Source organism: Sorangium sp. So ce1153 (assembly GCF_051521595.1).
In the GTDB taxonomy this organism is placed as follows: Bacteria; Myxococcota_A; Polyangia; order Polyangiales; family Polyangiaceae; genus Sorangium.
Genome location: NZ_CP150361.1, coordinates 1557133 through 2018505, shown reverse-complemented (window position 1 = coordinate 2018505; position 461373 = coordinate 1557133). Strand labels below are relative to the sequence as shown.

The window sequence follows — 461373 nt, the reverse complement described above, 5'->3', positions numbered from 1 at the left end:
CTGCGCCATCATGCTGGTCGGCGTCGCCATCGGGCGCACCGAGGCGGTCGGAAGATCGGCCAGGAAGCGGCTCGGCAGGCAGTACCGCGTCTGGCCGAAGATCGCCCGCCGCGCCGCGTGCGTGATCCAGAGCCGCTCCCGCGCCCGCGTGATCGCCACGTAGGCCAGCCGGCGCTCCTCCTCGATGTCACCCTTGCGGTTCGGATCCTGGCTCCGGAACGGGAACAGATCCTCCTCCATGCCGGTCAGGAACACGGCGTGAAACTCCAGCCCCTTCGCGGCGTGGATCGTCATCATCGCGACCTTCGGCATGTCCACGAGCATGTCGGCGTCCGACACGAGGCTCACCCGCTCGAGGTAGCCCGCCAAGGTCGCCTCGTCGCCGGCCGCGACCGCCTCCTGCTCGTAGTCCACGAGCGCCTGCACGAGCTCGCGCAAGTTCTGGAGCCGCGCCTCCGACTCGACGCTCTCCTCCTGCTCGAGCATCCGCGCGTAGCCCGACCTCGCGAGGACCTCCTCCGCGAGCTCGCTCGGCGACATGCGCCCCACCTCCTTCATGAGCCCCTGCATCAGATCGCGAAAGCCGAGCAGGCTGCGCTTCGCCGCCGTGGCGAGCGGCTCGAGCTTGCCCCCCGGGATCGCCGACGGCGGCACCCTCCCCTCCACGAGCGGCTCGATCGCCTCGTACATCGACACGCCGAGCGCGTCCGCCGCCTGGATGAGCTTGTCCACCGTGCTCTGGCCGATCTTGCGCGCCGGCACGTTGATGATGCGGTTGAGATCCACGTCGCTGCGGGGATTGACCACGACGCGCAGGTACGAGAGCAGGTTCTTCACCTCCGCCCGCTCGAAGAACCGCGTGCCGCCGATGATCTGGTACGGGATGCGCGCGTCGCGCAGCACCTCCTCGAGCACGCGCGACTGCGCGTGGATCCGGTAGAACACCGCGATCTCGTTCGGCGAGACGCCCTGCGCGATGAGCTCCTTGATGCACTCGACCACCCACGCCGCCTCGTCGTGCTCGCTGTCCGCGGCGACCACGTCGATCGGCGCGCCGTCCTTGTTCGACGTCCAGAGCTCCTTCGGCTCGCGATCCGACGCGTGGCGGATCACGCCGAGCGCGCCGCGCACGACGTGCCCGATCGATCGGTAGTTCTGCTCCAGCTTCACCACCGTCGCGTGCGGGAAATCGCGCCGGAAGCCGCGGACGATCCGGACGTCCGCGCCGCGCCAGCGGTAGATGCTCTGGTCGTCGTCGCCGACGACGCAGAGGTTGTCGTGGCTCTTGCAGAACGCCCGCACGAGCCGGTACTGCACCTGGTTCACGTCCTGGAACTCGTCGACGAGCACGTGGCGGAAGCGCCCCCGCAGGTCCTCGCCGGCGAGGCTCGCCGGGTCCTCCGCGAGGCGGAGCACCGAGAGCAGCAGGTCGTCGAAATCCACCGCGTTCGCCGCCTTGAGGTGCCGCTCGTACGCCGCGAAGCACCGCGCGATCGCGTCGTCGAAGTAGCCGTTCCGCTCGAACTCGCCGGGCCCCCGCCCCTCCTGCTTCTCGGCGTGGATGCGCGAGAGCACCTGGCGGGGCGGATAGCGCCGGTCGTCGAGGTTGAGCTCCTTCAGCACACGGTTCATGACCGCGCGCTGGTCGTCGTCGTCGTAGATGACGAAGCTCTTCTCGAGCCCGGCCGCTTCGTGGTGCCGGCGCAGGAGGCGCGCGCACACCGCGTGGAAGGTGCCCACCCAGAGGTCCTTCACGATGTCCGCCCCGATGATCCCCTCCAGCCGGCGCTTCATCTCGGACGCCGCCTTGTTCGTGAACGTCACCGCGAGGATGCGGTAGGGCGGGACACGGTGCGTCACGATGAGGTTCGCGATCCGGTACACGATGACGCGCGTCTTGCCGCTGCCCGCGCCGGCGAAGATGAGGAGCGGCCCCTCGGCGTGGCGCGCCGCGCGCGCCTGCGGCTCGTTCAGCTCCTCGTAAGGGAGGTCTGGCTCGGGCGGCGGGGGGAAGTCGGCGTCGGGTACGGCGAAACGATCCACACGGGGTCGCTAGCACGGCCTCCGCGGGAGCGGGAGCCCGGCCAGCCCCGGAGATCGCCGTGACGCTTCCCCGCTTTTTCCGCCGCAAACCCGGCGCGCTGGCCGTAACCTCCCACGCGCATGCGCCTCCGGCAGAGCACCGGGAGACGCGGCCCGGACGAGCGGCACAGGAGAGACCATGCGTATCGCGCTCACGCACAACCTGAAGATCACGGGATCCGCCGATGAGGCAGAGTTCGACAGCCCGGAGACGATCGCCGCCATCGCCGGCGCGCTCGAGCGGGCCGGGCACGAGGTGGAGCGGATCGAGGTGAGCGGGCCGGCCTCCCGGGTCCTCGCGCGGCTCGAGGCGATCCAGCCGGACCTCATCTTCAACACGGCCGAGGGCCACAAGGGCAAGACGCGCGAGGCGTTCTACCCGTCGCTCTTCGACGAGCTCGGCATCCCGTACACCGGGTCCGACGCCTACGCGCTGAACGTCGCGCTCGACAAGTCGCTCACGAAGCGCGTCCTCGCGAGCTACGGCGTCACCACGCCGCGCGCCCGCCTCGTCAACCGGACCACGCTGGAGAGCGGCGCGCTCGATGACGTGAGCTTCCCGGTCATCGTGAAGCCGAACTTCGAGGGCTCGTCGAAGGGGATCTTCCGGGAGTGGAGCGTCTGCGAGGACGCGTACCACCTCGCCGAGGTGGTCGAGCGGCAGCTCGCGCGCTTCGAGGCGGGGCTGCTCGTCGAGCACTACGTCGCCGGCATCGACGTCGCGTGCTCCTTCATCGACGGGCTCAAGGAGGCGAGCGGCGCGCGCACGAACGGCACGGCCACGCCCGAGGGGGTCCTCGCCCCGATCGAGTTCGTGATCGATCCCCAGGTGCCCGGCAGCTACAACGTGTACGACTTCAACCTGAAGCACGCGAAGCCCGAGCACGTCACGCGCCGGCCCGCGCAGCTGCCCGCGCAGACCATCGAGCGCATCCGGTCGCTCACCGCGCGCATCGTGCGCGCCCTCGACCTCAAGGACCACGCCCGCTGCGAGTTCCGGGTCACGCCGTCGACCTCGCGCAACCAGGGCCACGACGTGCACTTCCTCGAGGTCGACGGGCTGCCGACGCTCCAGCCGGGCGCGAGCGTCTTCGTGGCCGCGGCCCAGCGCGGCGTCGATTTCGACGGCGTGATCCGGGCCATCGTGCGGAGCGCCTGCCAGCGGCGGGGGCTCTTGCCGCTGCTGGAGAGCAACGCGCCGCGCCGGGCGAAGCGGAGCGCGCTCCGCGTCGGCTTCACCTACAACATGAAGCGGGGCGAGCCGGCCGCGGCCGACGGCGGCGCGGCCGGCAAGGCGGGCTCCGGCGCAGCGTACGACTCCGAGGCCGAGTTCGACTCGCCGCGCACCATCCAGGCGATCGCGAGCGCCATCGAGAGCTACGGCCACACGGTGGTCCCGCTCGAGGCGACCCCGGACCTGCCGCGCGCGCTCACCGCCGCCGGGGTCGACGTCGTCTTCAACATCGCCGAGGGGCTCCGCGGCCGCGGCCGCGAGGCGCAGGTGCCGGCGCTCTGCGAGCTGCTCGGCATCCCCTACAGCGGCTCGGACGCGACGACGCTCTCGCTCGCCCTCGACAAGGGCCTCACCAAGCAGATCCTGCGGGCCGCCGGCATCGAGACGGCCGAGTGGCAGGTGGTGACGACCGGGCGCGAGAAGCTGAAGCCGTTCCGCTATCCGGTGATCGTGAAGCCGAATGCCGAGGGGACCTCGAAGGGGATCACCTCCGCGTCCGTCGTCAAGGACGAGACCGCGGCGCGCGCGGCGGCGAAGCAGCTGGTCGATCGCTACCACCAGCCGGCCCTCATCGAGGAGTACATCACGGGGCGCGAGTTCACCGTGGGCCTGCTCGGCGAGCGGCGGCCGAAGGTGCTGCCGCCCATGGAGGTCGTGTTCGTCGACCCGCCGGCCCACCCCGTGTACGGCTACGAGGAGAAGCAGACGGACACGCCGCGGGTGCGCTTCGAGTGCCCCGCGCAGCTCACGCCGTCCGAGCTCCGCCGCATCGAGAAGGTCGTGCGCGACACATTCGCGGCCCTCGCGTGCCGAGACGTGGCCAGGGTCGACCTGCGCATGACAAAGGATGGCAGGGTGTACGTGATCGAGATCAACCCGCTGCCCGGCCTGACGCCCGACTTCAGCGACCTCTGCGTCATCGCGAAGGTGGCGGGGATGGATTATCGGTCGCTGATCGGCGAGATCATGGCCGGCTGCCTCAAGCGTCACCGCGAGACCCGCGCCAGCTCGCCGCAGCCCGCCGCGGCTGCGGCGCCCGCGGCCGGCGCCGCAGCCGCGGCGGCGCCTCAGGCGGGCGCCGCTCCGGCGGCCGAGCCGGGCTCGCAGCCCGCGCCCGGGCCTGCGCTCGCCGGGTCCTCGCCGCTCGCGGCCGAGCCCGCGCCGCAGCCGACCGCCAGCCCTGAGGTCGCGGGCCCGTGAGCGCGCCGCCGACCCCGCTCAAGCGCCCCCGGCTGCGCGAGCTCGGCGTCGCGATCGGTCGGTTTCCGACCGGCCCCGAGAACGCGATCACCGACGTCACCGGGGTGCGGGTCCACCATGTGACCAAGATCGAGGGCGGGGGCGAGCTCATCCCCGGCATCGGCCCGGTCCGCACGGGCGTGACCGCGGTCATGCCGGCCGACGGCGACATCTTCCTCGATCGGGTGTTCACCGCGAGCTACGTGCTGAACGGCGCCGGCGAGGTGACCGGCCTCTCGCAGATCGATGAGTGGGGCCTCTGCGAGACCCCGATCCTGCTCTGCAGCACGCTCTGCGTCGGCCGCGTCCTCGACGCGACGGTCGCGTGGCTCTCGCGCCGCCACCCGAAGATCGGCAAGGAGTTCGACGTCGTGATCCCGGTCGTCGCCGAGTGCGACGACAGCTACCTCAACGACGCTGTCGGGCGCCACGTGACGCAGGCGGACGTCGAGGAGGCGATCGACAACGTGCGGAGCGGCCCTGTCGGAGAGGGGTGCGTCGGCGCCGGCACGGGCATGCAGACGTTCCATTTCGCGGGCGGGATCGGCACCTCGAGCCGCAGCGTCCCGGTCGGCGGGGTCGACGCGATGGTGGGCGCGCTCGTGCTCTCGAACTTCGGCGACCGCGAGTTGCTCCGCATCGACGGCGTCCCCGTCGGCAGGCTCATCAGCGAGCGCTTCGCCCACGTCCCGCGGCGGGGCCCTGCCGGCTCGATCATCGTGCTCGTCGCCACCGACGCGCCCCTCATCCACCGCCAGCTGGCGCGCCTGTCGCGGCGCGCCGCGCTCGCGATCGGCCGGACGGGCGGGTACGCGGCCAACAACTCGGGCGAGATCGTCCTCTCGTGGAGCACCGCGAACCGCGTGCCTCGCGTCGCCACCGAGCAGTGGAGCGCCCCTCGGTCGAGCCGCTCGCTCAGCGTGCACCCCCTCGCGCCCGGGCGGCACATGGCCGAGCTGGTCCTCGACACCGAGCTCGACGCGCTCTACGAGGCGACCGTCGACGTGGTGGAGGAGGCGATCCTGAACGCCATGTGCGCGGGCGTCGACATGACTGGCCACAGCGGGCACCACGCGCCCGCCCTGCCGCTCGACGCCGTGGCCGAGCAGCTCCGGCGCTACCGCCCCCCCCACCCCTGCGATCCGGACCCGCTGTTCTAGCGGGTGCTCCCCCCGGCCCCTCCCAAACGCTCACCGAGCGGCGGTCCCCCGCACAGGAGACGGGCCCACATCGGCGTTTTCGGCGCGGAGGCGCCCCCGCCCCGGCTAAACGCTCACCGAGCGGCGGTCCCCCGCACAGGAGACGGGCCCACATCGGCGTTTTCGGCGCGGAGGCGCACTCCGGTGCGCTGAGCACCGAAAACGTCGAGGTGGGCCCGTATCCGAAGCGGGCGCCCGCCGCTCATTCCGGATCGCCGTGGAGGAGCCACTCGTGGGCCGCGTCCTCGTCCCAGAAGCGGCGGAGGACCTTGTCCGTGCCGCTCTCGCGCGCGACGCGGTTCAGCTGGAGCGCGACGATGTCGCTCTCGATGATCTCGGCGACGCGCATCACCCCGAGCTCCAGACCGAACTCCTGGACGGCGCGGATCTTCTCCGCCACCTCGGGGGCCATCGGCCTGAAGCCGCGGACGTCGGCCTTGATCTTGATCCCCCGGCCCTGGAGGCTCTCGCACGCCTTCCGCAGCTCGCTGACAAAGTTCTCCATCTCCTCGAGGCGGACGCGCCCCTCGAGGACGAAATCCACCATGGCGTGGACCCGGTCGATTTTGATCTCGAACACGTTGAGAGACCTCCTGCCAGTTCCCGAAGGGGCGGGATGGGGCCGCGGAATCATACTCCGGATCGCGGGGCGCGAGCCCCGGGATCGCGACGCCGGAGCCGCCGCGATGCCGGCCGTCGGCCATGGGAGGCGCGCGCGGGGAAGCGGGGAGCGGCGGCGCCCCGGCGCGGAGCGGACGGCGTGTTTCCTCGTGGTTCTCCGGGAAATCCGCCGCGCCGCCCGCGCGCTCTCGGCTGATTCGGCTCAGGCGTGGCCGGCGCGGCCGGCGCGCTGGGGCGCCCGGGCTCGCGCGCTCTCTCGCCCGCGGCCCTTCACGCCGTCCGCGCCTCGCCGACCGGCGACGTGCCCTGTCCGCGCCGCGCGGCGATCGCCTTCTCGTAGATGGTCGTGTACTGCGAGAGCAGCGTGGGCCACTGGCGCTCCTTGAGGATCCACGCCCGCGCGTTCTTGCCGACCTGCTCGAGGCGCTCCGGGTCCTTCAGGGCCTCGACGCACCGCTTCGTCAGATCGGCGCTGTCGCCCGCCTTGAAGACGAACCCCGTCTCCCCATAGCGCACGAGCTCTCCCATCGCCGGGACATCGCTCACCATCACGGGGCGGGCCATGGCCATCGCCTCGAGGGGCTTCAGCGGCGTCGTGAGCGCGGTCGTCCGGGTCCGGATGCGCGGATACACGAGCAGGCTCGCCATCGCGTAGATGTTGAACACCTCGTCGTGCGGCACCCGCCCGGTGAACGTCACCTTGGACTCCACCCCTCGTTCGCGGGCGAACGCCTTGAGCTCCATCTCCTGGCCGCCGGCCCCCGTGATCACGACGTGCGCGTCCGGGATCTCCCGCGCGATGTCGCCGATCGCCGCGATGAGGGTCTGGAGCCCCTCGTACGGCTGGAACGTGCCGACATACCCGATGAGCCTCTTCCCGGCGAGCCCGAAGCGCTCCCAGGCGCCGGCCGGCGCCTCCCGCGGCGAGAACTTGTCGGAGTCGACGCCGTTGCCCACGACGTAGAGCGCGTCCCTGCTGCGCACCCGCGGCGCGACCGCGTTCTTCAGGGCCTCGCAGATCGTCACCGTGGCGTCAGCGTACTTGTAGACGATGCTCTCGAGGCCAGCCGCGATCTTGTAAGGCACCGAGTCCTCGGCGAATTTGCCCCGGTCGACGGAGGCGTTCTCCCAGAGATCGCGCACCTCGTAGACGAGCGGAAGCCGGAAGCGGCGCGCCGCCGCGAGCGCCGGCAGCCCGACCAGCATGGGCGAGTGCGCGTGGATGAGATCAGGCTGGAACTCCCGGATCGCGTCCTCGACCCGCGCCTCCAGCGCCCGCACCAGCGAGAGCTCCCGGACCACCGGCAGCTTCTTTCCGGAAGGCTCGCGCGTCCGCCAGTAGGAGATGCCGCCGATCTCCTCCTTCAGCGCGTCCCCGGAGCCCTGCTGCGCCGAGGTCACCACGGCCGGACGCATCCCGTGCTCGGCCTGATGCTTGATGATGTAGTCGCTGCGGATCGTGTAGCCCGCAATGACAGGCAGCGACGTATGAAGAACATGGAGCACGCGCACGGATCACCGCCCTTCCTTGTGATGATGCGCCGCGGAGCCTACCCGAGGCCGCCGCGATCGTCATCAAGCTCGTCCGACCCCAGCGCCTCGTCGCGACCGAGCGAGAGCCTAGCTCTCGGCTGCCCCGTTGCGGTACGCTCCGCCGCCCCATGACCCTCAAAATCGCGATCGTCGGCTGCGGCAAGATCGCCGACGGCCACATCGAAGAGATCCAGAAGATGCCGGAGCGGGCCCGGGTCGTCGCCGTATGCGACCTAGAGCTCCTGATGGCCGAGCAGATCGCGGTGCGCTACGGCGTCCCGAGCCACTACGACTCGTTCGACCGGATGCTCGACGTCGAGAAGCCCGACGTCGTTCACATCACCACCCCTCCGCAGTCGCACCTGTTCCTCGCGCGGCGCGCCATCGAGGCGGGCGCCCACGTCTACGTGGAGAAGCCCATCGCGCTGAACCTCGCGGACGTGCGCCGGCTCATCGAGCTCTGCACCGCGGCCGGGAAGAAGATGACGGTCGGCTGGGAGTACAACTTCGATCCGCCGGCCGTCGAGATGCGGAGGCTCATCGGCGAGGGCGTGCTCGGCGACCCCGTCCACGTCGAGAGCTGCTTCGGCTACAACCTCTCCGGCCCCTTCGGCACGGCGCTCCTCGGCGACGGCTCGCACTGGGTCCATCGCCTCCCGGGCAAGCTGTTCCACAACAACATCGACCACCTGCTCAACAAGGTCGTCGAGTTCGTGGACGACGAGCAGCCGAAGGTCACCGCGACGGCCTACGCGCTCCGGGAGAAGCGCTTCGGCGACGCGCGCGACGACATGCTCGACGAGCTCCGCGTCACGGTGCAGGGCGCGCGCGTCAGCGCCTACGGGACCTTCTCGTCGCACGCGCGGCCGCCCGGGCACTTCCTCCGCGTCTACGGCACGAAGAACACGCTCCACGTCGACTACACGAGCCGCACGGTCACGCTCGACGCGTCGCCGCGGCTGCCGAGCGCCATCGGCCGCGTCGTGCCCGCCTTCGATCAGGCCCTCTCGTACCTGCGCGAAGGCGGCAGGAACGTGGTCAGGTTCGCCCGCAGCGACTTCCACTTCTTCTCGGGGATGAACCGCCTGATCGGGCTCTTCTACGACAGCATCACGCGGGGCGCGGAGCTGCCCATCTCGTACCGGGACATGATCCGGGTCGCGTGGATGATGGATGAGATCTTCCGGCAGGTCCCGCAGGAGAAGGCGCGCACATGAAAGTCCTTGTCACCGGCTCGAACGGCTTCCTCGGCTCGGCGCTCGTCGACCGGCTGCTCGCCCACGGCGAGACCGACATCCGCTGCCTCGTCCGCCCGGCGAGCAACCGCTCGCGGCTCGAGGAGATCGAGCAGCGGCGCGGCGTCCCCCTCGAGCTCGCGGTGGGCTCCCTCGCGACGAAGGAGGCCGCCGAGCGCGCGGTCGAGGGCGTGGACGTCGTCTACCACGTGGCCGCGGCCATGGGCGGCGCGCCCGCGGACATGTTCCTGAACACCGTGGTCGCCTCGAAGAACCTGCTCGAGGCGCTGGTCCACACCGGCCGCTCGCCCCGGGTGATCCTCATCAGCTCCTTCGGCGTCTACGGCGTGGCCGACCTCCCGCGGGGGTACGTCGTCGACGAGAACACCCCGCTCGAGTCGCGGCCCGCGCAGCGGGACCTCTACTCGCAGGCGAAGCTCCGGCAGGAGAAGCTCTTCTGGGAGTACCAGGCGCGCTACGGCTTCCCGCTGACGGTGATCCGCCCCGGCGTCATCTACGGCCCGGGCGGCAACGCCTTCTCCGGCCGCGTCGGCATGAGCCTGTTCGGCGTCTTCCTCCACCTCGGCGGGCGCAACCTCCTCCCGCTGACGTACGTCGACAACTGCGCCGAGGCGATCGCCGTCGCCGGCCGGAGCGAGGTCTCGAAGGGGCAGGTCTACAACGTCCACGACGACGACCTGCCCACGGCCGACGCCTACCTCGCTCGCTACAAGCGCGAGGTGAAGCCGCTCCGCTCGATCTCGGTGCCCTACGTCGCCCTCACCGGGATATCGAAGCTCGTGGAGCGCTACCACGCCTACTCGAAGGGGCAGCTGCCGGCCGTCTTCACGCCGTACAAGACCGCGACCTCCTGGAAGGGGAACCGGTTCGACAACACCAAGCTGAAGGCGCTCGGCTGGAAGCAGCTCGTCTCCACGGAGGAGGGGCTCCAGCGGACGTTCGCGTACCTCAAGGAACGCGCGACATGACGCGGCGGCCGTCGCGCGCGCCGCTCGCGATGGCGCTCGGCCTCGCGGGTCTCGTCGCCGGCTGCGACCGGCGGCAGATCCCGGGGCCCCCGGCGGTCCACAGCGGCGCGGACGCGCAGCCCGGCGTCGCAGCCCTCGCGCTCGGCGCGCCGGGCGCGCCGGGCGCTGAAGGCCCGGCCGAGGCGCGCTTCGAGGGGCCGCCCGCGCCGCCGGCCACGCCGGTCAAGGGGCACCCGCGGCTCTGGGTGCGCGAGGCCGACCTGCCGAAGCTCCGGGCGCGCGCCACGCCGGCGAACCCGCTGTTCAAGGAGCTCGCCGCCGTCACGGCGGAGGCCGTGGCGGCGATGGACAAGGGCAAGATCCCCTCCGAGGGCGACTGCGCCGAGAGCCGCATCTACTGCGAGGCGCACGCCGAGCTGTTCGCCTTCATGTCGCTCATCTCGAGCGAGGAGGCGGCCCGCAACGACTACGCCGCGCGCGCGCGGAAGATCCTGCTCTACATCGTCGACCGCGCGAACAAGGGAGATGCGCAGGACCCCTTCGTCCGCAACTTCTCCACCGGGGACCGCGCCCGCTGGGCCGGCGAGTCGTTCGGCCTCACGGTCGACTGGATCTACGGGTACCTCACGGCCAACGACAAGGCGGCGATACGCCCCGTCTTCCTGCGCTGGGCGGAAGCTCAGCTGAAGTCCTCGACGACGAGCCACGACCACCCCGAGCCGATCGGCAAGCTGAACGACCCGGTGATGCTGAAGGAGCCGAGGAAGCGCCGGTACGCCGTGAACAACTACTTCACGTCGCACATGCGCAACCTCGCGCTCCTGTCGCTCGCGTTCGACGAGGCCGACGACCCGCCGGATCCGAAGCCGAGCGGCACCTACCCGCGGCTCAGGGACTACTTCGCCAACGTCGCCGGGGCGTGGCTCTACATGACCGACAGCGTCCTCCGGAACGACGCGCGCGGCGGCTCGCCGCCCGAGGGCTTCCAGTACGGGCCCGCGACGCTGGCCTACGTGAGCGAGACGCTCCTCGCCATCCAGACGGCGGGCGAGGCCGATCCGGCGAAGTGGGGACCGCAGGTGCACCTCGACGGCAACCCCTTCTGGCACGAGTTCATCCCGGCCCACCTCCACAGCCTGAGCCCCGCCGCGCCCGCGGGCCGGATCGGGCCGACCCACGAGGCCGCGTGGACGGGCGACGGCCAGCGCTACGAGTACACCGATCACATCGACCCGTTCGCGGCGCTCGGCCTCCACGCCCAGAACAGCGGCAACGCCGAGCGCCTGAACGCGCTCCGCTGGATGGCGATCCACGCGGGCCCGGGCGGGGCCGCGGCCCTCGCGAAGCGCGCCCGCTCCCAGCTCGGCCAGGTCCACAAGCGCCACTCGATCATGTACTTCCTGCTGATCGATCCGGCGGTCACCCCGACCGATCCGCGCCCCGCCACCCCGCTCACGCACTACGGCCCCGGCCTCGGCCAGGTCTTCGCGCGGACGAGCTGGGGGCCCGAGGCGACGTGGCTCCAGTTCCAGCTCGGCTGGGAGCACATCGACCACCAGCACGGCGACGGCCTGAGCTTCGGCTTCTACCGCGGCGGCGAGTGGCTCACGAAGGAGCGCATCGGCTACGGCGCCTTCTTCGGGAACTCGGAGCAGCACAACACGCTCGCCGTCGAGAACGACAGGAACCGCCGTTACGACGATCCGAACCGCGGCGAGCTCTGGCGGCGCGGGTCCCAGTGGCCGCTGGTGCACACGAACGATCCCCGGGTGCTCGCGAAGAGCTTCGCGCAGGACTACGTCTACGTGCTCGGGGACGCGACCCCGCTCTACAACTCCGAGTACGAGAACATCGGCGACGTGAAGCACGTCAGCCGCTCGCTCGTGTGGCTCAAGCCGGACCACCTCGTGCTCTACGACCGCGCCGCGACGGGCAAGGAGGGGCGCTTCAAGCGCTTCTTCCTGCAGACGCCGAGCGTCGCGCAGGTCGCCGGGAAGCTCGCGACGGTCACGACGCAGAAGGGGCAGAAGCTCTTCGTGACCGCGCTGCAGCCCGAGAGCGCGGTCGTCGTGGCCGAGCCGTACAAGCCGACCGGCACCTGGGACACGAAGCCGGCCGAGTTCGAGCCGATGCTGGCGACGCTGCGGACCGAGCCGCCGGCCCCGATGCCGAAGGAAGCGCGCTTCCTCCACGTGCTCCAGGGGGCCGCCGGCAACGCCGCGGCGGACGCGGCGACCCTCGTGCGCACGAAGCAGGGGACGCCGTTCGCGGGCGCGGCGGTGAAGGGCACGCTGGTCCTCTTCCCGGTCGAGCTCGGCGCCGTGTCCCAGGTGCAGTTCACCGCGCCTGCCGGCGTGACGAGGGTCCTCGTCACCGGGCTCACCCCGGGCGCCTCGTACGACGTGATCAGGAAGCCCGCCGGCGGCGGAGAGGAGATCACCGTCCGCGCCGGCTCGGGCACCAAGGCCGACGAGGGCGGCGTCCTCTCCTTCTGAGCGAGCCGCCGCCTGGGTTCGCGGGGCGGCCGCTCGCTGCTGCTCCCCGAGAGCCGCGGCGGCGGGAACGTACCGCCGATCCGTCCCCTAGCGCCACGGCCGTCACGCCGTCACGCCGTCACGCCGTCACGCCGTCACGCCGTCACGCCACGCGCGCGCGCCCGTCTCGCGTGGACATGCGCGCCCTGCCCCGGTCGGCTTGTCCTCGGCGCGGCGCGCTGCGATAATTTATCGTCCCCTGCCACGTCTTCTACGGAGATGTCATGAGCAAGAAGCACCTCGTCTCTGCCGGCGCGTTCTTCGTCGCGCTGGGCGCCCTGTTCATCCCTGTCGAGGGCAGCGCCCCTGCCGCGACGGGACCCATCGCGAAGGCCGGCGCGCTCGATCTGTCCGGCTTCTCGGGCGCGCGGCCCGACGCCCCGCTGGATCTCCTGTTCATCCACCACTCGTGCGGTGGCCAGATGCTCACGGATCCAGGCCCCGAGAAGGAGAAGGCGTCGTGCGTCTACGAGGCGCACCCGAACGGGGGCGGGCTCAAGAAGAAGCTCACGGCGCAGGGCTACCGCGTCCACGAGGCCTCCTACGGCAGCGAGATCGGCGAGAACACCGACCTCTTCGACTGGGCGCCCAAGTTCCGCGACAAGATGGACAAGGTGCTCCGGGTCGCGCTGAACGACCAGATGCACCCGGACGGCGTGGTGAACCGGATCGTCGTCTTCAAGTCCTGTTATCCAAACAACCGCTTCGTCGGCGAGGGCGCCGCCCCTGGCAATCCGGCCGGTCCGGAGCTCACGGTCTGGAACGCGAAGGCCACGCTCGCCTCGCTCCTGCCCGAGTTCGCGAAGCGGAAGGACACGCTGTTCGTCTACGTCACCGCCCCCGCCAACATCCTCAAGCGCTCGAAGGAGCCCATCTGGAAGTGGACCGCGAAGCAGCTCCTCGGCAAGCCCTCCGAGGCCCAGGTCGCGCAGCGCCAGGCCGACCTCGCCCGCTCGTTCAACAACTGGGTCAAGTCGCCCGACGGCTGGCTCAGCGGTTATGCGGACAAGAACGTCGTCGTCTTCGACTACTACGACGCGCTCACGAACAAGGGCGAGTCGAACTTCTCCCTGTACGGCTCGGAGGGGAACACCGACCACCACCCCTCGCGCGAGGGGAACGAGAAGGCCGCGGACGAGTTCGTGCCGTTCTTGAACCAGGCCGTGCGCCGCATGGGCCTCAGCACGTGAAGCGCGCGACGACGCGCGCCAGCCCAGCCGCCGGGGGGATCGAGCGCAACTTGCTTGACGCGGCCCGCGATTCTCCGGAACGTCCCCCTCCACCCGAACCGCGTCTTCGCTGAGGACCCTCGCCATGCTCGCGCTCCCCGGGGTCATCCTTCTCATCATCTTCATCTACGGCAGGCCTCAGGAGTGGGACGAGCGGTTCGAGAACCTGCCGTTCCTCTACCTGTGGCTCGGCCTCGCGTTCATGGGCATGGGCCTCGATCTCGCCCTGGGCAAGACCAGGCTGAGGACGACCCCGCAGCTCCGGTGGGCCATCGTCACCTACCTCTGGTGCGTGCTCACGCTCGGCGTGCGAAACCCGGCCGAGTTCTCCGAGGGCTTCGTCTCGATCAGCGTGACGTTCGTCCTCTTCTTCCTGATCGCGCACAGCCCCGAGGGCTTCAAGGGCTTCCAGAAGCTCGCCGGCACGGTGCTCGTGATGGGGCTCTTCGTCGCGGCCGTCGCCGTCCACCAGGGGTTCTCCTCGTGGCAGTGCCTGGCGATGACCCAGACCATCGGCGGCTCTCGCGGCGAGGCGGGCATCCCCGACGGCCGCTCCTGCGAGGCCCGCGTGGACTGCCGCGAGGGGCCCGGCGCCGATCCCGACACCGAGTACCTGTGCGAGCGCGTCGGCCTCTTCAAGACCTCGACGATCAACGGCCGCGTGCGCTGGCGCGGCGTGCTCCAGGATCCCAACGAGCTCGCGCTCACGTCGGGCATCGTGCTGCCGTTCAGCTTCGCCCTGTTCGAGCAGAAGCGCTCGTTCACGCGCGCGCTCCTGGTCCTCGCGTCGCTGCTCGTGATCGCGACCGCGATCATCCTCACGCAGTCGCGCGGCGGCCAGCTCGTCTTCGCGACGGTGCTCGGCGTCTACTTCGTCAAGAAGTACGGCATCCGCGGCGCGATCTTCGGCGCGGTCTTCGCGGCGCCGCTCATGCTCCTCGGCGGGCGAGGCGGCGGCGAGGCGGAGGAGTCGGCGAACGAGCGCACGGAGATCCTGGCCGAGGGCCTCATCATCTACCGGATGTTCCCGCTGATGGGCGCCGGCTTCCGCCAGTTCACCGAGCACCACTGGCTCACCGCGCACAACGCGTACCTCCTCGCGCTCTCGGAGCTCGGTCCGCTCGGGATGTTCGCGTGGTCGGCGATGATCTACCTCACGCTCAAGATCTCGCTGGTCGCGCTCAAGCGGTACGAGTACGGCGCCCAGTTCGCGATGATCCGCGCCTGGTCGATGGCGATCATGGCCGGGTTCTGCGGGATGATGGTCGGGATCTTCTTCCTCTCGTTCACCTACCACTACGTGCTCTGGATCTACTTCGGCCTCGCGGGAGCGCTGTACTGCGCCATCAAGAGCGTCGACCCGCACTTCTCGGTCAAGCTCGAGAAGCGCGACGTGTACCGGCTCATCCTGGCCGACCTCGGCTTGATCGGCGCGATCTTCTTGCTCAGCAAGAGAGCGTAGGGCGGTGGAGGTCGCGCGCGGCGCGGTCGGCGCGGTCGGCGACCAGGCCCGGCGCCCGGGGCCGTGAAGGCCGCGCGCGCCCCGCGCTCCCGGCCTCAGCCGTGGAGGCCGCGCGCTCCGCGCCGCCGGCCTCTCGGCTCAGCGCCCGAGGCCGAGGACCATCACGAGCGGGGTCTTCAGGATGATCGAGAGCTCCATCGGCAGGAACGTCGAGAGCTTCTCGAGCGACGCGGCGTACGCGAGGTCGAAGAGCAGCTTCATCCTCATGTCGTCGGCCTCGGCGCCCTCCGCCTCCTCGAGGCCGAACGGGTTGGTCAGCGTCGCCTCGAAGGCGGCGACCTCGCTCTCCGCCGGCGCGCGCCCGGTGTACCCGAGCGAGACCTGCGCGAGCCCGGTGATGCCCGGCTTGATGTCGCGCATCCGCTCCTCGAAGAAGGGAATGGCGAGCGCCAGGTTGACGAGGAGCTCGGGGCGCTCGGGGCGCGGCCCCACGATGCTCATGTCGCCCATGAGCACGCTCCAGAACTGCGGGAGCTCGTCGAGGCGCGTCTTGCGCAGGAAGCGACCGACGCGCGTGATGCGCGGATCGTCCTGCTGAGCGAGCACCGGCCCCGTCATCTTCTCGGCGTCCACGCGCATGGAACGGAACTTGCGCATGTGGAACTCGACGAACCGCGGGTAGGCGACGCCGTCCCGCACTTCCGTGCCGATGAGCATCCCGGCACGGCGCTGCATGTAGAAGATCGGCCCGGGCGACTCGAGGTAGATGGCCGCGCCGATGAAGGGGTAGAGCGGGAGGGTCAGCGTGAGACCCACGAGCGAGCCCGCGATGTCGATCGCACGTTTCGCTACACGAACGCCAGGTGTCACTGTTTACCTTGTGGCTCCCATAGTTCAGAACGTGGTAGGGTACAAGCTCGGATGGAGGTTTGGGCGTGATCCGACTCCGCGTACCAGGTTCGTTGACCTATCGCCACCTCGCCCTCCGCGTGGTGGCGGCCGCATGCAAGATGGCCGTGCCTGGGAGGGTCGAAGGCGGGTCGCCCGGCATGAGCCAGGAGGATTTCGAGGCCCAGACCGTCTCGGCGTTCGGCGAGGCGTTCAACAACATCGCGATTCATGGATACCGTGCTGGCCCCCCGGGCGACGTCGACATCGAGATCGAGTCCGACGCGGACGGCATCATCATCCGCCTGATGGACACGGGGTGCAGCTTCGATCCCGCGGCCATCGAGAACCCTCCCATCGACGACCTCCCTGAGTCCGGAATGGGGCTTTTCATCATCAAATCGTTCATGGATGAGGTCGACTACTGTCCCGGCAGCCCGAATGTCCTCCGCCTGGTGAAGCGGCGGGAGGGCACCTCGTGCATCGCCGGCGACGGCAGCGAAGGCAGCAGTGAACAAGAGAATTCCGATGCCGACTTCAACGGGTCGACGGGGCATCGGACGAGCAGTTTTCGAATGCGGAGCGTCTCCCGCTCGGGCGCAGCCCGCGCCGCAGGGGGAATCAAGATCCAATGAGCTATACGCGGACCGATAACGGCAATGAGACGGTCGTGCAGTTCGAGGGGACCCTCGACGCGGTGACCGCCCCGGAGTTCAGGACGTTGGTGGACGAGCTGGTGGCCGAGAACCGGCAGAACATCACGCTCGAGCTCTCGTCCCTCCGGCTGATCGACAGCTCTGGCGTCGGCGTCATCGTCTCGCTGTTCAAGCGGGTACGAGCGAACGGCGGCCAGGTGCGCATCGTGGGACTGCGGGATCAGCCGCGCGCCATCTTCCGCCTCCTGCGCCTCGACCGGGTGTTCCCCACGTGACGCCGCGGGCGGCGTGCGCGCCGCCGGCCTGGCGACAGCGGCAGCGCTGGCCGCGACGCGCCAAGCACGTCAAGGCGCGCGTCGCCGAGCACGTCGCGGCGCGTCCCGCGTCGGCGACGTATCTGGCACGCCGCGCGCGCCGCGGCCACGCCGCCCTCTCGCACGGCTCGCCCGCGGCGGACCTGGGGTGAGCGGCGAGACGGCGAGGCGGTACCGCGTGCAACAAGCTGGCGCTCGGGCGGCACACGTCTACCATAGGCAGCCGTCCGCCGGACCGGGGTGTGCGTTCTCCGGGCCGCGCGGAGCAAGGCAACCTTCGAGGGAGCGGGGATTATGGACAACTGGAAGATGAACCAGCAGCCCGCCGGGCCTCCCCCGCCCCAGGAGCCGCTCGGGGCGCTTCCCGCCGATGCGACGGCGCGACCTGCGGGTCCGCAGCCGCCCAGCATCAGCGCGATGATCAACCGGACCCTGGCGCACTGGTACGTGGCGGTGCTCGTCGCGCTCGCGGGCGTCGGGTTCACGGTGCTCGTCGTGCAGTCGAGGAAGCCCGCGTACCGCTCCGAGACCGTGATCTTCTACCGTGAGGGCGTGAAGGCGACGTACCTCGGGCCGGACGGGCCCGACCCGCTCCGCACCCTCTCCGCGCGGCTGAAGGAGACGCTGCTCGCGCGCTCCAACCTCGAGAAGGTCGTCACGGAGTTCAACCTCTTCCCCGACGTCCTCGAGAAGCGGGGCATGGTCGACGCTGTCGATCGGCTCCGCATGAAGATCACCTTCAAGGCCCGCTCGACCGACACCTTCGCCATCTCGGCCGAAGGAGAGACGCGCGAGCAGGCGCAGGAGGTGACGCAGCGGCTCGCGGACATCCTCGTCGAGGAGACGACGCGCATGCGCAGGTCGCAGGCGAAGCTCACGAACGAGTTCCTCGACTCCGAGCTGAAGCGCGCCGAGCAGGACGTCGAGAAGGCCGAGACCGAGCTCGCGGCGTTCCTGGCCGAGCACCCCGAGTTCGCCGCCGAGCAGGCCGCGCCCGGCGGCGCGCAGACCGGCGCCGCCATCCGCGCGCAGGAGCGCCGCACCACCACCGCCGACCCCACGCTGGAGGCCCTCGAGCGGCAGGTGCCCCGCCTGCGGAGCCGGCTCACCGGCAAGCCCGAGCAGGTGATGGCGAGCGCCGGAGGGGGTCCCTCCCCCGCGCTCGTCCGGCAGCGGGACCAGGCCGAGCAGGAGCTCGCGACCGCGCGGCGGGACCTGGCGGACAAGCAGTCTCGCTTCACCGAGCAGCACCCCGACGTCCGGGCCGCCGCGGCCCGCGTGAGCAACGCCGAGGCGGCGCTGCGGCGCGCCGAGGAGGCGCTCATCCTGCCGCCGGCGCCGGAGCCGGTGGTGGAGGTCGCCGCGACCGACGAGGCCGAGAAGGCGAAGATCAAGGCCCAGCTCGCGACGCTCGAGCGGGAGATCGCCTCGCGCAGGAACGCGAAGAAGGGGAACGCGGCCGACGCGAGCGAGACGGCGAAGGCGATCATCAACACCGAGACCGAGTGGTCGCGGCTCAGCCGCGAGAAGGTGCGGGCGCAGCAGCGGCTCGCCGACCTCGAGGGCAAGTCGTTCCGCGCCGAGATGGCCGCGAGCTCGGAGCAGGGCGGCTACTCGGCGCAGATCGAGGTGCTCGACCCGGCGTACAGGCCGAGCGCGCCCTCGAGCCCGTCGCGGCTGATCCTCGCCATCGGCGGGCTCTTACTGTCCATCGCGGCCGGCATCGCGGCCGCGGCGGCGCGAGGCATCGTCCTCGATGATCGGGTTTACGACATGGAAGATATCGATCGAATGGCGCTCGCTCCGGTGCTCGTCGTCGTACCGGCCGCCGCGCGCGCGCCCCGAGGGCGCCGTGGCTGAGACAGGCGGTGCTGAGCCGGGAAAGCCCCCGCCGGTCGCTTCCCTGGAGCGGGCGCTCGATCAGGTCTGCGACTTCCTGAGTCGCGCGGAGCAGACCGCGCGGGTCCGCGCCCTCGTCATCGAGGCGCGCCGGCTCCGCAACGTGGTCGGCAACTGGCGCTCGATCGCGCCGGACCCGGACGTGCGCGAGGAGATGATCGCCCGCGTCTTGCGCCTCGCGAACGACGCCGAGGACGTCGTCTCGGCGGAGCGCCCGAGCTCCAGCCAGGAGGACCCGAACGCCGCCTACGACTCGCCGACCATCCGCCAGGATCTGCCGATCTCGGGGTCTCCGCAGGGGGTCGGGCTGCGTCTCGGCCCCGGCGGCCACCCCGCCATGTCGCCGGCGGTCGTCCGGGGGCACTCGCCCCCGACGACGCTGTTCCTGGCGGGGGGTCCGCCCGCGGATCACGGCGCGCATCCGGGCCAGATGGCGGCGCACGGCGTGCACGCGCCGGCGCTGCCGCCCGGCCCCGAGCGGCACGGCGCCGGTGGCCACGGGGTGACGCGCGTCGTCGATCTGAGCGCCACGCTGAGCAGCCCTGGGCTCGTGTCCAGCGGCTCGGGTGCGAGCCCGCCGGTGCCGATCGAGCGCGTCATCGCGCCGCCCGCGCGCGACGTCGGGGTCCGCGACGTTCCTGTTCATCCGGCGCACCCGGCGCACCCGGCGCACCCGGCGCAGCCCGGGGGCTCGCCGCCGATCGAGCGCTCCTTCAGCGGCACGTTCCACTCGCCCCCGTCCCTCGTCTTCGATCGCGTGGTGCCGCCCGCCTCGCGCGAGGTGACCGTGCGCGAGGTGCCGCCGGCGGCGGCGCCGCCGCCCGAGCGCCCCCTCGAGCGCTCGGCCACCAGCACCTTCTCCTCGCCGCCCTCGCTCATCTTCAACCGGGTGGTGTCCACCCCGGGGCACCCGGCGCACCAGGCCGTGGACGCGAAGCTGCAGTCGCTCGACCCGACGTTCGAGGAGCCGCCGTCGCTTCACATCGAGCACATGCGCTCCCTGCCCTCCGCGCCGGAGACGGCCGGGCTGCTCCCGGAGGAGTCCCTGGGCGGCCCGGGCGAGATCACCGTGCGCCCGTTGCCGATGCCGGACGCCGTGGATCCGAACATCGTGATGATCCACGCGCCGTACTCGCCGCAGGCGGACGCCTACCGCACGCTCCGGCGCAAGCTGCCGTCGGGCACCGGGACCACGATCGCCGTGACGAGCGCGTCGCCGGGCGAGGGCAAGACGTCGTGCGCCATCAACCTCGCGCTCGCGCTCCGCGAGACCGTCCGCGGCCGGATCCTCCTCGTCGAGGCGAACATCCGCAAGCCTGGCATCGCGAAGGCGCTGCGGTTCGAGCCCCCGAGCTGCTTCACCGAGCAGCTCCAGCGCCACGCCAACGATCGGTTCGCGCCCTGGGTCGTCGTCGAGCAGGCGGCGCCGGCCCCCGCCGTGGCGCCCAGCGACGACCACATCGACTCGTCGGACAGGAACGGGCCGTCGGGGGGCAGCAAGCCGCCCGACCAGAGGCTCTCGCTCCAGACGCCCGTCCACATCCTGGCCGTCGATCCGCGCACGGAGCGGCCGCCGATCCTCGACGCGGTGGCGTTCTCGAGCGCGATCGAGAGCCTCAAGCGCGCGGGCTACTCGTACATCATCATCGACACGCCCCCCGTGCTCGGCAGCATGGACATGAACGTGATCGCCGACTCGGTGAACGGCGTGGTCATGACGTCCCTGGTCAAGAGGTCGACCCGCAGGTCGATCCGCCAGGCCATCGAGCAGCTCCGGCCGGCGCCCATCCTCGGTGTCGTCCTGCTCGACGCCTGAGCCCCCGGCGCGCGGCCGGCGACTTCCCTCGTCGAAAGGTGGGGGAGGCGTAGCCGAGCGCCGGCTCCATTGTTACCTTGCGGCCCTCATGCGCTCCGGACGAGGTATTGCGGTCGCGGCCTTCGGCTGCGCGATCCTCACCCATCACGACGCTCGAGCGCAGGACGCGTATCTCCAGGGCGTCTTCACCGGGTCGCTCGGCGTCACCGACAACGTGAGCTCGGCGGCCGAGCCTCCGGCCGGGCCTGGCCCGGACGCCGACGGCTTCGGGACCGCGAGCCCCGGCCTGATCTTCACGTACACGACGCCGCGGACCTCGCAGACGCTGTCGTACACGTTCGCGGCGAGCTTCTTCTTCCTGCACTCGGAGGCGAACTCGTACTCGAACATGGCGATGTGGTCCGGCCGCTTCGTCACGTCGCCGAGGACGACGCTGACGCTCGGGGCGGCCGGGTCGCAGGGCCAGCTCAACACCTTCCAGCTCGAGCAGGCGCCGGGGACGACGACGCTCGCGGGCACCGCGGGCGGGACGACGAACTTCGTGCAGGCGTCGTTCAATGAGGGGTTCTCGTTCCAGCCCTCGCCGGTCTGGTCGCTCGGGCAGGGGGCGACGTTCCTCGTCTACAACCCGCTCCAGGACCGCCCGCAGCGCACGCTCAGCGTGGCGAACACGCTGAGCGCGCAGCGGATCTTCCGCCACGACATCGCGTCCCTCGCGCTCTCGGTCGGCTACACGCATTTCGACAACGCCCCGGTCACCGACACCGACCCCGCGACCGCGGACACGTACGAGTCGCGCGATCAGCTCCTCAGCACGCTCGTGGCCAGCTGGCAGCACGACCTCGGCCGGCGCTTCTCGAGCCAGATCGACGTTGGCGGGGTCGTCGCGACGGATCTGACCGGCGACGCCGAGTCGCTCGTGCGGCCGGCGGGGCTCGCGGCGCTGCGCTACACGCACGACCGGGGCGAGGCCGAGCTCGCGTACGCTTACGCGGCCACGCCAAACGTCTTCCTGCAGCAGATCCAGCTCTCCCATCAGCTGACGCTCCGCGCCGCTGCGCCCATCCTCCGCCCGGCCTGGCGCCTGTCGGTCGAGGGCTCGGCCGGCGTGCAGTTCGCGCAGCCTCTCGAGCGGAACGCGGCGGGGGAGCTCGACACGGGGCCGAACACGACCGCGGTGCTCACCGACGTCGCGCTGCTCTGGAGCCCGGTCGTCGTCATCCCCGACTTCGCGCTCGCGCTTCGCTACCAGCACACGAACCAGCACACCGAAGCGCGGACCGCGGCGCTCCCCGACACGCGGATCATCCGGAACGCGGTGCTCCTGTCCGTGTCGGGCGCGTTCCCGCGGCGGATGGAGGCCGGCTCGCGCATCTCGATGACCCAGCCCTTCGGCTCGGCGGGCCCCGTGGGTCCGCCTCACCGGGATCCGGAGCCGATCGAGCCGCCGGAGGGCACGGAGCCGGCGGCTGGGACCGACGCGACGCCCTGACCACGGTAGGCCCGCGGGGAGGGGGGTCGTCGCGCGGGGCGCGGGCGGGCTGATGTTTGAGCGCAAAATACGTCCAGTGTCCGGCGTGCGCAGCACGTCGGGCACTGGACGTCTCCCGCGAGTTCAGCCCGCCCGCGCCCCGCGCGACGACCCCCCTCCCCGCGGGCCGGTCGGCCTGGCGAGACCGCTCAGGTCCGCCGCGCGAGGAGGAACGCCCTGTCGTCCTCGGGCAGCTGGTCGCCGCGGAACTCCTCGAGCATCTGCGTGAGCTTGTCGGCGATCGACGCAACAGGGCGGCCGGCGCTGGTGGCGCACAGCTTGGCGAAGCCGGTGCCGAGCGCGTGCAGGCCGAGCATCTGCTTGGACGAGTTGCGCAGCTCGGTGAGCCCGTCGGTGTACATCGCGAGCACCTCGCCGGGCGCGAGCACGCTCTGGTGCGCCTCCATGGGCACGAGGCCGATCCCGAGCGCCGGGTTGACGGCCGCCTGGAGGTGCCGCAGGCCGCCCTCCGCGGTCGCCACGAGCGCCGGCGGGTGCCCTGCGTTGACGCACTCCATGCGGCCCGTCGCCGGGTCGAGGGCGACGGCCACCATCGTAACGAACGACTGCTCCGGCAGGTACTCGCAGAGGTAGGCGTTCAGCCGGTCCATCATGCCCGTGATCCCGCGGCCGGCGTCGACCGTCGCCCGCACCATCGTGTGCACGCTCGACCCGATGAGCGCCGCCTGGAGCCCCTTGCCGCAGACGTCCGCCACCGCGAGCAGGAGGCGGCCGTCCGGCATCGGCACGATGTCCACGTAGTCGCCGCCGACCCACCGGCACGGCTCGAAGCCGAGCGCCACGTCCAGCGCCTTGAACTCCAGCCGCTTCGGGACGAACGTCCGCTGGATCTGGTGCGCCATCTCGAGCTCGCGCTCGATCGCCGCGTGCGCCTGCGCGTGGCGCCGCGCCTCCCAGGCCGACTCGGCCTGCTGGTAGACCTCGGCCGCGAGCGCGATGAGCCCGAGCCACTCGACGCTGCCGAAGTCGGGCGGCAAGGTCACGTAGAGCAGGTTCATCAGCTGCTCCTCGACCCGCAGCGGGCACGCGACCACCCAGAGCGCCATGACGTCGCGCGACATCGTGAGCTCGACCGTGGCGCTGTCGCTCACCAGGTTGCCGGCGAGCACCGGCTCTCGCGTGTCCTGGACCGCCGCGAGCACGCGGCGCGAGATGTACGGGGGCGCGACGGAGTCCTCGCGCCGGAGCGACTGGAACGGGCGGTGCGGCCCGGACAGGATCGTCAGCGAGCCGTTCTGCCGGAGGCGCAACGCCAGCGCCATGCTGCCGTGGAAGTCCTCCCGGACCATCAGCTGGCAGAGCGCGTCGAACCGGTCCGTGGCGTCCTCGATGCTGAGGAGCCGCCGCGACAGGTCCATCAGGGTGAACAGGTGCTTCGCGGCGATCCGCGGCGGATCGAGCTCGCCGAGCTTGCGGATCGCGGTCGGCTTGTCCTCCTCGAAGTGGAGTCCGCCCGGGTCGAGCGGCACGCGTGGGGCCCGCGCCGTGAGCTGGAACTCGAGGATGTAGTCGCCGATGCCGATGCGATCGCCGGGCTTCAGCACCTTCTCGTTGATGCGCTCGTCGTTGACGAGCGTGCCGTTGGTGCTGCCGAGATCGCGGATCCACCACCGGCCGAAGGGGTCGCAGAAGAGCTCCGCGTGGCGCCGGGAGACCGTGTAGTGGTCGAGCGTGAGCTGCACGCCCGGCGCCCTTCCAATGACGATGTGAGACTCCGTCAGGGGCCGCCGCGTGCCCGGGAGATCGCCGAGCCGGATCTCCAGGTGGCCCTTCCAATCCGAGCTCGACGGCGCAGGGCCCAGGCTGTCATCTGCAGGCGACATCGTTCGACCTGGCCCGACCATGGGCGGCGGCGTGGACATGGACCGTCTTCGAGGGGTACCGAACCGGCGCCCTGACATCAAGGGGATGCTCGCGATTTCGCGAGCTCAGCGAGAGCCTCGCCCGTTCCTGCACCGGATTGCACCGGACCGCACCGCGACAGGGGCGCGCCGCGAGCAGCCCTGCGGCGCGCCGCCCACAGCGCGGGTGTTGAGCGACACTTCACGGCGCAGCGGATGAGGCAGGCGAGGGCGCACCCGGTGGGTGCGTGATCACCAGGGGACCGGGCACCAGGAGACCGGGCACCAGGGCGCCGCGCCCTCGACGCCGCGCCGCGCCGCGTCCTCGACGCCGCGCGCGGCGGTCGACAGCGCGCCGCGCTGGCCGTCGACAGCGCGCCGCGCTGTCGACCGCCGCGCGGGCGCCGTGGCTCAGGCCTTGATCACCTTCGGGTGCGCCGTGCGGTAGACGCCGCGGGCATCGACGATCAGGGCGGCGTGCTCGAGCACCTTGTCGTAGTCGACCACCGAGTGGTCGGTGACGATCATGACCGCGTCGTGGCTCTTGAGGGTGTCCTCGTTGAGCGGCAGGGACGAGAGCTCCGGCAGGTGCGGCCAGGTGCGCATGCGCGGCAGCTTGGGCACGTGCGGGTCGTGGTAGCTGAGCACGGCGCCGAGCCGGCGGAGGAGCTCGATGATCTCGAACGCCGGGCTCTCGCGCGGATCGTCGATGTCCTTCTTGTAGGCGACGCCGAGGAGCAGGACCTTCGTGCCCTTCAGCGCCTTGCCGCGGTCGTTCAGCCCGAGCTGGAGCTTGTTGACGACGTAGTGCGGCATCTCGACGTTCACCTCGCCCGCGAGCTCGATGAACTTGGTCGACACGCCGTACTCGCGCGCCTTCCAGGCGAGGTAGAACGGGTCGAGCGGGATGCAGTGACCGCCCCAGCCCGGCCCCGGGTTGAACCGCATGAAGCCGAACGGCTTGGTCGAGGCGGCGTCGAGCACCTCCCAGACGTCGATGCCCATGGCGTCGTAGACGACCTTGAGCTCGTTCACGAGGGCGATGTTGATCGCCCGGAAGATGTTCTCGGTCAGCTTCGCCGCCTCGGCCGCGCGCGCCGAGGAGACGCCGACGGTGCGGGCGATCGCCTGCGAGTAGAGCGCCACCGAGAGGTCCAGCGACGCCTTGTCGACGCCGCCGACGACCTTCGGGATCGTCGCGGTGCTGTGATCCCGGTTGCCCGGGTCCTCGCGCTCGGGCGAGAAGGCGAGATAGAAGTCCTTGCCCATGCGCAGGCCGGACTGCTCGAGGATGTTCTTGACCAGCTCGTCGGTCGTGCCGGGGTACGTGGTCGACTCGAGCACGATGAGCTGCCCCTTCCGCAGCCGCTCCTTGATCTTCTGCGCGGAGCCGACGACGTAGCTCATGTCGGGCTCCCGCTGGGCCGTGAGCGGGGTGGGGACACAGATGAGGATGGCGTCGGGCTCGTTGAGCCGCGAGAAGTCCGCCGTTGTCTCGAACCGACCTGTCTTGGATGCCGCCGCGACGCGCGAAGGATCGAGGTGCTTGATGTAGCTCTTCCCCTCGCTGAGCGCGGTGACCTTCTCGGGGTCAACGTCGAAGCCCAGCACGCGGAAGCCTTTCTCGATGAACGTGAGCGCCAGCGGCAGGCCGACATAACCCATGCCGATGATGCCCACCTGGGCTTCGCGTGAGGTGATCTTGGCCAGGAGGCTCTCGACCGCAGCGGGATGCGTCTCTGCCATTTCTGTTGTTCTCCAGTGGTGGAGGGGATCCGCCACGCGGATCCCGACCCATGTTCGAAGAGAGGGGCCCGACGCTACCACAGGCCCCCAAATTTCGCTCGATTGTCGAAGGGTATCCCCGCGACAGCCGGGGATACGGTCCTGGTGGTGAAGCGACGTCGGGCAACACCTTAGCGACGGCGGCGCACAGCTTCGCGGGCGAGCTGGAGGAAGTCGCGCGACGCCTGCTGCGCGATGACCAGCGCCGAGGCGACGAAGACAAGCCCGCCCGCGACCACCTCGGTCCCCAGGCGAACCCCGCGCGGCAGGGGCCCGAGCTGCCGCAGCCCGTAGCGCACCGCGAGCACGGCCACGACCATCGGCAGGCACGCGAGCAGCGGGCGGATCAGCGGGCGCAGCAGCCGCCCGTAGGGGACGCCGTCGGCGCGCTTGACCACCCAGAGGCTCGCCAGCGCGTGCACCCCGAACGCCACGCCGACGCCGGCGCACGCCCAGAGCACGCCGCCGATCGATCCGAGCAGCGCGATGCCGCCGATGATGGCGCCCACCTTGAGCCACTCCAGGATCATGATCGTCCGCGTGCGGCCGTAGACCTGCATGTAGGAGGACATGACCCAGCCGATCGGGCGGGTGACGCCGAGCGCCGACAGCGCGGCGAGCAGCGGGCCGGCCGGCTCCCAGGCCTCGTTGAAGAAGGTGTCGTTGAGGATCGTCGGGGCGACCGCGCCGAGGCCGACCGCGAGCGGGAAGATGAGGAGTGACAGCAGCGTGAGCGCGCGGACGAGCGCGGTCTTGCGCTGCTCCGGCTCGAGCTTCGAGAACGACGGGACGAGCACGTCGCCGATGCGCTCACCGACCTGGGAGGCCGGGATGTCGGCGAGGTTCCACGCGAGGTTGTAGAGCCCGCCGACGTGCTCTCCGAAGAGCCGGATCATGACGAGGTTGTCCCACTTGGAAGCCCCGAAGTTCGCCAGCGAGCCGAAGTTGAGCGGGATGCCGAAGGCGAACAGCTCGCGCGCCTTGTCGCGCGACAGCGGGCTCGGCGTGAGCCACTCCGCGAGCTTCACGGCCGGGACCGTGGTGACCACGCGCACGACGGCGCGCAGGAGCGTCGCGACGACGATGGCGTTCCCTCCCCAGCCGAGCACCGCGAGGGAGACCGACGCCGCGGTGTAGGTGAGCTCGCCGGCCGCGTTGCGGAGGCTGACGCTGCGGAACTGCATCTCGCGGATGAGCAGGCGATCGGGGACGTACCAGATCCGGTCGATGAGCATCGCGAGGATGAGCCCGGGCATGAACTCGAGCATCCCCGGCGCGCCCACGATGTTCACCGCGATCGGCTCCCGGAGCAGGTACACGGCGCCGATGGCGACGAGCCCCGCCACGTGGAAGTAGACGGTCGCGTTGAACGTCATCTGGCGGTCGAGGTTCGGCCGCGACGCGATGTACTGCCCGATCCCGAGGCTCGACAGGAAGTGCGCCGTCATGATGACGACGGAGGCTGCCGAGACCTCGCCGTACACATCCGGCGCGATGAACCGGGTGAGCACGAGGGTGCCTATCAGGCCGAGCACGCGCGAGCCGAGCCCGGTCGCGATCGTCCAGACCGCGCCGAGGACGGCCTTTCGGGCGAGCGCGGAGGAGCCGGCCACGATCAGGGCACGAAGACGGTGTCGCCCGCCTTGAGCACGAGGTCCTGCTCAGGCCGCTTCCGCGAGGCGATATCGTCGTAGTTGATGGGGATGTGCCGGAACTTGCCCGGGCTATCCATGCGGATGAGCAGGATCTGATCCGTCGAGGCGAACTGGTTCGGGCCGCCGGCCAGCGCCAGCGCCTCGGAGACGGAGACGAAGTAGTTGGAGGCGAAGATGCCGGCGCGCGCGACGTTGCCGCTGACGACGAACCGGTAGCTGTTGACCCCGGTCACGGCGACGGTGATCACGGCGGTCTCGTCCTTCACGAACTCGGAGAGCCGCTTCTTCAGCTCCTCGCGCACCTGGCTCGGCGTCCTGCCGACCACCTGGACGTCGCCGATGAGCGGCATCGTGATGACGCCGTCGGCCCTGACCAGCGCGTCGCTCGACAGGTCGGCCATCCGCCACACGTTGACCCGGAGCTGGTCGCCCACCCCGATCACGTACTCGTGCTTACGCGGATCGTACTCTTTCGGGTAGTTCGCCGGATTGTAGACGTACGTGGGCGCGCACCCGGCGGACAGCGCGGCGAGGGCGAGCCCTGCCGCGGTCGACAGCACTCCTCTCATGAAGGACCGTTTCGTGGGACGGATTGTGCCTTCCATGGGCGTCTGCATCGAGGAGGGAGTCAGGCGGTACAGGGTTGCGATCACGCGACGATCTCGGATCGCGCGGCTCAGCGAGCGGCGCCAGCATTGCAGGAAGGCCGTCCGCCGCCAAGGGGAAGTTTTCATCCTGCGGCAGAGCGCGGGATCCTCGCGCGGAACCAACTTGACGGGCTGATGCCCGCTCTCAAAGCTCGGCTTTGATGCTGCTTCATGTCCAACGGATCGCGGTCCCCTTCGAGTACCCCGTCTACTTCACAGAGGGCGTCTTTTCGCCCGGCAACGGCGATCTCGCGTCTGCCATCGCTGCAAAGGAGCCGCGCCGGCGGCACCGCCTGCTGCCGGTGATCGACGGCGGCGTCGCCGCGGCCTGGCCGTCGATCGCGGACGACATCGCGCGCTACGCGGACGCGCACGCGGAGCGGCTCTCGCTCGCGGCCGATCCCGTCGTGGTGCCCGGGGGCGAGGCGGCGAAGAACGACGGCGCGGCGACGGCGGCGCTGCAGGCGAGGCTCGACGCGCTCGGGATGGATCGGCAGTCGTTCGTGATGATCGTCGGCGGGGGCGCGGTGCTCGACATGGCGGGCTACGCCGCCGCGACGGTGCACCGGGGCGTGCGGGTCGTGCGGGTCCCGACGACGGTGCTCGCCCAGGCCGACTCCGGCGTCGGCGTGAAGAACGGCGTCAACGCGTTCGGGAAGAAGAACCTGCTGGGCACGTTCGCGCCGCCGTTCGCGGTGCTCATCGATCCGCGCTTTCTGGAGACGCTGTCCCTGCGCGACAAGGTGGCGGGGATGGCGGAGGCGGTGAAGGTCGCGCTCATCCGGGACGCGCGGCTGTTCTCGTGGCTCTCCGAGCGCGCGCCCGCGCTCGCGTCGGGCTCGCCCGCGCCGCTCGCGGAGCTGGTGCGTCGCTCGGCGGAGATCCACCTCCAGCACATCGCGACGGCGGGCGACCCGTTCGAGCTCGGGAGCGCGCGGCCGCTCGACTTCGGGCACTGGGCCGCGCACAAGCTGGAGTCGCTCACGAAGCACCGGCTCCGCCACGGCGAGGCGGTCGCGATCGGGATCGCGATCGACACGCTCTACGCCGAGCTGGCGGGCCTCTGTAGCGCGCCGACGGCGGCCGCGGTGCTCTCGACGCTGGAGGCGCTCGGCTTCGCGCTGTGGGACGACGCGCTCGATCTCGCGCGCGGCGAGCGCGGCGAGCGGCTCTGCGTGCTCGACGGGCTGGACGAGTTCCGCGAGCACCTCGGGGGCGAGCTCACGGTGACGTTGCTCGAGGACGTGGGGCGGGCGCGGGAGGTGCACGCGATGGACGAGCGGCACATCGTCGCGGCGATCGCGCGCCTGCGCGAGCGGGCCGGCAAGCGAGCGGCGCGCGCGGCGGGAGCGGCGCGGTCGTGAGGCTCGCGTGCGCGGGGGCGCCGCACCTCACGTACTGCACGAACATCCATCCGGGCGAGACGTGGGCCGAGGTGAAGCAGAGCCTGGAAACGCACCTGATCGAGATCTGGTCCCGCGCCGCCGGGCACCGAGAGGGCGCGCAGCTGGGCGACGGGGGCGCGGGCGGCGCGGGCGTTGAGCGCGCGGGCGGCGCACGAGGCGGAAGGGCGGCAGGCGCCGGAGGCGACGCGGCGGCGGGAGGTGTCGCGCCCGGCGAGCGCCCGCGCTGCGGCGTGGGGCTGCGGCTCTCGGCGAGGGCAGCCGCGGAGCTCGCCGCGCCCGCGGAGCTCGAGGCTTTTCGCGATTTCCTCGAGCGGAACGGCCTCTACGTGTTCACGCTGAACGGCTTCCCGTATGGCCGGTTCCACGGCGCGCCGGTGAAGGAGAGCGTGTATCTCCCCGACTGGCTCGGCGAGGAGCGCCTCGCGTACAGCGACCTCCTGGCGACGCTCCTCGCCGCGCTGCTGCCGGCCGAGGAGGGTCTGATGGGCAGCGTCAGCACCGTGCCTGGCGCGTTCAGGCCGCGGGTGCGCACGCCGGACGACGCGGAGGCGATCGGGCGGCGGCTGGTCAGGCACGCGGCGCACCTCGTCGACGTTCGCCGCCGCACGGGCAAGCGCATCGCGCTGGCGCTCGAGCCGGAGCCCTGCTGCTTCCTGGAGACGACGCCCGAGGCGATCGGCTTCTTCACGGAGCGCGTGTTCTCGCCGGCGCGCGCGCGGGAGCTCTCGAGCCTGGCCGGGATGAGCCTGTCGGACGCGGAGGAGGCGCTCCGGACGCACCTCGGCCTCTGCTTCGACGCGTGTCACATGGCGGTCGAGTTCGAGGACGCGCCCGCGTCGCTCGCCGCGCTCCGCGCGGCGGGCGTCGAGGTGCACAAGGTGCAGCTCAGCGCGGGGCTGCGCGCGAGCGTGGCGGAGCGCGATCCCGCGACGATGGCGAGGCTCCGCGCCTATGCGGAGGACGTCGTCTACCTGCACCAGGTGGTCGAGCGGCGCGGCGGCGCGGGCGGGGGCGAGCTCGTTCGCTACCTGGATCTGCCGGACGCGCTGGCGGCGCTCGAGGGCGCTCGGGGGGCGGGCGCGGACGGCGGGCCGGAGGGCAGGCCGGAGGAGTGGCGCGTCCACTTCCATGTGCCGATCTTCCGCGGGATCGAGGGCGCGCTCGGGACGACGCAGCCGGAGCTCGCGGCGCTGCTGTCGCACCTCCGCGATCGGCCCGCGACGCAGCACCTCGAGGTGGAGACGTACACCTGGGATGTCCTGCCCGAGGATCAGCGGCGCGGGGGCGTCGTCGAGGCGGTGGCGAGGGAGCTCCGCTGGGTGGAGGCGCAGATGGTGAGCGGCGGAGCGGGCGTGGGCGGCGGCGCTCGCGCGGTCAGCGGGGTCAGCGGAGAAGAAGCAGCTGGTGCGGGCGCCGGGGCCGGTGCGGCGAGCCGGGCCAGCGGGGTCAACGGAGAGGGAGCATGACGATGAGCTCACGCGCGCGGGTCTATCTGCGGCTCGGCCGCGTCTCGAACCTGCCCACGGTCTGGACCAACGTGCTTTGCGGCATGGCGCTGGCGAGGTCCGGCGTGCGGGCGCGCGAGGTGGCGCTCGTGGGGGTCGCTGTGTCGTTGATGTACGTAGGCGGCATGTTCCTGAACGACGCGTTCGATCGGGAGATCGACGCCCGCGAGCGCCCGGAACGGCCGATCCCGTCAGGGCTCGTGAGCGCCCGCGAGGTGTTCGCGGTGGGGTACGCCCTGCTCGGCGCGGGGGTGCTCTTCGTCGGAGGGCACGCGTACGCGGAGGGCCGGGGCGCGGCGCCGGCCCTGGCGAGCGCGCTGCTCGCGGGGTCGATCGTGCTGTACGACGCCTGGCACAAGGGCAATCCGCTGAGCCCGGCGCTCATGGGGCTGTGCCGGGTGCTCGTCTATGTGACGGCGGCGCTCGCGGCGGGCGGTCAGCTCGGGATCGCGGTGATCGGAGGGGGGCTGGCGCTGCTCTTTTACCTGATCGGACTGACGGCGATCGCGAAGCAGGAGAACCTGCTGGCGGTCCGCAGCCTGTGGGCGCTCGGCTTCATGGCGGTGCCGTTTCTCTATACGATGGGGACGCCGCTCACCGGGGTGATGGGGCTTGTCGCCTACGGGGCGCTCGCCGGCTGCGTGCTCCACGCGATCAGGCTGCTGCGGGGGACGCGGCGGGACCGGATCCCGCGCGCCGTGGTGACGCTGATCGCGGGGATCTCGCTGCTCGACGCGGTGCTCATCGCGAGGAGCGGCGCGCCGGGCGCGGCGGCGCTGGCGATGCTGGGCTTCCCGCTGACGCTGGCGATGCAGCGGGTGGTCAGGGGGACGTGAGAGAGAGGTGAGCAGGAGCGTCCGTATGCTCCCGCCCACGCTCCGCCTTGCCCGCGCGGTCGCGCCAGGCGTCAGTCGAACACGTGGCTCAAGATGAATTTCCCGACGTCGACGGCGTGAACGCCCTCACCCGACCCAGGTGAAGCACAGCTGGACATCAGGACTGGCCCCTGATCGAGGCGCTCGGTCAGCCGTCCATGAGATCCTTTCACCAGCGAAGCATCGAGCGGGATGACGTCCATCAGGTAACGAAACCCGAGCTTCTTCTTGAGCAGCCGCCAGGCGACGCTGGCCGGCAGGGCGCGCAGCGCCGGATCAGCGAACAGCTCTACCGGATCGTACCCGGGCTTTCGGTGGATATCGACGGTCCTGGCGAACTCTGGCGCCTTCTCGTCATCCAGCCAGTAGTAGTAGCTGAACCATCGATCTTCGCGAGAGACCGCGACGAGCTCTCCCGATCTCGCATGGTCCAGCCCGGCGGAGCGCTTGCCTTCCGCGTCAAGGACGAAGTCGACGCCAGGCAGGCCTTCGAGCAGGCGCTTCACCTCTGCGATACGCTCGGGACGACGCACGTAGACGTGCGCCACCTGATGGTCCGCCACGGCGAACGCCTCCGATGCGCCGGCGTCGAGCTTCTCGAGCCCACGCTCCACGCGAACGCGCAGGAGGCCCTGCTCCCGGAGAACTCGGTTGATGTGCACCACCCCGGATACCCGCGTGATGCCGTACTCGGACAGCACGATCACCCGCGCCCCGTCCTTCTGCACGTGCTCGATGAGCTCGCCGCACACGGCGTCCACGGCGCGGAGGTCGTCCGCGATCGCCGGATGATCCGGCCCTAGCCGTTGCAGGTTGTAGTCGAGGTGCGGGAGGTAGACCAACGTCAACGTGGGCTGTCGCGTGTCGTACACGTGGCGCGCGCACCGCGCGATCCACGCCGTCGAGCGGATATCCGCGTTCGGCCCCCAGAAGTTGAAGAGCGGGAACTCACCCAGCCGGAAGACGAGCTCGTCGCGCAGCGACGCCGGCTCCGTGTAGATGTCCGGCAGCTTGAGCCCATCCGCCCAGTAAATCGGCCTCGGCGTCACCGCATAATCTGCCGAGCTGTACATGTTGTACCACCAGAACAGCTTGGCACAGCTGAACGTCGGGTCGCGCCGGCGCGCCACGTCCCAGATCTTCTCCCCGGTGACAAGCTGGTTCGCCTGGCGCCACAGGTTCACCTCCGCGATGTCGCGGAAGTACCAGCCGTTCGCGACGCAGCCGTGTCCGCTCGGGAGGAGCCCGGTCGTGAAGGTCGACTGGACCGTGCAGGTGACCGCTGGCAGCACGGTCTGCAGAGGACGCATGACGCCCTCCCGAGCGAGCCGGTTCAGGTTCGGCGTGGCGTCGCCGAGCAGCTCGCCGGTGAGCCCGACCACGTTGAGGACGACGGTTCGGTGCATCGGTTTGCTCGCTCAGCGCTGCACGACGGGGGTCTGCCCGCGCAGGACCGAGTTGCCCTCGAACAGCGCGCGCTGGTCCACGGCGGGCGCCTCGCCGAACTCCGCGAGGTCGAGCCGGCCGCTCTGCGCGAAGAAAGCGAGCGGGTTCTTCCAGACAATCCGCTCGATCACCTCGTCCGCGATCCCGCTCTCGCGCATCCGCTCGGCCGTCTTCGGCACCTTCAGCGGATCGCTCACGCCCCAGTCCGCCGCGCTGTTGATCAGGATCCGCTCCGCGCCGTACTTCTTGACGAGCGCGACCATGCGGTCTTCGTCCATCTTCGTGTTCGGGTAGATGGAGTGACCGGCCCAGCAGCCGGTCGCGAGCACGAGCGGCAGCGTCTCCTCGTTGTTGTGATCGACGAGCACGCGCTCCTCCGGAAACCGGAGCTCCCGTACAAGCGCGAGCGTCCGCTCGGTGCCGCGCTTCTTGTCGCGGTGCGGCGTGTGCACGAGGATGGGGAGATCGTGCTCTCTCGCGAGCTCGACCTGCTGGACGAAGTACTTCTCTTCCTCGGGCGTCATGTCGTCAAACCCGATCTCGCCGACCGCGACGACGCCCTCCTTGTCGAGGTAGCGCGGCAAGAGCTCGATAACGCCCTGCGCCACGCGAGGGTTGTTGGCCTCCTTCGGGTTGAGCGCCAGCGTGCAGAGGTGGCGGATGCCGAACTGGCTGGCCCGGAAGCGCTCCCAGCCGAGCAGGGACGCGAAGTAGTCCTCGAACGTACCGACGTGCGTCCTCGGCTGGCCGAGCCAGAACGCGGGCTCCAGGACGGTGACGATGCCCGCCGCGGCCATCGCCTGATAGTCGTCCGTCGTTCGCGATGTCATGTGAATATGAGGATCGAATAGCTTCACTGGTCCCTCCGCCTCGCGCTCCCTCATTCCGGGATGCGCGTCGCGCGCTCGTGCTCGTGCTCGTTCTCGTGCGCTAGCGAGAGCAGGCCGATGTCGGCCGGGACGCTCCGGCCAGCCGCCCTCCGCTCGCTCGCGAAGTCCTCCGCCATCCTGGCGAGCTCGCCCGATCGTCGCCGGGCCAATCCGACGATCCGGACCAGCGCCACACCCAGGAACATGGCCTTGAGGACCATCTGGTTGAAATTGAGATCAGGAAAGTGGGCCGCCGGGTAAAGATTCTCGCAGGCGATCGCCTCGAAGACGGGCAGCTCGTTCGTGCGGCACGCATCGACCGCGAGAGGAACGAAGCGCTCCGCTTCACTCAAGAGCGGCAGAGTTCGCAAGATTGCCTGCCGCTCCCGGCCATCCCCCTGCTGATAGCAGACCCCGAGCAGCTGCTCGAGCTCTGGCCCGGGCAGGCGCCTGGAGACCAGCGCGAGCATTGTCACCCTACCGAGCTCATCCAACCGCCAGCCATCCATCGTGTTCACGACACCGGCGACTTGCAGGGCGTCCCGCTCTTCGGAGTGAAGGCCGAGCGGCGCCTTGCCGAGCAAGCGCGCCGCCGCAGTGAACGTGGCCAGGAAACGGTCACGATCGAACCAGGTAGAGGCCTTGCTCACCAATGCGACAGGCACGCCGCCAGGGCGCACACAAGTCCCGGTCACCTTTTCGACGCGCTCCAGCCAGGCGTCGGCCGCCGGCGGAATCCGGCGCAACAGGATTTCGAGCAACGGTAGGGAAGGGTCTTGCATTGTAGTCGCTCTCACCGGTCCGGGCTGACTGTGCCGGAGCCCGAGACGCGGCGCCAGGACGTGGAAATTTATACCAAGCAGCCCGCTGTTCGGATAGCTTCCTACGGCATGATGGACCAGAAGCGTTTCCTTTTGTCTTTCATGCCCCTCGCAGCCGCGCTCCTGGGGCTTGGCTTTACCCTCAATGGCTGCGGCGGCAGCGACAACGGAGCGGGAACAGGGGGCGGTGGAGGATCCGGCGCCGGCGGAACCGGTACGGGCGGAGACACCACCGGCACGACGGGCCCGGGCGCGCCCGCGACGAGCACTGGCGGCGGAGCCGGCCAGGGCACGACCGGAACCGGCGGAACGGGCCCCGGCCCCGCGACGACGGGCACGGGTGGTTCAGGAACGATCGAATGCGACGAGCCGGGCGGGACGGTGCCGCCGCTCAAGCTGACGGAGGTCGTGAGCGGCCTGGATCAACCCCTCTTCGTGACGAGCGAACCGGGGGACGCCAGCCGGCTCTACGTGCTGGAGCAGGAAGGGACGATCCGCCTCATCAGCGGGGGTGTGCTGCAGGGCACGGCCTTCCTCGACATCTCCGACGATGTTCAGGGGGTCGAGTGGGAAGGCGACGAGCGCGGGCTCCTGGGGCTCGCGTTTCATCCCGACTACGCGGCCAACGGCAGGTTCTTCGTCTATTTCAACACGACGAGCGACCGGCTGGTCCTTCGAGAGTACCGGCGCTCCGAGGCCAATCCGGATCAAGCCACGCCAGCGGAGCAGAAGGAGTTCTTCTCGATACCGGTGCTGAGGGGCAATCACAACGGCGGCATGCTCGCCTTCGGGCCCGACGGCATGCTCTACGTGGGCGTCGGCGACGGCGGCAGCGAGGGCGACACGCAGGACCCGGATGGCAACGGCCAGAACATCGACGTGAAGTACGGGAAGATCCTGCGGATCAATGTCGATACGTACCCGACCGCTCCCGCCGGAAACCTCGCTGGCGGAGACCCGGACATCTGGGACTACGGCCTCCGCAATCCGTGGCGGTTCAGCTTCGACAGCTGCAACGGCGACCTCTACATCGGTGATGTGGGCGCGAAGGCGGTCGAGGAGATCAACGTCGAGCCGCGCGGCCAGGGGAACAGGAACTACGGGTGGAGCATCTTCGAGGGGAATGGCTGCTATCCGCCGGGCCAGACGGGCTGCGAGCTGCCAGACTACACGCCGCCCGTCGCGGTGCACGGGCACGGAACGGGCGACGGGTCGATCACGGGCGGCTATGTGTACCGCGGCAGCAAGATCCCCGCGCTGCGCGGTACGTACATCTACGGTGACTTCTCGTCCAACCGCATCTATAGCTTCGTCTGGAAGAACGGCAGCCTCGTGAGCGAGACGCCTCTCACGGGGGATCTCGAGAGCACGGATACACTGCAAGCGCTCGCGTCCTTCGGAGAGGACGCCGCCGGGGACCTCTACGTGGTCGACTACGGAGTCAACGGCGGCGGGCGGCTGTTCCGGATCGATCCGGAATGAACGGGGAATGAGCGGGGGAAGGAGCGCCACGGCCGCGCCACGCAACAGCGAGGGCGCTGGCTGAGGCGCTTCGGTCACGGCGTGTCGAGCAGGGCAATCAGGTGAGAAAGAGGACGGGATCGATGCTGAGCATACGGGGGAAAACCACGGCCTGCGGGCTGCTTCTCGCGCTCGGGCTGCTGAACCGGGACGCCGCCGCTGGGATCGACGATCTCCAGGGGACCAAGCCTGGAGAGCTGCCGAACGGCGGGGAGTTCTTCTCCGCCGAGACGTGCAACGGCTGCCATCGAGCCTTGCCCAATACAGACCCGCCACAGTCCAAGGACTACATGCCCTCCGACACGTGGGCAGGTACCATGATGGCGAACGCGTGGCGCGATCCCGTCTTCACCGCTGCCCTCACCGTCGCCAACCAGGACTCGCCCGGCGTCGGCACGTTCTGCATACGTTGCCACTCCCCCGTCGCCTTCGTGCGGGGCCGCGCGACGCCTCCGGACGGGTCTGCGTTCGACCCTGATACGAGCCTCGAGGGCATCGTCGACGGGCAAGGGGTCGGCTGCGACGTGTGCCATCGCGCGACGACCTCCCCCGCCCCCAACGATCCGTACATCCTCGGCAACGCACAGCTCGTGTTTGGCTACGAGATCGATCCCGAGGAGCAAAAGCTGATCAAGTACGGCCCTTACGGGAACGTGATCTCCGAGCACCACGGTGGAAAGGAAGAGCCGAGCCTCGCCAACTCGCGCTTCTGTGGCCAGTGCCACCAGGTCACGAACCCGGAGGTGATGCTCCGGGACGCGAGCGGCGCTCCGACGACCATCGAGTTCCCGCTCGACACCACCTTCGAGGAGTGGGCCTCCAGCGACTTCCGCGACGGCGGCTCGAGCCCGAAGAGCTGCGTCGACTGCCACATGCGCAAGAAGGAGGGGGAGTGGTCGGTCGCCAAGTTCGGGCCTCCCCGCACCGATCCGCGCGACCACCTCATCGTCGGCGGCAACCACTGGGGCATCCAGGCGGTCATGGCAGCCGACAAGAACCACGCCGCGGAGCGCGCCAACGCCTTCCAGCAGGCGCTCGACCGCACCCTCGAGAGCCTCGCGTCGGCCGCCTCCGTCACGCTCGTCGAGGCCCCGCAGGAGGCGCTGCCCGGAGACGAGATCACCCTCACCGTGCGCGTCGAGAACCTCACCGGTCACAAGTTCCCGACGGGCTACGCCGAGAGCCGGCGCGCCTGGATCGCCGTGTTCCTCGTCGACGAGGCAGGGGTCGAGCGGCCGCTGCTCGGCGGCTACGACGCGGATACAGGCGAGATCCAGCGCGAGCCGCCCACCCACGAGTACCGCGCGGTGCACGGGCGCTGGGACGGCGACGCGGGCGCGGGCGAGAAGGAGGAGCACCTCGCGCTCCACGACATGGTCATCTCGGACACCCGTATCCCGCCGAAGGGCTTCGTCCCGTCGCAGACCACCCAGCCGACGCAGGAGATCGACTTCGGCGATGCGAACGGCGGATACCGCAACTACGACGAGGCGAGCTTCACCCTCACCGTGCCGGCCGACGCCTCGGGCGCTCAGACGCTGTCGGCGCGCGTCTACTACCAGTCGATGACCAGGGAATACATCGAGTTCCTGCGGTCCGCGAACGTCACGGACAACAAGGGCGAAGAGCTCATGGCCATCTATGAGGACACCGGCGAGGCGCCGCCCATCCTCGTCGCGAACGCTGACGCGCCGCTCGCGCTGGGAGACCCGCCCGACCCAACCGGCAGCGGCGGGAGCGGCGGCGATGGCGCCGGCGGCGGCGCAACCGGCGGCGCCGCGAGCGGCTCCAGGGAGGACGGCGGGTGCGGACTGCGGACGCCGGGGAGCGGCCACGACGGGTGGCTCCCCGCGGCCCTCGCCGGGCTCGCCCTCGCCTCCGCCGCTGCCCGGCGCCGGCGAGCGCACCAGCGCCGCTGAGCACCCGCCCGCAACGAGGCGCCTCGCCCGGGACGGGCGCTGCCCTGTCTGCGTCCGTCCTGCCCTCGCGCTCAACGCTTTTCGCTCGCCTCGCGGCCCGGTGACAGCATAGACACCTGCAGAGCGCCTCACGGCGAGCCTCGCCTTGCCCATCTCCCGCCTCGTCGATCCCGTCTTCCTGCTCCTCGTCGCCGTGGGGCTCGGCCTCGCGCTCTCCGGCGGCGACTGGACCTACCGCGCGCGCCGGGCGAAGGTCGGGCGGGCGCTCGCGTGGACCGCCTGGCTCGCGCTGTGGCTCCTCTCCATGCCCTGGGTCTCGAGCTCGCTCGCGCGTCGGATCAGCACGCAGCCGCGGGACCTCCGCGCAGACCTCGCCAAGGCCGCGCCCGAGCGGCGGGTCCTGATCATCCTCACCGCCGGCATCGACCCCGACGAGTTCGGCGTGCCCGCCATGGAAAGGCAGTCAGCGGAAGGCCTGGAGCGCGGCCTCGGCGCCGCGCGCGTCTACCGCGAGTACGGCTTCGGCCACGTCATCATCTCGGGGCGCGACGTCCGGCGCGCGCCCACCGACCTCGCCAGCAGCATGGCCGACCTGCTCGTCGCGCTGGGCGTCCCCAGGAAGAAGATCATCCTCGAGACCGAGTCGCGCGACACCCGAGAGAACGCCATCCACTCGGCGCGCATCGCCCGCGACCTCCCGGTCGACGCCGCGGTGGTCGTGACGAGCGCGGTCCACATGCCGCGCGCGATCCGCATGTTCGAGCGCGTGGGCCTCGAGGTCCTCCCCGCGCCCGTCAGGTTCCAGCCGCTGCCGCCCGACGGGCCGGAGCGGCTGATCCCGTCGTCGCTCGCCCTCAGGCGGTCGCAGAGCGTCGTTCACGAGCTCGTGGGCCTGCTCGAGCCGTGACCACGGCGATCAAGGCGCCGCGCCGGCGCCCCTCGGCGGCCTTTGTCGCCGTCTCTCCCGTGGCGGAGCCTCGCGTCGTCTCGCGTGACGCGGTCTCGCGTGACGCGGTCTCGCGTCGTCTCGCGTGACGCGGCCGCGCGCCGTCTCGCGTGACGCGGTCTCGCGCCGCTTCTGGCGGCGCGAGCTCGCGCCGCCCTCGCGCTACCACGTGACCTTCTGCGAACCGCGGAGGAAGCGCCACAGGCCGACGACGGCCGCCGCGTTGAGCACCACGAACGTGCGCGCGAGCGAGCCGAGCTTGCCCGCGGCGCCGCCGAGCACCGCGAGCAGGTAGAACGCCGCCTGCCCACCGAACAGCGCGCGGGTCGCGTAGAGCGCCCAGGAGACGTCGCCGCTGGCCTCGGCGCCGATCCACGCGACCGTCGACGTGATCAGCAGCGCGACGAGCGCCCAGGGGCACACGAGGCGGAGCAGCTTGTGCGAGAAGATCTCGAACCAGGACGGGTTCCTGAGCGGGTCGAGGAGCGCCGGCAGCAGCGAGAAGAGCTGGTAGTTGCCCGCCAGCGTGCGCACCTTGCGGCCGAACTCGCGCTCGTCGCCGAAAGCGTCGTCGTACGCGATCGCGTCCTGCGCGAAGAGGATCTCGCGCCCCTCGAGGCGGAGCCGCATCGGCACCCACATGTCATCGAGGATGACGCCCTCCGGGAGCTGGCTCATGTCCGCGCGCCGGATCGCATAGATGGGGCCGGTCACCCCCACCATGCTCCGGAATCGACCCTCCTGGAGGCGGATCCAGTTCTCGTAACGCCAGTAAGCCCCAGAGCCCGCCGAGCCCTTCAGGACCAGGTTGCCGGAGACGCACCCCGCGGTGGGATCGGACAGGAGCCGCACGAGCGCCCGCAGCGCCCCGGTCACGAGGGGCTGGCGGACGTCCGTCATCAGCAGCACCTCGCCCGTCGCGACCCCGAGCATCGTGTTCACGCCGATCGGCTTCCCGCGCCGCGCCTCGCTGACGATCACCTTCACCCGAGGATCGCGCTCGGCCAGCTGCCGGGCGACGTGCACCGTGTCGTCGGTCGAGCCGTCGGAGTAGAGCAGGACCTCCAGCTTGTCCCGTGGATAGTCGAGCGCGAAGAGGCTCTCGACCTTCGCCGGGAGGTACGACGCGGCGTTGAAGACGGGGATGCACGCCGTCACGGTCGGAAGGTAGCTCGGATCCTCCTTCCGCTGCGCCGGCCAGAGGCGCGCCAGGACGCCGATGACGACCGGGTACCCGAAGTAGGTGTAGACGAGCACCGCGACGGCCAAAAAGGACGCGATTACCACGCTAAACTGTAAAGCGCCGGTCGGGGGCGGTTGTCAATCGACATGGATGGGCCCCGCCGCGGCGAGCGGGTTGCGTCGCGCGCGCGCCACGCGGCGCACGCACGTCAGCGCACGCACGTCAGCGCACCACGCGGCGCGCGCCGCGCGCGAACGTCAACGCCCCTCACGACGTACGCAGCGCGCACGTCGCGCGGCGCACGCACGTCAGCGCACCACGCGGCGCGCGCCGCGCGCGATCAGTCCCGGACCTTCACGCTCCGGATGACATCCCCATCGACGAGCGCAGCCCATGGCCCAGCGGCGACGCCGACGGCCGCGTACTGGCCGTCGAGGTGCGGCGCGCGCGCGTGCATGACGAAGAGCTGGCTCGAGCCGGTGTCGCGGCCGGCGAGGGCGACGCCGACGCGGAGCGGCTCGAAGGGGACCGGCGACGTCTCACAGCGGAGCGCCGGCCTGCCGGGCGGACCACCGGCGCCGTCGCCGAACGGCGCGCCGAACTGGGTGACGAAGCCGGGCACGACGCGGTGGACGATCTTGCCGTCGTAGTAGCCCGAGCGCGCGAGGTCGACGAAGCGGGTCACCGCGACCGGCGCGAGCGCCGGGTCGAGCGTCATCGTGAGCTCGCCGGCGTCCGTGTCGAACGTCAGCACCGCCGGCTCGCGCACGAGCGCGGACGCCTCGGCCGGCAGCTCGCCCGCCGGGGGCGCGACGACCGGACGCCCCGCCGCGCCCGCGTCGCCCGGCAGCCCGGCGTCGCACGCGACCTTGCGGCCCCTGAGCACGCCGAGCGCCGTGCCCGCGTGCGCCCGCGTCGTCGGGTAGCTCGACCGGCAGAGCTCCTCCAGGCGGGGCTCGGCCGGCTTGAGCGCCAGCGCCCCCGCCGCGTCGATGACCGCGCCGATCAGCTCCGGGTCGTCGCGCGTGCCCGGGCGGTCGAGCAGCGAGAGCAGCGCCCCCTCGACCGCCGGCGACGTGACCACGGCGGCGGGAGCATCCTTGTCGTCGCGCTTCCGCTTGCGCTTCCGCTTCCCCTGCCCCGGCGCCTCCGACGCGCGCTGCGGCTGCCGCGCGATGACCTCCGCCGCGGCGGCGACGAGGCCCGGCTCCTCCGCGGCGAGCGCCTTCGCGAGCAGGTGGGGCGCGCCGGCGATCTCCTCGTGCGAGGCGATGAGCTCGATCGCGGCCTCCCTCGCGCGCAGATCGCCCGCCTCGGCGTAGGCGCGGAACGCGGCGAGCCGCGCCCCCGTGATCGCGCCGCGGCCGATCACCTCGACGACCGCCCGCGCGCCGATCGAGCCGCGCACCGGCGCGCCCGCGTCCGGCTTGCTCCCCGGATCGTCCGGCGCCGTGACGTCGCAGCCGAGGAGCAGCGGATCGCGGTGGTTCTCGCCCGCGAGGAGCCTGGCCGCGCCGCAGCGGAGCCACGCGACGCGGCGGAGGATCGCCGCGGGCGCGCTCGGCGGCGGCGGCAGCGCGGCGAGGTCGCGCAGCGGCTTGCGCGCGGCGCCCGCGGACGCGAGCGCGTCGAGCGCGGTGAGCAGCGCGCCGAAGTCCTCGCCCACGAGGCCCGTGAGCGCGATCGGGTCCGCGCTCGGGGCGAGCGAGGCGAGCGCGTCGGCGAGCGCGCGCTGGCCCGGCGCGCCGAGCCGCTTGAGCGCGCGCGCGGCCTCGGCGCGCTCGCTCGCGGCGAACACGCCGCGCGAGGTGAGCACGCGCGCGAGCTCGCCGACGGCCGCCTCCCCTGCCCGACCGAGCGCGCGCACCGCGAAGAGCCGCGCGCCGCCCGCCTCCGCGAGCCGCGCGGCCGCGACGTCGCGGATCCGCGGGATGACCGTGAGCGGGACGTGCTCGAGGCGGCCGATCGGGTAGAGCGCCTCCGGGACCGGCGGGCTGGCCGCGCTGCCCGAGGCGAGGTTGAGCAGCGCGACGAGCGTCTCCTCGCGCAGCTTGAGCTTGAGCGCGGCGAGGTCGCCGAGCGCGTACGCCGCGTGGATCGCGCGCTCGCGCGGCCCATCGAGCCACGCGACGAGCGTCGGCTCCGACGCCTCGGCGCCGCACCGCCCGATCGCGCGGGCGAGCGCGCCGCCCACGTCGAGCCGCGGCGCCCCCGCAGAGACGCCGCCGCCGCTCACCGCCGCGCCGGTGCTCACCGCCGCCGCGCTGGCGCTCACCGCCGCCGCGCCGCCGCTCACCGCCGCCGCGCCGCCGCCCGAACGGCCCGGGGCAGCGTCGCGGGCGAGGGCGCGCGCGACGAGCGCCGAGACCGTCTCGTTCTCGTGCTCCTTGCACGAGAACCCGAGGCCGTACGCGGCCCACGCGATCACCTCGTCGTCCTCGTCGGCGAGCGCCCGCACGAGCCCGGGCCGCGCCGCGTCGCCGCCGATGCGCGCGAGCGCCCGCGCGGCGGCGCGGCGCACGTCGACGTCGCGGCTCTGCTGATCGGCGGGGCTCACCTCGATGGCGGCGCGGCGCTGCTCGGCGGCGAGGAGGGCGCCGAGCCGCTCCTGCGCCCCGGCGCCCGCGGCCGGCGCCGCCGCGGCGCTGCCCGCGTCGGGCGCGGGGCCAGGCGCCGGCTGCCCGGTGCAGGCGGCGAGGGACAGGAGCAAAGCGAGGAGAGAGGAGCGCCTTCTCGGCATGATCACGTTTCACCCTGACGCGCTGTATCGAGCAGCCAGGCGGCGCTCTCGCTGAGGATCCGCCGGCGGCGCATCGCGCGCGCGTCGAGCCACGTCGAGACCACCTCGTGACCGCGCAGCCACGCGCGCGCAACCATCGGCGCGCTCACGTGCGGCGCCGGCAGCGCGCAGGCGTCGATCCCGACCTCGCGGAAGTTCTGGAGAGCGCGCGCCATGTGCCAGGGGCAGGTGACGATCGCCGCCCGCCGCGCGCCCATGCGGCGCAGGAGGGCCGCGCTGAAGATCGCGTTCTCGTGCGTCGTCAGCGACCAGAGGTCCTGGACGATCGCGCGCGACGGGACGCCGGCGCGCCGCAGCTCGGCCGAGAGCACGCGCGCCTCGATCTGCGCGCCCCAGCGGCGCCCGCCGCTGGCGATCACCCACGGCGCGACGCCCTCGCGGTAGGCCTGCGCCGCGGTCGCCGCGCGGCGCGCGCCGGGGGCAGCCGGGCGCCCGGACGGGAGCATCCTGCAGCCGAGGACGACGATGGCGTCCGCGTGGAGCGGCATGGGCCCGACCATAGCCCATCGGCCGCGGCCTTCGCCTGACTGCTGCGCCCCCGGGCCCCCCGGGCGCCGCCCCGCTGCCCCCGCCCCCGCGCCGCGTCCCGAGAGCCGTCGCGGCCCGCCGCGGGGCCGCAATTACCCTGCAACTACATTGGCGCCGTGCCCCTGCTCCCCCGGCCAGGTCTCCACGCCTGCGACCTTCCTTGCTCCCGGTGCACCAGGCGGCTTGACGCTGCCCGCGCTCGGAATCTAATAGCTCTACCTTGAAACGGGCGGGGTTCAGCGAGCGAGGCAGGATGCGGATCAAGATGTGGGGGGTTCGCGGAAGCATCCCCACGCCCGGTGCAGGCACGGTCGAAGTCGGCGGCAACACGAGCTGCTACGAGATTCGTGCCGGTGAGACGCTGGTCATCCTCGATGGCGGGACGGGGCTCCGTCTCCTCGGCCAGGATCTGGTCAAGGAGATGCCCTTCGAAGCCTGGATGTTCTTCAGTCACGTGCACTGGGATCACATCCAGGGCTTCCCCTTCTTCACGCCGGCGTTCGTGCGCGGCAACAAGATCCATCTCTACGGCGGCCTGAACGTCTCCCGGACGCTCGAGGAGACGCTCGCCGGGCAGATGGACTACCCGAGCTTTCCGGTGCACCTCACCGAGATGGGCGCGGCGATGACGTTCCGCGACCTCTACGAGGGCGAGGTCGTCACGATCGGCCCGAACGACGACGTCCGCGTGACGAACGCGCGGGGCAACCACCCGAACGGCGTGTACGCGTACCGCGTCGAGCACGAGGGCAAGGTCGTCGTGTACATCACCGACTCCGAGCACTACGCGATCGTGGATCCGAAGCTGAAGAAGCTCGCCATGGGCGCCGACGTGCTGATCTTCGACGCCATGTACACGCCCGAGGAGTACTCGGGCGAGGTGGGCGGCGGTCCGAAGACGGGCTGGGGTCACGCCACGTTCGTCGCGGGCTGCGAGCTCGCGAAGGCGTGCGGCGCCAAGCAGCTCGTCCTGCACCACCACGACCCCAACCAGACCGACGCGATGGTGCGCGAGAAGGAGATGCGCGCCCGCGAGCTCTTCCCGAACACCATCGCCGCCCGCGAAGGCACGGTCATCGAGATCTAGGCGCCCTCCGACGAGCGTCGCGCGTCACGCGGCCCCTGCGCAGCTCGCAGGGGCCCGGCCGCCGCCGTGTCACGCGCTCTTCGCCATCGGTTCCATCGGTTCCCGGCTCGGCTCCCGGGTGATCTCCTCGATGCGCGCGCGCATCCGCTTCTTCGCGCGCTCCTCGATCTGCCGCACGCGCTCCTTGCTGACGCCGAAGTCGGCGCCGAGCTGCTCCAGCGTCACGGGGCTGTCGGTCAGCCAGCGCTGGTTCATGATCCGGCGCTCGCGGGGCGACAGCTCGTTCACGACCTGGAGCAGCGCGCGCGAGAGCTGCGCGCGCTCGTCCGCGGCGCAGGCCTCGTCCTCGGGCGTCTCCGAGCTCGACGCGAGCCGGTCCACCGGGGCCACGCCGTCCTCGGTCGGAGGGCGCTCCAGGCTGACGTCGCGGGCCATGAGCAGCGGAAGCAGCTCGGTCGCCCGCTCCTCGGTCAGGCCGCTCAGCTCGGCCAGCACCGCCGGGTCCTTCTCGTGCGTCTTGCGGTAGATGCGCAGCGCGCGGCGCTCGCTCTTCGACGAGCCGAGGCGCACGATCCGGTACCCCCGCGCCACGTGCTCCCGGATCTCCGCCCGGATCCAGTAGGCCGCGTAGGTCGCCAGCCGGCAGCCGCGGTCCGGATCGAAGCGCTCCGCGGCCTTCAGGAGGCCGATGTTGCCCTCCTGCACGATGTCCTCCATCGGGAGCCCCCACCGGCGGTACTCGAGCGCGATCGTCATGACGAACGGCAAGCACGCCTCGATGAGGCGCCGGCCCGCGTCCCGGTCACCAGCGCGCCACCGGAGCGCGAGCTCCCGCTCGGCCTCCGGGCTCAGGGTGGCGTAGTTCGCGAGCTCTGTACGGTAAGCCGAGAATGCCGCACGATCCCAGGTGGTGCTCATGGTCTGTTCGCTCTCCGCCGCGCGCGCCGATCAAGGAGGACTGGGTTGGGAGACCCCTGCGAGCCGGTCGGCGGCACCAGGGCAGATGCAGGGGCGATGCCGGGATAAACCTTAGGAAATCGCCTTTTTTTGCGCTGGAATGCGCAACGTGTTCGGATCCCCTGAGGGACGCGAAAGCTTTGCGGGAAAGCGAAGGAGCACGAATGCGCGGCGCTGAGCCGAGATCCACGGCGCGCGAGCGGCGGAAGCCGAAGCAGAGAGCAGCGAGCCCACGGCGCGCGGGCGCCGGCGCCGGCGCCGCGCGACGAGCCCGGGCGCGCGCGCCGCGCGCCGCGGTCGCCCCTGCCCCCGTGCCCCGCATCGTGGTATTCGGAGAGCAGTGAGGACGCGCGTCGCGAGCTCGGTCGCGTGCGTCGCCGCAAGTCTGGCGACGCTCGCCTTGCTCTCGCGCGAGGCGGAGACGCCCCTCGCGAAGGCGCAGCGCGGGATCGCGCGGCCCCTGCTCCACGCCCTGTCGCCGGACGACGAGGAGATCGACGGCGTCGGCTGCGACCCGAACGCCCTCGACCGCGGCATCGCCGTGCCGACCGGGGCGCCCACCTCGCTCGGCTGCGATCAGGCGCGCGCCATCGTCGCGCAGGCCCGCACGACCCTGGCCGCCCCGCCGCTCCGCGTCGACCCCGCAAAGTTTGCCGAGGCGACGTCCGACTGGCTCGATCCACACGGGCTGTGGTCGGTCGCGCCCGACGCGCCCGTGGGCGCGTCGCTGCGGCGCGAGGCCGCCGCGCTCCTGGCCGAGCTGCAGGCGCCGGTGGGGAGCGGGCCGTGCCCGGCGGTGCTGCGCGTGGGAGAGGAGCTCGCCAGGTGGTCGCGCGAGCTCGATGGGCTCTTCGACGACGGCTACCGGCGCGGCCTCGCCAGCCCGCCCGCGACGCTCGCCGAGGCGTGGGAGCTGATGGCCGCGGCGCCGTTCGAGGACGGCGAGGTGACGCGGAGCGCCCGGGAGCTCGCGCGCGAGCTCGGCCGGGAGGTCGGCGGGCTGCGCGCGCGCTTCGGAGAGCCGCTCGCCCGGTACGCCGACGCCGTGCGCGAGCGCGCGGCGCCCTCGATGAGCGAGGAAGGCTGGTCGCGCGCGGTGATCGCGGCCGCGGTGCGCGCCTACGTGCCCCAGCTGGACGCGCACGGCGCCTGGGCGCCGCTCGAGGAGGAGGTCTCCATCTACGATCTCGATCTCGAGGCGCACCCGCCGGCCCGGCTCTGGCAGGAGATGACGCGCACCGCGATCGGCGTGCGCATCGACCGCGGCGCGCTCGCGCCGCTCGCGGACGGCGACGTGGTGATCCGGATCCAGGACCTGCCCATCTCCGGCATGAGCGTCGAGCAGGCCGAGCAGCTCGCCGTGCTGGCCGACGTGCGACCCGGGACGACCGCGCGCGTGGCGCTGCTCCGGCGCGGCGCCGCGGCGCCGCTGGAGCTGACCGTGGCGCCGCACGCGGTCGGGCCGCAGCCTCCGGAGGCCGCGCCGTCGGAGCTGCCGCTCGACCTGGTGCGGTTCGGAGACGGCAAGGTCGCGGTGATCACCGTCCCCGACGTGCCCGACGACCTCGGGGACCGGGTCGCGGCGGCGCTCCACCGCGCGCGCGCGCAAGGCGACACGCGGGGCGTGATGCTCGACGTGCGCGCGAACGGCGGCGGGTCGACCGACGGGGCGATCGCCGCGCTCGGGCTGTTCCTGCCGGGCGTCCCGCTGTTCCCGATGCGGCGCCGCGACGGCGGCGTCGAGGTGGAGCGATCGCCCGACGTCCCCGCGGAGCGCGGGTGGAGCGGGCCGCTCGCGGTGCTCGTCGACGGCGACTCCGCGAGCGCGGCGGAGATGATCGCCGGCGCGCTCGCCAGCTACCGGCGCGGCGTGGTGATCGGCGATCGCACCTACGGCAAGGGGTGCGCGCAGGAGTACCTCGACGACGACGCCCACGTCGGCGTGCTGCGGCTGACGACGCTGCTCTACGCGCTGCCCGACGGCGCGCCGGTGCAGAAGGTCGGCATCGTGCCGCAGGTGCAGCTCTCGCTGCCGGCGACGAACGAGCGAGAGGCGCGCGTCGACCGCGCGCTCGGCCCGTGGCGCGGCCCCGACGTGCGCGATCTCCACCGCGTGCACGAGGTGCCGTGGCCGGGGCACGCGGGGCGGGTCGGGCCCTGCCGCGAGGAGACCGTCTGCCGCGCGCTGCGGTCGCTCGGCGCGGCCCCCGCGGCGGCGCGCTGACGCTCGGGCGCGCGTCCCCACAGCGGCGCGCCGACGCTCGGGTCGCGCGTCCCCGCGCGGCGCTCGGAGCGGGCGATCAGCGCTTGAAGAGCTTGCCGAGCAGGCCGCCCGCCGGGGTCGGATCGGCGCTCGTCCGGCTGCGCATCTCCTGCACGCGCACCTCGCGGATCGCGTCGAGGTTCTTCGGGTTGATCTCGGCCGCCAGGCGGAAATCGCGGATCGCCTTGTCGACCCGACCCGAGCGCTTGAGGAGCATGCCGCGGTAGAAGAGCGCCCGCTCGTAGCGGGGCTCCTTCTGCAGGACGGCATCCAGCGTCTGGATCAGATCGTCGTAATGCGCGCTCGTGGCCCCCTCCGCGAACGCGGGCGGCTCGCCGCGGCGCTGCGCCTGGATCCACACGAGCAGCGTCATGTACTCCGGCTGCTCCGGGTCCTCGGCCAGCGCGCGCCGCGCGCGGATCTCGGCGCCCAGGAGGTCGTTCTTCTTGAGCAGCACCTCGGCCTTCTGGAACTCGAGCGCGGCGTCGACGACGCGGGCGATCTTCTCCTCGTCCTCCGCCGGCGACGCGGCCTCCTTCGGCGCCTGGAGGTACTCGGCGCGGCGCTTCGGGTCGCTCAGCGTCTGGTAGGCCTCGCTGACGCGGGCGAAGACGCGCGCGACGAGCGGCTTGACGTCCTGGAGCTCGGGCGGCGTCCGGTCGGGGTGCCACTGCTTGGCGAGCGCGAAGTAGGCGCTCTGCACGCGCTCCGGAGGGGCGTCCTCCGGGACGCCGAGCATCTCGAAGAAGGTCTCGCCGTCGATCGACACGGCGCGCGCCTCGATGTCGGCACGGCGCGCGGCGAGCTCGGGGCTCAGCGCGGCGCGCGGCAGCGGCGGGAGATCGGGCGCAGGCGCCGCGGCCGGCTGCGGCCTCGCGGGCTCCGCGGCGCGCGCTCCCCCGCGCGCGGCCCTGCCCTCCGGGCCGACGGCCGCCATCTTGACGGTCGGCGCCTGCTGCGGCTGCTGCTGAGCGCGGGCGCCGGGAGCGGCCTGCGCGGCGGGCGGCCGCTGCGCCTTGGGGTCCGCGCCGCGGGGTTCGCCGCCGAACGCGCGCGGCTCGAACGACGCCGCCGCCGCCGGGCCCGGCGCGCCGCGCGCCTCGGGCGCGGCGGACGGGGGCGGCGCGGTCGATCGGCGCGGCGCGACCGGCTCGGCGAACGGCGAGCCCGAGCGCCTGCTGGGCGGCGGCGCGGCTTCCTCGGGCTGCCTCGGCGAGGCGCGGCCCTCGGCCTCGCCGCGCGCCGGGCGCGGCGCGGGCACCGTCGAGCCCGAGGTGGTCCGCGGCGAGCGCGCCGCCGCGCCGGGCGGCTCGCGCTGGGGGGCCTGCCCCGCGTCGGCCGCGTGAGCGCCGGGCGCCCGCTCCCGCCCGAGCCCCACCGGACGCCGGCCCGGCGCGCCGAGATCGAGGTGCCGCGTGATCGCGAGCGCGTAGATCGTCAGCCGCACGACGCGCTCCTGCGCGACGCCCGCCCCGACGAGCTCGGCGAGCGTCATGCGCCGCATGCGCAGCAGGTCGACGACGGCCGCCTCGTCGCGGAGGAGCTGGAAGCGCTTCATCTCGGCCTCGACGTGGAGGCCGAGCTGCCGGCCCTGGATGCGCTCGAGGGTCGCGTCGATCAGCGGATCGTCGGCGTGGAGCCGGACCCCCGCCATGATCACCGCGAGCGGCTCGCAGCCGATGAGCTCCGGGCCGCCGTAGGACGACAGCAGGTTCTGGCCGTCGTAGTAGGCGTAACGCGTCTCGGGCGAGAGGTCGTAGAGCGCGACAAGCTTGCGCACGAGCTGCTGGCGCAGCACGCCGAAGACCGTCTCCCGGTCGAGCAGGCCGCGCGAGACGAGCAGCCGGCCGTGCAGCACCCTCCGCTTGGTGATGTCGCGGAGCGTCTCCCGGAGCGTCGCCTCGTCGAGGAGGCCGAGCTCGAGGATCACCCGGTCGAGCGGGGCGATGATCGTCCCGGTCCAGATCTTGGCCGGCACGCCGTCGCTGAAGAAGACGCCGTGGCGGACGCCGTCAGGGTCGACGAAGCACGTCGTGCCGGTGAGGCGCCGATCGAGCATGTAGACGAGCAGGTGCACGAGCGGCGTGCGCGCGAGCGTGCCCTCCGCGGTCGGCGGATCGCCCGGCAGCGACAGCACGGCGATCGGGCCGGCCATGGCCGAGGGGGGCAGCTCCGACTCCGGGCTCGGCTCGCGCCGCGGGGGCTGCTCTCCCCAGCCGCGGGTGCGCAGCGCCGACGACCGCGCGCTCTCCTCGAGGATCTCGTCCGGATCGCTGTCTGTCTGCACGGACCACGACTCCTCTCCCTGCGCGCCCGGCGGCGGCGCGTACGGGTCCGCCGCGGCGGGCCCCTGCTGCTGCGGTGGGTCAGGCCAGCGCGCCGTGGAGCGCCCTGGCCGCAACGTCGGCGAGCGCTTGCCGGACGGCGCCGGCGGAAGATCGGCGAGCATCCTGGCATCCGCGCCGCCGTCGTCGGGCGGCGGCGCCGGCGCGGCCTCGAACGGCGAGGCGGGCCCGCGGCCGGCGTCGCCGGACCGCGGCTGCGTCCTCCGCCCCGCCGGCGAGCTGGTCATCGGCAGCGTCGGCGACGAGGGCCGCGTGACCTGCTGCGGCGGCGGCATGCGCAGGTTGCCGAGGGGCGACGCCGGCGCGGGCGAGGACCGGATCGGCGGCGCGTCCGACGGGACCGGCGGCGAGCGCAGCGACACCTGCGGCGCCTCCTGGACCGCCGCGTAGGCCCGCATCGAGGCCACGGCCGGGTCGTCGCTCGTCGCGACGATCCGGCGGATGTGCCGCGTCGGCTCGCCCTGGCGAGGCCGCTCGGCGAGATCGACCTCGATCGCGCGCCCGATCGGGCCGCCCGAGGCGTCGAGGACGAGCCGGACGCGCGGCTGCGAGTAGCGGGCCGGGTGCGCCGGCGTCTGCACGACCAGCGCGACCTCCCCGGTGGAGAGCTCCACGAGCGTGCCCGTCGGAAAGATCCCGAGCGCGCCGACGAGCAGCCGCAGCACCGTGCGGTCCGCCGGATCGGCCGCCTCCTGCTCGAGCTTGGCGATCGCCTCGTCGGCGGAGAGCGGCGCCTCGCCCGGCGCGGCCGTCAAGAGGTCGTTGAAGGCGCGGGCCGTCGCGAGGATGCGCGCCTGCAGCGTCGGCTGCCGGAGCCCGCGGTAGACCGGGCCGAGCGCCGCCTGGCGCCGCACCCAGTGCGCCTCGTAAGCCACCACCGTGCGCATCACGCTGGGCTCGTTGACGAGGCCGAGCGCGGTCAGCACGGCCGCCGTGCCCGCCGGGACGTCCGCGTCCTGCTGCTCGCTCAGCTGCGGGACGAGCCCGCTCGACCCGCCCTTCGCGACGCCGGTGAGCCGCGGCCGCGCGATGTCGAAGAGCAGCGCCGCCATCGAGAGCCGCTGGAGGAGCACGACGTCGCCCGTGATCTGCCGGGCCATCGCGAGGCTCAGGATCGCGGTGTTCACCGCGCGCCCCGCGTCGTCGTGGTTCTGGTTGCGCAGCGCGGTGACGCCCAGGAAGGCCGGCGTCTCGTTCGCGGAGAGGTCGACGAGGCGCTGCGTGATGCGCTTGACGCCCTGCCGCAGGGTGTATCGGCCCTGCCGCAGGTCGTCGTAGAAGCGGCGGAAGATCACGATCGCCGTCGCGTAGGTCCGCACGATGGCCGCGGCCTCGTCGCCCTCGCGGTCGATCGCCACCTCGCGGCGGAGCACGGCCTCGTCCACCGCGCGCAGGCGGACGCGCGGCGCCGGGCGGTCCGCGAGCGCCGGCTTGCTGCTCCGGAGGGCCTCGGCGAGCGCGGAGGCGAGCGCGTAGAGATCGCTCGCGCGGACGTCCTTGGCGACCCCGATCTCGGAGTAGCCGCAGCGGCTCAGGATGTCCCCGAGCTCGAGCGCGCCCTCGTAGACGGCGCGGTTCGCCTTGAGGAGCTGCCCGGAGACGAAGACCGACCCGCGGGTGAACAGGATTGAGACGTTGTGGCCGGAGCGCTGGCCGAAGTCCTGGATCAGCGAGACCGTCTCCTCGACCTGCCGCACCATCGCCTGGTTGTCGATCGAGTGCAGCGTCGAGAGCTTCACCAGCCGGAAGAGCGCCTGCACCACGCTGGCGGCGAGGTCGCGCGCCTGCTCGCGCCGGATGTTCTCCGACACGTTCTGGGTGATCACGTCGACCTGGGGCGCCGTCACGGCAGCTCCCCGGCGGTCGAGATCCGCTTGCCGAGGCGCCCGGCGATCGCCTCGGCGGCGGCGCTCGCGGCGTCGCGCAGCGGCTGGCTGTTCCAGGGCCGCCGCTTCGCGGCCGCGAGCGCGGCGTCGAGCGCCTCCTGCGAGCGCGCCTCTCGGCCGAGCAGCTCCGCCGAGAGGCAGCGGGTCTGCTCCGCCGCTTCATCCGCGAGCAGGCCGTGCCGCTGGAGCAGCTCGACGGCGACCGACTCGCCGCGCGCCGGGTTCAGCGTGTAGAGCGCGCCGAGGAACTCGCGCCGCTCGTCGAGCGTGAGCTGGTGGAACGAGCTGTCCTGCACGCGGCGGACGAGCAGCGGGCCGGCGGCGCGCACCTGGTGGTGCGCCAGCGTGCGGAGCGCCGCGACGCGCACGTCGGGCGGCGCCGACTCGGCGAGCGAGAGCAGCTCGTCCCTGATCTGCTCGGGGCTCGTGGCGAGGTGGGCGATCGCCTCGCAGCGCAGCGCCGCGTTCGCGCACCCGGTGAGCCGCTTCAGCGCGCCGAGGGCGCCCGGCGTCCGCGACGCGGCGAACATCTTGAGGATCGGGCGGGTGACGTCGAGATCCAGCGTCATGAGCGCGTCGACGACCCCCTCCTCGTGCCCGGGCAGCGTCCGCTCGAGGTAGCCGAGGAGCGCGCGGCGCAGGGCCTCGTGGCCGACCTGCCCGACGACCTCCATCGCGACCGGCAGGTACTCGGCGCCGAGCTTCTGTAAAATTGGCGCGAGGCGCTGCGCGACGAGATCGAGGTCCACCGGCGCGGGCTGCGCGGCGGCGCCGGGCGTGCCCGTCACGAGCACGCGCGTCGCCTCGCGGAGGAGCAGCCGCACCGTGTCGGGCGGGAACATGCCGCGCGCGAGCTCGGTCGCGAGCGCGCCGCCCTGCTGCCTGGGCGCGAGTGCGTCGAGCGCCCGCTCGACCGCGTCGTGCATCGCGAAGAGCGTGTCAAACCGGCGCGCGAGGATGAGGTCACGGGCCGAGGCGGCCATCGGCTCCGTCACGAGCTCGACGTCCTGGTAGCGCTTCGCGTTCAGGAAGGCGTCCGCCACGACCTCGACGAAGCGCTCGCTCCAGCGATCCGGGCTGAGCACGAGCTGCGTGCCGAGCGCGCGCTGCGCCGCCGGGTCGAGCGCGAGGGCGCTCGCGGCGCGGCGCGCCGCCCGCAGCGCGGCCGCGTCGGTGTCGATCACCATCGCGGCCGCCTCGGCGCGGTTCGCCTTCTCCTCGGCGGCGCGCCGGGCCATGCCCTCGAGGTCGTCGGCCTCGTGCCAGAACTGCTCGCGGTCGGCCGCGTCCCCCTCGGCGAAGACGCTCACCACGTCGTAGCGCACGTGCTCGAGGCGGCGCTCCCACAGGGCGGCCGCGACGTCGTCCTCGGGGGCGAGGTCGCGCAGCGGATCGAGCAGCAGCACCTCGCAGAACGCGCGCAGCTCGTCCTCGGTGATGCCAGGGAGCAGCTGCACGCGCCGCACGCCGGCCGCGAAGAGGTTGTACGGCACCAGATCGAGCGGGTGCGACGGCTCCCACACCGTCCGCCGGCGGTGCTCGAAGGCGTACGGCGTCAGCGCCCAGTAGACGAGGCTCCCGTCGGCGCGCAGGGCCTCGACGATCGCCTGGAAGCTCGCGCGGAGCTTGTTGTCCGCGTCCGGGTGGCTCCAGCCGTAGTGGCGCACGGCCGGGAGCAGCCGCTCCACGCGGCGGAACACCTCCGCGAGCCGCGTGACCGCCGGGTCGTCCGCCTCCGCGTCGCCCGGCTCCTCCCGGGGCTCGGGCTCCTCGGGCGGCCGCACCCCGACGGCCGTGGGCGAGTCGTCCGGCGGGGGGCGCCGCGTGCTGTGCGGCGCGCTGCGGCGGGGGGCGGACGCGCCGACCTCCTCGAGGATGCGCAGCACCTCCTGCCGCATCTGCGCGGCCGACTCGTAGCGGTTGCGCCGATCCCAGGCGAGCGCCTTGTCGACGAGGCCGATGACGGAGGCGGGCAGCTCGGGCGCGATCCGCGCGAGCGACGGCGCCGGCGTCGTCGCGGCGAGGATGAACGCCTCGTTGTCGGAGCGCCCCTGGTGGAGCCGCTGGCCGCTGAGCACGGCGTACAGGGTCGCGCCGATCGAGAAGAGATCCGCCCGGCCGTCGACCCCCTCGGTCAGCCCCATCGCCTGCTCGGGCGCCATGAACGACGGGGTCCCGAGCGCCGTGCCGGCCTTGGTCTTGTCGCCAGGCGCGCCGCGCAGCCGCGCCACGCCGAAGTCGAGCAGCTTCACCGCGTTGTCCTTCGTGATGAAGATGTTCGCGGGCTTGAGGTCGCGGTGGACGATGCCCTCCGCGTGGAAGCTCTCCAGCGTGTTGAGCACCTCCGCCGCGATCCAGAGCGCCTCCGCGACGGGCAGCTTCCGGCTCTTGCGCTTCCAGAGCTGCTGCACGGTCTCCCCGTCGAGCAGCTCCATCACGAGGAACGGCTCGTCCTGCTCGGTGATGTCGTCGTCGAGGATCGCGACGCGGCCGGGGTGGTCGATCTTGTTGGCGACGTAGCCCTCGCGCAGGAACCGGTCGCGGATGCCGACGTCGCGCGCGAACTCGGCGTGCAGGATCTTCAGCGCGGCGCGCGAGCCGTTCCGGTGGGTGGCGGCGTACACGGACGCCATGCCGCCCACGCCGAGGAGGGAGTCGATCCGCCACTTGTTCTTGACGGTCATCCCGACGCGGGCGCGCGCCCGCTGCTTCTCGTCCGGCGCGTCCGTGACCTCCGAGGGCGGAGGGAGTACGGACTCGGGGATGACGCCACGTGAGGTCATTAGGCCACCGGAAGGCGGCAAATCGTATCACCTCCGCGCCCTCACCAGGCTCCGGATTTCACGTGGATTTCACGCGGCAGGGCGGCCGACCTCGCCGGACCGAGGCGCTCCCCTTCCCCAGACCTTCCCGGGACCTTCCCGGCACCGGCGCTCCCGGGGCGGGGAGTCGGTCAGGAAGGGCCCGGCGCGGCCACGATCGCGCGACAGCGCGCGTCATTGAGCACGAGGCGCACGCCGCGGTTCGACGGGAACAGCGCGTTGAGGCGCGCGGTGACCGCGGGATCGCCGGTGAAGACGTCGATCTGACGGCCGACGACCTTGATGCCCCGATCCTCGGCGACGAAGCAGCCGTCGTGGCGGCCCCCGCCCGGGAGCGGCAGCCCGGCGAGCTCGGGCACATAGAGCCACGTGCCGAGCGGAATGACGGTCGAGTCGACCGCGACCGTGCGCAGCGGGGTGATCGGGCGGCCGGTCGCGCCGCGGCCATACGGGAACCGGCGCGGGTCGAGCCGCTCGAAGCAGACCTGCTGGCCGGTGCGCGGGCAGACGTCGGCGCACGCGCAGCCGCGCCGCGCGAAGCTCACCGTCTCGCCCGAGGCGAGCCGGCCGCTCCCCTGGACGCATACCTGGTCGTGAAACGAGCGCGGGACGGTCGCGAGCGGCGCGCACGCGGCGTCGTAGATGACCGCGTCCTTCGGCCCGCCGCCCTCGCTCGGGAAGTCGTAGTAGGTGTTCCGGAACAGCCCGGGCGGGAGCGCCGGCGGCGCTTGCGCAGCAGCGCGCCCGACGTCCGGCGCGGCGCGCGCAGGCCGGCCGTGCTCGCGCACGAGGAGCGCGGGCTCGTCCTGCGCGAGACCAGCGTCGTCGGCGTGCCCCGCGCCGCGCCGGTCGTCGGGCGCTCCGGGCGGCGCGCCGGCGGCGCGACCCCCGGCCTCGCCGGCAGCGCCGGCGCGCCCTTCACGACCGCCGCGGCCGTCGTCCGGCGGGGGCTCGTGGAGCCAGCCGCCGCCTCCGCGCGCGATCTGCGGCTCGCTCGATCCATCGTGGATCCAGTCCGCGCCGCCCTTGGCCGCGCACCCCGCGGCGAGCGCGAGCAGGATCGCGTGGAGCCCGCGGACGGCGAGCGCGCCCGCGCGCGCCGCGCTCGTCAAAAGGCGCCTCCGAGGCGGATGAACTCCCGGATCGCGGCGGCGGAGACGTCGGCGCGCGCCCAGAGCGCGGCGGGCGCGGCGCCGGCCGCGGCGGGCGCCGCGCCGGCGGCGATCACAACGGGCGCCGGGTCGCCGGCGCCCGGCTGGCCGAGGCGGCGCGCGACGAGCCGCAGCGGATCGACCACCAGCGCGAAAGCGATGTCCGCGCCGAGCGGGGCGAGCGCTGCCTTCATGGCCGGCACGCCGCCGAGACCCTCGCCCTGGAGCGACGCGACGACGCTGCGGAGCCCCGCGCCCGGGTCGTTGCCGACCGACGCGAAGAGGCCGTCGTCGCGGACCAGGTAAAGCAGCTCGATCGCGGACGGCGGCAGCGACGCGCCCTTGCCGCCCGGCGGCTCTGCGCCCGGCGCGCCCTTGCGCGCGGTCGGCTGCCCGGCGCCAGCGCCAGGCTGGCCCGCCGCGGCGGTCTGCTCGAACCGCACCCGCCGCACCTCGCCCTCGAGCTGCGAGACCTCCGCCTTGCCCGTGGAGATCCGGAGCCCCTCCCGCTGCAGCGCGGCCTTCACCGGCTGGAGCTCCGCGGTCCCGAGCAGGTCCTGGACGGCGGCCTCTAGCTTGGCCCGGTCGCCCACGGCGGCGCGCACGAACGCCGTGGGGCCCGCGTCGTCGAACCGGAGCCCGCCGGCGAACCAGTCGCCGCGCGCGTCCGACGCCGCGCGGATCACGGCGCCGAGCCGCTCGCGCTCCGCGGGCGGGAGATCGCCCTCGACGAGCCCCGCGAGGGCGTCGACGAGCCTGGGCACGCCCTCGACGCGCGACGCGGCCCGGTCGCGGACCAGGATCCCGGCGAGCGTGTCGGCGGGCAGCTCGAGCAGCGGCTTCACGTCGCCGACCGCGAGGTCGGTCGACGCCTTCGACGCCGGCCCGCCCCCGGCCTTCGGCGTCCCCGAGACGCGCAGGTGCGCGCTCTCGTCGAGCACCAGCGTGAGCCGCGCGCGCTCGAGATCGCCGAGCATCGCGAGCGCGCCCTCGATCATCGGCGCGAGCGGGACCGCGGTGGCGGGCGGCGCGCCGTCGGGACCGCGGGCATTGTCCCAGGCGCCCCGCGCCGCCCTGAGCACCGGGCCCTCGATCGCGGGCCGCGGGAGCTCGACCGCGAGGTCCTCCTTCGGCACCTGCGCCTGCGGCATCGTCCGCGCGACGTACGGGCCCACGGCGGTCAGGTCGGCCGCGCTCTCCGCGACGAGCAGGTAGTTGCCGAGGACGCCGAGGGCCACCGGGCTCGTCCCCTGCAGCGGCTCGAGCAGCGCGATCGAGGTCGCCGCGTCGGGCGTCGACCGGAAGCGCGCGCCCTCCCCGCGCGTGAGCTGATCGATCAGGCGCCCGCCGTCCTTCACATGGATGCCGAGCGCGCCCCGGGGGCGCGGCCGGTCGGGGGCCTCCACGGCCGCGCCGAGCACCGGCACGCCGCCGTCGATCTCGGACGCGACGGTGATCGGCAGGCCGAGCAGCGACGCGGCGAGGGCGCCGGCGCTGCCGGGGAGGAGCGCCGCCGAGCCGCCGACGAGGGCGCGCGCCTTGGCCCACGTGGCGTCCGGCGTCGGCAGGAACGCCTCGGCGATGAGCCCAGCGGGCGCGGGCACGGGGCTCAGGCCCGCGACGCCGGCGTCGGCCGACGCGCCCGGCGATTTGCAGCCCACCGCGCCCGCGCTCAGGCCGAGGACGACGGCGAGGAGCGCGGCGGCGCGGCGGCGCATGAAGGAGGAGGATCGCGCGATCACGATCGAACCGTAGCGCCTTCCTGCCGCCGTCGACCACGAACCTGCGAAATCGCCGGGCGCGCAGCGGCGCCGCTGCGCGTCAGGGCCGCGAGGCGCGGCGGGCGGCGGGGATCGCCGCGGACTCCCCGAGGCAGATGCGCGCGAGCGACAGGAGCATCGCGTTCTCGCGGACGCGGTGCAGGAAGCTCTCGCGCAGGGCGGGCTCCGGGATCGCGGCGGCGCGCGCGAGGAGCCGGTCGCGGGCCCGAGCGGCGGCGGCGCGGGCGACCTCGTGGTCCCCCGCGGAGCGCGCCGCCTCGACGAAGGCGACGAGGACCAGCGACTCGAACTCCTCGATGCCGCCGTAGCGCGCGAGGAGCTCGGAGGCTTCGCGCGCCGCCGCCAGCGCCTCGTCGGCGCGCCCCTGGGCGGTGAGGGCGCGCGCGAGCGCGGCGAGCGCGCCGGCGCGGGACGGCGGCGCCACCTGGAGGAGCTCGGCGGCGTCGCGGGCGTCGGCCTCGGCCGCGCCGAAGTCCCCGGCCGCGTGGGCGATGAGGGCGGCGTAGATGCGGGTGCCGCCCTCGAAGCGCAGGTTGCCGTGCCCGCGGCACTCCAGGATGACCTGCCGCGAGAGCGCGAGCGCCTCGTCGAGCTGGCCCTGGGCCGCGAGCGCGCGGCCGAGGTTCTGCCTGGCGCGCGTGGCGATGGTGCGCAGACCCATGCGCTCGGCGGCCGCGAGCGCGGCGGCGAGCTCCTCGCCGGCCCGCTCGACGTCGCCGAGCTCGAGGAGCGCGAAGCCGAGGCTGACCCGGGCGTTGCACGCGCCGCGCGCGTCGCCGGCGCGCTCGAACGCCTCGACCGCGGCCGCGTAGCCGGCCATGTCCCCCGCGGGATCGCCGAGGTGCCGCGCCCGCGCGCCGCGCAGCCGGTGCACCTCGGCGGCGGCGCGCGGCGGGAGGGACGCGAGATCCCCCGCGAGGGCGCGGATCCGCGCGATCAGCGCGTCCGCCTCGGCGTAGCGCCCCGCGGGGAAGAGCTGGCGCGCCGCCGAGCACAGCGCGATCACGCGCGCCGAAAGGAGGTCGGCCCCGACCCGCGCCGCGTCCGTGCGGCGCGCTTCCTCGTCGCCGGGGGCGCCCTCTGCCGCGGGCTCGCCGCACGCGGCGACCTCCTTCGCCCAGGCGGTCGCGAGCACGAAGTCGCCCCGCCGCCCGCTCGCCCCCATCAGCTCGTCGGCGGCGCGGAACCAGAGCGGCGTGCCGCGAGGCAGGCGGCGCGCCGCCTGGGCGGCGCAGCGCTGGGCCTGCTCGAACTCGCCTCGCCAGCGGTGGGCCTCCGCCTGGACCAGGCGCAGCGCGCTCAGCGTCTCGCCGCCGCCGCGCGCGCTGCGGGGGCCGGACGAGGCGCCGCGCTCCTCGTCGGGATCCGCGTCGGCGAGCCGGTCGCACAGGTCGCCGTGCCGCGCCCCGCGCTCCGCGTGCGCGATCGCCGCGGCGAGGTCGCCGCGCGCCAGCGCCTGCTCGGCGCCGCGCAGGAACCACCGCATCGCCCGGCCGTGCTCACCGCCGTGGTCGAAGTGCTCCGCGAGCGCGAGCGCGTCGCTCTCCCCCGCCTCCTCGAGCCACGCGCCCGCGAGCCGGTGACCGAGGAGCCTGTCACCTCGGCTGAGCGTCGCGTACGCGGCCTCGCGGAGGCGAGCGTGCCGGAACGCGTACTCCTCGTCGCCAGGGAACCGGCACGCGGGGCGCCGCTCGATCAACCCGCGCGCGACGAGCTCGGACAGCCACCTATCGAGGTCCGGGGCGCCCTGCGCGCCGCCGAGCAGGGCGGCCACGCCGCCGCGCCAGAACGCCTCGCCGAAGATGCTCGCCGCGCGGAGGATGCGCCGCACGGCGGGGTGCAGGTCGTCGAGGCGGGCGTGCGCCATCGCGAGCACCGTCTCCGGCGAGCCCTCGGCGTCGCCGCGCGCGACCGACCGGATCAGCTCCTCGAGGTAGAACGCGTGCACCGCGGCGCCGCCGTCGGTGCGCGCCCGCGCCGCGGCGTCCCGGCCGGGCGCCTCGCGCGCGGGCTGCCCGGGCGCGCCGGGAGAGAGCTCGCCGAGCCGGAGCTCGACGACGTTTCGGCCCGCCCCGAGCTCCGGGAAGAGGCGCTCGACCTCGGGGCGGCCGAGCGCGAGGAGGCCGGCCGTCACGTCGTCGACCAGGACGCCGCCGTGAGGCGGCGCGCCCGCGCCCCCGCTGGCGGCGGCGCGCTCGGGCTCCCCGCGCGCGCGGGCCTCGAGGAGCGCGGCGGCGCGCTCGATCACCTGCCGCGCGGGCCAGCGCCCCGAGGCGTGCTGGCCCGTCGCGAGCGCGATCGAGAAGCCCGCGGGCAGCAGCGCGCGCAGCGCGAGCGCGCAGCGCGCCGCGTGGGCCGCCTGGTCCGTCGGCGTCCTCGCCTGCGCGTCGGCTGAGCGCGCCGGCTCTGCCCGCGGCTCGCCCTCGCCAGCGCCGGCGAGCGTGACCACGAGCCACCTGGCCGCGAGCCGGTCGACGCGCCCGCCGAAGGGCGCGGCCGCCGCCCGGATCGCCGCCTCCGTCGCGGCCGCGTCGCCCGCGGGCGCGCCGTGGATGAGCGCCACGCTGATGAGCCGCGGCTCGCTCGCGGCGCTCTCGGCCAGCGCCCGCGAGGGCCTCGCGGAGCTCACCGGGGGCTCGGCGCCCGCGTCCCTCGCGTGCTCGCTGGCAGCGCGGAGCTCTGCCGCGCTCGCGAGGACCTCGTTGCCATCCCGCGGGCGGCCGTCCGGCTCCTTCTCGAGCATCCAGGCGACGAGGTCGTCGAGCGCGGCGGGCACGTCGGGCCGCAGCTCCGACAGCCGGGGCGGGCCCACGAGGGCGGCTTTCGCGAGGATCGCCATCACCTGGTCGCCCGCGAAGGGCGGCCGGCCGGTGAGGCAGTGCCAGATCACGCACCCGAGCGCGAACACGTCCGCGCGGGCGTCGACGCGCGCGTCGCCCCGCGCCTGCTCGGGCGCCATGTACCCCGGCGTCCCGAGCGTCACCCCGCTGCGCGCGCCCGCGCGCTCGCCCCGCGGGAGGGCGCCGGCGCCGCGCGGGCGCGCGGCCAGGTCAGCGCCAGCGCCAGCCAGGCCAGCGCCAGCCAGGTCAGCGCCAGATCGGGCGATGCCGAAGTCGACGATCTTGGCGCTCTCCACCGCGCCGCCCGGCAGGAAGATGTTGCCGGGCGTGACGTCGCGATGGACGATCCCCCGCTCGTGCACCGCGCCGAGCGCGCCCGCGAGGCGCCGCAGCAGCGCCACCGCGCCGTCCACGCCGAGGCGCGCGCGAGCGACGTGCGCGGCGAGGTCCTCGCCCTCGAGCCACTCGAGCGCGAGGTAGCGCTGCCGCTCCCCGGTGACCCCGTGCGCGACGTAGCGGACGATGCCCGGGTGCCGCAGCCCGGCGAGGAGGCGCGCCTCGCGCCCGAGCCGCTTCTCCAGGTGCTCGGCCCCGCGGTGCTGGATCTTCAGCGCGACCGGGCTGTTGTCGGTCAGGTCCGTGGCCCGGTACACCGAGCCCATCCCGCCCGATCCCGCCAGGCCCTCGATCCTGAAACGGTCCGCGACCGTGACTCCCGGGCGCATCAACCGGGCGATTATACGTCGGGCCGCGGTCTCTGACAGGGAAAGCCCGCGGCCGGAGGCGCCTCGCGGCGTACGCCCTCGTCGCTCAGCGCTCGTCCCGCTCGTCCGAGGCGGCGTCAACGGAAAGCTGCGGAGCAGGCGCACTGCTGCGGTAAGCTCCGGCCGATGCCTCGCCCCGGCTACGACAGCGTGGTGCTCATCACCGGCTTCCCCTCGTTCATCGCGAGGAAGATGCTGCACCACATCCTCGCGTCGGAGCCCCGCACGCTCGTCTACGCCGTGGTGCTCGCGAAGTCGTCGCTGCAGGCGAGCGCGGAGCGCGACGCGCTCCCCGCGGCCGACCGGGAGCGGCTCGTGCTGCTCGAGGGGGACGTCGCGGCCATGGACCTCGGGCTGTCCGGCGTCGAGTTCCGGCAGCTCGCCCGGGAGCTCGACCGGATCCACCACCTCGCGTACGTGAGCCACGCCGGCGCCGAGCGGAGCGCCGCGCACGCCCTCAACGTCGTCGGCACCGCGGAGGTGCTCGAGCTCGCCCGCGCCTGCGGCTCACTCCAGTGCCTCGTCCACCAGTCCACGGCGTTCGTCGCGGGCGATCGCACCGGTACAGTGTACGAGGATGATCTCGAGGCGGGTCAGGCGTTCCGCAATCCTGTGGAGGAGACGCGGATGCGCGCGGAGGTGCTCGTGCGGCGGGCGATGCGCCACGTGCCGGTGGCGGTCGTGCGGCCGACCACGGTGGTGGGCGACTCGACCACCGGGGAGATCGACCGGCTCGACGGCCTGTACCTCCTGGTGCTGCTCATCATGGCGGCGCCGGCCGACATCGCGATCCCGATGCCCGGCCGCGGCGACGTGCCGCTCAACATCGTCCCGATCGACTTCGTGGTCCGCGCGACGCACGCCATCGGGCTGCACCGGCTCGCGCCGCGGCGCACGTTCCACGTCGCCGACCCGCACCCGCTCTCGGCGCGGCGGGTCTTCGACCTCGTCGCCCGCGCGAGCGGCCGCCGCGCCGCGCGCGGTCACATCCCGTCGAACCTGGCCAAGGCGCTGCTCCGCACGCCCGGGCTCGAGCGCTTCGTCCGCAGCCCGCGCGCGTTCGTCGAGCAGCTGATGACGCCGGTGCGCTACGACGCCCGGAACGCGGACCTCGTGCTCGACGGCGCCGGGATCGCCTGCCCTCCCTTCGAGTCGTACGTCGACGTGCTCGTCGGCGCCGTGCAGGACCGCGTCCGCGAGCGGCGCGAGCGCCAGGAGCTCGAGGCGAACGCGGACGCCGAGCTCGACGTCGAGGATCCGCTGTCGTGAGCGGCGCCCCCTGCTCCGCGGCGCGCGCGGAGGTCCCGGAGCGCAGCGCGGCTCCCCCGCGCGCCCCGCGGCGCCTCGCCGCGGCCCTGCTCGCGGCGGCGGCGCTCGGCTGCAGCTCGACCCGCGAGCACGTCGCGCCGCCGACGCCCGAGGTGGGCTCCGCGCCGCCCGCGCCCGCGGCGCTCCCGGGGCGCCGGACGGCGGTGGACGCCCCGGAGGCGACCGCGACGCGCCCGGCGGAGGCCGCGCCGGCGCGCCCGCCGGAGCTCGACCTCATGCGCCCCGAGGACGGGACCTACGCCCACTTCTTCGCGGCGCTCCGCGCGCTCGAGCAGGGGCGCCGCAAGGACCACGTGCGCGTCGCCTGGCTCGGCGACTCGCACGCCGCCGCGGATTTCTGGAGCGGCGCGGTCCGCACGGCGCTGCAGCGGCGCTTCGGCGACGGCGGGCTCGGCTTCGTGCACCTCGGCTACGCCGCCTACCGCCACGACGGCGCGCGGATCACGGCCGACGGCAAGTGGCGGACGCGCCCGAAGACGCCGGGCGGCTCGCAGCCGATCGACGACGGCGTCTTCGGGCTCGGGGGGATCCTCTTCAGCGCGCACAAGGGCCCGGTGCGCGCCGAGATCACGGTCACCGGCGCGGGGCCTTCCAGCCGGCTGCTCTGGGACGTGTGCTTCCGCTCCAGCGCGCCGACCGACGAGCTCGCGGTGACGATCGAGGGCGGCCCGAGCCAGGTCCTCCGCGCGGCCCCGGGCGACACCGTGGGCGCGCTGCAGCACGCGAAGCTCTCGAGCGTCGGCGCGACGAAGCTCGGCGTCGTGCCGTCGGGCGCGCCCGAGCTCTGCGGCTTGGTCGTCGAGGCGGATCCCGAGGTCAGGCCCGGGGTGGTCGTCGACACGCTCGGCATCAACGGCGCGCGCCTCGCGACGCCGCTGCGGTGGCAGGAGCTCAGCTGGGCCGCGGAGCTCGCGCGGCGCTCGCCGGAGCTCGTGGTGCTGGAGTACGGCACGAACGAGGCGGGCGACGTCACCACCGATCCGTCGCTCTACGCCAGGCAGCTGGCCGAGCTACTCGAGCGGACGCGCCGGGTCGAGCCCGACATCGACTGCCTTGTCCTCGCGCCGACGGACCGGAAGGACACGCCGGAGCGGACGCCTGTCGTCCGGGACGTGCTGCGCGACGCGGCCCGGGAGGGCGGCTGCGCGTTCTGGGACACCTACGAGGCGATGGGCGGGAGGGGCTCGATCGAGGCCTGGTACCGCGAGCGCCCGCCGCGCGCCTCGCGCGACGGCGTCCACCTCACCTTCCGCGGCTACCGGGAGCTCGGCGTGAAGCTCTCGAACGACATCCTCGAGCGCTACCGCCCCTGACGAGCGGATCCACCGCCGGGCTCCGTTCGACGGTGACGGCGGATCTCTGGCGGATCTCCGCGCCGATGGCCTTGCTCGTGCCTTTCGGGTCTCGGTGCTCGATCGGCGTGAAGGCTTCTCACGCGCGATGGGCGAGGGGGGCACATGCTGCATGCCGGAGACGTAGCAGGAGGTCGCTTCCGCCTGATTCGGCCGATCGGCTCGGGCGGGATGTCGAGCGTCTGGTGGGCGCGCCATGAGCTCATCGGCCGGGACGTCGCGCTCAAGCTGTCACCGGCGCTCCAGGACGAGCAGGTCGTCGGGCGGTTCGTCCGCGAGGCGAAGATCATCGGCAAGTTCCAGCACCGGAACATCGTCGGCGTGGTCGACGCCGGAGAGCTCCAGGACGAGGGTTACCTCTTCCTGGCCCTGGAGCTCCTGCGGGGCTCGCCGTTCGCCGACCGCCTGATCCCGAACCGGCCGCTGCCGCCCGAGGAGGTCGTGCCGATCCTCATCGAGGTGTGCAGCGGGCTCTCGGCCGCGCACGCCGAGGGCGTCGTGCACCGCGACATCAAGCCGGAGAACATCATGATGGCCCTGGTCCCCGGCGAGGGCGTCGTCCCGAAGATCGTCGACTTCGGCATCAGCCAGCTCACGGGCGCGAGCGACGCGCTCACCATCGAGGGACAGCTGCTCGGGACGCCCTCGTACATGAGCCCGGAGCAGGCCCTGGGCAAGCGCACCATCGACGCGCGCGCCGACCTCTGGGCCGTCGGCGTCATGCTGTACGAGGCGCTCAGCGGCGCGCAGCCGTTCCGGGGGGGCAACCACCACGCGGTCCTCCGGCGCATCCTCGACACCGAGCCGGCGCCGCTCCCGCACTCGGTGCCGCAGCGCCTCCGGAAGATCGTCGGCCGCTGCCTCGAGAAGGACCCGGCGCGGCGCTACCCGGACGCGGCCGCGCTGCGCGCGGAGCTCCAGGCCGCGCTCGAGGACCTCGGCGCGAGCGCGCCCGCGCCGCTCGTGATCCTCGCGCCGCGGGACCCGGGCTCGCGGTCGCTCGAGACGACGCGCCCCCGCGGCGCGCTCGCCGCGCCGCCGAAGCTCGCCCTCCGCGCCCTCGGGCGGATCTGGGCCTCGCGGGCGCGGGCGCACCGGTGGCGCGCGGCGACGACGCTCGACCGCACGCTGGACGTCGCGCCCCCGCGGGACACCCGGCGGCGCGCGGGCGCTGGCGTGGCGCTCCGGCTCGCGGGCGGCGCGGCGCTCGCGGCGGCGCTCGTGTCGGCCGCGCTGCGGGAGCCGGCGGACGCGGGGCCCGAGCGCGCGGCGCGCGAGAGCCTCCGCCCCGTGCTCGCCGCGGCCTTCGCCGAGAGCGGCGCCGCGTCCAGGCGCGTCGCCGGCGCGCCAGGGAGCGCTGGTGCCGGCGCGCCGGGCTCGGAGGCGGCGAGCTGCGACGGCGCGCCGGGCTCGCCCCAGCTCGCCTCGGCGGACCCGGGAAGCGCCGGGATCTCGGCGGCCTCGGAGGACAAGGCCCCGCGCTCGCAGGCGCCGCGCGGGTCCTCGAGATCCCGCATCACGAGCCCCGGGTTCTGATGATCAACGCCGCACCGACCTCCGCTCTGCGCAGGCGATCCCGCGGGCGCGCCGCCGCGCTCGTCCTCGTCTGCTGGGCGCTGCTCTCGCCCTCCTGGCTGCGCGCGCAGGACAACGTCGCGACGCGCGCGCAGGACAACGTCGCGACGCGCGCGCAGGACAACGTCGCGACGCGCGCGCAGGACAACGTCGCGATGCGCGCGCACGACGGCGTCGCGACGCGCGCGCACGACGACGTCGCGACGCGCGCGCTGCGGCTCCAGTTCGCGCGGGGGCTGACCCTCGAGATCGCCGGACGCTGGGCTGACGCGCTCGATCGGTTCGAGGCGGTCGCGCGCCGCCGTCCGACGGCGAACGTGACGTTCCACATCGGCCTCTGCCATGAGCGGCTCGGCCGGCTGCGCAAGGCCGAGCGGACGTACCAGGACGCGCGCGCGGCCGCGCGGACCACGACGCCGGCGGTGCTCGCCGAGATCGACGCGCGCCTCCAGGACCTCGAGGGGCGGATGCCGAAGATCGTGCTGAACGTCGCCGGCGCGACCGAGGGCGTGACCGTGCTGCTCGACGGCGAGGAGGCGCCGCCGTCGAGGGCGATCCGGGTCGATCCGGGCCCGCACGTTGCCGTGGCGCTCCGGCACGGGATCCCGGTCGCCGCGAGCGCTTTCTCGAGCCACGAGCGCCGTACCAGGTTCGTGACCCTGACCGTTCATCCCGTCCCGAGCCGCGGCTCGGGCCCCTGAGCTCGCCGCTCTGGGGTCCTGAGGCGGCATGACGGACCGCGCGCGCCGCGAAAATGTCGCTGCTGGGCTCGATCCGCCCACGCGCGGCGCCAGCGGGAACGGCGCGCGCTGAGCTCCCCACACCCGAGCACCTGTGCGAGCAGAGGAGTCCGCGACCCTCGCCGCGGGCGAGATCGCCGCAGCTATGCCCGTTTTTCGCGGCGATCTCGCCGTCTGGCCTGGAGCTCCTCGCGCGCGTGTGTCAAGCCGCCGGAGGGGCGGCGAGGCGCTGGTGAGCGCTCGCCGCGGGCGTTTCCGCGCGCGCGGCGCTGACGCGGCGCTGACTACCAGAGCGCGCGATGAATGCCCGCGCGGATCGCGGCGAGCGCTGCGTACGAAGCTCGCCTGACAGGGCGCTCCGGACACGACCAAGCTCGCCGCATGATCGGCCGCGAACGCTGGATCCAGCTTCTGACGTCCTGATAGCATGCAAGTCCCATGGCGCTCGACAGGCCGCCCGGTGCGGGCTCTGCTTCGCGACTCGGCAATTATGAGCTGCTGAAAGAGCTGTCCGGCGGCGGCATCGGGTCCACGTGGCTCGCGCGGGCGTCCTCCGAGGGCGAGGTGAACGGCGCGGCGCCTGTCACCATCCTGCGCATCTACCGGCACCTCACGAAGAAGGCCGAGACGACGGACAGCATCCTCCGCGAGGCCGGGATGGCGCAGCAGGTCCGCTTCCCCAGCGTGCTCTCGGTGCTCGACGCCCGCATCGCCGACGGGGAGGTCTTCATCGTCTCGGAGTACGTGGAGGGCGAGCCGCTGGGCGCGCTCGTGTCAGCCGCTGGCGCCGAGGGGCTGCCGCTCCCGATCGCCCTGCGCATCGTGGCCGACGTGCTGCGCGCGCTCGCGTCCGCGCACGCGGCGGAGCCGCCGCTCGTGCACGGCGAGCTGAACCCGACCCACGTCTCCGTCGGCATCGACGGCGTCACGAGGGTGAGCGGGCTGGGCGTCGCGCGGGCGATCGCGGGGCTCGCGCCCATGGGGACGAGGAACCCCGATCGGCTCGCGTATGCCGCGCCGGAGCGGGTCAAGGCGATGGCGGCGCACACGGCAGCCCCGCTCGACGCGCGCGCCGATCTCTTCTCGGTCGGCGTGATCCTCTGGGAGCTGCTCTCCCGACAGCGGCTGTTCTCGTCGAAGCTGGAGACGGCGGTCATCCAGAAGGTGCTGACGGCGCCCATCCCGCCGCTCGCGGGCGGCGCCGTGCCGGCCGAAGTGGTCGAGGTCGTCCGGACCGCGCTCGAGCGCGAGCCCGCGCGCCGCTTCGAGAGCGCGTCGGCGATGCTGGCGGCGCTGGATGCCGCGGCCGCCGGGCGGATCGCCGGGACCGAGGACGTGGCCGCGACGGTGAGCAGGCTGGCGGGCAGGGCGATCGAGCCGCGCAGGACCATGATCGCGGCCGCGATGGCGGGCACGTCCGGCGCGAGCGAGTCGCGGCCGTCTCCGCCGCCGCGCGCGCGCGGGGCGACGCTGGTGGGCCTGGCGATCCCCGAGGGCGCGCTGGCTCCACGCGGCGACGGCCCGCGGCACGCGATCACCGCGCCGTCGCCGCGCGCGCGCGCGGCGACGACGACGCCGGGTGCACCGCCGGTCGCCGCGGGGGGCGCGGTCAACGCGAGCCAGCTCCGCCCGTCGAGCGGCGCGACCGCGCTGAAGAACGGCGTGGTGGCCAGGCCAGCGGGCGGCGGCGCCTCGAACGGCGCCGCGCCGGCGGGCGCCGGGGCGGCGCACGCGGACATCGACACCGAGTGGGGCTCGGCGCATGACGGCACGGCCCGCGGCCTCCCCCCGCCGCGGCCTCCGGCAGCGACCCTGCCGCGGATCGAGCCGTCGAGCGAGAGGACGGAGAACGGCGCCGCCGCGGCGCGGGCCGAGGGCCTCGCGGCGACACCGGCGCCTGCGACGGCCGCGCTGAAGGAGCAGCCGCCTGCGCGCGCGGCCGTGCCGCGGCCGACCGATCCGGGCGACATCGACGTGGCGGTGCGGCTGACGCCGACGCCGGCCGAGGGCACGTTGCCGAGGCGGCCGACGCCCATCCCGCCGGGGCCCCCGAGGCCGCCGCGCCCGCCGGGAGCTCGGGCGGCATCGCCGGCGCACGCCGAGGTCCCCGGCAAGAGCTCCGCCGCAGCGCCAGCGGCTGTCGCGCCTGCGATCTCGCCGAGCCCGGTGACGCCTCGCGTCCCCGGGGTGCCTGCGGTGCCTCCGGCGCCTGCCGCGCCCCGCGTGTCCGTGGTACCCGCCGTGCCGCCGGCGCCGCGCACAGCCGCCGCACCGACAATGCCGGCCACGCCTCGCGCGCCCGTGGCGCCAGCGGTGCCGCTGGCGCCTGCCGCGCAGCGTGCTCCCGCGGCGACTGCAGTGCCCGCGGTGGCCGCGGTTCCCTCGGCGCCTGTGATGCCCGCAGCGCCTGTGATGCCCGCAGCGCCCGCGGTTCCAGCAGCGCCTGTGATGCCCGCAGCGCCCGCGATCCCCGCAGCAGCGGCAGCGCCCGCCGCTGCCACGTCGCCTGCAGTGCCCACGCCTGCCGCGGCGGCTGCGTCTCCGCAGGCGCCGATCTCCTCGGCCCCCGCGTCGGCCACCTCGCCTGCGATCCCTTCCGCGCTGAGAGCGCCGTCGTCCGCGTCGCCTGTCGCCCCGGCGGGCGGGGCGCCTGCGTCGGCGGCAGCCGTGACGCCGGAGAGCGCGCGCGGCGCCGAGCCGTCACCGAACTCCGGCAGGACGCTCAACACGCCGACCGGGTCGCAGGGCCCGACGAAGCTGTGGGGCCGCGCGGCTTCCGCCGTGGATCGGCTGGGCCCGGGGAGCACCCTCGGCCGCTACGAGATCCTCATGCCGGTCGCCAAGGGAGGCATGGCGGCCGTCTGGGCCGCGCGCCTCCAGGGCACCCGCGGCTTCCGGAAGATCGTCGCCATCAAGACGATGCTCCCCGACGTCTCCGACGACCCCGACTTCGAGTCGATGTTCCTCGACGAGGCGCGGGTCGCGGCGCGCGTCCGCCACCCCAACGTGGTCGAGATCCTCGACCTCGGCGAGGAGGACGACGTCCTCTACATCGTCATGGAGTGGGTCGACGGCGAGACGGCGAGCACGCTCCAGAAGGCCGCCAAGCGGCTCGGCGGCATCCCGCAGCGGATCGTGCTCCGCATCGCCTCGCAGATCTGCGCGGGCCTGCACAACGCGCACGAGCTCCGCGACGACAGCGGCGCGCTGCTCGACCTGGTCCACCGCGACATCTCGCCGGCGAACGTGCTCATCTCGACCGCCGGGTTCGTGAAGATCGTCGACTTCGGCGTGGCGAAGTCGAAGGGGCGCCTGCACGTCACGCGCGCCGGCGGCATCATCAAGGGCAAGACCCCGTACCTCTCGCCAGAGCAGCTCGGCGGGCTGCCCATCGATCGCCGGAGCGACATCTTCTCGCTCGGGGCGCTGCTGTACGTGCTCACGACGGGGATGCACCCGTTCCGCGCCGAGACCGAGCTCTCGACCGTCGAGAACATCACCATCAAGAACCCGCTCCCCCCGCGCGAGCTGAACGGCGCGATCCACCCCGAGCTCGAGAGGATCATCCTCAAGGCGCTCGAGAAGGATCGCGAGAACCGCTTCTCGACGTGCGCCGAGATGCAGCGGGCCGTCGATCAGGTGGCGTCGACCCTCGGCGAGCCCACGACCGACGAGGACGTGGCCGCGTTCGTGCGGCAGGCGATCGGCGAGACCCAGGCGCGGCGCGCGCAGGAGCTCCGCGACGCGATCGCGGCGGTCGACGCCGGCGCGGCCCAGAACTCGGAGCCCCGCTCCGGCGCCTCTCCGGAGCTCCAGGCCCCGCCGGCCGACGTCGGCCCGGGCTCGCGCGACATCGCGCCCGCCGTCGCCGGCGCGGCGATGGCAGCCGCGACGGCCGCGTCGGTCGCAGCGACGGCGCCGGCCGCAGCGACGAGGGGCGCGACGGCGGCGCAAGCCGGCGGAAGCCTTGCCTCGAGCGCAGCGGGGGCGTCCTCGGCAGCAGCGCAGGAAGAGGAGAGCCCCGTCAGCCTGGAGCCGATCTCGTTCGAGGAGATCGCCGCGCCGGCGCAGCCTCCCCAGACCCCGCCGCGGCTCATCATCGCGCCCTCGCTGCAGGCCGACATCCAGCCCGACGCGCCGGCGGTGCCGGTGAGCTCGCCGCCCTCGCCGCGCGAGGGCAAGCCGCTCGGCGCCTCCGTCCCGCGGGTCCTCCCGGCGGCCGGCATGCCGGCCACCAAGGTGCTCGCGGCGGCAGACCCGCGGGGGGCGAGGGCCGCGCTCAGCGCTCGCTTCGGGCGGGGCGGCTCGCGGAGCCTGGCCCACGACGTCGGCGAGGTCACGGCGGTCGACCGATCGTACGAGACGGCGCAGCGGCACAAGCGGCTCCAGCTGATCGTGGCCGGGGCGGCGATGTTCTGCGTGGCGATCGGCGTCATCGCGCTGGTCACGCGCGGCGGCGACGAGCGCCACGCCCCGGACGTCGGCAAGGCGCGCGTCGATGCGCCGCCCGCGCCCGCGACGGGGAACACCGCCGCGCCCGCGGTCACCGGCGCGGCCGAGGCCGCCCCATCGGCGGAGGCCGCGGCGCCGATCCCGGCGCCCGTGGAGCCGTCGCAGGCCGCGCCGCCGCCTCCTGCCGAAGAGCCGAAGCCGTCGCCTCCTGCCGAGGCAGCAGCGACGGCCTCGCCGGCGGCGCAGGCGCCTGCCGCGGCGAAACCGCAGCCCGCTGCGGCCCAGCCGGCGCCGCGCGCGACGTCGACCTCGCGCCCCCGGGCGACCTCCACGCCGACGAAGCCTGCGGCCAAGCCAGCGGCGACCGGCAAACCGACCACCAAGAAGAAGTACAACCCATCGGGTATCTGAACATCGTGCGACCTCGACCCTGGCTCCGTGCGCTGCTCTTCGGTGCTGCCTCTTGCCTCTGCCTGTGCGCGCTCCCCGGGCCCGCGGCGGGCGCGGACGACGCCGCGGCGACGCCGTCGCCGGACGCGGTCGAGAAGGCGCAGAGCCTGTTCAAGAAGGGCGCCGCCCTCTACGAGAGCAAGCGCTACGCGCTCGCGCTCGAGCAGTTCCGGGCCTCGTACGCCGCCGTGGCGAGCCCGAACTCTCGCCTCTACATCGCGCGCTGCCTCGCCGAGCTGGGCGAGCACCCCGAGGCGTACCTCGAGTTCGAGCTGGTCGCGGCGGAGGCCGCGGCCCGGGCGAAGACCGAGCCGCGCTACGCCCAGACGGAGCAGACGGCGCAGCTGGAGCGAGACGACCTCGCGCGCAAGCTCGCGCTGGTGACCGTCACGGTGGCGCACCCGGACGCCGCGAGCTCGCTCGCGATCGCCGGCAAGGAAGTCCCGCGCGAGCGGTGGGGCAAGCCGTACCCGGTGAAGCCTGGCAAGACCGAGATCGTCCTGCGCACCAGGGCGACCTCGATCCCGCAGACCCTCGATCTCTCGGCCGGCCAGGCGAAGACGATCCCGCTCGACGCCGCGCCGATCGAGCCATCCGGGGCCGCAGACGGCTCTCCGACGCTCCTCGACGAGGGTCCTGTCGGTCCCGTATCGGAGGCGCCTTCGCCGAGGGCGTACCTCCGCCCGTACGCCTATGTCGCCGGCGGCGTCGGGGTCGCGGGGCTCGGCGTGTTCACGGTGGCCGGGCTGATGGCGAACAGCAGCTACAGCGATCTCGCCGAGACCTGCGGAGGTCCCTGCCCCATCAGCCGCAAGGACGACGTCGACGCGGGCAAGACCCAGAAGACGGTCGCGAACGTCGGCCTCGTGGTCGGCGCGCTCGGGCTCGTCACCGGCACGACGCTGTTCATCCTGAGCTTCACCGGCGGCGGCGTCGGCGAGCCGCAGCGCGCCGACGCCTCGCCGCAGCTCCTCGTCGCGCCCGGCTTCATCGGCGTGCGCGGCGCGTTCTGAAGCGGCGCTCGGCGCCGTCCGGCACGGCGCCCCGGTCGGGGGCCGCGCGGGGCGCCGCGCGCTCCAGGTCAGCGGAGCGCCTGCGCTGAGCTCGCGCGGGGCCCCGCGCGCTCCACGTCAGCGGAGCGCCTGCGCTGAGCTCCAAAGCGAACGGGCGGGACCGCCGTTGCGATCCCGCCCGCTTACCGTCGATGCTCTCGCGCTTATCGCGGGGAGATCAGCGACCGCCGCCAGGGCCGCCCTTGGCGACCTTGGACTTCTTGTCCCCGGAGTGACCGTGGAACGTGCGCGTCGGGGCGAACTCACCCAGCTTGTGGCCGACCATGTTCTCCGTCACGAACACGGGGACGAACTTCCTCCCGTTGTGCACGGCGAACGTCAGGCCGACCGACTCGGGCAGGATCGTCGAGCGGCGCGACCACGTCTTGATCACCTTCTTGGCGTTGGTCGCCTGGGCTGCCTGGATCTTCTCCAGCAGGTGACCGTCGATGAAGGGCCCCTTCTTAATGCTCCTCGGCATGACTAACCCTTGGTCCCGCGCCGCCGGACGATCATCCCGTCGGTGCGCTTGTTGTTCCGCGTCTTGAGGCCCTTGGCGAGCTGACCCCACGGCGAGCACGGGTGACGCCCGCCGCTCGTCCGGCCCTCACCGCCGCCCATCGGGTGATCGACGGGGTTCATCGTGACACCGCGGTTGTGCGGCCGGCGCCCGAGCCAGCGCGAGCGCCCGGCCTTGCCGAGGCTGATGTTCGCGTGATCGGAGTTCGACACCTGCCCGATCGTGGCGCGGCAATCGAGGTGCACCTTGCGGATCTCACCGCTCGGGAGGCGGATCTGCGCGTAGTCGCCGTCCTTCGCCATGAGCTGCGCAGCGACGCCGGCCGAGCGCACAAGCTGACCGCCCTTGCCCTTCTTGACCTCGACGTTGTGGATCGAGGTGCCCGGCGGGATGAAGCGGAGCGTCAGGCTGTTGCCAGGCTTGATGTCCGCGTTCCGGCTCGCGAGCAGGGTCGCCCCGACCGCGAGGCCGTCGGGCGCCAGGATGTAGCGCTTCTCGCCGTCCACGTAGTGCAGGAGCGCGATCCGGGCCGTCCGGTTCGGGTCGTACTCGATCGCGGCGACCTTCGCCGGGACGCCGATCTTGTCGCGCCGGAAATCAATGATCCGGTAGCGCTGCTTGTGACCACCGCCGCGGAACCGCGACGTGATCCGGCCGTTGTTGTTCCGGCCGCCGGTGGACGTCTGCTGCTCCAGCAGAGACCGCTCGGGCTCGACCTTCGTGATCTCCTTGAAGTCGCTGACCGAGTAGTAACGCCGCGCCGGCGAGGTCGGCTTGAAGGATCTGATTCCCATGGCTATTCCGCCTTCTCGTCGAAGAACTGGATCTCGTCGCCTTCCTTGAGGGTGACGATCGCCTTCTTCCAATTGCGCAGCTTCGCATAGCCGCGCCCCATGCGCTTTTCCTTGCCGCGCATGATCATGGTGTTGACGTCCACCACGCCCACCTTGAAGAGCGTCTGGATGGCGTCCTTGATCTGGATCTTGTTCGCCTCGCGGCGGACCTCAAAGATGACCTTGTTGCCTTGGTCGCGGAGCCGGCTCGACTTCTCCGTGAGGATGATGGGCCGGCGGATGATCTGCTCGGGCTGCATGGCGGACTCCCCTGACTAGCGAAGGCAACGCGCCTCGAGCGCCTTGGCGGCGTCCCTCGAGACGATGAGGTGGTCGTGCCTGAGGAGATCGTAGACGTTGACCCCCTCCGGCGGCAGGTACTGGTGGTTCTCCAGGTTGCGGAGGCTCTTCACCAGCTTCTCGTTCCCGGCCGTGTCGACGACCAGGGACTTCTTGTCCGCCTGCAGCGTCGTCAGCGTGGCGGCGATCGCCTTGGTCTTGACCTCGGCGACCTCCAGGCTGTCGAGCACGATGAGCCGGCCCTCCTTCGCGAAGAGGGAGAGAGCGCTCTTCAGCGCGCCGATGCGCACCTTGCGGGGCGGCCGGTACGACCAGTCCTTCGGCTCGAGGGCGTGCGCCATGCCGCCGCCGGCGTGGTGCGGCGCGCGGATCGAGCCCTGGCGCGCGCGGCCAGTGCCCTTCTGGCGATAGAGCTTCTTCGTGGAGCCGGCGACCGCGCTCCGCTCCTTGGTGGCCTTGGTGCCGGAGCGGCGAGACGCGAGCTGCGCCTTCACGACCTCGTAAAAGAGGTGCTCTTTCACCTCGGTCCCGAAGACCTCGTCCGAGAGGTCGAGCTCGCCGACCTGCTCCCGCTTGAGGTTGTAAACGGTAACCTTCATGGTACCTGGACTCCTAGCTCTTGATCTCGACGTCGACGCCGGCCGAAAGGTCGAGCTTCATCAGCGCGTCGAGGGTTTGCTGAGTCGGCTCGATGATGTCGAGAAGACGCTTGTGAGTCCGGATCTCGAACTGCTCGCGCGACTTCTTGTCGACGTGGGGCCCCCGCAGCACCGTGTAGCGACGGATCTCGGTGGGCAGCGGGATGGGTCCCGCGACATGGGCGCCGGTCCGCTTCGCCGTCTCGACGATGTCGCTCGTCGACTTGTCGAGCAGCTGGTGATCGAAGGCTTTGAGGCGAATCCGGATCTTCGTTGTATCAGGCATGGTGCTCTTCCTACGCGAGGATCTTGGTGACGACGCCGGCGCCCACCGTCTTGCCGCCCTCGCGGATGGCGAAGCGCATCTGCTCCTCCAGCGCGACCGGGGCGATGAGCTCGATCGTCATCGTGATGTTGTCGCCCGGCATCACCATCTTCACCCCCTCGGGGAGGTTCACCGTGCCGGTCACGTCCGTCGTGCGGATGTAGAACTGCGGCCGGTAGTTGGTGAAGAACGGCGTGTGGCGCCCGCCCTCCTCCTTCTTGAGGACGTACACCTCACCGGTGAACTTCGTGTGCGGCGTGATCGACCCGGGCTTCGCGAGCACCTGGCCGCGCTCGATCTCTTCCTTCTCCACGCCGCGGAGGAGGCAGCCGACGTTGTCGCCCGCCTGCCCCTGATCGAGCAGCTTCCGGAACATCTCGACGCCGGTGACGACCGACTTCTTCGTGTCCTTGAAGCCGATGATCTGGACCTCGTCGCCGACCTTGATGATGCCGCGCTCGATGCGGCCCGTGGCCACGGTGCCGCGGCCCTTGATCGAGAACACGTCCTCGATCGCCATCAGGAACGGCTTGTCGATGTCGCGCACCGGCTCGGGGATGTAGCTGTCGAGCGCGTTGAGGAGCTGCTGGATCGTCTCCTCCCACTTCGGGTCGCCCTGCAGCGCGGGCAGCGACGCGCCCCGGACCACCGGCGCGTTGTCGCCGTCGAACTTGTACTTCGACAGGAGCTCGCGGACCTCCATCTCGACCAGGTCGAGCATCTCCGGGTCGTCCACGGCGTCGCACTTGTTGAGGAACACGACGATGTGGTTCAGGCCGACCTGGCGGGCGAGGAGCACGTGCTCGCGCGTCTGCGGCATCACGCTGTCGAGCGACGACACGACGAGGATCGCCCCGTCCATCTGCGCCGCGCCGGTGATCATGTTCTTGATGTAGTCGGCGTGCCCGGGACAGTCGACGTGGGCGTAGTGGCGGTTGACCGACTCGTACTCCACGTGCGCCGCCGCGATGGTCACCGTCTTGGTCTCGTCACGGACCGTCCCGCCCTTCGCGATGTCGGCGTACGAGATCGCCTTCGCCAGCTGGCGCTTCGACTGCACCTTGACGAGCGCCGCGGTGAGCGTGGTCTTGCCGTGGTCGATGTGACCGATGGTGCCCACGTTCACGTGCGGCTTCGTACGAGTGAATTTCTCCTTGGCCATGGCGTCTTTTTAACCTCGCTGCTTGGCGACGATCTCTTCCTGGATCGCTGCTGGAACCGGTGCGTAATGAGAGAACTGCATCGAATGAGTCGCGCGGCCCTGCGTCTTTGAACGGACGTCGGTCGCGTAACCGAACATGGTGGCGAGCGGGACCTCCGCTCGGATCACCCGGGTGTTCGCGCGTTGCCCCATGTCGAGGATGCGGCCACGTCGCGAGTTGAGGTCTCCGATGACGTCCCCGAGGTAGTTCTCGGGAGACACGACCTCGACGGCCATCATCGGCTCGAGGAGCACGAGGCCCGCCCGCTTGGCGCCGTCCTGGAAGGCCATCGACGCGGCGACCTCGAACGCGGGCCCCGAGGAGTCGACCTCGTGGTAGCTGCCGAAGTGGAGCCGCACCTTGATGTCGACGACGGGGTAGCCCGCGAGAACGCCGCGGCCCATCGCGTCCCGGATGCCCTTCTCGATCGAGGGGATGAACTCCTTCGGGATGATGCCGCCGACGATATCGTTCTCGAAGATGAAGCCCCCGCCGCGCTCGGCCGGCTCGATGTCGATCCGGACGTGGCCGAACTGGCCGTGCCCGCCCGACTGCCGGACGAAGCGCCCCTCGACGTCCGTCGCCTTCTTCGCGATGGTCTCGCGGTAGGCGACCTCGGGCTTGCCGACGTTGGCGTCGACCTTGAACTCGCGCTTCAGGCGGTCGACGATGATCTCGAGGTGGAGCTCGCCCATCCCGGCGATGATCGTCTGCCCGGTGTCCTCGTTCGTGAAGGTGCGGAACGACGGGTCCTCGTAGGCGAGCTTCTGCAGGCTGAGCCCGAGCTTGTCGAGATCGACCTTGGTCTTCGGCTCGATCGCGATCGAGATCACGGGGTCGGGGAACTCCATGCGCTCGAGCACGATCGGGTGCTTCTCGTCACAGAGCGTGTCCCCGGTGCGGGTGTCGCGGAGCCCCACGGCAGCGTAGATGTTGCCGGCGTAGCAGACGTCGATCTCCTCGCGCTTGTTCGCGTGCATCCGGAGGATGCGCCCGAACCGCTCGCGCTTGCCGCGCGTCGAGTTGAGCACGCTGACGCCGCTCTTCGTCGTGCCGGAGTAGACGCGGAAGAACGTGAGGTTGCCGAACTGGTCGTTCATGATCTTGAACGCCAGCGCCGCGAACGGCTCGTCGTCGCTCGCCTTGCGCGCGACGACCTTGTCCTTCTTGTCCGGCAGCGTCCCCTCGACGGCCTTGATGTCGACCGGCGACGGCAGGTAGTTCACCACGCTGTCGAGCAGGAGCTGGACCCCCTTGTTCTTGAACGCCGAGCCGCAAAGGACCGGGACGATCTTGAAGCTGAGGGTGCCCGCGCGGATCGCCGCGTGGATCTCCTCCTCGGTGATCTTGTCGAGCTCGCCGGCGATGAACTTCTCCATCACCTTGTCGCTCGAGTCGGCGCACGCCTCGAGGAGCCTCTCCCGGAGCTCCTTGCACCGGGGAAGGAGGTCGCCCGGGATCTCCTGCCACTCGTAACGCTGGCCCTTCGTCTCCTCGTCGAAGACGGCGGCCCGGAGGGTCACGAGGTCGATCACGCCGCGGAAGGAGTCCTCGGAGCCGAGCGGGTAGTGGATCGCCACCGGGTTCGCGCCGAGGCGCTCGCGGATGGAGTCGACGCACATGTCGAAGTCGGCGCCGACCTTGTCCATCTTGTTGATGAACGCGATGCGCGGGACCTCGTACTTGTCCGCCTGCCGCCAGACGGTCTCGCTCTGCGGCTCGACGCCGTTGCCGCCGTCGAACACCGCCACCGCGCCGTCGAGCACCCGCAGGCTTCGCTCGACCTCGATGGTGAAGTCGACGTGGCCGGGGGTGTCGATGATGTTGATGCGGTGGGAGATGCCCTTGTGAGATCCCTGCTCCGGCGTCCAGAAGCAGTTCGTCGCGGCCGACGTGATCGTGATGCCGCGCTCCTGCTCCTGGACCATCCAGTCCATCGTGGCGGCGCCCTCGTGGACCTCGCCGATCTTGTAGTTGACACCCGAGTAATAAAGGATGCGCTCGGTGACCGTGGTCTTGCCCGCATCGATGTGGGCCATGATCCCGATGTTGCGCGTCCGTTCCAGGCTGTACTCGCGTGCCACTGTTCCTTCTCCGTCGTGTTGATGCGTGGGGTGAGTGTTCCGGACTCAGGATGCAAAACACCCTCTCCAGCCCGGCCCGCCGCCGTTGTGGCGGGCACTTGAACCTGGAGAGGGTGTCGGGGTACAGCAGCAGCTTTTCTAGGTCTCGCGATGGTCAGCGCTGTCGCGCTCCCTCGAGAAGACCGGCTCTGTAACCCGATCCTTATGTCGACTGTGCCATCTCGCTCTACGCGTCTCCTCGCCTGGTCGCCGGGACGTGAAATGGACGAACCAGCGCAGATCCTGGATCTGCGCTGGTGGTCTCGGTGCCTACCACCGATAGTGGGCGAACGCCTTGTTGGCCTCCGCCATCTTGTGCGTGTCGTCGCGCTTCTTGACCGCGTTGCCGCGGTTCTGCGCCGCGTCGACGAGCTCGGCGGCGAGCCGCTCGCGCATCGTCTTCTCGCCGCGGCCGCGCGAGTAGGTCACGAGCCAGCGCATCGCCAGCGCGACGCGGCGCTCGGGCCGGACCTCGACGGGGACCTGGTAGGTCGCGCCGCCGACGCGCCGGCTCTTCACCTCGAGCTTCGGCTTCACGTTGTCGAGCGCCTTGCGGAAGACGTCGATCGGCTCCTCCTTGAAGCGGTCGCGCACGATGTCGAACGCGCCGTAGAGGATCCCCTCGGCGGTCGCCTTCTTGCCCGACTGCATCAGGGAGTTCGTGAACTTGGCGACGAGCTTGTCCTTGTACTTCGGGTCCGGAATGATCTTCCGCTTCGGGACTTCGCGACGACGGGGCATCTTCGTTCCTCTGCTCGGCTATCGCCCGGTCAGGCCTTCGGGCGCTTCACGCCGTACTTCGAGCGCTTGCGGTTGCGGGTCGCTTTGTTGGTGGAGCTCGGCCCGGCGGCGCCGGACGCGTCGAGCGTGCCGCGGACGACGTGGTAACGCACGCCCGGCAGGTCCTTCACGCGGCCGCCTCGGATGAGGACGACCGAGTGCTCCTGCAGGTTGTGGCCTTCGCCCGGGATGTAGCTCGTTACTTCCATCTGATTGCTCAGCCTGACACGGCAGACCTTGCGGAGTGCCGAGTTGGGCTTCTTCGGCGTCGTGGTATAAACACGGACGCACACGCCTCGGCGCTGCGGGCAGGACTTGAGCGCAGGAGAGGCCGTCTTGTAGCGGGCGGCCTCGCGGCCTTGGCGGATGAGCTGGCTGATGGTCGGCATAGAGACGCGGATTTCCACCTGAGGGATGGGGACGCGCAGGATACCCAGCAGCAGAATCATGTCAAGGGTGACGTCACCCGTTCGTGTTGGATGCTTCCCCGCGCGGGCCTTCTGCGTTCCTGCCCGGCGCGGAGCGGGGTGCTGACGCGCCGCCACGCGCGGCGAGCGAGTGAGGCGCGTTCGCTTCGTGCCGCGCTGCGCCTGCGCGCGGCACGAAGCGAACGCGGATGCGCGCGAGCGGCTCTTGGCGGCCCGGCTGCTGTTCGGTACGGTCGCTGCGTGGCGAAGAAGCTTTCACGCGCACAGCGTAAAGAAAGCCGGCGGAAGGCGCCGCAAGACGGCGTCTCGTCAGCGGCTGCGTCCCGCGCGGACCTGGGGGTGGCGGCTCCCTCATCGCGCAGCGTCCCGGTCGACAAGGAGACGTCGCGAGGATCTGCCGGGGCGCGCAGCGAGGCCGCGACGAGCGGCCGGGGCGACGACGCGCTCCGCGCCTCGGCCCGCGGCGCCGCCTCGTCGAAGAGCGCGCAGCCTGCGCGAGCTCGAGACGCCGCCGCGTCGACGGGCGCGCAGCCCACGCGAGACGCGGGCGCGCGGGCTGCGCGAGCTCGAGACGCCGCTGCGGCGAAGGGCGCGCAGCCCGCGCAAGCGCGGGACGGGAGCACGCGGGCGAAGGCGGGGAGAGATCGCGTGCTCCTCGTCTTCCTGGGCGTCGTTGCGCTCGCCGCGGTGATCGTGTTCGCGGCGCAGTCCCCGCGCGCTCCGGAGCGCGCGACGGCGGAGCCCGCGAGCGCCGCTCCGACGCGGCAGGAGCGCGCCGCGGAGGAGCCCGCGAGCGCGGACCCCGCAGCGCCAGCGCGGGCGAGCGAGCTGCCGGCACGACCTCCCGTCGACTCGTCGCCCCCGACGATCGTCACGGCGGAAGCGGACGCGGGTGCGCCCGCGAGCGCCGCAGCCCAGCAGCGCGCGGCCGCCAGCGCCGCCCCGCGGGACACAGCCTCCAGCGCCGCGTCGGGGAGAGCTGCCGCCGAGACACCAAAGAAGCCTGCGCAGGCGGCGAAGCCAGCCAGAGCGACGCCGCAGCCTGGCGCGACGCCGCAGGCCGGAGTGACGCCGCAGCCTGCCGCGACGCCGCAGGCCGGAGTGACGCCGCAGCCTGGCGCGACGCCGCAGCCTGCCGCGACGCCGCAGGCCGGAGTGACGCCGCAGCCTGGCGCGACGCCGCAGCCTGCCGCGACGCCGCAGGCCGGAGTGACGCCGCAGCCTGGCGCGACGCCCCCGCCGGAGCCGGCGAAGAGGCCCGCCGAGACCCCTGTCGAATGATCGAAACCGCCGCGATGAAAGGACGCCCGAGATGCCTGGCTTGATTGCTTCGCCCGACGCCGCCCGAACGCCGCGCCGCTCGCCGCGCTCCGGCGGACCGGCGCTCGCCCTGCCGCTCGGCGTCGCGCTGTCCGGCCTGCTCGCCGCGACAACGGCGAGCGCGCAACCGGCGCCGCAACGACAGCCTCCTGCGGCGTCATCCGCGGCGCCGGCCTCCACGCTGCCCGCCGCCGCGCCGCCAGCCGCCGCGCCGCAGCCGGGCGGCGCTCCCCCGGCGCCGCCACCCGGCGCTACGACGCCGCCGCCCGGCCCGCCGGCTCCCGCCGCAGCGCCCTACCCCGCGCCGCCCTACCCCGCGCCGCCGCAGCAAGGCCCTCAGGCTGGACCAGGCGCGCCGCCGGGCTATCCACCGCCGGGCTATCCGCCGGCGGGGTATCCGGGCGGCTACGCCCCCTATGGCGGCGCCTACCCGCCGCCCCCGCTGGGCTATCCGCCTCCCGCGGCGGACCTCCCGCCCGCTCCGCCCCCGGTTCCCCTCCGGCGGAAGAGCCCGAGCCTGATGCTGGGCGGCATCGCGCTCACCGCCGGCGGCACCATCGCGTTCTTCGCCGGGACCGGCCTGCTTGCATCGGCGAGCGAGCGCTACGAGATCTACTGCGATTTCGGAGGCTCCACGGGCGTCTGCGACAGACGCACCGACGGTCCCCGTCAGATCGCCGGCGCGCTCATCTCGGTGGCAGGCGGCATCATGCTCGCCGTGGGTATCCCGCTCTGGATCATCGGCGGCAAGAAGGTGCCGGCCACTGGCGAAGCGCCCAGGGCGCCAGCCCAGACCACGCTCTCGCTCGGCCCGGGGTCCGCCGCGCTTCAGACGCGGTTCTGAGCCGTGCTCGACCCCGCGCTCCCGGCGCGCGGGCGCGGCCGCCGACGAGCCCCGCGCCCCCTCTCCGGCCCTCCGGGCGCGCGAGGCCGAACGTAGACCCGCGCGATCGCGATCAGGAGAGGCCCTTCTTCTTCTTCGCGGCCTTGCGGCGCGCGATCGCGATCAGGAGAGGCCCTTCTTCTTCTTCGCGGCCTTGCGGTGGCGCGACTCGCCGTCCGAGGCGCTCGTGGGCACGCGGAGGATGTGGAAGCGCCCGCCGCCGCGCGCGAGCGGATCGCTGAGCTTCACCCGCTCGCGCGCGAGCTCGATGAAGCGCTGCTGCGACCGCAGCGCCGGGGCGCCGGGGGGCACCTGGAGCTTGTGGTAGCTGCCGTCGCTCGCGAGCTCCCAGGTCTTCGCCGTGTCGGAGGTCGCGGTGCTCAGCATGTCCTCCACGCGCGCGCGGATCGTCGGCTCGATGATCGGGATCATCAGCTCGACGCGGCGGTGGAAGTTGCGCGGCATCCAGTCGGCGCTCGACATGTACACCTCCTCGTTGCCGCCGTTCGCGAACCGGAACAGGCGCTTGTGCTCGAGGAAGCGGTCGATGATCGCGCGCACCTGGATCCGCTCCGACAGCCCCGGGATGCCCGGCCGGAGGCAGCAGATGCCGCGCACCGCGAGCTTGACGTCGACCCCGGCCTGCGACGCCGCGTAGAGCGCGTCGATGACGTCGACGTCCACGAGGGCGTTCATCTGCGCCACGATCTCCGCCTTACGCCCCGCCCGCGCGTGGGCCGCCTCGCGCGCGATCATGCCGAGCACCGCCTCGTGCAGGCCGAGCGGCGCCACGAGGAGGCGATTCCACTTCGGCGGCGCGCTGTAGCCCGTCAGCAGGTTGAAGAGCGACGTCATGTCCTCGCCGATCTCCCGGTTCGCCGTGAACAGGCCGATGTCGGTGTAGAGCCGCGCCGTCTGCGGGTTGTAGTTGCCCGTCGAGAGGTGCACGTAGCGGCGCAGCTTGTCCTTCTCGCGCCGCACGACCAGCAGCGCCTTCGCGTGCGTCTTCAGCCCGAGCAGGCCGTAGATCACCTGCACGCCGCTCTGCTCGAGCGTCCGCGCCCACTGGATATTGCTCGCCTCGTCGAAGCGCGCCTTCAGCTCGACGATGGCCGTCACCTGCTTGCCGCTCTCGGCCGCGCGCGCGAGCGCCTTCAGGATCGGCGAGTCGCCGCCGGTCCGGTACAGCGTCTGCTTGATCGCGAGGACGTTCGGGTCGTCGGCCGCGCGCGAGACGAACTCGGCGACGGGGTCGAACGACTCGTAGGGGTGGTGCAGGAGCACGTCCTGCTCGCGGATGACCGCGAAGATGTCCTCCACGTCCCGGAAGAGCGGCGGCACCTGCGGCGAGAACGGCTCGTCGCGGTACTCGCGGCGCTCGTCGTCGGCGAGGATGCCCATGAGGTCGGCGATGTGGAGCGGCCCCGGCACCCGGTAGACCGCGAGCGACGAGTCGACCTTGAGCGCGCGGCAGAGCCGCTGGACCGAGGTCCCGGCGCCCTCGCCGATGCCGATCTCCAGGCGCACCGCGTTGCCGCGATCGCGCCGGCGGAGCTCGGCCTGGATCGTCTCCAGCAGGTCCTCGCCCTCCTCCTCGTCGATCTCGAGGTCCCAGTTCCGGGTGACGCGGAACGGGTAGGTGCCGCGCAGCCTGCCCGAGGGGAAGAAGTCCTTCACGTGCCGGGCGATCACGTCCTCGAGCAGGACGAACGCGCGCATCGTGCCTTCCACGCGCACCCGCATGAGCCGGCTCAGCATCGGCGGCACCTGGATGACCGCGAAGCCGGGCTCCTGCGCTTCGTGCTCGCGGGAGAACATGATCCCGAGGTTGATCATCTTGTTGCGCAGGTGCGGGAACGGGTGCCCCGGGTCGATCGCGATCGGCGTCAGGATCGGGAAGATGTCGGTGCGGAACCGGTCGTCGAGCGCGCTGAGCTCGGTCGGGTCGAGCTCGTCCGGCCGCACGATCACGATGCCGGCGCGCTGGAGCGCCGGGATCAGGTCGGCGTTCCAGAGCTGGTAGGCGTCGTCGACGAGCGCGTGGACCCGCGCGCTGATCGCCACGAGCTGCTCGTGGGGCGTGAGCCCGTCCGGGGGGACCTCCGCGATGGTGCGGAGCGTCTGCGCCTGGAGGCCGGCGACGCGCACCATGAAGAACTCGTCGAGGTTGGAGAAGAAGATGCTCAGGAACTTGAGGCGCTCGAACAGCGGCACCTCGTGCGCCCGCGCCTCCGACAGCACCCGCGCGTTGAACTCGAGCCACGAGAGCTCCCGGTTCAGGTAGTGCGCCGGGTCGCCCTCGATCGAGACCGGCCCCGAGGCGACCGGGATCGACACCGGGCCGCTCGCCGGGGCGGCGGTCCCTCCAGACCTCGCGCCGGCCGGGTCGCCCGAGCTCGCTCCGGGCCTGACGGCCTGAGCGGTATCTACATCATAGCCGGAATCCGGAGCGCCGGACGCGTCCGTCGTGGAGGGCAGGTCAACCATGGTCGAAGCTCCGATTTTATCGCAGGTCTGGTAGGGTCCGCTCATGGAATTCTGGCGACAACCGGACGAGCTCAGGCTCGCTTGCGAGCGGGCGCGCGCGGCGGGACGCCGCGTCGCCCTCGTCCCGACGATGGGCGCGCTCCACGCAGGCCATCTCGCGTTGATCGCAGAGGCGCGGCGGAGAGCGGATTTCGTGGCGGTGACCGTCTTCGTCAACCCGACGCAGTTCGGCGCGGGCGAGGATCTCGCGCGCTACCCGCGGACGCTCGAGCGCGACCGCGCCGCGTGCGCGGAGGCGGGCGCATCCGGGGTGTTCGCGCCGGACGTCGCGGCGATGTACCCGCCCGGCGAGGAGACGCGCGTGCGCGTCGGCGCGACGGCGGCCCCGCTCTGCGGCGTCTACCGGCCCGTGCACTTCGAGGGCGTCGCCACCGTGGTCACCAAGCTGTTCGCGCTCGCCGGCCGGTGCGTCGCCGTCTTCGGCCGCAAGGACTACCAGCAGCTCCAGGTGATCCGGCGGCTCGCCGCCGATCTGTTCCTGCCCGTCGAGGTCGTCGGGGCGACGACGGTGCGCGAGCCCGACGGCCTGGCCATGTCGTCCCGCAACGCCTATCTCTCGCCCGAGCAGCGGAGCGCGGCGCGCGCCATCCCGCTCGCCCTCACCGACGCGTGCCGCGCCTTCGCCCGCGGCGAGCGGCGCCCCACGGCGCTCCTCGAGCCCGCGCGCGCCCGGCTGTCGGCCGTCGCGACGAGCGTCGATTACGTGGACCTCGCCGACCCGGAGTCGCTGGCGATCTGGAGCGGTGAAGCGGCGGTCGGCGACCGGGCGCTGCTGGCGGTCGCCGTCCGCCTCGGGACCGCGCGCCTCATCGACAACGTCGTGCTCGGGGAAGACGCGCCGCCCATCGCGGGCGTGGGCGAGGAGGCCGGCTAGATGACGATGACGAGGACGACGAGCTCCGATCGGGAGGTCCCCGCGCCCTCCTCGCGCCCTCCGGCCGAGTCCCGGCGCGGCGTCTTCATCGTGTTCGAGGGCATCGACGGGGCCGGCACGAGCACGCAGGCCGAGCGCTACGCGGCGCACCTCGGGGCGGCGCGGCGCATGGTCCGCGTCACCCGCGAGCCGAGCAGCGGGCCCGTGGGCGCGCTCCTCCGGCTGATGCTGACCCACCGGGTCACGCTCCCCGGCGCCCGCCAGGCCGAGGTGATGGCGCTCCTCTTCTCCGCCGACCGCCTCGATCACCTCGGCGCCGAGGTCGAGCCGCTCCTCCACGACGGGTACGTCGTGATCTCCGACCGCTACGATCTGTCGAGCCTCGCATACCAGTCCACGACGGCGGCCGACGGCGGCAAGGACCAGGGCGCGATGCTCGCGTGGATCCGCGAGCTCAACCGCCCGGCGCGGAGGCCCGACGTCACGGTGGTGATCGACGTGGCGCCGGAGGTCGCCGAGCAGCGCCGCCGCGCCCGCGGGGGCGCAGAGGAGCTGTTCGAGCAGAGCGAGCTCCAGGCGCGGCTCGCCGCGGCGTACCGGCGGGCGGAGGAGCTCGTGCCGGGCGACCGCGTCATCCATGTCGACGGGGGTGGCTCGGTCGACGAGGTCTCCCGCGCGATCATCGCGGCGCTCGGGCCGATCGTGGAGCGGTGAGCCTGGCGTCGATGCGTTGAGCGCAGGCGAGGCGCGCTACGGGCAAGCGGCGTTCGCGATCTCCACGTCGTCGATGTTCCAGCCAGACACCGTGTCGACGAAGGAGTCCCGCCCGATGACGTAGCCGAAGCGGATCCGCAGGCTCGCGTTCTTGTGGGGGGTCAGGTCGTAGCGGATCTTCGTCCAGCCGCCGTCGCGGACGCCTGGGTAAGACCCCGACTCGAAGAGCACCTCCCACCGGACGCCGTCGAAGACCTCGACGCGATTCGTCATGTGCGGGGTCTCATCGCTGTTCAGGAAACGCCAGAACGTCAGGTACACGCCGCCCGCGACATCGGCGTCGATGGCGGGGCTCGTGAGATAGAAGTACGGGTGAACGCCGAGAGGGACGTTCCCTCCGATGATCACGCCGGCCACCCCGTTGTCCGAGGTGGCCGTGTGATCGAGCGCCGGATCCGCCTGCCCGTAGGTCTGCCCGAACGACGCGGTCGCCGCGCCGATCTGCCAGGTCGGACCGAGCTCCCACCCGGCCGCGTTGCTCTCGAACGTATCCCGGAAGTAGACCGTCGGCAGCGCCGCGGCGCTGCCGCCCTGGCAGACGCCGGCCAGGCAGGACTCCCCCACGGTGCACCAGTCGCTGTCGGCGCAGACGCCCCCGTCGGGGACCGAGCGCGCCGTGCACACCCCGGCGTCGCTGCAGACACCGCGAGTGCAGCCCACCGACTGTGAAGAGCACGACTCCCCGGGGGTGGGCCTGGAAATACAGGCGCCGCTCTCGTCACAGACACCACGGTTGCACTCGTCGGTGCCAGAGAGGCAGGCGCCGCCCGGCGCGATCGGCTCAGCATAGCAATTGCCAGAACCAGGGTCGCAGGCGCCATGGGTGCACCCGACGTCCATCGCGCTGCAGTCCCTGGGGACGCCGCCCTCGCAGCGGCCGCTCTGGCAGGCCTTGCCGACCATGCACAGGTCGCCGGAGTCAGCGCACGGCGCACCGTCGTTCCCCGGGACCGCCTCGCACGCACCCGTGGCCGGGTCGCACGCGCCGACATGACAGGAATCCGGAACGTGGAAGAAGAAACAATCCCGCTGGGTCCCGACGCAGGCGCCGTCCGCGCACGCCGCGTTCATGACGCAGCGGTCTTCCGTCGCGCACGGCGCCCCGTCCGGCTTCGGCTCCATCCCGCAGCGGGGAGCGCCGCTCGCGTCGGCGCACGTGACGATGTGGCAGTCGTCCGGCGCGAGGCCGCAGTCCTCCTGCGCGCCGCCCTGACAGAGGCCGTCCGCGCAGGTCTCGCCGACCGTGCAAGAGTCCCTGTCGTCGCAGGGCTCCCCACCCGCGCTGGAGACGAGCTCGCACTCCCGCGTGGCCTCGTTGCACACGGCCGTCATGCACTGCGGGGTCGGGACGAGCGAGCAGTCGATCTGGCACGGGGCGCCGGCCCCGCTCCCACCGCCGCCGCCGCTCGAGACGGCCGGCGCGACGGCGGCGCCGCCCTCCCCCGCCGCGCCAGAGCTCCCCGCGGACGTCGCGGTCGAACAGCCGAGTTCCGTCAGGGCGACAGCGGAGATTAACCATGGAGTCCACCTAGTCATGTTCGCCTCTTTCCAGCAAGCGTGACGCACCTCGTGGGAATTACGCGTTCTTCGCGGCTGCGCAAGGAAACATGATGTTCTGGAGCGGGAGCACCCGGAACGTTCGGCGCAGGCGGCGGCGAACGGCGATGGTCCGACGAGGGACGCGGACGAGCGCGCAATCACGCGTGAGGGCGTGAGGGCGTGAGGGCGTGAGGGCGTGAGGGCGCGAACACGCGGCGACGTGAGCACGCGAGCGCGACGAGGAAGAGAACGAGAGAGCGACGACAGCCAAGAGAGCGGCGAGAGGCGAGAGAAAAGACAGCACGATAAGAGGAGGCCCAACAAACCGGAGAGCCCCTATCGCCACTTCATCGAGAGTCGCGGTATGCTGACGAGAGCGTCTGGAGCTCGGCTTCCCTCGACAGACAGACCACTTCGCGCGTGGAGCCCTCGCGCTCGCGAGCCGCGTCGCATCAACTTCCAGAGGAGCAGAGAGATGTCCTGCCGACGTCAATTCGTGATCGCCCCTTTCCTCGCCGCCGCCTGGATCGCGGCTCAGGCCGCCGGCTGCGCGGCCACGGACGAGAGGAGGCCACCGGCGGTCGACCCGAAAGAGGAGCCCGCGAGCGGCGGAGGCGGCTCCTTCGCGCAGAGCAGCGCGACCGGGGACGCGCCGATCGGCGAAGGGGGGTTCGGCGCGCTCGGCGAGGGCGGCTTCGACGAGGGGGCCTCGTGCGCCCAGACGAGCGCGGAGGCCACGCTCCTGCCGCTCGACATGCTCATCCTCCTCGATCGCTCCGGCAGCATGCTCGGCTCGAAATGGAGCGGCGTCACGAGCGCGATATCGACCTTCGTGAACGACTCCGCCTCAGCCGGGATGAACGTGGGGCTGACCTACTTCCCGATGGGCACGAACGGACAGAACGACTGCGACCACACCACCTATGACGAGCTCGCCGTCGCCATCAGCGAGCTGCCGCTGAACACGCCGGACATCTCCGCCTCGATCCAGCGCACCGCGCCGGGCGGCGGGACGCCCATGCGCCCGGCCCTCCAGGGGGTGCTCGCGAACGCGACCGCCTACAAGGACGCGAACCCGTCCCACAAGGTCATCGTCGTGCTCGCGACCGACGGCGATCCGTCCGGCTGCGCCAGCAACACCGTCGCGGATACCGCGGAGATCGCGCAGCGGGCGCTCAACTACAACGGTGTCCAGACCTACGTCATCGCGGTCGAAGGCTCTACCCTATCCAACCTGGACCAGATCGCCGCCGCCGGCGGGACGACGCGCGCGTTCGACGTCACCTCGGACGTCGCCGCGTTCTCGACGAAGATGGCCGAGATCCGCGCCTCCGCCCTGCCGTGCGAGCTCCTCATCCCCGAGCCGCCGGAGGGCGCGACCCTGGACACGAGCCGGGTCGCGGTCAAGCTCGCGCCCGGGAGCTCGGGCGCGCTGGAGATCCCGAAGGCGGACGACGAGGCCGACTGCGGCGCTGGGCCCGGGTGGTATTACGATGACGAGCAGCTCCCGACGAAGATCATCCTCTGCCCTGCGTCCTGCGCGGCGGTCCAGCGCGAGGTCCACGCGGAGCTCAACGTGCTCTTCGGGTGCGAGCCGAAGCTGAACTGAGCCCCTCGCGGCGCACCGCGATCGCCCGCGCGGGCCTCATGGGCGCCTCGGCGCCTCGGTCTTCAGGGCGTCGAGCGCCGCCGAGAGCTCGGCCTCGGTGAACGGGAGCCGCGCGAGGGCGGCCTGCTCGTCGGCGAGCGCGAGCTCGATCTCGCGCTGCGCGTCGCGGGCCCGGAGCACCCACGCGGACGACTCGCCGGTGCGGTCCCCCATGCGGGCGGTGCCGGCGAGCATCTTCTGCCCCTTCTCCAGGAGCACGCGGTAGCGCAGGCGCATCGCCCCCTCGAAGAGCTGCTTCTTCCTCGGGGTGTCGGCGCTCCGCGGCGGCGGCACCTGCATCACGTCGCGGTGGAGCTCCTTGTAGAGCTGCCCGATGCGGTAGCCCGCCATCGCCGACCAGTGGGCGTCGAGGCTGCGCATCGCCTCGGTGTAGGCGCTCTGCGCGTCGAGCAGCCCCTGGCAGCGCCGCTCCAGCGCCTCGGCGAAGTCCGCGGGCACCGGCACGAAGGTGATCGCCTCGCTCCGGCGCCGCCGCACCTCGCCGAGGGCGAAGCTCACCTGCGCGAGCTCGATCGGCGGCTTGCCCGACTCGCCCAGCCGGTGCGCCTCGATGAGATCGCGCGCGACGGCGACCTGACGCGCCGCTTCATCCACGAGGTCCTGCTCGACGAGGCCGAGGGCGAGCGCGCCGCGCGCCTCGATCGCCTCGAGCACGGTCAGGTCGCCGAGGCGGAGCAGGCGGCGGGACACCTCGACGAGCTCGGGCCACCGCTCGAGGGCCGCCGCCGCGCGCGCGAGGCGGAAGAGGGCGCCGCGCGCGACCGGGTGGTCCGGGAAGCGCCGCGCGACCTCGCGGTAGCGCTCGGCGGCGAGCGCGCGATCGCCGAGCGCCTCGTGCGCCAGGCCGGCGTTGAACAGGCTTGGCGGCGCGACCTCGCCGTCGGGCGCGAGGCGGACGAGCCGGTCGAACAGGGGGGCCGCCTCGCGCGCCTTGTCGGCCAGGAGCAGCGCGCGCGCCCGCTCGAACTCCGCCGCGAGCTCGGCGTCGGAGTAGGGAGACACGACGACCGGCACGAGCTCGACCGGCCCCCGCGCCGCGGCGGGCTGCGGCGATCGCGCGCCGGCCGGCACCGTGGCCCCGGATGTGCATCCGCCCACGGCGACCGTGAGGGCCAGAAAAGCGACCGGAAAGAGGCAGGATCTCGCCATTACCGGGGAAGGATAGCCCCGCGCTCGAGGTTGTTCCGCTGGTGCATGGACGGAGATCCCAGCCTGGCCGTCCGGAACGAAGGTGGATTGCTGTGCGTGTACGGCGATTCCTGTATCCGGCGGCAGTTCTGCGAAGTCCGAAGAGGCGTCGCCCCGACAAAAGGTCTGCAACGTGCCGCCACGATGCGGTAATCTCGCATTCGTTCATCAGGCCGTTGTCTCGGCTCGTAGCTCGGCCAGCGGCGATCTCCTCTCCAGCGACGACAGAGCGAGGGCTTCTGTTGTGGGCCCTCGGAAGCATCACGGCCCTGTGAGGCCTTGGAGGTGGGTACATGAAGCATCAAATCGTCTCTCCCCGCACGATGATGGCAGTCGGCACGGAGCAGCGGCTGAGCCTGGCCGAAGCGCGTCATCGGGAGCTCGACTCGCGCCTCAGGCAGCTGGGTCGACGCGCTTTCTTGACACCCGGGGAGCGGATGGAGGCGGCCCAGCTCAAGAAACGCAAGCTCGCAGCGAAGGACGAGATCGAATCCCTGCGCCGACGGATGTCGTAGCGCACCCCAGCTGACCAGCGATCCCGAGCGCCGCGCACGGCGCCCACCCGTTCCTCTCCCCCGGTTCCAGTACAGCCATCCGACGCGCACACGCAGCGCGCAGGCTGCCAGCACGAGGCGCTCGCGCGGCGGCTCGCCCGCAGCGCGAAGCTCGCACCGCAACGCTCGCTGGCGCAGCAAGAGGCTCGCACCGCGACGCTCGCTTGCAGCAAGAGGCTCGCACCGCGACGCTCGCTGGCGCAGCAAGAGGCTCGCACCGCGAAGCTCGCTGGCGCAGCAAAGGCTCGCACCGCGAAGCTCGCTGGCGCAGCAAAGGCTCGCACCGCGAAGCTCGCAGCAAGAGGCTCGCTCGCGAAAGGGATGCTCGCGGCGCGCCGTGGCCTCGGTGCGCAGGTCGCGAGGGCCGCGGACGTCGGCGCGCGCAGGTCAGAGCGTGGGCGCCGGCGGCTCCGCCGCGTCCGCGGGCGCGGCGGGGGCGGCGGGCTGCGACGCACCGCCGGGCGCGGCGTCGCTCTCCGGCAGCGTCTCGGCGCCGCCGTACACGTCGCGGTTGAGGTCCGCGAGCGTCTCGGTGAGGCGATTTTTCTGCTCGCTGCTGATGCCCCCGGGCGTCTGCTTCTCGATCGCCGCGGCGAGCCCGAGCCAGTGACGCGCATTGTCGCGGTAGCCCTTGCGTGGATCGGCCACCCCGGTGCCCTGCGGCGCGAGATCGGCCAGGCGGTAGTCCGTCATGCCCCGGAGGTAGGCGTACTGCGCCTGCTCCGGGAGCGAGAACGAGTCCGTGTCGTGCTCGAGCACGCGGAACAGCGCCAGCGCCTGCTCGAACCGGTTCGCCTCGTAGTGGCTGCGGGCCCGATCGAGATCCTGCGTGTAGGTAGCGCACCCCGTAGTGGTGAGGGCGAGAGAGGAGAGGAAGAGGACGCACGAGACCAGGCGGCGCATGCGCGGAGGGTATCTCCCGCGTCGCGGCGCGATCAAGCGGGAAGGCGGCGGTCCACGCGCCGCCGCCCGCCGCGCCGCCGCCCGCCGCGCCGCCGCGCCGCCGCCCGCCGCGCTGGCACCCGCCGCGCTGGCACCCGCCGCCGGTCCCGCCGCGTCGACGGCCCGGTCGCGGCCATTGCGCAGCGCTCCGGCGGGGCGGCCATTGCGCAGCGCCACCGGAACGGCCGCCGCAGCCGGCCAAGCGCGAGGCGGCGCGCCCCCCGGCGGGCCCGGAGGGCCGGCGTTGCCCCGCGCGGGCAGCGGGCGTAGCGTGCGCGGCGTTACAGAGAAGCGAGCGCGGCGCAGGCCGGGCCGCCCCGAAGCGGCGCGAAAGACCGGCTCAGGCTCCGCGGCGTGCGGCGCGCGGCGCGCGTCGAGAGAAGAAGGAATCCGAGATGGAGCGTGGACCAGCAGAGCCATTGAAGGACGGCGAGAGCGCGCGGCCGCCCCATGAAGAGACGCTGCCGCGGCAATTCGGCAAGTACACGCTGATGCGCAGGCTCGCCGCGGGTGGAATGGCGGAGCTGTTCCTCGCCCTGCACCGGCCCTTCGCCGGCTTCGAGAAGCTCGTCGTCATCAAGCGGATCCTCCCCTCGATGAACAGCGACAAGGGCTTCATCGAGATGCTCCTGCACGAGGCCAGGATCGCCGCCACGCTCTCCCACCCCAACATCGTCCAGATCTTCGACGTCGGACAGGTCGACGGGAAGTTCTTCATCGCGATGGAGCACGTCCACGGCGAGGACATCCGCTCGATCGTCCGGGCGATGAAGAAGAAGAACATCGCCGAGCTCCCCCTCGAGCACACGCTCTCCATCGTGACGGGCATGTGCGCCGGGCTCGCCTACGCCCACGAGAAGCGCGATCTCGACGGGGCGCTGCTCCAGATCGTACACCGGGACATCTCGCCCCAGAACATCGTCGTCACCTTCACCGGCGACGTGAAGATCGTGGATTTCGGCGTCGCCAAGAGCTCGGTTCAGGGCCTCGAGGAGACGCGGGACGGGCGGGTGAAGGGCAAGCTCCCGTACATGTCGCCCGAGCAGGCGTCCGGCGAGCAGGTCGACTGGAGGACCGATATCTTCGCCGCCGGCGTGATCCTGTTCGAGCTGACGACCGGCAAGCGGCTCTTCAAAGGGGCGAACGACCGCGAGACGCTGGAGCTCATCTGCGAGCAGGACTATCCGCTCCCGAGCGAGGTGTGCCCGGGGTACTCCCCTGCCCTGGAGCGGATCGTGACGAAGGCCCTCGCGAAGGAGCGAGAGGCGCGGTACCAGAGCGCCCGCGCGATGCAGAGCGACCTCGAGAGGGTGATCCGGGAAGAGCAGATCCCGGCCTCGCAGGTGAGCCTCACGCACTGGATGCAATCGCTGTTCGAGGAGAAGCTGAGCCAGCAGAGCGAGGCGCTCCTCGAATGGAAGCAGCTCGCCGACGGGGTCGCCGCGCAGCAGCGGGCGAGCTCGGTGGGAGACGGGACGCTCACGAACGGGACGGGCATGGCGAGGGGCAGCCTCGTCACCGAGGCGCCCGCCCGGCCTGGCCTGCGGAGGCGCTGGGTCGCCGGCGCGGCGGTCGTGGCCGCGGGGGCTGGCGCCCTGCTCGCCATGAAGCTCCAGCCAGGGCAGCCAGCGGCTCGCCAGGAGGAGATCGCCGCCGTCGCCATGGCGCCCGAGCAGCGCGAGCCGGCGGCGGAGGCGAAGGGCTCGCTCGAGATCTCGTCGCAGCCGGCGGGGTGCGCGATCTGGATCGACGGCGATCTCCGGCGGGAGACGACGCCGGCCAGGATCGAGAACCTGCCGCTCGATCGGGAGATCCGGGTGAAGATCACCCGGGAGGGGCTCGAGCCGTACAGCGAGACGGTGACGCTCGACGGGGAGAGGCCCTCGAGGAGCGTTTCCGCGGCGATGAAGGCGGGCTCCGTGACCGTCGTGCTCAAGGTCGAGCCCGAGCCGGTCGTGTGGCTCGACGGCAAGCCGTGGAGCGGCGATCCGGGCAGGCTCGACAACCTCTCCGCGGGCGAGGAGCACACGCTGGTCCTGGCCGCGACCGGGTACACGACGAGGGCGGTGACGTTCGTGGCGGAGCCGGGCGAGACGAGGATCATCCGGGAGAAGCTCCGGAAGAGCGAGAAGACCGAGAAGAGCGAGAAGATCGAGAAGAGCGACCGAGCGGCGCCCGGCGGCGGGTCGGCCAGGGTGCGCGCCCTGGCGAAGGGCGGGTCGTGCCGCGTCATCGTCAACGGGGAGACGGTCGGAGCGACGCCGGTCGAGGCGCCCGTGCGCCCGGGGACGGTCAGGGTCAGCTGCGTGCCGCAGCGCGGGCCTTCGCAGTCGCGGGCGATCAAGGTGGCCGCCGGGGAGACGGCGAGGGTGTCGTTCAAGCTCGATTGAGGGGCGAGGGTCGGAAGGGAACGTCGCAGCGGAGCGACGAGATCGAGCCGGCGTAGACGGAAGCAGCGGAGTCAACGGCGAGTCGCCGGCCAGCGTGAATATGGTACGGTCGAGCCATGATCACGCGGTTGGAGGTCGACGGCTTCAAGTCGCTGCGGGAGTTCGCGGTCGACCTGGAACCGCTGACGGTGTTCGTCGGGCCGAACGGGGCGGGCAAGTCGAACCTGCTGGAGGCGCTCGGCTTGCTCGGACGCCTGGCATCCATGTCGCTGGAGGAAGCGTTCAGGCTCGGACGGGGTCGGATTGCCGATCAGTTCAGCCGCGCGGGAGGAGAGGCGGGGAGGACCATCCGGTTCGCCGTCGAGGTGTCGCTGCGAGGGCCGTTCGAAGCGCTCGGAAACGGCGCGTCAGCGCTGCCCGACCGCTATCGCTACGAGCTTGTCATCGAGCGTCGAGCGCGCCCATCAGGGACCGAGGAGCTGGCAGTCGCCGACGAGCACCTGTGCGTGCTCTGCGACAGCAAGGACAGCAAAGATCCGGTCAGGCAGAAGACTATTTTTAGACAGGAAGAGCGAAATCCACGGGAGCGGCGTGTGTCGATCGCGCCGGACGTAGAGGGTCGAGCGGAGAACAGCTTCAGGTGCCCGCACACGCATTCCGCACTTGGCTCGCGGTTCGCGAACGCCGAGCGTTTTTACCTGCAGTTCGGCCTCGATGAAGAGACGCGCGCGCGCATGGCTAGACTGAGGGAGCTCATCGACACGCAGACTGATCATTCCCTGCTCAAACAAGTACCCCTACTCAAACAAGTACTCGACATTGAAGATCAAAGACTAGGAATTGACACGTCGAAGACGCGAGAGACGGGATGGAGCGCCGTCATCACCACGCTCGGCGACGCGCTCTCTCATTTCCGCCTCCTGCAGCTCGACGCCGCGCGCCTCCGTGAACCGAGCGAGCGCGTCGCGTCGGACGTGCTGGCGCCCGACGCCTCGAACCTGCCCACCATCCTGGCAGATCTACCCGGGCCGACTCTCGGCGAGATCCGCGCCGATCTCGTTTCACTCATCCCGGGGCTTGCCGGCTTCGATGTCGTGCCCGACGAGGACAGCTTGCGCGTCGAGTTCAAGCTCTCCGGCGGCGATCGCCTCCCCGCTCGCCTCGCCTCGGACGGCACGCTGCGCGCTCTGGCGTTGCTCACGGCGCTCCACGTCGAGCCCCGACCCTCCGTCATCGGCATCGAGGAGCCGGAGAACGGCATCTATCCGGGTCGCCTGCGTATGCTGCTCTCGCTTCTTCGAGAGCTCGCGGCCCCGAACCACGAAGCGTCGCCTGGTTCCGCTCCGCAAGCCACGCAGTTGCTCCTCACCAGCCACTCGCCGATCGTCCTTGCCGCGTTCCGGGATACGCCAGAGCATCTACGCTTCATGGATCTGGTGCGCCGCGACGGCCAGCTCGCGACGCGCGCGCGTGCCGTGGGTGAGCTGAAAGAGCCGGGCGATGGCGCGCGCATCGTGTCGCTGCGCGAGGTCGATGCGCTCCTCCACGCCGCGGCCGGTGAGGCCGCAGAATGACCAGGAGGCGTCTTTACCTTCGCGCCGGCCTCTACGCCGAAGGCCCGAGCGACCACGACTTCCTCTTACCTCTCCTCGATCGCTTGCTGCCGTCGCTCGCGGCGTCGCTCTTTCCCGGCACATGCGAGATTGCGGAGAGCCTCGGGATCGATGCGCCGCCTCCGGCGCAAGGAGATCGTGCCGAGCGCATCGAGGCCGCCATCGCCGATCGCTGGGAGGAATGCACGCTGTTCGTCATCCATGCCGACGGCGCAGGGGATCCGGCATCGGCGCGGCGGAGCTGTGTTGACCCAGGCGTCGAGACCGCCCGGCGCGCGTACCCGAACACCATCACCGTCCCGTGCGTTCCAGTGCGCGAAACCGAGGCCTGGATGCTGGTCGATGTCGAGGTCTTCCGGACCGTGCTCGGCAGCGGAGCGCAGCCGGCGCTTCCCGCCGAGCCAGAGCGCGAGGCCGATCCCAAGCTGACGCTGGGGCGGCTCTTGCGAGAAGGAGGAATGAAGCGGAAGCCCGAGCGCCTCTATCGCCTGTTCGGCGAAGAGGTCAGCCTGGAGGCGCTGCGAACGCTGCCGGCATTCCGGCGCTTCGAAGCGGAGCTGAGCGAGGCCATACAGAACGCCGCTCGCTCAGCGCACCAGGGTGACGGCGCGCCGAGCGACTGCCCTCTTCGTCGGTCTCGTTCGTGGCCTCACCCGGTGAGCCGCCTCCCGATGAGCCGCGCCGCCAGCGCGCGCAGCCAGTCCGCCCGCCGCGCGTCGGGCGACACGAGCCGCCCCGTGCGCGCGGCCTCCAGGAGCGCGGCCGTCTCGGGCGTCGGATCCGCGCACTCCTGGAGCACCCGGAAGATCGTCGCGTCCTCGTGCGTGACGCCCGCCTCCGCCACCCAGGCGTCCACCGACGCCGCGAACGCAGGATCCCCGGGGAACGGCTGCTCGACCGCGTTGCTGGGGCCGAGCCCGTTGATGCCGGCGATCACGAGGTCCTTGCGGTCCTTGTAGGTCAGGCCCGCGAGCTCCTCGGGCAGGAGCGGGCGGCCGATCCAGATGTCCTGCACGCCCATGCCGAGCGGGAACTCGAGCCGCCGCTCGAGCGGCTCCGGCGGCAGCGCGCCGGAGAAGCGCACCGGCACCACCGGGACGCCCACCGCCAGCGCCATGTCGATGAACGCGCCGCTCATCTTGCGGACCGGGGTGCGGCACTCGAGCGACCGCGTGCCCTCGACGTGCACCATCACGCCCTTGCCCGCCCCCTGCATCTCGGCCCCGAGCTCCATGATGATGCCCCCGAGCGACGCCTTGTCCTCGCGATCGAAGTACGTGATCACCTTCGGATCGCGCGCGCCGGGGTACGCGAAGCAGTGCGCGAGCAGCGTGCCGAGCCACGTCGTCCGGTGCTCGGCCTTGGCCAGCGTGACCGTGGAGACCCCCGTGAGGCCCGACACCGCGATGCCGAACAGCAGCGACTCCACGCCGACCTGGTGGTTGCCCAGGTAAAGCAGGCTCCGGCCCTTCACGGCGCCGAACGCCGCGGGATCGACGACGTGAACCCGGCGGATGAACCGCTCGATCAGGCCGAAATACAGGTCCTCCGCGGGCCAGCGGCCGAGGCCCATGGTCGCGCCCCAGTAGCGGCGGACCGGATCGAGGTCGATCACGGGCGCGCCGGCGTCGCGGACCACGACCTCGGAGCCCTCGCGCGCCACCGCGAAAGGCCAGCGCGTCAGCGGCTGCGCCGAGGAGACCCCGGCGAGGGACACGGTCGACGGGTGCGCGCCCGCGCGCCGCGCGACGTGATCCTTCACGGCCGCCGCCTCGACGAGATCGCCCGACGCGTCGTAGAGCTGCGCCACCGTGCCCGGCATCCAGTCCATCGTGCGCACGTCCGCGGGGCCGCAGCGCGCCTCGCCCGTCGCCGGGTCGACGCGCGAGACGGCGAGGTCGACCGGCGCGCGGTCGCGCAGGAACGCCCGGCGGATCCCGGGCGGCGCGCCCCCGATGGGCCCCTGCGGGAGCAGCACCTCGACCAGCCGGAGCTCCAGCCAGACGCGCTCTCCCGCCGCATCCACGGCCCCGGCGGCGCCGTCCGCCCCGGAGGCCCCGGCCTGCGCGATGGCCTGGACCCGGAACGAGACGAAGCGATCCTCGCGCCCCTCGTAACGCACCTCGACGCGCACCGGACCCTCGGGCGTCGGGCCGAACAGGCGGAGCGACGGGATGCGCGACGGGAACGCGATGTGCGCGGCAGGGCTCGCGGGATCCCACAGGAACAGCCGGTCGTGCGGGATCGTGTGGGTCAGCGCGTCGAGCATGCCCTGGTGCAGCGTCCCCGGAGGCACCGTGCCCCTCCGGGGATCGAGCGTCGCCGACGAGCCGCGCGCGCCGAGCCGCAGCGCGGTCAGGTACTGGAACGCCGGGCCGTGGAACAGCGTGCCGGCCGCGTAGGGGTCGTCCGCCTCCGGCGCGTCGAGCGGCGGCTCCGGCGCCGGGGCGGGCGGGTACGCGAAAGCCACGCGCACGCGGCCGGTACACACGGGCTCGAACCGCGACAGCGCCGGGTTCGATGCCTCGCGCCACGCGAGGAGCCGGACGTCGAGGACATCGCCCGCGCCGCTGGCCTCGGCCCGGATGCGCACCGGCCCAGGCACCGTCAGCCAGCGCTGCACCACCACGTCCTCCACGGCCACGACCACGCTGCCCGGACGCGCCCGCAAGGCGGCGCCGGCCAGCCGGTCGACCATGCTCATCCCCGGGAGCGCCGGGAGCGTCCAGGTGGGGCGATGGTCCGCCACCCACCCGCCCGGATCCAGCACCTCCTCGGCGTCGTTCGCCTGCGGCGACGGCAGCGCGGCCCGCCCCGCGGGCGCCTCGGCCTGCGGCGACGGCAGCGCGGCCCGCCCCGCGGGCTCCCCGGGCCGGGAGCTCCGGTTCACGGCGCCCGGGAGCGACGCGAGGTGGCGCGCGCTCCCGCGCACATCGAAGCCGACGTCGCGCCGCGGGCGCGGTGAGGGGCCGTCGACGATCCGCACCCCGAGCGTCGCGCCGTAGATGCGGAGGCCGTCGACCCACAGGTACGACTCGGCGATGACGTAGGGCCCGCGATCGTCGCGCCCTACCTCGAGGATGTCGGCCTCGACCGTCACCCGGCGGCTGCCCGGCAGCACCTGGCCCCGGTACCGCCAGGAGTGCTCGTGCCCCGTCATCACCGGCTCGAACCGCGGGTCGCGGAGGCCCGCGTGGAGGTCATGGTGCAGCATCCAGAACTGGATCGTCTGCAGCATCGCCTCGATGCCGAGCGAGCCGGGCTGCACCGGATCGCCGAGGAAGTGCGCCTTGAAGAACCACTCCGACGCGTGCACGTCCCGCTGCGCGCGGAGTCGGCCGAGCCCCTTCCGGCCGCCGGCCTGCCACAGGCCGTCGACCCGGTCGATCATCAGCAGCGACGCCCGCGCGAGCCCGAGCTTGCCGCCGCAGTAGCGCGCGGGGCGCTCGCGCAGGTCGACCTCGAAGTCGGAGGGCGCCTCGAGCGCGGCGAGCTCCTCGGGCTTCGGCGGGAGCCCGATCTGCGTCGCGAGCGCGGCCTTCGGGAAGAAGCCGAACACCGTCTCGAGGTCGTACACCCGGGCGCCAGCGAGGCTGCACTCGACCCGGAACGACAGGATGATCATGCCGCTCGAGCGCGAGATGCTCGTCAGCTGCGACGTCGTGCGCAGCGCGCCGCCTGTCGGGGCCGGCAGGACCTCGGCGCGCAGCGTGCCCTTGCCGTCGAGGTTGCGGAAGTAGAGCGCGGACTCGCTCGAGAGCGCGCAGCCGACGTAGCTCGCGAGCCAGCCGCACGTCTGGAGCGCTGCCTCGAGCACCACCGCGAACGGCATCGTGAGGCTCGCGTTCTCGTCGAAGTACCAGGCGTCCTCCGGGACGTCGTACTCGACCTCGACCTTCGCGCCGGCCTTCATCGCCGCCATGGGGCTCGAGACCGAGAGGACCCGGCTCATGAAGTGGTACGGCGGCCCCGGGAGCCGGGCGACGTGCTGGCCCTCGTCGAACCTGCGGTACAGCGGGCCGAACGCGTCCGACGGCCGGCCCCACGCGCACGAGAGCAGGCTCCGGTAGTCGAACGGGAAGCCGCCGGCGCGCGAGGCGTCAGGAGCGCCGCCGTCCGGCGGCGACACGCCCAGCTCGGACCAGGGGACGCGCGCGACCGACTTCGGCTCGACATGGCCGTCGAGCAGCTCGGGGGAGCTCGTCAGCGGCCAGTCCGGAGACAGGCGCAGGCCCACGCGGCGGGCGTGGAACGCCTTGAGGCCGTCGACCGTGCAAAGGAAGTCGGCGTACACCGTCGGGCGCGGGCCGTCGTGCACCTCCTCGACGAACACCTCGTACGTGAGCAGCCGGCTCGACGGCACCACCTGGCCGCGGCAGCGGAGCAGGTAAGGGACCTCGGGCACGGGCTCGAAGCGGAAGCCGTCCCCGTCCACCGTGAAGCCCATCGCCGCCATGGTGAACGCGAGCGCCTGCAGGCAGCCCTCGAACATGAGCGTCCCCGGCATGCAGGGGTCGTCCTTGAAGTGGCCCTCGAAGAACCAGCCGTCCTTCGTGATCGGCAGCGTGGCCCGGAGGTAGCCGCGCTTCCACGGGCCCCCCGCCGGGTCGAACACGTCGACGCGGTCGAAGAACAGCATCGGCGGCGCGCTGATCCGCGGCGTCCTGACGTGGGTGCGCAGGCGCTCGAAGCCGGGGCCGAACGCCGCCGCGCCGTCGCCGCCCGCGAACGCGAGGATGTCGGCGCGATCGAACGCGGACTTCTGGCACGCGATCCGCGGCGGATCGAGGCGGGCCGTCGTGGCGTGCTCGGCGGTCTCCGCGTCCCAGAGGACGCCGCCGGAGCTCGCGAGCTCCTCGTCGGTGAAGAAGCCGGCCTGGCCCTTGCGCGTCTTCAGCCGGAGCTCGCCGTCGATCCGGCAGTCGTAGTGGAAGAAGAAAAGGCGGACGTCGCCGTGCTTCGCGTGCCCGTCGACGTGGATGTCGTAGACGAGCGTGTCGCCCGGGCGCGGCAGGCCGCCGTAGAAGGTGAGCTCGCAGCCGAGCAGCCGGTAGACGCGCTCGCCCCGGTTCTCGAAGTCCGCGCCGAGCCAGCTGATGAGCAGGAGGTCGGCCTGGCCGCTCTCGATCATGATGCCGGCCGGCATCGCGCCGTCGTGCAGGTACCAGGAGCCCCAGCGCACGTCGGTCTCGGTCCACATCGTGCCGAGCTTCATCGAGCCGGGCTCGGCGTCGATCCCGGTGACCCGATCGGCGAGCAGCAGCGGCGGCATGGGCATGCGCACCTGGCGGCGGTAGCCGTCCTGCTGGGCGAAGAGCGGGCCGAACACGTCGGAGATCCGGCCCGAGGCGAGCACCTCGAGCTGCTCGCGGCTGAACCGGGGGCCCCTGGGCGCGAGGGCAGCCGAGGCGGGGAGCTCGGGCTTCGTGGCAGGGCGCGGCGGGGGCTGCGGCGCGGCGGCGGGGCGCGGCGGCTCGGCAGCGCGCGGCGGCGCCTCGACGCGGGCGAGGCGCGGCGGCTCGACGGCGCGCGGCGCGGGCTGCGGCGACGTGGCGGGCCGCGCCGGCTCGACAGCGCGCGGCGCCTCGGCGCGGAGCGGCGCGACCCGAGAGACCTGCGCCGCGGGGGCCGACTGCACCGCCGCGACAGCGCCCGAGGACGCCTGGACGAGGGTGTCCAGCGCGCGCTGCCGCACCTGCAGGAAGCGGCGGTGGACCTGGGCCTGCTGCGCCACCCAGTCGCTGTGAATCTGCGCGAGCTGGACGGTGAACGCCGCCGCGCCGGCGATCACGTCGTCAGGAATGCCCGCGGCAGGCGACGCGACGACCGCCGGCGCGGCCCACGACACCTCGTCGACGACGCCCGCGACGACCGCCGGCGCAGCCCACGGCGGCTCGTCGACGACGCCCGCGACGACCGCCGGCGCAGCCCACGGCGGCTCGTCCACGACCAGCGAAGGAGCGTCGGCGGCAGAGAAGCCCGTGGGACCGGGGTAGAGCGGCGGCGAGTCGTCGAGGGCGGACGGCAGAGGCGGCGCAGGTTCCATGGAGTCTCCGGGAGATGAGCTGGAGGCCGCGCCGGGCACGACGATCGCCGGCGGGTGGGCGGGAAACGTGAGCTTCGGCCCGGCCAGAGGCCGCGGCGGCGGGAGGGGCGCGGCCGGACCGCCGGCCCCGATGCGGACCGACAGCGAGCCCCCGCCGAGGCCAGCGCAGCGGACCTCGGCGACGCGGACCTCGTCGGACCACGGCGTCCCGTCGAGCTTCCGAGCATGACGGCACGCGAGCACCGCGGCGGCGACGTGCAGCAGGCCGGAGGCGGCATGCGCGTGGCCGAACCGCGGCGCGAGGTCCGTGGCCGACAGCACGAGGCCCGGGTCGGCCGGCTCGTCCACGACCACGGCGAGCACCGGGTGCCGCTGGCGGACGGCATCGTCGAGGCGCTCGAGCACGAGCACGACCGCCGCGTCGCCCGGGGGCAGGCGGACGCCGAGCGCCTCGAGCGCGGCCACGTGGGCGGGCTCGCACGAGAGGTCCACCGCGCCGACGATCGCCGCGTCCACGGCGCCCGCGCGCAGGGCGCTCCCCGCGACGCGCAGCGCCCACGGCCCGGAGAGCTCCTCGGCCGCGACAGTGAACGACGGTCCGCCGACGTCGAGCTGGCTGTTCAGCCGGTTCGCCGGGATGTTCGGCATGTTCCCGACGACGCCCGCCGCCTGGAGCGCGGGGATCACCGCGTCCTGCAGCGCGCCGACGTCGACGGACGGCCCGAGCCGCGCCGGCGCCGTCTCGGCGAGCCGCCAGCGCGCCATGTACCGGCACACCTCGGTGTCGGCGCCCATGCCGATGAGCACCGCGGTGCGATCGCGCGGCAGCGCGAGGCCCTCCGTGGCCTCGATCGCCGCCTCGAGCAGCAGCGTCTGCTGGGCGAGCGCCTGCTGCAGGTCGCGCGGCGGGAACCGGAGCTGATCCGCAGGCAGCGCCACGGTGGCGCGGCGGGGATCCGCGCCGCCGCCCGAGAGGAGCGCCTCCGCGAACGCGGGGACGCCGCCGAGCTCGCCGACGCACAGCCCCATCGCCACCACGGCGAGGTGGCCGGCCGGGGCGGGCTCCGCGGCAGCGGCGTCCGACGCGCCGGGGCGTGGCGCGGCCACGGCGGCGGCGCGGGCCGACCGCGCGGCGGGCTCGTACGCCTCGACGAGCAGGTGCGCGTTGTTCCCGCCGAACCCGAACGCCGACAGGCCCGCGAGCCGCCGCCCCTCCCAGGGCTCGGCCCGCTGCAGCACCCGGAACGGGCTCGCGGCCACCGCGTCGCTCAGCGGATCGGCGTGCAGCGTCGGCGGGCGGACCCCCGCCGCCATGGCGCCGAGCAGCTTGAGGAGCCCGGCCGCGCCGGCCGTCGTGACGAGGTGGCCGAGGTTCGACTTGAGCGACCCGAGCGGGACCTCGCGGCGGCCGAAGACCTCGGTGAGCGTCGCGATCTCGGTCGCGTCGCCGAGGGGGGTGCCCGTCGCGTGGCACTCGAGCAGCGAGACCTCGCGGGGATCGAGGCCGGCCATGGCGTACGCGGACCGCATCGCGCGCAGCTGCCCCTCGACCGCCGGCGCGAGCAGGCCGCGGCCGCGGCCGTCGTTCGACAGGCCGACGCCGCGGATCACGCCGAGGATGGGCCTGCCCGCGGCCTCGGCGTCGGAGAGGCGCTCGAGGACCACGAACGCCGCGCCCTCCGCCGGGACCAGGCCGTCGGCCTCCGACGAGAACGGGCGGCTGCGCCCGGTGCGGCTCATGGCCGACAGCGCGCAGAACCCGATGTGGATGAAGAGATCGTCCGACCGGCACACGGCGCCGGCGAGCATCCGGTCGACCTCGCGGCGCTGCAGGCGCTCGCAGGCGAGCGCGATCGCGTAGAGCGACGACGCGCACGCGGCGTCGAGCGCGAACGCCCCGGCCCCGAGGCCGAGCACGTCGGCGAGCAGGTGGGCGGGCAGCCCCGACATGAACCGGTTGCGCGGATCGGGCCGCGGGACGCCGGCGAGATCGCCGAGCCACGTCGACTCGACCCACGCCGACATCGCCGACGAGGGGAACGAGAGGTTCCCGAGCACCGCGCCCGCGCGGTCGGACCGGCCCTCGTGGCCGGCCTCGCGCAGCGCCTCGCGGCCCGCGTAGAGCACCCACTGGAAGAGGGGGTCGAGCGCGAGCAGGGCCTCGGGCGGACCGGCGCGCCGCGGGAACGGGTCCCCGGCGAGCGCGCGGCGGAAGCGCTCGTCGAACCCGGTGACGTAGCCGCCGCGGTCGCTCCACGCGCGATCCTTCACGTCGCGCAGGTCGCGCAGGTCGCGCGGGCCGCGCGGCTCGGGGGCGAGCGCGCGATCGCGCGAGAGCCGCCAGCGGCCGTCAGGGGCGGCGGACAGGAGATCCCTGCCCGCGAGCACGTTGTCCCAGAGGTCCGCGGGGTGGAGCGCGCCCGGCAGGACGCACCCGCGGCCGACGATGGCGATGGGCTCGAACACGGCTCCCTCGATCACGCCTGGCCGCGCGCCGCGTCGGGGCGGAGGACGTACTGCACGTCGCGCAGCTCGGCGACGAGCGTGCCCTCGTCGTCGACGAACGCGATGTCCGCCTTCGTGCGGTCGCGGCCCATGATCTGCCCGCGCACGACCGCGCGCAGCGGGCCGTCGGACGGGCCCTCGGCGAAGGTGTGCAGCGCGCCCACGGACATCGGGAGCGCCGCGCCGCCGAGCACGTGCTGCGTCCACAGCGTCGCGAGCTGCAGCCCGCCGTCGAGCGCCGCCGGGTCGGTCTTCCACGGCTGGGTCACCCAGCCTGCCTCGCGCAGGCCGACGACCGTCCCCGCGATCCCCTCGCGGCTCACGCCGTCGAGCTGGCGGATTACCTGGAAGTCGCGCCCGTGGAAGAGCGTGTGGCCGTCGTACAGGTCGTCGCCGCCGCTCCACGGGCCGAGCGACGGCGCGGTGGGGCCGCGCGGCGCCACGCGCTCGGCGAGCGGCTTCATCTCGATGGTCGCCGCGTAGTGCAGCGCCCCCTGGGGCCCGCGCAGCTCGGCCGCGAGCACCGCGCCGTGGCCGTTGCTCACCTCGCGGCAGTCGACGCGGAACACCTCGCCGCCCGACTCGTACGCCGCGAGCTTGATCCCGCGCAGGACCCTCACGTCGCGGAACTGGGTCACCACGAGATCCGGCCGGCACGCGCGCGCGGCGCGGGCGAACCACTCGAGCGCGATCACCACCGGCACGACGGGGACGCCGTTGATGGCGTGATCGCCGAGGTAGGGGTGCGTCGCGCGGTCCGCGCGGACGGCCAGCGCGACGCGCCGGCCGTGGTCGGCGGCGTCGGGCGCCGCGAGGGTCTTCGGCTCCGCGCCGAGCACGACCTCGACCGCGCCGGGAGAGGCGGCGCCCGGCGCGCCCGCGCCGCTGTCGGCCGGGCCGTCGCACAGCTCGTCGATCAGCATCCTCGCCCCCGCCGCGAGCGGGATGAGCGGGACGCCGAGCTGCGCGAAGTGCGCCTCGAGCGCCGCGTTCACCATGCCACCCTGCCAGGGGCCCCAGCCGAGCGACTTCACCCGGCAGCCGGGGCGGCGGGCGGCCTCCGCGGCGGCGACCTTGTTCAGGACCTCGTTCGCCATCGCGTAGTCGCACTGCCCCTTGTTGCCGCTGCGCGCGGCGATCGAGCTGAAGAGGACGATCGCCTTGAGCGGGTCGCTCGCCGTCGCGCCGAGCAGGGCCCGGAGTCCGTCGACCTTCGTGTTGAACACGCGGTCGAGCTGCTCGACCGTCTTCTCGGCGATGAGCTTGTCGGCGAGCACGCCCGCGCCGTGGACCACCGCGGTGATGGGGCCGAGGGCGCTCCGCACGCCGTCGAGCGCCGCGGCCACCGCGCGCGCGTCGTTCACGTCGGCCGAGACGTACAGCGCGTCGCCGCCGGCCGCGCGGATCGCGTCGAGCGTCGCGCGGACCTCGCGGTTCGCGAGGACCTTCGCGACCTGCCGGCCGATGTCCGCCGGGGTCGCCTTCTGCCCCGCGGCGGCCGCCGCCTTGATCAGCGCCGCCTTGAGCGCGGCCTCGCCGTCGGCCCCGCGGCACGCGGCCGGATCGTCCTCGAGCGCGGTGCGGCCGAGCAGCGCGAACCGAGCGCGGCTGGCCCTGGCGAGCGCGATCAGCGTCGCCGCGGTGACGCCGCGGGCGCCGCCGCTCGCGACGACGACGTCGGAGGGCCCGAGGGGGAGCGGCCCGGGCTGCGGGTCCTGTCGGACGCTGAGCAGCGTGGTGCGCTGGCCGTCGGCGCGCAGGCCGATCTCGCGCTCGACGCCGCCGGAGAGGAGCTCCGTCGCGATCGCCTCGGCGATCTCGCCGGCGGTCCTGCCGCCGCGCTCGACGTCGATCGCGCGGCAGGACGCCTCGGCCCACTCCAGCGCCGCGGTCTTGGCGAGGCCCGGCAGCCCGCCCGCCCAGGCGCGGTCCGAGCCGGCGAGGCCGAAGTCGCCGCCGGTGTCCTGGACCGTGACGAACAGGGCCGGCTTCGCCGCGATCGCCTGGGCGGCGAGGAACGCCTCGCGGTGGACGGCGAGCGCCTCGTCGACCGTGGCGAAGTCGCGCAGGCCGCCGAGGAACACGGCGCCGCGGGCGCCGCGGGGCACGGCGGGCGCATATTCGGCCGCGATCCCGCGCGCCTCGAGGGCCGCGGCGAGCGCGGGGCCGATCGCGTCGTGGCCGGTCACCACCACGGTGCCGGCGTCGAAGAGGCCTGGCATCGCGAGGCCAGCGGCGGGCGCCGGGACCTCGGCGAGCGTCCACCGGCCGAGGCCCGCGGAGGCCGCTTCCTCGGCTTCCTCGGCAGGTTTCGCCGGGGTGGCGCTCCCGGCCGGACCGAGGTTCGCGCGGAGGTGGTCGACGACCTGGCCGAGCGTGCGCAGCTGCGCCAGCGCGGAGGCGTCCACCTCCGACAGCCCGGGCGTGCGGTCCCGGACCGCCGACAGGATCTCCACCCGCTTGATGCTGTCGATCCCGAGATCGCTCTCCAGCTCCATCTGCAGCCCGAGCATCTCGGCCGGGTACCCCGTCGTCTCCGCCACCACCGCCATCACCACCCGCTCGACCTCCGCGGACGCGACCGGCGCCGCGGCGGGAGCCACGGAGGCAGCGGCCGGCGCGGCGGCGGGCGAGGTGGCAGCGGCAGCTGCAGTGGGCGACGCGACAGCGCTTGCGGCCGGCGCTCCGGCGGGCAGCGAGGCGCGGAGGTGGTCGACGACCTGGCCGAGCGTGCGCAGCTGCGCCAGCGCGGAGGCGTCCACCTCCGACAGCCCAGGCGTGCGGTCCCGGACCGCCGACAGGATCTCCACCCGCTTGATGCTGTCGATCCCGAGATCGCTCTCCAGCTCCATCTGCAGCCCGAGCATCTCGGCCGGGTATCCCGTCGTCTCCGCCACCACCGCCATCACCACCCGCTCGACCTCCGCGGACGCGACCGGCGCCGCGGCGGGAGCCACGGATGCAGCGGCCGGCGCGGCGGCGGGCAGCGAGGCGCGGAGGTGGTCGACGACCTGGCCGAGCGTGCGCAGCTGCGCCAGCGCCGAGGCGTCCACCTCCGACAGCCCGGGCGTGCGGTCCCGGACCGCCGACAGGATCTCCACCCGCTTGATGCTGTCGATCCCGAGATCGCTCTCCAGCTCCATCTGCAGCCCGAGCATCTCGGCCGGGTACCCCGTCGTCTCCGCCACGACCGACATCACCACCCGCTCGACCTCCGCGGACGCGGCCGGCGCCGCGGCGGAAGCCACAGAGGCAGCGGCGGCGGGCGCGGCGATGGGCGCCGTCACGCCGACGGGAGCGGCGGCAGCCGGCCTGGCGGCGGCTGCGGGCGCTCCGGCGGGCAGCGAGGCGCGGAGGTGATCGACGACCTGACCGAGCGTGCGCAGCTGCGCCAGCGCCGAGGCGTCCACCTCCGACAGCCCGGGCGTGCGGTCCCGGACCGAGGACAGGATCTCCACCCGCTTGATGCTGTCGATCCCGAGATCGCTCTCCAGCTCCATCTGCAATCCGAGCATTGAGACGGGGTATCCCGTCTTGTCCGCGACCACATCGAGGACCATCCGCTCGAGATCGACCCCTGGCGCGGCGGCAGCCGCCGCCTGCGTCACCGCGGCGGGCGGCGCGACCGCTGCCTTCGCTGCCACGGCGGGCGCCGCAGCAACCCGCACCGGCGCCGCCGCGGCGGGCGCAGGCGATGCCGCGGCGGGCGCGGGCGCCACCACGGCGGGCGCAGGCGCAACGACCGCTGCTCTCGCCGCTGCCTCAGGCGCAACGACCGTTGCCTTTGCTGTCACGGCAGGCGCTGCAGGCGCCGCCGCGTGCACCGGAGCGAGGAGCACGGGCGCAGGCCGTACCTCGGGCGCCGTTGCGGCGGCGACCGTGTACGGAGCACCGGTCGCGAGCGCCGCCAGCCCTGCGAAGGAAGCCTCGGCCGCCTGCAGGAAGGCGATGTGGCTCTCGGCCATCGTGCGTTGGTAGACGCCGTGGGCTTCCGCCGTGGCGCGCTGCGCCTCCTGGTAGGCGGCCAGCCACGACGCGCTCGCCGCCGGCGCCCGCGCGCTCACCGCCGGCTGCGACGCGCTCACTGCCGGCGGTGGCGCGCTCACTGTCAGCTGCGACGCGCTCACTGTCAGCTGCGACGCGCTCACTGTCGGCTGCGACGCGCTCACTGTCGGCCGCGTCGCGCTCACCACCGGCGCAGCTGCGCTCACCACCGGCCGCGCCGCGCTCACCACCGGCCGCGCCGCGCTCACCACCGGCCGCGCCGCGCTCACCACCGGCCGCGCCGCGCTCACCACCGGCGCCGCCGCGCTCACCACCGGCCGCGCCGCGCCCCCCACCGCCGCGCCCGCCGCCCTCGCCGCCTCCGGCGCCGGCTTCTGCGCCGGCCGCGCCGCGCTCGCCTTCGGCAGCTCCTTCGCGCCGCCCTGCGGCGGGTACGGCTTGCCGTAGTTGCTGCCGTTGATCGGCAGCGCCAGCTTCGGCTTCGGCAGCGCCCGCGGATCCACGGGCGCCGCGAAGCCGTCCCACAGGACACGCGCGTCCAGCGGGACCCCGGCCACCGCGAGCCGCGCCACCGCCTCGAACAGGCTCGTCACCCCGTGCTTGCCCTTCCGGTCGAGCGCCACGGCGCGGTGCGGCCGGCCGCTCAGGATGTCGCCGACCAGGTTCGTCAGCACCGACCCCGGCCCTACCTCGACGAACGTGCGCACCCCGGCCGCGTACATCCGCTCGATCTGCTCGACGAACCGCACCGGCTCGGCCAGCTGCCGCGCCAGCCGGTCGCGCGCCGCGTCCCCGCCGCCCGGGTACGGCTCGACCTCCGCGTTGCTGTACACCGGCGCGCCCGGCGCCTCCACCGCGATGCCCCCCAGGAACTCGCGGAACGGCGCGCTCGCCTCCGACACGAGCGGCGAGTGGAACGCCGCGGCGACATCGAGCCGCCTCGCCTGGATCCCGAGGCCCCGGAGCCGCTCCTCCGCCGCCTCGATCGCCGCGACGGAGCCGGACAGCACCACCTGCTTCGGGCCGTTGTGGTTCGCGACCACCACGTCGCCGAGCCCGAGCGCCCGCACCTCGTCGATCGACCGCGGGACCGCGATCATCGCCCCCCGCTCGGACGACGCCTCTCCCATCAGCTCGCCGCGCCGCCGCGCGACGCGCAGGAGATCCGCCGCCGACAGCGCGCCGGCCGCGTGGAGCGCCGTGATCTCGCCGAAGCTGTGGCCCGCGAACGCGTCCGCCCGCACCCCGAGCGCCCCGAGCAGCGCGAGGTGCGAAAGGCTCGTCGCGCCGATCGCGGGCTGCGCCCACCGCGTCTCGCGGAGCCGCGCTTCCTGCGCCCTGCGGTCCTCGTCCGAGAACACCGGCCGCGGGAACACCACCTCCTGGAGCGGCGCGTCCCCGATCGCCACGCCCGCCGCCGCGTCCCACGCGGCGCGCGCCGCGTCGAACGTCATCAGCGCGTCGGCGCCCATGGCCACGTACTGGCTCCCCTGCCCCGGGAACAGGAACGCCACCTGCCCCGGCGCCTCGCCGCTCGCGCAGTGCACGAGCGGCGCGGCGAGCGCCTGCTCGGGCTTCGCCCCGAGGTGCGCCGCGACCTGCTCGAGCTTCCTCGCGAGATCCGCCTCGTCCGTCGCGCAGAGCCCGAGCCGCGCGGGCCGCGACGCGTCGAACGAGAGCACCGACTCCCGCGCCAGGAAGCGCAGGATCTCGGGCGTCTCCGCCGCCTTCGCCAGCGCCCGGGCGCGGTCGGCGAGCGCCGCCGGGGTGTCCGCCGACAGGAGCACGAGCTCCGCGGGCAGCGCCCGCACCCGCCACGCCCGCGGCGCCGGGCCCGTGTACTCCTCCAGCGCCACGTGGAAGTTCGAGCCGCCGAACCCGAACGAGCTCACCGACGCCCGCCGCGGGTGATCCGACGCGCGGATCCACGGCCGCGCCTCGGTGTTCAGATAGAAAGGAGTCTTTTCGATCTCGAGCTTGGGGTTCGGCTTGTCGACCTTGATGGTCGGCGGGAGCACCTTGTGGTGCAGGGCCATGACCGCCTTGAACAGGCCCGCCGCGCCCGCCGCCGCCTTGGTGTGGCCGATCTGCGACTTCACGCTGCCGAGCGCGCACCACTGCCGATCGGCGCGCCCCGACTCGTCGAACATGGCGCGCAGCCCCTCGAACTCGGCCGCGTCGCCGGCCTTGGTCCCGGTGCCGTGGGCCTCCATCAGCTCCACGGTGTCGGGGCCGTACCCCGCGGCGGCGTAGGTCCGGCGCAGCGCCTTCGCCTGCCCTTCCGGCACCGGCGCATAGACGCTCTTGCTCCGGCCGTCCGAGGACGAGCCGATCCCGCGGATCACCGCGTACACCCGATCCCCGTCGCGCTCGGCGTCGTCGAGCCGCTTGAGCGCGACCATCCCGATGCCCTCGCCGAGCAGCGTCCCGTCGGCCTTGTCGGAGAACGGGCGGCAGTCGCCCGACCTCGACAGGGCCGGCGTCTTGCTGAAGCACATGTACATGAAGGCGTCGTTCATCGTGTCGCAGCCGCCCGCGATCACGAGGTCGGACTGTCCGAGCGCGAGCTCGTTGATCGCCATCGACATCGCCGACAGCGACGAAGCGCACGCCGCGTCGGTCACGCAGTTCGTCCCGCCGAGGTCGAGCCGGTTCGCGATGCGCCCGGCCACCACGTTGCCGAGCAGCCCCGGGAAGCTCGACTCCTGCCATGGCACGTACTTCCCCGAGATCGCGTCACAGGCGCGCTTCACCTCTTCCTCGGGGTACCCGAGCTCCCGCAGCGCCCTCGACCAGACCGGCCGCTGGATCCGGCTCACCATCGAGGCGAGGAGCTCCTGCGCCGAGGTGACGCCGAGGATCACGCTCATCCGCTCGCGATCCATCGACTCGAACTGCCCCTGCGCCGCGTCCTCCAGCACCCGCTTCGCCACGATCAGCGAGAGCAGCTGCGTCGTGTCCGTGGCCGGCACGATCGAGGGCGGCACGCCCCACTCCAGCGGATCGAAAGGCACGTTCTTCAGGAAGGCGCCGCGCTTCGCGTAGGTCTTGTCGGGGGCGGACGGGTCGGGATCGTAGTAGTCCTCGATCAGCCAGTGCGTCTCCGGGACGTCCGTGATCAGGTCAGTTCCGGCCAGGATGTCGCGCCAGAAGCCGTGAGCGTCGAGCGAGCCGGGGAAGATGGCGCTCACGCCGACGACAGCGATGGACGGAATAGGCGAGGACGAGCGGTGCATGAAGAACCTCAGGAGATGATCTGGCGCTCAGGCGAGCGGGCGGGGAGTGAAGCAGAAGGCGGCGCTCGGCACGGGGACGCCGTACGTCCGGAGCTGCTGTGCGCGCGTGACGACGGCCGCGCCCTCGAGCAGGTTGCGCGCGACCTGGACCGCGGTGCGGCTCTGCGGGTCCTCGAGGAACGACCCCTTGACCCAGCGGTTGAAGGCGCCCATGGCCGGACCACACCAGATCTGGTAATCGGCGCGGCGCTTCGGGTCTCCGGCGATCGCCCACTTGCTGGACATGCCGAGATACCACCGGAAGATGAGCGCCATCTTGTGCTTCGGGTCGCGCGCGGCGCGCTCGAGCTCGGCCGGGTCGCGCTCGGCGAAGAACCGCTCGCAGCCCGACCACACCTCGTCGCACGACATCTGGAACATCTCCCGCTCGACGCGCGCGCGCACGTCCGCGGGCAGCGACTCGATGGCGTCGTGGGCGACGTAGAGGTCGTAGAGCCGCTGCGCGCGGACCCCGAACATCGTGCCGCGCTTGAGCACCTGGACCTGCACGCCGAGCTCGAACATGTCGGCTGCCGGCGTCATGACCACATCCGGGAGGTCGGCCTGGGCGAGCATCTTCTTGCCCTCGTCGGACAGGCCCGACTCGATGCATGACTGGTTGACCGAGCCCGTGAGCACGTACGCGGCCCCGAGCGCGAACGCGGCCGCCACGGTGGACGGCGTGGACAGGCCGCCGGCGGCGCCGACGCGGATCGGGCGGCGGTAGCCGTGCTTCGCCGCGAGCTCGTCGCGGACGCCGAGGATCACCGGGAACAGCGCGATGAGCGGCTGGTTGTCGGTGTGACCTCCGGAGTCCGCCTCGACGGTGATGTCCTCGGCGACGGGGAGGCTCCGCGCGAGCTCCGCCTCATCGCGTGTGAGCCACCCGTTGCGCACGCACGTGTCGAGGATCTCGGCGGGCGCCGGCGAAAGGAACCGCGCGGCGACCTCCGGCCGGGAGATCTTCGCGAACAGGTGGTTCTGTCGATCGACGCGGCCGTCGGGCAGGCGCCTGATGCCGCTGTAGGCGTACCGCACGACCATCGGGTTCAGGCCCATGTAGGCGGCGGCCTCGGCCCGGCGGACACCCTTTCTCAGGTAGAGCTCCACCGTGTCGCTCTCGAGCCGGGGCTGGTTCGGAGCGTGGATGAGGTTGCAGCCCCAGGTGGGGCCGTCCGTGCCGAGCGCGGCGATGATCTCGTCGACCGCCTGCTCGATCCGGTGGAGCCCGAGGCCGGCGGCGCCGAAGAACCCCAGCATCCCGGCCTTCGCCATGGCGATCGTGAGCCGCGTCGTGTGGATACCGTTCGCCATGGCGCCGGCCACGTAGGGGAAGCGCAGGCCGTGGACCTCGAGGAACGAGCGGTCGCCGAGCCACTCCGGGTACAGCGCGGGCAGCGTGCCGAGGAGCGGGAACGTGGGGACCCCGTTCACCTCATCTTCGCGGATGACCGCGCCGCCGCGCGAGACGCCGACGCGCCCCTCCGGCGTCTCGCGCACCACGTGCACCGGCTCGCGCACGCAGGAGACGGCCTCGTGCAAGTCCGTCGGGGTGAACGCGGGGAGCCACGGCCCGCTGCGCCAGATGCCGATCGGCTGAAGGCCGGCGCTGCGGAGGACGTGCGGATTCTCTATCATGCTGAGCTGCCTCCCAATGACAAGCTGGCGCTCTATAACACCCGTGGTGAACGCCCCGCGGTAATGGTTCGGTCACGGCGCCACGAGCGCGGCCCGGGCGCGTTCGACCCCAGGATCAGGCCATGAGAGCGATCTTTCCCGGGCGCGCGCGGTCACGCGCCGTCGTGACGCGCTGCGCCTCTGTTTCAGAGTTGCAACGCGCGCCGTGAGCCGGCGCGTGCGATGACGCTTCATTTTTCCGAGACCAACGGATCCGTGGACAGGAGGCTTCAGAGCCGATTGCCGGGAGCCGGGCAGCGTAGAAGCGCCTCGGTCGACGATGAAAGACGATGGATCCATCAGGACGCCAGGAGAGAGAGCCCTATCTCGGCATCTCTTCTACTGTCTTGTTCCTGGGTGTCTGACGGTCCGTATACGCTCGCCCGGAGGCTCGCCCATGCACCATCATGGAGAAGATTTTGAACCACAGAGGCGCAGAGGACACAGAGGAGAGATGGAGATAGAGAGTCTTTATTCTCTCCTCTGTGCCCTCTGTGCCTCTGTGGTTCCTTCTCTCATAAAACCATGGACGAGCCGGGCGACGAGGCGCTAGAGGGAATAACCGCCGTCGCTGACGACGAGCGCGCCCGTCATGGTGGCCGACGCGTCCGAGAGCAGGAAGGCGATGATCCCGGCGATCTCGTCGGCGGTCGCGTAGCGGCCGAGGGGCGTGGCCATCGCGGCCATCTGGTCGAACGCGGCGCGCTCGCTGCCGGCCGACGCCACGAGCGACCGGAAGAAGGGCGTCTGCGTCCAGATCGGCGTCTCGACGCCGCCGGGCAAGACGCCGTTCACGCGAATCCCGTCGGGCGCGCCCTCCTTCGCCGCGACGCGGACCAGCTGCGCCGCGCCCGCCTTGGAGGCCCCGTACGCGGCCACGCCCGGCTCGGCCTTGACGGCCGCGGCCGACGAGACGACGACCGCCGTCCCGCCGCGGCCCGTCTTCCTGAGGAGACGAAGGCCCGTCCGGAGCGTCAGAAAGACGCCATCGAGGTTCACGGAGAGGACGCGCCGCCAGTCGTCGAACGACGTCTCCGTGATCGGCGCGCCATGGGCCACGCCGGCGTTCGCGACGACATGGTCGAGCTTCCCGAAGCGGCGCTCGACGGCCCCCTCGAGCTCGGCCCACGGGGCCTCGCTGCCCACGTCGCCGTCGCGCAGCAAGAGCTCCGGCCCGCGGAGCTCCTCGGCCAGGGCGTCGAGCGCGTCGCGGCTCCGGTCGATCAGGACCAGGCCGCCCACGCTCTGCGACAGCTTTCGTGCGGTCGCCGCGCCGATGCCCGACGCCGCCCCGGTGACGAGCGCGACGCGATCCGACGTTTGCAGGGCCGACATGTTCCGGGCGCCTACCACGGCAGGGCCATCGCGTGAACGCGCAGCCCCCCGCGACAGGATCTCGCGGCCGCCTGGACCACCTGCCCACGGCGCCCGCCGCGCCCGCGCAGGGCGGCGCTGCCGGAGCTCCGATCCCACGTCGGTCGATCGGCGCGCGCGAGTCGACGGTCGCGCCGCGCGGTGGTGAGATTGTGTCCACTGCCGCACCGGCCTGCTCGCGCGCTGACGATGCTGCCGCGCGTGCTCGGCAGCGTCGCTCCCGGGCTGCGAAGGTGTTTGAGGTCGCGCGCGCTCGTCCTATGCTTGACCGGTAATCGGATGACTCGACGCCTCTACCGGCTCTCCGCCAAGGTCAGCAAGCTCGTCCCGGCCCATCGAAGACAGGCCAGAAAGGCACATACGCCCGGGACGGCGCCAGCTGCCGAGGCTCGGGCGGGCGACGCCATGGACCGCGGCGACCTGAGCCGGGCGGAGGTGCTCGAGCAGCAGCAAGCGGTGCTCAAGTACGTCATTGCCAACATCCCGCACGCCATCTTCTGGAAGGATCGGCAGGGCCGCTTTCTCGGCGGAAACCAGAACTTCCTCAACGACACGAACACGAAGGTCCTGGAGAACCTCGTCGGGAAGACCGACTTCGACGTGTGGGGCAGGCGCGAGGACGCGGAGTTCTTCGTGAGGGTCGACCGGGAGGTCATGGAGGGCGGCACGCCGATGCTCGACATCGAGGAGCCGCTGCTCCGCCCGGACGGGCAGCAGCGCTTCCTGCTCACCAGCAAGGTGCCCATCCGCGACGAGCGCGGCGAGGTGGCGGGGCTGCTCGGGATCTACGTCGACATCACCGAGCGCAAGCAGATGGAGATAGAGCTCCAGAGGGCGAAGGAAGCCGCGGACGCGGCCGCGCGCGCCAAGGGAGAGTTCCTCACGGTGATGAGCCACGAGCTCCGGACGCCGCTCTCGCTCATCCTCGGCCCGATCGATTCGCTCCTGTCGAGCGCGGACGAGCCGCTCTCGCCGCGGGCGCGGGCGGACCTCGAGCGCATCCAGCGCAGCGGGCGGCGGCTCCGCCGGCTCGTCGACGATGTCCTCGATTACCAGAAGATCGAGGCCGGCAAGATGCAGATCGACCTGGAAGCCGTCGACGTGGGAGCGCTCGTCACGGACATGGTGGAGGAGGCGCTGCCGGCGGCGGAGCGCGCCGGTATCCAGCTCTCGGTCCGGGTGGATCCGGCGCTGCGGGCTGTCCCCCTCGACCGGCGCAAGTTCGAGAAGATCGCGCTCAACCTGCTGGGGAATGCGCTGAAGTTCACCCCGCCGGGCGGCCGGGTCGCGGTCGGGCTGCTGGCGACGGACGGCCTCTTCGAGCTCTCCGTCGAGGACACCGGCCCAGGCATCCCGGCGGACCAGAGACACCTGCTCTTCCAGCACTTTCAGCAGCTCGACGCGTCGGCGACACGCAAGCACGAGGGGACCGGGATCGGGCTGGCGCTGGTCAAGGAGCTCACGGAGCTCCTGGGAGGCACGCTCGGCGTGGCGAGCGAGCCTGACGCCGGCTCCCGCTTCTTCGTGCGGCTCCCGCGCGCGCTGGACGGCGGCGGCCCGGCCCCGCAGCGGCCGCCCCGCGCGCCGGAGCCGCGCGAGGCGCGGGGCACGTCGCTGACGCCGCTCGCTGCGCAGGGCCCGGCGGTCAGCGCGGGCGACGGCGCGGCGCCCGCGCCGCGGGCCCGAGGCGACGGGCGCGCCGGCGACAGTGCTGACGGGCCGGCGGCGCGCGTGCTCGTGGTGGAGGACAACCCGGACATGGGGTCTTACTTGCGGGACCTCCTGTCGGCCGACCACGAGGTTTCGCTGGCGACGAACGGCCGGGAAGCGCTCGAGTCGATCGGTGCGAGGCGGCCCGATGTCATCGTGTCGGACGTGATGATGCCGGAGATGGACGGCTTCGAGCTGGTCGGCCGGCTGAAGGGGAATCCAGAGCTCCGGGACATCCCGATCCTGCTGCTGACCGCCAGGGCGAGCCGCGCGGAGGCCGCGGGGGGGCTGGAGGTCGGCGCCGACGATTACGTGAGCAAGCCGTTCGATCCGCGGGAGCTCAGGGCGCGGGTCCGCGCGGCCGAGCGGCTGCACCGCGCGTACCTGGAGCTCGCCGCGAAGAACCGCGAGCTCGCGGCGGCCCTGGAGCGGCTCTCGGAGACGCAGGAGGAGCTCCTCCAGGCGGGCAAGATGGCGGCGATAGGGACGCTCGTCGCGGGGCTGTCGCACGAGATGAACAACCCGGTGTCGGTCATCCTGATGAACGTCCAGGTCCTCTTGCGGCGCCACCGGCAGGGGCACGGCCTGCCCGACGAGGCCGCCATCCTGAAGGCGCTCGGCACGATCGAGCGGCAGGCGAACCGCTGCTCGGATCTCGTGAGGGCGCTGCTCGAGTACGCGCGCGGCAAGCCGATCGGCCGGGAGCCGTGCGACGTGCGCGAGGCGCTCCGCCGCGCGGTCGATCTCTCCGCACCGCGGGCGCGCGAGCGCAGGGTCCGCCTCGAGGCGAGCAACTCCGCCACCGCGCTCCCCGCGGTGCTCGCCAACGCGTCGCAGCTCGACTCCGCCTTGCTCAACGTGATCGGCAATGCGCTCGACGCCACCCCCCATGGCGGCGCCGTCGTCGTCGAGGCGCGCCCGCTCCCGCGCGGCGACATCCACGGCGTGGAGATCGGCGTGCGCGACACCGGCTGCGGCATCCGGGCCGAGGACCTGAGCCGCATCTTCGAGCCGTTCTTCACGACGAAGCCGCCCGGGCAAGGCACCGGCCTCGGGTTATCGCTGACGCACAGGTTCATCAAGGAGCTCAACGGCAGCATCCGTGTCGAGAGCGAGCCCGGCGAGGGCACCATGGTGCGCATGTGGCTGCCCGCCATGGCGGCGGAGCGGGCGGGGTGAATTAGCGCCCGATCCCGGTCGCCGGGCGCCTACAGCGGCGTGAGCATGGCGCTCTGGTGAGCGGGAATCACGCCGTTGCACGCCGCGTCGAGGTCCACGTGGACAGGCGCGTGACCGGCGGCCGTGGCGTCGAACGTCCCCTTTCCCGGGCTGCCATCACCCCAGGCACACGAGATGTCCCCGTCGGCAGCGCGCAAGGCGCCCGGGTACCGTGCAGATGGAAGCACGTCAGTGGCGTGAGCGGCCAAACACGTGCAGCTAACATTCACTTTTATAGTGTTTCAGGGAATTCCTGTTGCAAAGCTGCAACGAGCTACGTACCGTCGATATCAGAGGGGCATCTCCGCGCGCCTGTCCTCGCTCCCCAAGGGAGCTTCCGACGGCGCGCCTGGCCATGCCTCTTCCATTCATGGGGTCGCGGATGGCGTACGCTCTTGGATTCGACCGTTCCTTGCATCGGAGACAGAGACGGAGACGCTCCGCCGCGCCGAGCGCCTGATGCTGGGCTCCGCTCCTGTCCCCCCGCCATCGGCGCCTCACCGGCGGCGCGCCGGCGTTCATCTCGGAATCGGCATCAAGCTCGCGGCGGCGACTGTCGTGGTCCTCACCAGCGTCACCATCCTGGTCGCCAATCAGGTGATCCAGAAGACTCGAGACGATCTCGTGTCGGCCAAGGCCACCGCAGCGTCGATGATGGCCGACCTGCTCGCGGGGGCCCTCACCGCGCCGCTCGACTTCGGCGATCGGGACGCGGCGCAGAGCGATCTCGACGAGCTCCGCTCGAACCGCGCGCTGATCGGCGCCGTCGCGTGGGGCAGCGACGCCGAGCCCGTCGCCAAGGTCGGCCACCCGCCGGAGGGCCTGTCGGCGTTCACCGCGCGCGGCGCCGAGAACCAGGTCCTCGAGCGCGAGATCCGCGTCGCCCGCCCGGTCCTGCGCGACGACGGGCGGCGACTCGGGACCCTCGTCGTCGTCTTCTCCCTCGAGCCCGAGAACGCGGCGTTCGCCGCGGCCCGCCGCAACATCCTCGAATACGCGGGGCTCGTCGGCGCGATGACGGCCTTCCTGCTCCTCGCGTTCGCCCGGTGGCAGATCGTGCGCCCGCTCGCGCGGCTCGTCGACGCCGCGCGGCGCGTCGGCAAGGGGGAGCGCGCCGTCCGCGTGAACGTCGGCACGAGCGACGAGCTGGGCCGGCTGGCCGACGTCTTCAACGCGATGAGCGCCGCCATCCTCGAGCGCGAGGGGAAGCTGGAGATGGCCACGAAGAGCCTCCGCGAGCTCTTCGACAACATGCGAGAGGCCATCGTGGCGTTCGGCCCCGACGGCCGCCTCGGCAGCGAGGTGTCCAGGCAAGCCAGGCAGATCTTCGGCGAGCGCGCCGAGGCGGGGCACCACGTCGCGGAGCTCCTCTACCGCGGCGGGCCGCTCTGCGTCGAGAGCCAGGCGCTGAGGCAATGGGTCGACGTCGCGTTCGACGCGGAGCTCGACGTCTTCCCGGAGGTCGCCGAGCTCGCCCCGCGCGAGATCTGGTTCGAGCGAGCGCCGGGCGACCGCAGGTTCCTGCGGCTCGAGTTCTGCCCCGTCGTCTCCGGCCAGAAGCTCGCGCGCATCATGCTGCTCGCGACCGACGAGACCGAGCTCCGGCGCCTCGAGGAGAGCGTCAAGACCAAGGACGAGGAGCACGCGCGCCAGATCGCCGCCATGCGCCGCCTCGTCGCCGGCGGCGGCCAGGTCTTCGTCCGCTTCGTCGAGATCTCGCGCGAGCGCGTGGCCCGGTGCAGCGAGCTCCTGCAGAGCGGCGGGCAGCTGAGCCTGGCGGACATCGACGAGCTCCTGCAGCTCCTGCACACCATGAAGGGCGAGGCCCGGTCGTTCGACCTCGAGCGCCTCGCGGACGAGATCATGACGCTCGAGGACGAGCTCGCCGGCGTCCAGGCGCGCGCGCGCTCCGAGGACCGGATCTCCGTCGACGGGTACTCGGTGCCCTGGCGGTCGCGGCTCAAGCGCGTCGCGGACGAGCTCACGCGCGCGCAGGAGACGTTCGTCGACGCCTCGCCGGTGGGCCGGGTCATCCTCGACCAGATCACGGTCCGCCGCACCGACGTCGCGCGCCTCGCCGAGCTGATCGGCGCGCGGGACGGAGAGGCCGCCGAGATCGTCCGCCGCCTCGGGGCCCGGCCCTTCGGCGAGGTGCTCGCGTCCCTCGTCGAGCGCGTCCCCCGCTGGGCCGAGAACGAGGGCAAGCGCGCGCGCCTCGAGATCGACGGCCGCGAGGTCCCCCTCCCGTCCGACCTCGCCCGCGTGCTCCCGGGCGTGATCATCCACCTCGTCCGGAACGCGATCGCGCACGGCATCGAGCGCCCCGACGCGCGCGCCCGCGCGGGCAAGCCCGAGCTCGGCGTGATCCGCGCCATCTGCATCGAGGATCAGCCGCTGCCCACGATCGTCGTCGAGGACGACGGTCAGGGCATCGACCTCGACGCCCTCGCGACGAGCGCCGGCGTCGATCCCTCGGATCTGCGCCGGACGCGCGAGCTCCTGTTCACCCCCGGCGTGAGCACGAAGGGCGACGTCAGCGACATGGCCGGCCGCGGCGTCGGCCTCGCCGCGGTCCGCGCCGACCTCCTCTCGGTCGGCTGGCTCATCGAGGTGGACGCGTCGCGCCGGATCGGGGCGGCGTTCGTGATCCGCCCCCGCACCCAGGCTGCCCCTCGCAGCAACGGAGAATGACGCGATGTCGCAAGGTGGACGCATCCTGGTGGTGGACGACAGCGAGATCGTGCTGATGCGGATCCGCGTCGAGCTGTCGAGCGCGGGCTACGACGTCGTCACGACGACGCAGCTCATGGGCGCGGCCCGCCACCTGCGCGGCTGCGATCTGGTCATCGTCGACTTCTTCATGCCGGGCCTCGACGGCGGCGCCGTCCTGCGCTCGCTCAAGGCCGCGCTGTCCGCGGGCGAGCGGCCGCCCCTCTTCTATCTCTACACGACGGACGCCGGGGCCGGCGCGCGGTACGCCGAGCTCGGCTTCGACGGCGTCTTCAGCAGGAAGGGCGACCTCCTCGCGCTCACCCCGCAGGTGCAGGCGGCGCTCCGGATACGCAAGCTCTCCGGCCTGTCGCGCGCGCGCGACAAGGACCGCAAGCCGTGACGCTCCTCCGGCGCTCCTTCCTGCTCGGCGTCGCCGCCGCCGCCGCGAGCGCGCCGCGCCGCGCCCGGGCGGAGCCCGCGAGCGCGCCATTCCCCGTGCAGGCGGAGATCGTCACGCGCATCCTGCCCTACGACCGCGGCTTCCCGGAGAGGGCGAGGGGCCAGGTCGCCTTCCTGCTGCTCGCGAAGGCGGGCGACGCGGACTCGGCGAGCGCCGCGCAGCAGATGAAGAAGGCGCTGACCGACATCGGCAAGGTGCGCGACAAGCCGATCCGGGCCGAGAGCGCCGAGTACACGACGGCGCCCGAGCTCGCCGCGGCGTGCCGCGCGCGCGAGATCAACGTCCTCTATGTCTCCTCCGGGCTCGCGAAGGAGGTCGGCGCGATCCGCGGCGCGCTCGCGGACAGCGGCGTCCTGACCGTCGCGGCCGTGGAGCCGTACGTGCCGCTGGGCGTCGTGCTCGGCATCGACGTGGCGAACGGCAAGCCGCGCATGAGCATCAACCTCGCGCAGGCCCGGTCCCAGCGGATCGACTTCCCGTCGTCCATCCTCAAATTGGCAAGGATCTATTGACGTGAGCTCGACCCGTCTGGCCCTGCTCTCCGCCGCGTCGCTCGCGTGGCTGTGCTCCGCCCCGCGCGACGCGCGCGCGGACGACGTCGGCTCGCTCCTCGAGATCCTGGAGGAGAACGTCGTCTCCGGCGCCTCCCGCGCCGCCGAGCGCGCGAGCGACGCGCCCGCCATGTCGTCGGTGATCACCGGCGCGCAGCTCAAGCTGTTCGGGCTGCGGCGCCTCGAGGACGCCCTCAACTTCCTCTCCAACGGCGCCTTCGCGCACAGCCGCATGTCGGTCCCGGAGGTCGGCGCGCGCGGGGTCGCGCTGACCCGCGACGCGAACAGCCACGTGCTCGTCGTGCTCGACGGGGTGGTCGTGAACGAGCAGGGCGGCGGGGCCGTCTTCCTGCACGACGTCCCGCTCGACGTCGTCGACCACATCGAGGTGATCCTGGGCCCCGGCTCCGTGCTCTACGGCGCGCAGGCGATGCTGGGGGTCATCAACGTCATCACGAAGAAGGCCACGGATCACCCCGGACTCCACGCCTCCGTGATGCTCGGGGCGTCCCCGCCGCTCGACGAGTCGGGGGGCATCGAGGCCCCGACCGCCCACCGCGTCGGGCACGACAGCGCGCTGTCGCTGAGCTTCGGGCGCAGCTTCACGCTGCTCGGGGAGCCCGCCGGCGCGGTCGCGGCGCTCGAGGTCGACGATTTCGAAGGGCCCCACGTCAGCTTCCCGAAGCAACGGCTGCCGAGGGGGCAGGACGGCGGGCCGGGCATGGATCTCGGCCCGCACGCCGAGCCCGGCACCTGGGGCGGCCCGGTGGAAGAGCAGTGGTTCCGGCGCAAGGCAGGCGCCTACCTGCGCCTCGACGCCGGCGACCTGAGCGCCACCGCGCGGGCCACGCGCTCGTCGTGGGCGGTGCCGTACATGGACCTCTACGAGAATCGCGTCGGGTCCTACGACGACGCGCGCAACGACAACACGCAATCGCTCTTCCTGAGCAGCCTGCGCTACCGAGCCCGCCTGAGCGAGCGGCTCGAGGGCGTGGCGCGCGGGTACTTCGGGTACAGCCGCGTCCAGCGCTCGCGCTACGTGATCGGGCACGACCCGATCGTGCCCGGCGTGCCGCTGGGCGTCCTCTCCCCCGAGCAATGCCCGCGCGGCCCCTCGGGCCCCTGCCGGAAAGAGTCGCTGTTCCTCTCCCGCTGGGTCGGGCTGGAGCTCCAGGGGCTGGTTGACTGGCTGGGCGACGGAGCCTTCTCGACGATGGTGGGCGTCGACGGGCGGCTGCGCGCGGCCGCCTACGAGTTCGTCACGTTCGACGATCTCACGGGCAAGAGCTATGGCTCCGACCCGGGGCTCACGCACTGGCACGGCGGCGGAAACAGCCGCAAGGACGAGGCCGCGCTGGGGGCCTATGTGCAGCAGACGCTCCACCCCTTCCGGTACCTCTCGATCAACGCGGGGATCCGGGTGGACCTCGACTCGCGCATCCCCCTCGATCACGTGGCCAACGCGATCTCGCCGCGCGCCGCGCTGATCGTCACGCCGGACGAGCGCGTCTCGCTGAAGCTCATCTATTCGAGCGCGTTCCGCGCGCCGAGCTTCGTCGAGCTCTATACCGTGACCGGCCGGCTCCTGCCGAACCCGGACGGCCTCAAGCCGGAGAACGTCTCCTCGCTGGAGGCCGTCTCGTCGTTCCGCAGCGGCGCGCACGCCTTCACGGTCGGCGGCTTCTACTCGGACTGGCGGGACGTCATCGAGCTGCAGCTCGTGAAGGCCCAGGCGCCCAGCGTCTCGAAGTACAACAACGTGCCGGGCATCAAGAACTACGGCACGAACCTCGGATACGAGACGAGCTTCGTCGACCGGAAGCTGCGCCTCGGCGTGAACTCCACGTTCGCGCTGACGCGCCGCCGCATGTCGGACAAGCAGGTCACGAGGAACGCGCCGTTCGGCACCGGCGACGAGGTGCCCATCACCGTCGCGCCCCAGGTGTACGGCAATGCGCACATCTCGTACGAGCTCGCGTCAGGCGCCGTGTCCCTGGCCGCCGCTTACATGGGCCGGCGGATCGCCGATCAGGCGTACTATGGGGGCGATCCGTCGAACATCGACCCGCGGCCGGAGGTGCCGCCGCAGCTCGAGCTCCGCGCGGCGCTCACGGGCGAGCTCCCCGGGCTGAAGGGCGCCAGTTACACGCTCGGCGGTCAGTACGCGTTCTCGTCCCGTGAGCCCTATGTCGTCGGGCCCAACCAGGGGCTGCCGCGCTACCTCGTGGAGGAAGGCCCGACCGCGGACTTCGCGCTGGCGAACCGGCTCACGATCTTCGCGGGGATCGAGCTTCACCTCGACGACAACGAGCCTGCGGCGGGGCCGGCGCCGGCGGCCGTGCCCTCCTCGGGCGCGACCTTCGGAGCTTCACCTTGAAGAGCACACTCCTTCCCTCGCTCCTCGTCAGCTTGTCGGCCGCCTCTGGCCTCATGGCCTGGGGTTGCGTCGAGGTCGGCCACCCCGTCGAGGTGGGCTGCTTCATCGAGTACGACAACCCGAACTGCGACGAGTCGATCGGCGCGACGACCTCCTCTCACGCGAGCGGGACCACGTCGGCGAGCAGCGGCAGCGGCGGCGGTGGCGGCGCGGACAGCGCGGGTGGGGCAGGCGGCGAGGCCGGCTCAGGCGGTCAGGGCGGCTCGGGCGGCGAGGCCGGCTCAGGCGGTCAGGGCGGCGCCGGGGGAGCCGGCGGCGCCGCGGGTGGAAGCGGCGGATCGTGACGATGGGCGGGCTGGCGCGGGGGCTCTCGCTGCGTCGCGACGGGTCGAGTCAACCTGTCATGAAAATGGGGAAAAATGATATGCGCGGTGGCGCTGTCTCTGGGTGCATGTTGGTGGCGTTCGGGATGCTTGGCTACGTCATTGTCTGCTCCCCCACCAGGAGCACGCAAAGGCGTTGACAGCCGCTTTGCCTTCACATAATCGTAAAAATCAGCCTGGACTGTACTCGCCATGTCCTGGCCGTGAAAGGGGGATCATGCACCATCGATGTGCTCCTGGCGGCGCTCTCCTGACGACTTCCGTGCTCACCTGCCGGACGAGTCGAGTCGAGGACGTCCAGGCACCGCTGTCGCGCTGCGGTGTGCTGCCGTGATCTGACGAGGTGGTGTCGCGATGACGGAGACCAAGGCCAGCGAGGGGCACGAGGCGATCAGCGCGCGCGCCCAGCGCATGCTCGACGCGGTGCCGACGATGGTGTGTGTGCTGGACATCAAGGCAGCGCGGCTCACTGCCCACAACGCCGCGCTGGCTCGCGCGATCGGGTGTACGGGCGAGGAGCTGTCGGCGCGGGGCCTCGAGGCGCTCTCGTCTCGAATCCACCCGGACGACCTCGCGGGCATCGCCGCGCGCGCGGCGCGGCTCGCGTCGGCGCGGGACCTCGCGGTCATCGAAGGCGAGCTGCGCGCTCGCGGGCGCGAGGACGACGAGCGCGTCTTCGCGGCGCGCGCGGAGGTCTTCTCGCGGGGCGAGGACGGCTCCGCGCGCGAGGTGATCGTCTCCGCGGAGGACGTGACCGAGCAGAGGCGCGGCGAGCAGCGGCTCCGCGCGAGCGAGGCGCTGCTCGCGACGGTCTGCGAGCGCGCGCCGGTGCTCATCTATGCGAAGGACCGGGGCGGCGCGTACCTCGTGGCGAGCCGGTCGCTGGAGCAGCTCGTCGGCGTCGCGCCGGGCGGCATGCTCGGCAAGACCGACAGGGACTTCTTTCCGCCGGAGGTCGCGTCCATCTACAACGACGTCGACGATCACGTGCGCCAGGGCGGCGCGCCGCTCGACGCCGAGGAGACCGCCCCGCACGCCGACGGCGAGAAGACCTTTTACTCGGTCAAGTTCCCGCTCGAGGGCAAGGGCATCCCGGCGGGCTCGGTCGCGGGGATCTCCGTCGATATAACGCGCGTCAAGGCGGCGGAGCGCGAGCGCGAGGCGGCGCGGGACCAGCTCATCGCGGCGCAGCAGGACACGATCCGGGAGCTCGTGACGCCGCTGCTGCCGATCGCCGAGGGGGTGCTCGTCATGCCGCTCATCGGCCACTTCGACGGTCCGCGCGCGAGCCGCATCATCGAGACGCTGCTCCACGGCGTCGAGCGACACGCTGCCCGCATCGCGATCCTCGATATAACGGGCGTCAAGACGGTGGACGCGCACGTCGCGGAGATGCTGGTGCGGGCGGCGCGCGCGGCGGGGCTGCTCGGGGCGAAGGTCGTCCTCACCGGCATCCAGCCGGCGATCGCGCGGGCGATGATCGAGCTCGGCGTCGACCTGCGCGGCGTGGTCACGGCGGGGACCCTGCACGGCGGCATCGCGTATGCGGCCCCGGCCGGGCTGGCGCGAGCCGGCGACGAGCAGCGCCGCTCGCCCAGCGAATGAGGGACCTGCGCCGGGCGCGCACGGCCGCGCGCCGTGGTTCTCGTCACGATAGAACGCGTCGATTCATGTGAAAGAGGAGGGGATTCATGCACCATCGCGCCATCTCTGCGGGCATTCTCCTGTCGACCGGCCTGCTCGCCTGCGGCGAGAGCGACGTCACGACGGGCGCCCCGGTGACCATCGCTTACATCACGCACAACAAGTGCAATCGGTTCCACGATCTCGGCCGGGAGGGCGCGAGGCAGGCGCGGACGGAGCTGGCGACCACGAGCACGCGGCCGGTCGAGGTGCTGATCATCGATCCCGAGTGCCCGGAGCTCACGGCGGACGGCAAGCCGAAGGACGCGAACGATGCCTGCTATTTCTCCCGGCCGCAGATGACGGTGCTCCGGGAGGTCATCGACAGGAAGGTCGACGCGATCTCCATCGATGTCTTCGACGGGGTCTGCGAGAACGACATCATCAACGAGGCGGTGGACGCCGGCATCAAGGTCGTCACGTACGGCGGCGACGCCCCGGCCAGCAAGCGCCACACGTACTACGGCATGGACAACAAGGCCGCTGCCGCTTTCCTCATGGATGCCCTCGCGACCATCAACGGGAAGACCGGCAAGGTCGCCTTCCAGACGATGATGGAGGAGGACGGCGACGGGGGCTACACGCCCACCGCGGCGGGGACCTTCATCGACCGGACCGCCGGCTTCACCGAGGCGCTGGCGAAGTACCCGGACATGCAGCGCGCCGTGAGCCTCCCCTGCCTCTGCTGCGACTACAAGGACCCTTTCTGCACGAAGCAGGCCCAGGTGGCCCTGGAGGATGATCCGGAGATCAAGGGGTTCTTCTTCTCCTATAGCAAGCTCCTCGGCGAGCCGAACCTCGCGGCCAACGCGCCGCTGCTCGCCGAGCGGGCGGAGGCGAGGACCATCCACTCGGTGGCCTTCGACACGCTGCCGGAGTACCTGGAGCCGATGCGCGCGGGATACGTGGACGTGCTCCTCGGCCAGAAGCTGTTCGGCTGGGGCTACGACACCGTCCTGCTCGCGTACGACCTGGCCACCACCGACCGGCAAGTGAGCGCGTTCACCGACGCTGGCTGGTACGTCGTCTGTCCGAACAACCTGGACGAGTTCGAGCGCAACACCCAGGCGATGGATTACCGGACGCCCCTGTCGAAGTGCAGCCTTCTCCCCTGATCCGGGGGTGCCCGGCGCGGCAGGCCACGTTGCGTGGCCCGCGTCGCGGTCGCTGGAGACGCCCGGGGGTCGCCGCAGCGCTGCTGCCGCGCGGCCCGAGCTGCGGTATCGCGGGCCGGATCGGCGCTGTCGCCCGCGGCGGGCTCAAAGGCAGGTGCAGAGCGGATCCCCCGCGACGCACCCGCAGGGCGCCTTGGCGCCCGGCGCGACGCCGCGGCGCGGGGGCTCTGCCTTCGGGGCCGTCGCGGCGGGCTCGGCCGGCGCCTCCTCGAGCCCAGGCGGCTCCTCGGCTGCGGGCGCCGGCGCCTCCGGGGACGCGGGTCGGGCGACGATGCCCATCACGGTGCGGCCGCCGGCGCCGGGCTGGGGGACGCTCTGCGGCGGCACGAGGCCGATGTCGGGCGCCACGTCCCGGGGCGGCGGCTCCACGAGGCTGCCCATGACGACGCTCGATGAAGACGAAGAGGAAGCGGAGGCGAGCGCCATCCCCGCGGCGAGCAGGCCGCCTCCCACCGCCGCGGCGGCCATGTTGCGGATGCGGCGCCGGTTCATGCCGACGGGACAGTCGGCCGTGAGCACCGTCCCGTCGGCGCGCAGGTAGAGCCGCACGCACATGTCGCCGGCGGCCGCGCGGACCAGCCGCTCCGCCTCGTCGCGCGGCATCTCCGACAGGTTGTAGACGTTCTTCTCGCAGTGCTGGCAGAAGCGCACCCGATCGTCGCCGGCCATCTCGTCCCAGCTGGCGTTGCACGGGCTCGCGACGCGGAGGCTGTCGAGCAGCGGGAGGCCGCGGCGCGCCGTGATGCCGTCGAGCCGCTGGCGCACCGTCGAGAGCTCCCGCTCCAGGCGCTGCTGGGCCTGCTGCAGGGCCGAGAGCTCCCCCACCCTCTCGTTGATGGCCGCGAGCTCCTCGACGAGCTGGGCGTGGCGGGCTTTGAGGGCGTCGGCGTCGTCTCGGTAGGGGGTGGGCATGCGCCTTGGACGACGGGCGGCGGCAAAAGTTTGGCTCGAGCCCGCCCGGCGGCCGCCAGACCGGCCCGCCGCTAGCGCGGCTGCTGGATCGCGAACGCGATGCCGCTCTGGAGCGACCCCAGCGTGACGATGCCGCGCAGATCCACGCCGAGCCCCACGAGGACCTGCGCGATCTCCGGGCGAATGCCGGTGAGGACCATCTGCGCGCCGAGAAGGCGCACGGCCCGCGCCGTCTGGATGAGCGCGTCGGCGACCTGTGTGTCCACGTTGGATACGCCCGTGATGTCGAGGAGGACCACCCTCGCCTGTGCGGTGCTGACGCCCTGGAGCAGCCGCTCCAGGACGGCCGCGGCGCGGCCGGGGTCCATCGCGCCGACGAGCGGCATGAGGACGGCGCCTTCGCCGATCCGGAGCAGCGGGGTCGACAGCTCGCGCAGCGTGGCGGCCTGGACCCGGATCACCTCGTCCTTGAGGCGCACGCGCTCCTCCTCGGCGCGCTTGCGCTCGGTCAGGTCCGCCGTCACGGTCGCCAGCGCCATCGGCTGCCCGGAGTCTGGGTCCTTGATCAGGAACGAGTTGTAGAGGACCGGTATTGGAGCGCCTGTCTTGAAGTGCCGGAACCTGAACTCCCCGACCCAGCGGCCGTGCTTCACTGTCTCGGGGAGGATGTGCTCCACGGCGTAGGTCAGATCCTCCGGGAAGAAGAAGCTGCTGATCGTCACGCGCTCCAGCTCGTCTGCCTCCAGGCCGACGAGCTGCATTCCCGCCTCGTTGAGGAACTGAGCCTTTCCCTCCATCGACGCGATACCGATGAAATCAGAGCTGTTCTGCGGCAGGGCGGCGAGCCGCTTCCGCTCGTCCTCGACCCGGGCGAGCCGCGCCTCGCGCTCGTACAGGGCCTGGAGCTCCCGCCTGTGCTCGGCCAGCTCCTCGTCGCGCCGGGAAAGCTCCTGCTCCAGCCGCAGGACATCGTCGCGGAGCGACCGCACCTCGCCGCTCACAACGCCCGTGTCGAGTCGGACATCCGTGCCCATGGCGCATCCACCTCTCGCTCTCGTGCTCGCGCAGCGCCGCGGGCTCGTCCTCTGCAGTCGACCATCGGTATCCCGCGATCGCCGGCCGGGCTGCCAGCGTGACACGCCGTGCGCCCGGAGCTCGATGAGAGTGTATGCGATGTCTCGCCCGCCGATCTACCGAGAAAGCCGCGCCGACAGCGCTGATTTGAGGCCCGGTGCTCGCCTGGGCACACTCCGTGTGGGCGCTCACTGACAAGAGTCGCTCGTACAAGCTTTGATGAAGGCTGCGCTGTCCGTCGCCTCGGCGGACGTGCGGCCTCTTCGCAACACGCGCACGACACGCCCTCTCTCCTGCACACGCCAGCCGAGCTCGCCGCACCCACAGAGTCGCGCAGGAAGCGGGGAGAGAGGAGCAGCCGCCGCTCGCCCCGCGATCCGGCTCGCGCGGCACGCGCTGCTCGGTCCGCCCTGGCGCGCGGCGACGGCCTCCACCCTGCGCCGCGCGCCGCGCCTGCTCGACCGCCTGGGCGCCCTCCCGCTGTGGTAGCCTCGCCGCATGACCAGCGCGACCGTGACGCTGCTCGGCGCTGCCGAGACGTCGCGTCCCCGGGCCTTCCGGGCCCGCGCCATCGAGTTCCTGCTGGTGGGCGGCGCGACGCTCGTGCTCTTCCCCCTCGCGTGGCTCCTGCGCCGGGCCGTCGGGCTCGATCCGGCGGAGCTCGCTGTCGGCTTCTTGACGTTCCACGCGGCGTCCTTGATCAACGACCCGCACTTCGCGGTGACGTACCTGCTCTTTTACAAGGACGCGCGGAGCCGCGCCCTCGGCGGCGCGCTCGCCCCCGTGCAGCGCGCTCGCTACGTCGCCGCCGGGGTCCTGGTCCCGCTCGCGCTCCTCGCGTGGGCGGCCGCGGCGCTGGCGACCGGCTCCGCGCGGACCATGGGCTTCATGATCCAGCTCATGTTCTTCCTGGTGGGCTGGCACTACGTGAAGCAGGGCTTCGGCATCCTGACGGTGCTCTCGGCGCGCCGCGGCTTCCGCTTCAGCCCGGCCGAGCGCAGGGCCGTCCTCGCGCACTGCTTCGCCGGCTGGGCTCATGCATGGGCGAGCCCGGCCGACCCGGGCCGGGAGGTCGCCGAGAAGGGCGTGATCTACACGTCGATCGCGCACCCGCCGGGGCTCGAGCTCGCCACCGGGATCGCCTTCGGGCTGAGCGCGCTCGCGCTGCTCTGGGCGCTCGCGCGCAGGTGGCGCGCCGAGCGGCGACTGCCGCCGATCGGTCCGCTGACCGGGTTCCTCATCACGATCTGGCTCTGGACCGTGTACTCGAGCCTCGACCGGCTCATGGTGTACATGATCCCGGCGCTGCACTCGGTCCAGTATCTGTATTTCGTCTGGCTGCTGAAGCGGAACGAGGCGCGCGAGGCCGAGGGCCCGCCGTCCTTCGGGAGGCCGACCGGCGTGCGCCTCGCGGTCCTGGCGGCGTCCGCCGTCGGCCTCGGCTGGGTCCTCTTCCGCGGCGCGCCCGCGTTGCTCGACGGCGCGCTGGTGCTGGGCGCGAGCGCCGGTGAAGCGACGGCCGATCTGGGCGACACGCCGTACTTCGCCGCCATCTACGTGTTCGTGAACATCCACCATTACTTCATGGACAGCGTGATCTGGCGCCGCGAGAACCCGGACACCCGGTATCTGCTGCACCCGGGGTGAGCCAGGCAGCGCGAGCGCCCGCGAAGCGCGCGCCCCCGCGCGTCGCCCCCCGCGGGCCGCCTCACGCCCTCCGTGTCACGGCCGCGCGCGCCGCGAGCCACACGGCCCCCGCTGCGGCGCCGAGCGCGGCGGCCGCGACGAGGGACGCCCGGAGCAGCGCACGGGCGTCCTTCTCCGGCCGGTGATCGGGCACGTGGGCGCGGACGGCGCGCGGCAGCACCCACACCTCGCTCCCGGGGCCCTCGCCGCCGATCGCGCGCACGGCGCGGGCGAGCAGGCTGCGAGGGCTCGTGCGGCTCTGCACCCACGGGATGAACCGGTGCCTGGGCACGTGGCCGGCGGCCTGCCGCTCCATCCAGGCGACGGCGCGCTGGAGCTCGACGGCGGCCGCGCGAGCGCCGCCGTCGCCTTCGAGGCGGTGCCACTCCCCGTGGCCGGGCAGGAGCCACGTGAAGCGGAGGTGGCCAGCCTCCGCCAGGGCGGCCAGGCGGCGCACGGAGCGGGTCTGGCGCTCCCAGTCGTCCCAGCACTGGAGCCGGAACGCCGTGATGTGGCCGAGCCGGCGCGAGTACGCGAGGTGATCGCCCGTGAAGAGGAAGCGGCCCCGGTACAGGAGGCATATCGAGCCCGCTGTGTGGCCGGGCTGGGAGAACACGGCCAGCTCGGCGCCGGCGAGCTCGGCGTCGGCGAGCGGCGCGCCCTCCAGGGTCATGGGCCCGGGGCGGTCGCGGAGCTGGACCTCCACGTCGCCGGTGGCCTCGTTGTGCTCGTCGCCGCGCGGGTTCACGTCGGCGGCGCCGAGGATGCGTCGGCAGCCAGGGAAGCGGGCCGCGAACTCGGCGTGGTGGCGGACGCTATCGCGGTGGGTGAGGAAGATCCACCGCACGCCGCCGTGCTCCTCGAGGAAGCGGAAGACCGCCTCGCTCGGTCTGGGCAGGTCCACGAGCACGCCGCCGCCCGGGCGCTCGATGAAGTAGGCCGTGGCGTTGAAGTTCTTGTCCGAGGGGTGGCCGAGCGTCCACACGTCGTCCTCGATGCGGCGCGGCCAGGTGCGGAACGGAGCGCCGAGCGCGCCGGCGGGGCGGGCGCGCGCGGCGGGCGGGCTGAGGCGCAATGCGTGGACCGGGCAGGAGGCCACGGCGGCGCGCGCCGCCTCGAGGTCGGCCTGGCTCCGCGGCTGGCGCAGGACGCCCGTGAACGACCCCTCGTCGTAGGAGCCCTCGAGCACGGCGAGACCGCGGCGCTCGATGTCCCCTCGCTCGCCTCTCGCTGGCTCCCAGTGGGCCGGCGAGACCTCGGCCAGGAGCTCCGGCGCGAAGTTCCTGCAAACGCCCGCGCCACAGCAGGCGCGCGTGACGTGCAGTCGCCCCCAGTCTCCCTCATCGACTCGCTCTCTGACGATGTGATTCGGCATGTTATCCATAGGGGCGCGCAGACTACCACGCTGCTCGCGAACAGGCATGTGCGCTCGGCGACGTATCCGGAGTCCGGGCGCGCCGCGGCTCTCGGGGAACAGCGCGAGGAACAGCGCGCGCCGCCTCTCCGGCGCGGCGCGGCGGCGCGCATGTCGCCTCGCCCCCAAAGAGCCATCGGAGAATACCTTACGCAGACACGGACTCCGGCGTTCACCGGATGGAGCTAAGGATTCAACTGGCGGCGTCCCGGGGGTTCTACGATGAGCCGAGGAGCACCTGAGGCATCCCCTCGAACTCTTCGAGAAATTCACAGGGAGGCGGGGAGACGGGGAGGGAAATCTTCGAATACTCCCTGCCTCCCCGCATGCCTGTCCAATTTCCTCGCTGAAAAGGGCTACAAATGAGTGGATTCCTCGGGAGGAGGGCGCCAGCGGGCCCCCGCCGTCAGGGCGTGAACATGCCCGTATAGCTCTGTGCCTGGGCGAAGGTCGCTCCTCGGTACCTGAACGGCGCCTCTCGCGTGTGCGTGCCCAGGTACGCGGTGACCTGCGCGCTGTAGTACCGCCCGCTCTCGAGCACGCCCGCCGGCACCTTGACCGTGGTCTCCGTCGTGTCGACGCCGAGCACGCTGGTGCGCTGGCTCAGCACGAGGACGGCACCACTAGCATTGAAGACCGAGGAGTCCACGTGCGCATCGTCCCGGTAGACGAAAACGGGCGGAAGCAGCACAAGCAGAAAATTCCGTCCTGACGCGTTTTCGTCGATCTCGCTCGGACGTGCGATCTGCGGTAGCAGCCCTGTGCGGCGCGGAGGGCGCGCCTCGCACGGCGCGATCCCCGGGCAAAACACGCTTTGGTAAACCGGTTAATTCGCTCGCGCGCTGGCGGCGGCCGTCCGGGCGTGCGCTGCCCTGGTGGCCGCTCGACGCGCGCTCCGGGCGCACGGGCCTCCTTGAGGCCCTTGACGCCCCGTCCCATCGCGCCGATGAGCGATCGGGTGAGACCGGCGCGGAGCTGGCGGCGCCTCGCCCCAGGACGTGGCTGCCATGACTGAACCGATTAACTCGCCTGTCCTCGCTTCCCCCACTGGCATCGCTCGCAGGGAAGGACGCATGAAAGTCATCCAGATCACCCCTCGATTCTTCGCCGCGCTCCTGCTGTCCCTGACGGCCTCGTGCGGCTCATCGGACAACGGCACCCCGCCCGGCGACACGCCGCCCGGCGACACGCCCCCGGGCGATACGCCGCCCGGCGACACCCCGCCCGGCGACACGCCCCCGGGCGACACGCCGCCAGGCGACACGCCGCCCGGCGAGGAGCCGGACTTCCCGGACACGCCGCGGGGCAAGCTGCTCGAGGACCTCTGGACGTCGTCGCGGGCCGGCAAGTTCCGGTTCGGCTATGAGAACGCCATCGTGTGGGGGCTCTACGACGCGGACGCGATGAAGCTCGTCTCGACCAACGACTGGTTCGCGAGCATCGCGGGCGCAGCCAGCCGCGGCGAGCGGGGCTGGGCCTCGGACGCCGGCGCCACCGTCGGAGAGAACCCCGGGCTGCTCGGCCTCTCGCTCGACGCGATGGTCTTCGATCCGGTCGCCTGGAACCGGCGCGACGTCACCGCGGACGCCGCCGTGTACACGCTGGAGCAGCCGGGCGGCATGGTGGCCATGGACTGGCACACACCCCCGTGCAACTACGACATCACCACCTCCGACTTCGCGGCCGACATCGCGACGCCGCTCGCCACGATCACGGTCGATGGTCAGGAGATCCCGATCCACGCCCAGGGCGGCGGCACCCCGTTCTACGCCGAGACCTATTACGCGCAATCCCTCGCCTCCAGCGCCGACATCCCCGAGAACCTGAAGTGCATCTGCAAGATCGCCAATGACCTGCCGATCGCGGAAGGGACGTACGCCGGGGTCTCGGCGCGCGACTGGCTCGTGGCCCACGCGAAGTACGTGGCCCGGTTCTTCCGCGAGCAGGGGCTCGACGGCAAGCCGATCGTCCTCAGGCCGTTCCACGAGCACACCGGCGGGTGGTTCTGGTGGGGTCAGCCGTACTGGAACTGCCAGGGGCTGCTCGGCGACGATCAGGCCGTCACCGGCCCCGACGCGTACCGCGCCGCGTACCGCACCTTCGCCGAGGCGATCCGCAGCGAGCCCGGGATGGAGAACGTGATCTTCGCGTACTCCACCGACAAGCTGCGGAAGCTGAGCGACAGCTCGGTGACGCCCGCCGAGGCGAAGGTCCGAGATCCAGAGAGCCTGTCCCGCGACATGCTCCGGGCTCGCCTCGTCGAGGAGCTCTCCGACCTCGGGGCGGCCTACGAGAGCCCGCCCCAGCAGGCGATCGCCGCCCAGAGCGGCGAGCCGACCTCCGAGGCGCTGCAGGAGTACTACCTCGAGGCGTATCCCGGAGACGACCTCATCGATATCCTCGGGATCGACCTCTATTACGTGTACGAGCGGGCGGCGTCAGAGGCCGACCTCGAGGACATGAAGCGAATGGCCAGCGCCGTCGCGGACATCGGCGCGGCGAGGGGCAAGCCGCACGCGCTCACCGAGACGGGCACCTACCGGCTGCACCTCCTCCACCGCGTGAGCAAGCTCGCGGCGGGCGAGTCGCTCACGCTCTACCCTGCGGCCCACGTGAGCCGGTGGTACGAAACGCTGTTCGACCAGGGCCTGCAGGCGGAGTTCCTGGCCAACTACGGCCTCGGCGCGGCGTCCGATATCGTGCTCTCCTCGGCCGAGGTCGCGGGCCTGTTCCCGGGCGCGGGCCAGGGTGCCGTCACGGAGGACTGGTACAACGAGCACCTCCTCGATCTCGCGAAGAGCGCCGGCGTCTCGTACGTGCTGACGTGGCAGACCTACTACGACGGCAGCGACTTCGACGACAAGGCCGTTTACTACTACGTCCCGTTCCCGGGCCACCCCGAGGCGGAGAACTTCCGTCGCTTCGCGGAGGACCCCGCTGTCTGCTTCGACGCGATGGCCTGCAAGTAGCTGTCGCGGCAGCCGAGAGCGCGTGAGTTTGCGCGCGTGGCCCACGCGCGCCCCGCCCGCCCGCCCGCGCGGCCGCCCGGCCGCGCGGCGTCAGGGCTCGCCGGCGAGCTTCTTCACGGCGGCGAGCAACAGATCCGGCTTGAACGGCTTGATGATCCACCCCTTCGCGCCGGCCTTCCGGGCCTTCTCGATGAGCTCGGGCTGCCCCTCGGTGGTGAGCATGAGGATCGGCACGCCGGACGCGAGGTTCTTGTCCCGCAGGCCCTGGACCATCTCGATGCCGTTCATCACCGGCATGTTCACGTCCGCGATGATCATGGCCAGCCCTTCCTTCTGGGCGGCGACCGTGGCGATCGCGTCCCGGCCGTTGTCCGCCTCCAGGATGCCGTAGCCCGCCCCTGACAGGAGGATGCCGACCTGCTGGCGCACCGTGCTCGAATCCTCGACGAGAAGAATCTTCTTGGGCATCTATCGTGTCTCCTTGGGCGCGTGCGGCCCCGCGGCTCAGAACAGCAGCACTTCGCCTTCGCGCTGCGGATCGGACGGGCTCGCTTCCTCGAGCTGCAGCGCCGTGTCCGGGGCGATGGCGTCGAACAGCACGGCGAGCCGGTCGGCCCCGGCGTCGAACATGAGCCGCCGGAAGCCCTCGCCCTGCTCCTCCCTGGCGCGCAGGTGCTCGCCGATCGCCGCGCTCGGCGTCGAGAGCACGATCACGAGCCCGAGCGGCCGCAGCCGGTTCTTCACCCGCCCGAGGAGCTGGTTGGCGAGCTCGCTCGCCCAGTCGCACACCATGTCCTCGTCGAGCGCGCGCTGCTCTCGCAGCGGGTGGCTGCGCTTGATGAGCGTCACCGGGGCGACGAGGGTCAGGCTGCCGCGGAGGTGATCCCCCGTGAAGCCGATGAAGGAGACCACCGCGTTGCCCGGCGTCGGCTCCGACGGCGCCTCCTCCAGCAGCCGGATCTCGACGCCGTTGTCGCGAAACAGGTGGACGCACGACGCCGCAAGCTCGCTGTAGATGCGGAGCCAGCTCTCCGAATTCATTCCGCTCTCCTCGATCGATCGCTCTGCATAGTCGGTGCGCTCAACTGCGCCACCCGGTCCGGTTGGCCCGCGCTCGGCGCGCCGCCTGCGCCGCTCGGCGGCAGGCCGCCTGCGCCGCTCGGCGGCAGGCTCGGGCTCGATCCGACGCGCGGCGCGCCGACGAGGAGCGAGCCTCGCCGGCTCGACGGCGGCAGCGACGCGGAGGACGGCGCGCCCGCGGGCGGGACGGTCACCTCGTTCAGCTCCCGGGGGAACCGGAACCGGAAGGTCGTCCCCTGGCCGAGCTCCGTCTCGGTCTCCACCCGGCCGGAGAGCCGGCGGCACTCGTACAGCGCGACGCCGAGGCCGACGCCGCGGCCGGAGACGTCGGTGACCTGCTCGGCGGTGCTGAAGCCGGGGGCGAACAGCGCGGCCTCGAGATCGCGCCTCGTGGCGCTCGGCAGCCCCACGGCGGCGGCCTTGTCGCGCACGCGCTCCCAGTCGATGCCCGCGCCGTCGTCGCCGATCTCGATGAGGATCTCGTCCGCCGTCGCGCGCGAGCGGAGCGTGAGCGCGCCGTTCGGCGGCTTGCCCGCGCGCTCGCGCGCCTCCGGCCGCTCGATGCCGTGGTCCATCACGTTGCGCACGACGTGGCCCAGCGCCTGCCACATCGCGGCGAAGCGCGACGAGGGGAGCCGGACGCCGCCGGCGTCGATGCGCACGTCGGGCCTCGGCTTGCCGAGCCGCCGCGCCAGGGTCTCTGCCTGGTCCTTCATGCGGTTGAACCGCACCTCGGTCCGCTCGTTGCGGAGCGACTCGAGCGCCCGCTCCAGCTCGGCGTGCTCGCGGCGCTCGCGCGCCATCTCGAGCAGGGCGTCGATCTCCTCGTGGACGACGTCGACGCGCGTGGCCTGCGCCGCCCCGGCGAGCAGGCCGCTCACGCGCGCGACGAACGCGCACCACGCGCCCTTCAGCGCGTCGATCAGCTGGTCGGGCGGCAGCGAGCGCTCCTCGACGACGAAGCTCTCGATCTCGTGCGCCACCCTCGCCACGCTCGTCACGTCCCAGAGCCCCGCGTTCCCCTTGATCGTGTGCACGAGGCGCATCACGTGGTCCACCTCGGTGACGGTCCGCGAGCTCACGGCGTCGACGAGCTTGCTCGTGTCGCTCACGAACCCGAGCAGGCCGAGCCGGTCCTTCACGGCGCGCTCGAACACCTGGATGTACTCGCGCTGCTGCTCGTACTCCCGCAGGGAGTCCATCGTCGAGGTGACGTCCGTGATCACCATCAGCGCGCCGTTGAACTGGCCTTCGCCGGTCAGGATCGGCTTGAACCCGAGCGTGAGGTGGCGGCCGTCGCGGAGCAGGGCCCTGGGGAGCTGGTCGAGGACGACCTCGAGCGGGAGGAAGTCCTCGCAGGCGGCCTCCCACCCCATCCGGAGGAACGCGCGGGCGCGGGGGTCGTGGCCGGCGACCCGATCGGCGAAGTGCTCCTCGACGGTCGGGGCGCCGAACAGGCGCTCGAAGGCGGCGGAGTGCACGGGCTCCATCGTGCCGTCGCGGTGGATGGTGACGAGCGCCTGGTCGACGTTGTCGAGCACGAGGCGCATCTCGCGGTTGCGCTTCTCGAGCTCGCACGTCCGCTCGGCGACGGTCGCCTCGAGGTTCTGCCGGTGGCTCTCGAGGGCCTCGTCGCGCGCCTGGATGCCCGCCAGCATCTCGTTGAAGGCGTCGGTGAGCGCCCCGAACTCGTCGTCGGCGGTCTTGCGGGCGCGCGTCGTGTAGTCGCGCGTCCGCCGGACGTGGGCCGCGGCCTCGCCGAGGACCTCGAGCGACCGGGAGAGCCCCCGCACGAGCACGAACGCGAGCGCGCCCGACATGAGGAGCACGAACGCCGAGACGACGATGCCGTCGCGCACCGTGCGCCGCGTGCCCTCGACCTTGTCCGCCGCGGCGCGCCGCATGCCGGTGAGCGCCTCGCGCTCGATCGTGGCGAGCCGATCGACGCGCCATTGCTGCGCGTCGAACCACGCGTCGTGATCGACGTTCAGCGCCTCCTCCGTCGACGTGATCGCGGCGGCGCGGAGCGCGTCGGCGCGCAGCACGTGCGCGTCCGAGCTGGAGGCGTCGTAGAGCGCCCGCGCCGACTCCGACGCGTTGGCGAGGAAGACGTCGTGGTAGAGCTCCTCTTCCGTCATCAGCGTCACCAGCGTCTTGAAGGCGCCGGGCTCGAACTGCGTCGACGCGAAGGCGTGCGCGAGCAGCGCGTGCTGGCGGCTGGCGCGCTCGGCGAACTCGTCCACGGCGACGAGCGACTGGATGCTGCGCAGGAGCTCGCCGTCGTCGCTCAGCTCGGAGAGCCCGGCGTTCGCCCGGATCAGGCTGACATTGATGCTGCCGAAGGCCTTCAGCACGCTGTCGAGCGACGCCGCCTTCGCGTCGGCCTGGCTCCGGAAGGCGCCGAGCGCGCCCACGTGGGCCCGCGCGTCCGCGAGGTTGCGGGCCAGCCGGGCCGGCAGCCCGGAGAGGTCGCGCGCGGCCAGGAACGCGTCGAGCTCGGCGAGGCTCGCGTCGGTGGCCGCCCGCGCGGCCCGGAGCTGGTCGCTCGCGCGCCCGAGCGCCGCGGCGCGCTGGAACGGCGGCGCGGTGCCCCGCGCGCCCTCGGGGTCCGTCGCGTCCTGGGGCCGGACCTCCAGCCCTTCCACCAGCGCGGTCCACGCCCGCTCCTTCTGCAGGGCGTGCAGCGGCTGCGCCATGATCGACGAGAGCTCTGCGAGGTCCTCGATCGAGCCGATCCCCGCCGCCTTCGCCGCCTGCTGCTGCGCGTCGCCGACGATCATCGCCGCGAGCAGCAGGGCCCCGGCGACGGGCACGCCGGCGAGCGACCAGAGCTTCAGTCGGATCGAGGCGCTACGCAATCTCTGCCTCTGCATGCACGCCCGTCCCCCCGGCGTGGCTCGCGCGCCAGGGAGGCCGCTCGCCTTTCGTGTGCTCCTCGACAGCCCGCTCCGCGCGGACGCCCGATGCCCCGCGCCATGCTCTCCCCTGAAGCACCGGAGGAATCGAACACCGCAAGCGGCCAGAGAGGCAACTCAACACGGCTCGTCGCCCCTTCTCGCGCACCATGTACGCCTCTCTGACTCGGGCTCTTTCTTTTTGCGACGTTTCACTTGCCGTGGTGCACCGATCGGGGAGGGACGCGATGCTCTCCACCTTCTTCGATAGTTCCTGTGTATGCTACCCGCGAAGGTCGCGAGTCCGCAAGAGCGCGTGCGACAGCACGCCGATCGCAACCGAGCTCTGCGGACAAGGGAGAAAGCAATGGTGATGGGTCGGAGTTCACAGCGGCGGGCGCGAGCTGGGCGCCTCGCACGCGCTTCGAGCGCTGCCATCGGAGGAGTGCTCGCCACGGCGTCGCTCGCGCACGCGCAGAGCCCTGCCCCGGCCGTCGCCCCGGGGGCGGCAGCCACGGAGGCGGCCGCGACGGGCGCGGCCGGCGCTGCGCCCGCCGCGGCCGGAGCGACCGCTGCGCCGGCGACGGGGGCGGCCGCTGCGCCGGCGACGGGCGCAGCCGCTGGCGCGCCCGCCGCGGCCGGAGCCGCCCCGGCGGCGACGGGAGCGGCCGATTCCGCGCCCGCCGCGACCGGAGAGGCCGCGCTCGCGGCGCGGCTCGCCGAGGCGGAGAAGCGTTCGGCGGCGCTGGAGAAGCGCCTCTCGGCGCTCGAGGAGGCGCAAGCATCACCGGCGGCAGAGGACAACAGGGAACTCTTCCGGATCTACGGGTTCATCGACGTCGGCGTCCAGCGCATGTGGGTGCCGAAGAACTCGGGCCTCGCGGCCGCCCTCCCGCAGGCGAATGCCCTGAACTTCGTGGTGGGGAACTTGAACCTCTACCTCGACGCGCAGCCGAGCGACCACTTTCGCTTTCTCGGGGAGCTGCGGTTCACGACCGCGCCCGGCGGCGCCCCGGTCCCGGTGACGACGCCGCTGCCGCCCGACGTGGTGTACCGGGTGGGCACGGCGCCGTACGGCACCTTCGACTCGACCGCCGTCGCGCTCGGCTCGCCGACCCTGTATGGCGGGCTCGTCTCGATCGAGCGCGCCCACATCGACTGGACGCGCTTCAACCTCTTCAAGGTGCGCGTCGGGCAGTTCTTCACCCCGATCGGCATCTACAACGTGGACCATGGGAGCCCGGTGCTCATCACCGCCGCCATTCCCTACTTCATCTCATCGCGCATCTTCCCCACGCGGCAGACCGGGCTCATGCTCTACGGCAGCGCGTTCGCGGGCCCGTGGGAGCTCGGGTACAACGCCTATGTGAGCAACGGGCGCAACGAGGACGCGCCGTTCGCCTTCGACGACAACCGCGGGTTCGGCGGCCGCCTGCACGCGAGCTACGAGGACCCCGGCAAGCTGGCGTTGAAGCTCGGGACCTCGTTCATCGCGAGCAGGGCCAGCGACTGGGTAGTCGATTACAGGCTCACCTCGTTCGAGCCGGACATCCACGCGACGTGGTCGTTCCGGGAGTACATCGCGGCCGGAGACGTCTCGCTCGACGTCGGGACGACGCGCCTCCGGGCGGAAGCGGCGGTCGTCCGTCAGGTCTTCGACGAAGGGAAGCGCCAGGGGGGAGCTCCGGACGCCTGGAAGACCTCCGCGTATGCCGTGGCGGCGCACCGGCTGAGCTTCTTGAACATGGAGCCGTTCGCCACGGGCGCCGTCCTGCACGCGCCGTTCTTCGGGCACGACACCATGTTTCAGTTCGGCGGCGGTCTGAACTTCTACATCACTCCGGACGTCACGCTCCGGACCCAGGTGCTGCACACGCTCACCACGGTCCTGCGCTCCGACAATCCGTACACGGGACCGGACTTCAACACGACGAGCGCGCTCGCCCGCCTGATCCTGGCCTTCTGAGAGAGGTTCAACGCAACCATGAAGCGTTTATCCCTTCTGCTCCTCCTGGCCCTGCTCGGCATGACCCCGACCGCGTCGTCCTTCGCGGTGGAGGAAGAGATCGTCGTCATCGTCAACCAGGCCAACCCTGCGCAGGCGGCGGGGCGCGACACGCTCCGCCCGATCTTCCAGACGACGCGAACGGAGTGGTTCGGCAGGTCGGCGATGCCCGTGAACCTACCCGAGGACTCCTCGCTGCGGCAGCGCTTCGACCTGGCGGTGCTGGGCCTCGATCCCGACGCTGTCGCCCGCTACTGGATCGACCGCAAGATCCGCGGCGGCGAGCGCCCGCCGCGCAAGGTGGCGACTCCGAACGCCGTCGTCCGCGCCGTGGGCGAGGAGGTGGGCGGCATCGGGTATGTCGGCGCTGGCGACGTGAACCCCTCGGTCAAGGTGATCGCGCGCATCCGCGACGGCCAGGTCGTGCCGCCGTGAGAACGTGGAGAGAGGAACGAACGATGGTCATTCACCGATCTCGCCTGATGCCGCCCACCTTTCATGGGGCCCTGGTCGTCGCCGCTGGCGTCATCTCCGCAGCGTTGCTGGCGGGCTGCTGGGACTCGGACCCCTGCGATCCGGGCCAGATTGTCTTCATGAACGCGTGCGTCACGCCGCTCCCGCCGGCCCCCGCGGCGGGCAGCAGCACCGGCACCGGCCCCGCGACGGGCACCGGTGGAGCCACGGGCACCGGCACCGGCCCCGCGACGGGCACCGGTGGAGCCACGGGAGCCGGCGGTGACGGCGGCGGCACCGGTGGCACCGGCGGCACCGGTGGCACAGGCGGCGCTGCCGGCACAGGCGGCGCTGCCGGCACAGGCGGCGCTGCCGGCGCTGGCGCCACCGGCGGAGCCCCCGACGCAGGTGGCGCCTAGAGCGGCGCTCACCCGCACAGGAGACGGGCCCAGATCGGCGTTTTCGGCGCGGAGGCGTACTCCAGTACGCCGAGCACCGAAAGCGCCGAGGTGGGCCCGTATCCGAAGCGGGTGACCGCCGCTAAAAGAGGATTACTTTGCCGTCGAGGGGGAGCGGGGACGCGTTCGAGAACACAAGGGAGCTGTCGTCGAAGTCGCCGCTCATCGTGACGAAAACGTCGCCCTTCAGCGTCCGGAAAGAATAGCAGAACTGCTGCTTACAGCTCCGGCTCCGGCGGTCCACGTCGCCCGGGCTGCGCAGCTGCGGCAGCTCGGTGTTGAGCACGATCTGGAACCGGGCGAGTCGGCTCTTGATCTTCCCCATGAGCTGGTTGGCGACCTCACGCATCCAGTCGCCGAACCCCTCGGGCATGGGCGGCAGCCCGGTCATGGCGCGAAACACGGCAGGGTTCGCGGAGAGCGCCAGCACGCCGGAGAAGCCGCGCGCGCTGAACTCGATCATGCTCGCTGGATCGGCGTGGGCGCGCGCCTCCTCGCGGCACTCGCCGGGATCCGCCGGCGCGATGGCGACACCGTAAAAATGAAATAGCTCGACGGTCGCCCCCTGAACGAGGATGTCGATCGTGCGCACCTTGCGCGAGGGAGGCGGCCGGGACGTAGGCGAGGACTCGCTCGGCGGGCCGGGACGCATCGACGAGGACGACGGCGGCGCGGGTCGCAGCGAGGAGATCGGCTCACGGCGTTCGGTGCTCGGGCGCTCATGGCTGCCGGGCTCCTGCCGCTTGCCGGAGTGACCATCCTGTGGGGTGCCGCGCCGAGGCATCATGATAAAAGCACAGTATAGCGCACCTGGGCCCCCTCTAGCAATGGTGTCGAGGGATAGAACCGCAAGCGCGTGATTTTTCGCGTGTTTCGCGTGCCCGCGTGCCCCGCATCCTACTTCAGCCGACACGCGCTGGTTGCACCCGGCGATGACGCGGTGCTCTACCACCCCGCATCTGGCACCCGGCATCTGCCGCTCGGCATCTGGCACCCGGCATCTGGCACCCGGCATCTGGCACCCGGCATCCGGCATCGCGATGCGCAGAGGATTGCGTTATCACGCGACCCCGAGCGCCTCTGGCAGGCTCTGTCATCGCGCGCGCATCACGCGCGCAACCGCTCGGCGAACCGTCCAGGCCGGATGAGGATGGCCGCTGGCGGGGACAGGGAGGCGGCGCGCGGGCCGCGGCCGGCGCCCGCGGCTGACGCGCCGCGGGATGCCGGCCGCCGCGAGCCGCCGCTAGACGCCCTGCGCCGGCATCGCGGCCTCTTTCACCCAACCGGCGTCCTCCGGGCTGACCGCGGCGCCCACGTACAGGGCCTGCAGCTTGCTCGGCCCGTTGTTCTGGATGTACACGGTGTTGCCCGCGGGCTGGAAGGTGTCCGTGTGGCCAGGCGCGATCTGCCGCGACTGCGAGATCACGTTGACGATGGTGATCTCGTACCGCGTCACCGCGCCAGGGGGATTGTTGGTATCGTAAATGTGCAGCGCGGAGCTCACGCGACCGAGCCCGTAGATCTGACCGTTGGGGGGAATGTCGACGACCATGGTGAGCCTCCTTTTCAGCTGAAGATCGAGGTGATGGGAAGGACGATGACGCCGAGGATCTGCGGGTTGCCCGCCTTGCACGTGCTCGTGATCGTCACGTTGCCCGAGTCGTCGAAGGTCGCCTCGTTGCTCCAGCCGCCCTCGCCGTGCGCCTCGAAGAAGGGCCAGACGCCCGCGCTCACGGCGGCCTTGAACTCCTCCTGGCTGCCCTGGGCGATGCCGGCGCTCGACTTCATGGTCATGGTGATGCCGTCGACGATCACGAGGGCCGCGGCGTAGCGCTGGAGGTTGCCGTTCGCGCCGAAGGTGCTTTCCCACGTGATCGCGTCGCCCGACTTCCAGACCGTGTTGTCCTTGTTCGCGTACCCCTCCCCGAGCGCGCCCGAGTTGAACCACGGGGTGTAGTCCCGCAGCACGGCGTCGCTGCTCTTCTGCTTGAGCGGACCGGCCTCCAGGGTGACCAGCTTGTCGAAGCTCACCTCGATGGAGAGCCCGGCCTCGATCACCTGCGACGTCCACTGCTCGTAGCTCGCGTTGCCCTCGCCGGCGAAGATGTCGAAGAGCCCCGACGCCTCGGTCTTCGCCCAGGTGTGCGAGACGTCGGTCGACTCGGTCTCGCTGTTCATCGAGACCGTCTTCGGCTGCGCCTTGTTGAGCGCCTGCTGGAGCTGCTCGTACGTGGTCGTGTACACGTACACGGAGGGGTTCTTGGGGGCGAAGCTCACCTGGATGAGCGTGTCGGCCGCGGTGGCGATCGGGTCCTCGAGCATGGTGGCGAAGTCGCTGATCGCCCGCTGCACCATGCTCTGCGGCAGGTTGGCGCTCGCCCAGGACGAGAACGCCTTGTACCAGCCGGCGTTGTCCTGGGGCAGCGGGCTGATCGTCTTCTTGTAATCGTTCCACTGCGTGTAATAGTCGCCCATGTCGGCAGCGAGCTGCAGCTGCCCCTGGGCGAGCAGCGCGCTGATGACGCCGACGTAGTTCTGGCTGAAGCTGCTGATCTGCCCCGGCTCGTAGAACGTCGACACCGACCGCGGCGGGACGGCGTCGAACATGCTCCAGAGCTGCTCGGACGTCGTCCCCACAGGCATGTTGCCCTGCACCAGCTGGAAGGAGCTCGGGTCGAGCTGCGCCTGCTGGGTGAGCACGTTGTACCACTGGCTGTTGAGCGCGTTCATGGCGTCTTGAATGGCGGACATGGTTTCTCCTCCCGTGCGCTCGCACGACGGGAGCGAGCCTGTCGCTCTCGCCGCGCCGCGCGTCGTGCGAGGGAGGTTTAAGGCGCCCGGCGCGACAGGACCATTACAACGGTCTTACGCGCCTGCCCTCGGATCATCCATGGGCGCGATCGCGAGCCGCTCCGTGCCCACGCGGAGCTGGCGGCTGCCGCGGCGCCGCTCGATCACCGCGGCCGCGCTGGTGAGGCCGGCGGCGCTCATCTCCTGGCGCACGCGGTAGATCTCGACGTTGAGCTTGTTCTCATCCATCGACAGCATCCGGCAGAGCTCGTCGACGAAGACCCAGCCGCGCTGCGGCGGGGCGAGCGCCCCCGCGTCGCGATCGCGGAGGCGCGCCCGCGCCAGCGTGAGCAGCATGTAATGGTGCGATCGCGGCGCGAGAACGCGCGCCTCGCCTCGCCGCACCACGGTGAGCTCCACCGCCTCCTCGTCACGGCTGACGCGGAAGCGGAGCTCGGCCTCGTCGATCCCGCCCGCGCGCTCGTTGGCGTCGGCGGTCGCGGTGGGGGGCGTGGGCAGGTGGAGCATGAACGCCTCGCCCCCGAGCTGCAGGACCTCGCCGTCGTGGGCCGGGCGCGACTGTCCCTCGATCTCCGCGACGAACCGCCCGTCCTCCATCTCGACGACGCAGGCGCGCGGGTCGTCCGCCGAGGGCAACGCGAGCAGGGCGCCGGCGCCGGCGAGGAGCGCGTTGTCCGAGAGGCGGCGCGCCATCGGCACGGGCGGCGAGGCGTCGACGAGCGTCCACGTGGCCTCCGGATCGCCGAACGCGAGCAGATCGCCCGCGGCGAGCGCCCTCGCGCTCCCGGCGGCGAGGCGCTCGCCGTTGACGAACGTGCCGTTCTTGCTGCCGAGATCGCGCACCGACCAGGCGCCGTCGCGGTACGACAGCCGCGCGTGCTCCGCGGAGGCGAGCCGCACCTCGAGCTGCACCGCGCAGACCGACGACCGACCCACGAGCGCGTGCGCCGCGAGCGCGGCCCGGATCGCGCCGCCCTGCTGCGCCAGGATCGCCATTGCGCGAGGCTAACATCGCTGGTGGGGCAGCTCCAGCGCCTCGGGTGATCCACCTCGGGCTCCCGCACGCGTTCCGCGGCGCGGCTTCGCCTACCACAAAGTCTGGGACCCCGACCTGGGCGGCTGGTGGCCCTCGCAGCCGGGCGGCCGCCCTCTGCGGTGTCCTCGAGCCCCGGCCATCTCGACGTCGTCGCCCGCGGCACCGACGGGAGCCTGCTTTACAGGTCCTGGAGCTCAGGCTCCTGGTGGCCCTCGCAGACAGAGTGGGCGACGCTCGCCGTCGACATCGGAGGCATCCCATCATCGTCAGCTCGGCGCCGGGCGAGCTCGACGTTCTCGTCGTCGGCTGCGACGCCACGCTCTGGCACAGGTCGCGCTCGCTCTGACCGGAACCAGCGGCGAGTGGAACTACGTCATAGCGGGTTACCGGTGCCGTTCCGGTGGACGCGTCATACGCCGCCGTGATGACCACGCTCCCCTCCTTGCGCCCCGTGGCGACATGCCGTTGAGCCTCGACAGTCTGTTCCAACGGATAGCCACACCGGGTGCGGGCGCGGGCGGGTGCGGTGCCGTTCCGCTCGGCTCCCCCACGGGCGTATACACTCTTGACCTGGGCGGGTCCGATCAACGGTCCATCGAGGTATACTGCGACATGGAGACGGACGGCGGCGGCTGGGCGCTCGTCTACAACAGCGTCGGCTCGGAGGATGGCAGGACGCTCTCGTTCTGGAACATCCCGTATGCCGATCGGCTCCGGTCCAAGGGGGAGCCGTCGCTCGGCGACAACCATTACCAGGGTGCCCTGTACCTCACCGGCCAGGAGTACCGCGACGAGGTCGTGGATCTCGACGGGACTGTCGCGGAGATCATGCGCGCGACCGCCGATGGCATCAACCAGGAGGACATGCACCTCATCCATCCGGTACGTCTCGCCGAGGACAAAGAAGTCTTCGATTCGCAGTTCGGCTCCGGGTGGGCCTCCGCGGACTTCGACGCCGACACGCTCGATGGCAACTGCGCCGAGGCGTACGGCGTCACTCAGCACTATGGGGACTGCTTCGTCTACAACCTCGGCGCAGACGACCAGGGCGGCGTGTACTTAGCATGGCTCCCCGCGGGCGGCGCCGCGTGATCGAGGTTCGCTCTTGCGGTTCTCCGGGAGAAGGCCCACCGTGGTGGGATGATGAAGCTCTCGCGCCTTGTGGGCCTCGCCGCCTTGCTCGCGGCGCCGCTGCTCGCCGCTCCGGCGCGCGCGGACATCGCGCCGCCCGACACCTGCGACACGCCGGGATCGAGCTGTAGCAATGCTGGCCCCGCGGCCGACGCGCCCGGGACGTGCACGACGCAGAAGTGCCAGCGAGCGGTGCCGGACCCGGACGGCGGCGTCACGACGGTCGAATACGACTGCAATCGGTGCATCGCCGCGGGCGGGAGCTCGACGTCGACCGGCAGCGCAGGCACCGGCAGCGCAGGCACCGGCAGCGCGAGCACCGGCAGCGCGGGCACCGGCAACGCGAGCACCGGAAGCGCGGGAACGGACGCGGCGTCCTCGGACGACGCCGGCTGCGCCACGAGCAGCGCCGCCTCGGGCGGCGCGATGGCCGGGCTGATGCTGCTCTGCGGCGCGGCGGCGCTCGCGGCCGCCCGCCGGCGCCGCTGAGCCGAGCGCCCGCCCGTGCGTGCGCTCGGTCCTCAGCCCGCGCGTGTGGCCAGCCTGCTCGAGCGCGGCGCCGCGCCGCTCGACGGCGCGCGGCGGTATGTCTTCGGCCTGCTCCGGCGGAGCGAGCTCGCGCTCGCGGTCGTGGCGCGCCCCGACCGCAGGATCGCGGCCCTCGCCGCGGTGAACGCGCTCGGCGCCTTCACCATGGCGGTGCTCGCGCCGAGCGCGCTCCTCGTGCTCGGGCCCGTCCTGCTCGGCGTCCTCCACGTCGCGGCCGACGTGCGCTACCTCGTGCTGCGGCGCGGGCTGCCGCCGTGGTGGCGCAGCGTCGTCTGGGCGGCCTGCGCCGCCCTGATCGGGCTGCGGGCCGCCCAGGAGCTCTTCGGCTCGGCGGCGACGCTGCTCCGCGCCGAGCACGCGCTGCTCGCCGCCTGGCTCGGCGCCGCGGTCCTCGCCGGCGCGCTCGCGTCGCGCGCGTGGCGGCGCGCCGCGCTCGCCGCCGCCGCGGCCGTGGCGCTCTCGGCGGCGGCGCTCGCCGCGCCCCGCGGCTTCCGGCTCGGGCTCGCGCACGCGCACAACCTCGTCGCGATCGCGCTGTGGCTCGCGCTCTTCCGCCGCCAGGTGCGCGCGGTCGCCTTGCCCCTCGGCCTCGTCCTGGCCGGGACCGCGCTCCTCGCGAGCGGCGCCACGACCTCGCTCACGCTGCGCGCCGGGTGGCTGGACGCCTTCGGGCTGCACCTCTTCCTGGCGAGCGACTGGCTCGCGCCCGGGCTGCCGACCCGCGCGGCCGTGGCGCTCACCGCGAGCTACGCGTTCTTGCAATCGGTGCACTACGCGGTCTGGTTGCTGCTCATCCCGCAGGAAGATGGCCCGGGCCAGCGGACGACCACGTTCCGCATGTCGGCGCGCTCGCTCCGGCGGGACTTCGGCGACGCGGGGCTCGCCGCGGTCGCGGTCGCCGCCTTCCTCGTGCTGCTCGGCGCGACAGGCAGCGCGCTCGGAACGCGCAACGTGGTCCTGTCGCTCGCCTCGTTCCACGGGTACCTGGAGCTCGCGCTGCTCGCGTACTTCTATGTCCGCGGCGACGTCGGCCGGGGCGCCGCGCAGCCACGCGCGGAGCCGGTCGGGGCCGCGCGCGCGGCGGAGCGCGGGCGGCCCGGGGTCGCCGCGCCGCCGGCCGCGCCATGAGCCGGGTGTTCACCGATCCGCTGGTCGCCGCCTGGTCGCGCGCGTTCGCGGTGACGCTGCTCGTCGAGCTCGCCGTCGCCGCGCCGCTGCTCGGCCCGGCGGAGCCGTCGCGGTGCCGTCGCGCCGCGCTCGTGGCCATCGCCAACGTCGCGAGCCACCCGGCGGTGTGGTTCATCTTCCCCGCCCTCGCGCTCGGCGCCACGACGCGGCTCGCGCTCTCGGAGCTCTGGGCGGTGCTCCTCGAGGTCGGCGTCTACCGGCTCGCGCTGCGCGACCTGCCCGCCCTGCGCGCCCTCGCCGCCTCGGCGCTCGCGAACGGCGCGTCGCTCGGGCTGGGGCTGCTGCTGCGGAGCGCGACCGGCTGGGTGTGAGCGGCGCGCGCCGGGCTCCGTAACGCTCGATGATCCTGTCGAGGATGGCCTCGGAGTCCTTGACGCTCGTGGACGACGCTCGCGTCGAGCGCGTCAGTCGTACTCCTCGCTCGGGAGGGCCTCTATCGACGTGCGCATGTAGTTACGCGGCGAATGGTCGCCCCAGGAGAACGGCACCCGCACCCAGCTCAGGGGGACCACGTCCTGGGTGAACCAGGCCAGGGCCCCGACGACGTTGCTGAGCCCCAGCGTGATCACCTGACGCGTGGCTCGGTCTCTCTTGATCCAGCCGGCGTCCGATGACTCGTAGTGCTGACCGAAGTGCTCGAAGCGTCCCATGGCATAAGGCGGCATACGCGGGACAATGTCCTTGTCGTAGACGTGGCGGAAGACCTTCTTGCCGAGGTCCTCTTTCATGATCCGCGCGAACATCTTGTCACCCACCATGGGCTGTCCGTACGTGTAGACGCCCCGGAGCCAGTTTCTCACGGTGTGGCGATCCTTCTCGAAGAACTGAGCGTCTGCTTTCGCGTAGACGAGAGCCGCGGCGAGCGCCGCCAGCGCTCCCCCCAGGCTGTGGCCGGTGATGTAGAGCGCAGGAAGCAGGTTCTTCTCCTCCGGGATGGCGTCCGCCGCTGCATCTGCGGCCGCGTGCGCGGTGTCGCCAGGCCGGGGCACATCGCACATGGCGAGAAACTTCTGCTGCGATAGCGCCAGCTGATGGCAGATCGAACGGTTATCCAGGGCAGCCTTGAGTAGCTCCTGGAGCAACGGCCACGACGACCGGAGGGCGCGATGGAAGCCGCCGTGGACGTTTCCTCCGGATGTGAAGGGCTCCATCCCGGCGCTCACGTCGGTGAGCCAGTTGATCGCGTTCCTCGGCTGCGTCCCCCCGAAGCTCAGGATGGTCAGCTTCCTGCCGGGGCTCTGGACCAGGATGGCGGAGGTGTCGAAGAAGAGCGCGTCGTTCGCGGTGACCAGCTCTACACAGTCGCACCCCTCCAGCCCACGGCGGGACATCATGGAGGCGAAGGTCCCCAGGTTCGAGTACGACCACGATGAAACGAAGGAGAGGGTCCGAGCGTGAGCGCGATCGTAGACGCCCTCCTCGGTCCTCAAAAGGCGGAGTATGTTCTGCTTGGACTCCTCGGAGATCGGCGTCCCTGATTCCGCACCCGTGTAGCCCATGCCCATCGCATGGATGCTTCTGACGATCATGGATCTTGGCTCCTCCTGGATTCGTGGGTCTGGTCGTCGCTGGCACGGCCATGTGCCCCCAATCGACGCTCAGTGCGTCCACGCCGCCTCGGCAGCCGCCCGCCGCGCCACGAAAGACGCAGCGCGAAGCCCTGCTCTCTCGAACGTTACATACGCACCTCCGCCCCGAGGCGCTCGTTGCCCGAACACCAGGGCGTCAGTCCGACGCCTACCAGGCAAGGGGCCCATTTCAATCTCGGAGCCTGACGCAGAGCGCTTTTGAATGCGTTCCGGCGCAGGCGAACCCTCGCCGGGCTGCGTCGCCACACCGCCCCTTCCGGCCTGAGAGAGTTATTTCGATTCCAGCCAGGCCTCGATCGCGGGCACTGGATGGTTCATCACCCCGCGCATCGTGATCACCGCTGGCCACTGCATCTACAGCAACAGCGCCCTGGGCGGCACCAGATTCGCAAAGCACATCAAGATCTGTGATGCCTTTGGAAATGAGATCGCACACCCGACAGCAGCGTTCAGCCAAGACGAAACGATCCCGTACCCGTCAAACTTCTTCGTGAAGAAGTCGTGGTACGAAAAGCTCGATGCAGGAGCGAGCGAGTACGACTACGGCGCGATCCTGCTCAAGCCTGCCGATATCAGATCTGGCCAGCTTCAGCGGAGCACCATCCCCTATGCGTTCATCGAGGATGGTGAGCTCGACGAGGGTCAGGTCACCGTCACCGGATACGCCATCGCCGGGTATCCTGCGGCTCCTGACGACAACTTCCCGCCCGAGCGCAGGCGCATGTGCTCCGACACCAAAGCCCTCCTCGGACGCGAGGCCAATCTCCTGCTCTACAGGGCCAGCACCGTCCAGGGGCAGAGCGGCAGCCCGGTATGCCTGATCCGAGACGGCCAGCAGGTCTGCGGCATCGGGATCCACACCGGTTATTCCTCGAAGCTCGGCCGTCCTGATGCGCCCGACGCGAACGTGGCAGTCCGGATCTCGCGCGATATGAAGGCCGAGCTGAGCACGATGTTCGAGGCGGTCGAGAGCGGGAGCGGCGAGGAGTGGGTGAAGGAGCGCTGGGATGAAGCGTGACCGGCGCGATGCGTGGCAGGAGAATGCTTGATGACGAGCAGCGCGACGCCGCCGCGTTGCTCGTCCCCTCGCCGGCCGACGGGCCGTGGACCAACGAGGCGAGCGTGGTGGATTCGGCCTTGACACTCTCGACCCCTGCGCGTCCAGGGGCGGCGCACCGCCGGGCGGCTCGAGCACGCGTACCCGCGGGGCTTGACACCGGTGAAAGTTCTACGATCTCCTGAGCGCCCCCATGCTGAAGCGCAGAGATTTCCTTCGAGCCACCCTCGTCACGGCCGGCGCGCTGGTCGTCCCGGCCTGCGGCGACCCCGAGGCCGTCAACCCGGTCATCCCCGTCGACACCGAGCGCGAGCTCACCGACGGCTCCGAGTTCTTCCCGCAGTCGGTCGCCTCCGGCGATCCTCGCCCCGACAGCGTCGTCCTCTGGGCCCGCGTGCAGGACGGCGAGGAGGACCTCGAGCTCGAGGTCGAGGTCGCGACCGACGCCGAGTTCACGCAGCAGGTGGCGCTCGACGCCGGACAGGCGCGGGTGAAGGCGCTCGCGAGGCACGATCACTGCGTCAAGGTGAAGGTCCGCGGCCTCGCGGCGGGCACGGTCTACCACTACCGGTTCATCTACGTGAAGGGCGACAAGGGCTACGTGTCGCGCGTGGGGCGGACCAAGACCGCGCCGGCCGCGGAGGCCGACGTCAAGGTCCGCTTCGCCTACGTGTCCTGCCAGGACTATATCGGGCGCTTCTACAATACCCACCTCGCGCTCGCCGAGGAGGAGCTCGACTTCTTCGTGCACCTCGGCGACTACATCTACGAGACGACCGGCGACCCCAGCTTCCAGAACACCACCGGGCGCGGCGTCGACTTCACCGACGAGGAAGGCAGCATCTCGCTCGGCGAGGGGGCCTTCCGCGCGGCGAGGTCGCTGAGCAACTACAGGGAGCTCTACAGGACCTACCGCTCCGACGCGAACCTCCAGAAGGTCCACGAGAGCTTCCCGATGATCGCCATCTGGGACGACCACGAGTTCTCGGACGACTCTCACGGCGCCACGGCCACGTACTCCAACGGCCAGGAGGACGAGACCGACGTGGAGCGCCGCAAGGCCGCGAGCCAGGCGTGGTTCGAGTACCAGCCGGTCGATTACGGCGACGACTTCGAGTATGATCCCGGCGCCTCGTTCCCGGGCGATATCCGCATCTACCGCGACTTCGTGTTCGGCAAGCACGTGCACCTGGTGATGACGGATCTGCGCAGCTACCGGCCGGATCACCTGATCCCCGAGGGCGCCTTCCCGGGCAAGGTGGTGCTCGATCAGGCCAAGCTCGTCGAAGAGCTCGAGGACGTCCCCGCGTCCGCCATGCCCTACGTGGAGGACATCGAGACCTTCAGCGACGGGATCTATGCGTCGGTCCTCGCCGAGGCCGCGGAGGCGGTCGGCTACGACGCCGCCGAGGTGACGGGGAAGGTCAGCGTCCTCTACATCAACACGATCGTGGCCAGCGTGAACGAGGGCCTGCCGGAGGAGACGCAGATCCCGCTCATCGCGGAAGAGGAGCAGGCGTTCCTGGAGCGGGGCATCGCGTACGTGGATCTCGGCAAGATCGGCGCGCACACCTCGATCGGCTCTCGTTACTTCGCGGCCAAGGACGCCGTCGATGTCTACGCCGCCATCCGTTACAAGGAGACGCAGGGCGCGAGCGAGGACGTGATGGGGGCCGAGCAGGAGTCCTGGTTCCTCGACACCATGGAAGGGTCGAAGGCGACATGGAAGGTCTGGGGCAACGAGTACTGCCTCCTCCCGCTCGCCATCGATCTCACCCCCTACAGCATCCCCGACCAGTTCAAACGTCGGTTCTACATGAACCTCGACGCCTGGGATGGCTTCCGCAACAAGCGGGACGAGCTCCTGGCGCGGCTCGTCGACGTGGGCAACGTCGTGGCGATCACCGGCGACATCCATGCCTTCTTCGCGGGGACGGCCGGCCTCAACGATGATCCCACGAAGAAGATCGTCGAGTTCGTGGGCGGCGCCGTCTCGTCGGCGCCCTACCGCGAGCTCTTGACCAGCCAGGTGGCCAGCGATCCGGTGCTGAGTGCGATCCCGGGGGCCGCGCTGCTCGCCGCCGGCATCGACGATATCCTCATGTCGACCGAGACGAAGATCAACCCGCACGTCGCCTACACCAACAGCAGTGCCCACGGCTACGTGGTGGTCGAGGCGAGCGGGGACGAGCTCCTCGTCGACATGCGGAGCATCGCCGCCGCGGAGGTGCAGACCGACTACACGACGAAGCGCGGCGATCTGAAGGTCAAGAGGAAGCGGTTCCGGACCCTCGCCGGGGAGAGCGACATCTACCTGGACGACGGAGGCACCTGGAAGCGCTGGGATCCCTCCAGGCAGATGTGGATCTGATCGCGCCGGGCGCGCGCCGGCGCGGCGGGGACCCACGCCGCGAGGAGCACGGGCAGGGGCTCCGGGCTATGCTGCCGCGACGCCAGCACGAGCGCGCATGACCAGCCCCACGACCGCCTCAGCGCCGATGAGCCCCGGCGCGCCCGCCCTGCGCCCGTACCAGCGCGCCGCCGTCGATGCCGTCCTCGCGGCGCGCAGGCGCGGCGTCCGGCGCATGGTCGTGTGCCTCCCCACCGGCGCTGGCAAGACGGTCATCTTCTCCCATCTCGCCCGCCTCGCCAGGCGGCAGGTCCTCGTCCTCGCCCACCGCGAAGAGCTCCTCTTCCAGGCCAAGGACAAGATCGAGCGCGCCCTCGGCGGACAGGCCACGGTCGCCGTCGAGCAAGGCGAGCTCCGCGCCTCGTCGGAAGCGCGCGTCATCGTCTGTTCCATCCGCTCGCTCCACGAGAAGCGGCTGGAGCAGGTCACCGGCGGCCGCGATATAGGCCTCGTCATCTACGACGAGTGCCACCACGCCCCCGCCGAGGACAACCGCCGCGTGCTCCGCCAGCTCGGCGCCTTCGACCCCGCGTGGACTGGCACCCTCCTCGGGTTCACGGCCACGACGGCCCGCGGCGACGGCAAAGGCCTCGACGACGTCTTCGAGGCGATCGTCTACAGCCGCAGCCTCCCCGAGATGATCGCGGACGGCTACCTCGCCCCCCTCACCGGCTACCGCGTCGCCACCGCCACCGACCTCTCCCGCCTTGACGGCGGCGGCCTCGACTTCGCGGCGGACGAGCTCGAGGAGGCCGTCGACCTGGAGGAGCGCAACGCGCTCGTCGCCCGCTCGATTCAAGAGCTCGCCCGCGACCGCCGCACCATCGCCTTCTGCGTCACGGTCGCCCACGCCAGGAACCTCGCGAAGGCGCTCAACCACCTCGGCGTCCGGGCCGGCTACGTCCACGGCGACATGCCTTCCGACCTCCGCGGCCGGATCCTCGCTGATTTCCGGGAAGAGCGCGTCCAGGTCCTCACCAACGTCGCTGTCCTCACCGAGGGCTTCGACGACCCTGGCGTCTCCTGCGTCGCGATGGCCCGCCCCACGCGCTCGGAGGGGCTCTATGCCCAGTGCGTCGGGCGCGGCACCCGCCTCCATCCCGGCAAGAAGGACTGCCTCATCCTCGATTTCGTCGACCTCTCCTCGCTCCAGCTGTGCACGCTCCCCTCGCTCTTCGGCATGCCCCGCGACCTCGATCTCGAGGGCAGGGACGCCGCGGAGGCGGGCCGCTTCTATCGGCAGATCGCCTTCGACTACCCCGGCTTCGAGGTCGAGGCGGGCCGCATCACCCTGCGCGAGATCCAGGAGCGCGCCGCGCACTTCGATCCCCTGAGCCTGCGCGTCGACCCGGAGGTGCTGGCCATCTCGCGCAATGCGTGGGCCTCGCTCGGCCGCTTCGGCCTCGCGCTCCATTTCGAGAGGAAGCCCGGAGCGATCAGCGAGGTCGCCGTCCTCGCCCGCGGCGGTCGCGGGAAGCGGTGGCATGTCCTCCTGGATGGCAAGCTGGTCGAGCGCTTCTCCACCCTCGAGGAGGCGGTGGCCGCCGTCGATTACGAGGTCGCGCGCCGCGGCCCCGCGGCCGGGGCCTCGGCGCGGCACGACGCGCCATGGCGCCGGGGAAAGCCCCCCGTCCCCCTGCCGGCCGAGCCCCCGCGGGGCCATCCCCCGCCGCGCACGATGGAACAGGCCATGATCCTCGCGGTGTGGGCGAGGGTCACCGCGCCGCGGGTGGTGGCCGGATTTGAACATGAAGGCGGGAAGGCGGGAAGAAAAGATCAATGATCTTCCTGCCTTCCCGCCTTCATGTGAATCACTCCGGGGCAAATTGGGCCACCACCGCGCCGCGCGAGGGGGGGTGAGCCGATCACCCCCGGCGGCGGCCGCCCCGGCCACGCCGTCGCGGGCCGCCCCGGCCACGCCGCCGCAGGCCGCCTCGGCCGGCTGTTGGACGGCGCCGCGGTCAGGCCTGCTCCCCGAAGGCCACGGGGCGGTGCAGGGCCGCGAGCATGCACTTCCTGGCGTGGCCGGCCGGCTCGCCCGGCCGCTGCGGCTCTCCGGTCACCCACACCATCGTCACCTGCGACGAGACGAACTGCCACCCCTCGCGCTCCGCCTGCTGCACCAGCGCGGTCAGCTCCTCGGCGCTGCCCGCTTCCACGAACTTGGTCTCGTATGACATGTTCCTCCTTCACCGCGCCTGCACCGCGCCCGGCGGCGGACCGTACGCCGGAGCGCGACGGGTGGGAAGGAGCGCTGTGGCGGCCTACCGAGCTCTGCGCGGCGAGCTCCTGATGAGGCCGCCGAGCATCCACTCGGCAGAACGGCGGATCAGGAGGTGAGCAGGGAGCGAGGAGGGTAAGGCCGAGCCTGTCACGCTTGCGCCCCTCGCGCCGTGTCTCGCGAGGGCGGCACGCGCGCGCCGCGCGCTACGGGGCGAACGCGCCGATCGTGAGCTTCGCGCCGTCGCTGCGCGCCATGGCCTTCTGGTGCGGCGAGTACTGGTGCTCGACCGCCGGGAGGCCGTCGAGCGCCGCGCCGCCGCCGACAAGCGGGCCGCCGGTGGCCGGGAGGAAGTCGTGACCGTCCACCGAGGTGAACGGCGGGTCGAGGCCGATGATCTGGCTGTCCAGGCCGTCCACCTCCCCGATCACCTTCGGGCCCGGGACGGGATCGAACGCCGTCCACCCCTTCATCACCCAGTTCCCGGCGAGGAGGAGGGTCCCCGCGGCCACGTCGTCGCGGTCCCCCATGAAGGTGACCGCGCGGATCTCGGTCGGCTCCTGGCTGCTGGCGAACACGTTGTTCCGGGCGTCGATCCGCTCGTCGTTGGTCGAGGCCTCGAACACAGCGGAGCGCTCGTAATCCTGGTACGTCTCGTTCTGCACGAACACGGTGTTGGCGAAGAAATGGAGCGTGCCCTTCCTGTAATTCTCGGTCTGACCGCTGTCCCCGCCATAGTGGACCATCGACGGGCCGTAGCCGGTGCGCAGGAGCACGTTGCCGTAGATGAACGTCTCGTGGAACGACGGCAGCGCGACCGAGTCGGTCGCCTCCTGCGCGTCCACGAGGTCGATCAGGTGGGCGCCGTCCTCGATCCAGTTGTAACGGATGACCACGCCGGCGGAGCGCTCCTTGATGTTGTTGCCGTTGCCGCCGCGCGTGGGGCCGAAGCGATTGAACTGGTAGACGACGTTCGAGGCTTCGTTGTAGACGTTGTGCTCGTTGTAATCGCTGAGGCTGCCGTTGTCGTGGATGTAGTTGGACTCGATGAGCACGTCCTCGGTGAGGATCTCCGCGCCGCCCGTGCCGATGAAGAGGCCGTTGGCGTTCTCGTGCACCTCGCAGGCGCGGATCGTCACGTGGTTGCCGCGCTCGACGAAGATGCCGGCCGCGTTGTCCGCGTAGGAAGCCGCGGAGCCGGCCTTGTCGGTGAAGCGGAACGGGGGCGATGCGTTCTTGATCTCGAGCCCCTCGACGGTGATGTGGCTGGGCGCGAGATCGTAGGGGTCGTCGTGCTTGTGCCCGATGATCACGAGCCCCCTCACCTGGTGGCCGTCGAAGGGGAAATCGAGCTCGGGCCGCGTCGTGGCGCCCTCGCCGTCGATCACCGGCAGCTCGCCGCCAGGCCCCGGGACGCCGCAGACCCGGATCGGCTGCTCCGCGGTCCCCTGGCCGCCGAGCATGAGCTTCTCGTGGTACCCCTCGGCGCGCCAGAAGATGCGCACCGTGTCGCCCGCGACGAGCGACTCGAGCGGGACATCGCCGATCGACTCGAACTGCTTGCCAGGGCCGACCTGGTAGTCCGTGCCGCTCCCCACATGGGTGCACTGGACGTGGATCGGAGGGATGTTGACGGGCGGAGGCAGCGGCGCGTCCTCACCGGAACCGGCCGTGAGCCCACCGATCTCGCCGTTGCAGCCGGCGGCAAGGAGCAACCCCGTCATGCAGGCTAGAAATCTCACAGAGGCGACCTCCTGATCTATTGCAAAGCCCTACTGGATTTTTACACACGCGAAGCTACGCTGGACTTCTTCGCGCGGCGGCGTGGGCTCTCCGCAGCGGGGCAACATGACACAGTGAGGCTCTTTGTCATCCGGCCAGACCCTGCTGTAGTGCCGAGATCCGCAAATCAGGTAGCAGGATGTAGCGCAGCGGCGTCCGATCACGCCCTGTCCGAGGAACGTCGCGAGCGGGCTGATTTCCCGGCCATCTGGACAGTGAGGGCGCAATAGTTCAACCTGACTTGATCAACGGGCCGGGCAGCGCAGCGGCCCGTCAGACGGCCGCCGGACCGCGCGACGCCCCGGGCGGGAGCGTCGCGGGTTCCTGGGATTCTTCGATCAGCTCCCGCAGCTGAGCCAGCTCCTGATCGACCCACCCTCGCTGCTCGTCGAAGGCCGCCTCCGAGCACCCCGGCGGCCGCTGGATGGTGAAGAGGAGCAGGCTCCCTGGGCCATGGCGCGCGAGACGCATGGGCATCCGCAGCTCTCCGCTACCTGTGTCGACGCAGTGCCACACCACGCCCGCGGCGGGGTCTGCCTCGTAGCGCAGGCGCACATCTCCCTGGGGAGAGCTCACGACCCAGCGCTCCCCCTCCTCTCGCAACCCCTGACAGAAGCGCGTGGCCCAGCGGGACAGGAGACGGATATCCGCGGCCAGACGGAACGCCCTGTCCAGGGGAGCGCGCGTCAAGGCGAGCGCGGTGTAGTGGGCGTCCCCGGGCTCGTGGCCCGAGAAATAGACCACCTCCAGGTGCTCCAGCACGGCCCTCATCCGCGGAAACCAGACGGCGCCGTGAGGCGAGCCGCAGTGCGCGGCCAGCGCCTCCCCGTCTCGATAGCGGTCCAGGACCACATAGCGCCCGGGCGCGCCATCCTTGAACAGGTCGTAACTGAGCGTGCCCGGCTCCTGGGCACGCACCGCGGCGGCGTGGCTCCTGAACATCGCCTCGAATTCCGCCTCGAGACCCGCCTTGGCCCGCGCGCGCTTGATGCCACCGATCATGCGTCCTCCTCTCGACGCAGAAAAGGTTGAGAGGCGACGGGCACACGGGCTTGAAGGATCTTGCGCGCGGTCGGCTCTTCTCGGAGGCGCCGGAGCGCCGACGGGCTACACCCGAACTCCCGGCGGAACGTGTTCGTGAAGTGGCTGTGATCGGCGAAGCCGAGGTCCAGGGCCAGCGCCGTCAGGTTCCGAGACCCCCCAAGGAGGCGCCCGAGGGCCGTGCGCAGGCGCAGGCCCAGCACGTAGCGGTGGATGGGCAGACCCGTGGTGGCCCGGAAGACGCGGTGGAGGTGGAAGGGGGAGCAGTCCAGGGCCTGGCCCAGCTGGATCAGGTCCGGCGGGTCGGTCAGGTGGCGGGAGAGCAGCTCCGCCGCCCCGTGGACCAGGTCGCGATGGCGGCGCTGCGTGGCCGCGTCGCGGCGGCGGCAACGGGGCTCGCTCCCTGCCGCCCGCAGCGCCGCGTCCAGCAGGTCGAGGGTTCGCTCCTGGATCCGCAGCGGATCGCCGGGACCCTGCTCCAGCTCCGCCACGAGGAGGTGGTGGAGCAGGTAGGTGCGACTGTCGGCCGGAGCATCGGACCGGGTGAAAGGCCGCGCCGGCCGCTCCGCGTCGCCGGCGTTGTGCCAGGCCACCACCTGGCGCGTCAGATCCTCGGAGAGACAGAAGATGGTGCAGCGATCGCCGCCGTCCACGAGGTGACGCACCCGGCCGACCTCACCGGCGTTGTTGAAGAGCACCCGGTGGGGGTCCACCCACAAGCTGCGGCCCTCGGTCTCCTTGAGGAAGCTGCCCCGCCGGACAAACGCGAAGTCCGTGCTCGCGGACGCCTCTTCGGGCGCCGGGTGCTGCCGCCCGCAGGCGCATTCAAAGTCGAGCACGGTCAGCGCCGGAGAGGCATGGAGCGCGCGTACCTTCTGGGGGAGATCCACCGCCCGAGCGTACTCGAGGACGACCAGCGCGGGCCCGCGATCGGTCAGCGCCGCGCGCGCTCCGAGGGCGCCGCCGCCTCGAGAATCCGGGACGCCCCGGTGAAGGCGGGGTTGTCGCGCTTGAGGGGCATCCTGCTCATCGCCCGTTCGGCCATGGCGGTGATCGTGAGCGACGGGTTCACGCCGAGGTTCGAGGGCACCATCGAGCCGTCGACCACATAGAGGCCCTCGTGGCCGAACACCTGGTTCTGCTCGTCGATCACGCCGTGCTCCGGATCGCGGGCGATGGCGCAGCCGCCGAGGATATGCGCGGTGGTCGGCACGTTGAGCACGGCCTCGTTGATGGCGTTGCGCGGGGTGCCGTTCATCAGCGCGCCGAGCCGCTTGCCGACCTCGTTGGCGATGGGGATGTACGCCGGCGGCCTGGGCTGGTCGGGCGGACGGTGGGTGGTCATGCCGCCGCGCTTCCATACGAGCTGCATGTAATTGTCGACCGTCTGCATCACGAGGAGGATGGTGGACCGGCGCGCGAACTTGAAGGGCAGGAGCCCGAAGAGGAGGTCAATCGGGCGCAGGAGCCGCCGGCCGAGCCAGCGCAGCCAGCGCGGCAGGCCCGGCGTGTCGTCGGTGAGCACGGTGCCGAGGGCGCCCATCACGTCGGAGCCGGCGGGGTAGCGCACCGGCTCGATGTGCGTGCGCGCGTCAGGGTAGATGCCGCTCGTGATCGCGATGCCACGGGAGTAGTCGACGCGGTCATCCTTGGCGGTCACCCCGAGGATGACCTCGCTGTTCGTGCGCACGTAGTTGCCGAGCTGCCGGGAGAGGCGCGGCAGTCGGCCCTCGGCCCTGGCCTGGAGCAGGAGCTTCACCGTGCCGAGGACGCCGGCGCTGAGCACCACGCCGCGCGCCCGGAGCTTGCGGCGACGCTTGTTGAACACCGCGGTGGAGCGCTCCAGGGTGAGCTCGTAGCCGCCGCCCGGGAGCGCGTCGACGGCGGTGACCATCGTCTCGGGCTGGATGGTGCAGCCCTTCTTCTCGGCCAGGTAAAGGTAGTTGAGGTCGAGCGTGTTCTTGGCGCCGTAGCGACAGCCCACCATGCAACCGCCGCAGTGGACGCAGGTGGCGCGCTCGGGCCCCTCGCCGCCGAAGAACGGGTCGGGCACGCGCTGCCCCTCCTGCTCCCCTTCCCTCGCGAAGAGCACGGCCACGTTGGTGACGTGAAACGTGTCCCCGCGGCCCATCTCGTCGGCGATCTGCCGGAGCTGCCGGTCCGCCGGCCAGAGCTTCGGGTTCGCCGTCACGCCGAGCATGCGCTTCGCCGTCTCGTAGAAGGGCATCAGCTCGTCGCGCCAGCTCGTGCCCGCCGGCCAGCCCGGGTTGGTGAAGGCCTCGGGCGGGGGCACCAGCAGGGTGTTCGCGTACACCAGCGAGCCGCCGCCCACGCCCGCGCCCGAGAGGATGAGCGTGTCCCGGAGCAGGGTGAGCCGCTGGATCCCGTGACAGAGCAGCCTGGGCGCCCACAGGAACTTTCGTAGGTTCCAGTTCGTCCTGGGGAAGTCGTCCTTGCTCCAGCGCTTTCCGCACTCGAGGACGGTCACCCGATAACCCTTCTCGGTCAGGCGCAGCGCGGAGACGCTGCCCCCGAAGCCAGAGCCCACGATCGCGAAGTCGACGTCGAAGTCCATCCGCACCTGCTTCTCGGGGCGAAGTATCGTCCAGCTGGCCCCCGGCGCCTATGGCCGGATGCAGGCTGGCCGCCCGCTCGCCCGCTCGCCCGCTCGCCCGCTCGCCCGCGGGCGTGGTGCTCCCTGGCCAGCGCCGGTGCTGCCGGGCTGCTCCCTGCGCAGCAGCGTCGAAGCCGCGAGGCCTGGCGCGGCGCCTTCGCCCGAGGCGCCCGCCGCGGGTACGCCCCGTGCAGCGAGCGACCCGCCGCGGCGGCGCCGCCGGCCGGGAGACACGACGCATGGGCCATCCGACCATCTACCCCACCGGGGTCACCCTCTATGACCCTGACCGAAGCTGGAACGGCTACACCATCTTCCAGGCCCCGGGCCTCGGCGCGCTGCTCATCGACATGAACGGCCGCGAGGTGCAGCTCTGGAAAGGGCTGCACGGGTTCCCGAGCAAGCTCCTGCCCGGCGGACAGGTGTTCGGCAGCACCGGCGAGCGCAACCCGCAGCACGGGACGCAGGACCAGATCGACCTCGTGCAGGTCGACTGGGAAGGCAACGTGGTGTGGCGCTTCGACCGCCTCGAGTACATCGCCGATCCCGGCGAGACGCCGCACTGGTTCGCGCGCCAGCACCACGACTTCCAGCGGCAAGGCAACCCGGTCGGGTACCATGCACCTGGCCAGGAGCCGCTCGTCGACAGGGGGAGCACCTTCCTGCTCGTGCACGAGAACGTGCGGAACTACGCGATCTCCGAGCACCCGCTGCTCGACGACAAGATCATCGAGGTGGACTGGAAAGGGAACATCGTGTGGCAGTGGCGCGCCCACGAGCACTTCGAGGAGCTGGGGTTCGACGAGGAAGCGCGCGCCGCGCTGCGCCGCGACCCGAACCTGCGCGCGCCGGGCGCGGGCGCCCTCGGAGGCGCGAACGCCGCCGCGGCGGGGATCGGCGACTGGCTGCACATCAACTCGCTGTCGCTGCTCGGGCCGAACCGGTGGTACGACGCCGGCGACGAGCGCTTTCACCCCGACAACCTGATCTGGGACGCGCGCGAGGCGAACCTCATCGCCATCGTCGACAAGAAGACAGGGCGGATCGCGTGGAAGCTCGGCCCGCGGTACGACGGGAGCGAGGCCGAGCGCCGGCTCGGCTGGATCATCGGCCAGCACCACGCCCACCTCATCCCGCGCGGGCTGCCCGGCGAGGGCAACCTCCTCGTGTTCGACAACGGGGGCTGGGCCGGCTACGGCGCCCCCAACCCCGGCGCGCCCAGGGGGCTCAAGACCGCCCTGCGCGACCACTCGCGGGTGCTGGAGATCGACCCCATCACGCTGGAGATCCGCTGGCAGTACACGCCGAGGGAGGCGGGGTTCGTGATGCCCCTCGACGCGTCGCGCTTCTACAGCCCGTTCATCAGCAGCGCCCAGCGGCTGCCGAACGGCAACACGCTGATCACCGAGGGATCGGACGGCCGGATCTTCGAGGTCACCCCGACCCACGAGATCGTGTGGGAGTACATCAGCCCTTACTGGCGCAAGCCGCCGCTCAGCCTGAACCTGGTTTACCGCGCCTACCGCGCGCCGTACGGCTGGGTGCCGCAGCTGCCGGCGCCCCGGCAGACGCCGGTGCCGCGGCTCGATGTCGCCACCTTCCGCGTCCCGGGCGCGGCGCCCCTCGGCCGGGACCGCGTGGTCGAGCTCCGGGACGCGCAGGGGTACGCCGCCGACGGCGATTTCTGCGTGGCGACGGCCGACGAGAGCGGAGCGACACGCCCCTGAGTAGCCCATGATACAAGGGCGCGATGGCGTCCACCAAGCCGCGCTTGGCGTCGGCGATCGCGCCCGAGGATCGCGCTCGAGCGCTGCTCGATCGCGTGACGGTGGGGTTCGTCACGGCGCTTCCCAAGGAGTTCGCCGCGGCCAAGGCGATGCTGGAGGACCCCGTCGAGCACTCGGCCGGGGGTGACGGAGCGGGCCGGGACTACGTGCTCGGGGAGATCCCGGCGAGGGGCGGCGGGGCGCACGCGGTGGCGCTGGTGAGCACCGGAATGGGCAACAACCTCGCGTCGGTCCGCGTGACGCAGATGCTCGAGCACTTCCGGCAGATCCGCAGCGTGGTGATGGTGGGCATCGCGGGCGGCGTGCCGCACCCGGAGCGGCCCGCAGAGCACGTGCGGCTCGGCGACGTCGTGGTCGTCGATCGGCGCGGGGTGGTGCAGTACGATCTCGACAAGGAGACCGCCCGCGGCAGGACGCCCCGCCCCTCGCCGCGGGCGCCGGGCGCGTGGCTCCTCGAGGGCGTCGACGCGCTCGAGGTCCTGGCCTACGAGCGGAAGGTGCCGTGGGTGAAGCTGATCGACCGCGGGCGCAGGCTCGTGGGCGCAAAGCGGCCTCCCGACGCTGAAGACGTGCTGCACGATCCGGCGGACCCGTCAAAGGTCTGTCCCCACCCGGCGGATCCGCAGCGCAAGAAGGGGCAGCCGCGCGTGTTCCAGGGGCCGATCGGCTCCGGGAACACGCTCCTCAAGAACCCGCGCCGGCGCGACCAGCTCCGCGACGATCTCGGCATCAAGGCCGTGGAGATGGAAGGGTCCGGGCTCGCCGACGCCGCGTGGCAGCACGACGTCGGGTACCTCGTGGTGCGCGGCATCTGCGACTACTGCGATGAGCACAAGGGGGACGCGTGGCAGATGTACGCGGCCATCGTGGCGGCCGCCTACGCGCGCGCGGTGCTCGAGCGGATGCGGGCGAGCCGTCCGAGCGCGGAGGGCCCCTCGCCCGTCGCCGCGCGCGAGGGCCGATCGCGCGACAGGCACGAGCGCCGCGACCGCGATCGCCCGGCGGACGAGGAGCGCGGCGACGGTCTCCTCGATCATGTCCTGCGCGTCTGCCGGATGCGCGAGGAGGCGCGCGGCAAGCGCGTCACGGTCGCTTGGAGGGAGGCCCATCCCCCGTTCTCCGAGGTCGCCGAGATCGTCACGGCCGAGCCGCTGGGACATGCCTTGATGGGACCGGCGCTGACCTTCGCCGTGGGCGCCGTGGCCGGGCCTGTCACGCCTGCCCTGATCGAGCTCTTCCGGACCGAGGTGCACGCGCGCTACCAGCGGCGGAGCGCGGGGACGTTCTCGCAGCTCGTCTACGATGGCCCGCCGGCGCCCGACGCGCTGGTGCGGGAAGCGCACCGCAAGGGCGTATGGCTGGCCAGCATTGCCGAGTATCAGGGCCTGATCCACTTCGGGCCTTACGTGGAGCGGCTGGTTCACCGGCTGGAGCGCGACCCCATCTATCCGCCGAGGCTCTATGTCCCTCAGCGAGCGTCGCTGACGGCCGCGGGAGGCGCCCGGCAGGAGGTCGAGCACGCGCTCGAGGCGATCGACGATCTGCTCGCCTCGCCTGCGGCCCGGTTCGTCCTGGTCCTCGGGGATTTCGGGACCGGAAAGACGTTCCTGCTCCACGAGCTGGCGCGCCGCCTCGGGGCGCGGGACGGTCCGCCGTACCCGGTGCTCATCGAGATGCGGTCGCTCGAGAAAGCGCACTCGCTGGACGCGCTGGTCGCCAACCATCTCGCGCTGGCAGGTATGGAGCGGTTCGATCTGCCCAGCTTCCGGTACATGCTGGCGGAAGGCTTGATAGCGCTCCTCTTCGACGGCTTCGACGAGCTGGCGCTGCGCGTGCGCTATGGCCGCGCCGCCGATCATTTCGACGCGCTGATCCAGGCCGCGCAGGGCAAAGCCAAGGTCGTGCTCACCAGCCGGACGCAGCACTTCTACTCGGACGACCAGATCCGGACCAAGCTCGGCGAGCAGGCGGAGCGGATCCTGGGCCACCGCATCGTGACGCTCGCGACGTTCTCGCCGGTCCAGATACGGCACTTCCTCGTCAACCTGCTCGGCAGCACGGAGGCCGCCGAGGCCCGGGTGCGGCTGCTCGACGACGTGAAGGATCTGCTGCGCCTGTCGGAGAACCCCCGCCTGCTCAGCTTCATCTCCGAGATCCCCGAGCGAGAGCTGCTCGGGGCGCGGGACCGGACCGGGAAGATCACCGCGGCCGGGCTCTACCAGAGCCTGCTCGATCGGTGGTTCCGGGGCGAGGACGAGCGCGTGCACCTGAAGGGCGCGGCGTCGACGCTGGCCACCGAGGATCGGTGGAAGGCCGTGACGACGCTGGCGCTCCGGCTCTGGTCCAGGATGGAGCCGAGCATCCATGTTGACGAGCTTCCCGCCGAGGTGGCGAAGGCCATCATCGATCTGAGCACGCGGCAGATCGAGCTCGACGAGGCCGTCCATGCGGTCGGCTCCGGCACGCTCCTCGTGCGCGATCCGCAGGGCAACTTCTCGTTCCTCCACGCCTCGGTGCTCGAGTGGCTCGTCGCGCGGGCGGCGGCGGCGGAGCTCCGTCAGGGGGGCGAGGCCACGGTGCTCGGGTGGCGCGAGATGTCCGAGCTGATGCTCGAGTTCTTCACGGCGCTGGCGGACCGCGACGCGAGCGTCGCCTGGGCGAGGCAGGTGCTCGGCGGCGTGTCGGGGGAGGTCGCCAAGCGGAACGCCATCGGCGTGATGAAGCTGCTGAACGTCGAGGCCGAGGAGCGGGTGAACCTCGCCGGCCAGGACCTGCGAGGGCAGGATCTGTCGCGCCGGAACCTCCGCAACGCCGACCTGACCGGGGCGGATCTGCGCGAAGCGATCCTGGTCGAGGCCGACCTCGGCGGCGCGAAGCTCGCCGGGGCCGCGCTGGTGCGCGCGGATCTCTCGGGGGCGCGGCTCGCGGGCGCGGATCTGGAGGGCGCAGACGCGTCGTCCGCCCGGCTCCTCGGCGCCGATCTCCGCGGCGCGCGGCTCGCGTCGGCCCGGCTCCGCCATGCCCAGCTCGTCGGCGCGAGGCTGGACGACGGCGCGCTCGCCGGCCTGGACACGTTCGGGAGCGCGCCGCCCGGCGCCTCCCACGCCGACGTCATGACGACCGCCGTGCCGTCTCCCTGCATGGCGGTGGCGGTGAGCCCCGATGGACAGCTCATCGCCTCTGTGCACCGGAATGGCTCGGTGTGGCTGTGGGACGTGGCCACGGGGGTGGCGCGCCGCGCGCTGACAGCGCATGCCTCCTGGGTCAGGAGCGTCGCGTTCAGCCCGGATGGTACCTTGCTGGCCTCCGGCAGCAGCGACACGACGATCCGGCTCTGGGACGTGGCCACGGGCAAGGAGCTCCGCGTCCTGCGAGGCCACGTGGCCGCGGTCAGGAGCCTCGCGTTCAGCCCGGATGGCACCTTGCTGGCCTCGACCGGCAATGACAGCACGGTCCGGCTCTGGGAGGTCGCCGCAGCGGCCGAACCCCGCGTCCTGACAGGCCATACGGGCATCGTCCGGAGCATCGCCTTCAGGCCGGATGGCGCCGTGCTGGCGTCGGCTTCCGACGACCGGACCATCCGGCTCTGGGACGTGGCCAGGGCCGCCGAGCTCCGCGCCTTGAGGGACCACGCGACGATCGCCAGGAGCGTCGCCTTCAGCCCGGATGGCGCCTCGCTGGCCGCGGGCGCTCACGACAGCACCGTCTGGCTGTGGGACGTGATCACAGCGGCTGATCCTCGTGTCCTGATGGGCCATGAAGCCTCTGTGACGAGCGTTGCCTTCGACGCCAGCGGCGGTATCCTCGCGTCCACCAGCAACGACAACACCATCCGGCTGTGGGACGTGGCCACCGGCGCTCAGCGCGATGTCCTGAGGGGCCATACCGCGGCGGTGAGGAGCGTCGCCTTCAGCCCGGATGGCACCACCCTGGTCTCTGGCTCCACGGACAGCGGCGTTTTCCTGTGGGATGTGGCGACGAGCGCCAGGCGCCGCATCCTTCGAGGCAATGCGCCGCCCATCCGGAGCGTCGCCTTCAGCCCGGATGGCACCTCGCTCGCGGCGGCCTCGGAAGAGGGCGCCATTCGCCTCTGGGACGCGGGCACGGTGGCGGCGCGCGGCGTGCTCGAAGGGCACGTGGACCACGTGAGGAGCATCGCGTTCAGCTCGGATGGGGCCTCGCTCGCGAGCGCCTCTGCGGATGGCACCGTTTGCCTGTGGGATGTGAAGACGCGGGCCGGGCAGCGCATCATGAAGGATTACCCGCTGTCCGCGAGCACCATCGCCTTCAGTCCTGACGGCGCCTCCCTTGCCTGGGGCGGAAAGGACAGCACGGTCCGGCTGTGGGACGTGGCCAGAGGCGCACAGCATCGCGTCCTGAAGGGCCATTCGTCCCCGGTCCGGTGCATCGCCTTCAGCCCGGACGGGGCGTCGCTGGCGTCGGGCGCCGACGACGGGACCGTGTTTCTGTGGAGCGCGGCGGCGGGGTCCGTGCGTCTTGTGCTGAGGTGCCGCGCGGCGCTCGTCAGGAGCACCGCATTCAGCCCGGACAGCGCCTCGCTGGCCACGGGCGTGAGCAACGGCGCGGTTCATCTGTGGGACGTGGCCTCGGGCGCCGAGCGCCTTGTCCTGAAGGGCCACGCGTCGGCCGTCTCCAGCGTCGCCTTCAGCCCGGAGGGCGCCTTTGTGGCCTCTGGCGCCGAGGACAGCACCGTTCGTCTGTGGGACGCGCTCACCGGCGCCGAGCGCCGCGTCCTCCGGGCGCATGCGAGCGCTGTGCAGGGCGTCGCCTTCAGCCCGGATGGCGCCTGGCTCGCGAGCGCCTCGGACGACGGCACCGTCCGGATCTGGGACGTGGCCGCCGGCGTCTGCCGCGCCGTGCTCGTCTCCCGCGCCGAGGGCTGGGCGGCGTTCACGCCCGATGGCCGCCGCTACAAGCTGAGCGGCGCCGTCGCGGGCTCGTTCTGGTATGCGATCGGGCTCTGTCGGTTCGAGCCGGGTGAGCTCGACGCCTATCTGCCCGCCGTGGAGCGTGTCCCCGACGACGAGGCGCTCATCCTGACTCCGCGCCTCGTGGCCCCGGGGAGGCGCGAGACGCCCGACGGGCGGGGCGCGGAGGAGACCGTGAGGCGGTGATCGGTCAGGCAAGCGTCGGTCGGGACGCCGGCGCATGCTCGCTGGCGGCGCCATGCTGCGCCTGCGCATGGCCCGGATCTTCACTGGACCGGTCCAGCTTCGCGAGCTCGGAGAGAAGCCTCGCCTCCTCCGTGCGGTTGCCGGTCTGGCCCGCGATCTCGAGCGCACGCGAGCAGAGCGTGCGGGCGGCATCGTACCGGCCCTGGGCGGCGTAGGCCGTCCCGAGGCTCGCAAGCAGGAGCCCCTCGGTCCGGAGGTTGCCCGCCTCGCGCGCGGCGCGCAGCCCCTCTTCCCAGTACGTGCGCGCGTCGTCCGGCTGCTGCATCGCCCAGTGCGTGCGGCCGAGGCCGAGGAAGCCGAGCGCCTCGGACGCGCGGTCGCCGAGCTTCTGCGCGTCGGTGAGCACGAGGACGTGCTCCTGCCGCGCCTCCTCGTGCCTCTCCCTCGCCTCGAGCACATCGCGCGCGAACTCGTAGCGGACGGCGAGGCTGTCGCGCGTCGGCTCCGGTGACAGCTTGAAGTAGACACGGTAGAGCCGCGTCGCCTCCTGGTGGGCGTAGCGCGCGGCCGCCTTGCGCGCGCCCGCGAGGAAGTAGCGGCGCGCGTGGTCGACCTTGCCCGCGCGCCGCCAGTGCCGGCCGAGCGCAACGAGCTGGCCCTCGAGGTCGCCGTCGTACAGCCTCTCGATCGCCTCGGCGGCGAGCCGGTGGAGCTCCTGCAGCCGGGCGCGGGACTGCATGTCGTAGGCCGCGTTGCGGAGCAGCGCGTTGCTGAACTGGAAGCGCCGCTCCGTCATCTGCGACCAGATGCACTCCGTCTCACCGATGCGCAGGTGCTCCTCGAGCACCGGCGCGTCGGCGAGCATGAGCGCGAGCACGCGCAGATCGAATTCGCGCCCGAGCACCGCCGCGGCGACGACGGTTTGCTTCACCTTCGCGTCGAGCCGGCCGAGTCGGGAGATCAGCAGGCTGTTCACGTTCTTCGGCCGCGTGAACGTGTTCGTGATCGAGACGTCGTCACTCAGGTCCGCGCGGGGGCGCCCGTCCTCAAGCCAGTAGGCGAGGATCTCCTGCGCGAAGAACGGGTTGCCGCCCGCCACCTCGCAGAGGAGCGTCGCGAGCATGTCGGGCATCGAGCCGCCGAAGAGCGGGACCGCGAGCGCGAGGAGCTGCTCGGGCGGCAGCGGCTTCAGCTCGATCACCTTCTCGGAGATGCCCGGGTCGAGCGGGATGCGCACCGGGGTGCCGTCGTTCTTGCGCCGCGTCGTGCAGAGGATCGCGATGGGCAGCCCCCGGCACGCGTGCGCGATCACGCGCACCGCCTCGAGCGAATCCTCGTCGGCCCAGTGGGCGTCCTCAAGATGGAGGATCACCGGCTGGAGCGACGCCTCTGCGAGGAAAATGAGGCTCAGCGCCGAGAGCATGCTCGTGTGCCGGAGCTTCGGGTGCAGGCGCTCGTACGCCGAGTCTTCCCAGCGGATGCCGACGAGCGCGGCGAGCATCGAGCGCGCGCGGTCGAGCTCGCGCCGGAGTGCGTGCTGGCTCCCGGGAAACCGCTCGAGAAGGCGATCGAACGCGTCTTCGAAGCACGTGAACCTCTCTTCCTTGCCCAGCGTGGAGGACGTCCGGAAGTACTCCTGCAGCCCGAACTCGAACGCATTCAGCGAGCTCTGGAGGGTCTGATCGCAGCGGGCGTCAATCCACAGGAAGGGCCTGTTTCTGTGGGACGCCTCGCACCGTTCGCTGAAACGCTGCACGAGGTAGCTCTTCCCGATCCCCGGCTCGCCCTCAATGTAGATGAGCCCGGCCGGTTTGCCCTCGAAGATCGGCTCGACGTGGCGCGATAGCAGATCGAGCTCGGCCTCGCGACCGAGGAGGCCGAGCTCGTAGAACTCCTTCTGGACCGAGATGCGCCGCCGCTCGAGCGAGTAGACGAGGACGGGCAGACCGAAGCCCTCGAACCGGAAGATGTCCTCCGTCGTCCACTGGTATCCCGTCTCGCTGACGGAGAAGACCTGCGCGTCGGCCCAGATCGCCGACCAGGGAGCCTTCGCGACGAGGCGCGCGGCGAGGTTCGTCGCACGGCCGATGCACGCGAGCTCGTGCCGCTCGGTGCCGCCGCTCCAGCCGGCGTAGCGGACGTCGCGCGTGATCCCGGCGCGGAGGCGCATCTGCCGGAGGCCGCGCTTCTTCAGCTCCAGCGCGAAGTCGAGCGCGCGATCGTTGTCGTTCTCGTGCGTGATCGGCGCGCCGAAGTGGATCAGCGCGGCGATGCCGAGATCGCCCGCGTCGATGCCCGTGAACGTGCCGCCGTAGAGCTCCGAGAGCTCGTGCAAGAGGCGCGTGAGCTCCGCGAAGCTCGGGATCTGCTCGAACGAGAGGAAGACGCTCGTGACGTTGCGGAACTCGCCCTCCGGCGGTATGCCGGCGGCGCCGCTCGCCACGAACGCGGCGCCGTCGCCGCGGGACGGGGCCATCGGGACCTGCGGCAGCCCGGGCGCCGGTACATCGCCGAGCCTGTAGACGTCCTCGCTGTGGAGCTCCGCGCTCCCGGGCGGGATTCGCTCGTGCAGCGCGCTATCGAGGAGGATGTCCCCCGTCTGGGCCTGTCGCTCGATCGTGACGCACGCGGCGAGCGCCTGCCCATGGAAGTGGTAGTAAGCCCGCTCCGGCGAGATGCGCACGATTTCCCAGTCGACAGCGCCCCACGCGAGCGCCGTCGTGAAGGACAACGGGATGCTCCCGAATGCCGTCTGCCGCTCCGGGCGCTCGGCGAAGAGATGGCGTATCGAGAGCGCAGCAGCCAGCACGTGCTCCGCGACGTCACGCTCCGGGGTGTCCGGGAACATCGCAGTGAACCCGCCGCCCGCGAGGCGCGCGACGAAGCCACCGGCATGATGCACCGCCTGGATCAGCGGGCCGAAGTAGTCCCGGAGTGCGCGCGCGATCTCCTCGGCGCCCGCACTCCCATGCTGCATTAGCTTGTCGACGAGCTCGGTGAAGCCGGGGATGTCGATCCTTAGCACCGCCCCCGTGAAGCTTCCCTCCGTCTGACCGAGAGCGTCTTGCTGGAGGATGAAGTCGGGGACGAGCGGGTTCATTTCCTTGCTCCTCAAGCAAGTATGCCCCTGGGATCAACCACTAGACACGGGCTCCAGGGCCGCGAGGGCAGACTGTACTGTGGATAGGTAACCTACAGCAGCGCTCCGCCGACCGTCCACCCACGCTCGCCACGGCGACCTCGGCCGCAGGAAGCGACACACGCCGCGCGACTTCGGCGAAGATGGCGCCGATGGACTACCGGCTGGGGGAGGTGCTGTACACCGGCGCGGAGACGCGCGTCGTGGCGGGCGTTCACCGGAGCACCCAGGCGGCCGTCGTGCTGAAGATCCCCCGCCACGAGCCGCCGGACGAGCGGGTCGTGGCGCGGCTCCGCAGCGAGCACGCGCTGCTCCGCAAGATCGAGCTCCCCGGCGTCGTCCGCGCGCTGGACCTCGTGCCCCACGGCGCCGGGGTGGCCCTGGTGCTCGAGCGCTGGGGAGACGCCTCGCTCGACCGCGCCCTGGCGAGCGGGCCCCTCCCCGCCGAGGCAGCGCTGCGCCTGGGCGCCGCGCTCGCGCGGGTGCTCGGGCAGCTCCACCGCCGGGGCGTCATCCACCGCGACATCCAGCCGCAGAACATCCTCGTGAACGCCGCGCGCACCGAGGTGCAGATCATCGACTTCGGCCTGGCCACGCGGCGGACCGCGGCGGGGGACGCGGGCGGCGCGGAAGGGGCGGCGATCGGGACGCTCGCGTACATAGCGCCGGAGCAGACCGGCCGCATGCAGCGCAGCGTCGATGCGCGGGCGGACCTCTACGCGCTGGGCTGCACGCTCTACCAGATGCTGACCGGCAAGCCGCCGTTCGAGCTGACCGACGAGCTCTCGCTGATCCACGCGCACATCGCCCGGAGGCCGCCTCCGCCGCACGAGCGGGCGCCGGCGCTCCGGATCCCAGAGGCGGTCAGCGCCATCGTGATGCGGCTGCTGGAGAAGAGCCCGGAGCAGCGCTACCAGACCGGCGAGGGCGCGGCGCGCGACCTGGAGCGCGCGCTCGAGGCGCTGCGCGAGACCGGAGAGATCCGGCCCTTTCCGCTCGGCGCGCGCGACTGGGAGAACCGCGTCCGGAGGCCGTCGCGGCTCTTCGGCAGGGAGCGCGAGCAACAGGCGCTCCGGGAGGCCCTCGCGCGCGCGCGCCGCGGCGAGACGGAGCTCGCGCTGTTCTCCGGGCCGTCCGGCGTCGGCAAGTCGGCGCTCGTCGGGGCCCTGCGCGACGAGGCGCGCCTCGCCGGCTGCCTCTTCGCGGCCGGCAAGTTCGATCCGCTCCAGCGCGGCACCCCGTACGCGGCGCTCGCGCAGGCCTTCCGCGCCATCACGCGGCGGAGGCTCTCCGACAGCGCCGAGGCGCTCGAGCGCTGGGCGACGGCCGCCCGCGCCGCCCTCGGCGCCAACGCGCGCATCCTCGTCGACATGGCGCCGGAGCTCGCGCGCACCCTCGGCGAGCCGCCGGCGCTCCTGGAGGTGAGCCCGGCCGAGGCGAAGCACCGCTTCCAGCTCACCGTGCAGCGCTTCGTCCGCGCGACCGCGACCGCCGAGCACCCGCTCGTGCTGTTCATCGACGACCTCCAGTGGGCCGACGCGCCCTCGCTGGCCCTGATCGAGGCGATCGCGACCGACCCGGAGGTCGGGCACCTCCTCCTGCTCGGGGCTCACCGCGACGGCGAGGTGGACGGGGCGCCCCCGCTGCGCGCGCTGGTCGAGGCGACCCGGGCGAGCGGGCGGCGCGCGGAGGTGCGCGCGCTCGGGCCGCTCGACGAGCAGGCGCTCGTCGGGATGGTGGACGACATGCTGCGCGGCGCCGGCAACGAGGTGCGGGCCCTGTCCTCGCTCGTGAGGGCGAAGACCGACGGCAGCCCGTTCTTCGTCGAGCAGTTCCTGCGGGCGCTGCACGAGCAGCGGCTGCTCCTGCGCGACACCTACACGGGCAGGTGGTACTGGGAAGCGGAGCGCATCGAGCGGGCCGCCGTCACCGACAACGTCGTGGCGCTCCTGACGGAGAAGATGGGCCGCCTCCCCGAGGAGCCCCGGCGGATGCTCGTCGCGGGGGCGTGCGTGGGCGCGGACTTCGAGGCCTCGCTGGTGAGCGCCGCCGCGGGGCTGCCGCCGGAGGCGCTGCGGAGGGCTGCCGAGGCGCTGCTGCAGGAGGGGCTCCTCGTGGCCGCGGGCGAGGGAGAGGGCGAGGCGTACGCGTTCGTGCACGACCGGGTGCAGCAGGCCGCGTACGAGCTGCCCGGGGGCGACGAGCGCCCCGGCCTGCACCTGGCCCTCGCGCGCGCGCTCGACCGGCGCTGGTCGGCGCGCGGGGGAGACGCCGAGCTGTTCGCGCTCGTCCACCACTACGTCCGGGCCGCGGGGCACCTCCGCGAGGCGGCGGAGCGGCGCCGCGCGGCCGAGCGCTGCCTCGCCGCCGGGCTGCGGGCGAAGGCGGCCTCGGCCTACGCCGAGGCGGTGCGGTTCCTGCGGGCAGGGCGCGAGCTCCTCGGCGCCGACGGGGGCGCCGCCGCGGCCGGCGACGGGGGTGCGGCGACGGTCGCCGATGCTGGCGCGGCCGCGGTCCCCGACGCCGGCGCGGCCACGCTCCCCGACGGCGGCGCCGCGGCGGCGCTCGACTTCGAGATCCTGCTCGCGCTCGCGGAGACCGAGTGGCTCGCGGGGCAGCCCGAGGCGGGCGAGCGGCTGTTCGCGGCGTGCCGGGAGCGGACCCGGGACGCTGTCGGGCGGGGGCGCGTGGCGCTCGCGCAGGTGCCGCTGCTGACCGTCGCCGGGCGCTACCCCGAGGGCGTCGGCGTGGGGCTCGCCGCGCTGTCGGAGCTCGGCTGGTCGTTCCCGCGCGAGCCCGAGGCGCTGGCGGCCTTCTTCGCCGCCCAGACGGCGCGCATCGCGCCCCTCATCGCGGCGATGAGCCCGGACTCCTTCCGCGCCCTGCCCCGCTGCGCCGATCCGGTCGCGCGCGTCGCCGGCGAGCTGATCGGCGCGTCGATCACGGCGGCCGCGCTCAGCCAGCCGGACCTCGCGGCGAGCCTGATCTTCGCGATGCCCGAGATCGCCCTGGTGCACGGGCTGTACCCGCGCGCTGTCTACGGCCTGAGCATGAGCGCTGTCGTGCTCACCGGCGTGCTCCAGGACCTGCCCCTGGGCGCCCGGTGCGTCGAGCTCGTGTACGCCGCGCGCTCCACGGAGGGCCTGCTCCTCGCCGGCGCCCTCCACACAGGGAACCTCGCCGGCCAGCTCGTGCACCCGGACCTCGCGTTCGTGCACGCGCAGTGGCGCGACGTGCCCGAGATCGGCTTCCGTGAAGGCGCCATCACGCACAGCGAGGTCAGCCAGGTCGTCCTCCCCGCCGCCCGGATGGGCGCGGGGGCGCGGCTGTCGAGCTGCCCGATCCCCGCCGCGCCCTGGCGGGACAGCATCGCCGGCCAGAGCGCCCCGGCGTTCCGCGTCGTCCACCGCCTGCTCACCTGCGCCGACGAGGCCGACGCGACCGACGTGCGCGCCGCGATCCGCCGCGTCGCCGCGCTCCCGGCTTCCTCGCCGATGACGCGGGTCATCGTGCTGGGCTCCGCCGCGTTCGCCGCGGCGCACCTCGGCGAGGACGGCGAGGCGCTGCGGCTCGCGCTGGAGGTGAGCCCCCTGTGGACGGCCGGCTGGTGCAACCCGCCCGCCCTCTGGAGCCTCGAGATCCTGGCGAGCCTCGGCGCCGCGCTGCCGCCGTCCGGCGACCCGGCGGAGGACCGCGACCGCCGCGCCGCCCTCGCCGACCAGCGCGCGCGGCTCGAGAGGCTCGCGGCGTTCAACCCGGCGACCTTCCGCCACGCGCTCCTGCTCGCCGAGGCAGGGGAGGCGCGGGCGGCGGGGCGGCACGAGGAGGCGGAGCGCCTCCTCGACGAGGCCATCGAGCACGCCCACCGGCAGGGCTTCGTCCACGCCGAGGCCCTCGGCCTGCGCCTCGCGGGCGAGCACCTGCTCGCGCGCGGCCGGGCGCGGATGGCGCGCGCAACCCTGCGCGACGCGCACGGCGCTTACCTGCGCTGGGAGGCCACCGGCGCCGCCGCGGCCCTGCGCCGCAGGCACCCCGAGGTCTTCGCGGCGGTCGAGCCGGCCCTGGCCGAGCCGGCCGGCGCCGCGGCGCCGCCGGCCCCGGCGCTCAGGGCGGCGAGCGCGACCGCCCGCGCGGCCAGCCAGCTCGACGTCGTCTCGCTGCTCGAGGCCGCCCAGGCGCTGGCCAGCGACAGGGATCCGGACTCGCTCATCGCGCGCATGATGCGGCTCCTCGCCGAGAACGCCGGCGCCGAGCGCGCCGTGCTGGTGCTCGCGCGGGGCGATCACCTCGTCGTCCGCGCGGAGCTCACCGTGGAGCCCGAGCGGATGACGCTCCACCGCGACGAGCCGGCCCTGAGCTCGGCGCTCCTGCCCGCCACGGCGGTGCGCTACGTGGCGCGCAGCCGCGAGCCGCTGGTGCTCGGGCGCGACGGCGGCGACGGGCGCTTCGACGACGACCCCTACCTCCAGCCCCGCGGCCCGGCCTCGCTGCTGCTCGTGCCGCTGCTCCACCAGGGGCGGCTCCTCGGCGTGACGGTGCTGGAGCACGCGGGCGTCTCGGGGGCGTTCCCCGAGGCGCGGGTGCAGGTGGTCTCGCTGCTCGCCGCCCAGGCCGCGACCGCCGTCGAGAACGCCGCGCTGTACAGCGAGCTCTCGAGCTCGCACCAGCGCCTGGAGCAGCTGGTCGAGGAGCGCACCGCCGAGCTCAAGGCCGCGAAGGAGGCGGCCGACGCGGCGAGCCGCGCCAAGAGCGACTTCCTCGCGAGCATGAGCCACGAGCTGCGCACGCCGCTCAACGGGATCCTCGGCTACGCGCAGATCCTCGAGCGGCTGGAGGGGCTGTCGCCCAGGCACCTGCGCGCCGTGCAGATCATCCAGTCGTCCGGCGAGCACCTGCTGACGCTGATCAACGACGTGCTCGACCTCGCCAAGATCGAGGCCGGCAAGCTGACGCTCTCGCCCGACGAGGTGCACTTCCCGTCGTTCGTGCAGGCGGTGCTCGGCATCTGCCAGGTGCGCGCCGAGGCGAAGGGCCTGACCTTCCTGTTCGAGCAGGAGGGCGCCGCGCTCGGGGCGGTGATCGCCGACCAGAAGCGGCTCACGCAGGTGCTGCTCAACCTGCTGGGCAACGCGATCAAGTTCACCGAGCGCGGCCGCGTGGTGCTGCGCGTCGTGGCGAGCGAGGCGCCGCCTGCTGGAGGCCCGCTCTCGGGCGCGCCACGGCCGGTGCGCTTCCGCGTGGAGGACACGGGCCCCGGCATCGCGCCCGAGCACCTCGAGCGGATCTTCGAGCCGTTCGAGCAGGTGCCGACCGGGGGCGCGCCGGTCGAGGGGACGGGCCTCGGGCTCGCGATCACGCGGCGGATCGTGGATCACATGGGTGGCACCCTCCGGGTCGAGAGCCAGCCCGGGGAGGGCAGCGTGTTCGAGGTCGAGGTGCCGCTCGCGGACGCGAGCGCGGCCCCGGCCGCCGGCGCGCCGGCGCCCCAGGTCGCGGGGCGCTGGGCGCGCGTGACCGGCTACGCTGGACCTCGCCGCGCCGTCCTGGTCGTGGACGATCAGGCCGAGAACCGGGCCGTGCTGCGGGACATGCTCGCCCCGCTGGGCTTCGTCGTCGTCGAGGCCTCCGGCGGCGGCGAGGCGCTGGCGCTGGCGAGCGCCCGCCGGCCCGATCTCGTCGTGATGGACCTGGCGATGCCGGAGCTCGACGGCATCGAGACGACGCGGCGGCTGCGGAAGCTGCCCGGGCTCGCCTCGGTCCCGGTGATCGCGTCGTCGGCGAGCGCGTCCGAGGGCGACCGCGCGCGGGGCGCCGGCGTGGGGTGCACCGATTTCCTGCCCAAGCCCGTCCAGCTCGGGGCGCTCCTCGAGCAGCTGGAAGACCACCTCGACCTCGCGTGGACGCGCGCCGAGCCCCCGCCGCGCGCGGCGGCGCCCGCCCCCGCCGCGCCGGGTGCGCCCGCCCCCGCCGCGCCGGGCGCGTTGCCGTCGGCGGAGGTGATCGGTCGGCTGCTCGACCCCTGATTCTGCCGCTCGCACCGCCGGATCCGAAGCCCGCGGATCGTCCGACACTCGCCTGTTCGGCAGGTCGATCGCGATCGGTAATTTCCGCGGAAGCAGCGCCAATGACATCGCCGTCGGTGCGCCGTTGTCGCAGATCGGCAACGGCGCAGTGTACATCTACGAGTACGAGAGCCTGATCGCCGAGCCGCTGCTCTTCCATCGCAAGCAGACCCTCGTGCAGAACAACACGCCTGAATTGAACGACGGATTTGGCGAGTCGCTGGCCGTGGCCGATACCATCCAGTCCACGCCGCAGCACGAGCTCCTCGTTGGATCGCCCGGGGAGGATGGCCACGCAGGGGCCATCTCGCTCTTCCGGGGGAGAGCGACTGTCCAGGCGTTTTAGTTCTTGCAGCAGAGCAGCATCCCGGAGGAGACGAACCATGCCTTCGGCAGCTTCGGCAAAGCGTTGGCCGCCGGGAGCATCAACGGCCTTGGCGACAGCGGCGTGACCAGCGACGATTTCAAAGCCGTCGGGGGGCAGGGGATCCCCGACGTGGTGGTCGGCAGCCCGGGCGACTCCGGCTTCAGCCTCTTTCGGGGCTACACCATCCTCGGGTTGATCGGCCACGACAAGTTCTGACCGCGCGCTGGCGCGGCGAGGGCGCGAGTCGGCGCGACTGGCGAGCTCCGCAGCTCATGCCTTGAAGGGCGGACTGCGCGCCGGCTCGGGGCTCGGGACCTCGGCGCCGGGGCTCCCGGAGAGCAGGGCCATGCCCGGCGCGGGGGCGAGCGCGTCCCCGTCGCGGGCCGGCGGCGCGGGCCGCGCGGCGGGGCCGGCGTGCGGGCGGGGCGCGGTGGCGACGATGGTCACGCCGGCGAGGAGCACGAGGCCCGCGACGGCCGTGCGCGCGCCGAGGGCCTCGCCGAGCTGGGCCCAGGCGAGCAGCGCGGCCAGGGGCGGCCGCAGGAAGACGTAGATGGCCACGAGCGTCGGCGAGGCGCGCCGGAGCGCCCAGGCGTTCACGGCGTAGGCGAGGACCGTGGGCACGAGGACGCAGAAGGCGACGAGGAGGGCCGCCGGCAAGGACCACGAGGGCGCCTCGCGGACGAGGGCGACGCCGCCGACCGGCGCGAACAGGAGCGCACCCCAGCCGAACACCCAGGCCATGACCGTCACGGTCCCGAGGCGCTCGAGCGCCGACTTCGCATGAAGGACGTAGATGGCGGTCGAGAGGGCATAGACGAGCGCGAACGAGTCGCCCAGCCTGGGGACGGCGAAGCCGGTGAGCATGGCGGCCCCGAAGAGCGCGACCGCGGTGCCGGCGCCGGCGCGCTGCGAGAAGCGCTCGCGGCCGGTGAGGGCGGCGAGGGCGGCGGTGAAGACGGGGATCATCGCGATGAGAAGGGTCGCGGAGACCGCCGAGGTGATGCGCAGGCCGACGAGGAGGAGCGCCTGGTTGCAGACGACGCCGAAGAACGCGAGCACGGCGAGGTGGAGCGCGTCCGCGAGCTGCGTGACGCGCGGCGTCCGGAGCGCGAGGTGGGCGCCGGCGAAGACCACCGCCCCGCCGAGGAAGCGGGCCATGGCGAGCGCGGCGGGCGAGACGTCGTGAGGCGGGCTCATCGCGAGCTTGCCCTCCACGGAGAGCGACGCGAAGGCGAGTGTGGCGAAGAAGAGCGCTGCGTGGATGCCGGCGGAGGCGCGGCGCGCTCCAGGTGGCCTGGGCGAATCGTCGGTCGTCACGGAAAAGGCTCGCTCCTCGGCAGGGAGCTCCCGCGCCGCGAGCGCGGTAGGCGGCGGCAGCGCCGACCGCGCGCGGGCCGCGCCTGCCGCGGCGCGGGTCGTCTCCCCCGGCCGGAGACGGTACCATGAACGAACCGCGCGAGGACAGGACGCTCCGGGGCAGCGGCGGAGTCGACGCGGAGCTCATCTCGCGTGTGTGCACTATCGCTCCTTTCCACCGAGGAAGAGGCGGTGTGTGGTCAGCGGACCAGCGTCGGCGATTGGGGGCGGGGGCGTGGACGCCCGACAGATCGTGGAAGAGGAGAAGAACTTTAAACCGCCAAGAGCGCCAAGGACGCCAAGAGGAGAAAATTGAATTTCTCGGCTCTCTTGGCGTCCTTGGCGCTCCTGGCGGTTTTCTTCGTCCGGGTCGCTGTGTCGGGGAAGCGCGCGGCAATCGTGTGATCATCACGTGAACTTCGCGAGATGATCGCGCAGCGGCTCGGTCAGGTGGTCGCCGCGTCCCTGGGGACGCTCTGGCTGATGAGGCAGCCGGCGAGGACGACGAAGGAGGCGGCGTACTGGCCCGGGGTGAGCTTCTCGCCGAGGAACGACCGGCCGATGAGGAGGGAGAAGACAGGGATGAGGTTGATGAGGGGGGCGGCGTAGACAGCGGGGACCTTGCTCAGCGCGTAGTTGTAGAGGGCGTATGCGCCGAGCGACACGAACACGCCGAGATAGAGCACGGCCAGAACGGGCCTCTGGGTCAGGGAGAGATCCGCGACGGGCGGGCCGGGCGCGATCAGCATGAGCGGAAGGAAGAAGACCGCGCCGACGAGGGCCTGCACCGCGGTCAAGAAGAGCGGCGGATAGCGCGGGGCGAGCCGCCTGCTCGAGATCGTGTATCCGGTGGCGAAGGTCACGGCCACGAGCTCGAGGAAGTTGCCCAGGACGGGCTCGGGCGCGAGCCCGGTGGCCTCCCCCGCGGCCGAGAGCCAGGCCGCTCCGGTGATGGCCACCGCGAACCCCGGGAGCATGCGCGGGGGCAGCGTCTCCTTGAGGGTGAACCGCGCGGCCAGGGCGATCAGGAGCGGCATCATGGCCACGATCATCCCGGCCTGCGAGGCGCTCGTCTTCGTGAGCGCCCAGGCCTCGAAGATGAAATAGAGGCACGGCTCGAACAGCGCGAGGAGCAGCAGCTTCCACCAGTCGCCCGGGAAGTAATGCTGACGGATGCCCTTGAGCCTGCCGATCAGGAAGACGAAGCAGGCGCTGGCCACGGCCATGCGGCCGAAGTTCATCGCCATCGGCGAGAAGGTGAGCAACGCGTACTTCTGGGCCGCGAACGAGGAGCCCCAGAGGACCATCGACAGGATCAGGGCGGGGAGGGGTAGCCAGGCAGAGGGCATCGGAGGTCGCGGTCTTTCGTGCTCCCGGAGCGCCACGAGGCGGCAGGTACGATGAAGAGCCCGGGGCGAGGAAGCTACCTCGGCGGAGCGCGGAGGGCACGCCTGTAGGGCTTGCCGCTCGCCCGGCGCGCTTCCGCGATCCGCTCGCCGAGGCCGCCGCGGTTGACCTCGGCGTATCGGCGCGGCCGGAGATGCTGCGAGCGCCGGACATCGGCCCCGGTGCCAACTCGTCGCTTACTTGCGGGACGAGAAGGCCGTTGCGAAAAAGCAACGCGAGCTCTTTTTCCACCTCGCCGACACGGATGCTCGTAATTCGAACCCTGGGTGCCGCGGTGGCGTCCCGGCGCACCAACGCATGCGCAGCTTCGGATCCCGTCGATAGAATCTGGCTACAGCGATCGACGTCTGCTATCGCGCGACTCCATGGGTCAGCCGGACCAGTTCGCCAAAAGGACGTTCGCGGAGGAGACCGAGCGCATCACCGGCGGTGCGGCCAGATGGGAGGACCCACCCGAGATCAGGCTCGAGAAGGTCCAGTGCGATGGCTTTCTCGTGATCAGCCGCCCGGATCGTCTCGCACACCTCCCCGCGCCGTGGTCGGAGACACGGACCTGCGACGAGGTGGTCGTCGAGCTGAAGCTCGCGGGGGACCATGTCGACCGGCTCGCAGCGGAGCGAGCGCTGCTGCGGCGTCAAGCCAGGCAAGTGCAGCGCGCGGAGGAGCAGGGTCCGTCCTGGATGGGCGAGGAGCCGATCTGGATCGTCGCTCCGCATCTGCCCGTGTGGCTGGAGCAGGCCCGCAAGCCCGTTCGGTTCGCCCCCGGCTGTTACCGCGTCGAGCCGCTCGGGCACCTGTTCCTGTGGATTGCGGCCAACGAGCTCCCGCTGCGCGATGATCTCGTGCCGTTCCTGGTGGCCCGCTCGGGTCGAGCGCTCGACGAGTTCGCCCGATGGGTCGCGTCGCGAAGGTCGCCCCAGTGGGTGCTCGGCATGCTAAGATACCTCGCGATGTCGACGAGCGTGCGCAAGGAGCTTCTGTGGGGGTTTGAAAAGACCGATGATCCCGAGATCATGGCTCGGGATCAGGAAATTTTCGAGGTCCTGCTCGAGGCCAGACCTCAGCTCATGAAGCGCGTGCTCGAGGAGGGGCGCCTGGAGGGGCGCCGAGAGGGCCACCTGGAGGGGCGCCGAGAGGGCCACCTGGAGGGGCGCCGAGAGGGCCACCTGGAGGGGCGCCTGATCGAAGCGCGCAAGGCCCTGCGCCGTGTGCTCGCGCGACGGCAGCTCGAGCTCAGCCCCGAGGATGACGCGCGCATCGAGGCGTGCGGCGACCTGGCGACGATCGAACGGTGGCTCGATCACGCCGTCACCGCGACGAGCGCCTCCGAAGCGCTGCAGTAGCCCGGCACCGCCGGCGCTCGGCCGGCTGTGGGCCAGCGCCGCCAGGCCTGGAGGCCCCCGCCGCCGTGGAGCCTCCAGCAGAAGCGCCGTCCGGAGCCCCACGCAGCGCGAAAGCGCACCGGTGCCCTCTCAGGCCCTCACGCCCCGCTCCGGAACCTGTCGTCATAGGGATACCGGTCGTCGTGCTGCTTCGCCGTGGTGACGAAGCAGCGGTGGGTGAGCAGCTCGACCCGCGCCTCCCGCGTCAGGCCATCGTCATACTCGGCCGTTGGCTCCGGCACGCCCAGATCGTGCTTGCCATCGACGTTGTAGCACAGCACCTCTCCCACCCGGTAATCCCTCCGGAAAGAGGTGCGCCACTGGGAATTGCTGCCCCAGCCGTGGGAGCGATCGGTAGGGGGACGGTTCTTCCGCCAGTACGCCCAGTACAGCGTGGATGCTTCGGCGACGTCCTTGCGGACGTTCTCACTCCCACCGCGCACCCGCACGCCAGCCCGGGAGAAGAGCGTGTCGCCAAGCGCCTCGAGCCAGGGCGCGAGCACATCCGCATAGAGAGAGCCGCCCTCGTACGCGAGGAGCGACCCGTGGAGCTCACGGTAGATTGTCTGTGCAACATGCATTGTGTACCGCCGATGCACCTGCCGAATCCGTGACGCTGACGAACGTCGAGCCGTCGTCGCGAGGCGTGAAGAGCCACTCGACCGTCACCCTCGCGCGGCCCCGGCAGCTCACGCCACGCGAAGGGCGAGCTTGCCGAGGTAGTGAGCGCCGAGCGCGAGGTGGGCTTCGGCGGCCTCGGCCAGGGGAAACGTCCGGGCGATATGGACCTGGAACGGGCCGCGGGCGATCAGGCGGTTGAGCCGCGCGATGATGTCCGCGTCGGGCTCGCCATTGTAACTGCGGCGCTCGATGGCCGGGCGGGCCAGGGGCTCGGGCTGCACGCCGCCGGGATACGCGACGCGCCCGCCGTCGCGCACCGCGAGCAGCGCCTTCTCGGCCGCCGCGCCGCCGGCGGTGAGCAGGGCGGCGTCGAGCCCCCCGGGCGCGAACGCACGCGCGGCCGCGAGCACGTCGTCCTTGCGCCCGTCGACCGCGACATCGGCGCCCAGCCGCTCCGCCAGCGCCGTGCCGTCGTCGCCCGACGCCACCGCGAGCACCCGGGCGCCCATGCGCCTGGCGAGCTGAACCGCCATGTGCCCGACGCCGCCGCTGGCGCCGAAGATCATCACCGACTCGCCCTGCTTCAGCCCGAGCGTGTCGTCGAGGCCGCGCAGCGCGGTGATCCCCACCCCTCCCATCACCCCCGCCTGCTCGACCGTGAGGTCGCCGGGGAGCGACGAGACGAGATCGGAATGCACGGCGGCGTACTCGGCGTAGAGGCCACCTTTCGGGTTCAGGAAGCCGAGCGCGTATACCCGGTCGCCCTCGCGAAAGCGGCGGACCTGCTCGCCGACCGCCGCGACCGTCCCGGCGCCTTCCGAGCCGAGCACGTACGGAAATCGGGGCTCGCGCCCGAGCAGCTTGGCGTAGCCCCCCTCGCGCTCGAAGGGATCCCACTCGCCCACGCCCGCAACCGCGACGCGAATCAGGACCTCGTCCGGCCCGATGGCCGGCACGGGGAGCGCGCGTAACGAGAGCGTCTCGGGACCGCCAAACCGGTCGATCGCAATCGCTCGCATCGTGTCCCGCTTCGGTTGATCCATCGCTGACCTCTTGCTCGGGTTGACGGCGTTCTCGCTCGACGCAGTGACGGTCTGCCGCGAAGCGACGCGCCGTCGACAGCCGCGTCAGGCTACCCGATGCGCTCGCCCAGCACCACCGACGGCGAGATCTCCCACCTTCTGAATCATGTTATCCTGGAACCAGACGGTCGCGCCTCCCTCGAGGCCGCAGCGAGCGCAGCCGACCTCGACGAGCCCAGCGACGACGACATCGAACATTCCCCTCTCGCCTCGCGACCGCCGCCGCTGCCCCGAGAGGGCCTATCCGCTGTCCGCCGGCGCGCCGCCCGCGGCGCGCGGCCGCCGCCGGTAGCGCAGCCGGCTCACCGGCAGCCCGTCGGCGATCGCGTGGTGCTCGCGGGGGCTCCGGGCGCCGTAGGGGTTCTCGGCGAGGAGCGGCGAGCCGGGGGCGTCGCCGGCGGGCTCGAACGCCGGGTGCGCGCCGATCTGATCGGCGTACAGCGCGGCGCGCTCCTCGACGTCGGTCTGCACGTAGAGCTCGCCGCCGTCCACGAGCAGGCGCGCGAGGCTGTCGAGCAGCGCCGGGCCCATCACGAGGCGCTTCTCGTGCCGCTTCTTCCACCACGGATCCGGGAAGTGCAGGAAGAACCGCGCGATCGACGCGTCGGGCCGGAGCCGCGCGAGCGCCTCGCGCGCGTCGGCGTTGAGCGCCCGCACGCGGCCGCCGAGGCCGCCCTTCCGCAGGCGCTCGTCGACGATCGCCGACCACTTCAGCCGGATCTCCAGCCCGAGCAGCCGCGACCCGGGGCTCGCCGCCGCGCGCTCGAAGAGGAAGCCGCCGCGGCCGGGGCCGATCTCGATCTCGACGGGGCCGGCGCCGGGGAGCAGGTCGTCGATGGACACGTCGTCGCCATCGGGGAAGCGGGGCGCGTCGGCGTAGGGGTGGTTCGGGCGCGGCTGGAAGACCATGGAGCCCCGGCGCTCTACCAAATGCCGGCCGCCCGCGCGCGGGAAATCGAGGCCCCCGGGCGGCGTGGTGGTATTCGTCGGGCCCCATGGTGGAAGGCGATCACGGCGCAGTGCATCCAGCGTCGCAGCCCGGCGCCGCGGGCGCGGCTCTTCCAGCGTCGCGGCCCGGCGCCGCGGGGCCGCCGGCTGACCCGCCCGCGCCGCTCGCCTCGGCCGCGCCCGCGTCACTCGCCTCGGCCGCGCCCGCGTCACTCGCCTCGGCTCCCCCGGCACCGCTCGCCTCGGCTCACCCCGCGCCGCTCGGCTCCCCCCGCGCCGCGCCCTCCCCCGCCCCCTCGCCCCTGCGCGCCCTCGCCGCGCGCGCCGCCCCCTACGCGCCCGCGCTCGTCGCGAGCGGTTTCCTCGGCGCGCTCTGCATCCGGGCGGTCCTCGATCAGGCGGGGCGCCCGGCCCTGCCGCTCGACGACGCGTTCATCCACATGCAGTACGCCCGGCGGCTCGCGGAGGGCAGCTTCTTCAGCTTCGTCGCCGGCGACGGGTACTCGACCGGCGCCACCAGCCTGCTCTGGCCCGTGCTGCTCGCCCCCTTCTACGCGCTCGGCCTGCGCGATCTCTCGCTCGTCTACGCGATCTGGGCGCTCGGGCTCGTGTTCCATGCGGCGCTCGCCGTCGAGACAGCGCGTCTCGCCCGCCCCCTCGCCGGCCCCGCGGCGGCCGCCGGCGCGGGCGCGATGTGCGCCGGGTTCGCCGCGTTCGCCTGGTTCGCGTGGAGCGGCATGGAGACGGTCGCCTTCGCCTGGATCCTCACCCGCACGGCCCGCCTCGCGGCCTCTCTCTGCGAGCCAGCGCCGCCGGAGCCCGCCGGGGACGGCGCAGCGCCCGCGCACGACGGCAACGAGCCCGCCACCGCGCCGCCCCCCGCCGCCGCGCCGCCCACCCCCACCGCCTCGATCGCGCGCGCCCTCGCCCTCGCCGGCTTCGTGGCGCCCCTGCTCCGCCCCGAGGGCGCGCTCGCCTCCCTGCTCGCCGCGCTCGCCCTCGCCGCCGCGGCGCCGCGCCCCGCGCCCCTCCCGGCGCCCCCTCCAGCGCACCCCTTTCGCCGCCTCCGCGCCGCGGCCTCTCGCCTCCTCGCCGGGCGAAAGCTCGCCGTCGCGCCGCTCCTCGGCCCGCTCGTCGTCCCCGCGCTGAACCAGCTGCTCGCGGGCCACGCGACCTCCTCGACGACCGCCGTCAAATGGCTCGTCGGCAACCCGACCTACGACGGCCCGACGCTCCGCGCCGCGATCCTCGAGAACATCCGCCTGCTCGCGACCGACGTGATCAACGGCGGCCAGTGGACCGCGGTCTTCCTCCCCGAGGGCTCGGCCGCCGTCATCGCCCTCGGCGCCGTCGCGCTCGTCGTGGCGGCGCACCGCCGGGGCCGCCCCGCGCACGCCGCCGTCGTGGCCGCGCTCGCGCTCGGCACGCTGCTGCCCTGCACGTACCTGAGCTTCCTTTGGAACCGCGTGCGGTACGTCTGGCCCTTCGCCCCGGCGTGGATCGTCATGGCCGCGTGCCTCGCCCGCGAGCTCGGCGACGCCGCCCGGCGGCTCCGGCGCCCGATCCACCACGTGACGCCGCTCGTCGCCGGCGCGTTCGCGGGCGCCCTCAGCGCGCGGATCCCGTGGGCCGTCCACGACCTCGCCAACTCCGCGCGCGCCATCGATCGACAGCAGGTCTGGCTCGGCCGCTGGGCCGCGCTGCACCTGCCCGAGGACGCCAGGATCGGCGTGAACGACACCGGCGCGCTCGCGTACTTCAGCGGCCGCAGGACCTTCGACATCGTGGGCCTGACGACCGAGGGCGAGGCGCGTTACTGGGTCGCGGGCGCGGGCTCCAGGTTCGAGCACTACGAGAGGCTGCCCGCCGAGCGCCGGCCGACGCACTTCATCGTCTACCCGCACTGGATGGCGTGCCCGCCGGTCCTGGGCCGCGAGCTCGTCGACGCCACCGTCGAGGACCAGGCGATCCTCGGCGGCACGACCATGGTGGCCTACGAGGCGCGCTGGTCGCTCCTCGGCTCCGGGGCGCTGCCAATGCGGACCGTCCCCGGCGAGCGGATCCTCGACGAGATCGACGTCTCGGACCTCGAGTCCGAGGCAGCCCACGCCTACGCGCTCGAGCCGCTCGCGGACCAGCGCAACGTGGCGCTCGCGCTCCTCGCGCCCGAGAGCAGCGCGCCCGGCGAGCTCGACCCCTCGCGCCTGGAGATCGCCGACGGCGGGCGGTTCCACCGGACAGCCGACCGCTTCGTCGCCCACCTCGTCGCCCTCCCCTCCGAGGCCCGCCTCGTGCTCCGCGTGGCATCGGACGAGGGCGCCGAGCTCGCGGTCTCCGTGGCGGGCGAGGAGGTCGGGACCGTCGAGGTGCCGGGCGGCCCCTGGGTCGAGCGGGAAGTGCCCTTCCCCGCCGCGCGCCTGTCGGGCCCGACCCCGATCGCGATCACCTTGCGGCGCGGCTCCGGATTCAACGCCTTCCATTACTGGATCGCCGGACGGTGACGCAGGGCGCCGCGCCAACGGCCGCCGGAACACCACATCTCCTCACAGAAGCGCGTCGCGCCGCCCGGCACCATCTCTCCAGAACGCGCCCACGAGCGCTCGGGCTCTCTCACCCACGAGAAAAAGCAGAAATTTCACAGGGAGGCGGGGAGGCGGGGAGCGAGAGACGGCAAGAGAAAGAACCTCATTTTTTTCTTCCTCCCCGCCTCCCCGCCTCCCTGTGAAATTTCTCCGGTTTTCAACGTGATGGTGTTCCAGGGACAAGCATTGACGGAGCCTCGGGTTCGTGTAGCATCTGGATATTCATAAAACTTTGCAGTCACCATTACACTTCTTTGAGGGTGATCCGGGGAGAGAGGGCGGGCAGCGCCGGCGCATCGCGGCGCCTGCGAACCGTGGAGTGGTCAGCGGATCCGGGCGATTCCGGGGCTGAGGAAGCCGGCATGCCGGGTCGGCTCGTGGCGAGCATTCGCTGAGCTCGCCGTCCGGTGTTCGAATGAGAGGGGGAATTCATGCGGAGATCGGCGCTGCTCTTCTATCTGCTCCTTTCTCCGACATCGATGGTCAGCACATCGTGGGCACAGGAGCCTGCGCCTGTGACGGCCGCGCCCGCACCCACGCCCGCGCCCGCACCCGCGCCCGCCACGCCCACGCCCACGCCCACGCCCGCCGCTGCGCCCATCGCCGCGCCCCCGGCCGGCGACGGCACGGCCGCAGCCGCTGCGCCCATCGCCGCGCCGCCTCCGTCCGGCGACGGCAAGGCCGCAGCGGGCGCCGCTCCAGAGCCCTTCCCCTCGACCCCCGGCGCGCCCCAGGGCTCGGTCCTCCCCTACACCGGAGCGCCGCTGCGCCACGTCGAGGAGAGCAGCCAGGGACAGTTCCTCTCGCTGGAGCTCGAGGACCTGCTCAACGTGAAGGTCTCCTCCACCGGCTTCTTCGAGACCGAGAGCAAGACCACCACGGGCCAGGCCCGCATCTACGACGCGCGCCTCCTCAAGCTGTATGGCGTCCGCTCGCTCGACGATCTCCTGCAAGCCCACCAGCCCGGCGTCGTCATCGGCGAGCACGACCGCACCTCGCGCCTCATCGGCGTGCGCGGGGTCCTCATCGACAACAACGCCAAGACGCTCGTCCTGCACGACGGCGTGACGACGAACATGCGCGCCCACTTCGGCGCCATCGGGAGCACGCTCGCCGTGCCGCTCACCGGGGACATCGAGAAGGTCGAGGTCATCCTCGGCCCCGGCGCCATCGTCCACGGATCCGGCGCGATCAGCGGCTTCGTCAACGTGCTCCGGCCGACCGGCATCACCCGCCCCGGCCTCTGGGGCAAGGCCTCCTACGCGTCTGGCGACACCCGCACCCTCGAGGCCAGCTACGGCGGCCTGCTCAGCGAGAAGCACAACGCCGATTACTTCCTCTACTTCGGTTACGCCGACAACGAGGGAGAGGAGCCCCCCGCCCCCCGGACGAACACGGGCGACATCTACGGTCCGGGCTTCGCCGGCGTCACCACGTCTCCCTTCCTGCACCACACGCGCGTCAACGCCCTCGGAGAGCCCGTCTACAAGGGGTTCGGGCGCTTCCGCTACGGCTCCGAGCGCAGCCTGGTCAACGTCGATCTGCGGCTCGACTACGCGCAGACATCGATGATGGGCAACGCCCCGAACAGGAAGACGACCCTCGACGAGGCGAAGGGGCAATGGGCCGACAGCAACAACGGCCACGTGCGGACCCGGAGCGCCGCCGTCACCCCCGAGATCCATGTCCGCCTGTCCGAGGCGCACAAGATCGAGCTGACCCCGACCCTCTCGGCCTTCGAGACGACCCTCGTCCCGGCCGACTGGCTCGTCCGCGAGGTGGAGAGGCAGCCCGGCGCGGTCGACGGCGAGGGCTCGATCTCGACGGCCGGCTTCGGCGAGGAGCACCGGGACCTCAAGGTGGTCTACAAGACGACGGCCCTGCCGCACAGCCAGCTCGCGCTCGGCGCCTCCGCGAGCCACAAGCGATTCGATGGCCACAGGTCCCGCTGGGGGCGGCTCCACGGGATCGCCTTCGAGTCACCCGAGCGCTTCTCGTGGACCGAGCTCGCCGTCTTCGGCGAGAACACCGTCACTTTCCGCGATCTAACGCTCTCCGCCGGCCTGCGCTTCGATCACACGAGCTTCGGCGAGCTGCGCCTGCGCAGCAACAACGAGGACCTCTCGCGCGAGATCGAGCCCGTGAGCAGCCCCTCGTACCGCGTGGCGGCCGCCTACGCGATCAGCGACACGCAGAACGTCAAGCTGTCGTACCAGACGGGCTTCCGCTTCCCGGACGCCGCCTACTTCAACTGGCTCGAGCAGTACAACGCCGCCTTCGAGGACGAGCCGATCGCGCCGCTGCCCTCGCTCCGACCCGAGTCCTCTCGCCTCGCCGAGATCGACTATTTCATGGGCCTCTTCGACAGGCGCCTCGCCCTCGACGTCTCGGCCTTCTACGCCCGCTACGAGGACACCCTGGGCTGGGTGTCGTGGAGCGACGTGCGGCCGGACGACTACGAGGACCACGTCGCGGGCAACCCCAGGCACCCCTCCAGCGGCGACTGGTGGGGGAGCTTCACGAACAGCACCACCGACGTGAACGCCGTCGGCGGCGAGATCGGCGTGCTCGGCGACCTCGGCGGCGGGTTCGCGGGCGACGTCTGGTACAACGTGACGAAGCCGTTCGGCGCCGAGGGCCTCATCAACCTCCTGACCAGCTGGGACGCCGAGACCTGGGCCAACTACCCCATCCACCTCGTCAAAGGCCACCTGAGCTATACCGCGCTCCGGTTCACCGCGGGGGTCGCGGCGACCTTCCGGACCGGCATGAACAGCCACGGCACCAGGGAGGCGCCCGCGGACGACAGCGAGGACCTGTCGCCGAGAGACCGGCTGTACGCGCGCTCGGCGCTCAACCTCGACGCCTCGGTCTCCTTCTCGCCGCTCGAGCACGTCTGGGTCTCCGTGTTCGGCAAGAACCTGACGTTCAACAAGGTCCCTCCCCCTTCCTACGCGTCGCACCGGTTGATCCTCACGACAGGTCACCCCTACGTGGGCGCCTCGGCCGAGGTGGCCTATTGAAGCCCACCAGCGCGCCCGCGGCAGGAGCGCTGGCGCCGGATCGGGCATGAGCTGCGGGCATGTAGGCCGGCACTGTAGGCGCCTCTGGCGCAACGCAGCAACCGGCCCGCTCGAGCCCGGCCGAGTCGGAGCAGCGCGGCTGGTGCGGTGAGAGATCTCCGGATCTGCGCCGCCGGCAGCGAAAGCATCTCGTCGTCCTCAGCTATCGTGATAAATCCAGGCAACCTTGTCCGAAGCGCTCGATCAGGTTCAGGAGCTGCTCGACCTGCGCGGCGACGCCCCGGACAGAGGTCCGCGCGAGAGGGCCGTTCTCGACCTCCTGCTCTTCGAGCTCGGGGCGATGACCTTCGCGCTCCGCGCGCAGCAGGTGGAAGAGGTGATCGGGTGGCGCGCCCCCTCGCCGCTGCCGCGCGCCGATGCGCGGGTGATGGGCATCCTCCAGGACCGGGGGAGGATCATCGTGATCGTGCCGGCGCCGCTCGCGGAGCCGGCGGCCGCGCCGCTCCGGGTCGTCGTCTGCCGGACGCCGCGCGGCTACCTGGGATTGCCGGCGGGCAAGACGCGGTGTGTGGCCGCGGTCAAGGTGTACGGGGAGCTCTTGCCGAAAGCTGTGGTCGACACGAGCGAGGGGGTAGTAACCTTCCTCGATGTGACCCATCTGCTCGACGCTTCCGGGGGCGCGCCGCAGCCGGTCGCCGCGCCCCGTGAAGACGAGGGCGCGGGGCCGGGGCGATGAGCGATCAGCCGAGCTCCCGATCGCCCGCGTCGCCCGCGTCGCCCGCGCCGAAGGGCAAGCCGACGACCGATCCCCAGGTCGACGAGGCGGGAGGGCCGGTGAGCGCGGCGCCGCTGTCGCGGTCGCCGCTGAGCGCCTCGCCCGGCGCCGCGGCGAGCGCGCCTGTGCTGGTCATCGACGACAGCGAGATCGCCCGAGAAGAGGTGTCCCGCGTGCTGCGCTCGGCCGGCTTTCAGGTCGTCGCGCTCCCTTCCCCCATCGGGGCGACGCAGGCCATCGTGCGGCACCAGGCGCGCATCGTCGTCGTCGACATCTTCATGCCCACCATCCGCGGGGACCGGCTGCTCACCCTGTTCCGGAAGAACCAGCGGCTCGGGCACCTCAGCGTCATCCTGATGTCCGGTCACTCCGAGCAGGAGCTCGAGAAGCTCCAGCTCGAGGTCCAGGCGGACGCGGTCATCTCGAAGCGCCACCTCGACCGCCTGCCGGCCCTGATCAAGCGGCTCGCCGGCAAGGATCGGTGACATGGGGGCCGTGGTCGCCATGCTCCACGCAGGGCTGCGGTGCGCGTTTCCGGCGCGGCAGGTCCTCTCCGCGGAGGGCGGCCCCGCGCCCGAGTCCGCGGGAGGCTGCCCCGCGCCCGAGCGCGGCGCCCGCCTCTGGGAGGACGCCGGCCGCGATCGAGCGATGGCCGCGGCGCCCGAGCCGGCCGCGCGGTGCGTGCGCGTGGCGACCGGCGGCGGCCCGAGGGCGATCGCCTGCTCGCACCCGAGGCTCGCGGAGGTCGACCGGGAGCGCGTGTGGCCGCTGCCGGAGCTCCTCGCGGACGTCCTGCGGCTGCCGCACGTCGTCGGGCTGGCCGAGATCGACGGCGCGCTCCACTGGGTGATCGACGCCCGCCGCCTCCCCGCCGACAGCGCCTGATGCGGCGCCCGTCGAGGATGCGGTCGATGTCGTTCAAGGCTCGCCTGAGAAACATGGTGTCTCCGAGATCCTCGATTCGCGTGCTGATCGCCCTGGCGCTCCTCACCACGGTGAGCGCCGAGAGCCACTCTGCCCCTTCCGTTCCGTACGAGCTGCGAGGCGCGATCATCCTGCGGTCGCTCGGCTACGAGAGCGGGTTCGCGAGCCGGGCGGGCACGGCCGTGCTCGCGGTCGTCGGGGGCGAGTCGGGCGAGAGCGCGGAGGACGCGAGCGCGATGGCGGCCGTGCTCTCGAAGCTGGCGGCGAAGACCACCGTGGCCAGGCGGCAGGCGACCGTGCTGCGCGTGAAGTACAGCTCGAAGGCCCAGCTCGAGGAGGCGCTGCGCGCGGGCGGCGCCGAGGTCGTCTACGTGGCGCGCGGGCTGGCCGCCGCCATCCCGGAGATCCCGCCGCGGGAGGGCGCCGTGGTCCGCATCGTCGTGTGCGGCGACGGGGACGACGCGAAGCGCGGCTGCGACGTGGCCGTGGGGCTGGCCGGCGCCAAGCCCGAGCTCCTGCTCAACGTGAAGCACGCCAACGCCATGGGCCTCCGCTTCGACCCGCAGCTCCTCCGTCTCGCCCGCATCGTCGACTGACACCCTCGATCCGCCGGCCACCGCTCCTTCGCTCCCACATCGCACGTCGCGCCTCGGTCCACCTCGATAGCCGTCATCCCTCATCGTCGCCGTCATTCATCGTCACCGTCAGCCCGTCAGCCTGTCAGTTGATCATGCGCAATTTCCGCTCCATCCGCTGGAAGATCGCTGCCCTCGTCGCGTCGGTGGCCATCGTGCTGTCGGCGCTGGATCTGTGGCTGATCCCCGACCGCACCGCGCGGGCGAGCGAGGCCGAGCTGCGCGAGCGCGCCGGGATCCTGGCCACGATGCTCGAGGAGCCCATCGGCGTGGCCATGGACCTCGAGCAGCCGCCGGAGACCTTCCCCGACACCCTGCGCACCGCGATGACCGATCCGCTGGTGAGCTGGGTCGCGGTGTACGACGCGAAGGGCGAGCGCATCGCCGCGATCGGGGCCGCGCAGGCGCCCGGGACCGCGCGGGGGGTCCAGGGCGGGGGCGACGCGAGCGTCATCGCCAGCGAGGCCCCGATCCGCTCGCGGAGCAGCGATCGCCAGCTCGGGACGCTGGCCGTCGGGCTGCGGAGCGACCGCATCGCGCAGCGCCGCGCCGACTCGCGCCGGACCATGGCCCTTCAATCGGCGGGGGTCGTGCTGCTCGGACTCGGCCTCGCCTGGGTCGTCTCGGCGCGCATGACCCGCTCGATGGCGCACATCAAGGAGGCGGCGGATCGCATCGCCCGCGGCGACGTGTCGGCGCGGCTGTCCCTCAGGATCTCCGACGACGAGCTCGGGGACATGGCGAGCGCCTTCGAGCGGATGAACACCCAGCTGCGCGAGCTCCAGGAGACGGCCGCGCGCGTCGCGGGCGGCGACTTCACCTGCAAGATCACCGGCGACGGGGAGCTGTTCGCCGCGTTCCGGGCCATGGTCGCGAGCCTGCAGGAGCTCGCCACGCGCATCGGCAACACCTCGTCCGAGGTCGCGTCGGCCGCCGCCGGGATGTTCTCGTCGGTGCGCGAGCAGGAGACCACCGCCAACCAGCAGAACGCCGCGCTCGAGGAGATCCGGCGCACGGTGGAGGCGCTGACCGCCAGCGCGGATCACATCGCGAAGGACGCGGCCACCGTGCACGAGATGGCGCAGCGGAGCCTCGTCAGCGTCCAGCACACGGCGGAGCAGACGCGCCTCGTCAGCTCCCACTCGGGCCGGATCGGCGAGATCCTGTCGCTCATCCAGAGCATCGCCGACAAGTCGGACCTGCTCGCGCTGAACGCCGCGCTCGAGGGCACGAAGGCCGGCGAGGTGGGGCGCGGGTTCTCGCTGGTGGCGGCGGAGATGCGCCGGCTGTCCGAGCACGTCATGGACTCGGTGCGCGACATCCGCAAGCTGGTGGCCGACATGCACGCGGCCTCGCACGCGTCGGTGCTCGCGACCGAGGACGGCATCAAGCTGGCCCGCGACACGGCGGCCGCGGCCGCGAAGATCTCGGACGCCGTGGACCACCAGCGCGAGGGGACGGCGCAGGTGAAGACGGCGATCGTCGACATCGTCGGGGCGGTGAACGACACGCTCACGAGCAGCGCGGACGCGACCCGCTCGGCCGAGTCGCTGCTCCAGCTGTCGCACGCGCTCAAGACGACGGCGCGGGCGTTCCGCGTCAAGCCGGCCGGCGCGCGGGGCAGCGGCCCGGCGGCCGCGGAGGCGGATGAGGAGCCGGGCTGACCTCGTCGCCGCGTTCCACCGGGCCATGCCGGACCGCGTCGCCCAGGCGACCGACCTCTGGCTCGGCTACGAGCACGGCCAGGCCGGCAACCTCCCGGTGCTGCGCCGCCTCCTGCACACGCTGAAGGGCGAGGCGCACATGCTGGAGCTCCTCGAGTGCGGCGACCTGGCCGAGCTCGCGGAGAGCGTCATCGACGCGGCCCGGTCGAGCCGCGGCGGGCGCCCGACGCAGCTCACCGGCGACAGCATCCTCGGCGCCCTGGAGGCGCTCGGGCTCCTGTCCGCGAGCCCCGGCGAGGAGACCGCGCTCGACCTCGAGGGCGTCAAGGCGACGCTCCGGGCCGCGCACGCGGCGCTCGAGGGCGGGGACGCGCGCGGGCCGACGGCCGACGAGCTCGCGCCGCGGCGGCGCGACCAGGCCGCCGAGAGCGTCGCGCCGCCGCGGCTCGACCGGGCCGCCGAGAGCGTCGCGCCGCCGCGGCTCGACGCCGAGCTCCCCGCGCGCGGCGCGCCCCCGGACCAGGCCGCGCCCGCGGCGCTCGACGCGGCGGCCGTCGGGGCGCTCGTGCAGGAGCTCCAGCGGCTGCACGGCGAGCGGGAGGTCCTCCAGCGCCGGCTCCGGGAGGCCCAGCGCATGCTGCGCGCGCTGCTCGTGGAGATCGACCCCCGGGGGGCAGGCGTGGATCGCGTCGCGGAGCGCATCACGAAGACGCTCGGCTACGGCGCCGAGATCGAGCGCGCGCTCGGGGCCGTCCGCGCGGACTGGTCGAGCAACGAGTTCGCGGCCGGGCGCGCGCTCGGCGAGCTCGACGAGGTGGTCCGGAAGGCGTCGGTGGTGCGCACCGAGCGCCTGCTGAACCAGGTGTCGCTCGCCGCCCGGAGCGCGGCGCGCATGCTGGGCAAGGACGTCGAGGCGCGGGTCGAGGGGACGGGGCTCCTCGACGCGCAGGTGGAGCGCCGCCTCGAGCCGGCGCTGCTCCACCTCGTGCGCAACGCCATCGACCACGGCATCGAGCCGGCGGACGTCCGCGCGCGCCGCGGCAAGCCCGCGCGCGGGACCGTGGCGGTGACCGTGGTCCAGACCGACGCCGCCGTCCGGGTCGAGGTGAGGGACGACGGCGGCGGGGTCGACTTCACGCGCCTGCGCGAGGTGCTCGCGCCGTCGGTCCAGGACGTCGCGTCCCTCGAGGACGCCGAGCTCGTCCCGTACCTGTTCGCGCACGGGCTCACGACGAGCCGCAGCGTCGGCGCGATCTCTGGCCGGGGCGTCGGGCTCGACGTCGTGGCGCGCGAGATCGGCGCGCTCGGCGGGCAGGTCCGGGTCGAATCGCGGCCCGGGCTCGGGACGACGATCCTGCTCGTGGTGCCGAAGAGCCTCCACGGCGAGGAGGTGGTCCCCATCTCCGGCGGGCGCTTCCGGTGCGCGGTGCCGACGCACGCCGTGCGCTCGGTCGTGCTCCTCGACGAGGTGCTGCACACCTCGGACGGGCCGCGCTTGCGCCTCGCCGGCGAGGCCAGCGCGGAGCTCGTGCCGCTCTTCTCGCTCGCGGCGCTGCTCGGCGACGCGGGCCAGCCCGCGCCGGGGGACGCGGCGCTCGTGCTGCACCACGCCGCCGGCCTCTTCGCGGTGAGCGTGGGCGGCTACGAGAACCCGCGGCCTGTCTCGCTCGTGCGGTCGGAGGAGCTGCCGTTCACCTCGCCGCTGGTGCGCGGCGTGGCGCCGACGGCGGACGGCGAGGCGCTCCTGCTGCTCGACGTGGAGCGGCTCTTCGCGTGCGCCCGGCAGGCGCCCCGGGAGGCGCCCTCGGCCGCGGCCGCCGCGCCGCAGCGCGAGCCGCTCGCGCTCGTCGTCGAGGACGCGCCCGTCGCGCGCGAGCTGCTCTGCGGGATCCTCCGGGCGCTCGGGCTGCGCGTCGAGGAGGCGAGCGACGGGCGGGAGGGGCTGGCGCTGGCGCGGGCGACGCCGCCCGACGTGGTGCTGACCGACCTGGAGATGCCCTACATGGGCGGGCTGGAGATGGTGGCGGAGCTCAGGCGCTCGCCCGCGCTCGCCCGGGTGCCGGTCGTGGTGCTGACGACGGCGGCGGACGAGCCGAACGTGGCCGCGCTGCGCGGGCTCGGCGTGCGGGCGGTGCTGTCGAAGCAGCGGTTCGTCGAGGAGGAGCTGCGCCAGATCATCGCGACGAGCCTCGGGGGCGCGTGACGGCGCGGGTCTTCATCGCCGACGACTCGGACATCGCCGCGGCCCTGCTCGAGGCGATCCTGGAGGAGGACGCGGGGATCCGCGTGGTGGGCCGGGCGCGGACCGGGGCGGAGCTCCTTTCGCACCCGGCGGCGGCGATCGCCGACGTGGCGCTCGTGGACCTGCTGATGCCCGAGCTCGACGGGCTGTCGGTGATCCGGTCGGTGGCGGCGCGCGCGGCGGTCGTCGTGGTCAGCTCGCTGCCGCGCGGCTCGCCGGCCGTCCGCGAGGCGCTGGCGCAGGGCGCGAGCGACAGCCTCGAGAAGCGCGCCCTCGCGAGCGCCCCGGGCCGCGCGCGTCTGCGCGCCGCGGTGCTGCGCGCGGCCAGGCGGCCGGCGCCCGCGGGGCGGGGCGGGCCGGTGCTGCTCGTCGCGGGCTCGACGGGGGCGATCCCGGCGCTGGAGCAGCTGGCGCGGGGGCTCGGGCACGTCGACGTGCCGGTGCTGATCGTGCAGCACATGCCGGACGGGCGGGAGCGGGACCTGGCGCGCGCGCTCCGCGGCCTCGGGGCGCGGGCGCGGGCGGCGCGCGCCGGGGACGCGCTCTCGCCGGAGTTCCTGCTGGCGCCGTCGGGGAGCCACATGGCCATCGACGCGCGCGAGCGGATCCAGCTGACGGGCGACGGGCCCGTGAACGGGCACCGGCCGTCGGCGGAGGTCCTGCTCGCGTCGGCGGCGCCGCTCGCCCGGCGGGTCGTCGCGCTGGTGCTGTCGGGGCTCGGGAGCGACGGCGCGCGGGCGCTGCCGGAGCTCTCGGACCGGGGGGCCCGCTGCTTCGCGCAGGAGCCGTCGGAGTGCAGCGCGCCGGACATGCCGCGCGCGGCGCTCCTCGCGTCCCCGCGCGTGAGGCCGATCCGCATCGCGGATTTCGTCGAGCTCGCGCGGAGGTCGGCGCTCCGTGAGGGGTGATCCGCTGCTCGAGCGCGCGCTCGCGCGCCTCCTGTCGCCCAGGCTGGGCCACGCGCCGTCGCGGTGGCCCGAGACGCTCTACCTCCACCTGCGGGAGCGCGCGTCGGCCGCGGGGCAGAGCGAGGCGGCGTACGTGGAGCGCGTGGGCCAGGCCAGCGAGGCGGCCCCGCTGGCGATGCTGCTCGACGCCGCGACGATCGGGCACACGGCGGCTTACCGGCACCCGGAGCAGTTCGAGCGGCTGAAGCGCGCGATCACCGGCGCCGGCCTCGCGGGGCGGCGCCCGGGCCCGCTGCGGATCTGGTGCGCGGGGTGCTCCACGGGCGAGGAGGCCTACAGCGCGGCAGAGTGCGCGGAGGCGGCGGGGGTGGACGCGGCGGTGCTGGGCACCGACGTCAACCCGGTGGCGATCGCGGTGGCGCGGAGCGGCCTCTTGCCGCAGCGCAGCGCGGTGGGCGCGCCCTTGCCGGCGGCGTGGGCCGGGCGCGTGCCGGAGGCGCTGCGGCGGCGCGTGCGCTTCGAGGTCGCGTCGCTGACGGCCGCGCAGCCGGCGCTCGGCGCGGGGCCGTTCGACGTCATCTTCTGCCGCAACGTGCTGATCTACTTCGAGCGGGAGCAGGTCCCGCGCCTGCTCGCGCGGCTCGCCGCGGAGCTCGTCCCCGGCGGCCATCTCATCCTCTCGCCGGCGGAGGGGATCTTGCCGCTGCCTCCGGAGCTCGGCCGCGGTCCGGCGCCGGGGTGGCTGCAGCTCGCAGAGGGCGCCGACGCGCCGCCTCCGCCGAGCCGGAGGGCGCCGGGCGCCGCGGCCGCGGAGGGCGCGCCGCCGAGCCGGAGGGCGCCGGGCGCGGCCGTCGCGGAGGGCGCGCCGCCGAGCCGGAGAGCGCCGGGCGCGGCCGTCGCGGAGGGCGCGCCGGCGCAGGCGCCCGGCGTGGAGGAGGCCGCGCGGCTGCTGAGCGCCGGGCGCGCCGCGGACGCGGAGCAGGTGCTGTCGGGGCTGCTCAACGCGGATCCGGAGCACCTCGAGGGGTGGTTCCTGCTCGGGGAGGCGCTGCTGGCGAGGGGCGAGCGGGCGCAGGCGCGGGCGGCGTTCCTGCGGGTGCTCCGCTGCTCGACCGGGGGCGCGCGCGGCGTCGACGCGGAAGCGCTGCGGCGCGCGGCGGCCCGGCGCGCGGAGGCGCTGCGCGATCCTCGCTAGCTGCCGCGCCTGCGCGGAGCGAGCCCACAGGGAGGCGACAGCGCAAGCAGGGCGTCGCCCTGTCTCGCGCCCTCGCGCCCTCGCGCCCTCGCGCTCACGCCTTCCTGGTGAGGCCCGCCAACACCCGATCTCCGGCGTCGCGTCCCTGGCGCCCTCGCGTCGCCTCGGCGCTCGCTCGTCGTCCGCGTCGAACTCCCCCGGCTGCCGTCACTTCTCCGCGGGCGCGGCGCCCGGCAGCGCGATCGAGATCTCGACGCGCCCCGGCGGCAGCTTGCTCTCCGTGAGCGCGGCGCCCGCGGGGTCGTGCTCGGCGTGCCCGACCGCGTGCAGCCGGGCTCCTGGCACCGAGCACTTCGCCTCGACGGCCTGCGCGACGCTCGCGGCTCGGGCCGCGGAGAGCGCCCACGCCGTCGTATAGGCGCCCTGGAGGGCGGGCGGAACGGAGTCCGGAGGACCGCTGACCGCGCCGACGCGGATCGGCCCCTGGCCGGCCGTCGAGAGGGCGCCCGCGACCTGGCACAGGAGGCCTTGCCCTTGCAGGCTCACGTCGGTCTTGTTGGCGACGAACACCGCGCTCTCCGGGAGCGCGACGAACGCCTGTCCGTCCACGACCGCGAGCGCGGCGACCCCTTTCTTGATCTGCCTGTCGAGCTTCGCCGCGAGCTCGGTCTTGAGCTGCTCCACCCGTTCCAGGCCCGACTTCTTCACGGCCGCGGCCTGCTGCCGCTCCGCCTCGAGCTTCTCCACCTCGGCCGTCTTCGCCTGGAGCTCCCCGCGCACCTGGCTCAATGTCTGATCGAGCTCTTTGGCCTTCTGGTTCGACCTCTGTTGCTCCTGAATCAAGAGCAAGTGAGCGCGGCGAAGCGGAACATAATATGCCGCCACGAACGTCGCGCTCGCGACGAGGAGGATCGCCGGCGCCACCCGGACCCAGCGCGAGAAGCTGGAGGTTCCAGCGCTGGAGCCGGCCGCGCTCCCCTCACCCCTCGTGCTCATGAATGCCTCCATGTTCCGCTCCACCCGCGGGCGAGGATACCGACACAGCGCGGATCTCGCCAGCGCGACGGATCGCGCCTCATGCATTGCAAAAATCCGCACCGCCTCGAAAGCGCGCCGCGGCTCATGTCGGTGTGTACAGGTGCGCTCGTGTCGTGGCATCCTGCGCTCCGCAAGGGAGGATCTTCATGAAACCGCCGCCCCTTCCGGCCAGGCGCCCTGCGCCGCCCATCCCGGCGACCGACGAGCGCGAGACCCTCTGGCACGTCGCGATCGCGCCAGACGACATCAAGGTGCTCACGTTGGAAAAGCTCGACGATCTGTTTCGCCTCGACCTCATCGACGAGTCGACGAAGATCTGGCGCCCCGGGATGGCCACGTGGCAGCCGCTCGGCGTGGTGGCCGGGCTCGACGCGACGCCTCCGGAGCCGGCGCGGGCCCCGGCTCGTCCGGCCCCGGGTCGGCCGGCCCCGGGTCGGCCGGGCCCGGCGGTCCCTCCGGTGCCGCGGGCCATGGATTCCGATCATCCGACGCCGGTGGTGTCGAGCCTGTCGGCCAGCGCGCTGCTCGGGCCGATGGACGGCTTCACGAACATCGTGACGCGCACGGAGGTGGCCGCCCCGCCGGCGTCGATGCTCGCGGCGTCCCGGCCCACCCCGCCGCCGCCGATGGCGATGGATCCGCTGGCGATGATGTCGGCGGTGCCGGCGATGAATCCGATGGCCGCGATGTCGGCGACGGAGCCGCTGACCGCACAGTCGCTGAAGGACACGGTCCGCAGCGGCCCGCGCGCGCGCGACACGGGGCGAGCCCAGCGCCTCACGCTGGCGCTGACGATCGTCGCGGGGCTGATGGTGACGCTCTACCGCAATGACGTCCTCCTCGACGCGGCGCGCTCCGCCGGGCGAGAGAAGGTGTATCTGAAGGTCGAGTCCGCGCTCGGCGGGCCCGCGTTCGGGACGCCGCGCTCGCTGGAGAAGCTCGGCGTGGCGTCGGAAAAGGCGCGGTAGAAGGCGCCCGGCGTCTCCCCGCCTCCCCTGCCCTCACCACCGCTGCGATGCAGCGACCCGCGCCGCCCGCCGCGCGGCGCGGGGTGACAAGGCACCTCGCTGCTCGGCAGGTGCACCCGTTGCAAACCGTGTGTCGGTAGATGCACTGGTAACAGTCGCACGGGCCCCTTGAGGCTTCGCGGCGCGCTGGGCCGCTCCGCGAAGTCCGCGCCCGACGCCTCTCCGCCGCGCTCCTCCAGGGAGCTCCCGCTCTCGGGATGGCCGCTTCGCCGGCCGCACCGCGCGGCTTCAGCTTGAACACGAAGGTGCGCGCCGGCATCCCGATGAGCTCCGCCGCGCGCGTCTGCACCCCGCCCGTCGCCTCGAGCGGCTCCTGCATCCGCCGGGGCTCGAGCTCCTTCAGCTCCTCGGCGTTCGGCCGGAACCGCGGCGGCGCGGCCGGCGGCACCGCGGCGGCGCGGCCGGCGGCGACGACGGCGCGCCCTCGGCCACCTGCGCGCCCCCGGCCGACGGCGCGCCCCCGGCATACGCCGCGAGGGGTCGACAGCGCGCCTCGGAGAGCTCGACCGGCGCCTTGCCGCCCCGGGCGCGGGCCTCGGCAAGGAACAGGCGCGCCACGATCGGCACCTCGCGCGGCCGGTGCCGGAGCGGCGGCAGCTCGACCACCGCCGTGAGCTCCGCGCTCGCGGGTGCGACAGCGCTTCCGCCACCCGCTCCCGACGCGGGAACGCTTCGGCCGTGACGCTCGGCGGGCTGCCGCGAATGCCGCAATGTCTGTGCCACTGGGTCGGCTCGTCAGGACTGTGCTCCTCGCCGCGTTACAGCTTTCTCGCGCGTCGTCCGCAATACATCCTCCGTGCATCGATGGGCGTTCGCCCGAGGTGACTTGATCGCGCCGCGGCCGCCTCATTGGGATCTCCCTCGGGCGGTGCGGTGGCGCTCGTGCTGAAAGCTCCCACAGGGCTGCGATGAGCCATCGATTCCGCACGCGTCTCTCTGGGCATGGCGCATGACGCAACCGCAGCGTCATGCGCGCGCCGTGTCATTCCCCTGCTGCACAGATTGATGTTGACAAGCAGGGGGCACCTCTGACCTTCTATAATTAACACCTTATCCTAATCGGGGGACGACTTACCGGACGCCATGCGATCCCCGGTTTCACCTGGAATTTTTCTCATCGCGCCCGCCGCTCCCCGGAGCGGCGGAAACAGGTAAGCACCATTTCTTGAACGAAACAGTGAGGTAGTTGTATGTCGCTATTCATCACACGCGGCCCAGCTGTTTTCCTGGCTCAGGTTGGTTTGCTCACCACGGCTTCGTGGAGCTTCATCGGATGTGCCCCCGCGGATCCTCTGGATGGTCCGCTCGGAGCTGACGACCAGGCCGTCGTCAGTGAGCCCGACGACGACTGCGAGGAGGACGCCGCCGGCGAAGATGCCTTCGCTTCGCGCGAGATCACACGAGACCTCGCGTATCCCATGCGGCTCGTCTGGGGGCCTGACAATTTCCTGTGGTTGACCGAGCGCACCGGGAAGCGCGTCGTGCGCGTGAACCCGGCGGACGGCGCGCGAACGACCGCGATCACCATCGATGAAGTGTTCCAGTCGGGTGGACAGGACGGGCTCCTGGCCCTCGCCCTCCACCCGGATCTGCTCAGGGGGAAGGGGAAAGATTACGTGTACGTCTCCTTCACGTACGACGTCGATCCAGGTCCAGCGGTGGACCGCAGGACGAAGATCCGCCGCTACACGTACAATCCGGCGACCAAGACCCTGGGGAGCCCCTCCGATGTCATCACGGGCCTGCCGGGGAGCGACGATCACAACTCCGCGCGGCTGCTGTTCGGCCCCGATCGCAAGCTTTATTACACCATCGGGGATCAGGGGAACAACCAGTTCGCCAGGAAGTGCAACCCGATCCGCGCGCAGGAGCTGCCCACGGCGGCCCAGGTCGCGGCGCAGGACTGGTCGACGTACGTCGGCAAGGTCCTGCGGTTGAACCTCGACGGCTCCATCCCGCACGACAACCCGCGGATCGACGGCGTCCGCAGCCATGTCTACTCGTACGGCCACCGCAACCCGCAGGGCCTCACGTTCGGCAAGGACGGCAAGCTGTATTCGAACGAGCATGGGCCGAAGAGCGACGATGAGCTGAACCTCATCAAGCCCGGCAAGAACTACGGCTGGCCCCACGTGGCCGGCTATCAGGACGACCAGGCCTACACGTACGACAACTGGTCGGCCTCGAGCCCCACGCCGTGCGAGGAGCTCGTCTGGAACGACTACGAGGCGCCGCCCTCCGTCCCGCAGCAGGAGGAGAGCGCCTGGAGCCACCCCGACTTCAAGGAGCCGCTCCTCACCTTCTACACGGTCCCGGACGACTACGACTTCTTCAATCCGGCGTGCGGTTTCCTCCAGTACATCTGCTGGCCGACGATCGCGCCCTCCTCGCTCCATTACTACCCCACCGGGCGACACGGCATCCCCGGCTGGGGGAACTCTCTCCTGATGACCGCCCTCAAGAAGGGCGCCATCTACAAGGTGAAGCTGAGCGCGAACGGGAAGAGCGTGGTCGGCGAGCCCGTCGAGCTCTTCAAGAGCACCAACCGCTACCGCGACCTCGCGTGGAGCCCGGACCGCCGCACGCTCTACGTGATCACGGACACCGCGGGGAACACGAGCTCACCGGAGGGAGGGGCCACGACGGCCCTCGAGAACCCCGGAGCGATCCTCGAGTTCAAGTACACGGGATCGCACTGAGCCAGCATCGGCGTCGCGGAGCCTGCGTCGCCCCGGCGCAGCTCCGCGATCCCGCGCCGGGCCGGGGACCCAGGGCGCCGCTCGGGCGCGGCCCTCACCGCGGAGGGCCGCCAGGGGGCGGCGCGATCCCGGGCATCTGCAGCTTACCGGCCGTGATGGCCACGCTCGCCCCGCGCGAGAGCCCGAGCGTCACCTGGGCCCCCGCCGGCACGGTGGTGAGCGGGCGGTAGAGATACCCCATCTTCCCTCGGACATCGTGGCCGTCGACGGACACGATCACGTCGCCCACCTGGAGCCCGGCGAGCGCGGCGGGCCCGCGCGGGCGCACCTCGAGCACCTCGAAGGTCTGCGCGGCCAGGTCGACATCCGGCCCCCCGTTCTCCTTGATCGCGAACCCGAGATCGCCAGGCTCGTCCCCCAGCTTGATGCGGCGCTTCGGCAGGACGACGCGCCCCACGTCGGTCACCGCGCCCGGCTGCGCCTCCACCGGGAGCACCGCGGCGTCGTGGGGCGAGCTCATCGGATCGGACGGCATGCAGAGGAGCACGACAGGCCCCGAGGGGGTCTGCTTCACCTCGAAGCGCCCCGACGCGTCCGAGAGGTTGTCGTCCCGGAAGCCGCCGTGGCCCGGGGCGGCCATTCCCTTGCGGGGGACCACGTCGATGCGCACCCCGGCGACCGGCGCGCCGTCGTCGAGCGACACCACCTGCCCTTTCACCGAGGCGAGCGGGACGAGCGCGAGCACCACGCCGGTCCGCTGCTCCCCGGGCGCGAGCGAGATCTCCACGGTGGCCGTCCCCTCCGCCGTCGCGGTGGAGACCTCGTATCTCCCCTCCGGGAGATCGCCGATCGTGAACGAGCCTCCGGTGAAGGCGAAGGACTCGGAGCGGAAGAGCATCGACGCCTGGTCGGCCGCGAGGACGGTGAACTGCTCGGGCACCTTCCCGGACGCCACGGTGAGGGTGCCCGAGATCGCGCCGGCCGGCTTCAGGGTGACCGTCACGCTGTCGCCAGGGCTCACGTGCTCGACGAAGGCCTCGCCCCCGCCGTTGCGGTAGGCGTGGACCGTGTACGCGCCCTGGCGCAGGCTCCCGAGGGCGAACTTCCCCTCGGGATCGGTGAGCACCGCGGAGCGCGCGAAGGCGCCCCACCGCGCCCTGGCCGCGTTGCTCGCCCCGGGCGGGGCGGGGCCCTCCGCCTCTCGCTCCGCGTGGACGAAGGCGTCCGTCACCGGCTCGCCGATCTCGTCGACGACGCGCCCGTGGATCTCGCCGTTCCGGCGCGCCACGACCAGGGTGACGCGCGCGCTCTTCCCCGCCTCCACGCGCGCGTGGACCCCCGGAGACTCCGCGTCGAACGGGCCTGGCCCCCGGGGCCCCTCGCTGACGGAGACGCGGTAATCGCCCGGCGGGAGCCCCGCCTGCGCGAAGCTCCCGTCGTCGAGGGAGGTCGCCATCCGGATCGGAGGTGGTCGCATCATCATTCCCACCGCCGCGCCGGGCTGCGTCCCCATGATCGTGATCTCGACGCCCGCGACGAGCTTGCCGTCCGCGTCGGTGACGGTCCCCTCGATCGCGCCGCCGCGATCGACGACGATCGTCACCTCGGGGGCGTGATCGTCGCGGAGCTCGACCTCGACAGGCTCGGGCTCGGCCTGGCTGACCGGGCGCGCCATCACCATGTACTTCGCGGGCGAGAGCCCCTTCAGCGCGAAGGTCCCGTCGGCCTCGGTCGAGGCGAGCGCTCCGGGGGCCCCTCGGGATCCCATCATCGCGGGCGCGTACGCGTGGACGGCGGCGCGGACCGGGTTCTGGTCGCTGTCCACGACCCGGCCGCGGATCGTCAGCCCGGCGCGCACGGTCCACACGAGGTCCTCGACGTCCGCGTCCCCCACCTCCACGGCCGCGTAGCTCGGCTCGGACACGTGCTGCGCGCAGCCCACGAGCACCTCGTACGTGCCGCGGAGCAGGCCCTCGAAGAGCACCGTGCCGTCGGCCTCGATGGCGGCGACCTCGCCCCCGTCGTTCGCCTGGCTCAGCAGGCTGACGTGCCCGAGCGTGCACGGCGCGCCGTCCGGCGCGATCTCCACGCGGCCTGCGACGACACGCGCGGGGTGGACCTCGATCACCACCTCGCTCGAGGTCTGGCCCACCCCGAGGAGCACGCTCTCGCGCGCCTGGCCGATCTTGCCGAGCGCGCGGGCGGCCAGCTTGTAGCGCCCCGGCGGGAGCCGATCGAGGCGGAAGCGGCCCTCTGCGTCGCTGCGCGCGACGGGGACGCCGGGCGCGTCCCTCCCCCACCCCCCGCCGTCATCGAGGGTGACCTTCGCCCCCTCGACCGGCGTCCCGGTCCCTGCCTCGACGACCCGCCCGACGAGCGCGGACGCCGGCGTCAGCAGGAGCTTGAGCGGAGGCCCCGGCGCCACGCTCTGCGCTGCTCCCGCCGCGTACCCGTCGGCCTCGGCGCGCGCCCCGTAGGGCCCCTCGTCGATCCACGCGGCGTAGGCGCCCTGCGCGTCGGCCCTGGTCACCACCGCGCCCGGCCCTGACGCGAACGAGGTGATCGCGACGAGCGCTCCGGAGACGGCGCCGCCGCCGATGTCCTCGACGTGCCCCTTCACCTCCACCCCGCCGGCCGGGAGGACCAGGTCGACGCCGGTGCGCGCCTCGCCGGCGCCGAGCGCGACGAAGGGGGCGCGGGAGCCGTCGGGGGCGGCGTAGTACGCCGGCCGGTGACCCGGCGCCGAGGCGGAGAGCGTCCAGCGCGCGGGCGGGAGGCCGGAGAGCGTGTACCGCCCGTCCGCCGCGGCCTGCGCGCACACCGGCTCGCGCGTCTCGGCGAGCGACAGCGGGTCCGGCGGCAGGAGGGCGCACACCAGGGCGCCGGCGACGGGCGCGCCCGCGGGCTCGGCGACCCGCCCGGCGATGCTCCCGGGCTGGCGAGACCGCGGCTCCCGCGCGCGTTGGCGCGCCTTTCCTCCTCCTCCTCCGGCCGGCGCGGCGCTCGACGGCGGCGACGCGGCGCTGTCCGCCGGCTCCGCGGCGGGGCGGACCCACCAGGCTCGGACGAGGAGCACCAGCAAGGCGAGCCAGAGCACGCCGATCACCCCCACCGTCCTGGTCCACGGTCTCTTCATGACGCTCCCCCTGGTCCCCTCGCGCGAGGCCGCCACGATAGGGCACCTGGGGGGCGCTCGCAGGGCGAGGAGCACGCCGCCGTCGCCGCGGCGCTCCCGGCAAGCGTCGGTCGCCTTCCGTCCTTCGCCTCGCATCTTCCACGGTGGCCGCCGGGAGGCGGGGCGCGTTGCGATGTGCGCCCGCTCCGCACAGGAGGGTAGTGCTGTCATTTGAACATGAAGGCGGTAAGGCGGGAAGAAAATCTCAATGATCTTCCCGCCTTACCGCCTTCATGTGAACCCTCTCTGGGCAAATGACAGCACCACCCACAGGAGGGCCGCGGTCCCGGAGATCGAGGGTGTGCTGGCGTTCAGGCCTCCTGGCGCGCCCTCGTTCATGCTCTGATGGCAGGAAACGCAGGAAAGGTCTGGTGCAACGAGATGCGTGAGTCGTCCTCCATGCCCCTGGGGCGCCCGCTCCTGCGGCTTTCATGGCTCCTCCTGTCCGCGCTCGCGGGCGCTGCGTGCGCGACCGATCCGCCGCCGGGGGGCGTGGAGGATCACGCGTCCTCGACATCGTCATCGTCCGGCGCCCAGGGCGGCGGCGGGCAGGGAGGGGTCGCGGAAGGCGGCGGCGGCGCCGGTGGCGAGGGCGCCGGTGGCAGCGGTGGTGAGGGCGGCGCCGGTGGCGAGGGCGGCCCTGGCGGCGTCGGTGGCGGCACCAGCGGCGCCGGTGGCGAGGGCGGCTCTGGCGGCGCCGGTGGCGAGGGCGGCCCTGGCGGTGCCGGTGGCGGCACCAGCGGCGCCGGTGGCGAGGGCGGCTCTGGCGGCGCCGGTGGCGCAGGCGGCTCTGGCGGCTCTGGCGGCGCCGGTGGCAGCACCAGCGGCGCAGGCGGCGCCGGTGGCGCAGGCGGCTCTGGCGGCTCTGGCGGCGCCGGTGGCAGCACCAGCGGCGCAGGCGGCGCCGGTGGCGCAGGCGGCTCTGACGGCGCCGGCGGCACCGGCGGCTCTGACGGCGCCGGTGGCGGCGGCGAGCCGCCCTCGACGGTGCGCGTCCGGCTCATGGCCGCGAACCTCACGAGCGGCACCCGTCAGAGCTACGACCCCGGCCACGGCCAGCGCATCATGCAGGGCCTCGAGCCGGATATCGTCCTGATCCAGGAGTTCAACTACGGCGACAACCGCGCCGCCCAGATCCGCGACTTCGTCGACGAGACGTTCGGCGCCACGTTCAGCTACTACCGCGAGGATGGCGCGCAGATCCCGAACGGGATCGTGAGCCGGTATCCCATCCTCGAGTCCGGCGAGTGGGACGACAGCTCGGTGAGCAACCGGGACTTCGCCTGGGCGCGCATCGACATCCCCGGCCCGATCGACCTCTGGGCCATCAGCGTCCATCTCCTGACCTCCGGCTCGGGCGTGCGCCGGACCGAGGCGCAGCAGCTCGTCGCGGCCATCCAGGACACCTTCCCCGAGGGCGATTACCTCGTCATCGGCGGCGACTTCAACACCGACAACCGGAGCGAGCCCTGCATCTCGACCCTGTCGGAGGTCGTCGTCACGTCGAGCCCCTACCCCGCCGACAGGAACGGAAACACGGGCACCAACGCCAGCAGGGGCAAGCCGTACGACTGGGTGCTCGTCGACGACGATCTCGACCCGCTCGAGACGGCTGTCGTGATCGGCGGGAGCACCTTCCCGAGCGGCCTCGTGGCGGACACGCGCGTCTATTCGCCGATCGGCGAGCTCAGCCCCGCCCTCGCGACGGACAGCGGAGCCGACTCGATGCAGCACATGGGCGTCGTGCGCGACTTCCTGCTCCCGGCCGACCCGACGCCCCCGTAGACCCGGCGCGCGGACGGGCCGCCGCGCTGAGCCGCGGTGGTGCCGCCAAGGGCCCGCGCCCCGCGCTCACCCAGCAGCGCCACGGCCGGCGCGATTCACCACAAGCTGTCGAGCCCCGGCATGCCGCGGCTCTGCCCATCGAGGCAGTCGAGCAGGAAGCAGGCCAGCCCGGCGTCCCCGGTCCACAGGCTGTAGCGCCACTGTCCAGCGCGATGGAGCTCGGCCTCGGACTGCGCGAGGGCCCACATCGCGAGCTCGCGGGCGCGCTCGATCCAGAAAGCGTCCTGCGTGCGCCGGTACACCTCGAGCAGGGCGGCCCCGTTGCCGTCGGTGCCGTGGCACAGGCCCACCCCCTTCGCGAGCGGCCCGGCGGCCACGATCAGCCGCGCGCCCTGGAGCAACAGCGGCAGCGCCTCGGGCAGCTCCGCGTGGCGCAGCGACGTGATCATCCCCGGCGCGCCGTGGCACCACTGCACCAGCAGCTTCGGCGACAGCTCCGTCTGCGCGGGCCAGTTGGCCAGGTCCCCGTCGATCACCGCCAGGCGCTCGAGCCCTTGCAGCGTCCGCGCGCGCAGCTGGGCCTGCTGCTCCGGGCTCAGCAGGGCCCGGGCGCGCCAGAGCGGGTAGAGATTGCCCGCCCAGCCGTGGCCGGCGCCGAGATAGTGGACCCGGCGGCCGTACAGGTCCTGTTCCCACAGCCACGCGCCCCGGGCCTCGTCGTGAACCCAGCTCTCCCACAGCGCCGCCGCGCTGTCGCGGATCAGCTCCGCCCAGCGCTCGTCCCCGGTCGCCTCGTGCAGGAACAGCGCCCCGAGCATCGTCCCGGGCGCGCCCCACAGCGCCTCGCGCGTCGGGCTCGCGCGGTTCCCGCGGATCATCTCGGCCAGGCGATCGGCCCTTTGCGCGTCGGGTCGGGCGAGACAGCAGAAGGTCAGCAGCGCGCTCTCGCCGAGGAACCATGAAGGCACGCGCTCACCGGCCCCGGGTGAGCACGAGTGATGATCCTCCAGCACCTGCGCGAAGATCTCTGGCAGGCTCGCCGGCAGCCTGCAGAAGCCCGCCGCCGCGACGCGGGCGAGCGCGAGCCAGACGCCGCACGCGCCGAGGTACAGGCACTGGAGCAGCCCGGGCGGGTCCGATTCGTCGGAGTCGCTGGCGTCGCGCGGGTGCATCGGCCAGCCCTGCCGATCCCGGGCCGCCAGCGTCTCCGCGGCCCATCGCTCCAGCCAGGTGCGCACCCGCCCCGGGTCCCATGCCTCGGGCGGCAGCGCGACGTGCCGTGTCGGGGAGAAGAGGATCATGCCCGAGGGACCGGCTCGGACAGGCGCTTGCCTGGGCCCTTTCCGCGGGGGCGGCCCAGCAGACGCCTGGCCGTATCGAGGAGGTGCTGGCGCAGGGTGTCGTCGTCGATGCCCGCGTACTCGGGCGCGCCGCCGACCATCGCGATCCCCGTGAACACGACGTGCACCGTGATCGCGTCGGCGAGGCTCGGGTCCTTGCCGGCGAGGACCAGCCTCATCCTGGTCTTGATGTCCTCGCCTCGCGGCGACTGGAACGTCCTGTTGACGACCCGCTGGATCCCGGGGTCGCTGTTGTACAGGCCGAGCAACTGGCGCTGACGGATGATGACCTCGACGAACCCGGCCAGCGCGTGATCGATCTGCGCGCCCCGGCTCCGCCTCGCGCGCGCCGCTTCGATGACCTGGTCGAGCTCCTGTACCGCGGGCGCCGCGACCGCCTCCGCGATCTCGTCCTTGGTCTTGAAGTGGTAGTACACGGCGGCCTTGGTGACGCCGAGCTCGTCGGCGATCATCTGAAGCGACGTGCCCTCCACCCCGTGCTCGCTGAACAGCTTCAGCGCGGTGTCGAGCAGTCGCGATCTGGTGTCGTTGGCGGCGATGCCGGCAGTCATACGCCCTCCTCGCGGGACGCGAGACAGTACCCGCCCCTCGCCGTCCTGCACGCTCTCCGGCCGGCTGGCGGGGCAGACGCGACAGGCTAGCCGATCGGCCTGCGCGCGACTAGCCGATCGGCTCGTACGCTGCTAGCCGGTCGGCTTGCACGGCACTAGCCGGCCGGCTAGCCTGGAAGCGGCTCGCGGGAAGGACACCTTCCGCAAATTGCCGAAAAAAGGTGGAACCATGTCAGCCGATCCCATCCCGACGCTTCCCATGACCCGAACCTGTCCGTACGCGCCGCCTGCGGAGCATCGCCGGCTCCGCGAGGAGGCGCCCATCGCCAAGGTGAGGCTGCCCAACGGCAGGACGGTGTGGGTCGTTACCAGCCACAAGCACATCCGGACGATCCTGTCCGACCCCCGGTTCAGCTCCAACCGGCGCGACCCGAACTTCCCCACGCTGGCCGACGAGCGCCCGCCCTCGAGCGCCCTCAAGCCGCTGCTGATCGAGCTGGATCCGCCCGAGCACGGCCCTGCGCGCCGGGCCGTCCTCGGGGAGTTCACGGTCCAGCGGATCAACGCGCTCGGGCCGCGCATCCAGGAGATCGTGGACCAGCACATCGACGCCATGCTGGCCGGGCCGCGTCCTGTCGATCTCGTGCAGGCGCTCTCCCTGCCGGTGCCTTCTCTCGTGATCTGCGAGCTGCTCGGCGTGCCCTACGCCGACCACGAGTTCTTCCAGGCGCGCTCCGCGCAGATCGTGAGTCACAAGACGCCGGCCGATGAGGTCGCGCGCTCGGTCGGCGAGCTCATGTCGTATCTGGGCCAGCTCGTGGCGTCCCGGGTGGAGAAGCCAACCGACGACCTGATCGGCCGCCAGATCCAGAGGCAGCGCGAGGGCGGCGGCGTCGATTTCGAGGGCCTGATCGGCATGGGGTTCCTGCTCCTCATCGCCGGGCACGAGACCACCGCCAACATGATCTCGCTGAGCACGCTGGTGCTGCTGCAGCACCCGGAGAAGCTGGCCGCCCTCCGGCAGGATCCCTCGAAGACCCTGGGGGCCGTCGAGGAGCTGCTGCGGTACTTCACGATCGCGGAGTCCGCGCTCGGTCGGGTGGCCCTGGAGGACGTGGAGATCGGCGGTGTGCTCATCCGGGCCGGGGAGGGCGTCCTCGCGCTGGCCAACACGGCCAACCGTGATCCGGAGGTGTTCGAGCGCGCCGACGAGCTCGACCTCGATCGCGGCTCCCGGCAGCACCTCGCGTTCGGCTTCGGCGCGCACCAGTGCCTCGGCCAGAACCTCGCCCGGCTGGAGCTGCAGATCGTCATCGACACGCTGTTCCGGCGGATCCCCGGGCTGCGGCCCGCCGTGCCCGTGGAGGAGCTCTCGTTCAAGGACGACGCCACCGTGTACGGCATCCGCGAGTTCCCGGTCACCTGGTGAGAGCACGGCGGCGAGACCGAGCCGCTCGACGGAGCGGACCGAGCCGCTCGACGGAGCGGAATACGATGCCAATGGCCGTGGAACCAATGGCCATGGAAGGAGAGCGACGATGCGAGTGCGCGTGGACGAGATGAAGTGCTGTGGGGCCGGCCAGTGCGTGCTTGTCGCGCCCAGGGTGTTTGACCAGCGGGACGACGGCATCGTGGTCCTGCGCGACGAGGCGCCCCCGGAGGAGCTCCACGCCGCCGTCCGCGAGGCGGCCAGCGTGTGCCCCGGGGCCGCCATCCAGCTGGAAGAGCGCGAGTGAACGCCCCGGCGAGCGTGCTCGTCGTCGGCGCCTCCGCGGGCGGCCTCGCCGTCGCGGAGGCGCTGCGGCGCGAAGGGTACGCGGGCAGGCTGACGCTGCTCGGCGCGGAGCGGCACCTGCCCTACGACCGGCCGCCGCTGTCGAAGAAGGTGCTCGCCGGCGCCGTGCAGCCGGAGGCGGCCCTGCTCCGCCCCGCGGCGGCGCTCGCCAGCCTCGAGGCGGAGCTCGTCCTCGGCGACCCTGCGGTCCGCCTCGACGCCGGCGCGCGCGAGGTGGCGACGGCCTCGGGGCGCAGCCTGCGCGCGGAGGCGATCGTGCTGGCCACGGGGCTCGAGCCGCGCCGGCTGCCTGGACAGGAGCGATGGGCGGGCGTGCACGTGCTGCGCACGCTGGACGACGCGCTCGCGCTGCGCGCCGAGCTGCTCGCAGGGCCGCGGCTGGTCGTCGTGGGCGACGGCGTCCTCGGCACGGAGATCGCCGCGACAGCGCGCGGCATGGGCCTCGCTGTCACCCTGGTCGGCCCGCAAGCGGCGCCGCTCGCGAGCCAGCTCGGCCCGCAGATCGGCGGATATCTGGCCCGCTTGCACGCCGATCACGGCGTGGCGCTGCGCCTCGGCGTCGGGGTCGAAGCCCTGGTCGGCGCGGGTGGGCGGGCCTCCGGGGTACGTCTGGCCGATGGCGAGGTGCTGCCCGCGGACGCCGTCGTGGTGGCCATGGGCTCCCGCCCGGCCATCGGGTGGCTCGCGGGCAGCGGGCTCCAGCTGGGGGACGGGATCGTGTGCGACTCACGTTGCCGGGCTGCCGACGGCATCTACGCCGTCGGCGACGTGGCGTGGTGGCATCACGAGGGGCTGGGGACCGGGCTGCGCCTGGAGAACCGGACCAACGCCGTCGAGCAGGGCATGGCGGTGGCGGCGAACATCGTCGGCAAGGACCGGCCGTACACGCCGGTGCCGTATTACTGGACCGACCAGTTCGACATCAAGATCCAGGTCTACGGTCTCCTGCCTGCCGGCGCCGAGGTGGCGATCGTGGAAGGCGACCCCGCGCGCGGTCAGTTCGTCGCGCTCTACGGTAGCCGCGGCAAGGTCACCGGGGTGGTGGGGTGGAACATGGTGAAGCCCGCCCGCCTGCGCCGGCAGCACGTGATCGACGGGACGCCGTGGACCGAGGTGGCCTCTGGCTGAGACAGCACGGGGTCGGGGCCAGCGGATGCTCGTGCAAGGGCGGACGGGTGGGCGATAGGCTTCGCGCGCCGCCGCACCCGAGGCGGACCCGCAACGACGCCCGCGCCCGACGGCGGGGCGCGCAGCGCGCGGAGACCTCCGCAAAATAATTCGAAGGATCGCCCCCGCGGCGGCATCAAGCTCGTGAGCTGCCCGGATCCGGGCAGTGCGTGGTCGCGCGTGTGCTCCGGGTGGGGCGCGCTGCCTTGTGTCTGACGACGACCCACGGAGCGCCGCCTCATCCCTGTCGTCACGGCGCGACCACCTCGGATGTCGCGCGGCGCCGCCTCGACACGGGACAGGCCGCAACGGCGGCAGTGCGGCAGTTCGCGGTCGCACCTCGAAGCGTATTTCGTCTCGAGGCATGAACGATCCTCACGAGTCCGGGAACAGAGCCTTGAAACCCAGCGGCGCTCTCCTGTCGACGTGACGATGGCTGGTGGCGCGAGTCGCCGGCTCGCGGAGGTGATCGGAGACGGCCGCTCAACCATCAGGAGCTGATCTTGAAATCTCCACGCCATCCTTTCACTTCCCCGAGAACAAGGATCGCCGGCGCCGCGGCGACGAGCTTGCGAAGCGTCCTGGCGATCGTCCTCGTCTCGGCCCTGCTCGCGGGCTGCTCGGACGACGGCGGGCCGTCGGCGAGCACGGACGCCGGCAGCGGCGGTGGGGGTGGCGGCGTCAGCAGCGGCGGGGGCGACGGCGGCGGCGCGGATGAAGGCGGCGGCGGCGAGGGCGGCAGCGGGGGCGAAGACGCCGGCGGTGGCGGCGGCGGCGGCGCTCCTCCGGGAGAGTGCGCCGGGGGTTCCACGGAGGAGGCCAACACCGACCCCGACGACCCCGTGCAGCAGGCCGTGGACCACCTGGTGCGCGACGACAGGTTCCCGGCCGTCCTGGCCGCCGTCAGCGATCTCGACGGGCAGACGCGCCATTACATCGCCGGCGTCGCCGACCTGGAGACCGGGGCGAAGGTGCCGGTCGACGGGCAGGTGCGCATCGGGAGCAACAGCAAGCCTTTCACCGCCGTGGTCGTCTTGCAGCTCGCCGGCGAGGGCGAGGTCGAGCTCGACGCGCCGATCGAGACGTACCTGCCGGGCCTGGTCCGCGGCGAGGGTATCGACGGCCATGACATCACGGTGCGGCAGATCCTGCAGCAGAACAGCGGGCTGCCCGATTACGTGAACGAGCTCTTCAGCGGCGGCTTCGCCGAGGTCCGGCACAGCTATTTCGACCCCCGCACGCTGCTCGATCTGGCGCTGGCGCAGGAGGTGAGGTTCCCCCCCGGCGATCGGTGGGAGTACAGCAACACCAACTACATCGTCGCCGGCTTGCTCGTCGAGAGGGTCACCGGCCGCCCGCTGGCGGAGGAGATCACGAGGCGCGTCATCGACCGCATCGGGCTGCGCCACACCTACGTCCCCCGCGTCGGCGACGAGAGCATCCGGGAGTGCCATCCCAGGGGCTACCACGCGGACAGCTTCGGCGAGCCGCTGTACGACGTCACCGAGCTCGACACGTCGATCGCCGGGGCCTCCGGAAACATGATCTCCACCCCGAGCGACCTCAACCGCTTCTTCACCGCCCTGCTCGGCGGCGAGCTCCTCGAGCCGGCGCAGCTCGAGGAGATGCGCGCCACCATCGACGCTTCCAGCATGTGGCCTGGCACCGAGTACGGGCTCGGCCTGAGCAGCATCCCGCTGAGCTGCGGGGGGCTCGCCTGGGGACACGGCGGCGACATCTTCGGCTACGAGACCGCCGGCGGCGTCACCGACGACGGCCGCGCCGTCACCGTCGCCGTCACGGCGCTGCCGTCCGCCTTGCCCGGCGTGGAGACCCGCGAGCAGGCCTATGCCGCCTACGCCGACGTCCTCGCCCTCGTCGACACCGCCCTGTGCGAGTGAGCCCCGGGCGCCTCCTCGCGCCGGTGGTCACGACAGCCGCGGTATCACGATCCTGAAGAACCCCCTCGTTTTGCAGCCATTTTCAGCGAGAAAATTGAACAGGGAGGCGGGGAGACGGGGAGTATTTCGAAGAATTTTCTCCCCGTCTCCCCGCCTCCCTGTGAACTCTCCGAAGAGTTCGAGGCGATGCTTCAGGTCACGATCCACAGGAGGCGCTTCGAAGAGAAAATCGCCTCGATGCATGAACGAACCTCACGAGTCCGGGAACCCAGTCACGAAGCCGAGCGGCGCTCTCCAGTCCACGCGGCGATGCCTGACGGCCCCAGCCGCCGGCCCGCGGTGACCCGAGGACGCCCCCACACAATCAGGAGCCGATCATGAGATCTCTGCACCATCGTTTCACCTCTCCGAGAACACGGGCCGCCGGCGCCGCAGCGACGAGCTTGCGAAACGTCGTCTCGGTCGCCCTCGTCTCGGCGCTGCTCGGCTCGTCAGCCCTGCTCGCGGGCTGCTCCGACGACGGCGGGCCGTCGGCGAGCACGGACGGCGGCAGCGGCGGGGGCGACGGCGGCAGCGGCAGCGGCGTCGGCGTCGGGGGCGACGGCGGCAGCGGCGTCGGGGGCGATGGCGGCGGCGGCGTCGGAGGCGACGCCAGCAGCGGCGTCGGAGGCGATGGTGGCGGCGGGGGCGATGACACCCCGCCGGGAGCGTGCGTCGGGGGTTCCACGGAGGAGGCCAACACCGATCCTGACGACCCCGTGCAGCAGGTGGCCGACCAGCTGGTGCGCGACGACCGGTTCCCCGCCGTCCTGGCCGCCGTCCGTGATCCGGACGGGAAGACGCGCCACTACACGGCCGGCTTCGGCGACCTGGAGACCAAGGCGGCGGTGCCTGTCGACGGGATGGTGCGCATCGGGAGCAACAGCAAAGCCTTCACCGCCGTCGTCGTTCTCCAGCTCGTCGGCGAGGGCAAGGTCGAGCTCGACGCGCCCATCGAGACGTACCTGCCGAACCTGGTCCGGGGCGAGGGCATCGACGGACACGACATCACCGTGCGGCAGCTCCTGCAGCACCAGACCGGGCTGGCGGATTACGACGGCTTGATCCTGACGAAGGGATTCCACCCGATCCAGCACACCTACTTCAACCCGCGCGATCTGCTCGACATCGCGCTCGCGGAGGGGGAGCAGTTCCCCCCCGGCGATCAGTGGGACTACAGCAACACCAACTACACGCTCGCCGGCATGCTCATCGAGAAGGTCACCGGCCGCCCCCTGAACGAGGAGATCACGAGGCGCATCATCGATCGCCTCGGGCTGCGCCACACCTATATCCCCGACGTCGGCGAGGAGGGCATCCGGGAATGCCACCCCAGGGGCTATCACGCGGACGCGCCCGATCAGCCGATGTACGACGCCACCGAGCTGGACCCGTCCTGGGGATGGGCCGCCGGACAGATCATCGCGACCCCGACCGATCTCAACCGCTTCTTCCTCGCCCTCTTCGGCGGCGAGCTCCTCGAGCCGGCGCAGCTCGAGGAGATGCGCACCACCGTCGAGGCCCCCGGCATGTGGCCAGGCGCCGAGTACGGGCTCGGCCTGTTCACCACCCCGCTGAGCTGCGGCGGCCTCGTCTGGGGCCACGGCGGCGACATCTTCGGCTACCACACCCGCGGCGGCGTCTCCGACGACGGCCGGGCCGTCACCGTCGCCATCACCGTCCTGCCGGGCTTCATCCACGGCGAAGAGACGGTCGAGAAGGCGTACATGGACGTCCTCGATCTCGTCGACACCGCCCTGTGCCAGTGACCCCCGGGGGGCGCGCGTCAGCCGTCGCCGCTCGTCGCCGCGCTCACCCCTGCTTGATCAGCTGGATATCGAGGTGGATCGAGATCTCGTCGCCCACGAGGACACCGCCCGTCTCGAGGATGGCGTTGAAGTTCATCCCGAAATCGCTGCGGCGGATCTTCGTCGTCGCGGTCGCGCCCAGCCGGCGGTTGCCGTAAGGGTCGGTGTGCTCGCCCGAGAGCTCGCTGACCGCGAGCGTCACCTCGCGCGAGACGCCGCGGATCGTCAGGTCACCCGCGATGTCGAGCCCGTCGCCGCGACGTCGGACGCTCTTGGCGACGAAGGAGATCGTCGGGTACGTCGCGGCGTCGAAGAAATCGGCGCTCCGGAGGTGCTCGTCGCGCTTCTCCTCGCGCGTGTGGATCGACGCCACGTCGATGGTGGCGGAGATCTTCGCCGCCTCGGGGCGCCCCGGATCGTAGGTGACCTCGCCGGCGACGCGCTCGAACTCGCCGCGCACGTTCGAGATCATCATGTGACGTACGGAGAAAGAGACGCTCGAGTGCGCCGCGTCGATCGTCCACCGGGCAGCCTGGGAGGGGGTCGCGCTCGGGGCGGTGGTGCTGGTCGTGGTGTTCATGTGCGTTGTTCCTTCGTTGAAGAGGTGCGTGGCTCGCCGCATCCCCCCGGGTCATCCAGGAGCGCGCGGGGCCGTGCGTCACAGGAGAGACGATGCATCGTTCCTCGCAGACGCACTAGACAGGCGCCGGAGAACGGGCTGTTCTCCTGGGACGAACAATGGACCTCAACCGCATCGCTGTCTTCGTGCGCGTCGTCGACGAGCAGGGCTTCACCGCCGCGGCCAGGGTCCTCGGGCTGCCCAAGTCCTCGGTCAGCCGCTCGGTCGCGCTCCTCGAGGAGGCGCTCGGCGCGCGGCTCCTGCACCGCTCGACGCGCAGCGTGCGGCTCACGGAGGCCGGCGCGGCGTTCTATGAGCGGGCGTCGCGCGGCGTCGCGAGCCTCGAGGAGGCCGCCGCGATGGTGGCCGATCTCCAGGCCACGGTGCGCGGCCCCATCCGCATCACCGCGCCCGTCGACGCCGGCATCTCGCTGCTCGGGCCGCTGGTCGCGCGGTTCGTGCGGCGTCACCCGGCCGTCCGCATCGACGTCGTGCTCACCGGGCGCGTCGTGGATCTCGTGGAGGAGGGCTTCGACCTGGCGCTGCGGGCCGGGACGGTCCGCGACGGCTCGCTCATCGCGCGGAAGATCGGGCAGGTGGAGGACGCGCTCTACGCCTCGCCCCGGTACCTGGAGCGCGCCGGTGCCCCCGGGAGCCTCGGGGACCTGGCGGCGCACCGGTGCGTCCTCTTCCGCGCGACGCGCGGGCGCGCCGCGTGGACGCTGCAGGGACCCGCGGGGGACGAGACGGTGGAGGTCGAGGGGCCGGTCGCCGTCGACGATCTCAGCTTCGTGCGGCGCGCGTTGCTGGCGGGCGTCGGCATCGGCCTCCTCCCGGGCTTCCTGTGCGCCCGCGACGTCGCGCGAGGCCGCCTCGTGCGCGTGCTGCCGTCGCACGTGTCCACGGGGGCGCCCGTGAACCTCGTCTATCCCTCCGCGCGGTACCTGCCCCACCGCGTCGCGGCGTTCCGTGACTTCCTCGTCGAGGCGCTCCCGCGGCGGCTCCAGCGCTCGCGTTGATCGCGGGCGAGCGGGTAGTGCTGTCATTTGAACATGAAGGCGGTAAGGCGGGAAGAAAATCTCAATGATCTTCCCGCCTTACCGCCTTCATGTGAACCCTCTCTGGGCAAATGACAGCACCACCGGCGAGCGCGCTGCCAGCGGAGGCGCGCCGGACGCGCGAGCGAGCTACCGGTTGATCAGCGCCGGGTTCATCGGGTCCACGGCGTCGCCAGGAGGCGGCTTGCCGGCCGGGCGCGCGCGCTCGGCCGCGGGCGCCGCAGGGGCGTTGCCCTGGCGCGGCGGCGCGAGGTCCCGGGCGCGGGCGCTGGACGGCGCGCGCGCAGGCGGGGTCGACGACGGCGCCCCGGGTGCGGCCCCGGCGCTCCGCGAGGGCGGCGCGCCGCTCGCGGGCCCGGCGCCCTGCGGAGCGGGCGCGCCCGCCGAGGCCCCGGCGGCCGGCGAGGGCGCCGCGCTCGCCGCCGGCGAGGGCGCCGCGCTCGCCGCTGGCGAGGGCGCCGCGCTCGCCGCCGGCGAGGGCGCCGCTGCGCTGCCCGCGAGGGCCCCGCTCGGCGTCGCCTCCGGCAGCGCCGGCGCGGTCGAGGCAGGCGCCGCGGGCGCGCCGTCCGCGACCGCCGGAGCGCGCTGCGTGGCGAGCAGCGCGGCGCCGAGCGCGACCGCCGCGGCCACGCCGAGGACGAGCACCCCGCGCCGTGCCCCGGGGGCGGCCGGAGCGTTCCACGTGCGCGCGGTGGTCGCGCGGTCCGCGGCGGCGGCCTCCAGGCGCGCGGCCGGCTCGTCCGGGCGCGCGCCCGGCTCGTCCGCGGCCGCGGCGCCGGCCCCGGCCTCGGCCCTGGCGATGCGCGCGATGCGATCGATCGAGAGCCGGGACCCCTCCGGCGCGTACGGCCCGAGCGCCTGCGCGAGCTCGGCGACGCTCCGGAAGCGCCGCGCGGGGTCCTTCTCCAGGCAGCGGAGCACGACCGCCGCCAGGCCCTCCGGCGCCTCGGGGCAGCCGTCGCGGAGCCTGGCGGGGGCGCCGGCGGCGATCTTCGCGCCCATGGCCATGAAGCTGTCCGCCTCGAACGGCGGGCGGCCGGTGAGGAGCTCGTGCAGCACGACGCCGAGCGACCAGATGTCCGCGCGGGCGTCGACGCGCTTCGCGCTCTCGAGCTGCTCCGGCGACATGTACAGCGGCGAGCCCATGACCGCGTCGGGCGCGGTGATGCTCGCGTCGGCCGAGCGCGTCTCCGACGCCGCGAAGTCGCTCGCGCGCGAGATCTTCGAGATGCCGAAATCGAGCACCTTGACGAGCGGCGAGCCGTCCCGCCGGGCGGTGAGGAACAGGTTCGACGGCTTCAGATCCCGGTGAACGATGCCGAGCGCGTGCGCCTCGGCGATCGCCTCCCCCGCCTGGAGCACGTGGTCCACGGCCACCTCGACCGGCAGCCGCTCCCTGTCGTGCAGCACCTGCGCGAGGTCCTTGCCGCTCAGGAACTCCATCACGATGAACGGCGTGCCGCCGTCGAGCGTGCCGACGTCCATCACCCGCGCGACGTGCTCGCTCTCGAGGCGCGATGCAGCGCGCGCCTCGCGCAGGAAGCGCGCCACGTCCCCGCCGCTCTTCCTGCCGCGCAGGAGCTTGAGGGCCACGTTCCGATCGAGCGCCTCGTGCCGCGCGAGCAGCACGACGCCCATCCCGCCGCGGCCCAGCGCCCGGATCACCCGGTATTTGCCCGCGATCAGCGTCCCTGGCGCCGCGGCCTCCGCCGGGTCGCCGGCCGCCGCGGCCGGGGCGGCGCCGAGATCCCTGTCGGCGAGCAGCGCGGCGAGCTCGCGCGCGACCTCGGCGGCGCCCGCCGGGCGGCCCGCCGGGTCCTTGGACAGCATCCGCGCCACGAGCGCCTCGAGGGCCGGCGGGGCGAGCGGGCGGAGCTCCCGCACCGCGGGAGGCCGCTCGACGAGGATCTTGACCAGCACCGCCTCGGTGTCCGCGCCCGTGAACGGCGCCCGGCCCGTCAGGCACTCGAAGAGCACCGCGCCGAGCGCGAACAGGTCGGTGCGCGCGTCGGGGGTGCCCGCGCCGCGCACCTGCTCGGGGGCCATGTAGCTCGGCGTGCCGACGAGCGACCCGGCGCGCGTGACGGCGGGCGCGTCCTTGCCGCGCGCGAGCCCGAAATCGAGGAGCTTGACGCGCTCGACGCTGCCGTTCTCCAGGAAGATGTTGCTCGGCTTGATGTCCCGGTGGACGAGGCCCTTCTCGTGCGCGGCGGCGAGGGCCGCGGCGACGCCGTGCCCGACGCGCGCCGCGTCGCGGACGCCGAGCGGGCCCTCGGCGAGCGGGGCCGCGAGCGTCACGCCGACGAGCCGCTCCATCGCGAGGTACCGCTCGCCGAGCGCGGTGGTGCCGTGGGCGACATAGCCGACGATCCCCGGGTGGGAGAGGGCGGCGAGCGCCTCGGCCTCCCGGTCGAAGCGCGCGCTCGTCGCCTCGTCGACCTCGCGCAGCAGCTTGAGCGCGACGCTCCGGCGCGCCTCGCGGTCCCACGCCTCGAAGACGACGCCCATGCCGCCCTCGCCGAGCAGCGTGTCGATCTCGAACCTGTCCGCGACGACCTCGGGCTCCGCCGCGAGCGAGACGAGGCGACCGACCCCCGCGTCGTCGACGAAGGTCACCCGGCGCCCCCGAGCAGGGCGCGGGACTCGGCCTCGAACTCGGCCTCGGAGCCGGTGATCTCCCGGAGCTTCTCGAGGAGCAAGCGGCGGAACTCGCGCCGCGCGAAGGCGAGGTAATTGGTCACGTCGGTGACCTTGATCCCGAGCTCGGCGGCGAGCTCAGCATAGGTGGGGCGCTCCGCCGGTCCGTCGTCGAGCACGTAGCGCTCGAAGACACGGAAGGTGAGCTGCTTGCCGCCCTGCTCGCAGCGCTCGCGGAGCGCGTCGACCGCCATCCCGACGAGGTGCCGCGTCCACTCGCGATCGAAGTAGGTGTCGAGCGAGTCGGGCGCTGGCACGGCGAGCGCACCAATCTCCCGCTCGGCAGAGGTGAAGTCAAGGCTGAGCGTCACGGCATGTCCGCCGCGCTTCTGTCGCCCGCTGCTCTCGGCCTCCTTCATCACGAAGCGGTCGAGGCACATCTTCATATAGGTGCGGAAGAGGGCCCGCGAAGGGTCGTACGCGGAGAACGTGCGCTGCTCGAGCGCTCGAGCGAAGAAGCCCTGCGTGAGATCGGCGGCGCGCTCGTCGGGGAGGCGCCAGCGGACGCGGAGGTGCTTGTAGACCGGCTTCCAGTAGGCCCGCACCAGGACCTCGAACGAGCGCGCCCGCTCCGCCGGGTCGTCGCTGCCCACCGCGACGACGGCCGACCTGTGGGTCGTCGGAAACCTGCCTCGCCGGGCCCCGTCCGAGAAATCGTCCGCCATGTCTAAAGGAACGCGATCGGCTCGCGGAACAGGGGCATTGACGAGGCGAAGCTATCACAGGCCGCCCGCGGGCGGGAGCTCCGGCGGGCCGCCGGCCCAGGGCGCACCATCGCCCCTGCCGGCGGTCCGCGCCGCGGAGCGCTCGTCACGGGTACGCCGTGGCGCGGCGCGCGGCCTCGGGCATCGCCGGTGTCTGAACGAACCTCTCGTGGAGCGTGGAGTGGAGAAAAGAACATGAAAGGAGCCTCTCTCCCGGGTACTGGCAGCCTCACGGCGCGCACGGGCGCGCATCTGCCCCGGATCGAGGTCGACCTCGTCGACATCGAGCCGGAGACCGGCGCGCTGGTCTACCCTGTGCACTCATCGCCCATCCCGAGGACCACGTGACCCCCCTCCGCCCGCTTCGCCAGAACCTCTGCGCTCCCCTTGCGGGGGCGCTCCTCGGCGCGTCGGCGCTGCTCTCGGTCCAGCAGGTCGCCGCCGAGGAGAGCGCCGCAGAGAGGCTGTTTCGGGAGGGCCGCGCGCTCCTCGTCGAGCAGCGCTTCGCCGAGGCCTGCCCCAAGCTCGAGGAGAGCCAGCGGCTGGAGCCGAGCCTGGGGACGAAGCTCAACGTCGCCTTCTGCCACGAGCGGCTCGGCGAGGTGGCCACGGCCTGGGTCGGCTTCCAGGAGGCGTTGATCACGGCGCGGACGGCGGGCGACGCGGCGCGGGAGGCGTTTGCCAGGGCCCGGCTCGACGCGCTCGCGCCGCGCGTGCCCTGGCTCCGGGTGCGCGTCTCGACGGGGGGCGCCGGCGCGGACCAGGTGGCGATCCTGCTCGACGGGGCGGCGCTCGATCCGGTCGCGTGGGACAAGGAGCTGCCGGTGGATCCTGGCGAGCACGTCGTGGCCGCGGCGCACCAGGGCGAGGTCTTCTGGCAGACGACGGTGGCGCTGAGGGAGTCGGAGCGCGTGGACGTCGCCGTCCCGGCGCAGGCGGAGGCGGAGGAGGAGGCCGCGCCCGCGCCGGCCGAGCGAGCCCCGGCGGCCGCGTCGAGGCCGGCGCGGCCGCCCGCGGCGCGGCTGCCCAGAGCGCGGCTGCTGCCCGACGCGCCGCGCGATGGAGCGCGCGGGGAGGAGAGGAGCGTGCGGTCTGCCGCGCCGAGCGCAGCCGACCGCATGGTCTACGAGGTAGGCGGGTTCATGGGCTATCTCTGGCTGGAGGCGGACACGACGACTCAGTGCAGCGCCAGCTACGGGGAATGCTACCTGTCTCTCTCGGACGATAACTTCCTCGCAGGCGTGACGGGGTTCATCGGATACACGGCGATGGAGCGCCTGGACCTCGGCGTTCGCGCCCAGATCAGCCTTCACTCGAACGCTGGCGTCCTCATCGCGCTCGGCCCCTCGGTGTCGTACCCGCTCGGTGAGCAGTTCAGGGTAGGCTCGACGCTGCTCTTCGGCACGGCGACGCAAACCGGGAGGGTTTACGAGCAGGGCGACGGTTACTCCAGTGACCTCACGGTCGAGGCCAGCGTGCCGCTGGGGTTTTCGCTGGGTCTGGGCGCCGAGCTCGGCATGAAGCTCATGGACGGCCCGTCGGGCGCGCTCTTCTTGCAGACCACGCCGCTGTTCCTCGTCGGCGCGGACGGCGTGGCGGCGTCGCTGCCGCTCGGCATGGTCTACCGCTGGGATTGACCGCGCGCGGCCCCGGGCCGCGTCGCGGTGCTGCCGCGCAGCGGCTCTCGACGTGAGCAGCGCTGCTACCGCCGTCGAGCAGCGACGGTCACGGGGTCTTCTCGTGCGCGCCCATCCCGAGGGCCCGGGCCAGGTCGCCCGGGTCGACGTGGATCCAGCGCTCCACGATCAGGCCGTCACGGACCTTGTAGAAGCACCCGAGGGGCAGCTCGAAGGCCCCGGCGGGCCCCGGGCCGCCTGCACGGTAAAGCGTGGGGCTGGACACCCATCACGTGCAGCCACGGACACGCGCAGCGCGCGCCCAATCGCGCGCCCCCGCTCGGATCGGAAAAGGATCCACGCTACAATCGCTGAGCGCTCATGCTCGAGGTCCTGCGCAACGCTCATTTCGTCGTGACCGTCGATCACACGGCGAAGTTTGTGCGGGTCACGCGGACCGCAGAGCCATTCGATTCCCTCGAGCAGATCGAGCAGAAGAGCCTGGAGCTCATCGCGGCGCTCGCCCTGCTCGACCGGCGCACGCTGTCTCTGTTCCTGGACATTCGAGCAGGACCGGCGCGAAACGATCCAGAGTTCGAGCGAGCGACGATGCGGCTTCGGGTCGCGGCGGTGCGCGGCTTCGCGCGCATCGCCGTCCTCGTGCAGACCAGCGCCGGGGCGCTGCAGGTCCAGCGCCATGGCCGGGAGGACGGCATCGAGCGCCTGATCAGCGACAACGAGCACGAGCTGCTCGCCTACCTCGCCGCCACGCCGCCGCGCCGCCGCTGAGCGCGGCGAGAGGTCGTCGCCCCCGCGCTCCACGCCCGGACGGCACGCCTCGGCGGCAGGGCTCAGGGGCTCGATGCCTGGTTGTCGATCATCTTCTGGAGGGTCGCCGCGATCTCGACGAGATCCGCGTCCGCGCCGGCGGTATTCGCGGCGAGGACCGCCTCGCGCGCGGCCGCGAGCGCGCTCACGCGCCCTGGGGCGTCGAGATCGACGAGCTGCTTGAGGGCCTCGGCATAGGCGACGATCGCCGCCGCCTTCGTGAGGTTGCCGTCGTCGATCCCGAGCCCGCCGAGCGTGGTTTGCTGCACGGCCTCCCTCGCCTCGCCGGTCGCCGCGTCGCGCCAGGTGACCCGGACGCGGTAGGGGTCGTTCGCGCTCGGCAGCGCCGGGTCGCACGGGCGGAGGATCTGGTACAGCATCATCGAGTCGTTCGGGGCGAGGTGCTGAGTGCGCACCTTGGTCGGGTCAGGCGAATATTCCTCGCCATAGAACTTCTGGATCCCGAAGTACGGCGGCAGGGTCAGCTCGATCCGCACGTCGCGCGCGGCGACGAGGAGGGTCTCGGCGAAGCGGTCGACGAAGACGCGGTTCGCCTCGTCGGCGCTGTCGAGATAGACATACGCGCCGCGGCCGGCGTCGGTGACGACGTCCATGAGCGTGTCGTTCACGCCGTCGCCGACACCCACGCCGACGAGGTAGATCCCCTCGCCGTCCGCGTCATTGGCGTTCTCTCCGATGAGCTCCTCCTCGGTCACGCCGACGTTCGCGACTCCATCGCTGATCAGCACGACGCGGTTGATGCCGTCCTCGGTCCTGTGCTCGTTGGCGAGCGCGTACCCCGCGACGAGGCCGCTGTTCAGGTCGGTGCCGCCGTCGGCCTGGATCGCGCTCGCGAGCTCGAGCAGGACGGGGTCGTCGGGGCCCGAGACGACGTGGCCCTCGAGCGCCGGGCTCTGCTCCGTGTTCCACGTGACCGCGTTCACGACGTCGCCCGCGACGAGCGTGGACGCGATGGCCCGCACGGCCGCCCTCTCGAGCTCGATCGGCTGTCCGTCCATCGAGCCTGACGTGTCGAGCACGAGGGTGATCGTCATGGGTTTGCGCGCGGCGGGCGCCCGGCTCGACTGCACCGCGATCTGGAGCGCCAGATCGCCCGTGAGCACGCACGAGCCGAGCTGCGACACGATCGAGAGCTCTCCCTCGTCGGCCGGGGCGAACGAGTACCTGTAGTAGTTGAGGAACTCGTGGGTCCGGACGACGAACGGGTCGACCTGCGCCATGCCGAGCTCGATCTGGCGACGGACGATGACCGGCGAAGCCATCGAGTTCGAGTCGTCGGACGAGAGGTAGAGCGTGAGCGGCGTCGTGAGATCGACCCCCGGGCACGAGCTGGCGCTGGCCTGCGGCGCGAGCCGGGGCCCGGCCTCCCCCGAGCTCCTTGCGCCGCCGTCCGTCGTCACGCCGCCGCCAGCGCCGCCGCCGACCGAGCCGCTGCTGGCGCTCCCGGTACCGCAGCCACCTGCGCCGCCGCCGGCCCCGCCCGCGCCGCCCTCGGCGCCTTCGGCACACCCGCTCTCCTCGCCGCCGCTGCCCCCGGCGCCGCCGCTGCCCCCGGCGCCGCCGCTGCCCCCGGCGCCGCCGCTGCCCCCGGCACCGCCGCTGCCCCCGGCGCCGCCGCTGCCCTCCGCCACGGGCGGGCCGCCTCCGCCTTGGTCCCCGGGCGGCTCGCCGGAGGAGCCGCCGCCCGCGCCCGTGCCCACGCCCGCGCCGCCCACGGTCGCGCCCGTGCCCCAGCCATTATCGCCCTCCACGGGGCCCCGGCCCGAGCCGTCCCCCTCGCGTGTAGCGCCGCCGCCGCAGATGGCCGCCGGCGCCTCGCCCAGCTGGAGCGGCGCGTACGGCGGCGACGTGCCGCTCGGCGACGAGCAGGCGATCGACAGGGATGCGGGGATGATGAGAGCGAGCGCTGTACGCTGAACCTGTGCCATGAGCACCTCCACGGGCGCGCGCTCTCGCACAAGGGATGCCGGGAGAATCGTCAATTATTCCGGATGCTGGACACCTCCTTGTGCCGTGAACGGCGGCCCACCCCGGCGCACTGTGGTCCGTCCTGCGCCGGCGAGCGCTGGACCACGCGGGGGCGCGCCGGCGCTGGCGGGGCGCCGCTACGCCCTCACCGCGGCCGCTGCGGCGCCTCGGCTGCGCGCGGCGGGCGCCAGCGGGCGAGCAGGAGCAAGAGCCCCGCGCCCGCGAGCGCGCCCAGGGTGTCGGCCAGCAGATCCAGCCATTCCGCCGAGCGGTACGGCAGCGCGGCCTGCACCAGCTCGAGCAGCCCGCCGACGCCGGCGCTCGCCGCGACCGCCGCCCGGCGCCGCGGCGCGGCTGCGGTCTCGACGAGCGCGAGCTCGAGCAGCCACTCGAGCCCCAGGAAGGCCGCGAAGTGGGTGATCTTGTCGACCGGCACCTCCGACACCCTCGGCAGGCCGATGTCCGCGCAGCCTGCGTAGAAGAGCGCGATCGTGTAGAGCGCCGCCGGCGCCCGGCGCGCCCACGCCGGCCATGGAAGGATCGAGCTCACCTGGGATCTGTTGCCTCCTCGAGCCGAGAGACTACCTCAACGAGCAGAGGCGCCCAGATCGACCAACTTCAAAGGTCGAGTCAACCGCAAGGGACAGGACGTGGAGACGGCGGACCTGTTCACGGAAAGCTTCACCTTCGACGCCGCCAGGTGGCAGGACGGGGACATTCCCACCCTGGATTGAGGCCGTGCCCCGCCTCGGGCTGAGCGTCACCCGCGAGGGGAAGCCGATGACGATCGACGTCCATATCGACTGAGCCCGTCGCGGCGGGTCGAGAGCCATCGCAGCAGCACCTCTGCCGGGCCGCGGTGATCTGCGCGGCGCATCCCCTCGGCCAGCAGCATCGAGACGAGCCAGAGGGCGACGGCGACAGCGCAGCTGGCCGCGAAGCCCATGTCGTCCCTCAGGTCGAGGGTGAACGGGTAGAACAGCGCCACCCACACCGCCGACTGGAACAGGTAGAACGTCAGCGACCGCTGGCCCAGCGCGGCGAGGGCCATGGTGAGGCGCCCACGGTCGCTTCCGATCCTGATCGCGACGAGCCCCGCGGCGGCGGCCATGCCGAGCCCGCCGGCGTATCCGGCCAGCGCGTGCGCGCCGGCGACCGTCCAGGTCCAGGACGTCGTCCACGCGCCGGCCAGCAGCAGGGCCATGGGAAGCCTGCCGATGAAGGCCACCGCCATGCAGATCGAGGTCACGCGCAGCAGCCATGGCGCATGGCGCTCCGGTTCGTCGAGGATGCGGCGCCTGGCGGCCCAGAGGCCCGGCAGCATGCCCGGCACCACCACGATCGTGGAGACGGCCGTCTTCAACGGCCAGAACGGCAGGCCGGCGAGGACGTGGGCACCGTAATCGGGGGCCATGTCCTGCGCCAGGGTGATGGGATTGCCCGTGGCCGCGGCGGTCAGCGCCGTCACGCTCTGCCATGAGAGCAGGAGTGTCGCGGGGACGAGGGTCACGACGCTGATCCACCACAGGACCGAGTCCCGGGTCCGGACCAGCGGCGCGACCAGGAGCAGTGTCAGCCCGTAGACAGCGAGGATGTCGAGCGGCACGAGCAGGGCCGAGTGCGCGAGGCCGATGACGATCAGCCAGAGCCCCCGGCGGCGCAGCAGCCCGCGGATCGAGCTCCAGTCGCTGCCCCGCGCGAGCTCCCGCTGGGTCAGCTGCCCCAGCGCGTAGCCGAAGAGGAACACGAACAGGGCGCGGGCCTGGTTCTCGGCGAAGAGGGCTCTGACGAGCGCGGCGAAGGCGTTGAGCGCGGCTGGCCCGAGATCCCAGCGGCCGACGAACGCCGGCGCGTGCGCCACGGCGATCAGCAACAGCATGAAGCCACGGACCAGGTCGGGCGCCAGCGACCGATGGGTCACGTCGGCAGGAGGCTGGGGGCCGATGGCAAGGTCCATGAGCGTCGCCCGCGCGCTGGAGAGGTCCATGAAACTCGCCCGCGCGCGGGGCCTGGCTGCGCCGCCTCCGGGAGCGGCGAATCGCGCCGGCTCCGCGCCCTGGCCGTTCGAACGTTCACGAAAGCTACGTTGCGTTTCAGATACGGTCAACCGAATATCAATGAACCTGTCGCCCTGCACGGCGCATTCATGACAGATATTGCAATGACTTTGTCGACGAATGCAATGAAGAGGCATGCGGCCGTTGCAATGAGCTGATCGCGAATGCACACTGGACCGGACCATCGAAGGACGGAGGCGGGCGAGGATGCCGGGAGGCAGGCTGACCAGCGAGGACCGCCGGCACATCGCGTCAGGGCTGGCCGCGGGGCTCGGGTACGCGGAGATCGCGAGGCGCCTGGGCAGGCCGACGTCGACGATCAGCCGGGAGGTGGCCCGCAACGGCGGGTCCGGCGGCTACCGGGCGGACCGCGCCCACGAGGCCACCCGGGGGCGTGCCCGCCGGCGGCGGCCGGCTCTGCCCCCGGAACGACCGGCCGCCGCCGGTGCCGACGGGCGGGACCCCGAGGCGGTGCGCGGCTTCGTCGAGCAGTTCGCGGCGCTGATGGTCCAGACAGGGCTGCAACGGATGGCGGCCCGCGTGCTCGCCGCCCTGTTCACCACCGACGCGGGCGCCCTCACCGCCGCCGATCTGGTCGAGCGTTTGCGGGTCAGCCCCGCGTCGGTGTCCAAGGCCGTAGGCTATCTCCAGGGGCTCGAGCTGGTCCGGCGCGAGCGCGGCCCTCGGCGGGGCGAGCGCTACGTCATCGACGACGACGTCTGGATCCGGGCGTGGATGACGAGCGCCCGCGCGAACGCGATGTGGGCGGACGCCGCCCGGCAGGGCGCCGGGATCTTCGGTGCCGTCACCCCTGCCGGCGCCCGGCTGGAGCACATGGGCCGGTTCTTCGCGCGCCTCAGCGACGACATGGCCGGCGGCCCCACCGAGGCCGCCGTCGGTGACGCGCTGACGGTGCTCGCCGCGCTCGTGCACGCGGGCGCGCCGCTCACCGTGCAGCAGCTGGCAACCGCCCTGGGCTGGCCCCCGGACCGAGTCACGAGCGCCCTCCGCGACGCCGAGCGACACCCTGACGTCGCGGATCCCGTCGCGCTCCGGTGCCCCGCGCCCGGCACGTACACCGTCGTCGCCAGGCTCGATCGGCTCACCGCCGCGCAGCGCGAGGCCCTCGGCCAGCCGCGGTAGAAGACCTTGCTTCTGTCGCCAGCTCCCGCGCCCGGCCGCACCTTGCCCCCGCGTCGAGCGGCAGTATAAGGAGCGATCGATGAGCGACGACTTTTCAGGCCTGAAGCGACCCAGGTATCCGATGCCGGACTTCGTCAAGACCGCGCTGGAGGGGCGAGGCTTGATGGAGGCTTACAAGCAGCGCCCCGCGTACCAGCAGAACGATTACATCGGCTGGATCACGCGCGCCAAGCGCCAGGAGACGAAGGAGAGTCGACTCCTCCAGATGCTGGACGAGCTCGAGAGCGGCGGCGTTTACATGAACATGGAGCACGCAGCCTCAGCAAAGAAATAGAGTCGCGGCGGTTGAGGTCTGGACCGCAGCGGGAGCGCTATTTTCGCGCGGCGGAGCACCGTCGAGCGACGTGAAGCAACGCTGTCGAGCGCTCCGGTGCGCGTTGCACCTGGTCCTGGAGGTCTGGTAGGCGGCTCGGCGGTGTGATATTCAGCTGTCTCCTCGAGCGCTCGGCAGTGGCCACCTTCAGGGACGGGCGATCATGAATCAGAGGAACAGCAAGGCGCGCCCGTCGTCCGGGAAGAAGGGCCGGCGACTCGCCCACAAGGACGCCGCGGGCCGCGTGCACCTCGCTGTCCATCGCGACCCCGCGAGCGGGAACGAGCGCGTGGTGCTCAGGAGCCCGGTGTTCCGGGAGGCGTGGCAGAACGACGTCGCGACGGCCGCGGCGAACACTGCCTATGCCGTCCTGCGCGGCGAGCCGAGCGTGGATGGCGCGGTCGAGCTGGCGCGGAACGCGATGGCAGCCATGTCGCGGATCGCGGCGGGGCTCCTGGCGCGCGCGCCGGGCGGCGCGGTGGCGTGCAGGGCGGGCTGCGACCACTGTTGCTACCAGGCGGTCGGGGTGACGCCGCCGGAGGCGCTCGCGATCGCCGATCACCTGAAGACGACCTTACCGGACGCGGAGCTCGCGCGCGTGGCTCAACGGGTGTCCGAGCGTCACGAGCGGACGCGAAACCTGCCGTCGGCGGAGCGGTTCTCGCCGGACCACCCCTGCCCTTTCCTGGAGTCGGGTCGGTGCTCGATCTACGAGGTTCGGCCGCTCTCCTGTCGAGGCATGAACTCGCTCGACGCGGGAGAGTGCGCGACGAGGCTGCGAGACCCCGAGGCGCGGGCGGCGTTCCTGGCGCGCGGCGTGGGGGGCCGCGCGTTCATGGAGCCCGTCCGCGCCTTCCATGCCATCAGCGCCGGCCTGCAGCTCGGCCTCTCCGAGCTGTTCCGCCTCGACATGCGCCCCCTGGAGCTGACGGCGGCCGTGCACCTGCTCCTGACCGGGCCGGGATCGCTCGCCGGCGCGTGGCTCCGCCGGGAGCGCCCCTTCGACTCGGCGCGCGGCGCCGACCAGGGGAAGGATCCCGGCCTGGGCGAGCCCAGCCCTTCGCTGGGCCTCGCGCCCGGCCGGGAGCCGTGAGCGCTCAGGCCTTGAGCTCGGTGAACTCGCCTGGCTTGGTGATGCCGGCCTCCGCGTCCCTGCTGTCGAACTGACCCCATGTCTCGACGGGCCCGCCGCCTGCGGCCTTGCACCCGACGGCGTTCATCAGGGTCACATAGAGCTTGTTGATGGGGACGTTGCCTGTGTTCGAGCCCGTCCCGAAGCCGACGCTCGTGTCGTCGCCGGTGCAGTCCGCCTCGCTGTTGCCGGTGCCGAGGTTCCTGCCCTCGAGGTTCACGACCTGGCCCTGCTTCAGGTAACCGCCCGCGCTGCCGGCGATCACGATCGGCAGGTTGTTGGTGTTGTGGGCGTTGCCGTCGGCCAGCTCCGGGAGCCACATCGTGGCGGTGTTGTCGAGCAGGGTGCCTTCGCCCTCCACGATGCTGTCGAGCAGGGTGACGAGCCGCACGTACTTGCTCGCGTACCAGGCGTCGATCTCGGCGATCATGTCGAGCACGCCGTTCTTGCAGGTCCCGCCCACCTCGAACGACCCGTTCCGGTGCGAGAGGCCGTGGTGGTCGGCGTCGTGCTGGATGCCGTCCCAGCCGAAGGTCACGTAGCCGGGGTACACGAGGATGATCGACCGGTTCATGTCGCAGATCATGCTCAGCGCGATGAGGTTCATCATCATGTCCCCGCCGGCCGTGAACGATTTTGCGAGGCCGCCGCCGAACCCGCCGCCCGAGCTGGCGGCGTCGACCGCGCTGGCGGTGACGCCGTTCGCGGCCGCTGTCGCGTCGTTGCACGCCGCGGGCGTGAGCTTCTGCTCCGTGCTGCGGAGCAGGTCGAGCCAGTCGCTGACGCGTCGCTGGTCGGACTTGCTCATGTTGAGCGACTGGTAGCTCCGGAGGTCTTCCCTCACGAGATCGATGGCGCTCTCCCCGCGCCGGACGCGGTAATCGCCCTCGGTCGTCGCCCCGCCGCCGAACAGCCCGGTGAGCTGGTTGTACACCGTCTTGGGGTTGACCACGGCCGGGAAGGCCGTGTTCGGCGCCGAGAAGGAGAGCACCTCCTTGATGTTGGTGCTGGCCGAGCCGACCGAGAGCACCAGCGGGCTCGCCCCGCCGGGGTTGATCTGCTTCGCGATCTCGTGGTCGAGCGAGTGGGACGTCGCGTACCGCGTCTTGTCGTCGTTGATCAGCGCGCAGGTGAGCTTCGAGCCCATCGCCTGGTCGTGCGGGTCGATCGTCTGGATCTCCGCGTAGGAGTTGAACATCTTCAGGCCGCGCGGGAACAGCAGCTTCGACACGAACGGGGTCAGCCCCGCGAGCGTGGTGCCCGCGAGGTGCTCGGCCGTGAGGGGGCCGCTCTCGATCTTCGGGAACCAGCGGTTGGTGAGGCACCCGTTGTGCGTGTAGAAGATCACCGAGCGCCTGGGCGCCGGCGCGGGCTGCGCCTTGACCTCCTGCTCGTGGAGCGAGCTCAGGAACGGAGCCGCCAGCGCGGCGCCTGCAACACCCTTCAGAAAGACTCTGCGCTTCATGGGCCTACTCCAGTTCTACGGCTCGGATCCGGAACGACTCGGACTGCGTGAGGTCCGTGACGAGATCGAGGATCGTGTATCCTCCGGCGGTGATCTTCGCGGCCAGGTCGCTCACCGTGCACGAGTCCAGCGGGTGGCCGTCGCGCTCGTAGGCGTACGAGACCCACTTCTGCGCGTACTGGCGCTGCGCGTCCGGTGAGGCCGCGAGCTTGGCCATCAGGTCGGCCGGGCTCGCGACCTTCACGGGTTGCCCATCGATGAGCACGTCCGCGACCGTGTCGATGGGCGCGCCGGTGGACGCCTCGTTCGTCTGCCACCTCCCCACGGCGTCGTACGCCTCCATCACGAAGCCTGGCGGGTTGATGAAGTTGTGGTGGCACCCGGCGCAGGCGGCGCCGGCCGTCTGTGCGTCCACGCGCTTGCGGTTCGTATCGAGATCTGCCCCTTCCGGCAGCGGTGTCTCGAGGGCGCCGGGGGGCGGGGTGCCCGGGTCGATGCCGAGCACGTCCTTGGTGATGAAGACGCCGCGGAGGATGGGCGAGGTGCGGTTGTACGACGAGTACGCGTTGAGGAAGCCCACCCGCGTCAGGAACCCCGGCCGCTGCGTCGGGTCGAGCGTGACCTCCTGGAGCTCGGCCCCGAAGTTGGCGGGGTCGAGCCCGTAGAGCGGCGCCGTCGCGGCGTTCACGAAGGCGGTCGTGCTGAGGAAGAACTCCTGGAACGTGCCGCCGCGCGTGAAGACCACGTGTTCGAAGAACCGCTCGGTCTCTTCCGCCAGGATCGGGATCAGCGAGCGGTCGAAGACGGGGAACAGCTTCGTGTCCCGCTGCGCCGAGTCCCAGCGCGTGTTCGCCCCGAGCTCCAGGTAATACCGGTGGAAGCCGGCCACCATCTGCTGGGCCCGCGGGTCTTCCAGCATCCGCTGGGCCTGCTCGAGGATCTGCTCCGGGGTCGAGAGTTGCCCCTGGTCGGCGGCCTGGTTCAGGGCCTCGTCCGGGATCGTGCCCCAGAGCATGTAGGAGAGACGGGACGCGACCTCGTGGCTCGAGAGGGCGAAGCGCCCGGCGGTGTCGGGCGCCTCCGTGATCTCCGCGCGCTGGATGAAGGAGGGGGAGATCAGGAACATGTACAGCAGGGCCTCGGCGACCTCTTCCGGAGCTCCGGTCGGGGTGATGTCCGGGCCCTTTGCGACGATGGCGTCGAACCTCGCCACCTCCGCCTGCGTCAGCGGCCGGCGGAAGGCGCGCCGGCCGAACTCGACGATGGTGTCGTGCAGGCACGCGGCGCCGTCGCCGGTGGGGGTGCATTTCAGGAAGTTTCCCTTGAGCGTGGGATCCGCCATCACCTGCGCGGCGATCATCTCGGCCACCGACGTGTAGGCGCTCCAGCCGAGGTCCGTGAGGCTGCCTGCCTGATCCGTCGCCAGCAGCGTCGACGGCGCCGCGTTGCCGGAGGCCTTCAGCGCGGTGACGCCCAGGAGATCGCGGATGGTCCTGTCGTACTGCGCGTTGGTGAGGCGCCGGATCTGGGAGGTTGACGCGATGCCGGGCGTGCACTGCGTGCCCCCGTTCGGAGAGCCCGGCGAGCCTGGCTTGCCGCCCGTGCCCCCGCTGGGATTGTCCCCGCCCGGCCCCGTGTCGACGGGGTCGTCGCCGACGGAACCTATGCATCCAGCCGCGAACATTGCGGCGACGATGATGCCGCTCCTCCAGGTGTACATGGCGCTCACCTCAGGTGTTATGTCCGGCAACAGGGAACCGGACAGAAGCAGCGAGGGCGGTTTTTGCGATCAGCACGAGAAGGCTGATCGAGACCCTGCGCCTCGCTTGAGGATTGTCTCATTTCATCATGATGAGCGGCAATGCCTTATCGGGGGAGGGCTCCCGTTTTCTGAGCGCGACGAGCTGGTGTCTCCTCGAAAGATCCGGGGACATTTCGGCGTTCAGCATCGAGAATATCCGGGGGACATTTCGACGTTCAGCATCGAGAATATCCGGGGGACATTTCGACGTTCAGACTCAGGAGAGGGCCGCCTCTGCGCCCGCGCAGCGCTGTCCTGCGCGAGCTGTCGCACACGGCTCGATCCGTGGACCAACGTTGTTCAGCGAGGCGTGTCTAGCCGGAGGAGAGATGCCGCCGGCGACCACGAGCGGCAGGCTCGTCCCCACGGCCTCGCGGAACAGCGGCAGCGGGTGCATGTCCGGGCGCTCCTGCCTCTGCTGGCCGACGCGAAGTCCGTCGGTCGGGGACGAAGAGGGGTGGCGTTTGGTGGGGGGACTGTTCGCGCGGGCCCAACGAGACGGGCATCAGCCACGGGCGCGAACCGTCCGTCGGCTACATGCCATGGTTGGGCGGCATATCAAGCGGCGCCTTCTTCGGGTGTCTCGTCGCTCCACTCGAGACGAAGTCGCTTTCCACTCTGGGCACAGTCTCGGAGATAGAGACTGATCAGGGTCTGGTAAGGTATCTCGACCCCTTCTGCGAGAGACTTGAAATAGTTGATGGTCTCCTCGTCGAGGCGAATCGCAACTTGCTTCTTGAGTCGCTTCGCATACGGAGTTGCTCGGGCCTTGGAGAAGTCGTAGCTCTTTCTCATGGCTTCCACCGGCTGGTATAGGTTGCACGCTCGGAGGGCGCTGCCCGACGGGCGGATCTGATCCTGATCACATCGCCGTCTTGGCGATAGCAGTGACACACAACGAGGGTGCGTGCCGTGGCGCTCAGTCCGAGGAGGATGAAGCGGTCTTCGCTTTCGGAGTGATCAGGGTCATCCAGCAACAGCGCGCGGTCGTCGGTGAAGACGGTGCGCGCCTCGTCGAACGAGACGCCGTGCTTGCGCTTGTTTGCTGCGCTCTTGCGTGCGCCAACGCGAAACGGAGGCCAGCCACGACGACATTGTACCTACGTCGTAGTGTACCCGCAAGCAGCGTGGCGCAGCCTTCTGCCGGGAGGTGATGAGCACGCTCACCTCCGCCGGCCCTTCTGGAAGATCGGCGGGAAGCTCGAGCTCGACGCGGCGATCCGCGTGGATGACAATGGCGATCTTCGCGGCTTGCATGATGCTTCCTCCTGCTAGGCGAACCGGCGCTGCGACCTCGTGGTGCTGCCGAACGTCGAGGAGATGCTCGACCTGCCCTCGCAAGTGCGGTCAGTCTACCGGCAACGCTCCTCGACGAGCGGCTCCAGGCCGCCGAAGGCCCCCGCTCAGCGGGGCGAAGCGCCTGGCGGCGCGAGCACGTTGCCCCCCTCGCCTGGCGACGGCGGAGCTCCTCCGACGTGTCCGGTGGCGCGGCCACGGTCGGCAGGTGCGGGGACCAGCAGGATCGACCTTGCCGCCGACGCGTTTCCATGATGCCTGGCCCCTCCGAGCATGGACTCTCCCCGCGCCTTTCGATACCTGGATCTGGTCACCGCCGCCTTCGTCTGCGTCCTCGTCGTCAGCAACGTCGCCTCCTCCGCGAAGATCGTCAGCCTCGGCTTCTCCCTCTTCGGAATCCCGATGGCCTTCGACGGCGGAACGCTGCTCTTTCCCGTGAGCTACATATTCGGCGACATCCTCACCGAGGTCTACGGTTTCCGGACCTCTCGGAGGGTCATCTGGACCGGCTTCGTCTCCCTGGCGGCCAGCTCCCTCGTGTTCTTCGTCCTGAAGGCGCTCCCCGGCGACCCCTCCTGGGAAGGCTATGCGGGACAGGCCGCCTACAACGCCATCCTCGGCGGCATGAGCTCCGGCGGCATCGTCGCGGCGAGCCTCGCCGGATTCCTGATGGGCGGGCTCTCCAACGCCCTCGTGCTGGCGCGCCTGAAGGTGCTCACCGGGGGCAAGGCCCTCTGGATGCGGACCATCGGGAGCACCCTCGTGGGGCAGCTCCTCGATACGGTCGCCTTCGTCGTCGTCGCGAGCGCGGTCGGCGTCTTCGGCTGGGATCTCTTCGTCTCCCTGGTCCTGACCAACTACCTGTTCAAGTGTCTCGTGGAGGCGCTGATGACCCCTGCGACGTACCGGGCCGTCCGGTTCCTGAAGGGAGCCGAGGGCATCGACGTGTACGACTGGGATCTCAGGATCGCTCTTCCCCGCCTCCGCCCAGGACGATAACGGCGCCGGACGGCAGGCGCAGCTTATATGCCAACCGAACGTCGGGGCGAGTGGGCACTCGCCTTCGCAAAAGCGTTTGGACCCCCTACCCGCCCGCCCACCGCAGGAGCTGGCGAGCGCGTCTTCGCGGAGGACGCGGCGCAGGAGCGGCGGCAGAAATGATCGTCGCTGATCACGCCGTTTTGGTAACATCGAGCTCATGCAGGATTGGGACGGCGCGCGGGCGCGATGGGACAGCGACCTCGGCGTGGCGCACCGGCGCGCTCGGGCGGCGAACACCGCCCTGCTCGTGACTGCGGGGGTGGAGGTCTTCGGGATCCTCGTCATGGCGTGGCAGATTGTCCTCCTTGGCCAGATCGACAGCGGCGAGGTCTCCATGGCGACCCGCTCGCTCAGCGACGCTCTGCTTCAGGCCTGGAGGTTCGCCGAGATCGCGATGCGCGTGATCACGGGAGCGCTGTTCTTGCGCTGGCTCTGGCATACCGTGCCCTTGGCCGGATCCATGAGCGCCTCGAGGCTGCGCTGGACGAGTCGTGACGCACTGTTGAGCTTCTTCATCCCGCTCCTCAACTTCGTGCGCCCGTACCAGCTGATGCGCGATCTGCACGACCACCTCTCGCCGGACGGGGTGCCCGAGCCGGCCCCGCGCCCCCGGACGGACGGCGCCGGAGGGTATCGTCATGTCGCGATGGAGAAGGCCCCGCCGCCGCGAGCATTGCCCCACGCCTCCATCGGCGCCTGGTGGGGGCTCTTCCTCCTCCCTCAGCTCCTCAGCAGGATGGTCACCCCCGTCCGCACCAACACCGTCGCGGAGGTGATCACGAACCGCTACTGGGCCATCGCGGTCTGCCTGGCCACTGTCGGCGGCGCATTGCTCGCGGTGATGATGGTGCGGACCATCCAGAGCCGCTTTGCGGAGCGGTATCGCCGGGTGCGGCACGCTTCCGACGAGGAGCTCGAGAGCTGGATGATCCGGGGCTGAGCCCGTCCTGGCGAATCCCGAGTGCCCGAAAGGGCCTTATTCCAACCTGAGCGTCAACGGCGCGGCGAGCAGGGTTACGCTCCAAGAGCAAAACTTCATTTCCACTGTATTCGCTCTCGCGGTGAGCCGATCCGAGGGCGAGCCGCTACTGCCTGACGAGCGCTCCGCAGGCGCTTGCATTCGCTCATCCCTCCCCATCGGTCCGCCGCCAGGGAGCGGCGCGCTCCAGTTCTTCGGCGGCAGATCGGCGATGGCGCGCCCGCCGCAGCACAGCAAGTCCCTCGAGGTGATTCCCTGATTTTTCTCATTGGAGCATCGATCAACCCGAGCGGCTTCGACACGTCCCGCACTGCAGCAGGGCCTCTTCGGGGGGGACTGCACGATAGTTCATACTTCATGAAGTAAAGCTTATCGTTCGATGATGGGACTTCAGCTCCCGCGCTGGGTTGACACGGGCGATAGATCCATGGCCTCCCATCCGCGCCGCGGCTGATAAACTCGAATTGGAAGGGATCAAGAACATGTCGATCGTTACGAACACGAAGAACGGTGTTCGGATGGGGCTTGGAGCACTGGCGCTCATCGGCGGCCTGCTCGGCAGCGCGCACGACGCGAACGCGGCCACCGTCACCATCAATGACAATCTCGAATCGGGCGGCTGGTCTTTTGGATTCAGCAATCCTGCGGAAGGCGCGGGGATCTTCACCACCTGGTCTTTGGCCCATTCGCCTTCGACGATAGCCTATTTGATGTATTCGCCCTCGGCCGGCGCGTCCGATTGGATGCAATTTTACAAGGCGTTTACGACGACGGTGACCCCGACGTCGTGCTCGGCCAGCGTCTGGCTGCGGGGCAACGGCTTTGCCAACCATGGCTCGGTCGACATGATCGACACTGCGGGCTGGACCTATATCGGTTCGACGTCGTACTCGAGCGTGGGCACTGCGGCCTGGGTCAAGTACACGGTCAACAATACTTACACGTGCACCAAGAACATCACGGTGCGCGTCACGATGGGGACGCACCCGGGAGCGTGGGAGCAGGTCTACGTGGACGACGCTTCGATCAGCTGGAACTTCTGAGCGCCGCTCGAGGCACGCCCGGACCGGAAACGTGCCTCCTCCGATTCCGCAATCAGGCTAGCGTAGCGGGTGATGGAGAGCTCCTCGTCACCCTGACCTGACCGTATCCGACGGCGATTGACGGGCGGCTGGTCAGCGCGCGGCGGAGAGGCCGAGGAGCAAGAACATCATCTCGGGACCTTGACGTCGAGCTTGCCGAGGCGCGCGAGCAGCGTGCCCCGATCCTCCATGGCCACGCCGACGAGCGTCCGCGCAGACGCATCGTCGAGCTTCGGGACGGCTCGCGCTGCGAACCGTGCCTCGTCCGCGGCGGGCACCTGGAAGATCAGGTGGTAGACGCCGCTGTTCGAGACCGCGAGCACGCGCTGCATCTCCCCGAGGCCGAGCAATCGACAGATCGCCGCGGCAAGGAATCCCGCGGCAGCACGAGCGAACGCGCCGCCGCGAAACGAGAGCGAGACGTGGTGCTCGCGTCCGTCCTCGCCGGCCTCGGCAACGGTATACACCACGGCGATGTCGGCGGACGTGACGAACGCATTGCCCTCGGCGAACGGGTCCGCGGGCGGGCCCCCCCTGACGCGCCCGAGCGCGGTGTTCTTGGCGCGGCCGAGCCCGCGCGAGAGCTCGATCAGGTGGTCCGGCGAGAACAGCCGATCGTGACGCGGCCGCTTCATCGCGAACCGGTAGACCAGGAACACCACGAGCCCGACGAGCAGCCATTTCAGCATCGGATCTTGCACCTCCGCGCCCATACGCCGAGACAGACCGTCACCCCCGCGGCGAGCGGCAGGGCGGGCGCCGCGACGAGCGAGAGGATCGCCACGGCGTGCGCGCTCTTTCGTCCCATGGCGACGCATCGTGCCGGTCCTCGCACGATCCGTCCATGGGTTTCACCTCTGCCGTACCCGCCGCTGCCGCTCACGTGTTACCACGCCGGTCAATCGGCCTACCCTCACGACTTCCGGTGAGTGCCAGCTCGGCCGCCATGGCGACGGGGATGCCACGAGCGGGGGGCACGTCACGAAGGATGGAGAGGCGCGAAAGCGCTCGGGTTTCCTGCCCGCCGCTGAGAGAGCCCGGTCCGTTTACCCCAGCCGAAAATTTCTTGCCGGGCGGTAGGGAGGCGCGCCTGCTGGTGTCTGTCACCAGCGGACGCCACGGAACTGCCGGGCTCAGCGATGAGCGGCTGTCCCTCGGGTTCCCATCAGCGTAGGATTCGACAGCCTTGATCGGCGCTGGCTTCCTGGTGCGGCCCTGCGTCAGATCGTTGACCGTGCAGGAGGAATGATCATGAAACGCTGGCTCGGACCGCTATCGGTATGCTTCGGCCTCTGCGCGTCGGGTTGCGCGGCGGGACCGGCGTGGGAGCCCGGGATCGACGAGAAGGAGATCCACGAGGAGCTCGCCGCGCTCGGCACGAGCGCCGATTCGTGTGGCACGACCCTCCTCCTCGAGGAGGATTTCTCGGACGCCGCGGCGGGCTGGACTCTCGGCACGGGATGGGAGATCGGCCCGACCCAGGTGTCGACCTGCCAGCACCCGAGCACCCCCTCCGACCCCGCGTTCGACCACACGCCCACCGACGACAACGGCGTCGCGGGTGTGTACCTCGGCGGCTGCCCGCCCATCGCGGCCTCCACGTTCCCCTACCATTATCTGACCAGCCCGATCCTCAACACCGACGTCGACGGAGCGGTCACCCTGTCGTTCTGGCGATGGCTGAACACGCTCAGCCGCAACCATGTGAAGATCGAGGTCTTCGACGGGACCAGCTGGGTGGTGATCTACCAGTCAACGCTGGGCGCCGGGAGCCGCGTCCTCGATTCCAGCTGGACGAACGTCACGTATGACCTCACGCCTTACCGGAATCCGAACCTGCAGATCCGGTTCGGCTGGCGGGTCTTCGTCCACTTCGGCGGCGCGTACTCGTCGGGCTGGAACGTCGACGACGTGCAGGTCACCACGGACGCCTGCCTCTAACGTCGCCGCTCACGCGCCGCGTTTCTCGACCCGGTCGCGTGCAGCGGCTTGTCCGGCGCGGCCTACCCCGACCATTGTGGATTCCAGACGATCTCCCATAGATGACCATCTGGATCCTGAAAATAACCCGAGTAGCCGCCCCAGAACGTGTCGTGGGCGGGCTTGACAATCACAGCCCCTGCGGCGCCTGCCCTCGTCATGACGGCATCGACGTCTGCCTTCGAATCGACGTTGTGTCCCAGGGTCATCTCGGTGGGGCTGACGGGACCTGGCGCAACCCCGCTGTCGTGGCTGATGCTCTTGCGGGGCCACAGCGCGAGCCGCAGACCAGGCTGCAATTGAATGAATACAACCGCCCCATATTCGAACTCTTCACCGATGATGCCCTCGGTGGGAAACCCCAGGCCATCGCGGTAGAATCGCAGCGCCGCTTCCAGATCATCGACGCCGATGGTGATGACTGTGATCCTGGGCTTCATCGATGCTCGACCTTCCTTCAGGCGTTTCAGATCCAACGATGCGATGAGCCGCGGGCGTGAGCCCCGCGGCCCGCCAGCGACGCGGCGGGACCGGACCCCTCGACGCGACGGTCATCGGTACCCGATCAGCACCGTCGACAGCTCGTACCCCGGCTCCGTGTGGGTCGCGCCGTCGTAGGTGCACCCGGACCCCAGCGTGCACCCATCGCACAGGGTGCTGTCGGGCCGACAGGTGTTCTCGTACCCAGCGACGTCGTACGCTACCTTCGCTGCCCCGGTCCCCGCGACGTCGGCCGTTATATCGACGGTCCAGGGCCGCACGTCGGCGCCCGGGCACCAGCCGGCGCGCGCGTAGCGATAGGTGCCCTGCTGACCGGGCGCGGCCGTGGTGGCGCAGTCGTCACGCCAGATCATCTCGGTGTGGGGCGCGGCGCCGACCGTGAGGGTATGCTCTTTCTCGCAGAACTCGGCGCAGTTGCCGGCGTTTCCCTGCCCGTGGCCGGTGATGAACGAGCGCAGGGCGTAGGACGAGGCGCCCACGGGGAGCGGGACGTCGGCGAGCGGAGCCGCCCCGGCGATCGGCCTGGCGGGGTCGCCGTAGACAACGCGGCGTGGGCCCCACACCGGGATGACGCCGACCGGGATCTTCGCGGGCACGCCGCCCTTCATCTCGAAGCTGGCAGTGAGCAGCCAGCCGTCGCCGTACGGCGATCCCGGCCCCACCGAGGTATCGACGAAGGCGCGCAGGGTGACCTCGCCGGCGAGCAGCGGGCGCAGGTCGGTGACGTCGAGATCCCAGCTCGCGCCCACATGGTAGGGTGTGACGAAGCGCATCAGCTCGATCAAGGTGTCGCCCGCGGGGTCCTTGGCCGTGACGAGGCCGAGCGACGCCAGGCGACTCCATGGGTCGCAGCCGCCCGACGGGCACTCGAGCGAGAGGTGCAAGGTGACTCTCTCGTACGTGCCGGTGCTCGGGAACGACGCCGGCGCGTCGACCACGCGCTGGTCGTCGTCGCTCGTGAAGTAGAAGTGCGTCCTGGCGAACGGGATCACCGTCGTGTCGGTGCCTGGTCCCTCGACCATACCCCCGGCGCCGCCTGCGCCGCCCGCGCCGCCCACGCCGCCCACGCCACTGGAGGCGGCCCCGCCCGAGCCCGTGGCGCTCCCGGCGCTGGCCCCACCCGAGCCCGTGGTGCTCCCGGCGCTGGCCCCGCCCGAGCCCGTGGTGCTCCCGGCGCTCGCCTCGCCCGAGCCCGTGGTGCTCCCGGCGCTGGCCCCGCTGCCGCCGCACGCGGCCGCGAAGACAACGACGGTCAGCGGGAGGAGGGCGCGCGTCGACCGCATGGTCTCATCCTACACCATGGCGGCGCCGCGCGCGGCTCGGCGACGCGCGGGTGCGGCCGTTGCTTGCCGCGAGGCGATCCCGACGCGGTCGGGCGGCTCGGTTCGGTCACGGCCTCGACAAATGGATAGCCGGGGGCAGTTCGACCGCCCGCGAGGACCGAGATCGGTGCTCTCGGAGCGATTCGACCGTCCTTCGCACCCGCCCCGTCCAGACTACGGGCCTTGGAGCACATCCGGCCACGCGTCTGCGGCGACGCCGTCGAGCACGCCGCGCGCTTGCGCGGTGTACCCGTCGCCGATCACGTTATCGTCACCCCCGCCGACCGCTTCTCCTCCGTGTTCCGCCGCTGAGACTGCTCCGGCCCCCCGACTGCTCGACGCCAACCAACGTCCACGACCGCGGCCGTCGCGGGTATCCCCTCTCCGTTGGGGCACCCATGTAGCGTTCGTTCCCCGAGGCGACCGCAAAAAATCTCACGCCACCGACGACGAATCCCGCACGATTGACTACCCCCGTCGGTAAGTGCTTTTGGTTTCATGACGCGTTACGGGCACAGCCCGATAGTCGCGGCGCTTTTTGCGACTTTTTGATTGGATTTTATACACCGATCCATGGTGGCTCATGCCGCCATGATGGATTAGATTCGCGCACCAATGCACAACCGCTCCGACCAGTTCGCGAAGAACTTGCTGCGCGACGGCCTGAGCCTCGTCTCGGCGGCGGAGACCGAGGTCGAGGTGCTGGCGGCAACCCAGAAGATCGATGTCTACAGCGTGCCTGATCCCGCACGGGAGGCAGAGCGCGCCAGGATGGGCCTCCTCGGCGAGCTCGCTGCGGAGCCGAGCCTGTTCGAGCCGTTCCGCAGCACGCCGAGCCTCCGTCAGGTCCGGCGGTGCCTGCGCAAGCAGCTGACGTGGCACCACGAGCTCGAACGCCGCGCCCGCTCTGCTGCTGGCGCCGTCGTGCCGGACGAGGACGCCGACGCGCCGTCGCAGCCGGCGGTGGACTTCCCTGCGCTGGTCGTCATCAGCCCGGGGCGCCCCGAGACGGTGCTTGACGCCTACCGCTGCGAACCGGTGCAAGCAGGCGTCTACCACGCCGTGCCGGGCCTGGTGATGCGCGTGGTGGTGCTCGCGGAGCTGCCCCGGACGCGGGCGACGCTGCTGCTCCGGCTGCTCGGCTCAGGCCGCCTCCTGCGCGAGGCGCTGGCCGACCTGGCGGCGCTGCCGGACGATGCCTGGGAGAAGAGCATCGCCAGGCCGCTGCTGGTACACTTCCGGCTCGGAACCCAGGAGCCGGCGACCGACAAGGAGGACGAGGTGAGCGCAGAGATCCGGGCGTGGTTCGAGGAGTACGAGCGGAACCTTCGGGCCGAGGAGCGGAAGGAGGGCCGCACCGGGGCGGCCGCGCATGCCGTGCTGACCGTGCTCCGAGCTCGCGGCATCTCGGTGCCGGACGCCGCGCGGGAGCGCATCCTCGCCGAGAAGGATCCGGAGACCCTGGAACGGTGGCTCGAGCGGGCCAGCGTCGCCGCCTCGCTCGCCGAGGTGCTCGACGGGCTGAGCTGAACGAGCCATCACGGCGCCCGAGACATCCCCTCCTCCGATCCGAGCTCGAAATTGCCTGAAGCCGGCTGCGGCGAGGGCCCGCGCCCGCTACCTCGCGAACGCCGACAGGCGGCGCATCACCCCGGAGAGCTGCGGATACACGTCCCTGTAGATCCCCAGCAGCTCCGCATACCGCCGCCGGCGCTCCGCGTCGGGACGGAACGTCGCGGTCGCCGTCCCGCGCATCGCCTTCGCGGCCGCCTCGATGCTCCCGGCCAGCCCGGCCCCCGCGGCCGCGCACATCGCCGCGCCCAGGCACGCCGCCTCGACCGTCTCGGACCGCTGCAGGACCACGCCCGTCGCGTCGGCCATCACCGCGCACCACAGATCGCTGGCCGCCACCCCCCCCACCGCGGCGAACTCCGCCACCTCGATCCCTGCCCCGCCGCGCATCAGGTCCAGCACCAGCGCCTGCTCCAGGGCCACGCCCTCGATGAGGGCGCGGTAGACGTGCCCGCGCCCGTGCGCCTCCGTCAGGCCCAGGATCGCGCCGCGCGCGTCAGGGTCCCAGTGGGGGTTCATCGCGCCTTCCCAGTAGGGCAAGAGCAGCAGCCCGTCGCTGCCGGGCGGCAGCGACGCCGCCTCCGCCTCGATCGCGGCCATCGCGCCCCTGTCGCGCGGCTCGACGCCCAGCAGCCGGCGCAGGAACCAGTCCGAGAGCAGCGCCCCGCTGCGCAGGCTGCTCTCCAGCACATACCCGCGGCCCGAGGCGCTGACCATCGTGCGCCAGGCCGGGTCCTGCCGCGGCTCCGGGCTCCAGACGCCGAACACGACGGCCGTCCCGAGGTTCAGGTAGGCGCGCCGCGGGTCCAGCGCGTCGACCCCCAGCCCGGCCACCTGGCCGTCGCCGCCGCCGGCCAGCACCGGCGTGCCCGCGCGCAGCCCCGTGGCCGCCGCGGCGGCGTCCGACACGGCGCCGAGCGGCGCGCCGGGGGCCAGCGCCTCCGGCAGCCGGTCCGGCGCGATCCCGACGGCGCCGCAGAGCTCCTCCGACCAGCGGTGCGCGACGATGTCGAACAGCGCGAGCGGGTCGGCGCTCGCCCAGCTGGTGCGGGCGCGCCCCGTCAGCGCCTGCACCAGATACGCCTGCACGTCGCAGAAGAGCGCCGTGCGCCGGTGGGTCTCCGGCTCCTCCTCGGCCAGCCAGGCGATCTTCGGCAGCGCCGGGCCGAAATCCGCAGCCTTCCCGGACACTTCCCGCAGCCGGTCGATCCCGATGCGGCCGACCAGCGCGCCGAGCTGCCCGCGCGCGCGCCCGTCCAGCCACAGCATCGCGGGGCGCAGCGGCTCGCCGCCGCGGTCGAGGCAGGCGAAGGTCTCGCGCTGGTGCGCGATCGCGAGCCCCGCGATGCGGCCCGGGTCCACCGCGGCGGTGACCTCCGCGACCGCCCGGCAAAGGGCGACCCACCAGTCCCGCGGATCCTGCTCGAACCGCTCGGGCGCCGGCCGCGCCAGCGACAGCGGCGCCCGGCCGGCGGCCTGCACGCGCCCCTGGACGTCGAAGGCGACCGCCTTGGCGGCGGTGGTGCTCAGGTCGATACCGAGGACGAGGTCGGCTCGCATGGCGCCCGTCAGCGAACCGGAAGGCAGGATTGACAAGCGATCACGGAGGCAGACTACAGTGCGAGTCGCGCCGGGACAATTGTGCAACCCGGAGCGGCCGGGGTACCGGCGCGATGGCGAAAGCCGGGGTACCGGCGCGATGGCGAAAGCCGGGGTACCGGCGCGATGGCGAAAGCCGGGGTACCGGCGCGATGGCGAAAGCCGGGGTACCGGCGCGATGGCGAAAGGGGAGTCCGAAACGGTGCGAGCGACCTTCATCCACGGCATCCGGGACGTCCGGCTCGGCGAGGTAGAGCCTCCGCCGCCGCGCGAGGGCATGGTGACGATCCGGGTCGCCGGCTGCGGGATCTGCGGCAGCGATCTGCACTACTTCCTGGAGGGCGGGATCGGCTCGGCGCAGATCCACAACCCCTTCGTGCCGGGGCACGAGCTCGCTGGCTGGGTCGCCCAGGACTACCCGGCGCTGGGCCTGTCCAAGGGGCAGCTCGTCGCCGTCGACCCCGCGCACGCCTGCGGCCACTGCGAGTGGTGCCATCGCGGCCACGTGAACCTCTGCCCCTTCGTGGAGTTCCTGGGCGCGCCGCCGCTCCACGGCGCCATGGTGGAGCAGCTGTCGGTGTACCCCGATCAGGTCGTGCCGGTCCCGCGCGCCTTCTCGGTGCGCCGGGCCGTGATGCTGGAGCCGCTGGGCGTCGCGGTCCACGCGGTGGACCTGGCGCGGCCGCGCCTGCAGGAGACCGTGGTGGTGCTGGGCTGCGGGCCGATCGGCCTGTGCCTGGTCCAGCTCGCGCGCCTCGCGGGGGCCGACCGCGTCTTCGCGGTCGACCCCGTCGCCTACAGGGCGGAGGCCGCGCGCCGGCTGGGCGCGCACGACGCGGCGCCCTCGTTCGCGGCCGTCGCGGAGTGGACCGGCAACCGGGGCGTCGACCTCGTGATCGAGGCGACGAACTCGCCCGAGGGGTTCCACCACGCGGCCGAGGCGGCGCGCATCGGCGGGCGGGTCGTGCTCGCGGGCATCCCCGAGGGCGACCGCTACGCGGTGCCGGCGGCGCTGTGCCGCCGCAAGGGGCTGAAGATCAAGCTCTCCCGGCGCATGGGGCACGTGTACCCGCGGGCGATCCGCCTGGTCGCCGAGGGGGCGGTGGACGTCGACTCCATCGTCACCCACCGCTTCGACCTGGCGGACGCCGCCGAGGGCTTCCGCCTGCAGGCCGACTGCCAGGACGGGGCGCTGAAGTCGATCATCGTCCCGGGAGAGGGCGACTCGCCCTTCTGATCCGGAACACCCCGCGCGGGGAGCGCGGGGTGCGCGGGCCGGCCGCGCGGCGCGCTCAGCCGCCGAGGATGACGCGGAAGATCTTCTCGTTGCTGTTGTTCGGGGTGCTGTCCTTGTCCCCGGTGTTGGTCGTCGTCAGCCAGAGGCCGCCGCCGAGCCTGGGCTCGACGGTGCGGAGGCGACCGTAGGTCCCCACGAAGAGCTGCTGCACGCTGGTGAGGCTGCTCCCGCTGATGACCGCGCGGACCATCCGTGTCCCCCGCTGGCACGCGGCGTAGAAGACGTCGTTCACGATCGCGATCCCGCTGCACGACCCCTCGGAGGTCCGGTACGTGAGCTTCGGCGCGATGTAGCCCGACGTGCCGCAGCCGCTGCCGCCTTGCGACGTGGTCCCCTCGCAGTTCGGCCAGCCGTAGTTCCCGCCCTTCTGGATGAGGTTCGTCTCATCCATCACGCTGTTGCCGAACTCCTGCTCCCAGAGCCGGCCCGTGGAGTCGAACGCCAGCCCCTGCGGGTTCCGGTGCCCATAGCTCCACACGAGGTTCCCGAAGGGGTTGTCCGACGGGACGCGGCCGTCAGTCTCCATGCGCAGGACCTTGCCATTGAGGCTGCTCGTGTCCTGCGCGAGGGCCGCGTTCTGAGCGTCACCCGTCGACGCGTAGAGCTTGCCGTCCGGCCCGAACCGCAGCCGGCCGCCGTTGTGGTACTTGTTGCGGAGGATGCCAGAGACGAGCACCTGCTCCGTCGACGTGTCGAGACTGTTGCCGACGACCTTGATCCGCACGATCCGGTTGTCCGTGGGCGACGTGTGCATGATGTACAGCCAGCCATCGGTGCTGAACGTCGGCGCCACCGCCAGCCCCATCAGGCCGCCCTCGCCGTCCGTGCCCGCGACGTTCGGCACCGTGCCGAGCGTGGTCTTCGTGCCGGTGGCCGGGTCGAGGCGGATGATGTCGTCCGCGTCCCTCCGGCTGTAGAGGACCGAGCCGTCCGGCAGCTCGACAAGGCCCCACGGAACGTCGTTGTCCGTGGCCACCTGGACGACCTCGCAGACCGCCGAGCTGCACGCCGCCCCCGTGGTCACCGAGACGGAGCCGCTCGCCGGCGAGACATTGCCTTGCGCGTCGCGCGCGACCACGTGATAGGCATAGGCCCGCGTCGCCGCCAGCCCGCTGTCGACGAACGACGTCGGAGGGGGGTTCGAGGCCGTGCCGGCCACCGTGCCGACCTTGGCGCTGTCACGATAGATGTCGTACGCCGTGACCGCCGCGTTGTCGGTCGACGCGCTCCACTGGAGGGTCACGCTGGTCCCGGACGCCCTCGCGGTCAGGTTGCTCGGCGCGGTCGGCGGCTGCGTGTCGACCTCGCAGTGCGGCGTCGCCAGCGGCAGCGTCTCGCTCGCCTGGGAGACGTTCCCCGCGGCGTCGCGCGCGTTGACGTAGACCCCCCAGCTCACGCCCGGCATCACGGTGATGGTCGTCGACAGCGTGGAGCCGCTCACCGACGTCATCTGCTGGCCGTCATGGTAGATGTCGTAGAACGCGACGCCGGAGTCGTCCGTCGCCGCCGACCACGAGATCGTCGCCGAGCTGCACGTCACGTTGCTGGCGCGCAGGCCAGAAGGGGGCGTCGGCGGCTGGGTGTCTCCGTCGACCGGCCACGACCATTGCTGGTTCGTCTGGCCGTTGCAGGTCCACAGATTCACGGGGGTGCTGTCGGTCGTCCGCCGCCCCTCGACGTCCAGGCACAGCCCGGACGGCTGGCTGACGATGGTGCCGTTCGTGTTCATCGTCCATTTCTGGCGAGGCTGACCGCTGCACGTGCCGATCACCACCTTGGTGCCCGCGGTGGTCCCGCCGCCCGACGCCTCGACGCACCTGGTCGTCCCGTAGACACGGAGCTCGCCGGCGGCTGTATACGTGAAGGCCTGGTTGTCCCCACCATTGCAGCTGTAGATTTGCAGCGCGGTGCCTGCCGCGGTGCTCCTCCCCTTCACGTCCAGGCACTTCCCGGACCCGACGCCCTTCACCGGGGCGCTCGTCAAGAGCGGCGCTTCGTCGGCGCCGATCACCTCGGCGTCCCCGCCGGATTCACCGATGCAGGCGGCAGGGAGGAGCGCCAGCGCGGCCGCTCCGGTCATCAAGTACCGTGATCTCACGTGTCTCCTCATGATCGTCCCATCCATGTTGGCGGTCCGTTGTGCTCACCGAACGGTCAACCCCAGACGAGCCTGAAGCGACGCCTCGGCGCCCATCTCAAATGCGCTCGCCCGGCTGGCTCGCGACGGAATCTGACAATCGGCGGCGATCGCACGGCTACGCCGATGAGCCTGCTTTCCCTATCATGCTCGACCACGTGCGCAACGAATTTCCATATTTGAACACGCGAGGGCAGCCTTCTCGGTCCATTGCTGGCCTCAGCTCGTCAACAATGGACTGCGCTCCATCCATCCTCAACCGCTTGCGACAGGGCGAGAATTTTCTGATCAACCAGCGGCGACATGCCTGAATCTGCTCGTCGCCAGCCGAAGAATCGAGTCGGCCCCTGTGCAGTCGGCGTACCAGTGCCTGTTTTGCTCGGCGCGGTAGGTCGGCGAGCGCGGCCTGACGCAAAAGCGCCTCACTCGAGGCGCCGCGCGGCGCAAAAGCGCCTCACTCGAGGCGCAGCCGCGCCGCCGTCCCGGCGCCGAGCCGCGCTCTCGATGGGCGAACGCCGGCATCGACGGAGCTGCAACGTTGTCGTGTACCTGATCCCGTGTGACGACCGCGCGACGTCGACAGCCAGGGAGACGGCGCCCTCATCCCACCATGGCGCACGCCGTCCACTCGGCGCCGCACCCCCGGGCTACCGATCGAGAAGAGGAGCCAGAGTCTGGTAAGGTGGGCGCGATGAGTCAGCCAGACGCCGCGGCCATGAGGGTGGATCTCGCGTTCGTCCCCGGCTTCTCTGCGTCGCTCGCGGGCTGGGAGGCCACGCTTGTCGCGGGGGGTCGTGGCTCGTTGAGGTGCCACTGGATCGGGCTGTCGGGTCCCGAGGAGCGATCCAGGGCGCGCCACGACTTCCCGTTGACGCCTCCCCTGTTCGAGAGGCTCTGTCGCGTGCTCGAGGGGCTGCCCGCGGAGCTCGGGGCGTCCACGATCGACGACGCTCCGGTCCGGCGCATCCGGTGCCGCGCCGGCGACCGGATCATCGAACGCCGTCGATCGGTGGCGAAAAAGGGCGTGACGCCCTCCGAGGCGGAGTTCGATCGCGTCTGGTTCGAGCTCTTCGCGCTCGTGCGACCGGCCTTGCTCGACCTCGGGATGAAGGAAGCGCTGCTCGCGCAGGCCCGCTGATCCGGGGCGCTCCAGCGCAGCGTGACGCGGAGCGCGTGCTCCCCTTGCGCGGTGTGGCCGCGCCAGTGCTCGAGGTTGAAATCGCCTACCTCGAGGAAGACGGTCTGTCGACGACGCGTCACCCGCGTAGGAATCGATAGATCGGCGTGTCGGAGTGCAGCTCCAGGATCTCGGTCTCGTGCTCCTCGGAGCCGGCCTTCCTCGTTCCCTCGAGTACCTCGAAGGATGTCACGGCCTCCCAGTCGATCAACAATCCTCCGCGCTCAGTTCCACAGCCGCGCGACAAGGCCGTAGGTGGGGAAGGTCTGCCGGATGCCGGCCACGAGCAGCTTGCCGTCGTTCGCGACGGTCATCGAGTGCACGAAGTCCTCCTCGCCGAGGAAGAGCGACTGCACGCCGTTGTCGCCGAACGTCGGATCGAGCGTGCCGTCGGGCAGGAAGCGCACCAGGGTCGGCTGGCTGACCGCGTACTCCCCCACGTTGCCGGCGACGACGATGCGGCCGTCCAGCTGGAGCGCCATGTCGACCGGAGCGCCGTCCGTCAGCCCGGCGAGCGCGTGCGCGTCCTGCCCGAAGCTCAGGTCGAGGCCGCCGTCCGGCCCGAAGCGCACCACGAGGAAGTCGTCCTTGCCCGCCTCGACGCTCCGCGCGGCCACGAGGACGCCGCCGTCGGGCTGGACCGCCATGGCCACGGGCTCCTGGTTGCCAGCCCGCAAGACCTGCTGCATCCCCAGGCCCCCGACCGCCCCCTCCCGCGTGAGCTCCACCAGCACGACGTCGCGGTCGCCGTCCTTCTCGACCCAGCCGGCCACCAGCATCGCGCCGCGCGCGCCCCTCGCGAGCGCCGTGCCCGCGCTCGGGCCGCCCACGGGCGGGGCGGTCCACCCCGCCGTGCCGAAGCCGTTATCGACGTAGCCGTAGGTCGGGTTGATCGCCGCGACGAAGAGCTCGCCGTCGCGCTGGCCGGTCACGAGGAGCCGCTCCGAGGCCGACAGCTCCACGGCCGCGACGCTCTCCTCGCCGCCGAGATCGATCAGCCCCTTGCCCGTGTTGGCCGAGTCGACGCTGTCCAGCGTCCCGTCGTCGCGGTAGCGCAGCAAGGCGATGTCGTTCGTGCTCGCCCCGCTCGCGTCGCCGACGAGGACGATAGAGCCGTTCAGGAGCCGCTTGATCCCGCTGATCCGCTGCGGCTTCGTGCAACCGCAGAACCGGTCCGTCACGCTGCCGCCCGCGAAGGTCGTGTCGGGCGCGCCGTCGCCGAGCAGCCGGAAGCCCTCGAGCTGCTGCCCGCCGAGGCCGCCGGTGCTGTTGCCGGCGGTCAGGATCTTGTCCCCCACCGTCTGCCGGATGTCGTAGAGCCCCCCGCCGTCGGAGCCGAGGTTCCAGGCGGAGATGCCCGCCGCGCCGAAGCTCTCGTCGAGCGTGCCGGGCTTGCCCGTGACGACGGCGCGCACGCTGTCGGTGCGCACCGTCCCGCCGGCGGTCGCGACGAGGTCGAGGTCGAACGCGGTCCCCAGCGTGAGCGCCCCGGTGGCGCCCACCTCGAGCCTGCCCGCGGTGCTGCCGGAAGGGATGGTGATGGACGGCGCGACGAGCCCGGGCGGCGGCGCCTGCACGGCGACCTCGACCGGCGCGTCGAAGCCGGCGATGCGGGTGATCGCCACCTCGACGTGACCGACGCCGTCGTAGGGGACGTTGGCCTTGGTCGACTGGATCGCGAACGTGAAGTCGCCCTGGGCCTGGCCCCCCTGCCCGCCCCCGCCCTCGCCCGGTCCCCCGCCGTTCGTCGCGGCGGAGGACGACGCCGACGACGATGCGGCGCCGCCGCCGGTGCCGGCGCCCGGGTCGAGCGACACGTCGTCGATGCCGAGGATCGCCTGGCAGCCGAGGAGCGCCGCCGCGCCCCCGAGGAGGGCCGCGACGGCGGCATGGCGGGCCAGGGCGGCGGTGGTTCGATGGGGTGTGCTGGTCACGGCACGACCGAGGCTAGGCCAGCGGCAGCACCGCGTCGAGGCGGCCAGCGCCCGACGCTCGCTCAGCTCCTCAGGGCGTGAGCGCGGCGATGAAGTCGCGGATGCACGCGATCTCGGTGTCGCTGAGCGGCTGGCCGCCGAGCGGCATCCGGTTGTTGCACGGCGGGGTCGCCGTGACCTTCGTGTAGACCGAGCTGGCGTCCGGGTCGCCCGGGACGAGCACACTGGCGCCGCCGCCGCACGCGGACGCCTGCCCCCGGGCCGTGTTCTCCCACCCGGAGGCCAGCGAGAGGCCCGCCTGCTTCGAGTTCGCGTCGTGGCAGCCCGCGGTGGCGCACTTGCTCGTGACCAGCGCCGGTGCCTCGGCACATCCGGTCGGCTCGCCGCCAGCGGCCGCGGTCGTGGTGGCGGCGTCGCCGCCCGCGGCCGCGGTCGTGGTGGCGGCGTCGCCGCCCGCGGCCGCGGTCGTGGCGGCGGCGTCGCCGCCCGTGGTCGCCGCGGGGGAGCTGGCCCCCTGGGTGACGCCGCCGCCGCTGCCCTGCTCGTCCGGAGGGAACTCGTCGTCGTCGAGGGTCCCAGCGCAGCTCATGAGGAGCGCGCCGCCGGTCAGCAGGGCGCCCGCGGTGAGCGCAGCGCGCCCGTGAAGGGAAGTCATGAACGTCACGTGCTACCTCTCTCTCAATAGACGTAGGCTCCGGCGAGCCGGAGCCCCAGGTACTGGTCGATGGCCCCGCCCGCGATGTACGTGTCGCCCTGCTCGGGCTGGAACGACGAGAAGAACCGGGCGTACTCGACGAGCAGGCGCGCCTCGATGCCGGTCGCGACCGGGATCATCACCCCGGCCAGCGCGCCGATGCCCTGCACGCTGGCCCCGGTGAACCGCTCGTAGACCGGGCCTGACGAGAGCGGCAGGATGTACTCGGCGCCCAGCCCCAGCGCGACCGGGCCGACCGGGAAGCGCCCGTCGAGGCCTGCCCGGAACAGGGTATAGGAGACGTTCGGCACCGTCCTGGCGAGGTCCGCCGGCGCGTCGATCTCGAAGGTGAGGAACCGGAGACCGGCGGAGATCCCGAGCACCGACTTCTCGCCGAGCGACAGCCGCTCCCGGAGCCCGAGGTTGATGCGCTGGTAGGTGGTGCTGATCGGGTCGCCGCCGCCGACGGCCGAGTTGAGGCCGAGCGCCTGCGCGTACCCCGCGGTGATCCCGAGGCCCTTGAGCACCGCGATGTTCGTGGACGCGAGCGGATACAGCTCGCCCGAGACCGAGATCGCTGGCTGTCCGAAGATGCTGTAGGGCCGGAGGTTCCGCGTGCGCGGATCGGAGTAGTCGAACCAGCGGCCGACGAATTCGACGCCGAGCTCGACCGAGAAGAGCGCCGAGCCGATCTCGTTCTTCTTGCGCTTGCCGCCCTCGTCGCCCGCCCCGCTGTCGCCCTCGTCCTTCTCGTCGCCGCCTTCGCCCTTCTCCTCTTCGCCCGCGCCGTCCTCGCCTTCACCCTTCGCCTTGTCGCCGTCGTCCGCGGCGGGCGGCGGCGCGATCTGCGCCAGCGTCGGGCCGAGCAGCTCTTCCAGCGCCTTCTTGCGGTCGTCGCGCGAGCCGCTCAGCGGCACCGCGCTGTCCACGGCGAGGTCGCCGGTGTTCTCGTCGACGTAGACGAGGTGGACCTCTTTCTTCTTCTTCTTGTTGGTCCGCGAGACGCCGTAGATCACCCCTTCTGCGCTGGCGGCCTTGCCTGCCTTGCGGATGCGGTCGATGGCCTTCTTCCGCTGGGCCTTCGACACCAGCGCGTCCCCGACGGGCTTGGTCTGGCCGGCGCTCTTCAGCGCCTTCGAGAACGCGTCAGGCTCCACGACCCCCAGCGTCTCCGGCACGATGGAGAGGATGTCCTCGCGGATGTCATCCGCGTTGGGACCCTCGATGCGAACGGCGACCGACTTCGACGCCTTGGGGGCGGCGAGCGTCACGGGCGCGAGCGCGAACGTCGCGGCGGCAGCGGCGGAGAGCCCGAGCAGGATGCGCCCGCAGAGGCTCATGGAAAGGAACAGTGTTGTGGTTCTGATGGGTTTGCGCACGGGCCTCTCGCTAGCGGCAGTGACGTCGACCGGGGCTTGCACGCGCGTGAGCCTACAGGGGACCCGGACGAGCTCCCGCAGCCTGTGGAGTGAAGGCGACCCCTTGGATGCACGGACAAGTTGCTGGCATGGCGTCGCTCTTCCAGGGGCGGATCGTAGAGAGAATTTGTCTGTCAACCCAGAGCAGGTCCCGCAGTGAGATGGAGCCTGGAGCACCTGATCCCGGACGGGGCCGATGGGATGACGCCGTGCCCCCGAGGAGGGGCTGAGCAGAGCCCGCCGCAACATGAGTCGCGCCGCACCCAGAGTTGCCATCCAGCCGCCTCGCCGGATCTCGGACAGTTCCGGCGGACAATACCCTGAAACTCACGACAGCCGAAGCGAGGGTCGTCGTGGTCTCCAGCGCATTGGAATTGGCAAAACGCCAAGCACCATCGCTCGGCGACCGCTTGCGCGATAACCGACCGAAGGGAATCGGTGCCGAGACCCATCAGATGACGAAGGTCTCGGTGCGCAGGACGCCTCACCGGGGCGAAGCAAAAGAATACCTGTCGAGGGGAATGTGAACGATCACATAGTCGATGTCAACGCCAATTGATGGGCCAGCGGGGGTACCCCCGGAGCTCGAGGGAGGGCAAGGCTGGCGGAGGCTCCTCCAGCGCGACGCGTCAACCTCGGCGGACGCCGGACCGCGTTGATCGCCCGCGGCTGGCCGCCGCTGCGCGCCCGTCGGGATCGAGGATGGGCGCGCGTCGGCCAATTCTGGTTGACGCCAAAAATGTGAGCGTTCACAATCTGCTCCTCCGGGCTGCGATGGCTCGGCTGAGCTTGCTCCTTGCATGACAGGAGACGTCGGATGTCGATGAGCATGAAGCTGATGAGCGCGGTGTTGATGAGCGTGGGCATTGGCTCTGCGGGCGCAGCGTGGGCCGCGAGCGGGACGGCGGACGTCCCCGGTTCTGTTGCCGAGGGGAAGGATTTTGGCTGCGGTGCAAAAGGACAGAAGGCCTGTCCGATGCAGGGCTGGATGAAGACGGTGATGCAGTCGGCGACCACGAGCGGCGACGGCGCGAAGATCGCGGCGGCGCTGGAACACGTGGCGGCGAAGCCGCCGCCCGGGATGCCCAAGTGGGTTGCGATCTCGAAGGATGGCGCGGAAAAGGCCAAGAAGGGCGATATCGACGGCGCCAAGGCGAGCTGCAAGGCCTGCCACGATCTGTACAAGGCTGAGTACAAGGCGAAGCTCCGCGACGCCGCCTTCTGAGGCGCCTCTCTCTGCCATCCCCCGCTCCGCCCCTCGCGCCGGGCGCGGCAGCCTTCGTGGGCAGCCGTCGTGATGCCGTTCGCTTTCTCGAGCCCGAGGCAGGCCGACGTACCGCACGGGCAGGCCCGCCATCTCGCCGTCTCGCCGGGCCATGGTACGAGCCGAGCGCATCGGAGAGCTCACAAGGGCGCCGCGGCCGGACGCCGCGGCCCACCCTCGGGATCCAGGAGGCCCGCGCGCCGCTCTGTTTCTTGTTGACACCCATATTGTGAACGCTCACAATACCTCCTCGGGGTGTCCTTTTGTTTTGCCCTGGACCGGCCGTCGTGTGCGCCGGTCCTTCGTCCCCGGGATCGGGATCGATCTCGGCGCAGGGTAGGTTCGTTCGGTCGTCGAGCATGCGTGCAGCGGCGCGTTCGCGGGGGCATCGCTCGCGCCCTACCGCGCTCTGAGCGCGGGGCCTCACCTGCGGCCCGCACACGCGCCGGTTCACTCAGCTCTCAGCCGTAGACAACCAACCTCGTCGACGCTGCCGTGCGTCGGCCGACCAGGAGGTCGATGGCTCATCTGGTGACCTGACCGGACGTTCGGATCGCGTTTGGATTTCCAGCCTCACCCAGCTTCGTCCAACATTTCATCCCAGCAAGAGCGTTCCATGCCAATCGCAAAACGAATCGGTGTACCGCGTTCACTCATGAGCCGCTCGTTTCGCCTTGCGCCGCTCGCGGTCGTCTTGGCCAGCGGGTGCACGGGCGTCCTGGGACCCGAGGACGGGGGACCCGCGGGCGGGGGACCCGAGGGCGAGACGGCGGCGGCCGAGTGTGGCGCCACCCCTGCGCTGGCCAAACCGCGCATCTGGCGGTTGACCAACGCCCAGCTCGCCAACACCTTGCGCGACGAGTTCGACATCCAGCCGGAAGCGCTCTCGAACTTGCCGAGCGAGGCCAGGCTCGACGGCTTCGCCAACCAGGCCGAAGAGCTGCGAGTCGCGCCGCTCCTCGCGGAGGTATACTTCGCGCTCGGTGAAGAGCTCGGGGCGCACGCGCTGAAGAACCCCGACAAGTTCGGGATCGCCTGCGACGTCGACAGCTTGGCGCCTGGCAGCTGCCTGGACGGCTTCGTCGCCAGGACGGGGCAAAAGCTCTGGCGCCGCCCGCTCTCGGCGACCGAGATCACGTCCTTCAGCGCGCTCTTCGCCAAGACCGCCGCGCAGGGCGAAGGTCCTGCCGGAGGCGTCAAGAGCGTCGTGCAGGCGCTGCTCATGTCGCCGAGCACCCTGCACCGCACCGAGCTCGGCACGGTGAAGGACACCGGAGCGGTGACATCGCTGACGGATCACGAGATCGCTTCGGCGCTCTCGTACCTGCTCTGGGACAGCGCGCCGGACGCCGAGCTCACCGCGCTCGCAGATCAAGGGAAGCTGCGCGACCGCGCGGTGATCCTGGCCCAGGCCCAGCGCCTGTTCGAGGCGCGCGACAAGGCGGCGCCGGCCATGAACCACTTCTTCGAGCAGTGGCTGGAGCTCGAGAACCTCTCGAAGTCGGTGAAAGACGCCACCGTCTTCCCGATGGTGACGCCCGAGCTCACCGCCGATCTGAAAGAAGAGCTGCGCCTGCTCACGAACAGCGTGCTGTTCGACGCGGGAGCGGATCGTCGCTTCGACTCGCTGTTCTCGGGCACGTACGCGTTCGTGAACGAGCGCACCGCCCCGCTCTACGGTCTGAGCGGGGTGACCGGCGACGCCATGGTGCGTCGCGAGCTCAATCCGGCCGAACGCCGAGGCATCTTCACCTCGCTGCCGTTTCTCTGGGGCCACTCGCACAGCCAGGATACGGGCCTCGTCGGGCGCGGCGCCTACGTCCGCGCAGAGGTCCTGTGCCACCGCGTGCCGCTGCCGCCCGGCGGTGTCCCGAACGCTGGCCAATTCGCCGAGCCGGGCGCCACGGGTCGGCAAAGGCTCGGCATTCATGCGAGCCCGGGCTGCGCCGTCTGTCACAAGCTGTTCGATGGCATCGGGTTCGCGCTCGAGAGCTACGATCCCATCGGTCGCTACAGGACGACGGATCAGGGGCAGGAGATCGACGCGAGCGGCAGCCTGCCGCTGCCGAGCGAGGGGAACGCGCCTCCCGGAATCGTGTTCTCCAACTTCGTGGAGATGGTGGACGAGCTGGCGCAGAAGCCGGACGTCTACGGCTGCTTCGCCCAGCAGTTCGCGGCCTACGCTTCAGGATACGACTGGCTGAAGCTCGACGCCTGTGAGAAGGAGCGCCTCGTGGACGGGTTTGCGCGCTCCCAGCACGCGATCGATCAGCTGGTGCTGAGCGTGATCGAATCACCGAGCTTCATCGACCGGAGGAACTAGGAGTCAGCCATGCGCAACGTGAAATTTTCCCGGCGTACGATGCTCCGTGGCCTCGGCTACGGAACGCTCTTCTGTTCTGGGCTGGTCGACAACCTCTACGCCCAAGCGCTTCCGCGAATCACGCGCGTCGCCATGTTCGGCTACGCGAACGGCTCTCAGTATCAATCGGAGCCGACCGGAGGCGAAAGGAACTTCGTCCTCAAGCCACACATGGCGCCGCTCGAGGCGGTGCGCGACGACATCCTGGTGTTCAAGAACCTGACGCTCATACGCGACCCCGGTAACGCGCACCGCTCGGCGTCGTTCTCGGTGTTCGGCCTCGGCGCGCCGACCAGCATCGATCAGGAGTTCGCCAGGTTCCTGAAGGACACGACCCCGCTGGCATCGCTGGAGATGGCGGTCGGACAGACATCCGGCGACGGCGGCGTCATCCCCGGACTGTCTCAGGTCGATGGCAGGTTCATCCCCAGCGTGACGAACCCGCTGGCAGCATACCAGCGCATCGCGGACCGCATCAGCGGGGGCGGCCCGACCATGAACACGCCGAGCGCCGCCGAGCAGGCGCTGCTCCGCCGTCAGAGCGTGCTCGACTTCATCAAGGACGACGTCCGGTCCTTCCGCGGGCGGCTCGGGCCGGAGGAGGCCGTCAAGATGGACTTCTACCTCGAGTCGCTGCGCACGCTCGAGCGCGACGTCGGCGGCAGCATCCCCCAGGAGAGTTCGTGCAAGCAGATCGCGTCGCCGCTGCTCAGCAAGAACACCATGATGAACGACATGCCGGAGCACAGCCGGCTGTATCTCGACATCCTGGCGATGGCCTTCGCCTGCAACATCACCCGCGTGGCCTCCATGATGTGGGGCGGCGGCGAGAACAACGAAGCCATCAAGTTCGGCGACATCGACATCTCGGCCTGGCACTCCATCTCACACGGCGATCCGGACGGCGCTCCAGGACAGCAAATCACCCGGCTCCAGGCCTATTTCGCGGGAGAGTTCCGCTATTTCGTCGAAAAGCTGAAGAGCATTTCCGACGGCGAGTTCTCGCTGCTCGACAACACCGCAGCGGTCCTTTGCACCCAGAACGGCAGCAGCCAGCTGGGCTCGTCCCAGAACTTCGCCGAGACCGACCACCCGCCCCAGCACGCACCTTTCGTGGTTGCCGGCAGCTGTGGAGGTGCCTGGAAGACCGGGCGCCTGCTCGACGCCGGCGGGCGCAATCACAACGACGTTTATGTCAGCATTGCCCGGGCGCTCGGCATGAACGTGACGTCTGTCGGCCGCGCTTCCTGGTGTCGAGGTCCGCTCATCGCCTAGCTGGCGGTCGATCACGGCGCGGCGACGGCGGCGCCGTGCTGCGACGCCCGGGGGCGCTCCGGCTCACCGCGCAGCTCGCGCTCAGGTAGCTGGTGCGGCTCGAAGGCGCGGTGGCCTGCGCGGAGCGGGAGTTCATGCCGCCGCAGCTCCGCGCCTCCATCGACGCGGTGATGGCGTGGGGAGACGCTCGCGGTCCCACCCTGTCGGCTTGCTGCGTTACGCTTCTTCGCGCTGCGCTCCGGCTTCTTTTACCTGCGCGCCCGGCTTCTTTTACCTACGTGCCGAACAATACGGTGGCGGCCGGTAGGGTGATGCGTCAATTTTGAGCTGTTGCTTCACAACTGAACCGGCGCGCTTCAATCCATTGCTGATCGGGAGTCCATGAGCTAGGGTCGAGTCCCAGTCGCGCCACTTCGCGCGCGCGGAGTTGGAGTTCCCGATGACAAGCGCCCGTTGCTCCTCCCTGGTCCTTGCCCTGTTCTCACTCTCGGGTGTTGCTTGTTCGTCGAGCAGCACCCCTCCGTCGGAAGAACCGGGGGTCTCAGGCGCGGGCGGCCAAGCGCAGGCGGGCGCCGGTGGTAACGCCGCGAGCGCGGGCAGCACCACGGGCGGTGGCCAGCCCGGCTCCGCGGGCGCGGGCGGAGCGGCCGCAGGCGGCGGCGCCGCCGCGTCGGGTGGCTCCGATTCCGGCGGCGCGGGCGGCAGCGGCGGCAGCGACGGCAGCGGCGGCAGCGGCGGCGGCTCGACTGGGACGGACGCGGTCAAGAGCGCTGGCTGCGGCAAAGCGAAGACTCTGCAAAACGGCACGATCGACATCTCGTTCGGCGGCGCCTCTCGCAAGTACATCCTTCGCGTGCCGAGCGATTACGACAAGGACACGCCGTATCGGCTCGTGTTCGCCTTCGCGGAGTCCGGCTCCTCCGCCATGTCGGTGGCGAACCGGAACTACTTCACGATGGCGGCGCTCGACACTGGAGCTACCACCATCTTCGTCGCGCCGGACGCCGCGAACGGCGCCGGTTCCTGGAGCAAGTCGGACGTGGAGCTGACGGACGCGATCCTGGAGGAGATCGAGGGAGATCTCTGCATCGACAAAACCCGGATCTTCGCCACCGGCTTCAGCTTCGGGGGAGCGATGTCGTTGGCTCTCGCCTGCACCCGCGCGGACGTGTTCCGAGGCGTCGCCTTCTTTTCGGGGGCAGATCTCACGGGCTCCTGCACGGCGACGTTGACCAAGCCGATCGCCTACTACGCGTCGCAAGCCAGCGGTGACAGCAGCGGCCCCCCCATGCCGACCAGCGGTCGCGTCAAGCAAGCCCAGTTCGCGAAGGTCAACGGCTGCATGGAGGAGCCGTCGGCGACCACCTTCCCGGCAGCTGGCCAGCCCCACACGTGTACCGAGTACAAGGGCTGCTCCGCAGGCCACCCCACCAAGTACTGCGTGTTCGACGGCCCGCACGGCTGGGAGCCGAAGGACCCCGGGCAATCGACGAGCTGGAACGCCCCCGAGGCGTGGAAATTCATCACGCAATTCTGATTTCGAGTCGACGACTGCGTCGGGCGCAACGACGACGGGGAGGCAGCCTCACTCGACGGGGAGCGCGACATCACGGCAGCGGCAAGCCGAACATCACCTCGCAGACGGCGACGTGCGCGCCGCAATTGCCAGCGGCTCCGTGGTCACCGTCCTTGAGCGCGAGCCGGTGCGACCCGCCGTACGGCGGCGCCGCGCCCGGGACGTCCACCTCGACGAGCTCGCCGGGCAGGCCGATGAGGTCGAATGCTTCGAGGTGATCCGGGTGCTGCTCATCGCGCTCGCCGGTCAATCCGAACATGCGATCCACGGGCGTCGCCGACGGCTCCGAGAGCCAGGTGGCGCTCACCGGGTTCGTGTCGCGCGGCCCGGCCAGCGACACCACCCGGTCGAGCCGGACGACCTTGCCGATGCGGGCGGCCGAGCTCGCGCCGTGCGAGTGGCCGCTGAAGATGATGACCGACCAGCGCGGGCTCCCGTCGTCTTCGAGGAAGTAGCCCCAGTCGCCTCGCGGGTGGACCTCTTTCAGGTGCGCGAGCGCCTTCGCCAGCCGCGCTTCGATGCTGTCGGCCCTTGTCACCTCGATGAGCGCGGTGTGGTCCTGACCGTCGAACGCCTCAAGCCGCGCGTCGCCGAACGTGTCCGGATCATTTTGAACGATGTTGTAGTCGTTCTTGTAGGCCACCGCGAACGCGTGAAAGCCGCGCGCGGCGACGAAGCGGGTGAGGTCGAGCGGGCCAGGAGGCTGGCTGCTCCCCGACAGCGTGACGACGAGCTTGCCCGCGAACCGCGCGACCCGAGTGTCGAGCAGGGCCACCTGCTCCAGGTCGCGGTCGGAGACCTCTGGATCAAGCTCGCTGGGCTTGAACCGGATCTCGCTGAGCTCGGGCGAGCTCGTGTCCACATGCAGCTCGCGCGGCGCGCCGCCCGCGCCGTTCGCGCCGCCCGCGCCGCCCGTGCCGCCCGTGCCGCCCACGCCGTTCGCGCCGCCCGCGCCGTTCGCGCCGCCCGCAGAGCCACCGACTCCGGAGGTCACGGCGGCGCCGCCGGTCCCGGTAGTCGCGGTGCCCGTGGCTGCTCCGCCGCCAGCGCCCGGGGGGCCGCCGTCGCTCGACGAGCCGCCGCACGCCACGCACCCGAGCGCCCACCAGGCACAACCGATCCACGCCGTGATCCGCATGCTCGAAACAATACCAGATCACCTCCGGCGCCCCGCGGTGGACGAGCCGGATCTCCCGACTTTCTCGGTCACGCAGCGCGGCGCGGGCGCCCTGGCTGGCGACGGCGGTCTCGCAGGGCGCCGCCGTCGCGTTCGCCGAGCTGGTGAGATACGCGTTCTCCCACGAGGATCCCCGGGCGCTTCACCGGCCTCGCCGTGGCGTGAGCGCCGATCCGTGGCGGCGGCTCCGTGACGGGGCCTCCCCGCGCCAGCGCCGCCACGCGCGCGTGAAGGAGGCCTGCTCGGCGAACCCCACACGGGCGGCGATCTCGCCGAGCGTCAGCACCCCTTCGTCCAGCAGCTGCTCCGCGCGATCGCGGCGTACCTCGTCCAGCATCTCCACGAACGAGGTGCGGCTCAGCGAGAGCTTGCGCTGCAGCGAGCGCACGCTGAGCCCCAGCGCCGAGGCCACCTCGCCGAGGGTCGGCGTGTCGGGCAGGCGCTGCAGCGCAAGGGCGCGCACGGCCACGAGCAGCGCGTCGCTGGTGCGCTGCTCGGCCCCCACCGTGGCCTCGAGGGTCGCCAGCAGCCGCGGGTCAGCGCTGCGCAGGGGCGTCGTCCAGTCGCCCGACGAGAAGCGCAGCGCGGTGCGCCGCGCGCCGAACCGCAAACGGGCCACGCCGAGCAGCTCGACCCACCGCGCGCGCGGCTCGGGGCTGGGTTCGGCCAGCTCGAGCCACGGCATCTCGAGCGACCGGCTCGCCAGCGCCCGCATCCGCGCCAACACGATGCCGAGCACCAGCAGGTCGCTCTCGAGCTGCCCTGGGAAGGGCGGCTGGTTGACGATGACCACGCGCCGCACGCCGCTCCGCAGCCGCTCGAGGAGCAACTGGACGCCGGGCGCGACGAGCGGGAAGACCCGCTGGGCCACCGTGAGCGCCGCCCCCACCGTCGCCGAAGACGCCGCGAGGTAGTCCACCACGCCCATCGTGCCCAGCGGCATCGTCAGCCCCACCTCGAGCGGGAGGGTCCGCCGGCCCGTGCGCGCGATCGCCCGGGCCCACAACGTCGCGAGCGCCAGGTCGTCGTGGATGGGGCCGATCTTCAGCCGCGGAACATCGACCCCGAAGCGACCCAGCGCCTCGGAGATGGCCTGTGCGGTGGCGGCGACGACGGGCATTCCGCGAGGTTACCACGTGGCGCACGAGGACAAACGACTGGCGTGCGGGGACAAACGCCCGAACGCATAGTGGGCGCATGACTGCTGCACAGATACTGGCCAGGGCGTTTCACGAAGATCCTTTCATCTCCTGGGCGGAGCCCGACCCCGCCCGGCGACCGCAAACGATGACCACGGTGTACGGAGCGATGCTGGCGCACGCGGACCGGCACGGCGGGCGGCTGTTCGAGCCCGGGGTCGGCTCGGTGGACTGGAAGCCTCCCGCGCACGCGGGCATGGGCCTCGGAGACGTCGTCCGCAGCGGCCTGTGGCAGGTGATGCTCGTCGCTCCGCCGGCGGTGTGGTGGCGGCTGTCGGCGCACGAAGACGCCGCGATGGCCCGCGTTCGCCCCTTTCTCGGGCAAGGCAGCGTCTACCTCGGCACGCTGGGCGTCGAGCCGTCGCTGGCCGGGCGCGGACACGGGGGCCGGCTGCTCCAGCGCACCCTCGCCGTGCTTTCGGAGCGGTGGACGACCTGCGTTCTGCGTACCGAGCAGCCGCGCAACGCCGCGTTCTACCGCAATCACGGCTTCACGCTGGTGGACGAGAGCGTGGTGCCGGTGAGCGGGCTCCCGGTGCTCGTCTTCTCACGCCCGCTCGAGAAGACGAGGTGACGCCTGCAGGAGCTGGCGTCTTCTGGCTCCAGCACCGGCGCCGAGCGGCAGCACCGGCGGCGCCACCTTGATCTCGCTCACCTCGCAGCGGCGTGAGAGCGGGGACGTCGGCGACCGGCAGCTGGTCCGGGTTCGCCACGAACGGGCAGGAGTCGCGGCCCCCTCCGACGTCTGCCCTCGCTTGGTGGAAGCCCTCGAGGCCGATCTCGTCGGCCCCTTCGTGCCCGACGGCCACCCCCCAGGGCGGCCAGGACTCGGCCCACCGCCGGGGCGACGTCCGGGTGGCGATCGGACGCGCGGGCGACTTCCCATGCGATCCCCGCGGCGGCCTGAGCGAGACCAGCCGGAGCTAGATCAGTCCTGCCGAGTCGTGTCGGGTAGCCCGTGCCGACTCTACTGCTGAGCTTGCTCGGCTTGAAGTCGCGGTGGACCATGCCGCGCCGGTGGATCTCGGCGAGGGTCGAGGGGTGGATCCTGTCGTCCAGAAGGTCGGCCTCGCGCAGGAAGTAGTCGCCTGTGGCGTCGCCCTGCCGGTCGAGGAGCTTCAGCACGACCGGTAAGCCGGATTGCAGGTCCTGGGCGCTGTACACGACGCTCGTGCCGCCGGAGGCGACCTTCGCCTCGATCGCGAAGCGATCTGCGATAATGTCCCCCGTCCTGGCGGGCGCTCCCTCGGCCGACACAGCGGGATCCTGCAGGGAGCGTCGGTGGGCGACGAGCGCGGAGCGCAGGAACCGCGCAGGGGAGGGGCATCGATCCATGGAGTCTACCGAAGGCCAGCGAGAGAACAGCGACCGCGCGCTCGTCGAGGAGCTGAAGCGCGAAAACGAGGCGCTCCGGCGTCGCGTGGCGGAGCTCGAGGTGCCGGCGCGCCGCTATCGATCGCTCTCCGACGCAGGGATCGTCAGCTTTCAAATCCTTGATCCGCAGAGTCGGACCGTCGAGGTGAGCCCCGGCTTCGAGCGGATCTGGCGGCTGCGCGTGGAGGATCTCACCGGATACCTGCTGCTGGAGGACGAGCAGATCGTGGCGAACGGCTTCATGGACCAGCTGGAGCGGGCGTTCCACACCGGCGAGCCCGTGCAGCTCCCGACGATACGTTACGATCCGGCCGCGACCGACAAGATCCAGTGCGGCACGTTTCGCTGGGTCGCCGCGGCGCTGCACCCGGTCACGGGCGCCGAGGGAGAGGTCTGCGAGGTCGTCATGCTCCACATGGATGTCGGCGAGCTGAAGCAGTCGGAGGAGGAGCTCCGCCGTCACAGCGATGAGCTCGCGGCCGCCGTCGCCGAGCGGACGGCGGAGCTCACGCAGAAGCTCCGGTTGATCGACGAGCAGCAGCACGCCATCGCCGAGCTCTCCACGCCGGTACTGCGGCTCTGGGAAGGTGTCCTGGCGCTGCCGTTGATCGGGCGCATCGACGGCGACCGCGCGGCGCGCATGCTGGACACGCTCCTCCGGGCGATCGCCGACACGAGCGCCGAGCAGGTCCTGCTCGACGTGACCGGCGTGCCGGACATGGATCAGGACGCGGCGTCGCACCTGAGCGCCGCGGCGCGCGCAGCGGCGCTCCTCGGGGCCCGGTGCGTGATCGTGGGGCTCTCCGCGAGGGCGGCGCGCACGCTCGTCGAGCTTGGCCTCGACTTCGAGGGCGTCGCGAGGTTCGCGAACCTGCAGGAGGGGCTGCGCGACGCCCTCGCGCGGCGGCGCAGGTCGGAGCCCGGCGTGGCACCGCGCCCGGCGCGCTGACGATCGCCGGTCGCGCAGCCCCCGCTGTCCTCACGGGCTGATCGTCCCTTCGAGGTCGACCGCACTGGCGAGCTCGATCCGGTCGCGGCTGGCCGCGGCCTGTTCCTCGCCGTGGCCTACTTGTCGCCGTGGCCTACTTGTCGCCGTGAATCGAGAGATGATAGCTGTTGCCGGCATCCACCTGCGCGACGGCGACCCTGTAGGTGTCGTTGTCCTCGGTCTCGTACGAGATCACGCCCCCGGTCTCCGTGACGGTCTGGGCGAAGGTCAGGACCCAGTCGCCCGAGAAGTTCTTGTAGTGCACCCGCAGCTCCACCGTGCCCGACGTGGAGTCCACGTGGGCGTGGAACCATTTGACGCCCTTGAGCTCCTCCCAATGGTAGTCGGTCCTGTCGGTCCAGCAAAAGTTGATATCGAGGCCGCTGACGTCGCACCAATCGTCCACGAAGTCGCTCGCCGTCAGGGCCTGCGCGGCGCTCCCGAGCGCCTCTCCGGCGCCCGCCTGCGGAGTCGGCGCCGACGCCTCGATCACGTCGGGCTCCGTCGCGGCGCGGCGCGGGCCGCGGGCGAGCCGTCCCGCGTCCATGCGCTGCTGCGCCGCGATCAGCGCCGGCGGCGCGGCCTCTCGCGAGAGCGCCTCGTAGAGCGCGACGGGTGGCAGCCGCTCCAGGGACTCGGGTATGTCGCCCCTGGTGAACCCCAGCACGCGCCCCTCCTCCGGCTCGTAGAAGTGGACCTCGGCGCCGTTCGCGAGGTGCAGGCTCGCGATCGGGGCGAGCCCCTCCTCGACCGCCTCGGCCCCCGATTCCTGCCCCACGGCGCAGCCGCCAACGAGGCAGAGCCCCAGGGCGAGGGCCGCGGCGCGACGGGCGGTGTGAGCCATCGAGAGGTCGCGAAGCATCGAATCGATGATCATTGTCATTCTCCTCGGTCGTTCATGGGTCATGTGCGGACGTCTGCCCGCGTGTCCGGCCAGCGCGCGGCACGACCCCGCTGTGCGACGCTCGCGGCGCGTCCGCGGGCCTATCCGCGAGTCCGTGGGCTCGACAGCGCGTCGTGCGAGGCGTTCGCCTTCGCCTCGAGCGCATGAGCAAGGTCGGGGCCAGAGGCGATGTCGTCCTGCGAGCGGTCGCCGGCTTCACCCGGGATTCACGAAGGGCGCACTTTCTCCCGTCCCGCGCTCCGGATGGTGCTTTCCCCGGAACGCGCGCGCCTGTCACGCGACACCTGGATCCCTGCCACACCGACCGGGTGTGGCAGGTGTCAGGTGTGGCGGGGGGTGACACCTCGCAGCCGTGGCTGCGGCGGGCGCGCGCTCGAGCGGGATGGCATGGGCGACGTGGTCGTCCTGGCGGGACTGTCCCGCGGGGGCGAACCGGTGCGAGCCGGTGCTCTGTCGGGGATTTCAGGGAGACGTGACGACGGATCGCAGCCCGTCGATGGGGGTGGGCCCAACCGGCGAGCCTCGATCCTGGGAAGCTCGCGTCGGCCGACGCGTCGCCTCGGGCTGTCGTGGTTGCCTCGCTCGCCGGCACCCTGAACCGCGCCGTCGCCCTTGGGGATGAGGAGGCGGCGCGGATCGTTCACGAGGGGATCGGTCGGCTGCTCGGCCTGGTGCCAGCACCGGAGGGGAGAGAAAGGTCGCGCCGACGGTAGCAAGCCGCACTGACGAGGCGCCCGGAACCAACATATCCAACGAGTTCACTCGGCTGTGCAATCAGGTAGTGCTGTCATTTGAACATGAAGGCGGTAAGGCGGGAAGAAAATCTCAATGATCTTCCCGCCTTACCGCCTTCATGTGAACCCTCTCTGGGCAAATGACAGAACCACCTGCAATCATGTCTATACCACGCTGGTGAACTCCCATATCACGGACGCTCTCCGCTCCGCGAGGAGCACCGCACGTGTCGTGCAGCGAGGACAGAGCGAAGCTTGCTTGTCAGAGCGATGCCTGCTTGTCAGAGCGATGCCTGCTTGTGACGCCCTCTCACCAAGGCACGACGGCTCGCGCGCCCTCGGTGGTGCCGCGAGCCACCACCAGACATGGAGGCGCGTCCCTCCAGCCCGCGTCCCTCGCGCCGCGCCCCTTCCAGGATCTCGGCTGAACCAGCCTCCCCGCTCGACCCGCTCCCCTCGTGGGCCCTGGTACGCCTCATGCCAGTGTCCGCCTGGTCTCCGCACGAAGGAAGCCGCCCGCGAGACTTGCTGCAACGATCAAGGAGAGACGATGATGCCCACGAACACGACCCACAAGACCCGCTCCCTCGTCCTATCGCTCACCATGGCCGCCGGCCTGGCCGTTACAGCGTTCACGTCCCCTGCGGCGGCCGGGCCGCTGCCGACGCTCTCCGGATGGGGCGTGCGCGGCGATGCCAGCTTCATGGGGTCGGTGAGCCAGCAGGCCGACGGCTCGCTCAGGGGGCATTTCACGATCATCATCCACAATCCCGGCGAAGCCCCCGTCACCTGCCGCTACCTGCGCTTCCGTCCTCATACCGTGAGCGGCGGGAGCTGGAGCTTCGATGGCCATGGCACGTGCTGGAGCTCGGGCGGCACGTTCGCTGCGGCGAACCGCTTCGCCTTCTCTGACCTGGGCAGCCCAGGCGCGGGCGTCGACGCCGTCGACGTGAACTACTACGGCGCGGTCGGCGTCTCGATCCCCGGCGGCTTTTTCGATGACGGCGACATCGTCTACACGCCTTGAGGCCAGCCGCGATCCAGCGGGGCGGCATGTCCGCCCCGCGAAACTGTCATGCCGATCAGAGGGAGATGGAGCATCCGGACGCCGCCGAAGCGCACGTGTACACGCCCGAACCTTGATGGTCCACGCACGCGCCATTCGCGCATTCGTCGCCCGCGGTGCACGTCGCGCCGTTCGGCCTCTTCGGCGCACAGACGGGTGGGTCGCTTGAGGTGTCGCAGTTGCCCTCTTTGCACTGACTGTCATTGGCGCACGGCTGCCCGTTGGCCTCGGGGTCGCTGCAGATGGTCTCGCCACCCGAGTCGTTGCAGTAGCCGCTCAGGCACGCGCGGTCGCTCTCACATGCCTGGCCGTTGGGCTTCGCCGCGACGCAAAAAGAGCCACGTTTGCTCGGGCACACAAGGCCATCGCCACATTCGTGCGTGCATGGATCGCCGGACCCCGGCTTCACCACGCACGTACCGAGGTGCGCAAAGATCGCGACCTCGCAGTAGGTGTCCGCGTCTGCGCATTCCGCGGACACCGCGCAGTCGCCCCCCGTCGCGACCTTCGCGACGAACGCGCCGTCGCATGCGAGCCACGCTCCGGAGGCTCCCATTGCCTCGAAGTCGGGGCACGACAGCGCTTGCATGTGATCGATGCAAGCGTGCGCCGGCCCCTCGCGGAACTCGAGCCGCCCTGCCGCGACAGCTTCCGCCTGGAGCTCGGGGTGCGCGCCCATCGAGGATCGGAGCTGGTCCACGCACGAGTCTGCAGGAACCGTCACGCCGCAGCATGCGGTGAGGTTCGCACAGAGCGCGCCAAGGAGAGCGTCATGGAAGTCGTGGACGGAGAAGTCGTGGACGGGTGAATCGGTGCAGCCGATCACTGCCACGAGCGGGAGGAGCATGATGCCTGCGATCCCATGGCGGACGCGCCTAGTCGGGTCGCCATCGCGGATCTGCCGTCGAAACTCCTTGGCGTTGCGAGTGAGCTCGGCGAGGTTCCTGTAGGGGTCGTCACGTCGGGCGTTACAGGTGTCGTTGTCATAGGGGTAGAGCACAGTCCACTTCGACGCGTTGCGGGGCAAAAAGTTTGATTTCACAGACAGGCAACGCGAAGCGTTGGGCCGGCAGAGTGCGGGGACGCAGGCACGAGCCCGACACAGGCGGCAGCGCATCGAAGGGCCCGGCCACGGCGCGGCGAGCGAAGGAGACTCGTTCGGCGCTCTGCCGCCAGGCCAGGCGCCGACCCCGATCGGTGACGCCGCGGGCCCTTCACCGCGGGCGATGCGGCGGCGGAGGGCGCCCCGTTGGGCCACACCGGAGCCGCCTTCGGCGGCGAGACAGGCGGAATCTATCAAAATCGCTAATGTTTCCGGCGACCGCTCGTCATCGACCGTTTTTTCTGGCGGGACTGTTCCGCGGGGACGAACCGTAGCGAGCCGTCGGATCCCTGGGGATCTGGGGTGGGCGTGACGACGGATCGCAGCCCCTCGGAAGGCGTGGGCCCAAGCCGGGCCCAATCGTCGAGCCCCGGGCCTGGGGAGCTCGCCGTGACCGATCCGTCGCGTGGGGCGGCCGTGGTCGCCTCGCTCGCCAGCACCCTGAGCCGCGCCGTCGCCCTCGGGGATGAGGTGGCGGCCCGGGTCGTTCACGAGACGATCGGTCGCCTGCTCGTGAGGAACTCGAATCGTTCCTCGCGCACGCTCGCGAAACCTACGAGCGGCCGCCTCCTCGGTACGTAGAGCAGGCGTTTCGCGGTTACCTGCGCTGCGGAGTCCTCGCATGGATTTCTACGGTTCCATTGCGATGAGTGCGGTCAGGACCTCCTGGCTCGACCCCGAGCTCTACTTGCAAGAGATCCTGACCGTGGCTCCCAGCTACCCGCTCCGTCGCCGCCTCGACCTGAGTCCCAAGGGCGCTGACAGCTCCAGCACCCTCGTCGTCGTGCTGGGGACTTCAACGCCCGCCTCCGTGCTCCGTCGCTTCGCCATCGCAAGGCGACTTTACGCACTCGGCTGTCTCCGACAAGGATGCTTCGGAACGCGCTCCGCGGAGCGGCTACGCCGAAGCGTGCGACGCGCTCGCATCAAAGGCGTCAGCCTGCCAGTGATCGGTTGCAACCGGCTTGACTGCTGGCCTTCTCCGAGACGCTGCCCCTGACCGGGCCGTGCCCCCCTGCCTTGGACCGTTGACAAGGGGCAAGCAGTGAACTACAAATGTAGTTCTTCAGAGGGCGTTCCAAGAACCTCTCCTGACGTGGAGATGCGTGAGGGCTTTGTCAGGAAGTGTGCGATGAAGAGGCGTTCGGCGGCGGCAGTTGCCGCAATCGCCACGCAGCCCTGAGCCCGTCCCGGACGGTTTGACTTAAAAGAGGAGTGCCATGGAAAAGAGCGTGCTTGATTGCAAGTTTCCCTCGACGTTGTTCGGCGGTGCGGCGTTGTTGCTTTCTCTGGTGAGCGCTTGTGCGACGCAACCGTCGCCGGCGCCAGTGTCCCCTGACTCGAAGCTCCCGCTGAACGGGCCGGAGGCGACGCCGGCCGCTCGAACGCAGGAAACCGAGGGCAGCGCGGCTCCAGTGCCGGCGGCCAGCGCCAACCAACTTGCCTCGCCTGCAGCGGAAACGCACCCGAATGCGCAAGCTCCGGCGACACCCGCGCCAAGCTCCGCAGTGAGCACGGAGCGCGCCCAGGAACCGAAAACTGCCCAGGGAATCTCGCGCACGCTGCTCGATCAGTCGGACTTGCAGGATTTTCCCGGGTGGGAGACGCGGATGTACCTCATCGAGTATGCGCCCGGCGTCGCGGCGCCGCCGCACCACCACCCGGCGGCAGGCGTCGGGTACGTAGTGAGCGGCAGCTTCGAATCCACCTTCGAGGGCGGCAAGACCATCGAGGTCCGCGACGGGCAGAGCTTTCGGGACTTGCCGAACGTGTCCCACGTGATGTTCAAGAACACGAGCGCTACGAAGCCGCTCAAGTTCGTCATATCTTACGTGGTTCGCAAGGGCGTTCCAGTACTGGTCGTCCCGTGACCACGCTTCGCGTCGTCGAAACAACGGTCGGCTAGTCCCCCAGAGCAGCGATTTCCGCGAATCGTTGCTCTGGAGCTCACCAGGCCACCCAGCGTGGTGTAGACAATACCATCCCGGTGAACGAAAGGGCGAATTGCCCCGGGAGCTGCACGCCCGTGATGTTCCCGTCGGTCCCGGCCGTCCCCCGGCCGACCACGGTGACGCGATTCGCGTCGACGAGCGCGAGCGAGAAATGCTCAGCCGCCGATAGCGTCCCGTTGCCGACGAGCAACACGATGGGCCCCCGTACGCGGGCGAATCCAGCGGGCCGAACGTATCGACGAACGGACACCCAGAAGCCGCGTGTCCGCATCCTCTACCAACGCGCCCACGACCCACGAACTCTCGCGCGCTGCTGACGGGGGGTGGGAGCTGCTGAAGAAATCCACGCGGCGTCCGTCGACATCAAGAGCTGTCCGTAACGAAGCGAGCGGTTGGAAGCGAACCTCGTCCAAACGCAGCGGAATTTTCGAACACCTCGCATCATCCTTCTTTCTTTTTACTTGATCGGTCAGTCGCAGCAGCTCCACAGTTGCAGGCATGCGTATCGCTTCCTTCAGCGTGCTCGCGTTCACATTCGCCTGCTCCAGCTCGCCAGACGAGCCCGGCGGCTCGGGAGGCGCAGGGGGCGCCGCCGCGGGCGCCCCGGGCACGAGCGGCACTGGCGGCGTCACCCAACCCAACGGAGGCGCGACGAGCCCCGGCGGCGATGCGACGAATGGCGGCGCAACGACAGGAGGAGCCGCGATGGGCGGAGCGTCGACGGGCGGCGAGCCAGCCGGCGGCTCCTCGGAGAGCGCGGGCACAGCGGGCGGCGGAGCGTCGGCAGGAGCTGGCGGAGCGAATGACGGAGCCGGCGGGGCGGGTGGCGGAGCCGGCGGAGCGAGCGGCGGAACCGGCGGCGACGGTGCCTGCGTCAAGAACCTCGCCTGCAAGCTGGACCCACCGCCGAGCACCGGCGACCTCGCGCAAGACTGCGTCGATCGCATCAACCAGTTCCTCACGCAGTGCGCTTGCCTGCCTGCGCTCAAGCGCCGCGAAGACGGCGAAGCCTGCGCCAACGAGATGGCGAAATACGACGCCGATCACAACGAGGCTCACGCCGGCATCCGAGCAAGAATCTGTGAGCCCGGCGGCTCGCAAAACTCCTGCCCTGGCTACTCCTCCGACAAGCAAGTCATCGGCCTGTGCATGCAACAGATGTGGGACGAAGGCCCGCCGCCCACCGCAGACTGCACCGGCGACTGCTACGAAATGTACGGCCACTTCATCAACATGACCGACGACTCCGTCACCCAGGTCGCCTGCGGCTTCTACACGACGAGCAGCGGCAAAGTCTGGGCCGTCCAGAACTTCACGCGCTGAGAGCGCGGGTGGGCCCCGCGCTCGAGATCGAGGGCGGCGTCCTGCCCCGCGACGGGTCGGTGCCGATCGGCGCCTTCTCCAGGGGCCTGTACTTGCATGACCGTCACCTGCTCGGTGATCGCGATCATCGGCGTGGACAGCTCCGCTAGCCGGCTCTGCTGCAGCCGGATGATCTCCTCCTGCAACGCTGCGCGGCGCTGCGTTCTCGCGCGCCGACATATCGAGCGCGAGCCGGGTGCTCGGCGAGCGCCTCCGCCGCGGCAGCGAGCGTCGCGGCCCGCCGCCCCCCGGCCCGCCGCTCCGCCATGGGCGATAGCCCGGCGGGTTGTCGAAATTCGCGGCGAAAACGCGCCCTCACCGCGTGGCGTGCGGCGTGCCTTGTCGGCGCCGTGTGGCCAGCGCGGCTCGTACCACGGGCGTCGTCTACGAGCGCCGTCGTCCGGAGAAGACGACGCTCTACGAGATCGTGCGCGACAACGTGGAGACGCTGTACGGGGCCATCGACGACGGCGCCATCGCCGTCCGGATACCCAAGCACGCGAAGAAGGAGCTCGAAGCCTACCTCGACTGCGGGCTGCTCTGCCGCGGGTTCGTGCGGCCCCGGTGCGAGCGCTGCGAAGAGAGTCGGCTGGTGGCCTTCAGCACCAGCGCGAGCGGGACGAAGCGGTTCGCGAGCGACAGCGCCCCGGCGGCGACCTCCACGCCCTTGATGAGCGGCACCATGTACCCCATCGCCGTCAGGGCATCCAGGAACGCCGCCGCGCGCTCCGGCACCGTGGGGGGCGGGATGAAGCCCAGAAAGCCGTTGAGCCCGAAGACGAAGAGCATGAGACCGAACAGCACGCGCGCCACCGGAGGCCTGCCGACCCGTCCAGACTGACAGGCCCCGCGGGCGCAGAGCAGTCCGCGCCCCGGCAACACACCGCTTCCCGCACGGAACCACGAGCGGCGGTCCAGCATCCTCGATTCACGGGAAGACACCTGTGCACCGGGAGGACGGTGTGCGGAGCCTGCCCCGCGCAGCGGCCGCCGCGACGGGCGGGCGCTCAGGCATGTCCAAGGTGCTGACCGGGTATCTCGACCGCCTCGTGCGGTGAACGGCGTCGAGCAGAGGCAACGACGAAGAGGTCGCGGCGCTGCGCGGAGGTCCCGCGGCCGCACGGCTCACGGAAGGACGTTGAGGTGGTCGAACCGCGCGACCCCGGGCGGCTCCGTGGGGGCGGCGTCGATCGTGCCGGCGCCGATCACGATGCGGAGCGAGGAGACAGAGGTCGTGCTGTCTTCGGCGTGCTGCACCGTCCACTCGTAGCCGTCCTGGAAAGTTTCCCAGGTGAGCCGGCCATCCGACTCGCCGAACGCGACGAACAGCGGTGCCGTAGGATCGTAGTCGACCGACGTGAGGATGGGGGGTGACAGCCCCGTGCCGAGCTTGATATCGAGCTGCGTCCCGGCGAACCCCATCTCGATGTACTGAGCGTCCTCGGTGACCGCCGAGACGTGCGCGTACGCCCGACAAGGGCGGCATCATGACGTCGGGGCATATGGCAGTCGACGTCCCGGGGAGCCCAGGCGAGGCCGACGCGCGCGCGCCCGCAAGCCAGCGCCGACGTCGGTGGTCACGGACCATCAGCGCCCGGGCGCGGCGGCTTGCGTCTGGACCTCACGGACACGACGCTGGCAGCGCTCGAGGTCGGCGCGGGCCTGCTCCTCCGGAAAGCCGAGCAGGCGCTTTCGGATGTCGAGGGGCATGCAGTAGGTGGTGGCAGTCCACAGCTTCGGGTCGTCGGCGCCCGAGAGCGGCTCGAGGTCGCTCCACACGATCACCGCCTTGTCGTCCGAGGCCGTGACGATGCGCCTTCCATCGGGGCTCCACACCGCCGTGTTGACGGCATCGTCGTGCCCAAGGAGCACGAGGGGCTGGCCCGTGCCGTCGGCCTTCCACACGCGCACCGTCTTGTCCTGCGACGCGGAAACGATGCGCTGGCCGTCTGGGCTAAACGCCGCCCCATAGACGCTACCGTCGTGTCCAAGGAGCACGAGGGGCTGGCCCGAGCCGTCGGCCTTCCACACGCGCACCGTCCTGTCCTCGGACGCGGAGACGATGCGCTGGCCATCGGGGCTCCACGCCGCCCCATAGACGACACCGTCGTGACCACGGAGCACGAGGGGCTGGCCCGAGCCATCGGCGTTCCACACGCGCACCGTCTTGTCTTTCGACGCGGAGACGACGCGCCCGCCATCGGGGCTCCACGCCGCCCCATAGACGACAGCGTCGTGACCACGGAGCACGAGGGGCTGGCCCGAGCCATCGGCGTTCCACACGCGCACCGTCCTGTCTTCGGACGCGGAGACGATGCGCTGGCCGTCAGGGCTCCACGCCGCTGTATTGACGCCACCGTCATGGCCACGGAGCACAAGGGGCTGGCCCGAGCCGTCGGCCTTCCACACGCGCACCGTCCCGTCCCACGACGCGGAGGCGATGCGCCGGCCGTCGGGGCTGAACGCCGCCCCATAAACGATATGGTCGCAACCACGGAGCACGAGGGGCTGGCCCAAGCCGTCCGCCTTCCACACGCGCACCGTCCTGTCAGAAGCGGCGGAGACGATGCGCTGGCCATCGAGGCTGAACGCCGCCGCGTTGACGCAGTCGCTGTGACCACGGAGCACGAGGGGCCGGACCGAGCCGTCGGCGTTCCACACGCGCACCGTCCTGTCTTCGGACGCGGAGACGATACGCTGGCCGTCGGGGCTCCACGCCGCCGTAGGGACGCGGTCTGCGTGACCACGGAACACGAGGGGCTGGCCCGAGCCGTCGGCGTTCCACACGCGCGCCGTCTTGTCAAAAGACGCGGAGACGATGCGCTGGCCGTCGGGGCTAAACGCCGCCCCGTAGACGCTACCGTCGTGACCACGGAGCACGAGGGGCTGGCCCGAGCCGTCGGCGTTCCACACGCGCATCGTCCTGTCTTCGGACCCGGAGACGATGCGTCGGCCGTCGGGGCTCCACGCTGCCGTAAAGACGAAATCGTCGTGACCACGGAGCACGAGGGGCTGGCCCGAACCGTCGGCGTTCCACACGCGCACTGTCTTGTCCATCGACGCCGAGACGATGCGCTGACCGTCGGGGCTGAATGCCGCCGCATAGACGCGGTCGTCGTGACCACGGAGCACGAGGGGCAGTCCCGAGCCGTCACTGTTCCACACGCGCACCGTCTTGTCCCACGACGCAGAGGCGATGCGCTGGCCGTCAGGGCTAAACGCTGCTGCATAGACGACAGCGTCGTGACCACGGAGCACGAGGGGCAGTCCCGAGCCGTCAGCGTTCCACACGCGCACTGTCTTATCTGCCGACGCGGAGACGATGTGCTGGCCGTCGGGGCTGAACGCCGCCGCATAGACGTGGTCCTCATGACCACGGAGCACGAGGGGCAGTCCCGAGCCGTCACTGTTCCACACGCGCACCGTCTTGTCCCACGAAGCGGAGACGATGCGCTGGCCGTCAGGGCTGAATGCGGCAGACCAGGCAAAATCCTCGTGGAGGAGCACCATCGTGGCGACGCCTGCACCCCGTGCCCACCGCGCAAGCTCGCCCCATCCCGGCGGCGCCGGGCCCGGCTCGATCTCGCGGAGTAGCGCGAGCATCGTGGTGGGGTCTCCCTGGCACTCGCGGGCCGCGGCCATCCGCGTGGCATTCCGGGCGCTCGCGGCGCTGCGCTCTGCCTCGGCCCTCTCCGCCTCGGCCCTCTCCGCCGCCCGCTTCGATTGGACCGCCAGAGCGGAGACCAGGAGCACGACCAGGCTCAGGGCACCGAACAGCACCGCGACGACCTGCCTCCTCCTCCGTCGTTCCCGCTCCCCCAGCGCCACCACCGCCGCGAGGTAGCGCGCCTCCCGCGCGCCCTGCTGCGCGCCCGCCGCCGGGCCCTGCCGCTTCTGCCAGCGCCGGGCTTCCTCCGCCGCCTCGCCTCGCCAGAGCAGGCCGTCGGCGCAGCCGCTCGCCTCCCATTGCTTGGCCGCGGGGCGCACCCGCGCGAGAAACTCCGCCTCTTCGTGGTTCTCGTCCAGCCACCGCCCGAGCTTGGGCCAGCACGCGATCAGCGATTCGTGCACCAGCTCCACGGTCGCGAAGGCGCGCTCTTCGCCAGTCTCGATCGAGAGCAGCCGCGCTTCGGAGAGGCGGAAGACGACCCGCTCCACCGCGTCTCCCACGTCGCCGAGCTCTCGCAGGTCGGGCAAGCTCACCACGGCGCGCGTCCGCTCGGGTGAGACCAGCCGGAGGAAGATCGCCCGGCAACGCCTCTGATCGATCCACGAGAAGCCTGCGAACACGGCGTCGGCATGGGTGGAGAGCGCGCCCGCGACACCCCCGAGCTTCTCGTAGCTCTCTTGCGTCAGGAGCCGGCGCCCACGATCGCGCGCCTCCCACAGCTTGGTCGCGGTGAACTGCAAGAGCGGCAGGGGGCTCGCCGCGCTCTCCAGGGCGCGGAGCATCGCTAGCGTCATCTCGGCGGTCTCGAAGCGATAGCCGAGAGCCTCGACCGGCCGCATCAGCGCCGCCACGAGGCCGTTCGGGTCGAGGGGCGGCAGGAACCAGAGCCCGCGGGTCACCTCGGTCATGAGCCGGCGATCTTCGGCCAGCCGGTCGAGGAAGTCCGAGCGCATGCAGAGCACGACGCGGAGCGGGGACAACGCGTCGTCGGCGACGCCCTCCAGGCACGCGACGAACGCGGCCCGCTCCGCCGGATCGATGCCCTGCGTGTAAAGCTCCTCGAGCTGATCGACGAAGACGAGAATCTTGTGCTCGGCGCTCTGGCTGCGGCAACGCGCGCGCAGCCGGGCGCCCAGGAGGCCGGGCTGGGCGCGCAGGGCCGCGATGAGCGCATCGGGGTCGCTCGCCGAGGAGAGGGCGTGCGAGCTCGACGCGTCGGGTGGAGCTCCCGTCGTCACCGGCGTGGCCGCGATCTGCGCGAGCAGGTCGGCGAGCGCGTGGAGCGGCCTTCGCCCCGGCCTGCGCGTGAACGCCTCCCAGGGCTCGCCCGAGCGCTTCAGCGCGGGGATCACGCCCGCGCGCACGAACGACGATTTTCCCGCGCCGGACGGCCCGGCAACCATCACGAGCGGCTGGCTGCGAAGACGCCCGAGGAGCGCGGCGACGTCGTGATCGCGCCCAAAGAAGCGCCCGGCGTCCACCTCCTGGAACGCGCCCAGCCCGGCAAAGGGGCTCGCGTCCTCGCGGAGCGCCGGCGCCTTCGCGCCCGGCAGCAAGGGCTCGAGCGCCGCGATGAGCTCCTCGGTTCCGCCGAAGCGCTCGTCCGGGCGCTTCTTCAGGCAGCGATCGATCACGTCGCCCAGCGCGCCCAGGTCGGGACGCGTGTCGCTTGCGCGCGGCATGGGCACGTCGAGACTCCGAACCTGCCCGAGTTGCCCCACCGCGAACGGCGCGAGCGGGTGCGTCCCGGTGCAGAGCTCGAAGAGCATGATCCCCACGGCCCACAGATCCGTCCTGGGATCGACCTTCTCCGCCCGCCATTGCTCCGGCGCCATGTACGGGACGGTGCCGACGAGCGCTCCTTCCTGCGTCAACGCCGGTAGCCAGCGCGAATTCGCGCCCTGGGCCGCGAGCCGCTCGATCTCGTCGGCTTCGAGCTGCTTGGCGATACCGAAGTCGAGCACCTTGATCGGCCCCGCCTCGGTCAAAAAGACATTCTCCGGCTTGAGGTCACGGTGCACGATCCCGAGCGCGTGGGCGCAGCCCAGCGCGCGCACCACCGGGAGCATCAGCTCGACCGCGAGGCTCAGCGGCAGCGGCCCTCCTCGCTCGACCAGGAAGGCGCGCAGCGTGCGGCCCTCCAGGTGCTCGAGCACCATGTAAGGAACGCGGTCGACCTCGTCCACCTCGTGGATCACCACGATGTTCTCGTGCTTGCAGCGCGCCGTGGACCGCGCCTCGGCGAGGAAGCGCTCGGCGCTCCGACCGTCGGACTCGAGGAGGACCTTGACGGCGACCAGTCGGCCCAGCTTGGTGTCGCGGGCCAGGTAGACCACGCCCATGCCACCCTGGCCCAGCTTGCGGATGATCTCGTAGTGCTTGAGGGTGGAGTCCACCTGCGGAGCCGCGACCGCCGGGTGCAGGGGTCGCGACCGCAGGGCTGCGGTGGCGATCCGCGCGCGACCGAGGGCGCCCGTCGCGTCGTCCTGATCGCTGGTCTGGAGGACCTCCCCCGGCGGCGATCCCTCGGCGACGCCACGCAAGGATTCTCCCGGAGGCACCGCCACGCTGCTGAACTCCAGCTCGGCCAGCCGAGCGACGATGACGCGGCAAACCGCACATCCGTCGATGTGGTGCGCGATCGCCTCGAAACCTGACGGATACGCGGCGTACTCTGCGAGCTGGTTGTCCGTGGGGCAGTCCGACGTCGGCTCGATGGTGCCCGACTCTTACCACACGGAGCGGGACTGTCAGGCGACACGCCTTCTTGACGGCCCGCGCCGACATCAGCCATGCTCCGCAGGTGGATCGATCGAGCGGTCTCTCCTCTGCGTTCGCGGCGGGCCTCGGCGGGGGCGGGGTGATGCCCGAGGCCGATCCCGGCGCGACGATCGCGGCGCTCTTCGAGGCGGGGCAGGCGGCCTTCCCGGCCATCGTCGTCGAGGCGACCGCGCTGGCGCGCTACCTCGGCGAGCGTTGCTCGGCCGCGGGCGGCGCGCTGCCGCCTCCGTCGCTCGCGGCGGACGTCTACCTGGCGTGCGCCTGCGTCCTCGGGGTACCGGGTGCGCACGCCGCGTTCGAGCGGGAGTTCTCCGGGGTGATCGCGCGCGCGGCGGCCCGCGTCGAGCCGTCGCCCGCCTTCGCCGACGACCTCCGGCAGGTGGTCCTCGAGGGCCTCTTCAGCGCGCCGCCCTCGGCCACGCCGAAGATTGCCGGGTACGCGGGGCGCGCGCCGCTCCGGACTTTCCTGCGCGTGATCGCGGTACGCACCGCGATCAACCTGCGGCGGCGCAAGGCGGACATGGCGAGCACCCCGCTCGACGAGGAGCGGGAGATCGCCGCCTCCGTCGACGTGGAGGCCGCCTACCTCGAGGCGCGCTACAAGGCCGAGTTCGAAGAGGCCGTGCGCGTCGCGATGGGGCGCCTCTCGCCGAAGCAACGCGCGCTGCTTCGCCTCCACCTGCTCGACGGCCTGAGCATCGACGTCCTGGGCGCGCATTACCAGGTCGGGCGCGCCACGGCGGCGCGCTGGCTTGCGGCCGCGCGCGAGGCGCTGCGCGAGGGCACGCGCGCGGAGCTCGTCGCCAAGCTCGGCCTCACCGAGTCGCAGTACGCGAGCCTGGCCAGGTTGATCCGGGGCCGGCTCGACGTGAGCGTCGCCTCGCTCCTCCGCGAGTAGGCACACCTCGCCAGACTATTTTTGAGACTTCGTCCGCCTCACGGTGACTTCCCGGTAGGCACGCGGGTGTGAGCCCCCGGCCCTCCTGGCGGAGGAAGGGTCTGGCACCACCGCGAAACGCTGTGGACCGTTCGGCGACGTCGCACGTCGCACGTCGCACGTCGCCGATAGAGCGTGACGAGAAAAATGCACCCGGAAAGGATCAAGAAGGACGCGATCACCCGCACGCCGCGTCGTCCTCGCAGCCGACCGAGGGGCGCGCCGCCAATCCCTCCTCGCCCTCGCCTCGCCTCTTTCCTCGCCACCGCCGCCCTCCTCGCGTCGGCGCCCCTCGCGTGCGCGCCCCCCGGCGATCCGAGAGGGGCAGATGGCTCGGACGCCGCGAGCGCGGGCGCGGGCATGTGCGCTCCAGGCTATCGGTGGGAGCGGGGCGTGTGCGTCGATATCGACGAGTGCCTCACCGACAACGGGGGTTGTGGCGATCCCGCCCTGTTCGCGTGTCAGAACGTGGCGGGCGCGCCGCCTGCGTGCGAGTTCCTCCCCGCGCAGGACCACGCCGCGCTCACGCAAGGGGTCACGTCGATCGACATGGGGGATTCGCTCCCGTCCGCGCTGGTGGTCTATGGAGACACCGCCTTCCCCGTCGCGGTCGACGCCTCCCACCACGCCGTCATCGCCGCCGCGCGCGTGGGGGCGGGCAAGGCGCTGCAGTATGGCCACGATGCGTTCATCGGGGACATGCTCACGACCGATCCAGGCTCGGCGACGCTGCTCCTCAACGCGCTCGCGTGGATGGCTCCCGGCAAGACACCCACCGTCGGCGTCGCGCCAGGCCTCGACGAGCTCGCTGCGTTCCTCACACAGCGCGGCTTCACGGTGGAGACGAGGGGGCCCTCCGATCTCTCGGGGATCGACGTCTATTGCACGGACACGTCCAATGACTATAGCGACGCCGACGTTCAGAAGATCAGCGCCTTCATGGAGTCTGGCGGAGGCCTCGTGAGCGCCGGCCTCGCCTGGTGGTGGGGCTATTCGCACACGCGCCCCGCCGAGAACTATCCTGGCAACAAATACCTGCGCACGGCGGGGATCGGCGTCACCACGGTCGTCTCCGACAGCGGCGTGCAGCCGATTTCCGAGGTGGCGCTCCCGGACCTGCTCCACGCCCGCAAAGCGCTCTCACTCCTCGTCGAACACGCCTCCGGCGGGGCCCAGCTCCCCCAGGTCGAGCTGGACACCGCCGCCGACACCGTCGATTTCGCGATCGACTTTCTCCCCCTCTCATTCACCGCGTATTTCACCGAGGCGACCGTCCTGAAAGCCAGCGTCGGCCCGGTCGTCCCCACCGAGGAAAGCCCCCTCTCCCCGAAGGATCACCCCGTCGAGCGTGCCGTCGTCCACATCGATCACAAGTACGCCGACGAGTCCCCGCCCGACGACGTGAAGGAGCACCCCTCCGCCGCTGATTTCCCCGGCGCTGTGCCCGCTGGCGCGATGGCGATCTTGAAGACGATCACCGTCGACGGAGACTACGCCGGTCGCGACAGGCGCTTCGGGCCCGCGGCCCCGACAGAGCCGGTGTGGCGGAGCACGGGACTCTATGCACCCGCCGGCAAGAAGATCCACGTGAAGATCGACGCCGCCGCCGCCGGAAGAGGGCTCGAGGTGCTCCTGGGCGCGCACACCGACCAGGTGTGGGATCGCGACACCTGGTCTCGCTTCCCCGCGCTCTCGCGTTCTTATCCGCTCGACGCGCCCGAGATCGACGCAGCGAGCGCGTTCGGAGGGCTCGTGTACGTTCGGGTCCCCGCCGGGAGCGAGCTCGGGCCGATCACCGTGACGATCGAGGGTGCGGTGGGCGCACCGCTCTTCCAGAAAGGCAAGACGACCGCCGACGCGTGGAGGAACGTGGAGCGGAGCCAGCCTGGGCCGTGGGCCGAAATCGCGACCGACAGGCTCTCGATCACGGTCCCTTCGTCGGCGATCGCCGCGCTCGACGATCCCGCTGCGGTGCTCGATCTCTGGGATCGGATCCTCGACGCCGACGCCGATCTCGCGGCGATCCCCCACGACCGCCCGCGCGCGGAGCGCATCCTCGTCGATCGCGAGCTCAGCGCCGGATACATGCACTCGGGATACCCAATCATGGCGCACCTGGACGTGCAGGGCGATCTGGTGTCGTTGGCCTCGGTCAAGGCGGGCTTCTGGGGCCCTCTGCACGAGCTCGGCCACAACCACCAGTGGGATCCCTGGATGCTCCCGGGCTCGACCGAGGCGAGCGTCAACCTGTGGAGCGTCTACGCCTCCGAGAACGTGCTCAACATCCCTCGTGGCAGCACGGTGCCCGACCTCGATCCCGCGGAGCGGGCCAAGCGGGTCCAGGACTACCTGGCGGGAGGGGCCAATTTCGCGGATGACTGGGAAGTGTGGACGGCGCTCGAGACGTACCTCCAGCTTCAAGAGGGCTTTGGCTGGGCGCCCTTCAAGCAGGTCTTCGCGCAGTATTACGCGGACGCGCCCGACGCGGATCCGACGGACGATCAGGGCAAGATCGACCGCTGGGTGCTGCGCTTCTCGCTGGCAGTGAACAAGGATCTCGGCCCCTTCTTCACGGCGTGGGGGTTCCCTGTCTCGCCTTCGGTGCTCGCGCAGATCGGCGACCTGCCCGCCTGGCAGGACAACCCGATGCCCTGAATCAAATTTCCGTTCGCGGCGCTCGCTCCGGCGAGGACGCAACGAATCTACAAGCCGCAGTGCGCAGCGATGGCGCGGCTGTCGCGGAGACGCCACGCGTCCCGCTCTTCCATACTGAATGCCATACAAGGACAAAGGACAATGTTCACGCGACACATCTCTCTTGGACTCTTCGGACTGACCACCGCCCTCGGACTCGCCGGATGCGTCGCCGAGCCGCCGACCGACATGGAAGATGGGGATTTCCTCGATCAGAACCTGATACAGGGTACGAACACGAGCGGTCTCTTTCAGTCCCGCGACCTGGTGTACTGCTTCGAGGAGCCAACGCTCCGAGAAATGCCGGAGAGCGTGCGCTCGGTGGTGCGGACCGAGGCACAGCTCATCACCCGATGGAGGCGCCGTACAGTCGAGTTCACCTCGGCCATCAACCGCACCTGGAACTCGGTCGGGGTTCTCCATCTCACCGCTCGAGAGGGCTGCGTCGCCGGCGCGATCCCCATTCGCTACAACGAGGATACGCCGACCGGGGGCCACGCCGGCTTGGGCCGCGTCAACGGAACCGCGCTCGGCATCCATATGGACTCCGAGTTCCTCGGAGACACCTACCCGTTCGGCGACGACACCTATCACACCTTCGTCAGCGCCCACGAGATGGGGCACGTGCTCGGCTTCCGGCATGAGCAGGACCGAAGCGACAGCGCCTGCCACACCGCCCAGGACTTCACCGGCGTGGGCATCCTGCTCACCGGTTACGACGCCACGTCGATCATGAACTACTGTTACCTGCTGCAGCTGCCGGTCCTCTCGCAGCTCGACGTGGAGGGCTTCAAGAAGGCTTACGCCTTCCTCGGCGGCGGTGAGGGGACGTGCACGGACAGCAACGATAGCTGCAGCGCCTGGGCGGCGAGCGGGGAGTGCAGCAATAACCCGGGCTACATGCTCACGAATTGCTGCGCGAGCTGCAAGAGCGCCGGCAATCAGTGCACGGACAGCAACGATAGCTGCAGCGCCTGGGCGGCGAGCGGGAAGTGCAGCAATAACCCGGGCTACATGCTCACGAATTGCTGCGCGAGCTGCGAGAGCGCCGGCAATCAGTGCACGGACAGCAACGATAGCTGCAGCGCCTGGGCGGCGAGCGGGGAGTGCAGCAATAACCCGGACTACATGCTCACGAATTGCTGCGCGAGCTGCGAGAGCGCCGGCAATCAGTGCACGGACAGCAACGATAGCTGCAGCGCCTGGGCGGCGAGCGGGGAGTGCAGCAATAACCCGGACTACATGCTCACGAATTGCTGCGCGAGCTGCAGGTAGTCGCGCCACCCGCTCTCCCAGCGTCCACGCGGCGACCACCGCACTGGGAAAGCACCGTTGTGCGCCGCAAGTTCTGGACGTCATGACCACGTGATGGTTGTGCGACCACACGTCATTGCTTATCGGGCTGCGAGCATACGAGCGCGACATCTCTCGTAGGAAAGAGGAGCATGCGTATCCAACGGTTGAGCCCCATACTTATTCCCTCCCTGACCTTCCTGCACCTCGGTTGTGTGATGACCCCCGCGACCACCGAGGCCGACACCGAGACCGACGATACCACGTTGGCCGCGGTCACGGCCGGCACCACCTATGCGCTGGTGCGCAAGGGAGTCGGCAAGTGCATCGACGTGGCCTCCGCGGGCACCGCAGACGGGACCCCAATCCAGCAGTGGACCTGCAACGGTACGGGCGCCCAGTCGTTCCGCGTCGAGAGCACGAGCGGCGGCGCCTTCCGCCTCGTCAACACGAACTCCGGCAAATGCATCGACGTGGCCTCCGCGGGCGTTGCAGACGGGACCCCAATCCAGCAGTGGACCTGCAACGGTACGGGTGCCCAGTCGTTTTACATCGACGCTCTGGCAGGCGGCTACGCGCGCCTCCGGAACACGCGCAGCGGCAAATGCGTCGACATCGCCGGCAATGGGACTGCGGACGGCACCAAGGTCCAGCTCTGGACGTGCAACGGCACCGATGCGCAGAGCTTCACATTCCAGGCGCGCGGCGGCAGCGCATCGACGGGCGCGGGCGGAACAGGTGGTGAGGGTGGAGCGGGCGGAGCCGGCGCGATCCAGCCGACGGAGCTCGGCGTCATGACGTTCAACCTCCGCGTAAGCATCCCGGGCGACGGCGTGAACTATTGGCCCAATCGCCGCGATATGGTCTACCGGGTGATAAGGGATGCGACGGTGGATGTGATCGGGGTCCAGGAAGCGCTCAGATCGCAGCTCGATGATCTTCACGGCGCGCTTCCGTATTCCGAGCTCGGCGTCGGCCGTGACGATGGAATGGGAGCAGGCGAGTACTCTGCCATTCTCTATTCCGCGGACCGGTTCGAGGTGGGCGAGAGCGGCACGTTCTGGCTCTCTGACACGCCGGAGGTGCCTGGGTCCAGGAGCTGGGGGAATTTCTACGTACGGATCTGCACATGGGCGAGGCTCGTCGAGAGGAGCTCCGGCCGCGGCTTTTATGTATTCAATACGCACCTGGATCACGAGTCCCAACCGTCGCGCGCCCGGAGCGTGGAGCTCATAGCGGACAGGATAGCGAAGCGGACCCACCCTGACCCGGTGATCTTCACGGGTGACTTCAACGTGGGCGAGAGCAACCTGGCGGTCCTCTACGTGAAGGGAGATGCGCCGCGCGCAAGTGGAGGGAGCGCGCCGGTGCCTGCCCCTCCGGGGTTCGTGGACACGTTCCGCGTGCTGTACCCCAGCGCGACCGAGGTCGGCACGTTCAACGGGTTTCGCGGGGACAAGACCGGAGCAAAAATCGACTTTATCTTCGCCAACCCGACGCCGGTCGTGGAGGTGCTGGAGGCCCAGATCATTCACACGAGCCGAGACGGTCTTTATCCGTCGGATCACTTTCCGGTTACGGCCAGGCTGCGCCTTGCGCCGTGAATGCGGAGCGCTCGTCCCGGGGGTCGCGGAGCGGCATCGGGCGCGGCGCAGAGCGGCTTGTCGTCCGCGAGCGCCAGCAGGGTACAGCTATCAAGCGGCTCTACCGCGGTAGAACGCTGTTTTGCGAGGCGCTCCGCCGTTAGCGGGTGCTGAGGCGAAAAGCTCGAGCGCGCTCGAAATCAGGGGGCGCACCTGGCCACGTTTTGTTTTGCCGGCCAGCCCTTGACTTCGAGCGCGCTCGAAGACCTACCCCTCCGGACACAAGGGAGAAAGCACGATGCGATACAAGCTCCTCGGGAAGACAGGCCTCTACGTGTCCGAGCTCTGCCTCGGCGCCATGACGTTCGGCGGGAAGGGCTTCTACGAAGTGATCGGCGCGCTCGGCACGAGCGAGGTCGAGGCCATCGTCGGCACGTCGCTCGACAGCGGCGTCAATTTCATCGACACGGCGGACGTCTACTCCGAAGGCGAGTCGGAGAAGCTCGTCGGCGCGGCGCTCAAGGCACTCGGCCGGCCGCGCGAGCAGGTCGTCGTGGCCACCAAGGTGCGCGGACGCGTAGGCCCCGGCGTGAACCAGATCGGCCTCTCGCGGGCGCACATCCTCGCGAGCATCGACGCGAGCCTCCAGCGGCTCGGGCTCGATCACGTCGACCTCTACCAGATCCACGGCGTCGATCCCGTGACACCCATCGAGGAGACGGTGCGCGCCCTCGACGACGTGGTGCGGTCGGGCAAGGTCCGTTACGTCGGCTTCAGCAACCTGCCCGCGTGGCTGGCCATGAAGGCGATCGGCTTCGCGCAGGCGAACGGCCTCGCGCGGTTCGAGAGCGCCCAGGTCTACTACTCGCTCGCGGGGCGCGACATCGAGCGCGAGATCGTGCCCATGGCGCAGGCGGAGGGCATCGCGATCCTCCCCTGGAGCCCGCTCGCGGGCGGCATGCTGTCGGGCAAGTTCGATCCGGAGAAGCCGGGTGGCCCCGACGGCGCGCGGCGCGCGAGCTTCGACTTCCCGCCCGTCGACCGCGCCCGCCTGCCGCGCGTGCTCGGCGCGCTGCGGGAGGTCTCTGGCGCCACGGGCCTCTCGGTCGCGCGCGTCGCGCTCGCGTGGCACTTGACTCGCCCCTTCGTCACCAGCGTCATCATCGGCGCGAAGACGCGGGAGCAGCTCGCCGACAACCTCGCCGCCGCGGAGGTCACGCTCTCGCCCGAGCACATCCAGCAGCTCGACGAGGCGAGCGCGCTCACGCCCGAATACCCTGGCTGGATGGTGGCGTGGCAGAACCAGTATCTGACGCAGAAGTAGCGGCCCTCATCCCCACAGGCCTCAGGTCCTCGAGCGCGCCCAGGAAGCCGGCGCGGCGAGCATTACGGCCGCGCGCTCGCCCCGGCGCGGATCGAGTCCTGCTGGCGCTTCTGGCGCGCGGCGAGCCAACCGCCCGCCGGCTGCTGCCCAGCGCGCAGCCGTGCCCTCGCGCTGTTGCTCGGGCTCGCTGTGGACCGTTCGGCGACGTCGCACGTCGCACGTCGCACGTCGCCGATAGAGCGTGACGAGAAAAATGCACCCGGAAAGGATCAAGAAGGACGCGATCACCCGCACGCCGCGTCGTCCTCGCAGCCGACCGAGGGGCGCGCCGCCAATCCCTCCTCGCCCTCGCCTCGCCTCTTTCCTCGCCACCGCCGCCCTCCTCGCGTCGGCGCCCCTCGCGTGCGCGCCCCCCGGCGATCCGAGAGGGGCAGATGGCTCGGACGCCGCGGGGCGACGGCCTGAGCATCGACGTCCTTGGCGCGCATTACCAAGTCGGGCGAGCCACGGCGGCGCGTTGGCTTGCGGGCGCGCGCGAGGCGCTGCGCGAGTTCACGCGCGCAGCGCTCGTCGCCAAGCTCGGTCTCACCGAGTCGCAGTACGCGAGCCTGGCCAGGCTGATCCAGGGCCGGCTCGACGTGAGCGTCGCCTCGCTCCTCCGCGAATAGAGCTCCTTTCGCAAACGTACGGCGGGAGGGCTGCGCTTCGCGTAGCGCACGTGGGGTGCCGCCTTGTCTCGGGAGACAAAAGCTAGCCCCGCGCGCGCGAACGACGTTTGCGGCCGTCGGGGTAGCCATGCCCTCGCCAAACTATTTTTGAGACTCCGTCCACGTCGCAGTGACCTTCAAGTGGGCAGAGCGATGTGGGCCCCGGTCCTCCTCCCGAGGGGAGGGATCTGGCCACACCGCGGGGGGGAGCGCTGTAGACGAATCGGCGAAATCGCCGAGAAAAACAACAAGAAGCATCATGCAATCGAAGAGCATCAAGAACGACGCGATCACCCGCGCGCCGCGTTCTCCTCGCTGGGTACCGATGGGCACGCCTTCACGACCTGCTCGCCCTCGCTTCTCCTCCTTCCTCGCCACCGCCGCCCTCCTCGCGTCGGCGCCGCTCGCGTGCTCGCCCGCCCACGATGCGACAGGATCAGAGAGCTCGGACGCCGCGAGCGCGGCGCCTTCATGCAGGCCGGCGGAGGCCTCGTGAGCGCCGGCCTCGCCTGGTGGTGGGGCACTTCGCACACGCAAGCCGCCGAGAACTACCCTGGCAACAAATACCTGCGCACGGCGGTCGCTGAATACGATCCGCTAGACAGAAACGTCGCTGAAATGGATTTGAACAGCGTTGAACACCGTTGGACAGCGCCAGGCAGCGCCAAGCAATGACGATGGAAGCTCTCGCCTCTCGCCTCTCGGCCAGCCGTGATTGCCCACGCGAGCCCTCACATCGTGCGAGATCACACGCCTCGTAAAGGAGACACCATGAGAAATACATTCGCCTTCGCCATGTTCGGAGCCACGCTTCTCGCCGCCACGGCGAGTGCCCAAGCGAGCACAAAGAGTGTTCGTGTCCTCTACGTCGTGCCGAGCGACGCGCAGCGAAGTGACCGCGCCGCTCTCGTCGCGAACGCCGTCGAGCACAACCGTCAGACATGGCACAACTACGGCGCCACGATGACCACGGACGACGTCGTGACGGTTCGAAGCCATCATGACGTGAACTGGTTCCTGACCAACCCCAACGACTATCACGGCGCCCTGGCAGAGTGGTACTGGCTCGGAAACGCCTGCAACGTGGCCAGGGACGTGTACCCTGACGCCTGCACGGGGGACGCCAACCACAAGTACATCATCTTCCTGGAGGCCGACATCTCGAGCGTGAACGGCAACGGGGCGGCCGCCGGCTTCGGCGCAGCCGTCATGCCCAAGTGGATCATCGATGGAGCCGAGGAGGGGGACCTGGGCAGAATCGGAAGCATCGGCCACGAGCTCGGGCATACGTTCGGCATGCCGCATTCCGACTGCCCGTCGCTATGGCCTACGAAAAACATCATGTGCAATGGCGACTACTACCCGCACAACCGGCTGAACCACCTCGACTACCCCTACCTGTTCAGCGCTGCGAGCAGTGCCTATTTCGAAGAGACTCCATCTGATCTGTTCGACGTCGGCCAGGGGAAGGTCCTCGCCGGAGAGATCTGGAAGACCCAGCTCGGGCTCGACCTCGAGGGGTGCGCGCTCTCCTGCCTGAGCGACCCTGCCTGCAGCTCCTTCGTTCACTTCGACACGACGTGCCAGTTCAAGGGAGGTCGCCTGAGCGAGGCCTGGGATATCCCTGGGTATACCTCGGCTCAGATCAAGATACCCGCCGACGGCGCCGTCGAGAAGAAAGTTGCGCCGATCTGGGACCCGAATCACGCGACGCAGGTGTGCCGGCAGGTGTGCGACATCTGGAGGAACGTCCCCTGGACCGAGTCGAGCTGGACGGGGACCTGGTGGACCCCCCCGGAGAATGAATGGTCAGTTTGCCTCTGCGACTACAATCCTGACTACAATCCGTGAAGCGATACGCCGGTGCATGCGCTCGCGCATGCACCGGCGGTGGCCGAGCTCGGCGCGAGCGACGTTGGTATGAATCCCGCTATCGACCCCGGTCCACCCTACTCCACAGGAGTGTTCATGCACCTTCGTTATGCCTCCAGGTTCCCGTTTGCCGCGGCGGTCATGTGCGCCGCGGCGTCCGCCTCTCTGGCCGCGTGCGGCGACGCGGGCGCGCCCGGCGAGGTCGCCGGCATCGACGCCGAGGAGCGCGCCGCGGAGCGCCGGCAGGCGCTGTCGGCCCCGCTGGATATCGAGCCGCTGCGATCGCTGATCCTCACGAAGGTCACCGACCCGCAAGCAATGACCCGGTTCCCGCTCCAGTTCGTCCTCAATCAGCTCATCATGAGGGCCGGGACCTTCGATGAACAGACAGCCCTCGATCTCTACCGGCGCTGGTGGGACTTCTTCAACAAGTCCGTTGGAGCTCAGTTCCCCGACGCCATCCATTGCGACGACCAGACCAACAGCGAAGGTTTTCCCGCGCTCAACGGCTACCCGATCTCGTGCCCCCGGAGGGAGGGCCGCCTCGCCACGAGCGATCCGTTCGACCAGGATTCGCCGGACTTCGTGGAGCCGATCGCGGTCGTGAACCGCTTCGATCTGGCGCCGCTAGACGGTTCGCACTGCGGCGAGTACCGGATCGTCTACGCCAAGAAGACGGCCGGCATCGCCGACCGCAACCTGTTCATCTTCGAGGCCCAGCTCCCGAACCCCCACCCCGAATGCGGCCTCGCCGCATGCCTCCCGGTGGCCGAGTTCTGGGCGCGCCTCTCGACCCTGGACGCGGCCGAGCGCGCCAACGAGCTCGAGACGTTCTTCACCGTCGGCCTGCTCGACGCCGGCTTCGGTCCGGTGCTCCACCCGGACAACTTCGCCGACGCGGTCCACGGCCCCGGAGGCCGCCGCGGCACGGGCCAGATCCGCACCAACCAGTTCATGGGCAACCCCGGCGCCCCCGGGCAGGCCCAGCCCGGCCAGGTCTGGCAGCTCCGTGAGTTCAAGATCGCGAAGACCTCCGACGGGGCGAACGGCGCGAATCGGCTCACCTTCAAGCCGGTCACGGTGAAGGAGAACCCCTTCGGCGAGCTGTTCAGCACGACCTTCGACCAGAGCGACTTCCGCTACACGTGGTTCATGGACGACTTCCTCGAGTCGGTCGACAAGCTCACGACCCTCAGCGGCGACATCAACGACATCCAGCTCAAGAACTCGAGGGAGGCGCTCTACAACGCGGGCCAGAGCACCGTCGACAACAGCAACGACTACCTGAATCAGCTGCTGCCGGAGTTCAACCTCGATCTGCGCGACCGGATCCAGGCCGAGCTCGTGCGCCTCGGGCGGGACAGCGTCTTCACGCCCGCGGACGTGGCCAACCGCGCCACCACCCAGTCGTGCGCCGGGTGCCACCAGCTGAGCGCCGGCGACTCGCTCGGCAACAACGTGACGTGGCCCGTGGAGGATACGGCGCTCCGGTTCGTCCATGTCCGGGAGGACGGGGAGCTCTCGACGGCGCTCACCGATTTCTTCCTCCCGCACCGCGAGGGCGTGCTCGAGGATTTCCTCGCGGCGCACGCGGACGGGAACACGTGCTCCACGCCGACGACCTCGGCCGCGCTCGCGGTGGAGAGCGACGAGGCGGTCCCCACGCTCGGCGGCGCGACGACGCACTGAACGCTACGCGCGTGTCAGCGCGACGACGAACTCCAGGAACGCGCGGACCTTGACCGACATGAGCTGCGCGGAGTGATGGTACGCGTAGAGGGGATACGTCTCCTCGGCCCACTCCGGGAGCAGTTGAACCAGCCGTCCGTCGGCCAGGTGCTCGCGCACGTAGAGCTCGATCACCTGCGCGATCCCTTGGCCTGCGAGGCACGCCGCGAGGAGCGGAGCCCGTAGGTAAAAGAAGCCGGATCGCAGCGCGAAGAAGTGGTGCGCAGCAACCCGAAAGGGTGGGACCGCGAGCGTCGTGATGGCTCGGTCCTGGGTCGAAAGAGCGTGGTCCGGGCGGCGCCGAGCGCGCCAGGGGCGCATCGGCGTGCCGTGGGCACACGTGTCCGTCCGGGCGTTGGTCTGGCCCGGGAGGCGCGTCGCGAGACGCTATGCGGCGTCACCGGGCGCCTTGCGGCGCAGAACGGTGCTCTTCAACGCTCGGGGCTCCGGGTCGCCTGCGGCGCCCTGCGCCCCGAACCCCCAGTACGGCGGCCGCCGCGTCGACGCTGGGAGAGCGTGCTGGAACATCGGTCGGCTCGCCGAGCGCGGAGAGGAAGCGGGCGATGTTCCTTGGCTCGGTCACCATGGCGACGAGCTTCATCCGCCCCTTGCAAGCTGGGCACTCGAGGACGTCGATCGCAAATGTGCGGCGCAAGAGCTCGGCGCGGTTTGTCGACCGCCCGATAGCCGCCACGCTTGCGTTTCGAAGCGGCGTCTTCGTCCGCCTTCGTAGGCTCTTCTGGCTTCGCAGGGCGCGGTCCGATGCGCTTGCGCGCCGACGTGGGCGACTTGCCGAGGCGAGCACGCCAGCGTACTTGACGGTGTGAAAGCGCGGCGGCGGGGCTCCTCGATGATCTTGAACTGCGCAGGAACGAACTCGAGCACTTCGCTCGTACGATGGCCAATGCACTTCTTGTCCGCGCCGCACTGCGGGCACGTCCGCCGCGCCTCGGAAACGGGCACCACGCGCGTTTCACGCGGCAGGTGCTCGGGAAGCGGCGCGCGCCCGCCCCGTCCTCGCGGCGGCTTCGGCGGCTCAGGGGGTTGTGGCACCAGCCCCTGCTCCGGCCGCGCCGGAGCGTCCGCGCCGAGCTCGGAGCCGGTCGCCCCCGGCGGCGCTTCCGCCCCGAGCTCTGCGAACATCAGCATCAGCTGCTCGGTCGAGACCTGCTGGCTCTTGCGGCCGTACAGCTCGCGCAGCGCGCTCGCGAGCCTCGCCGAGAGCGCGGTATTCTTGTCGCGCAGCTGGAGCAGCAGCCCGAGCACCAGCTCGATAAGCTCCGGAAGCTGCCCGGCGGCCGCCAGCTGCTCGAGCTTGCGCCGTACATCCGCCAGATCGGCGGGGAGTTGTGCCTGGGACTGAAGAGTACTGGTCACGTGGCGCGCGGATTTCACCGAGGCGAACGTCCTGAAAGCCAGCGTCGGCCCGGTCGTCCCCACCGAGGAAAGCCCCCTCTCCCCGAAGGATCACCCCGTCGAGCGTGCCGTCGTCCACATCGATCACAAGTACGCCGACGAGTCCCCGCCCGACGACGTGAAGGAGCACCCCTCCGCCGCTGATTTCCCCGGCGCTGTGCCCGCTGGCGCGATGGCGATCTCGAAGACGATCACCGTCGACGGAGACTACGCCGGTCGCGACAGGCGCTTCGGGCCCGCGGCGCCGACAGAGCCGGTGTGGCGGAGCACGGGACTCTATGCACCCGCCGGCAAGAAGATCCACGTGAAGATCGACGCCGCCGCCGCCGGAAGAGGGCTCGATGTGCTCCTGGGCGCGCACACCGACCAGGTGTGGGACAGCGACACCTGGTCTCGCTTCCCCGCGCTCTCGCGTTCTTATCCGCTCGACGCGCCCGAGATCGACGCGGCGAGCGCGTTTGGAGGGCTCGTGTACGTCCGGGTCCCCGCCGGGAGCGAGCTCGGGCCGATCACCGTGACAATCGAGGGTGCGGTGGGCGCACCGCTCTTCCAGAAAGGCAAGACGACCGCCGACGCGTGGAGGAACGTGGAGCGGAGCCAGCCTGGGCCGTGGGCCGAGATCGCGACCGACAGGCTCTCGATCACGGTCCCTTCGTCGGCGATCGCCGCGCTCGACGATCCCGCTGCGGTGCTCGATCTCTGGGATCGGATCCTCGACGCCGACGCCGATCTCGCGGCGATCCCCGCCGGAACGCCGTGGACCGTTCGGCCGTCCCGTACTGTACCAGGAGACCTTTACATGAACTCGAGGCTTGCTGTTGCGCTCGCATTTACGTCGCTTGCTTGGATCGGTTGTGTGGCCGAGGAGGCGGACAAGGGAGATCTCGACGAGGCTCAAGCCATCGACAGCCAGGAGGAAGGCGTCGTCTACGGCAGCGACAGCCGGCGGGATGTGTACAAGCACACGGACGCCACGCTGAGGGAAAGAGCGCAGCTGTCGACCGTGGCGCTCATGTCGCCGGACGTGATCGATACCTCGGACCCCGACAACGTCACCTTCAAGTCCGAGACCCTCGGCAAGGCCGAGGACCTCTGCAGCACCGAGCGCTTCCGGAACGATCCCACGGCCGCGGGTTGCTCAGGTACGCTCATCGACGACGACCTGGTGCTGACCGCCGGCCATTGCGTCGAGAGCGCAGAGGTTTGCGCCGGCACCCGCTTCGTCTTCAACTACTACCGGCCGAGCGAGGGTGTCTTGCAGACCGTGACCACGGACGACATCTTCTCGTGTCAGTCCATCGTGACGCGGCAGGAGGGCACCGTCGGCGGCCAGGAGCTCGATTACGCCATCATCCGCCTCGATCGCTCGGCGGCGCCTCGGTTCACGCCAGCCCCGGTGCGCAAAGGCAACACCCCGCTGGCGAAGGGCAGCAAGGTGGCCGTCATCGGCAGCGGCAGTGGTATCCCGTTGAAGATCGACTCGGGCGGCTCGGTGCGCGATGCGCGATGCGCGTGAAGATGTCCTCGATTTCTTCGTGGCCACCACGGACACCTTCGAGGGCAACTCAGGCTCGGGGGTCTACGAGACGGTGGACTATACCGTGGCCGGCATCCTGGTGGACGGCGAGAAAGACTACGTGAAGAAGGGGAGCTGCCGCGTCGTCAACACCTGCCCCAAGGACGGATGCGGCGGTGAGAGCATCACCTATGTGTATCCGGCCATCGAGGAGTTCTGCGCCTCCCACGAGAGCGCCCCTCTCTGCTCGGAGTGATCCGAGCAGAGGCACCCGTCAGGTCCCCCGCCCGCGCGGCGCCTGACGGGCCGCGCCGGGATGGGCCGAGGGGCGCGACAGCCTGCAATCGTCGACCTGTGCTGGGCCGCGAGCTGCGCCGCTACGTGTACGGGAGCGGCCTCGACATGCGGTTCGGCTCCAGCGACGACGACCTGGTCCAGGACCAGGTCGTCGCCGGGCCGGCGCGTGCGGGCGGCGCGCCGCCCGACGGCTGCTGTTTCCGTCGACCGCTCGTCAACGGCCTGTCTTTCTGGCGGGACTCTTCCGCGGGGGTGAACCGTCGCAATCCGTCGGATGCCCGGGAATTTGGGCAGGGCGTGACGACGGATCGCACCCCCTGGACGGCATGGGCCCCGTGCTCGCGCTCGGGGCCGTGAAGTGGAAGCACGCCCGCCAGGGCACCGAGCTCACCGTCGCCCGGCGGCGCGCGGTCTTCACGCCGGTGCTGGCGATCCGCCGCTGATCGCCGGCGCCGGCTGGACCGAGAGGTCGAGCATTTGCGCGCACGCGAGCACGAGCCGCTCGCACGGCTGCGACGCCGCGACGATGGCGCGCATCTGCTGGAAGTACGCGCGGTGCAGCTCGCGCAGGCGCTCGAGGTCGGGCGCGGAGACCGTGAACAGGTTGTACGAGCTCGGCCCCGGCGCGCCGAGCTCGAGCCGCTCCACCGCGCGCTGGCTCCACCACACCTTCACCTGGTGCGCCGCCTTCGGATCGCGCCGCGTGTCCACCGTGCGCGACGGTGCGATCGCGTACTTGCGGCCGACCAGGTGAATCTGTCCGGTGCGCTCGAGGAGCGCGAGGCACTCGCGCTCCTCCTTGGGCGTGATGCCGATCCGCTCGGCGATCCACCCGTCGCGGTGCCGCGGCAGCTCCTCGTACGCGCGCAGCTCGAGCGCGAGGAGCACCGCCTGCGACCACGGGACCTCGTAGGCAGCGCGCCGGCGCGTCTCGAGCTGCTTCCACGCCGCGCGCGCGCTCGGCAGGGTCCGGGGGTCGACGAGCGTCGCCAGGAAGTCGAGGAGGCGCAGCGAGCACACGTCGACGAGGCGGAGGAAGTCCGGCAGGCGCGGCTCGGCGTCGCCCTGCAGCCAGCGCGCGACCGCGAAGCGGCTCCGCCCCGCGCTCCGCGCGATCTCCACGATGGTGCGCCCGGCCCGCAGCTCGCCGAGGAGCTGCACCACGCCCTCCGGGGTTCCGAGCGAAGCCCGCGCGAGCCACGGCGGCGCGGCGCCGAAGAAGCGGGCGATCGCGGCGGCGGTGTCGACCCCCGCCCGCTCCGCCACTGCGAACGCCTTCGCCGCCGTCGGAAAGCTGCGCCCCGACTCCCACGTGTACGCGATGTTCGTGCGGTACCCGAGCCGGCGGCTGAACGCGCGCTGCGAGCGTTTTCCCCGCACGGCGCGCAGGAGCTCGCTCGCGAGGACGTCGAGATCGAGGTTGTTCATGTCTTTGTGTTTTGCACATTGGAGGGCCGAATGACCACACGATATGTGCGAAACGTCCCTTGCGGCAGACGGGGTCGAGGCACAGCATCGTGATCGCAGCTGGTCTCGAACCGCATGAGGCGCCGCGTGACGCGCGCGCCCGGGAGGTCGCCGTGTCGTCTTCACTTCGTCGCTCGTCTTCGCTTCGTCGCTCGTCCGCTCGCGCCGGTGGGCGCGGTCTCCTCGTCGTCGCCGCGCTCCTCGCGGCGGCGTGCACCGCCCCCCGGGGCGGCGGCCAGATCGGTCACGACACCGCCGGGACCGACGAAGGCGCCTGCGAGGAGACATCCGTCGTCGTCGGCTCGCTCGAGGAGGCCACCGCGCTCGGCTTCACCGCCGGCGAGGTGCTGGCCCAGGCCGAGGGGACGTTCGAGAGCCCCATCGTGTGGGCGCCCCCCGACGACATGGTGAACGCCGGCCCCGAGCAGGGCGAAGGCGAGATCACGATCAACGTCGCCCACGGCGGCGGTGCGATCCGGTTCGTCGAGTCGCGGCCCCGGGAGTCGAACGACGAAATAGAAGGCGGCCCCGCGATCGCCGGCGACCTGTGCAAGAGCCGCATCGAGATCGACGTGGAGCTGACGATCGCGACGAGCGGCGGCGCGCTCGCGGAGACGGTGCCCGCCGTCCTCTCGTCGTCGGATCCGCGCCACGTCGCCTTCGAGGCCGAGCTCGATCTCGACGCGCTCTCCGGGTCGCTGGTCCTAACGCCGCAGAGGGAGGGCTGGGCGCTGGCCGATCTCACCATCCGCGGCGGCATGGCGGCTGGCGCCTCGTGGGGATCCATCGACGCGTGGCTCGAATACTCGGACGGCGAGGTGGCAGGCGCGGGGTTCCGGTCGCTCGCGTCGTGGCCGACCGCCGAGACGTGCGACCGAGGCGGCCTGCCGCTGCCCCTCGACACCGCGCTGCTCGCGTTCTCCGCCGCCGACGTGCTGGCGGAGAACGCCGAGGTCGCGGCGACGTTCACCTGGGACCACGGGACGACGACGCGGATCGCGCTGTCGCTCGAGGCGGCGGACGACGTCGCATGCGTGTCGCTCGGAGGGGAGTTCGACGAGGCGGGCGTGCGCATCCCGGCGCGCCTCCACCTCGTGACCGAGGACGGCCGCGTGGATCTCGAGACCGACGTCGACGTGTACGCGCTCGCCGACGCCGAGGGGCGCCTCGTCGACGCCTCGTTCCAGAGCGTGTACCTGCGCGGCGTCGCGCCCGACGACTTCGAGGCGACGTACGGGATCACCGGCTTCGACGTGAGCGGCTACGACGAGGCGTCGTCCACCGTGCGCGGCACGTTCACCGGCGGCAGCAGCACCGGCGCGCTGGAGGTGCTCGGCCTCACCGTGCCCGAGTGCGTGAGCGATCCCGCCTCGAACCCCGGCGGCGGGTGCGAGGGCATCGACATCACCGAGCTCGGCGGCGGCACCTGGTCGCCCTGAGCGCCCGGCGCGGTTTCGGTTCCGCGAAATGACTCGGGCCGCTGCGCGCCTCGCGCGGCGGGCCCGGATCGTCTCGGGAGGCGCGGAAAGGACGCGCGCCTGGCTCGGCCGCTACGGATGATGTGGGCGCGACGGAGGCGGGCGACGCGGCGCGATCAGCGGTCGCGTAGGGCGAGCCGCGGTGTGCACCGGGAAGGCAGCTCTCACGAGCACCAGCCCTCTCCGCGCCGCGTCGTCAAGGTCGACTGGTGCTCGCTGCTTTGCTCATCTCCCCCGACAGCGCGCTGCCCTGCGTCTTTTGCCACCAGGATCCTCGTGCGTGCCACCTCGAGCGTGGTGGTGGCGTGACACGCAGCCATCAAGCCGAAGTGTCGGATCTTCACGAAGCGATGCGGCAGCACGTGCAGCAGGAAGCGACGCAGAAACTCCTCTGCGTCGAGCAGCGCAGCGAAGGCAGCGGGGTTTTCCAGCGCGGCGGCCCCGCCGGTCAGGTCGAGCTCTCCGGCGTCATAGGCCTGCCGAAGCGCGGCGAGCAACTTGCCGCGGAAGAGCTTGCCGGGGACCTGCACAGGGAAGAGATAGCCGCGTCGCCCCTCGACCCAGCGCGAGCGCGGAGTCTTCGTTCGCCTGCGGCTCACTTCGCCTCCGAAGGAGGGAGTTGGGCGGGCGCTCACCGGTCCCGGGGGACCGGATCGTCCTTCACCAGAACGCCGTGCAGCCTATCATGCCGCCACCGGTACAGCGTCCCGGCGCAGACGCCCACGTCAGACGGTCCGGACGGTGCCGCCGTCGATGATGAACTCGGCGCCGTGGATCGCGGCGGCGCGATCCGAGGCCAAGTAGGCAATGAGATCGGCAACCTCTTCGGGCTCGGCTGCACGCCCGATCGGGATACCGCCCAGAGCATCAAGGACTACTTGCCGCGCCTCCTCGACCGTGCCACCATTGGCGGCTTGCAGACGCTTCAGCATGTCGACGGACGACTCGGTCATGATCCAGCCGGGGGAGACGGCGTTGACCCGCACGCCCTTCGGCCCCAGCTCTTTGGAGATCGACTTGCTGTAGGTCCTGAGCGCGGCCTTTGCGGCGGCGTAGGCAGTGGTCGATTCGGGAAGCGGCAGGATGGATTGGATAGAGGTGATATGCACAATCGCGCCGGCACCCCGTTCCATCATCTGCGGAGCCAAGAGGCGATCAAGGCGGACCGTGGCCATGAGGTTCAGGCTCAGTTCGGCGAGCCAGTGATCGTCCGTCAGCGCGAGAAAGCCGCCGCCCGGCGAGGCCGAGCCACCGATCACGTGGGCGAGGATGTCGACGCCGCCCATACGCTCGAGCGCCGCCTTGGCCAGGGTCTCGCCGCCTTCGGCCGTCGTCAGATCCGCGCGGACGAACTCGACGCCGTCGATGGGCTCCAGGGTTCCGCGGGCTGCGGTGATCACCCGGGCGCCCCCGGCCAGGAAGCGGTCGACGGTGGCGCGGCCCAGACCCTTGCTGCCGCCGCTCACGAGCACACGTTTTCCAGCGAACTCCGCGGGATCAGCTTTGATGTTCATATCGTGATCTCCAGTGCTTTGATAGCGTCGTTTTCGAGCGTGAAGCGATAGGTGAAGCGGATCGGGCTGCCCTTGAAGTCGCCATGGGCAAGACCTTCGACCACGACCTGACCGTCCTCGTGGCGAACGGCATCCGGCGTGAAGATCGCCTTGACGGCGATCACCTCGTCTTCAAACAAGGTTCGCAGCTCGGCGTGGCCCTCGTGACGTTTTCCGTTGTCCGAGAGGACCGCATCGGCGGCAAAAGGCTTCAGCATGCCGTCCACATCGAGTTGTGCGTTTGCCTCGACATAGGCGGCTATGGGCTTGGGGAGTGCGGGCGTCATGAGTGTTCTCCTCTGCGTTGTTCGCTTCGGAGACACTAGTCTCGCCAAACAAAAAAGAGAACGCGCGGAATCGTGCATGCTATAGGTAGCCAGGCTAAACAATGCGTGACGACCTATCCGGGCTTCGGGCCCTCCTCTGCGTGGCCGAAAAGCGGAGCTTCCGTGCGGCGGCCGCCGAGCTGGGGGTGACGCCATCTGCCGTTAGTCAGATCGTTCGCGCCCTCGAAGAGCGCGTCGGTGTGCGCCTGCTTCAACGAACCACACGCAACGTCGGTTTGACCGAGGCCGGTGAGCACTTCATCGGGCAGCTCAGGCCTGCATTCGACGGCATCGACGCCGCGTTCGAGTCGCTCGTGGCCATGAACGGACGCCCATCGGGTCTGTTGCGCCTGACGATGCTCCGAACCGGCTACAACGACGTCATCAAGCCGAAGCTCGCGGCCTTTCTCTCCGCGTACCCCGACATCCGAATCGACATCTGTCTCCAGGAGGCGCTGTCGAACATCGTAGTCGAAGGCTTCGACGCGGGGATTCGCCTCGGCCACAGCCTCGATCGCGAGATGATCGCTGTTCGCGTTAGCCCGGACCAGCGCCTCGTGGTCGTCGGCTCACGGGACTACTTCGCGCGCCGAGGCAAGCCCACGCATCCGCGCGAGCTTCACGGGCACGAGTGCATTGGTCTGCGCATGTCGACGGGCGCAGTCGCCCGGTGGAAGTTCGTCGAGGGCGACAAGGAGTTCGAGCTGGTCGTCGACGGCCGCGTCGTGACCAACGATGGATCGGTATTGGTAGACGCCGCCGTCGAGGGCGTCGGACTCGCCTACGTCTTCGAAGACATGGTGAGCGGGCTCGTGTCCGAGAAGCGACTCGTGCGGGTGCTCGATGGGTATTGCCCGCACATCCCGGGCTATTTTCTCTACTACCCGAGCCGGCTGAACCTCGCCCCCAAGCTCGAGGTGCTGATCGACTTTCTAAAGATAGGTAGAAGGCGCGGCAAAAAGTACGCGTGACGGGGACCGTCGCGGCAAGGCGCGACCCGCATCGGCGCCACGCCCGATCCGGGACTCGCGAGACGGTATCCCCCTGAGGCATCCCCTCACGCTGAGGATCTTTCCTGGGATCGCCTCCGCCGGACGTTGCGCTTCACCCAGGCGACGATCTTCTTCGCCTCCTTCGGTGTGAAGCCCCACTTCGCGCGGGGTAGTGCTGTCATTTGAACATGAAGGCGGTAAGGCGGGAAGAAAATCTCAATGATCTTCCCGCCTTACCGCCTTCATGTGAACCCTCTCTGGGCAAATGACAGCACCACCTCGCGCGGGGCCCCTGGGAAAGCTTCCGACCAGCAGGGAGCTCTCTTCCGAGGCGCCTGCGGATCGTCTGCATGGAGCACGCGGCCCGGCACGCCAGCTCTTCGAGCCCGACGAGAACTGGCTTCGGGCCGAGCCGTACGCGCTGCCGGAACCGGACCCGTGGGTCCAAGGAACCAGGCTTGGGCCGAGCTGGAGGGCCGAGGCCCATGCGGTCGTGCCTTCCGCTGCTGTCCATGAAACCGGCGCCGCTGACGGAGGCGGCGCTCGAGCGCCGCAACCTTCAGACCGCGTTGAAGCGAGTGCACTGCAACGCGACGCTCAATCGATCAGCCTCGATTCCGCCTTGCTCGCGCTCCGAAGAGGACGGCTCCGATCGCCGCAAGGGAGAGCGCGACGTGCCAAGGCGGCGTTCCGGGGTTGGACCCGGGGACCGAGCAGCTGCAGCCAGAGTCGTCCGTCGGGGACGTATCTTGGTCGGTGCCGCTGCTCCCACTGCTCGAAACCTGCCCGCCAGTCGCTGGAGAACCGCCTGTCGTGACGGCATCACCTCCGGGCGCGCCGCCGCCGTTTCCACCTCCGTCCCCTGCGCTACCGCCGTCGCCCGAGGCCCCCCCCGCCCCGCCGCCGCCGGCCCCGCCGCCGCCGCCGGCCCCGCCGCCGCCGCCCGCCCCGCCGGCGCCCGTCGCGCCCACGTCGAGGAAAATGCGTTGGGCGAAGTTGTAGAAGCTGCGGTTCCAGACGGTCTTGGTATGGCCTTCATTCGGCTCGATCTGGTAAATATGATCGATGTCGTTCTCGTCCAGGAATTTGTGATAATTTTCGCTATTGCCGATCAGGCCGTCTGTGCTGCCGCAAGAGATGAAGATCAGCTTCACGTTGTTCTTGACCGCAGCCACATCCGTGATGTTCCGGCTTGGCATCTGGGTATTGGGCGCAGCCGAATACGGTCCGATGTAATGAAAAACATCGGTGTTGGGGAACCCGAAGTTGAAGGTCTGCCCCCCGCCCATTGAAAGGCCGGAGATGGCGCGCAAGTCCGCATCGGTGGCAGCGGAGTAAGTCGTCTCGACCCAGGGGATCAGGTCGTGGAGCAGGACGTCCCCGAAATTCGCGAAGCGCGCGAAATCGTCCGCTCCGTCCATCTTGCCGCTGGGCATCACAACGATCATGGGTTTGGCCATCCCCTTCGAGTACAGATGATCCATGATGTTGTCAGCATTGCCTTCGTCGCTCCCCCGGCCGATCCAGGAAACCTCATTGCCGCCGATCCCATGATGCAGATAAACGACAGGATATTTCTGGTCCGTCGAATACCCCGGCGGCATGTAGACCGTCACCTTCCGCATTCCGTAGTTTCGGGTCGGATAGCTGACGGAGACGTCCAACTTCCCATGGGGAATGCTGGGGTCCCTGGCATCGAAACCCGCAGGCGGAACGGGGAGATTGGCGGGGTCGCTGGCATATACCGCGGCGGGGACGACAGAGATGACCGAGAGCGAAACGATAGCAGGCCAGTTCTTCAAGGGCATGAGGACCTCCAATGTGTACAAGAGCTAAATTCGAATTCGGCGCCCTTCGCGCCGGGGGTACCAGAGGGTCAGGACGTAGATCACGCCCGGAAAGAACCCGGCCTCCGTCACGCCCAGCGGGAAGCGCAGGATGAAGAACATGGCCGGGCTCTGGGTGAACCCCAGCGCGATGGTGACGAGCCCCCAGGTGCTCATGATCCGCGTGAACCAGAGCCGGGCGCCGACGCGGACGAGGAACAGGTTGGCCGGCGCCTCGAACAGGAAGTAGCCGAGGAAGAACAGCGAGGCGCCGAGGCCGTACGCGGCTTCGGTGAGGCCCAGGGCGCCTACCATCTCCAGCTTGGCGTAGGAGACGTTCTGCCGGTCGATGTACGCGATCAGGTACATCAGGCAGAAGAGCGGCATCAGGTTGCGGGTGATCCGCTTCAAGGTCTCGGGACCGATGTCCGGGGCCTCGCCCCCCTGCGTGCCGCATGCTACCCTCCAATTTTCTCGATAGGCTAGGAACTACAAACTCGATTCGAAAGTCAAGCTTCTCGGTCCTGGAGGATAGCCCGCGCAAAGCCATTCCGGCCTGCCAGGAATTTACCGCCAACAAACGGGTGTTTGCGGGACTGCGCCTGAGCAGCACACCCTAACGGGCAGCAAAGTGACGCTACGGGCGCCTGGGGTCGATCAGGTACTCGCGCTCGCGGTACTCGAAGTAGTCGAAATCGGCCGGGCGCGCGGTCCCCGACATGTCCTGGCACGCCATGCCGACGAACGCGCCGGTGAAGTTGGGAAGGCCGGGCGCGGAGGCCTCGTCCGAGAGGATGCTGGCGTCCAGGTGCTCCGGGAACCAGCTCCAGTCCGCACCGTCGAGGCTGTAGCCGAAGTAGAGCCGGTCGTGGTCGAGCTCGGCGCGCAGGTGCACGGGCGCGGTGCCCGGGATGGGGACGGGCGCGGTGAAGGCGTCCGCCATGACCCCATCCGGGATCGCCGACATGATCCGGATATAACGCCCGACCGCCTCGTCGTGCGAGATGTGCAGGTAATGGAACTTGCTCGTGTTGTAATAGCAGATGAGCCCGGCCATCTGCTGATAACGCTCGGGCGCGAAGTCGACCGACGTGACAGCGGTGTAGCAGTGCGCCTGCTGGCGACGTGCGACGAGCGACTGGCGGAACAGGCTGCCGAGCGTCTCGCGGCCGTAGAGCCGGAGATGACCGGGACGTGCGGTGAGGCTGAACAGCTCGTCGGGGTAGGGCGAGCGCAGCCACTGGAAGTCGATCGGCAGCTGCGGTGAATCGAAGTCCTCGCACGCGGCCCGGGCGGGAAAGGGATGCGCGGGCAGGCCGGGGGCTGGGACCTCGACGCGCGGGATACCTTCACCATCGGCCGTGCGAAGCCAGCCGTCGTCCGACCAGACCATCCTCTGGATCGCGGTCTCGCGGCCGAGCGTCGAGCGCCCGCGGTTCGGGATGGGGCGGCTGCACAGGTGGACCATGTACACGTCGCCGGACGGCGTATCGCAAAGATCAGCGTGGCCCGCGCGCTGCAGCGCGACGTCGGCGCGAGCGCGCGAGGTCAGGATGTACGTGTCGGGGTGCAGCTCGTACGGGCCGGTGAGGTCACGGGAGCGCGCCATGGTGACGGCGTGGCCCTGGTACGTGCCGCCCTCGGCGGTGATCAGATAGTAGTAGCCGCCGCGCTTGTAGATGTGCGGAGCTTCGGTGTAGCCGATCGGCGTGCCTTTGAAGATGTTCGTGACAGGCCCGATGAGCTTGCGCTCGGCGTGCGAGTACTCCTGGAGCACGATGCCGGCGAAGCGATTGCGGCCGGGCCGGTGGTCCCACAGCATGTTGCTCAGGTACTTGCGGCCGTCTTCGTCGTGGAACAGCGAGGGGTCGAAGCCGCTCGAGTTGAGATACACGGGATCCGACCACTCGCCGTCGGCGGTGGGGCTGGTCACCAGGTAGTTGTGGAAGTCGCGCATGGACGCGCCGGACGCGCCCCCGACGGTGGTCCGGCCGTAGCGCTTCACGTCGGTGTAGATCAACCAGAACAGGCCGTCCGCATACGTCAGGCACGGCGCCCAGACGCCGCACGAATCGCCGTCGCCAAGCAGGTTCAGCTGGCTCGGGCGGTTGAGCGGGCGCGAGAGCAGGCGCCAGTGCACGAGGTCGCGCGAGTGGTGGATCTGCACGCCGGGGTACCACTCGAAGGTCGAGGTCGCGACGTAGTAGTCGTCGCCGACGCGGACGATGGACGGATCGGGGTTGAAGCCCGGTAGGATCGGATTACGGATGACGGGTTCAGGCATGATGGATGGCTCGCCGGCGATGGTCCAGAAAACGATCGCGCCGAGGATATCGAGGAACGGGGGGAAGGAAAAGTGAAACGATCCGAGGATATCCAGGGCGAATCGCCGCGCTCACAGGGAGAGAGCTGGTAGATGCGGGGCTGAGGCGGCCTGAAGCGGCGCCTCCCGCGGTCAGAAGCCCCACACGAGCGGGACGATGATGACGGTGGTCGCGAGCACCAGGAGCTGCAGCGGCAGCCCCACGCGCGTGAAATCGTTGAAGCGATAGCCGCCTGGCGCGATCACGAGGACGTTCACCGGAGAGGCGATCGGCGTGGCGAACGCCGCGGAAGACGCGAACGCGACGCCGATGAGGAATGGCTCTGGCGCGAGGCCCAGCGCGCCGGCCAGACGAACCGCGAGGGGGGCCATGAGCAGGGCCGTCCTCGTGTTGGAGAGGACCATCCCGAGGGCCGAGGTGAAGAGGACGAGCAAGCCGAGGACCACCGTGGGCCGCGCCCCGGTCAGGAGCGCCTCGACAGCGGACACGGCGGCCCCCATCGCCCCGGTGCGCTCCTGCGCCGTGGAGACAGGGATCATCCCAGCGATGAGCACGACGCTCTCCCAGTTCACGGCGCGGTAGGCGTCCGCCGGGCGCACGCACCGCGCGAGCACCAGGAAGACCGCGGCGAGCAGCACGGCGACCACGTTGGGCAGCCATCAGAACGCCATGACGACGAGCATACCCAGGGTGACCCCCACGGCGGCAAGGGCGCGCCGGCGATCGACGAACACCGCGCTCGGCGCGTCGGGCTCGGCGACGAGCACGAGATCCGGCCAGTCGGCGACGCCGGTGTCCGTCAGCGCGGCCCCCACGATGAACAGGCCCGCTATCATGAGCACGGCCGGGTTGCTGAACCCGGCGAGCGCGTCCGGGACCGTGGTGACGCCGGAGAGGGTGAGCGCGAGCAAGGACATCATCGCCACGACGTCGAGCCGCAGGCGATCGCTCACGAACAGGACGATCGTGACTCCGAGGATGGCCAGCGTGAGGACAGCTTCCGGCATCATGCGACGGCGCAGCCTATCCGAAGGGGCCGCGTATCCAACCCCCTATCGTCTCACCATCGCTCACGCCGTCTTGCCCTCGGCGGGTCGCGCCGACGCGCGCGTCCAGGCGCCGCCGGAGCGTGCTTCGCCGCCGCGCCGCTCGGGGCAGCTCCAGCACGAACGTGGAGGGGCGCGCGACCAGCACGTCGCACGGCGCCGAGCGCATGACGGATTCGGCCACGCTGCCCAGGAGAGCGCGCGAGATCCCCGAGCGCCCGTGCGTGCCCATGATGATGAGATCGGCCTTCCACCGCGCGGCTTCGCGGACGATCGCGCGCCTCGCGTCGCCGCGCCGGACCGACGACTCCCACGTTACGCCGAGCCCGTCGAACGAGTCGAGGAGGCGCCGGAGGCCGGCCCGCGCGTCATCATGGTATCGCGCCTTGTAGGCCGCGAACTCCATCGGCGGGAGGGCGAGCGCCATCCTGTCCTCGAAGGGCTGGCTCGCGGCTTTTATTCCTCCGCCGGCGCTCTCAGCGAGGTCGCTCGCGCATGCCGAGCCCACGGTGCGAGTTGAGCCGACCCTGATCTCGGTCTTGCACTGGGGGCGGCTGCTCGAAGGGGAGTTGTTCGCAACGTCGCGCTACGTCGAGTGGGCCGTGCTCATGAAGCGTTCGTTCGGCTTCGATGCGCTCCGCTGCCCGAGATGCGAACGGAGGATGCGCGTGCTTTCCACGATCACCGACTCAGCGGTGGTGCGCCGCATCCTCGATCATCTGAACTTGCCCTCGCAGCCCCGAACGGCAGCACCCGCGCGCGATCCAACGTGGGAACCGATGGCGTTCGGGTTCGACGCGGCGTAGGTGGACACGCGGCCCGAGCCCGTCATGGCGAACGCACGTCGCGGTCGTCGAGCCAGAGCTGCACCCAGTGCACGGCGCGCGGGCCCTGCGACGGGGCAGGTCGGGTGTTTGATGCGCGATAGACGGCTCGCCCGGCGCCGTTCCAGCGGTGCTTGACACGGGCGAGATCTCTATGGTTTCCTATCCGCCCGAACATGAGAGCTCCGATGCCTACCCCCCGCACGGTCCGAATGCTGGCACCGTTGGTCGTCGCAGCTTTCGCTTGTCAGGAGGTGGAGCAACCGCTCGGAGACGCACCTTTGACCGGCGAGGGTGGCGCCGCGACAGAAGACGGCGGCGCGGCGGGCAGTACGGGCGGGACGGTGGGTGGTGCTGAAGACGGCGGGTCGTCCGGCGAGCTCGGCGATGGCGGCGAGCCTCCTAACCCCGACGTTCGATTCGTGGTTGTCGGTCCGATCGATCCGGCGAGCACCACGCCGCGTGCAGGAGTTGACTATTCTACGGATTGGATCGGCGCGGACATCAACGGGTCGGTCTTGGCTGGATTCTCGGCGTCGGCCGATACTGACAGCGACTTCACCACCGGAGTGCGGTTCCTTTGGACCCCCGAAGCAGGGACAACCCGGCTGCCCTACTACGCTCCTGCGGTCGGAATGTATGCCCCGTCGCGCTTGAGCGGCGATGGCAAGAGCCTCTTCGGCGAAGTGATGAACATCAAGGCGATCCCGAACGGGATCCAGTTCGGCCCAGTCTCGTTCTACCGCTGGACCGAGGAGACCGGCGACGTTCCGTTCGGGCCTTCCGAGCCGATGTGGAACGGCCAAATCGCTTTCGTGAGCGCCGACGGGAGTGCCGCGCTCGGAAGCGTCGAGCTCCAAGCTGACGTAGAGGCGGGCGACGGCCACTCGAGGTGGTTCCGATGGAAGGAGAGCCGCGGATTCGAGCTGCTCACCACGCTCGGCTGGCCTGCTCGCGCCGGCTGCTCGGCTGTGAGCGAGGACTTCGCCACGATGGCGGGGTATGGGGACGACGGAAAAGGTTTCCTGTGGTTAGCCCCGGACCGCGTCCTGCCCCTGACCGGCATCCCTGAGTTTCCCTACTGTTGGGCGAGCAGCATCTCCCACGACGGGAGCATCGCGTTCGGGGAATGTCATGACGAGAGCTCCGAGGGAGTGAGGGCATTTCGCTGGACCGAGGAGACGGGCATGGTGTCCCTCGACGTACCGAGCGTCGTCTACGCGACGGGCGACGGACGCCTGGCCTTCGGCACCGACGGCGAAGCGCTATACCGCTGGAGCGCGACGGCGGGCAGCACACGCCTGGAGCCCCCCGTCGATTGGGTGATGGGGCGTGCCTACTGGCTGAAAGTCGTGCTGGGTAGCCTCAGCGACGACGGGAGCACGATCTACGGCCAGCTGTCCGTTACCGCGGGAGCAGCTCTGGAACCCGAGCAGAGTTCGTTTCGTTGGAGCGAGGCGGATGGCTTCGTTCGGCTCGATGCGCTGCCCGGACACGACGAGAGCTGGATTCAAGGGCAGAGCTCCGACGGTTCAGTTCAGGTAGGTTCGAGCAGACTCGGACGGTCCGCTAACGACGCCGTGCTGTGGGATTGCGGCGGAGTGCGGGACATCGGTCGAGAGCTTCGCGAAGGCGGAGCCGAACTTTCGGGTGTGCACCTCAGCTGGGCGTCCCAGGTGTGGACCGGCTCCACGCTGATGATCGCAGGTAGCGGTGAGGCAGGGGGAAATCGCGTCGCATGGATCGCGTGGCTTCCCGCGCGTTGCTAGGGCAGCCGGTCCGCGAAAGTGCGGACCGGCTCATCGTGGCTAGTGTGCAGTCGTGATGACGCATCGGCGGAGCCGGCCGCCGATGTGTTCGTGCTCACGCTGCAGTCAGCCCCTGCACCGCATTGACACGAGCTGCAGCGGCACGTCTCTCCGCAGCGGCATTCGCCAGCCGAACCCGCCTTCGCGTCGCAACTGCAGCCGAGCCCTCCGCGCTCGATGCGTGTACCCAGCTCGCACTCGCAGGTGGAGCGTATCTTGCGCGGCCTTTCGAGCACAAGGACAGTCCCGACGCGGCTTTCGAGCGCCGAGAGCGACGCTTCTCCGCGGCGTGCGACGGGTTCGACGTGCATTGCGCGGTGCGCATCGCAGCGGATGACGATTGTTCCTTGGCTCGGTCACCATGGCGACGAGCTTCATCCGCCCCTTGCAAGTTGGGCACTCGAGGACGTCGATCGCAAATGTGCGGCGCAAGAGCTCGGCAATCGCTGCTGTTTCCGGCGACCGCTCGTTATCGGCCGGCTTTCCTGGCTGGATCTCTGACGCGCGACGCTAGCCGCGCTGCGGCCGGTCCACGGCGAACGCGCCGTCGCCGAGCAGGGCCTGCGCGCCGAGCGCGACCATGAGGAAGGCGACGTACTCCCAGCCGCCCCCCTGGCCGGAGAACATCCAGCCGTTCGGGAGGTGCACGATCAGCGCGCCCGCCATCACCGGCAGGAGCGCCAGCGCGACGAGGCGCGTCCGGAGCACGGCGGAGGGTCAGGGGCCGCCGGAGAAGTGCACGTAGAGCACCGGCACGAGGACGCCGATGGCCAGCCACACGCCGCCCCGGCCGAGCAGGCCGCGGCGCCCCGGCAGCATGAAGACGCCGGTCAGGGCCAGCACCAGGAGCCCGGCCGCGTAGGTGTCGGCCACGTAGGTCCACGCCTTCTTGCCGCGATTGAGGTGTAGCCAGTTCGCCACGCGCAGGAGGAACCGCGGCTCCTGCCCCTCGTCGAGCACGCGGCCCGTGGCGGGGTTGACGTGCAGGGTGCGCTTGTCGAACACGACGTCGAGCTGCTCCTCCGAGGCGCGATAGACCTCTTGCGGCTCGCCCGAGATCTCCAGCCGCTTCATCACCACGGCCGCCACCGCCTGGTCGTCGCCGACGATCGGGCCCCCGAGTTCGTGGGTGCGCTCGTAGCTCTGGAAGCTTGGATCCCAGTCCTCGATGTGGTTCACGGCCAGGCCGCTCAGCGCGTAGATGAACGTGAGCCCCACGGCGAAGTTGCCGAGGTCCGCATGCACCACCCGGATCAGCTGGCGGGCGGAGAAGCGCCGCTTCCCCTTCCCCGCCTTGCCAGCGCCGGGCGCCCTCGGCGCGAGCGGCGCCGGCTCCACCTCGCCCGGCGCGCCCTCAGCCATACCGTTCCTCCTTCCAGGGGTCGGCGTGGTTGTGGTAGCCGCGCGTCTCCCAGTAGCCCGGCTGATCCCTGGTGACGAACCGGATGCCGGTCAGCCACTTGGCGCTCTTCCAGAAGTACAGATCCGGCACCAGCGAGCGCGCCGGCGGGCCGTGAGGCCGGGTGAGCGGCTTGCCGTCGTGCTGGTGCGCGACCAGCACGTTCGGCGCGAGCGCCTCGGCGAGGCGCAGGTTGGCGGTGTAGCCCTGCGCCGCCTCGAAGATGACGTAGCGCGCCGTGTCCCGCACCTTGGCCAGCTTGGCGAGGTGCGCCACCTGCACCCCGCGCCAGCGGCCGTCGAGCAGGCTCCAGCCGGTCACGCAGTGCACGTCGCACACCTGGTCGGTCTGCGGCAGCGCCAGCAGCGCGGCGAAATCCAGGGCGAGCGGGTTGTCCACCTCGCCGTGCACGCGCAGGCGGAAGGCGGCCGGGCTCGGGTCGCCGGGGTTGCCGCCCATGGGCTTGAGCGCGTCGATGATGCGCTGCCCAGGCGGCAAGCGCGGGCGCCCGTCGGCGCGGACCGCCCGGGCCCGCGGGTCGTCCGCGGCGGCCATCACGTAGGTGCCGCCGCCGAGCGCCGTGATCACGGTGCCGGCGAGGGCGGTCTTGAGGAAACGCCTGCGCTCGATGGAGCGCGCCAGCTCCGGGTACGGGTCCAGCTTGGAGGAGCTCATCACCCCAGTCTACGCGCGGGAAGCCGGGCGGTTTCGGTTCGGAGCCACCGACAGCCGGCCGGCGGCGAACGCGCCGTCGCCGAGCAGGGCCTGCGCGCCGAGCGCGATCATCAGGAAGGCGACGTACTCCCAGCCGCCCCCCTGGCCGGAGAACATCCAGCCGTTCGGGAGGTGCACGATCAGCGCGCCGGCCATCACCGGCAGGAGCGCCAGCGCGACGAGGCGCGTCCGGAGCCCGGCCAGCAGCGCCGCGCCGCCGAGCAGCTCGGCGAGGAACACCGGGTACGCCGTCCAGCCGGGGAAGCCGCTCGCCGCGAAGAACGCCGCCGTGCCCGGCAGGGTGAACACGAGCAGCTTGGCGAGCGCGTGCGCCAGGAACACGGCGCCCAATCCGAGGCGCAGCACGAGCGCGGCCAGCTCGGCCGAGCGGGGAACGGAGAGGATCGCGTCGAGACGGGTCATGGGTGATGCCTCCATGCCCCGAGGAGTAAGCCCCGGCGCCGCGCCACGGTAGAGCGCGCTCGGAAACGAATTGTTCGCAGGGGAGAACGATCTGCCGCCAGAACATCGATCACGTTAAAACCCGGAGAAATTTCACAGGGAGGCGGGGAGGCGGGGAGGAAGAAAAAATGAAGTTCTTTTCTCTTTCCGTCTCTCCCTCCCCGCCTCCCCGCCTCCCTGTGAAATTTCTGCTTTTTCTCGTGGTTTCAACCCGTTTATCGCTCTAGCCCCACGAGGTCCCGCGGAAGGCCGCGGCCAGGTGGTCGATGAGCCGCCGCACCCGCGCGGGCGGGCGCCGGCCGGCCGCGTGCACCGCGTAGATGCCCATGGGCCGCGGGGCGAACGCCTCGAGCAGCACGACGAGGCGCCCGGCCCGGAGATCCTCGTCGACCATGAAGCGCGGCAGCACCGCGAGGCCGATCCCGGCGACGGCCGCCTCGCGGAGCGCCGTCCCGTTGCTGGCGGTGAGCGGGCCGGAGACGGGGACCGAGATGCGCCCGGCGGCGCCGTAGAAGCGCCACTCGTCCTCGACGCGCAGGTGGGTGTAGCGCAGGCAGTCGTGGCGCAGCAGGTCGCCCGGCTGCTCGGGCCGCCCGCGCCGCTCGAGGTAGCCCGGGGCGCCGACGACGTGCAGCGCCGTCGTGGCGAGCTGGCGCGCGACGAGGCTCGAGTCCTTGAGCTTCGTGATCCGGAGGGCGAGGTCCACGCGCTCCTCCACGAGGTCGACCAGCCGGTCGTTCAGCACGAGCTCGACGTGCGCGCCCGGGGTCGCCCGGAGGAACCGCGAGAGCGGCTGCGCGAGGTACATCTGCGCGAAGCTGACCGGCGCGTTGAGCCGGATGCGGCCCCGGTCGGCGTCGGAAGCGCCCCGCACCGCGGCCGCGGCCTCCTCGAGCACCCGCGCGCAGCGCGCGTAGAGGTTCATGCCGGCGTCCGTGACGGTGAGCTTGCGCGTGGTGCGCACGAGCAGCCGCTCGCCGAGGCGCTCCTCCAGGCGCGCGACCCGGGTGCTCACCATCGACTTCGACACCCCGAGCTCGGCCGCGGCCGCGGTGAACGATCGGCGCTCGACCACGCGCGCGAAGCACAGCATGCCGGGCAGATCGTCGAAGAGCGGGTCGATCACGCGCCCACTGTGCGCGGGGCGGCAGATTGTTCGCAAGCGAGAACAGCACGAGCGCAGGGAGGACAGGAGTCCGGGGGGCGGGCGCGGGAGCCGCGTCGACGGCTGCCTGACCGCGACAGGCGCTGACATGGCCGTACCCCTCGGCGATCTCCCGGATCGCCGGGGGGTGATCTGCCGGATCGCCGGGGCGCGCGCGGTCGACCCGCTCCCCGCCCTGATTCGACGTCGATCCTCGCCGCGAGTGGAATCGTTCACCCTCACGGACGGGCACGGACGCTGCAAGTCGCGGTGACACGAGCGGCGACACGAGCGGCGCCCCGGATCGCCGTGAACACCAGAGGAGGAAGCATGGATCGGAGAGACGGTTGCACAGCGCTGCTGACCTTGGCCTGCCTCGGCGCTGTCGCGGGGTGCACCATGGCGGCTGACGAGCCGGAAGCCGCGGAGGACACGGGGAGCCAGGAGTACGCCGAGGTGTCCTACAGCCCCGGCGCGGGGTGGAACCTCGTGTGGTCGGACGAGTTCAACGGCGCGAGCCTGAACACAGCGAACTGGAACGTGCTCACGAGCAACCACGATCCGGTCACCAACAACTGCAACTTCGGCACCGGAGAGCTCGAGTACCCGCGCGCGTCGAACGTGGCAGTCCGCGACGGCAAGCTGGTCATCTCCGCGCAGCGCACGGGCGACAACCCGGCCGCGCCCCAGTGTACCGGGTACGGCGGGCGCTCCTTCTATTCCGGTCGCATCCACACGAAGGGCAAGGTCGAGCGGCGGTACGGCAAGATCTCGGCGAGCATCAAGGTGCCCTCCGGCTACGGGATGTGGCCGGCCTTCTGGACCCTGGGCGCCAACATCGACTCCGGCGCCAACGCGTGGCCTCGCTCGGGCGAGATCGACATCCTCGAATGGCGATCCACCGAGCCCACCTGGATGCAGTCCGCGGCCCACTGGTGGAACGGCGGACAGGCGGACTGGGGGACCGGGGCGAACCGCGGCTCGAGCCTCGCCGACTCCTTCCACGTCTACGAGGTCGAGTGGTCGTCAAGCAGCATGATCTTCAGGCTCGACGGCAACGTCGTGGCGAACAACACATACTACCACAACGAGACGGAGTTCCAGCAGAACCACTACATCCTCCTGAACCTCGCCATCGGAGGCAACTGGTACGGCAACCCGAGCCCCGCGAGCATCGATCTGCCGTCGGGCACCACGAAGACCATGGAGGTCGAGTGGGTGCGCTGGTACCAGCAGGGCGGCGGGGGCACGAGCGGCGCCTCGCTCGACAATCCGAGCTTCGAGTCCGGGCTGACCGGCTGGACCAACTGGAGCCCGAACGGCACGGGGGCAGCGGGCTTCAGCGAGACATACAACGGCGCGCAATCCGGCGCCTACCACCTCACCCACTGGACCAACGGAGCTCCGTTCGAGGTGTGGACGTACCAGGCGCGCTCGGGGCTCGCGACGGGCGACTACAAGGTCCGAGCGTGGGTGAAGAAGGCCGGCAGCTACGATTTCAGCCGGCTCCAGGCCAAGACGTGCGGCTCGTGCGCGCCCACCTACACGACCATCGGGACCCATGGGAGCTGGACGCAGATCGAGACGCCGGCCATCCGTGTCACGGGCGGCTATCTGGAGCTCGGCTTCCACACGAAGGCCACCTCCGGCAACCCGGCCAACTTCATCCACATGGACAGCGTCGAGCTCATCCGCCTCTGACCGCCCAGCGCTGACCCGCGGCGAGGCGTGACGCCGCGAGGCGTGACGCCGCTCGGTCCTCGGACGCTGACACGGCGCGCTGCTGGCCCCTCCCCTGGCGCGCCGCAGCACGACCACGAGCACCGTGAAGTGACGGCAGATTCCGGGCGGGACGGCTCGTTCTTCTTGCCCTTCTTGCCGGTGCAAGCCTGCCCCATGGCGTTGATTGACTTATTCATCAACCCAGGACCTCGCCCTCCGGCGCGCCGTGCTACCCTCGTGCGGCCTGGGCCGGGCCGGGCACCTCGGATAGGCCGCTCCTTCTCGATGTCCGCCGCTCCTCCACCGAAGGGAGGAGCGCCGCGCGCGATCAGCGCGCGATCGGCTGGATTGCGCCGCGGACCTCTGGCCGCGGGGCGGTATTCGCGGAGCGACGGGCGCAGGCGCCCGGGGCGACAGCCTTCCCTCGGACCTTCAACACGCTCGGAAGAAAGGCAGATGATGAGAACGGTCAATGCGCCTTGGATTGTCGTGCTCGCTTCACTCGTCCCCATCATGGGCTGCGCCAGCGAGCCTGAGAGCAAGAGCTCTTCGACAGAAGAGCCCGCTGCGGGCCCGACGTTCCACAAGGACGTGGCGCCCATCCTGCAGAAGCGATGCCAGGGCTGCCACTCGCCCGGCGAGATCGCTCCCTTCAGCCTGACCAGCTACGCCGACGTGAAGCAGGTCTCGCAGCTCGTCGTGCAGGCGACCGAGGACCGGTCGATGCCGCCCTGGGGCGCCGTGGAGACGGACGAGTGCGCGCCGCGCTTCCCGTGGAAGGACGACAGCAGGCTCTCCGACGCGGAGCTCGCGACCCTCAGGGCCTGGCACGAGGCCGGCGCCCCCGAGGGCGACCCCGCGGACGCGCCCGCCGGGGCCGAGGCGTCGACGCGCAACGGCCTGGAGGGCGTCAGCGCGACCATCGAGCCCGCGAAGCCGTACGTGACGGGCGGCGACGACGACCAGTTCCGCTGCTTCGTCATGGATCCGAAGCTCACGGAGGACACGTTCGTGAACGGCATGAACGTGCTCCCGGGGAACTCGAAGGTCGTCCACCACGTGGTGGTGTTCACCGACCCGAACGCCGAGAGCGAAACCCTGGCCGACGCCGACGGCGGTTATGAGTGTTTCGGCAGCTCAGGGGTCCAGCAAACCCAGGTCCTCGGCGTGTGGGTGCCGGGCGGGCGGCCGACCGAGTTCCCTTCCAACGCCGGCACCCTCGTCCGTGCAGGGTCGCGGCTGGTGATGCAGGTCCACTACCACCCGGCGGGCGCGGCCGCCGAGCCTGACGCGACCAGGATACAGCTGCGGTACCTCCCGGAGCCGCCCGAGTACAGGGTCGTCTTCCTGGCGCTCGGCAACTTCCCGTCGCAGTTCCCGAACGGCGACGGCCTCCAGCCGGGACCCAACGACAGGGATGGGGTCGAGTTCTTCGTCCCGGCAGGGGTCAAGGACCACACCGAGACGATGAAGATCAAGATCCCCGAGGAGTTCATGGGGGAGCCGCTGGTGGACGGCATGAAGCTCTACAGTTCGATGACCCACATGCACTACGTCGGGAGAGACATGCTGGTCGAGGTCGAGCGCCCGAGCCCGGAGGGCAGCGACCCGGCCAAGGAGTGCGTGGTCCAGACGCCGAAGTGGGACTTCAACTGGCAGCAGACGTACGCCATCGACGCGCCGATCGAGGAGCTCCCCGTCCTGAAGGCCGGCGACGCGATGACCTTGCGCTGCCGCTACGACAACACCCTCGACAACCCGTTCGTGAAGCGGGCGCTCCTCGAGGAGAACCTCAACGCGCCCAGGGACATCGTCCTCGGCGAGAGCACGCTCGACGAGATGTGCATCGCCCTCTTCAACGGGTTCGTCAAGAACTGACGGGCGCTCGTCCGCGCGGCTGAGTCCGCCTGCTCGCGACGACCCGGCCCGGGCAGCCCTCGTTTTACCCCTACCCCCCACCTCCCTACCCCCCACCTCGGCGAGCGCGCGGGGCGATCGGCCGCGGAAGAAGCGGCGGAGCGCGGCTCCGGCTTGCCTTCGCCCCTCGCCGTCGGTAGCGTCGGCCTCGGTAGACCTTCCCGTGGCGGCTCCGATCGTGGTCGAAATCGCGTCGGGCCCCGCCGTGCAGGGCGAGCTCGCGGCGCTCCTCGTCGAGGCGTGCTCTCGCGCGGCCGGGGGCGGCGGGTGCGCGCTCGGCGACCCGAAGCGCACCGGGACCCCGGTGAGGGCGCTCGCCGTGGTCTGGCTGGATGGACCGGAGCAGCGTCACCTGCGGGTCGACGTCGCCTCGCTCGGCTCCCCCGAAGGCACGCTGTCGTCGCGCGAGATCGAGTTCCGCGACGAGGACCCGCTGCCCGATCGCTACCGCACCGCGGGGCTGATGGTCGCGGCCCTGGCGGCGGAGCGCGCCGCCGTCGCGGCCGCGCCCCCCGCGGCGGCGGACACCGCGCGAGATCCGGCGGCGACGGACACGGGGCGAGATCCCGCGGCGACGGACGCCGAGCGCGACGAGGACGCGGCGCCGCCGCGCGCTCTCGGCTGGTCCGTCGGCGCCGGCGGGCTCGCGGGCAGCGGGCTCGAGGGCGGACCCGCCCGGGCCGGCGGCTGGATCATGGCGACGGCGCTCGAGCGGCGGTCGGGGTTCTTCGGGACGCTGTCGGCGTCCTATGCGATGGCCCTGCGCGAGCCGGCCCCCGGGCTTTCCGTCCAGTGGCTCACGCTCGGCGGCGGAGGCGGCATCGCCGCGCCGGTCCGGCCGCTCGACGCGCTGGTGCGGGCGAGGCTCGAGGCCACCGTCGACTGGGTGATCGCCTCGGCGCAGGACCCGAAGAAGCCGCCGGAGCCCGAGATGGCGCACGGGTGGGCCCTCGGGACGCGCACGGCGGTCGACCTCCTGTGGCCTGCCGAGAGCGGCGTGGCCCTGTTCGGCAGCGCCGAGGCGTTCGTGCGGATCCACGGGACCGCCCTGGAGGTGCACCCGAAGCCCAGGGCGGCGCTGCCGACGGGCGGCTTCACCGGGATGGTGGGGCTGCAGCTGCGTCTACACTAGAGCGACTTGGCGGTTCATTTCTCGCCTGATCAACGTGATCGGTATTTCAGAGCGACAAACGGGTTGAAACCACGAGAAAAAGCAGGAATTTCACAGGGAGGCGGGGAGCGAGAGACGGCAAGAGGGAGAAATTCATTTTTTCTTCCTCCCCGCCTCCCCGCCTCCCTGTGAAAATTCTCCGGGTTTCAACGGATCGGTGTTCTAGGCCGGATTCACCGCGATCTGCATCTGGGCGATCACGATGTCGCCCTCCAGCACGGCCTTGGCACGAAGGCCGCTGTTGCCCGCTTCATCGGCCTTGATGGCGCCTGCATAATAGTTCGCCAGATTGCCGGTGGTGCGCGCCTTGTACGGCTCGTACGCGGTATGGACGGAGTCGGTGAAGGCGGGATCGAAGTAGAACTGCGTCGTGAAGATGTGGTCTCCACCGCTGTAGTTGACGCGCCCCCTCGACATCGATCCCTTCTTGAAGCAGACGAAGTGGATGTGAACATCGCGGCCGTTGTACCAGCCGGGGAAGATGCTCCGGAACGAGACGACACCGTCTGCGTCCGTGGTCTGCACGCCGCGACAGAAACGCTCGTTGGTGTCGAGGTTGTTCTGGTTCGGCCTGCCCGCGTACGGCGAGTCGGGGTTCTGCTCGTTGGCGCTGCCCCGGGCCCCGAAGCCGCTGTAGAACCCCTGCCCGTCCGTGTGCCAGATGTAGACGTCGACGTCGGCCAGGCCCACGCCCCTGCCATCGCAGTCGGGCTTGCTCATGTCGAGCACGCGCAGGTGGAGGTGCATCTCCACGCCGGGCGGCGCACTCTCATTGTAGCGACCACGAATGTCCTGCCGGACCAGGGAGATGTCGTCGTTCTTCTCGAGCTCGTGAATGAAGAAGGGGCCCTGACCGGCGCCGTCCGTCTTGTTGAGCGCCCTGCACGTCGGCACGTCGTCGAACGGCGGCGCGATGAGCTCGCCGCCGCTACCACCACCTCCCGTGCCTCCCGCGCCCGGGTCGGTGCCCCCAGCGCCTGAGCCGCCCGAGCCTACCGCGGTGGTGGAGGTCGATCCCGCGCCGCCCGAGCCGGGTCCGGTCGCGGTGGTGGAGCCGGGCCCCGTGACACCCGTGCTCGAGGCAGTGGTCCCGCTGCCCCCGGAGCCCGTGGCGCCTCCGGTACCGCTGGTGCCAGGGTCCGGATCCGACTCGCCGCCATCTCCGCACGACACGGTGATGGCGATCGCCCCAAGCCCCAGGAGGGCCTGCCGCCGGTCGACGACCCTGCCCGACGGGCCCAGGGTCTCGGTATCTTGTTCCTTGCTCATAAAAGCAGCTCTCCTCAGGTGGCCGATGACCTGTCCGTCCGGCCGGACAACGCGCCGAACACGCAGCATCTCCCAAGAACGGCCGCAGTAAAGCATGTCGGCGCGGAGCGCGAAAGATGGGACCCGAGCCGATCCCATCTTCTCGCCCTCATGTAGTTATCCTCCGCTGTTTCACGCGCCCTCGCCACTGCACTCATTCAGGGCCGATCATTCCAGAATGGCCGATCCCGAATGGGCAGCAGCAACGCGGACAGCTGAGCTCAAGCATGGACCAGCGCGCGCCGCGCGCCGCGCGACCGACGGCGGCTCCCCGGGCCGGGCAGCTCGGCAGACCTCCCGTGCAACCAGGGAACCAGCGACGAACCAGATGGGGTGAGACAGCCCAGACCACGCCTGAGGCCGCCACGGCCACCGCACCGTCGCAAGGCCCTGCTGCACACGCCACGTCCGCAACGTATGCCCACGAGCCCGACGCGATGCGCCGCCGCCGGCCGCGTGATGCCCTGATCCTCGGCGAAACAGCCGAGCGAGGTGAACCGTAGCAATCACAGGTTGTGATCCGTATCGAGAAGAATACGCGCCGCGCGACAGACCACCACGCGCGCAGGGTCGAGCGGCGGCGCGGTCGAGCGCGAGCGCGACGCGCACAACTGTCCTCGGATCACGACAGGGAACCTGCCGTGCGTGCGCGCACGAGCGGAGGAGTCGAATGACGACAGCCGTCCACGAGTCGATGGGAATCGATACGGAACATCGCGGTCGATGACGCGCTGATCTTCCCGAACGTGCAGACGTGCACCGCCGCCATGGCCGTGGCGGCGGCCAGCGGGCCGGCGTGGCGATCCCGATCACCTCGTTCCACCCGTGACCTCCCCGAGCGCGGATGGCGCCCGGGGAGGTCCTCTCGGCGCGCGCCCCTCTCCAGCCCGGCTCGCGGGCCGCGCACCGGGCGGGAGCGCCGCCCCCAGGCGCCAGCCCAGCGACCGATTGCCGCTCGTCCAGCAGTGTGGTCAATTGCTGCCTGAGGAGGAAAATTCACGGTTCAGCCTGGTTTCGGGCGGACCGGCGACTGTGACGAGCATGGGAACCCTCGAGCCACGACCAGCAAGCCGCCGGCTCAGGCTTGTCTCCCCCCCGAGCGCCGAGCCCCCAGCGCCCGTCAGCGACGAGGAGCTCCTGCTCGCCTTCGAGCGGGGCGAGCGCGGGATCGGGCTGCGCCTGTACGAGCACCTGCTTCCGACCGTCGACCGGACCCTGTATCGGATCCTGGGTTGCCGCGAGCAGGACCATGCCGACCTCGTGCAGGGCGCGTTCGAGCAGATCGTGAGCACGCTGTCGAAGCGCCGCTTCGCGGGCGAGTGCAGCCTGGCCGGCTGGGCGTCGGTCATCGCCTGCCATGTCGGGCTGACCGCGCTGCGCGCCCGCCGGCGCGAGCGCAAGGTCATCGATCGCACGCCGGAGCGGCCGGAGGCGGACGCCCGGCCCGAGCCGCCCGCGCGGGGCGCCGACCCCGAGCGGGAGGTGAGCACCCAGCGCGACCTCGAGGCCCTGCGCCGGCACCTCGCGGCGATGGATGGCGACCGGGCGACCGCGCTGCTGCTCCACGCCATGGGCTACTCCCTCAAGGAGATCGCAGACCTGACCCGCGTCTCCGAGGCCGCGGCGCAGTCCAGGCTGTCGCGTGGGCGGCGGGAGCTCGTGGCGCGCTGTGCGTCCGACGCGGCGGAGCGGCGCGACCCCGCTGGACCCGAGGAGGAACGATGAAGCAGGACGACGTGGACGCCACCACCCCGGAGGAGCGCGCCGCGGCAGCCGGCGCCGAGGCCTCGCTGCGGGCGCTGATCGAGCAGCCGGTGCCGCCGCTGCCCAGGACCCAGGCGAGGTACCTCCAGCAGCGGGTCGCCTGCCGCATCGACCAGCTCGCCGCCGAGCAGGCCGAGCGGCGCGCCCGCGCTGGCCGGCGGCGGCGCGCCGTCGTCGCCGCGGCGGCGCTCGCGGCCGCCCTGGCCGCGGTGGCCGCCGGCGGCGCGCTCGTGTTCCGGACGCGCCCCCTGCCGGACGCCGCGGCGCAGGTGACGGCGCTCCACGGCGAGGTCGAGATCGCCGCCGGAGACGCGACGCGCTCGCCGCCGCCGCGCGCGCTGGTGCCGCTCGCCAGCGGCGAGGAGCTGCGGACCGGCGAGGGGGCGACGGCGAGGGCGTCGCTCGCGACGGGCGCGACGGTGGAGGTCGGGCCCTCGACCCGCGTGAGGTTCACGCCGGCCGGAGCGGGGCGCGACCACGTCGAAGACGTCGTCGCCCTCGACCGGGGCCGGGTCTCCGTGGACGTGCCGCCGCTGCCGGCGGGCGCGACCCTGTCGGTGCGCACCGCGGACGCCGTGGTGACGGTCCACGGGACGCGCTTCTCGGTCGAGCGGCGGCCCGGCGCGGCGGGAGAGCCGGCCGAGACGCGCGTCTCCGTCGTGGAGGGGCGCGTCTCCGTGCGCCGCGACGAGGCCGAGCGCTTCCTGGGCCCGGGCGAGACGTGGTCGTCCCGCGACGAGGAGCGCCGGGTCGACCGGCCCGCCGAGGCACAGGCGGGCGGCGCGCCGGCGCCGTCGCCGGAGGCCGGGCAGCAAGGCGCCGCCCGCGATGGCGGCGGCGGCGACGGCACCGCGGGCGAGCCGCGCGCCCCGCGCGAGGCGCGCGAGGCGTCGCCCGCGCGCGCCTCGCTGGCGGCCGAGAACGAGCTGCTCCAGGGCGCGATGGAGGCGCGGCGGCGAGGGCAGCCCGCGCGGGCGATCGAGCGGATCGACCGGCTGCTCGGCCGCTACCCGGACTCGCCGCTCGCCGAGATCGCGCGCGTGGAGCGGCTGCGGGCGGTCGAGATGCTGGGCGACAAGGACCGGACCGCGGCGGAAGCGCGGCGGTACCTCAAGGACTACCCGCAGGGCCTCGGGCGCGAGGAGGCCACGTCCGCGTCCCGCCCGGGCGGCGCGCGCCCGTGAGCGCGCCCGCGGGACAGCCCTCGTCAACAATCTGACGAACGGCTGCCTGCTCTCCGCGCCTCCGGTTACTTCCCCTTCATCGACGAGATCATCGCGCCGGCGCTCGACGATCGACATCGCGCACCGCCGGGCGCGACCCAGCCATGCTCGCCTTCGAGCAGGGAGGACCCTTATGCGTTCATTTGCTTCGACGGGATTCTTTTGTGGTGGGCTGTTGCTCCTCGCGGTCGCCGCCCCGGCCTGCGGCCGGGTGTCGACGGGCGACGCCGGCGGCAACGTCGTCTCCGGGGACCCCGGGGATGAGGACTGCGTCCCTTCGGACGAGGAAGGGAGCGCGTCCGCCCCGACCTTCCCGGGCGCGGGCTTCTCGGGCGCCGGCGACCCCATCACCTCGGCGCTCGATCCGCTGTCGTGCGGCTCGGGCAGCCGGTTCACCCCCGTGGAGGAGACCGTCGAGGTCGACTGCTACTACTCGAACAACGATCAGACCACCCCGATGGCGTTCGTCGAGCGGATCGTCGAGATCGCCGCGAGCGAGGAGCTCGTGCACGTGCGGCTGACGCTGAACCCCGCGTTCGTCGACAACACCTACGGTGAGACGGCGATCGGTTGGGGCGGCGACGAGCAGGCGGAGCCCGAGCCCGCGCCCGGTCCCGGGCCCGGTCCCGGTGGCGGTCCCGCACCGAAGCCGAAGGGGCACAAGGGGCACACGTTCAAGGATCTCGTGGGCAGCGACAAGGCCCAGTTCCAGCTGACGGACGGGACGGGAGAGCTCGTGCTCGACTTCTTCGTCGACTACATCTCGGAAGACGAGTCGCAGCCGTCCGGCTACGGGTCGCTCGGCGTGGTCGGCGGAGAGGGCCAGATGCTCCTCGGCGACGCGGACGCCGTCGTCGCGGCGACCACGTCGCTCGACCGCGATCTCAACGCGTGCGGGTACGGCGGGTATGTCGTCGACTCCCCGGAGACGGACGAGAGCTACACGGCCAACACGGAGACCCCGAACTGGGACTACCGCGTCGTCTACGACGTGTGGGTGAGCGCCTCGGCGTTCGGCGCGGCGGGCTTCGGCGACGCGACCATCAGCTACGTGCACGCGTCCCCGAGCAAGTACCCGTCGGACACGCTCGTCGTGACGGAGGGGCCGTGCCCCTCGACGTGCGAGGGCGAGGACCCGCCGGCGGGCGAGGGGGGCAGCGATCCGGGCGAGGTGCCGGGCGAAGACGAGGTCTGTCAGGAGACGGGCGATGAGTGCGCGAGCAACACCGACTGCTGCTCGTACGGCGACGTGTGCTTCAACGGCGTGTGCCAGCCGTTCGACATCCCGCGCTGAGCCTGCCTTCCCCGGCGCCGCGGCGCCCGCGCCAGCAGGCCGGGCGCCACGGCGGGCGGAGGCCGCTCAGAGCGTGTCCTGGCGGTTCAGCACGACGTTGAAGACGGTCTGTGGCACGCGCAGGCGCTCGTCGCCCTCGTAGAGCGAGCGCAGCTCGGCGAAAGAAGCGTCGGGCGCGCGCGTGACCGCGGCGAGCCGGTCGAACAGCGCGAGCTGGTCGTCCCGCAGCGGCTCGTCGGGGCCGACGATCGCGCCCCAGTCATCCCAGGGCAGCATCTCCATGCGGTTGAGCGCCGCGAGATCGCGCACGACGTTCCCGGAGATGAACCAGAGCCCGCGCATGTCGAGGAAGCCGAACCGCGACGGATCGGCCTCCCCGGCGCGGCACTTCGCCCAGGCGTCGCCCGCGACCAGGAAGCGATCGCGCGGCACGTCGAGCACGTCGAAGTCCGGCTTCACCGCTGCCCCCTGGACGTCGTCGATCTGCGCGTCGACGAGGACCCAGCGCGACGCGCCGGCGTCCCAGTGCTCGCAGACCCAGTGGTCCACGAATTCGCCCGGCGTGAAGTAGCCGCCGAAGCCGCAGCGGGCGCGCGCAGGCACGCCCTTGGCGCGCAGCAGGGCGACGAGGAGCACCGTGATGTTACGGCAGGTGCCGACGAGCCGCGCGTCGAGCGGACGGGCGACGGAGAGCGGACGATCGCTGAGGGCGAGGACGCGATCCAGCATCCGGTCCGTCGGGCGGAGGTGGGACTCGCCGCGGCGCTCGTCCGAGAGCTCCACGCCGTAGGCCCCAGCCCAGTGCTGGTGCAGCAGCAGGCCCTGCACGACGCGGACGAGCGAGGCCACGTCGCTCGGCAGCTCGTCGAACAACCTGGGCGCGTGCGCGCCGCCGGACGTCATGGCCGCGGGGCGCGCGTAAAAGTCGAGGATATCCTGTGCTGCCGTCATCGTCCGTCCTCCACGAGGTGGGTTGCTCCGGGGGTTCTGCCGTCTGCCCGGAGGAGCTTCACATGGAGGCGGGAGGGTGGGAAGAGCCTGGGCTTCCCCGCTGCGCGGAGGAGCGGATGATGGAGCAGGGCGACGTGGTCTCGGCCCTCGACGGCGTCACGACAGCTGCGGCAACCCCGTCGCGTCGACCGCGGCGGCCAGACGCTCGAGCACGTGGTCGATCTCCTCGAACGTGTTGTAAAGGCCGTGCGTGCTGATGCGGAATCCGACGCGGTTGTCGGCCACATCCGACGGCTGATCGCGCCAGGTGGTCGTGCGCAGATAGATCTTGGGGCGCTCCGACGCGAGCGCCCTGAGCACGCCGCCGAGCGCGGCGTTGAGCGCCGCGAACTGGCTCGAGTCCTCCCTGCCGACGAACGGATTGAAGGAGGTGAGCGCCGTCGCGAAGGCGGGGTCGGGGTGGTCCTCTACCCACAGCGCGCGCCTGCCCCAGCGGGCCGCGACCCGGCGCCGCAGGTGGCGCGCCAGCGCGAGCCCGCGCTCGTAGATGTCTTGAAGGCCGATCTGACCCAGGAATGCTGCCGAGTCAGTCATCGCGTACAGCGCCGGCGTGTTCGCCTCGCCGCGCGGCTGGATCGCGCTCGCCGGCGCGTACGCGCGCTCCTGCGCGTCGACGGAGGCGTACTGGAAGAAGTTGCCGAGCAGGAACGGAGGGAGGTCCGGACCCGAGTTCCGGACATAGAGGATGCCTGTGCCGGGCCCGCCGCAGAGCCACTTGTGGCCGGCTCCCGCGATGAAGTCGGCCCCGTACGCGTGGGCGTCGATCGGGCGCTGGCCCCACCCGTGCGCCGCGTCGATGATCGTGTAGGCGCCGTGGCTGCGGGCCAGCGCGGACAGCTCCTCGATCGGCAGGCGCAGCCCCGTCTTGTAGAAGATCTCGCTCACCGCCACGTACTGCTTGGCGCCGGGCGGCAAGGGCCGCTCCAGCTCCTCCTCGAACAGGCCGAGCACATCCTCCCTGGTGATGTCGCGCGTGAACCGCGAGGGCAGCCCGATCTCGCGGACCTCCACGCCGAACTGATCGCGCGCCCACGCGGTGGGTCCCCGCAGCGCCGGGTGCTCCCAGTGCGTCGTGATGATGCGATCCCCCGCGCTCCAGGGCGTGCCCGCGAAGATCAGGTTCGAGGCGTCCGTCGTGTTGTACGAGAGGACGATCTCGTCGGCGTTCGCGCCGTACTGCGCCGCGATCGCCGCCTGTCGCGCGGCGACGCCGGATAGGGCGCCGGAGGCGCTCGTGACCACAGGGAAGAGGTCCGGAAACGCGGCGTTGAGGTTCGCCTCCCAGTCGCGCGGATCCAGGGACTTGTAAAGATTGTAGACGGCCAGGTTCACGAGCGAGAAGCGCGGCTGCGAGCCGGTCGTGCCCGTATTCAGGTGAATGTAGCGGTCGGGCAAGAGGAACGCTTGGCGGACCTGCCGCCAGTACCGCTCCGTACCCCTCCGCGCGGTCGGAACCGGCGGGCGGGCGAGCCCCTCTCTCGCCTCGTCGAGGAGCTCTTCGGGTCGCGGTCGCCTCGGCGCCTCATCTGCCCGAGCGTCGGCGATCCCGCCGAACGCTCCGACCAGAGCCGTCGAGCCAAGCCCTCGCAAGAAGCCGCGTCGATCGAAGCCTGTCGTAGATCCCATAGGTGCTCCCTTCCGGGTCCTGGGTCGGCTGAAGACGCCAACTTGCTCAGCGCCGAACACCCAGTACCACGAGCTGGCGTCGTCGTCCACTATAACAGATGAATCGTCCTACATAACGGACAAATGCATCTGGCTGCCCCGGCGGGGCGCTTCGGCGGGCTGTCGCGCCGCGGGGCGCCCCGGGGGTGCTGCAGGTCGGGGTCTTGAGGGGGATGGGGTGGAGCCTGCCGGCGCTTCCCGCGGCGCTCCGGGTTTTTCCAGGTGAGCGACCGTTCGCCGGGTGCTTCCATGGGCGGCATGTCGATCATCCAGCCCAGCTTCGATAGGTCGGTCGTCGTCCGGGGCTCTCACGCCGAGGTCGTCGGGTCCCCCACCGCGAAGGTCCAGCTCCTCGCGGACAGCAGCGCGACGGGCGGCGCGCTCTCCACCGTACGGGTGACGCTCGCGAAGGACGCGGACGGCGCGCGGCCGCACCGCCACGACGCCTCGGCCGAGATGTTCTACGTGCTCGACGGCGCCGTGCAGGTCCTCTCGGGCAGCGACATCGTGACGGCCGAGCGCGGCGATCTCCTCGTGGTCCCACCGCGCATGGCCCACGCGTTCGCGGCCGCGCGCGGCAACAGCGCAGAGCTCCTGATCGTCATCACGCCAGGGGTCGAGCGCTTCGAGTACTTCCGCAAGCTCACGCGCATCGCCCATGGCCAGGAGCCGCCCGAGACGTTGCGCGACGTGCAGGACCTCTACGATACGCACTTCCTGAGCAGCCCCGAATGGGACACGGCGCGCCGTTGAGCCCCGCGGCGCCGCGCTCCGAGCGACCGCGAGCGTCGTCGTTCTCCTCGCAGCCGGTGGACGCGCGCGACGATCCCCGCGACTAGCAACCAGGTTCGGCGGCGTCTACCTCGATGGGTCGACTGGCCAGGAGGTCGTCCAGCAAGGCGCGCAGCGCCGTCGATTGGCTGGCGGCCCGGGTATACAGGGCGGTCGCCTGCATCACCGGCAGCTCGACGTCGGGGAGCAGGCGCACCAGCGATCCTCGCTCCAGGTCACGCAGCACGAGGAACTCGGGTACGAAAGCGATGCCCAGCCCGGCCCTCGCGGCGTCCCGCGTGACGAGCATGTTGCCGGTGCTCATGCGCCAGGGGACGCGCACCGTCTCTCCGCCGACTCTCCACCGGATCATGTCGGGCCGCGTGACGACGGCGGCGTGCCGGGCGAGGTCGGCGGGTCTCCGGGGCATATCGTGCTCCTCCAGCCAGCTCGGCGACGCGACGATGACCATCGTGATGTCGGCCAGCTTGTGGCTGATCAGCTCGCTGTCCTTGATCGGTCCCATGCGGATGGCCAGGTCGTAACCGTCGTTGACCAGGTTGACGCGCCCGTCATGGAGATGCAGCTCGACGCGAACTGCCGGATAACGCCTCATGAACGAGAGCATGCGGGGCGCGATCGCCGCCTGGCCATAGGCGACGGACGCGGTGATGCGCAGCAGCCCGGCGGGAGCCGAATGGTGGATCTTGACCTCGGCGGTCGCCTGCTGCGCGTCTCGGACGATGGGCTGGACCCTGTCGAAGAAGCGCCTGCCGGTGTCCGTGAGGCTGAGCGCGCGCGTGGAGCGGATCAACAGCGGTGCGCCGAGCCGCTTCTCCAGCAGCGCGAGGTTGCGGCTGATGGTCGCCTTGGGCAAGCCGAGCGCCCGGCCGGCCGCGCTGAGCGAGCCTTCCTCGACGATGCGCACGAACATCGACAGACCGGAGAGATCTTCGGGCTCCCTCAATGTTCCACTCCTCGAACGCCGCCCTTCCGGGACGCCACCTGGCGCCGCCGCGCGCATCTTCGCACAGTTCTGTTCAGACGCTCGTTCGCGCAGAGGGAGTCCGCCTCCGCGAGGCGGCTGCCCAGCGCCATCGAGGGTCAGCGACGGGCTGTCACTGCGTCCTGCGCTCATCCGTGCCCGATACCGGCGACCGCGCCACCACCGAGGAAGGCGTGTCCGCCATGCGGACCTGCTCGCCGCGGATGGGGATCGAGCTCTTTCCGTGCCTGGCCGGCACGAGCTGCGAGCTGGACGAGGAAGGCTTCCCGGTCTGCGCGCTGGACGCGAAGTGAGGCCGCACCAGACCGACCCGCCGCTCCAGCGCGACATGGATTCGGCGATCTGGTACGTTTGAAGAATGAACCTGCGTCGCGCGATCCCATACTCCTGTCTGTTCGCCCTGCTCGCCGCGTGCACGAACGAACAGCGCTCTGACGCGGGCGCTGGCGGAGGCGCCGGGACCTCCGAGAGCACCGGGAGCACGAGCGCAGTCACCGGGACCAGCGCCGGCAATGGCGGCAGCGGCGGCAGCGGCGGCAATGGCGGCAGCGGCGGCAACGGCGGAAGCGGCGGCGGCGGCGGCAGCGGCGACGAGCCGCCCCCGGAGCCCGAGGAGGTCCCGGTGCTGGAGAACATCACGTTCTACGACGGCTACGCCGCGACGGTCGACGAACCGATCCCCGACGGCGTGATCCGCCACAACAACTCGCTGGTCGCGACCAGGTTGACCGACGAGCTGCTCGCCAGGGTCCAGACCACCCTGAAGGTCCGCGTGGTCGTGGGAGCGCTGTGCGACAACTACGATCGACTCGGCTCGGTCAACCTGGCGCTGGTTCCCAAGGGTGCCCAGACCTACGTCTCCGACGATGTCGAGCGGATCGAGGTCGCAAGGTTCGTCACGCCGTTCATGAACATGAACAAGCAGCCGACGACGGTCCCCTACGAATGGGAGGCCAGCAACCTCGTGCCGATCTTGAGAGACCCCGACCTCCTGGCCGAACACGATTTCTGGCTTGAACTGAGCATCTTCGGCGTGCCTTACGCCGCGAACGACGAGGTCGCCGGCTGCGCTGGTCGCAATGACACGCAGCTCGGATCGCTGCTGTTGTATACCGACAGCACGCAGGAGGCCCAGGACTTCAGCGTCCTGTTGCCGCTGGCTATCGGCGAGGAGTTCAACAACTACGCCGTGGGCGCCAGCGACAGGGTCGGCACGACCCGCAAGACCGTCAGCTTCGAGCTGCCGGCAGATACGCAGAATGCACAGCTCGTGTTGATCACGTCGAACCACGGCGCCAACCAGGGCGGCGAGGAGTATATTCGCCGCGAGCACCACGTGTACGTCGATGGCAAGCTGGCCTTGCAGTACAAGCCCGGGCGCACGTCGTGCGAGCCGTTTCGCAGGTACAACACCCAGAGCAACGGCATCTACGGGCGGTCCCCGCTCTCGGACGAAGAGTGGCAGTCGTTCAGCAACTGGTGCCCTGGCGACGTGATCGACACCCGGATCGTCCCGTGGGGGGCCGCGAGCGCCGGCACGCACGAGTTCGTGATCGACGTCCCTGACGCGACCTTCGTCGACGGGCAGGGCAATTTCCCGTTCTCGCTCTACGTGCAGGCTCAGTGAACGCGTCCCGTTGACGTCCTCGACGACTGGCCGCGGCCTGTCGCCGGCACCCGGGTCGGCGCGGGGGACCACACGCCGCGCGCGGGGGGCGGCGAGGCCGGCGGGCCGGGTGGCGCGAAGACACAACCGAATGGCGCGTTTGTGAACGCGCGCCCAGCGCCCGGCGCGTACACATCCTCACGATGATCGCGCGACGGGCGGGCCCCTCCCTCACCGCAGCAGCGCGTCGGCCCGCTGCGGCGGGACGGCGCCGGGGCACGCCTGGGCGCCGTCACAACGAGGGAGTAAGAAGACCATGCTGAAGAACATCTTTGTCGCTCTCGGCCTCGCCGTCTCTCTTGCCGCCTGCATGGCCGAGCCGAGCGAATCAGCGCCTGAGGCCGAGGGGGCCGCCGGCGAAGAGGCCGTGGATACTGCCGAGCAGCCGCTGATGTCGACCGGCTTCACCCGGACGTATTACAGCGACAGCTCGTTCAAGACCCCGATCGGCGTCGAGACCCGAGACTGCGACCCCGATTATAACGAGTTCTTCGGAGAAGCGTCGAGGTACTACAAGCAGCGTCGCTACAACTGCCCCGGCAGCAGCATGCCCGGGCTGCCCTCGACGAACTGCTACATCTGCTACGACAACGCGCTCCCCGGCGAGCCGCCGTCCGTGGCGTGCGTCGGCTCGTCGTGCCCGGTCTTCTGAGCGGCCGCGTCCGTCGTACCCCCCAGCAGCTGCGGCGAGCTCCTGCGGCGCACGCCCGGACCCGCCGGCTTCGACACCTCGATCCTCTTCAGCCTTAGCGGCGATCCCGCCGTGCGTCAGCCCGACGATCAGCGCGGCCCGCCCCCGGAGGCGGTGGTGCGCCGACGTGTGCCAATCATGGCTCAGATTGGCGCTGTCGAGACACCGGAACCAGGGACGGTCGTGGTCCACGCGCGCCGGTGCGCTCGGTCGACGGCGCATGTCCGACGCTCGCCAGCTCAGCACGTCGCGCCGGGTGGGGTGGCGCCTGGCCTTTGCCGCGCGGGAGGGGGCCTCATGGCGCGTGCCCGTCTCTGGTGGGTGGGGCGGATGGCATGAGATTTCCCTCATGCGAGGCGAGGGCCTCGCATGACGGGTATCGACGTTCAGGTGTCCAGGTTGCCCAAGGGGGCAGTGGGTCAGGGGCGCGATGGTTTCTCTTGACGAGCTGAAGAGCGCGTCGAGCATCGAAGAGCTCCTGGCCGAGCCGGCCGGCAAGTACTTCGTCGATCCCACGTTCGTCTTCTGGTACCCCGAGCGCACCTTCCACGGGTTCTCGCTCTGGGGGCGGCCGAGCGCCGACGATGTCGAACGGCTCAATCGGCTGAACGACGCGGTGCTCGCGCCCCAGGACGGCCGTCACGTGTCGCTCGTCGACCTCCGAGGCCTCGAGGGCGCCGACCCACGGGCGTTCGCGTCGATGGCGGCTTACCTCTCGGCGCGCTGGCAGCCCTTTCGCGAGCGGGTGATACGGCAGGCGCTGGTGCGGCCGTCGGGCTTCGCCGGCGCCGTGGTCTCCGGCTTTTACGAGGTCTTGAAGCCCTCGTTCCCGGTCGCGGTGTTCGACGGCGTCGGCGAGGCGCTCGCCTGGCTCGGCCGGGGCGATCGCGAGGCGCTGGTCGAGCGCTTGATCGGGCTGCGAGACCAGGCCGGCGGGGCGGCGGGCGTGCTCGGCTCGCTCCGGCGCTTGCTCTGCGCGTCGCCCTGCCGGCCCGCCCTGGCCGAGGCGGCGCGCGCGCTCCACCTCTCCGAGCGCTCGTTGCAGCGGCACCTGCGGCGAGCCGGGACGACCTTCCAGGCGGAGGTGAACGCCGCGCGGGTGCGCGTCGCCCAGGGGCGGATGCTCGCGGGCGACGACAGCTTGACGGCCATCGCCATCGACGTGGGCTGCGCGTCGGCGCAGCACTTCAGCGCGATGTTCCGCAAGGCGACGGGGCAGAGCCCGAGCGAGTGGCGGGCGCGGGCCCGCGGCGCGCGCCGCGAATCCGCGCCCGGCAGGGCGATGCAGGGCCCGCCGCCGCACGGGAAGCGGCGCGAGGGGGGCGCGGCGCGGGATCACGAGGGGTTCGCGCTGTCGAGGGCAGGCTGAAGGACAGCGGGCGCCCGGTACCGCGCCAGCACGATGGGCCTGCCCGCGCGGGTGGCACAGCTGCGCGGCGAACGCGGGGAGCTCGAGGACGCCGCGCGCCGAGATCGAGGCGGTCGAGGTCGGCGCGCTGCTCGCGCACGCCGCTGCGCTCGATCCGGGCAAGGTGCGGATCGACGCGCGGCTCGGCTGGCCGGACGAGGTACGCGCGAGGGTGGAAGGCCTGGGGTTCGTTGTGATGCGCTGAGGCGCTGCCCCTTCAGGATTCTGAGGCTCATGCACCCGCTCGGACCGAACGGTCAGCTGCCGCTCCGGGCCTCCGCGCCGCATCCGCTCGGACAGGGGCGAGCGAGCGCCTGAGCGCGATGTGCGGATCTACCGGCACCGGTGGGCCTCCGGGATTGCACGGGAGGGGCAATTGGGCGATAGGAGACCGGATGGCGGCGAAGAAGGCGGCGGGGGGCGGGGCGAGGCCCCGGGCGACGCGGAAGGAAGGCCCGAAGGGAGCGAGGGCCGTCTACTTCCTGTCCCTGACACTGGAGAATGTGCGCTGCTTCGGCCCGGCGCAGACGCTCGACTTGTCGGACGGGGAAGGGAGGCCGCGGCAGTGGACCGTCATCCTGGGCAACAATGGCGTCGGGAAGACGACGCTGCTGCAGGCGCTTGCCGGAAGCGCGCCGGAGGAGACGGGATTCAACCATCCTGTCCCCAGCAGGAGCGTCATCTGCTCGCTGGGAGAGAGCTCCTTCCCCGTTGACAGCCATGAACTCTTGAGATCAAAAGAGATGGCTGCACGCATCAATGGCAGGTTTGGGCTCGGTGCTGTGCTGTCGAACGCCAGCGCAGAGTTTCGACAATATGATCTTCACGTCTTGCTCGAAGGAGAAGGAGAAGAAGGGAAGAGCGGCAATTGCGTAGACGATCTGGAGCTCGCCACCTTCTGCTGCTTCGGGTACGGGGCTACCCGTAGGATGGGCGCGAGCGCGCTGAGCGAGCCGGGTGCCGACAACCCCATCCTCACTCTCTTTCGCGACGATATCCCTCTACGGAATGCGGAGGAGTGGCTCCTCCAGGCCGACTATGCGTCCAGCAAACCCTCTCCGCATCGAGAACGGGCCCGCGCCCGTCGCGACGCCGTCCGATCCATGCTCATCGACCTGCTCCCCGACGTCGACGACATAGAGATCCTCGCCGACCTCGGCGACAACCCCGCGCGCCCCCGCCCCGGCATCCGCCTGAAGACGCCTTATGGCTGGGTGCCGCTCCACGGCCTGAGCCTCGGCTACAAGACCCTCATCGCCTGGATGGTCGACCTCGCGAGCCGCCTCCATGAGCGCTACGCGGAGAGCGAGAACCCCCTCGCCGAGCCGGCCGTCGTGCTCGTCGACGAGATCGACCTGCACCTCCACCCCGCCTGGCAGCGCACCCTGCTCGACTATCTCTCCAGGCGCTTCCCCAACGTCCAGTTCATCGTCACCGCGCACAGCCCGCTCGTCGTGCAGGCCGCCACCGACGCGAACGTCGTCGTCCTCCGGCGCGAGGGCGACCACGTGGTCATCGACAACGGTGCCGCGGCGGTCCGCAGCTGGCGCATCGATCAAATCCTGACCAGCGATCTCTTCGGATTGCCGAGCGCGCGGCCCCCCGTGCTGGATCCGCTCCTCGCGGAGCGCCGGAAGCTCCTCACCAAGCCGCGCCTCTCCGCCGCAGACCGCCGCGCGCTGGAGCGTATCGAGCAGGAGATCGGCGAGCTCCCCACCGGCGAGACCCCCGAGCAGATGGAGGCCATGGACATCATCGCGCGCGCAGCACGCTCACTGAAGAAGGCTAGCGGCGGGGCCGCGTGACCTGATGATTCGCGTCAACAAGCCCGTCCAGGCGCCCAAGGTGTTGCGGGAGCGAGCAGCCGCAGCGCGCTCGGCCGTCTGCGCCACGTACCGAGGCGCTCGCGCCGCAATCCAGCGCGGCGAGACGACGCTCGCGTTCGACCGTGGCCTCTACGCCCACAGGGCTGTGAAGAAGTCGCTCGAAGAAGCGCACCACGGGAAGTGCTGCTATTGCGAGTCGAAAGTGAAGCACGTCACGGCAGGCGACGTCGAGCATTACCGGCCCAAAGCGGCCGTCCAGCAAGCGCGCACGGCTCCCGTCGAGCGGCCGGGGTACTATTGGCTCGCCTACGAGTGGGACAATCTCCTCTTCTCGTGTGGGATCTGCAACGGCACACACAAGCGGAACCTGTTTCCGCTCGGTAACCCCGAAGCTCGCGCTCGCTCTCGACGCGCAAAGCTCTCCGCGGAGAAGCCTCTCCTGGTGCATCCTGCGCAAGATGAGCCGGAGCAGCTCATCGGCTACCGTGAAGAGTACGCCTATGCGATTGAGGGCGACCAGCGCGCTGAGCTCACCGTCAACCAGGTGTTGCGGCTGAACGACCGCCCGTCTCTACTCGAGCGCCGTCGCGACCACCTCGCCCACGTTCGTAGGTTGCAGGAGATCGCGACCATGCCGGACATGCCGCCCGCGCTACGCGCCGAAGCCACGGCTTGGCTCGCGCGGAGCGTCGCCGCAGAGGCCGAGTACGCCTCCATGACCCGCGCCGCGCTCCGCCCGTCCTCCCTTTGATCAGGGCTGCGTGACTAAGCTGCTGATATAGCGTAACTTTTCCAGGAGGGATGCGGATGGCGTAAGGTCCTCTAGTTCAACCAGCGCGCGCAGCGTGGCTGTACGGTGGGACGGCCGCTTCGAGGAGCTTGGCTCTCGGACGCTCCTTCCGAGGAGGCGCTCGCTCTCGCCGAGGGCTCCAGACAGGCCAGGCGGCGGTCGAACCGGGGGCCGCGACGCGGAGCTGAGCCGTCGCGACGGGGACCGGCCATTCTAGAGGTTACCGCGATGTCCGCGCACCTCCGCGTCGTCCGAAAGCCCCGCTCGCCAGATCCCCCTGTCGACGCGCAGCCCACCTCGTCCGAGGTCCTGCGCGGCTTGCACGCCCGGAATCCCGCGGCGGAGCGCCGCCTGCTCGACGCTTACGCGGGCCTCGTCGAGCGCATGCTGTTTCGCCTCCTGGGCGACATCCGGCCCCTGGAGGATCTCGTGCAGGACGTGTTCGCCCGGGTGTTCTCCCGCATCGACGACGTGCGCGAGCCCGCGTCGCTGAAGCCGTTCATCACCAGCGTCACCGTGTTCGTCGCGCGCGAGGCGATCCGCAAGAAGCGGCGGCACCGATGGCTCGCGTTCCTCGCGAGCGACGAGCTGCCGGAGATCTCGGCCAGCGTCGATCCAGAGGCCAGGCAGGGCGTGCGCGCCTTCTACAGCGCCCTGGAGACGCTCGACCCCGACGAGCGGCTGGCCTTCACGCTGCGGTTCGTCGAGGGCCAGGAGCTCGCCGAGGTGGCCGCCGCTTGCAACGTGTCGGTGGCGACCGTCAAGCGCCGGCTCCACCGCGCGGAGATCGCGTTCGTCGAGCGCTGCAAGAAGGATGAAGTGCTTTCCACCTGGCTCGCGGAGGGCGACCGATGGACGTGAGGACCAAGGACGTCGCGGCCCTGGGACGCCGGGTCGCCGCGCACCAGGACGCCGCGCTCGAGCGGCTGGCGCGACCCCCGGCGGCGGATCGGCTCCAGGCGATCTACCGCAAAGAGGCCGCGCTCTCGCTGCGCGCCAGGGCGGCCCCCTCCCCGCGGCGGCTCGGCTTCGCGCTCGCGGCGGCGTGCGCCGCCGCTTCGGCGCTCTTCTTCGCGTTCGCGCTGTCCCGGCCGAGCGACCCGTCGACGTCGTTGACGTACCGCGTCGACGGGTCGCCGGGCGCCGTGGGCCGGTGGGTGGCGGCGGACACAGCGCAGGTCGGCCTCGACTTCTCGGACGGGTCGCGCGTGGACCTCGCGCCGGGGACGCGCGCCCGTGTGACCGAGGTCGGCCCGCTCGGCGCGGGGGTCCTCCTGGAGCGCGGCTCGCTGCACGTTCGGGTCGCGCATCGCGACGACACCCGGTGGGTGGTGGCGGGAGGGCCGTTCGAGGTGCACGTGATCGGCACCGAGTTCGACGTCACGTGGGACACGGAGGCCGAGGAGCTCGCCGTCTCGATGAGCGCCGGCCGGGTGCGCGTCCAGGGCCCCTGCGTCGAGCCGCCCGGGCGCGCCGTCGCCGCCCCCGAGTCGATACGGCTGACCTGCGCGGCCCCGCGCGCCGCCGCGCCGCAGGCGCCGCCTCCGGCCGTCGCTCCGACGGCAAGCCCGGCCGCTGAGCCTCTCGCCCCCGTCCCGAGCGCGAGCGCCGGTCCGGGCGCGAGCGCCGGCGCGGGCGCGAGCGCCGGCGCGCCCGCGCCCGCTCCCCCTCCTTCGCCGCCGGCGCGCGCGGAGGCGCCCTCGGCCATGGCGGCCCCCTCCGAGAGCTGGCGCGCGCACCTCGCCGCGGGGGAGCTCGGCGAGGCGCTCGCGGACGTGGAGCTCCTGGGCGTCGACGCGGTGCTCGAGCGCGCCGGCGGCGCGGAGCTGGTCGATCTCGGATCCGCGGCTCGGCTCTCGCGCAAGCCGAGCGTCGCGGCGCGGTTCTACGAGACGGCGCGCCATCGGTTCGCCGGGAGCGACGCCGCAGCCGTGGCGGCGTACCACCTCGGCCGCATGGCGTTCGACGGGCGCGGCGCCTGGGCGGAGGCCGAGCGCTGGTTCGCCGTGTACCTCGCGGAGAGGCCGCGCGGCGCGCTCGCGCCGGAGGCGCTCGGCCGTTCCATCGAGTGCGCGAGGAACCTGAAGCTCCACGCGCGCGCCCGCGAGCTCGCCGCGCGCTACCTCGCGGCCTACCCGAACGGGGCCCACGCCGGGCTCGCGACGACGCTCGCCGGCGGGGCCGATTGAGCCTGCGCCCGCGGAGGTCACGGGGGTCGGGCCGGCGCCGACGGCGCTCGTCCAGAGCGCGCGCCGCGGCGAGCTCGATGGGCGGCGCGCTCGTCGCGTCCCTGGCGTTCCTGGCGCTCGTGGCGCCGTGCTCCGCCGACGAGCGGTCGCCGGTCACCGTCGTCGCCGGTGCGCGCGGGGCGCTGGCGCACCGGCTCTCGCAGGAGCTCGAAGCGGCGGGCTTGCGGGTGCAGGTCGAGGCGAGCCCGACGCCGGTCGCCCCCGGCGGGCTGCTCATCGTCATCCCCGAGGGCGACGAGGGGGCCATCGAGATCTGGTCGGCGTCGGGCGGGCGGGCGGACCTCGTCGCGAGCGTGGCGCCGGACGGCCCGCTCGATACCCGGGTGCTCCGCGCGGCGGAGCTGGTGCGGGCGCTCCGGCCTTCGGCCCGCGCCCCCGGCGACGCGCCGCCGGCGGCCGTCGCGCCAGCGCCGCTCCCGCCCGCGCCCGTCGCGCCTCCGGCCGTGGCCGTGGGGCCCGGCGACGCGTGGCGGAGCCTGCCGCTCGGCGCGTGGGCGCCTCCCGCGCCCCCGTTCCCGGTGCGCGTTGCGCCCAGGGCCGCGCTCGTCGATGTGGGCGTCGCGATGGTCGTGGGATGGCAGACGCCGGGTGTGTCGCTGGCGCTCGATGCCTCGCTCCGGATCTGGCCTTCGGCCCGGGTCGGCATCGGGCTCCTTGCGGACCTGCCGATCGTCGGCCCGAGGATCGAGGCGCCGGAAGGCGAGGTCGGCTTTCGCTCCACGCTCCTCGGCGCCGAGCTCGCCCTCGCGCCCGTCGCGAGGACGGGCCGTTTCGGGCTCGTCCTCTCCCCTGGCGTGGGCCTCGCTCATGTGACCGCGTCGGGCGAGGCGAGGCCGCCCTACCTCGACAGCGATGAGTCCACGCTCACCGCCGTCGTCTACGGGCGAGGCGAAGTGCGACTCCGGCTCATCGACTCCCTCGCTCTCACGGCGGGCGCGCTCGGCGGCGCGGCGATCCCGCCTGTCGATATCCGGTTCGTGGGACGGGTGACCTCGACCTTCAGCCCGCTCGCGTCGTTCTCGCTCGGCGTCGTCGTCGAGCGGTGAGCCGCCAGCGCGGCAGGCGGCCATTCCCAGGAGCAGGCCACGCGCACTTCCTCATCGAGATCGGAGAGGGCTCCTTGAAACACCTCATCATACCTGGATCCATCGTGCTCAGCGTGCTTGCCGCGGCGTGCGACAGGATTTCGCTCGATCCCATTCGCGGCGACGGCGCCGGCGGCGCGACGGGAGAAGGCGGTGACGGCGGCGGCGGCAATGCCGGCAGCGGAGGCGGCAGTACCGGCAGCGGCGGCGGCAATGCCGGCGGCGGCACCGCCGGCAGCGGCAATGCCGGTAGCGGCACCGCCGGCGGCGGCAGCACCAGCAGCGGCACCGCCGGCAGCGGCAGCACCAGCAGCGGCACCGCCGGCAGCGGCAGCACCAGCAGCGGCACCACCGGCAGCGGCGGCGGCGCGCCCAGCACCGGCGACGCTCTCTGGAGCCGGCACTTCGGCGCGAACGCCGGCGAACCCCACCTCTCGGAAGGCCACATCGCCGTGGACGGGGCGGGCCACGTCATCCTTGCGACGCAGGTCGCCGATGGGGTCGACTTCGGCGACGGTCCGCTCTCGATCGAGGGCAGCCTGGCCTTCGCCCTCGCGAAATTCGACGGCGAAGGCGCCCTCCTCTGGGACAAGCAATTCTCCGATTCCAGCTGGGTGCGCGACGTCGCGGTCACCCCCGCGGGGCTCATCGCGACGACGGGATCGACGCAGGGAAGCAGCGTCGACTTCGGAGGCGGTCCGCTCGTGGGGCAGGAGGACAGGAGAGACGCCTTCGTGGCCGTCTTCACGGCAGACGGAGATCACGTCTGGTCCACTCGAATCGGCGCTGACTCCGATCAAGTTGCGGACCACATCGCCGTGGACGCGGCCGGAAACGTCGTCGTGGCCGGGTTCTTCCTGGACCAGATCAGCCTCTGCGGGGCTTCGCTGACCAGCGCCGCGCAGGCCGACTCCTACATCGCGAAGTTCGACCCGGCGGGGAATTGCCTCTGGAGCAAGCAATTCGGCTACACGGAGATCCACAACGTCGCTCTCGATGCGTCGGGCAGCGTCGTTCTTGCCGGCAGCTTCGGCGACTACTTCACCGAGACGATCGACCTCGGCGGCGGTCCGCTGATCACCGCGGGCCGCGAGGATATCTTCGTGGCGAAGCTCGACGCCGACGGAGAGCACCTCTGGAGCAAGCGGTTCGGCGACGCGGCGATCCAGAGGGCGTACGGCGTCGCGGTCGACGGCTCTGGGGATGTCGTCGTCAGCGGGACGTTTCAAGGGACCGTGGATTTTGGCGGAGGTCCTCTGGTGAGCTCCGGAGGGTTCGGACCGCTTGAACCCGACTCTGTGACGTGGGGCGGCAACGCCTTCGTGACCAAGCTGAACCCCGAAGGCGAGCTCCTCTGGGCCAGGCGCCTCGGGCAGGACGGGCCCCAGACGGCCCTGGACGTCGCGACGACCGTGGGCGGCGATATCGCCATCACCGGCCTGATGTACGGCGACGTCGATCTCGGCACGGGCCTGATGAAATGCACCTATGGCGACGCCTTCGTCGCGAAGATCGACGCGACGGGCACGGTGCGCTGGGTGAAGCACACCGGCGACAGGGGGGACCAGTACGGCCGTTCCACGGCCATGGACGGGGCGGGCAACGTGCTCGCCGCCGGGCCGTTCATGGGAACGATCGACTTTGGCACGGGGCCGCTCCTGAACCCCAGATCCGCCGGGGACATTTTCCTCGTGAAGCTCGGCCCCTGAGGTCGCGGGCGGCGGTCTGCGAGACGCCCCTCACCGCAGGCAGGGGCCGAGCCATCGCGCGGCGTTCTTTCCGAGGACGGGGCCCAGGAGCTCGGGGGGCAGGTGAAGGCCTTGATAGGTGCCGATGGTGCGCGCCGACTGGTCGGCGGTTTGACGAAAGAAACGAAAATGGTCCTCTTTCAAAAGACCCATGTTCGACTCCACCTGCAGGTCCCACATCTCCGTCGACGTCGGGTTCAGCCCGCTCGTCACGAGATCGGTCCCGAACAGGAAGCGCTCGGGCCAGCGGGAGAACAGCCTGAGAAGCTGGGCACGCTCGCGCTCCAGGTTCGCGAACCCCTCGGCCGCCGCGCCGGAAGAGCCATGGCTCGTATCGACGAGGAGGCCCGGAAACGCCTGCATCAGGGACTCGACGCGGGCGAGGTCGGTGCGGCTGCCGCAGAGATGGGCGCACACGACGCGCAGGTCGGGGAAGGCGCGCAGGACCGCCTCGAGCTCGCCCCGGTAACGGACGGTGTTGGCATGAAGGAGAACCGGGAGCGCCTGATCGGCGAGCGCCTGCCATGTTGCCTGGTGCGAGGGGTCGTCGAGGGGACGCTCGTGGAAGAGGTGGTGCCCCTGGTACAGCTTCACGCCGCAGGCGCCTCGGCGGCGGAGCTCGGCGAGGTACGCGGGGTCGTCGTGGCCCAGATCCAGGGTGACGAACGGGATGAGCTTTCCGGGGTGGGCCGCGGCGGCGTCGAGGACGATCTCATTGCCTGTGCGGTAGCCGGAGAGCCCGGATCCGCCGCGGCCGCTGGTCAGGTCCGGGCTGGCCAGGATGACGGCGCGATCGATGTGATGTTTGGTCATGTGAGCGAGCAAGGGTGCCGCTGCGTCGGCCTGCGTCAGGTGCACATGGATGTCGATGACCTCCTGACGGGCCGGCGGAGCCGGCGACGAACGGCACCCCAGCAAGGCGGCGAACGCAGCGCCCCACGCGACGCCGCGGAGGCGAGCCCCGCGATCGGTGTGAGGGAACATCGAATGAGGACGACGCGGACGGCGGCAGCGGTGAGACCGGCGAGACCACATTGAGCGATGCGGATCCATCGCCCCCAAGGATACGGCGCAGCCGCGCTGGTGCCATGAGAAAAGGAGGGAGTCGTGAGAAATGATGTGATCTGACATGACGACTTCGATCACGATTCGCGCGATGTTCGAGGCTTGCGCTTCGAGGGCGAGGCTTTGCCCTGAAGTGGTTATTCACCTGTGCCCAGTGGAGTTCTATATGTCGCTCATCCGTAGCTCGATTCGTCTCATGGGTTTCGCTGCGCTCTGCACTTCGTTGCTTGGAACGACGTCTTGCTTGCGATCGTCGGGCGACGGCGCAGGCCTCGGTGCTGGCGGCGCTGGCAGCAGCACCGGCACCGGCAGCACCGGCAGCAGCACCGGTGGGGCCGGTGGAGGCAGCGCCGAGACCGGTCCCGGTGGAGCCAGCGCCGAGACCGGTCCCGGTGGAGCCAGCGCCGAGACCGGTCCCGGTGGAGCCAGCGCCGAGACCGGTCCCGGTGGAGCCAGCGCCGAGACCGGTCCCGGTGGAGGCGGCGCCGAGACCGGTCCCGGTGGAGGCGGCGCCGAGACCGGGACCGGTGGAGCGTCGAATTGTGCAGACGACGCCTACGAGGCGAATGACGTGCCCACCTCCGCGGCGCCGCTCGCGTATACAAATGGCGGTGAAGGCTCCAGCGACGCGTGGTTCTCGAGGATCGATTTCGTCCTCTGCCAAGGCAATGAGGACTGGTATGTGATCGATACCTCTCTCGGGTTCGAAGAGTTTTACTGGAATCTCCGCGTCCTGGCCGCCGGGGCAGAGCTGTGCGGCGCGGGTTGTGAGCAGTATACTCCTCCAGCCCGTCCAGAGAACACGGTGATCGTGGAGGTCTACAGCGCGGCCACGATGGACCTCATCGGAGCTGGGCAGAGCGATCATGGACGGGTGTGGCTCGATGGCGAGGGGCTGGATTCCGCGAACGACCTTCTCCTCCGCATCTATGGGCCGCCCGAGGCGACCTACCCGTACGACATCACGTTCCTCGCCAAGTCCTATCAAGGGGAGGACGAGTGCGAGTGCTGAGCGCCGCCTGGCGAGCGCCCGTGCTCTAGAGCGACAAACGGGTTGAAACCACGAGAGAAAGCAGGAATTTCACAGGGAGGCGGGGAGGCGGGGAGCGAGAGGCGGCAAGAGGGAGAAATTCATTTTTTTTCTTCCTCCCCGCCTCCCCGCCTCCCTGTGAAAATTCTCCAGGTTTCAACGTGATCGGTGTTCTAGAACAGCCAACGATGGCCTTGAGCGTTCGTCAGGGCGCGGGGCTCGCCCTCGGCGCCGGGCTCGACTCGCTCACGTCCTCGGCCTTGAAGCACACGACGAGGCCGGGCGGCTGCGGCTCGGGGGGCTTCGCGATGGAGGACGGCGCAGACGCGGCCCCTCCTCGCCCGGCGCCGCCCCCAGGGCCCCACCCCGAGGCTCGTTCCGAAGCTCCCAGATTTTTTTTCGAGTATCGTCCCCCGCGATGTCGAGAACGCGGCCTGGGCTCCGACTCCTCTGTGAACGCGCGCCCGACGCGGGGCGCGAACGCTGAAAGGGAGCTGAACATGAAATACGTCCTGATGCTGCACGTGCCGACCAGAGAGCCCTACCAGCTGATGAGCTGGCCGCAGAAGGATCTGCAGGCGCACCTCGCGTTCCTGAATAGCTTCAACGAGAAGCTCCGCGCGTCGGGCGAGCTCGTGGGGATCGAAGCGCTGGTAGGGCCCGACCAGGCCAGGCTCGTGCGCGCCGGCAAGGACGGCGAGCCCATCACCGACGGCGTGTTCCCCGAGGCCAAGGAGTTCCTCGCCGGCTTCTGGATGGTGGACGTCGAGAGCCCCGAGCGCGCCTACGAGCTCGCCGCGCAGGCGTCCGCCGCGCCCGGGCCCGGCGGCGAGCCGCTCAACATGGCCATCGAGGTGCGGCAGGTGATGAGCGCGAGCGAGCTCCCCGAAGAGCGCGTCTGAGCTCACCCTCGCTGGACGCCCGCGCCGAGCGCCCGCTGCGCGACCTCGCGCCGGCACGCGCGAGCCTGGAGCAGCGAGCGAAGGCGTCCGCCTGCCTGCACATCCCGAGCGCCGGGCAGGGCCATGACCATGGCTTCGAGGACGGCGCGCCGTGCCTCTCGGCGGAGCTGCGCGCGACCGGAAAGATCTCGCTCGCGCGTCAAGGAGGTGACGGGCTCGTCAAGCCCTCGACCTCGGGATCGTCGAGGCCCATGGCCTGGCCCCGGCCAGCGCGGCGAGCACGGCACGGGCTCTCGGATCAGGTTCCTTCCGGCCAGGCTCGCGGGTATGGTCAGGCCGGACGTCCTGGCTGCCCTCGTCGCTGACCGCCCGGCACGACGACCGCGCCCTCCAGGTCAGCCAGGCCTCGGCAAGAACAGACCACCGCCCGCACCGAGACCTCGATCCCCGAAGGGGAGACCTCATGCCGCAGACCCGACCTACCCTGGTTGACTCCACCCCGCGCTTCGGACGCTCGGCCTCGTCCAGGAGCGCCGCCTCCGCATTGCTGCGCGTCCTGGCCGGCGCCTCGGCAGTACAGGGCGGCATCGGGAAGTCGCCCGCGCCAGCCATCCAGGCGAGCGTCGGGCCCGGCCAGATCACCTGCCACGGGAGCTTCCGATGAGAGCGCACGCAGTCCGGACGACACAGCCTTTCGCGACGCTGGTGGCCGCGGCGCTCGCCCTCGCGTGCGGGAACGCGACGTGCAACGCCATCTCGGGGGTCGGCGAGCTTGAGTTCTCGGGCACCGCCGACACGACGGGCGCCGGCGCAGCCGGCGGCGGCGGTGGTACCGCCGGCGGTGACGCGGGCAGCGGCGGCACGGGCGGCGCTGGCGGCACGGGCGGCGCTGGCGGCATGGGCGGCACTGGCGGCATGGGCGGCGCTGGCGGCATGGGCGGCGCTGGCGGCACCGGTGGCGCAGGCGGCACGGCCGTCGACATCTCTTACCAGATCCCCTGTGGGAGCGGCAACGTGGCAGTCGGCGTCCACGGCCGGAGCGGCGGCTCGATTGACCGTATTGGCCTGATCTGCGCGCCGCTCGCCAGCGACGGCACCCTGGGCACCGCGTTCCAGACCGAGACCGCCGGCGGCGACGGCGGCTCGCCCGGCAGCGTGATCTGCCCGGCGAGCCAGGTCCTGGTCGGGATCAACATCTGGGTCGACACCCTGGTTTACCGGATCGAACTGCTGTGCCAGACGGTCGAAGCGTGGAAGATGAGCGACATGAACACCAATACCGTCCCTGGCATCGGAAACGCCCATAGCACAGCGTACACGGTCAAGTGCCCGCTGGGGACCGCCATCGATGAGTTCCACGGCGACGCCGACCAGCTTGTACACTCCGTGAACCCAAGATGTCGCATGATCTGACGGTCCACTTCTCGATATGCACCCGAGGGAAAACCGCCGTGCCGAGGCGGCCGCCCTCCGGACCGATTCGCAAGCGCTCGGAGCATTGGGAAAAGCAAACGCCGGGCCAAGCTGGCTATCCCCTCGGCTGCCCATGGTGAAGGATACAGCACGGGTCTTGTGCGGCCGCTGAGCCCGAGACACGGGGTGGCAGGAGCAACGCTGCGGGTTGCGTGGGAGCGCCGCGTGCTCTAAGGAGAAGAGTTCGCCATTCCGGGCACTCTGTACTTTGTGTTTGTTTTGTTAAGGAGGTCTTCGATGGATTCTTTCACCACGCGTCATCGGTTTGCCTTCACTGCGCTCCTCCTGTGCGTCCCGCTGCTCGCCGGGGCGAATGACGACGGCTGCGGCCAGGCTAGCCCCGAGGTCGACGGTGTGGACAGCGCCCCCGCCGAGCTCGTCTCTGCGGCGGCCGGGGGGATCAAGCCCGGCCGCTGCAGGCCGACCGGCTGTAGCGGGCAGGTCTGCGCGGACCAGACCGTGTACACCACGTGCGAGTGGCGCGAGGAGTACGCGTGCTACGGCGAACACGGCATCTGTGAGCGCGACGCGTCGGGCCAGTGCGGCTGGCGACAGACGCCGGAGCTCACCGCGTGCCTTGGGGGCGGGGATGTGTCGGAGGTACCGCCTGGCGGGCCCTGCGTGGTCACCGGCTGTAGCGGGCAGGTCTGCGCGGACGAGGAAGTGTTCACGACGTGCGAGTGGCGCGAGGAGTACGCGTGCTACGGCAAGCTCGGCGTCTGCGAGCGCGACGCGTCCGGCCAGTGCGGCTGGCGGGACACCCCCGAGCTCGACGCCTGCCTCGCGTCGGCCTCGGGCATCTGAGCGGCGCGCCGGAGCGGGCCCCAGGGCGCTCCCTCGTCGTCCCAGGCGACGACCCCGCGGTCGTCGTCGTAGACTCCGGGGCGTGCCCAGCGCGCTCGCCCCTCGAGACCGATCTCGTCAAGAGGCCTCCGCGTTCCGGCACGCGCTCGCCGACGCCCGCATCGGGCGTGGAGCTCGCGTGAGGGACCGGCGGATCGGGCGGGCCACGGCGCTGCTCCGCGACACCGACCAGCTGGCGCCGCTCGAAGCGTCGACCGAAAGCGAGCCCGGATGACGCGGTCACGAGCGCGATCGACCGACGCGGACGCCAGAGGGCGGCTCGCACGGCCGCGAGTGGCCGAGGCGACGGTCGGCCACGGGTCGCCGCTGCGCGTGAGGCAGACGGAGACGGATCTTCTCTTCGCGGACGTCGAGTGGGGCTCTCCGGCGATCGTGCGCGTTCTGCAGGGTCAGAAGCAGCTCCGCCGCGCGGACGAGTCCCTCGAGGCGCGGCCGGGTGAGCTGCTCTACTTGCCCGCGGGGACTCGGGTCGACGTGCGCAATGTCCCGGCGCAGGGGGCCTACGAGGCGGAAGGCGTCATCCTGTCGTTCGAGCTCGCTCGCTACCTGCCGCCTCGCGCGGAGGCGCGCGAGCCCCAGGAGGTCCGCAAGCTCCGCGTCGCCGAGCACGAAGAGCTCGACGCGGCGTTGACGCGCTGCCTGGAGGCGTTCGAGCGAGGTTTTCCCGCGGCCGTCCAGCGCTCGCGCCTCCTCGAGCTCGTCGCGTGGCTCGGCGAGGCAGGCATCGACCCCTTCGTCGCGGCCTCCGATGTCCGTCTGCGGCTGAAGCGGATGCTCGGCGAGCGGCCCGCCCACCCGTGGCGGTTGCCGGACGTCGCCCGGCGACTGGGCATGAGCGACGACACGCTACAGCGTCACTTGCGCCGAGAGGGGACGGGATTCCAGCAGCTGCTGCTCGAGATCCGGATGGATCATGCGCTCGTGCTCCTGTGGACAACCGAGCGACCGCTCGCCATCGTCGCCGAGCAATCCGGATACGACTCGCCATCTCGGTTCGCGGAGCGCTTTCGAGAGCGATTTGGCGTGCTGCCTTCGGAGCTGCGCCGCCGCCGCTAGCGCCCCCTCACCCAGGGGTGTCGCGCGGCGGATTGCGGCTTCCGAGCGCGCGGTTGCGGTTCCGGGGCGACCCGGCGGCGCTACTGTTCAGAGGCGTGAGCTTGATGGATGCGATTCGCATTCACTCGCATTCGCGCACCTCCGCTGGAGGTCGCTGAGCTGAATGCGCCTGTCTCCACGCTTCTCGCAAGGAAGGATCCATGCTGAAGATCCATCACCTCGGTCACTCCCAATCGGAGCGGATCCTCTGGCTCTGTGAAGAGCTCGGCGTCCCCTACGCTCTCGAGAAATACACGCGCGATCCCGTCACGCGCCTGTCGCCGCCGGAGCTGAAGGCGCTGCATCCGCTCGGCGCCGCCCCGCTCATCGCGGTCGACGGAATGTTGCTGGCCGAGTCGGCCGCGATCGTCGACTTCATCCTTGCCCGGTACGGCCGCGGCCGCCTGCGGCATGGGCCGGATCACCCCGATTTCGCTTCCTATCTCTACTGGTTCCACTTTTCGAACGGCAACCTCCAGCCGGCGATGCTCCGCTCGATGCTCGTGGGGCGGTGCGGGCTGGCGCCGGAGCATCCGGTCCAGACGTCGGTGCAGGGGCGACTGGACCAGGTGCTCGCGCTGATCGAGGCGCGACTGGGGCAGACCGACCATCTCGCCGGGAGCGAGTTCACCGCGGCCGACATCATGAGCGTCTTCTCGCTCACCACGATGCGGCTGTTCCATCCGGTGGATCTCGCGCCCTATCCCAACATACTCGCCTATCTGCAGCGCATCGGCGCGCGGCCCGCCTATCGGCGGGCGATGGCCAAGGGCGACCCGGACCTGACTCCTCTGCTCACCTGAACCCGGGTCGACGCCCGCTCACCACGGCGGCCCCGCCCCACCCCGGGCCCGAGCCCGGGCGCGCTCTTCACCGCGCGCTCGGCGCCAGCTACCTGACCAACCGCACCACGACGAAGTCGCGCTGCCCGTCGACGGGTCCGAAGCCGAAGTCGCCGGGACCGTCGAGCTGGCCGGCGAGGTAGACGGAGTGCTCTCCTCCCGTGCAGACGGCGAAGAAGCGTCCGAGAGCGTCGAAGACCTCCGGTTCGCCCGGCGTGCCGTCGGCGGTCAAGCGGACGAGCATCGGCTTCTCCTCAGCGCCGTAGGCGCTGCCCGTGATGAACACGCCACGGTCAGCCGCGAAGGCGGAGGCTCGTGCATAGTAGTCGGCCGCGCCGCCCAGAAGGGAGCTCCACAGCGGCTCGCCGCCGGGGCCGAAGCGAGCCGCGAAGAGCTTCGTGGAGCCGCCCGTGTCCTGCGAGCCTCCGCCGAAATCGGCCGTCCCGTTCATGTAACCGACGATCAGGGTGCCGCTGCCCGTCGCGCCGTTGATGTCGTTCGCCAGCATGTAACCATCATCGCCGAAAGGTTTGCCGGTCAAGCGCTGTCCGGCCGGTGAGAGCTGCGCCAGGTACGAGCCGAAGCCGTGCGGCTGACTGGCGTATCCCGTGAGCCAGACGGTCCCGTCGCTGCCGAGCGCCATTCCGGTTGCATTCGTCATGGGCCACGCGTCGAGATCACCGCTCCTGGAGAACACCTGGCTGGCGACGTAATTGCCGCCGGCGTCGAGCGTCAGCAAGAAGGCCGTGTCCCCGCCGGTGTCGTGGACGCCGCCTCCGAAGTCGATCGCACCGCTCACGTAACCCGCGACGTACACGTTGCCGTTCGGCGCCACGGTCGCGCTCTCCGCCCAGTCGTACCCGACACCGCCGAAATGTCGCGCCCAGACCACCTCGCCGTCCGCCGCCACCTTCATCACGAACATGTCGGGGCCCCAATCCGCGTTCGTGGGCAGCCACGTCTCGTCGCCGATGACGACCGTGGTGCGGTAAGCGCCGACTGCGATGATCGACCCGTCGGCGAGCGGAGCAATCCCGTTCACCTGCGTGTCGTAACCGGCGCTGCCGAAGCTCCTGGCCTGCAAGAGCTCGCCGGTCGGCGAGAGCCACAGCAGCACGGCGCCCTCATGGTCCTCGCCGCCCAACGAAAGGGGGCCATCCGCACCGCCGCCGACCACGAGCCGCCCCTCTGCGTCGAGCGCCGCCGCATAGAGGCTGTCGTTGACGCCGCCCCCGGGGAACACGACGCTGTAACCGGGGCCGTCCTCCGAAGGAAAACCGACGCCGGGGTCGCCACCTCCCGCGCCCGGGCCCCCCGAGGTGCTGGCGCCGGCCGCGCCCCCCGTGGCGCCGCTCGATCCCAGCTCCTCGCTGGAGCCGCCCGAGCCGCCGGCCGCCGCGATCGCTGGCCCACCGCCTGTAGCTTGCGCGCTGCCCTCGTCCGCGCCGGCGCTCGGCGCCGAAGCGTTCTCCTCTTCACCGATCCCTGGCGTGACCCTCCCATTGCACGCGACCGTCACGAGCGCCGCAGCGAGGAACCAATGCGCGGACGGCCCCCGCCGGTGCCGAAGCGCACGGCCGTCGCTACCGCTACGCCCGATGACCACTATCACCATGAGCCGAAGCTATCACGGACACGCGAGCGCCTTCTACGCTCCCCACGTATACGCCCAGCGGGAATAAACCTACCGCTCCGGCAGATCCTCCGGCGCGCTACCTGGCGCATCTCGGCGACCGGAGGTCTCTTCGGATCCGGCTCGGGCGTATCGCCTCGGGGAGACGCCCATGACGCGCTTGAATGCCGTGTTGAACGCGTGCTCGGAGTCATAGCCGAGCGACCCGGCGATTCGCGCCAGCGTGTCACGACCTCGGATGAGCTTCTCTCCCGCCAGCATCATCCTCCAGCGCGTGAGGTAGGCGATCGGCGTCTCCCCTACCCGTTCGCGAAAGCGCTCGGCGAAGATCGAGCGCGACATACCAGCTCGCGCGGCCAGCGCCTGCAAGGTCCAGGGAAACGCTGGATCCCGCGTGTATCGCCTGCCGGGAGCGAGTCTCCACACCCGCCATCATCGGTCCAGCTCCGCGGCCGCCAGCGCCGCCACGCGCAGGTCGACGGCGGGCGAGCCGCCGTCCTTCAGGAACCAGGCCGCCGACAGGCCGGTCCACGCGAGGACCCAGCGCAGCAGGCGCGTCCGCTCGAGACGCGCCGCCTCGGCCACGATCTCCAGCCGTCGTGAGAACCGCCCGGGCTCCGTCGCGACAGGGCAGCTGGGATCGGCCAGGTCCGGGTTGGTGAAGAGGTTGGCGAAGTCGAAGCTGCGCTCGCCCACGAGCCGCTTGGGGTCGATCGCCAGCCAGCCGCGGCCGCCGAAGTCCAGCACGTTGCCGTGGTGCAGATCGCCGTGGAGCACGACGACCTCGCGAGGCGCCGCGAGCAGGGCGCGGGCGGCCTCGAGGCAGCGCACGAGGATGCCGCCGTGGGCCGCCGCCGCGGGCTCGAGGTCCCGGAACCAGCGCGTCAGCGGGATCAGCTCCGGAAGCGGCCGCGCCCTGGGCGCATGCAGCCGAGCCGCGACGGCGCACACGATGCGGCACGCCTCGTCGTCCTCTCCGTTGCGTGACATCTCGGCCAGGGACCTCGTCCCCTGCGCGCGCTCCAGCAGGATGGCGTCGCCCTCGCAGGCCAGCACGCGCGCGGCGCCGTCGCCGTCCCACCACTCCATCAGCAAGCCCCCGAAGCGCTCCTCCTCGTGCAAGGCCAGCTTGAGCATGGCGGGCTCGCCCGCGCGCCGGACCGGCAGCAGGCGTCCGCTCCAGGTGATGATGGGCTCGCCATCAGGGATGAGATTCCATCGGTGCAGGTACGTGTCGAACATCGGCCTCGGTGCGCGCTGAGGAAGGTGCAGTGCCTCGACGAGGGAGCCCGCCAGCGCACGGCGGGCCGGCGACTTCACCTCTTCTTCGGGCCGGGGGCGCAGACCCGGGCTTTCAGCCAGCCGTCGATCGCGAGGTCGACCTCCTCGAGCACGCTCTCTCGGGTCCGCCCCGCGGACTTGAGCAGATCGAGCGAATGATCGCCGCCCTCGATCACGTGCAGGGTGGCCCGCTTCTTGAGACGCTTCAGGACGGGCCGGAGGAGCGCGAGATCGCAGAGGGCGTCGCGCGTGCCCTGGAGGAACAAGAGCGGCGCAGGGATCGCGGGGAGGTGCGCGTCCCGGAGCGGGGCGCGCTTGCCCGCAGGGTGGAGCGGATAGCCGAGGAACAGGAGCCCGTCCGCGCGGACGCCGCGCGCCGCGAGCAGCGACGCGATCCGCCCGCCCATCGACTTGCCGCCGATCACCAGGCGCTCCGGCTTTTCCTCGAGCACCCGCGCGATCGCCGCCTCGTAGGCCTTCTCGAGCAGCGGCGGCCGGTCGGGCGCCTTCCGGCCGAGCTCCTTGTAGACGAAGTTGAAGCGCAGCACGGTGTGCCCGCGCGCCACGAGCCGCCCGGCGACGTCGACCAGGAGGGGCGCGTGCATGTCGGCGCCGGCCCCGTGGCCGAGCACCACGGCCACGCCGGAGCGCTTCGCCCGCGTCCTCGGGGCGTGGAGCACCCCCGAGACAGGGCTGCTGCCAGGGATCGGGATGGAGACGGTGCGCTCGGCCATGGGGACGGTCCATGCCATGGATCGCGGCCGCGCGTCGAGGCGCACCTCGGTCCGGTCGTTTCTTGCGCGGGCGCACCGTCGCATGGATCACCCTATCGACCACTCCGGCTCTTCCCCCACCAGCACATCGGATCCTCGAACCGCCTTCTCGCATCATCGGATCATCGCGCAGCTCCTGGAGATCGTCTCCGTCGGATTCGAGCCATCGAATCGCTCGCCTCTGCGAGCGCGGCCGCGATCCATCGATTATCCTCTCGCGGCGATGAGCATTCCTGTCCTCGCGTGCGCCCTCGCGGCCGCCTTCCTCGCCGCGTGCTCGAAGACGCCCTCGGACGCGACGTCGACGGACGCTGGCGCGCAGCGCGGCGCTCGACTCCGCATCGCCGTCGTGCCGAAGGGGACGACCCATGAGTTCTGGAAGAGCGTTCACGCGGGCGCGGTGAAGGCGTCGCGCGAGCTCGACGTCGACATCGTCTGGAAGGGGCCGCTCCGGGAGGACGACCTCAAGGGGCAGATCGACGTCGTCTCGAGCTTCGTCGCGCAGGGCGTGTCCGGCATCGTCCTCGCGCCGCTCAACGACGCCGCGCTCAAGGCGCCGGTGCGCGCCGCGGCGCAGGCGAAGATACCGGTCGTCGCGTTCGACTCCGACCTCGCCGGCGAAGAGCACGTGAGCTTCGTCGCGACCGACAACCTGGCGGCCGGGAGGCTCGCGGGAGAGCACCTCGTCAAGGCGATCGGCGGGAAGGGCAATGTCGTCGTGCTCCGCTATCAGGAGGGCTCGGCGAGCACGCAGAACCGCGAGAAGGGCTTCCTCGACGCGGTGCGCGCGACGCCCGGGGTCACGGTCGCGAGCGACAACCAGTATGGCGGCGCGACGACGGAGACGGCGTTCAACAAGAGCGAGAGCCTGCTCCTCGCGCAGCGGGCGGCGGAGGGGACCATCGCCGGGGTGTTCACGCCGAACGAGTCGACGACCTTCGGCATGCTCCAGGCGCTCCGCAAGACGAACGTCGCGAGGAAGGTGAAATTCGTCGGCTTCGACGCGTCGGACAAGCTCCTCGGCGCGCTGCGCGACGGCGACATCGAGGCGCTGGTCGTGCAGGACCCGTTCACCATGGGCTACCAGGCGGTGAAGACGATGGCGGCGCACCTCCGCGGCGAGCGGGTCGAGCGGCGCATCGACACCGGCGCGCGCGTCGTCACGCGGCAGGACCTCGACCATCCGGCGGTGATGGAGGTCGTGAAGCCCGACCTCGCCCGGTGGCTCGGGGAGTGAGCGGCCCGTGGCCGGAGCGCGCGCGCCCCTGCTGGAGGTGACGGGCCTCGCCAAGGCGTTCGGCCCGAACGCGGTGCTGCGCGGCGTCTCGCTGCGGGTCCTGCCCGCGAGCATCCACGCGCTCCTCGGCGAGAACGGCGCGGGCAAGAGCACGCTGACGCGCATCCTGCTCGGCATGGAGCGCGCGGACGCAGGCGCGATCCTGCTCGGGGGAGCGCGGTACGCGCCGGCGTCCGCCGAACGCGCGCGCCGCGCCGGCGTCGTCCTCGTCCCGCAGGAGCGGACGCTCTGCGCCCACCTCACGGTCGCCGACAACGTGGTGCTCGGGATCGAGCCGGCCGCCCGCGCTCGGCTCGGGATCCGGGACCGCGCCCGCGCGCGCGCCGTCGCGCGGGAGGCGATCGCGCTCGTCGCCGCCGACCCGGCCCGCGTGCCGCTCGACGCGCCGGCCGGGGAGCTCGGCGTCGCCGATCAGCAGCTCGTCGAGATCGCGCGAGCGCTCGCGCAAGGCGGCGTCCGCGAGGGCGGACGGCTCGCGGCGCGGCTCCTCGTCCTCGACGAGCCGACCTCGAGCCTGGGCCACGAGGACGCCGCGCGCCTCTTCGAGCGCGTCCGCGCCCTGCGAGACGCCGGGCTCGCGGTGCTGCTCGTGACGCACTTCCTCTCGGACGTCGCCGCGCACGCGGACCGCTACACGGTGCTCCGCGACGGCCGCGTCGCCGGCGAGGGCGACCCGCGCGAGACCGCGCCGGCGCAGATCGTCCGCGAGATGCTGGGCCGCGCGTTCGAGGAGGCGCGCGACGGCGCGGCGCCCGAGGCGGCGCCCGCGGGCGGCGGCGAGGTGGTGCTCGACGCGAAGGACGTCTCCGGCGTGCAGCGGCCGGAGCGCGCCTCGCTGACGCTCCGCCGGGGCGAGATCCTCGGCATCGCCGGCCTCGTCGGCTCGGGGCGCACGGAGCTCCTCCGTGTCCTCGCGGGGCTCGACCCGAAGCGCGGCGGCACGGTCACGCTGCGCGCGCCCCGCGGCGTCGGCCTCCTCAGCGAGGATCGCGGCGGGGAGGGCCTGATGCTCGGCCGCTCGATCGCCGAGAACATCTGGCTCTCGCCGCGCGCGCCGCGCTTCGCCGCGCCGGGGTCGCTCCTCGCGGAGGCGCGGCGCTGGATCGAGGCGCTCGCGATCCGCGCCGGAGGGCCGGATCAGCGCGCCGGCGAGCTCTCGGGCGGCAACCAGCAGAAGGTCCAGCTCGCGCGCCTGCTCCGCGAGGACGTCGACGTGCTCCTCGTCGACGAGCCGACGCGCGGCATCGACGTCGCGAGCAAGGCGCAGGTGCTCGCGCTGCTCCGCGATCTCGCGGCCGCCGGCAAGGCCATCGTGCTCGTGTCGAGCCGGCTCGACGAGCTCGTGACGACGTGCGATCGCATCGCGGTCCTCCGCCGAGGGACGCTCGGGCCGCCGCGGCCCGCGTCGTCGTGGACCGAAGCGTCGCTGCTCCTGGAGGCCTCCTCGTGAAGAAGCGCCCGCCGTGGGTCGGTCCGCTCGTCGCCCTGCTGCTCGTCTACGCGCTCTTCGCGGCGCTCACGCCCGACACGTTCCTGCGCAGCCAGAACCTGCTCACGATGGCGCGGCAGACCGTGGTGGTCGGCATCTGCTCCGTCGGCATGACCCTGGTCATCGCGACGGGCGGGATCGACCTCTCCACGGGCTCGCTGGTCGCGTTCACGACGGTCGTCCTCGCGCAGCTCCTGCGCGCGGGGGTGCCGGCGCTCCCGGCCGCGCTCGCCGCCACGGCGGCGGCGGGCCTCGCGGGCGTCCTCACCGGGACGCTCGTGGGGCGGGCGCGGATGACGCCCTTCGTCGTGACGCTGGGCACGATGAGCGCGCTCCGCGGCGCCGCGAAGGGGCTCGCGTCCGAGCAGAAGATCGACGCCGATCCGCGCGGGCTCGACGCGCTGCTCTCGGCCGACCTCGCCGCGCCCGGGCTGTGGCTGACGCTGGCCCTCGCGCTCCTCGTCTTCGCCGTGCTCGCGTTCACGCGCTTCGGGCGCCACGTGTTCGCGGTCGGCAGCAACGAGGCCGCGGCGCGGCTGTGCGGCATCGACACGGGGCGCGTGAAGATCGCGGTGTACACGCTGTCGAGCCTCCTCGCCGGCGTCGCGGGCGTGATGGAGTTCTCGACGCTGACGGTGGGCGACCCGACGGACTCGATCGGCCTCGAGCTCGAGGTCATCGCGGCGGTCGTCATCGGCGGCGCCCCGCTCTCGGGCGGCGAGGGGAGCATCGCCGGGAGCGTGATCGGAGCGCTGCTCATCACGGTCATCCGGACCGGCGGCGTCCACCTCGGGCTGCCGAGCTGGGTGCAGGAGATCGCGACGGGCGCGATCATCGTGGTCGCCGTCGCCGTCGACAAGGTGCGGCGCGCGCGTCGCGCCCGCGCGGCGGCGCGCTGACGCCCCGCGCCCACGCGCGTGGCTCAGCGCGGCCCCGCGGCGCCGTCGCCGTTCACGGGCCCGGCGGCGGCCCGTGCGGGGCGGCGGTGCCGGGCGAGGAGGCGCGGCGGGCGATCACCCACCGCGTCGGCTCGACCTGGCCGCCCTCCTCCCGCACGGCGAGATCGACCAGCGCGACCATCCGCCCCGACATCGCCGCGAACGTATCCTCGGCCTCGCTGTCCTCCGGCAGCCGGTCCGGCAGCGTGGGGCGCGTGCGGTGGATGCGGTAACGCTCGGACAGACGCGCCCCCGGGAAGGCCCGGCGCAGCTCCGCCATCCCGCCGAGCAGCGCCACGAGCGAGCCCATGGTCGCGGTGCCGTTGTCGGAGTCCCACCCGGCGAGGGTGCCGATCTGCACGGTGCGCCGGAAGCTGCCGCCGCCGAGCAGGAGGGCCAGCGTGCCGGTCGCCAGGTTGATCGCGGACTCCGTGAACCCTCGGTAGACGAAGCCGTGCGCCGGGGCCTGCTCCTGGTAGCGGCGCGCGATCGCGTCGCGGACGCTCTCCCAGTCTTCGGGATCCTCGACCGACAGCGCCGCGGAGAGCACGAAGTCGATGACGTCGGCGGCCTCCGACGCGTCCGGCAGGTAGCTCCTGGCCTCGCGGACGATGCGGACGATCTCCTCTCGCCGCGGCTTCTCCGGATCGACGGTCGCCGCGAGCGAGAAGAGCAGCACGTAGAACTGCGCGGCGTGCGCGGCGTGATCGCGGGCGGTGGTCCGGATGGGGAGGTCGGCCATCCGCAGCGCGAGATCCGGCATGCCGGGCGCGAGGGCGCCGAAGATCTCCGTGGTGAGCTGCGCGTCGATCTGGAGCGACTCCGGGTTGAGCGCCGGATCGCTGGTGGCGGGGGGCAGCACGCCTCGCTCCATGAGGTCGCGCGCCCGCCGGTTCGATACCCAGATGAAATCGTTGATGTGCGCGCGCCACCCGTCCCGGATCTGCTCGGGAGAGAGGAAGAGCGTCCCCGCCTCGGTCATGAGGTGCAAGTAGACATACTCGATGTCGGTGTCGTCGTCGGCCAGGCAGGGGTCGAGGAGCACGAAGTCGATCCGCGCCCCGTCGCGGCCAAGGGGCTTTCCCCAGTCTGCGTCGGTGAAGAAGGGGCGCTCGGTGCGGACCCCCTCGGTCCGCAGCCCCGTCCAGTTGGCAATGCAGGCGCCGATCCACATCGCGCGGAGCCGCTCGGCGTACGCCGCGCGATCGAGCTGCGTCCGCGTCCTTCTGGACATTCCCGGGGCGTCCCGTCGCTCCGCAGGCGCGGCGAGCGCGCGGCGCGGCGCGTCGCCTGCGCCCGCGAGCGGCGTCATCGCGAGGAACGCGAGCAGCAGGCCGCACGTGCGCGCACGAGGCCCGACGCGGGGCGTTGCTCGAACAGGGCGCCTTTCGCCGCGAGTGCGCATGAATTACCCCTCGGACGCGCGCCCGGAGGGTCGCGCCTGGCCTCGCTGCGCGATCGTGCAAGCGAGATGCCGAGTCGGGCCCGCTCCCTCGGCGCCGCCCGCAACCTTAGATCACGATCATGAGTGCCACCGATCATGGCCGGCGCGCCGCGGGCGCGCGCCTGGACCTCCTCGTCTCCCGCGCGGTCGGCCATTACCTCGGCGCGTCATTCGCCATCCTCCCGGGCGCCGCGTCGATCTCTCCGGTGCTGGAGCACCTCCTCTCGTTTCACCCCGGGTGGGTCACCCGGAGCGTGACAACGCACGATCCCGCGGGCGGAAACGACGATGGATATCGCGCGGGTGTCGCGCTCGAGGGGGAGCACCGGGTGCTGTTCCATGCCCGCGGCGAGGGGAGAATCACGCGGATCTGGATGACCGCGCCGCGCGCGGAGCTCGAGAAGCCGGGCCAGGAGATCTGGATCGAGATCGACGGCCGCACGGCCTTCCGGGGCTCGACCCGCGATTTCTTCGAGGGCCGGGGCCCCTGGAAGGCGCCCCTCACCCTCGGCGTCGACGCGAGCTCGGGCGCGTTCACCAGCTACGTCCCATTCGCCTGGTCCAGCGAGGCCAAGGTCCGTTTCCGGGGCGTTCCCATCTATTACCAGGTCACCTACCGCGAGGGCCCTGGCGCCGCGGCGGGCCCGACGTCCGAGGAGCTCGCGCGGTTCATGAGCGAGGACTGGACCGCCGCCCTGCCCTCCCCGTCGCCCGGGGAGGCCCCGACCCCCGGCGCCCCGCTCGTCCTGGCGACGGGCCCCGCGACCGTATCGGGTCTCGATGTCCGGATCCCCGCCGCCAGCTTGAAGGACCTGGAGGTGAAGATCGGGAATCAGCCGCCCGTGCCCGCGTCCTTCTTCTTCGGCCTGGCCAGCGCGAGCGACGAGGCCGACGGCGGGTGGACCACCTTCCGGAGCGCGCTGCACGCCGCCTGGGCGCCCGACCCCACGGGAACCGGCAGGCTCGCGACGCGCCTGCCCATCCCGCTGCACGACGGAGAGGCGCTCTCGCTCGAGGCCGCTCCCGGGGCGTCGCTCGCGCGGGTCGAGGCGGCCGTCGCTCTCGCGCCTGCCCGCCCCGGCGTGCGGCTCCTCGCGCAGTACCGCGATCAGGCCGCCCCCGGGCGCGAGACGACGATGCCCGTCTTCGAGAGCGACGAGCCGCTCCAGCTCGTCGCCCTCCTCGAGCACCTCAGCGGCGGCCGCCCGGGCGACCGCTTCTACCTCGAGGGCGACGAGATGATCCGGACCGACGGGATGTCGTATCCCCTGCAGATCGGGACCGGCACCGAGGACTATTACAACGGCGGCTACTACTTCCTGGGCGCGCACCATAACCCGTTCAGCGGCCTGCTGCGCTTCCTCGTCATCGATCCCGAGAATCAGTGGAAGAAAGCCCGATTCATCCATTCCTTGTATCGTTTGCACGTGGCCGACCCCATCGTGAGCCGGTCCGGCATGCGCTTCGGCTTCGAGGCCGGGCCGACCGGCGCCTATACGCCGCTGCGGGTGCGCTCGCTGGGCCTCTCCTACGCCTTCTCGGGTCACCGGGTGATCGGCGAGCAAGCGGTGCCTATCCGCGGGAGTCTGCCCCTCCCGCCCTCGGCCTTCGACGCCGAGCGCACGGCGCTCCAGCGGCCTTTCCAGCCCCGCGAGGGCCGCGGGACCACCCGGATCGAGGTCGACTGCCCGCCCGGGGCGCGCGGGATCTTGCTCCTCCGCGCGTACTCCGCGGCGAAGGCCCCGCAGACGGCGCGCGTGCGGCTCGACGGGCGGGACGTCGGCGCGCTCCACGAGATGCAGGCGAACCCTGTCCGGCCGCTCGCGGAGGACGCGCTCTGGATCGACGTGGCCCCCGGCCAGTGCGGCGGCGGCGCAGACAAGCGCCCGGTCCTCGAGATCGACGCGACGGGCTCCCCCGCGCCGTGGAGCGAGGGCGGCTACACGCTGCGGTTCTTCTCCGGACCTCCCGAGCCGCGGCTCACGCAGGGCCCCGCGGTGAAGATCTTCGACGCGGGCAGCCTCCCCGGGGGCCCGTTCTACGTGAACGACCATTCGATGGTGCAGCTCCCCGACGGCCGCTGGATCCTCACGGGCATCTTCCACGCCGAGTCGTATCAGCCGGGGGACGAGCGGGCGTTCGTCCTGGCGACCGCGCCCGGGCCGGGGCCGGCGCGCTGGGTCGAGGCCACCTCGCCGAGCTTCGCGCTGGCGCCCGAGCGCTTCTCCACCCGCGCCCTCGCCGACGAGCGCTGGATCTGGGCCCCGCACGTGGTCCGCGATCGCGACGGCAGGCTGACCATGATCTTTCATGTCGGCACGCCCGACCCCGACCGCTCCGCCTTCCGGCTGGCGCGGTCGAGCGACGGTCTCACCTGGACCCGCCTGGGAGGGACGCTCTTCGAGGATATCTGCGTCGCCCGCGATCCGATGCTGGTCCGGCTCGGCGACCTGTGGGTGGTCTATTACACGCGCTGCGCGTCGCTGGAGAGCCGCCGGAGCGGCGTCGCTTACCGCACGTCGCTGGATCTCGTCGACTGGAGCCCGCCGGCGATGGCGCTCACGCTCGGGCCGGAGACCGCGATGCCGAACAGCGGCCACACCGAGTCTCCGTTCGTGTTCGAGCGGGACGGGTGGTTTTACCTGACCGTCACGAGCTACCCTGTCCACGACGAGGCCACGTTCGTCTACCGCGCGCGCTCGCCGTTCGCGTTCCCGCCGCGCCCCGTCGCCCGGCTGCGAGCGCACGCGGCCGAGTGGGTGGAAGAGGCGGGGCGCCTGTTCTTCACGCACGCGGGGCCCGGGAAGGGCGGCGTGTTTCTCCAGGAGCTCTTCGGGCTCTGAGCCGCCGCCCCGGGTCGCGCCCGAGGGGGCCTCGTCGCCGACGGACGCGCGCGCTGGCCGCGCTCCGCTGGCGGAGGCCCGGCCCCGCCCCGGCCGCCGCTGCGATCTGGGCGGCCTGCCGGAAGCCCCCGCTCGGGCAGCCTGGAGCGTCACGGTTCGAGGCGGCCGAGGTTCCTCGCCACGCGCAGCAAGAGCGTCAGCAGCAGCTCCTTCTCCGCCGCGCTGAAGCCGGCCATCGCCTCGCGCTCCACCTCGATGAGCGCCTCCTTCGCCTCCGGCAGCCGGAGGAGCGCTCTCCGCGTGAGCGAGGTCAGGCTCCCGCGCCCGTCCTTCGGGTTGGGCTCGCGCTGGACCACGCCGTCGCGCTCCATCCGCGCCAGCATCTCCGCCATCGTCGGCTGCTCCACCCCGGCAAACCTGGCGAGCTCCTTCTGCGACACCGATGCGCCTTCCTGGAGCGCGTGCAAGACGGGCATCTGCCTCATCCCGAACCCGAGCGGGCGGAGGCGCCCGTCCTGGATCCGCAGGAGCGACTTCGAGGTGGCGTTGATCCAGAACGAGGCCGACGACTCCGGTGCCCACGAATCCGACGATTTTTCGTCTTGCATAGGTCCCTAATCTAATTTATATCGGGTCCTATGTAAAAGAGGAAGGCGCGGGCCTCGCCGGCTGAGGTCCGGCGTGCGCTCACGCGCGTGGCGCGCGTGACGCGCATGAACCGACGGCCTGCCCCGCGCCTTCGACCAGCCTGGCCGGCCCCGGTCCGCGCGCTGGCGGCTCACCGCCGGCATCGAAGCCGAGGTGCGCGCCGGCCGCGCGCGGAGGCCTCCTGTCGAGGGAGCTCGCCGCGCGCTGGCCGGAGGCTCCTTCGTGTCGTCTTCTCCGGCGCCCCCGGCCGGACATGCCCGTCGAGGCCTCGAGTGTACGGACACGTAAGCTAGCGCCGGGCCGGCCTCGAGCCCGCCGTGAAGCGCGCGGGGGATCGACGTCGAGGGTTGGTGCACGGGCGATCTGCGCCTGACGCGATGAGCGCATCGCGGCGTCTTGCTTTGCTGAGCGAGCGCTCGCTTGACCAGGAACGACTGCCGAACGAGCACGGAGAACATCGATGGATAACGAGCTGAGAGAGCTGTTCATGACGGCCAACGTGATCTCGACAGCCCAGGAGACAGGGCTCCTGAGCGCGCTCCGGTCGGGGCCGCGGCCGGCGGCGGCGTACGCCGAGGAGCTGGGCCTCGACCGCCGCGCCACCCAGCTGGTGCTCGAGGCGCTCGTGGCGCTCGACGTCGCCTGCCGCGAGGGGGACGCCTTCGAGGCGAGCCCGCGGGTGAAGCCCGTCGGACACCGTGAGCGGCTGGGCAGCCTTCCTTTCGAGAACGTCTGGAGCCACGTGCCGGCCTTCGTCCGGACCGGCCAGCCCATCGCGCGCATGGACGGCGCGCCCGCCGAGCGCGAGGCGAGCTACCGCGGCGCCGTCTCCGGGCTGGCCACGCTCGTCGCGCCCGTCGCGCGCGTGCTCGCCTCGAAGCTCCCTGTGGCGCCCGCGCGCGTGCTCGACGTGGGGTGCGGCGCCGGCGTCTGGAGCCTCTCGATCGCCGAGCGCTTCCCGGACGCTCGCGTGACCGGCCAGGATTTCCCTGCCGTCCTGGAGGCCTTCACGGCGCGGGCCGCGTCGCTGAACCTCGCCGATCGCGTGGCGACGCTCCCGGGCGACATGCACGCTGTCCCGCTGCCCGCGGGCGGCTTCGATCTGGTGGTGATCGGCAACGTGCTCCGCCTGGAGCAGCCGGAGCGCGCCAGGGCGCTGCTCGCAAGGCTCGCGACGGCGGTCGCCCCCGGCGGCGCGCTCCTCGTCGTGGACGCGCTCGCGGGCGGCACACCCGAGCGCGAGCGCGCGCGGGCCCTCTATGCCCTGGGCCTCGCCTTGCGCACCGAGAGCGCGCGCGTGCATAGCCCCGCCGCGATCACCGCTTGGCTCGAGGAGGCGGGCCTCCGCGCGGTGACCGCCATCGATCCGGGCGACGGCGGCGTTTCCCCGGGCCCCATCGGCGCCCTCCTGGCGAGGAGAGGAAGGATGTCGCCGGCAACGATCGTCCACCGCCTGAGCGAGCTGTCCCGGGCCGACCTTTCCACGGCGGGCGGCAAGGGCGCCAACCTCGGGGAAATGATCCGCCTCGGGCTCCCCGTCCCTCCCGGGTTCGTGGTGAGCACCAAGGCCTACGCGGAGCAAGCGCGCGCGTGGGGGCTCGCGGAGCGCCTGGGCGCGCACCTCGCCGCCAGTGACGACCAGGCAGCGGCCTCGGCGGCGGAAGAGCTCTTCCGGAGCGGCGCCATGCTGGCCAGCGTCGAGGGCGCGGTCCGCGCGGCGTACCGGGAGCTCGGCGCGGCCCGGGTGGCGGTCCGCTCCTCGGCGACCGCGGAAGACCTCGCCGACGCGTCGTTCGCCGGCCAGCAGGAGACGTTCCTCGACGTGGCCAGCGAGGACGAGGCGCTCGCCTCGGTCCGGAGGTGCTGGGCGTCGCTCTACAACCCGAGAGCCCTGCACTACCGGCGCACGAGGGGCATCTCGCACCTCTCGGTCGAGATCGCCGTCGTCGTGCAGCGGATGGTGCCCGCGGACGCCGCGGGGGTGCTCTTCACCGTCGATCCGGTGAAGCAGCGCTCCGACTGGATGCTCCTCTCCGCGGCGCCGGGCCTGGGAGAAGCCATCGTGTCGGGGCATCGACGGGGCGACACGTACCGCATCCGCCGCGAGCCGCACGGTGGGGGCGGCCGACAGGCAGGCGCACCGGCCCAGCGAGGCGCCCTCGCGATCGTCGACAGGGACCTGGAGAGCCCCGGGCGCCCGGCGCTCGGCGACGCCGAGCTGCTCGAGCTGGGCCGCCTCGGCCTCTCGCTGGAAGCCCATTTCGGCTGCCCGCAAGACGTGGAGTTCGCCGTCGCCTCCGGCCGCATCTTCCTCCTCCAGTCGCGGCCGATCACGACGCTGGGCGCCGCGGAGCTCGAGCCGATCGAGCCCGCCCCCGGGGACAAGATGGACGAAGCGCTCGAGCGCTTCCCCATCGCCCCGAGGCCGCTCGATCACTGGGCCATCAAGAGCAACCGCAGGGCCTTCATCCATGCGCTCCGCCACATGGGCTTCGCCGTCTCCGAGGCCGACGCGCAGGAGCCGCCGGCGCACGTGTGGCGAGAGACGCTCCTCCTGCCGAAGCTCCGGCCCACGCTCCGGCTCCTCGGGGCGCCAGCGAAGCTCGCGGCGTGCTTCGACAGGGACTCGAGCGCCTGGTGGAGCGGCGAGCCCTTGAGCCAGCTGCTCGCCGCGACCCAGCCGGTCGACTGCACCCGCCTGGGAGACGCCGAGCTCATCGAGCGCACGGACCAGGTCGCGGAGGTCTATGGCGACGTCATGGGCCGGCGGTTCGAGCGCGGCCCCGGCTTCATGCTGGGCACCGCCGCGCTCGGCCTCGCCGCGCGCCTCGCCGTGGGAAAGGCGCGCGCGCCCGCGTTGCTCGCGGATCTGCTCGGCGGGATCCACACCAGGACCTCGGAGGCGAATCGCGCGCTCTTTCACGTGGCAAAGCAGGCGGAGCGCGCCGGCCCGGACGTGGCCGAGGCCATCCGGAGCGGGCGCGCCGAGGATCTGCGCGCCACCGAGGCGGGGCGAGCTTGCCTCGCGGCGGTCGACGCCTTCCTCGACGAGTACGGACATCGCGAAGGCGTGGGCCCGTACCTCTCGGCGCCGACGTGGAAGAACGATCCAGAGCCGGTCTGGTGCCTCCTCCGGGGCTTCATGCGCCTCGCCGAATATCCGGAAGACGGCGGCCGCGAGCGCTACGGGGCCGCCCTTCTGGAGGTGGAGCGCCGGATCGGCTGGGCGCCCGGCCTCGCCCGCGCCTTCCGCAGCCTCACCGAGCACGTCCGGGCCGCCATCGTCTTCCGGGAGAACAGCCATTTCGATCTGACCCGCCCGCTCTCGGCCATGCAAGCCCTCGTCGCGGAGCTCGGCCGTCGCCTCCACGATCGCGGGCTCCTGCCGACCGCGACCGATGTCTTCCAGCTGAGCGAGCAGGAGGCCAAGGCATGGCTGCTGGGCCGAGCCCCCCCGAGGGACGAGATCGAAGCGCTCCTCAGGCGGAGGCGAGCCACGTACCAGGTGGTCAATGCCCGATGGCAGAAGCGGCGCCTTCAGGGGGGCGGGACGGGCGACGAGCTCCGGGGAACCGGCGCCTCGTCGGGTATCGTCCGCGCCAGGGCGAGGCTGGTGCGCGGCGAGCACCAGTTCGATCGCCTGCGGCCGGGGGAGATCCTCGTCTGCTCTTACACAAACCCCTCGTGGACACCGCTCTTCGCGCTCGCGGCGGGCGTCGTGACCGACACGGGCGGCGCCAGCTCCCATGCGGCCATCGTCGCGCGCGAGCACGGGATCCCCGCGGTCATGGGCGCGTCTGGCGCGACGGAGCGGATCGCCGATGGCCAGGAGATCCTGATCGACGGCACAGAGGGCCTGGTGAAGCTCCTGCCAGCGATCGATACGAGCGCAGCGACTGCCCTGCTGGCGCAGGCTCGAGCAGGCTTGACCTCCCCGTGAGCCGAGCCGGCGTATGCGCCTCGCTTCACGAGGCCCCCTGGCGGTGACGGCGCGGGAGCTGGCACAGCTCGGCGCACGCCAGGTTGCGCCAGGAGGTCAAGTCATCGAGCTCCATGAGCTTCCCGCGCTGTGCCAGGCGCCGGTCCGCGTGGCACGTCGGATGCTGACCGAGCCGGTATGATGGCGAGATCATCGTTCGATCGCCGCGCGCGTCGTTCGCGCGGGGCGTGTGTGTGCGCAGGCCTGTTGTCGGTCGCTGTGGGCGCCGGCTGCGCGGGCGAGACAATCGACCCTCCGCCGGAGCCTTCGAGTTGCGACTTCACGTCTTCGACGGCCGGCGCGCCTGGCGCGAGCGACGACCTGCGCATCAACGAGGTGATGACCGGCAACGACGGCGCCTGGGTCGATGAGAGCGGCGAGACGGACGATTTCGTCGAGCTGATCAACATGGGCCAGCGCCCGGTCGATCTCGGGCAGTACTACCTGGGCGACAAGCTCGGCAAGGCGACGCGGCTGCCGAAGCTGGCGCTCGGGCCGGGTCGCACGGTGCTGCTCTGGGCCGACGACGCCCCGGACCAGGGCCCGCTGCACCTGCCGTTCAAGCTCTCGAACTCGGGCGCGCGCGTGCTGCTGTGGTCGGCGTCGTGCGCGCTCGCCGACGCGGTGGAGGTGCCGGAGCTGCCCCGCTCCGAGAGCTACGCGCGCCTGCCCGACGGCACGGGCGCGCTGTCGATCTGCCGCTACGCCACGCCCGAGCGCCCGAACGGCGACACCTGCGAGCCGCCGGAGCCGCCGAACCTCGACGACAGCATCCGCTTCGCGCCGTTCGCGTGGCCCGAGCCGTTCCCGGCCATCGCCGGGCCGCTGGTCATCTCCGAGCTCGCCCTGCGGCCCGCGGGGTTCGTCGAGGTGCTGAACGCGAGCGGCGCGGCCGTGACGCTCGACGACTTCGCGCTGCGCCTCTCGGCGCTGTCGCCCGGGCAAGGGCTGCCCAGCGCCGGCGCGGGCGCGCTGCTCGCCTGGCCGCAGGCCGGCATGACGCTCGCACCCGGGGAGCGCGTGAGCGTCCCGGTGGGCGCGAGCGACACGGCCGCGCTCGAGGCCTCGCCGGAGTTCGAGGGCGTGGCCACGCTGTGGCAGTCCGGCCGGCCGGTGCCGAGCGACCGCGTCGACTTCATGGCGTGGCCGGAGGGCGCGTCGCTGGCCCGCGTGCCCGACGCCACCGGGATGCCGCGCTTCTGCGACGCGGCGAGCCCCGGCGTCCCGAACACGGGCTGCGCCGAGCTGCCGGGGCGCCCGCTCCCGAGCGGGCGCGCGCGCCGGCTGGAGACGGCCGGCGACTTCGCCGAGCTGGCCAGGGGCGGCACCGAGGTGGGCGAGGCCGGCGTCAAGTTCGTGGTCGACATGGCGACGAACGACACGGTGCACCTCCTGAGCACGCGCGCGTGGGCGCTCCACTACACGTTCATCCGCGAGCAGATCGAGCGGCTGCCGCACCTCGATCGCTGCGACCCCGAGCAGGCCGCGGAGTTCAACGTCGGCTGGGGGCTGTTCAGCCAGAAGGAGTATTACCGCGCCGAGGGCCGCCGCTACCTCCTCGGCACGCTGGTGGAGCACACCAACGGCACCAGGACGGTCGAGTTCGCGCCGGGCGACCAGATCGTCGGCGAGCAGATGCGGCGCGCCTTCTTCGCCGTGATGAAGGCGGTGCCCGACCCGCAGGCCTGGGCGATCCGCGCGACGGAGGCGCGCCAGATCGCCGAGATGCGCGCGATCGAGGGGGGCGCGCCCATGGTCGGGCCGAACGCGCCTTACAAGGGGCTCACCTACCAGCCGCTCAACCCGGCGGAGGGCTTCGGCACGCTGACGTTCGTCCCGGCGCGCGACCTGGAGACGGCCGAGCTCGGCCCCAACGTGATCGTCGTGACGGACGACGTGCCGAACGAGACGGCGTTCATGGGCGGCCTCATCACCGAGGCGTTCCAGACGCCGCTGGCGCACGTGAACGTGCTGGCCCGCGGTCGGGGCACGCCGAACATGGCCCTGCGCGGCGCGCGTGACAACCCGCGCCTGGAGGGCCTCTTCGGCAAGCTGGTGCGGCTCGAGGTGCGCGCCGCCGATTTCGACATCCGCGAGGCGACCGCGCAGGAGGCGGACGCTTACTGGGAGGCGCGCAAGCCCACGGGCGAGCGGCTCTCGCCGGCGCTCGACGTCTCCGTGCGCGGGGTCGTCTCGCTCGACGCCGCGGACTATTCGTGGAGCGGCAGCATCGGCTCCAAGGCGGCGGGCATGGCCGAGCTGTACCGCGTGAGCGGCGTGGGGCCGTATTGCCCGCCCGACCTGCTGCCGCTGTACGTGCCGCCGGCGGCGTTCGCGGTCCCCTTCTCGCACTACATGGATCACTTCCAGGCGAGCGGCGCGGCGGAGCTCCTGGCCGAGCTCGAGCAGGACCCCGAGTTCCGCGCCGATCCGCGCGCGCACGCCGAGGGGCTCTCGCAGGTGCGCGAGCGGATGCTGAAGCACCCCGTGGACCCCGCGATTCTCCGCGAGATCACGGGCGCGATCGAGCAGCGCTTCGGCAAGGAGCGCGTGCGCCTGCGCAGCAGCAGCAACACAGAGGATCTCGCCACCTTCAACGGCGCGGGGCTGCACACGTCGACAAGCGGTGATCTGGAGGCCTCGTCGAGCTCGATCGAGGACGCGCTGCGCACGGTCTGGTCGAGCCTCTGGAACACGCGCGCCTACGATGAGCGCGAGTTCGGCCATGTGGAGCAGGCGCGCGCGGCCATGGCCGTGCTGGTGCACCAGGCGTGGCAATCGGAGCGCGCGCAGGGCGTGGCGATCAGCCGCAACGCGCTCGACGCGACCCGCGACAGCCAGTACTACATCAACGCGCAGATCGGGGAGGCGTCGGTCACCAACCCGGCGCCCGGCGTGACCAGCGACGAGATCGTGTACACGCCGCCGCCCCGCACGATCAAGGCGGACTACCACGCGCGCTCGAGCCTGTCGCGCGGCCGCGACGTGCTGTCGTTCCCGGAGATCCAGCGGCTCGGCTGCGCGCTCGAGTCCATCCACGCGCACTACCGGCCGCTGGTGGACCCGGAGGGCGAGAACCGGCTCTATGCGATGCAGATCGAGTGGAAGCTGATCGGCCCGGAGCGCCGGCTGCTGGTCAAGCAGGCGCGCCCCTACAGCTTCGGCGCGCTCGCGGCGCCCGGCGACTGCCGCGAGTACTAGCTAGAACATCGATCACGTTGAAACCCGGAGAAATTTCACAGGGAGGCGGGGAGGCGGGGAGGCGGGGAGGAAGAAAAAATCAATTTCTCCCTCTTGCCATTTCTCGCTCCCCGCCTCCCCGCCTCCCTGTGAAATTTCTGCTTTTTCTCGTGGTTTCAACCCGTTTGTCGCTCTAGGGTGGCAAGCGGCGGCGGTAGCGTTCGCCCCAGTCGCGCAGGCCGAGGAGGATCGGCTCGAGGCTCTTGCCGAAGGGCGTGAGCTCGTACTCGACGCGCGGCGGGACCTCGGCGAAGACCGTGCGCTTGACGAGGCCGTCCTCCTCCAGCTCGCGAAGCTGCAGCGTCAGCATGCGCTGCGTGCAGTTGGGCAAGAGCCGTCGCAGCTCGCCGAACCGCAGCGGCCGCGCCCGCGCCGACAGCCAGTACAGCACGACGCCCTTCCAGCGCCCGCCGATCACCGCCAGCGCCGACTCCACGGCGCACCCGCTCTTCCCTTCGACCCGCTGCCTCGCCGACGACGTCGCCATGACTCCCGGCTCCCCTTTCCTCGCCTCGCGCTTCGCGCTTCATCGCGCCTCATCACGCCTTGCGCGCCTCACCCGCCGGCCGCGCTGGCGCTCGCGCGTCCAATGGTTCCCTTTTTGATACTACGTACCAATCCTGTGCGTACTTGCGACGTTAGCATGAAGGGCGCACGTTCGCCTCAGGCCTCGCCCCGCGAAGCCAGGAGAACGAAGATCCATGAACGTCCTCATCGTCTACGCGCACCCCGAGCCGCGATCGCTCAACGGCTCGCTCAAGTCCTTCACCGTCGACCGGCTCACCCGGAGCGGGCACGAGGTCCGCGTCTCCGATCTCTACGCGATGGGCTGGAAGCCCGCCCTCGACGCGGGCGATTTCCCGGCGCGCGACGGCGGCCGTCCGCTCGACCTCGAGGCCGACTCGAAGCAGGCCTATACCACCGGCACGCAGCCGCCGGACGTCGCCGCGCAGCAGGCCGACCTCCGCTGGGCCGACGCCGTGATCTTCCAGTTCCCCCTGTGGTGGTACTCGATGCCCGCGATCCTCAAGGGATGGGTGGAGCGCGTCTATGCCTACGGCTTCGCGTACGGCGTGGGCGAGCACTCCGATCGCCGCTGGGGCGATCGCTTCGGCGAGGGCGTCTTCCAGGGCAAGCGCGCCCTGCTCATCGTGACCACCGGAGGCTGGGAGTCGCACTACAGCGAGCGCGGCGTCAACGGGCCGATAGACGACCTGCTCTTCCCCATCACGCACGGCATCCTGCACTACCCGGGGTTCGACGTGCTGCCGCCGTTCGTCGTCTACAGGGCCAAGAAGATGGATGACGCGCGGTTCGCGCGCATACGGCAGGAGCTGGGCAGGCGGCTCGACGACCTGTGGACCGACGAGCCGATCGCCTATCGCAAGCAGAACGGCGGCGACTACGACATCCCCGCGCTCACGCTGAAGCCAGGCCTCGAATGGGCCGGCGTGAGCGACGGCGACGCGACCGGCCCGCGGGCGGACGGCGGCGATCGCAGCGCCAGCGCGGCGCGCGCGGACGACGCTGGCGCCGGCGGCGCGAGTGGGTTCAGGCTCCACATCCGGCCCCGCGCCTGAGCCCGCGGCGCGCGGGCACGCGACGCGCGTGGACGAGCTCCGCCTTGTCGCTCGAGGTGCCGGCGCCCTGACGAGACGAGCCCAGGAGGGGTCGGGCTCCGAGGAATCACCTCAGTTTGCAGCCCTTTTCAGCGGAAAAATTGAACAGGGAGGCGAGGAGACGGGGAGTTGATGAAGATTTACCGCCCCGCCTCCCCGCCTCACTGTAAATTTTCGAAACAATTCTATGGGATTCCTCGGGCCGGCGATGCGTGTGTCGTTTCGTAACATCAAGCTGCCTGTGTCGTTTCGTAACATCGAGAGACCACAGCAGCTGCGGTGCGAACCTTGGATACATGGTGGCTTGAATCATCGCAGCTCTTGATCAAAGATACGTTTCTCGGGCATACCCCCTGGACGCGCCGGGCTACCCGCTCCGCGCGTGAAGCGCTAACGTAACATTCTTACTTGATCATCTTTCCAATTACCTTGCGGCTCACCTGCCGCTCCAAGGAGAAATATATGCGTTTTACCAGCTTGCTGAGCTACGGCTCGGTCGCGATCGCATGCTCCCTCGCCGCCTGCATCGGCGGCCCCTACGGCGAGGACGACGAGATCGAAGCGCTGGAGGGCGAGCTCAGCAGCGCGGACTCGACGATGTCGGCGGAGCTCACGTTGCAGTCGCAGTGGGGAAGTGGCTACTGCGCGAACGTGACCGTGAAGAACACGACCTCCCCCAGCCGGACCACCACCGCCTGGGGCGTGACCGTCGCGCTCAACGGTTCCACGACGAGCAACGCGTGGGGCGCGCGCATCACGTCGTCGGGCGGGAACCTCGTGGCCACGAACGAGGGCTACAACGGCACGCTGAACGGCGGAGGGTCGACGAGCTGGGGCTTCTGCGCGAACGGCACCGGGAGGCCTGCGCTCGTGTCCGTCAACGGCAACGGGGGCTCGACCTCGTCGAGCTCCAGCAGCAGCTCCTCGAGCAGCAGCTCCTCGAGCAGCAGTTCCTCGAGCAGCAGTTCCTCGAGCAGCAGCTCCTCGAGCAGCAGCTCCTCGGCCAGCTCCGGCGCGGGCGGCGCCGGGGGTAGCGGCGGCGCAGGCGGCAGCGGCGGCGCAGGCGGCAGCGGCGGCGCAGGCGGCGGCGGCGGCGCCGGCGGCGGCGGTGGCGGTACCCCGAGCAACTCGGGGCTCCCGGTCCCGCCTGGCGGTGGCGTGCCCAGGCCGTCCGGCGCGCCCGGGAACCTGGTCGTGCTCAACTGGGCGGGGTTCCGCGGCGCCGTCTCGTACACCTTCGACGACTCCAACTCGAGCCAGATCCAGAACTACGACGCGCTGAACGCGCTCGACGTGCCGTTCACCTTCTACCTCCAGACCGGCAAGACCGAGTCGACCAACGCGGTGTGGCAGCGGGCGGTGGCGGACGGACACGAGCTCGGCAACCACACGAAGAGCCACTCGAGCAACGACAGCGGCGCCGACACGGACGCCGCGACGCAGTTCATCGAGAGCAGGTTCGGCGTCAAGGTGTGGACGATGGCGGCCCCGAACGGCTCGTCGGTGTACACGAACATCGCCCGGTCGCGCTTCCTCATCAACCGCGGCGTGGCCAACGCCCTGATCGGCCCGAACGACTCGACCGACCCGTTCACGCTGCCCTGCTTCATCCCCCCGACCGGCGCCTCCACGGCGGCGTTCGACGACCAGATCACGAGCGCGCGGTCCCAGGGGAAGTGGCGCACCGTCCTGGTGCACGGCTTCACCGGCGGCAGCGACGGCGCCTATCAGCCCGTGCAGCTCCGGGCCTTCCTCGATCACGTCCAGCACACCAAGAACCTCGGCGACGTGTGGATCGACAGCGTGGTCAACGTCGGCGCCTACTGGCGCGCCCAGAAGGCGCTCTCGACGGTCTCGCCCACGACGTCCGGCAGCGACAGGACGTGGCGGTGGACGCTGCCGGCCCACTTCCCGCCGGGCAAGTACCTGCGCGTCAAGGTGGACGGCGGGACGCTCAAGCAGGGCGGCCGCACGCTCCAGTGGAACGACCACGGCTACTACGAGATCGCGCTCGACGAGGGCTCGGTCACCCTGTCGCCGTAGCGCTCGCTTCCTCTCCATACCTCTGACGGACCGCGCGCGGTCCTGTCCAGGCCCGGCCGGGCACCAGACCCGGCCGGGAGCCCCACCGCCCCCTCCTCGCGACCGGCGACCAGCCCTCCGCCCCGCCTCCGCGGCGGCGAAGGCCCCCCGCGCGATCCGCCGTTCCTGCAAAGCAACGCGGTACCGAGACCTCATCCATGCACCGAGACAGGCCGCCTTCACCCCGCAGCCAGCCTGCGGGCCCGGCGGCTCGAGGGATCGCGACATAATTACACCGTCAGTGACGCCGCGCGGGTCGCGACGTCTGGCTCGCTGCGCCTGGCGATGATCAGAACCGGACCCTTCGGGAATGTTGACGGCGCGTGAAGAGCGCGCCGATTGCTGCGTCAAGACGATGGCCCCGAGACAAGCGGTTCACGAACGCCACGCGGCCGGGGCACGGGCGGGGCAGGCGCGGGCGGCTCGGCGGACACAGGCGGCGCTCCGGCGGAAGGGGCAGGCGGCTCGCGGTCCACGGGCGGAGCGCCACCGGAGGACGAACCTGTGCTGATCACCTCGAGCAAAGACGCCTGCTGGCAAGAGGGGGCCGTGACCGAAGTGACGAGCGGGACGGCCGACGTGACCGTCGACGACGGCCCCACGGCGCAGACCTGGGCCGGCTTCGGCGGGACCTTCAATGAGAAGGGCTGGGAGCCCCTCTCCGTCCTCAGCCCGGACGACAGAGACAATCACCCCTGGCAGGGCGGGCCCAACCAGCGCAAAGCACCGAATGACCACGCGTACGCGGTGGAGAGCCGGGGCCTGCTCAGGGACTGGATCAAGATCAACTGGAAGTGAGGCCCGCCTGGACCACGGGAATCCACCCCCCTTCGGGATAGGCTTCGTCATGTGACGCTCGTCCGCACATGAAGGGCCGCCCTCACCTTGCAGCCTGCATTTTCAGCGCTGCTGCAGAGGGGGCGTGTGCCCGTCAAAGAACGTATCCCAAATATCATCGATACAGGCCTCGCGCCGATCCAGTAAATCTACCGCAGAAGTGCGGATATTTATTGATGGATACAAGCGACTGCCATTTTGACTGCGGCGCGGACGTGGCATAGTCACGCAATGCATACCATCACGTACAGGCTCATCCGCAGCATTCGAGTCCTCGCCCTCCTCGGCGTGCCGCTCGCCGCGCTGAACTGCTCCGGCGACGACACCGACTCGTCGGGGAGCGGCGGCGGCGGCGCCGCGACGAGCAGCGGAACCCAGACCACCACCACCAGCAGCGGCACCGGCAGCGCGAGCTCGACCGGCGCCGCCACGAGCAGCTCGACGGCGACGACAGGGAGCGGCGGCGCGGGCGGCTCGACGGGCGACGCCGGCAGCGGCGGCGCGGGCGGCTCGACGGGCGACGCCGGCAGCGGCGGCGCGCCTTCCGGTGAGTTCACCCTCACGAGCCCCAACCATGTGGAGGGCGCCGAGTTCGCCGACAAGTACACCTGCGCGCTCGCCGGCTTCAACGGCAGCGTCCTGCCCGAGCTCCACTGGACCGCGGGGCCTCCGGGCACGAAGAGCTACGCCATCACCTTCATCGACACCACCCTGACGACCAAGACGCCGCCGAACATGAACGGCTATCACTGGGTCATCTACAACATTCCCGCCGACGTCACCTCGCTGCCCGAGGCGTTCAAGGACGCGGCGTCGATCGGCGCCCAGCAGAACAGCAACTTCCTCGGCCCCTGCCCCAATTTCGGCGGCGGGAACGCCAACACCGACAACTACGAGTTCACGATCTACGCGCTTTCCGGGGAGTCGCTGACGATCATGCCGACCACCGGCACGGCCGCGGTGAAGGACGCGGAGACCAAGCTCGAGGCGGACAACCTCGCGAAGGCGAAGCTCACCGGCAAGTCGGACGCGGCCCCGCCTCGCTGAGCGGTAGCGACGCGGGACGCGCGTAGAGCGCGCGCTCGAGCACCTCATCGCGCAGCTCGCCCCCCGGGCCCCTCCTCCGGGGCCCGGGCGCGGGAGCGCGTCTCTCGGCGCCGGGCGGGAGGATCGGGATCACTGTCGCGTGGCCGCCAGCTCGACCTTCTCGCTCGTGCGACGTCGCAGGCCCGCCTTCGTCGTGTGTCGCGCCAGCTCGCGCTACTGGCGAGCGACGCGCTTGAGCGGGTACGGCGCGGCCTCTTTCTCGGTCATCGTGAAGTACCCGGAGCCGTCGGCGTCGTACTCGATGGACTCGCCCTGCACCTCGCTCGTGTCCGTGAGCGCGACGGGCGACGCCGTGAAGGCCGCCTCGAAGCTTCCCCCGAGCGGCGCTCGGTACTCGTAGACCGCCCGGTACGTGCGCAGCAGGAACCGGTTGGCGCACGGGTGGATGGTCCCGGCCGTGACCGACCGGAAGTCCCCGTCCGGACCGAGGGGCATCTGGAGGTTCGCCACGTGGATCAGCGTGGACATCGTGTCGGGCGCAGGGAGCGGCTTGGGGAACTTATACACCTTGCTGAGCCCCGCGGTGCCGTCCTTCGTGACGACGTAGATGTCCCCCGTCGTCGGGTGTACCATGAGCGCCTCGGCGTTCTGCGGCGTGTCCGGGTACTGGAAAGGGAACCTCTCGCCGCGCACCGTGACGCTCGTCTCACCCGCGGCGATGTTCGGCTCCCTCATGCGGTAAACGGCGAAGGTCGTCGGGTAGGGCAGCGGGTGTCCGCTGATGCGGCCGATGTCCCCCATGAAGATGCAGCTGCCCGCGGGGCACGGGCCGGTCGCGACGTCCTCCCAGTCCCAGGGGAGCACCCCGGCAACGTAGCTCCCGACGACCGCCGCGCTGGTCTTGTTGATGGCGACGAAGTTCGCGTTGTTCTCGCTGTGCGCGTACAGGATGCCCGGGTTGACGCGGCTCGCGGCGAGCCCGGAGATCTCCACGATGTCGGTCGAGGTCAGGCTCCCCAGGGTGGAATAGGTGCCGGCGAACGTGTCGCCCGCGGAGCAGCTCGGGCCGCCGGCGGGCCTCAACGTGACGACCTGCGCTGTGTTCGTGTTGGCGAAGGGCGAGGTGCCGCTCCACGCCGGCTGCGAGCCCGCGGCGCCGAGCTGCGCGTATGCGGCGTCGAACAGGAGACCCGTCGACGACGAGACGAGGCATGTATCGAAGGGCTCGGTGAAGCCCGAGGGCGGCACGATCGGGCTCGCCGGGCAGGCCGCGCCCGTCCAGATCTGCGTGCCGAACCAGACCGCGACCCCGTTGGCCGCCGTGGTGGTCACCGGCGGCGCGGCCAGGCTCGCGGAGTTTCCGTTCTTCTGGCCGCTCACCGCGTCGATCGGGTTCGCCGTGTCGACGCCGCTGAACGCCACGATGCTCCCCACCAGGTAGGCAGAGACGTCGAACCCAAAGGAGTAGCTCGCGGGCTCCGCGCCGGAAGCCACCTTCCAGAGGACCCATGACCTGATGGCGGAGGCGCTCTGATCCGAGCGGAGCAGCGTCCATCCCGCCGGCGGCGCGATCACCGCCTCCACGTGATCTCGATTCGCAATGCGCGCGAGCAGGACATCGCCTTGCGCGACGCCCGCCGGCCTCGCGACGGCCAGCGAGGAGGATCTTCATCGAAGAGAGCGCGCGGCTCCAGGAGCACGCGGCGGCGACGAGCGACGCCCAGCATCGGGAGGTGAATTTCCTTCAGAGATTCGGCGGCAGCCTCAACTTGAATTTACAGCACCACGCGATTATTTCGGATGGCGTCTGCTTGAAGAATAAGGTCGGGCAGGGCCCGGTTCGAGGAGAGGCGGCGAGGATCGCTCACGGCGGAGATCGACGGGTTCAACGTGCATTCAGGAGGAAGAAAGGGCTCGGGGAGAAGAACACCGTAGAGTTGGGTGACCATCCCAGCGTCCCTCTCGCTTCAAGAGGTGGGTCATGTAGGACCCGGATCCCGTCGCTGCGCTCCGAGCGCGGCCGGGCGCTCCGGAACGGGTTGCCGGGTGCTGGCGGAATGGGCGGCCGGGTCGACCTGAATCTGCAATTTCCCGCCATTTCCGCTCGAATGGCGCCCAGGGCGACGCCGGCAAAAGTTGTCCTTGACGTAAACACACGCGACAGTAAGCTGGCCAACAGGTACCTCATGTTGCACTAGGTGCCCGCTGATTAAAACAACGCGGAAACGCCATTGGCACGGCGCGGGCCCCCGTGTTGCCGGAGGCGCGCGGCCAATACTGGAGGCGCTACATGTCACGAGTCGAGCGGGGGAACGATCCTGAGGCCGCTGTGGCTGCCGCCACTGACGTCGGCGGGGCACATGATCTCATCGTCGACCTGAGTCACCCGTCCGTTCTGGAGGACCCGTACCCTACGTATCGAGCCCTTCGAGAACGCGCCCCTGTCTATTTCGACAAGAAGCTGAACGTATGGATCGTCAGCCGATACAATGACATCGTCCGGGCCCTGCGCGACACCGACCGATTTTCTTCGCGAAGAATGGACAAACTGATCCAGCGCCGGCTGCCGAAGGCTACCCCTGACGACGTCGAACCCTTTTTGGGGATCATGCGGCTGTGGCAACAGATGGTAGATCCGCCCGTGCACACTAGGCTGCGCAACGTCATCAACCAGGGATTTACGCCACGAAGCATCGAAGCACTACGTCCACAGATCGAGCGAACCGTTGATACGGCGCTGGACGCGATGGAGGCTGCCGGGGGCGAGGTCGAATTCATTCGTTCGTTTGCGTTCCCCGTGTCGGCGATGACGCCGCTGCAGCTCTACGGGGTCCCTGCTTCGGATCTTGACATGATCGACAAGTGGACGCAGGACATGACAGTCTTCATCGGCGGCAGCGTGGATCCGCGGCGTGGGCTGAGCGAGGCGTCCGCGTCGATCGTCGCCATGCGCGACTACTTTCGCGACATGGTACAAGAACGAAGAAAGCGTCCCACGGACGACCTCATAGGACGGCTCGTTCACGCCGAAGGGAAGGGAAAATTCGCGAGCGAGGACGAGCTCTGCGCGCAGCTCACGATGGTGCAGGCCGCATCGTATTTCACGACCCTGGACATGTTCGCGAATGGGCTGCTTGCACTGCTGAGGACCCCGTCCTCGATGGATGTGATACGTGAAGGGCGCACCTCATGGCGCATCGCCATCGACGAGCTGCTCCGGTACGACGGCCCGGTGCAGCTCACGCACCGGCTCACGACTGAGGAGGTCACGATCGACGGAACGACGATTCCGGCCGATTCGATCGTCTACCTTCTCCGTGGCTCTGCGAACCGAGATCCTGCACGCTTTGAGGATCCGGATTCACTCAGGCTCGAGCGCGGAGATATTCACCACCTCGGCTTGGGCGAGGGCGTCCACTACTGCACGGGAGCCGGCCTCGCCCGCTTGCAGGGCGAAGTGGCGTTCGAGCGGCTGTTTGCGCGGTTTCCTCGGATGACCCTGGCCCCGGGCCTCGTGTGGCGGACGGACAACTTGCAGTTTCGAGGGCTCGCCAAGCTGCCGATAGCGCTCGCCTGATCAGGATGTGCAGCGCCGCGGCCGTCGATGCAGCACGGGGCAAGCGCGCGCGACCAAGACGTTCCAGGAGCTGACGTTATTGCCAGAGCTTCGAGCGATCTCGAAGGAGCAGCGCGCGCATTTGCGGGAGCTCGCGGAGCGGGTGACCCGGTAGGCCATTGACGAGAACATGACCGAAGCGGCGGGGGTGCCGGAAGCGTGGCCCGACCCGAACGGGTGACCACCATCCAGAGCGCAGCGCCCCCTCTCAGACATCTCGCTCCCAGCAGCCCGACACATGCGCCGGCCTCTTCGAGCGCGACCATCAGGAGTTATGTGACATGACAACGGCAATTCGCGATCATGGGTCGATCCGTTCATGGCTTGGAGAGGCACTGAGTCGTCTTCTCGACGTCTCCCAGGAAGCAATCGACTTCAATGCGCGATTCCGCGAACTTGGTCTCGCCTCGTCTCAAGTCACCGAGCTTGTAACGCAGCTGTCGGAGTACCTTGATCGCCAGCTTCCTGTCACGACGCCCTGGGAATATCCAACACCGTCGGCGCTCGCGCAGCATCTTGCCGAGATATCGGCGGTTCGTCGGCGCTCGGATGAACGCGTGACGTCAGCCGTCCGAGACAAAGTTGCCACCACCGCATCGAACGAGCCCATCGCCATCGTCGGCATCGCTTGCCGGCTGCCAGGAGGCATCGCTTCTCCGGCAGCGTTCTGGAGTCTGCTTCGGGAGGGCCGGCGCGGCATCCGGGAGGTGCCCGGTGAGCGCTGGAGCATCGACTCGCTCTTCCACGAGGACTCGGCGACCCCCGGAAAGATGAATACGCGATGGGGGGGATTCATCGACGACGTCGATCGATTCGACGCTGCGTTCTTCGGGATCTCGCCGCGAGAAGCCCGACAGATGGACCCGCAGCAACGCCTCATACTGGAGCTCGCGTGGGAGGCGATCGAAGACCATGGCATCGCTGCTCTGAGCCTGCGCGACGGCGCGGTGAGCGTATTCGTCGGCGCGATGGGCAGCGACTATGCCACGATAGCTTCTGGAAATCTCTCCCTGATCGATCAGCACACCGCGACGGGCATAGACACCTCCATCATTGCAGCGCGGGTGAGCTACCAGCTCGGCCTCCAGGGCACGAGCGTCACGGTCAACACCGCGTGCTCCTCCTCGCTCGTGGCAGTGCACCTCGCGTGCCAGAGTCTTCGGACAGGCGAGAGCACCATGGCGCTCGCAGGTGGCGTTCATTTGATCCTGTCGGCTCACGGTACAGTGGGCATGACCAAGTTCGGAGCGATGAACCCTGCCGGTCAATGTCGGTCCTTCGATGCCGACGCGAACGGATACGTGCGAGGAGAAGGCGGCGGCATCGTGGTTCTCAAGCCGCTCAGTCGTGCCATCGCAGACGGGGATCGTATCTACTGCCTGATCCGTGGGAGCGCGACGAACAACGACGGATTCTCGAACGGGCTGACAGCACCCAATCCCAGAGCGCAGGAAGCGATGCTGGCGCACGCGTATGCCAACGCTGGGATCGATCCTGGGTCGATTCATTATATAGAGACGCATGGTCCGGGCACGATACTCGGCGACCCGATCGAGGCGGGCGCCCTCGGAGCGGTGGTTGGATCCAATCGCTCGGATGACCACCCGCTTCGCATCGGATCAGTGAAGACAAACATCGGTCATCTCGAGCCGGCCGCAGGCGTGGCCGGTCTGATGAAAGTGGCGCTGTCTCTGCAGCATATGGAGCTGCCGGCGAGCCTGAATTTCGATCGGCCGAATCCGCACATTGCATTCGACCAGCTGCACCTGAAAGTGCAGACGGAGCTCGAAGATTTTCCAACGAATCCACGACCCGCTCGCGCGGGCGTGAGCTCGTTCGGCTTCGGTGGTACGAATTGTCACATCGTCCTCGAGGCCGCTCCAGTGAGTCGCACGCTTGTCCTCCCGCTCGGGGCTGACACTCCGGAGAGCCTGCAGGAGCGCATACGTGCTCTGTCGCCGATAGCTGGACAGCTGCGAGGTTGGCAGCAGGAGGCGGCGCTGTGCCGGGCGCTGGCCGAGCATAGCCAGGGGAAATACCGCGTAGCGATGACGATACGTGGCCCGGGAGAGCTCGCTGCTCAGCTCGCATCCGCCGTGAGCTCTGAAGTCGAGGAGCCCATGCGACCGCTGGAGGACAGGCCGCGGCTAGTCTGGGTGTGCCCTGGCCATGGCTCTCAGTGGCTGGGAATGGCTCGGTCGCTCCTCTTGCAAGAGCCGGTATTCCGAGCAGAGATCGAGGCCTGTGACCGAGTTGTGAAGGGGTTGCGGGGCTGGTCGCTCGTGGACGAGCTGGTCGCCGACGCGGACAGCTCGCGGCTGAATCAGGGCGATGTGGTGCAGATCGTCCTCTTCAGCGTCGAGGTCGCGCTAGCTGCGTTGTGGCGTTCGTGGGGCGTGAAGCCGGACGCGGTGATAGGTCACAGTTTCGGGGAAGTGGCGGCGGCTCGCATCGCGGGTGTACTCTCACGAGAGGACGCTCTGCTTGTGATCGCGGAGCGCGGACGGTTGACACACGAGGCGGCTCCAGCGCGCGGCGCTATGCTCGCGATAGGGGTCCCTGAGGACGTGCTCACCGAGTCGCTCCTGGAGTTTGTGCCTGGGCTGAGCGTCGCTGCGTTCAATAGCCCTGCTTCGCTCGTGCTGTCGGGTCCCCTCGATGCCATCGAGAGAGCGGAGGGCGAGCTCTCTCGCCGGGGCATCAGGCATGATCGAGTAAAGATCAACTATGCATCGCACAGCGAGATGATGACGCCTCTCCTGGAGCCGCTAAGGCAGGGATTGCAAGGAATCCGTCCTCGGGCGGCCAGCATTCCATTTCGTTCGACCACTCACGACGCTTGGCTGCAGGGCGAGGAGTGCGGCCCCGAATACTGGGCGGCGAACCTACGAAGCCCGGTGCTATTCAGCAACGCCGTCCGGGCGGCTGCCGGCCAACACGGCACCGTGTTCTTGGAGCTGAGCCCGCACCCGATATTGCGCAAGGCTATCGAGCAAACGATGAAGTCCGCGGGCGCGTCGGCCGCGGTCGTTCCGTCTTGCTGGCGGGGCGAGGACGAGCGCGAAAGTATGCTGGAGAGCCTCGCAGCGCTCTTCGAGGCAGGCTTGGACCCGGACTGGCGTGTGGCGCTGCGAGGGGGCGCGGAGCTGGGTGTATTCGAGCCGAGGATCCGCGACCTGCTGAGGGAGGGTTTCGTCAAGGCACCTCACGAGCTCGTCGAGCGCGTCGGTGTCGCTTGCTCGGCGAAGGGTGGCGACGAGCCGGCAGCCGGCTTTCCCTTCGTCCTGTCGGCCAAGACCGAGGCGGCGCTGCGCGGGCAGGCCGAGCGGCTGCTCGCGCACCTCGCGGCCCAGCCCGACGTCTCGCTCCTGGACCTCAGCTACTCGCTGGCCACCACCCGCTCGCACTTCGAGCATCGCGCCGTCCTCGTCGCTCACGACCGCCGAGCCCTCGTCGACGCGCTCGACGCCCTGGCTCAAGGCCGCTCCGCTTCCGATACCGTCCTCGGCCCTCGCGAAGGCGGCGGGAAGGTCGTCTTCGTCTTTCCAGGACAGGGCTCGCAGTGGACGGGCATGGCGCTCTCCCTGCTCGAGACGTCGGAGGTGTTCCGCGAGCGCCTGGAGGCCTGCGCCCGGGCGCTTTCTCCTCATGTCGACTGGTCGCTGCTCGCCGTCCTCCGGAGCGAAGCGGGCGCCCCTTCCCTCGACCGCGTCGACGTGGTGCAGCCCGTGCTCTTCGCCGTCCTCGTTTCTCTGGCCGCGCTGTGGCGGTCCATGGGGGTCGTGCCCGATGCCGTCGTTGGCCATAGTCAGGGGGAGATCGCCGCCGCCTGCGTGGCTGGCGCGCTGTCGCTCGAGGATGCCGCCAAGGTGGTGGCCCTGCGCAGCCGCGCGCTGACCAGGCTCGCGGGCCGGGGGGCCATGGCCGCCGTGGAGCTCGGCGGCCGCAAGCTCGAAGAGCACCTCGAGCGCTTCGGAAAACGACTCTCCGTCGCGGCGATCAACAGCCCTCGGGCCTCCCTCGTGTCGGGCGATCCGGAGGCCATCGATGCGTTGCTGCACGAGCTCACCGCGGCCGACGTGTTCGCCAAGAAGGTGCGCGTCGATTACGCCTCTCACTCGGCGCAGGTCGGCGCCGTCGAGGACGAGCTCCTGAGCGAGCTCGCGAGCATCGTGCCTCGCGCGTCAAGCCTCCCGCTCTACTCGACGGTCACCGGCGAGAAGCTCGATGGCACCGAGCTCGACGCCTCCTACTGGTACCGAAACCTACGGCAGACCGTCCGCTTTGCGCACGCGACGCAGAGCCTGCTCTCCGACGGACATCGCTTCTTCGTCGAGGTCAGCCCCCATCCAGTGCTGACCCTGGCGCTGCACGAGACGCTCGAGAGCTCCGGACTCCCCGCGGTCGTGGTCGGCTCGCTTCGCCGCGACGAGGGTGGCCTGGCGCGGCTCCTCCTCTCGCTCGCCGAGCTGTACACCCGCGGCCTCGCCGTGGACTGGGCTGCCTTCTTCGCTCCCTTCGCCCCGCGCCGCGTCGCGCTGCCCACCTATGCCTTCCAGCGCGAGCGCTTCTGGCTCGAGGCGCCCAGGGCTCAGCCCGCCGATGTGGCCTCGGCGGGCCTTTCGCCCGCAAAGCACCCGCTCCTGGGCGCCGCCGTCGCCCTGGCCGACACCGACGGCCTTCTCTTCACCGGACGCCTGTCGCTCGCTGAGCACCCGTGGCTGTCGGGTCACGCCCTCTTCGGCTCGGTCATCTTGCCTGGCACCGCCTTTGTCGAGCTCGCCCTCCTCGCCGCCCACCGCCTCGGCCTCGACCGGCTCGAAGAGCTCACCCTCGAAGCTCCCCTGCCGCTCCACCCCAGGGACGCCGTCCTGGTCCAGCTCTCGGTCGGTGCGCCCGACGACAGCGGACGTCGCTCGCTCGCCCTCCACGCTCGACCCGAAGACGCTCCCCACGACGCCCCCTGGACGCGCCATGCCACCGGCCTCCTTGGCCCTCGCGCACCGGAAGCTCCGTTCGACCTGCGGGTATGGCCGCCCGCCGGCGCCGTCCCGCTCCCCGTCGACGGCCTCTACGACCACCTCGACAGCATGGGATTCAATTACGGCCCAGACTTCCAGGGGCTCCGCGCCCTCTGGAGGCGAGGACAGCAGCTCTTCGCGGAGGTCCACTTGCCCGAAGCTCCCGCCTCGGAGGCGCACCGCTTCGCGCTGCACCCCGCGTTGCTCGACGCCGCACTTCACGCGCTCGTCGCACAGGACGGCGGCGCCGTCATGCCCTTCTCCTGGGCCGGCGTCTCCCTGCGCTCCGTTGGCGCCTCGGTGCTGCGCGTACGGCTCGAGCGCCGGGAGGGCGAGGCCTCTTGCTCGCTCCTGCTCGCCGACGCTGCCGGCGAGCCCGTCGGCTCCGTCGAAGCCCTCGTCACTCGCCCCGTCTCCGCCGACCAGCTCCGGCGCGCCCTCGCTCGCGACCATTCCCTCCTCGCCATCGACTGGACCGAGCTGCCCACCAGCGCCCTTTCCCCGCATCCAGCGCGGTGGGCTCTCGTCGGCACCAGCGAGCTTGCCACCTCGCTGCTCGAATCCAGCCCGCTCGCCTTCGAGCGCTACGCCGACCTCTCGGCCGTGACTGCAAGCCTGGCACAGGGCGCGTCTCGGCCAGACCTCGTCCTCATCCCGTGCTGCCCGGCGCCAACCACCACCCAGGCCGAACCGGCGCCAACCACCACCCAGCCTGAAGACCTCGTCTCCGCCGCTCACCACGCCGCCGACCAGGCGCTCGCGCTCCTGCAAGCATGGCTCGCCGACGAGCGCCTCGCCTCCTCTCGCCTCGTCCTGCTCACCCAGCGCGCCGTCGCCACCCGCCCCGACGAGGATGTTCTCGACCTTGCCCACGCGGCCCTCTGGGGCCTGGTCCGCTCCGCCCAAGTCGAAAACCCCGACCGACACATCCTCCTTCTCGACATCGATGACGCCGACTCCTCTCGGCGCGCCCTCCCCCTCGCCCTCGCCTCCTCCGAAGCTCAGCTCGCACTCCGCCACGGAAAGCTCCTCCTGCCAAGGCTCGCGCGCGCCGGCGCCCAGGGCGCGCTGGTCCCTCCGCCCAGCCCGGCATGGCGCCTCGACATTCCGACCAAGGGCACCCTCGAGAATCTGACGCTGGTCGCGCACCACGACGCCATCGCCCCCCTCGCTCACGGGCAAGTCCGTATCGCTGTCCACGCCGCGGGTCTCAACTTCCGCGATGTCCTCGACGCCCTCGGCATGTACCCGGGAGACGCCGGGCCGCTGGGCGCCGAAGGCGCCGGCGTCGTGCTGGAGGTCGGCCCCGGCGTCGACCGCCTGGCCCCGGGCGACCGGGTCATGGGCCTGCTCCACGCCGGCTTCGGCCCCATCGCCGTCACCGACCACCGCGTCGTCATCCCAATTCCCGATGGCTGGTCCTTCATCCAGGCCGCCAGCGCTCCCATCGTCTTTCTCACCGCCTACTACGGCCTGGTCGATCTCGCACGCCTCCAGCCCGGCCAGAAGCTCCTCATCCACGCCGCCACCGGCGGCGTCGGCATGGCCGCCGTGCAGCTCGCACGCCATCTCGGCGCGGAGGTCTTTGCCACCGCCAGTCCGGCCAAGTGGAACATCCTGCGCTCCCTCGGCTTCGACCAGGACCACTTCGACTCCTCCCGCTCCCTCGACTTCGAGCTGCACTTCCTCCGCTCCACCCACGGCCGCGGCGTCGACGTCGTCTTGAACTCCCTGGCACAGGAGTTTGTCGATGCCTCCCTGCGCCTCTTGTCTCGCGGCGGCCGCTTCATCGAGATGGGAAAGACCGATCTCCGAGACCCCGGCACCATCGCCGCCGATCACCCGGGCGTCACCTATCAGGCCTTCGACCTCATCCACGCTGGACCCGACCGGCTCGAGCAGATGCTCGCCGAGCTCGCTGCCTTGTTCGAGCGCGGCGTGCTCCGCCCGCTGCCCATCACGCCGTACGACATCCGCCTTGCCCCCCACGCCTTCCGCGCCCTCGCCCAGGCCCAGCATATCGGCAAGCTGGTCCTCACCCTTCCTCGCCCTCTGGCTCCGCAGGGGACGGTGCTCGTCACCGGCGGTACCGGCACGCTCGGCGCCCTCGTCGCACGGCACCTGGTGCAACAGCACGGCACGAGGCACCTGCTCCTCGCCTCCCGGCACGGCCTCGACGCTCCGGGAGCCCACGCTCTCCTGCGAGAGCTCGAGGGCGCCGGCGCGAGCGTCACCATCGCCGCCTGCGATGCCGCCGACCGCTCCGCGCTCCAACGCCTCCTGGCCTCCGTCCCACGCGAGCATCCCCTCACCGCCGTCATCCATGCCGCCGGCACGCTCGACGACGGCGTCCTCGCCTCGCTCACCCCCGATCGCCTCCACCCGGTGCTGCGCGCAAAGGTCGACGCCGCCTGGAACCTGCATCACCTCACGCTCGACCTCGACCTCGCCGCCTTCGTCCTCTTCTCTTCCATCTCCGGCGTGCTCGGTGGCCCCGGCCAAGCCAACTACGCCGCTGCAAACTCGTTCCTCGACGCCCTCGCCCACCATCGACGCGCTCGTGGCCTCCACGCCCTCGCTCTGGACTGGGGCTACTGGGCTGAGAGGTCCGCCATGACAGCTCACCTCTCCGACGCCGACCTCCGACGCATGGCACGCGGAGGTGTGCTCCCGCTCCCCTCCGCCGACGCGCTCTCCCTCTTCGACGCCGCCCTCCTCCGGCCCGACCCCGCCCTGGTCTGCGCACGCTTCGACCTGGCCGCGCTCGCCGCACGCCCCGACGCCGCGCCTCCCCTGCTCCGAAGCCTCGCCGGCACCAAGGCCTCACGCCCCCTCGCCGCCGCCGCGCCCAGCGCCGGCAGCGCTCCCCTCGCCGCCAGCGCGCCCAGCGCCTCCTCGCTCGAGCAGCGCCTCGCCTCCTTGTCCCCAGGGGACCGCGAACGCGCTCTGCTCGACCTCGTCCGCTCCGAAATCGCCACCGTCCTCGGTATCCGTTCACCCAGCACCCTCGATATCAACCGCCCTCTCCGGGAGCTCGGGCTCGATTCCCTCATGGCCGTCGAGCTGCGAAGCCGGCTCGGTGCCGCCACCGGACTCCGCCTGCAAACCACTCTCCTCTTCGACCACCCCACGCCGAGCGCGCTCGCGAACCTGCTCGGCGATAAGCTCCTGCCCGAAGAAGAGAGCGCTCCCGCTCCCGCGGAGCTCGACAAGCTCGACAGGGTCCTCTCCGAGCTCTACGAGAACGAGGCGACGCGCGAGGACCTCATCGTGCGCATGCAGGCTATGCTGAGCAAGTGGACACGTCTTCGAGACGAGTCGGCCGACGCTGGCTTGGTCAACAAGCTCCGTTCGGTGACCGACGAGGAGCTCTTGGGCCTGTTCGACGAAGAATTCATGAGCGACAAGGATTCCCCGGCATGACTACCTTGGAAGCACAGCTTCGGCTACGCCTCGAGCAATCCATGGTCGAGCTGCGCAAGCAGCGCCAAGCCTTGCTGGAGGCCGAAGAGAGATGGCGTGAACCGATCGCGATCGTATCGATGAGCTGCCGCTTTCCTGGTGGCGTTTACACGCCGGAGGCGCTCTGGAAGCTCTTGATGGACGGCCAGGACGCCGTCTCCTCCTTTCCCGAGAACCGCGGCTGGGATGTCGATGCGCTCTACGACCCGGACCCCGACGCCCAAGGCAAGAGCTATACGCGCCAAGGCGGCTTCATCTACGACTCCGACCGCTTCGATCCAGCCTTCTTCGGCATCAGCCCCCGCGAGGCCCTCGCCGTCGACCCCCAGCATCGTCTGCTGCTCGAAACTTCCTGGGAGACCTTCGAGCGCGCGGGCATCGTCCCGGCCTCCCTCCAGGGGAGCCAGACCGGCGTCTTCGTCGGCGTCATCTTCAACGATTACGCCGCACGACTCCAGCAGATGCCCCAGGACCTCGAGGGATACGTCGGCATCGGCAGCATGGCGAGCGTGGCCTCCGGACGCATCGCCTACACCCTCGGCCTCCACGGTCCTGCCGTCACCGTCGACACGGCCTGCAGCTCCTCGCTCGTCGCGCTCCACCTCGCCTGCCAGGCCCTGCGTCAGGGCGAGTGTTCCCTCGCGCTGGCAGGTGGAGCCAGCCTCATGGCGACCCCGTTCATGCACGTCATGTTCAGCCGCCAGCGTGGGCTCGCCCCCGACGGTCGTTGCAAGGCATTCTCGGCAGAGGCCGACGGTACCGGTTGGGCCGAAGGCGCCGGGATGGTCCTGCTCGAGCGCCTCTCCGAGGCCCGACGAAACGGTCATCCCGTCCTTGCCGTCCTGCGCGGCTCCGCGGTCAATCAGGACGGCAGGAGCCAGGGGCTCACCGCGCCGAACGGTCCCGCGCAAGAGCGCGTCATCCGGCAGGCGCTCGCCAGCGCTCGGCTCTCGCTCCGCGAGGTCGATGCGGTCGAGACCCACGGCACGGGCACCACGCTCGGCGACCCGATCGAGGCCCAAGCTCTGCTCGCCACCTATGGACAGGCCCATTCCAAGGACAATCCTCTTTGGCTTGGAAGCCTCAAGTCCAACCTGGGGCACACCCAGGCCGCCGCGGGCATCGGCGGCGTCATCAAGATGGTCTTGGCGATGCAACACGGGGTCTTGCCCAGGACCCTGCACGCTCAGAATCCTTCCCCCCACATCGACTGGTCCTCCGGCGCCGTCCGGCTCCTCAACGAGCCCGTGCCCTGGCAGACCAACGGCCATCCACGCCGCGCTGGGGTCTCCTCGTTCGGCGTCTCCGGCACAAACGCCCACATCATCATCGAAGAAGCACCGGCCGCGGCCCCCGCTCCTGTGGCCCATGCCAGCGCAGCGCCGGCACCGCCCTCCGCCCTCCCCTTCGTCCTGTCGGCCAAGACCGAGGCGGCGCTGCGCGGGCAGGCCGAGCGGCTGCTCGCGCACCTCGCGGCCCAGCCCGACGTCTCGCTCCTGGATCTCAGCTACTCGCTGGCCACCACCCGCTCGCACTTCGAGCATCGCGCCGTCCTCGTCGCTCACGACCGCCGAGCCCTCGTCGACGCGCTCGACGCCCTGGCTCAAGGCCGCTCCACTTCCGATACCGTCCTCGGTCCTCGCGAAGGCGGCGGGAAGGTCGTCTTCGTCTTTCCAGGACAGGGCTCGCAGTGGACCGGCATGGCGCTCTCCCTGCTCGAGACGTCGGAGGTGTTCCGCGAGCGCCTGGAGGCCTGCGAGCAGGCTCTTTCTCCTCATGTCGACTGGTCGCTGCTCGCCGTCCTCCGGAGCGAAGCGGGCGCCCCTTCCCTCGACCGCGTCGACGTGGTGCAGCCCGTGCTCTTCGCCGTCCTCGTTTCTCTGGCCGCGCTGTGGCGGTCCATGGGGGTCGTGCCCGATGCCGTCGTTGGCCATAGTCAGGGGGAGATCGCCGCCGCCTGCGTGGCTGGCGCGCTGTCGCTCGAGGACGCCGCCAAGGTGGTCGCCCTGCGCAGCCGCGCGCTGACCAGGATCGCGGGCCGGGGGGCCATGGCCGCCGTCGAGCTCGGCGGCCGCAAGCTCGAAGAGCACCTCGAGCGCTTCGGAAAACGACTCTCCGTCGCGGCGATCAACAGCCCTCGGGCCTCCCTCGTGTCGGGCGATCCGGAGGCCATCGATGCGTTGCTGCACGAGCTCACCGCGGCCGACGTGTTCGCCAAGAAGGTGCGCGTCGATTACGCCTCTCACTCGGCGCAGGTCGGCGCCGTCGAGGACGAGCTCCTGAGCGAGCTCGCGAGCATCGTGCCTCGCGCGTCAAGCCTCCCGCTCTACTCGACGGTCACCGGCGAGAAGCTCGATGGCTCCGAGCTCGACGCCTCCTACTGGTACCGAAACCTACGGCAGACCGTCCGCTTTGCGCACGCGACGCAGAGCCTGCTCTCCGACGGACATCGCTTCTTCGTCGAGGTCAGCCCCCATCCAGTGCTGACCCTGGCGCTGCACGAGACGCTCGAGAGCTCCGGACTCCCCGCGGTCGTCGTCGGCTCGCTTCGCCGCGACGAGGGTGGCCTGGCGCGGCTCCTCCTCTCGCTCGCCGAGCTGTACACCCGCGGCCTCGCCGTGGACTGGGCTGCCTTCTTCGCTCCCTTCGCCCCGCGCCGCGTCGCGCTGCCCACCTATGCCTTCCAGCGCGAGCGCTTCTGGCTCGAGGCGCCCAGGGCTCAGCCCGCCGATGTGGCCTCGGCGGGCCTTTCGCCCGCAAAGCACCCGCTCCTGGGCGCCGCCGTCGCCCTGGCCGACACCGACGGCCTCCTTTTCACCGGACGCCTGTCGCTCGCCGAGCACCCGTGGCTGTCGGGTCACGCCCTCTTCGGCTCGGTCATCTTGCCTGGCACCGCCTTTGTCGAGCTCGCCCTCCTCGCCGCCCACCGCCTCGGCCTCGACCGGCTCGAAGAGCTCACCCTCGAAGCTCCCCTGCCGCTCCACCCCAGGGACGCCGTCCTGGTCCAGCTCTCGGTCGGTGCGCCCGACGACAGCGGCCGTCGCTCGCTCGCCCTCCACGCTCGACCCGAAGACGCCCCCCACGACGCCCCCTGGACGCGCCATGCCACCGGCCTCCTTGGCCCGCGCGCACCGGAGGCTCCATTCGACCTGCGGGTCTGGCCGCCCGCCGGGGCCGTCCCGCTCCCCGTCGACGGCCTCTACGACCACCTCGACAGCATGGGATTCAACTACGGCCCAGACTTCCAGGGGCTCCGCGCCCTCTGGAGGCGAGGACAGCAGCTCTTCGCGGAGGTCCACTTGCCCGATGCTCCCGCCTCGGAGGCGCACCGCTTCGCGCTGCACCCCGCGTTGCTCGACGCCGCACTTCACGCGCTCGTCGCACAGGACGGCGGCGCCGTCATGCCCTTCTCCTGGGCCGGCGTCTCCCTGCGCTCCGTTGGCGCCTCGGTGCTGCGCGTACGGCTCGAGCGCCGGGAGGGCGAGGCCTCTTGCTCGCTCCTGCTCGCCGACGCTGCCGGCGAGCCCGTCGGCTCCGTCGAAGCCCTCGTCACTCGCCCCGTCTCCGCCGACCAGCTCCGGCGCGCCCTTGCTCGCGACCATTCCCTCCTCGCCATCGACTGGACCGAGCTGCCCACCAGCGCCCTTTCCCCGCATCCAGCGCGGTGGGCTCTCGTCGGCACCAGCGAGCTTGCCACCTCGCTGCTCGAATCCAGCCCGCTCGCCTTCGAGCCCTACGCCGACCTCTCGGTCCTGACTGCAAGCCTGGCACAGGGCGCGTCTCGGCCAGACCTCGTCCTCATCCCGTGCTGCCCGGCGCCAACCACCACCCAGGCCGAACCGGCGCCAACCACCACCCAGCCTGAAGACCTCGTCTCCGCCGCTCACCACGCCGCCGACCAGGCGCTCGCGCTCCTGCAAGCATGGCTCGCCGACGAGCGCCTCGCCTCCTCTCGCCTCGTCCTGCTCACCCAGCGCGCCGTCGCCACCCGCCCCGACGAGGATGTTCTCGACCTTGCCCACGCGGCCCTCTGGGGCCTGGTCCGCTCCGCCCAAGTCGAAAACCCCGACCGACACATCCTCCTTCTCGACATCGATGACGCTGACTCCTCTCGGCGCGCCCTCCCCCTCGCCCTCGCCTCCTCCGAAGCTCAGCTCGCACTCCGCCACGGAAAGCTCCTCCTGCCAAGGCTCGCGCGCGCCGGCGCCCAGGGCGCGCTGGTCCCTCCGCCCAGCCCGGCATGGCGCCTCGACATTCCGACCAAGGGCACCCTCGAGAATCTATCGCTGGTCGCGCACCACGACGCCATCGCCCCCCTCGCTCACGGGCAAGTCCGTATCGCTGTCCACGCCGCGGGTCTCAACTTCCGCGATGTCCTCGACGCCCTCGGCATGTACCCGGGAGACGCCGGGCCGCTGGGCGCCGAAGGCGCCGGCGTCGTGCTGGAGGTCGGCCCCGGCGTCGACCGCCTGGCCCCGGGCGACCGGGTCATGGGCCTGCTCCACGCCGGCTTCGGCCCCATCGCCGTCACCGACCACCGCGTCGTCATCCCAATTCCCGATGGCTGGTCCTTCATCCAGGCCGCCAGCGCTCCCATCGTCTTTCTCACCGCCTACTACGGCCTGGTCGATCTCGCACGCCTCCAGCCCGGCCAGAAGCTCCTCATCCACGCCGCCACCGGCGGCGTCGGCATGGCCGCCGTGCAGCTCGCACGCCATCTCGGCGCGGAGGTCTTTGCCACCGCCAGTCCGGCCAAGTGGAACATCCTGCGCTCCCTCGGCTTCGACCAGGACCACTTCGACTCCTCGCGCTCCCTCGACTTCGAGCTGCACTTCCTCCGCTCCACCCACGGCCGCGGCGTCGACGTCGTCTTGAACTCCCTGGCACAGGAGTTTGTCGATGCCTCCCTGCGCCTCTTGTCTCGCGGCGGTCGCTTCATCGAGATGGGAAAGACCGATATCCGAGACCCCGGCACCATCGCCGCCGATCACCCGGGCGTCACCTATCAGGCCTTCGACCTCATCCACGCTGGACCCGACCGGCTCGAGCAGATGCTCGCCGAGCTCGCTGCCTTGTTCCAGCGCGGCGTGCTCCGTCCGCTCCCCATCACGCCGTACGACATCCGCCTTGCCCCCCACGCCTTCCGCGCCCTCGCCCAGGCCCAGCATATCGGCAAGCTGGTCCTCACCCTTCCTCGTCCTCTGGCTCCGCAGGGGACGGTGCTCGTCACCGGCGGTACCGGCACCCTCGGCGCCCTCGTCGCACGGCATCTGGTGCAACAGCACGGCACGAGGCACCTGCTCCTCGCCTCCCGGCACGGCCTCGACGCTCCGGGAGCCCACGCTCTCCTGCGCGAGCTCGAGGGCGCCGGCGCGAGCGTCACCATCGCCGCCTGCGATGCCGCCGACCGCTCCGCGCTCCAACGCCTCCTGGCCTCCGTCCCACGCCAGCATCCCCTCACCGCCGTCATCCATGCCGCCGGCACGCTCGACGACGGCGTCCTCGCCTCGCTCACCCCCGATCGCCTCCACCCGGTGCTGCGCGCAAAGGTCGACGCCGCCTGGAACCTGCATCACCTCACGCTCGACCTCGACCTCGCCGCCTTCGTCCTCTTCTCTTCCATCTCCGGCGTGCTCGGTGGCCCCGGCCAAGCCAACTACGCCGCTGCAAACTCGTTCCTCGACGCCCTCGCCCACCACCGACGCGCACGAGGCCTCCACGCCCTCGCTCTGGACTGGGGATACTGGGCGGAGCGGTCCGCCATGACAGCTCACCTCTCCGACGCCGACCTCCGGCGCATGGCACGCGGAGGTGTGCTCCCACTCCCCTCCGCCGACGCGCTCTCCCTCTTCGACGCCGCCCTCCTCCGGCCCGACCCCGCCCTGGTCTGCGCACGCTTCGACCTGGCCGCGCTCGCCGCACGCCCCGACGCCGCGCCTCCCCTGCTCCGGAGCCTCGCCGGCACCAAGGCTTCCCGCCCCCTCGCCGCCAGCGCGCCCAGCGCCTCCTCGCTCGAGCAGCGCCTCGCCTCCATGTCTCCAGGGGACCGCGAACGCGCTCTGCTCGACCTCGTCCGCTCCGAAATCGCCACCGTCCTCGGTATCCGTTCACCCAGCACCCTCGATATCAACCGCCCTCTCCGGGAGCTCGGGCTCGATTCCCTCATGGCCATCGAGCTGCGAAACCGGCTCGGCACCGCCACCGGACTCCGCCTGCAAACCACTCTCCTCTTCGACTATCCCACCATAGCCGGGCTCGTGGGGCTGATAGGGTCTCGGCTCACAAAGTCTCAGAGCACCGATCCCCCACGCGTCGTCAGCGACAACGAGATCCGCGACGCACTGGCATCCATTTCTATCGACCGCCTCAGAGAGGCGGGGCTCATCGACACAATCCTGAGCCTCGCCGTTCAGCCGGCCGCGGTCGCGCATCCCGAGGAAGCCGTCAACGCGATCACGACAATGAGCGTCAACGAACTGGTCGAGCTGGCCCTCAACAAGTCACATGGCCTCGCGGATCGGCAAAAGTCAAACAGCGAACCATGAGCAATTCACAACGCGAGATCGTGGAAGCGCTCCGCGCTTCGTTGATGGACGCAGAACGGCTACGTCAGCAGAACCAGGAGCTCATCAACGCATCGAGAGAGCCGATCGCGATCGTATCGATGAGCTGCCGCTTTCCTGGTGGCGCTTGCACGCCGGAGGCGCTCTGGAAGCTCTTGATGGACGGCCAGGACGCCGTCTCCTCCTTTCCCGAGAACCGCGGCTGGGATGTCGATGCGCTCTACGACCCGGACCCCGACGCCCAAGGCAAGAGCTATACGCGCCAAGGCGGCTTCATCTACGACTCCGACCGCTTCGATCCAGCCTTCTTCGGCATCAGCCCCCGCGAGGCCCTCGCCGTCGACCCCCAGCATCGTCTGCTGCTCGAGGCTTCCTGGGAGACCTTCGAGCGCGCGGGCATCGTCCCGGCCTCCCTCCAGGGGAGCCAGACCGGCGTCTTCGTCGGCGTCATCTTCAACGATTACGCCGCACGACTCCAGCAGGCGCCCCAGGACCTCGAGGGGTACGTCGGCATCGGCAGCTTGGCGAGCGTGGCCTCCGGACGCATCGCCTACACCCTCGGCCTCCACGGTCCTGCTGTCACCGTCGACACGGCCTGCAGCTCCTCGCTCGTCGCGCTCCACCTCGCCTGCCAGGCCCTGCGTCAGGGCGAGTGTTCCCTCGCGCTGGCCGGTGGAGTCAGCCTCATGGCGACCCCGGGTACCTTCATCATGTTCAGTCGCCAGCGTGGGCTCGCCCCCGACGGCCGTTGCAGGGCATTCTCGGCAGAGGCCGACGGCACCGGCTTCGCCGAAGGCGCCGGGATGGTCCTGCTCGAGCGCCTCTCCGAGGCCCGACGAAACGGTCATCCCGTCCTTGCCGTCCTGCGCGGCTCCGCGGTCAATCAGGACGGCAGGAGCCAGGGGCTCACCGCGCCGAACGGTCCCGCGCAAGAGCGCGTCATCCGGCAGGCGCTCGCCAGCGCTCGGCTCTCGCTCCGCGAGGTCGATGCGGTCGAGGCCCACGGCACGGGCACCACGCTCGGCGACCCGATCGAGGCCCAAGCTCTGCTCGCCACCTATGGACAGGCCCATTCCAGGGACAATCCTCTTTGGCTTGGAAGCCTCAAGTCCAACCTGGGGCATACCCAGGCCGCCGCGGGCATCGGCGGCGTCATCAAGATGGTCTTGGCGATGCAACACGGGGTCTTGCCCAGGACCCTGCACGCTCAGAATCCTTCCCCCCACATCGACTGGTCCTCCGGCGCCGTCCGGCTCCTCAACGAGCCCGTGCCCTGGCAGACCAACGGCCATCCACGCCGCGCCGGGGTCTCCTCGTTCGGCATCTCCGGCACAAACGCCCACGTCATCGTCGAAGAAGCGCCGGCCGCGGCCCCCGCTCCTGTGGCCCATGCCAGCGCAGCGCCGGCGCCGCCCTCCGCCCTCCCCTTCGTCCTGTCGGCCAAGACCGAGGCGGCGCTGCGCGGGCAGGCCGAGCGGCTGCTCGCGCACCTCGCGGCCCAGCCCGGCGTCTCGCTCCTGGATCTCAGCTACTCGCTGGCCACCACCCGCTCGCACTTCGAGCATCGCGCCGTCCTCGTCGCTCACGACCGCCGAGCCCTCGTCGACGCGCTCGACGCCCTGGCTCAAGGCCGCTCCGCTTCCGATACCGTCCTCGGCCCTCGCGAAGGCGGCAAGCTCGCCATGCTCTTCACTGGGCAAGGGAGCCAACGCCCCGGCATGGGCCGCGCCCTCTACGACACCTTCCCCGCTTTCCGCGATGCCCTTGACGGCGTCTGCGCCCACCTCGATCGCGAGCTTGACCACCCGTTGCGTGAGGTCCTCTTTGCGGCCGAAGGCTCGAAAGACGCGGAACGGCTCGACCAGACCGCTTTCACGCAGCCTGCGCTCTTCGCGCTGGAGGTCGCCCTCTTTCGCCTCCTCGAGACGTGGGGCGTCCACCCCGACCTTCTGCTCGGTCACTCCGTCGGCGAGCTCGTGGCCGCGCACGTCGCCGGTGTCCTCTCCCTCCAAGACGCGTGCGCTCTCGTCGCCGCTCGTGCCCGCCTCATGCAAGCGCTTCCCCAGGGCGGCGCCATGGTCACCCTTCAAGCTTCAGAGGAGGAAGTCCTCGCCCGGCTCGCCGGACGCAACGACGCCTCGATCGCCGCGCTCAACGGGCCCTCCTCCACCGTCGTCGCCGGCGACGAAGACGTAGTCCTCGACATCGCCAGACACTTCGAGGCTATTGGCCGCAGAAGCTCCCGCTTGCGCGTCAGTCACGCTTTCCATTCTCCCCGCATGGACGGCATGCTCGAAGATTTCCGCCGCGTCGTCCAAGGGCTCACGTTCCACTCCCCACGCGTCCCCATCGTCTCCAACCTCACCGGCAAGCTCTCCACCGCCGACGAGCTCCGCTCGCCCGACACCTGGGTGCGCCATGTCCGCCACACAGTCCGCTTCGTCGACGGGATGCGAACGCTCCATGCCGAAGGTGCTTCCACCTTCCTCGAGCTCGGACCTCACCGTGTGCTCTCCGCGCTTGGAGAAGACGTCTTGTCCGATGACGCCCACGCTCGCGTCGCCTTTCTCCCCACCTTGCGAAAGGACCGCGACGACGCCGACTCCCTCACCGGCGCCACCGGCGCCCTGTACACCCGCGGCATCGCCGTGGACTGGGCTGCCTTCTTCGCTCCCTTCGCCCCTCGCCGCGTCGCGCTGCCCACCTATGCCTTCCAGCGCGAGCGCTTCTGGCTCGAGGCGCCCAGGGCTCAGCCCGCCGATGTGGCCTCGGCGGGCCTTTCGCCCGCAAAGCACCCGCTCCTGGGCGCCGCCGTCGCCCTGGCCGACACCGACGGCCTTCTTTTCACCGGACGCCTGTCGCTCACTGAGCTCCCGTGGCTGTCGGGTCACGCCCTCTTCGGCTCGGTCATCTTGCCTGGCACCGCCTTTGTCGAGCTCGCCCTCCTCGCCGCCCACCGCCTCGGCCTCGACCGGCTCGAAGAGCTCACCCTGCAAGCTCCCCTGCCGCTCCACCCCAGGGATGGCGTCCTCGTACAGCTCTCGGTCGGTGCACCGGACGACAGCGGCCGTCGCTCGCTCGCCCTCCACGCTCGACCCGAAGACGCTCCCCACGACGCCCCCTGGACGCGCCATGCCACCGGCCTCCTTGGCCCTCGCGCACCGGAGGCTCCGTTCGACCTGCGGGTATGGCCGCCCGCCGGCGCCGTCCCGCTCCCCGTCGACGGCCTCTACGACCACCTCGCCAGCATGGGATTCAATTACGGCCCAGACTTCCAGGGGCTCCGCGCCCTCTGGAGGCGAGGACAGCAGCTCTTCGCGGAGGTCCACTTGCCCGATGCTCCCGCCTCGGAGGCGGACCGTTTCGCGCTGCACCCCGCGTTGCTCGACGCCGCCCTTCACGCGCTCGCCGCCGAGGACGGCGGCGCCGTCATGCCCTTCTCCTGGGCCGGCGTCTCCCTGCGCTCCGTGGGCGCCTCGGTCCTGCGCGTGCGGCTGGAGCGCCGGGACAGCGACGCCTCTTGCTCGCTCCTGCTCGCCGACGCTGCCGGCGAGCCCGTCGGCTCCGTCGAAGCCCTCGTCACTCGCCCCGTCTCCGCCGACCAGCTCCGGCGCGCCCTTGCTCGCGACCATTCCCTCCTCGCCATCGACTGGACCGAGCTGCCCACCAGCGCCCTTTCCCCGCATCCAGCGCGGTGGGCTCTCGTCGGCACCAGCGAGCTTGCCACCTCGCTGCTCGAATCCAGCCCGCTCGCCTTCGAGCCCTACGCCGACCTCTCGGTCCTGACTGCAAGCCTGGCACAGGGCGCGTCTCGGCCAGACCTCGTCCTCATCCCGTGCTGCCCGGCGCCACCCACCACCCAGGCCGAAGACCTCGTCTCCGCCGCTCACCACGCCGCCGACCAGGCGCTCGCGCTCCTGCAAGCATGGCTCGCCGACGAGCGCCTCGCCTCCTCTCGCCTCGTCCTGCTCACCCAGCGCGCCGTCGCCACCCGTCCCGACGAGGATGTACTCGACCTTGCCCACGCGGCCCTCTGGGGCCTGGTCCGCTCCGCTCAAGTCGAAAACCCCGACCGACACATCCTCCTTCTCGACATCGACGACGCCGACTCCTCTCGGCGCGCCCTCCCCCTCGCCCTCGCCTCCTCTGAAGCTCAGCTCGCACTCCGCCACGGAAAGCTCCTCCTGCCAAGGCTCGCGCGCCTGGCGTCGATCTCGGAGGTGGCTGCACGCCCTCTGGCCCCGGAGGGGACGGTGCTCGTCACCGGCGGTACCGGCACGCTCGGCGCCCTCGTCGCACGGCACCTGGTGCAACAGCACGGCACGAGGCACCTGCTCCTCGCCTCCCGGCACGGCCTCGACGCTCCGGGAGCCCACGCTCTCCTGCGCGAGCTCGAGGGCGCCGGCGCGAGCGTCACCATCGCCGCCTGCGATGCCGCCGACCGCTCCGCGCTCCAACGCCTCCTGGCCTCCGTCCCACGCCAGCATCCCCTCACCGCCGTCATCCATGCCGCCGGCACGCTCGATGACGGCGTCCTCGCCTCGCTCACCCCCGATCGCCTCCACCCGGTGCTGCGCGCAAAGGTCGACGCCGCCTGGAACCTGCATCACCTCACGCTCGACCTCGACCTCGCCGCCTTCGTCCTCTTCTCTTCCATCTCCGGCGTGCTCGGTGGCCCCGGCCAAGCCAACTACGCCGCTGCCAACTCGTTCCTCGACGCCCTCGCCCACCACCGACGCGCACGAGGCCTCCACGCCCTCGCTCTGGACTGGGGATACTGGGCTGAGAGGTCCGCCATGACAGCTCACCTCTCCGACGCCGACCTCCGGCGCATGGCCCGCGGAGGTGTGCTCCCGCTCCCCTCCGCCGAGGCGCTCTCCCTCTTCGACGCCGCCCTCCTCCGGCCCGACCCCGCCCTGGTCTGCGCACGCTTCGACCTGGCCGCGCTCGCCGCACGCCCCGACGCCGCGCCTCCCCTGCTCCGAAGCCTCGCCGGCACCAAGGCCTCCCGCCCCCTCGCCGCCACCGCGCCCAGCGCCTCCTCGCTGGAGCAGAGGCTCGCCTCCATGTCTCCAGGGGACCGCGAACGCGCTCTGCTCGACCTCGTCCGCTCCGAAATCGCCGCCGTCCTCAGCCTCCGTTCACCCAGCGCCCTCGATATCGACCGTCCTCTCCGGGAGCTCGGGCTCGATTCCCTCATGGCCATCGAGCTGCGAAACCGGCTCGGTACCGCCACAGGGCTCCGCCTACAGGCCAGTCTCCTCTTCGATCACCAAACCTCCAGAATACTCGCCGACTTCCTCCTGACTCGCATGGAAGCCGTACACCTCTCGGGGCGGACCTCCGCCACCAGAGACGATGGAACGCTATTTCACATATTTCAGCAAGCCTACAAAGCGGGGGCGCCCGAGCAAGCCAACGACTTCCTCTCTGTCGCCGTGAAGCTCCGCCTCGTCGTGGACGGCTCCTTGAGTTCGGCAGCGGCAGCAGCCTCGAACGACCCCCCCGCTCAACTCACGAGCGGCCGAACGTTACCCAAATTGATCGGTTTTCCGTCGTTCGCGATTCCATCTGGAGCTATCCAGTACTCTCGCTTCGCCTCCCAGCTCCAGCATCGACGCGACCTCTGGGTCATTCCACATCAGGGCTACCTCGACGGCCAATCGCTCGCCAGAAACACTGCCGAGCTCATCTCCCACTACGTGAGATCCGTGCTGGCATGCACAGGCGAGCACCCCTTCGCGCTAGTGGGAATCTCCGCAGGCGGTTGGATAGCGCACATGATAGCCGAGCACCTCGAGCGCGCCGGCCTCCGGCCCGTCGGCGTCGTACTACTCGACACCTATGACCCCCAGCGCCTCAGCCCCGCCATCATTCGCACACTGCAAACGAGGTTCCTGGCCGCGATGGAGAAACATGGTGGCACCTCTTTCGCCGCCATGACTGCGATGCAGTGGTACAGCAGCGACAGTGGATTTTTTCAGAGCTGGGAACCGGGTCGATTGTCGGCGCCCACGCTGCACGTCCGCGCATCTGAGCCTATGGAGCAGGGGAGCCCAGACGAAGACTGGCGCTCGAGCTGGCCGCTACCGCACGTCGCCGCAGATGTCCCCGGCGATCACTTCACGATGATAGAGCACGCGGCACAGATCGTGGACAGGTGGCTATCGTCGCTGACCTCGAATCTCGGCGAGTGATGGGACAAATGTTCGCAAGGGCGGCCATCTCGCGGTGCGTCGGGAGTCGCGCGCACCCACGCCGCGCTGCTCCCCCGCGGCGCGCACGTCGGCAAGAAGCGAGTCGAGCGCCTGACGAGCCAGAGCAGCCCGCGAGCCCATAGAGGTACCGCTTCCGTATCACGACCGACTCGACGAGAACGAGGAGAGCAAATGATCAAGCGCCGATATACGCCAATCCCCAAGGAGCTCAGCGCGCCTTGCGCGGATGACCTGATCGCGTGGCTACGGAGCTACGCCGAGCGGCGGGTAAACTCCAGACTCATAGACGAACGCCGATGCATCCCTCCTTATGTCGTGCTTGATTTCGCGAACCACGGATTACTGGGGGTCCAGGTCGAGCGGAAATACGGCGGCCTCGGGCTATCGAACCGCGACATTGCGCGCATTCTCGAGCAGGTCGCGGCGATCGATCTCGGCCTGGGCGCTTGGCTCACGACCTCCATCTTCCCTGGCATCCGGCCCATCGCAACATTTGCATCCGAACCGCTGAAGAACGACATCCTACCCCAGCTCGCGCGCGGTCGAATCCTCGGAGCGTACGCGCAAACGGAGGTCGGCGCAGGCTCCGACTTCACGAAGATCTCGGCGAAGGCCGTTCCGACAGCGGGCGGCGGGTGGAAGATCTCCGGTGACAAGGTGTGGATCGGGAACGGCTCCTGGTCGGGTGTCATGACCGTGATGGCAAAGGTTTGCACTAGCGAGGGCGACCCCGCGGACATGGCCGCGTTCGCGGTTCGAACCGAGCAGCCAGGCGTCGTGATGGGCGAGGAGCTGCTCTCGATGGGCATGCGCGGGATGGTGCAGAGCAAGATCCATCTACGAGACGTCCATGTCGAACGCTCACAATTGCTAGGCAACCTGGACGACGGCGTCCTCGTCGGCGTCGACTCCATGATGCTCACTCGCTTTGCCTTGGGCGCCTGCGCAGTCGGTTCAATGAAGCGCTGCCTGCAGCTGATGAATCGGTTCGCCGCACGACGTTCCATCGGAGCAGGAAGACTGAGCGACAACCCGATCTACTGCACGTATCTGGGAGAGCTCGTGGCGAAGACGGCCGCGGCGGACGCTCTGCTCTATACGGTCGCTGACCTGCTCGACTCCGACAGCGCCGTACCCCTCGAGGCGTTCGTAGCTTGCAAGATGGTGTCCTCCGAATTCCTCTGGGAAGCCGCTGATCGCCTGGTTCAGGTGCTCGGCTCACGCGGGTACGATGAAGCCAATCTGGCGCCGCAGATCCTCCGCGACGCCAGGGTCTTTCGCATATTCGAAGGGACCACCGAAGTGCTCGCCGACTTCTTGGGTTCGAGAGGGCTTGTCGAAGAGTCGTCGGGAGTCTATGGGTTCCTTCGAAATGAGCTTGCAAGCCCTGAAGTCGCGGACAAGGTCGCGAGCTGCCTCAGCGAGCTCCGCGTCGCGACGCTGAGTCCACGCGCCCCGACAACCGGGAGCGTCTCGCACTCCTGGCGATGCGCCCTCGCAGGAGATGTCGTGGCATGGGCATTTCTGGTCGCGAGCCTGAACCGCCGTCCGTCGGGAACGCAACCCCACATTATCGAGTGGGCACGTGTCGCGCTGGACGCGGCGATTGGCCGAGCCTTGACCAGGCGTCCGGATGAGTCGGCACTGTCTTCACCTTCAGAACTGTCAGCCGCAATTTCACGCTATGACGGGGAAATCGGCGTGGTTGAACAGTCTCTCGCCGGCGAATGTCGAGAATTCGACCCGTTGCTGCGGAGAGCGATGGCCTGACGGCGGGGAACGATGGGCCACCCGACGGGGAGCGGGGTCCCCGCGCTCACTCGCTCAGCAGCGGAGCGAGCCAGGGCACGACCGGCAGATCGCCGTGGACCTGGGTCTTCCATTCCTCGTCGGTGAGGCGCACCAGGCCCTCTTCGAGGACTTCGTGGTAGGCGGAGACGACGCCTGCGTACGCGCGGGGACCCTGGCAGGAGTCGACGGTCATCACCATCAGGCGCGGCGCGCCGGTGCCCACGTGAAGCACGCTGGGCGGGCGAGGAACCGGCAGCTCGCCGCCGATGTCGGTGTGCACGTCGGTGATGGCGGGATCCATCTCCACGGCCTGCAGCGGGTCGAAGTGGAGCTCGCTGTACCAGCCCGTGTGGCCGAGCACGGTACCATCGCAGTTCACGTCCGCCGTGACGGCCTGGTTGATGAACGCCAGGTGCTCCTCGCTGTGCGGCTGGCCGCTGCGCTGGGCGCGAGCCATCTCGCCCAGCGTGAGGTTGATGCGCGCGACGCGCGCGAAATAGTCCTGGATCTCGCCGCGGAAGCCCGGATCGAGGTAGATCGTGGCGGTGAGCTCCTGCGCGCGCTCGGCGAAGCGGACCACGGCGTCGAAGAACTCGGGGTAGGGATCGACGTAGGCGTCGGGATACTCGCACGACGCGTTCGACGTGTACGACTGCTTCACGTAGAGCACGTTGTTGTGGCGGAGCTGTGCCCACGAGCTGAGCTGGGTGTTGAGCAGCCGGCGGCCCCAGGCTTCGCTCCGAGCCACCGCGGGCAGGTCCGCCGCCGGGGCGCCTGCTCCGGGCGACAGCGCGCGGAGCGCGCCGAGCCAGCTGGTGTACAGGCTCCCCTCCCAGTATTGCTCGGGGTGCTCGTCGACCAGCACGCGCAGCGCGGAGAGCTCACCGGGATAGCCGGCCTCGACGTCGAGCTCGTCGCCCAGCAGGCCGAGCGCCTGGTCGTTGCCCAGCGCGGCGAAGGCCACGTCGAGCGGGTCGGGCACGACGCGGGTGGGCAGGCGGTCGTAGACCAGGTTCGAGAAGACGTGGCTGTCGACCGTGTAGCGCTGACCGAACAGCGCGAAGCTCAGGTTCAAGGGGAAGGTGCTCGCGCCGCCGGCCTGCCGCGTCATCACGTGGCTGGCGATCCGCTGCTGGCCGAATTGCCCCTTGACGATCGCGGCGGCGAGGGTCGCGTCGTCGACGGCGGCGATCCCGTCGGGGGCGTTCAACGCGGTGAGCAGCTCGTCCACTTCCTCGAGCGTCATGTAGTCGTGCTCGCCCACGAACGCGCTGACCGTCGCGTCGATCGCCTGGTATTGCTCGAGCGCGCCGGAGTCGAGGAGCCGGCGCAGCGCGATGGCGCTCTCGACCTGCCGGCGCCGCAAGCGCTGGCTGCCGTCCTCCTGCGTCTCGATCAGGCGAAAGTCGATGCGGCCGAGCCAGATCATGCTGCGGAAGTAGCTCTCCAGCTCCGGATCGCCGGCGTAGTGCCCGCGCGGCTTGAACTGGGAGAAGTCGATGCTCCGCTGGACGCCGAACAGCACGCGCTCCTGGATTCCCTTGGCCTGCATGGCGGCGCCGACGAAGCTCTGCACCTCTGAGTGCTCGCGGGGGTCGACCTTGCCGCCGTTCAGGAGCGACACGGCCACCCCGAGGTAGAAGTTCAGATCGGACGCCACCTCCGGCTCCAGCGTGTCGGCCGTCTGTAGCAGCGAGCTGCGGATCTCGGTCAGCAATCCCGCGAGCCGGGGTCGCAGCGCCTTCTTCTCCAGCTGCTGGAGGATCTTGTCGTGCGAGCGGTAGATGGCTTCCAGCACCATGTCGCTGCTGATGAACACCGGCAGATCCGCGAGGTAAATCTCGGAGTAGCCGAGGGCGAAAGACGAGAATCGGTGCCCCGCGCTGATGGTGAACCCCGTCTGCGACAGGCGCTCCTTCTGAGGGTCGGGAGCCGAGAAGAACGCCGACAGGATCTGGTCGAGGCTCGCCGCGGTGAGCGGGTCGTAACCGAGGTCCGGCTCGAACTCGACGGCGTGGCTCGCTCGCAGCTCGTCCGCGGTCGCCCGCCGTGCCTCGCCGAGCTTCTGGAGCAGGGGTTCGACGCCGGCTGGCGCCGAGACCGCGACTTCGGTGCCAGGGTCGATCTCGCCTGGCACACTGGCGATGGCGCCGGGATCGGGGCCGCCGGGTCCACTCGAACAAGCGCAGAGCAGCGCCAGCAGCGGCAGGGTCGCTCTCGTCCCGCGCCCCAGCCAGGTCATCGTCTTTCTCATCATGATCATGCCTCCCGCTCCCCCCGGGTCGACGTGTGCCACTGGATTGGGGAGAGCCGAGACCCGCGATGAGCAACGGGCGTGCCGGATAAGCTGTTTACGCGCCGTCGCTCGTGCCCCGAGGGGGCGTCGACCGGACCAGCAGCTCGTGCAGCAGCCACAGGCCCGCGGCCGTGACCACCGCGAGCGTCCCGATCGACGGGAGCCCCACGCGCGCGGCGAGCACGCCGCCGAGGCTCGGCAGGACCGCGCCGCCGACCATGGCCGCGCTCGCCTGGAACCCGATCGCGTGCGCTGTGTAGGGGCCGAGCCGAGCCGGGGTGCGCGACATCAGCGTCGGGTAGATCGGCGCGAGGCCGAGCCCCGCCAGCATGAGCCCCGCGGCCCCTGGCCAGGCCGGTCCGACCGCGAACAGCGCGCTTCCGAGCAGCGCTGTCAGCGTGGCGACGCGGAGGAGCCGGTCCGCGCCCACCCGATCGACCGCCAGGCCGAGCACGACGCGCCCGACGCCGATGCTGCCCCAGTAGGCGCCCGCCCATACCCCGGCCGTCTCCGGCGCGACGCCGCGCGCCTCGGTGTTGAGCGTGAAGCTCCACTGCCCGAGCAACAGCTCGAGGCCCGTGTAGAGGAAGAACACCGCGAGACCCAGCCACACGCGGCGCTGCCGGAGCGCCGCGGCGAGCGGGACGGGAGCGGCCGGCGCGTCCTGCTGTCCTTCGGCGGCCGCCGCCCGCGCGCGGAACGATCCCTTCACCACGGCGAAGGCCGTGGTCAGGAGCAACATGATCGCGCCGATGATCGCGTAGCCCGAGCGCCAGGAGCCGGTGGTCGCGAGCGCCGCCGTCGCGATGAGCGGCCCCAGCGCCGCGCCGGCGCAGTAGCAGGCGTGCAGCCAGTTCACGTGGCGCGCGGTGAAGTTGCTCGCGGCGTAGGCGTTGAGCCCTGCGTCGATCGCGCCCGAGCCGAGCCCGGCGATCAGCCCGCAGAGGAGCAGCAGCGGCCAGACCGGCGTCATCGCATAACCGAGCGAGGCGACCGTGATGAGCCCGCTGCTCAGCGTGAGCAGCTTGCCGACGCCGAGCCGGTCCACGAGCTTCCCCGCCGCGATGCTGGACGAGAAATACCCCACGCCCGTCGCGACGAGGAGCGCGCCGAGCGCGCTCTGCGGGAGCGCGAACGCGGTGCGAAGCGAGGGCCACGCGACGCCGAGCACCGCGTCGGGCAGGCCGAGGCTCACGAAACCCACGTAGGTGAGGATCAGGAGCGGCGGCACGCGGGCGTCCCCTCCGCAGGCGCCGCGCCGGCCCTGGCTCGATGTGTCTTCCTCGATGGATGCATGCGCCGGCGAGATTACATCGTTTCCACCTGCCCGCCACTTCGTCGCGTCAGGGCATCGCAAAGGTGATTGACCGGATACTCGCGCTCGCGGCTTGTCCGGCGCGCATCGTTGCCAGCAATCCTTTGCCGCGTGGATGGGTCCTCTAGGCGGACGACAACAAGGCCACAGGCTCCCTGGTTCCCGACGAGGGTGGCTTGCACGCGCAAGGGACGCCCCACGGGGCTGCACCCCACGACATCGCGCGGCGCGCTGCGCTCGCGGGCGGCACAGGTCCGCGTCGGGCCGGTCGAGGCGATTCGGTTGTCTGGAAGCCCAGGCTCGCAAGGTGGGTGGGTGGCGAAAGACGTCCGCCGCCCTTACACTGAAGGAGCTTCAGGCGTTTCGGCCGTCCTGATGAGCGCGGCCCCCCGACGCCGAGCGCTCCCCAGTCGTGACAGACCACCACCCGAGCGATCGACGACGCCGGCTGCCCTTGCCGGCAGCGAGCATTCCCGCGACAACGCGAATATTCTCTCCTCGACGCTAAAAAATAAAATTTCTCCCCGTGGCAAATTATCGGTCTTTCTACCAATGCACCTTGGCGCTCGCCCTCGAGCTCCCTCCAGAGGGCGTACCAGCTTGACAGGTCCCGGTGTCCTGGTAGCGTCCGCGAGAGTTCCACATCTCCTGCCGCTCACGAGGAGATCAGGTAGCCCAGATGGTTCACAGCCCCGACCGCCTGGTCCTTTCCGCGTTGTCCGAGCTGAAGGAAGAGCCGTTCCTCCTTGGCTGCGACCATCTAGAAGACGGGAATCCGCTCTTCCGTATCGACGCCAGGTTCGCGGTCCCCGGGGAGACGCGCCTGGACGCCCGGAAGCTCTTGAACAGCCAGGCCACCGTGGTTCGCACGTCGGGCGGGGCGGAGAAGCCTGTTCATGGCGTGATCACCGACGTCGTGGAGCATAAAGACGCGCGGTACAACGATGTGGTGTTTCACGTCACCATCAGGCCGCGCATCTGGAGGATGAAGACGCGCCCTCCCACGCCTCTCTCCGGCGCTCCGCGCGACCTCTCCGTGCAGGAGATCCTGTCGCAGAAGCTCAAGGCTCACGGGTTCAGCGAGGACAAGGACTTCGTGTTCGCGCTCCGGCGACGAAGCAAGCCTCGACGGACAGAGAGCCTCGCCGAGAGCAGCAACGATCTCGATTACCTGGTCCAGCTCTGCGACCGCGCGGGACTCCAGCTCTCCTTCGAGCACCACGAACGCGACTGCCTGATCATCTCGGACAGGACGTAGTCGGGCCCTCCCGGCCCGACCGAGCGCCCGGCCGGGCATCGCGGCACCCCGGCCGCCGTGGCGCCGCTCCCGCGGCCGCAGGTGACGGGCGTGCCTTCCGCGGGATACCCTGCCCAGGCCGTTTGGTGTACTGTGGGCCACATGGCATCGAGCTCCGGTACGGCTTGGCCCTCGGCGAGTCCCTGCCAGGTTCCGAACTGTCCATCCCGCTGCGCGCTGTGCCACGAAGGGCAAAGCGCAACGGGACTGGAATTTTTCTACTGTCAACGAAATTCGCGTGAGCTTCCGGCTGCCCCCCGGCGTCCCGCTGGATCCCGGCGGCCGCCCGCCCTCTCCTCAGGGTGCGCATGAGCGCGGAGAGCCCTATCGAGGGAGATGTAGCCTCGGTGCTCTACCATCTGGCGTGCGGCTTCTCGCCGCCGCCGCTGCCGATGCGGCTCGAGTCGCTCGAGTGGGGCGGCGCCGCCATCGCCGCCTCCGCGATGAAGCTCGTCGTGGACGAGGGCGCCCTGATCATCGAGTGCCGCATCCGAGAGCAGGACGGGTCGCTCGACCCGGGCGAGATCGAAGCGCTGAGCCGCCGCGGCCTCCGGGGCACGTGCAGCGACGGATCGGTGCTGGTCGCGCGCGCCGCGACCGGCGCGGCCTCGATACGGAGGTTCGGGGATACAGGACAGGCGCACGAGCTGTGGTTCAAGATCGTGTGCGAGGACTGGTCGATTCAAAGCCCGACGAAGCCTGCCGTGCTCTGGGCGGGGGTCGTCGACGGCGATCTGCCCCGCTCCGGCGGAAACATGAGCTTCGAAGCGAAGCCCCCGAGCTCGAGCAACCATTTCCGCCTGGAGGGGAAGCACACTGTCTACTACCTCGTGGACAGCAGTCATGACGGTGAGCGCGGCTGGCGCCTCGCGATCGACGCGAAGCGCAGCGCGATCGCGCTCGACGCCGTCCGTCGAGAGATGATGTGCCTCGCGTTCTGCTTCGGGCGACCGTTCACCGTGAGCGCGCTCTACGGCCTCGACGAGGAAGGAAACGTCGTGGGGTGTCTCGGGAGCGGGTTCGGCGCCCCGCACACGGGACGTTATCGCATCGACCCTGCCGTGCCGGAGCCGACGGCGACCCGCCTCCCTGCCCTGCCGCTCTTCAGAGCCCTGTCAGCCCGCCTCGACGGCGGCGGCACCCCGCGCGCAACGGTTGAGCTCGTCACCGCGCTCAGCTACGCCGTCGAGGCGCTCGTGGAGCCCTCCGCGCGCAGCCTCGCGCTGAAGAGGCTGCTCGGGGCGCAGGCGGCGGCGCGGCTCGTGATCCGGGAGGACGCCTCCCTGGCAGGAGACCTCGACCGCTTGAACGAGCGGGTCTCGCAGCAAGGACAGCCAATCGACGAGGTGACGCGGGGCGGGGGAAACACCGAGCTCGTCGCCGCGGTGAGCCGGGCCGGACTCCCGCGGCCGAGCTCCCTCATCGACATGGCCGCGTCCAGCAAGCACCTCTCGCTCGACGGCGCCCTGCGCGACGCGGTCATGTCGGTCGAACGAGAGCTCTTCGAGGGGGGCGACGACGAGCACGCTCAGCGGAAGGACGACGAGCGCCCGGCGTGCCTTCGCGCGGTGCTGGTGGCGCTCGTGGCAGCGGCGGTCGACTACAAAGGGCCGATCTCCGGGTGGACCCGGCAGGGAGCCTCCGCCTTCTATCAGCCTGCCTATTTGTCGTCCTCGCCCGCCAAGGGGGGCGGCGAGCCGCCTGAGCGCTTCGTCGTCATCACCCAGAAGAACAGCGCTCTCGAGCTCGCACGCAGCCTGTGGCCGCCCACGTTCCGTTCTCCTTCGGTGCCTTCCAGCGGAGACATCGGCTTGATCGCCACGTTCGCCGGGGTGCTCAAGGAGAGGACCCAGGGCCGCGTCGTGGCGCTCGTCAGGCCGATCCTCCCGCAGCGCTCGGGGGACATCAGCGAGGGCGAGTTCGATTTCGTCCTTCAGTCGGCGCAGCTCCCCGCGCTCGAGGCGGTGCTGTTCTCCGTCAAGACGAGCCCGAAGGGGGGGATCGTCGTCCGCGGCTGGAAGGAGGGGGAAGAAGAGAGCGAGTTCCCGGATGTCGCCGACTTCCTGAGACAGGTGGGGTACGCCGAGAAGACCAACGACCGGATACAACGGCTGATGTTCGTCGCGCCGCGCGAGACCGCGTGAGCCCGATGCGAGAGACCGTCCTGCAATGGAACATGGGGGTCTGCAAGGAGTCGAACCCCTACCGGAGGCGCGCGCGGATCGAGGCGCTGGAGGCCATGGTGGGCGAGTACTCTCCAGGCATCCTGTCGTTGCAGGAGGCGCCGCTCGACCTCCGCTCCCTGCGCTTCCTCCACCCCTGGTACCGGCTCGTCGAGGGGCCGATGGGCATCGTGACCGGCCTCCTGGAGTCGCGCTGGCAGGTCGTCGCGGACCACGACGAGGTGAAGGGGCGAGCGCTCGTCGTCAAGGCCTATTCCAGCACCGGGAGGCTCCGGCTCTCGCTCTGGAACGTGCACCTGCCCGTCGTCTGGAAGGACCTCGCCGCGCGCCGCACCCTCGTACAGAGCGATTTCCGGGACGCGCTCATCGCGGTCAGGAAGAGAGGTCTGGGCAGGAGCGAGCTCCTGGTCGGCGACTTCAACCTGCCGCCCTATGACGACGCCATGGTGAGGCGCAGCGGGCTCTATGCGAGCCGGACGCTCCCGTCGGCCGAAGAGAACGCGCTGCTGCACGACCCGTACAACTTCCCTCTGTTCAATCCCACGTGGGCGCTCCTCGGGAAGCCCGGTTCACCCCAAGGGACCTTCTTCAGGCAGCCCTCCCCCGATGACGAAGGGCCCTGGTTCCTCCCGGATCAAGCGCTCATGTCGCCGGACCTGGCGCTGCCCGGCGAGCAGCAGGTGTGGTTGATCGAGCACACCGGCAAGGCGGAGCTCTGCTCGCCAGCGCCGACGCGTCGTCCAGAGAGGACCACGGGCTCGGACCACCTGCCGCTGCGCATCGTGTTCCAGGCGAGGTGAACGGGCGACGAGGTGCTGGCTAACCCGGCGGGGCGCCGCGGCCGCGGATCAGCGGGAGGTAGACCTCGTCGACGATCTCGACGAGCACGCTGTCCGGCACGCTCGGCGCGCCGCGGGTGATGAACTCGTTGCGCAGCAGGACGACGGCCACCGTCGCGACGCGGGGGTGCAGGGCCTCGGGCCTCGCCTCGCCGCGCGCGACGGCGCGGCCGAGGACCGCGAGCCACAGCGCGCTGCCGCCGTCGTTCGACGCTTCCTGCAGCTGCTTCAGCAGCTCGGGCTCGTCGCCGAGCCCTGCCAGCAGGCCGCGGAGCACGTCGCCCAGCGGCGAGGACCACTGCCGGTTCGCCCCCCGCAGCAGCTCGAGCACGTCGGCGCGCAGCGAGCCGGTGTCGGGCAGCTCCACGCTGCTGGCCGCGAACTCCCGGTACGCGGCGACGGCGAGCAACGCCCGGCTCGGCCACCGACGGTAGATCGCGTTCTTGTTGGTCCCCGCGCGCTGCGCGACCCGGTCCATGGTCAGCCCGGGGAAGCCGACCTCGGCGAGCTCCTCGGCCGCGGCGCGCAGGATCGCCTGCTCCAGGACCACGCCACGCCGCCGCTCGCCCACCACGCCGTCACCCGCCTTCCAGTACGCAACTCAAATGACATTGCACGCGCGCCGAGACAGATTAAGGTACGGTCAGTACCTTAACCGGAGCGGCGCCGACCCATGCGAGTCTACGGCATTTGCTACGACACCGGCTTTCTCAACAAGGGCAACAGCACCCACGAGCCGTTCGACCCCGAGCGGGTGAAGCGGGACATGCGGGTCATCCGCGACGACCTGCGCTGCGCCGCGGTCCGCATCACGGGCGGCGACGTGGACCGGCTGAAGGTCGCCGCCACCCACGCCGCCGCGGCGGGCCTGGAGACGTGGATCTGCCCGTTCACCACGGACCTGACCGGCGACGAGCTGCTCGCGCTGCTGGCGGAGTGCGCCGACCACGGCGAGCGGCTCCGCCGCGCGGGGGCCGAGGTCGTGATCGTCACCGGCTCGGAGCTCAGCCTGATGAACAAGGGCTTCCTGCCCGGCGAGACGTTCCTCGACCGGAGCAAGGTGCTCGCCGAGCAGGGGCCCCGGCTCCGCGAGCTGCTCGCCGCGCTCCCGGCCCGCGTGAACGAGCTCCTCGCCAGGGCCGTCGCGGTGGTCCGCGCGCGGTTCGGCGGCAAGGTCAGCTACGCCTCGCTCCCGTTCGAGGGCGTCGACTGGACGCCGTTCGACTGCATCAGCACCGACGCCGGCTACCGGTACGCGCAGGTCGCCGACCGGTTCCCCGAGCTCATCCGCGCCTTCGTCGCGCGGGGAAGAGCGCTGGGCAAGCCCGTCGCGATCACCGAGTTCGGCTGCGCGACGTACAGGGGCGCGGCCGACGCCGGCCCGCGCGGCGGCGACGTCGTCGTGTGGGACGAGGCGACCGCGACGCCGCTCGGCCTGAAGGGCGAGCACGTGCGCGACGAGGCCGAGCAGGCGAGCACCCTGCGCGAGCTGCTCGAGATCTTCGATGCCGAGGGCGTCGACGCCGCGTTCGTACACGTCTTCGCCGCCTACGTCCTGCCGCACGACCCGGACGACCCGCGCAAGGACCTCGACCTGGCCAGCACCGGCGTCGTCAGGGTGCGCAAGGACGGCACCTGGGAGCCCAAGGAGGCGTTCTCGATGCTCGCCGGCCACTGCGGCCGGCGGAGCTCGACCAGCGCCAGCTCCTCGAGCGCCGGCGCGGCCGACAAGGCCGCGACGTCCGACTGACGGGCCAGCGCGCGAGGCGATGAACACGGTGGTGCTCGCCAGCCGTCGAGGGGCCTGATCCGTCGCACGTCCGTCCGGCGCCGTGATCTCCTCGCCGCGTCAGCGCGTGACCGCGCCGAGATCCACGAAGGCCTGGTCGGTCATGACCACGAAGGGCCGCTCCTCGAAGCTCAGGCCGCCCTTGCCGTCGTGATCGACGATCTGCAGCTTGCCCATGCCGTAGCCCATCGGCCCGCGCGCATAGTAATGCGCCTGCAGCGTGTACCGGCTGGCCCGCCGCTCCCGGGGGGCGCGGATGGTGAAGCACTCGGGCCCGTAGCCGGTGGTGACGTCGGCATAGAGGCGCCCGCCGCCCGGCAGCGTCGGCTGTGAGTAATACGCGTGGCCGCCGCGGTCGTCCCGGATGTGGAAGTCGACGTCGTTGGCGTCGGTCTCCCAGCTCAGCACGAAGCGGAGCGAGGGAGCGCCTTCGAGCGCGGCCCCGGCCTTCGCGAGCCGCGCCAGGACGTGCGCCCGGCGCGCCGGCTCCGCCTTGATCCACGCCGCGGCGACGAGGCCGAGGTCCTCGCGCAGGATGCTCTCCACGCCGGCGAAGCGCCCCGGCGGATAGCGGCGCTCGAGGCCCGCCGCGAGAGAGTCGAAGGCGGCGGCGTGCTCGCCCCGCTTGAGGCGGGCGAACGCGAGCAGGCGGTGGCTCGACGGGTGGTCGGGGCGCTGCTCGCGCGCCTTCTCGTAGGTGTCGATCGCCAGCTCGAGCCCCGCGCCGCCCGCGAGGTGCTCGAGGCGCCCGCCCGCGAAGCGGCGGAGGTCCGCGCGCGCCGGGAACAGGTCGAGGAGCGAGCCGTACGCGCGGGCGGCGCCCACCACATCGCCAGCGGACTCGAGCGCCTCGCCGAGCGCGACGAGCGCGAGCACGTCGCCGGGGTCCTCGGCGCGCCAGGCCCACGCGTCGCGCACGGCGGCCGGCGCGTCCCCCCGGGCGAGGAGGTCGTGGATCAGCTTGAAGCGGCCGGTATACGGCTCCGGCGGCGACTCCGGCGGCGGCTCCGGCGGCGGCGCCGCGTCGGCGTCGCGCGCGGCCGGCGCGGCCGGCGCGGCCGCGATACCTGGCGGCGCGAACTGGAGCGGGTACACCACGTTGACGCTGCCGCCCTCGGGCGCGGGGAAGCTCAGCGCGTTGAAGGCGCGTACCACGCAGGAGACCACGGCCCCGTCGGGCAGATCCGAGCCGCCGTCGCGCGCGTTCGCGACAGCGCCGCTCGGATCGATGGTGAAGTACACGGCGACACGGCCCTGCAAGCTCGCATCCCGCCGGAGCCCTTCCTCGTAGCAGAGGCGGAAGCGGCCGAAGCTCTGGCGGACGATGCGCTGGATGACCTCCGGCGGAAAGCGGCCGCTCACCTGGGTGGCGCCCCTGCGGATCGAGGGCGCCGCGGCCCCGCTGTGGTTTCCGCCGAGGCGGCCGTGGCCGCCGCCGAAGCCCTGGCCGCTGCCCGCGCTTGGGCCGGCGACGCCGGCGCTCGGCGCGGGCGCGGCGGCCGCGCTGCCGTGGCCGACCGTCCCGATCGAGCCGAGGCCGATGCCCTCGGCGCGGCCGCCGCCGCCCTCGCCGACGCCCGAGAGCCCGAGACCGCCCGCGCCGAAGGAGTCTTCGAAGGAGTGTTCGGTGAGCGCGCCGGCAGGAGGCGCCGGCGGCGCGGGGGGCGAGCGCAGGGCCGCGCCCTCGCCCGCCGCGCTCGCGGCGGGGGAGGCGTCGGCGCTCGGGCCGGCGACGCCGGCGCGCGGGCCGGCGACGCCGGCGCCCCACGGCTTCTCGGCCGGCGGCCACGACCGCTTGCGCACGGCGACACGGCCGCCCTCCACGGCGAGGATGTCGGAGAGGCCGCGCCGGGGGATGTCGAAGCGCGCGTAGTCGCCCTCGGTCTCCAGCACGAGCAGCGCGGTGTACGGGCTCAGCACCCGGTGCGCGACAGAGAGGCCGACGATCTGCTTGCGGACAGCGTCCTGGTCGCCGCCCGTGGCCTCCCGGGCGAGGAGGTCGTCGATCTTCGCCCGGGCCGCGGCGCGCTCGAGCAGCGGGCGCTCCACGCCGCGCAGATCGGGCGCGGTGGTGCGGCCGTCGACCGTGATCCGGACCGGCAGCTCGGCCGGCACCTCGGCGTAGACGAGCGCCTCGTCGCCGGGCTGCACGCCGTGCAGCGCGCGGGGCCAGACCCAGCGCGCGCCCTCGACGTCCACCGCGATCCCCGAGCGGGTGGCCGAGGCGAGGCGCCGCTCGACGTCGGCGAGGCCGCGCGCGCCGTCGATCACGGCGCCGTCGCGCGGCAGGCCCGCCGTGACGAGCTGCCGGAGCGCGGCCTCGTCGCGGATGCCGCCGAGCGCGACGGCGTCGAGCCGCTCGACCCCCGCGTCCCGCAGCGCCGCCGCGGCGCCGCGCAGGGCGCCCGGCGCGACCTCGCCCGCGGTCGCGATGCCGTCGGAGAGCAGCACCACGCGCCGCTGCCCGCGGGCGCGCGCGCGCTCGCCGGCCCAGCGGAGCGCGCGCCCGAGGTCCGAGGCGCCGAGCGCCCGCCGCGCGCGGATGCGCTCGATCTCCGCCGCGCCGAACGCCGAGGCCGCGCCGTCGAAGACGGCGGTGACGGTCTGGTCGTAGCAGGCGACGGTGAGCGGCGCGCCCGGGCCGCCTGCCCGCGCGACCGCCTGCGCGACCGCCGCGAGCAGCCCGAGCTGGTCCTCGAGCCCGAGCGCGCGCGAGGCGCTGGTGTCCACGAGGATCACCGCGGAGGCGAGCGGATCGGGCCGGGCGTGCCCGTCGAAGGGCGCGTTCACGCGGGCGAGCACGAGCTCGCCGCTGCGCAGGCCGCCCTGCGCCTCCGTCGGCCCGAGCGTCGCGGGATCGACCACGAAATCGGCGTCGGGCGCCGCGTCCCTCCGGTGCAGCGCGTGGACCGGCGCGGCGGCGCCGGCGACGGTTGCCTCGAGGTCGAGGCGGCTCACCGCGGGCAGGCCGCGCAGGGGGACGGTGAAGGGCGTATCCGGGCCGAGCTCCTGGGAGTACGAGAGGACGATCTCCTTCACGCCGCGCGCCGGGATGGGGAAGACCCGGGCGCTCACCTCGTTGCCCGCCGCCTGCTCGAGCAGCGCCGGGTCCTGCTTGCGATGGAGGAAGTCCTCGTACGCCGCGCGCGCGGCGCGGGCCTCCACCACCTCGCCTTCCTGCCAGCGCTGGCCGATCTTCATCGCGAGGCGGCCGAGGCTCGCGCCGCGCGGCAGGGTGACCCTGAAGGTGCCCTCGAGCACGCGATCCTCGGGGTTCTCGAAGGTGAGGTGCAGCTCGGTGAGCGCGAGCGGCGCCTCGATCACCGCGCGGCCGGTGAGCGCGACGAGGCGCAGCCCGGTGCCATCCGCGGCGGTGAGCCGGATCGGCGCGACCTCGGGGCCGGGGCGGCGCGCCGCGACGGCGCGGGCAGGCGCGGCGGGCTCGGGCCGGCGCGAGAGCGAGCTGGGTGTGTCGGGCGGGGGGCTGTCGGCGCAGCTCGAGAGCGCGGGGACGAGGGCGACGATCGCGGCGAGCGCAGCGCGGCCGCGAAGGAGGGCTCTTCGCACGGGGGCCTCCGGTAAGGGTGCGGCGGGCCGAGCCTGCATGGCGCAGGCCCGCCGGCGGTGGGCAGGACGATCGACAGCGGTGCGGGCCGGAGGTTCCCGCCTCGGATCGCTCCGCCCGGGTCCGCGCCAGGTACTGCTGGTCCCGGATCGCCGCCCCGGAGGCCGCGAGCGGCCCCCGTCGCGGTCACCTCGCGTGCGCGAGCAGCTCCCTGGCCACGCCCACGAAGAGGCGCAGCGCCGGGGAGCTCTGCGCCCGGCTGGGGTAGTAGAGGAAGTAGCCAGGGACCCTGGGCGCGTAGGGCTCGAGCACCCGCTGCAGCCGCCCGCTGCGCAGCTGCTCCATCACCATCGGCTCGAAGGCGTACGCCAGCCCCACTCCTTCCTCCGCCATCAACACGCTCAGCTGGGTGTCGTTGGTGACCACGCCTCCGCGGACCGGCACGCGCCAGGTCCTGCGGCCCCGCTCGAGCTCCCACGCGTAGAGCGCCCCGGTGGAGTGCATGCGGAAGGCGAGGCACTCGTGGCGCAGCAGATCCTCGGGGCGCTGGGGCGCGCCGTGCCGCGCGAGGTAGGCGGGCGCGCCCACCACCACGAAGCGGAATGCGTCGGTGAGCCGCACCTGCACCATGTCGCGCTCGATGGCCTCGCTCAGCCGCACGCCCGCGTCATAGCCCTCCGCCACGAGGTCGACGAAGCGCTCCTCGACGACGACCTCGACCTCGACCCGCGGGTGACGCGCGCGAAAGGTGGGGACCACCGGGGCGATGACGAAGGGCACCGCCGCCCGCGGCACCGACAGCCGGACCCGGCCCACCACCTCTCCCGGCTCGGCGGACACCTCGGTGAGGGCCGCGAGCGCCTGTCTCATCGCCGGGCCGGCGCCCTCCACGAGCCGCCTCCCTGCATCCGTGAGCGACACGCTGCGCGTCGTGCGGGCCAGCAGCACCACGCGCAGCTGCTCCTCGAGCTGCCGCACGGCCTGGCTGACCGCGGACCGGGAGACGCCGAGCTCGCGCGCCGCGCCGCTGAAGCTGCGCAGGCGCGCCACGACGAGGAACGCCTGGAGCTGCGGGAACGGCGCCGTGTTCATGCGCTGGATCCGCCCCCGATCGCCCTGGATTGTCAAGCAGGGCTTAACAGCCCGTTGGCCCCATCACGCCTACTCGCCCGCGGGACCGGGGCGTAGGTTCCTCGTGCACGGGGCGCGACGGCCCGAGCCCACGAGGAGAAGAGGCAATGCAGAAGCGCAAACTCGGTAACAGCAATCTGGAAGTCTCGGCCATCGGCCTCGGCTGCATGGGGCTGAGCTTCGGCTACGGCCCGCCCACGGACAGGCAGGAGGCGATCTCGCTGATCCGAGCGGCCGTCGAGCGGGGCGTCACCTTCTTCGACACCGCCGAGGTCTACGGCCCGTTCACGAATGAAGAGCTCGTTGGCGAAGCCCTCGCGCCCTTCCGCGGGCGAGTGGTGATCGCCACCAAGTTCGGGTTCCAGCTCGACTCCAGCGGAAAGCAGGCTGGCATGAACAGCCGGCCCGAGCACATCAAGCAGGTGGCCGAGGCCTCGCTGAAGCGGCTTCGGATCGACGCCATCGACCTGTTCTACCAGCACCGTGTCGACACCGACGTGCCGATCGAGGACGTCGCGGGCGCGGTGAAGGAGCTGATCCAGGAGGGTAAGGTAAAGCACTTCGGCCTCTCCGAGGCTGGCGTGAAGACGATCCGCCGCGCCCACGCGGTCCAGCCGGTCACGGCGCTCCAGAGCGAATACTCGCTGTGGACGAGGGGGCCCGAAGCGGAGGTGCTGCCGACCCTCGAGGAGCTCGGCATCGGGTTCGTCCCGTTCAGCCCTCTGGGCAAGGGCTTCCTGACGGGCAAGATCAACGAAAACGCCACCTTCGCCAGCTCCGACATCCGCAACATCATCCCCCGATTCACGCCGGAGGCGATGAAGGCGAACCAGGCCCTTGTCGCGCTGCTCGGCCAGGTCGCGGAACGGAAGAGGGCGACCCCTGCGCAGATCGCTCTCGCGTGGATCCTGGCGCAGAAGCTGTGGATGGTGCCGATCCCCGGCACAACGAAGCTGCACCGCCTGGAGGAGAACATCGGAGCCGACAGCGTCGAGCTGACGACCGACGATCTGCGTGAGATCGAGGGCGCCGCCTCGCGGATCACGGTGCACGGGGCTCGCTATCCCGAGCACCTGGAGAGGAGGACCGGCCTCTGAGCAAGGCGGGGCGTCAGCGCCGACCGCGGCGAGGGCCCACATCGCGATCCAGGGATCGCTGAATGGCAAGAGCGTCGACTGGCTGGAGAAGGTAACAATACCGGTTCGAGCCTGCCAAGGAGTGAGCGAGACGACCCGAGGATGCGAGGCGCGAATCGCCTCGCCCGCGGGCTCGCGCCGACGTACGATGAGCCCACAGAGGCTCGCGCCGTGGACGCGCACAAGGGCAAGGAGACCCGCCATGTCAAGCAAGGATCCCAAGGCTGATCCGCCGATCCGCAAGCCGATCGCCGTCGAGAGCGTAGCCTGGGAGGAGTGGTCGGAGGGCTCGCGCTTCGGCAGCCGCTTTCGGCACCTGACCAGGGCGGCGGTCGGCGACGGCTACCACGTCGGCGTGCTGATCGAGGAGCTCCCGCCCGCGAAGCAGTCCACGCCCGCGCACTATCACCTGCTGGAGGAAGAGCACATCCTCATCCTGGAGGGGCGTGCCACGCTGCGGCTCGCCGAGGAGACGATCGAGGTGTCGGCCGGGGATTACGTCTGCTTTCCGGCGCGCCAGAAGGCCGGCCACTGCCTCGTCAACACCAGCGACGCGCCGTGCCGCTTCCTCGTGATCGGCGAGCGCAAGCCCGATGAGGTCTGCGTCTACACCGACTCGAACAAGATCCTCGTGCGCTCGGTCGACGAGATCTATGACAAGTCGCAGGTCAGACCCTACTGGGATGGCGAAGCGACGGGCGGCGATCAAGCGTCTTCCTCTTCATCACCATCATCGTCCTCCTCTTCATGAAGCCTGTCGCGCTTCTACGCTGCGCGCAGCGCGCGGCGCGCCCCGCCCCCTCGGCCCGTGGCTCGTCCTCGAGCGCTCCGGCCCCGACGCGGCGGGTAGTGCTCAAATCTGGCCGGAGAGAGTTCACATGAAGGCGGGAAGACGGGAAGATCATTGATCTTTTCTTCCCGCCTTCCCGCCTTCATGTTCAATTTTGAGCACTACCCTGGCGCGGCTGCAAGGCAAGTTCCACCTCACCGAGGTATCCCGCAACTTCTTGCTCCCGACGAAGCCGTTCTACTGGGTCCCCATGCTGCGCATGCTCTGCCAGATTCCCCTCTCGGACCGCGCCCTCGTGGAGAGCTTGCGACGGGACGGGGCCATCGCGTGGGGCAATGGCAACGTCATCACGGACGAGTGGGCGCAGGCGGAGCTGCCGGACGAACGGGTTCACCGACGTGTCTGTCACGCCGGCGTACGCGGGATACTCGCTCATCAGCGCCAGGAAGCCCGCCCCGCCCTGAGGAAGTCCCCTCATCTCGCAGCCCTTTTCAGCGGAGAAATTGAACAGGGAGGCGGGGAGACAGGGAGTATCTCGTAGATTTCTTCCCCGTCTCCCCGCCTCCCCGCCTCCCTGTGACTTTTCCGAAGAATTCGAGGGAATGCCTCAGCTCCACGCCCTGAGGCCCGCCTCGATCCACAGGCATCTTCGTACAGAGGGAGAGCGCGTGTGCCTCGCGCGCGGCGCTCTGACGCGCGGCCTGGGACAGGGCCGCGCGATCGCGTACGCTGGCGTCGATGCTGGCCTTTCTCAGGAAGCGGCGGCGCGCCGCCGTCCGCCGCGCGCCCTTTCCGGCGGCGTGGCGCGCGGTCCTCGATCGCAACGTGCCCGCCTTCGGCCGCCTCCCGGCCGAGGACCAGGAGGAGCTGCTCGGGCATATCCAGGTCTTCCTGGCCGAGAAGCCGTTCGAGGGGTGCGGCGGCCTGGAGATCACCGACGAGATCCGGGTCACGGTGGCGGCGCAGGCGTGCCTTCTCCTGCTGCACCGCGAGACCGACTACTACCCCGAGCTCGAGGTCGTCCTCGTCTACCCGAGCACCTACGTGGCCCGCGGCCAGGAGGTGCGCGAGGGCGGCGTCGTGGTCGAGGGCGGCCGCGCGCGGCTCGGGGAGTCGTGGTCGCGCGGCGCGGTCGTGCTCGCGTGGGACGGCGTGCTCGCGGGCGCCGCGGACGTGAGCGACGGGCACAACCTCGTGCTGCACGAGTTCGCGCACCAGCTCGACCAGGAAGACGGCCCCGCCGACGGCGCGCCCGAGCTGCCCGAGCGGTCGATGTACGCGGCGTGGGCGCGCATCCTCGGCCGCGAGTACGAGCGCCTCCTGCGCGACGAGGCGAGCCTCAAGCGCACGGTCATCGACCCCTACGGCGCGACGAACCCGGCCGAGTTCTTCGCCGTCGTCACCGAGGCCTTCTTCGAGAAGCCACGCAAGCTCAAGGCGAAGCACCCGGAGCTCTACGATCAGCTGAAGGCGTTCTACCGCCAGGACCCGGCCGCCCGGTAGCGGCCCCGCCGGGCGCCGTCGCCGCGGGGGGCGCGGGGGGCGCGGGGCTGATCGCCCGGCCGCCGCCAGTCATGGTATCTCCCTGCCCCCTTCGATGTCCCGAAAGCGCAAAGCCAGGTCCCGCAAGGGCGGCGCGTCCTCCGCGGCGCGCCCCGCTTCCTCTGCTCCCTCGGCGCCGGCCGCGCGGCGCGTGCGCTCCTTCCGCCTCCGCCTCAACCTCACCGCCCTCGAGCTCGCCTCCGGCCACGACGGCCTCCTCCGCGGCGCGCCAGAGCCCGTCCTCCTCATCGCCGCCTACCTCCTCTTCCCCGCGGATCCGGGCGCCCCGGCCGGCCTCACGCCCCCTCGCCCCCTCGGCCGCACCCTCGTCCGTTTCAGCCAGCCCCAGGGCCGCTTCCCCGCCGTGCTCGCCCTCCGCGCGCCCGTCGCGTTCAGCGCCCGCGCCCGCGCCCGCGAGGACGACCAGATCCTCCTGCTCGCCCTCGCCGTCGAGGAGGACACAGGCAAGGAGGTCGAGCGGCTCTACGCCCACCTCGCCGACGCAAAGCACCTTCGCCTCTGGGACCTCGAGGCGCCCGTCCCCTCCCCGTCCACCCCGGCCGAGCTCATCGCCGCCCCGTACCTGCGCGAGCACGCGACGCCCGCCCGCGTCGGCGTGCTCGACGAGCGCGGCGACCTCCGCGACACGTGCCGCGACGACGACTTCGTGGGCGCCTCGGCGGCAGTCATCTCGACCGCCCGCCACGAGGACGCGCTCCGCTTCCACTTCGTCTCCGCCGACGGCCGCAACGACTGGACCGCCGTGACGACCGTCAGCGTCGACTGACGCCCTGCCGCCGGCCCCTGAGGCCTCTCGAAACCGCCTCCAGTTCAGGTGCGCACGATGGCGCGTCGGCGAAAGTCGACGACGGCCGTGATGGCCCGTCGGAGGCGCGCCTTGCGTGTCTTCATGCTCGGCATCCATCGACCCGATCGGCGCCGCCGCCAGCGGTGCTTGAAGCCGAAGAAGTCATGTGCTGTCGTTGGCTCTCCTGCTCTCGAGGCGCGACAGAGAGTCCATGACAGGTGAGTCGCTTCGCGATTCCGATTGCGGTCGTTTCAGTTGACAACGCCGCAGCCTTCGGCGTTACCATCCTCCGGCATGAAGCCGATCACATCTTGGCCGGTCTTGGCCGGGCTCGTCGTCATCGCCCTCGGCTGCAGCGGCGGCGGCGCGGGCGCCAGCGGCGCGGGCGCAGGCGGAGTGGGCGAAGCGGGCGCAGGCGGAACGAGCGCCCACGGCGGCACGGGCGGCGCTGCCGCGGGCACCGGCGGAACGACCTCCGCGGCGGGCACAGGTGGATCGCCCGCGGGGACGGGCGGTGGCGGGGGTGGCGGCGGCGCGGGGGCCGGCGGTAGCGGCGGCGATTCGGGCGCGCAGGGTGGCGCCGGCGGCGGCGCGGGCTCGACCTACCGGCCCTGCCCGACCGACGGTACGGCGTGCAAGATCATGCCGTTCGGCGACTCTATCACCGACGGATACAACGGGGACACGCCGGGCGGCTATCGCGTCGAGCTGTTCCGGCTCGCGCACGCGGCGGGCAAGAACATCACGTTCGTCGGTTCGGGATCGAACGGACCGAACACCGTTGACGGCGTGCCGTTCCCGCACAACCACGAGGGCCACAGCGGCTGGACGATCGCCCCCGCCGGCGGAAGGAGCGGCATCTCGACGCTGGTGTCGACCGTCATGCCGCAATACAAGCCCGACATCGTGCTCTTGATGATCGGAACCAACGACGCGATCGACAATTACGACATGCCCAACGCGCCCGGACGCCTGGGCGCGTTGATTGACAGCATCTACGCGCAGCTCCCCGATGTTCTCATCGTGGTGGCCTCGGCCATCCCGTCGCGCGACGACGCGAGCAAGGGCGACGACGCCGCGCTCAGCGCGCGCATCAAGACCTACGACGACGCCATTCCGGGGGTGGTAAAGGCCCGCGCGGACGCAGGCCGGCACATCCTCTCCGTCGACATGTACACGCCCTTCAATCCGAACAAGACCGCGTTACTCGAAGATCAGTGGCACCCCAACCTCCAGGGCTACGTGCTGCTGGGCGGGCAGTGGTACGCGGCGTTGCAGCCTCTGCTCTGACGGCGCGGTCGCTCGATCGCTCGAGCTCGCCGATCACGTCGACACCGGCGGGCAGGGCTCCGGGCCCTCGGCGCGATTCGCCGGCGACGGCCTCGGCTCGTCCCATTCGATGGTGCTCAGCCAGGACCAGGCATTCCTCCTCGTCACGAACGCCGGGAGCGACTCGCTCTCCGTGCTACGGGTCGGAAAGGACACCCTCGAGCTCTCCGACATCCAGCCCACCAGCGATGGCGTCGGGCCGGGCTTCCCGAACAGCGTGACCCAGCACGGCGATCTCGTCTATGCACTGAACGCCGCCGGCGAGGGGAGCGTCACCGGCTTCCGCCTCAGCGACCAGGGGAAGCTCACGCCGATCCCCGGCTCGACACGGCTGCTCGCCGCGAACCAGGTTGACCCGCCGGACACGCTGTTCAACCCGGCGCAGGTGTCATTCACTCCGGACGGGGGGCAGCTCGTCGTCACGATCAAGGACGGGCCCGCCGCGGGCCTGCTCGACGGCGTGACGCCGACCGGACCGAGCCGGGTGCTCGTGTTCGACGTGCTCGATGACGGCCAGCTCGCGCAGGCCTTCACGCGGACCGACCTCGATAACGACGGCCCGTTCGGGTTCTCGTTCGACGCGGCCGGGCACCTGCTCACGGCCATGTTCGTGGGCGGTGATGACCTCGCCGGCGCGGCTGGATCGTTTCAGATCAACGCGGACGGGACGCTCACGCCGATCACGCGGACCGCGAAGGTGAGCCAGCTCGATCCGTGCTGGCTCGAGAACAACGGGAAGTTCGCGTTCACCGCGAATTACACCTCGGGCACGATCTCGAGCTTCCGCCTCGGCGACGATGGCAGCCTGACGGTGCTCGACGAGCAGGCCGGCTTCACCGACGAGAGCGCGGGTACCCCCGGCGCGAGCCAGCAGGGCTCCACGCCGCTCGATCTCGGCATCAGCCCCGACGGCCGGTTCCTCTACGACGTCCTGCCGGGTTCGGGCAGCGTGGGCGCCTGGCGGATCGAGGACGACGGCAGCCTCACCAAGATCGGCGAATACGGCGGGCTCTCCAGGACGGTCGACGGCGACAGGGCGCCGGAAGAGCGCTTCGGCCCCGGCGGGAGCCCCGCCGGCATCGACGTGCTCTGAGCCTCACGGGCCCATTCCACCGCCTCCAACAACGCTCACATCGAGGAATCGAGCCATGAATATCGCTGCAAACGACGATCGACGCGCCGTCTACGTGATGACCAACGCGACCCCGAATGCCATCCAGACGTTCCACCGGGCGGGCGACGGCGCGCTCTCCCCCGGGGCGTCCTACCCGACGGGCGGGAACGGCCACGCCCCGAACCCGCCGCTCGGCTTCCCGATCCTCGATTGCGCCGTGAGCATGGGCGACGACTTCCTCTACGTGCTGAGCCCTGACGGGTTCAGCGTGCCGCCCTTCACCGGCGCCGGTCCGGCCATGTTCCACGGCTACCGGATCGAGCCGAGCGGCGCGCTGACCTCGCTGGGCCCGCCGGTAGGCTGCCTGCCCCAGGGCGCTACCGGGCTCGTCGCCGTGTAGCCTGGGGCCCGCCCGTCGAGGTTATCTCACGGCGCTTTCGGGGGACGTCAGCGCCCCTGGACCTCGAAGTTGGTCACGCCCCAGCCCTCATCGAAGAGGCCGGTCAGCCCAGTCGAGGACAGGTCGAGCGCGAGGTCGGGCGCGGAGTGCGGGAAGACCAGCTTCATGCGGTACACGGAGTCGCCGTACGGATAGGCGAGGGTGTTCACCTCGAGCGCTCCCGACCCGGCCAGGCTCCCGTCCAGCGGATAGCTCTGGAGGCTCATGGTGTTGGAGAAGGACTCGCTGAGCAGCTCGACGCCGTCCGCGGAGGCGGCCCAGACGCTGGGGCCAAAGGGGCCATCGCCGTCCCAGGCGTTGATGAGGTAGAGGTCGAAGCTGACGGTCAGCTCGGTGTGGGGGGCGAGATCGTCGAGCGTCAGGTGCGCCGTCTCGTTGCCGAACTGCCCCAGGAAGGTGCGGTCTCCGAGCGGGGTGACGCTGGTGACGATGGACGCCCACTCCTCGCCGATGGATCCGGTGAAGTTGTTGAAGTAGACGCTGCGGGGGCTGTTGATGACCGACCCGCCCTGCCCGTGGCTCGCGAGATCCGCGGCGGCCTCCTGGGCCGATTCCGCGAAGCTCGAGTCGCCGGTGAGGCCCACGTCGAGGATGCACGTCTGCTTGATGACCTCGTCGGTGATGCCGGCGCAGGCCAGCTCGCCCGCGGCCCTCTGCGCGGGGGTCAGGTCGTTGAGCCACACCGGCTGCCCGGGGCCGGCCGGGCCGCCGCACGGCGTGCCCTGCTGGATGAGCGCGACGTCGCCCGGGGCGGCGCCCACCCGCCAGACGTCTGCGTAGCTGTTCGTGTCCTGGTACATCTCGAGGAACGTCAGCCCGCTGCTCAGCACGCTGCCGTTCCGGGCCATCATGAACTCGTTGGTCGGGTCGTTATCGGCGTTCCCGAAGAGGCCGGCCATCCTGCCCACGCTGGCCGGCGGGACGAGGAAGAGCGTGTCAAGGTACAAGCCGAGGACATAGCTCCTCGGATGCAGCGCCAGCCGCTCTCCCGTCGGCCAGGCCAGCACGGTCCTGCCGCTCGCGGACTGGTAGACGCTCCCGCCGCCGGCGAGCGCGAGCGCGCCGCTCGACGGCACCGTCGCCGGTTGCCCGTTCACGTAGAGCGCGCCGTTCGCGTGGAACTCCACGAGATCACCCGCGATGCGCGCGCCCACGGCCCGGCCGGTCGAGATGCCCGGCGACACGGGGCACTGCCGGATCTGGATCTCCAGATCGGGAGTGGCCGTGCTGGTCGCCATCACGAAGTCGCCCTCCCCCTGAAAGTCGAAGGCGACATTATCGAAGCTGACGTAATGGGGATCTCCCGAGCACACGGCGGGCTTGCAGGACGAATCAGCGGTGTCCACGCGGCACCCTCTCATGACCTTGACGAGGAGGGCGTCGCTACCACCGCCGCCGAAGGAATGACCGCAGAACGGCGCGTCCGTCCTGCCCGTCAGGAAGACGTTGCCCCTCGGATCGACGGCGACGCCATGTCCCGCCTCCGTCGCGTTCGTGCCGATGTACTCGGTGCGCAGGTGTGCCCCCGCCGTGCTGTACTCGCGCAGGTACATGTCCGCGCTCCCGAGGGACGCGTCGGAGTCGAGGTCGCGGGAGGTCTGGCCGGTCAGCACGACAGATCCACCGATGACGGCCACCGACGTGGCGGAGACGTTCTCGCTCGCCGTTGTCTGCCGGATCCATTGCGTCGTGAGGCTCGCGTCCAGCTTGGCGAGGAAGGCGTCATACGCCGTCGAAGAGGCATAAGAGGGGAAGTTCCCGTTCGTCGTGCCGGAGACGTAGACGACGGTCTGACCCGACTCCACCGCGGTGGTCAGGCTGAACGCCTGGTCCTGGAGGTTCGTGCCGAGGAGAGCCACCCCGCCCAGAGCACCGCTGTCGCTGTAGCGGGCGACGAAGGCGTCAGCGCTGCCGCCCGCGTACGGTTGGCCTGCGAGCGCGCCGGTGGTGTAACCGGCGACGTAGACCTGCCCATCGGCTCCGACGGACACGCTGCGCGCGATGGTCGTCTTGTTGTTCACTCCGAGCTGCCTGGTCCAGACAGGAGCGCCGCTCGCCGAATATTTCGCCACGAACAGCGACGTGGTGCCGCTCGTCGGCGGCGGGTTCACCCCGGCGAGGTTCCCGCCTGTGGAGCCCACCACGTAGACGCTACCGTCAGGTGCGTGGGCCACAGACCACGCTTGATCCACCACAGCCGTACCGAACTGGCGCCGCCACGCCTCGGTCCCGTTTGCGTTCAGCTTGACGAGGAAGGCGTCCGAAGATCCCTCGTGCTGGCCGGCTTCGATCGCGCCGCTCGTGTGGCCGACCACGTAGAGCGACTCGTTGCCGCTCGCGGGGCACTGGGCCGAGGAGACGGCGACGCTCGTCGCCTGGTCGTTCGCCGACGTGCCGATCTGCTCGCCCCACAATGGTTTCCCGTCCTGCCCGACCTTGCGGATAAAGGCGTCACTCGCGCCGCTGTTCACCTCGCCCGAGATGGCCCCGGTGGTGGACCCGACCTGGTAGACGGCGTCGCAGGACGCGGCGACGGCGTTCCCGAGGTCCGCGCCGGTCGTGGGCGTCTCGTCATGCCACGTGAACCCCTCGAAGCCGGGGCAGGTCACGTTCTGCAAGGGGAGCGTGAGGCCCTTCGGGCTATCCCCCCCCGTGGGGTCGAACGGGAGGGTGGACAGGGGGGAGTCGTCCTCCTTGGGCCTCAGCTCCTCCTCGGTCGCGCTGGTATCGTCGTTCAGCTCTCCGGCGGGGGCGAGCTCATCCCCCTCCGCTCCGGAGGAGCTCGGCGCAGCCTGGTCGGGCTGGGAGCCTCTCGTCGAGCCCACCGGCAGAGGATCGCCGGTCGAGCCGCTGCAAGCGGCGACGCCTGCTGCCAGGATGCACACGGAGAGCGTCTCACAATGAAATCGTTTCATGCTTGAACCTCGCAGTAAATGGTGCCGATTCGACGTGTTCTGGGGCTGGGAGAAACCGATGTTTCACCGTCTTCGTCGGTCGCCCCCGCACTATTCAGCCTGTGTGAGGCCGCGAGCCCGCGCCTTGACGCCGCCGGTCCTCGACGAGCGCGCGTTCCTCGTCGCCGAAAGCTCAGAGCTTCCGGAGAGCCCCTCATCGCGCTCCGATTCTCGCGGGAGTCGCGGCGGCCATGAGCAACGAGCGTGCCTGGCCTTTCGAGCTTCAGATCTGCACCACCTAGCTAGCCGCAGGCCAGTGGACCGTCCGGTAAGATTTTCAACATCGTCGTAGAGCAGAGCCGTGCGCTCGCGGCTCGCCGCCCGTGCGGAGGTTCGACTGGCCACTGCGGATCATGTTGAAAGGCTCGTCGAGCAGTCCACTGGCTCCTCGACTGAGCCCGTACCGCGTGCAGGTGAGCGCCGCCCCAGAGACGGGATGGTTCCGCCGCCGTGCAGGGGGCACATGCGGCAGCGTGCTCGTCACCCAGGGACGCAGCGCTTCATCCAGGGACGCGGGCTCTGTCGCGGCCCCCTCCCCGGCTGGACGCCCAATGGGGCGCCCTTGGCTGGTCGCCGCAGCCAGGAACAAGCCTTGCCTGGTCGCGCTCTCCCCGCCGCCCGGTGAATGTTCCGAAGGATCTGAGGGGATGCCTCAGGCCGGCACCTGCAGCGCTGGTCAGGTCTTCACCGCGCCCGCGGTGAGCCCCTGGACGAGGTAGCGCTGGAGCAGGAGGAACCCGGCGACCACAGGCACGCTGACGACCACCGAGGCCGCCATCACCTGGTTCCAGTAGATGTTGGACTGGGTCGCATACCCCTGCAGCCCCACGGCGAGCGTGCGCCCCTCGTCGCTGGTCAGCACGGAGGCGAACAGGACCTCTCCCCACGCGGTCATGAAGGCGTAGATCGCCACCGCGACGACCCCCGGCTTGGCCGCCGGGAGCACGACGCGCAGGAGCGCGGTGAGCGGGCCGGCGCCGTCCACCAGCGCGGCCTCGTCGAGCTCGCGCGGGATGGTGTCGAAATACCCGGCGATGAGCCAGATGGAGAAAGGCAACGAGAACGTCAGGTACGTGAGGATGAGGCCGAGCCGCGTGCCGTGCAGCTCGATCCCGGTGGCCCGCTCGATCGAGACGAAGAGGAGGAAGAGCGGGAGCAGGAAGAGGATCCCGGGGAACATCTGCGTCGACAGCACGGTGGTGAGGAACACGCGCCGGCCCCGGAAGCGATACCGGCTCACCGCATACCCGGCGAGGATCGCCAGCGCCACCGAGAACACCGTCGACGCGGCCGCGACCACGGCGCTGTTCACGAAGTACCGCGCGAGCGGCACGGTCCGCCACATGTCGATGAACGGCTGGAGCGTGACCTCCGTCGGCAGCCAGGTGAAGGGGCCCTGGACGTCGCGCAGCGGCTTGAGCGCCGAGATCAGCATCACGTAGAGCGGGATGACGGTGAAGAGCGACAGCGCCGCGAGCACGGCGCGCCGCAGCCAGGCGACCCACGCGGCCTCACGCATGGCGCGCGCTCCTGCTCGTGATCAGGAGGTAACCCGTCGTGACGACGAGCAGGAAGCCGACCAGGATCACGGACATCGCCGAGCCAAGCCCGAAGTTCCACGTGATGAAGGACGCCTGGTAGATGTGGATCGCGATCACGTCGGCCTCCGGCGGCGCCGCGCGCCCGAAGAGCGTGTAGGGCGTCGTGAAGTCGTTGAAGCTCCACAGGAAGAGCACGAGCAGCAGCACCTGATTGACCGGCCGGAGCATCGGCAGCGTGATCGACCGGAAGCGCGTCCACGGGCCTGCGCCGTCGACGCTGGCCGCCTCGTAGAGGTCCGACGGGATGGCCTGGAGGCCCGCCGTGATCGTCAGGAAGGCGAACGGCCACGTCCGCCAGATCGCCACGACCACCAGGCTGAAGAAGCTGTTCCCGCCCAGCAGCCAGAACGGCCGCTCCTGGAAGAGGCGGAGCTGGTCGACCAGGACCGTGTTCACGATGCCCGTGTCGCGCTGCAGCATGAAGCTCCAGGTGATGACGCCGGTGAAGATCGGCATCGCGAACGGGACGAGGAACAGCGTCCGCAGCGCCGAGCGGCCGCGGAACGGCTTCTGCAGCGCGACGGCGGCGGCCGTTCCGAGGAGCCACGAGCCGCTGACGACGAGGACGCTGACGGCGACCGTGACGAAGAAGGAGCGGAGGAGCTCGGCGCCCACCGGCGCGGTGAAGTCGACCGCCAGGCGGTAGTTGGAGAGCCCCGCGGAAGGGGCCTTGATCCAGTTACGGATGAACCGCTGCGTGAGCTGGAGGAAGCTCATCCACGTCCCGACGAGCATCGGGACGATGTGAACGGCGAGCTCGGCGACGAGCGCGGGCAGCAGGAGGACATACGGGAACGCCCGCGGCCAGCGCCCCGGCGACGCCGCGCGCGGCCCCGCCACGCCGTCCGCCGTCGCCGCCGTCGCCGCCCCGGCGAGCTGCGGCGCGTCCCCCGGGGCGCCCTCCGCGCCGCCCTCGCCCACTACTTGCCGCTCGCCATCTGCTGGTTGGCCTTCGTCAGCTTGGCGCGGATCGCGGCGTCGTCCACCGCCTTGCCGGAGGCCGCCTCGGCCAGGAGATCTTTCATGGCCGTGCCCACGAGCGTCTCGAACTGCGCCGTCTCCTCGATCATCGGCATCGACTCCGCCGTCTCGGCGAGCACCTTCTGGAAGACCTGGATGTTCGCTGTCTTGAAGCGATCGTCGGAGTAGGCGGACGTCACGACCGGCAGGGAGTTGAACGCGGCGTTCAGGATCCGCTGCTCCTCGGGGCTGGTCATGAACTCGACGAACTTGAGCGCCGCGTCCCGGTTCTTGCTGTCCTCGAAGACAGCGATGTTGATGCCGGCCACGTGGCTGTTCACCCGCTTGCCGTTCGCGGGCAGCTGGTCGGGCAGCGGGACGGGCGCCACGCCGTAGGCGTCGCGGGCGAGCCCGTTCTGCTCGATCGCCGTCGCGGCGTAGCTCTGGATCATGAGCATCGCCGCCTTGCCGGCGGAGAAGTCCTTGAGGATCTGCGTGTCGTTGGCGTACTCCGCGTTGCTCGGGTTCACGACCTTGTGGACGCTGAGCAGGTCGATGTACTGCTTGACGCCGGCGACCATCTCCGGGTCGTCGAACCGCGGCTGCTTGCCGTCGAAGATCCTGGCGCCGTGCTGCCGGCCGAACATGAACGCGAAGTGGGCGTTCTCGCTGTAGCTGGCGCCCATGATGGCGAGGCCGTAACGGCCGCTCTGCGGGTCGGTGAGCTTCTTGGCGACGGCGATGAGCTCCGCCCACGTCGCCGGCGGCTTCTCGATGCCCGCGTCGGCGAACAGCTTCTTGTGGTAGAAGAGCCCGTAAGCGAGCCCGTAGAGCGGCACCGCGGCGGGCGGCTGGCCCGGCGCGCCGGTGGCGGACATGCTCGCCGGGATGAACCGGTCCTTGCCGCCGATCCTGGCGAGCGTGGCGTCGTCGAACGGCAGGAACGCCCCTGTCGCCTGGAGCGACGCAGACCACGAGTTGCCGATGTTGAGGACGTCGGGGCCCTTGCCGCTCGTCGTCGCGCCGAGGATCCGGTTGAGCAGGTCGGACCAGGGGATGACCTCGAGCTTGACCTTGATGCCGGTCTGCTTCTCGAACTTGTCGAGCTCGGGCTGGAGGACCTTCTTGTCGTCCTCGACGCTGGGCCCCTGGTTGCTGGCCCAGTACGAGAGCGTCGCCGGAGCGGAGGCCGGCGCGGCCGACGCCGAAGGCCCCGAGGGCGAGGGCGACGAGGAAGGCGCGTCGCCCCCGCTCTTGCCGCACGCGGCGGTCCCGAGGGCGAACAGGGCAAAGGCGGCTACGGCCTCGATCGTGCGTGATTTCACGGTGAGTCCCTCTCTGTCTGCCGGTTCACAGAAGAATCGCGCGAGACCGCGCAACGGCGCGCAGACTACCCGCGACACGGCCAGGCCTGCAAGGGAAGCATGACGAGCGGGGCACTGGAACCGTCCGGAGGTCGAACGCCATTGTGCGCGGGTCGCGCGGCCGCGCGCAGGCCACCCCGCGCGCCATGTCCGAGCGTGGGAGCGAGGCGCCGCCAGCGGAGCACTTAATCGGTTCAGAGTCAACGGCCATCGCGCCGCCGGGGGACCGGGAGGGCTCCCTCCCACATGCTCGCGATGGCTGAAAACGGGGATCCACCATGCACGCGCTGCATAACGTCCATGTTGAATACGAGTTGGATGTGGGACAGCAGACGAGCTAGACAGTGGCGTCGGACCGATCACGACGTGATCCCGCGCGGGCTGGCCCACCGGACAGCCGCGCTTCCTGCCGCTCGACGTGGACCCCGGAGGGGCACGCGATCCGCTGGCACCCGCGCCTCGAGGCCGCGCAGAGAGCGCGGTCGGCTCGCCGAGCGCGGACGCCACTGGCGGGCTCGCGGGCCCCGGGACCGCGCGCGGCAGGCGGCGGCGCGCCGGGCGATCGCGCGCATCGGGACGACAGGAGAATCAACCAGTGCGCGCATCAGTTTATGCTTTGCTGTCCCTGTTTTCGGTCGCCTGCACCGTGCCGGGCTATGGCGACGCCTCCGAGGAGATCAGCGCCGCGGAAGACGAGCTGATCGGCGGGACGCCGGCGCTCGAATCGCAATACCCCTCCACCGTCCTCGCCCCGGGGTGCACCGCGTCGAAGGTCGGGCCGCGCCACTTCCTGACCGCCGCTCATTGCGTGGACGACGAGTACGCTGGCACGGTGTCCTCGAGCTACGGGCCGGGCGGCTTCTACTCGGTCAGCACCACCAACGCGCCCCCGATCTGGCCCTACATCGACCTGACCATCGAGCAGACGTACATCCACCCGAAGTGGCTCGAGGATTGCGCCGCCGCGCTGACGGGGGGAGCGCCCGACTGCGCGGTCAACGTCCTGAACTCGGGGCACACGCCCGACCTCGCGCTGGTCGTCGTCAATGAGCTCTCGCCGACGATCCCGGCGGCGGTGGTGGACGGGGCGCCGGTCGCGGTGGGGGATCCCGTCGTCGCGACCGGCTACGGCTGCGAGACGCCCGGCGGAGCGCCCACCTATACCTTCAAGCTCCAGAACCTCACCGCGCAGGCTTCCTCGATCCTGAATCACCCCGGCTCCTACGTGTCCGGCAGCGCCATCACCGACGTCGCGGCGTCGTACGTGCTCACGCCGGGCTATGCCGCCAGCACCTCCTACGCCAGCCTGTGCCCCGGCGACTCGGGCGGCCCGCTCTACCGCCAGAGCTCGACCGACCTCATCGTCGTGGGCGTCAACGCCTACTACACGTTCCCGTCCGCGCCCGGCTCGAACCCGTCGCAGACCAACTGGCACACGCGGCTCGACACCTCGGCGCGCTACTCGGTGACCTCGTGGCTCCAGGCCCTCGGGGTGACCGTGATCAACGGCGGTACGGCGCCGACCTGCACGGACGGCGTGAAGAACGGCACCGAGACCGACGTCGACTGCGGCGGCACCTGCACGGCCGACTGCGCCAACGGGAAGACGTGCGCCGCCAACGCGGACTGCACCAGCGCGAACTGCGTGGCCGGCGTCTGCCAGGCGAGCGGCGGGACGTCGCCGTGCAGCACCCTGTGCACGAGCCCGACCGTGTTCACGACCGCCAGCTACAACTCGGGCAACCTGGGCACCGGCGCGCGCTGCTTCGAGACCACGGCGAACCTGACCGCCGCCAACTGCGGCAACTTCGCGAGCGGCCGCACGTTCGAGGTCAACAACACGGTCGTGAGCTGCACGGGCGGCAACATCACGCTGCCCGCGAAGCGCAACGGCGGCTACTGCTTCGAGGCGTCCGCCGGCAACCAGGCGTGGGCCTACTTCAGCACATGGTAGACCGGTATCCAGCAGACCGAACCGGCAGCGGCCGCGCGCCTGACCGGGAGCGCGGCCCGCGTCCCCTCCGCCACCGGGGCGCCCTGAGGAATCCCCCTCGTCTTGCAGGCCTCTTCAGCGGGCATAGTGAGCTGGAAGGCGGGCAGACAGGGAGCATCTGAAGGTTCCCCCCCTCTCTCTCCGCGCCTCCCTGTGAGTTTTCCGAAGAAGTTGAGGGGATGCCTCAGCGGGGCGCCCCCTCCCCCGTCGTCGACGAGACCTCCCCCTTCGCGGGCGGGGACTCCCCCTTCGCCGGCGCCCCCTCCCCCTTCGCCGGCGGGAACCCGAGCCCGAGCTCCTTGAACAGGAACGTGAACACGTCGGCTTGCTCCTCGATCTGCGCGGAGAGCGGCGTCCCGAGCCCGTGACCCGTCGAGCCGCTCGCCCTGAGCAGGATGGGCGCCGAGCCCGACGTGGCCGCCTGCAGCCGCGCCGCCATCTTCCGCGAATGGAACGGGTCCACCCGCGCGTCGTTCGCGCCCGTCAGGAACAGGGTCGCCGGGTACGCGGTCCCCTCCTGGACATGGTGGTACGGCGAGTAGGAATGAAGGGCCTTGAACTGCTCGGGGTCCTTCACCGTGCCGAACTCGGTCACGTTGAACGCCCCGTTCGGCGTGAGCTCCACCCGGAGCATGTCGTAGATGCCGACGTGCGAGATCACGACCTTGTAGAGCTCCGGGTGCTGCGTGAGCTGCGCTCCCATCAGCAGGCCGCCGTTCGAGCCGCCGAGGATGGCGAGCCGCTCCGGGCTCGTGAAGCGCCCGTCCACGAGGTGCCTCGCGCACGCGGCGAAGTCGTCGAAGACGTTCTGCTTCCTGGTCAGGTTGCCGCCGCGGTGCCACGCCTCGCCGAGCTCGCCGCCGCCGCGCAGGTTGGCGACCGCGATCACCCCTCCCTGGTCGAACCACAGCCGCCACAGCGGGTTGAAGCCGGGCGCCACGCTGATCCCGTAGCCCCCGTATCCCGTGAGCAGCGCCGGCGCGGTCCCGTCGAGTGCCGTCCCCTTGCGGCGCAGGATGCTGACTGGCACCCTGGTGCCGTCCTTCGACGCGCACGCGTCGCGGGTGACCTCCACGTCGGCAAAGGAGACGGGGGCGGTCATCGCGAGCGGCGTCTTCGTCACCTTGCCGTCCCTGGCCGAGTAGGCGTACCAGGCCGCCGGCTCGGTGTAGCTCACGCCGCGAAAGAGCATGTCGTCGCCGGCCGCGCGCACGAGCTGCCGCACCGAGGAGATCGGCGGGATCGGCGCCGTCCCGAGCGCCTTGCCCTTCAGGTCGAAGACGCGGATCTGCGACGGGCCGCCGACCAGGTCCTCGACGTAGAGCCGCGCCTTCGTGGGCAGGAAGTCCTGGATCACCGCCTCTCCCTCGGGCACCACGACCTCCGCCTGCGCGAGATCGAGCTTGCCCGGCGCGAGGCGCACCACCTTGCCGCGCGGCGCGTCCTTCCGCGACAGGAGGTAGAGCCGGTCGTCGCTGCCGAACCTGGCGTGGATGATCTTGTCGGGCAGGTCGGCGAAGCGGGTCCACTTGCCCGAGGCGTCGAGGAGGTAGTGCCAGTACTCGCCTCCGTCGCCGTTCTGCACGCTGGCGAGCACGAGCTTGCCGCTCTCGCTGGTCGTGAGCTCGACCTCGGCGATGCGGGGGAACTCCTTGCCGAGCGAAACCTGGTCTTCCTTCTCCGGCGTGCCGAGCTTGTGGAAATAGACCTGCTGGAAGAAGCCCATGTCCTCCTTCGGGCGCTCGCCGGCGTGCGGGTGCCGCGTGAAGTAGAACCCCTTGCCGTCGCCGGTCCACGCGAGGCTGCCGCCCGCGGTGCCGCTGCTCGCGTGAGGGACCGTGTCGCCCGTCTCCTTGCCCGTCGCGACGTCGTAGACGCGCACGGTGCCTTCCTCGCTGCCGCCCTCGGACAGCGAGACGGCGACCTTCTTGCCGTCGCGCGAGGGGACGAACCAGTCGATGGTCGTGTGCCCTTTCGGGTCGATGACCTCCGGATCGACGAGGGTGCGCGCGGTGGCGGGCTCGCTCGCGGACCGGAGGACGACGAGGGAAGGCTGCTGCTTCGGCGGCTGCGCCTTGAGGGCGAAGAGCTGCCCGCCGGCGTCGTCGAGCGCGAAGTAGTTGGCGGAGGTCGCCGAGAGGATCTCCTCGACGCGCGCCCGGACGGCGCCGCGCATGGGCAGCGCGTCGAGCACGCCGCGCGTGAGCTGGTTCTGCGCCGCGACCCAGCGCTGGACTTCAGGGGAGCTCCCGTCCTCGAGCCACTGGTAGTCGTCGACGACCCGGGTGCCGTGGTACTCGTTCGCGACCGGCCGCTTCGCGGCCTCCGGATACGGCAGGCGCGCTCCCTTGCCGGTCCCGGGCACGGCAGGCGCGGCAGGCGGCAGGGCCGCGCCGGGCGAGGCCGCTGCCGGCTGCTCCGGGGGCCTCGAGGAGGGCGCGCTGCACGCCGCGAGCAGCGGCAGCGCCAGGGTGACGGCTTTGGTCGTGTGCGGGCGGCTCATGCCCGCGAAGCTAGCCGCCACCGCAGCGCGAGCGATAGAGCGATCCTGCAACGGTGCAAGCCCGTTCCTCGCAGAATCGAAAGCCGCCGGGCAACGTCCTGGACACATGGGCCGAAAAGCGAGGGATCTCGACCTGGTACGGAGACTGCTTAGTCACCGGCCAGCACCGCCGGCGGCCTCCGCTACCCCCCGAGGCGCCCGGCGGCGCTGCTATTTTGTGCCGCCCGATCTCGCCTCGGGCCGGCCGTTCACCCCTCCTCGTCGCCGCGGGCGGCGAGAGGGGGGCGGCCGCGGCGGCGCGTGGAGCGCGGCCCGCGCGTGCCCTGCGCGCGTGAGCTCGGGCGAGCGGCCGGACGCCAACGAGCCGGCGCCGGTACGAGAGGTCGCCGAGGCGCCGTGGTCGGCGCGCGGGGAGCGGCGCTCTTCGTGCTAGCGTGCGCCGCATGTCGACCTACGAGAAGGAAGAAGCGCTCCGGACCGGCGATGTCGAGGTCCGCGAGGTGGATGAGAGCGTCCTCAAGGATCTCGAGTCGAAGTACGCCGACGTGGCCTGCCCGATTCACGGCGGGCCGCCGGCCTTCGAGCTCGCGTCCGACGGCTCCGTCATCGAGCGCTTCTGCTGTCCGGCCCTGCTCTCGATCGTCCGCGAGCTCCAGGTCGCCGCGGGCGAGCGGCCGCCGCCGCCGGATGAGGTCGAAGAGGTCGAATAAGAAGGGTCCTGTCGAGAGCGAGGGGCCGAGTCCCGCGCTCGGCCTCCTGCTCACCTCCTGTTCACGCACAGCCAGGCTCCGCTCCCGCGGAGGGGTGCCCGCGACGGCGAGCACATCGGCCGGCAGCTCGCCGTCGAGCTCACGAAAGAGCGCTTGAGTCGCGGCGAGCCGAACACGAACAGCCACGCGACACGCGACACGCGACACGCGGTGGTGGCCTGATTTGAACATGAAGGCGGGAAGGCGGGAAGGCGGGCAGAAAAGATCAATGATCTTCCCGCCTTCCCGCCTTCATGTGAATCACTCTGGGCCAAATTAGGCCACCACCCGACACGCGACACGCGACAAGCAGCCGCGGTCACCTCTCCACACATTGACCCGATGACTCGCGGGATGCCTGGCCCGGGGCGTCGCGCGGAGACCGTCGTCGTTGACACAGCGAGCGCGCGCACGCCAGCATCGTGCGATTCAACATGCGCCGACCTTCCCTCGCTCTGGGCCTCATGGCGGTGTCGGCACTGGCGTACGGCGGCCCCGGCTGCGGTGATGACCGCCTCTGCGCTCCGGGCGCGCTCTCCGCGTGCTTCCTCCCCGACGGGGCGCTCGGCGCCCAGCAGTGCAACGAGGAGGGCACCGCGTTCGGCGCCTGCGGCAGCGCGCCGGGGGGCCTCGGCAGCGGGTGCGGCCACCTGAGCGAGGCGTGCTGTCCGTCGCTCCCCGCCGAGCTCCGGGCGAGCTGCGACGCGGCGGCGGCGCTGGCGGACGACGCCGCGTGCGACGACTACGCCGGCAGCGCCAGCGCGGCCGGGTTCTGCGGCGACGGCGCCGCGCCGGACGGCGTCCCCTACGGCCCGGGCTGCGCCGGCCTCCTCGACGATTGCTGCGCGTCGCTGCCCGCGAGCCTGGCATCCGCCTGTCATGCCACCGGGTTCCGGGGCAACGAAGGGCTCTGCCGCAGCTTCCTCGAGCGGGACGCCCAGGCGAACGGCTTCTGCGAGGGCGCCGATCACGCCGCCGAGAGCTGCGGCTACCTCGCGGAGCAGTGCTGCCCCTCGCTGCCAGGAGGGCCGCGCGAGCGCTGCGAGAGCCTCGCCGCCGAGGCGGACACGGACCTCTGCCTGGACTACCTGAGCGGCGCCGCGGACGCGGGCCGCTGCCCGACGCTCGGCGGCGGTGAGCCGCCCTCGTCGGCCGCCTGCGACGCGCTGCTCGAGACATGCTGCGGCGCGCTCGAGCCCGCGCTCGCCTACGAGTGCGATCTGAGCGCGCTCTCCGGCAGCCGCGCGCGCTGCGAGGCGTTCGAGGGCGCCGCCCGGGCCGCCGGCCTGTGCCTCGGCGACGGCGGCGGCGGCGGGGGCGGCGGCTGCGGCGATACGTCGGCCGACGTGGACAACTGCGGCTTCTGCGGGAACGTGTGCGGCGACCAGCACGCCGTCCCTTCCTGCGCGGCCGGGACCTGCTCGCTCGCCTGCGACCTCGGCCACGGCGACTGCGACGGCGACGCCGCGAACGGCTGCGAGATCGATCTCGCGAGCGACGCCCGCAACTGCGGCGGCTGCGGCGAGGTCTGCAGCGGCACGAACGCCTCGGCCGCCTGCGAGGAAGGCGCGTGCGTGCTCGCGTGCGACGCGGGCTTCGCCGACTGCGACGGGGCGCCCTCGACGGGCTGCGAGGTCGAGCTCGCCTCCGACCCGTTCCACTGCGGCGCCTGCGGCAACGGCTGCTCCGGCGGCGCCTGCGAGGAAGGGACGTGCGGCCCCGGCGCGCTCCAGCTCGCCGCGGGCCTCGCGGTCCCCTCCGCGCTCGCGGTCGACGCCGCGGCCGTCTACGTCGTCGGCTTCCGGCCCGCCGGCGGCGTCGCCGTCCGCGTCGACAAGGCGTCCGGCACGGTGACCTGCCTCGCCACCGGCGCAGCGCCGGACGCCTCGGCCTGCGGGAGCGGGCGCTTCGAGGGGATCGCCCTGACGGACGCCGGCGCGCTCGTCACCGGCTCCGCCGGCGTGCTCCGGTTCCCGCCGTCCGGCGGCGCCTCCACCACGGTGACCGCGAGCGTCCCCGACCCGTGGGCCGTCGTCAGCGACGGCGCCGCGGTCTGGTTCACGTCGCTCTCCCAGGGCGGCCTGTACCGCACCGACGCGCTCTTCGCCGGGCAGCTCGCCGCCGAGATCAGCGGGGCCACCGGCGAGGCGGGCGGCGCGCTCGCCGCCGACGCCGATCACCTCTACTGGACCTGGGCGGACGGCAGGGTCATGAAGCTCCGCAAGGACGGCTCCGAGCCGCGCCAGATCGCGTCCGCGCAGGACTTCGAGCGCACCAACCTGACGCCGCAGTACCTCGCGGCCGACGCCACGCACCTCTTCTGGAGCACGCCGAGCGGCTACCTGCTCCGGCTCGGCAAGGACGGCTCCGGGCTCGTGGCGCTCGCCGACGGACAGCCCGGTCCGGCGGGGATCGCCGTGGATCCGGAGGCCGGCGGGGCCCTCTACTGGGTCAACCGGGTCGGCTCGGTGCGCAAGGTGCCCAAGGCGGGCGGCGGCGTCACCACGCTCGCCGTGGGGCAGGTCGGCGCGATCGCGATCGCCGCGGACGAGGCGTTCGTCTACTGGGCGACGCAGGCGGGCGACCTGCGGAGGATCGCCAAGTGAGCCGCTCTCGTCGGCCCGGGCGCCGCGCGCTCTCGCGCCTGTGCGGCGCTGCCGCCGTCCTGCTCGGCGGCGGGGGGGTGCTCGGCGTGGGCTGCAGCCAGGAGCCGCCGGTGGGCGCCGTGGCGCCGCCGTCGCTCGGGGCGCAGGCCGACGACGACGACGCGTGCGCGTGCGCCGCGGGGTTCTACTACAACAACCAGCCGATCCCGCTCGAGGAGACCCGCTGCGATGCCTTCGTGTGCGGGCGCGACCTCATTTCCTATCAGTGCCGCGATGGCGACGACGCCCCGGACAACTGGGTGAGCTATCCGGAGAACCGGTGCGGCGACCTCGCGTGTCCGGCCGAGGGAACGTTCTGCGGCGAGGACGTGGTGAACGGCGAGCCGGCCGCGCTCTACCAGTGCCCGGGCACGGGGCAGATCCCGCTCGATTGGCGCATCTGCCCGGGCGGCTGCGAGGCCGGCGCCTGCACGGGCGAGGCGAGCGGCGAGTGCCCGTGTGCGGTCCCGCCCATCCCGGGCGGCGATCACATCCCGCTTCAGTGCGGGATGACCCTCTGCTTCCCGACGGGCGCCGGCAACGCCGGCGTGAGGCAGGTGTGCACGGCCGAGGGCTGGCGCAGCCTCGGGCTCGCGTGCAACCAGCCGCAGGGCGACTGCCCGGCGTGCCGCGGCGTGCAGGACCGCTCCGGCCGAGCGGTCACGACCACGGCCTGCGGCGAGGAGGTGTGCGGCCTCGGCGTCGGGAACCGCAGCCGCTGGGTGTGCGGGGAGGAAGGGTGGCTCGACCTCAACCTCCCTTGCGATCCCGGCGCCTCGACGGGAGAGGGGGCGCTCGGCCGGTGCCCGGTGGAGTTCCGCGACAACGACGGCCAGTGGAAGGGTGTCGAGCCGGGCCAGACCTTCTGCGGAGATCAGGTGTTCGGCGGCCGCGCCAACAAGGACCTCGCGATCAACTCGGGCGAGCTCGACATCCGCATCCGGGGCCGGGCGGATCACCTCTACGCCTGCCCGGGCCCCGGCGCGAGGCCCGTGCCTTACCGCAGCTGCGACGCAGGGAACGGGCTCGGCGCGTGCACGCGCGTCCGGGAGCTCCCGCCCGTGCACAGACACGAGGTGACCGGCGCCCGGCCCGGCGCGAACGAAGCGAAGATCCGCGACTGGGACCGCTGCGAGGAGTCGTGCCCGCCGCTCAGCGACATCATCCATTACTTCCCGATCCCCGGGGGGAACAACGGGGACGACGACTGCCGGCACCTCTTCTGCGGCCAGCACGAGGTCACCGGTCGCGTCGGGACCCTGTACTACTGTGCCTACGAGCTCGATCCCTCGAACCGAGCGTGCCCGCCCGTGCACCCCGAAACGGCGGTCCCGGGGCGCCCCGTCCCTTACGAGGAGTGCTCGAGCGGCTGCAGGTTCGTCGGTCTCGCGAACAACAGTGACGTGTGCGACGCCAGCGTGGAGCAGCAGCCGTTCGGCATGCCGGATCCCACGCCCGCCCCGAGCATCACGCTGGAGTGCGACCCGATCCTCGACTACCAGGGGCGCCAGGTGCCCGCGCGGTCGCTCCGCCTGGGCTCGCAGATCTGCGGCCCCGGCGGGCAGGTGCTCGCGTGCGACGAGCGCCAGCTGAGCCGCCCTGACGGCTGGCGCGCCACGGGGATCTCGTGCGGCACCTCCTGCGGCGTGTGCGGCCCCGACCCGTACGGCGCGCAGACCCCTGTCTGCGCGTACTTCGCCAGCGCGGAGGGCCTCACGTGCGATGACGCGAGCTTCGGGGAGCGCTGGGACCCGTGCTTGAACAACGGGAACGTCACGTTCAACGAGCCGGCGTACTGCGGGTACAACGTCGCGGGCGACGCCGAGGGCGACCCCAACATGCTGTATATCTGCAAGGCGTACTGCACGCGCAGCGAGGGCGGGAAGACCGTCGAGCTGCCGTGCGCAGAAGTCAAGAGCGCTGGCCCGGGCGAGCCTCCCTGGACGCGCGAATACCGCCTCGATCGCTCGGTCTATTGCCCCTTGGGCTGCCAGGAGAACGAGCATGAGAACGACGAGTGCAAGCGGCCCGGGGGCGGCAAGCGGATGGCCCCCCTCCGTGACAGCCGCGTGATCCGGGAGTTCGGCGTCGTGGCCTCGGACTACGGCGGCCGCCACCTCGGCGAGGATCTCGTCAGCAACTGGAGCGTCACGGCGGGCGCAGAGGTGCACCCCGTGGCCGACGGCAAGCTCCTCTGGAAGGGCATCAACGACTCGCAGTACCTCGGCGTGGCGCTGGTCGAGCACCCGCCCAAGGGCGGGACGGGACAGCGCTACTGCTCCTTCTATGGCCACCTCGACGCCGACGGTCTGGGGCGGGACCTGGTGGCGGGCCAGGCGGTGACGACCGACGACGTGCTCGGGAAGGTGGTGCGCTGGAACGACATCCCGCGTCAGCACAACCTCCACTTCGCCGCGAAGTGGGTGGAGTGCCCCACGTCGTCGGACGACTTCTATTGCGACCCCGGCTACCCGCGGGACAACTCGCACCTGCACTATGCGGTGCTCTCCGACGAGGAGTGCGATCGCTTCGACGGTAGCCGGGGCACCACGTATGTGCTGAGCACGCCGTATGGTTACGACCAGTGCGAGACGCCCGTCGAGGCCCCCGTCGCCCTCACCGCGATGACCGCCGCGGATGCGTGCACGGTACCGATGGGGGGAGCCACGACGGAGGGGTACATCTCACCGACGTGGTTCATCGAAGCGCCGCCGCAGTGAGCGGCGCTCTCCACCGTGGGCGGCCGGCGCTCCCTCAGCGCGCGCCGAGGTAGTCCATCTTGCCGACGTCGAGCCCGTTGTGGCGCAAGATCGCGTAGGTGGTCGTCACGTGAAAATAGAAGTTGGGCAGCACGAAGTACTGGAGGTAAGGCAGCCCCTTGAACTTCAGCGGCTGATCGCGCGTCGGGATCGTGACCTCGCGCTCCTCGGAGCCGTCGATCTGCTCGGCCTTCAGACCGTTCAGGAACTCGATCGTCTTGGCGATGCGGGCCTGCAGATCGTCGAAGCTCGACTCGTTGTCCTCGTACTTCGGCACGTCGACGGCCGCCAGCCGCGCCCCACAGCCCTTGGCCGTGTCGCTGGCGATCTGCACCTGGCGCGTGAGCGAGAGCATGTCCGGGGCGAGGCGCGCGTCGAGCAGGACGCGCGGCTCGATCTTCTTCGCCTCGGCGTAAGCGGCGGCCTTCTTGAGGATCGCCGAGAGGTTGCCGAGCATCTTCACGAACAGGGGCACGGAGGCCTGATACATCGAGATCGCCATCTTCATCTCCTTGCTATCGCACGCTGCGGACAGCGCGGCCCCCCGGGTACATCACGGCAGCGCGGCGCGGGAGCACCGCCTGCGGGGAAGCGCGCGGGGGCGAACATAGTGGCCGCCGCGCGCCTCGCGCAAGTGCGCTGTCACACCGGCGGCGCACGTCGCCGCCGTCGCCTCGGCCGCGCCTCGCCCGCCCCTGCGCCGGCTGATCGCCGGGAGCCGCGACTCCGACGCCGAGGAGATGCGATGTGGGCGCACGGCCTCATGGCCGGCATGTGAATTAATGTAAAACACCTCGACAGGGCGCGCGCCCGGCCTACCTGCACGGCACAGGATCGGCCGCGCTCGAGCCGCGCGCCGGTTTCACCTGTCTTGAAAGGATCCTTGTCGATGAAAATCGCGCCGCGCCGCTCGGCCTCTCATCTGGTCGCTCTCACCGCGATTGCACTCTCGTCCTGCGGAGTCGAGCCGCTCGAGGAGCAGCCTCTCCTCGGCGGCGCCGAGGCGGCGCTGAACGGCGCTGTCGCCATCGCGGGGCACGTCGGCAATGGGTCGTCCAACGCAGGGATGAGCGGCGTCACCGTGCAGCTCAGCGGCGCCGTGAGCGCGCAGGCCGTCACCGACAGCCACGGCAACTTCCTCTTCACCAACCTGCCCGCGGGCGCCTACACGCTCACGCCGGTGAAGCCGGGCGCCACGATCACGCCGGCCGCGGTCGACCTCGGCACCGTCACGGCCGATCAACTCCAGAGCTTCACCTGCGCCGGCGCCTGCGGCGCGGGGCCGTCGGTCGACCCGTACAAGGAGATCGCGATCGTCGACCCCTCGGTCACGCAGGACGCGCGCGCCTCGAACGCGACGGGCGGCCCCTGGAGCTTCCGGTACCTGATCGAGCAGATGACCCCGAGCGGCGTCGATCCCGCGGACTTCGCCGCGGAGTGGCTGGAGGGCTTTCAGCCGCTGACGATCAACGGGTATCCGACGACGACCCGGGGGATGTCGTCGCTGACGAACCTCTGGCCGACGCGGCCGGACGGCAAGCTCGATCTCGCGCAGGCGCCGTTCCAGCTCCTCGGCATCTTCAACCGGACCGACCTGCACGCGAGCGGCAGCGGCGAGGCGCGCTTCGTCTTCGGCATCATCCCGCCGAACCACTTCATCGCCGGGATGACGGTGATCTTCGAGTACCGCCTGCCGAACAACTCGGCCGTGCCGGACCGGCACAGCTGGATCACCCGCTTTCACGCGCTGGGGCAGGTCGCGTTCGGCGCCCAGTACAACGAGGAGCTCCAGGAGATCACGGACCTCTTCACGCAGCGCGGCTCCGAGCGCAGCACCATGGGCAACCCCAACGCCAGCGCGCTCGGCCAGCTGCGCACGAGCGAGAGCCTGATGGGCGCCCCCTGGTCGTGGCGGGAGTTCCACCTCGTGCCGGAGCCGACCGGCTACCAGGCCTTCCTGAGGCTCGTGGAGGCCGCGCAGACCCCGGATCAGCAGCTCAACGGGGACGCGGGCCTCGAGGCGTTCCTGCTCGCGAACCGGACCGGGATCATCGCCGGCGTGACGCCGCTCGACGCCTCGTTCCTCGGCGGCGAGGCGGAGGGCAGCATCGTCCCTTCCGCCACGAAGTGGGCCTTTCCGGGAACGGACGAGCCGCTGCGCCACGCGTTCGCCGGCCAGACCTGCAACGGGTGCCACAACGCCGAGACCGACCAGCTCGCCACCTTCTACCACGTGGCGCCGTTCGCGACCCCCGGCCCCGACGGCACCGGGGTCCTCTCGAATTTCGTCAAGCAGGTCGAGATCCCGCGGCGGGTGAGCTTCATGCAGAACCGGCTCACCTGCAGCACCCTCGCGGGGAATTGCTCGCCAGGGTCCGAGTCGGTCGTGCCCTGAGCGCCCTCCGGGCCCCGGGCCGCCCGCGGAGCCCGCGAGGCGGATCTCGACGGCCGCGCCGGCGACGCGGTATAGGGTGATCATGCGAAATATCCTTGCTCTCTGCTTGTTCACGGCTGCGCTCGCGGCCGCATGCGGCTCCACGACGACCGACCCGGATCCGTCGGGGAGCGGCGGGTCGACCGCCACCACGACGGTCACCAGCTCGGCCACCGGGACCTCGTGCGTTCCGGGCTCGACCATGTCGTGCACCTGTCACGCGATCAGCGGCCCGGGCATCGCGACCTGCCTCGAGGACGGCAGCGGCTACGGGCCGTGCATGGATCAGGACGGCAGCGAGTGCAGCTGTCCCGTGGGGCGCGGAGACGGTTGTTGTCAGGGCGACGGCCTCTGCTGCTCGTGCGTGCTCGGCTGCGATCCGGGCGCGGACCACGTGCAGAACCCCGAGACGGACGCGCTCATCGCCTGCGTCTGCGCGGCGGGCGTTTGCGCCGACGAGTGCGCGACGGAGTGCGCCGGCGGGGGGATCACCGCCGACTGCGAGCCCTGCGTGCAGCAGGCGGGGATGGACGCCTGCAAGACGCAGTACGAGGCCTGCGGCGGGACGTGAGCCCGAGGATCAGCGCGCCTTGATCGCGGTCAGCTGCACGCCCCGAGTTCCGTCCACTCGGCGGGGCACCACGAGGCGTCAAGGCTCGTTCGGGCGAGCGGGCCGGCGCCGAGGCGGGCTCGCGGCGGCGGGCTCGAGGAGCCCCTTCTTCCTCGCCTCGTGCCGAATGAGCCCGCGCACGTAGCTGGCGGCCGTCACCTCCACGCCCGTGTCGGACATCTCCTCGGCTTGCAACGCCACGAGCGCCTGCAAGAGCTCGCGGTCGTGCCGGGTGAGTCGTAGCGTCAGCGTCGCATTGACGACCTGCCGGCCCTTATCCTGCGTGGGTCTTGTCATTGCCATGTGCGCCGTCGGATTGGCCTTCGAAACCTTTGCGCAATTTCACCCTTGTCTTTGCAACGAGCGTGCCGCCGTTCGCAACGCCCCTGCCGCCGCTCGCGACGTGCGAGCCGCCGCTCGCAACGCCCCTGCCGCCGCTCGCAACGCCCCTGCCGCCGCTCGCAACGCCCCTGCCGCCGCTCGCGACGCGCGTGCCGCCGCTGGCCTTCGCTTGTAACACAGCCGGCGTCGCCCCGGAGCCCCACCGACCCCGCAAGACCACCACATGTGACGCGTGACGTAGCAATTTGTCACAGCCCTGGCGGCCACCCGCTGCCCGAGATCCGAGGATATCGGCCCCGCGAACGCGCTGACCAGCGGACACAGCCTGGGCACGCTTGCTGCCGTTGAGGTCGGGTATGTCGACCGAACGCGAGCTGCGCGACGCAGCCGACGCAAGAACCCGCGCGGCCCGGCCAGCCGTCGCGCCTTATGTGGTGGGGATCGGCGCCTCGGCGGGGGGGCTCGAGGCGCTCGAGCACTTCTTCGACAGCATCCCGAAGGAGAGCGGGATGGCCTTCGTCGTCGTCCAGCACCTGTCGCCGGACTTCAGGAGCCTGATGGACGAGATCCTCGGGCGCCGCACCGAGCTGCCCATTCACCTCGTCGAGAACGGCATGCTGGTCGAGCCCGACCACGTCTACCTGATCCCGCCGAAGAAGGAGATGATCATCTCCGGCGGCCGCCTGCTCCTCAGCGAGAGAGATCGCGACCAGGAGCTCACGCTGCCCATCGACGTGTTCTTCCGGTCCCTCGCGCAGGACTGCGGCCCGCGGGCGATCGCCGTGGTCCTCTCCGGGGGCGGGAGCGACGGCTCGCGCGGCATCCGCGCGGTCCACGAGGCGGGCGGCCTGGTCGTCGTGCAGGACGTCGACAGCGCGCAGTTCGATGGAATGCCGAAGACCGCGCGTGACGCCGGCGTCGCCGACTGCGTCCTCCCTCCCCAGGACATGCCGCGCGTCCTCCTCGAGCACGTGAGGGCCGAGGGTCGCCGGCCGGAGCGGGAGGCGGACGGCGTCGATCAGGCGATGACCGCGGTCTACAGGATGCTCGAGGAGCAGTTCGGCATCGACTTCACGCATTACAAACCGAGCACCGTCACCCGGCGCATCGAGCGGCGGATCCAGCTCGCGCACACCGACGATATCGATCAGTACGTCAAGCGCTTGAAGAGCGAGTCGAGAGAGCTCGACGTGCTCTACCGTGACCTCCTCATCGGCGTGACGCGCTTCTTCCGGAACGAGGAGGCGTTCGGCGTCCTCGAGCAGGAGGTGCTCCCCGAGCTCCTGCGAGAGGGGCCGCGCGACGCGCCGTTCCGCGTGTGGGTCGCCGGCTGCGCGACGGGCGAAGAGGTCTATTCGCTCGCCATCCTCCTCCACGAGCTCACGTCCCGGACCGGCCACCGACCGTTCAAGATCTTCGCGACCGACGTGCACCACGGGTCGCTCGAGCTCGCGACGCGCGGGCTCTACGAGGAAGAGGCGGTGGTGAACGTCTCGCCAGAGCGCCTCGAGCGGCACTTCATCCGGCGCGGGCGCAGCTACCAGGTCGTCCCCGACCTCCGGCAGGCGGTGGTCTTCGCGCACCACAACGTGATCAAGGACGCGCCGTTCACGCGCGTCGACTTCATCAGCTGCCGCAACATGCTCATCTACCTCCAGCCGGCGGCGCAGCAGAAGGTCCTGAGCCTCTTTCACTTCGCGCTCAACCGCGGGGGCGTGGTCCTCCTCGGGCCCAGCGAGACCCCGGGGCACCTCGCGCACGACTTCGAGGTCGTCAACAAGCAATGGCGGATCTACCGGAAGTACAGCCAGCGGCGGATGCAGGTCGATCCCCGCTTCCAGCCGGCGTCGCCCAAGGGCCAGAGCGCCCCCCGCTCCGGGATCACCGCGCCTGTCGCGCGCCACCCGGTGTCGCACCTGCTCGGCACCTACGACGCGCTGCTCGACGAGTTCATGCCTCCGAGCCTCCTCGTCAACGACGTCGGCGAGCTCGTCCACGCCTTCGGCGGGGCGAGCCGCTTCCTGAAGGTCAAGGATGGCAGGGTGGGGCTCAACGCGTTCGAGATGCTGGACTCCGATCTCAAGATGATGCTGACGGCGGGCCTGCAGCGCGCCCTCAAGGAGCCCTCGGCGATCGTGTTCAAGGGGGTGCGAGCGGAGGGCGGCGTGTACAAGGTCACGATCCGCCGGGTCGAGAGCCGGCGAGGCACGTTGCCCCACGTCCTGATCACCTTCGACGCGATCGAGGGGGCGCCGCAGCGGGCGGCGATGCCGGAGAAGGAGATCAACCTCGACGACGTCTCGCGCGAGCAGCTCAGCGCGCTCGAGGCGGAGCTCAGTTACACGAAGCAGAGCCTGCAGGCGACGACCGAGCAGCTCGAGGCGAGCAACGAGGAGCTGCAGGCGGCGAACGAGGAGCTCCTCGCCTCCAACGAGGAGCTGCAGAGCACGAACGAGGAGCTCCAGAGCGTCAACGAGGAGCTCTACTCGGTGAACGCGGAGTACCAGCGGAAGATCGCCGATCTCACCGAGCTCGGAAACGACATGGAGAACCTCCTCTCGAGCACGGATATCGGCACGATCTTCCTCGACAAGGAGCTCAAGATCAGGAAATTCACGCCGCAGATCGCGGAGAGCTTCAACCTGCTCTTGCAGGACGTCGGCAGGCCGATCGAGACGTTCACGTACGCGGTCGACCACCCGGAGCTCACCGAGGACCTCAGGCGCGTGCTCGCGACCGGGGAGCGCGTGGAGCGCGAGCTGCGCGATCGGCACAATCGCTCGTTCTTTCTCCGCATCCTCCCCTACCGCGCCAAGGGCACCGTCGCGGGGGTCGTGCTCACGCTGATCGACGTGAGCGGCCTCAAGGCGGCGGAGGACGCGCTCTTCCACGAGCGCTATCTCCTGAACAGCCTGCTCCGCAGCGTGCCTGACGCGATCTACTTCAAGGACGCCCGCGGCCGGTTCATCCGGACGAACCACGCCATGGCGGAGCGCCTCGGCCTCTCCGATCCGCGCGAGGCCGCGGGCAAGACCGGCTTCGAGCTCCCGGGGCACGAGGCGGCGCTCGCCGTTCACCAGCAGGACGAGGTGGTGCTGCGGACCGGCGAGGCGCAGCACTACAAGCTGGAGAAGCGCCTGCGGCAGGATGGAGCCGTGGAGTGGGACCTCGTCACGCGGCTCCCGCTCATGGACGCCGCGGGCCACATCGTGGGCATCATCGGGATCTTCCGGAGCGTCACCGAGCAGAAGCGGTCGGAGGAGCAGATCAAGGACGCCGTGCGGAGGCGCGACGAGTTCCTCGCCATGCTGTCGCACGAGCTCCGCAACCCGCTCGGCGCGATCGTCCATGCCACGGCGCTGCTCAGGGAAGACAGCGCCGCGTCGAACGGCGCCCCCGGGCTCGACGACAAGGTCCTCCAGATCCTCGAGCGTCAGTCCGCGCAGATGGCGCGCTTGCTCGACGATCTGCTGGAGGCGAGCCGCGTCACGCAGAACAAGATCGAGCTTCGAAAGCGCGTGCTCGACCTCGGCTCCGTGGTGAAGGACGCCACCGACGCGGTGAAGAACCTCATGGACAGCCGCGGCGTCCACTTCTCGACCGTGATCGATCCCGAGCCGATCTGGGTCGAGGGCGACCCGGCGCGGCTCCAGCAGGTCCAGGTGAACCTGCTCAACAACGCCGCGAAGTACACCCCGCGGGGCGGTCATGTCACCCTCGAGGCCCGGCGCGTGGACGGACACGCGGTGGTCCGTGTGAAGGACGACGGCCTCGGGATCCCGAAGGGGATGCTCGACACGGTGTTCGAGCTCTTCGTGCAATCGAGCCGCACGCTCGACCGCTCGGCGGGGGGGCTCGGCGTGGGGCTCACGCTCGTCCGGGGCCTCGTCGAGAAGCACGGCGGCACCGTGAGCGCGCGGAGCGACGGGGAGGGCAAAGGCAGCGAGTTCGAGGTGCGGTTGCCGGTCACCGAGCGGCCGCGCGAGAAGGAGGCGGCCCGCGGGTCGCTCCTCAGGAAGTTTCCCAAGGGATCGCGGGTCGTCGTCGTGGAGGACAACGCCGACGGCCGCGAGGCGCTCTGTGCGCTCCTGAAGCGCGCCGGGTTCGAGTGCCACTCGACGGACCACGGGATCGCGGGGATCGAGCTCATGGACGCGGTGCTCCCGCACATCGCCATCGTGGACATCGGGCTGCCGGGGATCGACGGCCTGGAGTTCGCGCGCCGCGTCCGCGAGAAGGGCCAGCACAAGGACGTCTATCTGATCGCGCTCACCGGCTACGGGCAGCAGCACGACCGCGAGAAGGCGTGCGAAGCCGGGTTCGACGAGCACCTCGTGAAGCCCGTCGACCTCGCCACGCTCAAGCGGCTGCTCGCCGACGGCGAGCCGACGGTCGGCGAGCGCTGCGCCTGACGCGCTCGCCTCCCCCGCTACACCGCTCCCGCCGCCTCCACGCCTCTCCCCGCCAGCACCCCCTCCACCCTCCGCACCAGCTCCTCCGGGTCGATCGGCTTCGGCAGCACCCGCCCCCCGTGCGCCGCCAGGAACCTCCGGCTCACCTCGCTGGTCCCGCCGCCCGTCATGAACAGCACCCGATCCGCCAGCGCCGGCAGCTCCGCCACCATCCACTCGTGGAGCTCTATCCCCGTGCCCTCCTGCATCACCACGTCGCAGAGCACCACGTCGAAGTCCGCGTCCAGCTGCAGCGTCCGCTGCGCCTGCGCCCCCGACCGCACGCACACGACCTCGTGCGACGTCCCCAGGATCCCCCGCAGCGCGCGCAAGATCAGCGGCTCGTCGTCCACGATCAAGATCCGCCCGCGCCGCGCCGCCCCCTCGCCGCGCTCCGGCGCCGGCAGCGCCGCCGGCTCCGCGCTCGCCCAGACCGGCAGCCGGATGCGCACGCACGTGCCCACGCCGACCTTGCTGCTGATCCCGATGCTCCCGCCGCACGACTCGACGATGCTGCGGCAGATCGCGAGGCCGAGCCCGGTCCCCTCCCCCGCGCGCTTCGTGGTGAAGAACGGCTCGAACAGCCGGTGCAGGTGCTCCTCCGCCACCCCGCAGCCCGAGTCCACGACCTCCGCGATGACCTCCTGATCCTGCTCGCGCGTGCGCACCTCGACGAGGTTGTCGGCCACGCGCCCCTCCCGGATCGACTGCGCCGCGTTGATGAGCAGGTTCACGAACACCTGCGTCAGGCGCCCCTCGGGCCCGCCCACGCGCGAGACCGGGGCGAGCTCGCGCACGACCAGCGCCCGGTGCTTCATCTGCGCGTGAACGATGTTGAGCGCGCTCTCGATCACCGCGTTGACGTCCGTCGGCCCGATCGCCTCGTTCGCCTCGGCGCGCGCGAACACCCCGAGATCCCGGACGATGTGCATCACCCGCGCCGCGCCGTGGCGGGCCTCCAGGAGCGGCTGAGCGAGCTGCTCCGTCGCCACCCCCGCGCCGGAGAGGCGCCGCACCTCGCGGGCGAGCAGCTCCAGATTCGCCACCACGTACGCGAGCGGATTGTTGATCTCGTGGGCCACGCCCGCCGCCAGCTGGCCGACCGCGGCGAGCCGCTCGCTGCGCTCGAGCCGGAGCCGCAGCTCCTCCGCCCGGCGGCGCCCGGTCACGTCGCGCAGGAGCGCCATCCGCGCCGGCCGCCCCTGCCAGTCCACGTCGACCCAGCGCACGTCGAGGACGACCGCGTGCCCGCCCGCCTCGTGGCTCGTCTCCCCCGCGCGCAGCGCCACCGGACAGGCCCGCCCCGCCACGGGCCGCCCGTCGCCCAGCAGCGCCTCCGCGGCCGGGTTCGCGAAGAGCACGGTCCCGGTGGCGTCCAGCACGACCACCCCGTCGGCGCTGCGGGCGATGAGCTGGTGCAGGTTGGCCTCGTTCTCCCTGGCCGCCGCCATCGCCCGCGCGAGCTGCGTCACGAGCTGCTGGCGGCTGACCGCGTAGCGGATCGCCCGCCACAGCGCGTCGGCGTCGAGGCTGCGCTTCACGAGGTAGTCCTGCACCGAGGCGCCGAGCGCGCGCTCGGCGAGGCGGACGTCGTCATGGCCCGTCAGCACCACGATCGGGACATGGGGGTCCACCTCCCGCACGCGCTCGACCACCTCGAGGCCCTCCCCGTCGGGCAAGCAGAGGTCGAGCAGGACGACGTCCCACCCCTCCTGCACGCGGGCGAGCCCCGCCGCGAGCGTCTCCGCGTGCGCGAGCTCGGCGCGCTGCCACGGCACGGCGTCGAGGTGGCTCTGCACGATCGAGGCCGCGATGGCGCTGTCCTCGATCAGCAGGAGGCGAAAGCACGGCGCGGGCGGAGCCCGGCTGGGTTCGACGGACATGGTTGACCCCCCTGAGGTACAAGGAACCCAAAGGCTTTCCCGGAAGTCAAGCGCCTCGCACGCTCGTTCTCACGGCCGCGCGCCGCCGCGATCGTGGCGCTCAGCGTTATCGTGGCCCGGCATGGAGTTCCTCCCCTTCCCCAAGATGCCGTGCCTCGGCGCGAGCGACGCCCCGACGTGGGTCGCGCTCGAGAAGATCCACGGCGCGCAGCTCGTGATCGGCGTCGACGCGGGCGGCGTGCGCTTCGGCAAGCGCAAGGAGTGGCTCCGAGACGAGGACCCCTTCTTCGGCTGGCAGCTGCTCCGCGCGTCGCTCCGGGACGCCGCCCGCGCGGCGCTCGCGGCGGTCGGCGCGGAGCGGCTCGTGCTCTACGGCGAGCTCTTCGGCGGCGGCTATCCCCACCCGGACGTGCCCGCGGGCGGGATGACCCCCGTGCAGACCGGCGTCTGGTACGCGCCCGACCTGCGGTGGGCGCCCTTCGAGCTCCGCGCGATCGGCGGCGGCGAGGACGCCTTCCTTTCCTGGAGCGAGGCGGCCGCCGTCGCCGCCGCCGCGGGGCTCATGACGCCCCCGCTCCTCGCCCGCGGGCGCAAGGCGGAGATCGCCGCGCTGTCCGAGCGCTTCCCGTCGCGCGTCGCGTCCGCCCTGGGGCTGCCGCCGCTCGGCCCGGAGAACCTCGCGGAGGGGCTCGTCGCCAAGCCGGATGTCCGCATGCCCGCCGCCGCCTACATGGCCTTGAAGCGGAAGATCGCCGAGATGCGCGAGGACCGCTTCGACGAGAGCGCGCCCTGGGACCCGGAGCGCCCGGTCGACCTCCCCGCGCTGATCGGCTGGGGCGAGCGGCTCGCGAACGGCCCGCGCGTGGCCTCCGCCGCCTCGAAGGTCGGGCGCCACGACCGGGCGGCCTTGATCGAAGAGGCGGCCCTCGACGTGCTCGTGGACCTCGAAGCGGCCTTCCCTGGCGCGATGCGCGCCCTCTCGCCCGAGGAAGGCGAGGCGCTCGAGCGCGCCATCAGGGAGGCCGTCGCGCGCCAGCCGCTCGAGTGACGCGCCGCCAGGGACGACCTCGCGCTCGCGGTGCCGGAGACCTACCGGCCAAACACCCTGGCGACCGCCGGGATGCTCTCGCAAGGGAGCCTCTGGCTCGGGTTCGCGCTCCTCGACAGCGAATCGATCCCGAGAATGACGTTCGTCTCGCTCTCGGCGGGAAGCTACGCGGCCGGCTTGCTCTCCGGCCTCAACCTGGCGCTCTCCGAGTACACCCCGGTCTCGCGGCTTCGCGCCGACCACGCGCTGGTGGCGACGCCCGGGTGGCGCGCTCGCCTGTCAGGCGCGCAGCTCGCGGGCATCGAGCGGGATCTCCTGGGCACCGAGCCTGCGATCCCGAGGTGGGCCATCTTCCTCCCGGTCGCGCTCGGCGGGGTCGCCGCCGCCGCGCCCGCGCTGGATCCCGAGCTGCCGGCGGAGAAGCGGATGACGAGCGCTCTATTCGGTCTGCTCAACTCCACGTGGTCGCTCGCCGCCATGTTCGAGCCGGAGCACCCGGTGCAGGCCTACCAGCGCGACCTGCGCCGGGCGGGCCTGCGCCTCGAGCCCTCGGGCCCCGACGGCACCGCGGGCCTCACGGTCTCGGGCAAGTTCTGACGGGTGGTCGCCGCGCGGCGGCGTGCGGCGCGCCTGCTCAGGAGAAGACGGCGAGCAGCTTCGTCACGTCATAGAACTCCCTCACGTGGCGGAGCTTCTGCTGCTCGTCGAACATGAAGATCCCGATGCCCTCGAGGGTGATGCGCTCCCCTTGCCTGGTCAGGATGTCGCCCGACCAGCGCACCGCGCTCTCGCTGCCGCACGTGATGATCTCGCGGAGGGTGATCTCGAAGCGCTCGATCTTCGACTTGCCTGCATCCACGAACCGGCGGATCGCCTCGCGCCCGTGGAGCGGCGGCGTCCCCACCGGATCCTCGAGGATGCCGTCCGGGGAGAAGAGCTCCACGAAGGCGCCGGCATCCGGCTCGTTCGCCACCACGTTGAAATAGGCCTCGATGCTCTGCCTCGCGTCCGCTTCCTTCACGGCACTACCCTCCTCTTGCACGGCTCATTCGTTCCCGCGGGTCTCCTCGGCGGGCCGGCCAACCCCGAGCGGACGGATCGGATGATAGAGGAGCTTCTCTCCACGGGTCATCGCTGGCTCCGTCACTTCCGGGCGGCGAGCGCGCGCGCCGTGGCACCGTACCACGGCGCGCGCCGCCCCGGGTCGCCTCGCCCTCTCAGCGCTGCGACCTCCTCCCGGTCACGTTGTGTCCAGCGACCCCCGCCGCACGGCCGACCGCCGGCGATCTCGCGACGTCGGCGCGCTCAGGTCCCGTCGAGGTGCTTGACCACCGACGGGTAAACGTCGGTCGACGCGTTCTTGCCGAAGATGCAGTCGATGTGGCCGTACCCGGGGATGACGTCGCGCGAGTAAAGGGCCGCGCCGTTCCGCGCCGCGAGCGCCTCGAGCGTCTTCTCGGTGCTCGCCGGCAGGAAGCACTGGTTCTCCGCGCCGTGGATGAAGTGGATCGGGATCGCCATCCGGTCGAGGTGCGGCAGGTAGACGTCCTTCCCTTCCGCGTCGACCACGTGGCCCTTGCGGGTCATCAGCGCGAGCCCCTCGAACGCGCGCATCGTGGCCTCGCCGAAGAGCTCGTAGAGCCGATCGTGCGTGGCGTAGTTCAGCTGCGCGTGCTCGTAGAGCGGGGCGTACATGAACGAGATCCGGTGGCACACGGCGCTGTCGCAGTGCTCATCGGGCCCGACGGGGTAGAGCGCGAGCGCGCGATCGTAGAGGTGCGAGAAGAACCCCTCGTGCGACGAGGCGTTCGTCGTGAGCGACTTGACGCCGAGCGCGTCGAGCAGGTCGGGCGTATGCAGGCCTGCCTTCAGGTGCACCATGGCGGGCGTGACCAGGTGCGCGGAGATCTGCGAGAGCACCGCGGAGCGGACGCCTTCGAGCCCGGCGAGCATCGCCATCGTGAAGGTCGTCGCTCCGAAGCAGTGGGCGACGACCTGGATGCTCGCCGCGCCCGTGACCTCGCGCACCTTCGCCACGGCAGCGGGGTAGTCGTGGAGCGCGATCTGATCGGCCGTGTATTGCGTCTTCGACGCGGGGAGCAGCACGCTCGACCGGAAGTCGAGCAGCCAGACGTCGTAGCCGTGGGCCACGAGGTGCTCGAGCAGGTTCGTCTCGATGGTGTCGGTCGCGAAGATCCGGCTCGAGACGCCGAGCCCGTGCGCGAGCATCACCGGCCCCTTCGACGCGCCGTCGGCCTTGTAGCGCGTCAGGAGGAGATCGACGCCGTCGCTGGTCTTGAACGGGAAGAGGCGCGGGGCGGGCGCGCGCAGCGGCCTGCGCTTCCGGGGCGCGGGGTTCGAGTCGGCGTACTGGAGCGGCGCCGCCACGCCGCCGTAGTAATCGTAGACCACGCCCGCGAAGAAGCGCCCGAACTTCACCGTCGTGGCGAGGCGCTCCTCGGCGTTCTTCGCGTTCGTGACGTCGATCGTCCCGAGCTGGCGGATGAAATCCTCCGGCTCGATCACGAGGATCCCCTTGCCGATCACCGGCCCCTTGTCGTCGTCGCCCTCATGGATGGTGATATAGAGCGTGGTGGTGTCGTGCCATACGTCCCAGATCGGACGATCGGTGACCACCTTGAAGCCGTAGAAGTAGAAGGAGCGCCCCTCCTCCGAGGCGAGCCGCATCGAGTACTTCATGTTCCGCGTGTCGGCGGCGTTCGGGTCCTGCACGAAGAGGTTGAACGTCCCGTGCGTCACCGTGAGCGGGCGCCCCGAGAGCGCGGGCGCGTTCACGGTGCCGAGCAGGGGCGCGGCGTGCTCCGGGCTCGAGATCATCGCGTCGACGTCCTCGGACACGATCGTGAGGATGAACTTGAAGCTCGAGTCCTCTTGCTTGCCCAGGGCGGCGGCGGTCTCGTAATCGCTGTCGACAGCCTTCGAGAAGTACCCCTTCATCGTCTCGGTGAAGCGGATCCCGGGCTTGCGCGTCGCGGGCTCGGGGACGATCGGGCCCTTGTCCGAGTAATCGATGTGGAGCCCGCGGTCGCGGGTGAGGTGGATCGCGCAGCGCTCGGCGAGCGCCGAGATCGTGAGCAGCGGATTGACGCCGAGCGAGACGGGGATGATCGAGCCGTCGCAGACGTAGAGCCCCTCGTGGACCGCGGCGCCGGTGCTCGACGCGAACACCGTGCCCCTGTCGTTGACGACGCCTGCCTCGGCCGAGTCGGCCATCATGCAGCCGCCGAGCGGGTGCACGGTGATGAGCTTGTCGCCGATCTTCGGGGACCAGATCGGGTCCTTGACCGAGATCCCCTCGTGCGGCGCCGTCGTCTCGAAGAGGCGCGCGTTCATCTTCTCGAAGATCGGCTCGGTGCCCACCTCGGGCCAGTCGATCCGCAGCTGGTCGCTCTCCAGCTTCATCGTGCCGCTGTTCGCCTCGTGCCCCATCACGAGGTACGTCTGCGTGTGCACCGTGGCGCCGTGGTAAGGCCCCAGGAGGAGCGACTCGGCCTCTCGCAGCCCCTGGGCCAGGGCGTCCTGAGGGGCGGTGTTCGAGCCGCCGATCGCGGAGGCCGCCTTGAACATGAGCGGCAAGATCGGCGCGAGCGCGCCCGGGATCGACCCCTCCTCGATGATGATGTCGTCCCTCATGTCCGCCTGGTTGCGCATGTCGATCACGCCGGTGATGCACGGCCCGACGGGCGCCATCGTCCCGGCCGCGCGGTGCCCGAAGCCGAGGCCGTCGAGCGTCGGCTTGCAGTTGTAGCCGAACCCGAGCATGTCGCCGTTGCCGCTGAACCCCTCGCCGATCATGTCGGACATCGGCAAACCGAGCTCCCTCGACCGGAGCAGGATCTCGGTCGAGCCCAGCGCCCCGGCGGAGAGGATGACGATCTTGGCGGTGACGACCAGCGTCGGCGCGTCGAACGCCTCGCGGCCGACGTCGAGCACCTGATAGTGAACGTTCCACTTCCCGTCGCTCCGGCGCTCGACGTGGCGCACGCTCGTCTCGACGAAGATGGCGGCGCCGTGGCGCCTGGCGTCGGGCAGGTAGTTCATCAAGACGGTGTTCTTCGCCTCGAAATTACAGCCCGAGACGCAGTCGCCGCAGTTGTTGCAGGCCTTCTGCGCGACGCCGGCGGCGTTGATGCCGTCCTCGAAGGTCACGTTGATGTTGAGGCGCCGGAACGGCTGCCCCATCACCTCCGCCGAGCGCTCGAGCGCCGTCAGCTTGGGCAGCGCGGGGTAGCTCTGGGGATAGGGCTTCGGCGAGAGCATCCGCTCGGCGAGCATGTACCCTGTGTTGAGGTGCTCCATGCCCTCGCCGCGGAGCCGGGCCGGCCAGCGCGGGTCGTCGAAGACGCGCGCCTCGGCCCGGATCGAGACGTTGGCGTTGATGAGGGAGGTGCCGCCGAGGCCGCAGCCGACGAGCACGCCGATGTCCTTGTTGATGTGCAGATCGAACAGGCCTGTGCGCGAGCCTTCATGACCCAGGACCGGGAGGTTCATCTGCACCTCCTCGGCGGCCTCGAGCGCGGTGTTCGGATACTCGCCCGGCTGCCGCTCCCGCCCGCGCTCGAGCACGCAGACCTTCAGGCCGGCGCGCGCGAGGCGGGACGCCATGATCGCGCCGCCGTAGCCAGAGCCCACGACGACCGCGTCGTACTCCGCGTCAATCTCCTCGATGTCCGACGATAGACGATTCATCCTCTGCTCCCTCCATCCTTGATACTCGTCGAGCTCGGCCGCGCGCATGGACGCCCGGCCTTCGCGCTGCATCCCGGTCGCTCGTGGTCATGCTCCCCGGCTCGGCGTCACCGGCTCGGCGCCGCGGCCGGGGAGGCGATCGGCTCGAGGATCCAGAAGTACGCGTCCCTCCGGGTCGTCACGCCGTTCTCGGTCGGGGTCAGGTACGCCCCGGAGTGCTTGTTCCTGAAGGCCACCGCGTCCCCGAACCGGACGGGTCGGCCCTTGACGGCGCTCTCGATGGTCCACGTCTGCTTCGTGTACCTGGTCCTGTCCAGGACCGGGTCATAGTCGTTGAAGTAGTAGCAATTCCGCGCGTCGCTCCATGCGCCCAGCATGTTGAAGGCCCCGATGCCCGCCTCGGTCGAGGCGAGGGCGACCTCGTCGCCGTCGCGGACCTCTCCCGATCTGGCGTCCCGCGCGCTCTTCTCCAGGAAGAGCTCGACGGCCTCGCCGCCGAGGGTCGGAAAGTACTCCGCCACCTCCGGGTCCGACGCCGAGAGCAGGCCCAGGATCGTCCGCTCCTTGACGGCGCTCGAGAGGCGCTCGCCGCGGTCGCTCCTCAGGTAGAACCGCTCGAAATATCGGAATGGCTCCCCCGTCGCGCGCGCCACCTGGAGGAACCGGACGTCGCGTTCATCGCGGCGAGGCTCCTCCAGGGTCAACACCCCTTCGAACGTTGGCGCGCCCATCGCGCGCTCCATGAACATGGGCAAGCGCCGCTCTTCCCCGTACCACTTCAGGATCGTGGCGATGAGCGAGGTATGATCGAAGGGCTGCTCGCGCGTCGAGCGGAACACGGTGCCCTTCTGGATGCGCGGCGAGACGAGGATCGCGGGCACGCGGACGCCGTGACGATCGAAGTTGAAGCCGTGCTGGGTCTCGAACCCAGGGCGGCCGCTCCCCCAGGGGGGCACGGCGGCGGGCGGCGGCACGTGGTCGAAGGAGCCGACGCCCTCGTCGAACGTCACGATGAGCAGCGTCTTCTCCCAGGCCGCTCGGTTCGCGATGAGGCTCATGTAGACGCTCTGGAGGAACGCCTCCCCCGCGCTCAGGTTCCCCGGAGGGTGATAGTCGTTCCCCAGCGCCGTGGCGAGGCTCTGGAGCCTGCTCACATCGGTGGACTCCTGCGACACGGTCCACGACGGCTCCAGGAGGCTGAACCGCGGGAGCGTCCCTGCCCGCGCCTGCTCGTGGAACTCGTCCATGCGGGCGAAGCGGCGCTCGACCTCCGGGATGGCATGGAGGCCGCGGAACAGGCGGTACGTGTAGCAGGACGAGAGCTCGCCGGACGAGAGCTCGATCAGGTATCTCTGGTGATCGGCGTCGAGGTGCTCCGCCAGGTTGACGGCGAGCTCGACCAGATGACCCACCCAGGTCTTTCCGCCGGTGAGGGCGAACGATATCTTCTCGGGCAGGGTGCTCGCCTGCCAGTAGATCTTCCAGTCGTCGTGGCCGGCGTCGTGGAGGGCGTTCCAGAGGGTCTTCGTGTCGAACTGATCGTCGCCGAGGCCGAAGCCTACCTTCTCCTCGATCAGCTTGGCCCTCGGGTCCTTCTCGAGCCAGCCATTGTCGGTCAGCCCGAGCGACGTGCCGCAGAAGGCGAAGGCCCGGTTGGGGTTCGTCTGGGAGGGCACCGACGAGAACCACATGTCGCAGACGGCGTAATGCTCCGCGAGCCCATTGAGGACCGGGAGCTGCTCCGGGGTGTAGCTCTCCAGGACCTCCCCCGCGAGCGCGCGGAGCGCGTCCGGGTTGTCCTTGGCGATGCCCGATCTCCTGATGGCCCCCACGTAATCCTGGAGAAAACCCTTCATGGTGGGGAGTTCGCCGGGCTCGACGTCCTCTTTTCCGAAGAGCTGCACGTTGACGCTCTTGAACTCCTCGTTCGGCGCGACGCAGGGCACGTTCAGCGCCGAGGCGCCCTTCACCGGGGCGCCGTCGAGGCCCTCCGCCGAGCTGGTGAACGCCTTCAGATCGACGCCGTCGAGGCCCTCGAAGCGGCGCTCGCCGGGGGCGGGCTCCGGGATGTTCAGCGCCGGCCCCTGGCCCTTCTCTGCGTAGAGCCACCCGAGGACGCTGTCGAAAGAGCGGTTCTCGAGGATGACGAGCACGACGTGCTCGATGGATTCCATTGTCACGCTTTGTCCCCCCTACAAGGCTCCGGCGGCTGCGACCGCTTCATGGATCGCCTCGTGAGCCCACATGGCACGATGCAGCACGAGCTCGCCAGCGCGCGCTCGTCGGACGCGCTCCTCGAGCTCGCCCGCTTCAGATCAGCTCTGCGTCCCCCGCGTCACGACTGCATCCGCGGAGCGGAGCACGAGGCTAGAACGAACCTTCGCTGTTTACAAGACGTAAGGTAAGCGCTGTAGCGACGCGCGACCGAGGTGACCTCGCCACACATTTGCACGACGAGAGAGCCGCACGGCGAGGACGTACTTCGGTGAGGGCGCGAGCGACGCGATGTGCCTCGACGTCCTTTACGTGACGAGGCTCTGGCGCTCCTGGGCCTACGTCTCTCCGCGACAGATGGCCTGAAGGATCTCGCGCGTTTGCCCGCGCAGCCACGCGTGCGCCCTGTCGCTCTCGTGGCGCTGGTGCCACAGCTGAACGACCCGGAGCTCCGGCAGATCGAGCGGCAGCGGAAGGGCGCAGAGGCCCAGCGTGCGCAGGGCCGGACCGCAGACGCGCGCCGGCAGCACGACGACGAGATCGCTCTCGTGGACGAAGTGAATGGCGGCCGCGCTCGTGGGGGCCGCCGCGACGACGCGCCGCCGCAGCCCCAGGGCCTCCAGCGCGTCGTCGATCGGATCGCGCAGGCGACCGCGGCGTGACACGATGACGTGCAGCGCCTGGGCGTAGCGCCTGGCGGTGAGCCGGCCGCGCGCGAGGGGGTGGTCCCGGCGAAGGGCGACGACGAGGCGGTCCTGGCCGATCAGCTCCCCACGGATCTCCGGGAGCGGTGGCTCCGCCGAGCCGATCTCGAGATCCACGCGCCCGTGGCGCAGGTCATCGGTGTCTCCGGTCGGCTCGCCGACGAGCCGGAGCTGCGCCCGCGGGGCCTGCTCCTGCAACGCGAGCAGCAGCCGCATGCCGAGCGCCGTCGTGAGCGCGTCGTGGCAGCGGACGGTGAAGATCCGATCGAGCTTCGCCAGGTCGAGCTCCCCCTCGGGCGCGAACACCGCGTGCGCCCGCTGGACAATGGCCTGGACCTCCTGGCGCAAGGCCAGCGCCCGCGGCGTCAGCGTCATGGTCCGGCCGGTGCGCACCAGGATCGGGTCGCCCGTGGCGTCCCGGATGCGCCCCAGGGTTCGGCTCATCGCCGGCTGGGACAGGTGCAAGCGGGCCGCGGCAGCGCTGACGCTCTTCTCCTCGAGCAGCGCGTCCAGGGCCGTGAGCAGGTTCAGATCCACATGCATGCGGGTAATCCTTCGTATACCAACTATGCATTGGACGACATGAGTCGTCCAGGGTTTACTCCCCCGAGCGAGAGGTCGCGAGGAAGCGCGGGCCGCTCGCCTGAGGAGGAATCATGTCGACACATTCCGAGCCATCGACGAACCATGTGACGCGGCGGGACCAGAGCACGGCCAGCGCCGAGGACGAGTCCCTGCTGCCCACGGTCGTCGCGGCGCTCTCCGCGGCAGGCGAGCGGCTCGTCCGTCGGTTCTCGACCGAGCCGCGCCTCCGGAGCCGAGAGGAGGTCTTCGCCGCCCTCGGCGCCAACGACGCTGTCTCTCTCGAGGCGATCCGTGAGCCGCTGTCGCGCGCTCGCCCGGGGGCGCGGTGGGTCGAGGACGAGCTCGAGCGCGGGCCCCTCCCGCCAGGGGAGTGGTGGGTGACCGACACCGTCGAGGGGAACATCAACCACGTTCACGGGATGCCGGACTGGTGCGTCACGGCGACCCTCGTCCGTGACAACGAGCCGGTCCTCACCGCGGTACACCTGCCCCTGAGCGGCGAGACGTACACCGCCCTGAAGGGCGGCGGCGCCTACCTGGGGACCAAGAGGCTTCAAGCGTCGACGAAGACACAGCTTGACGCGGCCTTCGTCGGGACCGGCCAGGCGATGCCGGGCGAGGATAAAGAGACGTACCGGCGGATCGGCCTGTCCGTCACCGCGATGCTCGGGAGCGCGCTCGTCCTGCGCGTGTCGGTCCCGGCCACGCTCCAGCTCGTTCAGGTCGCGGCCGGCCGGATGGACGTCTTCTGGCAGTACAGCCAGATCCTCTCCGGGCTGCTCGCTGGCGCGCTGCTCGTCATGGAGGCCGGCGGCGCGGTCACGGACACGCGCGGGAACCGCTGGAGCCTGACCAGCGATGACTTCCTGGCTGCTGCGCCGCGGCTCCACGCGGGCGCGGTCGACGTCCTGTCTACCGTTCGCTGAAGAGGGGGATCTGAACCATGGAGCGCATCGTGGAAAACATCGGAATCCTCGGCTCGGGCCGCGTCGCCGCGGTCCTTGCCAACAAGCTCGCAGGCGCCGGGCATGCCATCGCGATCGGCACCAGGGACCCTGCGCAGGCAGCGGCGAAGTGGTCGGGGGCGCGCGTCGAGCATACGGAGCACGCGGAGGCCGCGCGCCGGGCCTCGATCGTCATCAACGCCACCCCCGGAGACACGAGCGTCGAGCGGCTCGGCGCCCTCCGCGATGAGCTGAAGGGGAAGATCTTGATCGACGTCTCCAACGCGACGGTGCGCGGCCAGAACGGCTTGCCCAGCGGCCAGCTCTACCCGGGCGGCAGCGTCGCCGAGCGCCTGCAGGACGCGCTGCCGGAGACGGCCGTGGTCAAGACGCTGAACACCATGCTGTTCACCGTCATGGCCGATCCCGGGAGCCTGCGTATCCCCCCGACCGCGTTCCTCTCCGGCAACGACGAGAGCGCGAAGGCCGTCGTCGCGAGGCTGCTCGGCGATCTGGGGTGGCCGGCTGACTGGATCGAGGATCTCGGAGACGTCACGACCGCGCGCGGGACCGAGGCGCTCGTCTTGCTCGTCCCCTCCGTGGTGCGCAAGCGGGGGCTCGCGCCGTTCGCCCTCACGCTCGCCCGGTGAGCGGCGCGCGCGGCCGGCCGCGCCAGGGTGCTCGGCCCCTGGCCGACGCCGACCGCGAGGAGCGCGACAGGCGAGTCCCGCGTCCCATCGAATCGCTCATCTCGCCCGGGCCAGCGCCACCGCGTCGGGGCCTGCCGGGAAACGGAGCTGCCCCGACGCGTCGTTCGCGGCGCGCCACACCGCCTCGGCCACGTCGGACTCGGTCGTCACCAGAGCCGGCTGCCCGAAGGAAGCGAAGATACGCTGCGCGAAAGGCGCGTAGGCGTCGGGGATCAGCCCTGCCATGCGGGCTCCCCCGTTGCTCGTGAAGCGCGTCGTCGGGGCGTAGCCCGGCTCGACCAGCTTCACGCGCACGTCGAAGGCCTCGAGCTCGAACGCGAGCGACGCGCTGAACCCCTCGATGGCTGTCTTGCTCGCGGTGTACACGGCGACCAGCGGCATCGGCGCGAGCGTCGCGCTCGAGGTCACGTTCACCACCACGCCCGATCTCCGCGCGCGGAGCTGGGGCAGCACGGCCTGCGTCATCGCCATGACGCCGAAGGTGTTGGTCTCGAACACCTCGCGCACCGTGGTCATCGGCGTGGCCTCGAAGGCGCCCATGAGCCCGATGCCGGCGTTGTTGACGAGGACGTCGATGGGCCCGCTCGCCTCCAGCGCGGCCGCGATGCTGCCGGGCTTCGTCACGTCGAGCGCCACCACGCGCAGCCGGTCCGACCGAGGCAGCGCGTCCTCGCGCGGCGTTCGCATCGTGGCGACCACGTTCCAGCCCTGCGCGTGAAAGTGGCGCGCCGTCTCGAGGCCATAGCCCGAGGAGCAACCGGTGATCAGCGCGGTCTTCACGGCGTCCCTCCACGGCGAAGCTCGCCGGAAGCGGGGACGTCGCCCTGCTGCTGAGCGCCGCCAGCGACGAGCGGGGCGCTCGTCGCGCGAGATCCAACCACTGCCTTCATGTGGACTCCTTTGCCGCCGTGGGCGCGTCGTTCATGGGTGGAACATAGCCGCGCGCGCTGGACTATCTATCGTTGAGAGTCCACATTTCGTTTGCTAGAGTCCATGCGTGAGCGACCCTCTCTCGGAAGTGATCGCGCTGCTCCAGCCGCGCACCGTGTTCTCGAAGCTCATCAGCGGCGCTGGGCGCTGGGGTGTTCGCTACTCGAGCTTCGGCCAGCCGAGCTTCTGCGCCGTGCTGGAGGGCAGCTGCCGGCTCGCCGTCGACGGCGAGCGTGCCCTGACGCTCGAGGCGAGCGACTTCGTGCTCTTGCCGGCGACGCCGGGCTTCACCCTCTCGGGCTTCGAGCCGGTGAGGCCAGCGCGCGTCGACCCGAAGGTGACGCCCGCGCCGACGGGCGAGGTCCGCCATGGCACGCGCGGCGGGCGCCCCGACGTGCGGCTGCTCGGTGGCTATTTCGTCTTCGACTCGCCGGACGCGGCGCTGCTCGTGTCGCTGCTGCCGGCGCTGTTGCACGTGCGCGGCGTCGAGCGGCTTTCGGTGCTCGTGCGGCTCGTGGGCGACGAATCGAACGAGCAGAGAGCCGGGCGCGACCTCGTGCTCACGCGCCTCGTGGAGGTGCTGCTCATCGAGGCGCTGCGGTCGACCGCGGCGGAAGACGCGCCTCCCGGGCTCCTGCGCGGGCTGGCCGATCCGCGGCTCGCGCCGGCGATACGGGAGATGCACGGTCAGCTCGCGCGCTCATGGACGGTGGCCGAGCTCGCGAAGACCGCGGCCCTCTCGCGCTCGGCGTTCTTCGAGCGCTTCGCCCGCACGGTGGGCCTGCCGCCGATGGAATACCTGCTCGCCTGGCGCATGGCCGTCGCGAGGGACCTGCTCCGCCGCCATGATCTCGGGATCGCCGAGGTCGCCGAGCGCGTCGGCTACGCCTCGGCGAGCACCTTCAGCACCGCGTTCAGCCGACACGTGGGCCAGCCTCCGAGCCGCTTCGCGCGCGCGGGCTAGTTCGCGCGTCGGAGATCCTGCCAGGGATCTGCCTCGCGAGCGAAGAGAGATTTCAGCGCAAAGACGCCAGGAGCGCAAACACGCGAACGTGCATGAACATTGTTCTTTGCGCCTTCGCGAGCCGTCAGCGCCTGGCGTTTCGCGGCCGGCGACGGATCGTCAACAGCGCGAGGCCGATGGCGACTGCCGCCGCGTGGAAGCTCTTCGGCTTCGCATCGCCGACGGCATAGGCGCATCCGCCTGAGTCAGATGCGGTATCCGGCCCCTCGCCGGGATTGCCGCTGCCGGCGGTGACGCCCGGGGCGCTACCGCCCGTCGCGCCGCCGCCGGCGCTTCCGCCGTCCCCCGCGGCGCCGCCGCTTCCCGCGGCGGGTCCGGCGCTGCTGGCGCTCAGATCACCCCCGGCGCCGCCGCCGCCCGAGCCGCCCATGCCGCCGCTGCCGCCGCTGCCGCCAGGACCCGAACAGTCCGTCTCTGGATCGCCACCACCGGCCCTGTCGAGGCCGAAGAACGCGAGGATGGCGTCGTGCTCGTACGGCATGGAGTGCGCGCCGTCTTTCCCTGACCAGGCCTCGAACACCGTGTGGCCACACTCGTTCTTCCAGAACTGGCGCTCATAGGTGGTCCTGTTCGCGCTGGTCGTGCTGTCGGTCGAGGTCGGGGTCTCGCTCAGACCCAGGACGTTCGTCCATTCCTTGATCGCCTCGCCCTGGTTCTTGTAGTTGATCGTCGCGTCCGCCGTGCCGTGGAAGATCTGGAGGCGCGGGCGATGTCCCGTGTAGCCAGGATACATCGCGCGAACCTGGTCTCCCCATTCCTGCGCCGTCTTGCTCGTCCTGCCCCCCGCGCAGTTGCCGCTCCACTGGTTGCTCGGGTCGAAGCCGTCCGCCCAGCACCCGGCAGCCACGCCCGCCCTCGCCGCGCCAGCCCTGAAGACGTCCGGGTACACCGCCAGCATGGCCTGGGTCATCATCGCTCCGGATGAGCCGCCCATCACGTAGACGCGCGCCGGGTCGCCGTTGTACTCGGCGAGCGTGTACTTCACCATCTGAACGATGGCCTGGGTGTCCCCGCCGCCATCGTGGGTCAGGGACTTCATCGTGCCCACGTCCCAGCAGTTCCGGCCGGTGGCCTCCGGAAGGATGATGATGAAGCCGTTCTGGTCGGCCCCCGCGCGGATGCCAGAGATGCTGTTGAAGAACCCGCTCACCGGAGTGCTGCAAGAGTGGCAGGCCACCACGATGGGTGGATTCTCCGCCAGCTGGTCCGGGACGTAGATGTGCATGTTGACGTAGTCCGGTACGCCGCTCGCCCCCCACGTCGTCCGGTTCACCATCACCACGGACGCCGCGTGCACTGGCATGGCTGCGAGCAGCCCCAGAGAGAGCGACGCGACCACGAAGACGCGATTCTGAAATCGACGCATGTCCGAGCACCTCTTGAGCTGGCGTCGCCGGCGACGGCGCGCACTTCACGCGTCGATCCTAATCGACAGAAGAACTGCGACGCAAGCGACATCGAGTTCTTCCAATCCGTGAAAATTGAACCAGACCCTTCCGCGCCACAGGACCTTCCGCATTGCAATTGGCCGTGATCCCGCGGTCTGGCGGCCTTCCGTGACGCAGAGCCGGGTTCGACAAAGGGGCGTAACGGACGCACGGT

312 protein-coding genes and 9 pseudogenes (1 of these 321 only partly in view) are annotated in these 461373 nt (G+C 71.2%); 179 read left to right on the top strand and 142 right to left on the bottom strand.

The genetic code is table 11. The features are described 5' to 3' along the window. A protein-coding gene (locus WME85_RS07190) for an ATP-dependent helicase (protein WP_437836413.1) crosses the window boundary here: on the bottom strand, window positions 1-2043 show its 5' portion. The gene continues 447 nt to the left of window position 1, outside the view; 2043 of the gene's 2490 nt are visible here — the first part of the coding sequence; it begins with the start codon at window positions 2041-2043; its stop codon lies beyond the left edge, outside the window. Between the two features lie 178 nt (window positions 2044-2221). Between WME85_RS07190 and WME85_RS07185 the strand changes: the two genes are divergently transcribed. Together WME85_RS07185 and WME85_RS07180 are read left to right on the top strand one after the other, a co-directional pair. After that, window positions 2222-4516, top strand: a complete 2295-nt coding sequence (locus WME85_RS07185) for a D-alanine--D-alanine ligase family protein (protein WP_437836411.1) — start codon at window positions 2222-2224, stop codon at window positions 4514-4516. Continuing rightward, window positions 4513-5715: a P1 family peptidase gene (locus WME85_RS07180; RefSeq protein WP_437836409.1), complete on the top strand. Its 1203-nt coding sequence runs from the start codon at window positions 4513-4515 to the stop codon at window positions 5713-5715. Before WME85_RS07185 ends, WME85_RS07180 begins: the two co-directional genes overlap by 4 nt. A gap of 241 nt (window positions 5716-5956) precedes the next feature. Here the strand turns inward: WME85_RS07180 and WME85_RS07175 are convergent, their stop codons facing one another. Both WME85_RS07175 and WME85_RS07170 read right to left on the bottom strand, forming a co-directional pair. Then, the gene (locus WME85_RS07175) at window positions 5957-6334 is read right to left on the bottom strand and encodes an STAS/SEC14 domain-containing protein (RefSeq protein WP_437836407.1); all 378 of its coding nucleotides are present in this window, start codon (window positions 6332-6334) and stop codon (window positions 5957-5959) included. Window positions 6335-6645: 311 nt separating this feature from the next. Beyond that, on the bottom strand, window positions 6646-7887 hold the full coding sequence (locus WME85_RS07170) for a glycosyltransferase (protein ID WP_437836405.1): 1242 nt from the start codon (window positions 7885-7887) through the stop codon (window positions 6646-6648). Between the two features lie 149 nt (window positions 7888-8036). On the opposite strand from WME85_RS07170, the gene WME85_RS07165 reads away from it, so the two are divergent. The 5 genes from WME85_RS07165 to WME85_RS07145 all read left to right on the top strand — a co-directional run bounded on the left by WME85_RS07165 (window position 8037) and on the right by WME85_RS07145 (window position 15357). Continuing rightward, on the top strand, window positions 8037-9125 hold the full coding sequence (locus WME85_RS07165) for a Gfo/Idh/MocA family protein (protein ID WP_437757302.1): 1089 nt from the start codon (window positions 8037-8039) through the stop codon (window positions 9123-9125). Further along, the gene (locus WME85_RS07160) at window positions 9122-10132 is read left to right on the top strand and encodes an NAD-dependent epimerase/dehydratase family protein (protein WP_437836403.1); all 1011 of its coding nucleotides are present in this window, start codon (window positions 9122-9124) and stop codon (window positions 10130-10132) included. Before WME85_RS07165 ends, WME85_RS07160 begins: the two co-directional genes overlap by 4 nt. Further along, the gene (locus tag WME85_RS07155) at window positions 10129-12627 is read left to right on the top strand and encodes a hypothetical protein (protein ID WP_437836401.1); all 2499 of its coding nucleotides are present in this window, start codon (window positions 10129-10131) and stop codon (window positions 12625-12627) included. Before WME85_RS07160 ends, WME85_RS07155 begins: the two co-directional genes overlap by 4 nt. A gap of 263 nt (window positions 12628-12890) precedes the next feature. Next, the gene (locus WME85_RS07150; protein ID WP_437836399.1) at window positions 12891-13856 is read left to right on the top strand and encodes a hypothetical protein; all 966 of its coding nucleotides are present in this window, start codon (window positions 12891-12893) and stop codon (window positions 13854-13856) included. A gap of 124 nt (window positions 13857-13980) precedes the next feature. Then, window positions 13981-15357: an O-antigen ligase family protein gene (locus WME85_RS07145; protein ID WP_437836397.1), complete on the top strand. Its 1377-nt coding sequence runs from the start codon at window positions 13981-13983 to the stop codon at window positions 15355-15357. 138 nt (window positions 15358-15495) lie between these two features. Here the strand turns inward: WME85_RS07145 and WME85_RS07140 are convergent, their stop codons facing one another. Then, window positions 15496-16227 (bottom strand): sugar transferase, encoded by a 732-nt coding sequence (locus WME85_RS07140; protein WP_436625558.1) that lies wholly within the window; start codon window positions 16225-16227, stop codon window positions 15496-15498. Between the two features lie 65 nt (window positions 16228-16292). Between WME85_RS07140 and WME85_RS07135 the strand changes: the two genes are divergently transcribed. The 5 genes from WME85_RS07135 to WME85_RS07115 all read left to right on the top strand — a co-directional run bounded on the left by WME85_RS07135 (window position 16293) and on the right by WME85_RS07115 (window position 22422). Next, a complete protein-coding gene (locus tag WME85_RS07135) occupies window positions 16293-16880 on the top strand; it encodes an ATP-binding protein (RefSeq protein WP_437836395.1) in 588 nt (195 codons plus the stop codon). Beyond that, window positions 16877-17176 (top strand): STAS domain-containing protein, encoded by a 300-nt coding sequence (locus tag WME85_RS07130; RefSeq protein ID WP_044985570.1) that lies wholly within the window; start codon window positions 16877-16879, stop codon window positions 17174-17176. Before WME85_RS07135 ends, WME85_RS07130 begins: the two co-directional genes overlap by 4 nt. Window positions 17177-17632: 456 nt before the next feature. Beyond that, window positions 17633-19075 (top strand): GumC family protein, encoded by a 1443-nt coding sequence (locus tag WME85_RS07125; protein WP_437836394.1) that lies wholly within the window; start codon window positions 17633-17635, stop codon window positions 19073-19075. After that, entirely contained in the window at window positions 19068-20930 is a 1863-nt protein-coding gene (locus WME85_RS07120; RefSeq protein WP_437836392.1) for a hypothetical protein, read from the top strand. Before WME85_RS07125 ends, WME85_RS07120 begins: the two co-directional genes overlap by 8 nt. Before the next feature lie 88 nt (window positions 20931-21018). Continuing rightward, window positions 21019-22422 carry a hypothetical protein gene (locus tag WME85_RS07115; RefSeq protein ID WP_437836391.1) on the top strand — a complete coding sequence of 468 codons (1404 nt, stop codon included), beginning with the start codon at window positions 21019-21021 and terminating at the stop codon, window positions 22420-22422. A 188-nt stretch (window positions 22423-22610) separates the two neighbouring features. Here WME85_RS07115 and WME85_RS07110 read toward each other — a convergent pair whose 3' ends face one another. The 4 genes from WME85_RS07110 to WME85_RS07095 form a co-directional block, all read right to left on the bottom strand. Beyond that, window positions 22611-24305: a SpoIIE family protein phosphatase gene (locus WME85_RS07110; protein WP_437308343.1), complete on the bottom strand. Its 1695-nt coding sequence runs from the start codon at window positions 24303-24305 to the stop codon at window positions 22611-22613. Window positions 24306-24734: 429 nt separating this feature from the next. Beyond that, window positions 24735-26069, bottom strand: coding sequence for a nucleotide sugar dehydrogenase (locus WME85_RS07105; RefSeq protein ID WP_437836389.1), 1335 nt, complete (start codon window positions 26067-26069; stop codon window positions 24735-24737). Between the two features lie 170 nt (window positions 26070-26239). Then, window positions 26240-27721, bottom strand: coding sequence for an oligosaccharide flippase family protein (locus WME85_RS07100; RefSeq protein ID WP_437836386.1), 1482 nt, complete (start codon window positions 27719-27721; stop codon window positions 26240-26242). Between the two features lie 2 nt (window positions 27722-27723). Then, window positions 27724-28332, bottom strand: coding sequence for a polysaccharide biosynthesis/export family protein (locus WME85_RS07095; RefSeq protein WP_437836384.1), 609 nt, complete (start codon window positions 28330-28332; stop codon window positions 27724-27726). A gap of 236 nt (window positions 28333-28568) precedes the next feature. On the opposite strand from WME85_RS07095, the gene WME85_RS07090 reads away from it, so the two are divergent. From WME85_RS07090 to WME85_RS07080, 3 genes are read left to right on the top strand one after another with little or no spacing between them, the layout of a single operon-like run. Continuing rightward, entirely contained in the window at window positions 28569-29774 is a 1206-nt protein-coding gene (locus WME85_RS07090) for a 3-dehydroquinate synthase (protein WP_437836382.1), read from the top strand. Beyond that, a complete protein-coding gene (eboE, locus tag WME85_RS07085) occupies window positions 29771-31282 on the top strand; it encodes a metabolite traffic protein EboE (protein ID WP_437836381.1) in 1512 nt (503 codons plus the stop codon). Before WME85_RS07090 ends, eboE begins: the two co-directional genes overlap by 4 nt. Beyond that, complete coding sequence (locus WME85_RS07080; RefSeq protein ID WP_437836379.1) at window positions 31279-32157, top strand: UbiA family prenyltransferase; 879 nt, start codon at window positions 31279-31281, stop codon at window positions 32155-32157. Before eboE ends, WME85_RS07080 begins: the two co-directional genes overlap by 4 nt. 71 nt (window positions 32158-32228) lie before the next feature. Here the strand turns inward: WME85_RS07080 and WME85_RS07075 are convergent, their stop codons facing one another. The 3 genes from WME85_RS07075 to WME85_RS07065 are packed head-to-tail and all read right to left on the bottom strand — an operon-like array spanning window position 32229 to window position 35272. After that, a complete protein-coding gene (locus WME85_RS07075) occupies window positions 32229-33602 on the bottom strand; it encodes an alkaline phosphatase family protein (protein WP_437836377.1) in 1374 nt (457 codons plus the stop codon). A gap of 12 nt (window positions 33603-33614) precedes the next feature. Then, window positions 33615-34526 carry a TatD family hydrolase gene (locus tag WME85_RS07070; RefSeq protein ID WP_437836375.1) on the bottom strand — a complete coding sequence of 304 codons (912 nt, stop codon included), beginning with the start codon at window positions 34524-34526 and terminating at the stop codon, window positions 33615-33617. After that, on the bottom strand, window positions 34523-35272 hold the full coding sequence (locus WME85_RS07065; protein ID WP_437836373.1) for an EboA domain-containing protein: 750 nt from the start codon (window positions 35270-35272) through the stop codon (window positions 34523-34525). Before WME85_RS07065 ends, WME85_RS07070 begins: the two co-directional genes overlap by 4 nt. Before the next feature lie 129 nt (window positions 35273-35401). Here WME85_RS07065 and WME85_RS07060 point away from each other — a divergent pair, with 129 nt between their 5' ends. From WME85_RS07060 to WME85_RS07050, 3 genes are all read left to right on the top strand, one after another. Beyond that, complete coding sequence (locus WME85_RS07060) at window positions 35402-36814, top strand: PQQ-dependent sugar dehydrogenase (RefSeq protein ID WP_437836371.1); 1413 nt, start codon at window positions 35402-35404, stop codon at window positions 36812-36814. A 122-nt stretch (window positions 36815-36936) separates the two neighbouring features. Then, on the top strand, window positions 36937-38772 hold the full coding sequence (locus tag WME85_RS07055) for an MYXO-CTERM sorting domain-containing protein (RefSeq protein ID WP_437836369.1): 1836 nt from the start codon (window positions 36937-36939) through the stop codon (window positions 38770-38772). Window positions 38773-38917: 145 nt separating this feature from the next. Then, entirely contained in the window at window positions 38918-39679 is a 762-nt protein-coding gene (locus WME85_RS07050) for a YdcF family protein (RefSeq protein WP_437836367.1), read from the top strand. A 201-nt stretch (window positions 39680-39880) separates the two neighbouring features. Here the strand turns inward: WME85_RS07050 and WME85_RS07045 are convergent, their stop codons facing one another. From WME85_RS07045 to WME85_RS07035, 3 genes are all read right to left on the bottom strand, one after another. After that, window positions 39881-41005, bottom strand: coding sequence for a glycosyltransferase family 2 protein (locus WME85_RS07045; protein WP_437836365.1), 1125 nt, complete (start codon window positions 41003-41005; stop codon window positions 39881-39883). A gap of 236 nt (window positions 41006-41241) precedes the next feature. After that, on the bottom strand, window positions 41242-43641 hold the full coding sequence (locus WME85_RS07040; protein ID WP_437836362.1) for a peptidylprolyl isomerase: 2400 nt from the start codon (window positions 43639-43641) through the stop codon (window positions 41242-41244). A gap of 2 nt (window positions 43642-43643) precedes the next feature. Continuing rightward, window positions 43644-44189, bottom strand: a complete 546-nt coding sequence (locus tag WME85_RS07035) for a YdcF family protein (protein WP_437308328.1) — start codon at window positions 44187-44189, stop codon at window positions 43644-43646. Between the two features lie 305 nt (window positions 44190-44494). Here WME85_RS07035 and WME85_RS07030 point away from each other — a divergent pair, with 305 nt between their 5' ends. Then, window positions 44495-45316 carry an MBL fold metallo-hydrolase gene (locus WME85_RS07030; protein ID WP_436625537.1) on the top strand — a complete coding sequence of 274 codons (822 nt, stop codon included), beginning with the start codon at window positions 44495-44497 and terminating at the stop codon, window positions 45314-45316. A gap of 69 nt (window positions 45317-45385) precedes the next feature. Here the strand turns inward: WME85_RS07030 and WME85_RS07025 are convergent, their stop codons facing one another. Beyond that, window positions 45386-46234, bottom strand: coding sequence for a sigma-70 family RNA polymerase sigma factor (locus WME85_RS07025; RefSeq protein ID WP_437836360.1), 849 nt, complete (start codon window positions 46232-46234; stop codon window positions 45386-45388). 379 nt (window positions 46235-46613) lie between these two features. Between WME85_RS07025 and WME85_RS07020 the strand changes: the two genes are divergently transcribed. Beyond that, window positions 46614-48497, top strand: a complete 1884-nt coding sequence (locus WME85_RS07020; RefSeq protein WP_437836358.1) for a S41 family peptidase — start codon at window positions 46614-46616, stop codon at window positions 48495-48497. Window positions 48498-48573: 76 nt separating this feature from the next. On the opposite strand, the gene WME85_RS07015 is transcribed toward WME85_RS07020, so the two are convergent. From WME85_RS07015 to WME85_RS06995, 5 genes are all read right to left on the bottom strand, one after another. Beyond that, on the bottom strand, window positions 48574-52728 hold the full coding sequence (locus WME85_RS07015) for a DnaJ domain-containing protein (protein ID WP_437836356.1): 4155 nt from the start codon (window positions 52726-52728) through the stop codon (window positions 48574-48576). Then, complete coding sequence (locus WME85_RS07010) at window positions 52725-55550, bottom strand: protein kinase domain-containing protein (RefSeq protein WP_437836354.1); 2826 nt, start codon at window positions 55548-55550, stop codon at window positions 52725-52727. The genes WME85_RS07015 and WME85_RS07010 overlap by 4 nt, the downstream gene beginning before the upstream one ends. Window positions 55551-55720: 170 nt before the next feature. Then, a complete protein-coding gene (locus tag WME85_RS07005; RefSeq protein WP_437836351.1) occupies window positions 55721-56701 on the bottom strand; it encodes a 3D domain-containing protein in 981 nt (326 codons plus the stop codon). Beyond that, window positions 56698-58482 carry a hypothetical protein gene (locus tag WME85_RS07000; protein WP_437836349.1) on the bottom strand — a complete coding sequence of 595 codons (1785 nt, stop codon included), beginning with the start codon at window positions 58480-58482 and terminating at the stop codon, window positions 56698-56700. Before WME85_RS07000 ends, WME85_RS07005 begins: the two co-directional genes overlap by 4 nt. 79 nt (window positions 58483-58561) lie before the next feature. After that, window positions 58562-62086 carry a protein kinase domain-containing protein gene (locus WME85_RS06995; RefSeq protein ID WP_437836347.1) on the bottom strand — a complete coding sequence of 1175 codons (3525 nt, stop codon included), beginning with the start codon at window positions 62084-62086 and terminating at the stop codon, window positions 58562-58564. Window positions 62087-62251: 165 nt separating this feature from the next. Here WME85_RS06995 and WME85_RS06990 point away from each other — a divergent pair, with 165 nt between their 5' ends. From WME85_RS06990 to WME85_RS06965, 6 genes are all read left to right on the top strand, one after another. Continuing rightward, window positions 62252-63394, top strand: coding sequence for an SDR family oxidoreductase (locus tag WME85_RS06990; RefSeq protein WP_437836345.1), 1143 nt, complete (start codon window positions 62252-62254; stop codon window positions 63392-63394). Further along, window positions 63391-64767: a GDSL-type esterase/lipase family protein gene (locus WME85_RS06985; protein WP_437836343.1), complete on the top strand. Its 1377-nt coding sequence runs from the start codon at window positions 63391-63393 to the stop codon at window positions 64765-64767. The genes WME85_RS06990 and WME85_RS06985 overlap by 4 nt, the downstream gene beginning before the upstream one ends. 144 nt (window positions 64768-64911) lie before the next feature. Continuing rightward, on the top strand, window positions 64912-66342 hold the full coding sequence (locus WME85_RS06980) for a serine/threonine-protein kinase (protein ID WP_437836341.1): 1431 nt from the start codon (window positions 64912-64914) through the stop codon (window positions 66340-66342). Continuing rightward, window positions 66342-67082, top strand: coding sequence for a tetratricopeptide repeat protein (locus WME85_RS06975; protein ID WP_437836339.1), 741 nt, complete (start codon window positions 66342-66344; stop codon window positions 67080-67082). The genes WME85_RS06980 and WME85_RS06975 overlap by 1 nt, the downstream gene beginning before the upstream one ends. Window positions 67083-67559: 477 nt before the next feature. Beyond that, window positions 67560-71984 (top strand): protein kinase domain-containing protein, encoded by a 4425-nt coding sequence (locus WME85_RS06970; RefSeq protein WP_437836337.1) that lies wholly within the window; start codon window positions 67560-67562, stop codon window positions 71982-71984. A 5-nt stretch (window positions 71985-71989) separates the two neighbouring features. Then, on the top strand, window positions 71990-73036 hold the full coding sequence (locus tag WME85_RS06965) for a tetratricopeptide repeat protein (RefSeq protein WP_437836334.1): 1047 nt from the start codon (window positions 71990-71992) through the stop codon (window positions 73034-73036). Window positions 73037-73253: 217 nt separating this feature from the next. Here the strand turns inward: WME85_RS06965 and rpsS are convergent, their stop codons facing one another. From rpsS to rpsL, 9 genes are all read right to left on the bottom strand, one after another. Further along, window positions 73254-73556 carry a 30S ribosomal protein S19 gene (rpsS, locus tag WME85_RS06960; protein ID WP_437308315.1) on the bottom strand — a complete coding sequence of 101 codons (303 nt, stop codon included), beginning with the start codon at window positions 73554-73556 and terminating at the stop codon, window positions 73254-73256. Between the two features lie 2 nt (window positions 73557-73558). Beyond that, a complete protein-coding gene (gene rplB, locus WME85_RS06955; RefSeq protein WP_437836331.1) occupies window positions 73559-74389 on the bottom strand; it encodes a 50S ribosomal protein L2 in 831 nt (276 codons plus the stop codon). A 2-nt stretch (window positions 74390-74391) separates the two neighbouring features. Continuing rightward, window positions 74392-74688, bottom strand: coding sequence for a 50S ribosomal protein L23 (locus WME85_RS06950; protein ID WP_020733177.1), 297 nt, complete (start codon window positions 74686-74688; stop codon window positions 74392-74394). A 15-nt stretch (window positions 74689-74703) separates the two neighbouring features. Continuing rightward, complete coding sequence (gene rplD / locus WME85_RS06945; RefSeq protein ID WP_437308313.1) at window positions 74704-75327, bottom strand: 50S ribosomal protein L4; 624 nt, start codon at window positions 75325-75327, stop codon at window positions 74704-74706. A gap of 13 nt (window positions 75328-75340) precedes the next feature. Then, window positions 75341-75652, bottom strand: coding sequence for a 30S ribosomal protein S10 (gene rpsJ, locus WME85_RS06940; protein WP_272100105.1), 312 nt, complete (start codon window positions 75650-75652; stop codon window positions 75341-75343). A 10-nt stretch (window positions 75653-75662) separates the two neighbouring features. Beyond that, window positions 75663-76853, bottom strand: coding sequence for an elongation factor Tu (gene tuf / locus WME85_RS06935; RefSeq protein WP_437288608.1), 1191 nt, complete (start codon window positions 76851-76853; stop codon window positions 75663-75665). 9 nt (window positions 76854-76862) lie between these two features. After that, window positions 76863-78977: an elongation factor G gene (gene fusA, locus WME85_RS06930; protein WP_437836329.1), complete on the bottom strand. Its 2115-nt coding sequence runs from the start codon at window positions 78975-78977 to the stop codon at window positions 76863-76865. Window positions 78978-79286: 309 nt separating this feature from the next. Continuing rightward, window positions 79287-79757 carry a 30S ribosomal protein S7 gene (gene rpsG, locus WME85_RS06925; RefSeq protein WP_012233474.1) on the bottom strand — a complete coding sequence of 157 codons (471 nt, stop codon included), beginning with the start codon at window positions 79755-79757 and terminating at the stop codon, window positions 79287-79289. Window positions 79758-79786: 29 nt separating this feature from the next. After that, a complete protein-coding gene (rpsL, locus tag WME85_RS06920; RefSeq protein ID WP_012233473.1) occupies window positions 79787-80185 on the bottom strand; it encodes a 30S ribosomal protein S12 in 399 nt (132 codons plus the stop codon). A gap of 378 nt (window positions 80186-80563) precedes the next feature. Between rpsL and WME85_RS06915 the strand changes: the two genes are divergently transcribed. Both WME85_RS06915 and WME85_RS06910 read left to right on the top strand, forming a co-directional pair. Beyond that, the gene (locus WME85_RS06915) at window positions 80564-81505 is read left to right on the top strand and encodes a hypothetical protein (RefSeq protein WP_437836327.1); all 942 of its coding nucleotides are present in this window, start codon (window positions 80564-80566) and stop codon (window positions 81503-81505) included. 31 nt (window positions 81506-81536) lie between these two features. Beyond that, complete coding sequence (locus WME85_RS06910) at window positions 81537-82388, top strand: hypothetical protein (RefSeq protein ID WP_437836326.1); 852 nt, start codon at window positions 81537-81539, stop codon at window positions 82386-82388. A gap of 162 nt (window positions 82389-82550) precedes the next feature. Here WME85_RS06910 and ppk1 read toward each other — a convergent pair whose 3' ends face one another. Continuing rightward, on the bottom strand, window positions 82551-84914 hold the full coding sequence (gene ppk1, locus WME85_RS06905; protein WP_437836324.1) for a polyphosphate kinase 1: 2364 nt from the start codon (window positions 84912-84914) through the stop codon (window positions 82551-82553). Window positions 84915-84957: 43 nt separating this feature from the next. On the opposite strand from ppk1, the gene panC reads away from it, so the two are divergent. Both panC and tmk read left to right on the top strand, forming a co-directional pair. After that, complete coding sequence (gene panC, locus WME85_RS06900) at window positions 84958-85848, top strand: pantoate--beta-alanine ligase (protein WP_437836322.1); 891 nt, start codon at window positions 84958-84960, stop codon at window positions 85846-85848. Then, window positions 85849-86562 carry a dTMP kinase gene (gene tmk / locus WME85_RS06895; RefSeq protein ID WP_437836320.1) on the top strand — a complete coding sequence of 238 codons (714 nt, stop codon included), beginning with the start codon at window positions 85849-85851 and terminating at the stop codon, window positions 86560-86562. It abuts the gene before it with no gap. A 36-nt stretch (window positions 86563-86598) separates the two neighbouring features. Here the strand turns inward: tmk and WME85_RS06890 are convergent, their stop codons facing one another. Continuing rightward, window positions 86599-88158 carry a hypothetical protein gene (locus tag WME85_RS06890; RefSeq protein ID WP_437836318.1) on the bottom strand — a complete coding sequence of 520 codons (1560 nt, stop codon included), beginning with the start codon at window positions 88156-88158 and terminating at the stop codon, window positions 86599-86601. Window positions 88159-88636: 478 nt separating this feature from the next. Between WME85_RS06890 and WME85_RS06885 the strand changes: the two genes are divergently transcribed. Next, a complete protein-coding gene (locus tag WME85_RS06885; RefSeq protein ID WP_437836316.1) occupies window positions 88637-89770 on the top strand; it encodes a vWA domain-containing protein in 1134 nt (377 codons plus the stop codon). A 36-nt stretch (window positions 89771-89806) separates the two neighbouring features. Here the strand turns inward: WME85_RS06885 and WME85_RS06880 are convergent, their stop codons facing one another. Further along, window positions 89807-90979, bottom strand: coding sequence for a tetratricopeptide repeat protein (locus WME85_RS06880; protein WP_437836313.1), 1173 nt, complete (start codon window positions 90977-90979; stop codon window positions 89807-89809). A 332-nt stretch (window positions 90980-91311) separates the two neighbouring features. Here WME85_RS06880 and WME85_RS06875 point away from each other — a divergent pair, with 332 nt between their 5' ends. Then, window positions 91312-91533: a YdcH family protein gene (locus tag WME85_RS06875; RefSeq protein ID WP_437308303.1), complete on the top strand. Its 222-nt coding sequence runs from the start codon at window positions 91312-91314 to the stop codon at window positions 91531-91533. Window positions 91534-91959: 426 nt separating this feature from the next. Here the strand turns inward: WME85_RS06875 and WME85_RS06870 are convergent, their stop codons facing one another. Continuing rightward, window positions 91960-92475: a hypothetical protein gene (locus tag WME85_RS06870; RefSeq protein ID WP_437836312.1), complete on the bottom strand. Its 516-nt coding sequence runs from the start codon at window positions 92473-92475 to the stop codon at window positions 91960-91962. A gap of 434 nt (window positions 92476-92909) precedes the next feature. Here WME85_RS06870 and WME85_RS06865 point away from each other — a divergent pair, with 434 nt between their 5' ends. Together WME85_RS06865 and WME85_RS06860 are read left to right on the top strand one after the other, a co-directional pair. Beyond that, window positions 92910-94904 (top strand): serine/threonine protein kinase, encoded by a 1995-nt coding sequence (locus WME85_RS06865; protein ID WP_437836310.1) that lies wholly within the window; start codon window positions 92910-92912, stop codon window positions 94902-94904. Window positions 94905-95020: 116 nt separating this feature from the next. Then, window positions 95021-96478, top strand: a complete 1458-nt coding sequence (locus WME85_RS06860; protein WP_437836308.1) for an AAA family ATPase — start codon at window positions 95021-95023, stop codon at window positions 96476-96478. Window positions 96479-97166: 688 nt separating this feature from the next. On the opposite strand, the gene WME85_RS06855 is transcribed toward WME85_RS06860, so the two are convergent. The 4 genes from WME85_RS06855 to WME85_RS06840 all read right to left on the bottom strand — a co-directional run bounded on the left by WME85_RS06855 (window position 97167) and on the right by WME85_RS06840 (window position 115360). Next, a complete protein-coding gene (locus tag WME85_RS06855; RefSeq protein ID WP_437836306.1) occupies window positions 97167-105029 on the bottom strand; it encodes a beta-ketoacyl synthase N-terminal-like domain-containing protein in 7863 nt (2620 codons plus the stop codon). An 11-nt stretch (window positions 105030-105040) separates the two neighbouring features. Next, window positions 105041-112309 (bottom strand): SDR family NAD(P)-dependent oxidoreductase, encoded by a 7269-nt coding sequence (locus tag WME85_RS06850; protein WP_437836304.1) that lies wholly within the window; start codon window positions 112307-112309, stop codon window positions 105041-105043. Between the two features lie 27 nt (window positions 112310-112336). Further along, entirely contained in the window at window positions 112337-113986 is a 1650-nt protein-coding gene (locus WME85_RS06845; protein ID WP_437836302.1) for a PfaD family polyunsaturated fatty acid/polyketide biosynthesis protein, read from the bottom strand. A 588-nt stretch (window positions 113987-114574) separates the two neighbouring features. After that, the gene (locus tag WME85_RS06840) at window positions 114575-115360 is read right to left on the bottom strand and encodes an SDR family NAD(P)-dependent oxidoreductase (RefSeq protein ID WP_437836300.1); all 786 of its coding nucleotides are present in this window, start codon (window positions 115358-115360) and stop codon (window positions 114575-114577) included. Window positions 115361-115678: 318 nt separating this feature from the next. Between WME85_RS06840 and WME85_RS06835 the strand changes: the two genes are divergently transcribed. Further along, on the top strand, window positions 115679-118288 hold the full coding sequence (locus WME85_RS06835) for an ATP-binding protein (RefSeq protein WP_437836298.1): 2610 nt from the start codon (window positions 115679-115681) through the stop codon (window positions 118286-118288). Between the two features lie 29 nt (window positions 118289-118317). On the opposite strand, the gene WME85_RS06830 is transcribed toward WME85_RS06835, so the two are convergent. Then, window positions 118318-118485: a hypothetical protein gene (locus WME85_RS06830; RefSeq protein WP_437836296.1), complete on the bottom strand. Its 168-nt coding sequence runs from the start codon at window positions 118483-118485 to the stop codon at window positions 118318-118320. Window positions 118486-118885: 400 nt separating this feature from the next. On the opposite strand from WME85_RS06830, the gene WME85_RS06825 reads away from it, so the two are divergent. From WME85_RS06825 to WME85_RS06795, 7 genes are all read left to right on the top strand, one after another. Continuing rightward, window positions 118886-121018, top strand: coding sequence for a HAMP domain-containing protein (locus tag WME85_RS06825; RefSeq protein ID WP_437836294.1), 2133 nt, complete (start codon window positions 118886-118888; stop codon window positions 121016-121018). Window positions 121019-121022: 4 nt separating this feature from the next. Beyond that, window positions 121023-121439: a response regulator gene (locus tag WME85_RS06820; RefSeq protein ID WP_437836293.1), complete on the top strand. Its 417-nt coding sequence runs from the start codon at window positions 121023-121025 to the stop codon at window positions 121437-121439. Continuing rightward, window positions 121436-122011 carry a YfiR family protein gene (locus WME85_RS06815; RefSeq protein WP_437836291.1) on the top strand — a complete coding sequence of 192 codons (576 nt, stop codon included), beginning with the start codon at window positions 121436-121438 and terminating at the stop codon, window positions 122009-122011. Before WME85_RS06820 ends, WME85_RS06815 begins: the two co-directional genes overlap by 4 nt. 1 nt (window position 122012) lies before the next feature. Further along, window positions 122013-124427, top strand: a complete 2415-nt coding sequence (locus WME85_RS06810) for a TonB-dependent receptor plug domain-containing protein (protein ID WP_437836288.1) — start codon at window positions 122013-122015, stop codon at window positions 124425-124427. Then, window positions 124424-124771, top strand: coding sequence for a hypothetical protein (locus WME85_RS06805; protein ID WP_437836285.1), 348 nt, complete (start codon window positions 124424-124426; stop codon window positions 124769-124771). Before WME85_RS06810 ends, WME85_RS06805 begins: the two co-directional genes overlap by 4 nt. Before the next feature lie 393 nt (window positions 124772-125164). After that, window positions 125165-126415: a PAS domain-containing protein gene (locus WME85_RS06800; protein ID WP_437836283.1), complete on the top strand. Its 1251-nt coding sequence runs from the start codon at window positions 125165-125167 to the stop codon at window positions 126413-126415. Between the two features lie 86 nt (window positions 126416-126501). Then, window positions 126502-127608, top strand: a complete 1107-nt coding sequence (locus tag WME85_RS06795) for a substrate-binding domain-containing protein (RefSeq protein WP_437836281.1) — start codon at window positions 126502-126504, stop codon at window positions 127606-127608. Window positions 127609-127752: 144 nt separating this feature from the next. Here the strand turns inward: WME85_RS06795 and WME85_RS06790 are convergent, their stop codons facing one another. After that, window positions 127753-128580 (bottom strand): hypothetical protein, encoded by an 828-nt coding sequence (locus WME85_RS06790; protein ID WP_437836279.1) that lies wholly within the window; start codon window positions 128578-128580, stop codon window positions 127753-127755. A gap of 71 nt (window positions 128581-128651) precedes the next feature. Continuing rightward, complete coding sequence (locus WME85_RS06785; RefSeq protein WP_437836277.1) at window positions 128652-129614, bottom strand: STAS domain-containing protein; 963 nt, start codon at window positions 129612-129614, stop codon at window positions 128652-128654. Between the two features lie 538 nt (window positions 129615-130152). On the opposite strand from WME85_RS06785, the gene WME85_RS06780 reads away from it, so the two are divergent. Continuing rightward, the gene (locus WME85_RS06780; RefSeq protein ID WP_437836275.1) at window positions 130153-131301 is read left to right on the top strand and encodes a hypothetical protein; all 1149 of its coding nucleotides are present in this window, start codon (window positions 130153-130155) and stop codon (window positions 131299-131301) included. A gap of 61 nt (window positions 131302-131362) precedes the next feature. On the opposite strand, the gene WME85_RS06775 is transcribed toward WME85_RS06780, so the two are convergent. Both WME85_RS06775 and WME85_RS06770 read right to left on the bottom strand, forming a co-directional pair. Next, on the bottom strand, window positions 131363-132715 hold the full coding sequence (locus WME85_RS06775; protein ID WP_437836273.1) for an MBL fold metallo-hydrolase: 1353 nt from the start codon (window positions 132713-132715) through the stop codon (window positions 131363-131365). Between the two features lie 445 nt (window positions 132716-133160). After that, entirely contained in the window at window positions 133161-133364 is a 204-nt protein-coding gene (locus WME85_RS06770) for a hypothetical protein (protein ID WP_437836271.1), read from the bottom strand. A gap of 463 nt (window positions 133365-133827) precedes the next feature. Between WME85_RS06770 and WME85_RS06765 the strand changes: the two genes are divergently transcribed. Beyond that, window positions 133828-135723, top strand: coding sequence for a glycosyl hydrolase (locus WME85_RS06765; RefSeq protein ID WP_437836269.1), 1896 nt, complete (start codon window positions 133828-133830; stop codon window positions 135721-135723). 90 nt (window positions 135724-135813) lie between these two features. Here WME85_RS06765 and WME85_RS06760 read toward each other — a convergent pair whose 3' ends face one another. From WME85_RS06760 to WME85_RS06750, 3 genes are read right to left on the bottom strand one after another with little or no spacing between them, the layout of a single operon-like run. Beyond that, window positions 135814-136191, bottom strand: coding sequence for a response regulator (locus WME85_RS06760; RefSeq protein WP_436625487.1), 378 nt, complete (start codon window positions 136189-136191; stop codon window positions 135814-135816). 36 nt (window positions 136192-136227) lie between these two features. After that, on the bottom strand, window positions 136228-136764 hold the full coding sequence (locus WME85_RS06755; protein WP_437836267.1) for a chemotaxis protein CheX: 537 nt from the start codon (window positions 136762-136764) through the stop codon (window positions 136228-136230). Beyond that, a complete protein-coding gene (locus tag WME85_RS06750; protein ID WP_437836265.1) occupies window positions 136761-139661 on the bottom strand; it encodes a nitrate- and nitrite sensing domain-containing protein in 2901 nt (966 codons plus the stop codon). The genes WME85_RS06755 and WME85_RS06750 overlap by 4 nt, the downstream gene beginning before the upstream one ends. A 481-nt stretch (window positions 139662-140142) precedes the next feature. On the opposite strand from WME85_RS06750, the gene WME85_RS06745 reads away from it, so the two are divergent. Genes WME85_RS06745 through WME85_RS06735 form a run of 3 tightly spaced genes read left to right on the top strand, consistent with a single transcriptional unit; the run spans window position 140143 to window position 142574 of the window. Continuing rightward, window positions 140143-141663, top strand: coding sequence for a hypothetical protein (locus tag WME85_RS06745; RefSeq protein WP_437836263.1), 1521 nt, complete (start codon window positions 140143-140145; stop codon window positions 141661-141663). A gap of 18 nt (window positions 141664-141681) precedes the next feature. Then, window positions 141682-142137 (top strand): hypothetical protein, encoded by a 456-nt coding sequence (locus WME85_RS06740; protein WP_437836262.1) that lies wholly within the window; start codon window positions 141682-141684, stop codon window positions 142135-142137. 23 nt (window positions 142138-142160) lie between these two features. Then, window positions 142161-142574, top strand: a complete 414-nt coding sequence (locus WME85_RS06735; protein ID WP_437836259.1) for a hypothetical protein — start codon at window positions 142161-142163, stop codon at window positions 142572-142574. A gap of 121 nt (window positions 142575-142695) precedes the next feature. On the opposite strand, the gene WME85_RS06730 is transcribed toward WME85_RS06735, so the two are convergent. Beyond that, on the bottom strand, window positions 142696-143205 hold the full coding sequence (locus WME85_RS06730; RefSeq protein ID WP_437836257.1) for a chemotaxis protein CheX: 510 nt from the start codon (window positions 143203-143205) through the stop codon (window positions 142696-142698). On the opposite strand from WME85_RS06730, the gene WME85_RS06725 reads away from it, so the two are divergent. Continuing rightward, window positions 143198-143368 (top strand): hypothetical protein, encoded by a 171-nt coding sequence (locus WME85_RS06725; protein WP_437836255.1) that lies wholly within the window; start codon window positions 143198-143200, stop codon window positions 143366-143368. The genes WME85_RS06730 and WME85_RS06725 overlap by 8 nt on opposite strands. A 488-nt stretch (window positions 143369-143856) precedes the next feature. Here the strand turns inward: WME85_RS06725 and WME85_RS06720 are convergent, their stop codons facing one another. The 3 genes from WME85_RS06720 to WME85_RS06710 all read right to left on the bottom strand — a co-directional run bounded on the left by WME85_RS06720 (window position 143857) and on the right by WME85_RS06710 (window position 146420). Further along, complete coding sequence (locus WME85_RS06720) at window positions 143857-144165, bottom strand: hypothetical protein (RefSeq protein WP_437836253.1); 309 nt, start codon at window positions 144163-144165, stop codon at window positions 143857-143859. Between the two features lie 14 nt (window positions 144166-144179). Continuing rightward, window positions 144180-145364 (bottom strand): hypothetical protein, encoded by a 1185-nt coding sequence (locus tag WME85_RS06715; protein ID WP_437836250.1) that lies wholly within the window; start codon window positions 145362-145364, stop codon window positions 144180-144182. Between the two features lie 114 nt (window positions 145365-145478). Next, window positions 145479-146420, bottom strand: a complete 942-nt coding sequence (locus tag WME85_RS06710) for an FHA domain-containing protein (protein WP_437836248.1) — start codon at window positions 146418-146420, stop codon at window positions 145479-145481. Between the two features lie 499 nt (window positions 146421-146919). On the opposite strand from WME85_RS06710, the gene WME85_RS06705 reads away from it, so the two are divergent. The 4 genes from WME85_RS06705 to WME85_RS06690 are packed head-to-tail and all read left to right on the top strand — an operon-like array spanning window position 146920 to window position 149639. Continuing rightward, a complete protein-coding gene (locus tag WME85_RS06705) occupies window positions 146920-147552 on the top strand; it encodes a fibrinogen-like YCDxxxxGGGW domain-containing protein (RefSeq protein ID WP_437836247.1) in 633 nt (210 codons plus the stop codon). A gap of 48 nt (window positions 147553-147600) precedes the next feature. Further along, a complete protein-coding gene (locus tag WME85_RS06700) occupies window positions 147601-148080 on the top strand; it encodes a hypothetical protein (RefSeq protein ID WP_437836245.1) in 480 nt (159 codons plus the stop codon). Window positions 148081-148125: 45 nt separating this feature from the next. Next, window positions 148126-149268: a hypothetical protein gene (locus WME85_RS06695; RefSeq protein ID WP_437836243.1), complete on the top strand. Its 1143-nt coding sequence runs from the start codon at window positions 148126-148128 to the stop codon at window positions 149266-149268. After that, window positions 149265-149639, top strand: a complete 375-nt coding sequence (locus WME85_RS06690) for a hypothetical protein (protein ID WP_437836241.1) — start codon at window positions 149265-149267, stop codon at window positions 149637-149639. Before WME85_RS06695 ends, WME85_RS06690 begins: the two co-directional genes overlap by 4 nt. A gap of 93 nt (window positions 149640-149732) precedes the next feature. On the opposite strand, the gene WME85_RS06685 is transcribed toward WME85_RS06690, so the two are convergent. Continuing rightward, complete coding sequence (locus WME85_RS06685) at window positions 149733-150857, bottom strand: alpha/beta fold hydrolase (protein WP_437836239.1); 1125 nt, start codon at window positions 150855-150857, stop codon at window positions 149733-149735. A gap of 355 nt (window positions 150858-151212) precedes the next feature. Here WME85_RS06685 and WME85_RS06680 point away from each other — a divergent pair, with 355 nt between their 5' ends. From WME85_RS06680 to WME85_RS06670, 3 genes are all read left to right on the top strand, one after another. Next, a complete protein-coding gene (locus WME85_RS06680; protein ID WP_437842251.1) occupies window positions 151213-151935 on the top strand; it encodes a trypsin-like serine peptidase in 723 nt (240 codons plus the stop codon). 232 nt (window positions 151936-152167) lie between these two features. Then, complete coding sequence (locus tag WME85_RS06675) at window positions 152168-154345, top strand: alkaline phosphatase D family protein (RefSeq protein WP_437836237.1); 2178 nt, start codon at window positions 152168-152170, stop codon at window positions 154343-154345. A gap of 97 nt (window positions 154346-154442) precedes the next feature. Continuing rightward, window positions 154443-156167 (top strand): DEAD/DEAH box helicase, encoded by a 1725-nt coding sequence (locus tag WME85_RS06670; protein ID WP_437836235.1) that lies wholly within the window; start codon window positions 154443-154445, stop codon window positions 156165-156167. A 178-nt stretch (window positions 156168-156345) separates the two neighbouring features. On the opposite strand, the gene WME85_RS06665 is transcribed toward WME85_RS06670, so the two are convergent. The 5 genes from WME85_RS06665 to WME85_RS06645 all read right to left on the bottom strand — a co-directional run bounded on the left by WME85_RS06665 (window position 156346) and on the right by WME85_RS06645 (window position 162003). Continuing rightward, entirely contained in the window at window positions 156346-156564 is a 219-nt protein-coding gene (locus WME85_RS06665) for a hypothetical protein (RefSeq protein ID WP_437836234.1), read from the bottom strand. A gap of 247 nt (window positions 156565-156811) precedes the next feature. Next, entirely contained in the window at window positions 156812-158329 is a 1518-nt protein-coding gene (locus WME85_RS06660) for a right-handed parallel beta-helix repeat-containing protein (RefSeq protein WP_437836232.1), read from the bottom strand. A gap of 331 nt (window positions 158330-158660) precedes the next feature. Beyond that, entirely contained in the window at window positions 158661-159389 is a 729-nt protein-coding gene (locus WME85_RS06655) for a putative quinol monooxygenase (RefSeq protein WP_437836230.1), read from the bottom strand. Beyond that, window positions 159386-160318, bottom strand: coding sequence for a helix-turn-helix transcriptional regulator (locus tag WME85_RS06650; RefSeq protein WP_437836227.1), 933 nt, complete (start codon window positions 160316-160318; stop codon window positions 159386-159388). Before WME85_RS06650 ends, WME85_RS06655 begins: the two co-directional genes overlap by 4 nt. Window positions 160319-160362: 44 nt before the next feature. After that, window positions 160363-162003: a GMC oxidoreductase gene (locus WME85_RS06645; protein ID WP_437836225.1), complete on the bottom strand. Its 1641-nt coding sequence runs from the start codon at window positions 162001-162003 to the stop codon at window positions 160363-160365. A 278-nt stretch (window positions 162004-162281) separates the two neighbouring features. Between WME85_RS06645 and WME85_RS06640 the strand changes: the two genes are divergently transcribed. Beyond that, window positions 162282-163769 carry an aryl-sulfate sulfotransferase gene (locus tag WME85_RS06640; protein WP_437836223.1) on the top strand — a complete coding sequence of 496 codons (1488 nt, stop codon included), beginning with the start codon at window positions 162282-162284 and terminating at the stop codon, window positions 163767-163769. Between the two features lie 23 nt (window positions 163770-163792). Further along, window positions 163793-168964: a phosphorylase family protein gene (locus WME85_RS06635; protein WP_437836221.1), complete on the top strand. Its 5172-nt coding sequence runs from the start codon at window positions 163793-163795 to the stop codon at window positions 168962-168964. Between the two features lie 4 nt (window positions 168965-168968). Here the strand turns inward: WME85_RS06635 and WME85_RS06630 are convergent, their stop codons facing one another. Beyond that, window positions 168969-172064, bottom strand: coding sequence for an AAA family ATPase (locus WME85_RS06630; protein WP_437836219.1), 3096 nt, complete (start codon window positions 172062-172064; stop codon window positions 168969-168971). A gap of 191 nt (window positions 172065-172255) precedes the next feature. On the opposite strand from WME85_RS06630, the gene WME85_RS06625 reads away from it, so the two are divergent. The 3 genes from WME85_RS06625 (at window position 172256) to WME85_RS06615 (ending at window position 178748) form a co-directional block, all read left to right on the top strand. Continuing rightward, window positions 172256-178126 (top strand): protein kinase domain-containing protein, encoded by a 5871-nt coding sequence (locus tag WME85_RS06625; RefSeq protein WP_437836217.1) that lies wholly within the window; start codon window positions 172256-172258, stop codon window positions 178124-178126. A 124-nt stretch (window positions 178127-178250) separates the two neighbouring features. Next, the gene (locus tag WME85_RS06620; RefSeq protein ID WP_437836215.1) at window positions 178251-178511 is read left to right on the top strand and encodes a hypothetical protein; all 261 of its coding nucleotides are present in this window, start codon (window positions 178251-178253) and stop codon (window positions 178509-178511) included. Between the two features lie 3 nt (window positions 178512-178514). Next, entirely contained in the window at window positions 178515-178748 is a 234-nt protein-coding gene (locus tag WME85_RS06615; protein WP_437836213.1) for a hypothetical protein, read from the top strand. 54 nt (window positions 178749-178802) lie between these two features. Here the strand turns inward: WME85_RS06615 and WME85_RS06610 are convergent, their stop codons facing one another. Beyond that, the gene (locus tag WME85_RS06610) at window positions 178803-179852 is read right to left on the bottom strand and encodes a DMT family transporter (protein ID WP_437836211.1); all 1050 of its coding nucleotides are present in this window, start codon (window positions 179850-179852) and stop codon (window positions 178803-178805) included. A gap of 485 nt (window positions 179853-180337) precedes the next feature. Next, on the bottom strand, window positions 180338-181240 hold the full coding sequence (locus WME85_RS06605) for a DMT family transporter (RefSeq protein WP_437836209.1): 903 nt from the start codon (window positions 181238-181240) through the stop codon (window positions 180338-180340). 423 nt (window positions 181241-181663) lie between these two features. Here WME85_RS06605 and WME85_RS06600 point away from each other — a divergent pair, with 423 nt between their 5' ends. Further along, complete coding sequence (locus WME85_RS06600) at window positions 181664-182641, top strand: hypothetical protein (protein ID WP_437836206.1); 978 nt, start codon at window positions 181664-181666, stop codon at window positions 182639-182641. A 137-nt stretch (window positions 182642-182778) separates the two neighbouring features. Here the strand turns inward: WME85_RS06600 and WME85_RS06595 are convergent, their stop codons facing one another. The 3 genes from WME85_RS06595 to trmB all read right to left on the bottom strand — a co-directional run bounded on the left by WME85_RS06595 (window position 182779) and on the right by trmB (window position 185292). Further along, entirely contained in the window at window positions 182779-183261 is a 483-nt protein-coding gene (locus WME85_RS06595; protein ID WP_437836204.1) for a hypothetical protein, read from the bottom strand. A 108-nt stretch (window positions 183262-183369) separates the two neighbouring features. Beyond that, window positions 183370-184320, bottom strand: coding sequence for a quinone oxidoreductase family protein (locus tag WME85_RS06590; RefSeq protein ID WP_437836202.1), 951 nt, complete (start codon window positions 184318-184320; stop codon window positions 183370-183372). A gap of 303 nt (window positions 184321-184623) precedes the next feature. Continuing rightward, window positions 184624-185292 carry a tRNA (guanine(46)-N(7))-methyltransferase TrmB gene (gene trmB / locus WME85_RS06585; protein ID WP_437836200.1) on the bottom strand — a complete coding sequence of 223 codons (669 nt, stop codon included), beginning with the start codon at window positions 185290-185292 and terminating at the stop codon, window positions 184624-184626. A gap of 110 nt (window positions 185293-185402) precedes the next feature. Here trmB and WME85_RS06580 point away from each other — a divergent pair, with 110 nt between their 5' ends. From WME85_RS06580 to WME85_RS06535, 10 genes are all read left to right on the top strand, one after another. Then, window positions 185403-187832 carry a hypothetical protein gene (locus WME85_RS06580; protein WP_437836198.1) on the top strand — a complete coding sequence of 810 codons (2430 nt, stop codon included), beginning with the start codon at window positions 185403-185405 and terminating at the stop codon, window positions 187830-187832. 512 nt (window positions 187833-188344) lie between these two features. Then, window positions 188345-190936: a TonB-dependent receptor gene (locus WME85_RS06575; protein ID WP_437836195.1), complete on the top strand. Its 2592-nt coding sequence runs from the start codon at window positions 188345-188347 to the stop codon at window positions 190934-190936. Between the two features lie 226 nt (window positions 190937-191162). After that, the gene (locus tag WME85_RS06570) at window positions 191163-191672 is read left to right on the top strand and encodes a chemotaxis protein CheW (protein ID WP_437836193.1); all 510 of its coding nucleotides are present in this window, start codon (window positions 191163-191165) and stop codon (window positions 191670-191672) included. Then, window positions 191669-192196 carry a response regulator gene (locus WME85_RS06565; protein ID WP_437836190.1) on the top strand — a complete coding sequence of 176 codons (528 nt, stop codon included), beginning with the start codon at window positions 191669-191671 and terminating at the stop codon, window positions 192194-192196. The genes WME85_RS06570 and WME85_RS06565 overlap by 4 nt, the downstream gene beginning before the upstream one ends. A gap of 1 nt (window position 192197) precedes the next feature. Then, window positions 192198-192596, top strand: coding sequence for a hypothetical protein (locus tag WME85_RS06560; RefSeq protein WP_437836188.1), 399 nt, complete (start codon window positions 192198-192200; stop codon window positions 192594-192596). Window positions 192597-192649: 53 nt separating this feature from the next. Further along, window positions 192650-193231 carry a YfiR family protein gene (locus WME85_RS06555; protein WP_437836187.1) on the top strand — a complete coding sequence of 194 codons (582 nt, stop codon included), beginning with the start codon at window positions 192650-192652 and terminating at the stop codon, window positions 193229-193231. A gap of 134 nt (window positions 193232-193365) precedes the next feature. Further along, the gene (locus WME85_RS06550; RefSeq protein WP_437836185.1) at window positions 193366-194934 is read left to right on the top strand and encodes a methyl-accepting chemotaxis protein; all 1569 of its coding nucleotides are present in this window, start codon (window positions 193366-193368) and stop codon (window positions 194932-194934) included. After that, the gene (locus tag WME85_RS06545) at window positions 194918-197137 is read left to right on the top strand and encodes a response regulator (RefSeq protein WP_437836183.1); all 2220 of its coding nucleotides are present in this window, start codon (window positions 194918-194920) and stop codon (window positions 197135-197137) included. The genes WME85_RS06550 and WME85_RS06545 overlap by 17 nt, the downstream gene beginning before the upstream one ends. Next, a complete protein-coding gene (locus WME85_RS06540; protein ID WP_437836181.1) occupies window positions 197134-198084 on the top strand; it encodes a chemotaxis protein CheB in 951 nt (316 codons plus the stop codon). The genes WME85_RS06545 and WME85_RS06540 overlap by 4 nt, the downstream gene beginning before the upstream one ends. Beyond that, window positions 198074-199279: a CheR family methyltransferase gene (locus tag WME85_RS06535; protein WP_437836179.1), complete on the top strand. Its 1206-nt coding sequence runs from the start codon at window positions 198074-198076 to the stop codon at window positions 199277-199279. The genes WME85_RS06540 and WME85_RS06535 overlap by 11 nt, the downstream gene beginning before the upstream one ends. A gap of 207 nt (window positions 199280-199486) precedes the next feature. On the opposite strand, the gene WME85_RS06530 is transcribed toward WME85_RS06535, so the two are convergent. Beyond that, a complete protein-coding gene (locus WME85_RS06530; protein ID WP_437836177.1) occupies window positions 199487-200275 on the bottom strand; it encodes a hypothetical protein in 789 nt (262 codons plus the stop codon). A 188-nt stretch (window positions 200276-200463) separates the two neighbouring features. Between WME85_RS06530 and WME85_RS06525 the strand changes: the two genes are divergently transcribed. Continuing rightward, window positions 200464-201285 carry a DUF4339 domain-containing protein gene (locus WME85_RS06525; protein ID WP_437836175.1) on the top strand — a complete coding sequence of 274 codons (822 nt, stop codon included), beginning with the start codon at window positions 200464-200466 and terminating at the stop codon, window positions 201283-201285. 399 nt (window positions 201286-201684) lie between these two features. Here the strand turns inward: WME85_RS06525 and WME85_RS06520 are convergent, their stop codons facing one another. Then, the gene (locus tag WME85_RS06520) at window positions 201685-201951 is read right to left on the bottom strand and encodes a hypothetical protein (protein WP_437836173.1); all 267 of its coding nucleotides are present in this window, start codon (window positions 201949-201951) and stop codon (window positions 201685-201687) included. A gap of 635 nt (window positions 201952-202586) precedes the next feature. Here WME85_RS06520 and WME85_RS06515 point away from each other — a divergent pair. Beyond that, window positions 202587-204044 carry a glucose/sorbosone family PQQ-dependent dehydrogenase gene (locus tag WME85_RS06515; protein ID WP_437836170.1) on the top strand — a complete coding sequence of 486 codons (1458 nt, stop codon included), beginning with the start codon at window positions 202587-202589 and terminating at the stop codon, window positions 204042-204044. Window positions 204045-204138: 94 nt separating this feature from the next. Here the strand turns inward: WME85_RS06515 and WME85_RS06510 are convergent, their stop codons facing one another. Further along, window positions 204139-207180, bottom strand: coding sequence for a carboxypeptidase regulatory-like domain-containing protein (locus WME85_RS06510; RefSeq protein ID WP_437836168.1), 3042 nt, complete (start codon window positions 207178-207180; stop codon window positions 204139-204141). A gap of 384 nt (window positions 207181-207564) precedes the next feature. Between WME85_RS06510 and WME85_RS06505 the strand changes: the two genes are divergently transcribed. Beyond that, window positions 207565-209004 (top strand): endonuclease/exonuclease/phosphatase family protein, encoded by a 1440-nt coding sequence (locus tag WME85_RS06505; protein WP_437836166.1) that lies wholly within the window; start codon window positions 207565-207567, stop codon window positions 209002-209004. 95 nt (window positions 209005-209099) lie between these two features. Here the strand turns inward: WME85_RS06505 and WME85_RS06500 are convergent, their stop codons facing one another. After that, the gene (locus tag WME85_RS06500; RefSeq protein WP_437836164.1) at window positions 209100-210305 is read right to left on the bottom strand and encodes a lanthionine synthetase C family protein; all 1206 of its coding nucleotides are present in this window, start codon (window positions 210303-210305) and stop codon (window positions 209100-209102) included. Beyond that, a complete protein-coding gene (locus tag WME85_RS06495; RefSeq protein WP_437836162.1) occupies window positions 210302-210916 on the bottom strand; it encodes a TetR/AcrR family transcriptional regulator in 615 nt (204 codons plus the stop codon). The genes WME85_RS06500 and WME85_RS06495 overlap by 4 nt, the downstream gene beginning before the upstream one ends. A 259-nt stretch (window positions 210917-211175) precedes the next feature. Here WME85_RS06495 and WME85_RS06490 point away from each other — a divergent pair, with 259 nt between their 5' ends. The 5 genes from WME85_RS06490 to WME85_RS06470 all read left to right on the top strand — a co-directional run bounded on the left by WME85_RS06490 (window position 211176) and on the right by WME85_RS06470 (window position 217587). Further along, entirely contained in the window at window positions 211176-212345 is a 1170-nt protein-coding gene (locus WME85_RS06490; protein ID WP_437836160.1) for a cytochrome P450, read from the top strand. A gap of 109 nt (window positions 212346-212454) precedes the next feature. Further along, the gene (locus WME85_RS06485; RefSeq protein ID WP_437836158.1) at window positions 212455-212652 is read left to right on the top strand and encodes a ferredoxin; all 198 of its coding nucleotides are present in this window, start codon (window positions 212455-212457) and stop codon (window positions 212650-212652) included. After that, window positions 212649-213839 (top strand): NAD(P)/FAD-dependent oxidoreductase, encoded by a 1191-nt coding sequence (locus WME85_RS06480; protein WP_437836156.1) that lies wholly within the window; start codon window positions 212649-212651, stop codon window positions 213837-213839. Before WME85_RS06485 ends, WME85_RS06480 begins: the two co-directional genes overlap by 4 nt. A 608-nt stretch (window positions 213840-214447) precedes the next feature. Then, window positions 214448-215779: a serine hydrolase domain-containing protein gene (locus tag WME85_RS06475; RefSeq protein ID WP_437836154.1), complete on the top strand. Its 1332-nt coding sequence runs from the start codon at window positions 214448-214450 to the stop codon at window positions 215777-215779. A gap of 443 nt (window positions 215780-216222) precedes the next feature. Next, on the top strand, window positions 216223-217587 hold the full coding sequence (locus WME85_RS06470) for a serine hydrolase domain-containing protein (RefSeq protein WP_437836152.1): 1365 nt from the start codon (window positions 216223-216225) through the stop codon (window positions 217585-217587). 43 nt (window positions 217588-217630) lie between these two features. Here the strand turns inward: WME85_RS06470 and WME85_RS06465 are convergent, their stop codons facing one another. After that, window positions 217631-218206: a YceI family protein gene (locus WME85_RS06465; RefSeq protein ID WP_437836150.1), complete on the bottom strand. Its 576-nt coding sequence runs from the start codon at window positions 218204-218206 to the stop codon at window positions 217631-217633. Window positions 218207-218364: 158 nt separating this feature from the next. Here WME85_RS06465 and WME85_RS06460 point away from each other — a divergent pair, with 158 nt between their 5' ends. Continuing rightward, window positions 218365-219264 carry a LysR substrate-binding domain-containing protein gene (locus WME85_RS06460; protein WP_437836148.1) on the top strand — a complete coding sequence of 300 codons (900 nt, stop codon included), beginning with the start codon at window positions 218365-218367 and terminating at the stop codon, window positions 219262-219264. A 168-nt stretch (window positions 219265-219432) separates the two neighbouring features. On the opposite strand, the gene WME85_RS06455 is transcribed toward WME85_RS06460, so the two are convergent. Next, window positions 219433-221919: a serine/threonine-protein kinase gene (locus WME85_RS06455; protein WP_437836146.1), complete on the bottom strand. Its 2487-nt coding sequence runs from the start codon at window positions 221917-221919 to the stop codon at window positions 219433-219435. Further along, a complete protein-coding gene (locus WME85_RS06450) occupies window positions 221916-222665 on the bottom strand; it encodes an ECF-type sigma factor (protein ID WP_437836143.1) in 750 nt (249 codons plus the stop codon). Before WME85_RS06450 ends, WME85_RS06455 begins: the two co-directional genes overlap by 4 nt. A 234-nt stretch (window positions 222666-222899) precedes the next feature. On the opposite strand from WME85_RS06450, the gene WME85_RS06445 reads away from it, so the two are divergent. Together WME85_RS06445 and WME85_RS06440 are read left to right on the top strand one after the other, a co-directional pair. Next, the gene (locus WME85_RS06445; RefSeq protein WP_437836141.1) at window positions 222900-223052 is read left to right on the top strand and encodes a hypothetical protein; all 153 of its coding nucleotides are present in this window, start codon (window positions 222900-222902) and stop codon (window positions 223050-223052) included. After that, the gene (locus WME85_RS06440) at window positions 223049-224341 is read left to right on the top strand and encodes a hypothetical protein (protein ID WP_437836139.1); all 1293 of its coding nucleotides are present in this window, start codon (window positions 223049-223051) and stop codon (window positions 224339-224341) included. Before WME85_RS06445 ends, WME85_RS06440 begins: the two co-directional genes overlap by 4 nt. Before the next feature lie 88 nt (window positions 224342-224429). Here the strand turns inward: WME85_RS06440 and WME85_RS06435 are convergent, their stop codons facing one another. Continuing rightward, a complete protein-coding gene (locus WME85_RS06435; protein ID WP_437836137.1) occupies window positions 224430-224606 on the bottom strand; it encodes a hypothetical protein in 177 nt (58 codons plus the stop codon). A gap of 95 nt (window positions 224607-224701) precedes the next feature. Between WME85_RS06435 and WME85_RS06430 the strand changes: the two genes are divergently transcribed. Then, entirely contained in the window at window positions 224702-225109 is a 408-nt protein-coding gene (locus WME85_RS06430) for a hypothetical protein (protein WP_437836135.1), read from the top strand. A 62-nt stretch (window positions 225110-225171) separates the two neighbouring features. Here WME85_RS06430 and WME85_RS06425 read toward each other — a convergent pair whose 3' ends face one another. From WME85_RS06425 to WME85_RS06415, 3 genes are all read right to left on the bottom strand, one after another. Then, window positions 225172-227097, bottom strand: coding sequence for a vWA domain-containing protein (locus WME85_RS06425; RefSeq protein WP_437836134.1), 1926 nt, complete (start codon window positions 227095-227097; stop codon window positions 225172-225174). A gap of 185 nt (window positions 227098-227282) precedes the next feature. Then, window positions 227283-227687 (bottom strand): VanZ family protein, encoded by a 405-nt coding sequence (locus WME85_RS06420; protein ID WP_437836132.1) that lies wholly within the window; start codon window positions 227685-227687, stop codon window positions 227283-227285. A gap of 210 nt (window positions 227688-227897) precedes the next feature. Continuing rightward, window positions 227898-229379 carry a DUF418 domain-containing protein gene (locus tag WME85_RS06415; protein WP_437836131.1) on the bottom strand — a complete coding sequence of 494 codons (1482 nt, stop codon included), beginning with the start codon at window positions 229377-229379 and terminating at the stop codon, window positions 227898-227900. A gap of 22 nt (window positions 229380-229401) precedes the next feature. Between WME85_RS06415 and WME85_RS06410 the strand changes: the two genes are divergently transcribed. The 3 genes from WME85_RS06410 to WME85_RS06400 all read left to right on the top strand — a co-directional run bounded on the left by WME85_RS06410 (window position 229402) and on the right by WME85_RS06400 (window position 231803). Then, on the top strand, window positions 229402-230337 hold the full coding sequence (locus WME85_RS06410; RefSeq protein WP_437836129.1) for a MarR family transcriptional regulator: 936 nt from the start codon (window positions 229402-229404) through the stop codon (window positions 230335-230337). 79 nt (window positions 230338-230416) lie between these two features. After that, window positions 230417-230671 carry a YdeI/OmpD-associated family protein gene (locus tag WME85_RS06405; RefSeq protein ID WP_437836127.1) on the top strand — a complete coding sequence of 85 codons (255 nt, stop codon included), beginning with the start codon at window positions 230417-230419 and terminating at the stop codon, window positions 230669-230671. 202 nt (window positions 230672-230873) lie between these two features. Further along, complete coding sequence (locus WME85_RS06400; protein WP_437836125.1) at window positions 230874-231803, top strand: YkgJ family cysteine cluster protein; 930 nt, start codon at window positions 230874-230876, stop codon at window positions 231801-231803. A 4-nt stretch (window positions 231804-231807) separates the two neighbouring features. Here WME85_RS06400 and WME85_RS06395 read toward each other — a convergent pair whose 3' ends face one another. From WME85_RS06395 to WME85_RS06380, 4 genes and pseudogenes are all read right to left on the bottom strand, one after another. Then, window positions 231808-233307: a DUF1552 domain-containing protein gene (locus WME85_RS06395; protein WP_437836123.1), complete on the bottom strand. Its 1500-nt coding sequence runs from the start codon at window positions 233305-233307 to the stop codon at window positions 231808-231810. A 4-nt stretch (window positions 233308-233311) separates the two neighbouring features. After that, on the bottom strand, window positions 233312-235027 hold the full coding sequence (locus WME85_RS06390; protein WP_437836121.1) for a DUF1592 domain-containing protein: 1716 nt from the start codon (window positions 235025-235027) through the stop codon (window positions 233312-233314). Window positions 235028-235666: 639 nt separating this feature from the next. Continuing rightward, complete coding sequence (locus WME85_RS06385; RefSeq protein ID WP_437836120.1) at window positions 235667-235903, bottom strand: BrnA antitoxin family protein; 237 nt, start codon at window positions 235901-235903, stop codon at window positions 235667-235669. After that, window positions 235900-236181, bottom strand: a pseudogene (locus WME85_RS06380) (BrnT family toxin); the annotation flags it as partial. The pseudogene WME85_RS06380 and the gene WME85_RS06385, both read right to left, overlap by 4 nt. 496 nt (window positions 236182-236677) lie before the next feature. On the opposite strand from WME85_RS06380, the gene WME85_RS06375 reads away from it, so the two are divergent. The 3 genes from WME85_RS06375 (at window position 236678) to WME85_RS06365 (ending at window position 239467) form a co-directional block, all read left to right on the top strand. After that, window positions 236678-237403 (top strand): queuosine precursor transporter, encoded by a 726-nt coding sequence (locus WME85_RS06375; protein WP_437836118.1) that lies wholly within the window; start codon window positions 236678-236680, stop codon window positions 237401-237403. Between the two features lie 199 nt (window positions 237404-237602). Beyond that, the gene (locus WME85_RS06370; protein ID WP_437836116.1) at window positions 237603-238385 is read left to right on the top strand and encodes a DUF4328 domain-containing protein; all 783 of its coding nucleotides are present in this window, start codon (window positions 237603-237605) and stop codon (window positions 238383-238385) included. Window positions 238386-238888: 503 nt separating this feature from the next. Beyond that, window positions 238889-239467, top strand: coding sequence for a hypothetical protein (locus WME85_RS06365; protein WP_437836114.1), 579 nt, complete (start codon window positions 238889-238891; stop codon window positions 239465-239467). A gap of 167 nt (window positions 239468-239634) precedes the next feature. On the opposite strand, the gene WME85_RS06360 is transcribed toward WME85_RS06365, so the two are convergent. Continuing rightward, the gene (locus WME85_RS06360; RefSeq protein WP_437836112.1) at window positions 239635-240195 is read right to left on the bottom strand and encodes a hypothetical protein; all 561 of its coding nucleotides are present in this window, start codon (window positions 240193-240195) and stop codon (window positions 239635-239637) included. Further along, on the bottom strand, window positions 240189-240314 hold the full coding sequence (locus WME85_RS06355) for a hypothetical protein (RefSeq protein ID WP_437836109.1): 126 nt from the start codon (window positions 240312-240314) through the stop codon (window positions 240189-240191). The genes WME85_RS06360 and WME85_RS06355 overlap by 7 nt, the downstream gene beginning before the upstream one ends. Window positions 240315-240757: 443 nt before the next feature. Here WME85_RS06355 and WME85_RS06350 point away from each other — a divergent pair, with 443 nt between their 5' ends. Then, entirely contained in the window at window positions 240758-241447 is a 690-nt protein-coding gene (locus tag WME85_RS06350) for a hypothetical protein (protein WP_437836107.1), read from the top strand. Window positions 241448-241509: 62 nt separating this feature from the next. Here the strand turns inward: WME85_RS06350 and WME85_RS06345 are convergent, their stop codons facing one another. Together WME85_RS06345 and WME85_RS06340 are read right to left on the bottom strand one after the other, a co-directional pair. Beyond that, complete coding sequence (locus WME85_RS06345) at window positions 241510-241926, bottom strand: VOC family protein (RefSeq protein WP_437836105.1); 417 nt, start codon at window positions 241924-241926, stop codon at window positions 241510-241512. A 111-nt stretch (window positions 241927-242037) separates the two neighbouring features. Continuing rightward, on the bottom strand, window positions 242038-243270 hold the full coding sequence (locus WME85_RS06340; RefSeq protein WP_437836102.1) for a peptide-N-glycosidase F-related protein: 1233 nt from the start codon (window positions 243268-243270) through the stop codon (window positions 242038-242040). 654 nt (window positions 243271-243924) lie between these two features. Here WME85_RS06340 and WME85_RS06335 point away from each other — a divergent pair. Then, window positions 243925-244839, top strand: a complete 915-nt coding sequence (locus WME85_RS06335) for a hypothetical protein (protein WP_437836099.1) — start codon at window positions 243925-243927, stop codon at window positions 244837-244839. An 87-nt stretch (window positions 244840-244926) separates the two neighbouring features. Here the strand turns inward: WME85_RS06335 and WME85_RS06330 are convergent, their stop codons facing one another. After that, a complete protein-coding gene (locus WME85_RS06330) occupies window positions 244927-246441 on the bottom strand; it encodes a xylulokinase (protein ID WP_437836097.1) in 1515 nt (504 codons plus the stop codon). Between the two features lie 241 nt (window positions 246442-246682). Here WME85_RS06330 and WME85_RS06325 point away from each other — a divergent pair, with 241 nt between their 5' ends. Continuing rightward, entirely contained in the window at window positions 246683-247717 is a 1035-nt protein-coding gene (locus tag WME85_RS06325; protein WP_437836095.1) for a zinc-dependent alcohol dehydrogenase, read from the top strand. A 55-nt stretch (window positions 247718-247772) separates the two neighbouring features. On the opposite strand, the gene WME85_RS06320 is transcribed toward WME85_RS06325, so the two are convergent. Next, window positions 247773-249887, bottom strand: a complete 2115-nt coding sequence (locus WME85_RS06320; protein WP_437836093.1) for a lectin — start codon at window positions 249885-249887, stop codon at window positions 247773-247775. Window positions 249888-250605: 718 nt separating this feature from the next. Between WME85_RS06320 and WME85_RS06315 the strand changes: the two genes are divergently transcribed. Further along, entirely contained in the window at window positions 250606-251052 is a 447-nt protein-coding gene (locus WME85_RS06315) for a hypothetical protein (protein ID WP_437836091.1), read from the top strand. Between the two features lie 263 nt (window positions 251053-251315). Here the strand turns inward: WME85_RS06315 and WME85_RS06310 are convergent, their stop codons facing one another. From WME85_RS06310 to WME85_RS06300, 3 genes are all read right to left on the bottom strand, one after another. Then, window positions 251316-253025, bottom strand: coding sequence for a delta-60 repeat domain-containing protein (locus WME85_RS06310; protein ID WP_437836089.1), 1710 nt, complete (start codon window positions 253023-253025; stop codon window positions 251316-251318). Window positions 253026-253095: 70 nt separating this feature from the next. After that, window positions 253096-253680, bottom strand: coding sequence for a c-type cytochrome domain-containing protein (locus WME85_RS06305; RefSeq protein WP_437836087.1), 585 nt, complete (start codon window positions 253678-253680; stop codon window positions 253096-253098). Between the two features lie 23 nt (window positions 253681-253703). Continuing rightward, window positions 253704-255059: a hypothetical protein gene (locus tag WME85_RS06300; protein WP_437836084.1), complete on the bottom strand. Its 1356-nt coding sequence runs from the start codon at window positions 255057-255059 to the stop codon at window positions 253704-253706. A gap of 901 nt (window positions 255060-255960) precedes the next feature. Between WME85_RS06300 and WME85_RS06295 the strand changes: the two genes are divergently transcribed. The 4 genes from WME85_RS06295 to WME85_RS06280 all read left to right on the top strand — a co-directional run bounded on the left by WME85_RS06295 (window position 255961) and on the right by WME85_RS06280 (window position 261575). Further along, on the top strand, window positions 255961-256362 hold the full coding sequence (locus WME85_RS06295; RefSeq protein ID WP_437836081.1) for a hypothetical protein: 402 nt from the start codon (window positions 255961-255963) through the stop codon (window positions 256360-256362). A gap of 694 nt (window positions 256363-257056) precedes the next feature. Then, entirely contained in the window at window positions 257057-258724 is a 1668-nt protein-coding gene (locus tag WME85_RS06290; RefSeq protein WP_437836079.1) for a DUF1592 domain-containing protein, read from the top strand. Window positions 258725-258733: 9 nt separating this feature from the next. Then, window positions 258734-260038 carry a DUF1552 domain-containing protein gene (locus WME85_RS06285; protein WP_437836077.1) on the top strand — a complete coding sequence of 435 codons (1305 nt, stop codon included), beginning with the start codon at window positions 258734-258736 and terminating at the stop codon, window positions 260036-260038. Between the two features lie 439 nt (window positions 260039-260477). Then, window positions 260478-261575: an alpha/beta hydrolase family esterase gene (locus WME85_RS06280; RefSeq protein WP_437836075.1), complete on the top strand. Its 1098-nt coding sequence runs from the start codon at window positions 260478-260480 to the stop codon at window positions 261573-261575. Between the two features lie 70 nt (window positions 261576-261645). Here the strand turns inward: WME85_RS06280 and WME85_RS06275 are convergent, their stop codons facing one another. Further along, window positions 261646-262752 (bottom strand): BPSS1187 family protein, encoded by a 1107-nt coding sequence (locus WME85_RS06275; RefSeq protein WP_437836073.1) that lies wholly within the window; start codon window positions 262750-262752, stop codon window positions 261646-261648. A 181-nt stretch (window positions 262753-262933) separates the two neighbouring features. Continuing rightward, window positions 262934-263911, bottom strand: coding sequence for an AraC family transcriptional regulator ligand-binding domain-containing protein (locus WME85_RS06270; protein ID WP_437836072.1), 978 nt, complete (start codon window positions 263909-263911; stop codon window positions 262934-262936). 176 nt (window positions 263912-264087) lie between these two features. On the opposite strand from WME85_RS06270, the gene WME85_RS06265 reads away from it, so the two are divergent. Then, complete coding sequence (locus tag WME85_RS06265; protein ID WP_437836070.1) at window positions 264088-264564, top strand: GNAT family N-acetyltransferase; 477 nt, start codon at window positions 264088-264090, stop codon at window positions 264562-264564. Between the two features lie 759 nt (window positions 264565-265323). After that, entirely contained in the window at window positions 265324-266313 is a 990-nt protein-coding gene (locus tag WME85_RS06260) for an STAS domain-containing protein (protein ID WP_437836068.1), read from the top strand. A gap of 133 nt (window positions 266314-266446) precedes the next feature. Here the strand turns inward: WME85_RS06260 and WME85_RS06255 are convergent, their stop codons facing one another. After that, window positions 266447-267229, bottom strand: a complete 783-nt coding sequence (locus WME85_RS06255) for a hypothetical protein (RefSeq protein WP_437836066.1) — start codon at window positions 267227-267229, stop codon at window positions 266447-266449. Window positions 267230-268540: 1311 nt separating this feature from the next. Between WME85_RS06255 and WME85_RS06250 the strand changes: the two genes are divergently transcribed. Together WME85_RS06250 and WME85_RS06245 are read left to right on the top strand one after the other, a co-directional pair. Next, window positions 268541-269017: a hypothetical protein gene (locus WME85_RS06250; protein WP_437836064.1), complete on the top strand. Its 477-nt coding sequence runs from the start codon at window positions 268541-268543 to the stop codon at window positions 269015-269017. 2361 nt (window positions 269018-271378) lie between these two features. Continuing rightward, window positions 271379-272029 carry a cupin domain-containing protein gene (locus tag WME85_RS06245; RefSeq protein WP_437836062.1) on the top strand — a complete coding sequence of 217 codons (651 nt, stop codon included), beginning with the start codon at window positions 271379-271381 and terminating at the stop codon, window positions 272027-272029. Window positions 272030-272105: 76 nt separating this feature from the next. On the opposite strand, the gene WME85_RS06240 is transcribed toward WME85_RS06245, so the two are convergent. After that, on the bottom strand, window positions 272106-272381 hold the full coding sequence (locus WME85_RS06240) for a S41 family peptidase (protein ID WP_437836060.1): 276 nt from the start codon (window positions 272379-272381) through the stop codon (window positions 272106-272108). Window positions 272382-272815: 434 nt separating this feature from the next. Here WME85_RS06240 and WME85_RS06235 point away from each other — a divergent pair, with 434 nt between their 5' ends. Together WME85_RS06235 and WME85_RS06230 are read left to right on the top strand one after the other, a co-directional pair. Beyond that, the gene (locus tag WME85_RS06235) at window positions 272816-273433 is read left to right on the top strand and encodes a CAP domain-containing protein (RefSeq protein ID WP_437836058.1); all 618 of its coding nucleotides are present in this window, start codon (window positions 272816-272818) and stop codon (window positions 273431-273433) included. A 391-nt stretch (window positions 273434-273824) separates the two neighbouring features. After that, window positions 273825-274313: a hypothetical protein gene (locus tag WME85_RS06230; RefSeq protein WP_437836057.1), complete on the top strand. Its 489-nt coding sequence runs from the start codon at window positions 273825-273827 to the stop codon at window positions 274311-274313. Between the two features lie 284 nt (window positions 274314-274597). Here the strand turns inward: WME85_RS06230 and WME85_RS06225 are convergent, their stop codons facing one another. Continuing rightward, window positions 274598-274894, bottom strand: coding sequence for a hypothetical protein (locus WME85_RS06225; protein WP_437836055.1), 297 nt, complete (start codon window positions 274892-274894; stop codon window positions 274598-274600). Between the two features lie 165 nt (window positions 274895-275059). Beyond that, on the bottom strand, window positions 275060-279685 hold the full coding sequence (locus tag WME85_RS06220) for an nSTAND1 domain-containing NTPase (RefSeq protein WP_437836053.1): 4626 nt from the start codon (window positions 279683-279685) through the stop codon (window positions 275060-275062). A 260-nt stretch (window positions 279686-279945) separates the two neighbouring features. Here WME85_RS06220 and WME85_RS06215 point away from each other — a divergent pair, with 260 nt between their 5' ends. From WME85_RS06215 to WME85_RS06175, 9 genes are all read left to right on the top strand, one after another. Then, window positions 279946-280821, top strand: a complete 876-nt coding sequence (locus tag WME85_RS06215; protein ID WP_437836051.1) for a sigma-70 family RNA polymerase sigma factor — start codon at window positions 279946-279948, stop codon at window positions 280819-280821. A gap of 432 nt (window positions 280822-281253) precedes the next feature. Beyond that, window positions 281254-283515 (top strand): M60 family metallopeptidase, encoded by a 2262-nt coding sequence (locus WME85_RS06210; protein WP_437836049.1) that lies wholly within the window; start codon window positions 281254-281256, stop codon window positions 283513-283515. 228 nt (window positions 283516-283743) lie between these two features. Then, window positions 283744-284829, top strand: a complete 1086-nt coding sequence (locus WME85_RS06205; RefSeq protein ID WP_437836047.1) for a hypothetical protein — start codon at window positions 283744-283746, stop codon at window positions 284827-284829. Window positions 284830-284999: 170 nt separating this feature from the next. Next, complete coding sequence (locus tag WME85_RS06200; protein ID WP_437836045.1) at window positions 285000-286451, top strand: RICIN domain-containing protein; 1452 nt, start codon at window positions 285000-285002, stop codon at window positions 286449-286451. Between the two features lie 277 nt (window positions 286452-286728). Beyond that, window positions 286729-287754 (top strand): aldo/keto reductase, encoded by a 1026-nt coding sequence (locus tag WME85_RS06195; RefSeq protein WP_437836043.1) that lies wholly within the window; start codon window positions 286729-286731, stop codon window positions 287752-287754. A 434-nt stretch (window positions 287755-288188) separates the two neighbouring features. Next, window positions 288189-288422, top strand: coding sequence for a hypothetical protein (locus WME85_RS06190; RefSeq protein WP_437836041.1), 234 nt, complete (start codon window positions 288189-288191; stop codon window positions 288420-288422). Between the two features lie 531 nt (window positions 288423-288953). Further along, window positions 288954-289136, top strand: coding sequence for a hypothetical protein (locus tag WME85_RS06185; RefSeq protein ID WP_159397735.1), 183 nt, complete (start codon window positions 288954-288956; stop codon window positions 289134-289136). A 96-nt stretch (window positions 289137-289232) separates the two neighbouring features. Beyond that, window positions 289233-290312: a hypothetical protein gene (locus tag WME85_RS06180; RefSeq protein ID WP_437836040.1), complete on the top strand. Its 1080-nt coding sequence runs from the start codon at window positions 289233-289235 to the stop codon at window positions 290310-290312. Between the two features lie 117 nt (window positions 290313-290429). Continuing rightward, a complete protein-coding gene (locus tag WME85_RS06175; RefSeq protein WP_437836038.1) occupies window positions 290430-292022 on the top strand; it encodes a hypothetical protein in 1593 nt (530 codons plus the stop codon). 3 nt (window positions 292023-292025) lie between these two features. Here the strand turns inward: WME85_RS06175 and WME85_RS06170 are convergent. Together WME85_RS06170 and WME85_RS06165 are read right to left on the bottom strand one after the other, a co-directional pair. Then, window positions 292026-292235, bottom strand: a pseudogene (locus WME85_RS06170) (LysR substrate-binding domain-containing protein); the annotation flags it as partial. Between the two features lie 645 nt (window positions 292236-292880). After that, window positions 292881-293438: pseudogene (locus tag WME85_RS06165) on the bottom strand (IS66 family transposase zinc-finger binding domain-containing protein); the annotation flags it as partial. Between the two features lie 211 nt (window positions 293439-293649). Here WME85_RS06165 and WME85_RS06160 point away from each other — a divergent pair. Together WME85_RS06160 and WME85_RS06155 are read left to right on the top strand one after the other, a co-directional pair. Further along, window positions 293650-294216 (top strand): annotated as a pseudogene (locus WME85_RS06160) (M60 family peptidase N-terminal accessory domain-containing protein); the annotation flags it as partial. A 60-nt stretch (window positions 294217-294276) separates the two neighbouring features. Next, window positions 294277-295240: pseudogene (locus tag WME85_RS06155) on the top strand (trypsin-like serine peptidase); the annotation flags it as partial. A 464-nt stretch (window positions 295241-295704) separates the two neighbouring features. Here WME85_RS06155 and WME85_RS06150 read toward each other — a convergent pair. Beyond that, window positions 295705-296718: a DUF4423 domain-containing protein gene (locus WME85_RS06150; RefSeq protein ID WP_437836036.1), complete on the bottom strand. Its 1014-nt coding sequence runs from the start codon at window positions 296716-296718 to the stop codon at window positions 295705-295707. A gap of 152 nt (window positions 296719-296870) precedes the next feature. On the opposite strand from WME85_RS06150, the gene WME85_RS06145 reads away from it, so the two are divergent. Continuing rightward, a complete protein-coding gene (locus WME85_RS06145) occupies window positions 296871-298196 on the top strand; it encodes a hypothetical protein (RefSeq protein ID WP_437836034.1) in 1326 nt (441 codons plus the stop codon). 355 nt (window positions 298197-298551) lie between these two features. Here the strand turns inward: WME85_RS06145 and WME85_RS06140 are convergent. The 4 genes and pseudogenes from WME85_RS06140 to WME85_RS06125 all read right to left on the bottom strand — a co-directional run. After that, window positions 298552-298636: pseudogene (locus WME85_RS06140) on the bottom strand (transposase); the annotation flags it as partial. 12 nt (window positions 298637-298648) lie between these two features. After that, window positions 298649-298834: pseudogene (locus WME85_RS06135) on the bottom strand (transposase); the annotation flags it as partial. 126 nt (window positions 298835-298960) lie between these two features. Further along, window positions 298961-299749, bottom strand: a complete 789-nt coding sequence (locus WME85_RS06130; protein ID WP_437308165.1) for an SDR family oxidoreductase — start codon at window positions 299747-299749, stop codon at window positions 298961-298963. Then, a complete protein-coding gene (locus WME85_RS06125) occupies window positions 299746-300075 on the bottom strand; it encodes a nuclear transport factor 2 family protein (RefSeq protein WP_437308164.1) in 330 nt (109 codons plus the stop codon). Before WME85_RS06125 ends, WME85_RS06130 begins: the two co-directional genes overlap by 4 nt. Before the next feature lie 101 nt (window positions 300076-300176). On the opposite strand from WME85_RS06125, the gene WME85_RS06120 reads away from it, so the two are divergent. Further along, entirely contained in the window at window positions 300177-301085 is a 909-nt protein-coding gene (locus tag WME85_RS06120; protein ID WP_437836032.1) for a LysR family transcriptional regulator, read from the top strand. 626 nt (window positions 301086-301711) lie between these two features. Here the strand turns inward: WME85_RS06120 and WME85_RS06115 are convergent. From WME85_RS06115 to WME85_RS06090, 6 genes and pseudogenes are all read right to left on the bottom strand, one after another. Then, window positions 301712-302914, bottom strand: a complete 1203-nt coding sequence (locus tag WME85_RS06115; RefSeq protein WP_437836030.1) for an alpha/beta hydrolase — start codon at window positions 302912-302914, stop codon at window positions 301712-301714. 33 nt (window positions 302915-302947) lie between these two features. Next, window positions 302948-303319: pseudogene (locus WME85_RS06110) on the bottom strand (MFS transporter); the annotation flags it as partial. A gap of 250 nt (window positions 303320-303569) precedes the next feature. Continuing rightward, complete coding sequence (locus WME85_RS06105; protein WP_437836028.1) at window positions 303570-305216, bottom strand: glycoside hydrolase family 43 protein; 1647 nt, start codon at window positions 305214-305216, stop codon at window positions 303570-303572. 171 nt (window positions 305217-305387) lie between these two features. Continuing rightward, window positions 305388-305903, bottom strand: coding sequence for an SLC13 family permease (locus WME85_RS06100; protein WP_437836026.1), 516 nt, complete (start codon window positions 305901-305903; stop codon window positions 305388-305390). Window positions 305904-305915: 12 nt separating this feature from the next. Beyond that, window positions 305916-306266 (bottom strand): SLC13 family permease, encoded by a 351-nt coding sequence (locus WME85_RS06095; RefSeq protein ID WP_437836024.1) that lies wholly within the window; start codon window positions 306264-306266, stop codon window positions 305916-305918. A 13-nt stretch (window positions 306267-306279) separates the two neighbouring features. After that, the gene (locus WME85_RS06090) at window positions 306280-306729 is read right to left on the bottom strand and encodes a universal stress protein (protein ID WP_437836022.1); all 450 of its coding nucleotides are present in this window, start codon (window positions 306727-306729) and stop codon (window positions 306280-306282) included. A gap of 82 nt (window positions 306730-306811) precedes the next feature. Here WME85_RS06090 and WME85_RS06085 point away from each other — a divergent pair, with 82 nt between their 5' ends. Together WME85_RS06085 and WME85_RS06080 are read left to right on the top strand one after the other, a co-directional pair. Next, the gene (locus tag WME85_RS06085) at window positions 306812-307108 is read left to right on the top strand and encodes a hypothetical protein (protein WP_437836020.1); all 297 of its coding nucleotides are present in this window, start codon (window positions 306812-306814) and stop codon (window positions 307106-307108) included. A 242-nt stretch (window positions 307109-307350) separates the two neighbouring features. Then, on the top strand, window positions 307351-308895 hold the full coding sequence (locus WME85_RS06080; protein WP_437836018.1) for a hypothetical protein: 1545 nt from the start codon (window positions 307351-307353) through the stop codon (window positions 308893-308895). A gap of 549 nt (window positions 308896-309444) precedes the next feature. Here the strand turns inward: WME85_RS06080 and WME85_RS06075 are convergent. From WME85_RS06075 to WME85_RS06055, 5 genes are all read right to left on the bottom strand, one after another. Then, window positions 309445-309642, bottom strand: a complete 198-nt coding sequence (locus WME85_RS06075) for a DoxX family protein (protein WP_437836016.1) — start codon at window positions 309640-309642, stop codon at window positions 309445-309447. Window positions 309643-309651: 9 nt separating this feature from the next. Next, window positions 309652-310296, bottom strand: a complete 645-nt coding sequence (locus WME85_RS06070; protein ID WP_437308137.1) for a PepSY-associated TM helix domain-containing protein — start codon at window positions 310294-310296, stop codon at window positions 309652-309654. After that, window positions 310289-311008 (bottom strand): molybdopterin-dependent oxidoreductase, encoded by a 720-nt coding sequence (locus tag WME85_RS06065; RefSeq protein ID WP_437836014.1) that lies wholly within the window; start codon window positions 311006-311008, stop codon window positions 310289-310291. The genes WME85_RS06070 and WME85_RS06065 overlap by 8 nt, the downstream gene beginning before the upstream one ends. Before the next feature lie 9 nt (window positions 311009-311017). Then, window positions 311018-311470, bottom strand: a complete 453-nt coding sequence (locus WME85_RS06060; RefSeq protein WP_437836012.1) for a DoxX family protein — start codon at window positions 311468-311470, stop codon at window positions 311018-311020. 262 nt (window positions 311471-311732) lie between these two features. Beyond that, on the bottom strand, window positions 311733-312635 hold the full coding sequence (locus WME85_RS06055) for a LysR family transcriptional regulator (RefSeq protein WP_437836009.1): 903 nt from the start codon (window positions 312633-312635) through the stop codon (window positions 311733-311735). Between the two features lie 348 nt (window positions 312636-312983). On the opposite strand from WME85_RS06055, the gene WME85_RS06050 reads away from it, so the two are divergent. The 3 genes from WME85_RS06050 (at window position 312984) to WME85_RS06040 (ending at window position 317424) form a co-directional block, all read left to right on the top strand. Next, window positions 312984-314354, top strand: a complete 1371-nt coding sequence (locus tag WME85_RS06050; RefSeq protein ID WP_437836007.1) for a glycoside hydrolase family 16 protein — start codon at window positions 312984-312986, stop codon at window positions 314352-314354. Between the two features lie 510 nt (window positions 314355-314864). Next, window positions 314865-316253 (top strand): hypothetical protein, encoded by a 1389-nt coding sequence (locus tag WME85_RS06045; RefSeq protein ID WP_437836005.1) that lies wholly within the window; start codon window positions 314865-314867, stop codon window positions 316251-316253. Window positions 316254-316470: 217 nt separating this feature from the next. Further along, complete coding sequence (locus tag WME85_RS06040; RefSeq protein WP_437836002.1) at window positions 316471-317424, top strand: hypothetical protein; 954 nt, start codon at window positions 316471-316473, stop codon at window positions 317422-317424. A gap of 201 nt (window positions 317425-317625) precedes the next feature. Here WME85_RS06040 and WME85_RS06035 read toward each other — a convergent pair whose 3' ends face one another. Continuing rightward, the gene (locus WME85_RS06035; protein WP_437836000.1) at window positions 317626-318732 is read right to left on the bottom strand and encodes a hypothetical protein; all 1107 of its coding nucleotides are present in this window, start codon (window positions 318730-318732) and stop codon (window positions 317626-317628) included. Window positions 318733-319812: 1080 nt separating this feature from the next. On the opposite strand from WME85_RS06035, the gene WME85_RS06030 reads away from it, so the two are divergent. The 3 genes from WME85_RS06030 (at window position 319813) to WME85_RS06020 (ending at window position 323052) form a co-directional block, all read left to right on the top strand. Further along, on the top strand, window positions 319813-320496 hold the full coding sequence (locus WME85_RS06030; protein WP_437835998.1) for an RNA polymerase sigma factor: 684 nt from the start codon (window positions 319813-319815) through the stop codon (window positions 320494-320496). Further along, entirely contained in the window at window positions 320493-321719 is a 1227-nt protein-coding gene (locus WME85_RS06025; protein WP_437835996.1) for a FecR domain-containing protein, read from the top strand. The genes WME85_RS06030 and WME85_RS06025 overlap by 4 nt, the downstream gene beginning before the upstream one ends. A gap of 214 nt (window positions 321720-321933) precedes the next feature. Continuing rightward, a complete protein-coding gene (locus WME85_RS06020) occupies window positions 321934-323052 on the top strand; it encodes a hypothetical protein (protein ID WP_437835994.1) in 1119 nt (372 codons plus the stop codon). 66 nt (window positions 323053-323118) lie between these two features. Here WME85_RS06020 and WME85_RS06015 read toward each other — a convergent pair whose 3' ends face one another. Beyond that, the gene (locus WME85_RS06015; RefSeq protein WP_437835992.1) at window positions 323119-324003 is read right to left on the bottom strand and encodes a transglutaminase-like domain-containing protein; all 885 of its coding nucleotides are present in this window, start codon (window positions 324001-324003) and stop codon (window positions 323119-323121) included. A gap of 156 nt (window positions 324004-324159) precedes the next feature. Continuing rightward, window positions 324160-325458 carry an aminotransferase class V-fold PLP-dependent enzyme gene (locus WME85_RS06010; RefSeq protein WP_437835990.1) on the bottom strand — a complete coding sequence of 433 codons (1299 nt, stop codon included), beginning with the start codon at window positions 325456-325458 and terminating at the stop codon, window positions 324160-324162. A 528-nt stretch (window positions 325459-325986) separates the two neighbouring features. Here WME85_RS06010 and WME85_RS06005 point away from each other — a divergent pair. Continuing rightward, the gene (locus tag WME85_RS06005) at window positions 325987-326481 is read left to right on the top strand and encodes a cupin domain-containing protein (protein ID WP_437835988.1); all 495 of its coding nucleotides are present in this window, start codon (window positions 325987-325989) and stop codon (window positions 326479-326481) included. A gap of 82 nt (window positions 326482-326563) precedes the next feature. Here the strand turns inward: WME85_RS06005 and WME85_RS06000 are convergent, their stop codons facing one another. Then, window positions 326564-327433 (bottom strand): LysR family transcriptional regulator, encoded by an 870-nt coding sequence (locus WME85_RS06000; protein ID WP_437835986.1) that lies wholly within the window; start codon window positions 327431-327433, stop codon window positions 326564-326566. 430 nt (window positions 327434-327863) lie between these two features. Here WME85_RS06000 and WME85_RS05995 point away from each other — a divergent pair, with 430 nt between their 5' ends. The 9 genes from WME85_RS05995 to WME85_RS05955 all read left to right on the top strand — a co-directional run bounded on the left by WME85_RS05995 (window position 327864) and on the right by WME85_RS05955 (window position 338929). Then, window positions 327864-329132 carry a peptide-N-glycosidase F-related protein gene (locus WME85_RS05995; protein ID WP_437835983.1) on the top strand — a complete coding sequence of 423 codons (1269 nt, stop codon included), beginning with the start codon at window positions 327864-327866 and terminating at the stop codon, window positions 329130-329132. A 295-nt stretch (window positions 329133-329427) separates the two neighbouring features. Then, on the top strand, window positions 329428-329823 hold the full coding sequence (locus WME85_RS05990) for a DUF6289 family protein (protein WP_437835981.1): 396 nt from the start codon (window positions 329428-329430) through the stop codon (window positions 329821-329823). A 469-nt stretch (window positions 329824-330292) separates the two neighbouring features. After that, window positions 330293-331231, top strand: coding sequence for a helix-turn-helix transcriptional regulator (locus WME85_RS05985; protein WP_437835979.1), 939 nt, complete (start codon window positions 330293-330295; stop codon window positions 331229-331231). A gap of 362 nt (window positions 331232-331593) precedes the next feature. Next, entirely contained in the window at window positions 331594-333075 is a 1482-nt protein-coding gene (locus WME85_RS05980) for an AAA family ATPase (protein WP_437835978.1), read from the top strand. Between the two features lie 4 nt (window positions 333076-333079). Then, complete coding sequence (locus tag WME85_RS05975) at window positions 333080-333847, top strand: hypothetical protein (protein WP_437835976.1); 768 nt, start codon at window positions 333080-333082, stop codon at window positions 333845-333847. Between the two features lie 267 nt (window positions 333848-334114). Continuing rightward, complete coding sequence (locus WME85_RS05970) at window positions 334115-334747, top strand: RNA polymerase sigma factor (RefSeq protein ID WP_437835974.1); 633 nt, start codon at window positions 334115-334117, stop codon at window positions 334745-334747. After that, window positions 334738-336075: a FecR domain-containing protein gene (locus WME85_RS05965; RefSeq protein WP_437835972.1), complete on the top strand. Its 1338-nt coding sequence runs from the start codon at window positions 334738-334740 to the stop codon at window positions 336073-336075. Before WME85_RS05970 ends, WME85_RS05965 begins: the two co-directional genes overlap by 10 nt. 77 nt (window positions 336076-336152) lie before the next feature. Next, window positions 336153-337181 (top strand): hypothetical protein, encoded by a 1029-nt coding sequence (locus WME85_RS05960; protein ID WP_437835970.1) that lies wholly within the window; start codon window positions 336153-336155, stop codon window positions 337179-337181. Between the two features lie 74 nt (window positions 337182-337255). Next, window positions 337256-338929 carry a hypothetical protein gene (locus WME85_RS05955; RefSeq protein ID WP_437835968.1) on the top strand — a complete coding sequence of 558 codons (1674 nt, stop codon included), beginning with the start codon at window positions 337256-337258 and terminating at the stop codon, window positions 338927-338929. Between the two features lie 30 nt (window positions 338930-338959). Here the strand turns inward: WME85_RS05955 and WME85_RS05950 are convergent, their stop codons facing one another. Next, the gene (locus tag WME85_RS05950; RefSeq protein ID WP_437835966.1) at window positions 338960-339952 is read right to left on the bottom strand and encodes an amidohydrolase family protein; all 993 of its coding nucleotides are present in this window, start codon (window positions 339950-339952) and stop codon (window positions 338960-338962) included. A gap of 145 nt (window positions 339953-340097) precedes the next feature. On the opposite strand from WME85_RS05950, the gene WME85_RS05945 reads away from it, so the two are divergent. From WME85_RS05945 to WME85_RS05920, 6 genes are all read left to right on the top strand, one after another. After that, entirely contained in the window at window positions 340098-341045 is a 948-nt protein-coding gene (locus tag WME85_RS05945; protein WP_437835964.1) for a hypothetical protein, read from the top strand. 518 nt (window positions 341046-341563) lie between these two features. After that, complete coding sequence (locus WME85_RS05940; RefSeq protein WP_437835962.1) at window positions 341564-341965, top strand: YciI family protein; 402 nt, start codon at window positions 341564-341566, stop codon at window positions 341963-341965. Window positions 341966-342670: 705 nt separating this feature from the next. Next, complete coding sequence (locus WME85_RS05935; protein WP_437835960.1) at window positions 342671-343378, top strand: hypothetical protein; 708 nt, start codon at window positions 342671-342673, stop codon at window positions 343376-343378. 297 nt (window positions 343379-343675) lie between these two features. Beyond that, a complete protein-coding gene (locus WME85_RS05930; protein ID WP_437835958.1) occupies window positions 343676-344242 on the top strand; it encodes a hypothetical protein in 567 nt (188 codons plus the stop codon). 333 nt (window positions 344243-344575) lie between these two features. Next, window positions 344576-345358 (top strand): AraC family transcriptional regulator, encoded by a 783-nt coding sequence (locus tag WME85_RS05925; RefSeq protein WP_437835956.1) that lies wholly within the window; start codon window positions 344576-344578, stop codon window positions 345356-345358. Window positions 345359-345558: 200 nt separating this feature from the next. Beyond that, the gene (locus WME85_RS05920; RefSeq protein ID WP_437835954.1) at window positions 345559-346200 is read left to right on the top strand and encodes a glutathione S-transferase family protein; all 642 of its coding nucleotides are present in this window, start codon (window positions 345559-345561) and stop codon (window positions 346198-346200) included. Window positions 346201-346288: 88 nt separating this feature from the next. Here WME85_RS05920 and WME85_RS05915 read toward each other — a convergent pair whose 3' ends face one another. From WME85_RS05915 to WME85_RS05900, 4 genes and pseudogenes are all read right to left on the bottom strand, one after another. Then, on the bottom strand, window positions 346289-347758 hold the full coding sequence (locus WME85_RS05915) for a hypothetical protein (protein ID WP_437835951.1): 1470 nt from the start codon (window positions 347756-347758) through the stop codon (window positions 346289-346291). 165 nt (window positions 347759-347923) lie between these two features. Then, a pseudogene (locus WME85_RS05910) lies at window positions 347924-348262 on the bottom strand (helix-turn-helix transcriptional regulator); the annotation flags it as partial. 42 nt (window positions 348263-348304) lie between these two features. Continuing rightward, complete coding sequence (locus tag WME85_RS05905) at window positions 348305-349114, bottom strand: aminoglycoside phosphotransferase family protein (RefSeq protein WP_437835949.1); 810 nt, start codon at window positions 349112-349114, stop codon at window positions 348305-348307. 74 nt (window positions 349115-349188) lie between these two features. Further along, window positions 349189-349971, bottom strand: coding sequence for an alpha/beta hydrolase family protein (locus tag WME85_RS05900; protein WP_437835946.1), 783 nt, complete (start codon window positions 349969-349971; stop codon window positions 349189-349191). A 178-nt stretch (window positions 349972-350149) separates the two neighbouring features. Here WME85_RS05900 and WME85_RS05895 point away from each other — a divergent pair, with 178 nt between their 5' ends. From WME85_RS05895 to WME85_RS05885, 3 genes are read left to right on the top strand one after another with little or no spacing between them, the layout of a single operon-like run. After that, on the top strand, window positions 350150-351163 hold the full coding sequence (locus WME85_RS05895) for an ABC transporter substrate-binding protein (protein ID WP_437835944.1): 1014 nt from the start codon (window positions 350150-350152) through the stop codon (window positions 351161-351163). 7 nt (window positions 351164-351170) lie between these two features. Beyond that, window positions 351171-352673: a sugar ABC transporter ATP-binding protein gene (locus tag WME85_RS05890; protein WP_437835942.1), complete on the top strand. Its 1503-nt coding sequence runs from the start codon at window positions 351171-351173 to the stop codon at window positions 352671-352673. After that, a complete protein-coding gene (locus WME85_RS05885; RefSeq protein WP_437835939.1) occupies window positions 352670-353611 on the top strand; it encodes an ABC transporter permease in 942 nt (313 codons plus the stop codon). Before WME85_RS05890 ends, WME85_RS05885 begins: the two co-directional genes overlap by 4 nt. Before the next feature lie 52 nt (window positions 353612-353663). Here WME85_RS05885 and WME85_RS05880 read toward each other — a convergent pair whose 3' ends face one another. Beyond that, window positions 353664-354884, bottom strand: coding sequence for an ADP-ribosylglycohydrolase family protein (locus WME85_RS05880; RefSeq protein ID WP_437835937.1), 1221 nt, complete (start codon window positions 354882-354884; stop codon window positions 353664-353666). Between the two features lie 290 nt (window positions 354885-355174). On the opposite strand from WME85_RS05880, the gene WME85_RS05875 reads away from it, so the two are divergent. Then, entirely contained in the window at window positions 355175-357937 is a 2763-nt protein-coding gene (locus WME85_RS05875) for a DUF2961 domain-containing protein (RefSeq protein ID WP_437835934.1), read from the top strand. 149 nt (window positions 357938-358086) lie between these two features. Here WME85_RS05875 and WME85_RS05870 read toward each other — a convergent pair whose 3' ends face one another. After that, a complete protein-coding gene (locus tag WME85_RS05870) occupies window positions 358087-358545 on the bottom strand; it encodes a MarR family winged helix-turn-helix transcriptional regulator (protein ID WP_437835931.1) in 459 nt (152 codons plus the stop codon). A 500-nt stretch (window positions 358546-359045) separates the two neighbouring features. Between WME85_RS05870 and WME85_RS05865 the strand changes: the two genes are divergently transcribed. Together WME85_RS05865 and WME85_RS05860 are read left to right on the top strand one after the other, a co-directional pair. Further along, on the top strand, window positions 359046-362525 hold the full coding sequence (locus WME85_RS05865) for a PEP/pyruvate-binding domain-containing protein (RefSeq protein ID WP_437835928.1): 3480 nt from the start codon (window positions 359046-359048) through the stop codon (window positions 362523-362525). A 246-nt stretch (window positions 362526-362771) separates the two neighbouring features. Then, window positions 362772-365765 carry a PEP/pyruvate-binding domain-containing protein gene (locus tag WME85_RS05860; RefSeq protein WP_437835925.1) on the top strand — a complete coding sequence of 998 codons (2994 nt, stop codon included), beginning with the start codon at window positions 362772-362774 and terminating at the stop codon, window positions 365763-365765. 172 nt (window positions 365766-365937) lie between these two features. Here the strand turns inward: WME85_RS05860 and WME85_RS05855 are convergent, their stop codons facing one another. Next, entirely contained in the window at window positions 365938-366291 is a 354-nt protein-coding gene (locus WME85_RS05855) for a winged helix-turn-helix transcriptional regulator (RefSeq protein WP_437308069.1), read from the bottom strand. A gap of 214 nt (window positions 366292-366505) precedes the next feature. On the opposite strand from WME85_RS05855, the gene WME85_RS05850 reads away from it, so the two are divergent. The 4 genes from WME85_RS05850 to WME85_RS05835 all read left to right on the top strand — a co-directional run bounded on the left by WME85_RS05850 (window position 366506) and on the right by WME85_RS05835 (window position 371389). After that, window positions 366506-367384, top strand: a complete 879-nt coding sequence (locus WME85_RS05850) for an NAD(P)H-dependent oxidoreductase (protein ID WP_437835922.1) — start codon at window positions 366506-366508, stop codon at window positions 367382-367384. A 501-nt stretch (window positions 367385-367885) separates the two neighbouring features. Beyond that, window positions 367886-369466 carry a cellulose binding domain-containing protein gene (locus tag WME85_RS05845; protein ID WP_437835919.1) on the top strand — a complete coding sequence of 527 codons (1581 nt, stop codon included), beginning with the start codon at window positions 367886-367888 and terminating at the stop codon, window positions 369464-369466. 543 nt (window positions 369467-370009) lie between these two features. Continuing rightward, entirely contained in the window at window positions 370010-370303 is a 294-nt protein-coding gene (locus WME85_RS05840) for a hypothetical protein (protein ID WP_437835917.1), read from the top strand. Window positions 370304-370573: 270 nt separating this feature from the next. After that, entirely contained in the window at window positions 370574-371389 is an 816-nt protein-coding gene (locus WME85_RS05835; protein WP_437835916.1) for a YbhB/YbcL family Raf kinase inhibitor-like protein, read from the top strand. Window positions 371390-371602: 213 nt separating this feature from the next. Here WME85_RS05835 and WME85_RS05830 read toward each other — a convergent pair whose 3' ends face one another. Next, window positions 371603-372973, bottom strand: coding sequence for a cell wall anchor protein (locus WME85_RS05830; protein ID WP_437835914.1), 1371 nt, complete (start codon window positions 372971-372973; stop codon window positions 371603-371605). Between the two features lie 706 nt (window positions 372974-373679). Between WME85_RS05830 and WME85_RS05825 the strand changes: the two genes are divergently transcribed. The 5 genes from WME85_RS05825 (at window position 373680) to WME85_RS05805 (ending at window position 398039) form a co-directional block, all read left to right on the top strand. Further along, window positions 373680-374966, top strand: a complete 1287-nt coding sequence (locus WME85_RS05825) for a cytochrome P450 (protein WP_437835912.1) — start codon at window positions 373680-373682, stop codon at window positions 374964-374966. A 320-nt stretch (window positions 374967-375286) separates the two neighbouring features. Next, complete coding sequence (locus tag WME85_RS05820; protein WP_437835910.1) at window positions 375287-383449, top strand: SDR family NAD(P)-dependent oxidoreductase; 8163 nt, start codon at window positions 375287-375289, stop codon at window positions 383447-383449. Window positions 383450-383454: 5 nt separating this feature from the next. Beyond that, on the top strand, window positions 383455-390033 hold the full coding sequence (locus WME85_RS05815) for a type I polyketide synthase (RefSeq protein ID WP_437842250.1): 6579 nt from the start codon (window positions 383455-383457) through the stop codon (window positions 390031-390033). After that, window positions 390030-396248: a type I polyketide synthase gene (locus tag WME85_RS05810; protein WP_437835908.1), complete on the top strand. Its 6219-nt coding sequence runs from the start codon at window positions 390030-390032 to the stop codon at window positions 396246-396248. Before WME85_RS05815 ends, WME85_RS05810 begins: the two co-directional genes overlap by 4 nt. A 192-nt stretch (window positions 396249-396440) precedes the next feature. Further along, window positions 396441-398039, top strand: coding sequence for an acyl-CoA dehydrogenase family protein (locus WME85_RS05805; RefSeq protein ID WP_437835906.1), 1599 nt, complete (start codon window positions 396441-396443; stop codon window positions 398037-398039). A gap of 46 nt (window positions 398040-398085) precedes the next feature. On the opposite strand, the gene WME85_RS05800 is transcribed toward WME85_RS05805, so the two are convergent. Together WME85_RS05800 and WME85_RS05795 are read right to left on the bottom strand one after the other, a co-directional pair. Further along, a complete protein-coding gene (locus tag WME85_RS05800; protein WP_437835904.1) occupies window positions 398086-400317 on the bottom strand; it encodes a DUF3160 domain-containing protein in 2232 nt (743 codons plus the stop codon). 94 nt (window positions 400318-400411) lie between these two features. Then, window positions 400412-401587, bottom strand: coding sequence for an MFS transporter (locus WME85_RS05795; protein ID WP_437835902.1), 1176 nt, complete (start codon window positions 401585-401587; stop codon window positions 400412-400414). A 763-nt stretch (window positions 401588-402350) separates the two neighbouring features. Between WME85_RS05795 and WME85_RS05790 the strand changes: the two genes are divergently transcribed. The 3 genes from WME85_RS05790 (at window position 402351) to WME85_RS05780 (ending at window position 405951) form a co-directional block, all read left to right on the top strand. After that, window positions 402351-402929, top strand: coding sequence for a contractile injection system protein, VgrG/Pvc8 family (locus WME85_RS05790; RefSeq protein WP_437835900.1), 579 nt, complete (start codon window positions 402351-402353; stop codon window positions 402927-402929). A gap of 386 nt (window positions 402930-403315) precedes the next feature. After that, on the top strand, window positions 403316-405112 hold the full coding sequence (locus WME85_RS05785) for a hypothetical protein (RefSeq protein WP_437835898.1): 1797 nt from the start codon (window positions 403316-403318) through the stop codon (window positions 405110-405112). Window positions 405113-405117: 5 nt separating this feature from the next. Then, window positions 405118-405951 (top strand): endonuclease/exonuclease/phosphatase family protein, encoded by an 834-nt coding sequence (locus WME85_RS05780; protein WP_437835896.1) that lies wholly within the window; start codon window positions 405118-405120, stop codon window positions 405949-405951. Between the two features lie 19 nt (window positions 405952-405970). On the opposite strand, the gene WME85_RS05775 is transcribed toward WME85_RS05780, so the two are convergent. Further along, window positions 405971-406564: a TetR/AcrR family transcriptional regulator gene (locus tag WME85_RS05775; protein WP_437835894.1), complete on the bottom strand. Its 594-nt coding sequence runs from the start codon at window positions 406562-406564 to the stop codon at window positions 405971-405973. A gap of 99 nt (window positions 406565-406663) precedes the next feature. Here WME85_RS05775 and WME85_RS05770 point away from each other — a divergent pair, with 99 nt between their 5' ends. Beyond that, on the top strand, window positions 406664-407740 hold the full coding sequence (locus WME85_RS05770) for a hypothetical protein (protein ID WP_437835892.1): 1077 nt from the start codon (window positions 406664-406666) through the stop codon (window positions 407738-407740). Between the two features lie 99 nt (window positions 407741-407839). Here WME85_RS05770 and WME85_RS05765 read toward each other — a convergent pair whose 3' ends face one another. After that, a complete protein-coding gene (locus WME85_RS05765; RefSeq protein WP_437835890.1) occupies window positions 407840-411346 on the bottom strand; it encodes an AgmX/PglI C-terminal domain-containing protein in 3507 nt (1168 codons plus the stop codon). Between the two features lie 184 nt (window positions 411347-411530). Continuing rightward, complete coding sequence (locus WME85_RS05760) at window positions 411531-412436, bottom strand: LysR family transcriptional regulator (RefSeq protein WP_437835888.1); 906 nt, start codon at window positions 412434-412436, stop codon at window positions 411531-411533. Window positions 412437-412582: 146 nt separating this feature from the next. On the opposite strand from WME85_RS05760, the gene WME85_RS05755 reads away from it, so the two are divergent. The 8 genes from WME85_RS05755 to WME85_RS05720 all read left to right on the top strand — a co-directional run bounded on the left by WME85_RS05755 (window position 412583) and on the right by WME85_RS05720 (window position 419594). Next, entirely contained in the window at window positions 412583-413572 is a 990-nt protein-coding gene (locus WME85_RS05755) for an aldo/keto reductase (RefSeq protein ID WP_437835886.1), read from the top strand. A gap of 241 nt (window positions 413573-413813) precedes the next feature. Continuing rightward, window positions 413814-414362, top strand: a complete 549-nt coding sequence (locus WME85_RS05750) for a cupin domain-containing protein (protein WP_437835884.1) — start codon at window positions 413814-413816, stop codon at window positions 414360-414362. Window positions 414363-414555: 193 nt separating this feature from the next. Continuing rightward, window positions 414556-414942: a hypothetical protein gene (locus WME85_RS05745; protein WP_437835882.1), complete on the top strand. Its 387-nt coding sequence runs from the start codon at window positions 414556-414558 to the stop codon at window positions 414940-414942. A 197-nt stretch (window positions 414943-415139) separates the two neighbouring features. Continuing rightward, the gene (locus tag WME85_RS05740; protein ID WP_437835880.1) at window positions 415140-415904 is read left to right on the top strand and encodes a zinc-dependent peptidase; all 765 of its coding nucleotides are present in this window, start codon (window positions 415140-415142) and stop codon (window positions 415902-415904) included. A 190-nt stretch (window positions 415905-416094) separates the two neighbouring features. After that, window positions 416095-416730, top strand: a complete 636-nt coding sequence (locus WME85_RS05735) for a hypothetical protein (protein WP_437835878.1) — start codon at window positions 416095-416097, stop codon at window positions 416728-416730. Between the two features lie 276 nt (window positions 416731-417006). After that, on the top strand, window positions 417007-418041 hold the full coding sequence (locus tag WME85_RS05730; protein ID WP_437835876.1) for an SGNH/GDSL hydrolase family protein: 1035 nt from the start codon (window positions 417007-417009) through the stop codon (window positions 418039-418041). A 109-nt stretch (window positions 418042-418150) separates the two neighbouring features. After that, a complete protein-coding gene (locus tag WME85_RS05725) occupies window positions 418151-419173 on the top strand; it encodes a lactonase family protein (RefSeq protein WP_437835874.1) in 1023 nt (340 codons plus the stop codon). 55 nt (window positions 419174-419228) lie between these two features. Then, a complete protein-coding gene (locus WME85_RS05720) occupies window positions 419229-419594 on the top strand; it encodes a hypothetical protein (RefSeq protein WP_437835872.1) in 366 nt (121 codons plus the stop codon). 47 nt (window positions 419595-419641) lie between these two features. On the opposite strand, the gene WME85_RS05715 is transcribed toward WME85_RS05720, so the two are convergent. The 4 genes from WME85_RS05715 to WME85_RS05700 all read right to left on the bottom strand — a co-directional run bounded on the left by WME85_RS05715 (window position 419642) and on the right by WME85_RS05700 (window position 426494). Continuing rightward, window positions 419642-422569, bottom strand: coding sequence for an SBBP repeat-containing protein (locus WME85_RS05715; protein WP_437835870.1), 2928 nt, complete (start codon window positions 422567-422569; stop codon window positions 419642-419644). Window positions 422570-423284: 715 nt separating this feature from the next. Continuing rightward, window positions 423285-424127 (bottom strand): carbohydrate ABC transporter permease, encoded by an 843-nt coding sequence (locus tag WME85_RS05710; RefSeq protein WP_437835868.1) that lies wholly within the window; start codon window positions 424125-424127, stop codon window positions 423285-423287. Beyond that, window positions 424120-425130: a carbohydrate ABC transporter permease gene (locus WME85_RS05705; protein ID WP_437835866.1), complete on the bottom strand. Its 1011-nt coding sequence runs from the start codon at window positions 425128-425130 to the stop codon at window positions 424120-424122. The genes WME85_RS05710 and WME85_RS05705 overlap by 8 nt, the downstream gene beginning before the upstream one ends. Next, window positions 425130-426494, bottom strand: a complete 1365-nt coding sequence (locus WME85_RS05700) for an ABC transporter substrate-binding protein (RefSeq protein ID WP_437835864.1) — start codon at window positions 426492-426494, stop codon at window positions 425130-425132. The genes WME85_RS05705 and WME85_RS05700 overlap by 1 nt, the downstream gene beginning before the upstream one ends. A 634-nt stretch (window positions 426495-427128) precedes the next feature. Between WME85_RS05700 and WME85_RS05695 the strand changes: the two genes are divergently transcribed. Next, window positions 427129-428487: a trypsin-like serine protease gene (locus WME85_RS05695; protein ID WP_437835862.1), complete on the top strand. Its 1359-nt coding sequence runs from the start codon at window positions 427129-427131 to the stop codon at window positions 428485-428487. Between the two features lie 223 nt (window positions 428488-428710). Here WME85_RS05695 and WME85_RS05690 read toward each other — a convergent pair whose 3' ends face one another. Continuing rightward, entirely contained in the window at window positions 428711-431029 is a 2319-nt protein-coding gene (locus WME85_RS05690; protein WP_437835860.1) for a prolyl oligopeptidase family serine peptidase, read from the bottom strand. 443 nt (window positions 431030-431472) lie between these two features. Between WME85_RS05690 and WME85_RS05685 the strand changes: the two genes are divergently transcribed. The 3 genes from WME85_RS05685 (at window position 431473) to WME85_RS05675 (ending at window position 437143) form a co-directional block, all read left to right on the top strand. Further along, window positions 431473-431739 carry a hypothetical protein gene (locus tag WME85_RS05685; RefSeq protein ID WP_437835858.1) on the top strand — a complete coding sequence of 89 codons (267 nt, stop codon included), beginning with the start codon at window positions 431473-431475 and terminating at the stop codon, window positions 431737-431739. Window positions 431740-432242: 503 nt separating this feature from the next. Then, window positions 432243-434384, top strand: coding sequence for a hypothetical protein (locus WME85_RS05680; RefSeq protein ID WP_437835855.1), 2142 nt, complete (start codon window positions 432243-432245; stop codon window positions 434382-434384). After that, complete coding sequence (locus tag WME85_RS05675) at window positions 434381-437143, top strand: M23 family metallopeptidase (protein ID WP_437835853.1); 2763 nt, start codon at window positions 434381-434383, stop codon at window positions 437141-437143. The genes WME85_RS05680 and WME85_RS05675 overlap by 4 nt, the downstream gene beginning before the upstream one ends. A 34-nt stretch (window positions 437144-437177) precedes the next feature. Here the strand turns inward: WME85_RS05675 and WME85_RS05670 are convergent, their stop codons facing one another. Further along, on the bottom strand, window positions 437178-437684 hold the full coding sequence (locus WME85_RS05670; protein WP_437308038.1) for a DUF1993 domain-containing protein: 507 nt from the start codon (window positions 437682-437684) through the stop codon (window positions 437178-437180). A 387-nt stretch (window positions 437685-438071) separates the two neighbouring features. On the opposite strand from WME85_RS05670, the gene WME85_RS05665 reads away from it, so the two are divergent. Together WME85_RS05665 and WME85_RS05660 are read left to right on the top strand one after the other, a co-directional pair. After that, a complete protein-coding gene (locus WME85_RS05665; protein ID WP_437835850.1) occupies window positions 438072-439577 on the top strand; it encodes a carboxypeptidase regulatory-like domain-containing protein in 1506 nt (501 codons plus the stop codon). An 82-nt stretch (window positions 439578-439659) separates the two neighbouring features. Further along, window positions 439660-440187, top strand: a complete 528-nt coding sequence (locus tag WME85_RS05660; RefSeq protein WP_437835849.1) for a hypothetical protein — start codon at window positions 439660-439662, stop codon at window positions 440185-440187. A 78-nt stretch (window positions 440188-440265) separates the two neighbouring features. On the opposite strand, the gene WME85_RS05655 is transcribed toward WME85_RS05660, so the two are convergent. Beyond that, window positions 440266-440529, bottom strand: coding sequence for a hypothetical protein (locus WME85_RS05655; RefSeq protein WP_437835847.1), 264 nt, complete (start codon window positions 440527-440529; stop codon window positions 440266-440268). Window positions 440530-440924: 395 nt separating this feature from the next. Here WME85_RS05655 and WME85_RS05650 point away from each other — a divergent pair, with 395 nt between their 5' ends. Beyond that, the gene (locus tag WME85_RS05650) at window positions 440925-444980 is read left to right on the top strand and encodes a chemotaxis protein CheB (protein WP_437835845.1); all 4056 of its coding nucleotides are present in this window, start codon (window positions 440925-440927) and stop codon (window positions 444978-444980) included. Window positions 444981-444997: 17 nt separating this feature from the next. Here the strand turns inward: WME85_RS05650 and WME85_RS05645 are convergent, their stop codons facing one another. After that, window positions 444998-446902 (bottom strand): response regulator, encoded by a 1905-nt coding sequence (locus WME85_RS05645; RefSeq protein WP_437835843.1) that lies wholly within the window; start codon window positions 446900-446902, stop codon window positions 444998-445000. A gap of 121 nt (window positions 446903-447023) precedes the next feature. Here WME85_RS05645 and WME85_RS05640 point away from each other — a divergent pair, with 121 nt between their 5' ends. Both WME85_RS05640 and WME85_RS05635 read left to right on the top strand, forming a co-directional pair. Then, window positions 447024-447950 carry an RNA ligase family protein gene (locus WME85_RS05640; protein WP_437835841.1) on the top strand — a complete coding sequence of 309 codons (927 nt, stop codon included), beginning with the start codon at window positions 447024-447026 and terminating at the stop codon, window positions 447948-447950. A 30-nt stretch (window positions 447951-447980) separates the two neighbouring features. Next, window positions 447981-448547, top strand: coding sequence for a hypothetical protein (locus tag WME85_RS05635; protein WP_437835840.1), 567 nt, complete (start codon window positions 447981-447983; stop codon window positions 448545-448547). Between the two features lie 37 nt (window positions 448548-448584). On the opposite strand, the gene WME85_RS05630 is transcribed toward WME85_RS05635, so the two are convergent. From WME85_RS05630 to WME85_RS05615, 4 genes are all read right to left on the bottom strand, one after another. Beyond that, entirely contained in the window at window positions 448585-448971 is a 387-nt protein-coding gene (locus tag WME85_RS05630; RefSeq protein WP_437835838.1) for a nuclear transport factor 2 family protein, read from the bottom strand. A gap of 284 nt (window positions 448972-449255) precedes the next feature. Beyond that, window positions 449256-452660 carry an alpha/beta fold hydrolase gene (locus WME85_RS05625; protein ID WP_437835835.1) on the bottom strand — a complete coding sequence of 1135 codons (3405 nt, stop codon included), beginning with the start codon at window positions 452658-452660 and terminating at the stop codon, window positions 449256-449258. A 107-nt stretch (window positions 452661-452767) separates the two neighbouring features. Continuing rightward, window positions 452768-454834 (bottom strand): alkaline phosphatase family protein, encoded by a 2067-nt coding sequence (locus WME85_RS05620; RefSeq protein WP_437842249.1) that lies wholly within the window; start codon window positions 454832-454834, stop codon window positions 452768-452770. Window positions 454835-455212: 378 nt separating this feature from the next. Continuing rightward, on the bottom strand, window positions 455213-456121 hold the full coding sequence (locus WME85_RS05615) for a LysR family transcriptional regulator (RefSeq protein WP_437835833.1): 909 nt from the start codon (window positions 456119-456121) through the stop codon (window positions 455213-455215). 113 nt (window positions 456122-456234) lie between these two features. On the opposite strand from WME85_RS05615, the gene WME85_RS05610 reads away from it, so the two are divergent. Both WME85_RS05610 and WME85_RS05605 read left to right on the top strand, forming a co-directional pair. Then, window positions 456235-457089 carry an inositol monophosphatase family protein gene (locus tag WME85_RS05610; RefSeq protein ID WP_437835831.1) on the top strand — a complete coding sequence of 285 codons (855 nt, stop codon included), beginning with the start codon at window positions 456235-456237 and terminating at the stop codon, window positions 457087-457089. 29 nt (window positions 457090-457118) lie between these two features. Beyond that, a complete protein-coding gene (locus tag WME85_RS05605) occupies window positions 457119-457757 on the top strand; it encodes an NADPH-dependent F420 reductase (protein ID WP_437835829.1) in 639 nt (212 codons plus the stop codon). A 96-nt stretch (window positions 457758-457853) separates the two neighbouring features. Here the strand turns inward: WME85_RS05605 and WME85_RS05600 are convergent, their stop codons facing one another. Next, the gene (locus tag WME85_RS05600; RefSeq protein ID WP_437835827.1) at window positions 457854-458597 is read right to left on the bottom strand and encodes an SDR family oxidoreductase; all 744 of its coding nucleotides are present in this window, start codon (window positions 458595-458597) and stop codon (window positions 457854-457856) included. 217 nt (window positions 458598-458814) lie between these two features. On the opposite strand from WME85_RS05600, the gene WME85_RS05595 reads away from it, so the two are divergent. After that, on the top strand, window positions 458815-459711 hold the full coding sequence (locus WME85_RS05595; RefSeq protein ID WP_437835825.1) for an AraC family transcriptional regulator: 897 nt from the start codon (window positions 458815-458817) through the stop codon (window positions 459709-459711). 124 nt (window positions 459712-459835) lie between these two features. On the opposite strand, the gene WME85_RS05590 is transcribed toward WME85_RS05595, so the two are convergent. After that, a complete protein-coding gene (locus tag WME85_RS05590) occupies window positions 459836-461137 on the bottom strand; it encodes an extracellular catalytic domain type 1 short-chain-length polyhydroxyalkanoate depolymerase (RefSeq protein ID WP_437835823.1) in 1302 nt (433 codons plus the stop codon). Between the last annotated feature and the right edge of the window lie 236 nt (window positions 461138-461373).

What these genes read in the sequence shown, in the direction of transcription:
- WME85_RS06025 (WP_437835996.1), top strand. Translation starts at nt 320,493, where the DNA reads ATGAAGCAGGACGACGTGGACGCCACCACCCCGGAGGAGCGCGCCGCG.
- WME85_RS06300 (WP_437836084.1), bottom strand. Translation starts at nt 255,059, where the DNA reads ATGAGCCTCTGCGGGCGCATCCTGCTCGGGCTCTCCGCCGCTGCCGCC.
- WME85_RS06125 (WP_437308164.1), bottom strand. Translation starts at nt 300,075, where the DNA reads ATGACGCCCGCACTCCCCAAGCCCATAGCCGCCTATGTCGAGGCAAAC.
- WME85_RS06655 (WP_437836230.1), bottom strand. Translation starts at nt 159,389, where the DNA reads ATGATCGGTGGCATCAAGCGCGCGCGGGCCAAGGCGGGTCTCGAGGCG.
- WME85_RS06780 (WP_437836275.1), top strand. Translation starts at nt 130,153, where the DNA reads ATGACCAGCGCGACCGTGACGCTGCTCGGCGCTGCCGAGACGTCGCGT.
- rplB (WP_437836331.1), bottom strand. Translation starts at nt 74,389, where the DNA reads ATGGGAATCAGATCCTTCAAGCCGACCTCGCCGGCGCGGCGTTACTAC.
- WME85_RS06255 (WP_437836066.1), bottom strand. Translation starts at nt 267,229, where the DNA reads ATGATCATCGATTCGATGCTTCGCGACCTCTCGATGGCTCACACCGCC.
- WME85_RS07110 (WP_437308343.1), bottom strand. Translation starts at nt 24,305, where the DNA reads ATGTCGCCTGCAGATGACAGCCTGGGCCCTGCGCCGTCGAGCTCGGAT.
- WME85_RS07055 (WP_437836369.1), top strand. Translation starts at nt 36,937, where the DNA reads ATGCTGAGCATACGGGGGAAAACCACGGCCTGCGGGCTGCTTCTCGCG.
- WME85_RS06345 (WP_437836105.1), bottom strand. Translation starts at nt 241,926, where the DNA reads ATGAAGCCCAGGATCACAGTCATCACCATCGGCGTCGATGATCTGGAA.
- WME85_RS05855 (WP_437308069.1), bottom strand. Translation starts at nt 366,291, where the DNA reads ATGGCGACGTCGTCGGCGAGGCAGCGGGTCGAAGGGAAGAGCGGGTGC.
- WME85_RS05680 (WP_437835855.1), top strand. Translation starts at nt 432,243, where the DNA reads ATGGCGGTGTCGGCACTGGCGTACGGCGGCCCCGGCTGCGGTGATGAC.
- WME85_RS06685 (WP_437836239.1), bottom strand. Translation starts at nt 150,857, where the DNA reads ATGATCGTCAGAAGCATCCATGCGATGGGCATGGGCTACACGGGTGCG.
- WME85_RS06360 (WP_437836112.1), bottom strand. Translation starts at nt 240,195, where the DNA reads ATGCTGAAATGGCTGCTCGTCGGGCTCGTGGTGTTCCTGGTCTACCGG.
- WME85_RS06270 (WP_437836072.1), bottom strand. Translation starts at nt 263,911, where the DNA reads ATGCCCGTCGTCGCCGCCACCGCACAGGCCATCTCCGAGGCGCTGGGT.
- WME85_RS06225 (WP_437836055.1), bottom strand. Translation starts at nt 274,894, where the DNA reads ATGGGGTTCGCCGGGACGCAGCTCGATATCAAGCTCGGCACGGGGCTG.
- WME85_RS06850 (WP_437836304.1), bottom strand. Translation starts at nt 112,309, where the DNA reads ATGCACCGCTCGTCCTCGCCTATTCCGTCCATCGCTGTCGTCGGCGTG.
- WME85_RS06975 (WP_437836339.1), top strand. Translation starts at nt 66,342, where the DNA reads ATGATCAACGCCGCACCGACCTCCGCTCTGCGCAGGCGATCCCGCGGG.
- WME85_RS05835 (WP_437835916.1), top strand. Translation starts at nt 370,574, where the DNA reads ATGCATACCATCACGTACAGGCTCATCCGCAGCATTCGAGTCCTCGCC.
- WME85_RS05870 (WP_437835931.1), bottom strand. Translation starts at nt 358,545, where the DNA reads ATGCAAGACGAAAAATCGTCGGATTCGTGGGCACCGGAGTCGTCGGCC.
- WME85_RS05895 (WP_437835944.1), top strand. Translation starts at nt 350,150, where the DNA reads ATGAGCATTCCTGTCCTCGCGTGCGCCCTCGCGGCCGCCTTCCTCGCC.
- WME85_RS06550 (WP_437836185.1), top strand. Translation starts at nt 193,366, where the DNA reads ATGCGCAATTTCCGCTCCATCCGCTGGAAGATCGCTGCCCTCGTCGCG.
- WME85_RS05685 (WP_437835858.1), top strand. Translation starts at nt 431,473, where the DNA reads ATGTCGACCTACGAGAAGGAAGAAGCGCTCCGGACCGGCGATGTCGAG.
- WME85_RS05640 (WP_437835841.1), top strand. Translation starts at nt 447,024, where the DNA reads ATGGAGTTCCTCCCCTTCCCCAAGATGCCGTGCCTCGGCGCGAGCGAC.
- WME85_RS07105 (WP_437836389.1), bottom strand. Translation starts at nt 26,069, where the DNA reads ATGGCAGAGACGCATCCCGCTGCGGTCGAGAGCCTCCTGGCCAAGATC.
- WME85_RS07160 (WP_437836403.1), top strand. Translation starts at nt 9,122, where the DNA reads ATGAAAGTCCTTGTCACCGGCTCGAACGGCTTCCTCGGCTCGGCGCTC.
- WME85_RS06425 (WP_437836134.1), bottom strand. Translation starts at nt 227,097, where the DNA reads ATGGCACAGGTTCAGCGTACAGCGCTCGCTCTCATCATCCCCGCATCC.
- WME85_RS06575 (WP_437836195.1), top strand. Translation starts at nt 188,345, where the DNA reads ATGCGGAGATCGGCGCTGCTCTTCTATCTGCTCCTTTCTCCGACATCG.
- WME85_RS05920 (WP_437835954.1), top strand. Translation starts at nt 345,559, where the DNA reads ATGCTGAAGATCCATCACCTCGGTCACTCCCAATCGGAGCGGATCCTC.
- WME85_RS06970 (WP_437836337.1), top strand. Translation starts at nt 67,560, where the DNA reads ATGGCGCTCGACAGGCCGCCCGGTGCGGGCTCTGCTTCGCGACTCGGC.
- WME85_RS06490 (WP_437836160.1), top strand. Translation starts at nt 211,176, where the DNA reads ATGACCCGAACCTGTCCGTACGCGCCGCCTGCGGAGCATCGCCGGCTC.
- WME85_RS06765 (WP_437836269.1), top strand. Translation starts at nt 133,828, where the DNA reads ATGAAAGTCATCCAGATCACCCCTCGATTCTTCGCCGCGCTCCTGCTG.
- WME85_RS06525 (WP_437836175.1), top strand. Translation starts at nt 200,464, where the DNA reads ATGAAACCGCCGCCCCTTCCGGCCAGGCGCCCTGCGCCGCCCATCCCG.
- WME85_RS05980 (WP_437835978.1), top strand. Translation starts at nt 331,594, where the DNA reads ATGTGCGGATCTACCGGCACCGGTGGGCCTCCGGGATTGCACGGGAGG.
- WME85_RS05620 (WP_437842249.1), bottom strand. Translation starts at nt 454,834, where the DNA reads ATGGAATCCATCGAGCACGTCGTGCTCGTCATCCTCGAGAACCGCTCT.
- WME85_RS06860 (WP_437836308.1), top strand. Translation starts at nt 95,021, where the DNA reads ATGATCACGCGGTTGGAGGTCGACGGCTTCAAGTCGCTGCGGGAGTTC.
- WME85_RS06060 (WP_437836012.1), bottom strand. Translation starts at nt 311,470, where the DNA reads ATGACCCGTCTCGACGCGATCCTCTCCGTTCCCCGCTCGGCCGAGCTG.
- WME85_RS06015 (WP_437835992.1), bottom strand. Translation starts at nt 324,003, where the DNA reads ATGACGGCAGCACAGGATATCCTCGACTTTTACGCGCGCCCCGCGGCC.
- WME85_RS06865 (WP_437836310.1), top strand. Translation starts at nt 92,910, where the DNA reads ATGGAGCGTGGACCAGCAGAGCCATTGAAGGACGGCGAGAGCGCGCGG.
- WME85_RS06355 (WP_437836109.1), bottom strand. Translation starts at nt 240,314, where the DNA reads ATGGGACGAAAGAGCGCGCACGCCGTGGCGATCCTCTCGCTCGTCGCG.
- panC (WP_437836322.1), top strand. Translation starts at nt 84,958, where the DNA reads ATGGAATTCTGGCGACAACCGGACGAGCTCAGGCTCGCTTGCGAGCGG.
- WME85_RS07165 (WP_437757302.1), top strand. Translation starts at nt 8,037, where the DNA reads ATGACCCTCAAAATCGCGATCGTCGGCTGCGGCAAGATCGCCGACGGC.
- WME85_RS06400 (WP_437836125.1), top strand. Translation starts at nt 230,874, where the DNA reads ATGAATCAGAGGAACAGCAAGGCGCGCCCGTCGTCCGGGAAGAAGGGC.
- WME85_RS05985 (WP_437835979.1), top strand. Translation starts at nt 330,293, where the DNA reads ATGGTTTCTCTTGACGAGCTGAAGAGCGCGTCGAGCATCGAAGAGCTC.
- WME85_RS05850 (WP_437835922.1), top strand. Translation starts at nt 366,506, where the DNA reads ATGAACGTCCTCATCGTCTACGCGCACCCCGAGCCGCGATCGCTCAAC.
- WME85_RS06885 (WP_437836316.1), top strand. Translation starts at nt 88,637, where the DNA reads ATGTCCTGCCGACGTCAATTCGTGATCGCCCCTTTCCTCGCCGCCGCC.
- WME85_RS06000 (WP_437835986.1), bottom strand. Translation starts at nt 327,433, where the DNA reads ATGTTCGTGCGCATCGTCGAGGAAGGCTCGCTCAGCGCGGCCGGCCGG.
- WME85_RS05965 (WP_437835972.1), top strand. Translation starts at nt 334,738, where the DNA reads ATGGACGTGAGGACCAAGGACGTCGCGGCCCTGGGACGCCGGGTCGCC.
- WME85_RS06430 (WP_437836135.1), top strand. Translation starts at nt 224,702, where the DNA reads ATGCTCGAGGTCCTGCGCAACGCTCATTTCGTCGTGACCGTCGATCAC.
- WME85_RS05650 (WP_437835845.1), top strand. Translation starts at nt 440,925, where the DNA reads ATGTCGACCGAACGCGAGCTGCGCGACGCAGCCGACGCAAGAACCCGC.
- WME85_RS06390 (WP_437836121.1), bottom strand. Translation starts at nt 235,027, where the DNA reads ATGTACACCTGGAGGAGCGGCATCATCGTCGCCGCAATGTTCGCGGCT.
- WME85_RS06235 (WP_437836058.1), top strand. Translation starts at nt 272,816, where the DNA reads ATGGGCGGAGCGTCGACGGGCGGCGAGCCAGCCGGCGGCTCCTCGGAG.
- WME85_RS06560 (WP_437836188.1), top strand. Translation starts at nt 192,198, where the DNA reads ATGGGGGCCGTGGTCGCCATGCTCCACGCAGGGCTGCGGTGCGCGTTT.
- WME85_RS06095 (WP_437836024.1), bottom strand. Translation starts at nt 306,266, where the DNA reads ATGATGCCGGAAGCTGTCCTCACGCTGGCCATCCTCGGAGTCACGATC.
- WME85_RS06395 (WP_437836123.1), bottom strand. Translation starts at nt 233,307, where the DNA reads ATGAAGCGCAGAGTCTTTCTGAAGGGTGTTGCAGGCGCCGCGCTGGCG.
- WME85_RS06115 (WP_437836030.1), bottom strand. Translation starts at nt 302,914, where the DNA reads ATGCCCTTGAAGAACTGGCCTGCTATCGTTTCGCTCTCGGTCATCTCT.
- tmk (WP_437836320.1), top strand. Translation starts at nt 85,849, where the DNA reads ATGACGATGACGAGGACGACGAGCTCCGATCGGGAGGTCCCCGCGCCC.
- WME85_RS06385 (WP_437836120.1), bottom strand. Translation starts at nt 235,903, where the DNA reads ATGAGAAAGAGCTACGACTTCTCCAAGGCCCGAGCAACTCCGTATGCG.
- WME85_RS06305 (WP_437836087.1), bottom strand. Translation starts at nt 253,680, where the DNA reads ATGACTTCCCTTCACGGGCGCGCTGCGCTCACCGCGGGCGCCCTGCTG.
- WME85_RS06740 (WP_437836262.1), top strand. Translation starts at nt 141,682, where the DNA reads ATGAAGCGTTTATCCCTTCTGCTCCTCCTGGCCCTGCTCGGCATGACC.
- WME85_RS05780 (WP_437835896.1), top strand. Translation starts at nt 405,118, where the DNA reads ATGCGAGAGACCGTCCTGCAATGGAACATGGGGGTCTGCAAGGAGTCG.
- WME85_RS07070 (WP_437836375.1), bottom strand. Translation starts at nt 34,526, where the DNA reads ATGAGGGAGCGCGAGGCGGAGGGACCAGTGAAGCTATTCGATCCTCAT.
- WME85_RS07155 (WP_437836401.1), top strand. Translation starts at nt 10,129, where the DNA reads ATGACGCGGCGGCCGTCGCGCGCGCCGCTCGCGATGGCGCTCGGCCTC.
- WME85_RS06840 (WP_437836300.1), bottom strand. Translation starts at nt 115,360, where the DNA reads ATGTCGGCCCTGCAAACGTCGGATCGCGTCGCGCTCGTCACCGGGGCG.
- WME85_RS05990 (WP_437835981.1), top strand. Translation starts at nt 329,428, where the DNA reads ATGCTGAAGAACATCTTTGTCGCTCTCGGCCTCGCCGTCTCTCTTGCC.
- WME85_RS06870 (WP_437836312.1), bottom strand. Translation starts at nt 92,475, where the DNA reads ATGCGCCGCCTGGTCTCGTGCGTCCTCTTCCTCTCCTCTCTCGCCCTC.
- WME85_RS06030 (WP_437835998.1), top strand. Translation starts at nt 319,813, where the DNA reads ATGGGAACCCTCGAGCCACGACCAGCAAGCCGCCGGCTCAGGCTTGTC.
- WME85_RS06105 (WP_437836028.1), bottom strand. Translation starts at nt 305,216, where the DNA reads ATGCCTGAACCCGTCATCCGTAATCCGATCCTACCGGGCTTCAACCCC.
- WME85_RS06250 (WP_437836064.1), top strand. Translation starts at nt 268,541, where the DNA reads ATGATGCCCACGAACACGACCCACAAGACCCGCTCCCTCGTCCTATCG.
- WME85_RS06720 (WP_437836253.1), bottom strand. Translation starts at nt 144,165, where the DNA reads ATGGTCGTCGACATTCCCCCCAACGGTCAGATCTACGGGCTCGGTCGC.
- WME85_RS06640 (WP_437836223.1), top strand. Translation starts at nt 162,282, where the DNA reads ATGGGCCATCCGACCATCTACCCCACCGGGGTCACCCTCTATGACCCT.
- WME85_RS06715 (WP_437836250.1), bottom strand. Translation starts at nt 145,364, where the DNA reads ATGTCCGCCATTCAAGACGCCATGAACGCGCTCAACAGCCAGTGGTAC.
- WME85_RS06530 (WP_437836177.1), bottom strand. Translation starts at nt 200,275, where the DNA reads ATGAGCACGAGGGGTGAGGGGAGCGCGGCCGGCTCCAGCGCTGGAACC.
- WME85_RS07010 (WP_437836354.1), bottom strand. Translation starts at nt 55,550, where the DNA reads ATGACCTCACGTGGCGTCATCCCCGAGTCCGTACTCCCTCCGCCCTCG.
- WME85_RS07060 (WP_437836371.1), top strand. Translation starts at nt 35,402, where the DNA reads ATGATGGACCAGAAGCGTTTCCTTTTGTCTTTCATGCCCCTCGCAGCC.
- WME85_RS06760 (WP_436625487.1), bottom strand. Translation starts at nt 136,191, where the DNA reads ATGCCCAAGAAGATTCTTCTCGTCGAGGATTCGAGCACGGTGCGCCAG.
- WME85_RS05810 (WP_437835908.1), top strand. Translation starts at nt 390,030, where the DNA reads ATGAGCAATTCACAACGCGAGATCGTGGAAGCGCTCCGCGCTTCGTTG.
- WME85_RS05625 (WP_437835835.1), bottom strand. Translation starts at nt 452,660, where the DNA reads ATGAATCGTCTATCGTCGGACATCGAGGAGATTGACGCGGAGTACGAC.
- WME85_RS05690 (WP_437835860.1), bottom strand. Translation starts at nt 431,029, where the DNA reads ATGAGCCGCCCGCACACGACCAAAGCCGTCACCCTGGCGCTGCCGCTG.
- WME85_RS05770 (WP_437835892.1), top strand. Translation starts at nt 406,664, where the DNA reads ATGCGAGTCTACGGCATTTGCTACGACACCGGCTTTCTCAACAAGGGC.
- WME85_RS05645 (WP_437835843.1), bottom strand. Translation starts at nt 446,902, where the DNA reads ATGTCCGTCGAACCCAGCCGGGCTCCGCCCGCGCCGTGCTTTCGCCTC.
- WME85_RS06050 (WP_437836007.1), top strand. Translation starts at nt 312,984, where the DNA reads ATGGATCGGAGAGACGGTTGCACAGCGCTGCTGACCTTGGCCTGCCTC.
- WME85_RS06195 (WP_437836043.1), top strand. Translation starts at nt 286,729, where the DNA reads ATGCGATACAAGCTCCTCGGGAAGACAGGCCTCTACGTGTCCGAGCTC.
- WME85_RS05660 (WP_437835849.1), top strand. Translation starts at nt 439,660, where the DNA reads ATGCGAAATATCCTTGCTCTCTGCTTGTTCACGGCTGCGCTCGCGGCC.
- WME85_RS06735 (WP_437836259.1), top strand. Translation starts at nt 142,161, where the DNA reads ATGGTCATTCACCGATCTCGCCTGATGCCGCCCACCTTTCATGGGGCC.
- WME85_RS06495 (WP_437836162.1), bottom strand. Translation starts at nt 210,916, where the DNA reads ATGACTGCCGGCATCGCCGCCAACGACACCAGATCGCGACTGCTCGAC.
- WME85_RS05800 (WP_437835904.1), bottom strand. Translation starts at nt 400,317, where the DNA reads ATGATGAGAAAGACGATGACCTGGCTGGGGCGCGGGACGAGAGCGACC.
- WME85_RS06790 (WP_437836279.1), bottom strand. Translation starts at nt 128,580, where the DNA reads ATGCCCACCCCCTACCGAGACGACGCCGACGCCCTCAAAGCCCGCCAC.
- WME85_RS06690 (WP_437836241.1), top strand. Translation starts at nt 149,265, where the DNA reads ATGAGCCGGGTGTTCACCGATCCGCTGGTCGCCGCCTGGTCGCGCGCG.
- WME85_RS06180 (WP_437836040.1), top strand. Translation starts at nt 289,233, where the DNA reads ATGAGAAATACATTCGCCTTCGCCATGTTCGGAGCCACGCTTCTCGCC.
- WME85_RS06705 (WP_437836247.1), top strand. Translation starts at nt 146,920, where the DNA reads ATGCCGTTGAGCCTCGACAGTCTGTTCCAACGGATAGCCACACCGGGT.
- WME85_RS06845 (WP_437836302.1), bottom strand. Translation starts at nt 113,986, where the DNA reads ATGATAGAGAATCCGCACGTCCTCCGCAGCGCCGGCCTTCAGCCGATC.
- WME85_RS06375 (WP_437836118.1), top strand. Translation starts at nt 236,678, where the DNA reads ATGGACTCTCCCCGCGCCTTTCGATACCTGGATCTGGTCACCGCCGCC.
- WME85_RS07130 (WP_044985570.1), top strand. Translation starts at nt 16,877, where the DNA reads ATGAGCTATACGCGGACCGATAACGGCAATGAGACGGTCGTGCAGTTC.
- WME85_RS06350 (WP_437836107.1), top strand. Translation starts at nt 240,758, where the DNA reads ATGAAACGCTGGCTCGGACCGCTATCGGTATGCTTCGGCCTCTGCGCG.
- WME85_RS06315 (WP_437836091.1), top strand. Translation starts at nt 250,606, where the DNA reads ATGAGTCAGCCAGACGCCGCGGCCATGAGGGTGGATCTCGCGTTCGTC.
- WME85_RS06700 (WP_437836245.1), top strand. Translation starts at nt 147,601, where the DNA reads ATGATGAAGCTCTCGCGCCTTGTGGGCCTCGCCGCCTTGCTCGCGGCG.
- WME85_RS06120 (WP_437836032.1), top strand. Translation starts at nt 300,177, where the DNA reads ATGCGTGACGACCTATCCGGGCTTCGGGCCCTCCTCTGCGTGGCCGAA.
- WME85_RS06565 (WP_437836190.1), top strand. Translation starts at nt 191,669, where the DNA reads ATGAGCGATCAGCCGAGCTCCCGATCGCCCGCGTCGCCCGCGTCGCCC.
- WME85_RS06500 (WP_437836164.1), bottom strand. Translation starts at nt 210,305, where the DNA reads ATGATCCTCTTCTCCCCGACACGGCACGTCGCGCTGCCGCCCGAGGCA.
- WME85_RS05865 (WP_437835928.1), top strand. Translation starts at nt 359,046, where the DNA reads ATGGATAACGAGCTGAGAGAGCTGTTCATGACGGCCAACGTGATCTCG.
- WME85_RS05945 (WP_437835964.1), top strand. Translation starts at nt 340,098, where the DNA reads ATGACGACTTCGATCACGATTCGCGCGATGTTCGAGGCTTGCGCTTCG.
- WME85_RS06785 (WP_437836277.1), bottom strand. Translation starts at nt 129,614, where the DNA reads ATGGGCACGGATGTCCGACTCGACACGGGCGTTGTGAGCGGCGAGGTG.
- WME85_RS06485 (WP_437836158.1), top strand. Translation starts at nt 212,455, where the DNA reads ATGCGAGTGCGCGTGGACGAGATGAAGTGCTGTGGGGCCGGCCAGTGC.
- WME85_RS05820 (WP_437835910.1), top strand. Translation starts at nt 375,287, where the DNA reads ATGACAACGGCAATTCGCGATCATGGGTCGATCCGTTCATGGCTTGGA.
- WME85_RS07095 (WP_437836384.1), bottom strand. Translation starts at nt 28,332, where the DNA reads ATGAGAGGAGTGCTGTCGACCGCGGCAGGGCTCGCCCTCGCCGCGCTG.
- WME85_RS05960 (WP_437835970.1), top strand. Translation starts at nt 336,153, where the DNA reads ATGGGCGGCGCGCTCGTCGCGTCCCTGGCGTTCCTGGCGCTCGTGGCG.
- WME85_RS05950 (WP_437835966.1), bottom strand. Translation starts at nt 339,952, where the DNA reads ATGTTCCCTCACACCGATCGCGGGGCTCGCCTCCGCGGCGTCGCGTGG.
- WME85_RS06200 (WP_437836045.1), top strand. Translation starts at nt 285,000, where the DNA reads ATGCGTATCCAACGGTTGAGCCCCATACTTATTCCCTCCCTGACCTTC.
- WME85_RS06205 (WP_437836047.1), top strand. Translation starts at nt 283,744, where the DNA reads ATGGAAGATGGGGATTTCCTCGATCAGAACCTGATACAGGGTACGAAC.
- WME85_RS06245 (WP_437836062.1), top strand. Translation starts at nt 271,379, where the DNA reads ATGGAAAAGAGCGTGCTTGATTGCAAGTTTCCCTCGACGTTGTTCGGC.
- WME85_RS05905 (WP_437835949.1), bottom strand. Translation starts at nt 349,114, where the DNA reads ATGTTCGACACGTACCTGCACCGATGGAATCTCATCCCTGATGGCGAG.
- WME85_RS06090 (WP_437836022.1), bottom strand. Translation starts at nt 306,729, where the DNA reads ATGGCGCTCGCCCTCCCGCCGATGGAGTTCGCGGCCTACAAGGCGCGA.
- WME85_RS06555 (WP_437836187.1), top strand. Translation starts at nt 192,650, where the DNA reads ATGGTGTCTCCGAGATCCTCGATTCGCGTGCTGATCGCCCTGGCGCTC.
- WME85_RS07185 (WP_437836411.1), top strand. Translation starts at nt 2,222, where the DNA reads ATGCGTATCGCGCTCACGCACAACCTGAAGATCACGGGATCCGCCGAT.
- WME85_RS06035 (WP_437836000.1), bottom strand. Translation starts at nt 318,732, where the DNA reads ATGAGCAAGGAACAAGATACCGAGACCCTGGGCCCGTCGGGCAGGGTC.
- WME85_RS06285 (WP_437836077.1), top strand. Translation starts at nt 258,734, where the DNA reads ATGCGCAACGTGAAATTTTCCCGGCGTACGATGCTCCGTGGCCTCGGC.
- WME85_RS06450 (WP_437836143.1), bottom strand. Translation starts at nt 222,665, where the DNA reads ATGGCGGACGATTTCTCGGACGGGGCCCGGCGAGGCAGGTTTCCGACG.
- WME85_RS06710 (WP_437836248.1), bottom strand. Translation starts at nt 146,420, where the DNA reads ATGGCGATCCTGGCGCAGCAGGGCGGCGCGATCCGGGCCGCGCTCGCG.
- WME85_RS06320 (WP_437836093.1), bottom strand. Translation starts at nt 249,887, where the DNA reads ATGAGGAGACACGTGAGATCACGGTACTTGATGACCGGAGCGGCCGCG.
- WME85_RS07040 (WP_437836362.1), bottom strand. Translation starts at nt 43,641, where the DNA reads ATGCCGAGAAGGCGCTCCTCTCTCCTCGCTTTGCTCCTGTCCCTCGCC.
- WME85_RS05760 (WP_437835888.1), bottom strand. Translation starts at nt 412,436, where the DNA reads ATGAACACGGCGCCGTTCCCGCAGCTCCAGGCGTTCCTCGTCGTGGCG.
- WME85_RS07030 (WP_436625537.1), top strand. Translation starts at nt 44,495, where the DNA reads ATGTGGGGGGTTCGCGGAAGCATCCCCACGCCCGGTGCAGGCACGGTC.
- WME85_RS05615 (WP_437835833.1), bottom strand. Translation starts at nt 456,121, where the DNA reads ATGCATGTGGATCTGAACCTGCTCACGGCCCTGGACGCGCTGCTCGAG.
- WME85_RS07035 (WP_437308328.1), bottom strand. Translation starts at nt 44,189, where the DNA reads ATGCCGCTCCACGCGGACGCCATCGTCGTCCTCGGCTGCAGGATGCTC.
- WME85_RS06510 (WP_437836168.1), bottom strand. Translation starts at nt 207,180, where the DNA reads ATGAAGAGACCGTGGACCAGGACGGTGGGGGTGATCGGCGTGCTCTGG.
- WME85_RS05975 (WP_437835976.1), top strand. Translation starts at nt 333,080, where the DNA reads ATGATTCGCGTCAACAAGCCCGTCCAGGCGCCCAAGGTGTTGCGGGAG.
- WME85_RS06775 (WP_437836273.1), bottom strand. Translation starts at nt 132,715, where the DNA reads ATGCCGAATCACATCGTCAGAGAGCGAGTCGATGAGGGAGACTGGGGG.
- WME85_RS06275 (WP_437836073.1), bottom strand. Translation starts at nt 262,752, where the DNA reads ATGCGGATCACGGCGTGGATCGGTTGTGCCTGGTGGGCGCTCGGGTGC.
- WME85_RS07115 (WP_437836391.1), top strand. Translation starts at nt 21,019, where the DNA reads ATGCGCTCCGGACGAGGTATTGCGGTCGCGGCCTTCGGCTGCGCGATC.
- WME85_RS05845 (WP_437835919.1), top strand. Translation starts at nt 367,886, where the DNA reads ATGCGTTTTACCAGCTTGCTGAGCTACGGCTCGGTCGCGATCGCATGC.
- WME85_RS06065 (WP_437836014.1), bottom strand. Translation starts at nt 311,008, where the DNA reads ATGAGCTCCTCCAAGCTGGACCCGTACCCGGAGCTGGCGCGCTCCATC.
- rpsL (WP_012233473.1), bottom strand. Translation starts at nt 80,185, where the DNA reads ATGCCGACCATCAGCCAGCTCATCCGCCAAGGCCGCGAGGCCGCCCGC.
- WME85_RS05790 (WP_437835900.1), top strand. Translation starts at nt 402,351, where the DNA reads ATGGTTCACAGCCCCGACCGCCTGGTCCTTTCCGCGTTGTCCGAGCTG.
- WME85_RS06590 (WP_437836202.1), bottom strand. Translation starts at nt 184,320, where the DNA reads ATGCGAGCGATTGCGATCGACCGGTTTGGCGGTCCCGAGACGCTCTCG.
- WME85_RS05805 (WP_437835906.1), top strand. Translation starts at nt 396,441, where the DNA reads ATGATCAAGCGCCGATATACGCCAATCCCCAAGGAGCTCAGCGCGCCT.
- WME85_RS07075 (WP_437836377.1), bottom strand. Translation starts at nt 33,602, where the DNA reads ATGCACCGAACCGTCGTCCTCAACGTGGTCGGGCTCACCGGCGAGCTG.
- WME85_RS06605 (WP_437836209.1), bottom strand. Translation starts at nt 181,240, where the DNA reads ATGCCCTCTGCCTGGCTACCCCTCCCCGCCCTGATCCTGTCGATGGTC.
- WME85_RS06335 (WP_437836099.1), top strand. Translation starts at nt 243,925, where the DNA reads ATGCACAACCGCTCCGACCAGTTCGCGAAGAACTTGCTGCGCGACGGC.
- tuf (WP_437288608.1), bottom strand. Translation starts at nt 76,853, where the DNA reads ATGGCCAAGGAGAAATTCACTCGTACGAAGCCGCACGTGAACGTGGGC.
- WME85_RS06175 (WP_437836038.1), top strand. Translation starts at nt 290,430, where the DNA reads ATGCACCTTCGTTATGCCTCCAGGTTCCCGTTTGCCGCGGCGGTCATG.
- WME85_RS06005 (WP_437835988.1), top strand. Translation starts at nt 325,987, where the DNA reads ATGTCGATCATCCAGCCCAGCTTCGATAGGTCGGTCGTCGTCCGGGGC.
- WME85_RS06795 (WP_437836281.1), top strand. Translation starts at nt 126,502, where the DNA reads ATGCACCATCGCGCCATCTCTGCGGGCATTCTCCTGTCGACCGGCCTG.
- WME85_RS06240 (WP_437836060.1), bottom strand. Translation starts at nt 272,381, where the DNA reads ATGCGGACACGCGGCTTCTGGGTGTCCGTTCGTCGATACGTTCGGCCC.
- WME85_RS05665 (WP_437835850.1), top strand. Translation starts at nt 438,072, where the DNA reads ATGAAAATCGCGCCGCGCCGCTCGGCCTCTCATCTGGTCGCTCTCACC.
- WME85_RS06410 (WP_437836129.1), top strand. Translation starts at nt 229,402, where the DNA reads ATGCCGGGAGGCAGGCTGACCAGCGAGGACCGCCGGCACATCGCGTCA.
- WME85_RS06260 (WP_437836068.1), top strand. Translation starts at nt 265,324, where the DNA reads ATGGAGTCTACCGAAGGCCAGCGAGAGAACAGCGACCGCGCGCTCGTC.
- WME85_RS06670 (WP_437836235.1), top strand. Translation starts at nt 154,443, where the DNA reads ATGACCAGCCCCACGACCGCCTCAGCGCCGATGAGCCCCGGCGCGCCC.
- WME85_RS06460 (WP_437836148.1), top strand. Translation starts at nt 218,365, where the DNA reads ATGGACCTCAACCGCATCGCTGTCTTCGTGCGCGTCGTCGACGAGCAG.
- WME85_RS05930 (WP_437835958.1), top strand. Translation starts at nt 343,676, where the DNA reads ATGGATTCTTTCACCACGCGTCATCGGTTTGCCTTCACTGCGCTCCTC.
- WME85_RS06545 (WP_437836183.1), top strand. Translation starts at nt 194,918, where the DNA reads ATGAGGAGCCGGGCTGACCTCGTCGCCGCGTTCCACCGGGCCATGCCG.
- WME85_RS06995 (WP_437836347.1), bottom strand. Translation starts at nt 62,086, where the DNA reads ATGCGCCCGGGAGTCACGGTCGCGGACCGTTTCAGGATCGAGGGCCTG.
- WME85_RS06330 (WP_437836097.1), bottom strand. Translation starts at nt 246,441, where the DNA reads ATGCGAGCCGACCTCGTCCTCGGTATCGACCTGAGCACCACCGCCGCC.
- WME85_RS06820 (WP_437836293.1), top strand. Translation starts at nt 121,023, where the DNA reads ATGTCGCAAGGTGGACGCATCCTGGTGGTGGACGACAGCGAGATCGTG.
- trmB (WP_437836200.1), bottom strand. Translation starts at nt 185,292, where the DNA reads ATGGTCTTCCAGCCGCGCCCGAACCACCCCTACGCCGACGCGCCCCGC.
- WME85_RS07080 (WP_437836379.1), top strand. Translation starts at nt 31,279, where the DNA reads ATGACGATGAGCTCACGCGCGCGGGTCTATCTGCGGCTCGGCCGCGTC.
- WME85_RS06660 (WP_437836232.1), bottom strand. Translation starts at nt 158,329, where the DNA reads ATGACGGGGTTGCTCCTTGCCGCCGGCTGCAACGGCGAGATCGGTGGG.
- WME85_RS05610 (WP_437835831.1), top strand. Translation starts at nt 456,235, where the DNA reads ATGTCGACACATTCCGAGCCATCGACGAACCATGTGACGCGGCGGGAC.
- WME85_RS05900 (WP_437835946.1), bottom strand. Translation starts at nt 349,971, where the DNA reads ATGCGACGGTGCGCCCGCGCAAGAAACGACCGGACCGAGGTGCGCCTC.
- rpsJ (WP_272100105.1), bottom strand. Translation starts at nt 75,652, where the DNA reads ATGCCTGATACAACGAAGATCCGGATTCGCCTCAAAGCCTTCGATCAC.
- WME85_RS06755 (WP_437836267.1), bottom strand. Translation starts at nt 136,764, where the DNA reads ATGAATTCGGAGAGCTGGCTCCGCATCTACAGCGAGCTTGCGGCGTCG.
- WME85_RS05710 (WP_437835868.1), bottom strand. Translation starts at nt 424,127, where the DNA reads ATGCGTGAGGCCGCGTGGGTCGCCTGGCTGCGGCGCGCCGTGCTCGCG.
- WME85_RS06295 (WP_437836081.1), top strand. Translation starts at nt 255,961, where the DNA reads ATGAGCATGAAGCTGATGAGCGCGGTGTTGATGAGCGTGGGCATTGGC.
- WME85_RS05875 (WP_437835934.1), top strand. Translation starts at nt 355,175, where the DNA reads ATGAGTGCCACCGATCATGGCCGGCGCGCCGCGGGCGCGCGCCTGGAC.
- WME85_RS05590 (WP_437835823.1), bottom strand. Translation starts at nt 461,137, where the DNA reads ATGCGTCGATTTCAGAATCGCGTCTTCGTGGTCGCGTCGCTCTCTCTG.
- WME85_RS06990 (WP_437836345.1), top strand. Translation starts at nt 62,252, where the DNA reads ATGCCTCGCCCCGGCTACGACAGCGTGGTGCTCATCACCGGCTTCCCC.
- WME85_RS06405 (WP_437836127.1), top strand. Translation starts at nt 230,417, where the DNA reads ATGAGCGACGACTTTTCAGGCCTGAAGCGACCCAGGTATCCGATGCCG.
- WME85_RS06600 (WP_437836206.1), top strand. Translation starts at nt 181,664, where the DNA reads ATGGGTCAGCCGGACCAGTTCGCCAAAAGGACGTTCGCGGAGGAGACC.
- WME85_RS05655 (WP_437835847.1), bottom strand. Translation starts at nt 440,529, where the DNA reads ATGGCAATGACAAGACCCACGCAGGATAAGGGCCGGCAGGTCGTCAAT.
- WME85_RS05715 (WP_437835870.1), bottom strand. Translation starts at nt 422,569, where the DNA reads ATGAAACGATTTCATTGTGAGACGCTCTCCGTGTGCATCCTGGCAGCA.
- WME85_RS06070 (WP_437308137.1), bottom strand. Translation starts at nt 310,296, where the DNA reads ATGGCTGAGGGCGCGCCGGGCGAGGTGGAGCCGGCGCCGCTCGCGCCG.
- WME85_RS06625 (WP_437836217.1), top strand. Translation starts at nt 172,256, where the DNA reads ATGGACTACCGGCTGGGGGAGGTGCTGTACACCGGCGCGGAGACGCGC.
- WME85_RS05995 (WP_437835983.1), top strand. Translation starts at nt 327,864, where the DNA reads ATGAACCTGCGTCGCGCGATCCCATACTCCTGTCTGTTCGCCCTGCTC.
- WME85_RS05940 (WP_437835962.1), top strand. Translation starts at nt 341,564, where the DNA reads ATGAAATACGTCCTGATGCTGCACGTGCCGACCAGAGAGCCCTACCAG.
- WME85_RS06340 (WP_437836102.1), bottom strand. Translation starts at nt 243,270, where the DNA reads ATGCGGTCGACGCGCGCCCTCCTCCCGCTGACCGTCGTTGTCTTCGCG.
- WME85_RS05725 (WP_437835874.1), top strand. Translation starts at nt 418,151, where the DNA reads ATGGTGCTCAGCCAGGACCAGGCATTCCTCCTCGTCACGAACGCCGGG.
- WME85_RS06875 (WP_437308303.1), top strand. Translation starts at nt 91,312, where the DNA reads ATGAAGCATCAAATCGTCTCTCCCCGCACGATGATGGCAGTCGGCACG.
- WME85_RS07150 (WP_437836399.1), top strand. Translation starts at nt 12,891, where the DNA reads ATGAGCAAGAAGCACCTCGTCTCTGCCGGCGCGTTCTTCGTCGCGCTG.
- WME85_RS06190 (WP_437836041.1), top strand. Translation starts at nt 288,189, where the DNA reads ATGGCTCGGACGCCGCGGGGCGACGGCCTGAGCATCGACGTCCTTGGC.
- rpsG (WP_012233474.1), bottom strand. Translation starts at nt 79,757, where the DNA reads ATGCCCCGTCGTCGCGAAGTCCCGAAGCGGAAGATCATTCCGGACCCG.
- WME85_RS06980 (WP_437836341.1), top strand. Translation starts at nt 64,912, where the DNA reads ATGCTGCATGCCGGAGACGTAGCAGGAGGTCGCTTCCGCCTGATTCGG.
- WME85_RS06910 (WP_437836326.1), top strand. Translation starts at nt 81,537, where the DNA reads ATGCCTGGCTTGATTGCTTCGCCCGACGCCGCCCGAACGCCGCGCCGC.
- WME85_RS06890 (WP_437836318.1), bottom strand. Translation starts at nt 88,158, where the DNA reads ATGACTAGGTGGACTCCATGGTTAATCTCCGCTGTCGCCCTGACGGAA.
- WME85_RS06635 (WP_437836221.1), top strand. Translation starts at nt 163,793, where the DNA reads ATGGCGTCCACCAAGCCGCGCTTGGCGTCGGCGATCGCGCCCGAGGAT.
- WME85_RS07025 (WP_437836360.1), bottom strand. Translation starts at nt 46,234, where the DNA reads ATGAGCACCACCTGGGATCGTGCGGCATTCTCGGCTTACCGTACAGAG.
- WME85_RS06130 (WP_437308165.1), bottom strand. Translation starts at nt 299,749, where the DNA reads ATGAACATCAAAGCTGATCCCGCGGAGTTCGCTGGAAAACGTGTGCTC.
- WME85_RS07125 (WP_437836394.1), top strand. Translation starts at nt 17,633, where the DNA reads ATGATCAACCGGACCCTGGCGCACTGGTACGTGGCGGTGCTCGTCGCG.
- WME85_RS06950 (WP_020733177.1), bottom strand. Translation starts at nt 74,688, where the DNA reads ATGCAGCCCGAGCAGATCATCCGCCGGCCCATCATCCTCACGGAGAAG.
- WME85_RS05720 (WP_437835872.1), top strand. Translation starts at nt 419,229, where the DNA reads ATGAATATCGCTGCAAACGACGATCGACGCGCCGTCTACGTGATGACC.
- WME85_RS06800 (WP_437836283.1), top strand. Translation starts at nt 125,165, where the DNA reads ATGACGGAGACCAAGGCCAGCGAGGGGCACGAGGCGATCAGCGCGCGC.
- WME85_RS06595 (WP_437836204.1), bottom strand. Translation starts at nt 183,261, where the DNA reads ATGCATGTTGCACAGACAATCTACCGTGAGCTCCACGGGTCGCTCCTC.
- WME85_RS05755 (WP_437835886.1), top strand. Translation starts at nt 412,583, where the DNA reads ATGCAGAAGCGCAAACTCGGTAACAGCAATCTGGAAGTCTCGGCCATC.
- ppk1 (WP_437836324.1), bottom strand. Translation starts at nt 84,914, where the DNA reads ATGGTTGACCTGCCCTCCACGACGGACGCGTCCGGCGCTCCGGATTCC.
- WME85_RS05670 (WP_437308038.1), bottom strand. Translation starts at nt 437,684, where the DNA reads ATGGCGATCTCGATGTATCAGGCCTCCGTGCCCCTGTTCGTGAAGATG.
- WME85_RS06370 (WP_437836116.1), top strand. Translation starts at nt 237,603, where the DNA reads ATGCAGGATTGGGACGGCGCGCGGGCGCGATGGGACAGCGACCTCGGC.
- rpsS (WP_437308315.1), bottom strand. Translation starts at nt 73,556, where the DNA reads ATGCCGAGGAGCATTAAGAAGGGGCCCTTCATCGACGGTCACCTGCTG.
- WME85_RS06465 (WP_437836150.1), bottom strand. Translation starts at nt 218,206, where the DNA reads ATGAACACCACGACCAGCACCACCGCCCCGAGCGCGACCCCCTCCCAG.
- WME85_RS05970 (WP_437835974.1), top strand. Translation starts at nt 334,115, where the DNA reads ATGTCCGCGCACCTCCGCGTCGTCCGAAAGCCCCGCTCGCCAGATCCC.
- WME85_RS06505 (WP_437836166.1), top strand. Translation starts at nt 207,565, where the DNA reads ATGGCAGGAAACGCAGGAAAGGTCTGGTGCAACGAGATGCGTGAGTCG.
- WME85_RS06415 (WP_437836131.1), bottom strand. Translation starts at nt 229,379, where the DNA reads ATGGTCCGGTCCAGTGTGCATTCGCGATCAGCTCATTGCAACGGCCGC.
- WME85_RS06280 (WP_437836075.1), top strand. Translation starts at nt 260,478, where the DNA reads ATGACAAGCGCCCGTTGCTCCTCCCTGGTCCTTGCCCTGTTCTCACTC.
- WME85_RS06150 (WP_437836036.1), bottom strand. Translation starts at nt 296,718, where the DNA reads ATGAACAACCTCGATCTCGACGTCCTCGCGAGCGAGCTCCTGCGCGCC.
- WME85_RS05740 (WP_437835880.1), top strand. Translation starts at nt 415,140, where the DNA reads ATGCTGGCCTTTCTCAGGAAGCGGCGGCGCGCCGCCGTCCGCCGCGCG.
- rplD (WP_437308313.1), bottom strand. Translation starts at nt 75,327, where the DNA reads ATGAAGGTTACCGTTTACAACCTCAAGCGGGAGCAGGTCGGCGAGCTC.
- WME85_RS06665 (WP_437836234.1), bottom strand. Translation starts at nt 156,564, where the DNA reads ATGTCATACGAGACCAAGTTCGTGGAAGCGGGCAGCGCCGAGGAGCTG.
- WME85_RS07145 (WP_437836397.1), top strand. Translation starts at nt 13,981, where the DNA reads ATGCTCGCGCTCCCCGGGGTCATCCTTCTCATCATCTTCATCTACGGC.
- WME85_RS05750 (WP_437835884.1), top strand. Translation starts at nt 413,814, where the DNA reads ATGTCAAGCAAGGATCCCAAGGCTGATCCGCCGATCCGCAAGCCGATC.
- WME85_RS06645 (WP_437836225.1), bottom strand. Translation starts at nt 162,003, where the DNA reads ATGGACTTCGACGTCGACTTCGCGATCGTGGGCTCTGGCTTCGGGGGC.
- WME85_RS06630 (WP_437836219.1), bottom strand. Translation starts at nt 172,064, where the DNA reads ATGAACCCGCTCGTCCCCGACTTCATCCTCCAGCAAGACGCTCTCGGT.
- WME85_RS06880 (WP_437836313.1), bottom strand. Translation starts at nt 90,979, where the DNA reads ATGGCGAGATCCTGCCTCTTTCCGGTCGCTTTTCTGGCCCTCACGGTC.
- WME85_RS06675 (WP_437836237.1), top strand. Translation starts at nt 152,168, where the DNA reads ATGCTGAAGCGCAGAGATTTCCTTCGAGCCACCCTCGTCACGGCCGGC.
- WME85_RS05825 (WP_437835912.1), top strand. Translation starts at nt 373,680, where the DNA reads ATGTCACGAGTCGAGCGGGGGAACGATCCTGAGGCCGCTGTGGCTGCC.
- WME85_RS06835 (WP_437836298.1), top strand. Translation starts at nt 115,679, where the DNA reads ATGACTCGACGCCTCTACCGGCTCTCCGCCAAGGTCAGCAAGCTCGTC.
- WME85_RS06445 (WP_437836141.1), top strand. Translation starts at nt 222,900, where the DNA reads ATGAAAGGAGCCTCTCTCCCGGGTACTGGCAGCCTCACGGCGCGCACG.
- WME85_RS05880 (WP_437835937.1), bottom strand. Translation starts at nt 354,884, where the DNA reads ATGTCCAGAAGGACGCGGACGCAGCTCGATCGCGCGGCGTACGCCGAG.
- WME85_RS06290 (WP_437836079.1), top strand. Translation starts at nt 257,057, where the DNA reads ATGAGCCGCTCGTTTCGCCTTGCGCCGCTCGCGGTCGTCTTGGCCAGC.